Below are 461,373 nucleotides of genomic sequence, written 5' to 3'. Positions count from 1 at the left end.
TGGGGCTCGAGCGTTTCGACAATATAACGGTTTAGCGCCTGGTTGGTATAAACCACGTAATCGCCGGCATAAAATTTCACTTTCATGCCGGTGGGTGTCAGCTTCACATTGCTGTGCAGGTAGTGCCCTTCGTAAGGGCGCTCCGGTGTTTTATAATCGGCTATATAATACATCTGTAGGTCGAGTGTGGTGTCGTGCGCCAGTTTACGCATGGCGATATTGTTGAGCTTGAACAGGTCGATCACTTTTCCCCATGCCTGCGGTATCACATAGGCCACCGGCTTATCAGCAAATACCGAGGCTTTATAGTTATCGTAATATTTTATGGTTTTGGTAAAAGGTTTGCTGCGGTCGTAATACAAACGCGGCAAACCGCTTACTTCGCTCGGTTTATGGCCGGCCTCGTAACCTTTAAAAGTAAGTGTATCCCAATGCTGTTCGTCCAGTTCCCAGTTTAGCGCGAAGGTGGTTTGATTTTTCACCTGCTCATCGGCTTTGTGTTTCAACTCACCTATCAGCTTGTGGTCGCGTTCGCAAATATCGATAAGGTGCTGCATAAAATCGTAGGTGGAATACACACGCTTGTCAAAAGGCTTCAGCATGTGCGTTTCGGTAATGTAGCTGATGATATTGTGCTGTGCCGTATAACCTGTGCCAAAACGGGGTGTTTCGAGGAACGCCACGATGCCCGAGTCGGGCGTGCCTTTTATCTCTTCCACATAAGGCGTCATCTCGTAACCGCTTTTGGCCATGCGCCTGTATAGCTCGGGCGATAGTGTTTTGGAGGTGTATTCGGCGAGTATGGGATTTTGCTTGTCCTTTTGCGTTTCTATCAGCGTCATCACATACTGGTAATCAGCTCCGTCGCTGGTATGATTATCCAGGAAAACCTCGGGCTGCCAGGTGTTCAGTATCTTTTCAAACGCGAGGGCGTTTTTGCTATCGGCCTTGATGAAATCGCGGTTCAGGTCGAGATTTTTATAATTTCCGCGGAAGCCATACGCCCGCGGCCCGTTCTGGTTAATGCGTGAAATGCCGCGGTTCAGGCAGCCGCCGATATTATAAACCTCGATAAAACACAGTACAAGGTCCTTAGGTAGTTTGTTATTTTTAAGCAGGTCGCGTGTCAGCATCATCGTAGCGTCGATGCCTTCCGGTTCGCCGGGGTGGATGCCATTGTTGATGAGTATCACCCTTTTGTTTTGCTTTTTGATAAGCGCCGGATCGAACACTTTATCTCGCGACAGCACAACAAGCGTCAGCGGTTTGCCCACATCCGTAATGCCGTAATTGATCAGCTTCATTTGCGGATGAAGCTTAGTCAACTGCTGGTAATAAGTGGTTATCTCGGCGTAGGTAGCGGTATAGTTTTTATCGGCGCTTTTTTCGAAAGGGGTTAGCTGGGCCTTTGCCTGGAAAAATGCAAAACCGGCCAGCAAAACCGGCAGAAGTCGTTTCATTGAGAATGAGTTTTGACAAATATAACTTTGAAGGCGAATTAAAGAAGTTTGTAAGGTAAATTATACAGACGAATGCCTTAATGCTGCTTTGCTATTTGACTCAGCTGGTCATTGCTTCGCTCGACCGCCCTGTTTACTGCTTGCAGTAGAGAGGGCTATTTTGCTTTCTTTTTATTGTAAGATCACGTTTTATAATGCAGATAAAGACGGAATCAATGGGGAGGAGCAATAAACCAAACCTCGTTACGCGAAGCGTAAGAGCGTCGATAAGTGCAACAACGTAGAGGTGATTCTACGACGGTACTATTTAGTTTCCGCGATTGCCTTGTTTACAACAGCTGAACTTTATTTGATTCATTTAGAATTTATCGTTGGTAAATCTTTTTTCTGTTAAACCGAACCAGTCTTCTTCTGGTGCTATTGTATCTCCTCCTGCACTTTCTTCGGCAGGCTTTTCAATACGAGTTCATAGGAATGATCGATCATATCGCAAAGCTGTTTGCGGGTCAGGCTGCCGTCGGAGCGAACGGTGTTCCAGTGCTTTTTGTTCATGTGGTAACCGGGCCGTACTTCGGGGTAGCGTTCGCGCAGTTCCATGGCCAGCTCTGGGTCGCATTTAACGTTAAAATGCGTGGGGTCGGAAATGCTGGTAAGCAGGAATAGCTTTTCGCCTACTTTAAACACCAGCGTATCTTCGCCGAAGGGCAATCCCTCGGTTACGCCGGGCCTGGCCAGGCAATAATCGCGAAGGTCTTCTATGTTCAAGGGAACCGCCTGATCAGTTTATTGTACGAAGTGATATTGCCGAAGTTGAATTTAACCCCGATAACGATCTGCCTGTATTGGTTGGTCGCGTTGTTTTTGAATTTGTTCGAAGGGTCGTCGTAACCATCAAGGCCCTCGCCAAAGACAAGGTTGTGTACATAGCCGAGATCGATTGCCATATAAGGTTCAGAATATTCATTATAAATTTTGAATTCGTAACCAAACCTCAAAGGCACCGTAAGATTAATGCTGGCATCTTTACCGGGAAATACGTAATCGAGTGAACCATTCTCGGGGATAACATTGGTGCGCTGTACAGTGTTGCTATTAAATACGATACCGCCGCCGCTGCCGAAATAAAAGTTTTTTACAATATTGAGAAAATCATTTTGCGAATAGTCGATCACTTCGCCCAACTGAAAATCGGCGTGAAGTACGAACGCTTCAAAATGATTGGTAAACATACGCCCGTAACGGTCGAGGTTTTGGGTAAGGCCACCGCCGGACAAAGTACCAAACTGCAATTCCGCTGTCACAGGGATATAAGGGCTGTAATTGTAAATGAAGTTTATGTTGGCAACAATGTGCTCATCCTGCCGGGCAATGTTGGTGTAGCCACGCGCGTAGCTAACATCGAGCCCTATTCCAAACTCTTTATAGTTGTAGCCCATTTGTGCTTTTGCCAGCACTACAGAAAACAAAAAAACGAAAAGTAAAATGAGTTTTTTCAATGCTTAATTTTATTCAATATTGTACCATTGTTTCTGAAACGGCCCAATTACAGTTTGTCAAAAATATAATTTATCCCGATATAAACGCTATATAATGGAACTAAATTCCCTGTTAAATTTCACAGTCACCGGGCGCTTTTTGCGCTACGTAACTATCGATACACAATCCGACCCAAATTCTGATACCATTCCGTCAACCGAAAAGCAAAAGGATCTGGGCCGAGCACTTGTAAACGAATTAATTGAGATAGGGTTACATGACGCGCATTTGGATGACTACGGTTACGTGTATGCTACCATACCCTCCAACAGCGAAAAGGACAATATCCCGGTGATCTGCTTTTGCTCGCACATGGATACCGCGCCCGATTGCAGCGGTACGGGCGTAAAGCCTATAGTGCATAAAAACTACCAGAGGCAGGATATTATTTTACCCGATGATCATTCGCAAGTAATCAGGCTACACGATCATCCTGAACTTAAAACCCAAATAGGAAATGATGTGATCACCGCAAGCGGACTAACCCTGCTTGGGGCCGATAATAAGGCAGGCGTCGCCGAAATTATGGATGCCTGCTACCAGTTGATGAACCATCCCGAAATCAAACATGGAACGATCAGGATATTATTTACGCCGGATGAAGAAATAGGTCGCGGGGTGGATAAAGTTGATATAAAAAAATTAGGCGCCTACGCAGGTTACACTATGGACGGCGAAAGCGCCGGCAATATGGAGAACGAAACATTTTCGGCCGACGGTGCAAAATTGGTTATCAATGGCATAAGTTCGCACCCGGGCTTTGCCAAAGGGAAAATGCAAAGCGCCATAAAAATTGCCGGACAGATCGTCGCCGCGCTGCCGCACGATCTGTCGCCTGAACAAACTGAAGGCAAACAGGGCTTCGTACACCCGGTAAGCATTAGCGGGCATATCGAGACGGCTGAAATAGATTTTATTATCCGCGATTTTGAGGACGAGAAACTGGCGCAACATGCTGAAGTTATTCGCGAGGCAGCTGATACTGTATTAGCAAGGTTCCCCGGATGCAGTTACGATCTGCAGGTGAAGCCACAGTACCGCAACATGAAAAAAGTGCTCGACCGGCACCCGGAAATAGTTGAATATGGCATGGAAGCGATGAAACGGGCAGGTTTAGAGGCTCGCCTTTGCAGCATACGCGGCGGTACGGATGGTTCGCGGTTATCTTTTATGGGTTTGCCCTGCCCTAATATTTTTGCGGGCGAGCACGCTTTTCACAGCAAACACGAATGGGTATCGGTACAGGATATGCAAAAGGCGGTGGAAACCATTTTGCATTTGTGTATGATTTGGGAAGAGAGAGGGCGTAGAGACGCATAATCATGCGTCTCTACAGAATTATTTCTCCGCCAGCAAATTATCCGTCAGCTTCTCAAACTCTGCCACAAACTCCGTATAATATTTGCCGGTGCCTGGGCCGCTGAAGCCGGTGTGTATCTTACTTACGTTGCCTTTTTTGTCGATGATGATGGTTGTGGGAAAACCACGGTAATTTTCAAGGGCAGGCAAGCTTTTTACCGGGTCGCCTTTGGCGGGGGTGTACCCGGTTATGAGTAAAGTATAAGGTATATTGAACCTGTTTTTCAGTTGCGTTAAAGTAGTTTTCGATTTGTTGAAATCGGTGGTACGCTCGTAAGCCAGGCCAATGATCTCAACCCCCTTCGGATGATATTTCTTATAATAGCTGTTCACAAGGAAGTTCGTCTCATCCATACAATTAGGGCACCAGGAACCCATCATCTGGATAATGACCACTTTATTTTTGTATTTAGGGTCGGTTAAGGATACCTTTTTTCCGTTAAGGTCGGGGAAACTAAATGCGATCTTTTTATAGCCGGGCTTTAGCTTGGTTAAGGAGTACGCATCGGGCAATGCAGCTTTGGGGTTGCGGTAGGCGGTCCATTTTTCTACATCGTCATAGCCGTCATAATATACCCCGTTCACGATGGTTTTGTTGTCCTTTATATCAGCGGTAAATAAAAAGGCATGGCCGCCATCGAAGGTTGACAAATGCAGTTTGTTGCCGTCGACGATCCCTTCCAGGTAACGGTAATCGCCGGTAGTGGTCAGGAAAGTACCCGTAAGTTTTGAACCGGTTTGATAAAATTCGCCCACTGTAGTATCCTGTTTCCCCTTGTCGGTTACAAATACGGCAGTCCATAATCCGCCAATATTTAATTTCGGAACAGCGGGGTTGTTAACGAAACGCCAGTTAATGCCGGCCACTGCGTCAAAATCCATTAGCATATCATGGTCGGCGTAATGCTTTATCCAGCGCCCTTTCAGACCGTTCTTATCCTGCTTCAGTTTAAACTCCGAATTGAAAAGAGGCATGTGGATGAGAACGGAATCACCTTTTTGGCGAATGTCGGTCACCTTAAAACGTTCGGAACCGTTATGAATAAATAGTTGCTGTTTACCCGCAACATCTTTTACATCAAAGTTGAATGGCAGCAGGTTGCCCGATTTGGTTTTAAGCTGGCCGCGCCAGATACCGGGTTTTAAATGACTTTGGGAAAAACTTAAATGAACAAGGCAGATGAGGGGTATTACCGACAGCAAATGTTTTATACGCATCAGGATAGTCTATTAAATTGATATACTTTTATCAAAGTAACCGAAAACTATCCGATTTATTTCAACACCTCTCTCGAAATGACAATCCGTTGAATTTCGGAGGTGCCCTCGTATATCTGGGTTATCTTGGCGTCGCGCATTAAACGCTCCACGTGGTATTCCTTCACAAAACCGTAGCCGCCATGTATCTGCACGGCTTCAATAGTTGTTCGCATAGCCACTTCGGATGCATACAACTTGGCCATTGAGCTGGCTTGTGCATAAGGTTGCCCATGGTCTTTAAGCCAGGCCGCTTTTAAACAAAGCAAGCGCGCCGCTTCTATTTGCGTAGCCATGTCGGCCAGTTTGAATTGAATTGCCTGCAGGTCGGAAATGGTTTTTCCGAAAGCTTTGCGCTGTTTGGAATATTCAAGAGCCAGTTCGTATGCGCCCGACGCTATACCCAGCGCCTGCGCGGCAATACCTATGCGGCCACCTTCGAGGGTTTTCATGGCGAATTTGAAGCCAAAGCCATCCTCGCCTATCCTGTTTTCCTTGGGAACCTTTACGTCGGTAAACATCAGCGAATGCGTATCGGAACCCCGTATGCCCAATTTGTTTTCCTTGGGGCCGACGGTAAAGCCCTCCATTCCTTTTTCGACGATCAGCGCATTGATACCATGATGTTTTTTTGACGGATCGGTTTGCGCTATTACCAGGTAGGTGGATGCGGTACCGCCGTTGGTGATCCAGTTTTTGGTGCCGTTAAGCAAGTAATGGTCACCCATATCTACTGCGGTAGTGTGCTGAGATGTGGCATCTGAGCCGGCCTCTGGTTCAGACAGGCAAAACGCACCTATCTTTTCGCCGCTGGCAAGGGCAACCAGGTATTTTCTTTTTTGCTCCTCTGTACCATATTTTTCCAAACCGTAACAAACCAGGGAATTGTTCACCGAAACAACCACCGAGGCTGAGGCATCGATCTTTGAAAGCTCTTCCATTACCAGTACGTAGGAAATAGCGTCCATGCCGCTGCCTCCATACTCGGGTGGCACCATCATGCCCAGGAAACCAAGCTCGCCCATTTTTTTTACCTGTTCGGCAGGGAATTTTTGGTGCTCGTCGCGTTCTATCACACCCGGTTTCAGTTCGGTTTGGGCAAAGTCGCGCGCCGCCTGGCGTATCATTAGCTGTTCTTCGGAAAATTCGAAATGCATATCGTGTTTGGAATTGGTACCGGCAAATTTAATGCTATGCATGCATAGTAAAAAATCAATACATAAAAAAAGAGAACCTTTATGCAAAGTTCTCTTTCCCCTAATTAATTTAAACTATTGATTAAACCCAAAACAAAGAACAAAATTTACTCAGCTTGGGCGTCTGAGAATTCAAGTAAAGTTTTTCATAGGTAAATGAAAGCTTATATTTTTTCACAGATTGGTATGCAGAGCCGTTGATAATATTACAAATGTAAAGCCATGTTGAGTTATAGGCAATGACGAATACGTCAGAATCTGTAAATTAATGCTTTAAAATTTTTACGAACGTAGAAATTAGTTTTCTCGATATATTTATTAGATTGCATGTCAATAAACCTGATAAACCGAATTATAAGTATGTTACTGACTGATTTTGAGTATCTTAACAAATCGGAAGACGCCTTTAAAAAGAAGATCGCGCTGCAGATAAAGAACCTGAGAAGGCAGAACCAGGTTACCCAGGAAAAGTTTTACAGCGAAACCAATATTAATATAGCAAGACTCGAATCGGGCAAGGTTGACATCAGGCTGGACACGTTAAGAAAGGTTTGTTACTATTTTGATGTATCCCTATCAGGTTTTTTTCATGGTATCTATTAGCTGATTCCTTTTTTAAGCACATATATTATTGCTGTAATTCCTTTATTTACTACAATTATTGTCTATTAAACTGAACAATATCTGTTATTTTATGACAAAAAATATCAAAAACCATCCAGTTTTGGCAGCGTTTGCCGGAATTCTGCTTTTTTGCTCGTGCAATAGCCATCAACCCGACTATGCGGCCAACGACCCGATTATTAAAAACATCGACTCGACGGTAAAGCCGGGGGCCGATTTTTTCCTGTATGCCAATGGTGCCTGGATAAAAAAGAACCCTATCCCGGCCGCTTATGCGTCGTGGGGCATTGGCAATGTAGTGAACGAGGATATTCGCAATCGCCTGAAAAAGATAAACGAGGACGCGTTGAACGCAAATGCCGAAAAAGGCAGCAGCACACAAAAAATAGGCGACCTGTACCGCAGCGGCATGGATACGGTGGACATTGAAAAGCAGGGACTGTCGCCGCTGAGGGCTGAACTGGACAAGATAGACCAGGTAAAAGATGTAAAAAGCCTGGTGAATGAATTTGCGCACCTGGCAACCATAGGTGTAAGCACTCCTATCGGCGCATATGTGGGCCAGGATCCAAAAAATAGCTCAAAGATGATGTTGCAGCTTTACCAGGCCGGCATCGGCCTGCCAAACCGCGATTATTATTTTAATAAAGACGAACACAGTGTAACCATACGTACCGATTACCGGCAAAAGCACCTGCCAGCGGTTTACAAACTGTCGGGTCTGGATGATAAAGCTGCGATAAATGCAGCGAACAGGGTTTACGGCCTTGAACAATTTTTTGCGGATAGTTCAAGAAAATTGGAGGACCTGCGCGATCCGTATAAAAACTACAATAAAATGCCACTGGCCGGCCTCGGTAAACTGGCACCTGCCATCGACTGGAAAAACCTTTTCGAGCAGGAGGGCCTCAAAAATGTGGATACAGTTATTGTCGGTCAGCCTGAATATTACCGGGCAGTGAACAGGGCGTTGGCGACATACTCCATTGACGATTGGAAAACCTACCTGCGTAAGAACCTGGTATCGGATTACAGCGCCTATTTAAGCAAAGCGTTCGAGGATGAGGATTTTCGTTTTGGGCGAACAGTACTGTATGGCGTGAAATCAAAACTGCCGAGGTGGAAAAGGGTGATCGATGTAGAAAATAGCCTAATGGGTGAAGTATTAGGGCAGTTGTTTGTGAAAGAATATTTCCCTGAAAAAACGAAGGATCGCTATGTGAAACTGGTTGAGGCTATGCGTACCAGTTTTAAAGAGCACATAGAAAAACTGGACTGGATGAGCGACGCCACCAAGCAAAAGGCGTACGACAAACTGGCCAAAGTAATGCCTAAAGTTGGCTACCCGGATAAATGGAAAGATTTTTCGAGCATGGATATCAGTCGTCAGCCCTACGTGCTGAATGTGATGAATGCAAACAATTTCTGGTTCAGGTATTACGCAGATAAATTGGGCAAGCCGGTTGATCGTACCGAATGGGGTATTACGCCGCAAACCTATAATGCATACTACAATCCGTCGAACAACGAAATAGTGCTGCCGGCGGCGCAGTTCATGATACCCGGCGTGAAAGACGAGGACGTCGATGATGCAGTGGTTTATGGCTATGCAGCGGCATCGACCATAGGGCATGAAATGACCCATGGGTTTGACGACGAGGGCCGCCAGTTTGACGCCGAAGGCAACCTGAAGGAATGGTGGGCGCCGCAGGATTCGGTGAAATTCAGTCAGCGTGCGCAAATGCTTATTAACCAGTTTAACGGGTACACCATGTACGGATTACACATTAACGGCAAGGCTACGCAGGGCGAAAATATAGCCGACCTGGGTGGTATCGTGATCGGGCTGGATGCATTTAAGAAAACGGCACAATACAAAGAAGGCAAACTGATAAACGGGCTTACCCCATTGCAGCGGTTCTTTTTGGGTTATTCGCTGGGCTGGCTGGTGTCGGTACGTAAAGAGGCCGAATCGAGCCAGATACTAACCAATGAGCATTCGCCGGCATCGCTAAGGGTGAACGGCCCTTTCAGCGATGTGCCTGAATTTTATGATGCGTTCGGTATTAAAAAGGGTGATAAAATGTGGATAGACCCGGACAAAAGGGTGAAGATATGGTAAACGGCCCGTAGAGACGCGTAATTATGCGTCTCTACGGTTATATTTGCGGCGATGCAAATTATCCACGCGCTGCAGTACTGGTGGCAGCACCAAACATGGCTCGAAATTATTGGTGTAATTACCGGCTTGCTTTGTGTTTACCTGGCCGCCCGCAACAATATCTGGAACTGGCCGATAGCTATTGTAAGCGTAGGCATTTACATTTTTATTTTTTTCGACAGCAGGCTTTATGCGGATATGGGACTGCAATTTTATTTTATGGCGATGAACATTTATGGCTGGTACTATTGGAGCCATAAACCCGCTGCCGAAAAGAAAACGCCTGTGATGCGGATCAGCCCCAAAGAGATCATATTATCTGTCATCGCAATTATCGTATTCACCGTTTTTTTAGGTTCAGTTTTAAAATACACTCCGGCATCCTATCCTTACATTGATAGTTTTTGTACGGCATGCAGTTTGGTAGCGCAGGTGTTTTTAGCACGTAAGGTGCTGGAGAATTGGCTGATATGGATATTTGTGGATATTATTTACGTGGGTGTTTATATTTTTAAACATCTCGACCTTACGGCTGCCATGTATGCTATTTATGTAGGTATCGCATTGATGGGTTATATCGACTGGAAGAGGGACTATAAAAAGCAAATCAGCCTGGAGTAATGCAAAAAACCGATATCAAAAAAATAGCTGTTGTCGGGCCGGAATCTACCGGCAAATCGACCATGTCGGCTTATTTGGCGGAGCATTACCATACGGTTTGGGTGCCTGAATTTGCCCGTGACTACTGTGCAGCATTGACCGACCCGCCCACCTGGCAGGACGAGATCAATATGTTTTACGGACAGATAGCCTTAGAGGAAGAATACCTGCCCAAAGCCAATAGCTTACTGATCTGCGATACCACCTTCATCACGGTTAAGATATGGAGCGACTATACCTTTGGCCGCTCGCCACAGGAAGTGCTGGACGAATTACCCAAACACCCCTATGATCTTTACCTGCTGCTCAGCATCGACCTGCCCTGGGAGGAGGATCCGCTGCGCGATTTTCCCCACATGCGCGAGCATTTTATGTCGGTATGGCATAAGGAACTGCTGGAGCTTAACGCCAGTTATGTAGTTATCTCGGGCACCGGTCCTGAAAGATATGATAATGCGGTGAAAGTCGTGGATGGATTTTTGAAGCGTTGATTTATAGAAGTGGTTGGTATCATCTGTCCAAATCAATTTTTTCATATAAATGTTCCTTTGCTGGTTGAAAAACTGTTTCTATCGGCACTACCAGTCTATCGAGGCGATTACTATCAATAAATTGCTTTTGAATTTTTACGAAATCTGTGATATCTTCAATTTTCTTTATCTGCTTCTGTCCAAAATTCTCCAGCGCTGCTCCTTTTAAGCCAAGTTGTATTGCCCGCCTTTCAATTTTACGGCCGTATGGATCGTGATCAGGATCCCATTGCAGTCTGACATTTTTCAAAGTAAGATCGTTTTTCCATTGTTCAGCAGTCTTATAATTCCTATTTTCGAAGGTTGAGGGAACGGCTTGCCCAAGTATGGTTTCAAAATCTCGTTTTTCGAGCCAAAGCGCAAGTACTCGTTCCTGGTTTTCTTTTTCAGCCCAACCGCATCGAAACATCATCCAGAGAAAATTGGGTTTGATCCATGACATCCGATTATAGCTAAAATCAGGTCCGCCGAAGAATTGATTTTTTAGGGCAAATTCTGCAATATTTTTATTGTACGCCTGGTAAACCACTATTAAGTCATCGGTTTGATGGCACAAGATGTATTTTCCTGTTTTAGGTTGGCGCAATAGATGTTCTTTGTATAATTCGGTTGTAATAGTCATTAGATATACCAGGGCAAATGTTGAAGGTTAAAATAATCTTCCAAACGTGGGTCAAAATCGTCATCAGTAATACAATAGATTAGACAGTCATACGCTTTTATAAAGCCATTTAATCTAAGAAAGTCCAACGTTTTCTGTTTACCTGCAAATGCGACCAATTGTACATCGAGTCCGCAATATGTATCAAAATCAACATATTTTGCTTCCCAAATTTTGGCGCTGTCTTCAACCTCTTTATGTAACCCTAAAACATAACAGGCAAACATTAAATCTTCAAAAGGCATCATATCCAAAATTGCCTGTTTCCTCATAGCGATAAATTTGTCTAATAATGCATAGGCAAATTCTCTGTCCTTGCCTTGATAGGCGAAAAAATTTACCATTTCAATCCGTAAGTTTTTGTCGTTCTGAATAGATGCGATGATTTCCTCGGAAATGATTTGAGTGGTGTGATAAAGTTGTAGTATAGCAGGCGTATTCACTTAATTTGTTATAAGATTTGATCAAATATAGGGAATACTTCGTACTTTTCTTATGCTCTTATTGATGTGGAAATCTGATTTGTAAGGTGTTGCAGGGTATCCCCGTTGGGAGACGCTGCGGAAATCAAAAAGAAGCGGTGAAGGCGATAGACGGGTTTTTGAACTGTTGAGATAAGATCTTAATTCTGAAATACAGCCCTTAGACTGACGAACTACAATGTTAGTCTCCAAATGCCTGTGTCGCGATCCGCCCCTTGGATTGTCGTTTTCACACAGTGTAAAATCCTGAAATACCCTGCATCTTCGTATTGTCAAATAAATCAAACACATAACGTCATGAAAAATTTAATCAAAACACCTGGTCTCTTTAAATCAATCCTGCTGATCGCGATCATATCCATCACAGCATCACGGTCTAACGGGCAACAGCTTAAACCGGCCGAAAGCGGCTACGCTCCCGTTAATGGCATTAAAGTTTATTACGAAGTGTATGGTGAGGGCAAGCCCCTTGTTTTGCTGCACGGCGCTTTTATGACCATTGAGATGAATTGGGGGCAAATGATACCGGAACTATCAAAAACGAGGAAAGTAATTGCCATTGAAATGCAGGGACATGGACACACCCCGTTCGCGGACAGGAAGTTGGACCTGGCTACTATGGCAAGCGATGTGGACGGTGTATTGAATTATTTAAAAGTTGACAATGCTGATGTGGTGGGATACAGCATGGGGGGCTCCATTGCTTACCAGTTGACGATACAAAACCCAAAACGGGTTAAAAAATTAGTGATCATTTCTTCTACTTATAAAAGCGCTGGCTGGCTGCCTGTGGTAACCAATGGCTTTAAAGCTATGAAACCTGAATTTTTAACGAATACGCCTTTGAAAACGGCTTATGACGCTGTAGCGCCCGACAAAACAAATTGGACAAAGTTCCTGGAGCAAATGATCGCTTTTATCAAAACACCATTCGACATGGGTGATGCCAATATTGCGAAGATTACTTCGCCCGTATTGCTGATATCAGGTGATAATGATGGCCTGGATAAGGTAGAGTTAATGAAAACGTATCAATTACTGGGAGGTGGCGTGGCTGCTGATATGGCACCGATGCCAAAATCGCATTTGGCTGTTGTTCCGTCGCAGAGCCATGTCAGCCTGATGATGCAGACAAAAACAATATTAGGTTACCTGGAAGATTTTTTAAAGTAAGTAAACATAATTGCTGCTGCCAAAGCATTGATAAACTAATAATAACAACATGAGAAAGATCAGAATTTTTGAACATATTTCGCTGGATGGCGTGATAGAACACGACGGCGACTACACCTATGGCGCCTGGACAACACCTTATAGAAGCCCTGCCGGGGCGGCAGCCCTCCTTGAAGCGTATGGGCCAGACTTTGACCTGTTGCTTGCCCGCCATACCTACGATATATTCAGCGCTTTTTGGCCCGTTGCCGGAGATTTCCCTATGGCAAATGCCATAAATGCGGCAACAAAATACATTGCAACCCACAGGCCCGAAAGCCTGGAATGGGGACCAGTGCAGCACCTGGACGGGGACGTTATAAAGGCGATTCGCGATCTTAAATCAACGGACGGTCCTGACCTGATCGTGGTAGGAAGTTCAACACTGACTTCCGTGTTGCTTGACCAGGGCCTGGCTGACGAGGTTGTGCTCATCACGTACCCGGTTCTGCTGGGTAGGGGCAAACGCTTATTATCGGACAATATTGGCGCCCGGGAGCTTGCTTTTGTTGAATCGAAGACCACGCCCACGGGTTTGCTCATCAACACTTACCGGCACGTTGGGCCGCTGAATTCCTGACATCTCAGAGACATGAGTGGCTGAGCGGCCTTGATTTTTTCTGGTTCCGTACCCGTTTGGATGCTTTCAACGGTGAAATTTTCTCTGTTATCCGCCATGATAGCAACTGACATATAGTGATCGGGACTAAATATCAAAGTTCCTATGGGCGTTTTACCATATGGATAAAAGGTTTTATTCGCTGTTTTGTTAATTAATTCGAAACTTATAAGTTTCCATGTCCCTATTATATTCGCATTTTCAGTTTTCATTCTAAAAAAAATAGTTTAGATATTGTCATGCGCTCATTGAGCTTCATCTATAACAGCTTTGTCTGAAGGCGGAAGGGAAGCCAAAACTCCCTCAATGGCATCTTTTAAATCCGATATAAAAATCCTTTTGTCCTTTTCACCGGCTATATTTTCACCAAGCTTCTTCGCGTCCTCTAAGTACCGCGCCGCCTCTTCCTTCAGGTTGTTTAAATTCAACGCCATAGCTATTACCAGGTAAGCATAGGCCAAGTCGAAATCTTCGTTTTCCTCCGCACGATCCTCGGTAATTTTTATACACCTTTTGGCGTAATATAAGGCTTGTTCTTTTCTTCCGGCATGAATATAGGCCATCGAAATCATATATTCGCCCCGCTGTAGGTTCGCTTTCTTACATCCAGGGCTATTACTCCAATGCAGTAGCGATGCGTGGGCTAAGTTTATTATTTCCTCCTGTTCGTCCTCTGTACTTTCTTTTTTTTCGAAAAGTTTCCAGATTTTATTATTGAAAGCAACCGCGAAATATTGATTCGCTTCTTCCAAAGTGTATTTTATTTGTTCAGCCATCAATTGGTTATTTGTCCCGGAAAATTACCTGGTAAATCTAATAAGAGTAATATTATTGATCATTGAATCTTTATCATAAAATAATAAATCTTCCCTTTCCTACGTCAGCCTGTCCGATAATTCGCTTCAACGAGCTTTTCAGTCACCGGCACCAATTGCCAGGCTGACCATGCATATAAGTAAAGCTGTCTGTTTAAATGCTATGTGAATTTCCGTTTTTAGTATGAACTATTCTGCAATCTATAAAGTTGAGCCGGCCACCTTATTATGTAAAGCGTGCCTGATCACATAGTTGACTGTTACGAGAATGGACAAGCACAACGGAATAATGACCATCGGCAAGGGGTCTCCAATAAAATAGCGGGAAAGTGCGGCACCCGTCAAATCGAACATCATACCTGCATAAACCCATTCTTTTACCCTGTCAAAACGGGGAATGACGATGGCTGTTGCTGCTAATATTTTCCAGGTGCCAATTATCTTTAAAAAGTAGGTTGGGTACCCCAGCCGGGCCATGTCCTGTGCTATGTGAGTAAAAGGCAAAATGTTTCCCAGTCCGGTTACAAAATACATAATGGCTATTACCGTTGTTGTTATCCAAAAGGCGATCTTCCGGATCTTCGGAATGTTGGTGTTTGCATCCATTTTTATTTTTCAATTTTGTCAGATAAGTCCGTTATTCTTTTTTATCATTTTGCCGCTCATATTCCTTACTAACGAACCTGGTGTAAGCGCAGCCATGATCCTGAATTTGAGACCAGGCAAAACAGTGACCTTATTTTTTGATAAAGCTGAAAGAGCTTCGGTTACACATTGTTGTATTGAAATTGGTTGAACAGGCGTATTTTTTTTGGTAAACCCGAGTTTGTAAAACACCGGCGTTTCGGTTGGGGTTGTTACCAATACTGTAACGTGCAGTCCAAACTCCATAAGTTCGTTATGTAAACTTTTTCCCAAACTTTGAATGTAACCTTTTGTTCCGGCATCATTTGCCATATAGGGAACACCCTCTATGGCGCCCATTGCCCCTGTCAAAAGAATGCCCCCCTTTCTCGGCTTGCCATTTTTTTACCAAAATAGTGTATGAGGCTTAAGTGCGAAATTGCGTTAAGCTGCAAAATATAACTGTGCTCGGATAATTCAACGGAGAAAAATTTGCCCACATTTCCTGTACCTGCATTTGAAATTAAGATACCTACTTCAAGGTCGTCAGTAGCTTCACTAATTTTTTTGATCGCACTTTCCTCTGACAAATCGGCTTCAATTGTTCGATACTGTATCTTAAATTCCTTTGCCAGCTCGCTGCCTAATTCTTCTAAAAGAGACACCCGCCGTGCAACAAGTACTAAATTCAGCCCGTCTGCCGCAAGTTGTTGAGCAAATCCTTTACCGATACCCGACGATGCGCCGGTTACAATTGCCCAAGGGCCAAATTTATTTTTGTCGATTATGGTTTTCATTTTGGTTTTTAATAATTACTGTTTTTCAATCTTTCAAATGTTTTCTTGGATACCAGAGACCGAAGTAGAGCCAGGTAAGCACAAAGACGTTAACTAAATCTGCCATAACTCCTGAACTTCCCGGCCGAAATGTCCAGATGGGTATTCTGTGCGATATGTGGATGGCGCAAATAAAGCCGTAATAGACAAATATTGGGATCAGCGTTGAGGCAAGAAGCGCACGCCAGGCCCACCGATCTCCCTGGCGGTAAACCTTGTATGAAAGTGTTGCAATGAGAATGCCCAGGCCCATCATCATGGCAGACATACTGATTTTTGTAAGTACGATCCATAGCCCAAGATCGGGGCTAACTGAAATGATTTGACCCCAGGAAAGGCCGGTAAGCTTTTCATCTGCTATACCAAAGGTGGTCATTGGCTGATTGGGCAGAGAAAGATAGGAAGTTAAAGGCATAAGAACAGCAAGAAGGCACCAATGTGCCCCGAACACAACCATGAGTTTCCAACCAATATTTAGCCGGCTTTTTGTATTTGTCAGTTGTCGCATGTTATTCCTTGTTTCAATTTGTGTATGATATGATTTGTCGATAATCAGAGCTTGAGTAATATTTTTTCCGATTGCTTTCTGATCATGTTTTGGGCAAGCGAGGGAGTGAAACGATGTAAGTGATAAAGCATGTTCGCCATACCGGGACGTATTTCGTAAGTGTCATTTTTTATTCCCTTTATGGTTAACTCTGCCAATTTTTCAGGGGACATTTTCGGGCCGCTGTTTTCAATACCGATAATTTTTTCCATGTCTGTTGCCATTTGCGTTTCGATGGCAGCAGGTAATACTTCAAATATTTTAATAGCCGTGTTCTGTAATTGCTGGCGAATTGATATGGAATAAGAATGTATGGCTGCTTTGGTAGCGTTGTAAATTGGCGCTGCCGACATCGGTACGAACGCCAGCCCCGATGAAACATTCAGGACAGCGCTATTTTTTTGCCCTAATAAATGTGGGATCAGCGATTGTGTAAGCTGAACAGTTCCAAAAAAATTAGTCAGGATCTCTTTTTTCTGTTCCCGGATATTTGTGGTTTCGCGCCGGATGTTCCACATTTTCATTATACCGGCGTTGTTGACCAGGAAATTAAGGTTGGGATGTGTTTCCAGAATTTCCTGCACCAATGTTTCTACCGAATGTTCATCAGAAACATCGCACTGAATTATCTCAATAGATGGATATTTTTGCTTGGCGGCTTTTAATTTTTCTAAATTTCTTCCGCAAATGATCACCCGGTTATTTAATTGGATGAATTTTTTAGCTAAGGTAAACCCAATGCCCGAACCACCACCGGTAATTAAAATTGTATTATTGCTTAAATCCACGTTGCTTTTTTACAAAGCAAAGATGCACGCGATCCTCATCCCGGATTTGTCTTTAAAAGTCAGAATGTTGTCTGATTTATCCTACTTAAAAGCATCTGGCGCAATTGATAACCGGTATGCGCTCGGCGAACATTGGTAACGCTCCTTGAAGGATCTTGAAAAATGCGCAAGGGTGGGGAAGCAGGTTTGAAAGGCAATTTCGCTGACCGTTAATGAACTTATAGAAAGTAGCTCATGTGCCCGTTCAAGTCGTTTTGTTTTAATATAATTGGCCGGGGTATCGCCAAACATCGTTTTAAATGTCCGGTTGAAGGTTGATAAACTAAGGTTGGATAAATCCGCCAGGTCGCTTATAGTTAAATCAGAGAATAAATGGGCACCGATAATTTCCTTTATGCTTAAGATCCGGGGAGTAAACAATTCGGCAAATAGGCTGACGATGGACGCAGCGTTTTTGCTTTGTACCAAAAGTAATATCAGCTCCTTTATTTTAAGTTCCAGCAAATCGTTACTGACCAATGATGGATGATCCAAATAGAAATATAAGCTCTCTACAAATTTTTGAACCATCATATCGGTCGCTACTTTTTGAATGAAGGTGTTTTTTAAAGATGTCTTTAAAAAAGCAGGGATTTCGTCGTTGTAGATACTTCGGAGAATGTCGGGATAAAGGTGAAAAACCAGGATCTCAAACCGGTCGGCATCACTGTACTTCAGCAGGTCAGCAAAATAACTTCCGCATTTCAGCAAAACGGATTCGCGTTGCGTGATGGTGGTTTGTTCGCTCGCCGAGTTGATAGTTGTTTTGCCTTCTGCAAAATAGATGAAGCATGCCTCGTCCTGGAAGTTTGCCGCAAATCGGAAAGGTGCCTGGATTACAACTTTTTCTATCAGGCATTTACCGTTGAAATCAAATTTTTGATGAGCCAGTACCATGCGAAAGGGTTATTGTATTATGAAACTTGTCTTACATCTTTTTTAATCGCTTAATGTCATATGTGGTTAAACAGCTATTTTTTCTTTTAATCCAAGTTTGATAGTTTTCAGCAGACCCGCCAAATCCTGTCGCGCCGCCGCGATAAACTCCGCATCAGCGGCGGTAGCAGGGTCATACCTGGCACTCCAAAGGATCATTTCCACCAGCATGGGTAAAAGGTCGACCCCTTTCACGCTCAGGTGGTAAAGATACCGGGACCCGTGGGCCGGGTCGATACTTTTACTGATAATGCCATGTTGTTCCAGTATATGTAAACGGTCAGCCAGGATATTGGTGGCGATCTTTTCCTCCGATTGCAGGAACTCGACGTAATGCTGTTTGCCTTTAAACATCAGGTCGCGGATGATGAGCAGCGTCCATTTGTCTCCGAAAATATCCAGCGCCGTGCTGATGGGGCAATCCGATCGTCTTTTTTGTTTTGCCATAGGCAAAAATAATATATTTTTTTAAGTACTTGCAATTTAAAAGTCGTCAACTTATTTTTACACTTGCAAATCGCAAGTAGTAATATCTTAGAAATAGTTAACATGACAATCTTAACCAACGAAGTCACTATCCATGCGCCCATTGAAAAAATATGGAAGGCATTGACCAACGTAGAAGCATTGGAACTGTACGATCCTACCGTCAGGAAATCTACTGCCATCGGCAGTGAAAAAAGCGGGCCGGGTGCCAAACGAAGAGTAGAGATGATGGATGGTAAGAACTGGTTTGAAGAAAAAGTGACGATCTTCAAACCGAATGAAGCCTTATCCTACGAGCTGACCGCCTGCTCTTTCCCGGTAGAGCGGCTTAATCACCGTTACAGTTTTGAAATTAGCGATGGCCGTGTTAAGGTAAAACAGGTAATGCAGTACCAGGTTAAGTTTGGGTTATTTGGAAAGTTGCTGGATACCCTGATGATCCGCAAACAATCGGACAAAGGGATAAAAAAATTCATGGCCGGGCTGAAATCCTATGTCGAAAAAGGCTAAATCCCGGTTTGTTGTATAAGTTTACCATTTAACAATCCTTTTAGAGCGTTTACGGTTGATCGAAAAATAAAGGACTAAGGCATATGCCAAAATAACCACCGGGCGTATCTTGCTCCTCCCCGGCTATCAGGCTGGCCCGGTGTGCAGGCCGGCTACGCCCTTAGTGCGTCCGTTTACTCGCTTCTTGCAGCCGGCACTACAGGCGTTATCGCTTTTTTACCAAATGACGGCCGCAAAGCTACAGCGGATATTTCCTGGCTCTCAAAATACTGTCTTTCTACAAATTCTTTATATAGATTTAACGTTTCATGCAACGTTCGAAAATACCCTGCGTCATATAACCTGAAAGCTGTAAATTTTGGAATCCGTATACGTTGATAAACACTATCACCTGGTGGTTGAGTGCAAGCAGGGCAGTAAAAAAGCCTGTTTTGAACTTTACCGTTTGTATTCGAAAGCGATGCTAAACGTAGCTTTCAGGATTGTAGGTAGTATCGACGAGGCGGAAGATGTTTTACAGGAGGCTTTCCTTGATGCGTTTAACCGTGTAAGGGACTTCCGGCAGGAAACTACCTTCGGGCTGTGGCTGAAGCAGATCGTGGTGCACCGTGCCATTAACCTGCTGCGCAAACGCAAACTGGAGATGGTGGAGCTGGGCGAGGACCAGCTGGATAATATAGCGGATGAGGAGAGCGGGGATGACGAAGAGATACAATACAAGGTGGCGCAGGTGAAGGAAGCCATGAAGGAATTGCCGGAAGGTTACCGGTTGGTGCTGTCACTTTACCTGCTGGAGGGATATGATCACGAAGAGATAGGACAGATATTAAATATATCCGAAAACACCTCGAGAACGCAGTTTTTGAGGGCGAAGCGGAAACTGAACGAAATATTAATTAAGAAAGGAATATCATGAGCAAGCGATTGGAGGATTTTATGAAGGCTAACAGGGAGGAGTTTGATGACCTCGAGCCGTCGGCAGATCTGTGGAGCAGGATAGAAAAACATTTGCCCGCCGAGGGTACGGCGCCGCAGAAAAGGGAAGCAAAAACGTTTTCGCTGGCATTCGTGCTGAAAGTAGCGGCATCTATCATTATCGTGATGGGCGTCGGATTTTTTGTGTACGTACGCAACGAGAAAAAGCAGCCGCTTGATTATGCATCCATCAACCCCACTTATGCCAAACAGCAGATGCACTATACATCGCTGGTTGAATCGAAGCGCTCGGAACTGAGATCGCTAACGCAGGACGATCCGGAGATGTATAAGGAATTTTCAGCGGAGCTAGCCAAAATGGATGCAACCTATAAAAAGCTTAAGGCTGAATTAGCCAACAGTCCAAACCGCGAACTGGTTTTACAAGCCATGATCCGGAACCTGGAGGCACAGACCGAGGTGCTTAACCAGCAGCTTAATGTGATACAGCACTATAACCAGATGAAGAAAGAACAAGAAAATGAAAATAAAAGCATATAAACCTGCCCTTATACTGATTGCCCTGCTTGCGTGTGCTGCGCCGGTACTTGCACAGGATACCGCCGCAACAGCCGGGAAAGGCGACCGGGAATTCAACGACGAAAAGACTGATAAACTGATCGACCTGAACCTGGACGTCAATTTAAAGCACCTGGACCTGGCGATGGAGAAACTGGATAAGACGTTAAATAAAAGCCTGGGTAAACTCAATATGGATATCCACTCGCTTGTTGCCACAGGGATAACAAGCGCCGTGAGCAGCATCAATGTGGATGTGAATGCGGCGATGGATGTCGGGATGGATCAAAGCGGCAATGTTAGCGAACGGGTAAAAAATTATACCAAAACCTATGCTTTGGATGCCAACGATAAGCTAAGGATCGATAATAAATTCGGTAAGGTTGTGGTGAATACCTGGAACAGGAACGAAGTGAAAGTGGATGTGGAGATGAGGGCTTATGCCGATAACGATAATACTGCGCAGAAAATGATAGATGCCATCAGTATTTCCGATGACAAAAGCGGCGATGTGGTTTCGTTCAGCACGAATTACGGCAGCAGAAGTGGTGGTTCGATATGGGACCTGTTCAATAACCGGAATGATCATCATAAAGCCGAAGTGAATTATACAATATACATGCCGTCAAAAAATGCCTTGGCGATAAATAACCGGTACGGCGCTACCGAATTGCCTGATTTTGACGGCCGGGTTGAAATAGACTGCGCATACGGCAGTTTTTCGGCAAAGTCGTTACCGCATGCGGATAACCAAATTAAAATGAGGTATGGCAGCGCCGAGATCGACGGACTTTCGTCTGCGGATGTAAGTGTCGGCTATGGCAGCCTGGATATTGGTTCGGTGGATAAGTTAAATTGTGAATTAAGATACACCGGCGACGTGAGAATTGGCAAGCTGAGGAGCTCGGGAAATATCAATGCACATTATGCAGGTAAGATATCTATCGATAACCTCGATAAAAACTTCAGCAGCTTTTCGTACAGTTCAAGCTACTCAGGGTTAAAGATCGGCATCGATAATTCGACCAATGCCAACTTTGATATTACCGTGCGTTACGGTGACTTTAACTACGGCGATGCCCCGGTTCAGATCACGGAGAAAACACCGTCTGACGATAGTAAAGGCTGGAAACCTACTAAAAATTTCAAGGGCCATATCGGCAAAGGCAGTAGCGACAAGATGATCAATATCAGCTCGAGCTACGGCGGAGTGAGGTTTGATTGATAATAATATTTCACAGAGACGCAAAATCTTGCGTCTCTACAGAACCCTGCACAGTAACCCCTTCAGATATTCTCCTTCGGGGAAAGATGCCCTTACCGGGTGGTCCTCAGGCTGGCAGAATTGGTAAATGAATTGTACCTCTTTACCCGCGTCGAGCGCGGCCCAGGCCAGTACCTGTTTAAACGTGTCGATATCCATCGCACCGGAACACGAAAAGGTTGCCAGTAACCCACCGCTTTCAAGCAGCAACATGCCCAGCCGGTTCAGATCCTTATAAGCGCGCATGGCCTTATCAAGCGCAGACCGCGATGGCGCATACTTCGGCGGATCGAGTACAACAATATCAAATTGTTGTCCATCCTCGCGCAGTGCCCGCAGTTGCTTGTTGACATCGGACTGGATGGTGGTGTGTTTGGATATATCAAGTTTGTTCAACCCGATATTGGTCTTCAAAGTTTCGATAGCAAGGGCAGAGCTATCCACGCTGGTCACCGATAAAGCGCCGCTTTTCAGCGCATTCAGTGTAAAACCACCGGTATAGCAAAAGCAGTCGAGCACACGTTTCCCTTTAGCATGTGCGGCTACAATCCGGCGGTTATCGCGCTGGTCGCAATAGAAGCCTGATTTTTGCCCTTCGGCGATATTGATGCCGTAACGGATACCATTTTCAACCACTTCAACTATCCCAGGAGGATGTTGACCGGCAAGTACCTGGTTAATCGTTCCCAAACCTTCATGCACCCGCGATGCTGCATCGCTTTTGTCGAAAATTCCCACCGGGTTTAGCAGCTTTTGCAGTTCATCGATGATCACGGGCATTTCCCTTTCCATGCCCGACGTAAGTACCTGCACCGCCAGGTAATCGGCGTATTTATCTACGATCAACCCCGGCAGGTAATCCGCCTCGCTGAAGATCAAACGGCAAGTGTTGTTATTATCGTTCAAAATTTCGCTGCGGCTCGCCACCGCCATTGCTACTCTCTTCCGGTACCAATTCTCATCAATTTCTACGCTTTCGTTCCATTCCAATAGGCGCAAGGCCACCCGCGACTGGCTGTTATAAAAACCGTAAGCCATAAAGTCGCCTTTGTCGTTCAGTAAGCGAACGATATCGCCGTTTGCCGGTTTGCCTTTTACCCGCTCTATCGCCCCGGAAAATAGCCAGGGATGGCGCTGTACCACTGCCTTTTCCTTGCCCTTTTTTAATATCACATCAAACATGGGGGCAAAGGTACGTTTTGAAGTCCGCAAGTCGGAAAGTCCGCATAAGTCCGAAAGAAAAAACAGTCTTACGGACTTCCCGGCTTACGCGGACTTTCCGACTAACTTCTTGTTTCTTTGCACATAAGTGCCTAAGTTTGCGCCTCAATAAAAATTTTATGGCTAAAGCATCTGATATAAAAAATGGGAATATCCTCCGCTTTAACGGTGAGTTGGTGCAGGTTGAGGAGTTTATACACCGTACCCCCGGTAACCTGCGTGCCTTTTACCAGGCACGCATGCGTAATGTGAAGACCGGTAAACTGGTTGAATACCGTTTCCGTACCGACGAGGAAGTAGACATAGCGCGCGTTGAAACCAACGATTACCAATACCTTTACGAGGATGGCAACGACCTGGTAATAATGGATAACACTACTTACGAACAACACAATGTGCCTAAATTTTTATTTGGCAATGCTGTAAAGTTTTTGAAGGAAGGCATTAACGTTATTGTAGCTTTTGAAAGTGATGAGCCTATAATGGCAAAGGCGCCATCATCCGTCGAACTGGAAATTACTTATACCGAACCGGCTGTTGCAGGCAATACATCTACCAATGCTTTGAAAAATGCGACCGTTGAAACCGGCGCCGAGATCAAAGTGCCGTTGTTCATCAACATAGGCGACAAAGTGAAGGTTGATACTGCCGCCGGCGCGTACGTGGAGCGTGTAAAAGGTTAATAAATTATTCGCGGAAAATAATAACAAAGGCCCCTTTTTGGGGCCTTTGTTATTTATGGCTTTGTTCCATCAATTGATCGGTTTAAATATCCTGTTCCAGCGTATCTTGCCACTGAAAAGACCTTTGGTCGAATCGGTACTGAAAAAGGTCATCATGGCCTTGCCAACGATGTGATCCTCGGGTACATAACCCCAAAAGCGGCAGTCCAATGAGTTATGGCGGTTGTCGCCCATCATCCAGTAATAATTCATTTTAAAGGTATAAGTATCCGCTTTTTTACCGTTGATGTAAAAATCCTTGCCGTTAACCGCTACCTTGTTATTCTCATAAACCTCGATCGCCCTTCGGTACAGCGTCATGGTCGAATCGTTAAGCGGAATTGTCCAGCCTCTTTTTGGCATGATCAAGGGGCCAAAATTATCTTCGTTCCATTTGAATTTAGCGTCGTGGGGGAACACTTCCGGGTCGGGGTCTTTAGCGCTGCGGATATAGGTAATGATGCTCTTGATATTGGAATAGCTTTTTAACTCGGCCAGGTGTTCCTTTGGGATTATCATCTCGAAGGTATTCGAATCCTTTATACTGATGGTTTCCATACTGAAATCCGTCATGATCTGCGGGTTTATCGGGATGCCGTTCGTAGTAACCAGGTAAGATGTTTGCTGGTTAGGGGCATTGGGCGCCGCTTTGCCGTTGATAAACACTTGGGTGTTCACAATGGTCAGCGTATCGCCCGGCGTGGCCTGGCAGCGTTTGATCAGAGATGTACGTTCATCCACCGGTATGCTATGCTCCAGGTCGGCCTCATCTGGCTTGTTAAATACCACAATGTCCCCTTTCTTCACTTCGCTGGTTCCCGGCAGACGCCAGTAGGGCAGCTGCAGAAAGCTCAGATAGGTTTTGATGCCGAATACTTTGGGCTCGGTAAAGGGTATGGCAAGCGGGGTATTCGCAATGCGCGGCCCGTAGCTGATCTTGCTTACAAAAAGGTAATCGCCAACCAGTTGTGTTCCTTCCATCGATCCGGACGGTATGGCGTAAGCGGAAAAGAGTAAACCGCGTATAATCGTAGCCGCAATAACAGCGAATACAATGGCATCTACCCATTCGCGGGTTTTTGATTTCTTTTTACGTTCTGCTTTTGGCTTTCTTTTAAAAATGTTCCAGTTCATAAGCAATAGTTTGGCTTTGGTTAGATGATGAGACCGGCGGATTGTTACAGCTAACAGATTTTATAAATCCAATTCCAGCATTACCGGGCAATGATCCGAGTGCCGGGCCTCGGGTAATATGGCAGCGCGTTTAATGTGCGCTTCAAGCGCGTGTGTTACCATAATATAATCGATACGCCAGCCCAGGTTCTTTGCGCGTGAATTGGCGCGGAAACTCCACCAGGTATAATTGTGAGGCTCTTTATTTACATGCCGGAAGCTGTCGATAAAACCGGAATTGATAAAATTCTCCATCCAGTCCCTTTCGGCAGGTAAAAAGCCCGAAGAGTTGGCGTTCGATTTGGGATTGTGGATATCAATGGGGCGGTGGCAGATGTTATAGTCGCCACACACCACCAGGTTGGGGTAGGCCCATTTCAATTGATTGATGTATTCGCCAAATTCATCCAGGAACTTGTATTTGAAGTCCTGCCTTTCATCGCCGCTTGAACCGGATGGAAAGTAAACACTCATCACCGATACATCCTCAAAATCGACCCGGATATTGCGCCCTTCAAGGTCGTAATGCGGGATGCCGCAGCCATATTCCACGTGTTTGGGCGTTTGTTTGGTGAAGATGGCCGTGCCGCTGTAGCCTTTCTTTTCGGCAGGATACCAGTAATGCTGGTAACCGAGTTGTTCGACCAAAAAAAGATCGGTCAGCACTTCAGGCGTGGCTTTTATCTCCTGCAGGCAAACCACGTCGGCATCAACAGCCTGCAGCCAGGCCAGCCAGTTTTTGCTGATAGCCGAGCGTATACCGTTGACGTTATAGGTAACTATTTTCATACCCCTAACCCCTAAAGGGGTTTTTTATATAAAATGTATAATTAAGAATAAAATTCTACAACCTGTCTAAACTACCCCTTCAGGGGGCGGGGGGATAAAGTAATTTATCCAACTGCTTACATTCCCTCTTTTTCAGCAATTCAACCGTCATCGGTATATCCTCCACCGGCCGGTCGCGTTCATCTTTTTTAACGGCGGCTATACGGTCGACCATATCGATACCCGAAACCACTTCGCCGTAAACCGTATAATTCTGATCCAGCTGCGGTGTTCCGCCCACACTTTGGTACCATTTCCGCTGCCATTCAGGGAACTTGTGGCCGTTCATGCGGGGCGCTTTTTCCAATGTGTCCAGTTTACCGGTGGTGTAGCGCTTGCCTTCCACAATATAAAACTGGCAGGCGCTCGATGCTTTTTTAGGGTTGTCATCCCTCGCTGCAGCTAATACACCGCGTTTATGAAAAATACTGTCGCGAAATTCAGCCGGAACGGTATAGCCCAGGTCGCCATTGCCTAACTCGGCGCCGGGCGTTGCTTTTTTCGGGTCTTTCGAATCCGGGTCGCCGCCCTGTATCATAAAGTTTTGTATCACCCGGTGAAACAGCGTGCCGTTATAAAAACCTTTTTTCACCAGTTTGATAAAATTATCACGATGCTGCGGGGTCTCGTTATACAGGCGGATGATGCACTCGCCATAACTGGTTTTGATGCGTACGTACTGGTTCTTTGGTTTACCGGCAAAGGCCGTTGCCGTCGTGAAGATCAGTAGCAGGGTGAGAAGTCTTTTCATTTTTGTTTAAAAGGTTGGAGTGATTGTAAAGGTTGTAAAAGTTATGATCTTGGTCAAGCATTGAACGACACCTCTATAATCCTTACTACGTTTTCAATTAAGTGAATCAAAATAATCAACTATCAGCGATTTCATGATCAGCTCTTGTTCAAGGATGGTGTAGTTGGGTATCTTGTCTACCAGTTTCCAGTGCGGCCAGCCATCCTGGTCCAGTCCTTCCAGTTCGTAAAAACCCATATTGCTGAATAATTTGCACGTGGCAATATGCATCAGCTCTTCTTTTTGACGCTTGCTGAATTTACGCGGCCCCTGCCCAAGTTCCTGCACGCCTATCAGGAAGAGCATCACCTTTACATCGGGCAGGTCGGTATCAAAATCTGCTGCGATCCTTTGCTGCAATGCGGCCCATTTATTATTTATCTCGGCAGGTTTCATCCGCCAAATATAAGCCGGATAGCGCGGTTTACGAATTGCAGAAACAATCTTTACAACGACATTGTTACTAAGCAATGACAGTTTCAGCACGGATTTCAGTATTTTTGCGCAAAGTGTTTCAAAACAAATGCTTTATCTGAACAGACGGTGAAAAAAGGTACGCGCCATATTATTAGCAGCTGGGTCATTATGATCTGCTTCGTGGCAGGCCAGTGGGCGGTTTACGCGCACTATCACCGCAGCTACAGAACAACAGCGGCTATAACCCATCATACAACGGTAAGCGAAAATTGCCAGTTATGCGACGCCATGCACCATAATAGCATGACGATAGATACCCAGCCGTATTTCGCGCACTTAACAGCTACCAAACATTACTTCACACCGGTACATTACGATTTTGTAAGTATCGCCCTTATCCTTGCCGCCGGCCGCGCCCCTCCTGTTTCATAATAATTCCGTTCCAATTAACGGCTGCCTGTCTGGCAGCATTACTGATCACAAGAAATTATTATTATGAAACTGAAGCTTTTTTATTGCTTTCTAACACTCCTTATAAGTCTGTCGGCATTTGCCAAAACGGTACCGAGAGATACCACGGGCGAAAACGACGGTAATGGCACCTTGTCGGGGACCGTAACGGATAAAACTACCGGCGCCACCATTCCGGGTGCAACTGTATCTATCCCCGACCTGAGGACCGGCTCTGTTACCGACGCAAACGGAAAATATACAATAACTCAACTACCAAAGGGTGTTTACCTGGTGCAGGTAAGCTATATTGGGTATGGCACTTTCAACCAAAGGGTCGATCTTTCAAAAACATCGGTGCTGAATGTACAGTTGCAAACCTCGTCCATCGAAACGGCTGAAGTGGTGATAACGGGCGTAAGCAAAGCCACAGAAATACGCCGCGACCCGGTGCCGATGGCGGCAGTAAGCAAAAGCTACATCGACCAGCATTCGGCAACAACCAACGTTATCGATGAGATAGCCAACATACCGGGCGTGAGCGCTGTAACTACCGGCCCCAATGTTTCCAAGCCTTTTATACATGGCCTGGGCTACAACCGCGTGGTAACCCTGGAGGACGGTATCCGGCAGGAAGGGCAGCAATGGGGCGATGAACACGGGATCGAGGTGGATCAGAATTCTATCGACCGGATCGAAGTGATCAAAGGGCCGGCCAGTTTAAGTTACGGATCGGATGCAATTGGTGGCGTAGTTAACCTGCTGACAGCCCCACCGGTTGCACAGGGCAAAATATTAGGATCGTTTACGGGCAACTACGGAACAAATAACGGCTTGCTCAACGGCTCGTTCAGGCTACAGGGCAACCAAAATGGTTTTGTGTGGGGAACTGTCCTGTCGGCCAAAGAGGCTAAAGATTACCAGAACGAACACGATGGCCGGGTGTACGGCACGGGCTACCGCGAAAAAGATGCGCGCATTATGGTTGGTCTGAATAAGAACTGGGGATATTCATATCTGAATGCTTCATTATTTGACGATCAGCAGGAGATACCTGACGGCAGCCGCGATTCGGCAACGCGAAAATTTACGAGACAGATAACCGATGAAGATGATTTCAGGCCGATAGTGCCAGGGTCGGTTTTAAATTCATATGCAATTACACCGCTTCACCAGCATGTGCAGTTGTACCGTATTTATAGTAACAGTAACATCACTTTGGGTAGCGGCAACCTGATCGTAAATTTGGGATACGAATACAGCCACAGGCGCGAATATACCCACCCAACTAATCCCGATATTGCCGGACTGAATCTGCACCTGAGCGATTATACCTACGACGTAAAATATAATTTCAATCTCGGCAACGATTTTGAAACCACTTTCGGGATAAACGGCCAGTACCAGAACAACACCATCGGCGATGCTACAGATTTCCCGATACCCGCTTATCACCAGTTTGATATAGGGCCGTTTTTCATCATGAAAAAAACCTTCGGTAAACTTGACCTGGAAGGCGGTGCTCGTTTCGATAGTCGCTCGATAACCAGTAAATCGGCCTATATTGATACATCTGTTGCATTCTATCCCAGCCTGTACACCGGCCCCGATCCGGCGACGGCTCCAAATGTTACCCAGCAATTTGCAGGTTTCAGCAAAACATTTTCAGGTGCGACAGGCAGCTTTGGGGCGACTTATAATTTTTCCAATGCCTTCCTTATCAAGGCAAATATAGCGCGCGGTTTTAGGGCGCCGAGTATTGCTGAACTTTCGGCCAATGGTCCCGACCCAGGCTCGCAGATATACCACGTCGGCGATGCCAGTTTTAAGCCTGAGTTTAACTTGCAGACAGATATTGGGGCGTTCCTTAACCTGCCCAACGTTTCGGCAAGCGTCGAATTTTTTAATAATCACATCGACAACTATATTTACCAGCAGCAGGAGCTGAACCCGGATGGTTCGCCGGTGAGAAACCCAAATTTTCCCTTGTACACGGTATTTACCTATACGCAAAGTAAGGCGCGTATAAACGGTGGCGAAGTGAATGTCGACCTGCACCCCGTGCCGTGGCTGCATTTTGAAAATTCATTAAGCCTTACCTATGGCACTAATTTGGGCAACGGTGGCCCGGTTGCCGACAGTTTGAAATACCTGCCCTTTATTCCGCCTCTGCATACGCATTCGGAATTGCGCGGAACGTTTATTAAAGGCTTCTCGAATTTGAGAAATGTTTACGCATTTTTCGGGCTCGACCACTTTAATGCACAGGATAAATTTTTTGCGGCATACGGCACCGAAACTTACACAGCAGGGTATAACCTTATCAGCGCCGGTGTAGGTGGCAATATCGTGAATGCCAAAGGCGACCCTATCATGAAGATATTTATCGAAGGTACCAACCTGGGTAACGTTAATTACCAGTCGAATATGAGCAGGCTAAAATATTTTGATAACGCAAATGTTCCGTCGGGTGTGCAGCCCGGTATCTTTAATATGGGGCGCAATATCAGCTTTAAGGTTGTAGTGCCGTTCGACTTGTCGCCGAAGGAGAAGGCGGGCAGTTAAAAACTTGCCGCTATGTCATTTCGACGAGGGACGAGGAGAAATCTTAGACGGCATGCTCATATACTGGGCGTGTAAGATTTCTCGCATGCGCTCGAAATGACATAATTTATAGTTAATAAAATAGCGATGGGTTTGAAACCCACCGCTATTTTTATGTAAGCTTACTTACGATAGGCGAAATCAGTAATTTCTCCTGTGTACCGCTAACCATATCCTTAAAAGTCAGCAGGCCGCTTTGCATTTCGTCGCTGCCGATCATGATGGTATATGGTATTTGTTTGGCATTGGCGTAGTCAAGTTGTTTTTTGATCTTGGTGCCGGCAGGGTATAATTCGGAGCTGATATTGCTGTCGCGAAGCAGCTTTAGAATGGGCAGGGCGTATTTTTCACCTTCGGCATCAAAACAGCAAATCAACACTTTTGTGCTTTGGTTGGTAGCTTCGGGGAAGAGATTTAGTTCTTCCATGACATCATAAATACGATCGGCGCCAAAGGATATGCCTACGCCCGTAAGGCCCTTAAGCCCGAACATTCCGGTAAGGTCGTCGTACCGGCCGCCGCCGCCGATGCTGCCCATTTGCACCTCGTTGGTTTTTACCTCGAAGATGGCCCCTGTGTAATAATTTAACCCCCGGGCAAGGGTAATATCCAGCTCCAATTTTGCAGTTTGCAGCGGGCTGTTTGCAATATAGTTGAAAACTGTCTCTACCTCGTCGCAGCCCTTTAGTCCGGCCGCGGAATCTTTCAATGCTTCGCGGAGACTTGCAAGCTTTTGATTGTTCGAGCCTTCGAGCAATATAACGGGTTTTATTTTTTCAATATCAGCTTCTGAAAAACCGCGCTCTAAAAGCTCTTTGATCACCCCATCCGACCCAATCTTATCGATTTTATCTATAGCTACGGTAAGATCAATGATATTATCGCTTTTATCTATAAGTTCTGCTATTCCCGATAGGATTTTTCTATTATTTATTTTTATCGTGAAATCTTTAAGCCCTAATTTGCTTAAAGCTTCGTCATAGATCATTACAAATTCAGCTTCATTCAATAATGATTCTGAGCCTACCACATCGGCATCGCACTGGTAAAACTCGCGATAGCGGCCCTTTTGCGGCCTGTCGGCGCGCCATACCGGCTGCACCTGGAAACGCTTGAAAGGGAAAGTAATTTCATTCTGGTGCATCACCACGTAGCGTGCGAAGGGAACGGTGAGGTCGTAACGGAGGGCTTTTTCAGCGATCAGGGGTAGTAGCTTTTTGCTATCAGCTGTCATGTTCGATTCGCTAATACCACCATCGCCTAAAAAATCACCATTATTAAGAATTTTGAATATCAGTTTGTCCCCTTCATCACCGTATTTACCCGTGAGGGTAGACAGCTTTTCCATCGACGGCGTTTCTATCTGCTGGTAGCCATATTTACGAAACACACTTTTGATGGTGTCGAAAATATAGTTGCGTTTGGCCATTTCGGCCGGGGAGAAGTCGCGGGTGCCTTTAGGTACGGATGGTTTGATGGATGCCATAGCGTGCAAAGGTAACACGATTTTTCACGATTGTTAAATTTTTAAGGTGTTCAAGAGGGCTTCGCCGTTTTAAGATTTTTGTGATGAACAGGATAAAATCACTATCGGTGTAAAACCATACATTTGAGCCATGCCGCTATTTATACAAACCCCACGCTTTGTTATCCGTGATTTTAAACCCGAAGAGCAGGACCTTTTCGTTGATATTTTTGATGACGAGCGGGTTATCACCCACTTGCCCAAACGGACGCGTAAGGAGCTTATCAGCTTGTTTCAGTCGGCATTGACGGAATACGCATCGGGTAGCCCGCTTGGCCGCTGGGGTATATTTAATAACGGCGACGGCGATTTCATTGGCTTTTGCCTGCTGCGCCTTTATGATAACCAGCCCGGGAAAGTAGAGCTTGGTTACGTGCTGCATCAAAGGTATTGGGGAAAGGGCATAGCCAGCGATATGGCGCAGATCATGGTGGCGCAGGCCTTTATGCACACCGACGCGAATGAGTTAGTGGCGGTAACTACGCTGGACAACATCGGTTCGCAAAGGGTATTGATAAAAGCCGGGATGACACGTATGGATAATTTTGTGAGAGACGGGGAGAAACTGGCGTTTTTCAGGATGGAGAGGTAATAATTAAACAAGGCCGCGTAATATTTCCAGTCTGTTTGCAGGAGCATCAGGCGAGAAAAAATTCGGGATAGTATCTGCATTTCTTTTAGGTCTATTGAGAAACTCCACATGCCATTCAGTGATCCTCGGTTCCTTTACATGCACATAATGGCCCTGTTCTGGTTCGTTGATGTGTTCCTCCTGGAGGATAAGTGCAAGAGGTGATTCGGTTCCCGGGTTCGATTCCGAGTATTCTAAGGCATCTTCACAAGTTTCAAAGACATAATAATAATCGTTACCATCATCAATATCGGGAGCGCCGCGTTCGGGGTGGCACCAAACACGGTATTCTAACACTTCATCCCAAACATATCCGCCGCCAGACTCAACAGTTGCGGGATACGTGCCAACTAATTCAATATCTTTAACTTTCGGATATTTTGACATTTAAAACTTTAATAATTCTTTTATTATCTCCCTGCACCCTTGCTCCACCGTTTGAAACACCGGCTCAAACTGGCTGTCGTCATAATAGGGATCCGGCACTTCGCGGTTACCTAAAAGCAGCTTTACTTTCGCTGCGGCTTCTTCGTCAGGTGCCATGGTCAGCACATCCGAAAGGTTGTATTTGTCCATCACAAAAATCTGATCAAAATCGCTGAAATCTTTCCGCCTGAATTGCCTGCAAACCTGGTTGCTTATGTCGATGCCGTGGTTTCGCGCTGCGCGGACCGAACGCCTGTCGGGCCCCTCACCTACGTGCCAGCTGCCTGTCCCGGCCGAATCCACCTGCCAGGTCAGCCCCTGCTCGTCGGCAAGGTGCTGCATAATACCCTCCGCCAGCGGCGAACGGCAAATGTTACCAAGACAGACCATGAGGAGTTTCATTATGAAGTTAATTAAGTGAGTTGTTGAATAGTTGATTAATTTGAGCGGCTGTTAAATTAACTTAATCCAACCATTCAACTTAATCCGACCAATTACCCAAAAATATCATTCAGCACCCCTGCCAGCCGTACGCCGGCTTTCAGCAATTGCTGGTTGAGGGTATCGATATGGTTGAAATTGTATTTGTAGCCGTTAAGCGCGTCGCCATTTTTCGTTTCAGAATATAGCTTTTCGGCCAGTTGGTTCGATTCAAATAACCACTCGCTAATGGGCGCTTTTTGCCATTCAGAACGTTCGGCGGCTGTAGTGTGGTTGATGGCTGTAGAATATTCGATGTAGCTTAATTGCTGAAAATCGATCAGCTGCGAATCCCAGACAGAGTGCAGGTTGGTGTTGTTGCTGAACCAGGTCACTTTAATGTCGTTGCCGCCCTTGTCCTCGGTGTGGCCGGTATGGAGGGGTTGGTGAACATCCTCGACAATGTGGATGAGCATGCGCAGGTAGAGCAATTTTTTGTCCTTATCCAGGTCTTTCTTTTTTAGTTCCCCTATCAAAAATTGCAGTTTGGTATAAGCATCAACAGCTGTATCCTGGTTTAGGTATGCCTGTAATTCGGGATAAGTATAGGCTTTGTCCAGGTCGATGAAATGCCAGTTGTACAGGTAGTTATAGGCCGGGTCGGATTTGATAAAATCGGCCCAGTTGCTTGCCATGGCAATGCTTTCGTCGCCCAAAATTGCCTCAATAGCTTTGCGGGCCTTTGGTGAAAGGTAACTATCGGCAATTTGCCCGGCTATGCGGTGACCCTGGGTGCCCCATGCCATAGATTGTAAAGGCAGGTAAATGATCGCCAGGATCAAAGCCAGTTTTTTCAGAAATCTTGTTTTCATATCACAATGGTTTTGGGGTGCAGGTAGTGCGTTTTATTAAGTGCGCCCTGATAGGTATTAAACTTGACGCTGCAGAAAATTCAACGAGCGAATCACCCTCTTTTTTTACTTTGAATAATTCCTCGTAAATGCCCGAGCGGAAACAACCGCCTTCGGGTTTCAGGCTGTGATCGGCGTTGCAAAACTGGCCGCGAACGTGGAGTGTATCCCTGATCTGAAAATAGCCACCCTTGATATATTCCACCCAATGGCCCGACCGTTCGCAGGTGTCCGGACCGTTGTTGGTTTTGCTGAAGCTATTGATCTGCATAAAAAACGAGTCGCAGCTGAATTTGATATGATAAAGCGAGTATTCAACCAGTTTCTTTTGCGCCGGAACTGAGTCCTGCTGCCATTCGCCCTGGAGGTAGCTTTCACCCTTGCCCTGCAAATCTGCATTTGGCGTGCAGCTAAAGCTTAAAGTGGCTATTAAGGCGAAAGGTAAAAGGAGAAGGGCGAAAGGTTTTTGCATATCAGTATGTTTTGTCATATTGAGCGCAGCGAAATAGCTATCGATAGATTCTTCGCTACGCTCAGAATGACAGTTTTAATATTTATTTCAGGCTACCGATCATATCTTCCGGCTTAACCCACTGGTCGAATTGCTCGTTAGTGAGTAAACCTAAACCGATGGCCGCTTCCCTAAGGGATTGGTTCTGTTTCAAAGCTGTTTTGGCGATCTTGGCAGCGTTTTCATAACCGATATGCGGGTTCAGCGCTGTAACCAGCATCAGCGAATTTTCAAGGTGTTTTTTGATGCCGGCGTAATTCGGTTCGATGCCTTTGGCGCAATGGTCGTTAAAGGATACACAAGCGTCGCCTATTAAACGTGCCGATTGCAGGAAGTTGGCTGCCATTACCGGTTTAAAAACGTTCAGTTCATAATGGCCGTTCGATCCGCCGATGGATATAGTCACATCATTACCCATTACCTGCGCAGCAACCATAGTAACTGCCTCGTTTTGGGTTGGATTTACTTTGCCAGGCATAATGGACGAACCCGGTTCATTGTCCGGTATATGTATCTCGCCGATACCCGAGCGCGGGCCCGAGGCCAGCATGCGGATGTCATTCGCGATCTTCATCAGCGACACGGCAATTTGTTTCAAAGCGCCGTGACTTTCCACTATAGCATCATGAGCAGCTAACGCTTCGAACTTGTTATCGGCTGTGCGGAAAGGCAGGCCGGTAAATTTGGCAATGTATTCAGCCACCTTCACATCATAACCTTTTGGGGTGTTGATGCCGGTACCAACGGCGGTGCCACCCAAGGCAAGCTCAGACAAGTGATCCAAAGTATTCCGTATGGCTTTCAACCCATGATCCAATTGTGATACGTAACCCGAAAACTCCTGGCCTAAAGTAAGCGGTGTAGCATCCATCAGGTGGGTGCGGCCTATCTTTACCACACTTTTAAATGCCTCTGATTTTGCCTTCAGCGTATCGCGAAGTTTTTCGATACCGGGTATGGTTACCTCCATCACCATTTTATAGGCAGCGATGTGCATGGCGGTAGGGTAGGTGTCGTTAGACGACTGCGACTTGTTTACATCATCATTCGGGTGGATGAAAGTTTTGCCTTCGCCCAGTTTGTTGCCCTGTAACACGTGCGATCGGTTAGCTACAACCTCGTTCACATTCATGTTGGATTGCGTACCCGAGCCCGTTTGCCAGATAACCAATGGGAACTCACCGGCCAGTTTGCCTTCCAGTATCTCGTCGCAAACCTGTGCTATCAGGTCGCGTTTTTCGGCGGGCAGCACGCCCAGTTCTGTATTGGTATATGCGGCCGCTTTTTTCAAATATGCAAACGCATTGATGATCTCCTTCGGCATGGATGCCTCGGGGCCTATTTTAAAGTTATTGCGTGAACGTTCGGTTTGTGCGCCCCAGTATTTATCGGCAGGTACCTGTACCTCGCCCATCGTATCGTGTTCGGTTCTGAAACTCATGGTATTTGTAATGAATTATGTGGGGGCAAATTTAGGGTTTTTACCCATGCGCGGGGGAAGGAAATGGTAATATTATTGTGGGCGAATGTCACCCGATTATTTGACTCACCCGGCCGACGCTTCGCTGGGCCACCCTCTCTGCCGCGAGCGGTAAAGAGGGGCGTTTGTGAACTGGCGCGCGGCTATTTGACTCACCCGACCTACGCTTCGCTGGGCCACCCTCTCTATCGCAAGCGATAAAGAGGGTCTTTCTAAATTTTTTCTTTAAACACGAAAATTCCTTGCTATTCTGATCTTAAGTAGGAAATTACTAAGAGGGAGAATAATACAACCCTCTTTGCGCCGAAGGCGGAGAGAGGGTCAGCGAGTGTAACGATGTCGGGGTGAGTATACGGGATAATCGGCGTCGGCGCTTGTGCCCCCTGAAAAAGACTTGAGGCTGGCTCCGAAGACGCAGCCGGGGGGAAGATAGTCGCCCCATGTCAATTTTTAGGCAATGGACGCAACACTTTACGTACCCTGTTCAGCGTATAGCTGAAATCAGCATCGCCGGTAAGGAATTGAAGATTTTCGTCAAGAATAAAAAGAACGTTCTCGTCACCTTTTAAAAGATAAAGGGGCTTGCCAGGTTTACGCCAGTCCAGCGCAATATAGGGGGCAGCGAGGCTGTTTTTTGCCCCATTCACCCGGCTCCAATTCCCGGTTAAGGGCTTGCGGCCAAACATTTCGGTTCTCAAGGTGAAAGTGGTTGGCTTTAAGGTGACGGAATCGCAGAAAAGTATCAGCTGCCATTTCAGGTGATCGAGATCGGCAGGCATTTTTGCACCCATTTGCCGGCTTATAGCTTCACAAGGCGACCTGCCCTCGAATATCCCATATACTCCTTTGCCCTTTGGCATATCGCCGAAGGTAACACTTTCAGATACTATATTGTCGGACGTGGTGGTTTGCCCTTTGGCATTGCCGGCCAGCAGCGGACCAAGACATGCGGCTAATATATAAATGAGATTTTTCATTGTTTTACTTTGCTAAGGGTGTAACTCCAGGCGCCTGTACCGTTCATCAGGTGCTCATCGCTATCCAGCAAATGGATCATATTTTCATTCAGACGCACGAACGAAATGGATTCCAAGGGCTTATCCGGGTCGAGACGATAAACCACAGCTGATGGATCGGCGTGCATGCCTTTTACAATGGTCCACTTGCCCTCGCGGTGCAGGTGTTTGCCACCGTTAATAAATTCGCGGGTGCCTTGTTTGGGTATTCCGTAGTCGCAATCGAGAACGTAGGTTCGCGGCGATGATTTGCCGTCACCTGATAGCTTGAGGTTCCATTTGATAAGGTCACAACCCGTTTGCCCCGGCGGAATGCCGGGCACCGGCCTTGTGCCAATGCTGCATGGTGTGCTGGCTACAAAAACTATGGGCGGGGCTTCGGTTGTCTGCGCCCGGGTGTACCCTGATATAAAAACCAGGCTGAACAAGCTGATAAAAAAAATTTGCGGTCGCTTTTTCATGCAATCATTCTTTAAAATTCCTGTTATCCACAAGGTACGGAACTAAAAGGGCGGCCGCCAAATTTTGTAGAGCAACGGCGGAAGAAGTAGACGAAATAGACTACGCTGAGCTGCCTGTGAGGATACTTTATTTGATTATATGGGCTGTCGCCTGGTTATTTGACTCATCCGGCCGACGCTTCGCTGGGCCACCCTCTCTATCGCAAGCGATAAAGAGGGTGGTTTTTTCTTTAATTAGAAAATTCGTTTCTATTCTGGACTTAAGGACGGAATTAATAGGAGAAAGAACGGTCCAACCCTCTTTGCTGCTTGCAGCAGAGAGGGTCGACGAGTGTAACGATGTCGGGGTGAGTCTGCGGGGGACAACTGCGTGGTATAAAAACAATATTTATCACTACTTTTGAACGATACTTAAACCCAATGAAACTTTTAATCATTTTATTTGCGTTAGCTGTTGCGCAAATTGCATCCGCACAGGTAAAACCTGTTCCTCTTGACAAAAAAGCATTGCCGAAAACCATTCATTATGACGGGCATATCGTCAATGCAGTAAAGTACACCGATAATGAAGGGGATCACGTCGTCATTGCTACAGAAACGGGAGAAGTAGAAGTAAAAGAAGACGGTGAAAGCTTTGCTAAAGCCGATGTATATGCATACAATTATGTGATGAACGGCGGTAAGCCTACCCTTGCCTGGCAAATGCATGATTTTACCATTATTTGCCCGTTGACACGAAGGCTAAATATGTGCCTGGTACTTTTGCGGTTACTGACCTCAACAAAGACGGTAAGGCCGAAATCTGGTTAATGTACAGAATTGCTTGTCGCGGCGATGTCAGTCCGGCAAGCATGAAAATAATTATGCATGAAGGCAATAAAAAATATGCAGTTCGGGGTACAAGCAAGATAAAAATATCGGATAAAGATTATTCAGGCGGTGAATACACTATGGATGAAGCGTTAAAAACCGGCCCGCCAGTTTTTAAACAATACGCTCTTCTGCTATGGGAAAAGAATCTACTGGAAACAGGGGATTATTAAGGGCGCCTGAAAACAAATACCTCAAAACTTTCTTTCCGTAGCAGCGATCCATTTGTCAAAATCACTCCGTTCTTTATCGTGTTCCATCATCCATTTGGTGTTTTCTTCCTTATTTGCGCTCAAGCTAACCATGCGTGTAAATGCGGCTATATTATCGCTTTGCGCCAGGTTTAAAAAATAAGCGGCAAAGAACTTATCAAAAAAGTCTTTTTCCTTATCATCATTAGCCATGTTACCCGCTATGCTAAAGATGTGTTTCAATTCAAACTCCAGCATGTCCATACCTGCCAGTTTCTTTTGGCGGGCCACGGAGACCGTAGTGGATATAACCATGTTTTTGACCGCGATGTCCTGTTTGTCCTTAGGCGACAGAATGATGGTTTGCCGGCCATTGGCGCCGCTTAACGCGCCTCCTTTTAAAATGCTCTGGATATTGGTGTAGGCCTCGGCGCTGCGCGGCGTATTTGGCTCCAGCAGGATAAAACTGCAAAGGCCCAGTAAGGCATTCAACCTTTTATTTTGATGGAACGTAACCAGCGCATACATCCGTTGGCTGCTCGCGTGCTTCGGGTCGAGTTTAATAGACTCGATAGCTTCGATCTCTGCCTCGGCATATTGCTTATTGCGCGAATAGGCGAGTCCGAGGTTAAAGTGCAATTGCTGAAAGGCGGGGTTGAGTTTGATGCCTTCCTTATAGGTGTCGATGGCCTTTTGGGTTTGATGATCCTCGTCGTAAATGCTGCCCAAAAGTGCATAGCTTGCTGCTGTAAGCGTAGCGCTGCCATTGCCTTTGATGGCTTTTTCTGCATAAGGGATGGCCTCATTTCCCCTGCCTGCTGCCTGCAGGCTAAAACCCATTTGATAGTTGGCTTGCGCGTTATTTGAATCGGTTTTCAGGGCTTCTTTGTATTTTTCTATGGCCACTGCATAGTTTCCCTGTTTATTAAGCTGGGTGCCCTGTTTAATCAGATCGGCCGCATTGCCTGTGTCCTGGGCCGAGGCCTGCACTGCCGTGGCCAGCACACAACAGATCAGAATCAGGTTAAAAAAAGACTTCATTCTCAAATTTAAAACAATTGCCGCTAAAACTCGCGTTTGGTTGCTGCTACCCACTGCTGCAGGTCTTTTAACTCTTTATCATGTTCCTTAAACCAGGCCAGGTTCTCGTCCCTGTACGCCGAGAGGGTGATATAACGGGCAAAAGCCGGCATGTTTCCCGATTTGGCCAGCTGTTCGAAATACCCTGCATAGTAATTTTTTACCAGCGGCGGTGCATCGTCGCCTATAATAGACGCTGATATTTGCAGTAAAGAGGTTAATTCAAACTGAACCGAATCGACTGCCGATAAATTAGTTTTCTTATCAAGTGCCGTGCTTATAGCTATAGGCATCAACAAATTCCCAGCACCCTCGTCAGGGTTGACACTTATGGTAATGCTGCTGTCGCCAGCTCGCTTAACGCCATAGTTGAGAATAGTTTTAACAAAGTTTAATGCCTCCGGCGAGCGTTTACTTTGCGGTTCGAGCAGCAGGAAATCACACCAGGCGAGTAAGGAAATGCCGCGTTTCTTTTGCTTGTAGGTTGCCATGGCCAAAATTCGCTGGCTGCTCGCGTGTGTTGCATCAAGCTTGATGGCCTTAATAGCGGCTTGCTCCGATTCAGGAAATTTACCAAGCCGGTAATAGGTTATGGCGATGTTATAATGCAGCCGCTGATAAGTAGAATCGGCCCCGATACCTTTCTTAAAAAGATCAATGGCTTTGTCCGATTGGTTCAAATCATCATAAATGCTGCCCAGCATATCATACCCGCCTGCGGCTTTCGGTTCAAGGGCCAGCACTTTTTCGAGATAGGGAATAGCCTCCTTTTCCTTCCCGGTGGTAAACAGGGTGTAGCCCATTTCGTAATAGGCATTGGCATACTGCGGGTCAGCTTTGATCGCCTGGTTATATTTCTCAATGGCCCGGTCGTACTTACCCGAATCGTTCAACGCAACGCCTTGTTTTACAAGTGCTTTGGCGTCATCATTGTTTTGGGCGAAGGCTGCGACAGAAAGAAAAAGCAATATGGGCAGCAATAAAGTTTTTTGACAGGTTTTCATACATTAAAATAACGTTTAAGAAGTCTTCAATATCTTATTTAAGATGCAGGTAGCGGAGAAAATCCATAAACTATATTGATCATCTTTTTCAGAGCAAAATAAAAACAGGAAAACCAGGAGCAATTTGTGATAGGGCCGCATATTATAAATTTATTAAGGTTATTAACTAAAAGAAGAAAAATGTTTAAAACTTTAGTTTCCCGTAGGGCTATAATTTCCAATTTTCGCGGACGTTAAATAAGATAGATTAATATACATGAGATCAGTGCTTAAAGGATTAATACCTGTTTCCGCGCCCCTGCTAATGTTGATAGCCTGCGGGAACAATAATGCCAGCCCCAAAAAGGAAGCGACTTACACCCCCGGCCCGTTTAACCCCACGGAGCTTTTAAAATACGACCCTAAACACGAGGATAAACGAATAGATGAGTTTTTTCACAAACTGCACCAAAAAAGCGGCTTCAATGGCGACATCCTGGTGGCCCGGCACGGCAAAATAGTTTATGAGAATGCACTTGGCTGGGCAAACCACCTGACGCGCGACAGCCTGAAGATCAATTCGCAGTTCCAGTTGGCGTCGGTTACCAAAACCATGACCTCGACCGCTATTATGCAGCTTTGGGAACGCGGCAAGATCAAACTCGACCAGGATGTGCGGGAATTTTTTCCTAACTTCCCATACCAGGGGGTTACCATCCGTTTGTTGCTTACGCACCGGTCGGGCATGATGAACTATGTGTATTTTATCGATGATATTTACCGCAAAAACCACCTGAACCAGCGGAAGGGCCTTACCAACACCGAGGCCATGAACATGATTGCCGAATACAAGCCCGCGCCGTTCAACAAGCCCAATAAGCGCTTTCTTTATAACAACTCTAACTTTATGGTGCTGGGCTCCATTATTGAAAAAGTGACCGGGATGAGCTATGCGGAGTATATGAAAGAGAATGTGTTTAAACCGGCCGGCATGACGCATACTGCTGTTTATTCGAAAGCGGTGTATGACAAGATACCCGTCGACGTGGTGGGACACGATCGTAACAGCTGGAAATATTCAGTTGCCCCAAATTTTCTTGACGGCCCGGTAGGCGATAAAGGTATTTACAGCACCGTTGGCGACCTGTTCCTGTTCGATCAGGCTTTACGGGCCGGCCGTTTGATAAAACCTGCTACCCAGGATTCGGCCTATACCGACCGCAACCCGATGATACGCGGGCACTTTAACTACGGCTACGGCTGGCGTCTGTTTGAAGCACCCGGCCAAAAAGTGGTTTACCACACAGGCTGGTGGCACGGTTTCAGGCATATCTATGTGCGCGACCTTAAAAATGATGTTACAATTGTGTTGTTGGGAAACCTTGTAAATGGAAGTTTGTTACATCTGGACGACCTGTTCAAGATGGAAAATATGCCGGTAATTCGTAAAGGAGCCTATAACGGTGCCGGGGATACGGCGGAAGATTGATTTCTAAGTTGATTAGGTTAAGTAGTTGATTAAGTTGACTGGTTTGGAAAAACTTGCCAACTTTGCAAAACATATTCAACTTAATAAACTTAATCCAACTCAATCAACTAATACCATGTTCGACAAACTATACGAAGCAAAACAAAAAGCGGACGAAGTAAAAAAAAGGCTCGACGGGCTTACCGTTATGGGCAGTGCCGAGGGCGGTAAAATAAAAGTGACCTCGAACGGCAATAAGGTGATCCAATCCATTATGATAGATGAGGATTTTCTGAAAGATGCCGATAAGGAAGAGTTAGAGGAACTACTTGCCCTGGCTGTAAATAAAGCCCTTGAACAGGCCGAAAATGTGAGCCAAAGCGAGATGGCGGCCCTGTCGCAGCAAATGTTTGGCGGGCTTGGCGGGATGTTTGGGAAATAATTGTTGGAGTGCTGGAACGTTGAAAAGTTGTAATGTTTTTTGATATTTGCATCAACCTTCAACACCTACAATCTTATGAGCACAAAAAACTTTCTAAGGATCGGCGTCTTTTATGACGGCACCTACTTTATTATGGCCCAAAACTATTTCTGGGGGAAAAAATATGGCTGGCTATCAGTTCAGGAATTTCATAAACTTTTAGAAAGTTTTGTTCGGACAAAGGAGCAAGGGCACGTTTCTTACAAAGTAGTTTATTCTGCATTTTTTCAAGGCGTTCATAAGGAAAGCGCAGCCCAAGAAAACAATCTGAGATTAGACCGAAAAAGGCACCTAGATTTACTGCATGCCGGAATTGAGCCTAAGAATGTCCCTATGTCAGAAACTCAGGGAGAAAAGGGAATTGACGTCTATATGGCTGTAGAGACATTGCAAATTGGTTTGGATGATAAAATAGATATGGCGATTCTTGTGACCGGTGACGGAGATTTTGTTCCACTTGCGAGGGCGCTAATGAAAAATGGAGTTAGAGTTTTAATCGCCTATTTTGAATATGAAGACGAAAATCATAAAAGCTTTGCGAACGAGCGATTAGTCAGTGCAGCAAATCATTCTGTTAACATTAATAGCTTGGAAAATGACAGAGAATTCAAGGCAGAGTTTAAAACAATTTTCAGGCAGCCTACTGACAATAAAAAAGCTAAAGCATAAAACAACCTTAAGACTTTTTAACTTTAAAACATTACAACAAAAACACCTGCTATGAAACTCACCTATTACGGACACTCGGCATTAGAAATAGAGACAGCCGGCAAAAAGCTGCTGTTCGATCCTTTTATTTCTCATAACGAACTGGCGAAACACATTGATATTAATAGCTTAAAGCCCGATTACATTTTGCTTACCCACGGGCACGGAGACCATATGGCCGACTTCTTCGCTGTACAGAAAAACAGCGGCGCCAAAGTAATTTGCATTTACGAAATAATGGTATGGCTGGATGGAAAAGGCGTACCCGGTGCGCATGCCATGAATATAGGCGGCGGCTATAATTTTGATTTCGGGCGGGTAAAAATGGTAAGTGCCATTCATTCCAGCTCCATGCCCGACGGATCTTATGGCGGCAACCCGGCTGGCTATCTCCTTTATCTCGAAGGCAAAAAGATATACATAGCCGGGGATACTGCGCTAACCTATGATATGAAATTGCTGGCCGACGAAAACCTTGATTGGGCGGTATTGCCCATAGGCGATAACTTTACCATGAATGCAGACGATGCCGTTAAAGCCGCAGGCTTCGTTAACTGCAAAAATGTGATAGGTGTGCATTACGATACTTTCCCGGTTATCAAAATTGATAAAGCTGAAGTAGCCGGTAAGTTTAAAAATGCTGGCTTGAATTTACAACTCCCGGGTATAGGCGAAAGTATAGAACTATAACGGCAGATATATCACAACAAAGCCCCCTCAACTTTCGTTGGGAGGGCTTCGTTTTTTATGAAGGAATTACATCTGCGTGCTGTCCTTCATCTTCTTTTTGATTTTCACTTTGGTGCCTTTTTTCTTCACCTTCATTTTTACGGTGTCTTTTTTAGTAGTGTCCTGCGCCATTTTTACCGGGGTAAGGGCGTAAGCTGAACTACTAAAACAGATCGCAGCTAATGCGATCATGGCCATTGCTTTTTTCATAGGATAACAATTTTTGGTTTGAATATTAATAACAATCCGGGTGCAGATTGTTTTAAAAATATTCAACTTAAATCACTGTCCCATGCGGTATTATGGCTCTTTTCTTTATCACTACGATACCATCCTGTACAGTATACGTGCCGTAGTCGCCGTCCTCCAGCTTTTTATTACCGCAGTTGATCTTGACGTCGTCGCCGATATAAGTGTTTTTATCGATGATGGCATTTTTGATACAGCAGCGGTCGCCTATTCCCATGATGGGCGAATTGCTCAGGTTTGATTCCCTGATCTGTTCCAACGTTTGGTAATTGTCACTGCCCATTACGTAGCAATTTTCAATAACGGTATCTATACCAATGCGAGTACGAATGCCAATAATTGACCGGGAAATATGACTGGCATTAATAATGCAGCCATCAGCAATGATCGTTTTCTCCAAATGCGAGCCCGACACTTTTGATGGCGGCAGCATGCGCGCGCGGGTGAATATCGGCTGCGAATCGAACAGGTTAAATTTGGGGATATCGTCCGTCAATCCGAGGTTGGCCTCAAAGAATGAAGGTATGGTACCAATGTCGGTCCAGTAACCCTCGTACTGGTAGCTTGCCACACGGTGATGCGCTATCGAATCGGGGATGATCTCCTTGCCGAAGTCGGTGCGGTCGTTCCCCATCAGCAATTCGTACAGCAATTTGCGGTTGAAAACGTAGATACCCATCGATGCCAGGTACACCCTGCCCTCGGCCTTCATTTCATCACTTACTTCCGATGCCCAGCTTTCGAAATCCTTTTTTGGCTTTTCGATAAACGAGGTGATCATATTGTTCGAATCGGTTTTCAGTATACCAAACCCGGGTACGTCATTGGCATGCACCGGGATGGTAGCGATAGAAATTTCTGCATTGGTCTCGATATGGTTATTGATCATGTCCTGGAAATCCATCTGGTACAGCTGGTCGCCCGACAGGATGAGCACGTACTCAAACTCGTGTACCGCCAAATGGTGCAGGCTTTGCCTTACGGCATCGGCAGTGCCCTGGTACCAGGCTACGCTGGATGGTGTTTGTTCGGCTGCGAGTATATCGACAAAAGCCGAGCTAAAGCTGCTGAAATGGTACGTGTTTTTGATGTGCTTGTTAAGCGACGCCGAGTTGAACTGCGTGAGCACGTAAATGCGGGTAATATCCGAATGCAGGCAATTCGAGATCGGGATGTCAACCAAACGGTACTTGCCGCCTATTGGTACGGCAGGCTTGGAGCGTGTTGCGGTAAGGGGCGATAAGCGGCTTCCCTGGCCGCCGCCGAGCACAATGGAAATTACTTTTGATGTCATATAGCAGGTTTTAAACTCTCATAAAGATTAATATATTCTTTGGCCGACCGATCCCACGAGAAATCGAGCGCCATCATTCGTTTGCGTATCAGTTGCAGGTGCGGTGTGGTTTCGTACAGCCCGATGGCCCTGCCTGCGGCATGTATAATATCTTCGGCATTGGCCTGGATAAAGCGGATGCCGTAACCGCCCTCATCGCCAAAATCTATCACAGAATCCCTTAGCCCGCCGGTGGTCCGCACCATGGGCACGGTGCCATATCTTAGTGCGTACAACTGGTTCAGCCCGCAGGGTTCAACGCGCGACGGCATCAGCAGGAAATCCGAACCGGCGTATACCAGGTGAGCCAGCGGCTCGTCGTACCCGATAAATACACTGCACTGGTCGGGGAACTCAGTTTGCAGGGCCAACAACTGCTCTTGCACTTTCACTTCGCCGGCACCCAGCAGGCAAAAATTTACGCCGCCGGGGTGCGCCAGTATGCTCCGCCTGATGGCATTGGGCAGCAGGTCGGCACCTTTTTCGCCCACCAGCCTGCCAATGAACGAGATCAGTGGCCTGTCTGTAGATAATTTGAACCGGGCGCATAGTGCCTCTTTGTCTTTTTGCTTGCCCGATGCCAGTGTCCTTATCGAAAATTTTTCAGGGATCATCGGGTCGGTTTTCGGGTTCCACACTTCGGTATCAATACCGTTGAGGATACCCGTGCCTTTATTTCGTTCGAGGTAGAAAAGATACTCCATGCCGTTCGACTGGTAGGTCAGTTCTTCCAGGTAAGTCGGCGAAACGGTGGTATATTTCCAGCAGCATTTTACCGCCGCGGCCAGCGGGTTTATTGCGCCGTTCCACTCCAGCAAACCGGTTTTTGACAGGTCGATATCGCCCAGCAGCGAAAGCTTGCTCCAGTTGAACGCGCCGTGGTATTGCCCGTTATGTATGGTCAGTATCGTAGGTATACCCGCTAAACGGTGGTATGGCCGCGCATGATACATCAGGAAGGGCACCAGGCCCGAATGATGATCATGGCAGTGTATAATATCCGGTGTTTGCTGCGACCAGGTGATCCAATCCAGAAAAGCTATCTGGTAGGCAATAAACTGCTCCGTTTCGTCGGGGTAGCTGTAAACGTTCTCACGGTCGAGCAGGCCGGGTATCTTCACCAGGTACAGGGGGAAACCGAGTTTATCCGTTTTTTCTTTTAATATCTCGAAGTAAAAACGCCGGGCGCCCAAAAACGACGAAGCCTCAAAAACAACATCCCATTCGTTTTCCTGCACAAACTTGCGCTCATAAAAAGGCATCACGACGGAGGCATCAAGCCCCATCTGGTTTTGGTATTTGGGTAGTGCGCCCACAACATCGGCCAGGCCGCCAACTTTGGCAACAGGGTAACATTCGGCGCTTAGGTGGAAGATTTTCATTAATAGACTATAACCGGTTCAATTTAAGGAACAATTGCTTAAATAAACAACCAATGGGGTTATATTCTGTTTAAAAAACGAATTTTTATTATTTGTTTACCCTCGGGGGCAGTTCGCTTTTAATTTATAAGCATCCCGGATGGTTTTTTGCAAAATCCATATTTTTCGCGGGTTATAGGTGTGGATTTTTGTGAAAATGGTAATGTGCGTGGGTTGGGAAGCCCAGGTCCAATATTGTTAAGCTAAGGATTTAAATATCGAACACCGAATAACGAATGCTGAATAATGGAGTGAAAACTTCGGCGTTCGATGTTCATTATCCGATATTAATGCTTTTTATCTTTTTGCTTAACTCAACTACATTGGCCGGTATCCCTTACGCGTGTTTGTCCGTCCGTATTTTACGTCCACCTTCTTTCGCTGCCGCACGCGTGCAGCGCCCGTTTAATGACAGGTTTGTCCGCTTTGTATCATCACCCCAATACAAAAAAACGGACGGACAAACACCCCAACCATGTCATGCGGGCTACTTAGTATGTGGGATGCTGAAACAAGTTCAGCATGACGACTTGATGGATACCGGCCTTTGCGCCTAAGGCTCTGCGGACGTATGAATGGAAAGCGTGACCCGGGGAACAAGGGAAACACCCTTTTTTGAAAGTCGTAAGTCTTGGTCTATCCATCTCCCCGAACCGACTTCTGACTCCCGACTTCCTCCTTAATGCGCCTCCAGCCAGTTGGCCCCGGTACCTATCTCGACCAGGATGGGTACGTTGGTTTTGATGGCGTTCTTCATGCCTTCGCTGATGATGGGTTTTATTTTTTCCACCTCGTGATTTGGCACGTCGAACACCAACTCGTCATGCACCTGCATGGTCATGCGGGCATCCATTTTCTGGGCCTTCAGTTCGCGGTGAATGTTGATCATGGCTATCTTGATCATATCCGCCGCCGAACCCTGTATGGGGGCATTGATGGCGTTTCGTTCGGCAAAGCCGCGAACGGTGGCATTGGCCGAATTGATGTCGCGCAGGTAACGGCGGCGGCCCATTAGGGTGCACACATAGCCGTTCTCGCGGGCAAAGTTCATGGTGTCGGCCATGTATTGCTTAATGCCCGAATATTGGGCAAAGTAGTTTTCGATGATCTCGGCAGCCTCCTTGCGCGGTATGCCCAGGCTTTGCGACAAACCAAAGGCCGACTGCCCGTAGATGATACCGAAGTTGACCGCTTTGGCGTTGCGCCGCTCGTCGCTGGTTACCTCGTGCAGTTGCTTGCCGTATACTTTGGCAGCGGTAGCGGTGTGGATGTCGAGGTTTTGGGCAAAGGCATCGAGCATGTTGGCATCCTTGCTGATCTCGGCAATAATGCGCAGTTCGATCTGCGAATAATCCGCCGATACAATGGTGTGGTTCTCGTCGCGCGGGATGAACGCCTTGCGCACCTCGCGACCGCGTTCGGTACGGATAGGGATGTTTTGCAGGTTGGGGTTGGTGGAGCTTAAGCGCCCTGTTGCAGCCACGGCCTGATTGTAGGAAGTATGCACGCGCCCGGTTTTGGGGCTCACCATTTGCGGCAGCGCATCCACATAGGTCGATTTTAATTTCTGCAACTGGCGGTAATCCAAAATATCGCGCACAATATCGCTTTTCGAGGCCAGGGCAAGCAGCACATCCTCGCCGGTTTGGTATTGGCCCGTCTTGGTCTTTTTGGCTTTCGGGTCGAGCATCAGTTTCTCAAACAGCACCTCGCCCAGCTGCTTTGGCGAGGCAATGTTAAACCGTACGCCGGCCTTATCGTACACCGTACGTTCCAGTTTAGCTATGTCGCCCACCAGCTCTTTGGAAAATTCGGCCAGTGTATTATGGTCAATACGCACGCCCTCGTACTCCATATCGGCAAGCACATAGATAAGCGGGCATTCGATATCGTTGATCAGCTTTTCCGCCTCGGCCTGCTTTACTTTCGGTTTGAAAACATCGTGCAATTGCAGGGTAATGTCGGCATCTTCGGCGGCGTATTCTTTTATCTTTTCAAACGCTACATCGCGCATGCTGCCCTGGGCCTTGCCCTTCGGGCCTATCAGTTCGGTAATGGAAACCGGGCTGTAACCCAGGTAGTTTTCCGACATCACATCCATATTGTGGCGCGTATCCGGGTCGAGCACGTAATGCGCCAGCATGGTATCGAACAAAGGGCCTTTTACTGCAAGGCCATACCATTTAAGCATCAATACATCGAATTTGATATTCTGGCCTATCTTGCCGATGTCCCCGTCCTCTAAAACGGGCTTAAATTCATCAACTATCGCCTGCGCCTCTTTTTGATTTGCCGGAACAGGAACATACCAGCCGTGATGATGTTTGATGGCGAACGACAAACCCACCAGTTCGCAATGGTTAGCATCGGTACCCGTAGTTTCGGTATCAAAGCAAATGACCTTTTGCTGTTTAAGTTCGGCTATCAGTTCGGCGCGTTTTTCTTTAGTATCGGCTAAAATATATTCATGGTCGACATTGGTGATGTTCTTTCCTGCCTCGGGTTGCCCTTCCGGCTCGGCTATATCCTGCACATCCACTGTCATGGTGGTGCGACCGGCAGCTACCGGTTCGCCAAACAGATCGGTTTGGATAGAAACGGCCCGGGTTTCGGTAATGCTGAAATCGTCGCCAAACACACGGCGGCCCAGTGTGCGGAATTCCAGCTCGGCGAAAAGAGGCTCCAGCAGGTCCTTGCTTGGTGCGCACATTTCCAGCCCGGCTTCATCCAGCTCTACCGGGGCATTCAGGTTGATGGTAGCCAGGCGTTTGGATAACAGGCCCTGCTCGGCAAATTGCTCTACATTTTCGCGCTGCTTACCTTTCAGTTCGTGGCTGTTGGCGATGATGTTCTCCATCGAACCGTATTGCTTGATAAGCGCCTTGGCTGTCTTTTCACCAATGCCGGGAATGCCGGGGATATTATCCACCGCATCGCCCCAAAGGCCTAAAATATCTATAACCTGCAACGGATCGCTAACCTCCCATTTTTCCAGCACTTCCTTCACCCCCATTATTTCCACCTCGTTGCCTTGTCGGCCGGGTTTGTACAGTTTGATATTATCGGAAACCAGTTGCGCGAAATCCTTATCGGGTGTCATGCAATATACCTGGTAACCTTTGGCCTCGGCTTTTTTGGCAAGGGTGCCGATGATGTCATCGGCCTCGTAGCCGTCGGACGTAATAAGCGGTATGTTAAATCCTAAAACTATCTTATAGATATACGGAATGGCGGCAGCCAGGTCCTCGGGCATGCTCTCCCGCTGCGCCTTGTAAGCTTCAAACTCGGTGTGGCGTTCGGTTGGCGCTTCAGTATCAAAAACTACGGCCATGTGGGTGGGCCTTTCTTTTTTCAGCACATCCAGCAAGGTATTGGTAAAGCCCAGCATCGCCGAGGTATTGAGGCCGCCCGAAGTAAAACGCGGGGTTTTGCTCAACGCAAAATGCGCCCGGTAAATAAGCGCCATGCCGTCCAAAAGAAATAGCTTCTTCATAGTTATTTTTGATTACACCGATTTTTTAGAATGATTACACCGATTTTAGGAAGCGATAGCACCGATACCAGCGATTTTCAAAAATACATACTAATCTATGCAATCAAAATCCAATCGGTGAAATCAAAAAATAATCAGTGCAATCCGATAATAATCAGTGCAATCCGATAATAATCAGTGTAATCATCTATTTAAAAGAACAGTCGGGCAAATGGTCGTTCACCATACCCGTGGCCTGCATGTGGGCGTAGCAGATGGTTGTTCCGAAGAACTTAAAGCCCCGCTTTTTCATATCCTTGCTGATGGCGTCGGAAATTGGCGTGCTCGCAATGGCGTGCGTTGGCTGGTTCATAATGGGTTTACCATCGGGCATAAAGCTGTACAGGTATTTATCGAACGAGCCAAATTCCTTTTGCACTTCAATAAACAATTTGGCATTATTGATAGCCGCCAAAATTTTAAGCCGGTTACGGATAATGCCCGTATCCTGCATCAGGCGCTCCACATCGTCTTCGGTAAAGGCAGCTACCTTGCGCACGTCAAACCCGGCGAAGGCTTTTCGGTAGCCCTCGCGGCGGCGCAGGATTGTGATCCAGCTTAACCCGGCCTGGGCCGATTCAAGGATGAGAAATTCGAATAATATTTTATCATCGTGAACCTCTTTACCCCACTCTTCATCATGATATTTAATGTAGAGTTCGTCTGTTCCGGGCCAGGTGCAGCGTTTAATTTCAGTTGGCATATTTTATAAATTATTGTCTTGATTTTGTCCAGGTAAGTAACGACCATTTGTTCACGCCCCGGTCCTGTAAGACGTTAAATATTTTACGAACGACGCTATATTGCTCGCTTCGGTCACCATACAGGTAAAAGTGTAATTTGTCCCCGGTTGTATTTTTCGATACTTTATTTGATTCCGTTATCCAATCGCCTAATTCATTGTTGGGCGAATCAAACCGGATACCCATAAGTTTGTTATCGAAGGAACCGCTGTCATATTCGTTTATAAATTGTTTTAATGTTCCCAAAGGCACTTCTATCAAATCCATTTTTTTAAACTTATTTATTTCAGTATCCGAAAAAGCAACGTGATATTTTTCACCCATAGCAACAAGCGTTTGTGTCTTTATAGTGTCCGGTAATTGAAGCATAACTCTTCCTTTTACAAAATAGATTATCGCCAACTCTCCATCCAGATCACTAATAGAAGTTAGTGTTGAATACGGAAGTTGAATATTGCGAATTTGAACAAACGGGGTAGGCCGTCTCAATTTTCCTGTCACCATCAAAAATATAACAACGATAAATCCAACATCAATAGCAATCCGCATCGTTAATGCTAAATGATCGAGATGTTTTGATGGTCTGCGCATGGTTCAGGTTTGATTTATAAATTTAAACAATTCCAACCCAACTGCAAACTGCTACTGTCAACTGCCAATCCCGTTCAACTCATCCCAATACTCCACCGCTCTCCGGTAATGCGGTATCACGATAGACCCACCCACCAGGTTCGCTATCATAAACACTTCGTTCATTTCATCGTGATTCACACCCACCTCGTGGCATTTGCCCAGGTGGTATTTGATACAGTCGTCGCAGCGGAGCACCATGGACGCTACCAAGCCCAGCATTTCCTTGGTTTTTACGTCGAGGGCGCCATCGGCATAAGTTGTGGTATCCAGCGCGAAGAACCGCTTGATATTGGTATTGGCCGATTCCATTATCCTGTCGTTCATTTTGGTACGGTAGGCGTTGAAATCGTCTTCTAATTTTCCCATCAGATTAAATTATTGAGTTAGTACAGTATTGCAAAAAATATATACTTTAGCAAACCTAAATTTTATACATGAAATATTTATTTTGTTTAGCAGTTTTATCTATACTGTTTTCCCTTAATGCTGAAGCTCAGCACAATTATAGACCCGCTTATATTGTCGACCTTAACAGTGATACCTTGAAAGGGTTTATTGATTACAAAGAATGGGAAAATAATCCGAAGGAGATTTCATTTAAAAGTAATTTAAATCAGCCAGCGCCAACACCATTTACCGTTACCAACTCGACTGCCTTCGGTATAAATGGCGCCGAATACTACCAAAGATTTATTGTGTCTAAAAGCAAGGGACAAATCAATCCAAATAAGTTATCCATTGGCATCGATACCAGTAAAACAACAGACACTGCGTTTTTAAAGGTTGTTGTGGCCGGGAAAAATGTTTCGCTTTTCAGTTTGACAGACGACATCAAGACCCGGTATTATATCACCAGTACTGAAGACCGGGAGGCCAATGAACTGGACTATTATATGTTTTATATTGCGGAGAATAATGTAAAGGTCCAAACCTTATATACTTTCAGGAACCAGTTAAAACTGATTGCCGGCCATTACAATAAGGACAGCGCCAAACTTACGGAAGATATCAAATACGCCAATTACAGGGAGCGCGATCTCAGAGAAATAGTCGACCTTATAAACGGTGAAAGTTCGCAAAATTTTACGCCTCCGGGTGTTCTCGGTACCCGGGTTTTTGCCGGTGTTGCTGCCAGGTTCAATAAGTTAAATGCAGGAGGCGGACAATCTTTCTTCCCCGATGGCACCAATGAAAGCGTCACCTCGCCGGTAGTATCTGCCGGTGCAGACTTTTTTTTGAATAAATACACAAAAAAATTCGTTTTCAGGGCAGAGATCGAATACTCGGGTTCTCACTATACCATTCCTCCAACAGCAGTAAACGGGGGCGGCACAACGGCTTCTTTCGATTTTAAACAATATACCGTATCGGTAGTTCCGCAGGTGATTTATAACGTTTATTCTACCGATCAGTTTAAAGCATTCCTTGATGCAGGTATTGCCCTCAATTTCTCTTCTTACAACAAATATGCATACCAGGTTAATTTCGGTAATGTATCCACAACCAGCACACCCAATTACCCTGCGCTTTTGCATTACTGGAATACATTCAGGCTGGGGACCGGGGTTGTTATCGGCGAAAAGATACAAATAAACGCCTCTTATGGCTTGTTGGCGCCTATCTCGTCAAGCCACAGTTACGATGTTAAAATTTCGTATTACCAGGTTGGCGTGAATTATTTATTCTGATATTTACAGGTAAATTCAGTTTTTATGGAAACTTTAGCGCCTAATATTTTTACGCGGAACATACAGGAAACCGTGGCCCTTTACACGCTGCTGGGATTTAAAGTAGCCATGTCGGTACCCGAGCAGGGCGACGAGCTGGTTTGGGTGATGATGGTGAACGGAGGGGTTACCATCATGTTCCAGACTTTCGATAGTTTGGAGGAAGATCTGCCGGAGATCAGCCGGGGCAACGGCGGATCGCTGCTGTTGTATATCAACCTGAAGAATATCCGGGAGTTTTTTGAATCTATAAAAGGCAGAGTGAAAGTATTGAAGGGCCTGGAAAAAACCTTTTATGGCGCTACCGAATTTTCTATATTGGACAACAATAATTATGTCCTCACTTTTGCCGAACACGAATGATCACTTTTAAACGCGCCGACCATATCCATATCTGCGTTCCGCCCGAAAGGCTGGAGGAAGCGCGTAAATTTTATACCGATGTTGTTGGACTGAAATTAACGCACCGCCCGGAGGTTTTCAAACATCCCGGCTATTGGTTCGAAATTGGCAACATCGGCTTTCATATTGGTATTGAGCCGGGCCTGCTGAGTACGTCGCGCCATAGTGCTTTTGAAGTTACGAACCTGGCTGCGGCCCGTGAACAGCTCGAATCGAATGGCGTTAAAACTTATGAGGAAGAGCGTTTGGATGACAGGGAACGATTTTTCTTTCTCGATCCGTTTGGGAACCGGATGGAGCTATTGGAATATTCAGTCAAATAAATGACATATAGCAAGTTTCGGGTTTAGCACGACATCAAAATAGTGCTATCTTCGAAACATGAACGCAACCGCAACCATCACAAAAAACAGGATAACTTCCATCGACTTGCTGCGCGGCACCATTATGATCATCATGGCGCTTGACCATGTGCGCGATTATTTATTTTTTGGCTCATTTTATTTCGACCCGCTCGATCTCACCAAAACAAGCGGCGTCCTTTTCTTCACCCGCTGGATAACGCATTTTTGCGCCCCGATATTTTTATTGCTCGCCGGTACCTCGGCCTACCTGATGGGCCGCAAGAAGACCAAAAGCGAACTATCGGTTTTCCTGGTGAAACGCGGCCTCTGGCTGGTTTTCCTGGAGATGATCGTCGTGAACTTTGGCTGGAACTTTAATATAGCGTTCCCTATGTTCTTTTTCATCACGATATGGGCACTGGGCGTTAGCATGATAGCATTGGCGGCGCTGATCCACCTGCCGAAAAGGCTTTTGCTCGTACTCAGCATCGTGGTTATCGCGGGTCATAATCTTTTGGATAATGTACATGTACCGGGAAATACACTGGCGGGTTTCGGCTGGTCGTTGGTGCACGATCAGCAATTTTTTACCTGGCATAACGAAATGCTTTTGGTTGGCTATCCTATTGTCCCGCTCTTTGCGTTAATGTCCCTGGGTTATTGCCTCGGCGAACTGTTCACATCGGAATTTGATTCCGCGAAGCGAAAAAAGGTATTATCAACCGTCGGATTTTCGGCCCTTGTGTTGTTCGTGCTGCTGCGGTACAGCAATATATACGGCGACCCGGTAAAGTGGAGCACGCAAAAGGACGGCTTTTTTACTTTCCTCTCGTTCCTGAATGTGAATAAATACCCACCGTCTTTATTGTACGTATTGCTAACCATCGGCTCGGCCTGCGTGTTCCTGGCGTTTACAGAAAAACTAAGGAACGGGTTGGTAAATATTGTGTCGGTTTACGGCCGTGTACCGATGTTCTATTACCTCATCCACATTTACATCATCCACCTTATTGCCGTTATATCATCTGCTGTAACGCCCGGGCAGGACTGGCACCGTTGGTTAATGGATAAACCGATATGGTTTACCACCAACCTGAAAGGTTACGGATTTTCATTACCGGTTACGTACCTGGTATGGATAGGCGTAGTAGTTGGCTTGTACCCGCTATGCAAACGGTATGATGCCTATAAACAAAAGCATAAAGAAAAGTGGTGGCTTAGTTATTTGTAAGACATGATTGCGGGACCATATTGATTTACCGATTTAAGTTTATCGGGGTTGAAAGCTTTTGAATTTAGTCTTTCTGTTTTCAGCTATCCGCTCGGCGCCGACTGATTTGTCTTTTTCTTTCTACCTTTACACCACCAATTGCTTACCATGAGTAACGAATTTAATCGCCCGATACGTGTACTGGTTGCCAAAGTGGGTCTTGACGGGCACGACCGCGGCGCGCGCATTATAGCTACCAGCCTGCGCGATGCCGGGATGGAGGTGATCTATACCGGCCTGCGGCAGACGCCCGAAATGGTGGTGAATACCGCTTTGCAGGAGGATGTAGATGCAATAGGTGTATCAATATTATCAGGGGCCCACATGACAGTGTTCCCAAAGATAATTAACCTGATGAAGGAAAAGGAAATGGATGATGTGCTGGTCACCGGTGGCGGTATTATACCCGAGAGCGATATGGCAGAGCTGAAAGCGTTAGGCGTTGGCGAACTTTTCCCGCCGGGAACTACAACGGCCGACATTGTAAAATATATTACAGATTGGGTGCATAAGCACCGCAATTTTTGAGAACCACAGCCCAGCGAAGCGTGGGTCGGTGAGTCAAATAATGAAGCAAAAAAACTAAAATATTCTACCTTATGTCCATGTTCGAAAACCTGCTGACCCATACGGATAACCGCATCCACCACATCATCATCAACCGCGCGGGTAAGATGAACGCGCTTAACCGCAATACCCTCGCCGAACTGCATACCGCCGTTTATGACGCGTTGAACAGTAACCAGGTTGGTGGTATCATTATTACCGGTGCGGGCGAAAAAGCTTTTGTCGCAGGCGCTGATATTGCGGAATTTGCTTCTTTTGATTCAACAAAGGGCGAACAGTTGGCGCGTCACGGTCACCGTACAGTTTTCAATATGATAGAAAACAGCAGTAAGCCCATTATCGCTGCTATCAATGGTTTTGCCCTGGGCGGCGGACTGGAACTGGCTCTGGCCTGCCACATTCGTGTTGCGTCCAACAACGCCAAAATGGGCCTGCCCGAGGTAAGCCTGGGTTTGATACCGGGATACGGCGGTACACAGCGTTTGACCCGTTTGGTCGGTCGCGGTCGCGCGCTGGAAATGATATTGACCGGTGATATGATCTCTGCCGAAGATGCCCATGCCTACGGCCTGGTCAATCATGTAACAGCGCCCGAAGAACTATTGCCGGCAGCCGAGGCTATCATGAACCGGATACTATCCCGTGCTCCGCTTGCCCTCACGGCAGCTATCGAAGCGGTGAATGCTTCAACCCAAAATAACATCGACGGATTTGAGACCGAGATCGAAAAATTTGCCCGGTCGTTCGATACTGAAGACTTTAAGGAGGGTGTTGCCGCATTTCTCGAAAAACGAAAACCCAATTTTCAGGGTAAATAAGCCACTTTTTTTACAATAAACTGACCAATTTCCATATTTGGTCAAAAATATCTCATTGTTAATCAAGCGATTGAATAATCGTGACAATTGGATGAAACTGTGTGTTACTTTTCGTGCTTTACTTTGCCCTGTGTTTCAACAAACACATCTAATAAAACACATAACAAAATGAAAAGTACATTTAAAATTTCAGCCCTCGTGCTCGCTTTTGCCGGATTGGCTTATGGCGCAAAAGCACAAACCAGTACCCCTGCTTCTTCAGCAAAAACTACAACTTCAAACGGAATCATATGGAGCGTTGGCGTGGATGCGGGTCTTCCGACAGGAAACCTTTCAAATGCTTATAACTGGAACCTTGGCGGTTCGTTACAGGCCGATATCCCGGTGGTTCAAAACCAGTTGTTTGTTACTGTTAACGCAGGCTACAACAACATTTTTGGTAAAAACAACATCGATGGAACAGGTCTCGACGCTACCAATATCCAGTTGTTACCGGTTAAGGCAGGTTTGAAGTATTTCCCCATCAGCCACCTGTATGTACAGGGTGAAGCCGGCGCTGCATTTGCTTTAAACAAATCGGATCTGGGTTTTGACAACAGCGCCGCATTCATTTATGCACCGCAGGTTGGCTACCAGTTTCCTATCGGCGGTAAAAGCTTTATCGATGCCGGAGTACGTTTTGAAGGCAGTACTAAATTCAACAGTACGATCGACGACAGCAAGGTAAACTTTGTTGCATTGCGCCTGGCTTATGCTTTTGGCACCAAGTAATTTTTCTACCATCAATTAAAGTGACGAGGGGCCTTAGCGGGCCCTTTTGTCGTTTTTTTATTCAAGAAATATAAAAATTAGCGCTATAATTAAAATTTACCCAAAAAATTAGCAAATTTGTGTGTAACTTGACGTAGCTGTAATACGTTTACCTGTCAAAATTAGCTAATACCTGTTATGAAGAAAATTCTCATCATTGATGATGAAGTTAATGTCGCGTTATTACTGTCAAAGTTTTTGACGCGTAACGGTTTTGACGTCGCTACAGCTGCCACTGGTTCGAGTGGTCTCGAATTACTAAAAAATGGTTCTTTCGACCTTGTCCTTTGCGACTTCCGCCTGGAAGACACCGACGGACGCGAGATGCTGAAGAGTATCAAAACCCAATACCCCAAAACAGGTGTTATCATCATCACCGGTTATTCTGATATTAAAATGGCCGTTGAGCTTATCAAGATGGGCGCTTACGATTATATCACCAAGCCGCTTTATCCCGATGAGATATTAAATACGATCAATAAGGCTTTCGAAACTCACCACGCGCTGGTAGACGACCCTGAACCTGCTATTAATGTTACCAAGCCTACAAATGGCAAAAAGCCACAATTACCCAATAGCGAATTTGTTGTGGGTACAAGCAAGGCTGCTAAAGAGCTTGCCCGCCAGATAGAGCTGGTTGCCCCAACCAATTACAGCGTAATTATTTTGGGCGAAAGCGGTACCGGTAAAGAATCAGCTGCTAAAAATATACACCTGCACAGCCAGCGCGCCAATATGCCTTTTATTGCGATGGACTGCGGATCGTTAACGAAGGAACTGGCCGCAAGTGAGTTTTTCGGGCACGAAAAAGGCTCGTTCACCGGTGCGTTATATACCAAGATAGGCCACTTTGAGATGGCCAACGGCGGTACCCTGTTTCTGGACGAAGTAGGTAACCTGTCGTATGATATTCAGGCGGCCCTGCTGCGTACCGTGCAGGAAAGGAAAGTAAAACGCATAGGAAGTACCAAGGAGATAGACCTGGATGTGCGCATTATCATAGCCACTAACGAAAACCTGCAGGACGGCATTTCCAAGGGTCGCTTCCGCGAGGACCTGTACCATCGCTTTAACGAGTTTACCATATACATGCCTGCATTGCGGGAACTGGGCAGCGATATTATGTTGCTGGCCAATCACTTTTTGCAAATAGCCAATGCCGAACTGGGCCGTAATGTCACCTCGTTCTCGCCCGAAGTGGAGGAATGTTTTATGAACTACAGGTGGAACGGCAACATCCGCGAACTTAAGAATGTTGTTCGCCGCGCCACCCTGATCACCGAGGGCGATGTGATCCCATTAAAGGCTCTCCCGCTGGAGATATCCAATTTCAGAGCCTCAGCTGCGCCGGTGTTCGAATCAGTAGCCGCATTGTCGGAGATTGAGCAGGCATCGGTAAAAGAAAGCAGGCACGACCTGAAAAACGCCGCACAGGAAGCCGAATATGATACCATATTGAAAGTGCTGCGCGAAGTAAACTTCAACAAAACAAAAGCTGCCGAAATTTTAAATATCGACCGGAAAACTCTTTACAATAAAATGAAAGCTATTAACTTAGGCAAGTAATTATGGAAGAGCCAGCAAAAGGCAGCGAAACCGGCGCAGATAAAACACGGCGGTTAAGACACGATATCCGCAACCAGCTTTCGAACATCAACCTGTCGGTTGAGCAGTTGAAATATGAAGTGCCGGATGACGCTACTTCCGATGTTGCTTTTTATATCAATACCATCGCCATGAGCTGTGCGAAGATCAATTTGCTGCTCGACGAGCTCGACTAGTCATTAAAAGGTAAAGCATTTTAATTGAGGCGCTAAAAAACATTTTAGTGCTTTTTTGTTTATAGGTTTGTACTTATTGCAATAGATCCCTCAATGTCCATTTTCAACCACAAACAGCGTAACAATATCATACTCGCCAGCATCATCATACTGGCCTGTTTCCTGTTGTATGCTTTGAGCGGGTTGTTTAGTTCCATATTGGGCGCCATTATACTGTTTACGCTGTTCAGGCCAATGTATATCGGCCTCGCCGAAAAACGGGGATGGAACAAAACGCTTGTGGCGCTGCTTATCATATTTATTTCACTTATAGTGATCGTTATCCCCTTCCTGGCGCTCAGTATTATGGTAATTCAGAAAATATCGGGCCTAACCAGGGATTCGCTCCCGATACAGGATTGGATATACAAGATCGATATTTTTTCAAGCCAGCATCTTAACCAGCCAAAACTTGCCGAGAATACGCTGCAAAAGGCCAGCGAGTACATAGCCCAGCTTTTCCCGTCCATCCTTAGCAGCGCTGTCAACATTATCATAACGCTGCTGGTGATGTATTTTCTCCTTTATTTTATGTTCACACAAATACGTGAGTTTGAAAAAGGGGTGCTTAAGTTCGCCCCTTTTCGCGAACAGCACGCCTTAAAATTTGCGGAGACACTGCATAATGCCACGTACAGCAATGTGCTTGGGCAGGGCATCATCGCCTTTGTGCAGGGCACCTTACTGGCTATGGGCTTTTATGCCTTTGGTATTCCCGACCCGATATTTTGGGGTGTGATAGGCATGTTCATCTCTTTTTTACCGGTGGTAGGCGCGCCTACGCTAACCATCCCGGCCAGTATAGTACTTTTTGCGAACGACCATACTATGAAAGGTATATTCCTGCTGGCATACGGGCTGCTTTTTATCGGTAATGTTGATAATGTATTGCGAATGATCATCAACAAGCGGGTTGGCAACACGCACCCACTTATAACAGTGATAGGCGTGTTTATTGGGATTCCGCTCTTTGGTATTTTGGGGTTGGTTTTCGGGCCACTGCTGTTGTCCTATTTCCTGCTTTTGGTTGAAATATATGAGACCAACCGTATGGCAGCCGAGAGATTGGACCGCATAAGGACCAACATGGACAATTAAGCTAAATGGAATATTTTTTGCCCACGCAAATGAAAATGCCGATATTGATACGATCAATTATAAATAACCGGAAACCTGACTAAAAGTCTGTTTATAAATAATTGGCAGGATTTTTAACCGTTATAAATTAAAATGTTCAACTTAAAAATATAATAATATGAGTGACAACTCGAAAGTAGTAGTTGCATTGCTTGCAGGGCTAGCGGCAGGAGCAGCGTTAGGGATATTATTCGCGCCTGAAAAAGGTGCTGAGACGAGGGATAAACTTACCGATTCGTTAAAGAAACTGGGCGACTCGATAAGAGAGACCGCAGCAAATGAGATCGACAACCTGGTAGGGTTTAAGGACAAAGTTGTCGATAACATTAAGAGCAAGATCAAATCGGCCGAAGAGGAATACCAGGACGACCTGGAACACGCATAATTAATTGGTCCCGGGTTACCCCGGGATCATCTCTAAGATATATGGAAGAAGAACAAAAAGAATCCAATACACCGCCTATTATCGACCAGCTGAAGGAATACGCTGAGACACAAATAAAGCTGGCGAAATATGAGGCCATTGAGAAGGGGTCGAAGATGCTCGGCGGCTTTGTGGTGGATTTTATTGTGAGCGTTTGTTTTGTTCTTACCTTCCTTTTTGTGAGCCTTGCTATAGCATTCGCACTCTCCAGCCTGTTTAATTCATACTGGGCCGGTTTCGGGTGCATGGCCGCCATCTATCTGATCATCGCTTTGATCATGATGAACAGGAAAGACAGACTAAAGCCAAAGCTTACTAATATGTTCATTAAAAATTTCTTTAAGTAATGGCTGACGTGATGATAAATAATGTGGATGATCTGCGGGCCGAAATAGCGCGTCTTAAAATCATAAAACAGGAGCAGGGCGAAGCACTGGCCGAACGTTTTAATTCGCCGATAACGGCGCTTGCTACTGTATATTCTGCTTTCCCCAATAAGCGCGGTGGCAAAAACGATCTGTTTCAGCAGGATTTTGTATCGATTTTATCCAGGGTAGTATTGCCGCTTATGTTGAACAAAACCATTTTCCGTAATTCAGGATTTATAGTCAAAACGTTGGTAAGCCTGGTGTCTCAAAAAGCCTCCCGCTTTATAAATGAAGATAGTATTGCCGGTTTATGGGATAAAGTAAAAACACTGTTCGAAAAAAAAGACAGGCAGCCCGACTACGGCATTCCGCCTGAAAGCGAAGCATCCTGAACTAAAAGCTAAAAGACCAAAGCAGAAAGCTTTTTGTGCCTTCCTGTAAATGCTTTGTACTTTCTGCTTTCCGCTTTATGCTTATTTTTGCTGCGTGGGAAAAGACAAACTCAGACGTTTCGCCGAAGTAGCGACTTTCAGCAATGTAGTACAACTGGATGCAGGAATGCCCTACAGGGGCAAGTGGGCAGCTGACTTTTTTAAAAACGGCAACCCCGTTGTGCTCGAACTTGCCTGTGGCAAGGGCGAATACACAGTTAATCTCGCTCAGCTTTTCCCGCAAAGGAATTTTATTGGCATCGACTATAAAGGCAACCGCATTTGGCGCGGCGCGAAAGATGCGCTGGAACAAGGGGTAGCCAACGTTGGTTTCCTCCGCATACAGATAGAAACACTGCTGGATTACTTTGCCGAAGGGGAGGTGGATGAGATATGGATAACCTTTCCCGACCCGCAGCCGCAGTTAAGCCGGGAGAAAAAGAGACTGACATCGCCGCGATTTTTGGAAAAATATAAGCAGGTGCTGAAGCCGGGCGGTTTTATGAACCTGAAAACGGATAATGACGGCTTGCACGCCTACACAGCCGAAAAAATTGCTGAACATAACCTGATACTTCATATCAGGACGGAAGACCTTTACCATTCCGAATTTGCCGATGAAGTGCTTTCTATCAAAACCTATTACGAGAAGAAATATTTAAAGGATAACAAGAACATTAACTACCTTAAGTTTTCATTCCAGTAACCATGCCCGACTATAATTTTTACGATTCGGTTTACCAGGTAGTTCGGTTAATTCCGCCGGGCAGGGTTACCTCTTACGGGGCTGTCGCCAGCTATTTAGGTACAAAGGGCTCCTCGCGCATGGTGGGTTATGCAATGCAGGCCTGTGGCAACGCCAACCCGCCGGTGCCTGCTCACAGGGTAGTTAACAGGCAGGGTTTGTTAACGGCGAAATTCCATTTTGGTGGCGACCGCATGGCTGAAATGCTTCGCAGCGAGGGTGTAGAAGTAGAGAGTGACCAGGTGAAGGATTTCAAAAAAGTTTTTTGGGACCCTGCAATAGAACTTGAGATGTAACCTTATCGCTTTCTCAAAGCATAAGACCCTATAAAAACCCATCCAAATTTGCTATTTTTGCCCCTTTCCCCGCCTGCGGCAGGCAGGCATTACTATCATGAGCGAAGAGCGGTCGTTAAATTTTATAGAAGAGATTGTTGAAGAAGATATCAGCACCGGCAAGTACGGCGGCCGGGTTTTGACCCGTTTCCCACCCGAGCCGAATGGTTACCTGCATATCGGTCATGCTAAATCCATTTGCCTCAACTTCGGTCTTGCGCTGGAATACGGCGGCAAAACCAACCTGCGCTTTGATGATACCAACCCGGTAAAGGAGGATGTGGAGTATGTGGACAGCATTAAGGAAGACGTAAAATGGCTGGGTTTTGAATGGGCCAATGAGCTGTATGCTTCTGACTACTTCGATCAGTTATATGAATTCGCGGTTTCGCTTATCAAAAAGGGGCTGGCTTATGTTGACGATAGTACTGCCGAGGAGATAGCCGCCCAAAAAGGTACGCCAACCGAACCGGGAAAGGGGAACGAATACCGCAACCGCAGCTTGGAGGAAAACCTGCGCCTGTTTGCCGAAATGAAGGACGGCAAATACCCCGACGGCGCTAAAGTGCTTCGGGCTAAAATAGACCTGGCATCGCCGAACATGCATATGCGCGACCCGCTGATGTACCGCATCAAACATGCACATCATCACCGCACGGGCGACAAATGGTGCATATACCCCATGTACGACTTTGCCCATGGCGAGTCGGATGCCATAGAGGAGATCACACATTCTATCTGTACGCTCGAGTTTATCCCGCACCGGCCGCTGTACGATTGGTTCATTGAAAAACTGGATATTTTCCCGTCCAAACAATACGAATTTGCCCGCCTCAACCTCAACTATACCGTAATGAGCAAGCGCAAGCTGCTGCAACTGGTGGAGGAAAAGCACGTTGACGGCTGGGACGACCCCCGTATGCCTACCATCAGCGGGTTGCGCCGCCGTGGTTATACGCCTGCTTCGATACGCGATTTTTGCGAGCGCATAGGCGTGGCCAAGCGCGAGAATATGATTGAAATGGCCCTTTTGGAGTCCTGCATCCGCGAGGATCTGAACAAGACCGCCTGGCGCCGTATGGCTGTGCTTGATCCTATAAAATTGATCATTACCGATTACCCCGAAGGCAAAACCGAAACTTTTGTGGGTGAGAACAACCCCGAAGCAGAAGATGGCGAAGGCACCCGCGAGCTGCCGTTCAGCCGCGAACTATGGATAGAACGCGAGGACTTTATGGAAGAGCCGCCGAAGAAGTTCTTCCGCCTGGCAGTGGGCAATATGGTAAGGCTGAAAAGCGCCTACATCGTTAAATGCGAAGGTTTCACCAAGGACGCTGACGGCAACGTAACTGAGGTGCATTGCACCCACGTGCCCAACTCGCTTTCGGGTAACGATACCAGCGGCATCAATGTGAAGGGCACCATCCATTGGGTGAGCGTACCGCACGCAAAAACCGCCGAAGTGCGCTTGTACGACCGCCTTTTCCGCGTGGAAGACCCCTCTAACGAGGATGGCGACTTTAAGGAATACATTAACCCCAATAGTTTACAAATACTGCCCAACGCTTACATTGAACCCGACCTGGCAACGGCTATACCCGGAAAAGGGTACCAGTTTATCCGAAAAGGGTACTTTACGCTGGATAAATTCTCGACGCCGGAGAAGTTGATATTCAACCGCACGGTGACCTTGAAGGACGGATGGGTGAAAAAGTGAATGGTCAATAGTGAATGGTCAATGGTTAGGTTGAGGTAGAATTGATAAGTCCGCTTAAATATTTAAAGCACTTAACCAAAGTCAATCCTAAAGACTGTAAGTTCCCAGCTGTACAATAATTGAGATCAAATGCTATATCCAGTGCGGCGTCAACCTCAATAATTGATCCCCTAGCTATTTCATAATACCGTTTGCGTTCCGCATCCGATTTTCTGGAGCTTCCCTCTGCAATGTTTAAGTGCACAGATAATGCAGCGCGTTTAATTTGTTGTGTTAAGGCGTACCTTTCATCTGCGGGGAATTGATTAGTAGCGAAATAACATTCCTTAACAAATTGCCTCGCAACGGTATATACCTCTAATTTTTGATGGTTTAGGTGTAAAAACATAACTGTAAATTTTACACAATATAAGTAGTCATTAGCTAAGGGTAAACTATCGATTAAAGGCAATCAAAAATTCACTATTCACCATTGACTATTGACCATTCACCACTCAATACTTCCCCGCCACATTATACAGCACATTCAAATCCAGCTGACTTAAAACCGGGCTGCTGTCCTTTTGCACAAAATGGCGTTTAAAGGCCACTATGGCGGCTTTCAGGTTCGAGGTGTCGTAGCCTATCAGGCGCAGGGCTGTGGCATAGTCGAAGTTATCCGGGGCAAGCTCCAGCACATCGTCGCTCCAGTAGCCAAAGCCGTGCTGAGCCATCACCTGCCATGGAAAGTACGGACCCGGGTCGGGTTTGCGAAGGGGGGCTATATCCTGGTGACCTATAAAGTTTGCCCGTGGAATATTATACGTCTTTTTCAGGTACCCCAGCAGCGCCACCAGGCTCTTTACCTGCGCAGCGGTAAAAGGCTCGCTGCCGTTGTTATCTATCTCGATGCCAACCGAGCAGCTGTTCATATCCGTAACGCTGCCCCACTTGCTTACACCCGCCTGCCAGGCCCGCAGGTAATCGTTCAGCATGTGGTACACCTTGCCGTCCTTGGCCACCACGTAATGGGCGCTCACCTGCGTTTTTACAATGGTAAAGGTCTTCAGCGTTTGCTGGATACTGTCCTGGGCCGTAAAATGGATGATCACATAATTGGGCTTGCGCATGTTAAAGTTCACCGTCCCTACAAAGTCCGACGGTACTATGGCCCCGGTACTGTCCGTCAGTGCTACGGGTTTAGCCACCTCTATCACCTTGGCTATCGAATCCGACTGGTGCCTGTACACCTTGTTGGTAAGCGCGTAGGGGCCTTTGGGCGAGCAGCCTGCCAGGAGGATAAAGGCTAAAGGTAAAAGGCGAAAGGCGGTAAACTTCTTCATAGCAAAGGCTAAGGTAAGCAAATGAGAGGCAAGAGCCAAGATGCAACAGCCGGGAATGCCGCCAGCAAAAGGAGGGTTAACATGGTTTACACTTTTCCATGCTTTTTAACCATAATGTATTGATTATCAATAAATTGATAAAAACAGGTGTTAACCATAATTTTTTCTTTTCAAACAGGAAATATTTTGCCGGGCTTGTCGGGAAATTGAAACTTAGCTGCCATTACACCAAGTACCCGGCGTAACGCCGCCGGTAGCGTGCCCTGCCAAAGTAAATAACACATTATCAACCGGATACACCTACACTAACCCCGGCCTTAGTGTAACTCCTGGTACCCTGCCGAACACTTACATACCCACTTCATTGGTATACAGCAAATTAACGAAAGCCCGCAAAAGGCAATGTCAGATCACGACCGGTCAAAAAATAGCAACATAAAGCAACTAAAACCCGGTTATAACCCGTTGCCTGCTTTTTCTACGGGTTAAACGGGCTTCGTGTAGCAAAGTTTGTGCAGGGTGGAAAGTGGGGGCGGTTGGGCGTGGCACACCAATGTTGTTAGGTTAAGCAGCCTCATTGCATTTAAAGTTGCTTAGTATTGTTCACCACTTCCATAAATTCAGCAAGGGTAATAGGTGAGTTGGCCACCTCGTCAGTGTACTCAACAGACTCAAACTCATGCCAGGTGGGATCAATTCTGAAATCGAAAAAGGGTAGAAATAACTCCGGCAGCTTCCAATCTTCCGCGTAAAACCATTCGCTCCAAATCAATTTGGATTTTATAAAGCCTTCTAATTCGGATAAGTTAACATTATCCGGATTGGTAAAGATGACAAAATCGTATTTCTTATAGTTCCCGCTGTTACGATAAAGGTAGTGGAATAGGATGTTTGGCATTCGCGCAATCTAACAAATCGGATAAATATTGTCAATCGGATGCTAACAGCTTTTCGCCCTCTATAAATTGCTCGTCCCAATTTTGCATGTATTCATGCCAAACTTCAGCATCTAATTTACTGGCATTTTCCAAACCTCTGATGCCCCTTTCTCTCAGCTTCGGGTCGAGACTTGCAAAGTTTCCCAAACGCCTCGCAACGGACCCGGGTGTACGGTCGAGTAATTCAGCCAGATCGATAACATCCGCGTTGCGCGAATGCATCTGCCCGAATGGAATTTTACAATACAGGTTTATTGCTAAAATAGATTCTTCTTTGGTCCAAAGCCGTTGGCCTTCTTTCATTGCTGGTCAGGTTCTACCTCTAAAAATACATATTTACATTTAACATTCAGGCATTTGCTTACCAGCATCTTCAGGTTGGTATGATAAAAGTCGGCAAGTAGCTCTGCGCGTATGCCGCAAATTGGGCAAGTGGTGGGCTGGTCGGTTATATAATACATATCTAACATGACCCAATGTACGCAGTTGTCCGATTCCAATCATTCGGCTATAAGTGAACTGTAGACAAAACGAGCGCGGGGTAGACAGAAAAGCGAGCCGGGGTAAAAGCGTGAATGACGGTTTAGCTTTTGCTATGCGCGGAGCGCTACAAAAGCGTAAAGAACCGGCAGAGCGGGCAGAAGCTTTTTTCTGTCTTGATCTTTTGGTTACTTTTGGATCAAGCCAAAAGTAACAGGCTCCGCGCCAATTGAGCGGGGTGATCAAATCATTTTCCGATACATACTATCAACGGCTGAATGCTAAAAAGACCATAAAAGTTTCGCGTGGAGGATGGCACGCCTATCCAAAAAAAGCCCCGCCGCAAACGGGCAGGGCCTATAAACATTAGGGTAAAAAAAATAGCTCTTATTTGAACCGGTAACCTACGCCAACGCCCAGTAACCAGGGGTTTATTTTTACCGCAGCGGGTATATTAGCCAGAACGGGCGCCAGTTGGGGGTTTTCGGCTGGTGTAAGGTTGGCAGCGTTAACGGTTACGTCGGTTGATAGGAAAACCTTTTTAACGTCGACGTTGATAAATACTTTCTTGCTCACATCAAAGTCGAACCCGCCCTGTACGGCAAACGCGAATTTGTCTTTATAACTTACCTTGCTTACGGTTGGGCCATTGTTTACGCCGTAAAATATGGTGTAGTTTACACCTGCACCCAGGTAGGGTTTAAACGCGGTACCGGTGGGCAGGTGGTATTGCAGCGTTAAGGTTGGCGGCAGCAGCCAAACCTTGCCCAGGTTTACACTGGCCGACGACGGACCGCCTATAGCCGAAAGGTTGGAACCAACGGTACTTACCGAATGCCGGGTAGTACCCAGTATCAGTTCGGCCGAAAGGTTTTTGGCGAAAAAGTAAGTGAAATCAAGCTCGGGGATAAAGGAGTTATCGATACTGACGTTACCGCCGATAACGCCGATGGTGGCGCTTTCCTGCGGTACAACTGCAACACCGCGAAGGCGAATGTCGAGTTCGCCTTTATCCTGTGCGGTGCAGGTTAAACTGAAAAAAAATGATAGGGTTAGTGCGGATAAGAATAGCTTTTTCATGCGTTGTTAATTTTAAATTATGGCGCAAAATTATCCGCGGTAAAGGCAACTAAAATGACACCGGGCACAGCCGGGCATGATAGTTATCATTAAATAGAAGCTGGGATCAGGGCAAAAAAATGAGTTGTTTTTTTAAGTCGTAAGTCCCGGGTTCTAAGTCTTAAGTCGTTTACCCGATCAGACTTCTGACTCCAGACTTGGGACTTACTTTAACTCCTGTGCGGTAAACACATCGGCCTGCTCCAGATCGCCGGTGCGGAAGCCTTTGTAAAGCTGGTTGGCACGCTCGCTGATGTCGGCATAATGGTAGGTATCAATAACGTTCACGTCGTCCTTTTGGTCAAGGTTGTCGCTAACTTCGGTAGCCTGTATAATGGCCAGTTCGGCATCGCCGCCGTCCATGTTCTTCTTCCAGGCATAGTGCATCAACACCCCGGCGTAATAATCGGCCAGCAGTTCCTGCTTGTAAAGCAGTTTTTGGTATTCGTCGCTGCTCAGGTGGTCGCGCTGGTCCTCAACTTTGCCGGTAATGCCAAGCAATTGTTCAATATGGTGCCCTGTTTGGTGGGCAATGGTATAATATTGGGCCAGGTCGGTAAAAAGCGGGTGACTTTTTTTCACGGCTTTAAAAAATGATAGGTCAATGAACATCTGGCGGCTGTCGGGGCAATAGAACAAGCCGGCGGATGGCAGGGCGGCGCCGCATTCTACCGATGTAACGGTATCCTCAAAAAACTGCAGCGATGGAGCGGTATATTTTTTACCCATCTTTTTGAACAGGCGGTCCATCACCTCGTTATTGCCGGCAATAAGTTGCTCGCTCGATTTTTTGAACGGATCGGCAGTCAGTTCGGCGTTTAGCGCAGTAATACGATCGGCTTCTGTATCGGTGTTCCCGGTGTTGTGCGCGGCGCTGAACAAACTGGTGGGGTAGGCGGCCGCTATCAGATAAATGGCCAGCAGCAGCAAACCTGCAAAGCTGCCCGCCAGGGCAAACGCCCGGCGTTTTTCAATTTTGTGATCCTGGTTTTTATTGGGTTTCTCTTGCCCGCCACTTCTTTTTCCAAACCTTTGCATAGCTATCTGTCGTTCTGTCGCCCGTAAAACAAAGGGATTAGGTAAATTGTTTCAAAGGCGCTGGTAAATCCAGTTGCAAAGATACGGTAATAGCCGCAGCGCACAAGTAAAAATAAGATTACATACCTATACGTCAGCTTTTTGTGCAGCGAGGGTTAATTTTTTGTACTAATTTGAAAATTCGGCCAGCGCTTTTTCTATGCGGGCAATAGTTTCCTGCTTGCCCAGCAAAGCAGCAATATCGAACACATGCGGCCCGAATTTGCCCCCAACCAGCATAATGCGGAACGGCAGCATCAGTTCGCCTGCTTTAATGCCGTGCTCCTCGGCCAGCGCCTTGAACGATTGTTCCAGCTCGGCGCCTGCCAATCTTTCGGTATTGCCCAGCATGGTCATAAAGCCTTCAAAAAAAGTGGTTTTGGCATCGGTCCATTTAGGTTTAACGGCAGCAAGGTCATATTCCCCGGGCCGCTCAAAAAAATACGCCGACTGCTGGTAAAAATCGGGCAGCAGGGTACAGCGTTCCTTCACCAGGTCGATAACCTTTAGCAGCAAGGCATCGTCGGCCACAACAACACCCTTTTCCTCTAATATTCTTTTGACTTCTGACTTCAGACTTCCGGCTTCCGACCTCTTTATCCATTCCGCATTGAACCATTTGGCCTTTTCAAAATCGAATTTCGCTCCGCCCTTGTTTACCCGGTCGATAGAGAATTTGTGTACCAATTCGTCCAGCGAGAATATTTCGTCGTTGGTGCCGTCGTTCCAGCCCAGCATTACCAGCAGGTTCAGGAATGCTTCGGGCAAAAAGCCAAGCTCGCGGAAACCGGGTGTCATCTCCCCGCTTTTTTCGTCGAACCAGTTCATAGCATACACCGGGAAACCCAGCCGGGCGCCGTCGCGCTTGCTCAGCTTGCCGTGGCCGTCGGGCTTCAGTATCAGCGGCAGGTGCGCCCATTGCGGCATCGCCTCTTTCCAGCCCAGGTATTCCCACAGCAGCAAATGAACCGGCGCCGATGGCAGCCATTCCTCGCCGCGGAAGGCGTGGGTAATATCCATCAGGTAATCGTCTACCACCACGGCAAGGTGGTAGGTAGGCATGCCGTCGGCTTTCAGCAGTACCTTGTCGTCGCTTTCGCTGGTATTAAAGCTTACGTGCCCGCGTATCATATCCTCAAAGTGTACCGTCTCATTCTCGGGCATTTTTATGCGGATCACATGCGGCTCGCCGTCCTTCAGCAGCTGGTCAACCTGGGTTTGCGACAGCGTTAACGAGTTGCGCAGCGTATCGCGGTATGCATGCCCGTACTGAAAATTAGGTATCTCTTTGCGGTTGCGGTCCAGTTCTTCGGGGGTATCAAAAGCATAGTAGGCATGGCCCTGCATTACCAGGCGCTCGGCATATTCGCGATAAATGGCCTTGCGTTCGCTCTGGCGATAAGGTGCGTAATGGCCGCCGGCAATAGGGCTTTCGTCGGGGATCAGTCCGCACCAGTTAAGGCACTCCATAATGTAATCCTCGGCGCCGGCTACATAACGGCTCTGGTCGGTATCTTCGATACGCAGCACGAAATCGCCGCCATGTTTTTTGGCGAACAAGTAGTTGAACAATACCGTGCGTACACCGCCCAGGTGCAGTCCGCCCGTGGGACTGGGCGCAAACCTTACTCTTACTTTTTTAGCTGACATGAGGATGCAAAGGTACGTTTTAGCCGGGAAGTGTGAAAAGTTTTACCCCGTCTTGGTTTTTACCCCTCCCGGCCTCCCCTGATTCCAGGGGAGGAGTTTTTAACCCCGAACCCACAACCGGCTCTCTCCCTAAATTTAGGGAGAGATGTCGACGAAGGAGACAGAGTGGGTAAAATAACGCTGTCTTACCCCTCCCGGCCTCCCCTGATCCCAGGGGAGGAGTTTTTAACCCCGAACCCACAACCGGCTCTCTCCCTAAATTTAGGGAGAGATGTCGACGAAGGAGACAGAGTGGGTAAAACAACCACAGCCTGTCTTCGCACTTATCACAACTTTTCGCTTAATTTGGATAGAATTTAGATATTTAGACTTTCGGACTTTGGCGGACTTCCCGACTTCCGGACCAACTCATGAACCCCTACGCGCAGCAACGACTCTGGAAATACTTTTTACTGGCTTTTGCCCTCGTAATTGCTTTCGGCTCGTTGCTTTACACGGGCTACCTGGTAAAAAATATCAAAAAATCGGAACGTACCCGGGCTGAAATGTGGGCGCTCAGCATGAAGCAGATCACGGCATCAGACGATAACGATTTCCTGAACTATGTGTTCACCGTTCGCGACAGCCTTAGCGTGCCGGCCATGATCGTAGACAGGCAGGGCGATATTATTACCACCAAGGGCCTTGATTCCACCAAAACTTACATTAAACTGCCCGCGGTGCCTGGCGTTAAAAACGCCAAAAAATATGATCCGGCTTATTTCCAGGGCGAACTGGACGCCATGAAGTCAGAACATGCGCCGATAAGCCTCAAGGTTTTTGATAACGACTGGTACGTTTATTACCACGATTCGTTCGTACTTACCCAGCTCAAAATTTTCCCTTATGTGCAGCTTTCGGTCATTGCCATTTTCCTGCTGGTAGCTTATACGGCGTTCAACACCTCGCGCAAATCGGAGCAAAACCAGGTTTGGGTGGGGCTTGCCAAGGAGACGGCCCACCAGTTGGGTACGCCTATCTCGTCGCTGATGGCATGGACCGAGCTGATGAAGGAAAAATTCAATGCCGAGGACGATCCCCTTATAGCCGAAATGGAAAACGATATTCAGCGGCTTGAGATCGTCGCCGACCGTTTTTCGAAGATCGGTTCGCAACCGGTGCTGGAAGGGCATGGCGTATACGATGTGGTGAAGGATTTTGTCGATTATTTTAAGGTGAGGGTGAGTAATAAGATCAGCTTTGAGATACAGGGCAACCGGACTTTAAAGGCAGGGATGAACATACCCTTGTTCGATTGGGTGCTGGAAAACCTGTTAAAGAACGCGGTGAACGCCATTGATAATACGGGCAGTATCAAAGTGGAAATTTCCAGCGGCAAAGCCCGCAGCCAGGTTTATATCGATATAACGGATAGCGGCAAAGGTATACCACGGTCGAAGTTTGAGACGGTTTTCCAGCCGGGCTACACCACGCGCAAACGCGGCTGGGGGCTTGGCTTGTCGCTCACACGCCGTATGGTGGAAAATTACCACAAAGGACAGATATTTGTAAAGGATTCTGAACTGGGCAAGGGAACCACTTTCAGGATCGTATTAAAAAGCATAAAAGATGATACATAAACCGCAGCCCGGCGAATATGCGCCGTTCGCCAATACCTATGTGAGCCTGGTACACACCACCGATGTACTGGAGCTGATGGAGAGTTTAAAAGATTCCACCTACAAGCTTTTCAGCAGCATGAGCGAGCAACAGGCCATGCACGCCTACGCCGAAGGCAAATGGACGCTGAAACAGGTGCTGGGCCACATGATAGATACCGAACGCACATTTGCCTACAGGGCCTTCGTATTCTCGCGCGACAGCACCGAACTGCCGGGTTTCGACCAGGATATTTATATGAGCAACACCGATTTCAATAGCCGCTCCATCCGCGAACTGGCTGAAGAATTCAGGCTCGTGCGGGCGTCCAACCTTCACCTGTACAACGCCTTTACCGAAGAACAGCTATTGCGGGTAGGCATCGCCAGTAACCACCCGGTAACCGTAAGGGCGTTGGTTTATATGACCGTAGGCCACGAACTGCACCATTTGAATCTGATACGGGAGCGTTATCTTTAAAAATGAACAACCCTTTTTGCGCCAAAGGCGGAGAGAGGGTCGACAAGCGCAGCGATGTCGGGGTGAGTAAACAAAAAGGTTCTGACCAGAAGCCAGAACCTTTATCCTTTCACCTCTTATCAATTACTCTTATTGCTGTTCAGTCAGTTTATCGCTTTCTTTCTTTTCAATGCGGTATGAAGCAAATAATCCCAGGCCACCGCATATTGCTATCAGCGAAAAGTAAACAGCGGGGTTACCATCGTAATAATCAGTTTTGAAGGCCAGCCTGTCGAGCAGGAAAGCAAGAAACAATCCCGAACCAGCGCCGATAAGCAATAATCCCCATTTTAAAGTATGGTAAGGCGCTGATTGTGGCTTATACTTGCGCGGGTCCATGCCGCGTTCTATCATTGCCATTCTTTCGCGTTTGTACAGGTAAACTATTCCGAATATCATTGCGAAGAAGCCGAGCGAAATAATAATTCCGCACATTATCCCAAGGTTCGCAGTATCCATATTTTCCATGATTTTTAATTTTTTTAAGTTAATATTTTTTTCTTTTTCAAACCACCCATTCCGGTGTATTTGTAAGCTATGACGACATGATTTTTGAGCAGGTTACACCTTTTTTTAAAAAAGTTTGCCGAGGCGATCTTAAGTTTGCGGTTGGCGTTATTTCCCGTCCTTATAGAATCTTGTGTCAACTAAAAACTGCAAACTAAATAAAGTATATTTACATAAAGCTGTAACCCGTGCACGCGAATAGTAGTCAGAGATGTTGTAAATGCAAAGCAAGCTTTCGGATATAGAGTTAATAGAACAAACCCTGGCGGGTAACCAGGCAGCTTACGCCGACCTGGTAAAGCGCCACCAGCGTTTTGTTTTTACGCTTGCCATGCGTTTCAGTAAAAGCCGCGAGGACGCCGAGGAGATTGCGCAGGATTGTTTTATAAAGGCATACCGTTCATTGGCATCTTTTCAAAAGCAATCAAAGTTTAGCACCTGGCTGTACAGCATTGTTTACACTACGGCCATGACCTTTCTGCGAAAGAAAAGAGTGGATACCGATTCGATAGACGATGAGAATACTTATATTCAACTTGAAAATCAATCGTCGGGCTTGAATAACGATGTGGCCGAAACAAGATCGCGGTCACATTATTTGAACCAGGCTATCGGGCAGCTGCTGCCGGACGATGCCACGATCATTACCCTGTTTTATATGGGCGAACAATCGCTGGACGAGATAGGGCAGGCACTGGGGATGGAGGCTAACACTGTAAAAGTTAAATTATTCAGGGCCCGCCAGCGGCTTAAAGAAAAGCTGGAGAAGAATTTAAAAGGAGAAGTTAAGGAGTTGATATGAACACGATAGAAGAAAGACTTTGGAACTATATCGATGGCAGCTGTTCGGAGGATGAACGCAAGGCTATTGACATACTTATCGAAAAGGACGCCGCCTGGCGCGCAAAGTTCGAAGAGCTGATGAATTTTGATCAGCAACTGGTAAAAATGGAAATGGATGAGCCATCCATGGGTTTTACCTTTAAGGTGATGGAAGGCATTCGTGCGGAACATGCCCTGCAGCCCCTTAAGGCCGGTATCAATAAGAATATCATCAAATTTATAGGTGGCTTTTTTATCGTTACCATAGTACTAATGGTAATCTATCTGTTTGTCACCGTACCCGTTGGTCATGTCAATTTGTCAAAGGAACTGACAGATAAAGTGAAGTTGCCGCAAGGGATCGATCTGTCGGTTCTGAAAAATTACATAAACGGCTCTGTTGTGCTTAAAGTGTTCTTCGTGTTTGATACCATACTTGCCCTCTTTCTCACCGACGCCTACCTGCGCCGTAAAAGGCTTTCAAAGCAGGTTTAACTGGAAAAAAAGTGTATGGGAAATGGAACACAGTGTCACCAAAAAGAAACACTAAATAGTGGACACTCAGGAAGGTTAAGCTCAATGAATAACAGCTAAACAAAAAAATAAAGCAATGGATAATTATGGTATAGTAATTGCGTTATAGTATCTGAACTGGTATCCTACCAGTTTAATTGTGATAAGGTTTAGGTTGAAAGCCCCCAAACAGCAAGTGTGAGGGGGCTTTTATTTTGCCCACGATTTTCCTTGATTCTTAAACATTAATTAAACAAAGACTCTCGTTACAGGTGGCGGTAGCGTAGACTCACCTTTGGTTTAAAGGATGTCCAATTACTTAGATATTGCTATTATTAAAATTGGGGGTTTCTAAGGGGGGTGTTAGCAAACCAGAGTTATTGTGGAAAGTTATTATAAAAGGCAGGGTGAACTTTTCGACTCACTAGCTAAGCGCTTATCGGGGTAATAGTCCCTGCCTTTTATGATTGCCTAAGGCCCAACTAGAATACTTTCTTTGCGACAACAAAGGTGATTGGCAAAAGGCAATTTATTAACGTATTTAAAGGATAAACGTATGAAAAGCTGGAATGTTATTTTAGGTGTTGACGTGTCTAAGTTAACGCTCGACATCTGTTGTGCAGAACGGAACCTGCACATCAAGATTGATAATTGCTCCAAAGGGTTCACCATACTTAAAAAATGGTGCAGGACCAATGAGATAGACCTGAACCAAACGCTAATGGTGATGGAATATACCGGTGGTTACGAATACCGTTTCATGCAGTTCTGCGAGTCGTTATCTATTTCTTATAGCCGGATACCTGGTTTGGAGATCAAACAATCAATGGGTATGACCAGGGGTAAAAGCGACCAGGCTGATGCCTTCCGTATCGGGCAATATGGCGAAGAAAAAAGTAAACGTCTGAAGCCTTCAAAACCACTGGATAACAATATATTAAAACTGAAGCAGTTGCTATCATTCCGTAAAAGACTGGTTCGTGAAAAGGCGGGGTTGGAAAGCACGGTTAAAGAAAGAGGGCATATGTATTCCATGAAGAAAGCAGATACAGTTACTCATATTGCTCAGTCCAAAATAAAAGCGGATAAAAAATACATAATCGAGGTAGAACAGGAGATCATGAAAGTAATCAAAGGCGACGAATCGATGTTATTAACCTACCGGATCATAACCAGTATTAAAGGCATAGGGCCGGTCAATGCATGGATGACCATAGCCTACACCGAGAACTTTACCAGCTTTACAGATGCGCGGAAATACGCAGTATATGTGGGAGTGATTCCGTTTGAGCACACTTCAGGCACGAGTATCAAAGGACGAAAGCAGGTAAGTCATCTGGCCCACAAAGGGTTAAAAAATGAGTTAAACCAGGCAGCCAAAACAGCAATAGCTCACGATCCGGAACTCAAGGCTTATGCAGAAAGAAAGCTTGAAAATAAATGTTACCCATTAGTATTAAACAACGTTAAATTCAAGCTGATCCTTAGAATGTTTTCATTAGTGAAAAGAGGTGAATTGTATGCGCAAAACTATAAGAGAGCAGCATAAAAAGAACTTTTTTCTGATAAATTTGCATATATGGTAAACCTAGAATACCCCGACATCGTTACACTCGTCGACCCTCTCTCCGCCTTCGGCGCAAAGAGGGTTGGTTTATTCTTTCTCTTATTAATTCCGTCCTTAAGTCCAGAATAGAAACGAATTTTCTAATTAAAGAAAAAACAAAATAACCCTCTTTACCGCTCGCGGACTCACCCTCTGCACCCTTTTTCCGCAAGAGAGAGAAGGTCTTTAAAAAATAAACGAAAAGCAAACAACCCTCTTTACCGCTCGCGGTAGAGAGGGTTGTTTGCTTTTCGTTTAATAGATAATACGTCTCTATACAGCATATAAAGGCGGAATTTTTTGATTAGAAATCTACCCAACCCTCTTTGCGCCGAAGGCGGAGAGAGGGTCGACGAGCGCAGCGATGTCGGGGTATTCTAGGTTTACCATATATGCAAATTTATCAGAAAAAAGTTCTTTTTATGCTGCTCTCTTATAGTTTTGCGCATACAATTCACCTCTTTTCACTAATGAAAACATTCTAAGGATCAGCTTGAATTTAACGTTGTTTAATACTAATGGGTAACATTTATTTTCAAGCTTTCTTTCTGCATAAGCCTTGAGTTCCGGATCGTGAGCTATTGCTGTTTTGGCTGCCTGGTTTAACTCATTTTTTAACCCTTTGTGGGCCAGATGACTTACCTGCTTTCGTCCTTTGATACTCGTGCCTGAAGTGTGCTCAAACGGAATCACTCCCACATATACTGCGTATTTCCGCGCATCTGTAAAGCTGGTAAAGTTCTCGGTGTAGGCTATGGTCATCCATGCATTGACCGGCCCTATGCCTTTAATACTGGTTATGATCCGGTAGGTTAATAACATCGATTCGTCGCCTTTGATTACTTTCATGATCTCCTGTTCTACCTCGATTATGTATTTTTTATCCGCTTTTATTTTGGACTGAGCAATATGAGTAACTGTATCTGCTTTCTTCATGGAATACATATGCCCTCTTTCTTTAACCGTGCTTTCCAACCCCGCCTTTTCACGAACCAGTCTTTTACGGAATGATAGCAACTGCTTCAGTTTTAATATATTGTTATCCAGTGGTTTTGAAGGCTTCAGACGTTTACTTTTTTCTTCGCCATATTGCCCGATACGGAAGGCATCAGCCTGGTCGCTTTTACCCCTGGTCATACCCATTGATTGTTTGATCTCCAAACCAGGTATCCGGCTATAAGAAATAGATAACGACTCGCAGAACTGCATGAAACGGTATTCGTAACCACCGGTATATTCCATCACCATTAGCGTTTGGTTCAGGTCTATCTCATTGGTCCTGCACCATTTTTTAAGTATGGTGAACCCTTTGGAGCAATTATCAATCTTGATGTGCAGGTTCCGTTCTGCACAACAGATGTCGAGCGTTAACTTAGACACGTCAACACCTAAAATAACATTCCAGCTTTTCATACGTTTATCCTTTAAATACGTTAATAAATTGCCTTTTGCCAATCACCTTTGTTGTCGCAAAGAAAGTATTCTAGTTGGGCCTTAGGCAATCATAAAAGGCAGGGACTATTACCCCGATAAGCGCTTAGCTAGTGAGTCGAAAAGTTCACCCTGCCTTTTATAATAACTTTCCACAATAACTCTGGTTTGCTAACACCCCCCTTAGAAACCCCCAATTTTAATAATAGCAATATCTAAGTAATTGGACATCCTTTAAACCAAAGGTGAGTCTACGCTACCCTATCGCTATCACCTTATCCTTCAGCACCCCGAATATCTTATCGGTCTTTTGATGCCTGATGGCTACCCGGCCGGTGAACCTGCCAAAGGACGGCAACACGGCCTGCCTGTCGCCGAAGGCGAAACAGGGCAGCGTAACGCTTTGCCGCCCTTTACCCGAAAGATGTACGCCTGGATGGATGTGCCCGCAAAAAGCATAGGCTTGGGCAGTTTCCAGCTTAGCTTCGGTAAGGGGGTGATGCAGCATCAGGAAGGGGCCGATATGCATATCGTCATGCAGGAAAACATCCAGGTCGATATAATGCTGATCATTTATTATATCGTGATTGCCGCGCACCAGGTGTATCTCCAGCTTTTTATGCTGCTGCCGCCACATCCTGAACCATTCCCAGTCGGCATTCATATCGCTGTGGAACAGGTCGCCCAGGAAGATGAGTTTTGCTGGTTTATGCTCATAGACCAGGTCGGATAACTCCGACAGGTCGGTTTGCTCCAGGTCGCGCGGCACGGCTATCCCCGCCTTGCGGAAATGGCCCACCTTTCCCAAATGTACATCGGCGGCTATCAGGGCTTTTTCCTGTTTCCAGTATATGGCTTTTTGCGGTAATAGTAAAAGGTCCTGCCCCAGCAGGTTAAAATCGAGTCCGGCACAGATCGTCATGGGGGCAAAAATAATGTTTTTTGATTGCACCGATTTCAAATGGTGAATAGTCAATGGTGAGTGATGAATATTGAATGGGCATATCGGATCAAAAATTCAATACTGACCATTCACCGGACTTCCCGACTTATGCGGACTTCCGGACTAACCTAAAACCTCTTTATCCTCTCCGTTATATGCGCTATTGACCCCTTATGTCATTTCGAATGAGCGCAGCGAAGAGAAAACTTATACGCCGGGAATGGCGCGCATGCATACTGTTTAAGATTTCTCACTTTCGTTCGAAATGACATCCCTTTTTAAAACCTTTTTATCGTCTCTGTAATATGCGCCAGATGGTGCTTGCCATGCCACGAGTACAGGGCCAGGTTACGCTTAAGCGGTATGGTAGCGCCGGTTTCGGGGTGAACGAAGGTGCGGTTCCATTGCTCATCGGTAAAGCTTTCAAACAAGGTCACCAGCCGCTGGTGTATACCTTCCAGCATTTTAAGAGAGGGTTCTATCGGCAGGCGGTAATCGGGCAATAGCGCCCAGTCGCCTTCTTCGTAGGCTTTGATGGTGGGGTTCTCTTCGGTAAGCGCCCATTTAAAGCGGATAATGGAATTCATGTGGCTGTCGGCTACGTGATGAACTACCTGGCGTATGGTCCAGCCGCCGGTGCGGTATTGCGTGTCAAGTTGCTCCTCGGTCAGCCTCAGTGTCACATTCCGCAGTTTGCCGGGCAATACCCTGATGTCGTTTATCCAGCCGTTCATGGCGTGTTCGGTATAGCTTACCGGCGGGGCGAATTTACCGATGGGGTACTTTGATTGTTCGTCTGTCATGGTTTCGTTTAGTGGTTGGCACAGCAAATTAATAATTTGTTGCCGATTTGGTGAAGTTGCGTTTAAACATGACAGAAGTAAGACGATATGCCGTCGCTTTTTCTCACATAAATTTAGTCCCGCCGCGTACTCATCAATTGCAAGCGTGCGCGAAAGGCCATGAGCCGTAGGCTCTACCTGTTTGTAGAAAAATAATGAATAATGCATATGCCTCGTAGAGGCTACCGATCTGCTACATAGGTAACAAGTTTCTTTCCCGCGTCACAAATGGCGCTCAAGGGTAGCCCCTACGGGGCAAAGAATCTTGTTTCCCATTTGCTGCAAAGCGGTAGACCCTATGGGTCAATGAAAATATGCCTGACGAAAAAATGGAGGTGTACAATGGCTAAATCTAATAGACAGGATGGCTCGCAGTCCCGCCATACAATAAAAACCCGATTAATTTTCGGTTAGGCAAGCTTTAACCTATTTTAGCGTTTTAGTGCTGTTGATTTAAACTATGCTCAAAAAAATACTTATCCCCTTATTACTGTTTATTTGCTCATTTGCCAATGCCGAAACCATCAAAACCGATGTGCTGGTTATCGGCGGCGGTGCGTGCGGCGTGGCGGCGGCCATACAAAGCGCGCGCAGCAAGGTAAAAACCCTTTTGGTGGAGCCGGGGCCCTGGCTGGGGGGCACCATGACGATGGGCGGGGTATGTGTATTGGAGGGTAACCGCGACTTACCGTCGGGTATATGGGGCGAATTCAGGCGCAGGGTTATCGATTATTACCGGCCCCGGCTGGGATATGATACTTCGCAAAACGCCACGCTTCGGTTCGAGCCCAAAACCGCCGCCGAGATCCTGAAAAAGATGACGGATACGGTAAAAAACCTCACCGTAAAATTAAAGACACCCTGGACAACCATAAAAAAGGACGGCACCGGCTGGGAAGTGGAGATCAGGGTAAACGGCGAAACAGTTACAGTAAAGGCCAAAGTTGTAGTGGATGGCACGGAGACAGGCGAAGTAGCGCTGAAAGCCGGCGCTCAGTTCGTGACCGAAACGACCAACGTAACCGAAAAAGCATCCGACGAAATAGGTGATATTACCTGGATAGCCATTATCAAGGATTTTGGCAAAGGCGCCGACAAAACCATACCTAAACCGGATGGATACGACCCGGCTTTCTACAATTACTTTAAGGGCAAGGATATCAAACAGATGCTGAAGGCCATCGAGATACCCAACGACAAATACATGCTTAACTGGCCGCAGGGCCATATCAACCCCAGCGATCTGAAACCCGAAAACCAGGATCAGCTTTATCAAAAGGCCAAATTGCGTACGCTCGGCCTGTTATATTACCTGCAAACGCAGCGAGGTTTTAAAAACCTTGGGCTGGACAACCAGTTTGCAACGGGCGATCATTTGGCTTTTATACCCTATATCAAAGAGAGCCGCCGGGTAAGGGGTATGGTGCGGATGGTGCAGGATGATATTTTAAAACCTTACAGCCGCGAATCAAAACTGTACCGCACCTCGATAGGTGTGGGTGAAAGCTTTTATGATAATTCGTTCGCGCTTACTTATGCGGCAAGCCCGCGCGACCTGACGATAGAATATCATTCGCCTTATGCCATACCGCTGGGGGCGATAGTTGTAAAGGATCTTGAAAACCTGCTGGTGACCGAAAAAGCGATAGCAGTGACCGACCTGGTGAATGTAAGTACCATGTACCCGTCGGTACAGATGACTTTGGGGCAGGGTGTTGGCGCTACGGCTGCTTACTGCGCTTTTTTTAAAACCACCACCAGGCACCTGAATGTGCGCGTGATACAGGGCGAAATACTCGATTTTAAAGGTTACCTGGTACCGTTTACCGATATCTCCCAACATGACCCGCATTTCAGGGCCATCCAGCAGATATGCGCAACGGGTATGCTGAAGGGGGTACAAAAAGTGGACGGCAACTCCATTGAACTGGAATTTGACCCCGACGGCACGGTCAATACCGACGAGGTAAAGCCTGTATTGGACGAATTTTATACGCGCGCCTTTCTGTGGTTCGCTAAAGAAAAACCGGGCGACAAACTGACGCTGGGCAACCTTTTATATTTCATCAGCGATTATACCCTTACCGACCCGGAGACACTGGAGAATGCGATCGGCAAATCGTGGAAAACCCAGTTTAAACTACCCGGCGAACTGGATACCAAACGCCCCGCAACCAGGCTGGAATTTGCCGTGCTGGCCAACAGGTATTTGAACCCTTTCGGCAAAACGGTCGATATAACAGGCAAAGCTGTAAACTGACCTGCTTATCCTTTTTTCAGCATAGCGTACACATGTTCATCCATTACCTCGCCGTTTTTGATGACAGCATTCCTGGAAATGCCTTCTTTCACATACTCGGCTTTTTCAAGCACGCGCATGGAGGCGGGGTTTTTGCTTAATACACCGGCCTGTATGCGGATGATATCAAGCTTCTCAAAAGCGTAAGCGGTAACCAGTTTTACGGCTTCGGTGATGATACCTTTACCCCATAGCTCCTCGCTGAGCCAATAGCCAAGCAGGGCTGTCTTGCGGTAAACATCCTCGCGCGGCTCAAGACCGATGCCGCCAATTACTTTATCACCGATAGTAATGGCAAAATTTAACAGCGGCTCGGGCTGATCAAAGAGCCTGTCAACCCACCAGCTGGCAGCCTCCATGGTGTAAGGCGAAGGGAACCTGTCCAATAAATACATGGATATTTTAGGATTATCGGCATGTTTTTGCAGGGATATCTGATCGCCTTTTTTCCAGCCGCGTATAACAAACCCGTTACCTTTTAGTTCAGTACCCATTTAATTGCTAAAAGTAGTAATATTGCCTGTAGAGATGCAATGCATTGCGTCCCTGCTTTCTCAATAATTATGAAAAAAATCTTTACGCTACTACTGCTGGCGGCAACGGCCAATTGCTATGCCCAAAAATTAGATAAACTTACGGTCGAAAAGATCATGCGCGATCCGAAATGGATAGGCACGTCGCCCTCAAATATCTATTGGGGCGACGATAATAAAACACTTTATTTCGATTGGAGCCCTGATACCGGCCGCGAAACTTTGTACAGGATATCTGTTGACAATACCACCCCGGTTAGGGTGAGCGTTGCCGACCGCAAGGCGCTGTCATCAGAAAATGGCGACTGGAACAAAAAACACACGGTTAAGGTATATGAAAAGTATGGCGATATTTTTTTGTACGACGCTGCAAAAAACAAAAGCGTGCAGCTTACCTATACCACCGACCGGGAAAGCAATCCGCGTTTCAGCGGGGATAACAGCAGCATCCTGTTCATCAGGGGCGATAACTTATTCCGCCTGAACCCGGTTAGCGGCGAACTGGACCAGCTAACCAATTTTACCCATTCGGCAGCAGGTTCGCAGGCATCTGCGGGCAGGCATGGCAAACAGGCAAACAGCACGGCCTCCGCAAGCAGCCAGCAGGAAAAATGGCTGAAAGCGCAGCAGCTGGAATTGTTCGACATCATCAAAAAAGAAGATAAGGAAACCAAAGCCGATGAGGCCGAACGCAAGCAACTGGAGCCAAAAAAACTCAAAGAGATCAACGTCGACGATAAGCGTATCAACCGCCTGGGCATAAGCCCCGACGGCCGCTACATCACCTACCGGCTCATCACCCGGCCAAAGGATGAAAAACGCACCATTGTGCACGATTTTGTAACTTCTACGGGTTTTACCGAAGATATTGTGAACCGCGAAAAGGTAGGTGGGCCACAGTCGGTATCTGAATCGTTCATATTTGATACGCAAAAAGATACGGTTTACAGCCCGGTCATCAGCGATATCCCCGGGATAAAGGATATCCCGGCTTATATTAAGGATTACCCGAAAGAACTGGAAGAATACACCAAACGCAATGCCGACAGGGATGTGGTTATTGAAGGGCCCTTTTGGAACGAAGACGGCAAAAATGCCGTGGTAGTAATAGCTGCGGACGATAACAAGGACCGCTGGATAATGAAACTTGACCCGGCAACAGGGCACCTTAAACTGTTGGACCGCCAGCACGACGACGCCTGGATAGGCGGTCCGGGTATAGGCGGTACTTATTATGAAGGTAATGTTGGGTGGCTGGATAATACGCATTTTTACTTCCAGAGCGAGGCAAGCGGCTACTCCCATATTTATGTAACCGACGTAAACACCGGCGAGAAGAAACAACTGACGAGCGGCAAATGGGAAGTGCAAACCCTCGACCTTTCGAGGGACAAAAAGACCTTTTACTTTACTGCCAATATGGAACACCCCGGTGTAACCGATTATTACCGCATGCCGGTTACAGGCGGTACACCGGTCAAACTTACGTCGATGAAGGGGGGTAATGAAGTTACGCTGTCACCGGACGAGAAATGGCTGGCGATACGTTATTCCTACACCAATAAACCGTTCGACCTGTACCTGCAGCCCAACAAACCGGGCGCAAAAGCAGTCGAGTTGACCAACTCGGTGAGCGACGAGTTCAAATCGTACCCATGGCGCACGCCGGAGATCATTACCTTCAAAAACCGTTATGGCAGCGATGTGTACGCGCGGGTGTATGAACCTAAGACGCCTGATCCGGCTAAGCCGGCAGTGTTATTTGTGCACGGGGCAGGCTACCTGCAAAACGCTACCTACTCTTGGACGCACTATTTCAGGGAGTACATGTTCAACAACCTGCTGGCCGATAACGGCTACTATGTGATGGATATTGACTATACTGCCAGCGCCGGTTACGGGCGCGACTGGCGTACGGGTATTTACCGACACATGGGCGGCAACGACCTGAGCGACCAGGTGGACGGTGTAAAATATTTGATCGAAAAATATGGGGTGAACCCAAAACATGTGGGCATGTACGGAGGCTCGTACGGCGGGTTTATGACGCTGATGGCCATGTTCACCGAGCCGGATGTTTTTACATCGGGCGCAGCCATACGCTCCGTTACCGATTGGGCACATTATAACAACGGCTACACGGCAAATATCCTTAACCTGCCTTATACCGATGAAAAAGCTTACCGCCAAAGCTCGCCTATTTATTTTGCCAATGGGCTGAAGGGCAATTTGCTGATGCTGCACGGCATGGTTGACCAGAATGTGAATTTCCAGGACATTGTACGCCTTACCCAAAAGCTGATCGAGCTGCATAAAGACAACTGGTGGCTGGCTCCCTACCCGGTAGAAGATCATGATTTTCATCAGCCCAGCAGTTGGACAGACGAATATAAACGGATATTTAAGTTGTTCGAGGAGACGCTGAAGAAATGACGGCCGGTGTTCAAATGTTTTCTATACCAGCATCTTTTGCCTAAATTTGATATTATAAAAGCGCGTAAGAAATGAAAAAGAAAAAGGATTTGCCTGCCGGACCCGACCTGGAATTTTTGAAGGAAGGGTTGAAAAGGAGCTACAAGGAACGCTTCGAAATGGCTACGCGTTTGTACAAGGTTCAAATGACCATGAATAAAGCTTCAATTTTGCATAAGCCTTTTATCAGTAAATAAGTACTTGTGGATATCTTTGATGAAGAAATACTCAATTTCTGGAAGGCTCTCTATAATCATCACGTGCGGTATATTATGGTAGGCGGGTATGCCCTTAACCTTCACGGGTACCAGCGTTTTACCGGCGACCTGGATATATGGATAGACGACACATTGGAAAACCGGCGTTTGTTGCGTGAAACTTTTATAAGCTGCGACATGGGGGACTATGCAATGATAGAGACCATGGAGTTTGTGCCTGGCTGGACCGAATTTCATCTAAACAATGGCCTTCAACTCGATATTCTTACCGGCATGAAGGGGCTTGAGGGATATACGTTTGATGAGTGCTTACAAATGGCGTCAGTGGCGAATATTGAAAATATAGATATCCCGTTTTTGCACATCAATCAACTCATCGAGAATAAAAAAAAGGTTAATCGTCCTAAGGACAAGATAGATGTATTGGCTTTGGAGCAAATACGAAAATTGAGAAATGATTCTTAAACTTTAGCATACGTCCGTAAACGTCCTTCAAAAGCATTGTCGGCTAAGTGGTATTACGCCTTCCTTCAGGAAAACGTTATAATCACCCATAGTGATGTTACTGAAATAAGTCCCCAAAGCAAAACGCCTTGCAGCAAAGGCACTAACCCGACTGCCTTCAGGGTTTTGAATGACAAGCTGGTGCCTATCAAAAACAAGGTAAGTGTAAGCCCGGTTTTGGACACCGAAGTAATATAAGGTATTGCCGGTTTTATAAAAGGAACATAGGTATTTACGAGCATGGCAAAGACAAATAAACCGATAAAATAAGGTATGCTTATCTTGCTGCTCCCCGTTTTGAACAGCGCCGAAGTAAGAAAGGCTACCGGTATTATCCAGAGGGCGCGCGCCAGTTTCACTGTGGTTGCTACCTGTAAAGCCTGCTGCCCGTAGTGCGAGGCGGCCCCTACAACCGAACTGGTATCGTGTATGGCAATGGCGCACCACAAGCCAAATTGGTTTTGAGACAAGTGAAGCTTATGCCCTATCGGCGGGAAAAGGAACAGGGCGATGGAATTGAGGATGAAAATAGTTCCCATAGCCACGCTTATCTGTTTTTCTTTTGCCTGTATAACAGGCGATAAGGCCGCTATTGCGCTGCCGCCGCAGATGGCCGTTCCTGCCGAAATAAGGAAGGATGTTTTTTTATCTATCTTCATCAGGCGCCCGGCTACCAGGCCCACCGATAACACGCTGATGATGGATACGGATGTAAATAAAAACCCGCTTCGGCCCGCGCTTATAGCGCTGTGGATATTCATACCAAATCCTAAGCCCACGACGGCTATTTTGAGCAGCCACCCCGTTGCTTTGTGACTTGCCTGCGCAAACGGGTGTTCGATAATCTGTGCTAATATAATTCCAAGTAATAATGCCAATGGGGGATTGACAAACGGGAAAAAGCATAAAAATGCAACCGAAAGAAAAATTATTTTGCGGGCAGCGGGATTCATTGCAAATTTAAATCCGGCCGTTTTGGTGTAATGAGCATCCATTTTGTTAATTATTGAGTGCCACAAAATTGAGGATAGGCTTTCGGCAGGGCAAATTGTTTGTGCTGATGCCCCATTACTTTAAGTTATTGAAATGCCTTTTTGTCATAACCATTTATTCCTTGCTATCTTAGCGTTATAAAATGAGACCCCGTTTTTTGCTTTTGGTATTGATCTGCATGGGCTGTGGTAGTAAGCCCCGCGACAGGGATGTTGTGATAGCACTGACAGGCGACCATCATTCGCTCAAAATTTCAGGCTTTGACAGGGCCATTATCAATGAAATAGGCCGGGATACCAGCGACCAGGTGTGGCAAAGCTTATTGCCGGTTTACCGTATGCCACAGGATACCGATATGAAGGACTTTCAAAACGCGCAGCCCGGCCATTATAACATACAGGATAGTTTGGTAATGTTTACGCCTGATACCCCCTTCGCAAAAGGGAAAACCTATTTTTTGAGGCATTATAATTATAGTGGTTCGAAGGATGCCTGGCAATATGTTCAGAAAAAGAAAGGCACAGGCGGGGCAACCCATAAAGATTTGCTTTTTAGGTATTAAAGCCCTTGATTTTTAAATAATATTTCCTATATTTGCACCGTAATTTAAAGAATGCGAGGGGGCCGGAGCCCCCTCTTTTATTTTACCAATGTCAAACCCTGTCGAAAGAGAAAGCCGGCAATGGATATCGAAAAGAGAGTATCAGAACTTGTTGAAGAGAAAATAGCCGACCGGCCCGACCTGTTTGTGGTGAGCGTGAAAATGCTGCCCAATGGCAAACTGGTGATACTGGTAGATGGCGATAAAGGGATAGGCATTGCCGATTGTGTAGCGATAAGCAGGCATGTAGGCTTTCATTTGGAAGAGGAAAATGTGATAGAGACGGCCTATAACCTCGAGGTATCGTCGCCGGGTATCGATCTGCCGCTTACCATGCCGCGCCAGTTTGTGAAGAACGTGGGCAGGACGCTGGCACTGAAAATGGCCGATGGAAGCAAACGGGAAGGTACACTTACCGGGCTAACGGAAGATGCCATTGTAATTGAGGAGACAAAAAAAGAAAAAGGGGAAAAAGCTGAACAGATTGAAAGCGTTATCCCGATGGGACAAATAACAGAAACAAAAGTTGTAATATCATTTAAGTAAGAAACCATCATGAGCGGCCGCTTAATAAACAAGCTCATGATAGCTGCATTACAGTTAAAAAAACAAATAATTTCAATGCAAAATGAGCAATATTAATTTGATCGATTCCTTCCAGGAATTTAAAGATTTCAAAAACATTGACCGCCCGACGATGATGAGCGTGCTTGAGGATGTATTCAGAAGCATGATCAGGAAAAAGTATGGCACCGACGAAAATTGCGACGTGATCGTAAACACCGACAACGGTGACCTTGAAATTTGGCGCACCCGTACCGTTATGGAAGACGGTTTTTCGGAGGATGACGACCTGGAAATAGAACTGGCCGAAGCACATAAGGTTGATGAGGACCTGGAAGTGGGCGATGAGTTTGTGGAACAGATAACACTGGAAAGTTTTGGTCGCCGCGCGATATTAGCGGCACGCCAGACACTGGTATCGAAGATACTTGAGCTTGAAAAAGATGAGATATTCAAGAAATATAAGGACCGTGTTGGTGAGATAGTTACCGGCGAGGTTTACCAGGTTTGGAAAAAAGAAACCCTGGTGCTTGATGATGAGGGTAACGAATTGTTGCTTCCAAAATCGGAACAGATACCTGCGGATTATTTCAAAAAAGGCGACAGCGTGAAAGCGGTGGTTAGCAAGGTTGATATGCTGAACAGCAACCCTAAGATCATCATATCGCGTACCGCGCCTGATTTCCTGCAGCGTTTGTTCGAACTGGAAGTACCTGAAATATTCGACGGATTGATCACCATTAAAAAGATAGTACGCGAACCGGGCGAAAGGGCGAAAGTTGCTGTAGAATCGTATGATGACCGTATCGATCCGGTGGGCGCCTGCGTAGGTATGAAGGGATCGCGCATACACGGTATCGTTCGCGAACTAAAAAATGAAAATATAGACGTAATTAACTATACGAATAATTTGCAGTTGTATATTCAGCGTGCTTTATCGCCTGCCAAGATCACATCCATCAAACTGGATGACGAGAAAAAAACGGCAGCGGTGTACCTAAAACCCGACCAGGTATCCCTGGCTATCGGTCGCGGCGGACACAATATCAAACTGGCTGGTAAACTAACCGGCTATGAGATAGACGTTTACCGCGAGGCGGACGAACAGGATGAGGATGTGGATATCGAAGAATTCTCAGACGAGATCGACGGCTGGATAATCGATGAATTTAAACGCATCGGTTTGGATACGGCAAAATCGGTATTGGCATTATCGGTTGGAGAACTGGTAAAACGTACCGACCTGGAAGAAGAAACCATTAAAGAAGTGATGGCAATTCTGCAGGCAGAGTTCGAATAAACAGGATAAGCAAAATTAAAATCGTATTTTTGCAAAAAACAAAAGAGAAAAGAAGTATTTAATGTCAGACGACAAATCCATAAAATTAATAAAGGCAGTAAAGGAACTGAACATTGGTATGGGTACCATTGTCGATTTTTTGGCTACCAAGGGCTTTAAAGTAGATAAGCACCCTATGGCCAAATTGGACGGTGATATGTACAATGCCCTGCTCAAGGAATTTTCGGCCGACAAAATCATCAAGGAAGAAGCCAAGCAGATCGCTATCGGGAAGATCCGTAAGGACGAGCCTGGCTTTGTCCCTGAAAAACCTAATGAGGCGCCGCGCCGGTCGAGGGATTTCGAGAACGAAGAGATCCTGATAAAAGGCGTAACCAATTTTGTACCGCCGGTTGAAAAACCAAAGACCGAACAGCCGAAGGCTGAAGAACGGGCCGAGGTTACTTTGCCGGGCGTTAAAGTTATTGGTAAGATCGACCTGGATGCACCTGCCCCTCAGCCTGAAAAGAAAGAGGAACCGGCAGTAGTTGCAAAAAAAGAACCGGAACCGGAGGTTAAAATTGAACCTAAGCCGGAAGCTCCGAAACCTGAGCCTGTAAAAGAGACGAAGGAAGAAATAAAACCGCCGGCTGCGGTAACACCGCCACCGGCACCGAAACCTGTTGTTGAACAACCGGAAGAGGATGACGTAATACGGGCAAAAGCGGCCAAGCTTACCGGGCCGAACGTGGTAGGTAAGATACAACTGCCTGTCGACCCTTCTCGCAGAAACCAGCCGGTTGCCTCGTCGTCGAACACGGCGGGTAATGCAGCCGACCATAAGCGCAAAAGAAAACGCAAGGACCATCCGCAGGGTGGCGGACCCGGCAATGGCCAGAATCCGCAGCAAGGCGGGGGCGGTCAAAACCGTCCGGGCGGCTTTGCCGGCAACCGTGGCGCGGGCCCGGGTGGAAACGGGCGCGGTGATTTCAGGAACAGGAACGCTGCTCCGGGAACGCCAAAGGAAGAACCATCAGAAAAAGAGATACAGGACCAGATCAAGGCAACGCTTGCACGCTTAAGCGGCGCAGGTAAATCGGGCAAATTTGCACAGCGGGCCAAGTTCCGCAGGCAAAAACGTGACGATGTTGCTGCTTCGGCAGAAGAGCTGGCACTGGAACAGGAACTGCAATCCAAAGTATTAAAGGTTACCGAGTTTGTTACGGCAAACGAACTGGCCTCGATGATGGACGTTCCGGTTACGCAGATCATATCCACCTGTATGAGCCTGGGTATGTTCGTATCCATCAACCAAAGGCTGGATGCTGAGACCCTGGCCATTGTGGCCGACGAATTTGGCTACCAGGTTGAGTTTGTTAAACCGCAGGATGAAGAGGCCAACCTGGATACCCCGGATGATCCGAAGGACCTGAAGCCGCGTGCACCGATAGTAACTATCATGGGTCACGTCGATCATGGTAAAACATCGCTGCTCGATTTTATACGCAAAACAAATGTAATAGCCGGTGAGGCCGGGGGCATAACCCAGCATATAGGCGCATACGAAGTGACCCTGCCCGAAAATAAAGGCAAGATCACCTTCCTGGATACACCGGGCCACGAAGCGTTTACCGCTATGCGTGCCAGGGGCGCCCAGGTAACAGATATTGTGATCATCGTTATTGCTGCTGACGACAGCGTGATGCCTCAAACACGCGAGGCTATTAACCACGCCCAGGCAGCAGGTGCACCAATGATATTTGCCTTTAACAAGATAGATAAACCGGGAGCCAATACCGACAAGATTCGCGAACAGCTTTCGCAAATGAATATCCTGGTGGAGGAATGGGGAGGCAAATACCAGTCGCAGGAGATATCAGCGAAGACAGGACTTAACGTAGATAAACTGCTCGAAAAAGTATTGCTTGAGGCCGAATTGCTTGAACTGACCGCTAACCCGAACAAACGGGCCATTGGTACGGTCATAGAAGCAGCGCTGGATAAGGGCCGCGGCATAGTAACCACTGTATTGGTGCAGGCCGGTACGCTTAGAGTGGGCGACCCGATATTGGCAGGCTGCTACAGCGGGCGTGTAAAAGCATTGACCAACGAACGCGGCCAGCGTGTTGACCAGGCAGGGCCATCGACACCGATACAGGTGCTGGGCATGCAGGGTGCGCCAACTGCGGGCGATAAATTCAACTCGCTTGAAAGCGAGGTTGAGGCACGCGAGATAGCCAACAAGCGTATGCAATTGCAGCGCGAACAAGGCCTGCGTACACAGAAACATATCACGCTGGATGAGATCGGCCGCCGTTTGGCAGTGGGTAACTTTAAGGAACTGAACATCATTGTAAAAGGTGACGTTGACGGTTCGATAGAGGCCCTGTCAGACTCGTTGCTGAAATTATCGACCGAGCAGATACAGGTTAACATTATATCCAAAGCCGTTGGCCAGATATCCGAATCGGACGTACTGCTTGCTTCGGCTTCGGATGCTATCATCATCGGTTTCCAGGTGCGCCCGTCAGGCGGTGCGCGTAAACTGGCCGAGCAGGAACAGATCGACATCAGGCTTTACTCCATCATCTACGATGCTATCAACGAGATAAAGGCCGCTATGGAGGGCATGCTTGCACCGACATTCGAAGAGAAGATAGTTGCCAATGTCGAAATACGCGAAACCTTCAAGATCAGCAAGGTTGGTACCATTGCAGGTTGTATGGTGCTCGACGGCAAGATAACCCGGAACAGCAAGATACGCGTAATTCGCGAAGGCGTGGTTGTTTTCACCGGCGAACTAGCCTCGTTAAAACGCTTCAAAGATGACGTGAAGGAAGTTAACGCAGGTTATGAGTGCGGTTTGAATATATTGAACTACAACAACATTGAAGTAGGCGACATAGTTGAAGCCTACGAAAATGTGGAAGTTAAGCGTAAGCTCTAAAGTAAAATTTCACTTATAATATGAAAAGCCCCGGAATATTCCGGGGCTTTTTTGTTGCCCTGCATGTAATTTTTTTTCGATAAAATTTGGATTAACTAATTTTTTAGTATATTTCATTTCTGAAACAGGACGTATTGGTATGTTTTTCGCGAAACGTCTTGATTTCTAAAGGGAAGTGCCGTACTTTCCGGTTCCATTAGCCTAAAGTAACTATTGTCGCATGAAAAAAACCTTTTCCAAACAAACGTTTTTACTCTTCGCCTGTGTTTTCCTGACCGGTAAATTATTTGGCCAGGGCCCCCTGAGTGATAGTGTAAATCTTAAAAGCGCAAAAGATCAGCTCGTCTCCAACTTTTACCTCGCAATTGGTCAGCAGTCGCGCTTATATAATGGTATGGAGTACTTTCCTTACGACAGGAGCATAAAGGGTAATGCACTCTTTCCGCTGGATGCCGAGACCTGGGCCACCGGCGAGGTAACATACGACGGCTTGCTATACAAAGGCGTGCCAATGATGTACGACATTTACAAGGACAAACTGGTGGTATTGTTATATAACCATTTTACCGCGTACACCTTGCTGGAAGACCGTGTTCACGATTTCAGCTTCTCGGGGCATCGCTTTGTCCGTGTAAATGCCGATTCACTGGTTAACGACAAATCGGGCATAACAACGGGGTTTTACGACCAGTTGTACAATGGCGATAAAGTGGAAGTGCTGGCTAAAAGGGTAAAGACGATCCAAAACTCTACCAATATCAGTGCAACACTCGAAACCTACTTCCTCGAAAACCACTCGTACTACATGCGAAAAGGGAACACCTATTACAAAGTAAGCGGCCAGGGCTCATTCCTGGACGTGATGAAAGACAAGAAAGCCCTGATACAAAAATATATGAAGGACAACAACCTGAAGTTCCGCCGCGACCCCGAAGGTGTCATGGCAACAGTTGCTTCCTACTATGATAAGTTATAACCGCTACCCAAAAGACATCACCAAACTCAAATTATTGAACGAATAATCATTCTGATGAAAAAAGTTTACTTCTTAAGCTTGTGCTTTGCACTTATTTTCAAACTGGCCACGGCACAGGATGCAAATAAAAAAACGATCAGTGTCAACTTTCAGCAGGCGAATATAGAGCAGGTGGTAAAGGACCTGGAGTCGAAGACCGGCTATCATTTCTATTACAACCCGCCGCAGTTTGACAGCCTGAAGGTTACAGTTGAAGCAACCGGCAAAACGCTTGAGGCCGTGCTGAACATGGCTTTTGAAAAAACAGATTTTCATTATACCATCAGGGACCAGTTTGTATTTCTGACCAAAGGCCGCCAGGTGAGTGCGACGCTGGCACCGGGTTTCTTCAATACGGAGCAGGCTACTGCCCCGGCAACAGCTGCCGTAACCGATTACACCGAAGAAAAGCAGACGAAAGTACCGGAAGCAACTACGGAAAACAAGTTATACACCATCGGCATACGCACCAACACCATTAAACCTGGCAATTCGACACTGGCAGGTTACGTGCGCAATATAAAAACCGGCGAGGCCATCATCGGGGCCAGCATTTACAACCCGGATACAAGGGTAGGTACCGCTACTGACCAGTTTGGGTATTATTCGCTTACCATGCCGCGCGGAAGGATAACCCTGATCGTCAAAGGGCTGGGTATGAAAGACACCCGGCGCAGGATCATCCTTTATTCGGACGGCAAACTGAACATAGAAATGCAGGAACAGGTTACCTCGCTGAAAGAGGTGCAGATATCGGCAGAAAAGGTAGCTAATGTGAAAAGCACCCAAATGGGTGTCAACAAGCTCGACATCCGCAGCATCAAGCAAATTCCGACGGCCTTTGGCGAGGCTGACGTGTTGCGGGTGGTACTCACTTTGCCGGGCGTACAATCGGTCGGCGAAGCGACCACAGGTTTCAACGTACGCGGCGGCGCCGCCGATCAGAACCTGATCCTTTTCAATGATGCCACCATTTATAATCCGTCGCACTTTTTCGGCTTTTTCTCGGCCTTTGACCCCGACATCGTAAAAAACATCGAGCTGTATAAAAGTACCATCCCCGAGAAATACGGAGGCCGCCTGTCGTCAGTTCTGGATGTTACCGACAGGGAAGGCAATAAAAAGAAGTTTGCCGGTTCGGCAGGTATCGGTCTGCTTACAAGCCGGCTCGCCGTGGAGGGCCCGATAATCAAGGATAAAACTTCCTTTATTTTCGGTGGCCGTACTACCTATTCCGACTGGCTGCTTCATTTACTGCCCGAGGCCTACAAACATAGCTCCGCCTCCTTCTACGACCTTAACCTGGGGATAAGCCACCAGATAAACGATAAAAACACCATTTACCTGATGGGTTACTGGAGCCAGGACAAGTTCAGGCTGAACAGCGATACGGCCTATGCGTACAGCAACAAAAACGCCAACATCAAATGGAAGCACAACTTCAGCAACAAACTCTACAGTGTGATAATGGCCGGCGTCGATCATTACGATTACAGCATCACAAGCAGCGCAAACCCGGTGGACGCCTACAAGCTTAAGTTCGGCGTTAATCAAAGCAATTTCAAAACCGACTTCACTTATTACCCTAACCCCAAGCATACGGTTGATTTTGGTTTGAGTGGTATATATTATAAGCTGAACCCCGGTGATGAGGAAGCTAACGGCGAAAAATCGCTGGTTATTTCGCAGGTGGTTCCGCAGGAGCAGGCGTTGGAAAGCGCTCTTTACCTCGGCGATAAATATGATATAACACAGGATCTTTCCATCAGCGCGGGTATCAGGTATTCGCTATATGCGTCGCTTGGCCCGGCAACCGTGGACAGGTATGCCCCTAACCTGCCAAAAGAAAGCGTGAACGTGCTCGACAGTGTCACTTATGGTAAAAACAAGGTGATGAAAACTTATAAAGGGCCCGAAATAAGAGTATCGGCACGTTACAATTTAACGGACGATATCTCGGTAAAGGCAGCTTACAATACGTTAAGGCAATACATTCACCTGTTGTCAAACACCACAGCTATCTCACCTACCGACACCTATAAACTGAGCGATCCTAATGTTAAGCCGCAGTTTGGGCAGCAGGTATCACTTGGTTTATACCGCAATGCGAAATCGAACACGATTGAGACCTCGGTTGAGGTTTACTATAAAAAGATAGACGATTACCTGGACTATAAAAGCGGCGCCACGCTTTTGCTTAACCAGCACATCGAACGGGACGTGGTGAATACTAAGGGCAAGGCTTACGGGATCGAGTTCCTGGTTCGCAAAACGGCGGGTAAATCAAACGGTTGGGTTAGCTATACCTACTCGCGCACTTTCCTGAAACAGGATGACCCGACAGCCGGCGAACTGATCAACAACGGCAACTGGTACCCCGCAAATTACGATAAGCCGCATAATTTCAACTTTAATGGCAACTACCGGTTTAGCCACAGGTTCAGCGTATCGGTGGATCTTACCTACAGCACCGGGCGCCCTATTACGCTGCCTATTGCAAAGTATGAATATGGCGGAGCGGAAAGGGTATATTATTCAGACAGGAACGCTTACCGGATACCGGATTACTTCAGGACCGACCTTTCCATGAACATCGAAGGCAACCACAAGGTACACCAGCTAACACATAATTCCTGGTCTATCGGGGTTTACAACCTTACCGGTCGTGCAAACGCCTATTCCACCTTCTTCCAGGAACAGGGAGGTGCAATAAACGGTTACCAGTTGTCCATATTCGCCAGGCCTATACCATTTATCAACTATAACATCCGTTTCTGAAAATGGAACCCCGGGGCTACATATACGTGATGACTGTTTCGGCAATGATGTTGGCTGCCTGCAAAAAGCCTTACAGCCCTCCTGCCGTTACGGCGCCAAATAATTACCTGGTGGTTGAGGGTATAATAGCGGCCGGGCAAGATTCAACAGTGATAACACTAACCCGGTCAGTAAATATAGGCCAAAAGAATACTCACCATCCGGAATGGGGCGCGACAGTAACTGTACAAAGCGACCAGGGTGTAAGCTATTCGCTTACCCAAACAGACAGCGGCAGATACGCATCGGCGCCTTTGAACCTGGATAACAACCGCAAGTATAAATTGCTGATCAGGACAGCTGACGGCCGCACGTATGAGTCCGATTTTGAACCAGTTATGGTGACACCGCCGATAGATACGCTCAGATATGATGTAACCGCCGACGGGCTTAGTTTTTTTACCAACGCGCACGACCCGGCAAACAAAACACACTTTTACCGGTGGGATTATACAGAGACCTATTTATTTCTTACCCCGCTGGTTTCGCTTTATAAATATATCCCGTACCCCTTTTATTTTGCAAATCGTGTCATCAGCCGAAAACCGTCTGAATTGATACATACCTGTTATGTAAGCCTCAATTCAACTACGGTTATTTTGAATTCGTCGGCAAAGCTTCGCGAGGATGTGATAAACGATAATCCTATAACGCAAATATCATCAAGCTCGGAAAAGATCTATTACCGGTATAGTATAATCGTACGGCAATATGCGCTTACTCAAAAAGCCTACGAGTTTTGGACGTTGCTGAAAAAAAATACGGAGCAGTTGGGCACCATCTTCGATGCACAGCCTTCGGGAATAGTCGGTAACCTGCATTGCGCATCCGACCCTAAAGAACCCGTTATCGGGTACATAAGCGCAGGCACCATTTCGAAAAAAAGGATATTTATTGACCGTACCGAATTGCCGGCCTGGCCTTTCGACCCTCCGCAATGCAAACCAACCGGTTTGGGCTGGAAAAAGAAGGAAAATGTACCGGCTGAACTGGCAGACAGCGTTTTTATACCGCTGGGCCCGATAATGACCGGATATGACCCGATAGCGAAGGACAGCACCTACAGTGTGCCCGTTGGCTATTACGATTGCGTGAATTGCCGGTATCACCTGAACGGAAAAACACAAAAGCCTGATTTTTGGAAATAATGAAGAAAATAATTTATACACTAACTATTTTACTGGTGTGGTGGGGTTGCAAAAAGCCTTACCAGCCGGTTGCTATAACCACGGATAGTAATTACCTGGTTGTGGAAGGCATTATCAACACCGGCAATGATTCGACTATAATCAGGCTGAGCCGTACGGTGAAGGTTTCTTCTTCGCAACGATCGACGCCTGAACTGAATGCCATGGTGATAATAGAAAGCGATGCGGGCGCCACTTACGGCTTACCCGATGCAGGCAACGGGTATTATAAAGCAGGGCCCTTAGGTTTAAGTTCATCCAACAAATACCGCCTGAGGATAACGACGGCGACGGGAAAAACTTACGAGTCGGACCTGATAGAAGCCAGGAATTCGCCGCCTATTGACAGTGTTTATTACCGCATCCTGAATAACGGCGTGGAGATATACGCCGATACGCACGACCCGACCAACAGTACCAAATATTACCGCTGGGAGTATGAAAGCACTTACCAGTATCACAGTGCCTTCAACTCGTTCCTCAAGTTGGTGACCACCCCGCAAGACACCGTATTGGGCCGTACTATACCAGAGCATATATACGTATGCTACCGCGGCAATAAGTCGAGTACGATCCTGATCAATTCATCCGCTAAACTATCGCAGGATGTGATCACACAAAACCCTATTGCCTTTATCGCATCGAATGCCGAAGAGTTAGAGAGCCGCTATAGTATCCTGGTAAAACAATACGCCTTAACTCCCGGTGCATTTAGCTATTTCCAGCAATTGAAGAAAAACAGTGAGCAACTGGGTAGTATTTTCGATGCGCAGCCATCCGAATTGCCCGGGAATATTCACTGCCTGACAAACCCGTCGGAACCAGTGCTTGGGTACATTACGGCAGGCGCTCCGACCCAGTTGCGCATGTATATCAGGAACAGGGATCTGCCGGCATGGCTTACGGACAGCCCTTATAGCGGCTGCAAACTGGATACGGATCTGTTTGCCCGGCCGCAGGGTAGCACCGTTGTTAACGAAGTGCAGGAATATATCTATACAGGAGTACATATACCGATTTTTGTTATACAGCCGCAGGGTGCCCCCAAGCCAGACGGTTATACAGCTTCGGTACCCGGATGTGTAGATTGTACCCTGAGAGGCACAAATATAAAGCCGGCGTTTTGGGTAGACGAATGAGAAAGGTCATCTTCATATCACTCACAATAATAACCTGGTTCGGTTGTAAAAAACCTTACCTGGGCCCGGCTGCGTCATCTGGTACCGCTGCGACAGGGTTTTTGGTTGTTGAAGGTACCATCAACACCGGCGCCGATTCGACCATTATCCGGGTAAGCCGTACTGTTCCATTAGGTTCGGCCAGGCGATCGGAACCGGTAACCGATGCAACCGTGATGGTAGAAAGCGACGCGGGTGGCACCTATGGTCTGCCTTCATATGGTAACGGGTATTATAAAACGGGGCCGCTGAACTTAAGTGCATTGAATAAATACCGGTTAAGGATCACTACCGTGAATGGGACAGCTTATCAGTCTGACTTTGTTGTAGTTAAAAACTCACCGCCAATTGATAGCGTATATTACCGCATCCTGAATAACGGTGTGGAGATATATGCTGACACGCACGACCCGTCTAACAATACCAAATATTATCGCTGGGAGTATGAAAGCACCTACCAGTTTCATAGCGCTTTTTATTCGTTCCTCCGTTTAGTAACCAGCCCGCAGGATACTTTGCTTCCCCGCATACTGCCTGACCAGATATATGTTTGCTACCGTGGCAGCAAGGCTACTACTATTTTACTCAACTCATCGGCGAAACTGACACAGGACGTGATAGCGCAAAATCCCATCGCCTTCATTCCGTCGAGTTCCGAAGAACTGCAAGACCGGTATAGCATTTTGGTAAAGCAATATGCGTTGACGCCGGAAGCATTTAATTACTATCAACAGCTGAAAAAAAACACGGAGCAATTAGGCAGCATTTTCGATGCGCAGCCATCGGAGCTGCCCGGGAACATTCACTGCCTCACAAACCCTGCGGAGCCTGTGCTTGGATATATTACAGCCGGCGCTTCGGCACAGCAGCGTATCTACATTAACAATAGGGATTTACCGGCATGGATAACAAACAGCCCCTATACCGGCTGTAAACTGGATACAGACTTGTTTGTCAGGCCCCAGGGGAGTCAAGTCATTAATGAAGTTAAGGACAATATTTATACAGGTGCTCATATGGGAATTTTCACCATAGAGCCACCTGGATCAAACCATATATTAGGGTATGGCGCTGCGGTACCTGAATGCGTTGACTGCACTTTAAGGGGAACTAATGTAAGGCCGAGTTTTTGGATAGACGAATGAGAAAGGTCATCTTCATATCACTCACAATAATAACCTGGTTCGGTTGTAAAAAACCCTACCTGGGCCCGGCTGCGTCATCTGATACCGCTGCTACAGGGTTTTTGGTTGTTGAAGGCACCATCAATACCGGCGCCGATTCGACCATTATCCGGGTAAGCCGTACTGTTCCATTAGGTTCGGCCAGGCGGTCGGAACCGGTAACCGATGCAACCATGATGGTAGAAAGTGACGCGGGCGGCAGCTATGGTCTGCCTTCATATGGTAACGGGTATTATAAAACCGTAGCTTTAAATTTAAGTGCGTCAAATAAATACCGCCTGCGGGTACTGACCCCGGATAGCAAGGAGTATGCTTCGGACTTTGTAACGGTAAAAAACTCGCCGCCTATTGACAGTATAACTTACCGTTTGGATAACACAGGCGTAAAGCTTTATGTAAATACGCACGACCCGGAAAACAAAACCACCTATTACAAATGGAGCTATATAGAAACCTACATCATTCACGCTGACTACGTTTCGACGGTTAAATTGGTCCATGTACCTTTCGATACCGTTGTCCTTCGCTCGCTGGATGAATATGTATATCAATGCTGGAAAAACGACAGCTCGGTTAACGTGATACTGGGTTCATCGGCCAAATTAAAAGAGGACGTGATATCGCAAAGCCAGCTCACTTATGTAAATACCGGCGACGAAAAAATGAGGACCCGTTACAGCATATTGGTAAAGCAGGACGCACTTACCGCCGAAGGCTTTAATTACTGGCAAAACCTGAAAAAAAATACCGAGCAGTTGGGTAGTGTATTTGACGCGCAGCCATCCGAATTACAAGGTAATATACATTGCATAACAAACCCTTCGGAACCTGTTATAGGCTATATCAGTGCCGGATCGACATCGCAGTTAAGGATATATATTGACAACAGCGAGTTGCCTACCTGGCCCGTTCCGGCAAGTGAATGCACCGAAAAGGGCTACTTATTTCATGACCACGACAGCGCCGGGCGGCCCACTACCCCTGTACGCGATTTTATCTATACCGGGCAAATATTTGTTACCGGGGTAATACAACCGCCGGGAAGCGTGATATTAGGGTATACAGGCGTGGAAGATCGTGCCTGTGCCGATTGTACGTTAAGGGGCAGCAATAAAAGACCGTCGTTTTGGATAGACCGATAAATGAAAAGTATAATAGTGGTAACGAGTGTATTTATTTTAGCGATTGCTATGGCATGGGGCTGTAAAAAGCCCTATTTAGGCCCGGCTATTGTTTCTAAAGATAGTTACCTGGTTATCGAAGGGCTGATCAATACCGGGCCTGACTCGACCTTTATTAAATTGACAAGGACAGTTAAACTATCGGATATTGCCAAACCGTCGGGCGAGCTGAACGCTACAGTGACTATTGAAGGCGATAACAATAGCTCATATCAGCTAACAGAGGCCGGAGGCGGCTTGTATCAATCGCCACCGCTTTACCTGGGTACCAATGCCAAATACCGCTTACGGGTAAAGACCGCCAGCAACGAAGAGTACCTTTCTGATTTTGTTGAAGCAAAGGAGACGCCGGATATTGACAGCGTAAGTTACGAGGTGCAGAATGATGGTGTACAGTTTTATGTTAACTCGCACGATGCCGCCAATAAAACGAGATATTACCGTTGGGATTTTGATGAAACATGGGGATATCATGCATTCGCCCGGTCCTATTTTAAGATCGGTGGTGATGGTTACCCGGAATTACGCGTGGCCCCGGAGGATAAAATTTACGGATGCTACCGTTCGAATCCGGGGGTACAGATATTAACCGCCACTACAACAAAATTATCCCAGGATGTGGTCCTTCACCAACCGCTTGACTTTATCAGCCAGGGATCGGGTAAAATATCGCATGGCTACAGCTTATTGCTGCGTCAGTATGCGCTTACCGAAGCAGGATATAGTTACTGGGAAAACCTGAAAAAGAACACGGAAGAGATAGGGAGCATATTTGATGCACAGCCATCCGAATTGCCCAGTAATATTCATTGCCTAAGCGAACCGGGCAAGCCGGTTATCGGCTTTGTCAGTGCATCGAGTGTAAAATCAAAAAGGGTATTTGTCAATAATTTTATCGCTGGCTTGTTTGTTCCGGATTATATAGCACCACCCACTGCAGATGAGTGTAAGGGCGGCGCCATCCTGATTGAACCGCAGGTCAGCTTTCAATACCGGCTGAAACAGCTAACAGGCACGGGCGATACAGTTTTGCTGAATGGTATATATAATCGTATGGGCGTTTTGCTGGGATATGGTTACGCAGCCAGGAACTGTGCAGACTGTCGGACAAAAGCCCCTTACGGCACTAACCTGGCGCCCGCGTTTTGGCCGATACCACAACGATTTTAGCTAACGGGAATTAAAAAAAAATGAATGATCATTGTTACAATAAATAAAGCTATGAAACGAATCACAGGTCTATTTAAAAACTTTATCGGCTGTACGGCCCTTGCGTTCCTGCTATCGCTCAATTGCTCGGCCCAGGTAGGCGATATCCAGAAAAGTTTTGACAGCTACAGGCAAACCGCCTTACACGAAAAGGTATTTGCTCATACGGACAAGGCTTCGTACCTGACGGGCGAGATCATCTGGTTTAAACTGTACGTGGTCGACGGCACCTACCACAAGCCGTTGGATATAAGCAAAGTGGCTTATGTGGATGTGCTGGATAATAACCAGGTGCCTGTGATGCAAACGAAAGTTGCATTGCACAATGGCAAAGGCAGCGGATCGGTTTATATACCTGTGACATTGAGCAACGGTAATTACAAGCTAAGGGCCTACACCAACTGGATGAAGAACTTTAGCGCAGATTATTATTTTGAAAAACCGCTGATGATCGTAAACCCGCAGATAGCACCGGGCCCGATTACGGCTGTTAACCCTGCGGCTTTTGACGTGCAGTTTTTCCCCGAGGGCGGTAACCTGGTAAGCGGGCTCAGCAGCAAAGTAGCGTTTAAAGCAGTTGGAAAAGATGGCCGGGGAGTTGACGTATCGGGAGCCGTTATCGATTCAAAAAACGACACCGTGGCTCGTTTCAGATCGCTGAAATTTGGCATGGGCAGCTTTACGCTTAAACCTGATGCAGGTAATACCTACAAAGCTGTCGTAAAAGCGGGCGGCGTTGCGCCGGTGACAAAAGACCTGCCGGCGGCAAGCAGCCAGGGCTATGTGATGCAACTTGCAGATAACAATACCGGCCAGCTGACCATAACCGTCAACACCAACGTAAGCAACCCCGAACCGGATGTGTACCTGTTTACCCATACCCGGCAATCGCTGGAAAGCATAAAGCGTGTTGTGTTAAACAACGGGCTGGCTACTTTTACTGTAGATAAAAATTCGCTTGGCGATGGCGTGTCTCATTTAACCGTTTTCACCGGCGACCGGAAGCCGGTTTGCGAACGGCTTTATTTTAAACGCCCTGCCCAAACGCTGGCGATAGATGCAGCGCCCGACAGCAGGCAATATGGCAACCGCAAAAAAGTAAATGTTTCCGTTTCGGCGGCGCAAAATGCCGATCTGTCTATGTCGGTTTACCGGCTGGATAATTTCCAGGCAGAGGATGCTACTGATATCGTAAGTTATTTATACCTCGGGTCGGACCTTAAAGGGAGTGTTGAATCACCGGGATACTATGTTACCGCCAATACCCCCGAAGCAAACGAAGCAGCCGATAACCTGATGCTGACCCAGGGCTGGCGGAGGTTTCAGTGGAACGACGTATTGAGCAACAAACCCGCTTCGTTCTCTTTCCTGCCCGAATACAATGGCCATTTGGTTACCGGTAAGCTGGTGAATACAGAAACCAACAAACCAACAGCCGACGTGGTTGCATACTTTGGTGTTCCGGGGAAAAGGGTGCAGTTGTTCACTGCCAAAAGCGATACCGCGGGCCGGTTGATGTTCAACACCAAAGATTTTTATGGCCCGGGCGAAATTGTAGTGCAAACCAACACCCAGCGCGACAGTACCTTTCGTATTGACATAGCCAGCCCGTTCTCCGAGCAATATTCAAAAACAGCAATGCCGCCTTTTTATGTTAGCAAGGATATGCAGCAGGCTTTGGAAAACAGCAGCCTCGGCATGCAGGTGCTCAATATCTATTCGGGCGATAACATCCGGAAATACTACAACCCGCCGGTTGACAGTAACGGCTTTTTCGGCAAACCCTATAAATCGTACAAACTGGACGATTATACCCGGTTTACAACCATGGAAGAGGTTTTGAGGGAATACATCAGGGAGCTTTATGTGGTTAGGCAGGATAAAAAATACCATATCAAGATCATCAGCGAAAAAGGTTTTCTTGAAGGCGACCCGCTGGTAATGCTGGACGGTATCCCGATATTTGATATGGATAAGGTTATAGCCCTCGATCCGTTAAAGATCAGGAAACTGGATGTAATGCGCGAGCGCTATTTCTGGGGACCCGCCGATGCCGAAGGCATAATGAGTTATACCACGTATAAAGGCGACCTTGGCGGAGTAGAGATAGACCCGCATGCCGTGGTGCTCGATTACGAAGGATTGCAGTTGCAAAGGGTATTCTATTCGCCAACTTATGATACCGAAACCGAGGCAGCCAGTCGCGTGCCCGATTTCAGGAATGTATTGTACTGGTCGCCTTCGATAAAGGCCGGGCCCGATGGCAAGAACCAGGTCTCCTTCTACACCTCCGACCAGGAAGGGAAGTATATCGGCATCATACAGGGTATAACCGCAACCGGTACACCCGGCGTTAAGTATATCAATTTTGAAGTGAAGAAATAAGGCTGCGTTTTTCTCTGCAATGTAATTTTTTTGTGAACGGGTGCATCATTGTATCCGTTCACTGTTTTTATACGTTAATGGACATAAACGGCCGGTTGTTTTCGGACAAAGAAAATTATAAAATTTGTATAAATAGTAGCCGTCGCAATTAAACCTTTTGAACGGCAATTGGTCTAATTGAAAAGAGAAAAATTTAATACCCTGAAAATTCTTTTATAACATCATGAAAAGCTTATATAAATATGCCGCCGGCGCAGTTTTAGCCGGGGCACTTTCTATCTTATTTGTCCCTGCGGCTGAAGCACAACGCGGCCGTGGTGGTGGTGGCGGCGGTGTACGCGCCGGAGGCGGTGGCGTAAGCATCGGCGGAGGCGGAGGTTTCCGCGGCGGCTCGAGTGTGGGTATACGAAGCGGTATAGGTTATCGCCCGGGAGCGAGTGCCGGAGCCAATGTAGCGGCCCGCGGCGGGGTTTACCATAGCGGCGGTTATTATGGCGGCCGGTATTTTTATGGTTACCCTACTATCGGTTTCCGTTTTGGTTACCTGCCTTACGGTTATTACCCGTTCTATTTCGGGTCCGACCTGTACTATTATTATGGCGGGGCCTTCTATCGTCCGGATGACGACGGGGGCTATGAAGTTGCAACCCCTCCGCTTGGCGCAGCAGTGCCCGAATTACCAAAAGGCGCCCAATCGATTGTGATTGACGGGCAGCAGTTTTTTGAGTTTAACGGCGTTTACTACCAGCAAAGCACCAACGACCAGGGCAAGGTTGTGTATGTAGTAGCCGGTAAGGATGGTGTGCTGAACACCAACGGCGAAAGTGCAGATGAAGCACCAGCAATGCCGCAGGTTGGTGATATAGTGAACCAATTGCCCGACGGGTCGCGCAAGGTGAAACTTAATGGCAAAAAGTATTTTGTAGGGCCGGATGGCATTTATTACGAAGAATTTAAAGACTCGCATAATTACAAGTCGTACCGTGTGGTCAGTGTTCCTTCGGATAACGACCAGGATGAGCAGCAGTGAAATAAAAATACAGAAAGGGGCTGAGGAGGCCCTTTTTTATTTATCAAACTAAACCTTTTGCGATCGGTTTGGTCATATATAAAAGCGATTTAACGAGGAGTATGAAAAGGTTAAATAAATATATGTCGGCATTCGCCTTTACGGGCATACTGGCAATGGCACTAACAGGTAACGTATATGCGCAGCGCGGCCACAGCGGTGGCGGTGGCGGTGGATCTCACGGCGGAGGTGGCGGCGGATTTCACGGCGGTGGCGGCGGTTTCCACGGCGGCGGAGGCGGCGGTAGTGCATACCGTGGTGGCGGTGGCAGCGTGAGCTTTCATGGCGGTGGCAGCAGTGCGTACCGTGGCAATACCGCAGGCTTTAGCCGCGGGGCAACATTTAACCGCGGTGCTGTAGGTTATCGCGGGTCGGCAGGTGCTGTAAGAAGTGGTTTTGCCACTCGTGGCGCCATAGGTTACCGGGGCAATGCGGGCTATCGCGGCGTAACTGCTTATCGTGGCGGTGTTGGCGTGCGTGCCGGTGTTAATGCCCGGTACGGCTATAGGGGCGGTCGCTATGTTTACAACGGGCGCACTTATTACCGCGGCGGCTATTACCGCGGGTATGGTTATAATTATTACCATGGTTATGGCTCCCGTTTCAGGTTCGGTTTTGGCTGGGGATATCCTCACCTGGGTTTATATTTCGGATACCTGCCTTATGACTACTACCCATTCTATTGGAACTCTTTACCATACTACTATTACGGCGGCGTTTTCTACAGGCCCTATAACGACGGTTACGAAGTTACCACGCCTCCGCTGGGCGCAGCAGTGCCTGACCTGCCATCCAATGCACAGTCTATCGTGATAGATGGTGTACAGTATTATGAATCGAATGGGGTTTACTACCAGGAAAATGTTGACGGCAACGGCAAAACGGTGTATGTGGTTGTAGGAAAAGATGGGGTTTTGAACACCGGCGATGCCGGGGCCGACGACAGTTATCAGCCCATGAATGATAACGACGACCCGATGGTTGACAATGATGCGGCTACAACCGATAATTCTGCCAGCGCAGCTGCAGCGGAAGCTGTAAAGGTTACCGTAAAAGTTGGCGACGTGGTAAATGAATTGCCGGCCGATTGCCGCAAGGTGACATTGAACAACAAGAAATATTATGTTTCGCCTGATAATGTTTTTTATGAAGAATTTAAAGATGCTGACGGGAAAGGCTACCGCGTAGCAAGCGTTCCCGGCCAGGGAACTGACCAGGGTCAGTATTGATTGTGAGTTGTTTTTAAATACCCAATGGCCCCGTTTACCGGGGCTTTTTTTTGCCCATACCCTAACTTTTATTCATGCCGCACGCGCTTAAAACAATTCGCTGCATTTTTGGGTTGGTAGGTGGTGGTGCCTGTAAGGCCTGTTGCCGAAATTCGATGGCAAAATTGTAAATTAGATATGTGATAACGGCCCTGCCGATAATAAACCCTGTATGAAATACGTGAAGAGATGTTTGCTTTGTATTATCATTTTTGGAGCAGGCGCGGCGCTAATGCTGGCTATGGGTTGCCATGCCCGTAACAAAGCGCAGCGCGGTGCGGCAATCGGCGCCGGTACAGGTGGCACGGTAGGCGCGTTTATTGGAAAATCGGCGGGCAACACTGCTATGGGCGCCATAATAGGCGGGGCTGTCGGCGGTACAGCAGGGGCCTTTATTGGGAAAAATATGGACAAGCAGGCCGACGAACTGAAGGAAACTATACCGGGAGCTTCGGTGCTGCGCGTTGGCGAAGGGATAATCGTCAAGTTTGATTCAGGCATCTTGTTCGATGCCGGCAAAACCGAACTTAAACCCGCCGCTAAAACAAATCTTCAAAACCTGGCCGGCTCGCTGCAAAAAAATAACGCCACTAATGTGCTGATCATCGGGCATACGGATAATACCGAGGGCAGTACTTTGGGTAACGTCACCCTTTCCCTGCAACGGGCTAAGTCGGTTAAAAATTACCTTGCCGCCAATGGCATCGATACCGCCCGCTTAAGCCCGATGGGGCGGGGCGAAACGGAACCGATAGCTGATAATAAAACCGTTGCGGGGCGTGCGCAGAACCGCAGGGTCGAGATCGTTATCATCGCGAATGAGCACATGCGGAAACAGGCGGAGGAAGGAAACTAAGGGCCGCACCTTACATTTTCATTTTCCCGGTTTTGCCCAACTGGTCAATAGCTGACCGGAACGATTTTGCCAGCGTTAATGCCGGGCCGCCTCCCAAATAATGCAAAAAGATCATGTGTGGGTCATCACCAAGCATATGATTGTGAACCGCGACGACCTCAAGGTTGTTAGCCCTTAGAGCTTTGATGACATTGTTTACTTCGTGGTCAAGCATGGCGATGTCACCCGCCACAAAGGCATTATCCATTGAACCGGTAAATGAAGCCCACGTATTTAAGCCTATTGATGGTGTCATTTCAGCGCCCATAGCTACCACGGTGAGGTCCTTGCGGCCTATGGTATATTTTATTGTAGGACCATTTATGGCCGCTTCATACTGAATGATACTGTTCAATTGTGCCACGTCAAAAATATCCTTGCCTGATCTGGCAGATGACGGGGCAACTGATGGCTGGTTCTTGGGTGATATTTTCGTTTCCGCAATAGCCTTACCATATTTCTGAGCCAATTCTTCAACCGTTCCCATGCCGTGCACATGCATATAAAATACACGTGGTTCTTCGAAAAAAAAATGATTATGGATGGCCCCTACTTCCAGACCATTTGCCTGTACAGCGGTTATTAATTGGTTTACTTCATCCTGGAGTAATACATTATCGCTCATTAATACGGCCGATTTTCCGTCCATCGTCTTTTTTAACGACACCCAACCCCCAAAACCAAATGATATTGGTACAGGTTGGCCCTTTACCGTTACTTTCAGGTCGTTGCGCGGGAAGGGAATCGTGTAGGTTGCTTCGGCATCCTTATAGGTGCCTTTTTTCCCAATGGCCGACTCTATAGCCGCAATTTCGGCCGCTGTTAGCGCCGGCGTTACCCCAAAAACTCGCGAAATCTCATCTGCCTTGGTTAATCCCACCAGGCTGGTACCAGCAAGGAGAGCACCTGTTTTTAACATTGTTCTACGTGAAAAAAATATCGGACTTTTCATCGTGGTGCGAATTCTACTTTGACATTTACGAATATGCGAATAATAACTCCAATTGGACCGATTTAATGATGGCGGCGTAACCAGGTAATACCGGTAATATAATTTCCAGTGATATACTAATTACGAATTAAATTCTGGAAAAATTCTGGTGAATAAATTGCAGTTCGGAGCCTTTTAAAGAGCGATTTGCGCTTCCAAAAAGTTACAGGTCCTTCTCCATATATATGGTTCCGTGTAACGGATTAAAACGGTAGGAAGGTATCTCATAAAACCCGAACGAGCGGTAAAGCTGCTGCGCTTTGGTCATATTTTCCAGCGTATCCAGGCGGATCTTTTTGTACCCGAGTTTCTTCGCCAGTTCAATTGACCGTTCCAATAAATTCAACCCTACCTGGTAACCCCGGTATTCAGTTTTCACATACATGCGTTTAAGTTCGGCCGTTTGTTCGTCCAGCCTGCGGACGCCCGAGCAACCAACAAATGTTTCACCATCCCGGGCAAGCAGTAACGCACCGGCAGGTTCGTTGTATTGTTCGCTGATGGTATCCAGCTCTTTTGAAAAGTTCTGGAAGGACAGGTCGACATTTAAGGACGCGGCATATTCTTCAAAAAGTTTTTTACCGGTCTCGAAATCCTGGGAAGTTGCAGCTATTTGGTAGGTGATCATTTGGCGGTTTATGATGATCTTTTTGTGTGCCCTAAAATATAAACAGGATAAAAAGATAGCAAATCTGTTTCGTTTATGCGGGGTCATTTTTTGAGAAAGGAAGCGAATGTACGGCTGTTTGACTCACCCGACCTACGCTTCGCTGGGTCACCCTCTCTACCGTGAGCGGTAAAGAGGGTTGTTTGCGAACTGGCGCGCGACTATTTGACTCACCCGACCTACGCTACGCTGGGTGAGTCAAACCGCAGTGCAATTGGCAGTACTTATTTTAGAACGTTTCTAAATAAATGTTTACTGTGGCATTTCCCCGTCCTAATTATTATTTAATAAATACTTTTGCCGAATAAATCTAATTCATAATGAGCGAATTTAAGGAAACCTTTAACTCCTCGCTGGGAAAGAAACTCATCATGGCCCTTACCGGCCTGTTTTTGTGTACTTTCCTTATCGTGCATGTTGGCGGTAACGCGCTGCTGTTCAAAAATGACGACGGCTATGCCTTTAATATGTATGCTAACTTCCTGACGCATTTTCCGCCGATAGAAGTTATCGCCTATATATTATATGCCTGTATTTTGGTGCATGCCCTGTATGCCCTTATACTAACTGTAAAAAACCGCAGGGCGCGCCCGGTGGGCTATGCTGTAAAAGCATCGGACAATGCTTCCTGGTCGTCAAAGAACATGGGCCTTTTGGGCTCCATCCTGTTCCTGTTCATCGTCATCCACATGGGCGATTTCTGGTACCATTATAAGTTCACGGATGCGGTTCAGTTTAAGGAGTACCGCACCGATCTGTCGTCGGGCGTTACGCAATCGGTTGAATTTGTGCCTAAGTCGGCCGACTTTGAACATTCCATATCGACCGAGAACAACATCGAGATCGTAAGGGTGAAGGACCTGCACCTGCGTGTAGCTGCGAGTTTCGCAAACCCGGTATATGATATATTTTACGTGATAGCGATGGTGGCTGTATCGTTCCACTTGCTGCATGGTTTCCAGAGCGCCTTCCGTACATTGGGATGGACGCACCGCAAGTACACGCCGATAGTCGAATTTATCGGCACCTGGTTTTTCGCGGTTATTGTTCCGGTCGCCTTCGCGCTGATGCCGATCGTGTATTATTTTAAGAAATAGTTAGATTAAGTTGAATAAGTTGGACTAAGTTGATTCAGTTGTTAGTGAGAAAACCACTCACTTAATCAACCCAATCAACCACTCACTAAATATAAAAAACATGACTTTAGATGCTAAAATTCCTGCCGGCCCTTTAGCCGAAAAATGGAGCAAGCATAAGTTCAACCTGAAACTGGTGAACCCGGCCAACAAACGTAAATACGACGTGATCGTTGTCGGTACCGGTTTGGCAGGCGCTTCGGCGGCGGCTTCGCTGGCCGAGCTGGGCTATAATGTAAAAGCATTTTGTTTCCAGGATAGTCCGCGCCGTGCGCACTCTATTGCGGCGCAGGGTGGTATCAATGCGGCAAAAAACTATCGCAACGATGGCGACAGCGTTTACCGCCTGTTTTACGATACCATTAAAGGAGGCGACTACCGCGCCCGCGAAGGCAATGTTTACCGCCTGGCCCAGGTGTCGGTTAATATCATCGACCAGTGCGTTGCACAGGGTGTGCCTTTCGCCCGCGAATATGGCGGCTTGCTGGACAACCGTTCGTTCGGTGGCGCGCAGGTATCGCGAACTTTTTACGCCCGCGGTCAAACGGGACAGCAATTGTTGCTGGGAGCATATTCGGCCCTAAACCGCCAGATAAATGCCGGCAAAGTAAAAATGTATACCCGCACCGAAATGCTGGATGTGGTTTTGGTTGATGGCAAAGCTCAGGGTATAGTTACAAGGAATTTAGAGAACGGAAAAATAGAGACCCATTCGGGCCATGCGGTATTGTTATGTACCGGTGGCTACGGCAACGTGTTCTACCTGTCTACCAATGCCATGGGCTGTAACGTTACCGCAGCATGGCGGGCGCATAAACGTGGCGCCTATTTCGGTAACCCATGCTATACGCAAATTCACCCAACCTGTATCCCGGTAACGGGCGACCACCAGTCGAAGCTGACTTTGATGTCCGAATCGCTGCGTAACGACGGTCGTGTTTGGGCGCCGAAAACAGTGGAGCTTGCGCAGAAATTGCGAAAAGGCGAACTGAAAGCGGTCGATCTGAAAGAAGAAGACAGGGATTACTTCCTCGAAAGAAAATACCCGGCATTCGGTAACCTCGTACCGCGCGACGTGGCTTCGCGTAACGGTAAGGAAATGGTAGACGAAGGCAGGGGCGTAGGTTCTACCGGTATCGCCGTGTTCCTTGATTTTGCTGACGCCATAAAACGCCTGGGTGAAGATGCGGTGCGTGCCAAATACGGTAACCTGTTCGATATGTATTACCAGATCACAGATGAGAACCCGTACAAGGTGCCTATGCGCATTTACCCGGCGGTGCATTATACCATGGGTGGCCTGTGGGTTGACTATAACCTGATGACATCCGTACCCGGCTTGTACGCCCTGGGCGAGGCCAACTTTTCCGACCACGGCGCTAACCGACTCGGGGCATCTGCACTGATGCAGGGTTTGGCTGACGGTTATTTCGTTATACCATATACTTTAGGTGATTATTTGGCTACAATAGGACCTAAGCCAATAGATGCGAATAATCCAGCCTTCGCCAATGCCAAAAAGGACGTGGAAGAGCGCATCAAAAAGCTGCTCAGCCTGAAAGGCACCAAAACGGTTGACGAATATCACCGCGAACTGGGTCATATTATGTGGGAATACTGCGGTATGGCGCGTAACGAAGAGGGCCTGAAAAAAGCCAAGGGTTTGATACAAAACCTGCGCGCCGATTTCTGGAAGAACGCCATTGTGCTTGGTGAGAATGAAGAATTCAACTCGTCATTGGAAAAAGCGGGTCGTGTGGCCGACTTCCTTGAACTGGGCGAACTGATGGTAGACGACGCGCTGATGCGCAAAGAATCATGCGGCGGTCACTTCAGGATAGAATCGCAGACGGATGAAGGCGAAGCATTGCGCGATGACGATCATTTTGCATTCGTAGCCGCATGGGAATACAAAGGTGATAACCAGCCGGAGGAGTTACATAAGGAAGAACTGGTTTTCGAGAATGTTCATTTAACGCAGAGAAGCTATAAGTAAGATTTGAGATGTGAGATATGAGACGTGAGTTTTTGTTTGTTTTCAATTTGTTTTAAGTATTAAAAAAGAATTTTTGATGTATCGTCTTATATGAAATATTAAAGTTTTGTCTCAAATCTTAAATCTCATATCTCACATCTAAATAACATGAACAACTTAAAGGAGTTAAAAATTTGGAGCAAAGCAATCGACCTAACAGTCGATGTTTATAAGGCCACGTCATCTTTTCCGTCTGATGAGCGTTTTGGTTTGATAAGTCAGTCAAGAAGATCAGCCGTTTCTATCCCTTCAAATATTGCGGAAGGCGCTGGTAGAAATTCGAAAAAGGAGTTTGCAAATTTTTTAGGAATTGCAAATGGCTCGTCTTATGAGTTACAAACTCAGTTGGTGATCTCAAATCGATTGAATCTATTGGGTGATGAAGTGTTAAATGATTTATTAGGTCAAATTGATGAATTGCAGAAAATGAATTATGCATTTCAGCAGACGCTGAATAAATAGATATGAGATTTGAGTTTACAATCACATATCTGTCATGATTATTAATTTTTATGGATTTGACATTAAAAGATTCGACGACAGGCATTTGTCTCAAATCTCAAATCTCAAATCTCAAATCTAACGAAGAATGAGTAACGGAAACATGAACCTGACGCTGAAAGTATGGCGCCAGAAAAATGCGCAGACAGCGGGAAAATTTGTGACCTATAAGGCGGATGGTATTTCGCCGGATATGTCGTTCCTGGAGATGCTGGACGTGGTGAATGAAAGCCTGATCCACAAAGGCGAGGACCCGATACATTTCGACCACGATTGCCGCGAAGGTATCTGCGGCATGTGTTCGCTGTATATCAACGGCCATCCGCACGGACCGAAACGCGCCATCACTACCTGCCAGCTGCACATGCGCAGCTTTCATGACGGGCAAACCATCACGATTGAACCATGGCGCGCTGCACCTTTCCCGATCATTAAGGACCTTGCGGTCGACCGTTCTGCGTTCGACAGGATACAGCAGGCCGGTGGTTATGTATCGGTAAATACAGGCGGTGTTCCGGATGCTAACGAAATTCCAATCCCCAAGGTGATCGCCGACGAGGCTTTCAACTCAGCTACCTGCATTGGCTGCGGCGCCTGCGTGGCGGCTTGTAAAAATGCATCGGCTATGTTGTTCGTATCAGCTAAGATATCCCAGTTAGGCATGCTGCCGCAGGGACAGCCCGAACGTTACCGTCGTGTACAATCCATGGTGGCGCAAATGGACGAAGAAGGTTTTGGTAACTGTACCAATACCGGAGCCTGCGAAGCCGAATGCCCTAAAGAGATCAGCTTAACCAATATATCCCGCATGAATAACGATTACTTCAGCGCCAAGCTTTTCAGGCAGGAAGAGCTGCACGAGCAGGGGCACGGGGAAGGATAAACTTTAATGTCATTAATCCAAAGCTGACCCCGTAGGGGTCAAAGGTTGGTAGAAAATAAATTCCCCAAAAAAGCCGTGCCATCGGTACGGAACTTCGCGAGGTTGCGTACCGATGGCACGCTAACCTATTTAATAAATTGATTTTCTACCGACCTTTAGCACCTGATGGCGCTAATTGAGCATGCACCTTTTCTTGCCTCATGCTATTGGGGTAATTCACTCTCTATCTTAAGAATTTGAAGCCTCGCCGGAAACGTCTTACAAGTCCAGTTAAAAACACCTGGTTTCGCTATAAATCAAAATGCAATAGGGCGGTCACAACCTAAGCCTCATTTTGTTTTAGCATTTTCGTTAAAAATCTAACTATTTTTCAGCAATATATTTGATATTTAAACTATTTATATAATAAATTCATACATTTAAGCTATTATTTATGAAAATTTATTAAAAATCATTTGTTTTTTTGATCAAATACTTCATAAATTACATTTTTTTAGAAATAACTGATCAATTTATAATGTTTCAGAGAAGGAATTATGCAGGAATCAGGTTATTTTAATGATTACGACCCCATAAAAGGCACATGGGACGAGATGTACGAGCCGGAAGGTATCCGTTCGCATTACAGTAAAGTTATCGATTACCTGTCGAGGGAATCATCTGATGACCTGACCCGCAAGGAAGAACTGGCAAAAAGGCTGTTCATGAGCCAGGGTATTACCTTTACGGTTTACAGCAGCGGCGAGGGTATCGAAAAGATATTTCCCTTTGATATTATTCCGCGCATTATTACCGCTGATGAATGGGCATTCGTGGAAAAAGGCATCAAGCAGCGGCTTAAGGCGCTTAACCTTTTCCTGAAAGATATTTATAATAACCAGTTCATTGTAAAGGATGGTATAGTTCCCATCGACATTATCTACTCCTGCCCGCATTTTCTTCGCGAAATGTACCGTCTTGAGGTGCCGTACGATATTTATGTACACATTGCAGGCATCGACCTGATCCGTGATTTCGACGGTACATTTTATGTACTGGAAGATAACCTGCGCACGCCGTCGGGTGTGAGCTATATGCTGGAGAACCGGGAGATAACCAAGCGCCTGTTCCCCGACCTGCTGCCGCAATGCGGCGTACGCAGCGTGATGGAATACCCATCCATACTGTACAAGAACCTGCTGTCACTTTCGCCGCGGCAAACCAATAACCCGACCATCGTTTTGCTTAGTCCGGGTATTTACAATTCGGCCTATTTTGAGCATACCACCTTGGCCCGTTTAATGGGTGTTGAGCTGGTAGAGGGCCGCGACCTGGTGGTTAAGGACCAGAAGGTTTATATGAAAACCACCGTCGGGCTGCAGCAGGTTGACGTAATATACCGCCGCGTGGATGACGAATACCTCGATCCGCTGGTGTTTAACCCGTCGAGCATTTTAGGTGTGGCGGGTATCATGGGCGCATACCGTAAAGGGAACGTCGCGATAGTAAATGCCATTGGTAACGGCGTGGCCGACGATAAGGCGATATACATTTACGTGCCCGAGATGATCAAATATTACCTGAACGAGGAGCCTATATTGAAGAACGTGCCAACCTACCAATTGGGTAATGATGATGAACGTAAGCATGTTTTTGCGAACATCAATAAAATGGTGATCAAAAAAACCAACGAGAGTGGTGGCTACGGCATGCTGATGGGGCACGCAGCATCGGACGAGGAAATAGCAGCTTATAAAAAAGAGATACTGAAGGCGCCGCGCAATTTTATCGCGCAGCCAACCATAAGCCTGTCGGCAGCGCCGTGTTATATACAGGGTGCATTGCACCCGCGCAGGATAGATCTGAGGCCCTATGCCTTATGCGGCCCCGACGGGATCGAGATCGTACCGGGTGGATTGACGCGCGTGGCGCTGAAGGAAGGTTCGCTGGTGGTGAACAGCTCGCAGGGCGGAGGGAGTAAGGATACGTGGGTGCTTGCCTAAAGTGAAAGCTGAAAGGATAAATCTGCCTGCCGGCAGGCAGGGTCGAAAGGTTTTGTAGTTCGAAATAGATTAATAACTGGTATAAATTCGAAATTGAACCTTCGAAATTCGAAATAAAAGATATGTTAAGCAGGGTTGCAGCAAGTTTATATTGGTTAAGCCGTTACGTGGAGCGCAGCGACGGTATTTTGCGTATGCTCAAGATCAACTATGCATCATCGCAGGATACGGTGCAGGAGTTTACCTGGGAACCCGTGGTCCGCATATTTTCGGGACACGACGAGGAAACGGAGAAACTCGGCAACGACAGCCGGGCCGTTATCCGGTATATGGTAACCGGCAAGAATAATCCCAATTCGATCCTGAATATCATCACCTTTGCGCGCGAGAACGCCCGCGGCGTGCAGGAACACATCACCAAGGACCTTTGGCAATGCCTGAACGAGTATTATCATACTGTTAAGGACCCAAAACTGGACACTGCGCTGCGGAAGGACGACCCGATAACCGTTCTGGATATCCTGATCAAGCAGGTAATGCTTTATTACGGTACCGTCGAAATTACGATGGAACGCGGCGAGGGCCGTAGTTTTATGAACCTTGGGAAATACCTGGAGCGCGGCATACAATCCGTGGATATACTGGATACCAAATTCGGTTCGATAGACCACAACCCCGACCTGTTGCGCGATACCACTTACTGGAAACACTTATTGTTGTCGCTTGGCGGGTACGAGATCTACCTGAAAACTTACCGTACGGGTTTTGAGGCCGAGAACGTTTTGGAACAGGTTGTGCTGAATAACGATTTCCCGCGGTCGGTTATTTATGCCGTTAATCACATACAGCGTTATTTTGAACGGCTGAAGAGTGATAGTAACATGGACAGTTTCCGCCAGTTATCATTCTTTATCGGCAGGTTGCAGAGCCATATACGGTATAGTTCGGTAAAAACGATAGAAGATGAAGGTTTGCATACCTTCCTGACGCAGATACGAAGCCAGCTTTTTAGCATTGGCGATGCATTGAATAATCACTATTTTGCCAATTCCTGATAAACCTGTTGATATAATACCCGTATGCCTGATTTTAGAATTGAACATATTACCCGATATACCTATCCTGCCCCGGTGCGCGATAGCGCCAACCAGATCATCCTGTATCCTATAAAAGATATTTTCCAGGAGGTTACCAGGCAGGAACTTACCATAACCGGCGACCCCGTTATCGACACTTTTATCGACTATTACGGCAACGAGGTTGGCACCTTTACACACAGCGAGCCGCATACTTCGTTAACCATCAGTTCGAGGCTGTGGGTCACCACGCACCACAGGCAGTTACCGGGCAACGATATTTTCCCGGGGCAGCAATGGGAGGCATTGAAACACCTTGCACACATGGTGCCCTATATCGATTTTCTGAAACCGGAATATTTTGAAGGCGTGGATGAATTGCTGGCCATCGTCCAGGCTGAAAAATCAAAGGACGACACCCCGTACCAGGTTGCGCTGCGCTTTTGCCGGTATGTGTACGATAATTTTAAATACATAAAGGGTGTAACTACGGTTGAAACAACGATGGACGAGATATGGAAATTAAAGGCAGGAGTATGCCAGGACTTTGCCCATATTCTTACCCTCATGCTGCGCCTGGTGAATATTCCGGCGCGTTATGTAAGCGGGTACATTTGCACCCACCGGAATACCAACATGCGCGGCGAGGGAGCCACCCATGCCTGGGCCGAAGCCTATATACCCGACTACGGCTGGCTGGGCATCGACCCGACAAATAACTGCGTGGCCAACGAAACACACGTGCGGCTGGCAGTAGGCCGTAATTTTTTGGATTGCTCGCCTGTGCGGGGCGTTTATAAAGGATCGTCGGACCATGTGCTGGAAGTAGCCGTGTCAGTAGGGTACGAGGACGAGGTACACAGTTCTCATTCGGTACAGGAAGAAACTAAAACGCCGGAATTTAAACCCGTGGACGATCGCCCTAAAAACAGTTACCAGGTTTATATGGAGATGCTGCAGCAACAACAGCAGCAACAATAATGATCAGGATTTTTTTACCGTCTCGGCCAGGGTATCAATGCTCGGCGCCTTTTCAAAAGCCCTTACCAGCTTGCCGTTTTTGCCATAAATGGCAATATAAGGCGTGGTTGCCACATGATAATATTGCTGCACAAGGTACGTACGTGCCTCTGTACCTACAGTTATATTCGGGTATTTTTTCAGGTCGAAGTCGCGGTTAAAATTCCGGATCATCGCCAGCCTGTTGTAATCGGTAAAAGTTACCATCACGATCTGTGTGTTGGCAAATTCCTTCATTTTCGGCTTCATTTCGTACATCAGGTGCTGGCAGTGGCTGCAATCGGGCGAAAAATAGATGATCATCACCGGCTTATGCGCTTTCAGGTCCTTAACGGTGAACCAGGTGCTGTCGGCCTTCATTATTTTGAAAGGCGGTATGTTTTCAATGTTTTGAGCGGCCTTATTCTGAGCATTGGAACAACCTGCTGCTATGATCAGGCTAAAAAGGACAAGTAGTTTTTTCATTATGCGATAAAAGTAACAATTCTTATTGATGTGCAGATGTGCGAATATGCAGATGTGCAAATGATTTAGTGTTTTTATACACTTGATATCTGCATATCAGAAATCTGCTCCTAAGCTTCCAGCAATTCCATTTGCCAGGCAATATGTTCTTCGGTTATGGGATATAACGCATTATTCCTGATAGTCTGATAAACAGCTTCAAATAAATGTGAATAGTCGCCTTTTTCCGAAGAAATAATTTCTGTTGTTTTTTGGGTATCGGCGCCCACTGTCACCAGCAAGCCTTCTTCGCCGGCAGGCTCGACCCCATATTTGGGATCATCCGGCCGCATCATTTTGTCCAGTTGCGCCTCCTGCACATCCACCCGGTTTTTGAGGTAGCTGCCCAATGTGCCGTGTACCACGAAGGATGGTGTTGGCTGAGCAATGAGCAGGCCCGATGTAAGATAAACATTCAGCTGATGCGGGTATTCCAGGTGGAAATGGAAATAATCCGGCACTTGCGAATTTTCGCGGTAAATGCCGCTTGTCTTTTTAAACGAAAGCGGTCGCCCGAACAGGCTGATCGCCTGATCGATCAAATGCGGACCGAGGTCGTAAACCAGGCCGCTGCCGGGAGTGTTCTTTGTTTCCTTAAATACCTTCGGGCTCAATGCCGCTTTATACCGGTCGAACCGGAAATGCACCTCTATCAGTTCGCCCAGCCGGCCGCTTTCTATCACTTTTCTGACCGATGTAAAATCGCTGTCCCAGCGCCGGTTTTGATAAACCATGACGTGCTTCCCAACTTCCCTGCCCAGATCAAAAAGTGTTTTCACTTCTTTGGAGCTGGTGGCTATTGGTTTTTCGATCAACACATGCTTATTTGCTTCCAGCGCTTTCTGAGCCAGCTCGAAGTGGGTATAGGGAGGCGTATTGACGATGACGAATTCGATCTCCTTATCTGCGAGTAATTCATCAACGCTGTTGTAGCTTGTAATGCCCGGGTAATCAGCCGCGGCTTTTTTCTCATGCCGCTCAACCACCGCTTTCAAGTCAAAGCCGGGATGCAGGGCAACAAAGGGTGCATGAAATATCCTTCCCGACATGCCGTAAGCCATTAAACCTGTTTTGATCGTATCTGCCATAGTCAAAATTACTTATAGAAATATTTACATTCCGCAGCCAAAATCATCAGTCCCAATAGGCGAACCGTCGGGCATGTTTACAACCGGCGCGGGCTTAAATTTATCCGGGTTCTTTTCAAACTCATTAAGCTGTGCCAGGCCGAACAAAAGGCTGGCTTTCTGCTCGCCCCCGGAGGTTAGGACTGCTTTGCTCATCCATTTTTTCAATTCGGTGATCTGAAGCAGCGCCATCCCACGAACGCTTTCAGGCGCCGATGTTGTGGCGGCCAGCGTAAGCAGTTGCTTCAATGCCAGGTCGTTCACAAGCCTTTGCAGCTCGCCTTTGTAACCTGTTAATTGCGGAGCCTTCCAGGTTTGAGCCACCAGTTTATTTAATACAGCTTCGAGGCCCGGTTGTTTTTCGTCTCTCGCATGATACTCTACCAAACGCGCCGCGCGTTCGGGCTGCAGCATAAATTCAAGCGTATTGCCCGCGGCAGATTCGGCCGCCGACATCGGGTCGAAAGTTAACCCGGTGCGCGATTTAAATGTTTCCCTTGTCCGCGGGTAACCTATCGGCCGGGGAGGTATTTTTTCGATCAGTTTTTCGGGCAGGGCCAGCGCTTCGGGCGTAATGGTACCCATCAATGCGTTAAAAGCTTTCCATTGTTCGGCAGGCGGAACAAATCTGGTAACGGTTTGCCCGTCGTTTTTTATAGCAAAGGTATAATACAAACCACCGAGCATTTTCGAGGCCGCTTCAACCTGGTAACGCTGCACCAGGTACATGGGCACCAGCACTTCCTCGATAGTGGCCATCGGGGCATCCTGCCGTATGGCCTTTTCAGAGAAATTGTCAAGCACATGTTTCCGTATCACCATCAGGCGGTTCAGCTCATCGGCGGCATTGGTTCCTGCATCCCACAAATGGGCCTGCGGGTGCGCGCTTCCGGCAGGTCGGGCGTCATCGTCCGAAATATATAGATAACCCTCTTTTAAAGTTTCCACCATGATGTTTTTTAGCGCTTCGTCCTCGTTTGTTCCCGCCGGAAAATCCTGGTAACCAAACAGTATTGCGCGCTTATCCCATCCGCCAATACCCGTCGCGTAAGCATTTGACAGGTCGATGGTGCCGTCCGTATTCAAACTGAAAACAGGCGGCGGATAGTCCATTACCGATGCCCGGTTATTTACGCTTGCCGTAAAATTATGCTGCAATCCCAAGGTGTGCCCAACCTCGTGCGCCGCAAGCTGGCGAAGGCGGGCCAGGGCCATTTTCATCATTTTATCGCTCACGGGTTTGCCATCCTCGTAAGGTTGCACCAATCCTTCCGCGATCAGAAAGTCCTGTCTCACCCGCAGCGACCCCAAACTTACCTGCCCCTTGATAATCTCGCCGGTGCGGGGATCAAGTATGGATTCGCCGTACGACCAGCCGCGGGTGGAGCGGTGAACCCACTGGATAAGGTTATACCGGATGTCCATCGGGTCGGCATCTTCGGGCAGCAGTTTTACCTGGAACGCATTTTTATACCCGGCCGCTTCAAAGGCCTGGTTCCACCACGAAGCGCCTTCCATCAACGCCGAACGAACAGGCTCCGGGGCGCCACGGTCGAGGTAATAAACTATTGGTTTTACAGGCTCACTCATGGCAGCATTAGGATCCTTTTTTTCGAGCCTGTGCCGCGCTATAAATCTTTTTACTATCGGTTCATCTATAGGCGTTGCATAGTCCATATATTCATTGTCGTAATAACCCGAGCGCGGGTCGAACTTACGGGGCTTATAGTTATTGTCGGGAAGCTTAATAAAGGAATGGTGCATCCGTACCGTTACATAATTTGCATCGGGTGTTACCGACCTGATCTCGGAGCCTATGCCTGTTCCGGCTAAGGTAATAATGGCCTCGAACTCGGTATTTTCAGGAAAGCTTTTGGTATTGGGCAGATAGATGGCCGAACGGGAGTCGTCGGCATGATAATTTCCCTGGTTGCTGTTGCCCAGTTTGCGCGCTATCTGGTGACTGTCGCGAAGCAGAAAATTGGTAATATCTATCAAAACCCTGCCGCTATCCTCAGCTTCCACTTTAAAACCCCATATCACCGACTGCGCGAACGCCTCCTCAACCGATTTCCGCTCATCCGGGTTGCTGCTTACCGCGCGGTAGCTGTAGTTGGGCTGTATAAGCAACACTTTATCGCCGCTGCGGATGAATTTTACAATGCGCGAATCGCCTATCTGCCCGCGATCCAGCCCCAGGTCGTTCGAGCCGACCCCGGCGGGTAAGGAGTTAACGTATAAAAACTCGTCATTCAGGCGGTCGACCTCCAGTAAAACCTGACCAGTTTTCTCGTTCCAGTAAAAATTAAAGTAGCCGCTGTATTTGCTCAGCCCTTTGGTTTTGGATTCGATATCGTTCGGTTTTTGTGCTTTGACGATTTGAAAGGAACAAACAAGCAACAGGAACAGGCTGATTTTTTTCATAATGTTTTAGTTTAAGCGGATCAGTAAGCTTACGAAAAGCTGCACCTATAAGTGCTCCCTAAATTGCGATATTTTGCCGAATAAAACAGGTTGTTTTTTGACACTTAGCGGCAAGGGCATAAAAAAAGACCGGAGCTGACCCCGGTCTCTTTAATGAACAATGTCTTTAATGCTTTTATTTATTTCATGCTGGCTTTTATGGCCTTGATAGAATCCAAATGCATTTTCAATGTAGGCAGTGTGTTTGTGGCGAACGCTTTCAGATCGGCATCCTTGCAATTCTCCGATGCATCGGTAAACAGTTTGACTGCTTTCTCGTGACCGTCAACCATGGCGTCGACATATGCTTTATCAAAATCCTTTCCGGATTTTTTTGACAGATCGTCTATCGCTTTCTGCGAATCGGCGTTTGGCGCTGCAGGCAGCGTAATGTTTTTTGTCTTAGCTAAAGCAGCTAATGCCTCCCCGGCTTTGGTATGATCGGTAACCATCATATCGGCAAATCCCTTAACGCGACTATTTGCTGCTTTTTGCTCCGCTACTTTCCCTAAAGTAACTTCAGTCATCCCGTCGTTGGCGGCTGTTGTAACAAATTTGGCATCGTTCTCATCAACTGCTATGCCGCCGGTAGCCGCAGCATTCGTCGATGTATCTTTGGTCATGTTGGCGCTGTCGGCGCTGTCTGTGGAGTCTTTGGCTTTGTTTTGACATGCCTGGAAGGCAAATGCCGTAAAAACTACCATCATTATTAAGCTTAATCTTTTCATAGTGAATGTTTTTAATTGATATTACATTTACTTAACAATACCTTTTAGTTAAGGTTTTTTCTTTTTTGGTAAGACTTTTTTTAGGTTTTTCTTCAGTAAAGTTTTACTATTTTTGAGACTCAAAAAAAACGGAGCAATATGAATTTTCCTGCTGAACTTAAATACACTAAGGACCACGAGTGGATAAAAATAGAAGGCGACACTGCCACTGTTGGCATTACTGAATTTGCCCAGGGCGAACTGGGTGATATTGTATATGTTGACGTTTCTTCGGTAGGAAAAGAGGTGGCCCGCGAAGAGGTTTTTGGCACCGTTGAAGCTGTAAAAACGGTTTCGGACCTGTTTATGCCGCTTACCGGAACGGTAACAACGCTTAACCCTGCATTGGACAGCCAGCCCGAACTGGTTAACACCGACCCATACGGCGAAGGCTGGATGGTGAAAATAACTATTAAGGATGCTTCGGAAGTTGACGGCCTGCTTTCGGCAGATGCTTATAAAACCCTCATCGGGGTTTAAATAACCGGTAAAGAAATTGTCAGGCCCGCAAAACGGGCCTTATTTTTTTGCATACTTTTGAATAGCAGGAAACAAAGCCGTACATATTTGCCGTATACAAGACAATAGAAAGGAGACAGGCATGAAAAAAATAAAGTATCTATTATTGGCCCTTGCAGTTACCGGTCTTTCATCGTGCGGCATATTTAAAAAGGACTGCCATTGCCCGCATTTCAGCCGAAATATCTCCCCTGTAAAAACTGCGAAACAGGTTAAATACGTATAATTCTAACAACATTGTAAAAAGTGACGAAGATCACTTGTTCTTATTTGGATTTAATTTAAATAAGGTATACATTTGTTCAGTTATAAAGAATAAGGACATGAGACTTTCACAACTTGAGGTAGGGGAAACAGGTATAGTTAAGGAATTTACCGATTTGGAAATGTCGGTAAAATTGATGGAGATGGGTTGTTTACCCGGTGAAGAAGTGAGGGTTTCGCGGATTGCCCCCCTTGGCGACCCGATAGCCATACATGTTTCGGGCTACCAGTTAAGTTTACGCAAAAGAGAAGCCTCGACCATCATCCTGCAGTAGTTTTGTTAACAAGTGAACATTGATCTGAAAGTCGCGCTTGTAGGCAATCCAAATACCGGTAAATCAACGCTTTTTAATGTCTTAACCGGGCTCAATCAAAAAATAGGCAATTTCCCGGGGTTACCGTCGATAAAAAGACAGGTATTTGCGATCTGCCCGACGGGCGTCACGCGCAAATTATCGACCTGCCCGGTACCTACAGTTTATATCCCAAAAGCAGGGACGAATCCATTGTTTTTTCTGTATTAGCCGACCGGTCGAACGCACTGCGACCTGATCTTGTTGTGGTGATATTGGATGCCTCGAACCTGAAGCGAAATCTCTTACTCTACACCCAGGTAGCTGACCTGAAGATCCCCGTCATCGTTGCCCTCAACATGATGGACCTGGCGAAGAAATCAGATATCAGTATCGACGTTGATGCCTTTGCCCAAAAACTCGGCGTGCCGGTGGTGCCAATATCGGCAAGAAAGATAGAAGGTATCGATAAATTAAAGCAAGCCATCGCTTTTGCCAATAAAATTGCCCTGCAGGAAGACACCATTGATGTGGAGGCACTTGCCCCGCAATTGATAGCACAGATAGGGAAAGAGATAGAAGTTGAGAACCCTTATTTCGCCCTGCAACTGGCACACCAGCACGAGACGCTTACTTTTCTGACACCATCGCAAAGCGACCGTATTGAAGAGTTGGAGCACGAATTCAGCTTTCATTCGCAAAAGGCACAGGCATCGGAAACAATTGCACGATACAATTTTATCAACGACCTGCTGTACGACACGGTTACCAAAAAAGAAACCGCGCACGACCAAACCATCAGTAATAAGATCGATAAGATACTAACCCACAAAACGTTCGGGTTTATTATATTTTTTGCTATCCTACTATTCATTTTCCAGTCGATATTCGCCTGGTCGGCTTACCCTATGCAGCTGATAGCCGATTTTTTTGTTTGGCTGCAGAGCAGTTTACATAGCCTGCTTCCGTCAGGCCCGGCAACCAGCCTTATTGTTGATGGGGTATTAGGCGGCCTTAGCGGCGTAATGGTTTTTATCCCGCAGATCGCTATCCTGTTCGGTTTTATTTCGATACTGGAAGATACCGGCTACATGTCGCGCGTGACATTTATGATGGACCGCATTATGCGTAAGGTTGGTTTGAACGGTAAGTCGGTAGTGCCGCTAATTGGCGGTTTTGCCTGCGCGGTGCCATCCATTATGAGTACCCGGAACATCGAGAACTGGAAGGACCGGATGATTACCATTATGGTGACGCCGCTGGTTACCTGTTCGGCGCGTTTGCCTGTTTATACCCTGCTTATCGCTTTGGTGGTGCCTGACCGCAATGTGTGGTGGATATTTAATATGAAGGGATTGGCGCTTACCGGCATGTACCTGTTCAGCCTGGTATCGGCGGTCACGGTAGCGTTTGTGATGAAATTTATTTTGAAGGCCCGCGAACGCGGCTATTTTATTATGGAACTGCCGGTTTACCGTATGCCCCGCTGGAAAAATGTGGGTCATTCCATGTACGACAGGGCCAAAGCTTTTGTACTGCAGGCCGGGAAGGTGATCATTGCCGTTTCGGTGATATTGTGGGTACTGGCCTCATACGGTCCCGGCGACCGCTTCCAGCGCATCGAAGAGAAATATAAACAGCCGCAGTATACCCAGCATTTAAATGCAGTCGACCTGAACCATGCTATCGCTTCGGAAAAACTCGAAAACTCGTATGCAGGCGCTTTGGGTCATGCAATTGAACCGGTAATAAGACCGCTTGGGTTCGACTGGAAAATAGGTATCGCGCTAATTACCTCATTTGCCGCACGCGAAGTTTTCGTGGGGACGATGGCAACCATATACAGTGTGGATGGCGATGCTGAAAAGATGGAATCCGTTCAGCAGAAAATGCATACCGCTAAAAACCCTGATGGTACGCCGGTGTTTACCGCGGCTGTAGCTTTCTCGTTAATGATGTTTTATGCCTTCGCCATGCAGTGCGCCAGCACGGTGGCAGTAGTTTACCGCGAAACAAAAAACTGGCGCTGGCCGGCGGCGCAGTTTGCCTACATGACGGGACTTGCCTATGTGGCGAGTTTTATAACCTATCATTTATTAAGGTAAAAGGATAAAGGCTAAAGGGCAAAGGTTTTTACTTTAATTTGTTTAAAAGTATCAGAGATGTTTGTTTTGCCCATGGCCCCTTTGCTTCCCAGCTTGCAACCTGAATAGTTCCCCAAGCCTGACTAAAGCATTTTCTGTTTTGGTGTCCCAAAGCCGGCAAAAGCTTATGCGCAGGTAATTTTTGTAATCTCCCTTTGCCGAAAAAATTTCACCCGGCGCGTAGCTTATGCCTTGTGAAAAAGCCTCGTCCTGCAAGTTTACAGTATTGATTTCAGGTGAAAGTTCGGCCCATATCACCAGTCCGCCAAAGGGCGAGCTGATCTTGGTATCACCAGGGAAATGCTTTTCTATAAGATGGATGGTCCGTAACATGTTCTTTTGGAGCTCGACCCGGTACTTTTTCAAATGCCTGTCATACAACCCTGAGGCCAATAGCTGATGCAGCGCCCGTTGGGTGAAATTACACACCGGCCCGTTGTGCATCGATTTAAGCCGTGCCACTTCGTAAGCAAACCTGCCCGGTGCGCACCAGCCGATACGGAAACCCGGAACCAGCGACTTTGAGAACGAGTTGCAATACATCACCCATCCATCCTTATCGTAGGTTTTTATGGTATCCGGGCGATTCCCGCGAAAAAAGATGTCGCCGTACAGGTCGTCTTCTATCACCGGCAATTTTCTAAGGTTGGCCAGCTCTGCCAATCGGCGTTTTTGACCGCTATTCAGACACGCCCCATCCGGGTTGTTAAAATTTGCAACCAGCACACAGGCTTTTATATCAAACTTATCGCAGGCTGCTTCTACAACGGCTACGTCGATACCTGTATCGGAATGGCAGGGGACGGTTACTACTTTCAGGTTCAGGTATTCGAGGGTTTGCATAATGCCGTAATAACAGGGGTCCTGCACCAGGATAGTGTCGCCTTCTTTGGTTATTGCTTTAAGGCAAAGTATCACAGCCTCCATAGCACCATTGGTTATAACCAGGTCATCGGCGTGTAACGAGCCATTCCAGGCAAACGATCGTTTGGCTATCTCTTCGCGCAGCTTCAAATTTCCTTTACGCTCTTCGATGGCCAGGTAGCTGCCACTGATATCCCTCGAAACGGTTTGCAAAGCACGCTTAATGCCGTTGAATGGCAACAGGCGATGATCGGGAAGTGCGTTGGCGAAGGAGACAAAATCCCTCCCGGTACCGTCTGCCCTGAGCTTCTGCAAAAGGCCGTCGATACGGACCGTTCTTTCGGATAACGACGCCGGTATGGTTTGCGGCGACGCAAGTTTGCGCCCGGACCCGTAGCTAACAAAATACCCTGATTTTTCGCGCGATACGATCAAGCCCTTATTCACCAGGTGATTAAATGCCTGCAATACAGTGCCTATGCTGATCCCGTTTTCTCTGTGCAGGCTGCGCAGCGAAGGCAATTTGTCGCCCGCTTTATAGACATCGTCCCCGATCATTGAGGTAATCTTATTTGCCATAGCAAGATATATCGGCTCTTTCATTGCATTAAAATCTGTTACAGTAAAATATTCAAATTTTGTATCTGTTATATATTTTCAAAACTAAGCAATTTTGTTGCGGATATAAAAGAGATAACAGATAATGAAAAAGATACTTTTTGCCTGCTTATCCATATTAACAGTTTCAATACAAATAACAACAGCACAAAAGATGAGCACCACCCAAACGGAAGAATCTGAAAAAATTGTCAGTGCATTTTTCGAGGTAGTCAGGTCGGGCAGGGAACCCGATAGGGCAGCGGAGTTTATGGCCGATACCGTCCTGGCTCATCAAATGAACTCGGAGAATCCGGAAGTTGTAAAACGCAGCCCGCAAAACTATGCGGATCACGTTAAGGAGTTCCTGGCCTTGTATGGCCGGTACGACCTGGAGGTGACCGAATTGATAGCCAACGGTAACAAGGTGTACGCCCGATGGAAGCAAACTGGAAAACACCTGCAGGATATTGACGGGCATAAGGCGACAAACCTACCCTTGACGGAAATTGGAAGCGCCGTATACCGCATAGCAAATGGGAAGATAGCTGAGTATTGGATACAACTGGACCGTCGGGGATTTGAGTTGCAGCTCCAGCAAAACGAGAAGCAGGCAATAACAGATCACTCGGACAAGCTGCCATTTTCGGACGCCGTTGGCACAGGCGGTACGGTATACATATCCGGACAAATTGGTACAAACGGCGCCGCCCACTTAGCCGGCCCTGATTTTAGTGCGGAGGCCGGCCAGGTGATGAAAAACCTGGGTGATGTACTAAAAGAGCATAATCTAAGCTATAAGGACCTTGTAAACGTTACCATCTATCTAACCTCGATGGACAATTATAACGCGACAAACGAGGTGTACAAGAAATATTTTAACGGACGCTTCCCGGCAAGGGTATGCATCGCAGTAAAAGAATTGCCTATGAACGCCCGCATCGAAATTGCCGGCATCGCCCAAAACAGATCTTATTAAAACTATAGAAGCAGGTATTATGAAAACGCTACCCTATTATCACGTCGACGTTTTTTCCGACAGGCCTTTTTCGGGCAACGGGCTTACCGTATTTACGGAATCCGAAGGACTGAGCAAAGAGGCAATGCTGAGACTGACTCAGGAAATGCGGCAGTTTGAAAGTATCTTTTTACAGCGGATAGAAGGCACCAAAGTGAGGGCCTATATTTTTACGGTGGGAGAAGAATTGGATTTCGCCGGGCACCCTGTGCTTGGCGCTGCCGCAACCTTGCACGATCTTTATTATCCCGAAAAACAAAAAGCCGAATGGGAATTCGTTTTAAATAAAAAGACGGTGCAGGTGACCACTGAAAAAGGAGAAGGATCCTTTAAAGCAACGATGAACCAGGGGCGGGCCGAATTTGGCAAAGAACTGGGCGAAACCGAAACGGATTGGCTGATGGATGCCATCAGTTTAAATAAGGATGATCTGTATGAAGGTTGCCGGCCGGTTATCGTTTCAACAGGGCTGCCTTATCTTATTGTTCCCTTGCGGCGGAACGGTTTGCAGGCAAAGATAAGGGTCAATGACCTGGAAGAAAAGATCAGGCAGCTTGGGGCGATGTTTGTCGGTATACTGGACATTCCAACACTGACCATTCGGACATGGGACAACCTCGGTTCGGTGGAAGATATTGCTACGGGCAGTCTTGCCGGCCCCTCGGGCGCTTACCTGGTTAAAAAAGGATTCCAAAGTTCGGGTACGCAAATACAGTTGAACCAGGGAGTGCATCTCGGCCGACCGAGCCAGCTTTTTGTAAAAACAGGAATGAGTAGCGGAGAATTATCCGATGTATATGTAAGCGGCCATGTATACAAGATATCGCAAAGTATTTTGCTTGCCGCAAAGTATCTTTTTTAAGCTTAAAGCGGAAGGACCAAAGCTGAAAGCTTGTCCCGGATTAAAAAAAGCTTTAGACTTTAAGCTTTCAGCTTTCCGCTCCAAAAATGTATTTTTGGAAAGAGGTAAAATTGGATAAAGTAAAAGTATTAGAGATGTATCTTCCGCCGGCGGCTGCCCCGCTGATAGGCCGCTGGATAGATTACTTTAAGTGTGAGTTTAAGGTTTCCCGAAACCGAAACAGCAAGTTTGGCGATTACCGCCCGCCGCATGGCGGCAAGGGTCACCGCATATCGGTCAATTTTGATCTGAACCCCTACGCCTTCCTGGTAACTACGGTACACGAGTTTGCTCACCTGCATACCTGGAACCAGCATAAGCATAAAGCCAAACCGCACGGCGCCGAGTGGAAAGCCAATTTCAAAAAGATGATGCAGCCTTTTTTTGAACAGGAGATATTCCCGTTTGACGTGAAGCGAGCCATTGTAAGCTATTTGAATAACCCGGCGGCCTCGAGCTGCTCGGACCTGAATTTGTATAAAACACTCCGGTCCTACGACGCCCCAAAACCGGCGCACCTGACGGTGGATAAGGTGCCCATGAAAGCTTTGTTCAAACTAAAAAATGGCCGTGTTTTTCGTAAAGATGAGCAGTTGCGCAAACGGTTTAAATGCACGGAGATAGCTACGCGGAGGATCTATTTGTTTAGCCCGGTGGCTGAGGTGGAGTTGGTGGAGGGATGAGGCGAAAGGTGGAAAGGGTAAAACCCGCCTGCCGGCAGGCAGGGGCGAAAGGTTTTATTTTACTTTCTTAAAAGTTCATTGTAAAAGGGATGATTGAGAAGTTTCTCGTTTAACCATCTTAATATTCCTTTTTCAAAAATAGCAACGCGTGAACGTTCTGTGTCTGAATTGTCGAACAAGTATGCCTTATCAAACAAGGTAATGTGTTTTAATAAATTGATCCGGCTTTTATCATGTCTTCTTATAATATCTTCTCTTTCTACATGATGGCCTAAATTGGTCGTGCGTTCTTCAACCCTTGTTAGATTATCGAGCATAGACTCCAGGGCAACATAATATAGGATCGTTTTATAGCCGGCAGACTTTGCGGCTATTATTTCATTGACCTCTGAATTGCCGGAAAAAGTCGTTTCAAAAGCGAAGTCTACTTTTTTTTCGACTGCTTGCTTTCTTCGTTCTAAAGCGATCCTGGCTGCCTTTACATGGAACCCATAGTCTCCGAATTCTTTATAGGCGATTTCATCAGGATTGATTACATCGGATTTAATCGTCCCTTTTTGAATTAGGTACGATGTAAGCGTAGTCTTTCCTGAACCATTCGGACCACCAATGACAACTAAAGAGGGCATTATTTATCCAAAGGTTTAATGATCTCTTCAAGCAGGCGGTAGTCGCTTGTAAGTTCTTTCCGGACTAAAAATTTGGCGCCATTTGGATACTCTTTAACAAACAAGTCGCCTTTTAATGACTCTGGATATTTTTCGTTCCGGTAAAAGATAGGCACCCCCGCTTTCAGCATCTGCTCGGCGCCCCAGCCAGCTCCTTCATCTATGATCCGTTGAGTGGGATCTTCTTTATAAATATCTTCCAGCGTTACCATAATACTAAATTACCACTAATATTTTAAAGATAGCGAATATTCAGTTGCATCGTAGATGCAAAACGCCAGTAGAGAATTTAACAAAAAGACGTAACGTGCCATAAGTACGCGACATTAGTTCCGTACCTACGGCACGGAAAATACGTCAAATCAATTTTTTCTACCGACGTTTGACCCCGATGGGGTCGACGCCTTGCGTGATCAATAACTCAGCAACTTCTCCATCATTTTCGCTAATCTTCCTTTCGCCAAAAACTGGTCCTCCAATGCTTTGTTCATCGGGATGGCAGTATCCATGCTGGCGCAGCGCATAACAGGGGCATCCAGGTAAGTGAAGCAATGTTCGGCTAAATGGGCCGCTATTTCTCCGCCGAAACCGTTGGTTAGGGTGTCTTCGTGTAATATCAAAGCCTTGCCGGTCTTTTTTACGCTTACTTCCACAGCTTCCTTATCCCAGGGCTGCAGGCTGCGCAGGTCGACGATCTCGATGGACAGATCGCTATGCTGTTTTACATATTCCAATGCCCAATGTACACCCAGCCCATAGGTGATGATGCTGGCCCGGGTGCCTTCCTGTACCACACGGGCCTTGCCTATTTCGATGGTGTATTCGTCATCGGCAATATCTTCGCTTATGCTGCGGTATAGGTATTTATGTTCGAAATAGATGACCGGGTTCGGATCGTCAATGGCTGCTAATAGCAGACCTTTAGCATCCGAAGGGAAAGCCGGGTAAACTACTTTCAGGCCCGGTGTTTTGGTGAACCAGGCCTCGTTGCTTTGCGAATGGAACGGCCCGGCGCCCGTGCCCGCGCCCGTAGGCATGCGTACCACTACGTCCACGTTCTCGCCCCAGCGGTAATGCGTTTTTGCCAGGTTGTTGATCACCTGGTTAAAGGCGCAGGTGACAAAATCGGCAAACTGCATTTCGACAACGGATTTATAGCCATTGATAGACAAACCCATTGCCGCACCCACTATGCCCGACTCGCATATCGGCGTGTTGCGTACGCGTTCGCGGCCGAATTCTTCAACAAACCCCTGGGTTATTTTGAATGCACCGCCGTATTCGGCAATATCCTGGCCCATCAGAACCAGGTTCGGATGCTTTCGCATACCCTGGCGCAGGCCGTCGCTTATGGCGTCGATATAACGTTTGGTTGTTTTATTGTCAGATGGTTGTATTGTTGGATTGCTGTATGGTTTATACATATCAGCCAACTCGGTTTCCATATCGGGGATGATGTCGGGCTCATTGAATACCCTTTCGATCTGGATATCGATCATCGAAGTAAAACCGCTTTTGATCACCTTTATTTTTTCGGCGTCAAGCACACCTTCATCCAGTAAAAACTGCTCAAAATTAGCAATGGGGTCCTTTTCCTTCCATTCATCAAATAACTGCTGCGGTACATATTTGACACCCGATGCTTCCTCGTGCCCGCGCATCCTGAACGTCATACATTCCAATAACACAGGCCTCGGGTTTTGGCGGATGTCTTCCGCCAGTTCGCTAATGGTGTGATAAACTTCCAGGATGTTATTGCCATCTACGGTACGGCCTTCAATGCCATAACCAATTGCGCGGTCGCTTAGTTTTTCACATTTATATTGCTCGTTCACGGGCGTCGAGAGCCCGTAGCCGTTATTTTCGATCAAAAATATTACCGGTAAATTCCATACCGATGCCACATTCAGCGCTTCGTGAAAATCGCCTTCGCTCGTGCCGCCCTCGCCGGTAAAAACCAGGGTGGCCCTTTTTCTTTTGCTTAACACATCGGCCAGGGCGATACCGTCGGCCAGGGCCATTTGCGGACCCAGGTGCGATATCATCCCGATGATCTTATATTCCTGCGTACCGAAATGAAAGGAACGGTCGCGTCCTTTGGTAAAGCCCGACGCTTTTCCCTGCCATTGCGCCATTAACCGCGAAAGTGGGATATCGCGGGTTGTAAAGACGCCCAGGTTGCGGTGCATCGGCAGGATATATTCGTAAGGCTGCATGGCCAAAGTGCTGCCTACCGCTATGGCCTCCTGCCCGATACCGGAGAACCATTTGCCTATGCGCCCCTGCCTCAAAAGGATCAGCATTTTCTCCTCGATCAGCCTTGGCCACAGCAAAGCCTTGTAAAACGACACTAATTTGTCATTATCAACGTTTTTACGTTCGAAAATCATGAAGCGAAACTACTGAAGTTTTTAAAACTTTGTATGTTTGGGCAAATCAATAATCATCGCTATGAAATATATCTATTGCTGTCTCTTTTCCCTGCTTTTTCTTACGGTTCAAGAGGCCTGCGCCCAGGATTACATGCTGGTGCCGCAGCACTTTTATTTGCATAAGGGCGATGAGCTGAAAGTGCATTTGTTTAGTGCGAACCAGTTTGTGATTCAGGACAGGCTTAATTTCGACCCGGCGAAGATCGATAAGTTCAATATCAGCGCGGGTTCAAAAAAGTCGGATAAAGATATTGCCACCAAAAGCAGCGATACCATTGCAACCGTTACAGCCGAAAAGGACGGCCTGAACATGATAACCATGACCCGCAAACCGGTAATTGACGACGTGGAACGCGAAGATTTTACGCGCGAGCTCGACGACGAGGGGCTTACCCAATATTCGGAAAAAGTAAAAAACGGCAGTAAGGATATTTTCAGGGAACGGTTTACCTGGTACCTGAAAACATTGGTGAAGGTGGATAAGGAAAGCGCCAACGACTTTAACAAGAGCCAGGACCAGGATTACGAGATCATTTTAAAAGACAACCCATACAAAGGCAATTACGGCGATGATATAATCGGCCTCGTGAACTTTAAGGGCAAACCTGTCGTGAACGCTGTGGTGGTCTTTTACATCAAATCGCATGGCGGTAATGTGTTCGTTCAGAAATTATCTACGGATAAAGCGGGGCAGATCTATTTTAAACTGAGCAGGGAAGGGGTGTACATGCTGCGGTCGCTGCATATGGAGCCATCCAAAGATAAAAGCGCCGATTACGACACCTGGCTGACCACCTATACGTTCGCTTTTGTGAGCAGCAACGAGATGCCGAATACTTACAAGGAATTTGGTTTCGGGAACATACATTAAACCACGTAGAGACGCATGATTATGCGTCTTTACTGGTAGATATTACCCTGGGAGACGCATGATTATGCGTCTCTACATTTCGGATTGGTTCTTCTCCGCCCACATTTTGCTGAACGACTTATCGGCTACTTTGGGCATTTCGCGCAGTTTGCCCCAGGTTTTCCTGAACAGGGTTTTGAGGAAGAAGTTCTTGGTCTTTCCGCTGAAGAAGTCCATCCATTTACGGTTCAACATCCCGGTTTTCCAAAGCGCCCAGCCCCATTCTTCTTTTTTGGTAACTACGTGCTGCTTAACAGAATCGCGGCGGTTCAGCAGCAGCATTTTGTGTATGTCGATCTTTACCGGGCAAACCTCGCTGCATTTGCCACAAAGGCTGGATGCATAGCTCAGGTGTTTAAATTCCTCCATGCCGCGCGTGTGCGGCGTAATGATGGAGCCTATCGGCCCGCTGTAGGTGGTTTCGTAAGTATGCCCGCCGATATTCTTATAAACCGGGCAGGCATTCAAACAGGCGCCGCAGCGGATGCAGTAAAGCCCCTGGCGCTGGTCCTTTTGTGCAAGCAGGTTGGTACGGCCATTATCCAGCAGCACAACGTACATTTCTTCGGGGCCATCGGTTTCATCGCCCTGGCGCGGTCCGCTTAAAATGGTATTATAAACCGTCAGGTTTTGCCCGGTTCCGTGGGTTGAGAGCATCGGCCAGAAAAGGTCGAGATCTGCAATGGAAGGTATAATCTTTTCGATGCCGACAACGGCAATATGTATCTTCGGAAAGCTGGTGCTTAGCCTGGCGTTACCTTCGTTCTCGCTTATCGCAATGCTGCCGGTATCGGCCAGCAAAAAATTGGCGCCTGTAATACCCACATCGGCCTGCACATATTTGTCGCGCAGCAGCTCTCGTGCCTTTGCGGTTAGTTGTTCGGGTGTAAAATCCAGCGGTGTACCGAATTTTTCATTGAATAATTTGGCGATGTCCTCTTTGGACAGGTGCATGGCCGGGGTAACGATATGGTATGGCCGCTGGCCCAAAAGTTGAACAATATATTCCCCCAGGTCGGTCTCAAGCGATTCGATACCGTTATGTTCGAGGAACTCATTCAGCTCGATCTCCTCGGTCACCATCGACTTGGATTTGACAACAGTTTTGGCGCCCGCCTTTTGGATGATGTTCAGTATCTCGCGGTTGGCCTCTTCGGCGTCGTTCGCCCATATTACTTTACCGCCCCGTTTTTGAAAATTGGCCTCAAACTCGGGCAGGAACTTATCCAGGTTCTCCATCACCCGCCATTTGATCACATGGCCCTTCTTTTTGGAATTGTCGAGGTTGATGAGCCGCGACAGGCCCCTGTCCACAGCTGTATCATATTTGGCAATATTGTAGTTTATGATATGGCGATGGCTCATATCAAAAGCCTTATCCTCAGAGGCAACCAAAAACTCTTCTGCGATGTGTCCCATGGTTGCGAAAATAAGGATTTTATGTTTAAGGACAGTTGATTGGGTTGAATAAGTTAGATTAAGTTGACAGGTTCAAACAGGGTATAAAAAAGGCTTACGAAATTTTTAAAAACTTCGTAAGCCTGGTTATGCATGTGTTTTAAAACAAAAGGGCAGCCCAACAGCCGCCCTTTAAATATCTTAATCCGAAATGGCCTTATTCCGAAGATGGGGTGCCATCTACTATCGGTCTCTTGTCCCTGTTGGCCAGTTCCCAGCCGGTATAAAATACCAGTTGTGCACGTTTGGCTAATAGGGGGAAGTTGATCTTGCTCACTTCGTCGCCGGGCTGGTGGTAATCGGCATGTACGCCGTTGAAGTAGAAAATGATAGGCACCCCATGCTTGGCAAAGTTGTAATGATCTGAACGGTAGTAGAACCTGTTCGGATCTTTCGGATCGTCGTATTTATAGTCCTGGTCCAAGTGGGTGTATTTCGCGTTCGCATCCTCGTTTATCTGGTGCAGTTCCTTGCTTAGCATTGCCGAACCAATAGTATAAACATAGTTGGCCGAATCGGGCTTGCCGATGTATTCTTCGCCCACGCGACCGATCATATCGATATTAAGATCGGTAATGGTGTTAGCCAACGGGAACACCGGATGATCGGTATAATATTCGGAGCCCAACAGGCCTTTTTCTTCGCCAACGTTACCCAGGAACAGGACGCTCCTGCGCGGGCCGTGACCGTCTTTTTTAGCCTGTGAAAATGCTTTGGCTATTTCCAGTATCCCGGTAGTGCCCGAGCCGTCGTCGTCGGCGCCGTTGTTCACTTTATCTTTACCGTTCGGGTTTAAGCCGATATGGTCGTAATGTGCCGAGAAAACAAGCACCTCATCTTTCAGGTCGGTACCCGGCATGTAGCCCAATACGTCAACTGCTTTAACGTCTTTATTTACCGTATGAAAATCGACCTTTACATCGGCTTTGATAACCTGTGCGCCCGAGCCTTTCAGATCGGCATAAGATTTTCCGCTCGCTTTTACCAGTTGGTCGGCCAGGGCCGTGGTAATATGCATAACAGGTATTTGCTGTGTTACGTTCTTGCTTTCGGGTGTTTTTATGCTTAAGCGCCCGCCCCTTACCGACGATCCAAAACGTTTCATGAGGTTGGCAATTTCGCCGTTGGCGGCCAGTATCAAAGCAGGGTTCTTGCTTTTCAGGTTATTTAATATAGCGGTGCGGGCGGCTGTCGCGCGGTAGCTGGTGTTGGTTTCCTTGCCGGCTTCGGGCTTATCCTCGTTTATCAATAAAATTATCTTGTTGGCAATATCGATGTTGCCCAATTCGGCTTCGGTACCGTAACCCACAAAAACAATTTCGCTGGCAGTTATAGAATTGTCAGTTGCATTGGACCGGGTGAAGAAATCGACCCCGTTGGCAGCCGCTTCACCATTGGCAGTAAAAGTAATTTCCATCGAATTTTCCACTAATGGGATATCAAGGAAATATGAACCATTTACGGGCGGCTGCAATCCAAGCCTTTTAAATTCGGCTTCGATGTAATGCGCCGCTTTGTCGGCGCCGGGTTTGCCGGTTTCGCGTCCTTCGAAGGCATCCGAAGCGATAATGCTCAAATGCTTTTTGGCATCCTCAGCTGTTATCAACTTCGCGTATTTGGTCGGGTCTGCGATTTTTTGCGCGCTGGCGTATGTCCCGATAGCAAGCGCGCCGATGATTAAGTAAGTTTTTTTCATGTATGTATTTTGTTAATTATTGAGATTAGTTAACTGGTGATTAGTTACTTGTGATTGGTCAACCTGTGATTGGTTGACTGGTGATTTGTTAATTAGTGATTTGTTTTTAAACCTTCCCCCTTCACCTCAGCAAGCTATTTTGTTTACCCTGGTGGCGTGACGTCCGCCTTCAAATTCAGTATTCAGAAATGTTTGAACTATCTTTTCGGCTTCTTCTATCGAAATAAAGCGGGCAGGGATGCACACGATGTTGGCATTGTTATGCTTGCGTGCCAGTGCTGCCAGCTCTTCATTCCAGCAAATGGCGGCACGTATGCCCTGGTGTTTGTTCGCTGTTATAGCCACGCCGTTGGCGCTGCCGCAAACCAAGATGCCGAAGTCAAATTCGCCATTTTCAACGGCTGAAGCTACCGGATGAGCAAAGTCGGGGTAATCGGCCGAATCAGCCGAGTAAGTGCCGAAATCTTTTAAATTATCCTGGCCGAGCCATTTGGCTATCGCTTGCTTGTATTCAAAGCCTGCATGGTCGGCGCCAATGGCTATCCTGAGATCATTCATTGCTCAAAGCTATTATAAAAATCAAGCAACGAAGGTAAAGATTTTGTTGGAAACCAACAGCTAATTAGCTGGCTTCTGCATCGGCATTTCTTTTCTTGCGCCGGCGCTCAACCATCGATGCAACGCTGATACTCAACTCGTAAAGTAACAGCAGCGGGATAGCAACTACGGTCATGGTAAGCATATCCGGGGTTGGGGTAACAATAGCTGCTATGATCATGATGATAACGATGGCATAGCGCCTTGTATCGCGCATAAACTTGGGTGTAAGTATGCCTATGTTGGCAAGTATATACACCAAAATGGGCAGTTCGAAAACCAGGCCGGTGGCCAGTGTCAGCGTGGAAACGGACGATAGGTATGAGTCGACAGAAAACAGATTTTGTATCTGGCCGCTTACGGTAAAGCTCGACAGGAAATTAAGCGATACAGGTGTGATAATGAAATAACCGAACAACACACCGCATATAAAAAGAAGTGAGGCGTAAAAAACAAAGCCGCTTGCCGCTTTGCGTTCTTTTTCGTGCAGGGCGGGCTTTATAAACCTCCATAGTTCGTATAACAGGTACGGGATACCCATAACCAGGCCGATCATCAGCGACGAGTCGATCATCAGGGTAAACTGCCCCGCCATTTCGGTATTGATGAGGTGGATGTTGATACTGCTGATACACATATCGCGGTGCAGCCATTCGCCGATCTGGCACATTGCCCTGAAGGTCCAGAAATCCTTCCGGCTGGGGGCCATAATGATATGGTCGTATATCCAGGTGTAAAAGGCAAATGCGAATATGGTAAACACACAAATAGCCAGCGCCGAGCGGATAAGGTGCCACCTTAGTTCTTCCAGGTGGTCAAAAAATGACATCTCTGCCTCGAGGTTTTTACTTTTCTCTTTGACAGTATTGATTATTTTATCGCTTATCTTGCTCATTGCCTTGTATAAATAGCACCCCGGAAATTACGGTATGCTATTTACGATTTAATTTATTATTGCAGTGTAACTTTTTTAGTTAGTGTATTCAAAGGTCTCCATGAATTTGGTGGTAAAATTACCCGCCCTGAAGTTAGGGTCCTGCAATAATTTTAGATGGAAGGGGATAGTGGTCTTTATCCCTTCGATAACGAATTCGCTTAGTGCACGTTCCATGGTACTTAAAGCCTCCTCGCGGGTTTGCGCCACGCAGATCACTTTGGCTATCATCGAATCATAATTCGGCGGTATTACGTAACCCGAGTACACATGGGTATCGATACGCACACCATGGCCACCCGGTGAGTGGAAATTGGTGATCTTACCCGGCGCCGGGCGGAAGTTGTTGAAAGGATCTTCGGCATTGATACGGCATTCGATGGCGTGCATGGTTGGCTCGTAATTCTTCCCGGAGATAGGTATGCCCGCGGCAACTTTTATCTGCTCTTTTATCAGGTCGAAGTTGATCACCTCTTCGGTAACCGGGTGCTCCACCTGTATACGGGTGTTCATTTCCATAAAATAGAAGTTGCGGTCCTTATCTACCAAAAATTCTATGGTACCTGCCCCTTCATATTTTACCGCTTTGGCGCCTTTGATGGCAGCATCGCCCATACGCTTGCGCAGTTTTTCCGTCATGAACGGCGATGGCGATTCCTCCACCAGTTTCTGGTGACGGCGCTGGATAGAGCAGTCACGTTCGGAAAGGTGACAAACCTTGCCGTACTGGTCGCCCACAACCTGTATTTCGATGTGGCGCGGATCGACCACATATTTTTCAAGATATAAACCATCGTTGCCAAAAGCTGCTGCCGACTCGGCCCTTGCCGAATCCCAGGCAGGTTCAAACTCCTCGTCTTTCCAAACCTGGCGCATACCACGGCCACCGCCACCAGCGGTCGCTTTCAAAATTACGGGATAGCCTATTTTATTGGCTAAGGCAATGCCTTCCTTTACATCGTTCAACAAGCCTTCGGAACCCGGGATAGTTGGTACCCCGGCTTTTTTCATGGTAGCCTTGGCCGAAGCCTTATCGCCCATGGCGTTTATCTGGTCGGAGGTAGCGCCGATAAATTTGATGCCGTAATCAGCGCAAATGGCCGAGAACTTTGCATTTTCTGACAGAAAACCATAGCCCGGATGGATGGCGTCGGCATTGGTCAGTTCAGCCGCGGAGATGATATTGGGGATACTTAAATAGGAGTCTTTACTTGGGGGCGGACCTATGCATACGGCTTCATCAGCAAAACGTACATGCAGGCTGTCCCTGTCGACAGTTGAATAAACAGCTACAGTTTTGATGCCCATTTCCTTACACGTACGGATAATACGAAGGGCAATTTCGCCACGGTTAGCTATCAATATTTTCTTAAACATTTTCTTTCCTTTTGGGATTACACCGGATTCCATATTGATCGGTTAAAATAAATTGGATAATTGATCTACACCAGTCAAACCTTTACACAAGGCAACTTTGCGTGTAAATGTTATACCGGTTCAACCAGGAACAACGGCTGGTCGTATTCAACCGGCGATGCATTATCTACCAAAACCTTAACTATACGACCCGATACTTCCGATTCGATCTCGTTGAACAGTTTCATGGCCTCGATAATGCAAAGCACCTTGCCTTCTTTTATCTCGTCGCCAACGTTAACGAAAAGCGGTTTATCGGGTGATGCCGAGCGGTAGAAGGTGCCTATCATCGGCGATTTAATGGTAATATATTTTGATGTATCAGCCGCAGGAGCTGCTGCCGGGGCCTCAGCTGCCGGTGCCGCTGCTGCAGGAGCCGCTGCAATTGCTGCGGGTGCATGGGCCGGTTCAACCGGCAACGTTGCCGTAACATAAGTTGGCGCCTGGTTGGTTTTGATCGTGATCTTGAAGTCTTTCTGTTCGATCGCAACTTCATTTACCCCCGATTTTGAAACGAAGCGTATCAGGTCCTGAATCTGTTTAATATCCATAAGTTTGGAATTGGTTTTGGATAAAGAATTATTCTAAGTTATATCTTAATGCGCAGATGTGCAAATATGCAGTTTTCAAATGTGTGAATGTGCAGACGTGCAAATATGCAGATGTTTTAATTAGTCAGGGTTAATAGTTTTAATGGATTTTTATAATAGCAAATAAACAAAACATATTTATAAAAGTTCAGGCATTTGCACATTAATACGCCCATTTCAAATAGATCGATCCCCAGGTAAAGCCCCCGCCAAATGCGGCCAGTATCAGGTTATCGCCTTTTTTGAATTTATCTTCCCACTCCCACAGGCACAGCGGTATGGTACCGTTGGTCGTGTTGCCGTATCGCTCGATATTAATGATCACCTTATCGGCGCTAACGCCGGTACGGTTTGCCGTGGCATCGATAATGCGTTTGTTGGCCTGGTGCGGTACCAGCCATGCAATATCTTCCGACTCCAAACCATTGCGCTCCATAACCTCGGCTGCCACATCGGCCATATTGGTTACGGCAAATTTGAATACCGCCTGCCCTTCCTGGTAAGCGTAGTGCTCCATCGCATCAATGGTCTCGTGCGTGGCCGGTTTTAAAGATCCGCCTGCCTTTTGGTGCAGGAACGCACGACCCGCGCCATCGCTTTTCAGCACCGAATCTATCACACCATAACCTTCGGTATCTGGTTCCAGCAGTACCGCGCCGCAGCCGTCACCGAAAATGATGCAGGTTGCACGATCCTTATAATTAATAATGGCCGACATTTTATCGCCGCCCACAACCAAAACCTTGGTATGCTTGCCGCTCTCGATAAACTGCGCCCCGGTAGCCAACCCGAAGATAAACCCCGAGCAGGCCGCCTGCAGATCGTAACCCCAGGCATTTTTGGCGCCAATTTTATCCGCCAATATATTGGCCGTTGCCGGGAAAGGCATATCGGGCGTGGTGGTACAAAAAATTATCAGTTCTATTTCTTCGGCGGAAATGCCTCTTTTCTTCAGCAAACCTTCAACGGCCGGTACGGCCAGGTCTGATGTGGCAAGGCCCTCGCCTTTAAGTATCCTGCGTTCTTTTATCCCGGTACGACTGGTTATCCATTCGTCGTTCGTATCAACCATGGTTTCCAGTTCGTGGTTGGTCAGCACATAATCGGGAACGTATCCATTTACAGCAGTAATAGCAGCATGAATTTTATTCATCTATTATAGGGGTAGAATTACTGAAATGCGTTTTTAATTTTTTCGACAAGGCCGCTTTGCGCCATGTCCCTTGATAAAAGCACCATGTTTTTGATGGCCTCGGGGCTTGATATGCCATGCCCCACCACTACCGGCGCGTTAATGCCGAGGATAGGGCTGCCACCATATTGTTCATAGTTAAAGCGGGCGAAGAATTCGTCCTTTATTTGTTTTTTGAGTGATATCACATAAAACGACTCCGCCATTTTTAAGGCAACGTTGCCGGTAAAGCCATCGGTAACGTAAACATCGGCATGGTCGCTAAACAGATCGCGGCCCTCGATATTGCCTACAAAGTTGAAGTTTTTGTTTTCCTTCATCAGCGGGTAAACGGCCTGGCAAAGGGCGTTGCCCTTCTCCTCCTCTTCGCCAATGTTCAGTAACGAAACGCGTGGGCTAACCATGCCATAAACCGACTCGGCAAACAAGCTGCCCAGCACGCCAAATTGCGGCAGGTATTCGGGTTTGCAATCGGCATTGGCGCCAACATCCACTAAAATGCCAAAGCCACCCGTCAGTTTGGGTACGTTGGTCGACATGGCGGGGCGTATAACACCCTCGATGGTTTTCACGCTCAGCACCGAACCCACCAGCATGGCGCCGGTATTGCCCGCAGACGAAAAAGCGTCGATACCGCCGTCTTTCAACAGCTGGAAACCAACGCTTATGCTTGAACCTGGTTTTTTGATTACCGCCTTGGCCGGATGTTCGCCCATGCCGATAACCTCGGTAGTGTGAACGAACTCGAAATTTTCGGCGCTGAAATTATTTTCCTGAAGAATGGACAGGGCCACGTCCTTATCGCCGATAAGAACAAGTTGCTGGCCTTCGGGCAGTATTTTAGCGGCTTCAATTGCCCCTAAAACAGTAGCCTTTGGAGCGAAATCGCCGCCCATTATATCCAAGCCAATCTTCATTTCAGAAAATTAAACTTAGGCAGTTGCGGCGTTTTCGATAAGGATCTTACCGTTGTAATACACGTTACCATCAACAGTATAAGCTCTGTGTGGCAAATGTACGGCACCGGTTGTTTTGCAAGTGGTTAAAGTTGGAGCCTCAGCTTTGTAATGCGTTCTGCGTTTCGCTGTTCTCGATTTTGAAAATTTCCGTTTTGGATGTGGCATAACTTCCTGTAATTATATCATTTAATTTTTTTCAAAACGTCCCACCGTGGGTCCGTTTTTGTGTTTTGATCGTTGCTGGACGCCAGGGCGTTCAACCGGTCAAGCATCTCCTTATCACAATAAGGTGTTTTGCCCTCGTCGCTGCAAATCGCAATAAACGGCGCGGCAACATTTACGTATTCATATATCAGCCCGGCAATGTCGATCTCGTGATCGTTCTTTGTCAGGGTAATAATTTCTTCGTCCTCATCAATCTCCCCGCCGCTAAATTTGGCTATCTGCTGTTCCTTAATATCCACAGGCTGCGGGTACTCGGCAAGGCATTTATCGCAGGTAAGGGTAATGGTACCTTTAATGTCGAAACTGAGGATAAGCATGGTTTCCTGCTTTTCCAGTTCAACCTTGCAAACCAGGTCGGCCTTCTTCACCAGCGAGTATTCAAACTCGTCGAAAAAAGCATTGCCCACCTCATAATCAAAATCATGTTTCCCCAGCTTTAGCCCGGTGAACGGAATTGAATATGTTTTTAGCGATTTCAATGAGCGATAATTAGCCCGCAAATGTAGGGAATTTTTAGGAATGTGGAAAAAAAAGTTGAAATATGGGGAGTCGGGAAGTCCGGAAGTCGGCATAAGTCCGAAAGTTGGGGATTACGGGGCGGGAACTATAACTCCCTCCCACCGGGAGGGGTGCGGCTGGCAGCGAAGTGGCGGGGCGGGGTTTCGCCGCTATGGTGGTTGTCTGAACCTGGATTTTAAAAAACAATGTCATTTCGAACGAGCGCAGCGAGGAGAAAACTTAAACGCCTTGTCGCGGCTGCATTTTGTCTGAACCAGGATCAAACGGATTTAGACGATTAACTGATGCCGCCCCGCAGATTGCAAATCTTTAAATTTATGGAGCCCGGATTTCAAATCCGGACTAACAGGGGGGAGGAGACAGATAAAAACAGTAACAAAATGAAATGTCTAAATCATGTAAATAATACTTGAATTAAATATTTAAAAATAAAGATTAAATAATTTTAGTTTACTAATTAAAATCCTTCAAACATGAGTACCGAATCAATCCAAAATAAATTGCAAAATTCAAGAGAGGCGTATCTTTCCAAAATGAATTATGGCAATTCCGAAAACGCCACATTTAAAATTGCTTATAATGAATCTTATGAGAGCGTACATTGAGGACTAAATCGGGTACCGGCCCTGTTATTGAGTAGCAGTGACAGAGTTTCGCGCAGGGCTTGCGCTCACCCACCCCCGCCACCGCACGGGCTAACATTCATCACCACAATTGTGATGCTAAGCCTGCCTGCCGGCAGGGAACGAGGGGAACGCCCTTAGCCACTAAAAATTTATCATCCGGCAGCTTGAGGCAGCATTAGCCAACCTGGGGCAGAAACAGTCAAAAAAATGAAATTTCGCCCTGGCAGCTTCCGGGGGCATCCGGCCGCCGCCCGCGCCGTAATTTATAAAATGGCCGCCCGCGCTGCAATTTTATGGTTAACACCTTTTGGTGTAAAATTTACTTAATTAACTGATAATCAATATTTTAAACAGATGCGTGCACGAGAAAGTGTAAACCATGTTAACCCTCCCTTAAGCTGAAAGCGGAAAGACCAAAGCAGAAAGCTTGTTTATCCTTCTGCTTTGGTCTTTAGTATGTAAAAGCTTTACGCTTTCTGCCTTTAGCTTTCCGCTCAATCCCGGTCGCGGCTCAGCTTGGTTATCACTAATGGGTTTTCGGTGAGTACAGCGGTTTCGCGGCGGTGTTTGACAATGTGGATGGCGGTAAACAGCGCCTCGCGGAACGAGTCGGCGGAGGCAAGGTTCTGGCCGGCAATGTCGTAAGCGGTGCCATGGTCGGGCGAGGTACGCACAAAGCTTAATCCCGCCGTAAAGTTCACCCCCGATTCGAAGGCTATCTGTTTGAACGGTACCAGGCCCTGGTCGTGGTACATGGCCAGTACGGCATCAAACTTATGGTACGATGCATTGGCGAAAAAGCCGTCGGCCGGGTAGGGGCCAAAGGCCAGTATATCGTTGGCCTTAGCCTCCTGTATGGCGGGGATGATGGTGGTTTGCTCCTCGTCGCCGATCAGGCCGTTGTCGCCGGCATGGGGGTTAAGGCCCAGCACGGCTATTTTGGGGCGCTGTATCCAAAAATCGTTACGCAGGCTGGCGTCCATCAGCTTCAGCTTGGCCAGTATCTTTTCGGTGGTAACGCTTTGCGCAACGGAATGGAGGGGGATATGCCCGGTAACCACGCCCACGCGCAGGGTGTCGCTCACCAAAAACATCAGCGATTCGGTGGCGCCGGCGCGTTCCTGCAAATATTCGGTATGGCCGGGGAACTTAAACTCCTCGCCCTGGATGTTGTCCTTATTGATAGGGGCGGTCACCAGCGCGTCGATGTCGCCGCGCAGCAGGTCGTCGGTGGCGCGCTGTAATGATATAAGGGCGTATTTACCCCCGGTTTCGTTTATCTGCCCCAGGTCTATCTTTACGTCCTCCTCCCAGCAATTGATCATGTTTGCCTTGCGGTGCTGCGCCTGCGAAGCGTGGTTGATGACATGGAAATTGAAGTCGTTGATATTGATAGCCCGGCGGTGAAAGGAGGCTATTTTGGTTTGGCCGTAAACTATGGGTGTGCAGTAATCCAGTACTTTAGAGTCGGCCAGGGTTTTGATGATCACCTCGAGCCCTATGCCGTTAACATCGCCTATACTTATGCCTATTTTTAGTTTCTCGCTCATTATTGTTATGATTTCACCGATGATTTTTTGATTGCACCGATTAGCTTGTTATACGTTCTACGTTGGACGTTTTACGTTTTGATCTGCTTATTACGTACAACGTATAACGTCACACGTACAACTTCACAAAGATGCAAATAAAGAATTTAGGTATGCAAATTCCTGATTAAAGCGCAAATATGCATAATTTGCGCCTGTAATTGAGGTAAAAATGACAGTAGTAAGGGCAAAGAAGCACCTGGGCCAGCACTTTTTGACGGATAAAAATATAGCCGCTAAGATAGTTGGCAGCCTTCAGCTTACCGGTGGCTACAGCCAGGTACTGGAGGTGGGTCCCGGAATGGGCATCCTTTCCGACTTTCTGTTACAGCGCCTCGATTTGGAAACTTACCTGATAGATATTGATACGGAGTCGTACGAGTTCCTGCAAAAAAAGTACCCCCAGTTAGGCGAGCGCCTGATCAATGACGACTTTCTGGAAATGGATTTTGGTAAGGTTTTCCCGGGGAAGTTTGGCATTATTGGTAATTTCCCTTACAACATATCGTCGCAGATATTATTCAAGGTGCTGGATAGCCGGCAGCAGGTGGTTGAGGTTGTGGGGATGTTCCAGAAGGAAGTTGCCGAACGCTGCGCCGCCAAACCCGGCAGTAAGGAATATGGCATATTGAGCGTGTTTTTGCAGGCATATTATAAGATAGAATATTTGTTTACGGTGAAAGCAGGGGTGTTTAATCCGCCGCCAAAGGTGCTGTCGGCAGTGATACGGCTAACGCGGAACGAAGTAGCCGAGCTGGACTGCGACGAGAAGCTTTTCTGGCAGGTGGTGAAGGCCGGGTTTAACCAGCGCAGGAAAACGTTGCGGAACGCGGTATCATCCCTGGTGAATAAAGAGAAAATGACCGATGAGCCGCTGCTCGATCTGCGTGCCGAGCGGCTGAGTGTGGCAGATTTTGTTAGTTTGACGAATAAGATTGCTGAAAGCAGGTAATAATGAATAAGAATATATTGATCGTCGATGACATCCACCCGATCTTCATAGAACAGGCCGAAGCTATGGGCTACCACTGCGATTACCGGCCAACCATAAAACCGGAAGAAGCGTACGCCATTCTTGCTGATTATGAGGGTATAGTGATACGTTCCAAGTTTTTGGTGGACAGGAAAGTGCTCGACCTGAGTACCAAACTAGAATTTATCTGTCGTGCCGGGGCCGGTATGGATAATATTGATGAGGATTATGCCCGCGAAAAAGGAATTATCCTGATCAACGCTCCCGAAGGTAATATGGATGCCGTGGGCGAACATGCGATAGGCATGCTGCTGAGCCTGATGAATAACTTTAACCGCGCCGATGCCGAGATACGCAACGGCCAGTGGAAACGCGAAGCAAACCGCGGATATGAGCTGAAAGATAAGACAGTAGGTATCATCGGCTATGGCTTTATGGGGAGCAGCTTCGCTAAAAAATTGTCAGGCTTTGGGGTGAACGTGATAGCTTATGATAAATACAAAACCGGCTTTAGCGATCAGTACGCCCGCGAAGTAAGCATGGAGGAAATTGTGAAGCATTCGGATGTTTTGAGCCTGCACGTGCCGCTTACGCCGGAGACAGACGGACTGGTTGACGACGAATACCTGTTTCATTTCAAAAAGCCGATCTTTTTATTGAATACATCGCGTGGTAAAGTGGTAAAGACGCAGGCGGTATTGAACGCGATCAAACAGGGAAAGGTATTAGGAGCGGGCCTTGATGTGCTTGAAACCGAGAAGTTCCCTGCTTTAGGCGAACAGGCCTGGTATGAAGAATTAAGGCAGTCGGGCAAGGTGCTGTTAACCCCGCATGTGGCAGGCTGGACCTTTGATTCGTACCGCAGGATAAGCGAGGTGATGGCAGAAAAGCTGGGTAAAATAAAACCCTGAGACGGACGGTTTTACGAATAAAATCGCTCAAAAAATTTTGATTTTCAAACTTAATTCGTTTATCTTCGTTTTACTGAAAAGCAAGACTATGCAGGCATCAGCCCACATAGTCTTGTTTGTTTTTTAGACGAACACGTCCTTCCTGAAAACAGGGGGACTGTTTTTTTTCGTATCTGTTTATAAACTAAAGAATTAAAAATAGGGTTATGGCTGAGGTAGCATACTATACCAAAGATGGTTTAGAAAAATTAAAGGAAGAATTACAACAATTAAAAACTTCGGGCAGGGCAAACATTGCGAAGGCAATTGCCGAGGCGCGTGACAAAGGCGACCTTTCGGAAAATGCCGAATATGATGCAGCCAAAGAAGCGCAGGGCCACCATGAGACCAAAATAGCCAAGATGGAAGAACTGCTTGCCAACGCGCGTTTATTGGACGAAAGTAAGCTGGATACCTCAAAGGTGCTGGCATTATCCATCGTTAAAATAAAAAATACAAAAAACGGCGCTACCATGAGCTACCAGCTGGTATCCGAAAGCGAAGCCGACCTGAAATCGGGCAAGATATCAGTAACCTCGCCCATAGCCAAAGGGCTGTTAGGTAAAAAAGTGGGCGAGACAACCGAAATACAGGTACCCGCCGGTAAAATGGAATTTGAAATATTGGAAATAAGCCGTTAGTTAAGTGGTTGATTGAGTTGATTAAGTGAGTAGTTGATAGCCTTCTTTAAAACTTAGTCAACCTAATCAACTCAATTCAACACAATCAACTCACTATGACCATCTTCTCAAAAATAGTAGCCGGCGAAATACCCGCCTATAAAGTAGCCGAAACGATAGATTACCTGGCTTTCCTGGATATTAGTCCGCTGGCTGAAGGTCATGTGCTGGTGATACCCAAAAAAGAGGTTGATTACCTGTTCGACCTGGATGACGAACTTTATACCGGCCTGCAGATATTTGCCAAAATAGTAGCTACAGGTTTACGAAAAGCTATCCCTTGTAAAAGGATAGGTGTTGCTGTTATCGGCCTCGAAGTGCCGCATGCGCATATCCACCTGATACCCATGAATAGCGTGAGCGATCTCAATTTCTCTCGCCCTAAATTGAGCTTTACCCCTGAACAATTACAGGCAACGGCCGATAAGATCAGGGACGCTTTGAGGAGTGAATAATGTGCTGATTTCAGATGTGCGAATGTGCAGATGTTTTTTCGTCTCATTATCATGAACACAAGAGAAGGGATGGACAACAATATCAAACTCCCGCGATGTCATTTCGAACCGCTGCAAGCGGGAGAAATCTTATACATCACGCCTGGCGTCGGGTGTATAGCGTATAAGATCTCTTGCTATTGTTCGAAATGACATTGTTGTTAAGGATATGCAATTAGATCTTGTCCGTTTTGTCTCATCACCCCTGATAAAAAAAACGGGCGGACAGGAGATACAGGTAGCTTATTTTTTGATCTTTAATCCACTTACCCGGTTCGTATTATCCTTCACAAAAGTTTCCCATCCCGAATAGGATTTTTTACCGCCGGTTTTACCGGTACTTGTGCTTATTTTTTGGAACGAATGGCATACTGCAACGGCAAGGCCGTCGGTGGCGTCTAAAAATTCCGGGGTCTCCTTAAATTTTAACAGGTTTTGAAGCATGGCTGCCACCTGCTCCTTGGTAGCATTACCATTGCCTGTTATGGCCTGTTTTATTTTGCGGGGCGAATATTCGGTGATGGTTATGTTACGAGACAGTGCTGCGGCCATCGCCACGCCCTGCGCGCGACCCAGTTTGAGCATCACCTGTATGTTTTTGCCATAGAACGGCGCCTCGATAGCCAGGCAATCAGGGTGATAGTTGTCTATCAGGGCCACGGTCTTTTCAAAAATACGCTGCAACTTCAGCATGTGGTCGTCCAGGCTTTCCATCTTCACCACACCCAGGCTGATGAGTTCCATTTTCGATCCGGTCTCTTTCACTAACCCGTAGCCCATTACCGCTGTGCCCGGGTCAATGCCTAATATGATGCGTTCTTTTTGTACGGATTGCTGCATGGTTGGACGGTTAGACTAGCGAAAGTTTAGAAAACTTCATAAGTCTTTAACAAAACACAAAACTAACCTTTAAACCCCGAATTTTGCAGCGCTTCCATATATTCTTTCCGGCTGATCATACGGGCGCCCATCGATTCAAGATGCCCGGTATATACCTGGCAATCGATCAGCTTATATCTTCCACTTTGGCACAAACTTATGAGGGCTGTTTTTGAGGCGTTATTTACCCGGCTGAACATGCTTTCACCGCAAAATACCGACCCAATTTGCACGCCATATAAACCGCCGGCTAATTCATTGTTTTTCCACACCTCAACCGAGTGCGCGTGGCCCGCGCGGTGAAGTTCGATATAGGCTGCTTTCATATCGCCGGTTATCCAGGTGCCGTCCTGCTCCTGCCTTTCGGCAGTTGAACAGGCTTCAATTACCTGCTCAAAACTTTTATCCCAGGTAACTTCGAACTTGCCCGACCGAAGCACGTGCCGCATGCTTTTTGATATTTTTAGTTCACCGGGGAACAATACGAATCTTTCGTGCGGCGAGTACCAGAGGATAGGCGTATCATCACTATACCAGGGGAATATTCCGTTTTGATAAGCCAGCAACAGGCGGCCGACCGAAAGATCGCCGTCTACAGCTAAAAGGCCACCCTCTTCAGCAAGCGAAGGGTCGGGGAATATCAAATGTTCATCCAGCCTGAATATCATCAGGCAAATTTATGCCTTCTTATGTATCACCAGTTTTTTATTCTGCACCTTCGCAACAGCATCCAGGTATTCCTGCATCTCGGTGTATTTAGCCGCGGGAATTACGTGGTTGCTCAGCACAAATTTAGCCGTGCTTATCACCTGGTTTTTGTCTTTGTTGTAAACATAATTTACATCATAGTTACCGTACGTAAATTTCAGGCTTGCATTTGCCGGCATAGTTTCCACTTCATACCCTGCGGGCACGTCGATGGTAGTAGTACAGGATTTTATACGCGGCCATTCCCAATAAAAATCGGCTTTCCTTGGTTTATCGGGTATGGGCACCGTATTTGCCCACAGTTTAAAAGCGGAAGGACGGTAAAATTGCTTGTCCGCAGTCATCACATCGCAAAATTGGTCGTATTCAAATTTCAGTTCTACCCGCTTTATCCCGTTAATGTCTTTCCCCTGGTCAAAATCAAATGACGACGGTTGTTTAATTCCCAACTCTTCGAGCCAAAATTGCTTTTGTTCGTCGGCCTTAGCCGCCTCAACTGCCAGAAATAGCTCACGGTACTCACCGGTACTGGATATGTTGATCTGTGTTTTGGCCCCGCCGTTTGGCGATAGCGTAATATGCACATCGCTGTTAAACTGATTTTCAATTGCTTTACTTTTTGGAGTATTTATCAATTTCCCGCCGTCTTCGGTTATTATTAAGGCATTCCGGTTTTCGGTAAAAGATCCTAATTCCCCAAATGCGGTTTTATTACTGGTGCATTCCAGCCAGGTGGTGTCATTTTTAAAAGGGATACATAAAATAACATGATTAAAATTATCATACGGGAAAGAATAATTAGCAGGCTCTTCATTTTCGCCTGCTCGTATAATTGTATAATATGAATTAATATTTACGGCCTTAAGCAGTGCATACATATAGTTTGATAATGCCTTGCAGTCGCCATATTTTTTTTCATCCACAAAGGTAGCTGCAAAAGGTTTCAGACCCCCAATGCCAAGCTGAATACTTACGTACCGCATATTCTGCTGCATATATTTGTACAGAAATTTTGCTTTTTCCTTATCCGTTTTAATGGTATCCGTCATTTTTTTTATTTCAGCAATTCGTTCCGCACTCAAGGAACATACATCTGAATTTAATGCCAGTTGCCATTTGCCATAGGTTTGCCAACTGCTTAAATCGCCCGGATTGCCAAAAAAATCAAATTTGCTTTGACCGAATTTGATTACCGGTGAAACCCGCCACGGCATTGCCCTCTCCTCCAGCTTAAAAGCTTTCAGGTTTAAAACCCGCCAGGCGTAGGTATCAATATTGCCGGATGATGTTTTTTCCGGCATTAATGTAATATTTCTATTAAAATACCTGAATCCGGCATCACTGTTAATTGATATAGTATAAAATTCGTTTTGAATAGATTGCTGGTCTCCCTGTATCCACCACTGTCCCAGGTCAATAAGACTTGTTTTAATTTCTTCATACTCTACCTCAATCGTTTCCGGATAATCGGCCACAGAATGTTTTAAACCAAGAAAACGCTCATCATTTACAAGGGTTGCTTCCATTGAAACGGCGCCATCATACATATCACTTTTGTGATATTTTTTTATCATTTTTCCATTCTTGTCGTAAATATGAACATCTATAAAACTGTAATTGTCATATTTTTTATTGTAAGCATATTGCAAAAACGCCTCATGGTCACCTTTCTCGTTAAGGATGGTGATCAGGCTGTGGTGTTTCCGGGTCTCCTTGCCGGGTCCGGTTATTTTAAGTTCATCGAATGAATACCTTACTACCGAATTTGCGTCCTCTTTCAACGAATCCGGAATACCGGTAGCGGTATAAAGCTCTTTGGGGATATCTTTATCCTGGCTGCGGGCAGCAGGACCGAAGAAAAACAGGCCTGCAAAAAGCAACAGGCCCTTTATATAATTATTTAACTCCATTTTTATGCTTTTTTTAAGATGATCTGCTCATTCAGCATTTCGTACATCTTCTTGAAAAATTCATGTATCTCTTCGTAATTCTCTTTGAACATGATCGACTTTTTAAAACTAATAGTGTACCTCACCGTTATTACACCTTCCTGCTCCACTACCAGCCGCTTGAACCCGATACTTTGATCTGACATATCCATACGCGCGCTTTTAGGCAGGGCATCGGTTTTATACCCCGCGGGCAACTTGTAATTTCCGGAAATTATATAGTTGTTATTATAACCGAAGTCGATATCTGTCGTTCTTTTTTCACTGAGGAACGGATTCGCGCCCATCGATATAAATAAATTGGGCTTGAAATAAATGTAGTTCTCATCAGAACCGGTCAGGTCGAGGTTAAAATTGATGTTTTGTGTCAGGGGCAGCGAATCGACATCCATATTATCAAATTTTACCGACGATATTTTAAGGTCGTTATTGCCTTCCTTTAAGTTTTCAATAAACTTCTTTTCGCCATCGGTCTTATAGCTTTCAACATTATCTATCCTGTTGTAGCTAAAGCTGCTTATTTGCGCCATTCCGTCCATTTTACCATCAGGTTTTATATCGGCATTTATCAGCACGACATCACGCACCGGGGCGGTGTTTTGGATAAATGTGATGTCGTATTTTCTATTTTCCTTGTCGATGGTCAGGCCGAACGAATTGAGCAGGTTGTGGGGTATCACATTGTACATATTGTACTTGTTGGTGGCATCCAGCACATAATAAGTAGCGCTGTCGATAGGCACATACGTAGCCGTTGTGTTAAATTGATACCTCGTGGGGTATGCAGGATTTACTTTGCCATTTTTCCTGGTGCTCATTAATATGGGGTAGGCCTTTATACCGGCCCGCATAAGCAAGTGGTATACCATCAGGTTTATCTCGGTGGAGTTGCCAATCTTTTTATCCCAGGCTTTTGCCGTACCATCGTCTGTATATCTCAGGTACAGATCATTCCACTTCATCGTATTTTTTACCTGGTTAAAAATGTAAGCTATCTTTTCGTCATCGGTTTTCAGGCTTTTTACGTGATTGAGGATATCCTCCTCGCCGGTCAGCTTTTTCCTGAATTGCGCGCCAAAGTCATCAAAATCAGCCTCGTTTTCACCGATCTTTTGCCAGCTTTCAGAAAAATTCTGACCGAACGATCCGGCTCCCGGGGTTATGCTCAGCAACTGGGTGAGAATACATTGAAAATTATCTTTTACCGAGCTCATGTAGGGCTCTGCATTGATCGAAGGAATGTTGGCAAGTGCTATTTTGGATATCTGGCCATTGCCGTCCCTGCTGTTTACCGCGTAAGGCTGGGTTACTTTGACGAGGTTTTTGTAGTGAAGTGCGTCTGGTACTTTGGCTTCGATCTCGCTATACCGGGTAGGCAATTCGCTCTGAAAATACCAATCGGGGAAATCACCTGCCGACTGGCTCAGGATGCTGTATTTGTATTCGATAACCGAGCCCGGCTTAACATCGGGAAAGGTCAGTACCATTTCCGACCGGTCACGGTCAATCCGTTTATCAAAAATCTGTTTCTTATCTACTTTAACTATCTCAACATTCCCGTTGTTCTGGTTAATAGTTTGCGCCTGCAGCTTTTCGATCCATTCAAAATGGCCTCCACCCCAATAGGGAATGTGTACGTCGGCAGCGGTTTTCCCGTTATCGTTAAAGATCTTAATCCTGACATGCCTCTCCAAAACGATTTCGGCGTCCGTAAAAAACACCGTGCCTTTGTCAAACAGCACTTCTGCATTTGCATCTGCTTCAAAATCACATTTTGTCATTTCGAGATCTGATTTGTCGATTTTTCCAAAAGGCTGGATCGTGGGAGTAGTTTGTGCATTTGCTGTAAATACAAACGCACATAAAATTGCAGTGGTAAAAATTTTGTTCATTATAAAATTGCGTTAAGGTTGGTAATTTGAAAATAAGGATTATTAGTGGGTTTTGAAAATAAAATTCCTTCCTATTTTTTTTTCAGCACGATCTGCTCGTTAAGCATTTCATACATCTTCTTGAAAAATTCGTGCAGGTCAGGATATTCCGTTTTTAAAAATTTTGTGCGCTTAATATTGACCTCGTAATGAAGCGATATATAACCATCCTGGTTTTCGAGCGATCTTCTGAATTTTATGCTTTTATCGGCCATCACAATATTTACGCTTTTAGGCAGCGATTCCACCGCGTAGCCTGGCGGTAATTTATACCGCCCGCTGATAACATGGCTGCTTCCAAAACCAAAATCGATTGGCGAAGTGCGCGACTCGCTTAAAAACGGATTGTCGTGTAATGGCGTAAAGATATTAGGGGTAAAGAACAGGTAATTATCCGAATTATTGAGATCGTAGGAAAAATCGAAATTTTGTTCAAACGGCAAGGTATCAGCCTGCATATTCGATAACTTCAGGTTTGTTATTTTAACATTATTGTCGCGCCCTGTCAGGTACTCATTAAACTTCTGGTCGCCGAGGGTTTTATATAATTCCAGGTCCTGTGTTCTCCTGTAGCCGTAACTTGCTATCTGGCCGGTTCCTTTCATTTTTGCGTCAGGGTTTATGTCTGCTACTATGATGATCACATCTTTCGAGGGGGTTTTATTCTCCATATAAACCATCTCATATTTATCAGCATCCCTGTTAAGACATAGCCCGTAGGAGTTAAGGAATTCATACGGCACCTGGTTATATACATTGTATTTGTTCGTTGCGTCCAGCACATAATACCTGTTGCTATCAACCGGCACATAGGCAACCAGGTTGTTGATTTGAAATATATCGACAAAATCGGGCTGTATCAGGCCGTTCTCGCGTGTGCTTACCAGCATAGGATACGCCTTTACCCCGCTTTTTTTCAATAGGTGATAAAGCACCGCATTCACTTCGGCCGAGTTTCCTACCCTTTTTTTCCATGCATTCCGAATACCGTCCCTCGACGCCCAGTTTTGAAAGCCGTTCCAGCTCATGATGCTTTTTACGCTATTGAACAAATAGGCGATTTTCTCATCGTCATTCTTCAATGCCAATGCCCTTTTTATAAGGGTATCCTCGCCGCCCAGGTGCTGATCCAGCTCTTTGTAGTAATCTTTTGCAGTCGCCAGTTTCTTTCCGGCTTTCTCCCAGGTATCGCTCAGGTCAATGGTTGTCCCGTCAAAGGTTTGTACCGATGTTAGCAATAATGCAACACTTTGCATGCCGTCGCCCTCGGCCCGCGCGTAGGCTTCATCTTTTACCGATGGAAGGTCCTCTGCTGTCCAGATATGGCCCCCTGTTACAAGCGTATCCTGGGCAAACGGCTGATTCCTGCGCGTAAAGGCTTTAAATTGCAGGCGCGAGCTGAAAAGCACATTGAATTCGCTATACCTGGTCGGAATATCTGTTTGAAAATGCCATGCCGGAAAGTTGGAGGCGATGTTGCGCATCAGCGTATACTTGTATTCGATCACCGATCCGGGCTTTATGTTGGGGAACGAGATAATAATGGCGTCCTTGTTTTTGTCGGTATGCTGGGCATAAATAAGCTTCGGGTCGAGTTTGTCTTTGACTATTTTGCCATTTTCAAGGTTTATAGTTTCGGCCTGGATGTCTAATATATTATCGACGCCGTACATGTTGTCGTACTCTATCTTAACGTTACCATATTCCTTACCCTTTTCGTTAAATATTTTCACCCGCTTATGCCGTTCCATGGTAAGAGCACCCAGCGCGCTAAAGTAAACACGGGCCTTGTCGAAAAGTACTTCGGCGTTCGCATCTTTTTCGAAACTGCACGAGGAAAGGCGGAGATCGGCGCTATCGATTATCCCAAATAGCCGTATCTGTGCGTTCGCGCCGATGGCGACAGACATAAAAATTAACAGGGTAAAATACTTCCTCACGTCACAAGGTTTGGTAGCGACTAATTTAATAATAAAAAATAAATTAAAAAATTTAGCTTAATCTTAAATTCTTTATGATGGAAGAGGTAAGGTGCAAATAAAAAACCCCGTTATCAAAAGATAACGGGGCCTCGTTTCACTGGTAGTACGATTAAAAGAATTTAAACCCGACACTCAGCGCCCACAGGTTTTGCCGCTGGCCGAAATCGGGGTTGATCTTGGTTAAACCGCCCTCGTAACGCAGATCGGCAGTTATCGGGCCTATGTCCACACCACCGCCAGCCTGGAAACCGAGCGTACTGTTTTTGTAATGGCCAAAGTCGGCCACGGCTGCATTGGTATTGTCCGAAAAGCTCTCGCTTTTATCGAGGGCGTAGGTATACACAGGGCCAGCCATTAGCCTGAAATTGAGATTTTTTGCACCAAATTCGTGACCTATCAATACCGGTACACTTACATTGGTAAAATTTACCTTGGCGGTAAAATTACCATCGTCCGAGCTGAACTTGCCACCGGTGCTGCTCAAATAAACTTCGGGCTGGAAATAAAGCGCACTACCGAATCGGGCGAATACGCCTGCCTGGTAACCCGTACGGGTCGATTCGTTCAAATTGTCGGTATTTATTTTAGAGAAATTGACACCGCCTTTAACACCGACGGAAATTTGCGCCTTTGCGCTGATGCAAACGGCTATCAGCAATGCGGCGCTTAAGAGAAACTTTTTCATAATTTTAATTTAGTTTATACGCAGGTTAGATGTAATCCTGTAACAAGGGTTTAAACAAACGCTGAGCCAAATTATTGCATGGGGCTACAGCAGAATTTTTATATTTTTGCTCAAACTTTTTTTCGACCATGGCAGAGATCAGCATCAGCAATAAGGATTGGGAGCGCGTAAAGATCAAATTACAAAGGAAATACAACAATTTGACCGACGAGCAACTTCAATATACCGAGGGCCAGGAAGACAGCCTGATAAGCAAAATAATGAGCCTTGTTAACCGCGACCGCGGCTACGTGGTGTTTACGCTGAAGAAGGCGTTAGTGAATATAGATAACAACCGTTTGTAGGTTATACTATACAAATGCGGCCTATTCCCTAAATATTAATGATAACCACCATCATTTTCGACCTCGGCGCCGTACTTATCGACTGGAACCCGCGCTATATGTACCGCACTATTTTTGAGGACGAGGCCGAAATGGAAAAGTTCCTGGCTGAAATTACCACATCCGACTGGAACGAGGAGCAGGACGCTGGTCGGACGCTACACGAGGGAACAGAAATACTGATTCAGCAATTCCCGGAGCACGAACACCATATCCGCGCTTTTTATGGCCGCTGGGATGAAATGCTTGGCGAGGCTTTTCATGAAACGGTGGAAATATTCAGACAACTTAAGGAAAGCGGAAAATATAAGATATACGCGCTCACCAACTGGTCGGCCGAAACATTCCCGGTGGCGTTTGAGCGATTTGAATTTTTAAAATGGTTTGATGGCATTGTAGTTTCAGGCGAAGAAAAGATACGCAAGCCCACGCCGGAATTCTACCATATCCTGCTCGACCGTTATAACGTGAAACCCCGGGAAGCTCTTTTCATTGATGATAATTACCGCAATATTTTAGCAGCAGAAAAGATCGGGATCAATTGTATCCACTTTACTTCGGCGGAACAGTTGGAAGTAGAATTAAAAAGGCTGAGCGTATTTTGATTCGTTACTACGAAGTACGTTCAATTACATTGTGACCTAAACCTAATATTTGGTAATGTTATGCTGATGTAAAACATGGCCGAGCAAACAAATTCCTTAATAATACATTACCTTATAAACCTCTGCCAATGGGAATAAAAATTAAGGACCAGCCCTTTTATATTCAAAGTACTGCCGTGCTCTTTGGGCTAATCCTGTTGGTTTATGTAATGGCCCAACTTGCTGATATACTGATTCCGCTGGCGTTTGCTGCTTTTTTATCTATCCTGTTGAATCCGCTTTGCAATTGGTTCGAAAAACATAAGATACCGAAAGGATGGTCTATTTTGTTATCAATGCTTATCGCCGTTGCCGTTGTAACTGGGGTATTTTATTTTTTATCCACGCAAATTATTCAATTTGGAGACGCATTGCCTGCTTTGGAAAAAAAATTTGCATCAATTACGCTTAATCTGAAAGAGTGGGTATTCGCTAATTTTAATATCACTATCGCAAAACAGGACCAAATGATCAAAGAAGCCTTGCGTAATAGTCAGGGCATGGTAGGGAAAACGCTTAACGGATTATTGGGCACCCTAAGTATTATTTTTTTGCTGCCGGTATATATATTCTTTATGCTTTTATATAAAACATTGATCCTGAATTTTATATATGAAGTATTTGCCGAAGAGAACTCAAAAAAAGTAAGCGAAGTATTAAAAGAGACCAAGGGCGCTATTCAAAGTTATATAATGGGATTACTTATTGAAACCACGATAGTAGCTATACTCAATTCGAGTGCATTGATCTTATTGGGTGTAAAATACGGCGTACTGATAGGTTGTATAGGTGCGTTATTAAATCTGATACCTTACCTGGGCGGGATAATTGCTATTGCACTGCCTGTATTAATGGCTACGGTTACCAAAGATGGTTTCTCCACACAGGTCGGTGTAATAGTTGCTTATATTGTCATTCAGTTTATCGATAATAACATATTGGTTCCGCGTATTGTCTCATCAAAGGTGCAGATCAACGCTCTGATGTCAATAATTGTGGTGTTACTTGGAAACCAGTTGTGGGGTATACCAGGCATGTTTTTATCGATACCTTTTGTGGCTGTTTTGAAGATTATATTTGATCGTATAGACGAGCTTAAACCCTGGGGGAAATTACTTGGCGACAATATACCGACCGTGCGCATAACCGAAAGATTAAAAAACACGAGGAGAAGAAAAGCTATTTTGCCCGAATAAAATAAACGTTTTAAAATATCGCTTCTGCAATTTTTCTTGTCGGGCCGGGGTTACTCATCGTATAGAAATGGAGCACCGGGGCGCCAAATTCAACCAACTCTTTACATTGATCGATCATCCACTCGATGCCCGCTTCCCTTACTTCTTTTTCCGATTTGCAGTTGTGAATAAGGTCGCTCAGATCCTCCGGTATATCGATGTGAAATATTTTTGGCAGGCTGATCAGTTGCTTTGACGAGGTGATCGGCTTCAGGCCCGGTATGATAGGCACATTGATACCGCTCTCGCGGCAGAGTGTCACGAATTCCTTGTATTTGTTGTTATCAAAAAACATTTGGGTAACAATAAAATTGGCGCCCATGTCTATTTTTTGTTTTAAATAGCGAAAGTCGGTTTTAAGATTCGGGGCCTCGAAATGCTTTTCAGGATAACCTGCCACACCAATGCAGAAATCGGCATTGACCACTTCATGATCCTCATAAAGATATTTACCGCTGTTCATGTTCACAACTTGCTGCAGCAGGTCGGTAGCGTATGAATGACCGCCCGGAGTCGGGATAAAACCCGAATCGGCCATACGGGCGTCGCCTCGCAAAACCAGTACATTATCTATACCCAAAAACTGCAGGTCTATCAGCGCGTTCTCGGTCTCCTCCCTCGTGAAGCCACCGCAAATAAGATGCGGCACAGCGTCAACCTTGTACTTGTTCATAATGGCCGCGCAGATGGCTACCGTGCCCGGGCGTTTACGGTAAGATACTTTCTCTAACAAACCATTCTCATGCTGCTTATATATATAATCCTCGCGATGATAGGTAACATCAATAAACGGCGGGTTAAACTCCATCAGCGGGTCTATAGCATTATAGATGCTTTGGATACTGTTGCCTTTTATCGGCGGCAGCAGCTCGAACGAGAAAAGTGTTTTGCCTTTGGCAGCGTTAATATGCTCGGTTATTTTCATTTTTTAGTAGCAGTGGTAGTAGCAGTAGCAGTTTGATTTTTAGGTGTGAATTTTTCAGGATTTAAGGCCATTGAATTTAGCATACGACCTATTTCATTATATTTTGCTTGTAGTGTGGCATGCTCGTTTTGGTTGATATACTCACAATCCAATGCGAAATCGAGCCAGATAGATGTTTCGGTAGCTTCCCCATCTGCATCTGTCATTTTTGAAGCAAAATGTTTGGGATAAATTCTTTTACGGTAGCCTTCACCAATATTGATACACACAGATCTTGAAGACCTTCTGATTTGGTCGACCAACGAATATGTTTCCTCTTTGGGAAACTTAAATGTAAGTATTCGCACGTCGCGGGCTCCTTGAAAAGCCAACTGATAAACTTTAAGTTCCCTAAAACTTCCTGTCATTTTTCAAAGGTACTAACTGCTACTTTACACTGCTACTGCTACTAATAATTTATATTCGGCCCCAGCCAGCGTTCCACTGTTTCCACGGACATATTCTTCCGCTTGGCGTAGTCTTCAATTTGATCCTTGCTTATTTTTCCTAAGCCAAAATACCGTGCCTGCGGATGCGCAAAATAGAACCCGCTTACGGATGCCGCCGGTGTCATGGCCAGGCTTTCGGTCAGGTGCATGTGTGCGTTATCTTCAGCCTTCAGCAAATCGAACAGTGTTGTCTTTTCAGTATGATCCGGGCAGGCTGGATAACCTGGTGCCGGACGTATGCCCTGGTATTGTTCTTTTATCAAGTCCTCGTTGCTCAAAACCTCGTCTTTTGCATAACCCCAATATTCGCGACGCACCAGCTCGTGCATTTTTTCGGCAAAGGCCTCGGCCAAACGGTCGGCTAATGCTTTAGCCATGATGCTGTTATAATCGTCATGATCCTTTTCAAACTGCGCCACCAGTTCGTCGCAGCCTATGCCTGCTGTTACGGCAAAGCCTCCAAAGTAATCAGGTATTCCGCTTTCTTTTGATGCGATAAAATCGGCCAAAGCATAATAGGGTTCGCCCTTTACCTTTTCGGCCTGTTGGCGCAAGGTATGAATGCGTGTAAGCAGTTGCTTGCGGCTTTCGTCGGTATATAATTCAATATCGTCGCCAACGCTTGCGGCAGGCCAGAAACCGATAACGCCGTTTGCCTGCAGCAGTTTTTCGCTGACGATCTTTTTCAATAATGCCTGGGCGTCATCGAATAGCTTTTTGGCCTCTGTGCCGACAAACTTATCATCAAATATTTTAGGATAACTGCCACGCAGTTCCCAGGTATGGAAAAACGGCGTCCAATCGATATAAGGCACCAGTTCCTCCAACGGATAGGCCTCTATTACTTTTGTGCCCGTGAACGTTGGCCTTGCCGGCATCGCCCCATTCAGGTTGATCTCCATTTTTGATTTCCGGGCATCATCAATGCTCACAAAGCGCTTATCCGAACGTTTGTTCAAATGTGCCTCGCGGGCCTTTTCATACTCATCTTTTATGCTTTGGATGTAACTGTCACGGGTGTCGCGGTTCATCAAATTACTGCAAACCGTAACACTTCGCGAAGCGTCAAGCACGTGTACCACGCCATGCTGGTAGTTGGGTGCAACCTTTACGGCCGCATGTATCCGCGAGGTTGTCGCCCCGCCAATAATCAGCGGAATATTAAAGCCTTCGCGGTCCATTTCTTTGGCAAAGTGAACCATTTCATCTAACGATGGCGTGATCAGTCCGCTTAATCCTATAATATCCACCTGGTGTTTCCTTGCCTCTTCAATGATCCGCTGTGCAGGAACCATTACCCCAAGGTCTATCACCTCGAAATTATTACAGGCCAGTACCACACCCACTATATTTTTGCCGATATCGTGCACATCGCCTTTAACGGTGGCCATTAATACCTTGCCTGCATTGGCACGGCTGCCGCTACTGTCCTCGCCGGCATCTATCACACGCTGCTTTTCCAGTTCAATAAAAGGCAGTAAATAAGCAACCGCCTTTTTCATTACCCGGGCCGATTTTACCACCTGCGGTAAAAACATCTTACCCGAACCAAACAGGTCGCCTACCACGTTCATGCCATCCATCAGCGGACCTTCAATTACTTCCAATGGCTTGGCAAATTTTAAACGTGCCTCTTCCACGTCGTCATCCAAATATTCAATAATGCCTTTTACTAAAGCATGTGACAAGCGTTCTTCAACCGTTCCCTTGCGCCATTCTTCATCGCGAACGATCTCTTTGCCTTTTGATTTGATGGTATCTGCAAACTCTACCAATCGCTCGGTAGCATCAGGGCGGCGGTTAAGCAGCACATCTTCTACCTTTTCAAGCAGGTCTTTCGGTATCTCTTCGTAAACTTCCAGCATACCTGCGTTCACAATGCCCATATCCAGGCCAGCTTTGATAGCATGGTAAAGAAACGCCGAGTGCATAGCCTCGCGCACAGTATTGTTACCGCGGAACGAGAACGAAATATTACTTACTCCCCCGCTTACTTTGGCCAGCGGCAGGTTTTGTTTTATCCAGCGGGTAGCCTCAATAAAGTCAACTGCATAGTTGTTGTGCTCCTCTAAGCCGGTAGCAACCGTCAATATGTTCGGGTCGAAAATAATGTCCTGCGGTGGAAAATTAAGCTCGTTCACCAGTATATCATAGCTGCGCTTGCAGATCTCGATACGGCGGGCCAATGAATCGGCCTGGCCTTGTTCGTCAAAAGCCATCACCACCACGGCCGCGCCGTAGCTTAATATTTTACGGGCCTGGTCCTTAAATTTTTCTTCCCCCTCTTTCAGCGATATCGAGTTTACTATGCCTTTGCCCTGCAAACATTTCAACCCGGCTTCGATAACGGTCCATTTGGATGAATCGACCATGATGGGCAATTTGGCGATATCAGGTTCGGACGCGATCAGGTTCAAAAACTTCACCATCGCCGCTTCCGAATCGATCATCCCCTCGTCCATGTTCACATCGATGACCTGGGCGCCGCCCTCTACCTGCTGGCGGGCAACGGTTAGCGCGCCTTCATAATCTTCGGCCAGTATAAGCTTCGAGAATTTAGGCGAACCGGTAATATTGGTACGCTCGCCTATGTTGGCGAAATTGGTTTCGGGTGTCAGGATAACAGATTCCAAACCGCTGAGCCTTAAATAAGGCTCGGTTTGGGGTACCTCGCGGGGCGCGCCCTTTGCAGCTTTTTCGGCAATGTGACGGATGTGATCGGGAGTGGTGCCGCAGCATCCGCCAACGATATTAACCATGCCCGATCCGATAAAATCCTCGATAAAGTGCGCGGTCTCATGCGGCATTTCATCGTAACCGCCAAACTCATTGGGTAAACCGGCATTGGGATAGGCGGAGATAAAAACGTCAGCTTTTGCCGACAACTCTTCCAGGTGCGGGCGCATTTCTTTGGCGCCTAAAGCGCAGTTGAGCCCGACAGATAATAAATTGCCATGGCGAACCGAATTCCAGAATGCCTCAACCGTTTGCCCCGAGAGCGTACGGCCGGAAGCATCCGTAATGGTACCCGATATCATGATGCCGCCTGTATTCCTGAAAGCCGGGTGATCTTTGCCGGCTGCCATACATTCGTTTTCGTAACGTTTTATAGCGAATAGGGCTGCTTTTGCATTGAGTGTATCAAAAATAGTTTCGATCAGTAAGATGTCCGAACCGCCGTCGACCAAGCCACGTACCTGCTCATAATAAGCTTCGGCCAGGTCGTCAAATGTAACGGCGCGATACCCGGGGTCGTTCACATCGGGCGACATGGAAGCCGTCCTGTTAGTGGGGCCTACTGCCCCCGCAACAAAGCGGGGCTTGCCCGGGTGTTCGGTGTTATATTCATCAACAGCTTCGCGGGCAAGCTTTGCACCTTCATAACTTAGCTCGTAAGCCAGGTCCTCCATGTGATAATCGGCAAGCGATATCCGTTGCGTGCTGAAGGTATTGGTTTCGATAATATCCGCACCGGCGTCCAAATATTCTTTATGGATCGCTTTGATCACATCCGGGCGTGTGATGTTGAGCAGGTCATTATTGCCTTTAAGGTCAGAAGGGTGGTTTTTAAAACGCTCGCCACGAAAATCCTCCTCGGTCAATTGGTACCGCTGTATCATGGTACCCATTGCGCCGTCAATAACCAGTATGCGTTTTTGTAGCTCTTTTCTAATATCCATTTTGTGATTCCACCGATATAGTTTTTTGTGATTCCGCCGATTACGCTCTGATTCCACTGATAATCGGTGCAATCAAACAAAAATCGGTGTAATCCTATAACCAAGCTTATAACGAAAGGCCGGGTATAATGTTGACCTTCGCTTATCTGTCTTACCCATTTTTGAGGCGGGCAAGTAGAACGTAGCACCTTGTAAGCACAGGTTGCTAAGACATCGCAGGGTCTAATCCCTCCGTCTTTCTCTATAAGCAGTGCAAATTTGCACAATAAGCTTGTAAAAACAAAATGGTGCAGCGGGCAGCGGCAACAGCCCGTTTTTAAATGAGAATAAGGTGACAGAATTTTACCATCTGGACGACTTATTGCCAAAAATTACTTTTAAACACCATTTCCTATTTCCGCCAAAGAATACCAACTTCGCAATCCTTATTTGAATTTTATGACCAGTCATTATAAAAAAATAGCCACTGAGCTCTCCATCACCGAAAAGCAGGTAAGCACCACGGCTGCGTTGCTGGACGAAGGTGCAACCGTCCCTTTTATTTCCCGCTACCGAAAGGAAATGACCGGCAGTTTGGATGAAGTTCGGGTGGCTGCCATCCGCGACCGGGTGCTGCAGTTGCGTGAACTGGATAAACGCCGCGATGCAATCCTGAAATCGCTGACCGAAATGGGTAAACTAACGCCCGAGCTCGAAAAGCTGGTGAATGAGGCGGAAACAATGGTGGCTTTAGAAGATATTTATCTTCCCTATCGACCCAAGCGAAAAACACGCGCAATTGCCGCCCGGGAAAAAGGTTTGCAGCCTTTGGCCGATCTGATATTAGCGCAAACCAGGATAGACCCGGAAGAAGAGGCGGCTAAATTTATTGATGAGGAAAAAGGCGTTGCATCGGCGGAGGAAGCTTTAGCTGGTGCGCGGGATATTATTGCCGAATACATAAGCGAACATGCCGAAACCCGCGCCAAAATGCGGCAGCTATTTTTAACGAAAGGCACTTTTCAATCAAAAGTGATAACAGGCAAGGAAGAAGCCGGGATAAAATATAAAGACTATTTCGACTGGTCGGAGCCGGTGAAAACGGCCCCTTCGCACCGGGTGCTGGCTATGCGCCGGGGCGAAAAGGAAGAGATACTCTGGCTGGATATCCAGCCGCCAGAGGATGATGCCATCAGCCTGCTGGAGCAGCAATTTGTCACGGCTTATAATGCGGCCTCGCAGCAGGTAAAGCTGGCGATAACCGACGGTTATAAACGCCTGCTTAAACCATCGATGGAAACGGAGATACGCTTGTTCACCAAGAAAAGCGCAGATGAAGAGGCGATACGGGTGTTCGCAGAGAATGCGCGGCAGTTGCTGATGTCGGCGCCACTGGGGCAGAAAAGGATCATGGCCATTGACCCGGGTTTCCGTACCGGCTGCAAAGTGGTATGCCTTGATGAGCAGGGTAAACTGCTGGAGTACACAGCCATATTCCCGCACACCGGCGCCGGCAATGCAAAGGAGGCTGAGAAAACAACCCGGCATATTTTCGAAAAATATAACATAGAAGCCATCGCCATTGGCAATGGCACGGCCGGAAGGGAAACCGAACTTTTTGTGCGCCATTTGAATTTGCCAGGCGCGACTATCGTAATGGTGAACGAAAGCGGGGCGTCCATTTATTCAGCATCAGAAGCGGCAAGGGAGGAGTTCCCCGACAAGGATGTGACCGTACGCGGCGCAGTCTCTATCGGCCGCCGGTTAATGGACCCCCTGGCTGAACTGGTAAAGATCGACCCGAAATCCATTGGCGTGGGACAATACCAGCACGATGTGGACCAGAACAAACTGCAAACCTCACTGGATGATACTGTTATCAGCTGCGTAAATGCGGTGGGAGTGGAGCTGAACACGGCATCGAAACAGATACTGGCCTACGTTTCGGGCCTGGGGCCGCAATTAGCGCAAAATATTGTCGACCACCGGAACGCCAATGGCGCCTTTAAACGCCGCGATCAACTAAAGAAAGTCGCACGTTTAGGCGATAAAGCTTTTGAGCAGGCGGCAGGTTTCCTCCGCATCAACGGGGCCGAAAACCCGTTGGATGCAAGTGCGGTTCACCCTGAGCGATATGCTTTGGTGGAGCAAATGGCGAAAGATATCAAATGTTCGGTAAAGGACCTGATGAGCGATAGCCAGCTTCGTAAAAGCATCCCGCTGCAAAAATATGTAAGCGAAACTGTGGGTTTACCTACACTGAATGATATTATGGCCGAACTGGCCAAACCCGGTCGCGACCCGCGCGAACAGTTTGAGGCATTCAGTTTTACGGAAGGGGTTAACGAGATAGGTGACCTGAAGATTGGCATGAAACTGCCGGGGATCGTAACCAATATCACCAATTTTGGCGCTTTTGTGGATATTGGCGTTCACCAGGATGGGCTGGTGCACTTGAGCCAGATCACTAACCGTTTTATTAAGGACCCGAACGAGGTTCTCAAAGTTCATCAAAACGTTGAAGTGACTGTAACCGAAGTGGATGTTAATCGAAAACGGATATCCTTATCCATGAAAGCTAATGAACCACGTCAGCAACCACAACAAAGGCCGCAGTATAAACCTGTTCATAATCAGCCTAAAAGACAGCAGGAACAACCGGAGACGGATATGGCTTTAAAGCTGGCTGCCCTGAAGGGGAAATTCAAGTAGAATTAAATAAACATCATGTCATTTCGAACGAAGAGAGAAATCTTAAACAATTTGCAATGGTTTTCAGTCGCTTGTATAAGATTTCTCCTCGTGCCTCGTCGAAATGACAGTTGGTAAGGGTTACAAGGAAAATTATTCCAAAGTTATCTGCCTGCGAATGCTTTCCTCCAGTGATATAAAGGTTTCGGTACGCTGGATGCCCTTCACGCTCTGGATATGCTCGTTCAGCACTTCGCGCAGGTGGTTAGTGTCATGACATACTATTTTTGCGAAAATGCTGTAGCTGCCGGTTGTGTAATGAAGTTCGACAATTTCCTTGACTGCTTTAAGCTGTTTCACAGCCTCGTGGTACTGCGATCCTTTTTCTAAATAAATGCCCAAAAACGCGGTAATATCGTATCCCAGCTTCTGTGGATCCACCTCCAGGCTCGCACCTTTGATGACACCCATTTCTTCTAATTTTTTCATGCGAACGTGTATCGTTCCGCCAGAAACTATCAATTCCTTGGCAATTTCGGTGTACGGAGTGGTCGCATTTTTCATTAAAATCGACAAAATCTGGATGTCGAGATTATCAATTTCTAAATTTTGAGCTTTTCTGTGGGACATAAATTTGAATTTCGGTATTCAAATACAAGTTTAATTAAAATAAAATTAAAAATGCAAATATATTATTGAAATATTTGCAAGAAATTGATAGTCCTGTTAGATTTGTAATAAGCAAATGGATAATGCTTGCTGTTCTTTTATTTATAAAAACAATGTTGGGTGGTGAAATTTATGGCAGACACACCTCCTTGTCCCGGTGGCGGAGAGCATGGGAAATCAGTTTCGGCTGACCAACCACTCCTTGAAGGTTCGACCCCTTCCCCAACAGCTAAGTTTGAGCCCTAAGTCTTAAGCCCGAAGTCGAAAGTCAAAAATTGACTTCAGACTCAAGACTCAGAACTTTAGACTTAATATACTGTAGGATGGTGAAATTTATGGCAGACACACCTCCTTGTCGCGGTGGCGAAGAGTTTGCGAAACTCTCAGCAATGAGAATAAGCACTTCGTGAAGGTTCGACTCCTTCTCCTACAGCCCTTCTCATAATTTAGGTTTATAATTGGTTAGTAAAGACCCCTGCCCATCAGGGGCTTTGCTGTTTTTAGACCATTTTGCAATTACCGGTTTGCAGTAGCGGTCATGTCGGGTCAACTAAAAACTGCCAACCCATATATTATAACTACCTTTAGAAAAATCCGCAGCCTATGATACTCTTTTCAAGACGTAACCTATTCTACAGCGACTATAAATGGAGTACCTATGTGCCCAACGACCCGCGCACGAACGGCAAGCCCGACAATACCCTTTTTGATAAGGCGGAAGGGAATGAAGTTGTATATCTCATCAACAGGCTAATGGCGCTTTGGGATTACCGCTTTTCAAACACGGGCAATAAAATGGAAAAATTGATCCACGACAAAATGCCCGCCGATGTAAATACCCAGGAAGAGGTGCAGCAATGGCTAAAGGCGAACTTGAAATTCTAAGCCCCCTGTCTATAAGGTGAATTCAAAATTGAATTTTTGAAGCTCAGCATGATGTATGATCAAAACTTCATTATTCGAAATTCGGTGTTCGATATTCATTAAAAGCCAGCCCTACTGTTTTTCAAACCTCGCTGCCCAGCCACCGCCCGAGGCTAACTGAACTTTCAGCTTATCTTTTGAAGTTACTGTAATTTCCTTCTTCACATAATCCGTCGCATCGCGGTCGGCATTGATGCCATCTTCAAATATGGTCGCCTTATAAGTGCCATCGCCTAAAAAGGAAAGATCGATGCTGGTTTCCCGTGCTGTCCAGTTGCTCATCGAGCCGGCATACCAGGTTGTACCCTTACGCCGCGCGATGCTGACGAATTCGCCAACCTTGCCATCCAGCGCCACGGTCTCATCGAACACCGTAGGGACCTTTGCAATAAAATCGGTGCTTTCCTGCTCCTTCATGTAGGCCGTAGGATTGTCAGACAGCATTTGCAGGGGCGCTTCAAATATGGTATACATGGCAAGCTGGTGGCAGCGCGTACCCTGCGCCATCGGGTTGCTGTTTATGGGGCGGATAGATTCTTTGGTAGCATTGCGCATTGCACCGGGGGTATAGTCCATTGGCCCGGCCATCATGCGTATAAAGGGTATGCTTACGTCGTAGCCCGGGTGGTCCTTAACACCCCATTTCTCGTTCTCCATGCCTTTAACACCTTCGCAATTGATCACGTTGGGCCAGGTGGTCATCAGCCCCGATGGCTTGTACATGCCATGGTAATCGACCAGCAAATGATTTTTTGCAGCTTTTTCAGCAAGATCATAAAGTGAACTCACCATTTTCTGGTCATCGCGGTCAATGAAATCTATCTTGAACCCTTTTACGCCCATTTGCGCAAATTTGGCAAACAAGCCGTCAGCGTCGCGGGTAATGGCATACCAGGTCGACCATAAAATAACGCCCACGCCCTTTTGTTTGCCATAATCCACTATCTGTTGTATATCCAGCTTGGTTTTGGTCAGGTCGTGGTCGTCCGACCAGCCTTCATCGATAATGATATATTCCAGTTTATTTGCTGCCGCAAAATCAATGTAATATTTGTAAGTAGGCACATTAATACCGGCCTTAAAATTAACGTGCGATATGTTCCAGTCGTTCCACCAGTCCCAGGCAACCTTGCCCGGTTTTATCCACGACAGGTCGGCAATTTTCGAAGGTTCGGCCAGCCTGCGCATCATGTCGTTATTCGCTAATTGTTTATCCTCCGTACTGATGACCACCACCCGCCACGGGAAGGTGTGGATACCCTTTGTTTTGGCGATATAATCGGCGCGCTCGTCCACTACGTAATTAATATTGCTCAACTCTTCCTTTGTCGGGTAAGGTGCAAATACCCCATGCAGGTTATGGCCGGTAGTGCCCGGCGTCAGGTACATGCCCGGGTAATCCTGCAGGTCGCCCTCCAGTAACGCCGCTTTTTTACCATTACCCAGGTCAACCAGTACCGGCATAAATGCAAGCGTATCTTTTTTTATCGCCGAAATGTTCAGCCTATCATACAGGGCCTCGAATGAAGTGTTGAATTTATCGTGGTGACGATAATCGTTCACAAAAGGAAGGTAGGCTTTGTCATCATCTTTAAAATTAAAATTAGCCTCCTCGTTCGCTATGGTTATCTCGTAAGCTTTTGAAGTAAAGAAACGATAGGCAGCGCCGTCGTCATAGGCCCTGAAGATCATCCCATAATCATTTCTGAAGGTTAACGTCAGCTGGTTATAGTTGTCAGTAATTTTATCTTTTTTATACAGGGGGGTATTAATAACCTGGTTACCGGACGATGGCTTTGCATCCTTCACTTTCACATCATCGCCGAAAACCATACCGTCGCCCAGGGTAAGCGATACCTCCGAAGGCAATATTACTTCGGTATCCTCGTGCTTTACCGACCATTCGATGGTTTTTCCGACCGAGACCATCAGGTCAATTTTCCCGTCAGGCGATTTTACATGATAAACCTTTGTGTTTTGTGCAAGGGCAATTGTGCAGGCAAAAAATAAACAAAGCGATAGCAGGGCGCGCAGTTTCATCAGTAAAGGGTTTACAGTTAGCGATTCGTGATTTCGAAACTAAATAAAAACCGTATAACTGACAATTTTATTTTTTGGAGTAAATTAATTCGTTTGCTTGTACACCCGTACGTAGTCTACATACATACTTGCCGGTAAAATGCTTTCATCAACCGCGGCTCCGGGGAAATCGCCGCCTACCGCAAGGTTCAACAGGATGAAGAAAGGCAAATGGAAAGCGCCGGTGTTGTTGATGTTGCCCAAAATATTGCCGGTTTGATAAAGCGTATTGTCAACATACCAGCGGATCTGTTTGGCGTCCCATTCAATGGCATACACATGGTAATCGGCCGGTGTTGTCATGGTGGTACTGCCGTACGATACGTGGCCGCTGCCGCCGTTCCAGTGCATGGTTCCGTATATCACGTTGGTGGCATTAATATGCTCCATAATGTCCAGTTCGCCACAGGTTGGCCACGAAACCGTGTTGATGTTGGCACCAAGCATCCAGAATGCCGGCCACATACCCTGTCCCATTGGCATTTTTATACGCGCTTCGATGCGTCCGTAGGTCATGGAAAACTTGTCCTGGGTTTTCATGCGCGCAGAGGTGTAGGGCTGGCCCGAAACCAGTTCCTTATTGGCGGTAATAACCAGGTTGCCATTACTTATCGAAGCATTTTTAGCCTGGTAAAATTCTTTTTCGTTATTCACGCCGAGATTACCGAGGTCAAAACCCCATTTGGTATCATCGATATTCGCCTCGTCGAACTCATCCGACCACACCAATGCATACACAGGTTTTACCGTCGTATCCGTTTTTATAATGACGTTATTCGACGGGTCCGATTTTGATTTGCTGCACGAATACAGCCCGATAATGCCAGGGATGATGGCCAATGCCGGAAGGATAGTTTTTTTGAGTATGGATGTTCTCATAAAGTTGAAATGTTCTGTTATTTACGAATATTCAAGTCAATTGGTCTTAAAGCCGAGCGCGCCAACGTAGCCTTTGTTAACGCGGCAGTGTTCAAAGCGGCTGTTCTCTATAAAATCATACAACGCTTTTTTTACCTGTTCGCGGTCTACCGGGCCAACTTTGCGTATATCTTCAAAGCTGCTTCGTTGTTTTGCAGCGTATTCAATGATCTTATCATAATTGGCTGGCTTGTCAAAGGTGACGAAGCCGCTCAGGTTCTCCATTTTTTTGTATGGCCAATAGTGCCAGCCAATGTTGTTTTGCTCCAGCACATCTTTAAACTGCTTTACCCATTCGTCCTTGTTTTCGCCTGTTTCGCCGCAGTAAATGGGCACATTGTATTTATCCCTGAAGTCGATATAATCCTGTATGACGGCTTTGGTAGGGTCGGTCCAGTATTTATGGAACTGGTAAATGAGTTTTGCATCGAACGGTGGCCCAAAAGGTTTAAAATTGCTGTCCCATTGCGCGCCGCCCAGTATCACGATATGATTCTTATCCACGGTGCGGATAGCAGCTGTTATCAATTTATAAACGGGTTCGAGCGAAGGATTAAAATCGCCGGCGTCAAAATAAGTGGCAATAGGTTCATTCAGCAGGTCGTATCCAATTATGATAGGCTCATTTTTATAATGACCGGCAATGCGGGCCCAAATTTCGGCACACTGCTTTTGGCTGGCTTCACTTTTGAACAGGAATGGATAGCCGTATCCGTCGTCAATATTATCGCCGGTCTGTCCGCCGGGCGCCGCATGCATATCCAATATCACGTAAATACCCTCTTTTTTACACCAGCTAATGACAGGATCGATCAGTTCAAAACCCCTGTTGGGGTCGTTGGCCCCAAGATAATCTTCACTGGTAAAAAGGCGGTAATTAAAAGGTATTCGGATGGAATTTACGCCGATGCTTTTCAGGTAATGAATATCACCTTCGGTAATATAGTTGTGCAGGTATTTCTCCCAGAATTTTTTGGCTTCGCCAGGCCCTATCAGCTCGGTTATCGCTTCGTTGATAAGCCTGGGCGAATTTGTTTTGTCGAATTTGAACATATACCCTTCGGGTATGAGCCAGTTACCCAGGTTAGTGCCCCGCATGATGAATGGCTTGCCATCGGGCCCGATGACGTCTTTACCCTTAACGGTGATGAAGCCCGGTTGCGCCTTTATGCAAAAAGGCAGCAGCAGTGCAAAAAACACAACTGCAAGTATGTTCTTCTTCATAATAAATACTATTAGGTTATAATTGCCTTGGGCAAAATGATATTTGCAAAAGCTAAGATAGTATTATTATCCACTTAGTGTATAAAATACAGTATTAAAAATAAATTATTAGTTGTGATTGCTGGCGCGATGGTATAATTTTAAGCGGAATTAATGCCCCTACACCAATAATCATGAAAAAGAAAGTTTCAGCCAAACGAATAAAAGGCATAGCCCTAACCCTTATATTAAGCTTCTTACTGTCCATCCCGTCACTTGCACAAACCATCAAAGTAGCGGTAGCAGCAAACCTTCAAGGCGTTATAAAAGTATTGCAAAAGGATTTTAAGGCAAAAACAGGCATTGAAATTCAGCCGATCGTGGGTTCATCGGGCAACCTGTCGGCACAGATCAAAAACGGTGCGCCTTTCGATGTATTTTTATCGGCCGATATGACCTTCCCCGAAACACTATATAACGAAGGTTTTGCCGCAAAAGAACCAGCGGTATATGCCTACGGCAGCCTTATCATTTGCAGCACCCAGGATATAGGCTTTGAAAATTGGGAGCGCGAACTGTTGAGCCCCCGTGTAAAGAAGATCGCGATAGCAAACCCCAAAATAGCGCCTTACGGCAAAGCGGCGGAAGAAGCCTTGAAAAAGAAAGGAATTTTAGATGATGTGCAGTCAAAAATAGTTTCGGGCGAAAGCATTGCGCAGGTAAATACCTATATTACTACCGGAGTGGTTGATGCTGGTTTTACCACACGTGCGCTGATCAAGGATTTGGAAGGCAAGAAAAAACTATACTGGCAGGCCATTAACCCCGGGTTCTATGAGCCGATAAAACAGGGAATGATCCTTATTAAAGCGTCCAAAGAAGCTGCTAATGCAGAAAAGTTTTATCAATACATGATGAGCCCCGAAGCGAAAAAGATATTGAAGGAGTACGGGTATAAATAAACACCTGAATTTATTTTTGACTTAAATGGATCTAACCCCGATATGGCTTACGCTCAAACTGGCTGCTATCACCACTTTGGTGTTGCTGATCATCGGGTTGCCCTTAGCTTACTGGTTATCTAAAAGACGTTCGATATTCAAGATCATCATCGAGGCTATCATTACCATGCCGCTGGTGCTGCCGCCATCTGTGCTGGGTTTTTACCTGCTGCTGGCCTTTAGCCCGCAGCACGGCATTGGCAAGTGGCTGCATAACACGTTCGATCTGCAGTTGGTATTTTCCTTCCAGGGTTTGGTGCTGGCCTCTGCCATTTACAGCCTGCCGTTTATGATCGGTCCCATCAAATCAGCTTTGCAACAACTGCCCGGATCACTTTCCGAAGCGTCATATACACTTGGAGACACCGACTGGCAAACTTTTGTCAATATCCTGTTGCCCAATATCCGTGCTTCGGTATGGACGGCTGCCATCCTTACCTTTGCCCATACCCTGGGCGAATTTGGCGTAGTGCTGATGATAGGCGGTAATATACCGGGGGTTACCAGGGTGGCATCTATAGCCGTTTATGATTCGGTGGAGAACATGGATTATCATTCGGCAAATATTTACTCGCTCATCCTTTTTAGCATTACGTTTGTGATGGTAATAGCCGTTTTTGTTTTCAATAAATATAAAGCCAAAAGCCCGCTGGAATGATCACAGTCGACATAGAGAAAAAGCTGAAGGCTTACAAAGGACAGCAGGTGTTGAAAATTGCCCGGCAGTTTCCGGTGGGCAGTATCACCAAAATTTACGGGCCGTCGGGCGCGGGCAAAACCACGTTTCTAAAGGTGATCGCCGGGCTCATCGGGCCTGAAAAGGGGAAGATCACGTTCGGCGATGCCGTTTGGGTGGATACAGATGCCCGGATAAACCTGTCACCCAAAAAACGGAAAGTAGGTTTTGTGTTCCAGAATTATGCCCTGTTCCCCAACATGACCGTGCTGGAACATTTGCGGTATGCAAGCCCGAACGATAGCTGGATAGCACGATTGCTGCGGATAGGTAAGCTGGAAACCTTTGCCGATCATAAGCCTGAGTACCTTTCGGGCGGACAGCAGCAAAGGCTGGCTATTTTGCGGGCCCTCGCAACCAAGCCCAAACTGTTACTGATGGACGAACCATTCTCGGCACTCGACCCGGAAATGCGGAGGATCCTGATCAAAGAATTACGGGCGATTTGGAATGAACAGGGAACAACGGTAATGATAGTTAGCCATAACCCGCAGGAACTCGGCGGCTTCACCAACCAGGAATTGTATATTGAAGGGATTTAACCGGAACAAGGCAAGCATTTATTTTATTAGAAGCATAAAAAAAGTGTGGCATAAAAATATCCACACTTTCATTCTAAACCAAAATAAACCCTATTTTCTTATGAACCCTGGATGGCGGTCAATAACTCGCTTACAGACGTTCTTTTGGTATAATTTTTATCGAAGTGAACAAAGATCAATTTCCCGTTTTTGCCAATTACATAGGTTGCCGGTACCGGAAGAATATGGTCGGTATTACCGTTGTTCTTTTCCAGGTCGGCACCATAGCCTTTCAATTTTGAATAGAGATCGGCATCAACGGTATAGTTCACATCGTAATCCTTCATTATTTTATATCCCTTATCCTGTATAATAGAAAAAGAGGCACTTGTTTTTTCGACGGTTTTGTTAATGTTTTCGCTTGTCTCGGGTGTTACGCCAATAACGTAAGCGCCTTTACCGGTAAGATATTCCAGCGAATCCTGCAGCTTTTGAATGTATTTATTGCAGTACGGGCACCATTGGCCGCGGTAAAAGAACAGCACAACCGCTTTGTGCGACTTAAGAATAGCCTTCAGGTCGACAGTTTTGCCGTTGTTGTCTTTAGCGCTAAACGTTGGCGCGTCCGCACCTTTTTGAAGGCCGTTTTGAGCCGAAACCTGTAAAGCAAATAAGCTCGTAAGTATAATCAGTATATATTTCCTCATAAAAATTAGTCGTGGATAGTTAAAAAAAGGAGAGGATTAAGCACTCCTCTCCCCATAAAAAACAAAAAACAACTCACATTTTTGTTGTGTCTTTGCCCATCTTATCCTTCTTCATCTTGCTCATTTTCTTTTTTTCCATTTTGTCCATCTTATGGTCCATTTTGCCCATCTTATCCATTTTTTTCATTTTGCCGGTATCAGCAGCGGCAGTGTGAGTTGGGCCTGCCTGTACGCTAACGGCAAAAAATGATGCGATAATAGCGGCAACTGCCACTTTTGAAATAGTCGATTTCATACTGTTGTTTTTTTAGTTTTTAAGTAATGATTTACCCCTTTGTCGGGCATCACTTTTAAACCTTACAAAAGAATTTTAATTTTTTTTGCCTTGAAATGATAGCCGGTTTCACATCGCGACGGGATGATGTTCCGGTGGCAGTCTATTGATTGCCGAATACGAATGTCAACAACCCGTCCATACCGGTTGATGTTTGATCGGCTTTTACACCCAGTTCTTCTGCGGGTAAATTAAAGCGGTTTACCCAATAGGTGGTATAGCCGAAGCTTTTTGCCCCGTAGGCATCCCATCCGCCAAATGCGGCGAAGATGATCTCTTCCTTTTTAAGGCCTGTTGTTTTCATTCCCAACTCATAAGCTTTCGGCTCGGGCTTATAGGTGTCATTTTCTTCGGTGCTTATCAGATCATCAAACAGGTCGGCGATACCCGCCGCGGTTGCATTTGCCTTAAGCATGTTACGGGTAAAATTCGAAATGGTAATGATCCGGATACCCGACGCTTTCAGCCGGCGTAGAGCGGTTACGGCATCGGGCCACGGCTTTAGCATTAGATAAGCATTCATTAACCGTTTACGCGTTTCATCGGGCAGCGGAAGGTTCAGCGCTTTTGCTGTGTAGATCAATGCATCCTCCGTCACCCTGAAAAAATCGGTATGCTGGTGGGTTATCGACTGCAAAAAGCAATAATCGAACTGTTTGCTGCGCCACATCCGCGCAAATTCAGCGCCCTTGCCGGGGAAAGCTTTATCGGTTTCCGGAATAATGGAGTTTTGATCAAAAATTACGAAATAGTCAAAAGCGATGGCCCTAAACCGGAGCCCCGGCTTTTCTTGCCCGGAACTTTGACCGGATAATGAAATTAATAAAATGACAGCAGTAATAGTTACAGGTACAAATGGCCTTTTCATGTATATGGTCGCTAAATTCAGTGCCGTTAACAGGTAGCAACGGGTTGCATTGGATCAAACTGACAGGCGGCGCTGTTCAGGAGTTATATTCAATTTTTATTTAATTCTTCTTCGATACGGTCCTGCAGTTCTTTTTTGAAATTTTCATCCAGCCTGGTAGGCTCAGTTGTACGAGTTTTGAAAAGCTCGCGTATCATTTCATTTATCCTGTTGGTTTGTTTTTGATACAGTTTGCACACATCGCAGCCTATCAGATGTATTTTCAGGAAGATCCTTTCGCGGAAGCTAAGGCGTCCAACCAGTTTCTTTTCTATCAGGAAAGTGGCATGCTTACAGTTATGTGTTATCTTTTTTAATCCTTCCATCGTCATATCCAGTTTTTTTGAAGGCAGGCCCTCAGGTTAAGTTTGGCGCGGTGAATAATGACCCAAAAGTTTGAGGAGGTCAATTTAAGCTCAGAACAAATGGTATCCGTGCTTTCCTCGTCAATATGCTTCATGGTGAACACCGATAGCCAAAGCGCCGGCAGCTTTTGCATACAAAGCATCAAAATGCGGTTAAATTCCTTCGCGGTCAGCGGGTCGCTGTCTTCTATACCAAACGGTTGCGGCGCCCGCTCGGCGGTCCAGTGCCCGGTATTTTCGTCAAAAAAATCGGCCTGTTCCTCCTCTGCCTGCTTTACATCGATATTGACCAGTCCTGATGATTTTTTCCGATAGACATCGATCACCTTATTTCGTAAAATCGCGGTTAACCAGGTACGTTCGGAACTTCGCCCCTCAAAATTTTTAACCTTTTCGAGCGCTGCGAGGAAAGTTTCCTGCACAAGGTCGCGCGCCAGTTCATCGTCGTTTATTCGTGCCCGCGCGTATGCATACAGATAGTCGGCATGAGCCTCCACCCATTTATGCGGGTCGGGTTGATTATTTTCAATTATCATTAACTTTAATGTGAGTTGCCCGATTAGTCGTAAATTTATCTAAAACCTTACAGCTTATTTTAAAAAAAGCCGGAAGGTAAGAGCCGGCTCAAAAAATTTATTGACAATTATTGTAAGGATAAGGGTCGCATGCCGTCTAAACCAGCATAACACCAACAAATTTACAACAATGAAAAAGATGAGTTCATTTAAAATATTTATTATCGCAGCCAGCCTCGGGTTTGCTGCCATGATAACCGAGGCATTTATTGTTATCAAAGACAAAGACACCCTGAAAGTAAAGACAGAAGCCGATAAAGGCTTTGCAGTAGTTGAACTGTTTACCTCGGAAGGCTGCTCGAGCTGCCCTCCGGCTGATGCCCTGGTGGCGCGTGTTCAAAAAGAAACTGCGGGTAAACCTGTTTATATCCTGGCCTATCACGTGGATTACTGGAACCGCCTGGGCTGGAAGGATGTATTTAGCGATGCGGCTTATTCGGCAAGGCAGCAGCAGTATGCACGCTGGCTTAATTTGTCATCGGTGTATACACCACAGGCTGTTGTAAATGGCAGAAAAGAATTTGTCGGCTCTGAAAACGGCACCTTGCATGAAGCAATAGGGAGTGATTTGCAAAGATCATCAAAAACAGAACTGAGCTTAAATGGCTTGCGCGAAAACGACGGTAAAGCCGAACTGCAATACCAGGCTTCGGGCACGCCTGCGAATGCGGCCCTGGTGGTGGCGCTGATCGAAAAAAATGCGACAACCAGGGTTGAACGGGGTGAGAACGGCGGGCGTACGCTATCGCATGTGCAGATAGTACGTAAACTGCAAAATGTGAACCTTGCAGGGCATAACAGCGGCAACGTTAGTATAGCTTTGCCCGCCGGTTTTAATGCAGACGGGTACGAGGTGATCGCGTTTGTTCAGAATACCTCGAACGGAGAAATTACTGCTGCAGCGAGATCCGGGTTTTCTTCGGCAATGAGCACTAAAGCAAAATAAAGAATAGTTACCTTTAGCCATAAACCAGACCAATGAAAGTAATCAAGGAAAAGCACCCCTTAATTATGCGGTGGACACACTGGATCAACTTCCCGGTGCTTACCATTATGATATGGAGCGGGATGCTGATCTACTGGGCCAACGATGTATACAGCGTCACCATTTTCGGACATACTTTTGTCCGTTTTTTTCCCGAATGGTTTTATAGCGCTTTGCATATACCCCAGAGGCTGGCCGAGGGCATGGCCTTCCACTTCCTGTTCATGTGGTTCTTTGTGCTGAATGGTTTCTTTTATGTGTTATACAGCATCATATCGGGCGAATGGCGCTATTTGTTGCCCAACAAACATTCGTTCAGGGAAGCTTGGCTGGTGCTTTTGCACGATTTACATATACGGAAGACGGCCCCGCCGCAGGGCAAATACAACGCGGCGCAGCGGATAGCTTATACAGCCATTATCATAATGGGTTTTGGTTCGGTTATCACCGGGCTTGCCATTTATAAACCGGTCCAGTTTTATTACCTGGCGTGGATATGCGGCGGGTATCACCTGGCCAGGATATGGCATTTTGTGCTGACGATAGGTTACGTTTTCTTCTTCCTTATCCATATCATCCAGGTTATCCTGGCGGGGTGGAACAATTTTAGGGCGGTAATATCAGGTTTCGAGGTTGTAGAGGAGCAACCCAAACCGGCAATTGAAACAAGCAGCGACGATGAAAAAGCCTGAGAAAGAACTTTCTGTTGAACAGAAAATAAAACGACGGACCTTCATATCCTTTGGCTTGTTTGGCGTATACGCCGCGGGGGCCTATGGGGCATGGAGGTGGTTGTATAAATCGCCGGAAGAAACCGCGGGGATAACTGCCGGTGCACGCAAACCTTTGCGCCGGGCACTAAACAAAACCGAAATATTTTTCAGGAGGCTTACCTTTAACGAAAATCACCTGGTGAAAACTTATCCGAAGGAGATGGCAGCCAGGATCATCAGGCATAACAGCGACATCGGATCGGAAGGTAAGCTGCCGCCCGAAAACTGGAAACTGCAGGTAAAGAAGATCAACGGCGAAACACTCCAGGTGTCACTGGATGAGATCATGGCGCTGCCGAAGACCGAGATAACCTACGATTTTAAATGCGTGGAAGGGTGGGACCAGATACAACATTGGGCCGGGGTAAAATTCAGCGATTTTATAGCGCATTACAAACTGGATGCTGAGGCAAAATTGCAGTATGTGGGGCTGGAAACACCTGATAAACAATATTATGTGGGTATAGATATGCCCAGTGCCATGCACCCGCAAACCTTGCTGGCCTATCAAATGAACGATGTGCTGTTAAGCGGGAATCACGGGCAGCCTTTAAGGCTGATCATCCCGGTTAAGTATGGCATCAAAAACCTGAAACGCATCGGCACTATGACCTTTAGTAACAGCCGACCACGCGATTACTGGGCCGAACAGGGATATGATTATTTTTCGGGTTTGTAGGCTAAAGACTAACAGACCAAAGCAGAAAACTTTTTGAATTATCTTTCTGCTTTAAGCTTTCCGCTTTTGGCTTTTATTCGCATCTTGCGGTAAATGCCTGCCGAAAAACTGACCTTAGGAAAAGAACTCGCCTACGCCTGCGGGATGATAGGCTGGAGCATTATGACAAATATTATTATCGTGATGCTGCCTTATTTTTACCTGCCGCCATCCAATGCCGGATTGGTGCAATTGGTACCTCAACTGCTGCTTTTCGGTGTTATCAATATCTTGTCCATCATAGCTGCATCAGGCAGACTTGCTGATGCTTTATACGATCCGTTCATCGCCTCGATGAGTGATAAAAGCCGACATCGTCGTGGGCGGCGTATACCATTTATGCAATGGGCCATTTTGCCCGCCGTAGTATTTTGCTGCCTCACTTTTTACCCCTTGGTAAAAGGGGTGAGCGATAATAACTCGATTTGGCTGGCGATTACAATGGTGCTTTTTTTTATGGGGGCGACAACTTATATAATTCCGTACAACGCCTTATTACCCGAACTAACTCATAGCGCAGCCGAAAAAGTTAAGCTTTCGTCTTTTCAACAAGCCGGTTTTGTTTTGGGTATTATCATCGCAGCACTGGTAAATAACTATGCCGACCTGGTGCAGCGTTTCTTCCATGTGGCTGATCGTGATTTGGCGGTGCAGTATACTATCTGGGGGCTGTGCATAGTGGCGGGGCTGATCATGCTGGTACCGGTTTTGGCTATCGACGAAAAGAAATATACAACGGGCAAACCGGCGCACTTGCCAATTATGCAGGCGATCCGGAAAACATTCGGCAACTCAAACTTTAAGTATTATCTCATTTCTGATTTTACATTTTATATCTCTCTTAGCATAGTCTCCAGCGGTTTGTTATATTTTGTAACCGTGCTGCTTAATATCGACGAATCGGAAGGAGGAAAACTGATGGGAGCTATGGTTGTGTCTTCGTTGCTATTCTACCCGGTCGTTAATTATTTTTCAAGGAAGATCGGTAAGAAACCACTGGTACTTATAGCTTTCGGCATGTTGAGCCTGATTTTTGTGATGATCTATTTTCTTGGGAAATTTCCCGTCTCGCCCTATGTGCAAGCCTATGCTTTAGCGCTGCTTACCGCTTTCCCGTTGGCTGCATTGGGTATTTTGCCAAACGCGATCTTAGCTGAAATAGCACAGCAGGATGCCGAAGAGACCGGTGAGAACCGTGAGGGAATGTTTTTCGCAGTAAAATATTTTTTCGTAAAAATGGGGCAGACGCTGGGGATCGCCTTGTTTGCTTTCCTTACCGTTTATGGTAAAGACCCAGGTCACGATCATGGCCTGAGGCTGAACGGTATTTGCGGTTGCGTGCTTTGCCTGGCTGCGCTGATCTTTTTCAGCAGGTTCAAAGAGTCGCGCAGCAACTAAAGTTCTTTTCTCAAAGCTAAAGTTAATAAGGTTTTATCGCGTAACGTTATTCGGTCTCGAATATACCAATTGCATTACATTAATGTTACGTGTCGCAAAAGCCGCTTCGCAATAACAAAAATAATAGTTCCATTTGCGGATGAAGGCATCATCAAAACCCAGCGTTTTAATAGTTGGCAGGTTAGTGTTGAACTGGTCGAACCACAATTTAAGGGTTTGGGCGTAATGCAGGCCAAGGTCCTTCAGATCCACCATCGTCAGATCGCCGGTGCGGTTGATAGCGCCGTTGATAGCGGCAACCGAAGGCAAAAGCGAACCCGGGAAAATGTGTTTCTGTATCCAGTCCACACCCTTACGCAGGCTATCGTACCTCGAATCGGGCGAAGTGATTACCTGTAGCGCCAGTATGCCGTTCTTTTTGAGCAGATCGTGGCATTTTTTAAAATAGATATCCAAATATTTATGACCGACGGCCTCCAGCATTTCTACGGATACGATTTTATCGAATTGCCCTTCCATCACCCGGTAATCTTTCATCTGGATGCTTACTTTATCGCTTAACCCTGCTTCTTCCACACGTTCCCGGGCGAGTTTTAGTTGTTCCGCTGATATGGTAAGCGAAGTAACTTTACAGCCATAGTTCCTGGCCATATAAATGGCGTTGCCGCCCCACCCGCTGCCAATTTCTAATACATGGTCGGTAGGCTTCAGATGCAACTGCCTGCAAAGGCGGTCGTATTTGGCCAGTTGGGCTTCCTGTAAACTCATTCCATCCCTGGAAAAGTAAGCGCTGGAATAGGTCATGGTCGGGTCTAGGAAGCTTGCGAAAAAATCGTTATTGAGATCATAATGCTCCGAAATATTCTTTTGTGATCCGCTGATGGAATTGGCCCTTTTTAAATGAGAGAGCTTATTGAACCATTTCAAAATGTTGAGCATCACTGCTTGTGTTTTGTTACCCGAAACCACCGGGTTATTCTCCACGTTCAGTAAAAACCATTTGATTACGTTAGTGATGTTATCAGTATCCCAAAGGCCGTCCACATACGCCTCGCCAAAGCCGATGTCGCCGTAAAGGATCACTTGCCGGAAGAATTCGTGGCTATTGATAGTCACATTGGCCGATACATTTCCTTCGCCGCTGCCTAACTCTATCCGCCCGCCATCGGGCAAGGTAAGGTGCATGCGGCCCTTATCCATCCGCGACATGATCTTGAGGATAATATCCTGGTATAAACTGTACCTTTTTGTGAGGGTAAGGGTATTGGGCATTTTAAATACTGTTGTTTGGTTTATATGTATTTACGTAGGTTTTTGATATGCCGGTTTTTACTAAGATAACAAAAATTCAATTATATGGCCGGTAAACCTCCCTTTGCAGGTCCTTATTCGCGTCTTTTTTATGATAGGGAATTTTTTTGAGCCAAAGTTTTAACGCCTGCCAGTGTATCAGCGTTATTACTTTCAAAGTGATAAGCGGGAAGCTTAAAAAGTAAGCCAGCAGGTTTGAATCAGTCAATGGTTTGCGCTCGCCGCTAAGCGTACTGATAAAAAATCTTATGCCCTCTTTATCAAAATCATCTATCCTTATCTGTAACTTTTCACCTGGTATTTGCAGGTCGAAATCAAAATTGGTATCCATTTCGATGAACGGCGACACATAAAAATATTTGGTGGTATTCAGTTTGTAATGGTCGCCTGTTTTGGTATCCGCCCCCAAAAAGAAAGGCTTCATCTCCAAAAAAGTATTACAGATCTCCACAACCGAACAAACGGGCTGCCCGCTTTCGTCGTAGCAGAAATAGAATGATACCGGGTTGAACTGGTATCCTAAAGTGCACAGGTTGGTTAATATCATGATACGGCCATTGCCGATATCAACACCATTGGTGCCAAGGTAATCCGTAATATGCCGGCGAACGTCTTTCGAAAGGTCGGGATCTTCTTTAGGCAGTTGCAAATGGTCCTTATCGCGAAAGTTGAACAGGTTGAACCGGTTCCGGCTCATGAACTTCATTTTTTTATGAAGGCTGTCTATCTCGTCCAGGTCGAGATAAAACATGAAGATATTGTAATGAAAACTGTGCGGCTTGGGTGCCAAACGGTTATGCATTACGCGCGCTTTGTAAAGGCAGGAATTCATGAGCTATGATAAAGATACGACTTAAACCGCCGGGCTGATGATTTGTTCGCCATAAACGGCCTTGCCCAGCAATTGCGAACATAGATTGACCGCACCGGCAAATGCATCCTCGTGAAAACCATATTTGAAATAGCTTCCGCAAAAATAAACTGGCCCGCCTTCATTCAAAATATGCAGGCGCTCCTGTGCACTTATAGCCCGAACATCAAATAGCGGGTGTTCGTAATCGATCTCCATCAGGATATTCTTTTTGTCCAGGTCTTCGTGCGGATTGATCGAAACAAAATAATTTTTCTTATCCGATACACCCTGCAAGCGGTTCATCCAGTAAATGGTACTGGGCTGCAACGCCTGGTTCTCCATTTTTATACGATAGTTCCAGCTGCTCCAGGCCAGTTTGGTTTTAGGCATTATGCGTTCGTCAGTATGTAAAACGGCTTTATTGTACTGGTATTTGAATGGGGGAAGCAGCCGCTGTTCTTCCCAGGTAGGTTTGTCCAGCATCGCAAGTGCCTGGTCGGCATGGGTAGCGATGATGACACGATCGAATATTTCTTCTGAACCATCTGATGCTTTTACCGTTACTCTCCCACCCGACCTGGTAATTTTTTCGACTTTACAATTAACGCGTATGCGGTCCTTGAAGGGTTTGATCAACAATTCCCGGTAGCTTTGGCTGCCATTTTCCAGGGTGTACCATTGGTGCTGGGTGTCCAACCCTAAAAAACCGTGATTCAGAAAAAACCGGATCAGCGTTACCGCAGGGAAATCCAGCATTTGTTCCATGGGGGTCGACCATACCGCCGAACTCATCGGTACCAGGTATTTCCATAGCATGTCGTCGCCGTACTTAAATTCTTTGATGTATTGGCCGATAGAATATGCCGCATACTTTGGATCGTCCAGTATTTTCACGCTTTCCTTATTGAATCGCCCGATTTGCCCGAGCATCTTAATAAAGCTGCGATTGAAAATATTCTTCCTTTGGGCGAACAGGTGGTTTATGCTCGATCCGCTGTATTCCAAACCTGTGGGCATATGTTGCACGCTAAAGGACATATCCGTTTTTTTTACCGGGGCGTTCAGATCGGCAAAAAGCCTGCATAAATTGGGATAGGTTTTATAATTAAAAACCATAAACCCGGTATCGATATAAACCGGTTTGCCCCCTTCATCTATCGTTACCGTATTGGTATGCCCGCCAACATAGTTGTTTTGTTCGAAAATAGTCAGTTCATCCTGCTGGCGCAGGAAATACCCACAGCCCATGCCGGCAATGCCTGTGCCTATAATAGCCGTCTTCATTTGGTAACAGTACTTAAAAAATTCCCGACCGCGTAGGTGGATAACTGCCCCCCCGGGCCATATAAATTAAAATCGAATCCGTGTGTGGCCCAGGGAAGTTTGAGCCAGTAATGCTTTACATGATCTTCCTGCAGTTTTGCGCTCAGCTTAACGGCATGGAGATAAGTCACCAGCACATCGTTTACCCCGTGGATCATCAGGGTTGGCGGCGAGTCCTCCCCGGTAAAAAACAGGGGCGAGCAATCGTGATATTTTTGCGGCACTTTATCATACGGACCGCCGACATAGTCGCCCATTACTTTCCTGCTATCCATGATCAGCGGGTTGGAGGGGATAGAATATCCCCACACCATGTCAACCGGGCCATAAAACTCGATAACGCCTTTGATGCTTTTGTCGTGTAGCGTATAAGCAGCAAGCAAAGCGATCTGCGCTCCGGCCGAACGGCCAAGCAAAACAAATTGACTGGTATCGATATGGAATTCATCCGCGTGAGTGCGGAAAAAGCTCATCGCGTTTTTAATATCCTCAACCGGCGCGGGAGTTTGGTATTTTGGGGCCAGGCGGTAATTGATAGCGGCAACATTGTAACCTTTTTGAGCAAGAAGACTATTCAGATCTGCCAATTGTTTACTGTCGCCGCTGCTCCACGAGCCGCCGTGAACGACGATGACACATGGCCTTTGCCCGGGAACCTGCGCGGGAAAAAAATCGAATTTCATTGCGGTGCCATCACCGTAAGTAACGTAGGTCAGGGTTTTTGATCCAATGGTATCCTTAAACTTCAGGCGAAAGAGTTTACCAAAACTAAACGGCACGGCATCCTTTTTCAGTCCCGCCGGCCCGAAAGCGGCACGCATGTCCTGTTGCAGGTGCCTCGATATTAAGTAGGACCTGAATATAGGTGAAAGGAACAGGATCAATGCTATAATGCCAACTACCGTACCGGCCAATTGGTATTTGCCTGCCCAAAAGCCCGTGGCGAGCATGATCACCGTCCCACCGGCGAAGATCAGCGGGAATTCCGACACGGCGATGGCCATCAGCCACAGGTAATAGGCCTGTGCCCGCAGAACAGCTAATAGAGAAAGCAGCAATAATATGATGAGGATGATCAGCCTGGTCATGCGTTTGTTTTATGAAAAAGATAATGGCTTACTATCCATTCGTTCCCTTCGTTATAGTTCCATAACTCGGCGCAGGCCATGTAAAATATGCGCCAGTAGGCCCACCATTTCAGCGCCTGGCCCTTACCATATGTTTCTTCAAATAATGGCATGATCTGGGCTTTATGAGCATCCATATTTTTGAGCCAGCCTTCAGATGTTTTGGCATAGTGAGTGCCGCTAACGTGCCAATGCCGCTCCACAACTAAATGATCGTTGAAATACAACAACAGATCGTCGCTTGGCATGATCCCGCCCGTAAAGAAATATTTGCTCATCCAGTCGGTCTCATCCTTCACCTCGAACAAGTAAGCATATTCCTTATGGGTAAAAATATGAATGAATACTTTGCCATCAGGCTTCAGGAACGAAGCCACCTTTTGCATCAGCAACTGATAATTACGCATATGCTCGAACATCTCGACCGAAACAATGCGGTCGAAATGTTCATCAATGCTGAAGGTGTTCATATCTGCAGTGATGACAGTCAGATTAGTGATGCCGCGTTCTTTTGCTTTTTCGTCGATAAACGCCTTTTGCGTGCGCGAATTGGAAACCACCTTAAAGGTGCTTTTGGGGAATTTTGCCGCCATATATAACGACAGCGAACCCCAGCCGCAGCCTAATTCCAGCACCTGCTGCCCATTTTGTAATTCGGCTCTTTCACAGGTCAGGGCCAGCATATCATCTTCCGACGTATCAATATCGGTAACGCCGTCTTTCCAGTTACCGCTGGAGTATTTTAAATTTTTGCCTAGGCAATATTGATAGAATTGCGTGGGAACTTCGTAATGCTGCTGGTTGGCTTCAGTAGTATTGACTGCTATAGGAGAAGATTTTAATTGACTTATCAACTCCATCAAGTGTACCTGTTGCGCCTCCACACCGCCTTTGTTTTCGTCGTTAAGCCGTTGCTTTAGCAGCTTGCGTATACCGCGCCGCAATAAAAAATCAGGGACTTTATTTTGTTCGATCAGTTTATCGTACCACATGCTTAGGTTGGACGTTATTTTGTTACAGGTTCGGCATAGTACGTTACAGGTGTCAACAGTTCGAAGTATTTTACGTTTTTCTAAGCCGGACGGATTTTGAAATATAGAAATTTATTGATTTACAACGGAATAAAAATATTTCGGTCAGGCCTTTTTCTTAAACCATGGCACAAAGGCGCTTGTTGTCCGCTGATATTCCCTGAATGCGTCGCCTTTCGACCGGATGGATTGCTCCTCGGTAATGGGAATGCCGGTGACCCGCAATAAAAGATAAAGAATAATAGCCGGACTGATGATCGCTAAATATCCATAAGGCGACGCCAGCGCGAATACCAGGTACGACATCCACATCATCCATTGAAAAAAGTAATTGGGGTGACGCGAATAATTCCAAAGTCCCCGGCTGCAAACCTTGCCTTTGTTTGCAGGCTCTTTTTTAAACGCACGCAACTGCGTATCGGCAACCGATTCACCTATTACGCTGATCAGCCATATCGCAACACCGGCATACTCCAGTGGCGACAAATGCGTACTGGTATTCATACAGATTACGAAGAAGGGTATCGCCAGTATCACGTTGGAAAGCGCCTGCGCCTGGAAGAACCAAAAAAAAGTACGGTCGGGGTTTGGCCCCCATTCTTGTCGCAGTTGCTGGTAACGGCCTTCCTCTTCATCCAAATGGCTTACTGTGCGGGTAAGGATATGCGTGCCGAGCCGGCCGCCGGCTATAATTACCATGACGCAGATCAGCTGCTTACGGATCTCAAAACCAGGCGCAAGCAGTAACAAAATGACGGCAATAACCGGGAAGTTATACGACCAGAAAATATCCACCACGCCTGCGTTGTTGATCTTGTGCGCCCAAAGCCACACTAATACCATGATGATACAACAGGCAATAAGGCTGTAAAGGGTCAGCCACCATACAGAATTATCCATTTTTGCTAAAAAACTCTTTTAATCCTTCGCCGGGCTTCAGCCTGAATAATTGGATCAGGACATAGGCGCAACTGGCGATGCTGCCTAAACATACGAGGAATATCAGCCAGAGGATTTTAAAAAAAATACTTTTTTCTTTATAGCAAACCCAAATGAAGATAACGGCTACATTGGCGTAAAAATCCCACAAGGTAGCACGCATCCAGGGTATTGAACCAAGGAAATCCCATTCCTTAAAAAGATTACTTTCCAGGCAGGTGCTGATAACGGTATAACACATCCACGCTAACAAGACACCGAATATGATCTTTAGCGCGGTTATCATACTTTATACTTTTCTTAGCTTAATGATGCGCATCAGGTGCAGCAGTTTCATTACCGGGTAGGTGGGGTCGAACTCGAACCAGCGTTTTGCAAAATTGGCATCGTTGGGGCGCTTGTGATGATTATTCTGGAACAGTTCGCCCATCATCAGGAAATCGAACGGCAGGGTGTTTTTACTGTGATCGTCGTTATCAAAATTGGAGTAGCCGTATTTGTGCCCGCACCAGTTTACAATGGCGCCGTGGATAGGGCCCATCAGGAAATGAATGGGCAATAACAGGAACATCCACCAATGCGTGGCAAACATCACATAAAAGGCCGTGTAAAACACGCCGAAACCGACGCGTGTAATCCAGTGATCGCCTACGCGGTCTACAAATTTCCAGGTTGGGTAACGGTCGATAAATTGTGGTTCGGGTTCAAGTTTGTATCGCTGGTAGCTCAGGTAGATTTCTTTTGTCTTCCACATCAGTCCGAAAACGTCTTTAATAAAATGCGGCGAATGCGGGTCCTTTTCCGTATCACTGTAAGCATGATGCATACGGTGCATAATAGCGTAGGCGCGCGGGTTAAGGAAGGATGAGCCCTGGAACATGAAAGTGCAGAAATAAAACACTTTTTCCCATGCGGCATTCATTTTAAACATTTTATGCGATGCATAACGGTGCAGGAAAAACGTTTGAAAAAAGAGGGAAAGGAACCAGTGGGCAAGAAAGAAAAATAATATGATCATGAAAACTACAACGGTATATGCAACTACATACGAAATACAAAATTCCGCGGTTCAAAGTTCTTAAAATTTTTGATTTATTTGGTTCAGAATAGGTTAAATAATAGTTATAGCGGGCTATAAAACAAAAAAGGCCCGGTATGGGCCTTAAAAATGTGATTATGTAGCCTTACTTCGCCTTCACAAACTTCAGCGCATACGAATCAAGACAATAGCGCTGCCCGGTTGGCGCGGGGCCGTCATCAAAAACGTGGCCGAGGTGCAGCCCGGTGCTCCGCTCAACAACCTCGTCGCGCACCATGCCGTCCGAATAATCCTTTACGATCATAATGGCCTTCGGGTCGATAGGTTTAAAAAAACTTGGCCAGCCAGTGCCCGACTCAAATTTAGCATCCGAGCTGAACAGGGGCTTTCCTGTTGCCGCGCTTACATAAATGCCTTTTTCGTGGTTGTTCCAGTAAGGATTATGAAACGGAGGTTCGGTACCTTTTTCAACCATGATATAGTAGGCATCGGGCGATAAAATTGTTTTCCAGTAAGCATTTGGTTTGGCATCAGGGAACTTTTTTACGTCTTCAGAACTACCTGCTACCACCTTGCCGCCGGCCGGCGCCTGGCTGCAGGCATTTAATACGGTTATTAACAAAACCGCCAATAATGTGCAAAACTTTTTCTGTCTGATTTTCATTATGTTATATAAGTTTATCTAAATTTATAGTAGGAAAAATCACCAATCCCTTACAATAAATTTTCAAATAATTTACGACTGCTAAAAGAGTTTGATTTAGCAGGATAATGTTAGCTGATCGCCTGGCTTGTAACCTTAAAACAGGACACTTTAAGGAAACAGCCATATAGTGCTGAATAGCAGCGGGTAATTTATTGCCCGTTAAAGTGCAGTGTATTATTCCTTTGTGGAATATACTACACAATAAAGTTAAGCCTTTTTAAACCATTTGGGGTAAAAAGGGTCAAATTTTTATTGTATAATAGTTTTGTGTTTAGGGGCATGATTGTTGTACTAAATTATTGCTAATAATAACTAATAAACACCCCGTCATGAGTAATTTAACATTAGTCGGAGTAATCATAACCGTTCTTCCTATAGTACTGATCATTGCAACGGTGATCGTAAGAGGTAAGAAATTATTTGATTAATTTCTCCTGCCAACATAGTATCAGTATTGCAGTATTGCAATACCTTTTAAACTTGCCCTCCGTAAAGGGATCTTTTCTGAGACCATCCCTGGTACACCAGTTTACATTATTATGTCCCGGAATATTGAATTAACTCCCTGCACAAAAAAAGGTTTGCTTCCATACTGCTTAAAATCTTCTTTTGGAGCTAACTCCTTTTCTTTCAGGTAATTTTTTTTCTTTTTTCTCAATCTTTACCTCTTCATCAAAGCGGGTTAATTTGGCTATACGTTCTTCCATGGTTTCGGTTGTTAGCCTTTCGCGGCCCAGGCTGTCAACCATTATAGGGAATGCAAACGGTGTGGGACGGTTTATTTCTTTAAGTACGATGCTTTGTTTAATGATGCGCTGCAATGCCTCGCGCAGCCTGAATTCTTCAAGCTGGAACGCCAGGGCTTCGTTATAGGCTTGCTTCACCAGCAGATTTTTCGGGTCGTACTCGGTAAATACGTCAAACAGCAGCGAAGATGAAGCCTGCAGGTGCCTGTTTTTAACCAACTGACCCGGATAACCGGTAAACACAAGTCCGCCGATGCTGGCAATATCGCGGAAGCGCCGCCTTGCCATTTCATTAGCGTTCAGGCTGTGCTGTATGTCGTCAAGCAAATTATCGATGGAAAAGAAGGCGGCATCCTCCAAAGCCTGCTCGATAGGGATCTCTTCATCTGCCAATAACTCGAAGCCGTAATCGTTCATGGCAATAGAAAAGGAGAAATTCCTGATCCGGGAAATGCGAAAGGCAAGCAGCGAGGCCATTCCCTCGTGTACAAGTCGCCCCTCAAAGGGATAAAACAACAGGTGATGCCCGTCGCGGGCCTTGAAGGATTCTATCAGGAACTCGTGGCTTTGCGGCAAATGCGATAATTCGGCCTGCAAGTTGAAAAGCGGCTTCAGCGCTATTACTTCCTCGTCGTTTTCAATACCATGCGCCACCTCATCCAGTTTATCCCTAAAAACAGCAGAGAGTTGCGACGACAACGGCATGCGGCCCCCCATCCAGCTTGGGATGAGCCCTTTTTTCGCCTTCGATTTACGCACGTAAGCGCTCATCTCCTTAATGCGGATAAACTCAAGGTTTTGCCCCGCAAACCAAAAGGTATCGCCTTCTTTTAATTTCGAAATGAACGATTCTTCGATGGTGCCCAAACTGCCCCCACTTAGCCAGCGCACACGTATGCTCACATCGCTGGTGATGGTGCCTATGCTTAAGCGGTGACGCATAGCGACACGGCGGCTGTTAACCTTGTAAACGCCGTTCTCGACCTCAACTTTCAGGAATTCGTCATATTGGGCCAGCACCCTGCCGCCTTTGGTGATGAAATCTAATAGCTCGTTAAACTCGCTTCGGCTTATATCCGCAAAGGCGTAGGTCGATTTAACTTCGGTAAACAATTCGTCCGCCTTAAATCCGTCCGACACCGCCAGCGTAACCATGTATTGGATCAATACGTCCATGGATAGCAGCATCGGGTCGCGGCTCTCATAAATGCCTTTTTTAATACCTTCTTTTAAAGCGGCACCTTCCAGCAGTTCGAGAGAATGTGTTGGCACAAACCATGCTTTTGATACCGCGCCCGGGTGGTGCCCGCTGCGGCCGGCCCGCTGCATAAAACGCGCAACACCCTTGGGGCTTCCCACCTGCACCACCGAGTCCACCGGCCTGAAGTCTACACCAAGGTCAAGGCTCGACGTGCAGACAACCACTTTCAGAGCCTCGGCATGCAGCGCCTGTTCCACCCAGTTCCGCAATTCGTTATCCAGTGAGCCGTGGTGCATGGCCATAATACCGGCATATTCAGGGTAGTTGTCTAAGATAGCGTGGTACCATATCTCTGCCTGTGAACGGGTATTGGTGAATATCAGCGTCGTATTGCTTTTGGCGACTATATCCATTACCTGCGGTAGCAACCGCACCCCAATGTGGCCCGACCATGAGAAGCTTTCAATATTTTCGGGGATGACGGATTTGATCACCAGCTTCTTATCCACGAAAGCGCGTACCATGCGCGTATTTTCTTTCGGAAAATTATTTCCGAGCAACACATCAACCGCCTGTTCCAGGTTTCCTATGGTGGCACTGATACCCCATATTCTGAGTCCTGAGTCTTTTGACTTCTGATCTGTGACTTCTGATTTCAGACTCAAAACTTTCAACTTACTCAAACCCAACTCCACCTGTACACCCCGCTTCGTTCCCAGCAACTCGTGCCATTCGTCTATCACAACCACCTGCAGGTGCTGGAATATTTTATAGTATTCCTTTTGCGCCAGCATCAGGTGCAGGCTTTCGGGTGTGGTAAGCAATACCTCGGGCAGTTTGGTTTTCAGGGCCTGCTTTTCAGCCGCCGAAGTATCGCCGGTACGGGTCATAATGCGCCAGGGGAGACCGATCTCTTCACAAACTTCCTGCATGGCTTTGCGGATATCGTTGGTGAGCGCGCGCAACGGTGTTATCCATAACATCAACAGCCCGTTGTTTTGCCGGGTTTTGTAGGTATCGGGGTATTGATTGATATATGCCGCCAGGAAAGGCAGGAACAAGGCGAAGGTTTTACCACTGCCGGTAGGCGCATTTAATAAGCCGGAGTTGCCGCCTAAATAGGCTTCCTCCATTTCCTGCTGGAACGGGAACTGATGCCAGTTTTTCCGTTTATACCATTTCTGTATTACCTGCTGACCTTTGGTGTTCATGTTTGGTGTCTAACAAAACTACCCGATTTTGGTTATATCCATCCTAAAGCAAATAAAAAAGTCCTGCTGTGGTGGGCAGGACTTTTTTATTTGCTTTAACACCTAATAATTATTTGGCTTTTTCCGGCAATAAGATGAGTTTAATGAAATTGCTTTCGTTTAAATACTTGTTGGCCGCATCTTTAACCGTCGAAACGGTTGCCTGGTCCAGGTTGGCTATGGATTTCAAAGCATCATCCGGATTCGACTGGTTTTGAGATGATGCAGTTAAATGCCCTTCCCAAAAAGAGTTTTCTTTCAACTGCACTTCGATAGAGCGTGTAGTTTCGGCCTTAAATTTTTGAATGTCCACCGCTTCTGGTCCGTCGTTTTTAATTTTATTTATTTCATCCAATGTTGCAGCTATCAGTTTGTCGACATTGGCTGGCGCACAGCCGAAATACACACTTATGGAATAGCGACCAGAAGGCAGTTTGGAATAATTGGCCCTGACGCCGGGCGCATAAACGCCTCCTTCTTTTTCCCGCAGGCGCTCTATTAGTTTTATATTCAATACTTCTTCCAGGGCATCTACCTGTATATTATTGGCTTCCGAATAGTCATACGGGCCGCTGAACACCAGTTGAACGCTGCTTTTGTCGCCTATACCCTTATGCACCTCTTTGGTTAGCTGGCCGGCAGGTATGTGAATGCCCAGGTCCTTATAAGTCTTGTTCCCGCCCGATGACGGCAAGCCGCCGAGATATTTCTCAAGCAAGGGTTTGATCTTTTCGGCGTCAAAGCTTCCTACCAACACAAATGTAAAGCCGTTGGCATCGGAAAAACGTTGTTTGTAAAAACTGTAGGCCTTGTCGAGACTCGCACTGTTCAGCCTGTCGACAGTGGTCACCATCCGCCTGAAATTGTGGTTGCTCAGCGTTGACGAAACCGTATCCTGGAAAACACTTGTCGGGTCGAGGCTGCGGTTTGCCAGCAACGATTTGGTTTGGGTGATGTTCGACTGCCAGATATCCGGATCTTTGCGCGGCTGGGTAAAATACAGGTAAACTAACTGTAGCGCGGTTTCAAAATCTTTTGGCGATGAACTGCCGTTAATACCTTCAGACAATTCGCGGATGTATGGCGAAATGCTCACGTTTTTGCCGCTCAGCATTTTCTCGAGTTGTATCTCGTTAAAATCAGCAAGACCACTGCTGCCAATAATGCCTGCAGCAAGATTGGCCGAGGTAAAGTCCTCGTCGCTTGCCAGCGAGGTGCCGCCAAAATGGTAACCGTTTATCAGTATCTGGTCGTTTTTAAAGGTTGTTGGCTTCAATATCACTTTAACGCCGTTGCTCAATGTAAGCGTCGTGGTCATGATTGCTGTGTCCTTATCTATCGATACCGTTTTGCCGGCAGTAGGTTCCTTTTCAAGCAGCGGCTTGTTGCTCACATTATCCACATAAGGTTTAACATCCTTGCCCGCCGTACTTATCCATTCCAGCAACGTTTTCTCGTTGGGCAGTTTGTCTTTTTCCTTGTCCGGCGCCTCAACTATTACGGCGCGGTTCTTGTCACTGATATATTTGCCCGCCAGCGCGTTTATTTCGCTCAACTTGATGCGGCCTATGTTATCCTTGTAAAAATTGTATTCGTATTCGATACCCGGTATGGCCTCGCCCTGTAAAAAATTCTGCTGGTACTCCTGTACAAAACGCACAGATTTTGTTTTGTCGCGCTCTTTATAGGCGTTTTCCATCTGGGTTAACGCATCCTGTTTTGCACGCTCGAATTCGGTTTCAGTAAAGCCGAACTTGCGGGCGCGTTCCGTTTCGGCAACTACCGCTTTTATGGCAGTCTCCAATTCGCCCGGTTTAGCTACCGCTATAGAGGTAAAGGCATCCTGGTGCCCGATAAAACCGCCGTAACTTGCCCTGCCAAAAAGGAAAGGGGGATTGGCTTTTTGCGTAAGCTCGCTAAGGCGCGCATTTAGCATCTGGTTAAAAATATCGTTGCGCATACCTTGCAGGTAATCGGCAGTAGTACGCATTTTCGTTTCCGGATGCCTTACAATAATTTCGGCCAGGGTGTACGGAAATTCTTTGTCGGTTGCTATTTTCACCTGTGTGCCCGGGGTAGTGGGTACGCTGTACTGCGTACGCGGTTTTTCGCCGGCGGGATTTTTCAGATCGGAGAAATTGTCTTTGATCAATTGTTCTACATGTTTTGGGTCGAAATCGCCCACTGCAATAACCGCCTGCAGGTCGGGCCGGTACCAGTCGTGATAAAAACTCTTAATCGTTTCCGGCTTAAAGGTTTTCAATATATCCTCTTTACCAATGGGCAGGCGCGCGGCATATCTCGAATTATTCAGCAATACCGGCAATATCTGGTGCTGCAGGCGTTCCTGGGCATTCTTGCCGCGAAGGCGCTCTTCTTCAAGCACCACACCCCGCTCAGCATCAATTTCTTTTGGATCGAAAGTAACATGCCCGGCCCAATCGGCTAAAATATCAAAGCCTTTTTCAAAAACTTTAGTGCTATCGGTAGGCAGCGGTAACTGATACACCGTTTCATCGAAAGAGGTATAGGCATTAAGGTCGGCGCCAAATTTAACGCCGGCTTTTTGCAGGTAGCTTACTAACTCATTCTTTGGGAAATCGCGCGTTCCGTTAAAGGCCATGTGCTCGGTAAAGTGGGCAAGGCCCTGCTGAGGGTCGGTCTCCAGTACCGAACCGGCTTTATTGACCAGGTACAGCTCGGCACGATTCTTAGGTTCCGTATTTTTGCGGATGTAATAGGTTAAGCCATTAGGCAGCTTGCCAATGATCACATTCGGATCGACAGGCAGCAGGTCGCCTTTGAGCTGTATTGCCGCCGCAACCGGTTTTGATCTTGGCGATGGAACCGGTTTTTTCTTTACCTGTGCAAATGAACAGGTGGCGGTTACGAACAACGCTATGGCTGCTAATGAAAGTTTTCTATTGAGATTCATAGATCGGTATTTAGGATTTGCTAAGATGCAAACGAATTAAGTAGTTTCAAAGTATTTCAGACTTTTATGAATATCTTGAAGCGGTACAAAACCCACATCACCACCCAAACGGCCAGAACAATAAATAGAGCGCTGGCCAGCGATGCGTTAATAGGCGACAGGAAATTAAGGAAAAAAGCGTGATAAAAAGGATTGCCCTTTGCATCGCCGTGGATCATACTTAAATAATGCGGCACAAAATCGGCCATCACATACGCGGTAATGGCGTTGGCGCCGAACACTACAAAAAACCAGGTAAAGCGTTTGTAGCCCTGCACATCGATCAGCCAATAACTTAAACTAAGCCCGATGGTGGCCAGCCCGCCGGCGTACAACACGAACGAACTGGTCCAAAGCGCCTTATTGATGGGGAAAAACAGGTCCCATATCAGCGCGGCAGCGACCGAAATGGCCCCGTAGGTAAACATCCAGCTTACTTTGGTGCTGTCGTCGCGGTCCTTGCGTTTGAGCCAGGTACTCAGGCGAATGCCAAACAGGCCGGTCGCCATTGCAGGGATGGTACCCAGCAAACCTTCAGGGTCCCAGGTATGTGATTGGCTCCAGAGATGGTCGGGCGTAAAGATCAGCCTGTCCAGCCATGCGCCCATATTGGTTTCCGGCTCCAGGTTGGCATAACCTACACCCGGCACCGGGATAAAGTTCATGATGATATAATAGCCAACCAGCGCAATAACAAATAACCAGTCACGTGTTTTTTGCGAGGTTTTAACATACAATACCGTGCATATAAAATAAACCAGGGCTATCCGCGGCAGTACACCCGGCAGCCGCAAATGCGACAGGACCGGGTGGAACAGCAACTGTATAGTGTATTGAATCAGCAAGATCAAACCCATGCGGCGCAGCGCCCTTAATATCAGTTTGGAGTGGCTGACGGTTTGTAGTTTGCTCTCCATCGCATAAACAATGGATACCCCAACCATAAACAGGAAGAAAGGGAATATGAGATCGGTAGGCGTGCAGCCGTTCCATTTGGAATGTTCCAGCGGGGCGTAAATATGGCCCCAGTCGCCTGGGTCATTCACCAGTACCATAGCAGCGATGGTTATGCCGCGAAAAACATCCAGGGACAATAAGCGTTTTTTCAGTACGGAAGGATCGGTGGTAATTTCGGTCATTGGCTGTATATTGCGTTTAATTTCCTAATCTAACATTTATAGTTAAAATTTGGGATTTCTATCGCAAATCAATGAACCAGAATCTGCAAAGCTTATTTAGGATTGCCCATAAGCCTGAAAAGATCGGTATCGGTCTCATGTCCGGTACTTCGCTGGACGGGCTGGATATTGCTTTGTGCCGGTTCAAAGGAAATGGGTTGAACACTGCTTTTGAGTTACTTCAGTTTATTACCCTGCCTTATGAAGAGCATTTTAAACAGGAAGTGCACGAGGTGTTTTCCCGGCGTTTGGCCGACCTGGAAAAGGTGACTTTGCTGAATGCTTTTATCGGTAATTTTCATGGAGAACTCATCTTACAAGCGCTTGCAAAATGGGACGTTAAACCGGCTGATGTCGATTTTATCGCCAGCCACGGGCAAACGATATATCATGCCCCCAAAAGCCTGCACAAACAGGCCGAATATCCCAACGCTACGTTACAGATAGGCGACGGCGACCACCTGGCGGTTAAAACTGGTATTTTAACCATCAGCGATTTCAGACAGAAACATATTGCAGGCGGTGGCGAAGGCGCACCTTTAGCTTTATATGGCGATGTCCTTTTGGGAAGCAAACCCGGCGAAGACCGCATATTGCTGAACATTGGCGGTATAGCCAACCTGACTTACCTGCCTGCCGATGGCGATTTGAACAAAGTGATCTGCACGGATATTGGTCCCGGTAATACGCTGATAGATGCTGCCTGCCGGGAATATTTTGACCGGCCTTATGATAAGGATTCGCTGATCGCTTTATCCGGCAACGTGAACCAGGATTTACTAAAAGCCTTGCTCAGTCACCCGTTCTTCAAAGAGAAAGCCCCAAAAACTACCGGGCCCGAGCTATTCAGCTTGGCTTATGTCGAAGATGCCAAACAGTTAGCAGGTTTGAAGGACATTAGCGCTGAAGATTTAGTAAGCACATTGAGTGAGTTTACCGCAAAAAGTATCGCCGATTTTATAAAAGCCAACTTGCCCGCGAACAGCAAAATATTTACCAGCGGTGGTGGTGCCAAAAATCAGTTCGTGATCAATTGCCTTAAACATTTGCTGCATGCGGAGAGTATTTTTAACACCGAAGCTTTGGATATAGACCCTGATGCAAAAGAGGCTATCCTGTTTGCCCTGCTGGGCAACGAAGCTTTGTCCGGCGAGCCGATGAAGATCGGAACCAACCCGGCGGTGCTGATGGGGAAGTTTAGTTTTCCTTTGTAAATTAGAGTATGAAAAAACCTTACCTATTATTAATGCTCGTGTTGTTCGGGCTGAAGACCCTCGCACAAGAGAGCCCGCAGCAGTTTTTGAACAAGCTATTTGTGGTTTTAAAAACCAAAGATACAGATGCCTTTGCACGGGATTTTGCTACCCGGGATCAATTCAAATATTTGATTTTGCTTATATGCATACACAAAAGGTGACTCAGGATTCACTCGACAACGCTGATGAAAAAATTGTTGCCACTTTCAGACCAATGCTGGGAAAGTTTTTTTCAAAGATATTGAAACAAGCCGACAGCCTACACGCTGATTTGCCAAACAGTCAATATATCGATTGTACTTTTAACGAAGTCAAAGACACCGGAACATTATGTACATCTTTAACTGGTACCATTTATTTCAAATCGGGTGATAAGTTTTATTAAATGAAACTCAATGAAGCTGTTCTGATCAAAAACAAATGGCGGATCACCGACCCTGGTGAGTTAACCTTGTTGAATGATGAAAAATTTCTCTCAGCAGAGCCAAATAGAATTTCTGCATTCGGTAAGGCTTCAGTTTCAGAAAGAACGGCTAAAGTGAAAGTTGTATTACAACCACCGCCTCCAATAAATAAAGTGCCGCCACCGCCAAAAAGGAAAAAGAAGGGTAATTGATATTGGTCTTATAAAATATTAGGCAGCCTGAACTTGCTTCAGAACCCCGCCAAGTCGACCGTCCGTTTAACATATCAGATGCTGAAACAAGTTCGGCACGACAATAGGTACAAACAAAAATGGCGTGAACTATTAATTTGAGGTGCCAGGTTTACGGACATTCTCCACATCAATAAGATCGATGGCCCGGTAGTAGCTCATTGCACCGCACTGTACGGCATCATTAATAAATGAATAGAAAGCCCGGGCGCCATGCTTATCCTGCATCCTAAAATAGATACGAACGGTTTGCTGTGAGCTATCTTTAAATTCAACGAAATTATCGAAACCCTGTGAAAATCGGGAATTGAAACCACGGGTTCCATACATCATTCTTCCATAATAGTCATTAAACGCGAAGTCAAGTTTACCGATCATTTTTAAGTCGTAAACTTTTTCATTAACTACAATGCTGTCACTCTTAAATACGATGGTTCCTTGTATAGTGCCATCTAAAGGCTCATATGACAGGTATGATTGTCCAAGGAAAAATAAGCTTACAAATACATCTATGCCTATTATAATTCCTCTCAAATAGCTATCAGCCGGGAAAAAGCCGTCAAAAAGCCAAAGAAAGACAAGTGTTATAAACCATAATCCAAAAACTATCCGATTTGGCGATAGCCTGAACCCTGTTTCCTGGGGTATAAATATGTCAACCGATAACCTATCCATTATTAACTAATCTATACAAAAAATAGCGACAGGCCTAAACCCATCGCTATCCAAATTCTTTTAAATCCTAAAATCGTGTTTTAAAGATTCGCCTTTATCCCATACTTCGCCGCAAACTTGCGGTAAAGCTGTTTGTGCAGGTTATCCAGGTTAATATCGCGGCCCTGTATAAATGCTTTTTGAACATCTATAGTGATCATATCCAGTGCATCGCCTTTGGAGATGAACAGGTTGGCGTCCTTGCCAACTTCCAGCGTACCGGTAGTTTTATCGATACCCAAAATTTTGGCGTTGTTCAGGGTGATCATCGATACAGCTTGTTCTTTGGTCAATCCGTAGCCGCAAGCCTGGCCAGCCTCGAAAGGCAGGTTGCGCTGACGCCAGAAACCGGTGCCGGTAAGGCCGTACAGTACACCCGCATCCTGCAAAATTTTTGGTAGTTTGTAGGGAAGGTAAACATCGTCGTCATCGCGTTCGGGCAGGGCCTGTGTTTCGCGGATGATAACCGGTACGTTGTTGTTCTTTAGCGCATCAGTAACCAAATAGGATTCCTTTCCGCCGACGATCACCACCGATATACCCAGTTTTTTACCAAAGTTGATAGCCTGTACGATCTCTTTGGCGCCATCCGCGTTCACAAATAGTTTTTTGGTGCCGTTAAACAAACCTTTCATCGCTTCAAAGCGCAGGTTGATAACGGCAGGCTTAGCTTCGGCATAAGCTTTTGCTTCTGTAAACAGGTTGTCGATTGCATCAAGGGCCTTCAGCATACGCTCTTCGGGCGACTCCTGCGGAGTACCCGGCGTTGGCTGCGCCCTGCGGCGGCCCTGCGGACGGATAACCGGCCAGTTCATGTGAATGCCGATATCGGTTTTATAGGCCGCATCTTCCCAGTTCCAGGCATCCAGTTGCACTATCGACGACTGGCCGGATATCAGGCCGCCGGCAGGTGTAGGTTGTGCCAGCAGTATTCCATTGGAACGAACGGTTGGTATAACTTTCGAATCGGTGTTATAGGCAATGATCGAACGTACGTTGGCGTTGATGTCGCCTGTTTCATCGTCGTCCACCGTGCCGCGGGCGCCTTCTTCTATTTCCACAAGGCCAAGGGTCGTAGCCGGGCAAATAAATCCGGGATAAACCTGTTTGCCGGCTGCGTCTATCACATCAGCACCGTTGGTGTTGGAAGGTGATCCTTCGCCGATGGCAGTAATTTTTCCTTTGTCAAAGGTAATGTAGCCGCCGTTGATTACCTGGCCGTTGCCGATGTGTATGGTTGCCCCGGTGATAGTGACAGGTTTGGTTTGCGCGGGCGCGGGCGATATGTCCGCTTGCCCGTATGCGAGGATAGTGCCGAGCAATAATCCCCAAATGCTAAATGTTATTTTTTTCATCGTTTATATCAATTAGGGTTATTGTTGATCCTTGCTTTTATCGACGGTGCTTTTGGATTGCATACCGTTGTAATCATCTGCCACTACATAAGCATCATCCTCGATAGTATCGCAGGTGTAATGCGGGCGGCGGCCGCCACCCGTTGGGCGCTGTGTTGCTTCGCCTTTGTTTTTTGCAGCTATCATTTTTTGGATGATGCGTGCCTCGTCGGCTTTCAACGCTTTTTGTTTGGCGGCGTCTTTATCAATATCCCAGTAAGGTATGCCGTCTACATAAGTTTTTTCTGCCACGGCATAGATCGATAACGGATCAGCCGACCACACAACAAGGTCAGCATCTTTACCCGGTTTCAGGCTGCCGATGCGGTTATCCACGTGCAGCATTTTGGCAGGGTTAAGTGTCACGAATTTCAATGCTTCCTCCTCGCTTACTTTGCCGTAGGTTACGGCCTTGCCGGCTTCCTGGTTAAGGCGGCGGGCCATTTCCTCGTCATCTGAGTTAAATGCCGTTGTAACACCCACATCGTGCATGATGGCCCCATTGTAAGGAATGGCTTCCTGCACTTCCATTTTATAGGCCCACCAATCGGAGAAAGTAGACCCCGCTATACCCCTTGCCTTCATTTTGTCGGCCACCTTATAACCTTCCAGTATATGGGTAAAGGTGTTCACCTTAAAGCCCATCGAGTCGGCCACGTGCATCAGCATGTTGATCTCTGACTGTACATAGGAGTGGCAGGTGATGTGGCGGGTATCGTTCAATATTTCGGCCAGGGCATCCAACTCCAGGTCGCGGCGCACATGATTGCCTTTTACGGCACGTGCCGCCTCATATTCTTTGGCGCGTGTGAACGCATCTACATAAACCTGCTCAACTCCCATACGCGTTTGCGGGAAGCGCATATTCGCGGTGCCCTGTGGAATGCCCCAGTTACTTTGCTTCACATTCTCGCCAAGTGCAAATTTGATAAAGCCGGGTGCACCCTCCAGTTTCATTTGCTCGGGTAATACACCCCAGCGGTGTTTGATAAGCATGGTCTGCCCGCCGATAGGGTTGGCCGAACCGTGCAGGATCTGCGAAGTAGTTACCCCGCCCGCCAGCTGCCGGTAAAGCTGTATATCTTCCGAATCGAGCACATCGCCTATACGAACTTCCGATGTTACGGCCTGCGTGCCCTCGTTTACACCGCCGGTAACGGCAATGTGCGAGTGTTCGTCCACTATACCCGGCGAAATATGTTTGCCGGTAGCGTCGACGATCTTTGCGCCTGCAGGTGCTTTGAGATCCTTGCCTATCGCTTTGATCTTGCCGTTCTCGATCAGCACGTCGGCGTTTTTAAGGATGCCTTCTTTTTCGTTGGTCCAAACAGTGGCGTTCTTGAACAGGGTAGTCTCCTGCTTTGGTAATTCGGTATTGCCAAAAGGAGCAAACGGATAAACCACCGGGCCAACCTCCAGGTCGGGTTTGGTTTCTGGTTTCGGGGTTGAAGGTGTAAATGGCGCCGTTAAAGTTGCGGTCCACCGGGTAAAAGTACCATCAGGCAGTATCGCATCGCCGGCTAAGGCTACAGGCGAAGCCGAAGTGATATACCCGCTTAAACGAATGCTCCCCGCGGGCTTATTTTTAAGATCGAAATAGATGGTTACGATGTCGCCACTGCGCTTGATGGTGCCCTTGGCGCGGGTACTGTCGGCACCGGTACGCTCAACGTTCAGGTCATATGCACCGGGGGTGCCACCTATTTTAAGTTTGATATTGGCGAGTTCATCACCTGCAAGCGAATAAATGCCACACAGGTCGGTCACGTCCATACGGCTAACCACGTACTGGCGACCCTCCACCCAGTTCTCGTAGATAATATTGTCCTTTTTGAAAAGATCGTCGGAAGTGATAATAAAATTGGCCAGTTTCCCTTTGGACAAGGAACCCACCTTGTCGCTCACACCAAGCATTTCCGCAGGTATCTGCGTTAACGATAACAGTGCCTGTTTTTCGCTCAGCCCATAATCCATCGCCTTGCGCAAATTGGTCCAAAAATCCTTCGCATTCTGCAAACCGTAGGAAGTAATGGCAAATTTGATACCCGCCTTTTCCATGGCAGCGGGATTGGTGGGTGCAAGCTCCCAGTTCTTCAATTGTTCGTAACTGATGTTCTTGGCATCGAGTGGGTCCTCTATATCATAAGGCTCAGGGAATGTTAGCGGGATAATAAAGCTGCTCCCGGTGGCTTTCATGGCATCCATCCGGCGGTACTCTTCACCGTCGGTCTTGAAGATGTATTGTTTGCCGAACTCTTTGGCTATTTTATCGGCACGTAATACATTTAATACGTCGCCCGCTTCGAATATTTGCGGCAGGTTCTGCTCGGCATTAAATTCAGCCAGCGAAATATTGTATTCTTCTTTTTGATTTTTGTACCAGTCCGCGTCGTAATAGGTCTGGCGCAGCAGGGCAATGCTGCCCATCAGCGATGACGGGTAGTTGGTTGCCGCGGTGCCTTTACTGAAAGAGTAATGTGCGGCAGCTTCATCGTTGAGCATTACTTCATTGTCGCGCTCGTCGCCAAGCGAAACTACTACCGATGTGCCACGGGCTATGCCATCGTGTATCAAAGACTGAACGGCCCCAAAACCGTTCTTCTTTAGCTCTTCGGCTTTTTTATCGTCGCCGTGGAAAATTGCTTTGGCATTCATTTCGGGGCGTATGGCTTCGTTCCAGCCATAGGCACCGGGCTTGGTTGATGTTGGTACGATCTGGAACCTGCCCGACCCAAACGCCTGTCGCGGAGCTTCAGGCATACCGTAAGTAGTATAGGCATCGATCAGGCCGGGGTAAATATATTTACCCTTTAGGTCGACAACAACATAACCTTTGGGGATAGCAACGTTCTGACCCACGGATTCGATAACCCTGTCTTTCACCAGCAGCACCCCATTGCTTATGGTCTGCCCGGCATTTACCACGATATTGGCGTTGGTAAAGGCGTATTGCCCGGGGCGCACGTCCCATGCGCCGTTAACGGGAAAGGTTTGCTGAGCATGGCACAAGTGGAATGCAGCCATGGCAAAGCACAGAAGTAAAAGTTTCTTCATTCTTTATAAGTTCAGTTAATGCTCTAAAGTTATTTAAACATTAATACACTAAGTAATTTTCCAAGCAATCATTCTATATTTGTTACACGTTTGTTACATGCAAGCGGGCAAAAATTTCAACCTTCTGCTTACTTTTCAAAACAATTTAACAAAATGACTCCATACAGCTTTTTCAGGGAACTCCACTCGGGCTTCCGGTACATCGTTTTAATACTGCTGCTTTTAGCTATTATCAGGGCCTGGGCCGACTGGCTGGGAAAAAAACCATACAGCGAAGGTAACCGCAAGCTGAACCTGTTTACCATGATATCGGTGCATACGCAACTTTTGATAGGGCTGGTGCTTTACTTTTTGAGCCCTTTCGTAAGGTTTGGCAGCGACACGATGAAAGACCATGATACCCGTTACTGGACCGTGGAACACCTGACAGCTATGATCATCGCCATCGTTTTGATCACTATCGGGCACAGTAAGTCCAAAAAGGCAACATCACCTGAAGCAAAACATAAAGCTATCGCCATATTCTATACCGTCGCGTTGGTGATTGTTGTTGCAACCATTATGCTGAGCGGCAGGGGCTTGCTGGCGATGACGCATTGATATAAATAAATGGTGACCGTAAATCGGTCATATTATCCGGCTAAAGGAAGATTAAAACGACCTATCCGGTATATTTAATAATATATTTTTTGAGAAAAAATTTGGTAATTCAAATTTCTTTATAAATTTGTCACCGCGATGATTAAAAACAACAAAAATAACAGCTGGTGGCACCATGAAAATGGCAGCCGGATGTGTTTTTGATGATAGATACTAATCAATTGTAAACCTAAGATAACCCGGCGCACCAATCGCCGGGTTTTTTGTTTTATAACGCGACCGAAACAAGAAAATGAAAACATATACGATAACAACTACTTCTAAAAAGCTATTAGCCGATACCACAACACCGGTAAGCATTTATTTACGTTTGCGCGATGTGTTCCCCAACTCGCTGCTGCTGGAAAGTTCGGATTACCACAGTCGCGAGAACAGTCTGAGCTATGTTTGTTGCGAACCAATTGCGGGCCTGGTGCTAAACGACGGTCAGTTGCGGAAAAGCTACCCGGGAGGAAAAATTGAAGATAAGGCCGCCGGTACATTCGACCTGGTTGAAGAGGCTACCCGCTTTCTGTCTGAATTTGAAGTGAGCGAAAATCCGACAAAGATCATATCTAATGGTTTATTCGGGTATTTCACCCACGAGGCCGTGGAGCATTTCGAAACCATCAAACTGAAACAGGTTGAGAACGACCCGAGGAAGATACCCGTAATGCAGTACCATATATACCGGTACATTATAGCCATCGACCATTTTAAAAATGAACTCCATATCTTCCACAACCAGGCCGAAGGATTGCCGGCGAACGGAGGCATCGAAAAGCTGGAATACCTGATCAAGAACAAAAACTTTCCTGAATATCATTTCCAAACCAAAGGAGAGGAGCGGTCAAGTTTGACAGGTGAGGAGTTTATGGCGATGGTGGATAAAATGAAGCAGCATATTTTCAGGGGCGATGTTTTCCAGATAGTTCCTTCCAGGCCATTTTCAAGAACATTTTTAGGGGACGAATTTAACGTTTACCGCGCTCTGCGGTCAATCAACCCGTCGCCTTATCTTTTCTATTTCGATTACGGCGATTTCAGGATATTCGGTTCGTCGCCCGAGGCGCAGATCACTATCAAAAGCAAGGTCGCCAGCATATTCCCGATAGCCGGAACTTTTAAGCGCAGCGGCGATGATATTAAAGACGCGGAAATAGCACGTCAGCTTGAGAATGACCCTAAGGAGTCGGCAGAGCACGTAATGCTGGTGGACCTGGCGCGCAACGACCTGAGCCGGCATTGTGAGCAGGTGGAAGTGAAGGCCTTTAAGGAAGTTCAGTATTACTCGCACCTTATTCATTTGGTGTCGCATGTGAGCGGTACGTTACGGGATGATGTTTCGTCCTTTAAGATCGTAGCAGACACTTTCCCGGCAGGTACGCTTAGCGGCGCGCCCAAGTACCGGGCCATGGAGATCATCGACGAGAATGAAAAAGCAAAGCGCAGCTTTTACAGCGGCGCCATAGGCTACCTGGGTTTCAACGGCGACTTTATTCATGCTATTATGATCCGCTCGTTTTTGAGCAAAAATAATACGCTGCACTACCAGGCCGGCGCGGGCATTGTAGCCGACTCGAACCCGGAAAGTGAATTGAAAGAAGTGGACAATAAGATAGCAGCGTTGCGTAAAGCCATCGAGTTGGCGGAGAGTTTGTGAGCAGTTAAAACAGATTAAAATGAACAAGATCCTTATAATAGACAACTACGATTCCTTCACTTACAACCTCGTGCATTTGGTAAACGAATTGGGTTTGCAGTGCGATGTTTGGAGGAACGATAAATTCGCCATTGGCGATGTGGATGCATATAGCCATATCATCCTGTCACCAGGACCGGGCATACCTTCCGAAGCTGGTTTGCTTCTGGAGGTAATAGCGACGTATGCGCCCACGAAAAGTATTTTTGGCGTGTGTTTGGGCCAGCAGGCCATTGCCGAAGTTTTTGGCGGGAAGTTGTATAACCTCAGTCGCCCGATGCATGGCATAGCAACCCCCATTAAAGTTACCGATCCCCAGGAAAAGCTGTTTGCCGGTTTGCCCCAAAGTTTCAAAGTGGGGCGCTACCACTCGTGGGTGGTGGACAGGGACGGATTGCCGGACGTGCTAACCGTGACCGCCATTGACGAACAGGATAATAGTATTATGGCGCTAAGGCATAAACAATACGATGTACGTGGCGTTCAGTTTCACCCGGAGTCAGTTTTAACCGAGCATGGCAGGGCCATGTTATATAACTGGCTTTCACCATCGTTCGACATCGAAGAGGTTAAAATCACGGAAAATCATTTTATCAAAATTTAATATCATTGCAAAACAGTCCCCTTTCAGGGGCAGGGAGTTTATGAACATACTCGATAAGATAGTCGCGCATAAAAAGACGGAGATACAAGCCGCTAAAAAGAATGTTTCGTACACCAGCCTGGAGGAATCGGAGTACTTTCACCGCGAGGTGCTTTCCTTTAGGGATTTTTTACTCGACCCGGAACGAACCGGGATCATTGCCGAGTTCAAGCGGAAATCGCCTTCGAAAGGGATCATAAACGATAAAGTTTCTGTTGAGGACGTTACAACCGGCTACGCCGCGGCAGGGGCATCGGCATTGTCGGTGTTAACCGATCGCCAGTATTTTATGGGGAGGAAAGTCGACCTGCGCCGCGCACGCCTGGCAAATAAAATACCCATCTTGCGAAAGGACTTTATGATAGATGATTACCAGGTGATAGAAGCGAAAGCATTAGGCGCAGATATCATTTTGCTGATCGCGGCGATATTAACACCCGAACAAATTCAGCAGTTGGCCTCGCTGGCAAAGAGTATTAACTTGAATGTACTGCTTGAAGTGCATAATTTAGAAGAGCTGCAACGAAGCATTAACCCTAATTTGGATGCAATTGGCGTAAATAACCGCAACCTGGCTGATTTTACGGTATCGGTAGAAACTTCTTACCAACTGGCGGAGTATATCCCATCGGAATTTTTAAAAATATCAGAAAGCGCTATCAGTAATATTGAAACCATTAAGCAACTGAAAAATGCCGGGTTTAACGGTTTCCTGATCGGCGAGAACTTTATGAAACAAGCTGACCCGGGTGCGGCGATGAGGGAGTTTGTGAGGGCGTTGTAATACGGGCTTCCTGTTACTTTGACATATTTCTCAAACTGGCATCCTGATTGATAGAAATTGAATTGAATGAAGCAAAAATTTTATGATACTGCTGTGAAGCAGGAACGAGTGGTGCTTGTCGGCATTATTACGCCGAACGAGACAGAAGAACAGACAAAGGAATACCTGGAGGAATTACAGTTCCTGGTGGAGACAGCCGGCGGACTGACCGTCAAAAGTTTTACCCAAAAAATGCTGCGCCCGGAAAGGGCAACTTTTGTGGGGACCGGCAAGCTGGAGGAGATCAAGGCCTTTGTTGATTCGGAGGAAATTGACATCGTGGTTTTTGACGATGAGCTTTCACCATCGCAATTAAGAAATATAGAGAACGAACTACAGGTAAAAATACTCGACCGCAGTAATTTGATCCTGGATATTTTTGCCAACCGTGCGCAAACGGCGCAGGCCAAAGCACAGGTTGAGCTGGCGCAGCTGCAATATCTGCTGCCGCGACTTACCCGTTTATGGACGCACTTAGAGCGGCAAAAGGGTGGTATCGGTATGCGCGGACCGGGTGAGTCGCAAATTGAGACCGACCGTCGTTTGATCCTGAATAAAATATCGCTACTTAAGGACAAGCTCAAATTAATAGACCGGCAGAACGAAACCCAGCGCAAAAACCGCAACCAGCTGGTTAGGGTGGCCCTGGTAGGTTATACCAACGTGGGTAAGTCCACTATCATGAACATGATCTCCAAATCGGAGGTATTTGCTGAAAATAAACTGTTCGCCACGCTGGATACAACGGTGCGGAAAGTAGTTATCGAGAACCTCCCTTTCCTGCTTTCGGATACGGTCGGGTTCATCCGCAAATTGCCCCACCATTTGGTCGAATGTTTTAAGTCGACGCTGGATGAGGTTCGCGAAGCGGATATTTTGGTACACGTGGTAGATGTGTCACACCCTTATTTTGAGGACCAGATACGTACGGTAAATGAAACATTGAAGGACCTGGGTGCAAGGGATAAGCAGACCATCATGGTTTTTAATAAGATAGACGCTTACGAACCTATCCAAAAACCCGGTGAAGAAGCCCACAAATTGACCCTTGAAGATTTCAAACAAAGCTGGATGGCCAAGGACAATAACCCGGCGATTTTTATTTCGGCACTGAAAAAGGAAAATGTGGATGAGTTCAGGAAGCTGCTTTATGATAAAGTTGTTGCCATACATACGGTGAGGTATCCGTATGACAAGTTATTATATTAGCCCTCAACCCCTGAAGGGGAGCAAATCCAACTGGACTATTCTCCCCCTTTAGGGGGCGTGGGGCTTAAAAATATATGTTCCTTTATCTCCGGTATAATCCCCTTTTCACGCGCTGTATCGAAAAGCAAATCAATGGCTTTCCGGCCCTCTTCGCCCAACTCGCGCGAATACTTGTTCACATATAATTCGATATGCTTGTACATTACCTCTTCGCTCATTTCCTGTGCGTGCGAACGGATAAATTCCAGTCCCGATTTTGGGTTGGCAAAGGCAAACTCAACCGATTTTTTCAGCACTTTGTTTATTTTATGCTGTACCTCCAAAGGTAAATTCCTGTTAGTAACTATACCACCGAGCGGAATGGCGCAGCCGGTCAGCTTTTCCCAGTAGTCGCCCAGGTCGATGATCTTTTTCAGGCCCTTATTTTGGTAGGTGAAACGGTTCTCGTGGATGATGAGGCCAACGTCGATCTTTTCATCCAGCAAGGCATCCTCAATTTCCGAGAATACCATTTCCTGTTTGTTGGTAGCTTCGGGTAAGGCAAGCCCCAACAGGAAATTGGCGGTAGTATACTTCCCTGGGATTCCAATTTTATGGTCGGCATTATTTAAATCCGAAATTGAAAAATCTTTTTTTGAGATCAGCAACGGACCAACGCCAAAACCCAGCGCGCTGCCTGCATCCAGCAAAACATATTTATCGACTACATAAGCAAAGGCATGGTAGCTCAGTTTGGTGATATCCAGCTCGCCGCGGAAAGCTTTTTGGTTCAGCGTTTCCACATCGTCATAAAACACCTCAAACTCCAGCCCTTCGGTGTCTATCTTGTGATGGATCAGCGCATCGAAAATAAACGTGTCGTTAGGACAGGGAGAGAAGCCAAGTGTTAATTTCATTTATCTAATAATCTTCGGTGGTAATTTACCTGGCCTAAATGATAGCTGAGATGTGTTGCAAGGTGGGACAAGAAATAAGCGGTCGTATCACCTTTTGAAAATACTACTACGGGGAATTCGGCCGCCAGTTGCTCGTCGGTAATTTTATTCATAACCTCTTCCGTCACGACGATCGTATCTTCTATCTGTTGAATCAGCCTGGCTCTCGGTATATCCTTCAGCGAAAATTCGAGGTCGCGTTGGCGCACATAACCTGTATTACCAAGCACAGCGCCAATGAAATGGTTAAGATTGCCAACCAGGTGCAGGCAAAGGTTGCCCGCTGAGTTGGCAATACCATCTTCTACGACCCAGATATTCCCTTCCGACTGGTAAGCTTCTATTTCAGTTTTCAGCTTTTCCAGGTCGCGTTTTATCAGTTTTTTTAAAATTTCCTGCAGCATGATATTTATTTCAATGGGGAGAAATCTCGTTTGAAAAGTTCAGCAGCAAATGTATTCAGATTTTTAATGGCCAGCCCTATCTGCCAGGCATCGCGGTTGCGCTTTTCCACATAATTTGACACTGCCCTGATCTGTATACACGGAACGCCGGCCTGTTTGCAGGCATAAAAAAATGCTGCGCCTTCCATGCTTTCCAGCTGGGGCTCAATGCGGCAGGCAAGTTCTTTAATGCTGGCCTCATTGCCGTGAACGGTATTTACAGTAATGGCGCTTACCTGCCGTATATGGGTGATGCCATGGTCATAAAGCCGGGCAGAGGGTTTAAAATGAGCCTCGCCGAAGCCTAATTTCTCAATGGATAAAAAAGTTTCGTCATCTTCCGCGCCTAATTCTGAAAAGCTGTCTTCCACTACTTCCACCACTTCGCCTACAGCGATACTTCGGTCGAAGCTGCCTGCAATACCAAGGTTAATGGCCAGGTCGTACCGGTTGGTTGCCAGGTGCCTGCCTAATGCAAAAGCTGTAGCCACCATCCCGACGCCGGTTATAAGAAGTTCAATATTCTGATTCTTGACTCTTGACTCTTGATTCTGAAATTCCACTTCAAATTCAGTAGCTGCAACAACCAATATCCGCATAATGGCTTTATTTTGACAACGAAGATAATCAAAGCGCAGTTTTTTGTTTTGTATATTTGCGCCAATTATTATTATGATGATCTATATAACACGGAAAGAGCATTTTAACGCTGCGCACCGTATGTACCGCGAAGAGTGGAGCGAAGAAAAAAACGCTGAGGTTTTTGGTAAATGTGCAAACCCTAACTGGCACGGGCACAATTACAATCTATTGGTGACGGTGAAGGGTGAGATAAGTCATGCTACAGGGTACCTGATAGACCTGAAGGAACTGAAAGTGATCATTAACGATTACGTGATAGAGAAACTCGATCATAAAAATCTGAACAAAGATGTCGACTTCATGACAGGGAAGATGGCTTCGACCGAGTTACTTTGCATCGAAATATTTAACCAATTGAAAGGGCCGATAGAGAAACACGAAGGCGTGTTTCTGCATTCTGTTAAATTATTTGAAACGGAAAACAACTCGGCCGAGTATTTTGGTGATTAAAACCTGGAAATGAACAAAACAGATGCTTACCCCGACCGCGACGAAGGTATAGACGGGTACAAAAAGATAGACCGGTACAATACCGGATTGATAGACAATCTTAGCGGTCTTTATCACAACGTCCTCGAACAAATTGGAGAAGACCCTAACCGTGAAGGATTACTGAAAACACCCGAGCGAATGGCAAAGGCGATGCTTTTCCTGACGCAGGGCTACGACCTCAACGCCGAGGAGATACTCAAATCGGCTATGTTCAAAGAGGAATACAGCCAGATGGTGGTGGTGAAGGATATCGAGGTTTATTCGATGTGTGAACATCACATGCTGCCGTTTTTTGGTAAAGCGCACATTGCCTATATCCCGAACGGGCACGTAGTAGGTTTGAGCAAAATACCGCGCGTGGTGGACGTTTTTGCACGCCGGCTGCAGGTGCAGGAACGCCTGACCAATGAGATACGCGATTGTATTCAGGAAACTTTGAATCCACTTGGCGTGGGGGTTGTTATTGAATGCCGTCACCTTTGCATGAGCATGCGCGGGGTGCAAAAGCAAAATTCAGTTACTACAACGTCGGCCTTTACAGGCGAATTTTTAAAGGAAAAAACCCGCACAGAGTTTTTAAATTTGATAACGGCGAAACTTGGGTGATCAGTTATTAGTTATTAGTGATCAGGAACACGTCGTACTAATCACAAGTCACTAATTAACCAATCACCAATCAACTAATCACTAATATGAACGCATACTTATTTCCGGGCCAGGGAGCCCAATTTGTTGGCATGGGTAAAGACTTATATGATAAGTCGGACAAGGCCCGTGAATTGTTTGAGAAAGCAAACGAAATATTGGGTTTCCGTATAACGGACATCATGTTCGACGGTACCGACGAGGACCTGAAACAGACCAAAGTAACCCAGCCCGCCATATTTTTACATTCGGTTATCCTGGCAAAGGTTTTGGGCGATGATTTTAAACCCGATATGGCAGCGGGGCATTCGCTTGGCGAATTTTCGGCGCTGGTATCTGCGGGCGCTTTATCGTTCGAAGACGGTTTAAGATTAGTTGCTGCCCGTGCCAACGCTATGCAAAAGGCCTGCGAGATACAGCCTTCGACCATGGCAGCTATTTTGGGGCTGGATGATTTTACCGTGGAAGATATTTGCGAGCGGGCCACCGAGGTGGTAGTACCCGCTAATTACAATTGCCCGGGCCAATTGGTTATTTCGGGCAGTATCGCCGGTATCGACTATGCCTGCGAAAAACTGCTTGCGGCAGGGGCCAAGCGCGCACTTAAACTGAACGTCGGCGGAGCCTTTCACTCGCCTTTGATGCAGTCAGCGAAAATGGAACTGGAGTATGCCATACTGAACACGGAGATCAAAGAACCGGTATGCCCGGTATACCAGAACATCGACGCCAAACCCTATACCGATCCGGCTAAGATAAAACACAACCTGATAGAACAGCTTACCGGCCCCGTACGCTGGACGCAAACCGTGATGCACATGCTGGAGGATGGGGCGACATCCTTTATAGAAGTTGGTCCGGGCAACGTGCTGCAAGGCCTGGTAAAAAAGGTAGACCGCGCGGCCGCAACAAGCAGTGCCGCTTTAAGCGAATAAAAATCGCGAAGCCATCCAAACTGAAAACGGATGGCTTTGTTTTTTTATCGTATTTTTATCCCTACCTTTTGAAACATTGACACCCGCTGCGAAAATACGATTGATGCTGGCCCTCCTGTTTGCCAGTTTACTGCTGACAGCAATTGTTATACAGAAAACTTACACGCCTAAAAATAACCTGTATCAAACCGCGCAAACACTTGAAAGTAACCTGCAAAAAAAGGAACGTGTTGTTGCCGATGTCATTAACGATAAAAAAGCTTTCGATAATTTAAAAACGCTGGAAGATGACGACCGCGCGGCGCTGAAGGCAATAAAGAAATTTACGACCGATGAAAATATCTGGCTGCTTACCTACAAAAAGGGGCGGCTTGTGTTTTGGAGCGGGATAAAGGTAATACCCCTGCATCCCATTAAGGAGGGCTATTCTTTTGTTAAGGAATCGAACGGGCATTACAACGCTATCAAGAAGACGGACGGAGATTTTTCGGCTGTTTTCCTGATCCCGGTAAAACTTGAGTACAAAATTCAAAATCAATACCTTCAGAACATATTCGCAAAAAACCTGCTTAAGGACAATAATATCGAGATAGCGAAATATGATGACAAAAATATTTACGAAATACACAGCATTACCGATAAATACCTTTTTTCGGTAAAGGTAAACCCTTACGAGGTTAACCATAAGTTCCTTTATTTCGAAATAGCGTCATGGGCCCTTTGCTTTCTGGTCCTGTGTCTGCTTATCCACAATATCTGTAATTATATAGCTGTAAGAGGCTACCTGTTGCTGTCGTTCGCGGTACTGCTTATATTCATCGTCACGTTAAGGTATCTTAATATTTATTGCAACTGGCCCGACCTTAGTTACAAACTCTCCATTTTTCAACCCACACTTTATTATGGCGGGCCCTTATACCCTTCGTTCGGCGATTTTTGTCTTAATGTGCTTGCCATAAGCTGGTTCTTTTGTTTCGTGTACCGTTACCGCAACAAACTTGTAAAACCTTCTTACAGTAAAATTGCAGGTTATATTATTGTTGTGATTTGTGTATTGGCTATCACCGGGGTGTCCTTCCTGTTGCTCAGGCGCTTTCATGGCCTGGTACTTTATTCAAAGATCAATTTCGACGTTAATAATGTGCTTGGCCTCACGCATCATAGCGTAATGGGTATACTGATGCTGTGCTTCGCCTATCTTGTTTTTTATGTTCTTGTCGAAATATGCCTCACTTTTAGCGTGCGGGTTGCCGTGCCGGTATCGCAGCAGGCCGCTATCTTTTTAGCCGCTATACTTGCTGCCACATTTATCCCGGTGTTAAACCGCGGCGAATTTACTTTGTTCTACCTTTTTGGTGCAGCCTGGGTGTTTATACGGGGGTATGCCTACCTGTATAAACAGGCGAGATTAAATTCAGGTGCGCTGGTGAGCATTATCCTTGTTTGTGCTTCTGTATCCGCTATTAAACTAAACCACTTTCTTTCGCTTAAAGAAAAAGAAAAACGTAAGGAGCTTCTGCACCAGCTTATAACTACTGCCGATCTGCCGACCGAACATTACCTGAAAATTGTCGAGCGAAAGATAGAAACGGATCCGGATGTGAAACGGTATTTTATTGATACCGTGCACAATAATGATGTTATAAAGGCTTATCTCCAAAAAACTTATTTCTACGAATACCTGTCGAAATTTAAATTGAATGTTTACGGGTACGACACCGGCGACAAGCAATTCCTGTCGCAGAAGGGATATGAGCAGCAGTCCTACGATCTGAATGTTTTTAAAGACATGGTAAGAATAGGCGGGGCGCCGAAAATATCCGACTATTTTTACCGGAACAGCAAGGCCTACGGTTCGAGGGAATACCTGGCCAGGATACCGGTATACGACCAAAAGGAACTCGTCGGCACGCTGGTGATATCGCTCGACTCGAAGGATACGCAGAATGAAAATGCACCGCTCGACTTGCTCGTGGATAACAATGTAAAGCCTGCGGACGATTTTGAAGATTACTCCTATGCCTATTACAGCGATAACAGGCTGATGAGCCAGAAAGGCAAATACGATTATAGCCTTATAAACCGTGAGTTTAAGGGTAAAGTAAAGGATACGGTATTTAAGAGCACAACCGTTTCTGACCTCGCATCCTACAAATTATGGAACACCTATAACCACCTGATCTATCAGCCGGATGGGCGAAGCATGCTGGTAATAAGCAAAAAGGAAAATGTTGCCATCAACACCATTACTTCGGTCACCTTCTTCTTTATTGTTTTCCTTGCATTTGCCGCGGTTGTTATTGTAATGCGGTGGCTGTGGGCGCGTATACGGATATTATATTCCGAGGAGAACTACTTCCATTGGGTATTAAAGATCAATTTTGAGCATATTTTATACAAAACAAGGATACAGCTTTCCATTGTATTCGCAGTAGTCGCAACACTGATATTGGTGGGGTTATTACCTATGTTTCCATCACAAAGCAATACAGCGAACAACAGGACGCCACCATCAGCCACAGGCTGTTGCAAATAGGTAGAGCTTTTGAAAACGCCCGCCTTACAGGCGGTGTTTATTACATGGGGCAGGACTACCTGGCCAAGTTTGATGAATTTGCAAATGTTTATTCCGCCGATATTACACTCTTCAATACCAAAGGCGAAATGTTGGCATCGACGCAGCCTAAGCTTTATGACAACGGCCTTATAGCTAAAAGGATCAATGGAAAAGCCTATATAAACCTGCATCAGCTTAATAAATCCATATTCATTAACCCGGAGATCATTGGAAACTTTAGCTATAAGGCTGGTTATGTAGCGTTAACCAACGGGCAGAACAGAACGATCGGGTATTTGCAGTTGCCGTCGTTCTCGAACGAGGAGGACTACAAATCGCGCTTGAGTTCGCTGCTGGATGCCATGATCAATATTTATGCCCTGATATTTATCGCTATAGGGCTGCTGGCGGTATTTATTGCCCGGCAGATAACCACGCCGCTCAATATTATTCAATACAGCCTGAGCAAAACCATATATGGCCAAAAAAACGAGCCGATAAAATGGAAGCGTAAAGATGAGATAGGTACGCTGATAGCAGAATATAACAACATGATAGCTGCCCTTGAGCAAAGCGCGCAAAAGCTTGCGCAATCGGAGAGGGAAAGTGCCTGGCGCGAAATGGCCAAGCAGGTGGCTCATGAGATCAAAAACCCGCTGACACCGCTTAAGCTGGGGCTGCAGTTGCTGGAGAAATCGTGGAAGGACAAGGACCCAAAATTCGACCAGAAATTCGAACGGTTCAGCAAGTCGTTCGTCGAGCAGATCGAGAGCCTTTCGTCCATAGCCTCGGAGTTTTCGGCCTTCGCCAAAATGCCTGATACAAGGTTGGAGAAAATGGACGTTTTCGATATACTTACACAGGCTGTAGTGGTTTATAAGCAAACAGAAAATATTAAAATAAACTACCAGGCGCCCGAAGATCCATTTAAAGTAAGCGCCGACCGCGACCAATTGCTGCGGTGCTTTAATAACCTTTTGAAAAATGCCATAGAGGCTATACCACAGGGCCGCGACGGTGTTATCGAGATCGCGCATATGATAACGAACGGGGCCATCCTGCTGAGCATTAAGGATAATGGCAACGGCATTCCTGCCAACCTGCGTGAGAAGATATTCGAGCCTAATTTTACAACGAAAAGCTCCGGCACAGGCCTGGGGTTGGCGTTCGTCAAAAACTCAATTGAGAACGCAGGCGGCAAGGTTTGGTTCGAGACCGTTATTGGTGAAGGGACAACGTTCTATATCAGCCTGCCGGAAGTAGCTTAATATCCTTAAGCTTTATTCACAATAGCAACTTGCGGACATCTCTCCCCCTCAAAGACAAGGATTTCGACCGGGGAAAAAATATCGCTTTTAAAACCTTCCCAAAAACAAAGGCGAAAATCAGGCGGCCTTATTGCCTGCCCTGTATCGCTTTGAAATAAAAATCCCGCCTGTTTTTATACAGGCGGGACCGGGTATTAAATTTTTTAATTATTTATTTCAACGAGAAGGTTCCCTGGCCCATGGTCGAATTATCCGAATAAAGCATTACGGTATAAGCGCCTTTCTGGAACGCAGCGGGGTTGGTCCAATCGATAGTGAACATGCTGCCATCGTTCTTAAAATCGATAGACGTTTTGTAGGTATATTGCAGGTCTTGGCCATCTGCGTTAAAATTACCCGAATCGGTAGTGGTGATCAGGTTGCCGGTGGGATCGAGCACCCGAACGTATACATCGTGCAGGGCTTTGTCCGCAAGTGTGTTGCTGGCCACTGTAAAGTTTATCTTGATCTTTTTAGCCGGGCTTGCGCGGCTAACTTCAACTTCTTTACCGCTGTTTTTTACTTTGTAAGCTACTATATTTACACTACCTACTTTCAGCGCTTTGGCGATAGTTACTTTGTTGTCAAGGTCCTTGTTTTGTTCTTCCAGCGTAGTGGCCTTTTGGGTAGTAGTGGCCAGGTTGGTCTTAAGCGTATCCCTTTCACTGGCAAGGCTGGTATTTTGCTTCTTTAATTCTTCTATCTGGGCGGTGTAATTGGCAACAAAATAACGAAGTTGCTTTACATCTTCCTGGGCTTTGGCAAGTTCTTCTTTAGTAAGTTTACCCTTGTCGAGCTGAACGCGTAAAACCTTGATCTTGGCTTCGAGCGAATCGTTTTTGGCGCGCAGTTCGGCCGACATTTTTGCTTTGCCGGTATTCACCTGTTCAATTTGGGCCTCAAGGCTGTCGAGCTCAACCTTTAACCTGTTCTTTTCATCTTCCTGGTACACTATCTTAGTGTCCGACTTGTTTTTTTGCAAATACAAGTACACGTCGGTCCCCAATAAGGCTAAAACAACAACGATCAGGAAATAGATGACATTCGAGTTCTTTTTAGGGGCTGGTCCGGATTGATTTTCCATAGCTGTTTTTCTAAGTTTTTTAATTAGGATGGTTGTGTAAAGTTTGTTAGGGTCAGCAGTACACAAATCTGCCTAAATTTTAATAAAATTTGTTTTGTGTTAATCTTAACGATAGTTAACAGTCAATTCAGGTTATTGTTTCAAGAAATGTTAGTTAATGATATAAAATGAAAATTTTAGGAAATTGTTTCTCTCATAGGTTATTATTTTCCGGTAGACGGCTTTAAAAATAATTAGAATATAGGTAAAACACAAAAATGTCTGTGTAATTGCGCTGTATAATAAAAAAATCAACCATGAGTTTATATCTTTGCAACTTTTAATAATTTCCCCCCGATGCGTGTGTGCCGATATCTCCTGTTAACTTTTTTTGCTTTTTTGGTAGTTACCAAAACACAGGCCCAGCCCTACGCTTCAAAGAAACCGGCAGAAGGTGATAACGCTGAAAGACCCGTCGTTAAGCCTGCTGCAAGCGCAGAACCCAAGCGCGAATTCCGGGGAGTGTGGATAGCCACGGTAGTTAATATTGATTGGCCCAGCGACCCGCATTTGCCGGTGGAAAAACAAAAGCAGCAATTACTGGATATTTTGGATGCCGATCAGCGGATGGGTATTAATGCTGTGATGTTCCAGGTGAGGCCGGCTGCCGATGCATTTTACGCAAAAAGCAGCGAACCATGGTCGCGATGGCTGACGGGCAAGCAGGGCCAGGCGCCCGATCCGGCTTTCGATCCGCTTCAGTTTGCTATTACCGAGGCGCATAAACGCGGCATGGAATTGCACGCATGGTTCAATCCCTACAGGGCTACTTTCGACGGGAACTTTAAAAGCCTGTGCACCTGCCATATTACCAACCAGGAACCCAGCTGGTTTTTTACTTACGGCGGCATCAAACTGTTTAACCCGGGCATACCACAGGTGCGCGATTATATTGTAAAAGTGATACTGAATGTGGTGGACAATTACGATATCGACGGGGTACACATGGATGATTATTTCTATCCATATAAAATCGACGGGCAAACGATCAAAGACGCTGAAACATTTAAAGCTTATGGCGGCGAGTTTACGGACATAAAAGATTGGCGCCGCAACAATGTCGACCTGCTGATACAGGCATTAGGCGATAGTATCCATGCGCATAAATGGTACATGAAGTTTGGCATTGCCCCGTTTGGTATCTGGAAAAATGCCCGGCAGGACCCGGACGGTTCTGAAACCACTGGCGGCGATTCGTATTATGAATTGTATGCCGATACGCGCAAATGGCTGCAGGAAGGCTGGATAGACTATGTTGTGCCGCAGCTGTACTGGAATTTCGGCTACCGGCTGGCTCCGTTTGAGAACCTGGTGGATTGGTGGAGCGATAATACCTATGGCAGGCACCTTTACATAGGGCAGGCGCCATACAGGGCCTTTGAGCCTAAATCGAGAGCGTTCCATAATCCGCTCGAACTGCCCAACCAGGTGCGTTACCTGCGCGACAATAACCGGGTGGAGGGCAGCGTGTTTTTCAGCAATAATTCGCTTATTAAAAACCCCCTTGGATTTACCGACTCATTACATACCGATTTTTATAAATACCCCGCCCTGCCGCCGCCGATGCTCTGGCTGGATTCGGTGCCTCCAAACCCGCCTAAGAACCTGGTGGCGCAACCCAATGCCCTTGGTGTAAACCTGCAATGGCAAACCCCCGAAATGGCGGCCGACAGCGAAGATGTATATGGCTATGTCATTTACCGGTTTAGCGATACGGATACGGTAAATCTTACTAACCCCAAAAATATTCTGCATATCCAGTACAGCGCCAATACGCAATATGAGGACCAGACAGCGGAAAAGAACAAAACGTACCTTTACGTAATAACGGCTATCGACCGCATGAAAAATGAAAGCTACCCTACGCCGACCGTAGCCGTTGTTCCTTATACCACTACGGGTAAATAGCCTTATAGCCTGATCAGTTGCCTGTCTATCAGGGGTTGCAGGTACAGGTCGATCTCCGTATCGCCGAGGCCGTATATCTTTTCGTCTTTCCAGAAGCGCTGATAAATGGTGTGCCGGGTTTGAGCGCCCTTGCTGTAGATATCCAGTAGTTTTTGTTCGATATAGTTTAAACCGGCTTCATTGGTACGCAAGCGTTTTAGGTGGGCCTGCATGGCCGGCTTTAAGAGGTGCATATTACCCCAAAATTCGGTTTCGTTGAGCCACTTTTCAAGAGCATCGGTATCGGTCGCCACATAAAGCTTCCAGGCTTCACCGGCTATTACAAAATCGATCTCGCCAAGCTGTACAATAATATTTTCGTAGAGGTATTCCAGTTCGTCTGCCTGTAATTCGCCCATGCCTTTAAAATCAGGTTTGCCGGGAAATTCGCCCGGGCAGATCAGGAATACAGCCGGTGGCGACAGGTTAGTGTTTTGCGCAAGTAGAGCCATCATTCCAAGCAGGTTAGCCTGGCAATGCAAATCGAACTCGAACCAAAGATTGATGGTTTCGTAAGGTTCTTTCAGCATTTCAAGAGGCTCGACGACAGTTTTTTGATATTCCTCCGGCAATTCTTTAAAGGTGCGGGCTATCCATTTTTTACGGGTTTCCCAAAAATCGGCCGATGAAACATTATTTGACAATGGCCCCTGCGAAAATATTTCGCGCCAAACCAGGATATCGCCCGGTATACCGGTTTCGCGGAAGACATGGGCGGTTGAACTGCCGTTGAGGACATGAAGAGTGGTTTGCATGGGGTAGTTAATATTGGCCATCAAATATCGAAATAAAAAACTTTCATCCTAATCCATTACTTTTGAATCCGATATGCCGAACCGGGATAAACTGTATTTTGCTTCCGATTTTCATTTGGGTGCGCCCAGTTACGAGTCGAGCCGCGAGCGTGAGATGATGATGGTAAGCTGGCTGGATATGATAAGGGTCGACGCTTCGGAGGTTTTTCTGATGGGCGATGTGTTTGATTTCTGGTTCGAATACCGGACAGTGGTGCCGAAAGGCTACCTGCGTTTTTTCGGGAAGCTGGCCGAAATGGCCGACGAGGGTATCAAGATTTACTTTTTCAAAGGCAACCATGATATGTGGATGTTCAATTATTTTGAAAAGGAACTGGATGCGACCATCATCACCAATGAACTGACGATTGAACGGAACGGTAAGAAATTTTTCCTGCACCACGGCGACGGGCTCGGGCCGGGCGATTATAAATATAAGTTCCTGAAAAAAATTTTCCGCAGCAAGCTGTGCCAATGGCTTTTTGCCCGCGTGCATCCCAACCTTGGTGTGGGGGTGGCCAATTACTGGTCGAGCCATAGCCGCATAGCCAATACCAAAAAGGAAAAAGGTATACCGAACCCCAGGCGGCTTGAATTTCTGCCGGTATTCTGCAACCAACTGATCCAAAAGGAATACTATGATTACCTTATCTTCGGGCACCGGCACCGTACAGCCGACATGCTGCTAAGTAACAATAAAAGCCGCTATATTAACCTGGGGGAATGGGTGCTAACGCGCTCGTATGCCGTGTTCGACGGGAGCGACGTAAAGCTCCAATATTTCAAAAACCCTAATGTGACAGCATTGTAATAAGTTGGGAGGCACACCCTTTGCTTCAAAATCTGCTTTAAATTTCGTATTTTTGTGCGCTTTTTTAGCGATACTAATAAAGCCCCCGCTTTTGGCGGGGATGTAGGTGAGGTTATATGTTAGAGAAATTAGAAGCGATAAATCAGCGCTGGAAAGATGTTGAAACGGAATTGAGCAGCCCCGATGCCATGGCTGATATGAAGCGTTTTGCCCAGCTGAATAAGGAATATAAGGACCTGGCGAAGGTGGTGGAAGAGTACAATATCTACCGCAACATTATGAGCAATATTGATGCGAACAAGGAGATACTGGCGACAGAGAAAGATGAAGAATTCCGCGAAATGGCCAAGATGGAGCTTGACGAATTGCTTGAAAAGCGCGACGAGAAGGAAGAAGAAATACGCCTGATGCTGATCCCGAAAGATCCTGAAGACTCTAAACATGCCATTGTGGAGATACGCGGCGGAACTGGCGGCGACGAGGCTGCGTTGTTTGCCGGCGACCTGTACCGTATGTACATGCGGTACTGCGAAAAACGCGGATGGAAAACCGAACTGGTAGATTATACCGAAGGAACCGCAGGCGGTTACAAGGAAATTGTATTTAACGTGCTGGCAGATGACGCATACGGAACGTTGAAATACGAATCGGGAGTTCACCGCGTACAGCGTGTGCCCGATACCGAAACGCAAGGCAGGGTACATACATCGGCTGCAAGCGTGGTAGTATTGCCCGAGGTTGATGAATTTGATATTGAACTGAACCCCGCCGATATACGCAAAGATCTTTTCTGCGCATCGGGCCCGGGCGGACAGTCAGTAAATACCACTTATTCAGCCGTCCGCTTAACACATATACCAACCGGTATAATTGCGCAGTGCCAGGATCAGAAATCGCAATTAAAAAACTACGATAAGGCATTGCAGGTGCTCCGCTCCAGAATTTATGAGATGGAACTGCAGAAACACCTGGAAGAAATATCAAAAAAGCGTAAAACCATGGTTTCAACAGGCGACCGTTCGGCCAAAGTACGCACCTACAACTTCCCGCAGGGAAGGTTAACAGAACACCGTATAGGCCTGACCATTTATAACCTGCCTGAAGTGATGAACGGCGGCATACAGGATATACTGGAATCGCTGCAGTTTGCCGAAAATGCTGAAAAACTAAAGGAGGGTACCGTCGCTTAACAAGGCGCTATTTTTATAAATCCCGCAATTTTTACACTATTCTGTTAATAAAATGCTTCGCCTCGAGGCATTTTCATTTTAATTTCATGAAGCAGGTCTATTTTCGTAGAAAATGATCTATTGGCATGTTCCCCGGCTGGCAGGTTATTTAATTAACCCCTATGTTTAAAAATATCCTGTAAGCAAGTTCCCCTATGTTAGCGGTAAAAACATATCATCATGACCTTCGTATTTTCAGGCGTGCTTTGCGGCTGATGGGTAATGTATTCGAGATCAGCGTTGTGGCAAACGACGCGGCGTGGGCTGATAATTGTATCGACAACGCTGTGGACGAGATAAACCGCATTGAAAAAATGCTGAGTACGCTTAGCGACGACAGCCAGGTTACCGAGATAAACCGCAATGCGGGCATAAGACCCGTAAAGGTGACCGGGGAATTGTTCAGGCTGATAGAACGTGCACTGGATATTTCGGTGCTTACACAGGGGACATTTGATATTACTTATAATGCCGACAAGGCGGCCGACCTGCAAAAGATCGAGCTTAATTCGGTTAAGTTCACCAATTACAAAAAGGTGGTGCTTAACGCCGAAAAAACAACCGTTTTTTTACAGCAAAAAGGCATGCGCATAGGCTTTAGCGCAATAAGCAAGGGATACGCCGCCGATCGCGCGAAATATATTTTGCAGATGATGGGCGTATCGGCCGGCGTGGTGAATGCTGGCGGTGACCTGCTTACCTGGGGCCTGCAGCCCAACGATGAGCAGTGGACCATCGCTACTGCCGATCCGAAACAGGTCGATCAACCATATTCAGATATCAGGATTAGCAATATGGCGGTAGCAACATCGGGAAACTTTGAGAAGAACGCCGTTTTAAGCCACCAGGATATGCCTGCCGTCATCGATGCTAAGAAGGGGTTTCCTGTTAGCGTGCTGAAAAGTGTAAGCATTGTTAGTCCTACTGCCGAACTTTCGGACGCTATGGCCACGCCGATAATGGCGCTTGGTGTTAATGCAGGATTATACCTCATCAACAAACTGCAGCAACTGGCCTGTGTCATTATTGACGATCATAACAGGGTATATACTTCAAAGGAGATCAGCTATTTAAGCTGATCAGGCCACATAACCTAAAAGAGATTACCGGCCTGGCCAGCCGTAATGCCGGCTGTTCCATCCTACCCTTGTAACAAAAACGGGCGTTTATTCTGCATTAAAAAATAGCGGAATGAATAAAAATTTGCCATTTTTGAAACAAAGGCTGGAATATTGATTAGAATTTTAAATTTTTCTCCTTCGAAATGACTAAGTGGTTTGTGTATATCGTGTTCTCGCTTATACTCATGCCATGTATAGCTGCCGTTAAAAAACATCCGCACAGCAACAGATCATTTTATTTCAAGTCTGATAAATATTCAGCCGACTCGATTGAAGCCGTTGCTGATACAACACCAAAATCAAAGCAAAAACAACAGGAATCCGATAAAAAAATAAAGGAGGTTACCAAGGCTAAGCATGTGCCGAAGCCGGAGAAGATTGATGAGGGCGATTCCAAGGACAAAACAAAACCAAAACGGCAGCGACGGCCTCCGGGCATGGAGCGGCCACCTGAAATACCGAGAAGAAATGGCAATTAATAACATCGTTTTACTTTTAACCATGCGATAAAGCAATGAAATACGCCTGTCCCCTGCTTCTGTTTTCCATTTTCATCAGCATGCACGTAAATGCCGGTACTTACCGTAACTATGCCGATACCGTTCCAAAAAAATCTGCAGATACCGACACTGTTGTCCGAAAGCAGTCGCTGTCGGTAGGGGTAAGCTTTGGCAGCGATGCCCAATTTTTTGGCCGGACGGGGACACAAAAATATCCATTTATGAATTCGGACATTATCTACAATGCCAAGTCGGGATTCTTTGTGTACGGATCGTTTTATAAAGTATTTACTTCCACGCCGGTGATCGATGAAACCGATGCAGGCGGAGGATATTTTTACCGTTTTTCGCCAAAATTTACCGGGAACATTAGCTATACCAGGTTTATTTTCAACAAGGATGCGCTCATAATCAAATCGGCATCATCCAACGATATCAACTTTAATAACTCGTACGACTGGAAAATAATGAAAACGGGCGTGGTGCTCGACTATCTTTTTGGCCAGTCGAGCGACTTTTTTATGACCATCAATAACTCGAAGTATTTCGAAAGCAATTTTGGGATCTTCGACGACAAGGACTACCTGTCGTTCAACCCTGGCTTTACCATAATACTGGGCACACAGAACTTTGTGCAGAAATATTCGCAAAACCATCCCGGTAAATTTGATCTTGACGACCCATACCTGCCGCCGCCCTTACACAGCTATTCGGGCTACAACAGCGAATTCAAAATGCTGAACTACAGCCTGAAACTGCCGATAGCCTATAACAGGCCGCACTACACTTTTGAATTTGCCTATAAATATTCGATACCTGTAAACGTTGAGGGGATATTAAAGAACCATCGTGAATCGTTCTTTAACCTGACATTTTATTACCTTTTTTACTAACAGCTTATGAACGTTTTGATAGTTGAGGACGAAAGGGCGCTGACAACCGAGATGGAACTGTTCCTACAGGGCAACAACTACATTTGCGATACCTGTTACAATGGTAAAACTGCATCGGAAAGGATAGCCACAAATCTGTATGATTTTATTCTTATCGACCTTGGCCTGCCCGATTATGAGGGCCTTGACCTGTTGAAGGAAGCAAAGAAATATAACCCCGAAGCAGCCTGTATCATACTAACCGCACGCGCCGAGGTGGACGACCGCATCAAGGGGCTGGACCTGGGCGCGGATGATTACCTGCCTAAACCGTTTTCGCTGCTTGAACTGCAAAGCAGGATGCAGGCCATAACACGGCGTAAGTTCGGACTAAAAAATTCAGTTGTCATGCTTGGCGAATTTGCCATCGACCTGACCAACCGGAATATCTCGCACGGCACATCGCAGATAAGTAGTATTACCAAAAAGGAGTTTGACCTGGTAGCTTACATGCTACTGCATAAGAACCGCACACTTACCCGCTCTCAATTGAGTGAGCATATTTGGGGCAGCATTGTGAATGACGACTACGATTCAAATTACATTGACGCGCATATCAAAAATATCAGGAAGAAACTGAACGCTTATGGTCCGCCCGACTGGCTGGAAACCGTACGCGGATTGGGTTACAGGATAAACGTAAACGGTTAGCAAATTGAAGCTCGGCACCAAACTGACACTTTTCAATACCATCTCGAAACTGGTAATAGTGGTATTGTTTGTGTTGCTTTTGCCTGCCCTGATACATAATATAAACCGTAATTATACCGACAACTGGTTACGCCGTCAGCAGGACAAGGTGCTGAAACAGGTGAAGCTATCGGGTATAGGTACCTACATTAAGGACGGCGAGGGCTATGGCAGCTATAATGCCCTGCTGAAGGAAGAATATGTGAGTATGGATGTGGATTCGGCCGACGAGGACATTGATACCATTGTGAACGAACGGCGTCTTGTAGAAGGCGATACCATCCAGTACCGTATCCTGAGCCATAATTTTAAAGTCGGCAAGCAAAATTACCTGCTGGAGATTGGAAAAAGTATAGATACGATAAACGAGACCACCGTACCGCTGCAGAGCATAGCCTTTGAGATATTGTTGGGTATGGTGCTTTTGACCATCCTGGCCGACCAGTTTTACTCGACCTACATCCTGCGGCCGCTGAATAAGATCATCCGGACGAAGCTGATAGGGCATAAATTCCCCCTGCGAACGCCTTACCGCAAAGTAAGAACCACCACATCTGATTTTGAGCACCTTGATATCAGCATTCATAAGATGATACAAACCATCGAGAGCACTTTTCAGAAGGAGCGGGAATTTATTTCGAATGCTTCGCACGAACTGATGACGCCGATATCTATCCTGCAATCGAAGATCGAGAATATGTTTGGCAGCGAGGATATTACCGACGAGGTAAAGGAGCGGCTGCTTGAACTGCAACGGATATTGAACCGGCTGAAAAGTATCACCAAAACCCTGCTACTAATATCGCAGATAGAGAACGAACAGTTTTTGAAGGAGGATAAGGTAAATGTGGCGGAGTTGCTGAACGAGGTACACGACGAAATATCCATCCGCCTGCAACAGCGTAACATCCATTGCGAGATCGATGTTCCGGCCGATTGGGAGTTGCATAAGGTCAATAAATTCCTGCTGTTCAACCTTGTATTTAACCTTGTTAATAATGCTATAAAATATAATAAAGAGGGCGGGTCGATAACGATAATTGGTAGGGTCGAAAATAAGCTACGGATGATCGAGATAGCCGATACCGGCATAGGCATCAGTAGCGAGCAATTGCCGCATATTTTTAACCGGTTTAAAAAGTTCACGCGGTCGTTACAACAGGATAGCTTTGGACTGGGGCTGCCCATTGTAAAGTCTATCGCCGATTTTCATCATATAACCATCGAAGTAAGTTCGGAGGAGGGCGTTGGCAGCAAATTTAAACTGGTATTCCCGGCTGAAATGAATTGAACGCCTTCATTTAAGACAAAATTGCTTGGTTAGGAACGTTGTTAATGTATTTTAAATAAATCCTATAATATCTATAGGAATTATATAATTTATTATTATGTTTGCATCATACAATTCGCCGGTCGGGGCGCACGATGGTTCGGGGCCATGATTGCTATCCTCTCTTCTCATAATTTAGGTTTTATAATTGGTTGCAAAGAGTTCCTGCCCATCAGGAGCTCTTTCTTTTATATATTTAACCCATGACGTTTGCTGAAAAAGTTATCCGGTTTAATGAGAACCTCCACTATACCGGGCCTACCCTGCCCGAAGGTATCCGGATAATGAATCCGTTCCGGGAGTTTGAACAAACTAAGATCATCAGCGAAGCATTTTACAGGAAGTATTACAGTGATGCTAACCCGAGACACCTGATCATGGGCATTAATCCCGGCAGGTTCGGGGCGGGGCTTACCGGGGTGCCGTTTACTGACCCGAAACGGCTGGTGTCGGAATGCCATATTCCGTATCAGGGCAAAGTAACCCATGAGCCGTCATCGGTATTTGTGTATGAGATGATCAATGCCTACGGCGGACCGGAGCAGTTTTACGGGAAATTCTATATCAATTCCCTTTGCCCGCTTGGCTTTACATCAGCAGACGAAAAAGGCAGGGAGAAGAATTACAATTATTATGACAACCCTGCACTGGCCGCCGCCGTCAGCGATTTTATTACAGAAAATGTTCGTACGCAAATAGGACTGGGGGTAAAAACCGATGTCGTTTTCTGCTTTGGTACCGGAAAGAATGAGAGTTACCTACGCAAGCTGAACGACAAATACCATTTCTTTGATAAAGTCATCGCGCTGGAACATCCGCGGTTCATTATGCAATATAAAGCCCGGACTAAGCAGATTTATATTAATAAGTATTTAGAGGCGTTTGCATCGGTGGGCTAACAAAAAAGCGGCCCCGGTGGTCCGGGGTCGCTTAAGGTTTAGGTTTGTTAAAAGAAAAGTGAAGGTTTGGTTTAGTACGTTGTTGTATAACTGGCGCTGTTAGCGAGTGATTTAGCAGTTTCGGCAAGGCGAATAAATTCAGACCGGTAGCCGCCTTCATCGTGTCCTTTGGCGCCCTGGGCAATGCTGATGGCCTGGTCGAAAGTGGCGTGTTGCTTAAACTGCGAGTTGCGCAGCAGCATTCCGAATTCGGCCACTGCCGATGCAAACCTGAAATCGGCAGTAGTGCTGTTAAAAGATGCCGGCCTGTCCTTCACTACAGCCACACTCATCTTGCTGTAGTCCGATCCGGGTTCTTTGTACCGGAATTTCACCGTCATCAGTTCGTCTGAATACGGTATTGAAGGATTGTTTTTGGGTTGCTGGTATTTCAGCGGGTCAACACTGGCGCTGTAATCATCGGCTACACCTGTCGGAACTATCTCGTACAAGGCAGTCACCGTGTGGCCCGAGCCCATATCGCCGGCATCTTTTGTATCGTTGTTAAAATCTTCCTTTTTCAGCAGGCGGTCCTCGTAACCCACCAGGCGGTAGGCCTGTACTTTGCCGGGATTAAATTCGACCTGTAATTTCACATCCTTGGCCACCATAAACATGGTACCGCCATATTCATCAATAAGGGTTTTGCGCGCCTCGGTAAGGTTATCGATGTAGGCATAGTTACCGTTGCCCTTGTCGGCGAGGGTTTCCATCTTGCTATCTTTGTAATTGCCCTTGCCAAAGCCCATAATGGTTAGCGGTACATTGCTTGAGCGTTCGCGGGTTATCAAAGTTTCCATATCGCCGTCGCTGTAATCGCCAACATTAAAGTCACCATCAGTGGCCATTATAATTCGGTTATTGCCGTTTTTACGAAAGTTTTCGCGGGCTATTTTGTACGCCAGCTTAAGCCCTGCGCCACCGGCTGTCGATCCGCCTGCGCTTAAATTATCTATGGCATTATAGATATCTGATTTTTTATCGCCCGTGGTCGACGGCAGCACTAACCCGGCGTTACCGGCATAAACCACGATGGCAACCCTGTCCTGCGCCCTCAGCTGATCGGTCAGCATTTTCATTGCTGCTTTTACCAGCGGCAACTTGTTAGGCTCATCCATCGATCCGGATACGTCGATCAGGAACACGAGGTTCGATGGCGGCAGATGGCTCATATCGATAGTGCGGGCCTTTAAGCCGATGCGCACCAAACGGTGATTGTTATTCCATGGTGCCGACGAAGTTTCGGTAGTAATAGCTACCGGATCGCCGTTGGATGGGCCTTGCAGGTCGTATTTAAAATAGTTGATCATTTCCTCAACGCGAACAGCGTCAACCGGCGGCAACTGGCCGTTGTTGATAAAGCGCCTTACGTTGCTGTAGGAAGCAGCGTCGACGTCGACAGAAAAGGTAGACAAGGGAACATCTTTGGCGTTTGTAAAACCGTTCTCGTTGATAGCCTTATAACTTTCGTCGCCCGTGTTGCCGGTATAATAGCCTGGGTTGTTTGCTTTTGCTTTCGCGATGGAATTGTTGACGGAATATTTGTAAACACTCATGTCGGCTGCTTTCGGGGGATTTTGCGAATTCACGCTTACTCCACTAACCTTTCCCTGCAACATTGTTGGCGCCGAAACTACCGCAACATCGGCGTTAGCCTCAGGCTGTATGGTGGCGACGCTTCCTGTTACGGATTGTTTACGTTGTACTCCATAACCGACAACTACCACTTCATTCAACGAAGTATTGGATGGTTTTAAATAAACATCCAAACTATCGCTTTTGCCAACAGCTACTGTTTGCGATTGGTAACCCACAAAGCTGAAAACAAGACTTGCGTGCTCGTCAGTAACATCAATATTGTACACGCCGGCGCTATTGGTTTGCGTAGCAATTTTGGCGCCTTTTATGGTAACACTGGCACCGGGGATAGGTAGTTTATCATCGCTGCCCAATACTTTTCCGTGTATGTGGCGAACGGCGTTGCATTTGAATGCTGCAAAAGCCGCTATGATCAAAGGGATGAGGATTAGCTTTTTCATTTGTTGTGTTTTTCCTTAATGATGCAGCATCGAACCAATTTCCATAAGCCGATGAAAAATTTTATTTTGCCCGTTGCAATGAAGTTTTTCAAAAGGACGGTTAAGTCAGGAAGTACGGATGATGAAGCGTTGTTGGAGAGCTACCGCCAAAGCGGCGACCTGTCGGTTTTAGGCGCACTTTTTGAAAGATATATGCCTTTGTTATACGGGGTCTGCCTGAAATACCTGAAAGATGAGGAAGCTGCAAAAGACGCAGTAATGGGTATATTTGAAGAACTGATTATAAAAGTTAAGCAACACGATATTAAACAATTCAGGAGCTGGGTGTACGTATTGGGCCGCAATTATTGCCTGATGCAATTACGCTCGGGAAAAAAGATGGAGGAAGTTTCGCTCGATGAGGTTATGGAATTTACCCCATTTTTGCATCCTGAGGAAAACAATAATAAAGAAGAGATATTAAACGCTTTGGAACGTTGCATGAAAAAGCTGACCGAAGGACAAAGACATAGCGTACAACTCTTTTATTTGGAAGAAAAAAGTTATAAGGAGGTGGTGGAAGCGACCGGTTATAGCATGAATGATGTAAAAAGCTACATACAAAATGGCAAGCGTAACCTGAAGATCTGCCTGGAGAAGAACCGTGAGTAAGCACAAGGACGACATATCGCAAATAAGAAAGTACCTGGACGGGCAGCTGGACGCGCGCGCCATGCACCAACTGGAACGAGGCGCGCTTGACGACCCTTTCCTGGCGGATGCATTGGAAGGGTATGAAGCGGCGGGCAGGGATCAAAAAAACAACATGGCCGAACTGGAGCAGCGTTTACAGGACCGCACTGATAAAAAAGTCAGACCGATGTGGATTCCGCTTTGGGCGGCTGCATCGGTGCTGATCATTATTGGGGTTGGGATATGGTTAGCTACCAAAGATGAACCGGCAAAAAAGAATGTAATAGCTGAAGCGATCAAACCGAAAAAAGAAGAAAAGCAAGCTGTAAGGGCTGCGCCAGCGCCTGCCACATCGCCGTACATAGCGGATACACTTAAACCGGCGGAAAATGAATCAATTGCTAAAAATCAACCGCCTGTATTTGCTGCGCCGGCGATAGCGACCGATAAGGATGTTAGTGTAAAAACGGGAAAAAGTAAACAGGTTATTGCAGCCGCTGTAAAAACAGACACAAGTCTGTTTGTCAAAAAAAAACCTGCGGCTGCGGAATCTGAGGGATACGCAAATATGCCGGCACCCGCTGCGGCGGACATAAAGCTTAATGAACCGAAGGCATCGCTGAACGAAGTAGTTGTGCAGAGTCAAAAAGCGGATGCTAAGTATAAAAATGATGTGGCAAGCGTGAGTGCGGCTAAGCCGAATTCAAAAGCAAGCCCGGAGACACTGTTGACAAGCAAGGTTGAAGGACTGGACATCAAGCCGTCGAATAAAAGCACGCTGACAGGTATCATAACCTCTGCCGGTGGCAATGGACCTTTGGTTGGCGCCATTGTGAAGATCGCCGGGTCTAATTTTGGCGCGGTTACGGATGCGAACGGCAGGTTTGTACTGCACGATGTGCCGGAAAAAAGGAGCCTTATTGTGGGCTACCTTGGCTATGATACCAAAAAAGTCAACCTGACCGGCACAGGCGATTCCATTAACGTGGCACTTACGCCCGCGGGCAGCGCGCTCAAGGAAGAAGTTACCAGCAATGATAAACGGAACAGGAACAATACTAAGTCTGCAGATGACGCGCACCCAAGCGCGGGTTGGAAGGCACTTAATGATTATCTTGATAAAAACGCGGTAGCATCGGATGGGCAGGCCGGAAAGGTGGATCTTTCGCTAACCGTGGACGGGCAGGGCAACCTGAATAATTTCAAAATATTGAAAAGCCTCAGCGCCGCTGCCGATAAAAAGGCCGTCGACCTGCTGATAACCGGGCCCGGCTGGTCCGGTAGTGCAGATGGACAAACCCACGAAGTAAAACTGACCGTGGTATTCAAATAGGCCTATTTGGTTGCCTTTTGTGCAAACGTAAATACCTTTTGCATCAGCGGGGTCGACCGTGCAGTAAGGTTTTGGCGGATATTTAATTCTTCCTTTGCTATCTCCAAAAACAAACCATCAATTGTTTTTTGCGTGGCATAGTCCGAAATATCAGGATTCATATGTTTAACAAACGGCAGTTTGTTATATTCAGAAGCTGCGGTCCCATAATATTTTGTTGCGCCAACCTTATCCAGGTTCACTTTTATCACCGGCTTAAATTTGGCCGCCAATTCAGCGGTTGTCGTCCGTTTAAAATATTGTGTAGCGGCATCCTTCTGACCCATCAAAATATCGCTTACATCCTTCAGTGTCATTTTCTTAATAGCGGCAATAAATATCGGCTTTGCTTCCTTTGCGGCACTTTCGGCAGCGCGGTTTAGCGAGAGGATCACATTGTCGCATAGCTTGTTCATACCAAGCCTGCGCAGGGTGCTTTCAGCCTTTTGTGCTTCCGGCGGGAAAAGTATTTTTACAGCGGCATTCCCAAAAAAGCCATTTACCGCCGATAACTGGTCCGAGCTTTTAGCAGTGCCCTGCTCAAGCGCTTGCTTTAATGCGCCGCCTATTTCCAAAACTGATGGGCCGCTTTGTAAGGAGACTTTTGCAGGCGCAGGCTTAAAACCATCAAAACTTGAAAGGGAAATGCTGATAGCCAATAGCCCGCACAGCAGGAATGCTTTTTTCATAAACAGGTAAAATTAGATGAAGCTAATTTAGGCTATCGCCCGTAACAAAGCAAACACACCCGCAGCAATTAACGCCGAAACCGGGATGGTTATTATCCAAGCCCAAACCAGGTTTATGGTGACGCCCCAGCGCACCGCCGACAGGCGCTTGGTAAGCCCAACACCGATAATAGAACCGGTTATGGTATGCGTAGTAGAAACAGGAATACCAAAATACTGTGTAAAAAACAGGGTAATGGCGCCGGCCGATTCTGCGCTTACGCCCTCAAGCGGTGTAATTTTGGTAATACGGGAGCCCATGGTTTTCACGATCTTCCAACCGCCGGAAAGCGTACCCAAAGCTATGGCCGAATAACAGGCAAGCGGTATCCATTCGGGCATCGCGCTGCCGGTACCAATCACTTTTGCCGCTATCAGCGCTACATAGATAATACCCATCACCTTTTGCGCGTCGTTGCCGCCATGCGCATAGCTAAGTGCTGCAGATGATAATAGCTGCAGCCTTTTGAACCACTTTTCGGCCGAGGCGGGCCGAGCGCTTTTGCTAAGGTGAAGCACAATTATGGTAACAATATAGCCGATAATAAGCCCGATCAATGGCGCCAGCACGATATAGGCGATAGTAGTGAGTACCAGTTTCAGGTTGATGGCGCTAATGCCATTTGCACCCATATAAAGTGCATTGGTAATACCGGCGCCCGCAAAACCGCCAATCAAAGTATGCGACGAACTTGACGGTATGCCAAACCACCAGGTTATCAGGTTCCAGCTTATCGCAGCTATAAGGCCGGCAAGTAACACATGGAGGGTTACAAAGTGCTCATTTACAATTTTAGATACCGTTTTGGCAACATTATGTTCTTTCACAAAAAAGAAAACGAGGAAGTTAAATGCTGCGGCCCAAAGCACCGCCTGGAAAGGCGTAAGCACTTTGGTTGAAACGATGGTGGCAATGGAGTTTGCAGCATCGTGAAAACCGTTGGTATAATCAAATAGTAGCGCCAGGCAAATTACGAGTACGAGGGAGCTTGTTATCATTTACTCAAATCAGGCGTTTTTAACTAAAATTGATTCCATAACATTGGCTGCATCTTCGCAGCGGTCAGTAGCCGTTTCAAGCACAGATAGTATCTCTTTGTATTTGATCAGCCGGATAGCATCGGTCTCGTAAAGAAAAAGGTCGGCAACCGCGCGGTCAAATACGTAATCGGCCTGGTTTTCCACGCTGTTTATCCTGATGCAGGAATCGGCAATATTGCGCACGTTGCGCAGATCTTTTAATTCCTTTATCGCTTTTTCCAGGTCGATACTGGCCTGTTGTATCAACTCGCAAAGTTTTTTGATATGATCGTTCAGGTCGTCGATGCGGTAAAGCAACATCCGGTTGGCAGCACCCTGTATATTGTCGGCTACATCATCAATTGCGGTTGCCAGCGAGTGGATGTCCTCCCGGTCGAACGGGGTGATAAAGTTCTTGCCGAGCTCAAGATATATCTGGTGGGTTATCTCGTCGCCCCTGTTCTCAAGCTTGTCTATCTGTTTGTACAACTCCTCGCGCGTAACAGGACTGGCTGAATTGACCGCTTCGACAAGGCAATTCGACATGGCAACCACATTGTTGGCAGCCTGCTCAAATAAGGGGAAAAATATTTTCTTATCCTTAGGCACAAAATACTGGAAGATGCTGTTCAGTGACATTTTTTATAGATATGTAGGGTCAGATGGTATGGCGCTATGTTAAATTTTTGCAAAGGTAATGTTTGCAATGTTAAGTTAATGTTAACTATTTAAAACAGGAATAGTCGGGAACGGAATACCCTGTTTAGCTTTTTGAAGGGTGAAGCCGAACGTCGACCCCAGCCCCTCGGTACTGCGGACATTGATGGTTTCCTGGTGGGCCTCAACTATATGCTTTACAATGGCAAGCCCCAGGCCCGATCCCCCGATCTGTCTTGAACGGCTCGTATCCGTCCGGAAAAAACGCTCGAAAAGGCGGGGCAGATATTTTTCCTCGATACCTATGCCATCGTCCGTAACTTCCACCAATACCTGGTCGTGCAGTTCAAACAGGCTCACAGAGGTGCTTCCTTCTTCCTTGCCATACTTGAATGAGTTGTCGATGAGGTTCACCAGCACTTGTCTTATTTTTTCCCTGTCGGCATTTACCAGGATAGGCTCGTCGTACTTTTGTTTGAATACCAGCTTTATATGATGTTCCGCTGCTTTCATTTCAAGCGATTCGAACACTTCTCTGATCAGGTCGTTTATTTTGAATTTGGTGTAATTGATGGGGATCTCGCCTGTTTCGAGCTTTGATATTTCGTCCAGGTCTTTAATGAGGTAACTGAGCCGGTCGACATTTTTTGAGGCCTTATCGAGGAATTGCCTGGCCATATCGGTGTCCTCAAAATCGTCATCTACAATGGCATCTATATAGCCCTGTATGGCGAACAGGGGTGTCTTAAATTCATGGGAGATATTCGACAGGAAATCCCTCCTGAATTTCTCTTGTTTACGCAGGTCATCGATTTCAGACTTTTTCTGCCGGGCCCATTCCTGCACTTCCTGCTCCACGTCGTTTATCGGGTCGGCGCTTACATGCTCGCCAAGCGCATCACGCAGGTCGCGCCCGAGTTTCAAATTGTGTATCAGCTTATAAATGATCTTGATCTTGGAATAGATATATTTTTCGAGCAGGATATAAAAGGTAACAAAGCTGATGGTTAAGGTAAGCCCAAAGGTGACGCTGACATCGTACCAGCTATGCTTAAAATAGTAGTTAACCGCCGAAACCGTAATAGCCACAGCGGCGGCATTAATGAATACCAGGACGCGTAATTTCATACAGTAAAGTTACGATTTGTATGCAATTACAAGTTTGCCAAATGCTTAGCCTCCCGTTAAGTTAACGTTATCAAATTATTACCCTGTGGCGTGCGGGAGTTTACTTAGTAGTAGTTATGCTGATGTCAACCTTCACATCGTTTGACATGACCAGGCTTTTGCCACCCACGCCATAGGTAGTGCGCTGTATCTGGAAATTTCCTTTAAATTCAGCACCGGATACTGATTCGGTATAAGTAAACGGAACGGCGATGGTATTGGTCTTGTCCTTTATGGTGAGGCTGAAGGTACCTGTATAGTTGCTGCCGCTGTTATGTTTGAACGAAACAGATTTCATGCTAATGTCAGGATATTTTGCAACGTCGAAATAATTGTCGCTTTTCAAATGATCGTTGCGCGTTCCGTTATCGGTGTCGATGGTATTCACATCAACCGATGCGGTAATAGAACTGGCCGCCAGGTCGGCAGGATCGAACTTTACTTCTCCTTTAAAACCGGCCAGGGTGCCGTCGACAGTAAATCCCAGGTTTTTAATATGGAATACAACTGATGATTTGGTTACTGTTTGCTCCTTAACCTGGGCGAATGTGCAGGTGGCAAAAAATAAAAATAGTAGCAGGGGATATATTCTTTTCATGTTGTGAACAGATGCAAGTATGCAAAAATAAGACGAATCTATCTATGAATTATTACATTAGTGGTTGAAATAATATGATAATATTTATCGAATAGCCTAAGCCCTATATCATAAACTAATGGAACAGGAGAGATTTGAGTTTAGCCCGGTACGACCGACCTTATTCGTAGTTAATGTACCCTTATTGTATTATTGGCTAACCCATGGCATTGCAATAGCCCTTCTGATCCATAGACCTATATTCTGGATCATGACAATTTTCTGCATTTTAATTATACGAACCCCGGTACGTACAACATTTCTGATGCTGCTATTGAGGCCTGCGCTAATATTATCAAATGAGTCGATTACTATTACCGGAAGTGATTACACTATAAAATGGAGAGATGTTAATGATGTATAATATCTGTCAAGTACGGGCGGAGACGCGTTAATACCCTTAAAATCGTATTACGTAACTATCAAAGTAAGGGAGACGGATAGGAAAGGTTATTTAATGTAGTTGAGAAACCCCTTTACACGTTGGTACCGATGGGCCACCCGAAATTGGACAACAAGCTTGTTTGAAATCGATTTGTCTCTTGTGAGAGGCAATAATGAGGAGCTATTTCATACCATTTTGAGGTATTACCAAAACAACCGCGGTTTCTAAAAACCCACATGTACCCTTAGTCCAAGTACACTCACCGGCCCGCGGTCGGCATTATAAGCAGGGTGCAGGATGAACTGGTAATCGGGACTTATCCATAACTTTTTCTGGAAGGCATTCACTTTGTAATAAGCTTCTGCGATCAGTTCGGATGAATAATTGAGTTGGCCGTCGCCGATCAAAAAGCCATAACCGCCGGCGGCCAGGTAGTTCTTATGGTCGGGTGAGAGGCCATTGGCAATAAACGCCAGTCCAAGCTCGTCGTCGCTGCGCTTCCACGAGTTTCCTTTCAGTACGGCTCCAAAACTGAGCGAATGGTCTATTTCGGTAAAGAACCAGGTTTGGGTATGGCCGTCGTTGTAGCTTGCTTTGGCAAATACGCCGAAGCCGTTAGCCAGGTATTGGTCCGCACTGATGCCGAAGCCGTATTTGTGGCGACCATATTGCTGGGTCATATCCACATCGGGCGCATTGGGGTTTTGAAGCACTGCCTGGTTGTAATTCCCGAACTTGCCATTATTACGGAACGCCAATAGCCGCACAGCTCCTTTTTGCCCCGACAGGCTGTACCGTTTTTCAAACTCGATGGTTTGGCTGTTGGCTTTGCCGATCTTCGAGTCCCATACCGATTCATTTGCCTGGGTGGTAACCATGGTAAAAGCAAAACGCAGCGTCCAGTTGGGCTGGCCCAATTCGGCAGTGGCGCCTAAAACATAACCCCGGGTGTTGGCGGGATAGTCCCAGGCAGCATTGTCCATCAATGCCCAGTTCATAAACTGGGTGCGTGGGTCATGACTAAATTGGTTGCCGTCAAAAAAATCAGCCATGCCGAATTTACCCGCCGAGACGGAAAAGTAACGGTTACTCCGTATCCCCGCTAATTGATTAATGTCATCATCCAGCGTGTCTTTTTCGCTGCCCCATTCAAATGTTTGCTTCAGGTATAGCCTTGCGATGTATATCTTAGGTTCGGTAGCGCCAACGCGAAATGTCTCGCCATTTGGGAAGCCCGCAACACCCAGCGTTTTACTTAAACCTGCCCCGCCCGATATTTCCGGGTTAAAATAGGCTTCAGCTCCCTTCCATAACCTTGCCCCGCCATAGAGGGTGGAGGTTAAAGAACTTTGCGTCTCTTCATTTACCGAGAGGCTGTTCAAACCACTATAAGGTGCGCGGAACGCCGGTTTGTATTGTGTAATTACGGTCTGCTGGAAATGGAAATTAAAAAATTGCCGCGTGGCGGTATCCTGCGCTGATGCGATGGTTACAAGTAGGATGCCGGTAAGCAGGAATATAGTTTTCTTCATAAATCGCGCTAAGATATAGCCGCAGCATTAAGCCTGTGTTAAAGCCGCTAAGCCATTGTTAGGCAAATCTAATAAAAAATTTAGACTAATCTAAAAATATTTAACTAAATTTTACTTCGCTATAGAATTGGGTGAGATATTGCTCCATAAACTGATGGCGCTGCTGTGCAATGGCCTTACCAGTTGCGGTGTTCATTTTATCCCGCAAGAGCAACAATTTTTCGTAAAAATGGTTGATGCTGGGCGCCGAAGATTTTTTGTATTCGTCCTTGCTCATGTTCAGGTTGGGCTCGATATTGGGGTTGTATATTTCGCGGCCTTTAAAACCACCGTAGCTGAAAGCCCTTGCTATCCCAATAGCGCCAATGGCATCAAGGCGGTCGGCATCCTGCACCACGGCCAATTCTTTCGAGTAAAATGTGGCTTTATCAAACCCGGCCTTAAATGAGATATGCCGGATGATCTGCTGCACGTGGATGACGGTATTTTCATCCACACCGATGTTTTTTAAAAACTTACCGGCGGTTTCCGGCCCAACCTCTTCATCACCATTGTGAAATTTGGCATCGGCAATATCGTGTAACAAGGCAGCCAGTTCAACTACCATTATATCACATTCTTCGGTTTGGGCTATGCGACGGGCATTGGTCCACACGCGGTGAATGTGCCACCAGTCGTGCCCTCCTTCAGCTTTTTCGAGGGTTTTTTGTACGAAGGAAACAGTTTTATTAATAATAGCCTGGTTATCCATATTTTTGCTTTTGGTCCGCAAAAATAACGGAAACAGCTTAAACGGCCCTTAAAATATCCGCTTCGGCATTAGTTAAAATCTCCACCGGGTCTGTTTCCAATATTTCTGCTATCTGCAGCAGTCTTTCGACAGTTATTTTGGTGTAGCCTAACTCTATTTTGCTATACGCATTTTGGGAAATGCGCAGTTTAGCTGCCAGGTATTCCTGTGTGTAATTCCGGTGCTCCCTTATCTTGCGGATGTTGGCAGCAACCTGCCTGATTTTTAAATTCAGTTTATCCTTCATAACATTCATACGTTTAACAGGTCTGGTTAAACATATACGGAATGAAGTTGTGCTGCGGATTTCTAATTAAGAAAATTATTTTCCGGCATCGTAACTGATGGTAACTGCGGGAAGCAACGTAGCCTGGTTTAGCGGGATCTGGTCGCGAGCGACTATCGGCTTACGCTTTACCTCGAAATTGTGCATAGCGCCTGTTGTTTCGGTGTTATCATCGTTCGTCGCTTTAAACCGTACCAGGAAAGGAATTATAAAATCGTGCAGTTTCTCCTTTTCCGGGATGATCCATTTGTGGGTTGTTTTTTTCATCGCATCGATAAGCGGGGAGGCGAGCACGGCATCGTCGGCATAATAGATCACCAGGTTCTTCATATCGCCATGTTCGTCAGCCGAAAACTTGAATAATACCGTGCCGCTGGCTTTGCTCAATATGATCCGCTGCGAGAGCTTTATGCTGTCCTGGAAAAACTGCATCATCACCTTGTTACCCCCCTGGAACGGGAAGGGGATATCTTCCTGTGCGAAGCAATGAGCGGAAATAAGTAAGGTAATTACCAGGGGGAATAACTTTTTCATTGTTGTTGCGTCTCTTTTGGTTCGCGTTTGCTGCCTTCATAAAGCTCGTATTCAAGCAGGCGGCAATCAAGCTTTCCATTATAAAATTCTATCCGGCGTTTAGCCTGCAAGCCTATCCTTTTTGCCAGGTCAGGGTTCCCTGTAAATATGTAGCCGCGGTAGCCTTTGCACTGCTGCTTCATAAAATCGCCGATACGCTTGTAAGTAGCCTCCAGTTTGTTATGTACACCCAGTCTTTCGCCATATTCGGGATTAAACATAACAATTCCTTTTTCTTCCGGCACCATAGTGTCGGCAAAATCACAAACGTTAAATTCGATCAAATGTTCTACACCCGCTGTTCGGGCATTTTTCTGTGCAATGTCAACAGCATCGGCTGAAATATCGGTAGCGATTATTTTGAAATCGATTTGTTTTGTCGCTTTGTCCTTTAACTTGCGGCGCTCAGTAAAAAATACTTCTTCTTCGTATCCTATGATGTGCATAAAGCCGTAATTCATCCTGAAGAAGCCCGGGCTTTTATCAGTTGCCAGCAGAGCGGCTTCTATCGCCAGCGTGCCCGAGCCGCACATGGGATTGATAAAAGTGCTTTTGCGGTCCCAGTTGGTGGCCATTATGGTAGCTGCGGCCAGCGCTTCAAGCATGGGTGCTTTGCCAGGTATTTTGCGGTAACTATGCTTGGCCAATGTCTCGCCCGATGTGTCTAAAAATATCTCGGCGCGGTCGTCCTGCCAATACAGGTGGATGACGGTTTTATTTTGATCGGAACCGGAGTTGGGCCGAATGCCTTTCTTATCCTTGATACGGTCGACTATCGCATCTTTCACTTTTACGTTAGCAAAAAGCGGTGTCGTGATATGCTCGTTATTAACATTGGATGTAACAGAAAAATAGCCTGTAAAATCGATCAGCTTTTCCCATTCTATCTCCAATAGGCCCTCATAAAGCGCCTTCGGATGGGCAGCGGTAAAGCTTTTGAGCAGGTAAATAACCTGGCTGGCGCAGCGCAAATTCAGGTTCAGGGCAATGCAATCATTGACCGTGCCTTTCAGTTCAATACCGGTCTGGAATACCCTTGTGGGTGTAAAACCAAGCTCTTCAACCTCCTTTTGCAGGTAGGGTGAAAGGCGTTTATTGCAGGTAATAACGATCCTGCTGTCGGTGTGGAAAACTTCCATAAATTGTTGGCGAATTTATGAATTTAATACCCCGATTTTATAGCATAACCATTAACTTTACATTTTAAATTATTAGAAGATATGGAAATTAAGGGCAAAGTACATGAAGTTGCGCCAACCGTTCAGGTAACGGACTCATTAAAAAAGAGAGAACTGATAGTAGAATATATCGAGAATCCACAGTATCCTGAATACTTAAAATTTGAAGCGATACAGGACCGCTGCAACTTGCTGGACAACCTTCGTGTTGGCGATGACATCGAAGTGTTTTTTAATTTGCGCGGCCGCCCATGGACCGACAAGTCGGGCAAGAAAAGCTATTTCAACTCGCTGCAGCTATGGAAAGTGAACGTGTTAGCAGGCGCCAATAACAATACTGTGCCCGAATATGCACCACCGGTTGACCTGAGTTCGACACCAGAAGAAGACGATCTGCCGTTTTAAGAAGTTGGCAGTTTTAAGTTTACGGTTAGCAGCATAAAAAAGGAGATTTTCAGATAGAAAATCTCCTTTTTCTTTAGATATATATCTAAATGCCAACTGCCGACTAAAAACTAGTCTTCCTTGATTATCCTCTTCAAAGCCACTTTACTGCCTTGTTTTACTTCGAGGAGATACAATCCGTTCAAAGGCAATGGAAAGCTTTTGCTGAAGCTGCCGTTTGCGGCTTTATCGTTCCAGATCACCTTGCCGTCGTTGTCGGTTAACTTCACATCGGCGCCTGTGTGCGCAGTAAGACTGAAGGTAAGCAGGGTCTTGCCTGACGAGAATTCAGGCACCAGGGTCAGGTCCTTCAGCTCAAGGTCGGCCTTTTCCACCCCGGTTATTTTCTTTGTTCTTTCGGGCGATGCGTCAGATATGTTAAAGCCGATATGCGTGCTTATACCATCGCTGCCGGTATTGCTATAATTGAAACTTTGGCTATTGCGGCGATGCATGCGTTCCATCATCATGGGCATACGTCTTCTCATCATCTCATCACCGCGCATAAAATCATCGCCATCCCATTCCCGCATTTTACCGAAATTGTCGTTCATCCTGAAGTTGTAAGTGAATAGCGAGTCCTTGCCGTCAGGTCCTCTGAAACGGAACTTGAAAAATTTGTTTCGCGTTGAGTCGTCAAAAGGCATTACCCGTGCCATATCGCCATCGTTAAACCTGCGCCTTTCTATGATGATATCCCTTTTGCTGGTATCGTCCGGATTTCTTCTCCGGATAAACACGCGGTTACGGGCGTGATCGCCCATAAACGTGTCGCTCAGGTGGTCAATATCTTTCATAGCCTGCTTCCGCTCCGCCGGCGAAAGTTCACTTATCTTTTTCCCGTTTACAATGGTATCGCCATTGGCTATCTTTATTTCTATATCCCTGTTTTTCTGGGCGAAAACCAGGGGAGGCAAGCCAAGGATCGCGATGATACTCAGCGCAAAAACAGCCTCAAAGCCGGGTTTTAAAAAACGTTGTTTCATTGGATTGTTTAAATTTGGTAAGTCAAAATTAACAAGCTATTCAATACCAAGATGTTAAATCTTGGCATGTATGTGTTAAAAAGTGTTAAATGGAGGTGGGTTTGGGCCGATTTAAAATATTTTTGTTCAACGGATGAAGAAAAAGAGTATAAGTTTGATTGTCGGGCTGATGGGGTTAGCGCTGTTGGGGGTGATGTCTATGCAATTATATTTCCTCAGGCAATCGTACCAGATGCAGTCAGATCTTTTCGATCGCTCGGTAAATGATGCCCTTAATAACGTTGTTTCTAAACTGGCCCGGCAGGACGCTAATAACTTTTTGAACCGGAAGGCTGAATTAATAGTAAAGCAACGGAGCCAGTATGCATTGCCTGCGCGTATGGCGGCAAACACAGAAACCGCGCGTACCTACATTCCACAGCGAACAAAAAAAACCATGTCGGCCCGTGAACGCCGGCTGAATGCCTTACGCGACAGCCTGCGGCAGGTGATCCAGAGCAATAAGCTGGATGAAGAATTTTTTAATATGGCGCAGTCGGGCCAGTTAATGCTGCACGTTAAATACGAAGAGTTTACCGATGAATTCGGGGTGGTTCACCAGCGTATGACCGATCCTAAGATCATCAGGCAGGCGTCGAGCAAGATGGTTTTCAAAAAGCAGGGCAAGCTGCATAAATACGATACCGTTTTTGTGGATTACATCGACCCGCAATTTGGCAAGCAAACCATCCCGGTGGTGCAGATCAACCCGTTCTGGCAGCGCGAACAGGAGCGAAAGAAAAGCGAACGCCAGTTTAATGAAGTTAAAAAAATGCTCGAGGACGACTCGCTGGAGAATTTGAAACAGGGCCCAAAAGTAAATGTAATAGAAAACCTTGCTGCCGAATACCAGAAATCGGACGAGCCGCTGGTAAAGCGCCTGAACCCCTTCTGGATCGATTCATTATTGCGTTTCGAGTTGCATAATAAAGGGATATTTCTGCCATTTAACTACATGGTGAGCACTTTCAACAGCGACTCGCTGCTGTTCTCGAGCACTTCCTACACCAACGATGGGGTACAGAAGTTTACAGAGGCCGGCAGCTACCAGGTGCCAATCTTTGCCAAGGAGGTGATCAACGATCCGGGAAAAATAAAAATATCGTTCCCCGAAAAGAACTCGCTGATTCTTACCAAAATGACCGCATCCATGGCTACCTCGGGCGGTTTGCTGGTGGTGCTTATCTTCTGCTTCGGTTATACCATTTTCCTTATACTGAAACAGAAAAAAGTGTCGGAAATGAAGATGGATTTCATTAATAACATGACCCACGAATTCAAGACACCTGTTTCTACCATCATGATCGCCAGCGAAGCATTAAAGGACAAGGAGATAGTGGAAGATAAAGGACGGGTTGAGCGCCTGGCCAATATTATTTTTGAGGAAAACCAGCGGCTGGGCAGTCATATTGAAAGAGTATTGAATATTGCCCGTATAGAAAAGAATGATTTCAGGCTTGACATCCGGCCCCTGGACGTGAACGAAATGGTGACGACAGTGTTAGACAGTATGTCGCTGAAGCTGCAAAAGCATCATGTTATCGCCAATCTTAATCTCGACGCCAGGAATGCCACCATTGAAGCAGACGAACTTCATTTTTCGAATGTGTTGTATAACCTGATAGATAATGCGATAAAATACAGCCCCGAAACGCCCGAGATAACGATAAGCACTTTCAACAAGGATAACAATATTGTTATACGCGTAGCCGATAAGGGTATTGGCATGAACCGCGACCAGCAGGCGAAGATATTTGAACAATTTTACCGCATCCCGACAGGGAACCTGCACGACGTGAAAGGCTTCGGGCTTGGGTTGAGTTATGTAAATACGATAGTGAAGCGGTTAAACGGCACCATCAGCGTGAGATCGGAGCGGGAAAAAGGCTCAGAATTCGAACTAAAATTCCACACAACATAAAGAAAAGGCATGAAGAAAATATTACTGGTTGAGGATGATCCAAACCTCGGATTGCTTTTACAGGACTACCTGCAACTGAAAGGTAAATTTGAGGTGGTGTTGTGCAAGGATGGTGACGAAGGGTTGAGGGCATTTACGAAGAACAGCTTCGACCTGCTTATATTGGATGTGATGATGCCTAAGAAGGACGGCTTTACTTTGGGCAAGGAGATAAGGCGGATAAACGAGAAAGTGCCGATCATATTTGCTACCGCCAAGGGAATGATCGAAGACAAAACCCAGGCCTTTAACCTCGGCGGCGACGATTACATAACAAAGCCGTTCCGTATCGAAGAATTACTGCTCCGTATCAATGCCCTACTGAAACGTGTGAACAACTCAGAAAAGAGCGAGGAAGAGAAGCAAACCCATTTTAAGATCGGCCATTACGATTTCGACTATACCACGCAAATGATCTCCATTGGCGAAACACAGCAAAAGCTGTCGACCAAAGAAGCGGAACTACTGCGCCTGCTTTGCCTGCGCAAAAACGAGGTGCTTACCCGCGAGGAGGCCTTGCTGAACATCTGGCACGATGATAACTATTTCAACGGCCGCAGTATGGACGTTTTCCTCAGTAAGATACGGAAGTATCTGAAAGACGATTCAAGCGTCGAGATCATCAACGTACATGGCCGTGGGTATAAATTGCTCATCAATTAATCCACATCCATATCCTCGCCAAAATGGACGATATTACCGTTATTGTCGAGTATGCTGAACTGCTTCATCTGCCAGGGCTTTTCCTCTAATTTTCCGTTGGGATGTACAATGCCAAGTGGTTCGTATTTGGCATAAAGCCTGTCGATATCGGTTACATTGATGTAGCAGCCGGTATTCTTTGGGATATCCTCATCCTTGCACGGCCAAAGATGCAACTGCACTTTTTCTTTGCTGAATATCAAATAGCCCTCCCAGCTTGAATGGAAGGTAAACCCAAGCTTTTCGGTGTAAAATTTAACGGTCTCTTCCTCGTTGAGCGAAGCTAAAATGGGCACTGCTGATTTGAGCATAGGTAGTACAATTTGTTTTTCCAAATATACCTGAAAAGGTTTTCTCCCTGTAACAAATTTGTTAATCTGCGATTGAAAAAAATGTAAGCCAAAATAAATAGGTTTGTTATTCTTAACTCAATTAACTGATCGAAACCATGAAACGAAAATTACTATTTTCCGGCTTATTTATAGCCGTGATAGCAGGCCCGGCATTTGCCCAAAGCGAGGCTGATCCTGCTATGCTCCAAAAGATCCGAACCGAAGGGATGGATCATTCCAAAGTGATGGAGACCGCGTTTTACCTCACCGATGTTGCCGGGCCCCGGTTGGCCGGTTCACCCGGGTTAAAACGTGCACAGGACTGGGCGGTAAACCAGCTCAAAACCTGGGGTATGCAAAATGCCAACCGCGAAGCCTGGGGTAAATTCGGCAAAGGCTGGGAGGTTCAAAAAAACTATGCAGCCATCACCGTTCCTTATTATCATGCCATCATCGCGATCCCTAAAGCGTGGACGCCTGGTACCAACGGCGCAGTCAAAGGCGATGTGGTGCTGGTAAAAGCTGATACCATTACCGACCTTGACCAGTACAAAGGCAAGCTAAAGGGGAAGATCGTGATCTTCGATACCAAAACAAAACTACCGGAAGGTACAAAAGCCGATCTTAACAGGCTAAGCGACGAAGAGCTTGACAGGATGGAAAAAGCCACTGCCCAGCCCGCCGGGTCGCGCCGGCCGGCCGGTCCCAATCCGCGGTTCGCTGCCTTTGCACGCCTGCGCGCGCTCAGAGCAGCTATAAGTGAGTTTTTGGTAAACGAAGACGTGGCGCTGGTTCTTAGTATGGCAAGAGGTACTGATGGCACCGTGTTCACCACTAACGGCGCCTCGTATGCCGATACCGCCAAAGCTGTTTCGCCCGAACTGGAAACCAGCGGCGAAGATTATCTGCGCATTCTGCGACTGGTAAAGGCAGGGGGGAAGGTGGAAATGGAAGCTGATATAAAAACAAAGTTCTACACCGACGATCTTCAGGGTTACGACGTGGTGGGCGAGATACCGGGCACCGATAAAAAATTGAAAGATCAATTGGTGATGTTAGGCGGTCATCTCGACTCATGGCACGCGGCAACAGGCGCAACGGATAATGCCGCAGGAAGCGCGGTAATGCTGGAAGCCATGCGCATATTAAAAGCGGTAGGCTTTAAACCGAAACGCACTATACGGATAGTACTGTGGAGTTCGGAAGAGCAGGGGCTGTTTGGTTCGCGATTTTATGTGCTGAATCATTTCGGCGATCCTAAAACCATGCAGTTAAAACCGGAACAGGCAAAAGTATCGGCCTATTATAACCTTGATAACGGAACAGGAAAGATACGTGGTATTTACCTGCAGGGCGATTCGGCAGCAAGGCCCATATTTAAACAATGGTTTGAACCTTTTAAGGATCTTGGAGCAAGCACAGTTACCATCAACAATACCGGCGGTACCGATCACCTGTCGTTTGATGCTGTTGGTATCCCGGGGTTCCAGTTTATCCAGGACCCGATGGATTATGGTTCACGCACGCACCACAGTAACCAGGATACTTACGACCGGCTAAGCGAGGATGACCTGAAACAAGCGGCCACCATTGTTGCCACTTTTGTTTACAACACTGCGCAGCGTGCTGAAATGATACCAAGGCAAGAATTGCCTAAAGCGCAAGGGACAAATTAAAAGTTACTGATATAGTAAAAGAGCCTCCTTTTTTGGAGGTTTTTTTGCTTCAAAAGAAACTAAGGGATTAGTTGCTTTTTATTAATTTTGTTTTTAACTTTAGATTACCGGGACAGCAGTGTGCAGCGGTATTCACAAAAACCAACCAATTTTTCAAATTTATGGAAATCAAAGAATTAACCCGGGCGGAGGAGCAGATAATGCAGGTGTTATGGCAGTTAAAAAAGGGCTTTGTCAAGGAGATTATCGACGAATTACCCGAGCCTAAACCCGCCTACAATACCGTTTCGACCTTTGTCCGGATACTGGAGGCAAAAGGGTTTGTCGACCATAACGCGTTTGGGAAAAGCCACGAATATTTCCCCATAATCAGCAAGGACGCATACCAAAGCTTCGCGACCGACAAATTGCTTAACGGTTATTTCGATAATTCGGTTAAACGCATGTTCTCATTTTTTGTGAAGAAAGAAAAGATCGACCTGACAGAAGCCGATGAGATAATGAAATTGATAGAACAGCTAAAAGATAAATAGTAATACTACCTATGAGCTGGTGGCAATACCTATTACTCGTTAACCTTTACCTGGTGTTATTCTACGGGTTTTATGTGCTGTTGCTTCGCCGCGAGACATTTTTCAACCTCAATCGCGCATACCTGGTCACCTCGGCTCTATTATCATTTTTTATACCGCTTATTCACTATGATTGGATAAGCAAGTTGTTCATAACACAAAAAGTACAGCACACCATATCTGTTTATGCAAAGCCGATAGCGGTGTACAGCTTTAAACCTATCGAGCAGCACGACCTGACGATAGGACATATTTTGCTTTATATTTACGCTGCAGGTGCTATAATTTTAACGCTGCGCCTGGTAAGCCAGCTGGCCTCCTTAAAACGACTCATCAACCACCCCGAATCAAACAGCGCTTTTTCTTTTTTTAAAAGGATAAGCCTGGGAAACAACCTTGAAAATAACGAGGTTATCGCGGAGCATGAAAAAGCGCATGCCAGCCAATGGCATTCGGCGGATATCATGCTTGTGGAAACTATCGCTATCATCAACTGGTTCAACCCGATTGTCTATTTTTACCGGCTCGGTATTAAGCATATCCATGAGTATATTGCCGACAGGCAGGCCTTGCGGAACGGTACAAGCAAATCGGAATACGCCCTGTTGCTATTGAGCCAAACGCTGAAAACACCCGCTCACCAATTAGTAAACCCTTTTTATAATCATAGCCTGCTAAGAAAACGCATAGAAATGCTGCAGAAAAGCAGGTCGAAATATATGGCTTTGTTAAAGTATGGCCTGTCTGCACCGCTGTTTATGCTGATGCTGATACTTTCGTCCGCGGCTGTTATAAAGAATCATACGGTACGTTTATTTAATACCAGGGCGGAAGAGGTAATGATGTCGCCCGCAGCGCCTTCTGTCGAATTGAAAACGCCGGACCTTGTGGAAAATACGACCGTGAAGACTGCTGCTGCACCCGAGGCAAACAGCAAACACATATCGTACCTGAAGGCAAGTGGGATAGAAGATATTAAAAGCGATCCGGTTTTTGTCACTTTTGAAAATCAGCCTCATTTTAAAGGCGGGATGACCGAGTTTTATAAATTTTTAGCGAACAACTTAAGGTACCCCAACTGGATGATGAGAAATAACATCCAGGGCAAGGTGTTTATCACCATGACGGTGGAGAAGGATGGGTCGCTAAGCGATATTAAGTCGGTGCGCGATATTGGGTTCGGCTCTGCCGAAGAGGCGATACGTGTATTAAAACTTTCGCCGAAATGGGTACCTGGTTACCAGAACGGGCAGCCGGTACGTGTAAGATATACCCTGCCCATCAGCTTCAATTTGGTAAAGGAGAAAAATTCCTTTGATACGGTTTCAAAGGTCACTTATAATTTAAGCAGCAATGATGATGCCGCCCCGCAATCAGCCGGCACCAGCGAGGTGACCCCCGACACTGCGCGGAAGTACAACCTGGTAATTGCGGATAATTTTGATTTTCAATCGCCGAGCGTATTATTTGTGCTTGATGGGAAAGCAATACCGGGCATGACCAACCTGAACCCAAATGATATCCACAGTGTTAAAGTGATCAGGCACCCGGCAAAAGATAATGTTTACTATATTCTTTACGGAGCGAAGGCGCTTAACGGTGTTGTTGTAATAGAATCTAAGCAAGCCTGGGAAAAACAGCAGGCTGCCGATAATTAATCTCCGGGATAGTTTTTTTGCAGCTTTTTCTTCAATTTTATAATAAACCCACTTTCGCATGAACTGGAAAATCGTTTTTCAATTGTCGGCATTTGGTTTAATAATGGCGTTCGGAACCATCTCGCTCATTCCCGAAAATATTGAATTTGTGTTCTGGCTGGTGATATTTGCGTTTTGCGCCTATGTTATTGCCAAAACGTGCAGCAGCAAATACTTTCTTAATGGTTTATGCGTAAGCCTTGTCAATAGTATCTGGATCACAGGGCTTCATATCCTTTTTTACAGCTCTTATATCGCACATCACCCGGCGATCGTTAAAATGTCGGAGCAACATCCCCTGCTTCCCGGCCATCCGCGTTTGGCTATGCTCATCATGGGGCCGTTGTTTGGTGCGGCTTCGGGTGTTATCCTCGGGCTGTTTGCTTTTATCGCTTCGCGCCTTGTTCCAAAGAAACCGGCAGCTTTGTAAAATTGAATTATCAACATTCAGAATAAAAATCTTAATTTAGCGCCATAAATACTTTTTGAAATGAAAGCCTTTGTATCTACTTCAGTATACGGATTTTGTAATTACGCTTTGGCCCTGCTAATGATCGGTTCGCCATGGCTGTTTGGTTTTTCTCATGCCCACGGCGCATCTCTTTTGTTGCCTTTATACCTGGGGTGGCTACAATTGATCATGGCAATTTTTGGCCGCCATGCCTTAGGATTTATCAAAGTATTCCCGGTGTCGATGCATTGCTTTATCGATGTTATCGTCGGGTCATTCCTGCTGGGGTCGCCTTTTATATACGGTTATTATCACACAGGTGTTTGGATACCTCAGTTCCTGTTCGGCGTTGCATTATTCTTGCTGGGCTTGTTTACAAAACAATCGCCCTTTACCGATGAACCCCGCCACGTATTCAAAGATGGCCTTATGGAACATATCGGCGATATCGACGAACCTATGGGTCACTGATCAATAAGAAAATAAAACAAAGAAGCCCCGGTAAACTTTTACCGGGGCTTCTTTGTTTTTGGCGGTGCCGCTGAAATCAGAATAGCATTTCCTGTGGCGGGGTTACGCCTTTTAGACGGAGGTAAACAGTAGTTTGCCCGCGGTGGTGTGTTTGGTGTTCAAACGCCTTGTTAAAAGCCTGTCCTTTTTGAATATCCTGCCCGGCAACTTTAGCGATTTCCTGCAATTGTGCCTCGGTCATTCCCTTCAAGGTACTGATCACATAGTCGTAACTATCCATCACAGCTTTTGTGGTGGCTTCCTTAGTTTGTGCGACGGTCTTTTCTGCCGACTCCTTTCCCAACGGTCCGGGTTTGCCGGTAGCCGAACCAACCAGGAAATAACTGCCATCGGCCAGGTGCAGCATCTGCTGGGCGAATGTGCGCATTTCTGGAGTTGGCTTTAAACTGTAACCGTCTTCGGGCATGGCGTCAAGGTAGGCTTTGGTGTAGGCTTTGGCGCGTTGCCAATCGGCAAGCATTTGCCCGGTGCTTTGCGCCCGCACCGTTGTACCGACAAAAACTGCCGTTACAATAATAAACAGCATGACTAATCTTTTCATATTTATTTTGTTTTTGGTTTAACTGGTAATTATTCACCGAAGTTATTAAATATATATTTTAATATATGGTGAACATAAAAAAAGCAGGCGCTGTCCCGGCGCCTGCTCTCTCTGAGTATCGTTTAGTTTTTGTTGTTCTAAAATAGCATTTCCTGAGGGGGCGTAACACCTTTAAGCCGCAGGTAAGCCACGGTTTGCCCCCGGGTATGGGTTTGATGTTCAAAGGCCTTGCCAAGCATAACCACCCGCGGTATTTCCTTATTACCCTGCTTTATGGTTTCCTGCAACTGGGCCGGGGTCATGGCTTGTATGGTTGCGATGACAAAATCGTATGAATCCATAACTGCCTGGGTTACGGTTGCTTTAGTTGGCGACGGCGTTGTTTTTTCGAGGTTTTTTCCTATCGGGTTTGTTTTGCCGGTGGCGAAACAAACAAGGCCGTAATTGCCATCGGCCAGGTGAAGCATTTGCCCCGCAAAGCTGCGCATCTCGGGTGTTGGCTTAAAAGCATAACCGTCCTCGGTCATAGCGTCGAGATAGGCTTTGGTATAAGTTTTGGCGCGCTGCCAATCGGCAAGTAGCTGCTCGGTAGTTTGCGCCCGCGCTGTTGAAGCAACGAAGGTGGCCACAAGCGCGAATAGTATCGATAGTTTTTTCATGGTCAATAGTTTTAAGATCAAACTAAGTTATTAAATATATATTTGAATGTGCTTCGGGTGAGCCGAAAAGTGATTTAGGCTTATTTTAAAACAAAGGCCCGCTCAAAGATTGCTGATCTCCACAACATTTTCATTACTATTTAGCATTTCGACCGCCTTTGGAAGCGCTGTGTATAGTATTTCACACAACGCAGCATTTGAAGTATTACCACATGTTATCCATATTAGTTTCGGCGGAATTCCGTGTAGGCCGATCAGCCTGACAAAATCCTGGTCTTTACTCATAAGAGTTACATTCGCTTTGCGCGCTTCCTGAAATACCTCATCATCTTTGGCATCTCTTAAGCCCAAAGAACGTAAGGATTGAGCGCTGAGGTTTGGGAAATTGCTATTTATCCACAGAGCGATAAACGGGGATATTTGGGCATTGATCCAAATGGTCATGCAGCAATTATGGCGTGGTCAAGTTTACTGCTGGCATATTTTAATGCTGCTTCGATGTCCAGGGCTTCAAGATCCGGTAATTCTTCAAGTACTTGCTCCTGGGTTAAGCCTGCCGCAAGCAAGTCAAGAATATCAGCCACACGTATCCTCATTCCTCTTATACACGGTCTGCCACCACATTGCCCGGGATCAGTGGTAATTCGTTCTTTCCAATTGCTCATATACAAATATATGAAGTTTAAAAATATGAAACATTATGAGACAATGGCATTAGAGTTAGCAATAAAAAAAGCCCCAACCCAAAAGGTCGGAGCTTCGCACACATTAACCATTATAAAACTGAACAGAAATGTCAATTTAACTAAAGGCCAGTATCATTGCCTAACTGCATCCCATCGAGTTGCCGCAATTTAAGCATTTATAGCAAGTACCCGAGCGTACGGTGGTATGCCCGCATACGTTGCACGATGGTGCATCGCTTTGTACACCCATGCTCAGGTCGACACTCAGCTGTTTCTTGCTGCCGCTACCACTATCGGCTGCTACTGTTTTAGCCGGCTGATAAACGTTGGTTTCGTCGGTATTCACATCTTCATCTGCCATCTGCGGGTTACCGGTCACTGCTTTTTGCTCGGTGATCACATGTACCAGGTCGCTGCGGTCAAGGTATTCATAACCCAGCATTCTGAAGATATAGTCGATGATGGAGGTTGCACTCTTAATGTTTGCGTGCCCTATCACCATACCGGCCGGTTCAAAGCGGGTGAAAGTAAATTTCTCTACGTATTCTTCCAGCGGTACCCCGTATTGCAAGCCAACCGAAACAGCTATCGCGAAGCAGTTCATCAGCGAGCGGAAGGTTGCGCCTTCCTTATGCATGTCCACAAAGATCTCGCCTAATGTTCCATCCTCGTATTCGCCTGTGCGAACAAACACGGTTTGCCCGTCGATGCTTGCTTTTTGCGTGTAGCCGCGGCGTTTATATGGCAGGTTCTTCTTTTGTACCACGCGTGAAAGCTGGCGCATGAAGTGCGTATCTTTCGATTTCTCCATGATAGCTATAGCAGCTTCCAGCACCTGGTCCGGCGTAAGGTCGCTCAGTTTAACATTTGCTGCCTCGCCCAATACTTCTTCAACCGAATCCAGTTTATCTTCAGCTTCCTCCTTCTTGTCAGACTTGGTTGACAACGGCTGGGAAAGTTTACAACCGTCGCGGTAAAGCGCGTTGGCTTTCAAACCTAATCTCCATGACAGGTCGTAGCAATCTTTTATCTCTTCAACCTTTGCCTCGTTTGGCAGGTTGATGGTTTTGGAAATAGCACCTGACAGGAATGGCTGTGCCGCACCCATCATTTTGATGTGGCCGTGAGCATGGATATAACGTTCGCCCTTAGCGCCGCACTTGTTGGCGCAATCAAATATCGGGTAGTGCTCCTGTTTTAAATAAGGTGCGCCCTCGATGGTCATGGTACCGCAGATATATTCATTAGCCTCGGCTATCTGCTTTTTGGTAAAGCCTAAACCCCGAAGCAGGTTAAAATCAGGCGCATTGTATTGTTCTGCCGTAAAGCCAAGCCGTTTCAGTACATCTTCGCCCAGTGTCCAGATGTTGAACGCAAACCCGATCTCGAATGCAGCTACAACGGCTTTTTCCAGCTTTTCCAGGTCGGCATCTGTCAAGCCTTTTGACTTCAGGCTATCGGGGTTGATATGCGGAGCGCCTTTTAAGCTTGCGGAACCTTTTGCGTAGTTAACAATGGCGGTAACTTCGTGCTCTTTGTAACCCAAATTGGTCAAAGCTTCAGGAACTGCCTGGTTAATGATCTTGAAGTAGCCACCGCCTGATAATTTTTTGAATTTAACCAAAGCAAAATCAGGCTCGATACCGGTAGTATCGCAATCCATTACCAAACCGATAGTGCCGGTAGGAGCAATAACCGTAGTTTGGGCGTTGCGGTAGCCATATTGCTCGCCCATTTCAACTGCCCTGTCCCATGCGTTGCATGCTGCAGAAAGCAGGTAGTCGGGGCAATATTTCTGGTCGATACCCGGAGGCAGTATTTCCAGGCCCTCGTAATTCTCGGTCGAGTTATATGCCGCGTAGCGGTGGTTGCGCATTACACGCAGCATGTGTTTCCTGTTTTCTTCAAAACGGCGGAACGGACCTAATTCGCGGGCCATCTCAGCCGAGGTAGCGTAAGCGGTACCGGTCATGATAGCGGTTATAGCGCCGCCGATAGCGCGGGCCTTATCGCTGTCGTAAGGAATACCGTTAACCATCAGGGCCGAGCCTAAGTTGGCATAGCCTAAACCAAGGGTACGGTAGTCGTACGATAGTTCTGCAACTTCTTTTGACGGGAACTGAGCCATCAACACCGATATTTCCAGTACGATGGTCCACACACGGCAGGCGTGCTCAAAACCTTTAACGTCAAAAGTGCGTGTGTCTTTATCGAAGAAATGGGCAAGGTTTATAGATGCCAGGTTACATGCTGTGTTATCCAGGAACATGTATTCCGAACAAGGGTTGGAAGCGTTGATGCGTCCGCCTTCAGGGCAAGTGTGCCATTCGTTAATAGTACTGTCATACTGTACGCCCGGATCGGCACATGCCCATGCAGCGAAAGCGATATCGTCCCATAGTTTTTGAGAAGATATGGTTTTAACGGTCTTGCCGTTCATGCGGCCTTTCAGCTCCCAGTCTTTACCGGCATTTAGTGCGTGAAAGAATTCATTAGGGATACGGACTGAGTTGTTCGAGTTTTGGCCCGATACCGTACGGTAAGCTTCGCCTTCGTAATCTGACGAATAACCTGCGGCTATTAAAGCGGCTACTTTTTTCTCTTCTTCAACTTTCCAGTTTACAAAGCCTTCAATTTCGGGGTGATCCAGGTCAAGGCAAACCATTTTGGCGGCCCGACGGGTTGTACCGCCCGATTTGATGGCGCCGGCAGCACGGTCACCTATTTTCAGGAACGACATCAGGCCCGATGAATAACCGCCGCCTGATAATTTTTCGTTCTCGCCGCGTATTTTGGAAAAGTTGGTACCTACACCCGAGCCATATTTAAATATACGTGCCTCGCGTACCCATAGATCCATGATACCGCCATCGTTCACCAGGTCGTCCTCAACCGACAGGATGAAGCATGCATGCGGCTGCGGGCGCTCGTAAGCCGATGTCGATTTGCTTAGCACCTCGGTAACAGGGTCGACATAATAATGCCCCTGGGGCTTACCGGTGATGCCGTACGAGGTATGCAGACCGGTGTTGAACCATTGCGGCGAGTTTGGCGCTGCCAACTGGCCCACGATGGTATAAACGATCTCGTCATAGAATATTTCAGCATCCTTAGTCGATGCAAAATAACCATAACGCATGCCCCAGTCCTTCCAGCAATTGGCCATACGGTGGGCAACCTGTTTAATGCTTTTTTCGGAACCTGTAGTGCCATCGGGCTGCGGAACACCTGCTTTACGGAAATATTTTTGGGCCAGAATATCCGTAGCAACCTGCGACCAGGAAGCAGGTACCTCAACATCATTCATTTCAAACACGGCATCGCCCGAGGGGTTCCGTATTACTGACGAACGTTTCTCATATTTAAAGAGGTCGTAAACGTTCTTTCCGTCTTTGCTAAAGTACCTTTGTACTTTCAGCCCTTTTCCGCCGGGGGCGGCTGCTTTTTTTGAGGAGTTCTTGCCCATATCTATGTATCTACTAAGTTATTATAGTGTTAAAAAATCCTTAGGGGTTTTTAATCAAATTTATTGTTCGTAATAACCCGATTCAATTCAGTTTTTTCCACACCGTGTGGAGTCGAAGCGCATTATTATTACTTGTTTGCTATAAATTGTTGTTTTACAGTATATTGTATCTGTGGAAAACTAAAATTTGAAAAAAAATCAATTGATTTTCACTTAAATTTGCTATGTTTTTCGGGTATTTGGGAAATACCTCTTAAAACAACATTTAAAAGGCAAAAAGGTTAAATCTTTTGCATCAATTGTAATAAAATAATTAAACCTTTGCATCGTTATCGGCTCATAGGGGTAACCAAAATTTAAAGAAATGAAGATGGTAAGGATCTACTGGGATTATTATTTTACAAGAAAGAGCAAGCTGGTAAAGAAAGCTTGTAAAGCAAGAATTTATTAAGTCTTAAGTCGGGAGTCTTGAGCTCTATGTCGAACCGCGCCTGTTCAAGTACACACTTGAACAGGTGGTTTTTAATATCTTTTGTGAAATAGAAAACCCCGGCCAAAACCGGAATCATATCTTAAAAGTAAAAGGTTAACCTTTCTACTTTACAACATTCAAACCTTACAACAATTACTCTACCACGCTCACCTTCAGCATATTGGTTTTTCCCTGTTTAGTAATAGGCACCGAAGCGGTGTTGATCACCACGTCGCCTACTTCTATCAGGTTCTCGGCTTTCAATATTTCGTTCACATCGCTTATGCTCTGATCGGTGCTCTCCAGTTTGTCGTAATAGAAAGCGCGCACGCCCCAAACCAGGCTTAGTGCATTTAGCAGGTTTTTATTCGATGTAAATATATAAGTAGCGGCTTTTGGCCTGTGGCTCGATATTTCGAAAGCTGTATAGCCCGATACTGTCATGGAGATAATGCCCACCGCATTGGTATGTTCGGCCAGGTAAACAGCCGACCCGCAAAGGGCGTCGCTCAGGTAATTTGCCGGCGACGAATCGATGTGCTCAATAGTCGTATTAAAGGGATAGCCCAATTCTTCAACGTTCTTCACGATCTTGGCCATGGTCTCGATAACGATCACCGGGAATTCGCCAACTGATGTTTCGCCGCTAAGCATCACTGCGTCGGCGCCATCCAATACAGAGTTTGCCACGTCGTTCACTTCGGCGCGGGTTGGGCGCGGGGTGGTTATCATGGATTCGAGCATTTGTGTTGCCACAATAACCGGTTTTGACGATGCGCGGCATTTACGTACGATCATCTTTTGCAGTAAAGGCACTTCTTCCAAAGGCATTTCAACGCCCAGGTCGCCGCGGGCAACCATTACGCCGTCTGTAGCAGCAATAATGGCGTCGATGTTTTCTATCGCTTCGGGCTTCTCTATTTTGGCAATAACGCGCGCCGATTTATTGTTCCGGGCTATGATGCGCTTCAGATCGACTATGTCTTCGGCATTACGCACAAACGACAGGCCTATCCATTCCACATCATTCTGTAAAGCAAACTCAAGGTTTACCAGGTCCTCCTCTGTCAAACTTGGGATGGATACCTTGGTATTCGGCAGGTTAACGCCCTTGCGCGAGGTTAGTATCCCGCCGTGTACCACTTCGCACACCACGGTGTCCTTCCTGTTGGTAGATATTACGCGCATCTGTATCTTGCCATCGTCCAGTAATATGATCTCGTCGGCTCTTACGTCCTGCGGAAAGGTTTCATAAGTAATATATATGCGGTTATCATCGCCAATGCACTCGTGCGTGGTAATATTAATATGTGTGCCGTTTACAAGGTGTATGCCGCCATCCTTTACCAAACCGATACGGATCTTGGGCCCTTGCAGGTCGGCCAGTATGCCCACGTTTACTTTGTACTGCTCGTTTATTTCGCGAATAGTATCTATAGTTTTCTGATGGTCCTCTGGTCGGCCGTGCGAAAAATTGAGCCGGCACACATTTACGCCTGCATTGATCATGGACAATAAAACGTCCTTATTGGTCGATGCCGGTCCCATTGTGGCTACAATTTTGGTACGGTTGTAAGATAATTTCATAATATATTAGGGTTAAAACAGGCTCTACTTAAAAATTTAGTGTTATGGATACACTTCTAAAATTCGGCGCTAAAATAAAAGATTTTCCCGTGATTTAATCTTTTTTGGGTCAATCTTTACGGCGGCCACTATTTCCTGTATCCGGTTAAGGCCGGTAATTATTTTGTCCAGCTCGTCATCGGCTATATAATTTCTTATCATAATAAAGTAATCGGCCTTACGCATTTCGGGCACCAGGTAGCCTTCCGAACCTTTGTTGGCGATAAAATAAAAGTCGGTTTCGCTGGCTTCCCAATGATACTGATATAGCGAAAAAAACACCGGCCCTGCACCTTGTATAATATCCAGTTCCAGGTCGGAGCTCCTGGTAAAGTCAAAATTTAAGCGTTTATTGATGTAATGGCAGATACGGTAGTCTCTCAGTGACGTTGTGATAGCTATCAGCACGAAATCAAGGTCGATCTCAAACTTTAACGTTTTCCTGTTCAAAATCACTAATTTTACGCCGTCAAAAGTACGAATCGAAACCCTTGCAATAAAATATTGTTAGTTGTATTGCAAAAGTTTTTAGATTTGATATTTGATAGAATTTATCTTTCTTTGCACAGAATTTTTATTAATCATTAAACCATCAAAAGTATGTCTGATATCGCTTCAAGAGTAAAAGCTATTATCGTAGAAAAATTAGGTGTTGACGAAAGTGAAGTAACACCTGAGGCTAGCTTCACCAACGATCTTGGTGCAGACTCGTTGGACACCGTAGAACTAATCATGGAGTTTGAAAAAGAATTTAACGTGGCTATTCCTGACGATCAGGCTGAAACTATAGGTACTGTAGGTCAGGCTATCGCTTACCTTGAAAAGAACGTTAAATAAGCTCCCTAAATTTGCTAAATGGAGTTTAAAAGAGTTGTTGTAACCGGGCTTGGGGCACTTACTCCTATTGGAAACAGCATTCCCGAATACTGGGATGGTTTGGTCAATGGAGTGAGTGGCGCCGCCTTGATTAAGAGTTTTGATACTACCCTTTTCAAAACCAAATTTGCCTGCGAGGTAAAGAATTTTGATGCTGATGGTTTTTTGGGCCGGAAAGACGCCCGGAAACTTGACCCTTTTGTTCAATACGCTTTATTTTCGACCGAGGAAGCCGTAAAAGACGCCGGGCTTGAATTTGACAAGCTTGACACCAACCGTATCGGTGTTATATGGGGTTCGGGCATTGGCGGCCTCAAAACCTTTTTGGATGAAGTGGTTGCCTTTGCCAAGGGTGACGGCACACCGCGTTTCAATCCATTCTTTATCCCTAAAATGATAGCGGATATTGCGCCGGGCCATATATCTATTAAATATGGTTTGCGCGGCCCTAACTTTACTACGGTTTCGGCCTGTGCGTCATCTAATAATTCGCTTATCGACTCGTTCAACTATATACGTTTGGGCAAGGCCAATATGTTTATTACCGGCGGGTCCGAGGCTATCATCAACGAGGCCGGCATAGGTGGTTTTAACGCCATGCATGCCCTATCGACACGTAACGATGACCCGGCGACGGCATCGCGGCCGTTCGATCTTGACCGTGACGGCTTTGTTGCCGGTGAGGGCGCCGGAACTATTATACTGGAAGAGCTGGAGCACGCGAAAGCGCGCGGCGCTAAAATATACGCAGAAATGATTGGCGGCGGCATGAGTGCCGATGCTTATCATATGACTGCCCCTCACCCCGAAGGCCTGGGTGCAGCGCTGGTAATGAAAGCAGCATTGGAAGATGCAGGCCTTACACCGGCAGATATTGATTATGTGAACGTTCACGGAACGTCGACCCCTATTGGCGACCCGCAGGAAGTTAAAGCCATACAGGATACATTTGGCGAAGATGTTTATCGTATAAACATCAGCTCGACCAAATCGATGACCGGACACTTACTGGGTGCGGCAGGCGCAGTTGAAGCCATTGCTGCAATTTTGGCCATCAAAAATGATATTATCCCACCGACGATCAACCACTTTACGGATGACCCGGCTTTTGATCCGAAAATTAACTTCACGTTCAACAAAGCACAGAAAAGAATAGTTAAGGTTGCCCAAAGCAATGGTTTTGGTTTTGGCGGTCATAACGCTTCAGTGATATTCAGGAAGTACGAAGATTAATTGAGTTGAATGCCAATCAGACGGTTCTATAAGCTCTACTTATCGCCCAATAGAAAATACGTAAAATCTCTAAAGAATTTGCTCGGCTTCGTGCCGGGCAATTTATCTTTATACCGGCTGGCATTCAGGCACAAATCTGTGGCGCAGAATATCAAAAAAGGTGTTAAGAACAGCAACGAACGCCTTGAGTTTTTGGGCGATGCTGTCTTAGGCAGCGTTGTTGCCGAGGTGCTTTTCAAGCAATACCCTTACGAGGATGAGGGTTTCCTTACCGAATTACGCTCCAAGATCGTGAACCGGGTGAACCTTAACCAGCTTGCACGTAAGCTAGGGTTTGAACAATTGATACAGTACGATACCAAAATGGTGAACTCTACCCGGCAAAGTTCATTGCTGGGCGATGCTTTCGAGGCGCTCGTAGGGGCAATTTATCTTGATAAGGGATACGACTTTACCCGTAATTTCCTGGTCAATCACATCATTAAGTCGCATATCGATATCCATAAGCTTGAACAGACCGAAACCAATTTCAAAAGCAAACTGATAGAGTGGTGCCAGCGCCACGGCAAGGATATTACCTTTGAGCTGATAGGCAACCAGGAAGGCGAAAGCAACAAGCTGTTTACCGTACAGGCCATCATCGAAGGCGAGATCATGGGATCGGGCAAGGAGTTCAACAAAAAGAATGCGGAAAAACTGGCCGCGGAAAAAGCCTGCGAAGCGTTGTCTATTTAGTTCAGGCTCTCCTCAATTCAACTTCTGCAGTTGCTGCGACGGCTGATCCTTGTGTTTTTTATAAAAGGCGAAGTTTTTCTTGATGTAGGTGATCAGTTGGTAGTCGTTCCACTGCATAATATCCTGGTAGGATGGCGTGTAAACCTGCATGAATTTTGTCACTTCATCATCTGGCAGTTTGGTTACGCTTTGAACCAGGCTTTTGGTGTAGCGCCGGTCTATTTCATTATTCTCCAGCTCGGTTTTGGCATAGGCAGCAAAATGACGGGCCTCCCTGGGTTTCTTCCCGAACAAATTATAAAACCCGGTAAGCGGTGAATTCAGAAATGCCAGCACCGGTAACGATTTACCATCGTAAAAAATACCCTGGCTGCGGTATTGCTTCATTACATCGTTCAGTTCCTCCTTTTTGGTTTCGCCTTTAATGGTTACCTGGTTCAGTTCCACCACCGGCTGCAGGTATAGCGAAAGATCATCCTTGCTTTGTACCGTAATTTTTATTGGCGTAAATCCTTTTTTTGTTATCAATAAGGTATCGTAAATAGCTGTGTTGATACTGAACATACCCAGGTCGTCACTCATCATGATGTTTTTGTTATTCAGGTCGTTTATCAGCACCTGCGATACTCTTTCGGTGGAGCTTTTCCGGAAAATAACGCCTCTAATAGTAATGGTTTGCTGTGCCAGCGAAATGTTCCACAGCCCGAATAAACCGGTTAAAACAAAAATTATTTTTAAGCGCAAAAGCATATTAATTTGTAAAACTAACGAATATCAGGCGTTTGAATTGTGAAAAGATGTTAAAGTTGGTGGTTAGTGATCAGTTAATTTGTGATTAGTTAACTCGTTGACCGGTGGTTAGGAAATAGTGGCGTCAAACAACTAATCGCTAATCACCGGTCACAAATCACTAAAAACACTATCTTTGCGCATGTTAAAATCCATGACAGGGTACGGTATTGCCGTTTTTGATTCGGGTAACACCAAATACACCGTTGAGATCAAATCCCTGAACAGTAAATTCCTTGAATTGGGGTTACGTATCCCCAAATCTTTTTCGGAAAAAGAGTTCCAGTTGCGTAACGAATGCAATAAGCAGATAGAACGCGGTAAAGTAAACCTTTCGATCAATGTAGAACAATCCGACGCCACCGTTAAGGCCGCAGGTATCGACAAGGCGCTGCTTAAACATTATTACGAACAGCTGAAATCGGTTAGTACAGATCTGAATGAACCCGTGAACAACCTGCTGCAACTGGCTTTGGGTTTGCCCGAGGTTGTGAAATATGAAGAGGAAACCATATCGGAAGATGAATGGAAAGTAGTTGAAAAGACCTTTCAGCAGGCATTGGCTGCTTTCCAGCAGTTCAGGGCCGATGAGGGCAATGTGCTGGAACAGGATGTAAAGATGCGTATCGGCATCATCCTGAAAAACCTGGAGCTGGTGGAAGTTGAGGAGCCGAAACGTGTACCGGTGATAAGGGAAAGACTGAACCAGTTTTTAAGCGAGGCCGTGGGACGCGAAGCCATTGATCAGAACCGCTTTGAGCAGGAACTGATCTACTATATAGATAAGCTTGATATCACTGAGGAAAAGATACGCCTGAAAAGCCACTGCGATTATTTTATCGAAACGCTGAAAAGCGCCGATGCCAACGGTAAAAAGCTTGGCTTTATATCGCAGGAGATCGGTCGCGAGATAAACACCCTGGGCTCCAAAGCAAATGATGCCAATATCCAGAAACTGGTTGTAGGCATGAAAGAAGAGCTGGAAAAGATTAAGGAACAATTACTGAATGTTTTATAGGCGCTTGGCATTAGTCATTAGGGATTAGAAAAAAATGCTCCAATGACCGATGACCCAATGACCAATGACCCAATGACCAAAGAAGGAAAACTCATCATATTTTCGGCGCCGTCGGGAGCAGGAAAGACTACCATCGTGCAGCACCTGCTTACAAAAATACCCGAATTGGAATTCTCCATTTCGGCCACTACGCGCAAGCCCAGGGGTGATGAAAAAAATGGGGAGGACTATTATTTTATCAGTAAGGTTGAGTTTCTTCATAAAATAGCAAAAAAACATTTTGTCGAGTTTGAAGAAGTATACAGCGGTACATTTTATGGCACGCTGCGCACCGAGATAGAGCGGATATGGGCCGACGGCAAAACGGTGATCTTTGATATTGACGTAGAAGGTGGTCTTCACCTGAAGCGCAAATATGATGGGTTAGCGCTGGCCATCTTTGTGCAGCCGCCATCGCTGGAGGTTTTGAAGCAGCGTTTGGCATCGCGCGGTACAGATAGCCACGAAAAATTAAAGGAGCGGTTTGAAAAAGCAGAAAAAGAATTGAATTATGCGCCGCAATTTGATATTATCCTAAAAAATCACGATCTTCAAACGGCATGTGTTGAGGCAGAAGAATTAGTGCGGAATTTTCTCAAAAATTGATCAGGTCCATAGTTGGTGGTTCATGTCCTTATGAATCATGAAAGGGGTTCTATAGGGCTTACAAATATTTACTTGAACTATTAACCACAGAGTGAAAATGAAGATAGGTTTACTCTTCGGGTCATTCAACCCCATCCACATCGGCCACCTCATCATCGCCAATTACATGGCCAACCACACCGACCTTGATAAGGTATGGCTGGTGGTGTCGCCCCAAAACCCGTTAAAAAAATACGGTGACCTTATCAATACCTATGACCGGCTCGAGATGGCCAAACTGGCTACCGACAATTCGAAAAACATCAAAGTAAGCGATGTGGAACTGCGCCTGCCGCAGCCATCATACACTATTGATACGCTTGCCCACTTAAAGGAAAAGCACCCGGAGCATGAGTTTGCTATCATCATGGGCTCCGACAACCTGGGTACGCTGCATAAATGGAAAAACTATAAGCTGATATTGCGCGATTACAAGATATATGTATACCCTCGCCCCGGTTACGAAAATGCGGAGTTTGCATCACATCCCTCGGTTACCATTACCATGACACCGCTGATGGAGCTCTCGGCCTCATTCATTCGTAAATCGCTGGCTGAAAAGAAAAATGTGCAATACTTTGTGCCCGATCAGGTGCTTGAGTTTATTGAAAGTAAAAATCTTTATGCAAACGGATAATTTGCTGTAACTGTTATAACTTTCCTCCGTCAAATAACGTAAAACCATATTCTCAAAAATTGACGGACTTATGCAGCTTTCGAAAGAAAAATTAGAACACTTTGTAAATAACATGCCGGAAAAGATCGACGTGGTTGAGCTTATTGATAAGGTATTGCTAATGGCGAAGATAGAGCAGGCAAACCAGGAAGGCGCCAGCCAGTTCGTTCCGCACGGCGAACTGGAAAATGAGATAGACCTTTGGGGCTAAAGAGCGTAAAGCTAAAAGCCGAAAGACTAAAGCTTTTTTTAACGCTTAAAATCAAATATTCTTCTCCATACATCATAGCTTTCAGCTTTGGTCTTTTCGCTTTTAGCTAACAAAAGGTATTTTTGCCGCGTGAGCGAAAGAACCATCCTGAAACTTCAGTTGCCTACCGACCCGCTATGGGTAAAGAACGTAGTAGAGAGTAACATCGAAGAAATACTGACAGACCACGCCTTCTGCGAGCAAAAGGCAGCCAGCAACGCCATCACGCTTATCGTACAAAATCCAAATCTTTCCGACCTGGTGCAGGAAATGGCCGCTTTGGTGCAGGAGGAGATGGATCACTTTAAACGTGTTCATGATATTATACTGGAACGCGGGTATATCCTGGGGCGTGAGCGTAAGGATGATTATGTGAACGAATTGCGGAAATTTTTATCCTCAGGCGGCAGCCGCAATGCGCAGTTGATAGACCGGCTGTTACTTTCGGCCATGATAGAGGCACGGAGCTGTGAGCGCTTCAAGGTGATGTCGGAGCATATCGGTGATGCGCGGCTATCGGAATTTTACCACGAACTGATGATAAGCGAAGCCACACACTACACGACTTTCATTCGCCTGGCAAAAAAATATGCCAACGGCATCGACGTGGATAAGCGATGGAAGGAATTCCTTGATTACGAGGCTCAGGTGATCCAAAATTACGGCAAAAGCGAGACCATTCATGGTTAATTCATCCACACAAATGCCTTATTAGCCGATACATATCCCAAAAATGAAAGGGATTGCGTTGCTTTGTATATGTTGAGGTTCAGGGCGTATCTTGTTGTTGTACATATTGCCGGATGGTTGCTATTTATGGCGCTTCCGTTATTGTTCATCAATGCTGGCGAACAAAACAGCATTCAATCGGTATTTTCATCGCCCTATTACTGGCTGTTTTGCATTACCTATGCTTTCCTCTTTTATTTTAACGCGTACGTGCTGGTACCCCTCTTATTCCTGAAGAAAAGGTATGTTACCTATGGTATCATAACACTGGTATTGCTTAGTGGCACATACTTTTTGCAGCCTTATGATCGCTTATTGCGCAGCAACGAAAACCGTCCTGGCATGGCACCCATGCATATCCGGTCGCCGATGCGCGATATTTTGAGGGGCAGGGCCATGCCGCCTCCCCGCCGGGAGGGGCCCGGGCCGCACGGCGAGCCGCCACCAGGTTATCCGGGTTCGGGAGGGCCGCCGCCCGACGGGCCAATGCAACAGTCCCCGCATTACGGGCCGTACCGCCATATCGACAGCATCAGCTTGTTCCTGTTTGCCATGATCATAGCGCTGAGCACCGCGATCAGGATCATCAGGCAGTGGCAATTGTCGGAACAGCGCGCCGTACAGGCCGAATCGGACAAAACCAGCGCCGAGTTGTCGTTTTTGAAGGCGCAGATCAATCCACATTTCCTGTTCAATACACTGAACAATATTTACACCCTGGCGGTGATGCAGGATGAGAACGCACCCGAAAGCATCCTGAAACTATCCAATATTATGCGGTATGTTACCGATGATGCCATGGAAAACTTTGTGCCGTTGCAGTATGAGGTGGATTGTATCAACGATTATATCGAACTTCAGCGTTTGCGGCTGGGCGATAAAACAACCATTGACATGAAGGTGTCGGGGCTGATTGAGGACAAGGTTATAGCGCCGCTTATACTGATGACCTTTATCGAAAACGTATTTAAATATGGTATCAGCAAACACGAACCGTCGACGGTCAGCATCAATATCCTTGGCCACGAAAATGGCATTTCATTTTATTGCCAGAACCGTATATTCCCCGATAAGGTACAAACGGAGCGCGAAGGTATCGGCTTAAAAAACGTAAAGCAACGGCTGGCCTATTTGTATCCTGGCAAGCATGTGCTGAACATCAATACCGAGAACCAGTTATATACCGTAAACCTGATATTGCAGGCGTAATGATAAAACTCAAATGTATAGCTATTGACGACGAGCCGCTGGCATTAAGACTGATAGCAAGGTATGTGCACCAGTTCCCCGAATTGCAGCTGGTGCAGACCTTTGAAGATGCGGTGTCGGGTGGCGAATACCTGAAAAACTCGCCTGTCGACCTGCTTTTTCTCGATATCAATATGCCCGATATATCCGGTATCCAGCTTGCCCGTTCGCTTGAAACCAGGCCGATGATCATTTTTACAACGGCCTATAAGAAATTTGCTTTTGAAGGTTTTGAACTCGAAGCGCTTGACTATTTGCTGAAACCCATAGATGCGAAACGTTTTGCAAAGGCGGTGGAGAAGGCTATTGAATATTTTAGGTATAAGAATGCGGCGCCCGAAAAGCAGGAAACCAGCCTGTATGTATATTCGGAATATCGCATGATAAAGATCAACCTGGATGATATTGAATATATCGAAAGCATGGAGGACTACATCAAGATACATCAGCAAAATGCTAAAACCATCCTGACCCTGATGCCGCTAAAAAAGGTGCTGGAAAAACTGCCCGCAGATAAATTTCAGCGTGTGCACCGCAGCTTTATTGTGGCCGTTGATAAGATAAGATCTATCCACAACCGCAAGATCCAATTAGCCGGTGCCGAATTGCCGGTTAGCGAAACTTATATGGATTTTGTGCGTAAATGGATGAAATTCAAATGAAAACGGGCATTTTATCGGCACAAAACTGCCATTAGCCGACACAAGCAGCCTACCTGTACCTTACTGAAATAGTTTTACATCAGTTAATAATTCCATTAACTAATAATTGATGTAAAATGGAACGGAAAAACTTTTTAAAAACATTTGCACTTGCCGCTGCCGCAGGGCCGATGATATTGGATAGCTGTAAAAAAGACAGTGTAACCAAAACCAGTACTTCAACCACCACCGGGACAAGCACCAGCACAACTACCACATCAACCACAGGCAGTTGTATTGTGACCGCCACGGAAACGGAAGGGCCATACCCTTATCCAAGTGGCGAGATCAAAAACCCGCTTGAAAGAAGCGACGTTACTGAAAGCACTCAAACCGGCGTTCCGTTGTCATTAACCTTTATAGTGGTAGACGCAGGAAATAATTGCAACATTGTAAGCAATGCGCGTGTGGATATATGGCACTGTAATAAAGATGGCTACTATTCAGGTTATGCTAACCAGCCAGGGATATTGGGTACTAAAAGTTATGTGGGATCCACCTGGCTGCGCGGCTACCAGCTAACGGATAGCGCAGGCCTTGCCAAATTTACTACCATATACCCTGGGTGGTACACAGGCAGGGCCACGCATATACACATAGAGGTTTATGTGGATGGTGTGATGAAAAAAACCACCCAGATATGCTTCTCCGAGGCAATAAATAATACGGTGTATGCAAGCAGCCTCTATTCGGCACACGGTGTTAACACTACCACCAATGAGGCGGATAGCATATTTGGGGATTCACTGACCGACCTGGCCAACGAGACGGTGAGCCTTACGGGCAGCGTGAGCGAAGGTTACACAGGGTCATATACTATAGGTATAACACTGTAAAACCAGGAACAATGTGCAAAGCGAAGATCAGGTTAGTTTACCGGCAGATAATGGATGAATCATCCCAAACTGCTTTTGAGAAAGCCATATTACAGGCATCATACCAGGAGTTCCTGCTAAAATCGCAGGCTTATAACCCAGGGGGAAAGTTCAAAACCTTCAGTAAAATGAAAACGAACGACGGCCGGGCTAATTCGTTGCACTATAAGCTCGACTTTTCGGTGGGTCATTTCATCGCCCAGCTCGACCATAAGATGCCCCTGGTTAAGGATAATCTCGGCAATAAACTATTATTTGAAACTGCACGATTTGAGCTGATCGAATCACATATTGAAGACATATCCCTGCATAAAGTTGCCATCAATTTCGAAACCGCTGAACTGAGCCTGGTCGAATTATTTGGCGAATATATGCTGCTTACTTACGATGACCCGGCCAATGTGGGACAATTGCAGACTTTTGTTTTACGGATGCAACCCGATCTGTCGATCGTCAGTTACCATGAGGTTACAAATACCGAAATGGCTTAAAAGGAATTTAATACCCCCAATTCATAATAAGTTGTTTTTTAACCCGGCGTCTGCATTTCGGTGCAGGCGCTTATTTTTTAGCGGGAATGACACTGGCAACGTTGACCAGGTAATTATCCAGCATGGCGATGCTTACCAGGTCGTTCATATATCCAATGTGCATATCGGGACGTACGATGATGGCCTTTTCCTGGTGGGGACTTACTTCAAACGCTTCAAATACGTCCAGGTTTTTGCCCGATGGCGGCAGGTAGAAGAAATTTAGCACGCCTGTATACCGGTTGGTGATCCATTTGGCGATGTTGAACAACAGCATCTCATCAAACTTGCCAAGGATTATCAGCGTAAAGCCCGGCTTACTGCACCAGGCATGCAGATCAGTTTCCTCCTGTTTCTTCTCGTCATAAATTTCAAGATAGGGCAGGCGGTCGCCGGCTTTTATCCTGGTCGACCTGCTTAAATGCACATTGATCTTGCTGTCGCGATAGGAGATACCCGTTTGCGAAACCCGCCTAAACAATTGCGCTTTGATCTTGTCATTTTTACCGAAATAGTTTAACACTGCCGGCAGTACCCATTTTTTTACCAGGCCCATAAGCCAGCCGTCGGACATGATGATGTTAAACACCCGGTCGGTCGAGCTTAACAGGTCGCGGGCCACGGGCATACGTTCGGCCTCATAACTGTTAAGTATCGTTTCGTGTATATTCCCGGTAACTACGCCGGCAAGTTTCCAGGCCAGGTTATAGGCATCCTGCAAACCGGTATTCATACCCTGCCCACCAACGGGCGAGTGGATATGCGCCGCGTCGCCCACCAAAAAGCAGCGATGGTCCCTGAAATGTTCGGCCATGCGGTGGTGCAGCTTATAGGTGGTGAACCAGTTGTTTTTCACGACCCGGACCGGCTGGCCGATTACTTTATCCAGCAGCGGCAAAACATCATCTATTTTGATGTCTTCTTTATTTTCAAATTCTGCCGGTAAACTGCCGATGATACGGTAACAATCTTTTTCGGGCATGGGGAAAAACCCGCTGAAACCCGTCTTCGACAGGTAGAGCTGTACATAATCCCCATCCAGGAATGGCGCATCGAGTTCAGCATCCACCAGGTAAAAATGGTGGGGATAAGTATCGCCCTTAAACGGGATATTCAGTTGTTTTCGAACCGTGCTGTGTGCCCCGTCGGCGCCGATAACCCAGTCGCATTTTACATGGTATTCGCCTTCGGCATTTTTAAGTGCCGCATAGGCATAACCAGGATTTTGTTTTAGGGTGATGAGCGACGTTTCCCAATAAACCGGGCAGGCATGGTGCGTCAAATAATCAAGTAATAGCCGCTCATTTTTATATTGCTGGTATAGCAGCACATAAGGAAAAAGCGTTTGACCTTTGCCGGCATTGGCTAAGGAGATGGACGCCGCTTGTTTGCTATTTTCGGTAAAGGTAAGCCCTTGTGCCTGTTTGCCGTTTTGAACTACTTTATCCGACACACCCATTTGCCGGTATATTTCCAGCGACCGTGCCTGCACGCCAAGCGCATTTGAATGGCTGGTGGGTCCTTGTTTGTTATCAATTATCAGCGGCTGCACGCCGTAGCGCAACAACTGCGCAGCCATCATCAAACCCGATGGCCCGGCGCCAACTATCAATACTTTGGTATGCTCTTCGGTAATTCGCATCTATTATCAGGAACGGAATAAAAGGAAAATGGTTGGACGTTTATGCAGATCGGGCACTTTCTGCCGCCAGGCGGCGATGGTTTTGGTTTGAACAAATTCATCGGCAGCAGTAAGGTCGCAGGCGATGCAAAGGCGGGTGTTAGCGGCACACGACCGTAAAATTTCCTCCAGCATGGGGTTGTTACGGAAAGGCGTTTCGATAAAAAGCTGCGTTTGGTTGAACCGGGTAGCCATCGATTCCAGTTCTTTTATTTTTTTTGCACGCTCGTTTTTGTCGATGGGCAGGTAGCCGTGAAAAGTAAAGCTTTGCCCGTTGAAGCCTGACGCCATTACCGCCAGCAATATTGAGCTGGGCCCGACCAGCGGTACCACTTTTATTCCCCTTTTATGTGCTTCGGCCACAATATCCGAACCCGGATCGGCCACGCCCGGGCAGCCAGCTTCGCTCATTAAACCAACGTCGTTACCTGCCGTCAAACCCTTAAAGAAACTGTTGATGTCGTTATCGCGGCTGTGCTTGCCATAGTCGTGGATGATGAGTTCGTTTTGCGGAATTTTTAGGCCGGCTTCCTTTAAAAAGCGGCGGGCGGTCTTTTCGTTCTCAACAATATACTCCCTTATGCTGTTGATGGTATCAGTAAGATAGGGCGTAAACGACTTTGCAGCAGCATTTTCGGCAAGTGGCACAGGTACCAGGTAGAGTGTTCCGTAAACCATGTTGCAATTTGCCTTTTTTATTTTTAATTTAAGCTACCGTAAAATGACTTTGTATTATGAAATCATTAGGTACCAATTGGTTTATAGAAGGTTCGATAGATTTCGAACATAAAAAATACATCCTGCTGGATTATTTACAGGAAATAAACCGCCATTTCGACAAAAGCCGGCTCTATCCAAACCTTACCGACCTGGTTTTCCATTATAACAACCTGCTCGATTTCAAGCGTAATAAATCCATTATGCAGCAGGCCTTTCCGCAGCGATTGACGCAGGCTGATATCGACGCGCTGAAGCTTACTTACCAAAAAATAGTGCAGGACGACAGCACCATGCGCGAAATAGAAAGTATCATTTCCTTTGCCCTGTACAAGATGGACCCGGCCATACAAACCGGTAAGGAAATTTATGATTTTGTGGAAAGCAGGCTGAGTATAGACCCGGTGGGCCTGGTGCCGCTGATGCCCTATAACGGTTACTTCTCGTTACGCAACGGCACTGCACGCACCAACTGGATATATGAATACCAGATAACCATTTTCGAAAATAAGGACGATAAGTTCCGGGGAATAAATATCCAGTTTGTGGATACCTACGAACAAAGCATCACCAACACGCCCGAATCCATTAAGCTGGATCTCATCAGCAAGCGCAGGCACCTGCCCAACCCGGCACTGTATTATATGGCCAGTGATATCAGTTTCCCGCTGGAGCAAACCCTGCTGCCGGTAGCTAAAAGAAGCCTGGTGAAATATATTTCGAACGCGGCGTGATCAGGTTGTACGTTTGACGTGGTAAGTTATAGGTTGACTTTGTGATGATAAAGCTCAATAGCCAACTGGTCCCGCAAGGTCATATTTGATCCTGCTTTTGCGTGTGAAAGTTATTTTATTAAAAGTGCTGTCGAGTATAGCATTACCCGTTACAAGCTTCATGTTTTTTACTTTCCTGAACTTGATATCCGATGTTATCCAATAACTGTGCCCGCCATTATTACCTAAAAAATACTCGCTTACGCGCAACGGAACTTTTAACGTGTCGTTTACCAAAAGATAACATCCGCCGATATTCAGTTCGGTCCGGGTACCTGTTTTTAAGGCATTCAGCGAGTCGCGCTTTCGTTTATAGGCATTGCTGTCTATAGCCATGGACATAAAATAACCCTCGTTACAATCTATGGTAAGCTCCATTACAAACCTGCTGGTGGTTTTATTGGCAATACCCCCTACCGGGATAACCGGAAAGATCAAAGGCCCCATCAAAAGGGGATGTCCAAAACCGTTGCTGATAGTTGCCGAGGCAATGCTGTCGCCTGCTTTGCCGGTTACTTTTATCTTGCTGTAAATGTATTTGAAATCAGAATGCCCCGGGCGTTTTTTAATGACCTGGTGCGGAACATCAGGCACGTAATAATACTGCTTACTTACGACGGAACAGCCGGTGCATATTGTTATGAATAAGAAATAAGCCAGGTATCTCTTCAAGTTAGAAACGGATCAGGTTGCTGAATTACAGACCATAACGCAAATAATCGTCCTGGTATTGTTTCAAAGAAAACCCCTGGGCCAGAATTTTATTTCCCCGCCTTATTATACTCCTCGTTCAGCCCAACCAACACATCTTTGGTCACATCCAGGCTGTCGTCGCCGTACAGCATCGAAGGGTTCGATTTGGAATAGGTAAGTACGATCTTATAACCTTTGGTTTTGGTGTAGCCTTTCAGGTACTCGGCAATGCGGTCGTACAGGTTGGCATTTTCCGACGCCTCGATATCCTGCAACTGTTTGGCCGTATTTTGATTGAGGGCCTGCAGGTCGTTTTGCTTTTTAGCCAGCGCCTTTTCGGTTGCGGCTTTTTGAGCGGGGGTTAGCGAGTTCACTTTTTTCTGGTAAGCGGCAACCTCTTTCTGAAAAGCCTGTCCCTTGGTAGTTATCTCGTTTTGCGCCTGGGCCGACAGGTTCTCCAATTTTGTCTTTATCGCTTTATAGTAGGCATAATTGGCCAGCAGGCTATCCGAATTGATAAACACCACGGTAGGGGCCTGTGCAGGTGCAGCAGTGGCGGGTGCAGTTTGCGCGTTAGCCCCAAATGATGCCAGTATGATGAAGAAAATGATTGTTAATGATCTCATGATTCGCTTCTTTAAAATTCCTAAAAGCTGCGAAGTTAGGAAATTACGCGAAAATGAAAGAACCAGGAACCAAGAGTCAGGAAACAAGACAATCCTGGCTCCGGGTTCTTGGCTCTTGATTCTCATAAACTACTTCGCCGGTGTTATCACAATATTGCGGTAATCTATCGGGCCATGGTCGCCTTGTATAAAAATGGGGCCAGGTTCGCCTTCCTTGCTGTCGATAGCGCCGCCGGTAATGCCCGGGATTATCTGGCGGCAGATAACTTCCTGCCCGTTGGCCACTACCGTAACCAGGCGACCTACCAGCGTAATATCGTACGACTGCCATTCGCCCGGGTTTTTGGCCATCATTTTGTTTGGCGCCAAAAAGCCATATATCGAACTGAACTGGTTATTTATCGGTTCAGGCTCGCCGCTTTTAGTGTCTATTACCTGGGTCTCATACCGGCCGCGCAGGTAAACGCCGCTGTTGCTGCCCTGCTGGTAACGGAACTCGATATGCAGTTTAAAATCGGTAAAGGTTTTATCGGTCATCAGGTTGGCGCCCGATTTTTTGCTCCGCAAAATACCATTCTCCACTACCCACTGGTTGGGCCTGCCGTCGGTATGCCAGCCTTTGGTATTTTTGCCGTTGAACAGGCGGATGGGCTTGCCCCAAACCGGGGTTTTGCTGCGTGCCAGCAATGGCGCGCGTACACCGGTCCAGTTGTAGGTTTGGCCGTCGGTGTAAACCATGGTGCCTTTAATGGCGTCGCCGTTCACCTCAAACTCAAAATCCATATTGCGGCTGCCCTCTTCCCATTGCGGCGGAATAGAAAAGCTGAATTTGCCATCCTTCTCCATCACCTGCGAAATAGGCCTGGCGCTGCCGAAGGCATAACAAAAACGCCCGATAAGCGTGTGTGTGCCCGATTTTTGCACCTCGAGCCACGACGGCAAACTCTGGCCGCCTTTATCGACGGTTAGGTCCCACCGGCCTATTACATCCGGGTCCTTGCTTTGCTGCGCGTGGGCAGCAGGAATAAAAAATAAGCTGAAAATAAACAGCAGCGACATGATGCCATGCCATTTGCCGAAAACGGTTTGTTGGTTCATTGTTGGTTTTTTTGTAGTGAGGTTTAAAGGTAGCAGTTTTTGGGGATTTGTTAACCGGTGACCGGTTAATTAGTGATTGGTTAATCAGGCATTTCTAAGATTTGTCATGCTGAACCTGCCTGCCGGCAGGCAGGTTCAGCATCTATTGATAGCCACGAGACGGAGGAATATTTTGAAATTCTTCCTTGATTAATAATCCGCAATAGATTCTTCGCGATGCTCAGAATGACAAAAGCGAGCCACTGTTTCACATGTTGCAACTTGTTGCAGGTGTAAAGGAGTGAAACGCTTTTCATTCATGATTGCTTAAAACCGCCGTGAGCAATTCTTTTGCTTTGCTTTTGGACCTCATAATGTCAATCGGAACAACAATAGCGTAGAACATTGAAAAGAACCATATTCCCGGATACACCTTGTCTATTATCAGGAAAAATAAAAAGAACGTATAGCCAAAAAGGAATGGTAAATACCGCCAATAATAATTTAATGTTACCAACTTTTCGTTTTCCGGGCCATCACTGATCACAAATTCACCTCCATCCAGCATGTAAGGCTCAAAATTCCATCGCGGACGCCAGGGATTATCGTAGAACGATATTTAATGGATCTTTTATAAAGGCTAATAAAAAGTGTTCAGATTCTAGTTTGGCATTACCGACTTCATTCGCTAGTTCTTTAGCAACTTGTACAAGATTTTTTACCCTCAAGGCGAATTTAGCTTCCATGCATTCAAGTTTATTTATAAAGATATTAATAAAACTACAGTTACCACCCCGTTTTTTCACCCTATTTTCCGCGCTTCCTGCTCAATTTCAATAACTTATAATTAATAATAAAGATTATTCTTGTATTTTACATTTTTATCTTTATATTTGACTCGTCCGTTCGGCTGATCTCTCCCTTTGTTTCACTGTTTCATACCCTTGCGCCCTGCAACAGGTGAAACGCTTGAAACAGTTAACCGGTGATCGGTTAATTAGTGATCAGGAATGCCAGTCACCAATTAACCAGTTAACTAATCACCAGTTAACCAATCACTCCATGCACGGGTATCATCATTAGTAAACACTTAAATCTTTTCAACATGGAAGAAAACCCATCCACGCACCCACGGCCGGGCGAAGCCGCGGTGTCAATCCCCACCATTTCGCCAAAAATTGATCTCTCCGGTCTTTCCGTTCCCACAACCATACCCAAAGGGTTTTCAGAGGCTATCCGCGACGAAATGCTGCGCGATAACGAGGAATACTGGGCGCAGGAAAACGTTGCCCGCGGCCTGTTCCTGATCCGCCCGGTTAAAAAATGGATAGACGAGGCCAAAAACGAACCTGTACCCAAAATGCTGTTCTCGGAGTTTTGGCACGAGGGCGAGCTGTGCATCCTGTTTTCGGACACCAACCTGGGCAAATCGGTACTGGCCATACAAATAGGCAACAGCATTACCAGCGGCGTGCCGATACCGGGTTTCCGGATGGAGGCCAATGCGCAAAAGGTGCTTTATTTCGATTTCGAGATGAGCAAAAAGCAGCTGGAGGTGCGCTATGCGGCCGACTATAAGGAGCATTTCCAGTTTCACCCCGATTTTTTCCGCGCGGTTATCGACCCCGACTTTGACCTGCCCGAAGATACCGCCGGTTACGAGGAGTACCTGGCCGAGTCGCTGGAGAGCGCCGTGGTATCGTGCAACGCCAAAGTGCTCATTATCGATAACCTTACCTACCTGCGCAACGAGACCGAAAAGGCGCACAGCGCCCTGCCGCTGATGAAGCAGCTGAAACGCCTGAAAACCAAATACCGCCTTAGCATACTTGCCCTGGCGCATACGCCCAAGCGCGATAAAAGCAAGCCCATTACCCGCAACGACCTGCATGGCAGCAAGATGCTGATAAACTTTTGCGACAGCGCCTTTGCCATTGGCGAAAACCCCAAGGATAAGGATGTGCGCTACCTGAAACAGATAAAACAGCGCAACACGGGCGAAATGTACGGCGCCGAAAATGTATGCGTGTGCATAGTGAACAAGCCGCACAATTTTTTACAGTACGAGTTTACGGGTTTCGGCCGCGAGTGGGACCACCTGAGGGAGCCATCACCGGATAGTGCCGACCATCTGCTGAACAGCGTTCAGGAATTGCACGATACCGGCATGACACAGCGGGAAATAGCTGCCGAACTGGCCATATCGCCAAGCAAGGTGAACCGGCTGCTAAAGAATGGGAGGTAAAAGGTGATGGCGTAAAAAACCTTTCTTCTTTGCCCTTTCCGCCTTTAGCCTTGTTTCCATGTTTCAATTGTTGCAGGTGCAGAGGAGTGAAACGGGTGAAACAGTCAACCCGTGATCAGTTAATTAGTGATCAGGCATACCAGTCACAAGTTAACCGATCACAAATTAACCAGTCACCTTACTTCAGCTTCGCCAAAGCATCTTTCACCCTTGGTATCAATTGCTCAATATCCTGCAAAGTGCTTGCACCTACCGATGCGCGGAACCAGTTAACATCCTCACCGGTACCGAAAGCGGAGAATGGCACCAGGGCCACGCCTGCGTGTTTGATGAGGTAAAAATTGATGTCGGTAGCCGTTTTAAGCAGGTCGCCGTCGGGTGTGGTTTTGCCGGCGTAGTCCACTTTTATGGTGAGGTAAATGGCGCCCATCGGTTCAATGGAATCTACCTTAAAGCCTTCGGCTTTCAATTGCTGAAAGCCCTGGTGCAGCGTGTTCAGGCTGTTTTGTATCCTGGCTTTGAAAGTGCCAAGGTAGCCGTTCACATTGTCATCTTCTTTCAGGAACTTTGCCATAGCCACCTGTTCGGCCTTTGGCGACCAGGCACCCATGTGGCCCACAATGGCTTTCATGTTATTGATCACATTTGCCGGCCCAAAGCCCCAGCCAACGCGCACGCCCGTGGAGGCAAAACACTTGGAAGCACCGTCTACAAATATCACATGGTCCTTCAGTTCGGGACGCAGCGATACGGGGTTAAAATGCTCGTGGTGCCCGAAGGTAAGTTGTGAGTATATCTGGTCGTATAATATATAAAGCGGCTTTTCGCCGGCTTTGCGGGTTTTGTTTTCGGCAATTACCAGGTCGCATATTTCCTCCAGGTCCTTTTTGGTGAACATGGTTCCCGTTGGGTTCAACGGCGAACAAAGTGCCAGTAAAGCAGCGCCTTTGATATGCGGGCGCAGTTCATCGGCCGTAGGCATAAAATTATGTTCGGGCTGTGTTTCTATCATTACCGATTCGGCGCCGGTCAGATCGCAATAGTGATTATTGTTCCACGACGGGGTAGGGAACACCACCTTATCGCCCGGGTCGACAACCGCCAGGTAGATGGAATAAATAAGCGGTCTTGAGCCGCCCGATATCAGTATCTGGTTAGCTGCATAATCCAAATTGTAGCGGCTTTTCAAAAAACCCGAAACGCTTTCGCGCAGGTTCAGCATCCCGTCGGCCGGAGGGTAGTTGGTCTGGTCGGCGCCGTAGGCCTCAACAATACCTTGTTTAAGCGGCGCAGGTATAGGGTAAATGTTCGAATCAAAGTCGCCTATGGTAAGGTTGGCAATGTTTTGCCCCTGTCTTTTCAACTCATTTATTTCGCCTGCGATCTTGATAATTTCAGAGCCCCTCAGGTTCTGGGCCAATACGGAAACACTCATGGTATTTGGATATGCAAATTAGTGGATGTGCAAATTAATAGATGTGCAAATGTGCAGATTTTAATCCTTAAATCCGATTGTAATATCAACACGGGCCTAATCACTAATCTCTAATCACCGTTCACTAAAGCAAACTGTTCCGCCAATAACCGGTACGACTCCAGCCTGTCATCAAAATCCTCGGTAATGGTTACGGCGATGATCTCGTCCACATCATAATCATCGGCCAGCCTGGTCAGCTTCTCTTTCATTTGAACCGGCGTACCGGTTATAACGCGCTTGCGGTTATGCATAATGCGTTCCTGCTCGTTAAGGGTATAGGTTACGCTCTTTACATCCTCATAAGCTATCGGCACAATGCCTTTTCCCTGCTCGAACTGGTTGAAGCGAAAGTCCATCACTGCCTGGTGCCGCCTTATCTTTTCCTCATCTTCCGAACAAAAAACAAAAATGGCAACGCTGGCGGCCGGTTCTGCCTGGTCCTCCGAAGGTTTAAAGCGTTCGCGGTAGGCCGATACTGCCTGCGGTCCGCCGATGGGGTTGATAAAATGCGCGAACGACAGGCCCATGCCAAAATGCGCGGCAAGCAAGCCGCTCTCGCCGCTTGAACTTAGCAGCCACATATCGGGGATGGTTTGCACCTGTGGGATGGCCCTTATTTTGGATTGCGGGGTGCCCGGTTCGCCACGGTCGTGAAAATAGTTGAGCAGATCATACAGTTGATTAACAAACTCCTGCCCGCCAAATTGATTCGAAGGGTTTAACACCGACGCCGTCAGCCGGTCGGTACCGGGAGCGCGACCCATACCCAGATCAACCCGGCCGGGGAACAGTGCTTCCAACATCCGGAAATTCTCGGCTACTTTTAATGTGCTGTGGTTAGGCATCATCACCCCGCCCGAGCCTATGCGGATGTTTTGCGTTTGACCGCCCAGGTAAGCCAGTAAAACCTCGGGTGTTGAGCCCGCCAGGCTGCCTGTGTTATGATGTTCCGATATCCAGAAGCGGGTGTAGCCCAACTGGTCGGTATATTTTGCTAATTCGATGGTTTCCTTTACAGCTTGTTCTGCAGTAACGCCCTTACGCACCGGCGATTGGTCGAGCACGCTGAGGCGGATTTGTTTTGTGTTCATAGATCAACCTAAAAACACAAAAATACAGAAGGGGTTGTGGATGATTTGTAAAATTAACCCCTTCAGTATGGAAGCCGGCATTTTTAAATGGCGGATACCGTAGTGTTAAAAGGAATCCATAGTTAAAATAACCTCACCCGGCGATTGCACATCTCCACTATCTTCAGCAGTTATGAAAATCTTCGTCGGCTTTACCGGGCTGACGGTACTGATAGATGCTGTAAGCGCGCTGGAGAACATACCGCTCGAGCTTTTTAACTGGCCGATATTTTTTGCCATGTTATTTTCGGTCTCTATCCAAACAACATAGGTCTCTTTCGGCGGGCTGAGCCTTTTCGGATCTGCCAGGCGTATAACGTCAATTTCGATGTTATAATTGTTGTTGTTATCCTTTTTGATCTTTACAGTGCCTTCGGCAGCGGGAACAACAGAGGAATTGGCGAACTTTAATTTTTGGGCGCAGGAACTAACGGCAAACACGATCAAAAATATTGCTGCATACATAAGCAAGGGCTTTGCTTTTAATAGATTTAAATTCATTTTGATTTTTTTAAAAACGTAAGTAGTACTAACAAGAGAGGTAAAAAGATCGGCTCGTAGATTGGAGCGATACGGAATACATTAGTACTACAGCTCAGCAGCACATTTGTTTTAAATTGGCAACGATATAAAAGGTGTCAAAACAATAGCGACATATTGCCTTTACGGTTTTTGAGTTTTGGGAAAAATGGGGCAGGTATTTATTTTATCGTATAATCAAACAGGGTCTCTGTCTCGTGAAGAATATTGAGCGTATTGGCATCATTCTCTATCAGCCCGATGCCTTTGGCCAGGTAAAAATCATAGGTGACCGTGGTTTGATAGCCATAACCGTCGTTTGAATCGTATTGCAACAGCACTCGGGTGTGGGTTACGTCGGTATAAGTCCGGCCTTGAATTATCCGGTCGATATTCTTCTCCTTGATACTATTAACCGTGCGGGCCAGCTTGTTGCCTATTTTGCCGTTATCTGTAGGTTGGGTGATCCATTGAAAGCCGACGGAAGCCGTATCGTTCAATAGCTGCAATTCTATTGCGGGGCTTACACCATCTATCGTTCGTGTGGCGTAAATATGGTTACCCACATAAAAGTAGCCCGGGCTGCTATTCTGCCTGAAAACGCTTGATGCATTGTAATAGGTTTTGCCGTTTATTTTGGTGCTGCCGCCCGTCATGGTGATAACAAGCGTATCGGCAGTGCCGCCGTCAGAACTATATTGGTAACTCCACGACGAGCCATTTGTAAGCGGCAGGTAACTGTCCGGCGATGGTTTGGCGCCATTATCTTTTTTGCAGCTGTAAAATCCGAAAGCGACAAATATAACTATGTAAAACAGGCGCCGTTTCATTCAATCCGTTAAAGATGAATGATAAAGATACGAATTAGGAGCAGCGAAACAATTAATAACCTGCGTCTTATTTAATTGTTAAAGTGGTACAGAAAAACTACCTCGCCGGTATAGGCCGGTTTCTTTTCGCCTTCAATTTCCATTTCCACACCTATTGTGGCTTTGGTTATGCCCCGCAGGTTAATGATAGCGGCAAGTTTTGCCTTTAACCTTACGCGGCTGTCAACCACCACGGCCTGCCCGAACTTGAAGTTCTCGATACCATAATTGATCTGCATTTTAAGGTTCTGCACATCAGCTATCTGGTGCCAGAAGTAGGGCAGCAGCGACATGGTCAGATAACCGTGGGCTATCGTGTTTTTAAACGGCCCTTCGGTTTTTGCCCGTTCCACATCGGTGTGTATCCATTGATGATCGATAGTAGCATCGGCAAACTGGTTTATCTGCTGCTGGGTGATGGTGTGCCAGCCGGATACGCCAAGCTCCTGCCCCAGGTGCGATTCAAATTCGGCATAGTTGTGTATGATGATCATCTGTCAATAGATTAAGCGAGGCGTAAAAATAGTAAACCTGGAGATATTGGCAACTTTTTAATAGTACTGCGAATATGATTGACAGCGGTTTCACGATTGAAATCGGTGCAATCAGAATTACAATCAATGTAATCCTAAAAACCGCTTGACAATTAAACAAATTCCCGTATCTTTGCAGTCCCGAAATTACGGGGTATAATAAACGTTTTATTAATTTAATTTTAAGCAAGTGAATACGTTAAGTTACAAAACTGTCTCAGCCAATAAAAAGACCGTTAACAAAGAATGGGTTGTTGTTGACGCTCAGGGCGAGATTTTGGGGCGCTTGTGTTCTAAGATCGCAGCAATGATCAGAGGAAAACACAAGCCTGGGTTCACCCCGAACGTAGACTGCGGAGATAACGTTATTGTTATCAATGCAGACAAGGTAAAACTGACCGGGAACAAATTTGCCGACAAGCAGTATGTTTCGTACACTGGTTACCCAGGTGGTCAGCGTTTCATTTCTCCTAAGGAGTTAATGGCAAAGCATCCCGAGCGTGTAGTTGAAAAAGCTGTACGCGGTATGTTACCTAAAAATCGTTTGGGCCGCGCCTTATTTGGCAACCTGCATGTTTATGCCGGAGCCGAGCACCCGCATCAAGCTCAAAACCCGAAAGCCATTTAATCATTTATTTAAAGGAGAAAGAAAATGCCAACAACTAACACTTCAGGCAGAAGAAAAACAGCAGTTGCCCGCATCTATTTAAGCGATGGCAACGGCGCTATTACCGTTAACGGTAAAGATTACAAAGAATATTTCCCTACCCTTCCTTTACAATACATCGTTACCCAGTCGGTTGAAGTTTCCGGCTCGGCAGGTAAATACGATGTAAAAGTAAATGTAGCCGGTGGTGGTGTAAAAGGACAGGCTGAGGCCGTTCGTTTAGCTATTGCTAAAGCTATTGTTGAACTTGATGCTGAAAAGAAACCGGCATTGCGCGCTAAAGGTATCATGACCCGCGACGACCGTATGGTTGAGCGTAAAAAACCAGGACGCAAGAAAGCACGCAAGAGATTCCAATTCAGTAAACGTTAATCAAAGGAGGACAAAACAATGGCAAGAACAACATATCAGGATCTGCTGGATGCAGGTGTACACTTTGGTCACCTTACCCGCAAATGGGACCCGAAAATGTCGCAATACATTTTCATGGAACGTAATGGTATCCACATTATCGACCTGAACAAAACTTTAAACAAAGTTGAAGAAGCTGCTGCAGCTATCAAACAAATAGTAAAATCGGGCCGCAAGGTATTATTCGTAGCTACAAAGAAACAAGCGAAGGATATTGTAGCCGATTACGCAAAAACAGTGAACATGCCTTTCGTAACCGAACGCTGGTTGGGTGGTATGTTAACTAACTTCGCTACCGTACGCAAGTCGATCAAAAAGATGTCAAACATCGATAAATTGACCAAAGACGGTACTTACAGCATTCTTTCTAAAAAAGAAAGACTGATGATACAGCGCGAGCGTATTAAACTGGAAACTTTGCTGGGCGGTATTGCGGACCTTAACCGTTTGCCTGCTGCATTATTCCTGATCGACGTGAAGAAAGAGCACATAGCGGTTTCGGAAGCTTTAAAGCTGAACATCCCGACCTTTGCAATGGTTGATACCAACTCTGACCCGTCGAACATCGATTTCCCTATTCCTGCTAACGACGATGCAACCAAATCGATCTCGCTGATCACCGGTATCATCATCAAAGCGATAGAGGAAGGTTTGGACGAGCGCAAACGCGAGAAAGAAGACGAAGCAGAAAAAGAAGCGGCAGCTGCAAAAGCTAAAGCCGACACTGCAAAACCTGAAGCTGCGCCTGCTGGTGCACCTGCTGAAGGTGGCAAACGCAAGAGAGTTACAGAAGTAGCTGCTGAAGCAGAAACTGAAGCTCCGGCCGCTGCTGATAAAACAGAAGAATAATTTTTAGGTTGTAAGTTGTGAGTTGCAGGAAAGCTTCTTGCGACTTACAACCTGCAACTTTTAACATTAAAAAGGAATATATAATGTCTACATTACAAATAACTGCATCTGATGTAAATAAACTGCGCCAGCAAACAGGTGCAGGTATGATGGATTGCAAAAAGGCTTTAACCGAAACTAACGGCGACTTTGAAGCAGCTATTGATTACTTAAGAAAAAAAGGAGCTAAAGTGGCTGCAAGCCGCCAGGACCGTGAATCGAACGAAGGTGTTGTTATAGCGCGCACTTCTGAGGATGGTAAACGCGGTGTTATCATCGAGCTTAACTGCGAAACTGATTTCGTGGCCAAGAACGCAGAATTTATTGCTTTTGCTAACGAAATAGCTAACGCGGCGGTTGAGAATAAACCTGCTGATCTTGAGGCGTTGGGCCAGCTGTCTATCGATGTTGAAAGCAGCAGGGTTACTATCGCTGATGCCATTACCGACAAAACCGGTAAAATAGGCGAGAAAATTGGTGTATCGAAATACGAAGTTGTTGAAGGCGAGAAAGTGGTTGCTTACATCCACGGTAATTTCCGCTTGGGTGTATTGGTTGCTTTAAGCGCCAACCCTGCCGGTGCCGAAGAAGCAGGTAAGGATGTAGCTATGCAAATAGCCGCGATGAACCCTATCGCTGTTGATAAGGACGGTGTAGATGCTTCTACCATTGAACGCGAGTTGGAAATAGCAAAAGACCAGATCCGCGCTGAAGGCAAACCGGAAGAAATGATCGAAAAGATAGCTGCCGGTAAGCTGAACAAATTCTATAAGGATTCAACCCTGTTGAACCAGGAGTTTGTGAAGGACTCGTCGAAAAGCGTTGCCCAGTTCCTGGGGAGCATCGACAAAGGGCTGACCGTTACCGCATTTAAGCGGGTAGCTTTAGGAGCTTAAATATTTAAATCCCCCTCACAAAATGAGGGGGATTTTTTTTGCAATAATACTTCCTGTAGAGGCGCAATACGTTGCATCTTTGGAACAGTAAATTTGTAACCATGATAAACGCACTCCACAATCTCCGGTTAATATCTGAAGGGCAGATAACCCAGGGTAAAGCTGTTTTATTTGATGGAAATACTATCGTTGACATCGTTGATGAACCGGCCATACCGGCTGATGCAATTAAAACAGACCTTACAGGAAATTTTCTTGCGCCCGGATTCCTCGACCTTCAATTATACGGCAGTGGCGGCCGGTTACTTAGTATCGATACCGACGAGGCAACGCTGTTGCAGATGGAGAACGATCTGCTGGACCAGGGAACAATAGGGTTTTTCCCGACCATCTCGACCAATACAAACGAGGTTATCGAACAGACAATACAGGTTTGCAGGTCATATCGTGATAAACGCAGGGGCAACTTTTTAGGGCTGCACCTGGAGGGTCCTTTCCTGAACCCGGTTCGTCGTGGTGCGCATAATAAGGATTTCATCCAAAAAGCATCTTTGGAACTGGTGCGAAAATGGATCGAAATGGGCGATGGAGTTATCACCATGATGACCATTGCGCCGGAATTGCAGGACCAGGAGGTTATAGACTATATGCATAGTGCCGGCATCATTTTGTCATCGGGACATAGTAATGCTACTTATGCAGAGGGTAAGGCGTTCCTGAACAAACCGATACCGGCGGTAACGCATATCTATAATGCAATGCCCCAGATGCACCACCGGGACCCGGGTTATATTCCCGCCATATTTGAAGAAAGACCCTACACCAGCATTGTTCCGGATGGTATTCACGTCGATTTCGTAATGGCCCGGTTGGCCAAACGAGAGTTGGGTGACAAGCTTTTCTTCATAACAGACTCGGTTACCGAAAGCCATCACGGGCCATATCAGCACCGCTTCACCGGCGACAGGTATGTATTGGCCAGCGACGGTACCTTATCGGGTTCATGCCTTACTATGTTGAAATGCGTAGAGAACGGCGTAAAGCATTTTGAAATAAGTTTGCCCGAATCCGTCAATATGGCCTCGCTTTACCCTGCTCAACTGGCTAAACTGAACAAAGGGAAGATAGCTGCCGGGTTTGATGCCGATTTTACGGTATTTAACGACGGCTTTGAATTGAGAGGAACATTTATGGCAGGCAAGCGCATAAACTAATCGACATAAAATTTTAACACTGAATTTAAATTAATATTTTTGACAAACTACCCTGCATGAAATATAAACGCATTCTCCTCAAACTGAGTGGCGAGTCGCTGATGGGCGACCGGCAATACGGCATCGATAATAAACAGGTTCTACAGTACGCAAATGACATCAAAAGCGTTTACGACGCAGGGATTGAAATAGCGGTTGTGGTCGGGGGAGGCAACATTTTCAGGGGATTAAGCGCCGAAAAATCAGGCATGGACCGTGCCCAGGCCGACTATATGGGTATGCTGGCCACTGTCATCAACTGTATGGCATTGCAAAACGCGCTGGAAACTGTTGGGGTTGAAACAAGGCTGCAGTCGGCTATTAAAATGGAGCAGATATGCGAGCCCTATATCCGGCGCCGCGCCATGCATCATTTGGAATTGGGCAAGATCGTGATCTTTGGTGCAGGAACCGGTAACCCCTATTTTACCACGGATACCGCGGCTTCATTAAGGGCCATCGAAATAAAAGCTGACGTTGTGCTGAAAGGCACGCGGGTGGATGGCATCTATACCGCCGACCCGGAGAAAGACCCAACCGCAACCCGTTATGATGAGATCAGCTTTGCTGAAGTTATAGGCAAGGGACTTAACGTAATGGATACCACGGCTTTTACACTTTGCCAGGAAAATAAATTGCCGATAATCGTGTTTGATATGAACAAGGAAGGCAACTTCCTGAAAATTGCGCAGGGTGAGGCGATAGGAACGCTGGTAAAGTAAAATTAAAACCTGTTGTAAAGAACCAGGGCAACCCTAAAATGAAATCTAAAGTTTCTTCGGTTTTGTATCTTGATTCTTGCCTCTTGATTCTGTTATAAATTTCTATTTTTGACTGCAAATTTTACAACGATGAGCGAACTCATTAAGAAACAAGTTATAGACGCCCGTGCTTTGATGGAAAAAGCGATTGACCATTGCGACGGCGAACTACAGAAAATACGTGCCGGAAAGGCAAGCCCAAGCATGCTGGACGATATTATGGTTGAATACTACGGTACGCCAACCCCACTTAACCAGGTAGGCAGCGTGAATACGCCAGATGCCCGTACCATAGTGATACAACCGTGGGAAAAGTCGTTGCTGAGCGGAATTGAAAAGGCAATAATGGAAGCCAACCTGGGTGTTAACCCGCAGAACGATGGCACCATTATCCGCATCAACGTTCCGCCGCTTACCGAAGAACGCCGCCGCGATTTGGTAAAGAAGGCAAAAGCCGAGGCTGAAACCGGCAAGATCGCCATCCGCAATATCCGTAAGGAGGCAAACGAAAAGATCAGGAAGCTAAAATCGGAAGGCGTTTCGGAAGATGAAATGAAAACTGGTGAAGGCGAAGTACAGAAACTGACCGATTCCTTTATCGCCAAAGTTGATGTATTGTCCGATGCAAAGGAAAAAGATATCATGACAGTATAACGACCAAACTATTGTCAAAATGAAGGGAATGCGCTTTTTAAGCCATTCCCTTTTTTTATTTTTACGTTAATCATGAAAGTACTCTTATCATATCTTAAAGAGTATCGTTGGGTTGTCGCATTGGCCCTGGTACTTGCAGCATTTAATATAGGATTCTCATTGCTCGACCCGTTTATCACGGGGAAAATTGTAGATAAATACATTGTACCAACCAATCTTAGCAGGGCAAAGGTTGTGGAGATCGTCGAGAAGATTAAAGGAACCGATCTTAAATCGCTCGATCATAACCAGACCAGCTCGCTGATCGATAAGGTAGTGAAGTCCATGTATAACGTAAGTTATCATGATTTCCTGGTTGGCGTATTGACGCTGATCGGGTTAGCAGTCGGGGCAGCAATGGTGTCGCGCATAGCAAAAAATTTCCAGGATTATTACACCAATATCATTACGCAGAAAGTAGGGGCTAAAATGTATGCCGATGGACTGAAGCACTCATTGGAATTACCTTTCCAGGTATTTGAAGATCAGCGAAGTGGCGAAACCCTGGGCGTATTGCAAAAAGTGAGATTAGACTGCGAGAAATTTATTACTTCCTTTATCAGTGTATTGTTTGTGAGCCTGATAGGTATGATCATGGTCATGGTCATGTCCATCAAAGTAAATTACCAGGTAACCCTGGTTTATTTAGGGGCAATACCGGTTATCATGTTTGTAAGTATGGCGTTAAGCAAGCGGATAAAGGGAATTCAAAAAAAGATCGTTTCTCAAACCACTTCACTTGCTGGGTCCACCACCGAATCGCTAAGAAATATCGAACTGGTAAAAAGCCTCGGCCTCTCCAAACAAGAGATTGAACGACTGAATAAAACAACTTATAAGATATTAGAGCTCGAATTGAAGAAGGTTAAGTATGTACGCAGCATGAGCTTTGTACAGGGTACTACGGTAAACTTTGTCCGAAGCGTAATGGTGGTGATCTTACTGATGCTGATCTTTAAAGGCACATTGACCGCAGGTAACTACTTTATGTTCCTTTTTTATTCCTTCTTCCTGTTCAATCCACTTCAGGAACTTGGAAATGTAATACAGTCATGGCGCGAGGCGGAAGTGTCGCTCGAAAATTTCAAGCGGATATTAAGCACACCTGTCGAAGCTAAGCCGGAAAACCCTATTCACCTGGACGAGATCACCAAATTATCCTTTAGCAACGTAAGCTTCAAACACCTGACTGCGAGCCGGAATGCGCTGAACAATATCAATTTTGAAGCAAGCACAGGCGAAACTATAGCATTTGTCGGTCCTTCGGGTTCAGGAAAAACCACATTGGTGAAATTGTTAGTGGGGCTATATCAGCCATTGGAAGGCAGCATTCTGTATAATAATATTGCGGGCAAGGAGATCGACCTCGATCAGCTTCGCGAACGGGTAGGCTTTGTAACCCAGGATACACAGTTATTCTCCGGTTCCATTCGTGAGAACCTGTTATTTGTGCGTCCTGATGCAACGGATGAAGAGTGTATGACCGCTTTACAGCGCGCCGCCTGCCAAACATTACTGGCCCGTGCGCCGCAGGGATTGGATACAGTTATCGGAGAAGGCGGCGTAAAAGTTTCAGGTGGCGAAAAGCAGCGCCTGTCAATAGCCCGTGCCCTGTTGCGCAGGCCCGACCTGCTTGTTTTTGACGAGGCCACTTCGTCGCTTGATTCGATAACCGAAGAAGAGATCACAGAAACCATTCGTGATGTGTCTGTTTTGAAGGATCATATAACAATATTGATCGCCCACCGTTTATCTACCATTATGCATGCTGATACCATTTATGTGCTTGAAAAAGGTAAAATAGTGGAGTCGGGCAAGCATCTTGAACTTATTTTACAAAAGGGCCTGTATTATGCCATGTGGCGGCAGCAGATAGGCGAAAAGGTAACAGAAGATGAGGATACATATTAATTAAAAGGACTACCCCATGTACCTGATAACATCCGCATTCGGCGGCACACTCGGATTGATATGCTTAATCCTTTGGCTTGCATTAAGTCTTTATTCCCTTATCAACATACTGCGCACCCATGCCATTAACGGTGGCTCCAAAGTATTATGGATGCTAATCATTATAGTGGTCCCGATAGTTGGGTCGCTGACCTATCTGTTCTGGAGAAGTGTGAAAACGTTATAGTTACTCCTGTTCCTTAACTTCAACCGTATGAATATCGCTGATCCCGAGTGGCAGCAGGCTTTTGGTTTTTAACCAGGTAACGGTAACGATCAGCAGTGTCATCGTACCGCCGAACAGCACAGCCGGAACTGTGCCCAATAACTTTGCCGCAATACCCGATTCAAAGTCGCCGATCTCGTTTGATGAACCAATGAACATGGAATTTACGGCAGAAACGCGTCCACGCATGTGATCGGGCGTTAGCAGTTGAACTAATGTGCCCCTGATAATAACACTGACACTATCAAAGGCCCCCTGGCCGAATAGAAATATCAGCGTCAGTATAAAGCTCCTGGATAAGCCGAACCCGATGATACACAGGCCAAACCCTGTGACAGCTATAAGCAGGTTGCGCCAGGGCTTGCCCAGGGGCGAAAAGCGGGCCATTACCGCCATTGTCAATGCTGCGCCTAATGATGATGCCATCCGCATAAGGCCGAGCCCTTCAGACCCGACATGTAGTATGTCCAAAGCAAATACGGGAAGAAGCGCCACAGCTCCACCGAAAAAGACAGAAAACAGGTCAAGGCTCATGGCGCCTATCATCATTTTGCTGTTAAAAACAAAATGAATGCCTTCTTTAAGACTTTTATAAACACTTTCTTTTGGAATAAATACTGGAGGATATTTTCGGAGCCGGTAAACAAGCACGAAGGTTATCAGCAGGAATGCCAATATCACTATGAAGTTTCCGGTGATTCCACCGGCAAAAGCATAGATAAACCCGCCCGTGAAAGGTCCCAGAATAGAGGCTATCTGCCATCCTTGAGAACTCCAGGTTGCCCCATTTGGATATACCTCGCGGGGAATACTATGAGCATAAACCGTAAAGGTAGCCGGGCCGTAAAATGCCCTTGCTACACCATTGCAGAATATCATCGCATAAAGTATAGGCACTGTCCAGCCGGTGTGTATATATCCGCTCAAACCTTTAAGTGTTACCAGGAACATTACAAGCGATGAAAAGAGTACACCGGAAAACACCAGCAAAAGCATTTTGCGTTTTTCGTACTTGTCGGCGATATAGCCTCCGTAAAGCGCCAGTCCGACTGCCGGTATGGCCTCACTTAAACCAATGATCGCTATGGCTATTTTACTATGCGTTAGTTCATAAATATAAAAACCCAGTACTGTTGTCTGCATCTGGTAAGCAAAAGTGAAAAAGAACCGCATGCCCAGATAGGAGCGAAAGTCCTTGTATCGCAAAGCTTCAAATGAATCCTTTTTGGGGGGCTGACTGTTTCCTTCGTCGGTCACTGCCGGGTGTAAGTGTTGATGGCGCGCAATTTACAATTATGCACCAATATAAAATCAGCGGAGACGCAATATTTTGCGTCTCCGCAATGTCAAATCAATTGAAGCCATGCTGGTCTATCAGGTAGATCAACGATGCCATAGATGCGGCGCCTAATTCAAGCTCACGTTTGTTTACATTTTCAAACACATCGTTTGGTGTATGGTGAATATCAAAGTATCGTTGAGAGTCGGGCGATAACCCGATTAACACTACTCCGGCAACCTTTTCTTTCAACGGCTCAATATCGCTTCCGCCGCCCCCAGCTGTTAGCCTTTCGGAACCATAAGGGAAAAAAAGTTTTTTCCACTGCTCCAGGTTTTTAAGCTGATCGGACGACAGGCCCGTAAACCCAAACCCCCGTGGCGTAAAGCCGCCGGCATCACTTTCAATCGCGGCTATGTGTTCTTCCTTATTTTGTGCTGCAAGCTCAGCGTATTTGATACCTCCCCTGTCGCCATTTTCTTCATTCATAAAAAATACAACGCGTAAAGTATTTTTTGGGCGATAACCAAGTGCCTTCAGTATACGCAATGCTTCCAGTGATCCCATTACTCCCGTGCCGTCGTCGTGCGCCCCTTCAGCCAGGTCCCAAGAGTCGAGGTGGCCACCTACAGTAATGAACTTAGCCGGGTTCACGGTGCCTGTAATTTCGCCCACAACATTATAGGACAATGTGTCGGGGCGAGTTTGGCAGCTTTGTTTGAAATAAAATTTTAACGACGGATTTTTCTTTAACAAGCTGCTCAGCTGATCAGCCGCTTTGGTAGATATAGCTGCAGCGGGTGCATTTTTGCCGTCAGCTGCCACGCGGGTTGCGCCTGTATGCGGATAGTCGTCTGTCGTGCTGCTTAACGACCGCACTATTACCCCTGCAACGCCAAATTTTGCTGCAGCAGCGGGCCCCAAATTGCGTTGGTCGCCGGCTGTACCATAGGCCCTGAATGTCTCGATAAATCGCTGGTCGAACGGACGATTGAAGAAAACGATCTTTCCTTTAAGTTTACTTTCACCAAGACTATCCAATTGTTTCAGGCTATGCAGCTCAATAACTTCGGCAGTAATACCATTTTTTGGCGTTGCAACCGACATGCCAAGTGCAGCAATATGCACCGGGATGCGGTTTTTACCATCGATTATTATACCTTGTTCCTTTGGCCCGCGAACCCAATGCGGTACCATTACCTCCTGCAGAAAAACATGATCGAAGCCATAACTTTCCATCAGCTTTTTACTCCATTCCACAGCTTTTTGTGCATTTGCCGAGCCGCTTATGCGCTGGCCGATGTTTTTACATAAATAGTGCAGGTTACTATAAGCTTTGCCATTAACCAGGCCTTCGTCATATATCTTGCGCAGCATCAATGAATCCTGCGCCTGTACTAAGGTGGTTGAACAAATAAGAAATGCGAAAAGGGTAAATTTCAGTTTCATGTTTTGAGAAGAATAATAGCGTTTAAGCAAATGTAATATTTTGATGAAGATTATTGCTTTAGCGGATTTGAAACAACGCTGTGGCAAAACGAAGTTTTACCTTAAGATATCTTATCCCAGCTTAACCCTGCATTTTTGAGAAAGGCCAGGTGCAATACCTGGTGCTCGGGGAGTGTAAGCTGGGGGTCGCGGGCAAATATATCCTCCACACATTTTCGTGCTTGTATCAATAGTTGCTGATCTGCCACCAGGTCGGCCACCTTCAGATCGGTAATACCGCTTTGCTGGGTGCCTTCGATGTTACCGGGGCCACGCAGCTGAAGGTCGATCTCCGAAATTTCAAAACCGTTATTCGTCCGCACCATGGTTTCAAGCCTGATCTTGCCGTCATAGCTTAATTTGTGCGAGCTCATCAGGATGCAATAGGATTGTTCCGCGCCGCGGCCAACCCTGCCCCGTAATTGGTGCAGTTGCGACAGGCCAAACCGCTCGGCATTTTCGATGATCATCACCGAGGCATTGGGGATATTAACGCCAACTTCTATTACTGTGGTAGCCACCATTATCTGTGTTTCATGCTTTACAAAGCGTTGCATTTCATAATCCTTGTCCTTTGCAGGCATCTTTCCGTGGACAATACTGATCTGGTAATCCGGCATCGGAAACTCGCGCCGTATGATCTCGATGCCATCTTCAAGGTTTTTCAGATCCAGTTTCTCACTTTCCTGTATCAGCGGGTAAACGACATATATCTGCCTTCCCTTGGCTATTTCCTGTTTCATAAAACCGAACATCCTAAGGCGTTGGTTCTCATAATAGTGAACTGTCTGTATCGGTTTTCTTCCGGCAGGCAACTCATCAATGACAGATATGTCCAGGTCGCCGTAAAGGGTCATAGCTAACGTGCGTGGGATAGGCGTTGCCGTCATCACCAGTATATGTGGCGGAATATTGTTTTTTCGCCACAGCCTGGCGCGTTGTTCCACACCAAAACGGTGTTGTTCATCTATCACTACAAAACCGAGGTTCTGAAATTGCACTTTATCTTCGATCAGCGCATGTGTGCCGATCAGTATTTTTAGCCGGCCATCTTCAAGTTTTTCGTGAAGGATATTCCTGTCCTTCTTCTTTGTAGAGCCTGTCAGGAGTGCAACCTCTATAAAACCTTCCCCAACGAGACTTTTAATAGTTTGATAATGCTGGTTGGCCAATATTTCGGTAGGTGCCATAATGCAGGCCTGGAAGCCATTATCTATTGCAATAAGCATACTCATTAGCGCCACCACGGTTTTGCCGCTACCCACATCACCTTGGAGCAAGCGGTTCATTTGTACGCCGCGCTGGGTATCTTGTCTTATTTCTTTTAATACCTTTTTTTGGGAATTGGTGAGCTGAAAAGGCAACCGTTCGTTATAAAATGTATTGAAATAATGACCCACACTTTCAAACACATGCCCTTTGAATTTTTGAATGCGCAGTAGTTTGTTTTTAAGCAGCTTGAGTTGAATAATAAAAAGTTCCTCAAACTTAAGCCGGTGTTGTGCCTCGTTCAGCATCGCGGCATCATCAGGAAAATGCATGTTGCGATAAGCTTCGGCACGGCCCATCAGTTTGAACTGATTGAGCAGGTACAACGGCAGGTTTTCCTTTATTTCGTTACCATATTGATCCAGCAGTATTGCTGTTAGTTTTTGTATGCCTTTGCTGTCGAGCGAAAACTGTTTTAGCTTTTCTGTCGAACTATAGGCCGGTTGCAGGGTTAAATTGCCTTTTTGTTTCAAAACAGCAGGCGAGTAAAGTTCCATTTCGGGATGGGCCATTTGAGGCTTGCCATTGAACATACCCGGCTTACCGAACAACACATATACCTTACCAATGGCCAGGTATTTCTCTATCCATTTTATGCCCTGGAACCAAACCAATTCCATTATACCCGTTTCGTCTTTCGCCTGGGCAACCAAACGTTTGGTGCGTTTATCGCCAGCGATCTCAAAATGTGTTACCCGGGCTAAAACCTGTACATAAGGCAACTCCGGTTGTATGTCGCGGATTTTGTAAAAGCGCGTGCGGTCTATATGTTTATAGGGAAAATACCTTAACAGATCCTCGAAAGTAGTTATTCCCAACTCCTTTTTCAATACATCGGCCCGGGATAGGCCTACGCCCTTCAGAAATTCTATCGGAGTTTGAAATACCTGTGGGTTCAACGGACGGTGTCAGGATTTTACAGCGATTACGGATATTTCGACATTCACGTTTTTTGGGAGCGCAGCTACCTGCACAGTTTCGCGCGCCGGAAACTTATCGGTGAAATATGTCCCATAAACCTCATTTACATGGGCGAAGCTTTGCATATCCGTAAGGAAAATGGTGGTCTTTACTACATCAGCAAAACTAACGTCTGCCTTAGAAAGTATGGCCGCTATATTTTCCATAACCTGTTTAGTTTCAGCCTTAATATCTGAGGAGATGATCTCGCCGGTTACAGGGTTCATGGGTATCTGCCCCGATACAAATAGTAAGCCTCCCGTGGCTATGGCCTGGCTGTAAGGACCGATAGGCGCAGGCGCGTTTGCCGTGTTGATTACTGATTTCATTTTAGTAGTTGTTTGAGATCATGGCTTTTTAAAAACGAACCATTGCAGCAGTTTGTAGATGATGCCCGCGACAAACATGATTATTGCGGTAGCATTGATGATATGCATCACCTTCAGATTAAAGCTGGTTGGCCTGTTAGGATCTTTCTTCCTGAAAAAGTACATGGACAAATTTAATAAAAAAAGAAGGCTTGCCGTTGCGGGCAAGCCTTCTGAATATGTGAATGTTTCAAATATTATTTTTGTTTGAACTCAACGCGGCGGTTTAATACACGTCCTTCTTCAGTTGAGTTATCTGCTATCGGATGAGTTTCGCCGAATGCTTTCACTTTAACACGTTTTGCATCAACACCAGAGTTAACCAAGTAAGTTTTTACTGAGTTAGCACGGTCTTTAGACAAACGCATGTTGTGAGCAGCGGTACCTTCAGATGAAGCGAAGCCATCTAATTCGATCTTCTTGTCAGCATTTGCACGCAGATCAGCAGAAGTCAGATCCAACGCAGGGTAAGACGAAGTTCTCAATACAGAGCTGTCGAATTCGAACTGGATGTTTGAATAAGCTTTTGCATCACCCATAACTGGTTTCCTTACGAACAGTGAAGTATCGATCTTAGGGAAATTGATAGGGCAACCAGAGCCGTCAACTACAGTACCTGCAGGAGTGTTCGGACACTTGTCGAACTGGTCAGCAACACCGTCACCGTCAGAATCTTTCTTCAGGTCGTTAATCGCATTTTCAACATTGCCTACACGGCCTTTCAAAGCTTCAACTTCCTGGCGAAGAGCGGCGTCGTACAATTCGTCATACATCATAGCTACAGGGTTCACCCAATCCAAATTCGGTTTTGATTTCGGACCAAAGGTGTATTCCAGGCCTGCATAGCCATAAGAATAATGATCTTTGCTGGCAGCGCCACCGTTTTTGTAACCGTCAAAGTTATCGCCGTCAATAAAGTTTTCAGTGTAACCCAGGTTCAGAGCAAGAGCGTCAGATAACCTGAATTTAACACCTGCGCCAATTGGAACAACAAATTCCTTTACATTGCTACCAGTAGCTGCTTTAAAGTCAAATGGAGCACCTGTCCTGGTAACACCAGTTGGGTTGTACCATGCTAAACCTGCACCGGCGGTAACGAAGAAGTTAACAGCATTTTTGCGGCGGATGTAATCAATGGTTGCAACGTTAACAACACCACTGATGGTTCCCTGCCAAAACTTTGTTGAATAAGTAGCAGGTAAATTTGTGCTGGCGTCACTTCCCTGTACTTTGCCACCGCGGAAATCGAATTGCAAAGCAAATGAGTGAGCTAACTGATTACGAACTGAAAGGCCATAACCAAGAGAGATCTTTTTATCAGAGTAATCATTAGATCCGCCCGTAGCAAGTGTCTGGGACGTAAGCCCGACGTTTAAACCAACACTCCAGGTGTTGTATTGAGCCCTGCCGCCAAATACTTTGGCAGTAGTTGCGGTATCTGCCATGGCCATGGTCGCTGCTTTAGTGGTGTCCGTTTGAGCATTGACCATTCCAACAGCCAGAAGCGAGACTAGTGAAAGGGCAACTGTTTTTTTTAATGTAGAATAGTTCATAGTTTTAAGATTAAACAATTAATTGTGATTTTTTTTCCAAAATTAGTAATTAAGTTTGAATTCATTACCAAACATTGTTCCAAATTTTACATAAGTTAATACAAATAAATAAAAAAATTGTTTTGGAAAAATAAATAAACTTAATATTCATGAAATACCTACCTATTAGTAATGTATTATTTATCCTTAATAGAAAAAATTTCGTTAAACGCACAAAGCCAAACTCAATAGCCATTTTTCACGCTAATGACGAGTTTCCAAAAAATGGCGATCAGAACTTCCCTTTTAAGCAAAATGCCGATTTTTTTTATTTAAGCGGCATTGACCAGGAGCAAAGTATTTTAGTTTTATACCCCGATTGTCCTAATCCGTTATATAAAGAAGTCCTGTTTTTAAGACAGACTGACGAGCATATTGCAGTATGGGAGGGACATAAATACACGAAGGATGAGGCACGCAAGGCATCCGGTATTGAAAACGTCTATTGGCTGAACGAATTCGATACTATACTGCACAGTATTATTAACTATGCCGAAAATATCTACATCAATACAAATGAGAACGACCGGTATGGACATACAGTTCCATATAGGGATATCAGGATGTTTGAGCAATTGCGGCAAAGATATCCATTGCATCGTTATGAGAGGTCGGCAGTTATTTTACGGGATCTGCGGGTGGTTAAATCTGATATTGAGATCGGGTTGACGAAGATGGCCTGCGAGATCACGAGGGACGCTTTTATCAGGGTGCTTAAATTTGTGAAACCCGGTGTGGCGGAATATGAAATAGAAGCCGAATTGACCCATGAGTTCCTGAAGCAGCGGGCCACAGGTAACGCCTATAACCCGATCATCGCATCGGGTGCTAACGCTAACGTGTTGCATTATATCGATAATAACCAGGTTTGTAACGACGGGGATATTTTGCTCCTGGATTTTGGAGCTGAATATGCAAACTACAATGCAGATATGACCCGGTCGATCCCGGTTAACGGCAGGTTTACCAAACGGCAGCGCGATGTGTACGATGCGGTGCTTCGTGTAATGAAAGGCGCTGTTCAATTGATAAAATCAGGTACACTTATGTCCGAATACCACGAAGAAGTTGGGAAAATGATGACCAGCGAATTAATCGGCCTGAAATTGCTGAACAAGCATGATGTAGAAAAGCAGGACCCTAAAATGCCGTTGTATAAAAAATACTTTATGCACGGTACTTCGCATCACCTGGGGTTGGATGTGCATGATTTTGCCAGCAGGTATAAGCGTTTCGAAACAGGCAATATACTTACCTGCGAACCTGGTATCTATATCCCGCAAGAGGGGCTTGGCATAAGGCTTGAAAACGATATATTGATAACGACAGAAGGTAATATCGACCTGATGGCGGATATTCCTTTGGAAGCCGGGCATATCGAAGAGATCATGAATTCCTGATCCCTAAATATACTTTTCAATAAATTTATAGAGATTAAATGAGGGGTTTCCAAGAGCGCCGGCTATGCTCTTTTGTAATTCTGATTTACTGATATTTGCCATTCGCTTTTGTCTTATCAGGTTCAAGGCTTTTTCGCTTAATAGCAATTCTTTGCGGCTATTACGGCGCCGGGCAGAAGATGTGATAAAGTCAACTACTTCCCCTACTCCACTGTTTTGCGAGGCAATAGTTTTGAAAACAGGTATAGCCGCGTCTTTTTGCTGAACCATTTTTTTTAGATTATTGGCGAAAATATCGGCGCCTTCACGGTCGGCTTTATTGACAATGAAAGCATCGGCAATTTCCATTAAGCCCGATTTAATGCTTTGTATTTCGTCGCCTCCTTCGGGTACCAAAACAACCAGTGTAATATCGGCAAGGCCTGCTATTTCTATTTCAGATTGGCCCACACCAACTGTTTCGATCAGTACCTGATCGAAACCTGATGCTTTTAAAACATCCGTCATCTCGATAGTTTTGGCTGACAAACCGCCGAGTGAGCCGCGCGTAGCCAGCGAACGAATGAAAACATCGGGATGATTAAAATAAGGCGACATCCGTATACGGTCGCCCAACAAAGAACCAAAGTTAAAAGGCGATGTAGGGTCAACAGCAAGTACGGCGACCTTGTTACCCCGGGCTGTGAATTCGCCTAAAATACTGCTCACTAAAGTGCTTTTACCCGCCCCGGGCGGACCTGTAATGCCAATAACCGGGACATCCTTTGACAGGTCAAGCCCTTTTAGCAAATCGTCGGCTCCATCCAGGTCATTCTCAACAATCGTCAAGGCCCGTGCCACGGAGCGAAAATCGGAAGTGCCGGCGGGAGACTGTTTGCGGGTGATTGTCATTTGTGAAAAGTAAAGTAACGAAAATTGCAAGGCTTTCGAAAATTGAGCTTTAACTAAATGGAATACGGAAAGCTATATTTGCCGGTAATTTAAAAACAAAATAACCCTAAATGAAGGTAGCAGGTTTTACATTTATCAGGAACGCGGTAAAAAATGATTACCCTGTTGTTGAGGCCATTACCTCTATCCTTCCGTTGTGCGATGAATTTATTGTCGCTTTAGGCAATTCGGATGATGGTACGGAAAAACTGATCGAAGGCATCGGCTCCCCTAAAATAAAGGTCATTCATACTGTGTGGGATGAGACCCTGCGCGAAGGTGGCGCTGTTTTTGCCGCAGAGACAGATAAGGCATTCAACGCCATTTCTCCCGATTCCGATTGGGCCTTTTATATCCAGGGTGATGAATGTGTACATGAGAAATATCTTCCCGTTATAAAACAGGAAATGGAGGATAATCTTACAGATGAGCGCATTGAAGGGTTACTATTTAAATACCTGCATTTTTACGGCTCATACGACTATTATGGACATTCGCGCAGGTGGTATCGTCGCGAGATCCGGGTTTTAAGAAACAAAAACGGTGTGCATTCCTATCGCGATGCCCAGGGTTTTCGTATCGATAGGCGCAAATTGAACGTGAAGTTGATCGATGCTTTTATTTATCATTATGGGTGGGTGAAACCGCCTGCAGGTTTAAAAAGCAAGTTGAGGAATTTTAACCAGTTTTATCACGATGACAATTGGCTGGCCGAAAATTTGCCGGAGACTTTTGAATTTGACTATAAAAATGCCGACCGGTTGGTGCCGTTTACCGGAACCCACCCGGCTGTGATGCAGAAGCGTATAAATGCAACAAACTGGAAGCTGGATATTGATACGCGCACACTTGAAAAGAAAATGCCTTTCAGGCGCAAACTGCTTCAAAAAATCGAGGACACGACCGGCTGGCGGGTAAGTGAATATAAAAACTACAACATCATAAAATAGCACTCGTTGAATAAGAAAAGCGTTTCGGTTATTATACCTAACTATAACGGCAGGCATTTGCTTGAAGAATATTTGCCGATAACCGTTGCGGTTGCTGAGCAGGCCGGAATGGCTTACGAGATCATTGTGGTTGATGACTATTCAAAGGACGATTCTATCGAATTTATTACAAAAAACTACCCGAAAATTAAACTCATTGCCAATCCGGAGAACCGGGGGTTTTCTTTTACCTGTAACCGGGGTATTGAAGTTGCACAATACGACGTGGTATTACTGCTAAATTCTGATGTAAAGCTAACAACGGGGTATTTTGAAGCGCAATGGAAGTATTTTGACAAGCCTGATACTTTTGGCGTCATGGGCCGGATCATTGATATGGACGGTGATGGTATTCAGGATGCGGCGCGGATACCTAAGTTTAACGGACTCAAACTGAAAACAGATTATTTTTATTATAACCAAAATAATACCGATTGGTATTATACGTTTTACTTGTCAGGTGCCAATGCGCTGGTCGATACAGTGAAGCTTAAAGAACTGGGCGGCTTCAATGAATTATTTTCGCCATTTTATTGCGAGGACATCGAATTAGGCTTACGTGCCTGGCGGATGGGATGGAAATGTTATTATGAGCACCAGTCGGTATGCCGCCACCAGTTGTCGGCCAGTACAAAAAATTACAGTACCGCCAGGTGGGTAAAGGGCGTTTATTACCGGAACCGTTTTTACTTCCACGCCATACATTTGAACGGGCTGGCATCGTTTGCCTGGTATTGCCAGGTAACACTTATCGACCTTTTGCCGAAATTATTAGCGGGGCAATGGTGGATATGGAACAGTTACAGGGCGCTTTTCAAAAGCGGCGCGGCAATAAAGGAAAGTAAAAAAGATATTAGCAGGCTTATGGAAAAACATAACAGTGTTATCAGCCTTTTCGACATGGTACGCATGATCAGGGCATCGGTGGCCGAAAAGGAAATAACCAGGTTCAAGCCATAAGGCTCATATTTGCCTAATTACTATTAGCTTTGCAACTTATTTTTATTGGATGAAGACTTATTTCAGGCTCTTATCTTTTGCTAAACCAATTGAAAAGTTTGCTATTCCCTACGTCATATTTACTCTGCTGTATGTAGTTTTTATCACCACTGTGCTGATATTGCTAGGCCCGCTTCTTAATACATTGTTCAATTTCAATCTAGGTCCGGCCTCGTTGCCAGCGGCTCGTCCCAGCTCTTTGGATCCAACAGGATGGTTCAAATATTACCTTAGCTATTTTGTTCAGCATTATGGGCAATGGGGTGCGCTAAAGTTTGTATGTGTTACCATTGTCATCGGTATTTTTCTAGCAAATGTTTTCAGGTATCTGTCTGCCCGCATTATGGAGAATCTTCGTATTCACACCCTGTTAAACCTGCGAAAAACAGTTTTTAATAATGTGATAGATATGCACCTTGGCTTTTTTAATAACGAGCGCAAGGGCGACATTGTATCTAAAGTAGCTTCTGACGTTCAGGTGGTGCAGTTTTCTGTGACATCAACGTTGCAGGTTATTTTTAAGGAACCGCTCACCATGATTTCTTACATCATTGGTTTATTCTCCATCTCAACTAAGCTTACGCTTTATTCATTACTTGTTATCCCGGTTTCGGCATTTATCATCGCCCGTATTGTAAAAAAACTGCGTGGACAAGCCACCAGTGCCCAGCAATCGTATGGTACCATGATCAGCTACCTCGATGAGGCGTTGTCAGGGATAAAAATTATTAAGGCATTTAACGCTACCAATTTTATCAAGGAACGTTTTAATACAGAAAACAGGCGGTATAGTAAGATATTGCGGTCGATGGCCAAACGTCAGCAGGCGGCATCTCCAATATCTGAAATACTATCGGTCACCATGATCTCGTTCATCCTGTTATATGGAGGGTACATTATCATTGTAAGTCATAGTAAGGAACTGGACCCGGGCAGCTTTTTAAGTTATATCGGGATATTTTCGCAGTTGACACGTCCGGCAAAGGCTATATCCGATTCATTCAGCAATATTAACCAGGGTATTGCGGCAGGTGAGCGCGTACTGGCTTTAATTGACGAAAAACCGTTGATAAAAGACGCTCCGGATGCAATTGAGGTCAAAAGCTTTAACGAAGGCATCCATTTCAAAAATGTATCTTTTGCTTATGAAGAGAAGCAGATCCTCTCAAAAATCAATTTAACTGTTCCCAAGGGTCAAACTGTAGCTTTGGTAGGACCGTCCGGCGGTGGTAAATCGACCCTGATGGATCTTATTCCCCGTTTTATAGAGCCGCAATCGGGAGAGATATACCTTGACGATCATAATATACAGAACGTAACGATGCAGTCGCTGCGCTCGCTTATGGGCATTGTGAACCAGGAAACGATATTATTTAATGATACTATATTTAATAATATCGCTTTCGGCAAAATAGGCGTCACACAGGAGCAGGTTGAAGCGGCCGCACGCATAGCCAATGCACATAGTTTTATACTGGAGTCGGAAAATGGTTATCAAACCAATATTGGCGACCGGGGGGCCAAGCTTTCAGGCGGACAAAGGCAGCGTATCTGCATAGCCCGCGCCGTACTAAGTAACCCGCCCATCATGCTGCTGGACGAAGCGACGTCGGCGCTGGACACCGAATCCGAAAAGCTGGTGCAGGATGCTTTGAATAACCTGATGAAAAATCGCACGTCGCTTATCATAGCCCATCGTTTAAGCACCATCCAAAACGCAGACACAATAGTTGTACTTGACAACGGAGAGATTGTGGAGCAGGGTAAACACCTGGAATTAATGAACGCAAACGGCCTTTACAGGCGTTTGATCGATATGCAAACTTTTCAATAACGAATGCTTGTATGCAGCAGATACGATCGAGAAAAATAGAGCGGAAGGAAATATTTGAATACGAGTTTTCGGTATGTACACTGGTTACCGATCTGTCCGAATACGAGGAAATGAAAGCGTCTTTCGTTGTATCGGGTTTTACCGAAAATATATGTGAATTTTTGTACGTCGATAACAGCAAACAGAACACTTTTGAGGCCTTTGGCGGGCTGAACCGTTTTTTGCGTGAAGCGCGCGGCAAATATATAATTCTTTGCCACCAGGATATATTGATAAACCATCATAACATTGGCGACTTAAGAGAGCGAATCGGGGAAATAGAGCAAGCCGACCCTAACTGGGCTTTACTTGGTAACGCCGGCGGCGTAAATCTAAAGTATACCGCTATGAATGTTATCCAGGGAACCGGAAACCTGCTGGAAGACAAACATCTGCCTATAAAAACGGTGACGCTGGATGAAAATTTTATTATTGTAAAAAGCGCGGCTAACCTTGCCCTGTCGGCTGATCTGCAAGGCTTTCACATGTATGGAACCGACATATGCCTAATAGCCGATGTTTTGGGCTATAGCAGCTATGCGATAGACTTCAAGTTGATGCACAAGAGTGACGGCAATGCTGATGATACATTTTATCAGCTGAAAAAAGACCTTATTAAGAAGTATCGCAGGGCTTTCAGATCAAGGTTCCTGGGAACTACTATCACGCGATTTTATATTTCAGGAGTGCGTTTGTTTAATTTTTTTGGTAATATAGCCCTTGTATTGTTTTTAGTGAGGCAATATACTAAGATATTTAAACCTAAAAAGGGCTACCGGCTTAAGCTGAAAACCTGATTGATTTCTATTTATTGGTGTTTAGCATTATAAAATATTGAGCGGAACATTGCAAAAGATCGAATGTTTTCCGGGCAGTAAGATCTATATTTCCTGCCCTGCCGGCGTTGCTACCGGCGGACCCGAGGCGTTGCACCAATTAGGGCATCATCTTATCCTTTTGGGGTTTAATGCTTTCATGTATTATTACCACTCTCCTGAAAGTACCGGGCTCGTGCACGAAAATTATAAAAAATACGATGTGCCGTATGTAAATGAGCCTGAAAATAGCCGGGAGCACGTCCTGATCATACCCGAGACTCACCTTTCATCTGTTTTCTGCAAAAAGTTCAGTAAAGTACGTAAGGTAGTATGGTGGTTAAGTGTAGCCAATTATTATATCATTTTAAATCAGCAGATAGCGCGCCATGAGCGCAAAAAAAGGAAATCATTAGGGTTGAGTGTCCTGTTTGGGACATTTAAGATAGCCACATTCGACAGCTTGAAGAAAAAGAACGTTTTGCATATCGGGCATTCTTATTATTCTATGGTCCATCTCCGCGAAAATGGGATTGAGCCGGTTGGCCAGATAAGTGATTACATGAACGATGCCTTTTTTGAGCGAACTGATGAAAAAGCCGAAAAACAGGACATCATTATCTATAATCCAAAAAAGAATGATGTGTTCCTTGATGATATCATCGCCCAAACAAGGCACCTAAACTGGAAACCTTTAAGTGGGATGAGTCCGGCAGAAGTTGCCGGTTGGATGAACCGGGCAAAATTATATATCGACTTTGGCTACCACCCCGGTAAGGAAAGAATGCCGCGCGAGGCGTGTATCATGCGTTGCTGCATGATCATTGGCAAATCAGGCTCGGCGGCTTATGCCGAGGATATGCCGATCCCTGAAAAGTATCGTTTTGAAAAAAACACCAATGAAATACTGGGAATTTTAAACCGTATCAACGAATGCCTGGTAAATTATGATAAGTTAATAAAAGATTTTGAACCTTACAGGAAAGTGCTTTACCATGAGAAGGAGAAGTTCGACCATGATATAAGCGCGGTATTTAGCCAAATACCCTGAAATAAAAAAGACGCCCTGATTGATTTGGACGTCTTTTTTTAGCAGATTTTTACTGGAATCTTATACCTAAACCGAACTGCCAAACCTGGTTGCGATAATCGGGTATGGGGGAATTTTCGTCATAGGTATTCGAACTAAGATCAAGCACATAGCGCCCCTGTATGTACACATTTGGATTCAGATCGACACTAAGCCCTATTACACCGGCAACATAGCTCTTATTGTAATTGCTGTTGTAGTAAGTTTCTGACGATACATTAAATCCATCATTAAAAGTACTGGTACTTGATACCGGGAAATTCAGTTGGGGCCCGACAACGAAGTTAAGTCCGCGCACCAGTCTGAAATTGGCCAGCAATGGCACATCGATGTAGTTATTGCGCTGGGTAAAGGTTCCGTCGGAAGTGTAGCCCTTATATCCTTTCTGCGAGAAAAGCACCTCGGGCTGGAACGACAAGGGGTAAACCAGCGGTATAGTGGCCGAGATGCCTGCATGGAAACCTAAAATATTATCGGTACTATAACCCGCATCGTAGGAATCGATGGTATTGGCAATACTTAAACCACCTTCAATACCAACTTTCGGGGTATAAAAATCACCAAACCTGCGGGCAGGCGGCGGGCGGCGATGCACCCGGCGCGGGGTGTAATAGTTTTGAGCGAATACGGTGCCGGTTGTTAGCAGGCATATCGCCAGGAATAAGATTCGTTTCATCACAATAAATCGTTTTATAAGTTAATGTTTGTTTTTAGAGTGATGGAGAACGGTCAAGGTTTAGTTTGGGTGTCAATTTTTTTCGTTTCAGTTGAAAATGTTACAATTAGCCGGGGTGGATAAGTTCGATCAATTCAACTACATTTGAAGTTTATGAAAGTACTTCTCCGGTATCTTATCTACGCTTTATTCGCTCTGATAGCCATCCCCGCTATGGGCCAGCAAAAACAGGGTTATATAGCATCGCTTGGCCGGCAAAACCGCTGGGTCGATTCGGTTTACCGTAAACTCAGCAAAAAGGAGCGGATAGCGCAGTTGTTCTTTGTGCGGGCGCATACCGACAGAGGGCAGGCTTATGAAGACTCCGTCGGGTATGTGATCAAGAACGAGCAGGTGGGTGGCCTGGTGTTTTTCCAGGGCGGGCCCGTTCGGCAGGCACAACTCATCAACCGTTACCAAAAGTTGGCCAAAGTGCCGTTACTTATTGCACAGGATGGCGAATGGGGACTGGGTATGCGGCTCGATTCTACTATTTCCTACCCATACCAGATGACGCTTGGGGCCATACGTGATAATACCCTTATTTATAAGATGGGGCAATTTATTGCCTACGACTTTAAGCGGATGGGGATGCAGATGAACCTGGCGCCGGATATGGATGTGAACAATAATCCCGATAACCCAGTTATCAATTTCAGATCCTTTGGCGATAATAAGTATAACGTTGCTGCCAAAGGGATCGCTTATATGAAGGGTATGCAGGACGGCGGCATATTAACTACTGCCAAACATTTTCCCGGTCATGGCGATACGAACGTCGATTCGCATCTCGATCTGCCCCTGCTGCCTTTTGACAGGAAAAGACTGGACACCCTGGAGGAATACCCCTTCCGCCAGGCTATAAAAGCGGGTATTAGCGGTATAATGATAGCTCATATGGATATCCCCTCGCTTGATTCAACCAAGAATCTGCCTTCTACCTTATCTAAACCTATAGTAACTGGTGATCTGCGGGATTTACTCGGCTTTAAAGGGCTTATTGTTTCTGACGCGATGGAAATGAAGGGCGTACTGAAATATTTCCCCGACGGGCAGGCCGATGTCCGCGCGTTTTTGGCCGGTAATGACATTCTCGAATTGTCAGAAAATTCGGAACGGGCGATAGGTTTGATCAAAAAAGCGATCAGGAAGGACGGGGTTACTAAAAAAGAGTTTGAGGCACGGGTAAAAAAGATACTTGCGGCAAAATACTGGGCGGGGCTGAACCATTACAAAGACGTATCCACAGATCACCTCGTGGAGGGTCTTAACCGCGAGAGCGCAAAGGCCTTGGTGCAGCAGCTATGCGACAACGCAGTGACCCTGCTGAAAGGGGACGGATCCACACTCCAATTGAATCCTCTTCAAAAAACAGCTGTTATCAGTGTCGGAGTAACCCAGCCGACGATATTCCAGCAGGAACTATCACAGCGGTGGTACCTGAACAGCGATATGTATATTGTAGGTAAAGCTACATCAGCCGATCAATTACTCGACCTGCTGGTAAAACTAAGGCAGTATGATCAAATTTTCGTAAGTATTAACGACACCCGCCCGCGCCCTGCAAGCAAGCTGGATTATAGTAACGGGGTAAAATTGTTCATTTCCGAGCTGGCGTCGTTCCAGCATTCGGTCATCTGCGTTTTTGCCAATCCATACACTGTAGCTGGATTACCGGGCATCGAAAAAAGCGGGGCATTAATAGCGGGCTACCAGATGAGCGATGAAATGCAGCGTTCGGCAGTGAAGGTGATCACAAGATTGATCGATCCGAAAGGTAAATCGCCGGTGCGGATAAACCAGTATTTTCCTTCGGGAAGTGGGGTGACGTTAAAGTAAAGCCGCAAAAACTTGCGCCTCCGCTTGGCTCTTTTACCTATCTTTACTTATATAATATGCAATCTACTCCCAATAAATATAACGAAAAATTCCTGGAGGCTTTAGCCCGGCTGAACCCCGAGCAATTGGCCGCTGTGAACCAAATAGAAGGTCCGGTGCTGGTAGTGGCTGGTCCCGGAACGGGCAAAACGCAGATACTGGCGGCCCGTATCGGGAAAATACTTTTGGAGACCGACGCCAGTGCGCACGAGATATTATGTCTTACCTATACTGATGCAGGCGCCGTGGCCATGCGCAAGCGTCTGTTCGAATTTATCGGCCCGGAAGCATACCGGGTGAACATTTATACTTTCCATGCTTTTTGTAACGAGATCATACAGGAAAACCTGGAATATTTCGGCAAGCTGAACCTGGAGCCATTATCTGATCTTGATTCGGTGTCGCTTTTCCAGGAGTTGGTGGATGATTTTCCGAATGACCATTTGCTCAAACGCTTTACCGGCGATATCTATTACGACGTGCCACGTTTAAAACAACTGTTTTCGACCATGAAACGGGAGAACTGGAACGAGGAGATGATAGGCAAGGCTGTTGAAGATTATCTCGCCGATCTGCCAAACCGTGATGAATTTATTTACAAAAGAGCAAATGCTGTAAAAGGCATCAAGGCAGGTGATCTGAAACAGAAAGAATTAGATGCTGCACGCGATGTAATGACCAAACTGCTTGCTGCGGTAAGTGAATACCAGCGGTACGATGCCAAAATGAAAACCCGGGGATTGTATGATTATGATGACATGATCATTTGGGTGCTCAAAGCTTTCCGCGAAAATGAAGAAATGCTGCGCAAGTACCAGGAACGGTACCAGTATATTTTGGTGGATGAGTTCCAGGACACCAGTGGTTCGCAAAATGAACTTTTAAAGTTTCTCCTGAATTACTGGGAGACGCCCAACGTATTTGTGGTTGGCGACGACGACCAGTCGATCTTCAAGTTCCAGGGTGCCAACATGAAGAATATCATTGATTTTGTCAACGATTATGTAGGGGCATTAGAAATGGTTGTATTGAAGCATAATTACCGCTCCAACCAGCACATCCTGGATATATCAAAAGCGCTTATCGGCAATAACCGTGAACGGCTGACGGGGCAGCTTAACCTGGATAAAGATATACAGGCTGCGCACATGAGATTTGGGGAACTGTCGGTCGCCCCGGCGATAAGGGAATACGAAAATCCGGCCCAGGAAATGGTGCACATTGCGACACAGATAAAACAGTTGGTGGATGGTGGTACTTCGCCTACAGAGATTGCGGTCATTTATCGTAATCACAGCCAGGTGGAGGAACTGCTGCATTATTTGGATGCTAAAAAGATCGCTGTAAATACGCGCCGGAAGATCGACATTCTGTCGTTGCCTTTTGGCGAGAAGATCGTCAATATCTTACGTTACCTGGCCATGGAAATGGATTCGCCGTATAGTGGTGACGAATTGCTGTTTGAGATGATGCACTATGATTTCTTCGGGATACCGCCGATTGAGATCGCCAAAGCGAGCATCGCGGTAGCAACAGAAAATTACAAAACGTCAAATAACGGGGAGCCAAAGACCTCATTGAGACGTTACATAAGCGAATTGCGCGCACCTGCTCAAACTAACCTGTTCGACAAGCCGCAGAACCAGGAGATGCGGTACCTGATGACCTATATCGACGACTTGCTTAAGGCGTCGGTCAGTGTAACACTGCAGCAAATGTTCCAGGAGCTGATCTCGAAAATGGGCATTCTCCGTTATATTATGCAGCAGCCCGATAAAGGCTGGTATATGCAGGTGCTCACTAATTTCTTTGACTTTCTGAAAGATGAAAGCCGGAAGAGCCCCGATATAACAGTGAAGGATTTGGTAAATATCATCGGCCTGATGAAAGAAAATAATATCAGGCTGCCGCTGACGCAGGTGATTTATTCGGACAACGGTGTGAATTTCCTAACGGCACACGGTTCCAAAGGCCTGGAATTTGAACATGTATTTTTAATAGGCTGTGATAAGAAGACCTGGGACAGCAAAGGACGGAACACTGGCTTTAGTCTGCCTGATACATTGACACTGGCGCCGGACGATGACATTGCCCAAAAGGAAGAATCGAGACGCCTGTTCTACGTGGCGCTTACGCGTGCGAAACAACATCTTAATATTTCGTACGCATCCAAAGACAAAAATGGCAAAGACCAGGAAGCATCGCAGTTCGTTGGTGAGATCTTAGCCGAAACGCATTTAAAGGTTGACCATCCAAAACCTGCTGAAAGCGACATGCTGGATTTTTACATGACGCAGTTCAGTGAGGAGGATAAGCCGACAGTGGAGTTGATCGACAAAAATTATATTGACCAACTGCTACAAAATTATACGCTTTCGGTTACCCACCTTAGTAATTACCTGGATTGCCCGCTGCGGTTTTACTTCCAATGCCTCATCAGGGTGCCTTCGGGAAAAAGTCCTTCGGCCACATTCGGATCGGCAGTGCACGATGCTTTAAAAAGAGCATTTCGCAAGCTGAAGGATTATGACAACGAGTTTCCCACTACCGAAGAGTTTATAAAAGATTTCAGGGCCTACATGTATCGCAACCGGGATTCATTCACAAAAGACGAGTTCAAGTTGCGGCTGGATTATGGTGACAAGATATTGCCCGCATTTTATGAAACGAACATTGTGCAATGGAACAAAGTTGCATTGGTTGAGCTTTCGATCAAAAACATCGAAATAGACGGTGTGCCGGTAAAGGGTAGCCTTGATAAAGTTGAATTTACAGGTAAGCAGGTCACGGTGGTTGATTATAAAACAGGGAAGTACAGGAACGCCAGGGAAAAACTGAAAGGCCCCACAGAGGAAAAACCTAACGGCGGCGATTACTGGCGGCAGGCGGTGTTCTATAAATTGCTTATAGAAAATGATCGTACCAAGGATTGGCAGGTGACTGGAACACAATTTGACTTTATTGAGCCTGTAAGCGAAAACGAATACATTAACGAGAAAATACTGATCGGCACGGAAGATATGGAAATCGTTCGTGGGCAAATCAGAACGGTCTACCAAAAGATACTGGCGCATGATTTTAACACAGGTTGCGGTAAGGAGGAATGCGACTGGTGCCATTTTGTTCGCAGTAATTTTAAGCAGGTAGGCGACGTGATGCAGGAGATAGAAGAACAGTAGAGACACAATACTTCGTGTCTCATTTGAATATTCAATTAATTTATCTCAGATGAAATATTACAAGCTGATACTATTTTTAATAATGACGGCCCCTGCGATGGCGCAAACCACCATCCGGCAGGACGCAGCCATCAAACAGATGACAGACGAGGTGTCAGCCAAAAACATCGAGGCGATCATCCGCAAACTGGTGAGTTTTAAATCGCGCCATACGTTGGGCGATACTGTCAGTAAAACCACCGGTGTCGGAGCTGCGCGCAATTGGATAAAATCTGAATACGAAAGATACGCAGCTGACTCGTATGGGCGTATGACGGTACAGTTTGATACTTTTACCCAACCGAAAAGTGAAAGGGTTAATCAGCCCGCGCATTTGAAAAATGTACTGGCTATATTGAAGGGTACTGATCCCAAAGATACCAGGGTATATGTAGTATCGGGGCATTATGATTCCCGCATGTCGGATGTGATGGACCCCACCGGCGACGAACCCGGCGCAAACGACGACGCGTCGGGCACGGCTGTTTCCATGGAACTGGCGCGGGTAATGGCCAAAAGACAATTTCCGGCAACCATCATTTTTATGGCAGTGGTAGGCGAGGAGCAGGGTTTATATGGTTCGACACATGTTGCAAAACGCGCCAAAGCTGAAAACTGGAATATAGACGCTATGCTGAATAATGATATCGTTGGCAATACTCACGGCATGGATAATGACCTGAAAGACAATACCAGCGTACGGGTATTCAGCGAAGGTGTACCTACCGCAGCATCGGCTAATCAAAAACAAATAGCAGGCCTCATATCACTTGGCGGCGAAAATGACAGCCCTTCACGTGAGTTAGCCCGTTACATTAAGGAAACCACAGAAAGATATGTTGACAATCTGAACGTCAAACTGATCTACCGCCGCGACCGCTACCTGCGGGGCGGCGACCATATACCTTTTTTGCAACAGGGCTACACGGCCATTCGTGTTACCGAAATGAACGAGGACTTTACCCGCCAGCATCAGAACATCCGCACCGAAAACGGCGTGGATTATGGCGACTTACCCGATTTTGTTGATTTTAACTATGCACAGAAAGTGGCCTGCATGAACCTTTCTGTTCTGGCCAGCCTGGCGCTTGCTCCCGCCGAACCGCAAAACGTTGGCGTAGTAACCAGCGGACTTAGCAATAAAACAGAATTGAAGTGGGAGGCGCCGAAAGAAGGCAAAAAGCCGGCAGGATATTATGTGCTGATGCGAGAAACGATCAGTCCCTATTGGGAGAAAAAATTCTATGTGACGGATACCCAGGCAATCTTAAATTATTCAAAGGACAATTATTTGTTTGCTGTGCAGTCTGTAGATGCCGAAGGCCATGAGAGTTTGCCGGTGGTACCAAAGCCGGTGAGGTGAGAAAATGGATCGGCATACCAGGTTCAGCATCCGACTGATCTTTAATCACCAGGCACTAATCACTATTTTACACTCTTTTTCAGCACGATAAAATAGCCAAGGATAAACACTGTTACAGCTACAATAAGGCTTACACAAATGTCTTTGGTAAACAGGTCGACGGTGATGTGCGGAATTCCCTGTCCATTATTGGTGTTATTATCTGGTTTTAGGCTCCTTATAGTCAGCATGGCATTGGAATATGGGAACAGGTAGGTGTATTTCCACTGAACATTGGCCATAATGATGCCGGCTACCGTAGCTACAAAACCAATACCCATCGGTTTAAGGAAATCGCGGAAAAGCAGGCTTAATAAGAATTGTATAGACAGTATACCCAGGCCAGACAAAAGCAGTTTGAAATAAACCTGTAGCAGTGTACTTTCGATATGGTACTCGCTGAATTTTAATTGGGGTTGAATTACGCCTAATAAATTACCGAAGCCCAGCGTAAAAAGTACGAATAGCGCAAGACATAATATGATAAGGAAAAGTGCGTAAAGATATTTGGCCGAATAAACCGACCACTTAGATAGAGGCAAGCTAAACAGGGTTTTCCATGTTTCAGCCTTATGTTCGATATTGTTTACCGAATAGGCTTCGAAAACGATCAGCATGGGTAATAATATTGACCCCATTACTACCAGTACCGGGGCCGAAAATTCGAACCAAAGCATAGCACCGGGAAGCTTTGATAATTTATCGCTATGGCTGAAAAAGCCAATAGATATCATCAGGCAAATAACGAAGGGTAAAATAACGGCACTCCAAAATGCCATTGTTTTACGCGTTTTGTAAAACTCAGACCGGAACGATAGTATAAATCCTTTCATTTGTTCAGGCTTTTTGGGTGATATCCAGGAATAGCTTTTCCAGGTCCTTTTGTACTTTTTGGATAGCGAATACCTGGAAATTGTTACGGTTCAAAAGTGAATTGATCTCGCCCATCTGTATTTTCGAAACAAAAGGCATGGTTAGATGGTCGTCCGAAATATCATTTACGGTAAGCCCCTGTTTCTTCAAAAAATTAGCCGCATCAACGATATTGGCAACTTCAATTTGTATTTGTGGCTGACTTATAGCCTCCAGGTCCTTAATGCTTCCCTGGAAAAGTAGTTCCCCCTTGTCAATAATACCTACATGTGTGGCCATCCGTTCTACCTCGGCCAGTAAATGGCTCGAAACAAAAACCGTCTTTTTGTATTGGGTGACCAGCCGTATTAAAAGTTCGCGCACCTCGATGATACCGTTCGGGTCGAGGCCGTTTGTGGGCTCATCCAATATCAGCAGCTTAGGGTCTGACAGCAGCGCCAGGGCAATACCGAGCCGTTGTTTCATCCCTAAAGAGTATTTGCCGGCTTTTTTGTTAGCGGCATCTTTTAAATGCACAAGCGCCAGCATTTCATTAACCCTGCTTTCGGGTACCTGCAACAGCAAAGCGCGGTTCATCAGGTTTTCTTTCCCCGTGAGATGACCATAAATAGCAGGTTGTTCGATAAGCGCGCCTATCTGAGACAAAATATCGATACGGTTGCTTTGCAGATCCTTATCAAAAATACGAATGCTGCCCAAGTCTGTTTTTAACAGGTTGAGCAGCAATTTTATAGTAGTGGTTTTACCGGCTCCGTTAGGTCCAAGGAAACCGTAAATACTGCCTTCCGGCACCTGGAGGGATAGTGATTTGACAACCTGCTGGTTGCCAAAGTTAAAACTTAGTCCCTGGGTATCAATTACCATACTTTTTCTTTGGCAATTGAGCAAACTGTTTTCACAAGCGTTACACCTTTATAAAAAAGTGAAGTAGCCTGGGCGGATGTTTGTCCGATATTTGTTGAAACCTTTTTTTGCTGAAACTGGTAGCCTACCCCCATCACTAAAGCAAATACCACGGGTAACAGCAGCAGGATAAATGGATTCGAGTTTGTAATCAGCTTTTTCATTGTGAGTGTCATTTTTGATAGAACAAAGGAATAGCTATTTTCTCACCCGCTAAAAAGTATTAGACCAACTGACCGGAATTGTAGATGAACGGGCATTTTTTGAAATATTGGCGTTGATCGGAAATAAAAGCCAGTTCATCGGAAAAAGGAGGAGGTAGATATAAATATTACAGTATAAACGCCATAAAATATTACATTAGATGCAGTGAAAAAAAATTGGAGCATATTCTGGCACATCTTTTTTTGGGTAAGTATTATCAGCTACTTCGTATACCTTACGCTGGACAACTCTAAAATAAGCACCAAGGAGCTTGTGGTCATTTTCGGCGTATTCAGCGCTATCAATATTGGCCTCTTTTATCTGAATTATCTTTATCTTATCCCTAAATTTCTCGATAAAAAAAAATATAGGAACTATGCATTCGCGCTAACCATTTGCATTATTGTTTTTGCTTTATTAAAATACGGGTTGGCTACCCAATTTAAAGAGATCGTTCTGCTTCATGGCGGTAAGCTAACGCCGTTTTGGACCTATATTATAAGTTCGGCTTTAACTAACGTATTCTTCCTGTTCCTGAGCACCGCCCTCAAATTTGGGGTCGATTGGTTTTTGAACGAAAGGGTACGTAATGACCTTGAAAATCAGCGTTTGGCTGCTGAACTATCTTTCCTGAAATCGCAGGTTAATCCGCATTTCTTATTTAATTCGCTCAATAGTATCTACTCACTGGCTTACCAGAAATCTGACGCGGCCCCCGAGGCTATCCTGAAGCTGTCGGAGATCATGCGGTATATGTTATATGAAAGCAATGATGGCAAAGTTGACCTGGCGAAAGAATTGCAATACCTTCAGAATTATATCGACCTTCAAAAGATACGTTTCGGTGATAAGGCGTTTATCGATTTTAAGATCACCGGCGAGGTTGGCAACCAAAAGATAGTACCTTTGCTGCTGATTGCGTTTATTGAGAATGCTTTCAAGCATGGGGTAGCCAATGACCCGTCGATTCCGATACGTTTAATGATAAACCTGGATGGTGTCAACCTTCATTTTTATATCGAAAATAAAAAGCATATGAATAACCGGGATATCGAAAGTGGCGTTGGCTTGAGTAATGTACAACGGCGGCTGCAACTTCTTTACCCCGGCAGATATAAATTGGATATACAGGACAGGCAGGATACTTATACCTGCGAACTAAGTTTAGTTTTGTAAAATGATCAGATGCCTTGTAGTTGACGACGAGCCTTTAGCGCTGCACATACTGGAGGATTACATCTCCAAGATGCCCTTTTTGGAATTGGTGAAGGCAACCACCAACCCGATAGAGGCATTACAAGTGGTGCAAGCCGGTGGGGTGGACCTGGTTTTCCTGGATGTGCAAATGCCAGAGCTTACCGGGATACAATTTCTGCGTATAGCCAATGGTAAGTCTAAAGTGATATTGACGACGGCTTACCCGCAATATGCGCTGGAGGGCTATGAGTTAGATGTGATCGATTATTTGCTGAAACCTATTGCTTTTGACCGGTTCTTTAAATCCGTACAGAAAGCACAGGCGATCATAGAGCCCGCCGTCAAGCCGGAAGTTAAGGTTGAACAAACACAGCAGCGCGACCTGCTGAGCGATTTTATCTTTGTTAAGACCGAGCATAAAATACAGAAAGTGTATTTGAACGATATTCTTTTCATCGAGGGCCTGAAGGACTATATCTCCATATTTACGCCATCAGAGCGTATCATCACCCTGCAGAATATGAAAAAGATGGAAGATGCATTACCAGAAAAGTATTTTATCCGCGTACATAAATCTTACATCGTATCTATCAATAAAATCGATAGCATCGAACGCAGCCGGATATTTATTGGTGATAAAGTAATTCCTGTAGGGGATACTTACCGTGATGAGTTTTTCAAGATAGTTGACGGGAAGAATATTTAGCTTGCCGTTTTAAGCTGGCGGTTTGTTAACATACTCACCATGTAATTCGCTCGCGCCGCAAACTATTGCCCAAGTGCTTGCTTGATCGCCGTTTCGCACGCTGACACCGACTCGTCCACGGGCTTGCCCGCAGGTTCAACCGGTGTTAACACTTCCCACGACATTGCAATAAAGGTATTCAGCGGGAACTGGCCATAGCGGACCATTTTCCAGGAGTTATCAATAGCTATCGGTACCAGCAAGGCCTCAGGGCATTTTTTCAGGAGAGTTGCAACACCTGCCGCCTGGAAGGTTTTTACCATACCGTCTTTGGAACGGGTGCCTTCGGGAAATATCACAGCGCCCCATTTGTTTTCCTTCATGCGGGTGCCCAGTTTGCCAATTTCCATAATGGATTGGCGAGGGTCTTTACGGTCGATATTAGCCGCGCCGCCATGGCGTAAATTATAGGATACCGACGGGATGCCTTTGGTCAGCTCTATTTTGGAGATAAACTTGGCGTGATATTTTCGTAAAAACCAGATCAATACCGGGATGTCGTACAAGCTTTGGTGGTTGGCTATGAAAATAATGGGTCGCCCAACAGGCAGGTTTTGATGGTTGGTAAATTTTACCGTGTTGCCCAGTAAATAATAGCTGGCTGTAAGCAGCGAATTCATTACATCAATCACCCATTTATGTGCCCGGTAGCCAAAAGCGTTAAAACATATCCATTGTACGGGATGAAATATAACCAATATCAACCCGAATGCCAGGTAATGGACGGGTGATAAAATGTAGCCGAATAGTTTTCTCATTCGGCAGCAAAGTTAGAGGTTTCACCCAATAGTTGAAGAGGTTCTGAAAGTTTGTGTTAGCTGAATGCACACTTGTGTTACCCCATCGTTCACAGGTAAGCTTCGATCAGTGCAAAGTTCTTTTTCTCTTCTTCATTGCTGGCCTCGGTTTGCATATGTATTGCCCAATCCAAAGGCGTTCCGCTATAAATTTTGTCGGTCGCGCCAAGCCCTGCACCCGCCTCCGTCAGCACTTGCACCGTATCAAGCGAACCGGAACATACTGCCTGGTGTAGCGGGGTGGCATGGCTGTGAAATCCGCTTGCGCTTTCGGGATATCCATTCGGATCAGCTCCCATGGTTAATAAAAGCCTTACCATATTCGTTTTCCCATAAAATGCGGCGGCTGCAAGGGCCGTTAACTTCTCCGCCGGGCTGGCCTTATTACATAAATGGTTAATGTCGTCCACGTACTCCAGGCATACAGCCATTGCAAATGTCAGCTTACCACCACGGTCGATAAGATGTTTTGCAGCCTCCACATTGCCATGCGCAAATGCACCCATTCCACCTCCCGGTTTAGCGCCGGCATCTATCAATATATCCATCAGGCCTATCTGTACGCCGCATTCGCGCGGTATGCGTCCTGTCGCCACCAACCCAAGTGCGTAGTCAATTTGTTCATGAAAAGTATCTTCCGCCTCCCGCTTTATCGCTTCTACAAGCAACCGGGTTATATCTGTGATATTTGGCGGAAGACCGGAATTCCGGATGGGGTTGTCAGCCACAAACCATATCAGGTATGGGTCTTTAAAATAACCATCTTCCCCGATAATAAGCCTGTTCCTTATTAAACGGGGATATTCTGTAATAAGCTTTTCCAATGTGCCGGTGTCGCCGGCGTCGAGCGCCTGCAATGCCTGTGCAAATAAGGGGTCGTTTATGTCAGAATAATTCATATACATAATGCTTCATGTCACTTTGCCGTAACCTACTCCGAACGAAGGCTCTTCACCGGGTTTGCCAGGGCAGCTTTAATGGTTTGAAAACCCGACGTCAGTAAGGCCGTTAGTAACATGCCCCCGCCGCTCAAGGCAAATATCCACCAACTTATTGGGGTCCGGTCGGCAAAGCTTTGCATCCACCTGTTCATGGCGTACCAGGCCACAGGACTGATGGTCACGAAGGACAGCGCAAGAAGCCACACCAACTCGGCTGAGAGTAATGTCGCTATCTGTGTTACAGTGGCGCCCAGCACTTTGCGGACCCCTATTTCTTTTGTCCGCTGCGTGGTGGTATATATGGCAAGTCCCAGCAAGCCAAGGCAACTTATCAAAATAGAAAGGCCTGTGGCCCAACTCAACAATGCGGAGGTATGCTGTTCATCGGTATATAGCCGGGCGATGTTTTCGTCAAAAAAGCTGTATTCAAAATCATCTTCAGGGTAAATCTGTTTCCAGGCTTTTTCCATAGCTGCAATGGCAGTTTTCCAATCATCGCCGGTTGTGGTTTGCGGTTTGAGTGCGATGTGAAATGTGCCATTAAAATAAAAGTTGGTGCTGGTCATAATGGCTACCGGTGCAATGGCAGCATGTATCGATTCTGCATTAAAATCGGCCACTACGCCGGCTATCAGCATATCGCCGGCGTTGCCATTATATTTACTGATCACTTTGCCGACAGCATCCTGCGGGCTCTTGAAACCGAGTTGTTTAGCCAATGTGTTATTAATCAGAACTGCTTTCGAGGTATCGCCGGGCCTCAAATTACGTCCTGCTAATAATTTAATATGATAAACTTTGATATAGTTCTCGTCGCCGAACCGTACACCAAAATTTTCCAGTTTGATCTCTTTTTTCCCGTCGTTATAAGTAGCCTCGGTCGAGAACAGGTCACCTGCAGCCGGCGCATCGCGACCCATGCTGATGAGTTCGATCTGCGGAATGGCTCTGAACTTATTCAGCAGCACCTGGTTCAACCGCTCCTGCCTGTTTTTCCAGGGCGAATTGACGATCAGGATAGCATCTTTTTTAAAACCGAGATCTTTGTGGGTCGCATAGTAAACCTGTTTGCTCACCAGGATGGTCGCCATAATGAAAAACTGCGCAATAGCGAATTGAGTCACCGTTAACGACTTACGCAGCATCGCGCTCCTGGTTTTGTTGCTGTTATTTTGTGCCTGGTTTTTAAGTACCGATACGGGTTTGTGGCCTGATAGCATAAGGGCCGGGTAAAAGCCGGATAGCAGGCTTACAACCACCGTCAGCAAAGCCAGGAATAAAAGTATGCCCGGTTGGCTGAACAGGTTGGCATTTACACCCGCCGGGACAAAGCCGGCAAATAATTTCAGTATCACCGGAGCCATCGCTGCTGATATGATGACGGCTGCCAGGGTAACCAGGAATGTTTCACTCAAAAACTGGAGGATCAATTGCCGGCGGGTGCTGCCCATAGTTTTGCGGATGCCGATCTCTTTGGCCCTTTGTGCCGATTGTGCGGTTGTCAAATTGATAAAGTTGATGCAGCCAAGCAATATCAGGAACAAAGCAATACCGGATAATTCCAGCAATGTCGTTTTATCCGCTACCCGACCATTAAAAGTTCCGTAAAGGTTATTGAAATGGATGTCGGCAAGTGGTTGCAAAGCAAATGTTTCTGTCACGCCCGGCCTGCTTTTATAATTCTTTTTCATGATATCGTTCAACTGCCTTTCGACACCTGCTGCAGTGGTTTGCGGCGCCAATTTCACGAAAAGCTGATACTCGGGACTTGTACCGCCCCAGTTATTCAAACGCAATTGCTCTTTGATGGACGGATTCGAAAAAGCTGTAGGGAACGAAACGAAATCATGAAAAATAAGATCGGTGTTTTGTTTGATAGTTTGAACGATGCCGCTAACCGTAGTTTTTAAGGTATCGTAAACCACGGTTCGGCCAAGCATTTGGTCGTAACTGGCGCCGGGGAAATACTTTTCTGCCTGTTCAGAAGTCAATACCACCTTGTAAGGTGCTGCCAATGCGGACGATGCCGAACCGGCGAGCCATTTGTATTCGAACAATTTAAAATAATCGCCATCGGCTACGATAACATTATCCTGTAACTTAAAACGGGCCGACTCCTTACTTCCGTTGGGAATAACTACGTTCGGTTGAAATAACCTGAAAATGGGCGCTATCTGCTGCAGCCCGGTTACCCCGTTTTTAGTTGCCCAGGGTAATGGCCCGCAAACACCGGCATTGTTGCCAGGTGAACCCTGGAAAGAAAAATTGGTTACTACCCGGTAAATACGGTCGCCATCCTTATGAAACTTATCAAAAGTAAGGTCATAGTGCACGATGAGGCAAATGACCAGCGCCGCGCTGATACCAATAGACAAGCCAATAACATTGATCAGCGTAAAAAGTTTATGCCGCCAGAAATTGCGGAATGCGATCTTGAAATAGTTCTTTATCATTAGCTTATTATTCAATTGTTCATTAGTAGTCTTATTTAAGCCGTTTTGCGAAACGTCAATCACTCACTCCTCAAACTCTTTACCGGGTTAGCCAAAGCGGCCTTAATGCTTTGATAGCTTACCGTGACCAAGGTGATGGTGATTGAACCCGCCGCAGTGGCCGCAAATAACCACCAGGGCAACCCGGTATGATAGGTATAATGTTGTAACCAGTTGTGCATGAAATAATATCCTACAGGCGTAGCTATTGCCAGCGATATGATCACAAGCAGGATGAAATCTTTGGACAGGAGGCTCCACAGGGTAAACGCAGATGCACCCAGCACTTTGCGGACGCCAATTTCCTTGGTGCGCTGTTCAGCCATAAATGATGCCATGCCGAACAAACCGAGACAACTGATGAAAATAGCCAGGCCGGCGAATGAGCTGGCTAATTTGCCGATACGCTCCTCATTATTGAATTTGTCCGCATACTCTTCATCTACGAATTTGTAGTCAAATGGCTCGCCTGGTGCATATTTCTTATAGGTAGCTTCAATGGCGGTCAGCGCATCGGCTGTACTTATTTTAGGGTTGATGCGAAGGTTGATGATACCAGCTTCTGTGGTAGGATAAAAGATCGTTGGTTTGATCGGCTCGTAGGGCGATTCGACTACCATATCTTTTGTTACGCCTAAAATGGTATAGTTTTTATCGTTCCACCCGATGACCTGCCCAACAGGATTTTTAAGCCCCATATATTTCACAGCAGACTCGTTTAGCACCAGCCCATCCTGATCGGCAACCGATCCTTTTGAAAAATCCCGGCCGGCTTTAAATTGCCAGCCTATTGTTTTCCCATATTGTGCTGTTACAGCGAAAGTTGCAAACTGATCAGAAAGATTTGGGTCTTTCCCGCTCCATTTAAAGCCTCCGCTTGTTCTGCTGCCCCGTGTTATCTGGTTGCCCGATTCCGCCACTTCAGCAATGGCGCCTGCCTGTAACAGGTCGTTCCGAAAAGCGCCGATATGACGATGGAGGGTTTCTGAATAGGGCCTGACCATCACCAACCCTGCCCGATTATACCCAACAGGCCGGTTTTTGACAAACTGAACCTGGCGAAAAACGACGATAGTGCCTATGATCATGATGACGGAAAATGTGAATTGAGCTACCACAAGTGCTTTCCGCGGAATACCTGCCATACTGCCCAACCGGAAAACGCCTTTCATCACCTTTACCGGCTTGAAAGAAGATAGATAAAAAGCAGGATAACTGCCTGCAAACAGGCCGCTTAAAGCGGCGAACCCAATACCGCACAACCAAAATACAGGGTCAGCCCAAAGAATAGATATTTGTTTGCCCGCAAGATTGTTAAAGAAAGGAAGTACAAGCTGTGTTAAAAAAAGGGATACGGCAAAAGCTAAGAGAGCTGTCAATAATGACTCGCTTAAAAATTGCAAGATCAGCTGACCCTGCAACGAGCCCATTGCTTTCCGGATACCCACTTCGCGGGCACGTTTTTCAGACCGGGCAGTACTCAGGTTCATGAAATTTATGCAAGCCAGCACCATCACAAAGATGCCGACAATACCGAAAAGCCATACATACTTTATGTCGCCGCCTGCACTCACCCCGTTATTGAATTCGGAATACAAGTGCCAGCGACTCATGGGATAAAGGAAGATTTCTGGTTTAAATTGCTTTCCGTCGCCGTCTTCATTGTCAAATTTGATGTTTTTTATTTTCGACGATACCGAGGCCATATCACGCGCTGTAGCGACCTGTGCAAAAATCTGGAAGGAATTCTGATTCCAGTCGCTTTCAGCCTGGGTGACATCTGGTGTACGGGCATATATCGCCCATGGGGCTATAAATGATATATTACTAAGCGAGGTATTGGCGGGTAAATCCTGGTATACACCCGCTATCTTTAGGCTGGACGTATCCAGTTTGATCACTTTATCGGCGACATTTGTATTACCGAAGATTGCTTTTGCGACAGATTGGGACAATAAAATTGACGCGGGGTCCTTTAGCCCGTTCCTGTTGCCGCTAAGCATCTTTAATGTCAGCATTTCAGGCGCGTCCGGTTCCATAAAATTACCTGAAATAGATAGGTTTTTATCTTTGAACGAGATCAGATGAGGATTGGTCCAGGATGATAATATCACGTATTTAAAATCGCTGGCATAAAGGTGGCGGAGTTGATATGCCACCGGAATGGGCATTGCTTTTAAGCTGCTTATTTCACCATTCGTTGTTTGATTTTGCATCACGCGAGCTATGCTTTCATAGTTTTTATGATACCTATCGAACGAGAGTTCGCTCCAAATCCAAAGGCCGATCAACATAGATACCGTCATACCAACTGACAGGCTGATGATGTTAATGAATGAATGCACCTTGTTCTTTACAAGGTTACGCCAGGCCACTTTTAAATAATTCTTTATCATGGTTTAGTTCATTAGTAAGGGACTCACTCGCTCCTCAGACTCCTCACCGGGTTAGCCAGCGCTGCCTTGATGGCCTGGAAGCTTACCGTTACGAGGGCGATCAAAATAGATAGGGCCCCTGCAATCGCAAACATCCACCAGCTGATGGTAATTTTATAGGCAAAGGCCTGCAGCCACTTGCTCATAGCCCACCAGGCTACCGGTGTGGCAATAAAAAACGAAATACCAACCAGCTTAACAAATTCTTTCGAGAGCAAACCAACAACGCCGGCAACACTGGCCCCCAGTACCTTGCGGATACCGATCTCCTTTTGGCGCTGCTCGGCGCTGAAGGCAGCCAGGCCAAACAACCCAAGGCACGAGATCAGTATGGCCATTATTGTAAATGAATTGATGATCTGCGAGAGACTTATCTCGGCTTCATATTGCTTTTGCACCTCCTCGTCCAGGAACGAGTACTCAAAAGGTACGCCAGGAAGGTCTTTTTGCCAAACGGATTCGATACGCCCGAGGGTTGTCTTGTAATCCTTGCTATCCGTTGCCACGGTTATGAACGAGAAAGCGTTCGGATCGCCATTATAAAATAGCATAAACGGACGCACTTCGCCATGTAATGAATTGTAGTTGAAATCCTTCATTACGCCAATAACATCGACGTATGAAACCGGCCCGTTGAGATACTGGCTGTATAACCTGGTGCCGGGAGCCTTAGCAGGGTCGAGCCCCAGTCTTTTACAAAGGGTTTCGTTAATGAGTGTTTTTAAAGTGTCTTTCACCCTGAAGTCGCGTCCGCTGATGATCTTGATCCCATTGGTTTTGACGAATTTTTCGTCGGTATCCATGTTCTGTGCGTCAATGGCGTTGGCCCCGTTGCCACCTGCAAGGTAAACACCATGATCGCGGCCAACAAACTGGCTGAGGTAATTATTTGAGCGGCTTACTGCTTTTACGTCAGATAATTGCTGAAGATCATTTGCAAAGGCGCTCATTTTTTGCTGGGTGTCGCCCGTGTAAAAACTGAATATCAGCCTTTGGCTTTTATCGAACCCCAGGTCTTTATTTTTGATATAATTGAGCTGGCTATAAATGACTATAATACCTGTTATCAGCACAATGGAAAGCACAAACTGGAAAACAACAAGCGAACGCCGTATGCCCGAGGCCGATATCTGGCTCGTGAAATTACCTTTCATCACTTTGATAGCCTCGAAAGCAGAAAGATAGAAAGCAGGGTAACTGCCTGCCACTACCCCGGTTACAAAAACAACTGCTATAAGAATTAACCAGATGCTGTAATGATTGAGAAAAGAGATACGGATGTCTGTATGGGTGACCTGGTTAAGATAAGGCAACGCGAGGTATAGTAATGGAATGGCTAATATTACGCCTATCAGGGAAAGTAAAAATGATTCGCCGAGGAATTGCCGGATCAGATCGGCGCGCCCGGCTCCTACAACTTTACGTACACCAACTTCTTTGGCGCGTTTGGAAGCCCGTGCGGTGGACAAGTTCATGAAATTGATGCAGGCGATGAACTGGATCATAACGGCTATCAATGCCAAAATGTAAAGAAGGGAGGGACTTACCGTTTTGCTCAATTCAACCTCGTAACCGCTGGTGGTGTGAACCGAAGTAATGGGTTGCAGGTGTAACACTTTGGTCATGCCGAGAGCTTTCAATTGCTGAGCGCCGTGTTTGTTGAGGAAATCCGGCAGTTTCTTCTCGAGTGCGGTAGCACTCGCTCCGGGCCGCAATTTAATATACGAACATGCCAGGTTATAACCGGCCCATGCCGTGTTATCCAACACAAACTGCCCGAATCCACCGCTGCGCATGGTTACAAATATGTTGGCCGTGATACTGGTTTTTCCAAGGCTTTCGTCTACTACCGCCGTAACGTTAAAATCGTGTTTGCCAAAGCCATTATCAATCGTTATCACTTTTCCGACCGGATCGGTATTGCCGAACAGCTTATCTGCGACGGACTTTAAAAGAACAATAGAATATGGCTGAGCCAGCACGCTGGAAGTGTTTTTTCCGTAAACAAAGTGGTAGCTGAATACATCGAAAAATGTGGAATCGACATAAACGAGGTCCTTCTCGTAAAAGGATTTTTCCTTGTATTTAAGCAAATTTTTGCTGTTGCCCAGCAAGCCCGTCGGGATCAGCCGGGTAAACTGCACCACCTCGGGGAAGTCGCGCTTGATAGCAGGTGCAATAGGGGGCGAGGCTGTCGAATTATTGTGTTTATCGCCGGTTATCTGCAGGGACGATGTAATGCGGTAAATATCGTTTGCGGCCTTGTGATGTTTATCGTAGCTGTACTGGTCCTGTACGTACAATAATATATACAGGCAACACAAAGTGCCGGTAGCCAGCCCAATAATATTAATAAAACTGAAAGTTTTGTTTTTAAGCAAAAAACGAAGGGCGGTTTTGAGATAACTTCTGATCATGGTTTGCAGTTCAATGGTTCACTTATGCATTGGCGGTTGCGCGCGCCTGTAATTCAAGCGCTTAGTACGGTGTTCTCCAAATAAGTGCCAAACAAGTATCTTGCTGTTATTCAGTTGTTTAAGCCTATTTTTAGGAAATTTTCTGTCCGGTTTTGATACAGCCTGTGTGCGGTTATGAAGTAGGGTGTAAAAGCTGAAATTGTTTATAGCCAGAGCTATAGTTCGTTTTCCACTATCATCAGTTTCAATCGTAAAACTGCAGCCACGGTAATAGCATCTGTAATACGGCCATCGGTTACCATCCGGTAAGCCTCATCAAACGGTATTTTTTTTATGATAAGTTGTTCCGTGTCCTCGGGCTCTGCATCAAATTGTCGTAGCACGCGCGCAAGGTAAATAATGCATAGCTCGTCGCTAACTGAATTTGAAAGATGCATGCGTTGCAACTCGGTCCAGTTATCCGCTTTTAACCCCGTCTCCTCCAGTAGTTCGCGTTTGGCGGAATCGAGAGGATCGGTTCCAAGCGGGCCGCCGCCCTCGGGTATCTCCCAGCTATATTGGCTCAAAGGGAAGCGATACTGGCCCACCAGGTAGGTATTCATATCGTCATCCAGGGGTAAAACGCCAATGGCCGTATTTTTGAAACGTACCTTACCATAAATACCCAGATTGCCCGAAGGGTTGATGACCTGGTATTCGGTAAGGCCGATCCATTGATTATCATAAACTTGTTTTTCAGATATTATTGTCCAGGGATTTTCTTCGGGGTAATGCATATAGCAAATGTAGCAAGGCGCGTCAAAATAAATTAATGATGTTGTAACTTTACTGGTGAGATATAATCTAAATATAGTTATGCGCTACTTTCTCTGCATCATATTTCCACCGCTTGCTGTGCTCACCACAGGCCGCATAGGCGCGTTTATACTCAGCTGCATCCTTACTATTTGCTTGTGGATACCGGGCGTGATACACGCCATACTGGTAACCAACGATTATTACGAGGAAAGGCGTCACCGTCAAATGTTGCGTGTGGTGCGAAGAAGCGGCAGATATTAGCCGCCTGCTTATCTCGGCCGTAAGCGTTTGGGTCGGTTAGGCAAGGAGCGATTTATTCCCCCTCTGATCTATTGCAATTCAGCTTATTTTTTTAAATTTATAATATGAAAAGAGCCCTTTCCCTGGTTATGGCATGCATGCTTGCGATAACTGTTGCCAGTGCCCAAACCGGCTGGGTGGATCACAAGGCAGATGAGCGTATATCCATTAAGTTTCCAGCGGATCCAGCCGAGGTGATTGCCGGTACATTTGTGGCAAAGGACAAGGATGAAGTAGCTTACGTTTTTACAGTGGTCGATTTTGTTGCAGTTGCCAATATTGATTCCGTGGCCTTAGCGCCCATTAAAAACACCGCTGCATTTACCGACCAGTTAAAGGTGGGTATGGCCCAAAGCCTCCCTGATGTTACTTTTGATGATTTCAAGATCGGTACGTGGAAAGGGTTTACCAGCTACACCAGTACGGGCGTCGATTCAAAGAAGCAAATATATGATATGTTCATGATCCTGGTAGGTAATAAGCTATACAGTCTTTCTACCATAAGGGCCGACGGTACTTCGACTGTAGGCCGGGATAGCTTTTTTCAGTCGTTGACATTGCAATAGACGCGCAAGCAAGACTTCAGATTTTTTAATTTTTTTCTAAAACGAGTCCGCGTATAATTAATCTATTCCTTTTAAGAATAATTTATGACGGATACGTCATTTTTTGCTATATAAAGTGGAGGACGTATAACTTAAGTGAGGCATTTACGTAAAAGTACTCGCTGTAAAACCCTATCACGGTAGTAAGTAAACATCCCGGCAACGCGAGAGGCCGGGATTTACTATTCTATACCGTATTGTAACAAAAATGGTGATAGATAAATCCATCGCCATATTGTCTTTTTCTTATAAAATAATTATAAGCCGAAAGCCTCTTTTACTTTATCTACATAATCCAGCTTTTCCCAGGTGAATAATTCCACCTCACGCTTAAGTATCTGCCCGTCGTGGCCGGTAAAGTATTTAGTAACGGTTTCATTGGGCCTTCCGAAATGGCCGTAAGCCGCTGTTTCGCTGTATATCGGGTTGCGCAATTTAAAGCGTGTCTCAATGGCGTATGGCGTCATGTTGAATATCGACTCAACTTTTTTAGCTATCTCACCATCATGCAGTCCTACAGTTGCTGTGCCATACGTGTTTACGTAAATCCCCATTGGTTTTGCAACGCCTATGGCATAAGATACTTGTACAAGTGCTTCGCTGCAAACGCCCGCTGCAACCAGGTTTTTAGCTATATGACGCGTTGCATAAGCCGCAGAACGATCGACTTTGGATGGATCTTTGCCTGAAAATGCGCCGCCGCCATGTGCTCCTTTACCGCCATAGGTATCCACAATGATCTTACGACCGGTTAAGCCGGTGTCGCCATGCGGCCCGCCGATAACGAATTTTCCGGTAGGGTTGATATGATACTTAATATTTTCGTTAAAAAAGTGGGCGTATTTTTCGTATTTGGCTTTAACCCTTGGAATAAGTATGCCAATAATGTCGTCGCTGATCTTTTTGAGCATAGCCTGCTCTTCGTCAAAATCATCATGCTGGGTTGATATTACAATAGCGTCGATGCGTATAGGCTGATTATCATCACTGTATTCCAGCGTCACTTGCGATTTAGCATCAGGGCGGAGGTATTGGATCTCATTATTTTCGCGGCGGATCGCTGCCAGTTCGATGAGTAAAGCATGCGCGATATCCAATGCCAGCGGCATGTAATTGTCTGTTTCACTGGTAGCGTAGCCGAACATCATTCCCTGGTCGCCTGCGCCCTGTTCTTCTTTAGCAGAACGGTCAACTCCCTGGTTAATATCAGGCGATTGCTCGTGAATGGCGGATAGTACCCCGCACGAACTGCCGTCAAACATGTAATCGCCTTTGGTGTAGCCGATCTTGTTGATCACTTCGCGTGCTATTTTTTGTACGTCGAGATATGCTTTTGATTTCACTTCGCCTGCCAGTATGACCTGGCCGGTTGTTACCAGCGTTTCGCAAGCAACTTTTGAATCCGCATCAAATGCTAAAAAATTATCAATAAGTGCGTCTGATATTTGGTCTGCAACTTTATCCGGATGTCCTTCTGAAACGGATTCTGATGTAAATAAGTAGGGCATAAATGTTTTTCGTTAATGTTTTAAATAAATAAATGAAAGCAATTTATACGGATCGCGGGTAAAAAAAGAGGCACGGTTTTAGCACTTTTTTACGTGGTTGCAATCCAGTCACGCCTCTTTATGCAATAATTGGGCCGTAACATCAAATCAGTCCACTTTCAGTAAGCAAAAATAAAACAATTTTTCACAAAGCCGAAAATAGGGCTACTTTTGACCGCTAAAATTACAATGGCTTGAAAAGTAAAGCTTTATTTATAATAAACCCAATTTCAGGAGGGAAAAAGAAGGATCGGGTGCCGGAATTGATCGGGAAGAACCTCGATACGAGTCTTTTCGAGCCCACTGTTGTTTTTACGAACAGGGCCTTCCATGGTAGTAAGCTTGCTAAGAAAGGCGTAGGGGAATACGAATATATCATCGCTGTTGGCGGTGATGGTACCATCAACGAGATCGCCTCATCTATCGCCGGAACGGAAGCCGTATTGGGTATCATCCCATTTGGTTCGGGTAATGGTCTATCCAGATTTTTAGGTATCCCGATGAATACAGAGAAAGCTATTCAAAATCTGAACGCCAGGCATGTGGAAGCTATCGACGCTGGCAAGTTGAACAGGCAGTGGTTTTTTAATATGGCTGGTATGGGTTTCGATGCACACATTGCCGAAGTGTTTTCGCACGATAAAACCCGTGGCTTTGGAGCATATATCAGGTCGTCGTTCCGCGAGATCACGAGTTACAAAGGCGAGCAATATCAGCTTGAGATCGACGGGATGAGATACGAACGTGAAGCCTTTATGCTTAGTTTCGCCAATTCGTCGCAATACGGCAATAATGCCCATGTTTCGCCATGCGCCTCGGTACAGGACGGGTTGCTGGACGTTTGTATCATCAAACCGTTCCCTTTATATAAATTCCCGGCATTGGGCATCAGGATGTTTAATAAAACGGCAGATAAATCGAAATATGTGGAGATCATCCAGGGAAAAAACATCGTAATAAAACGTAATTGCGATGGACCTGTGCACCTTGACGGAGAGCCGCAAATAATGGGTGCCAACCTTGAAATAACTATCGAACCGGGAGCATTAAAGATCATCACCGGCGAAAATTTCAGATCGGCCTGAATGGGATGATTCACAGCAATAACCAATGAAGATTAACCAATGACCAGTAAAAAGAAATTCAACGATTTTTCGGGCATCGTTTTCTCAACCGACCCGGAGTATCAATATAATGGTGATACGGGCTATGCAGCTTCGACGCCGCCGCCGCAACAGCAGAACCTAAAAATATATCTCGATCGCAAAGGCGGTGGAAAAGTAGTTACCCGCATTACCGATTTTGTAGGGAAGGACGCCGACCTCGAGACCATTGGAAAAATGCTCAAAACAAAATGCGGGGTGGGCGGATCGGTTAAAAATGGGGAAATTTTGATACAGGGCGACTTTCGCGACAGGGTGCTAACCCTGCTCCAGGCTGATGGATACAAGGTAAAAAAAGCCGGAGGTTAGTGTAAAAATATTTTTCCATACACTAACTTAAAATATTGTAATACAATTAATTAACTATAGTGTATTTTTTACATATTGTAAAAAAATTATTAAAATTTTCTTGTTTCGCTTGCTTTAAAGTCGGATTTTTGCACCAACCAATTTAACCGATTTAATGAAACCGATGTGGCTTAAACAAAAATGACAGCAATGCTCATGGCGGGTTCGTTACCTTAAAAAGCAAATTATTCAAATGAGAAGTGTTACTAACAGAACACCTGATCTGGCATACTTGCGCCTGGATCGGGCGAAGAATGTTTTTTTTCAATTATCGCCGGCCCGGTTGGTCGAAGAGGCATTAAAAAGAAATGAAGGAGTGCTTGCCGAAAACGGCGCACTGGCCGTTGATACAGGTGAGTTTACGGGCCGGTCGCCGAAGGACAGGTTCATCGTAGATGATACTATAACACACGGAGCTGTATGGTGGGGGGATATCAATATACCCTTTAGCGACGAAAAATTTGACGCTTTATATAATAAGGTGTCGGACTATCTTGCTGAACGTGACATATTTGTACGCGACTCATCGGTATGCGCCAATGAGAAATACCATATGGATATCCGGGTTGTTACCGAAACTGCATACCAGAATCTTTTCGCGCATCACTTATTCAGGCGGCCCGATGTGATCGATCCTTCAGGTAGTCCTGAATGGACAGTTATCGCAGCACCGGGTTTCAAAGCCGATCCTGCAACAGACGGTACCCGGCAGCATAATTTTTCCATTATCAATTTCAGCCGGAAGATAATATTGATAGGTGGCACCGGCTATACAGGCGAAATAAAGAAAGGCATATTTTCGGTGCTCAACTTCATTCTTCCCCACGACAAGAAGGTGCTTTCCATGCATTGTTCGGCCAATGTGGGGGCCAGGGGCGATACCGCAATATTTTTTGGATTGTCAGGTACGGGAAAAACCACCCTTTCAGCCGATCCGGAACGCAGCCTTATTGGCGATGATGAGCACGGGTGGAGCGACTATACCGTATTTAATATAGAAGGCGGCTGTTATGCCAAATGTGTCGGGCTTACCCGCGAAAAGGAGCCGCAGATATATAACGCTATTAAGTTTGGTGCGCTGCTGGAGAACATAAATTTTATACCCGGCACGCGCGCAGTCAATTTCGCTGATATCGATAAGACGGAGAACACCCGTGTTGCTTACCCTTTATATGCCGTTGAAAACGCCGTGACGCCGTCGCTTGGGTCGTCGCCAAAAAATATCTTTCTGCTTACGGCCGATGCATTTGGTATTCTGCCGCCCATAGCTAAACTGACAAATGCCCAGGCGATGTATTATTTCATATCGGGTTATACGGCCAAAGTTGCAGGTACTGAAACGGGGATATCCGAACCAAAGGCCACATTTTCGCCATGTTTTGGCGAGGCTTTTTTACCATTGAATCCCGTTACCTATGCCAGCCTGCTTGGCAGGAAACTGGAGCAACATAAAGTTAACGTTTGGCTCATTAACACCGGCTGGACTGGTGGCTCGTATGGTACAGGCAAACGGATGAAACTTAAATATACCCGGGCAATGATAACCGCAGCAATAAACGGGGAACTTGAGAGCGTGCATTATAACGAGCACCCGCAGTTTAACCTGCAGATGCCGGCCAGTTGTCCCGGTGTGCCCGAGCACATACTAAATCCGCGTAATACCTGGGCCGATAGCGACGCATACGATGACAAAGCATGTTACCTGGCCAATGAGTTTGCCAGGAACTTTGAAAAGTATGCCAGCCACTGTGACACACAGGTAATTAGCGCCGGGCCGGCCGTTTGTGTATCAGTGTAGTTACAGTTTTAATTGGTTTTTTTATTGGTTATTGCTTGCGATTTAAGAAAAATTTATTTTTCATTGTAAAAAATTGTCTGTAGGAAAGGCAATTTTTTTGTTTTATAACGTTGGTACATTTACGCTTTATAAGCGAAAACCAACTTTTGCATTAAATAATTATAAAGAATAACATAAAAAGTTTTTTTATATCATTAAAATTCTAATTTTGTTATCCGCTTTTCGCACAGCACATTAATTAACATTATTATAAACAAAAACTAAACAAAAAACTAAAAGTAATGGCAACCGCACCAACAAAACCAACTACTCCAGTAAAGAAAGAAAGCTCCGGAGCATCAAGTATGTTCGCTTTATTAGCGATCCCTATCTGTCTCCTTGTCGGTATTGCAATTTTCGTCTTTATCCTGGGCGATCCGAGCCACTACGCAGGAGGTGACGTAGAGCATGCGCAAAAAATGGACGTTTTCGGTACAGTACACAGAGGGGGCTACCTGGTTCCTGTCATCATGTCATTCGTTTTGATGGTAATCGTTTTCTCTATCGAGCGGGCTATCGTTATCAGCAAGGCAGCCGGCACAGGCAGTGTAGATACCTTCGTACGTAAGATCACTTCTTTGCTTAATGCAGGTAACATCGACGGCGCAAACGCTGAATGCGACAAACAAAAAGGTTCAGTTGCCAACGTGATCAAAGCCGGTCTGAAAAAATACCGTGAAATGGAAGTTGATGATCACCTGACCGTTGATCAGAAAACTTTGGCTATCCAAAAAGAAATTGAAGAAGCAACAGCTTTGGAAATGCCTATGCTTGAGCAAAACCTTACGATTATCGCGACACTGGTATCTATCGGTACATTGTTCGGTCTGTTAGGTACTGTATTGGGTATGATCAAGGCCTTCGCTACACTGGCAGCATCGGGCGCTCCGAATACTTCCGAACTGTCAACCAGTATCTCTGAAGCGTTGATCAATACCGCTTTGGGTATTTCGACATCAGCTTCATCAATCATTTTGTACAACTTCTTTACATCAAAAATTGATAAGCTGACCTACGCTATCGACGAGACCGGTTTCAGCATTGTACAAACATTTGGCGCTTCACACGCAGCAAAAAGATAAAAATACTTTAGTGCTCATTTTTCCGTTATTAGGATAACCTAAACGGAGATGTTCAGAATCAATTAAACACTAATTTATTTTTTAAATTTTTCAAATCATGGCGAGGATAAAAGTTCCCAGGAAAAGCACGGCAATGGATATGACGGCTATGTGCGACGTAGCCTTCCTTTTGCTTACCTTTTTCATATTAACAGCAAAATTGAGGACGGAAGATCCGCTGCACGTGGATGTACCTGCTTCAACTGTTACACAGGTTGTGCCTGATGACAACCTTTCTACACTCACCGTCGGCCAGGGTAAAGTGTTCTTCGGTATCGAAGGTACAGATATTCGCAAAGCGTTATTGGAGGAAATGGGTAAGCAGTATAAAATCTCTTTTACCCCCGAAGAAGAGCAGCGCTTCTCGGTGATCCCTACTTTCGGCGTGCCAATGAACCAATTAAAGCAATTTATTGGTTTAGACGAGGAACAGCGTAAAACCTTTCCCTCTCCCGGTATCCCGGTGGATAGTACGGCAAACAACGAATTATCTACATGGATATACCAGGCACGTATAGTAACCCGTAACTTGAAGAACCAGGAGTTGCGCTTTGCTATCAAGGGTAATGCAAAGGACGAGTACCCTGCTTATAAAAAAGTAGTCGACGTTTTACAACGGCAGAATATTAACAAATTTAGTTTAATCACATCGCTAAAAGGTAAATAGACATGGCAGAATTAGATACCTCCGGGGGCGGTAAACATAAAGGCGGAAAGATTAGAAGCAAGAAAGCTTCTACACGTATTGACCTTACGGCAATGGTTGACTTGGCTTTCCTGCTGATCACATTCTTTATCATGACCACCACATTGGCTAAGCCAAAGGCGATGGACATGTTTATGCCCGATAAAAGCAAGAAAGATGTGCAGTTACCTGTTCCGGAAACCAGGACAATGACCGTTCTGTTAGGAACAAATAATAAAATGGAATGGTATATCGGCGCCCCGGGAAAATCGGCCCCTACGGTTGATAATTTCGGAAAAGACGGTATCCGTAAAACATTGATCGAGCAAAACAAAAAGATCGAGGAAACGCACCAGGGACCGGATAACTATATGATAGTATTGGTAAAGCCCAGTGATAAATCCACTTACAAGGATTTTGTGAACATGCTTGATGAGATCAATATTGCAGGTATAAAAAGCTACGGCGTAGTAGATATTACTCCGGTGGAGATCGACTTGTTGAAAAAAGACGGTCTGTACTAAAAAATTATAATTAACGTTTAAAATTAAAGCTTTAAAACATGTTAGGACAAAAATTAGATATTTTAAAGCAGGAATGGATAGATGTTGTCTTTACTGACAGAAACAAAAATTACGGCGCTTACGATTTAAGGAAGCAAAATGGTAGTAACACCAGCAAAGCTCTTTTAATAGGCGTGCTGTCGTTTGTTTTTGTTATTTCATTGCCAACAATTATCAACCTCATTGCGGGTTTCATACCCAAAAAGGAGGAGAAAGTGAAGATCGTTCCTGTGGTGCTTCAGCCACCACCCCCGGTAAATAAACAAAAACCACCTCCACCACCACCCGAGCCGCCAAAGCCCAAGGTTGACCAGGTAAAGTTTCCACCTCCGGTGGTAAAACCTGACAACGAGGTTAAGGAACAACCGCCGACGGTAAAAGAGCTTGAGGTTGCTGACCCGGGCCAGAAAAATATAAAAGGCGACCCTAATGCGGACATTAAGATCGATGAGCCGGTAGGTAACTCCGATGTGAAACAGGTCACCGAGGAGGACCCGAATAAGATATTTACCGCTGTGGAACAGGAGCCGACACCAGTCAATGGTATGGCAGCGTTCTACAAATATCTTGGTAATAACATTCGTTACCCAGCCGTTGCCAAGGAAAACAACGTACAGGGAAAGGTGTTTATGCAGTTTGTTGTTGAGAAAGACGGCTCGCTTACCGATGTAAAAGTAATACGTGGTATCGGCAGTGGTTGCGACCAGGAAGCTGTACGTGTGTTGCAAAACGCCCCAAAATGGAGACCTGGGATTCAAAATGGTCGCCCTGTTCGTGTGCAGTACAACGTACCGATCAGCTTTACATTACAGCAAGAAGATCAATAAGATCAATGCCTTATAAATTTACATTTAAACAGAAATCGCCCCAAAAGCGGTTTCTGTTTATTTTAGGCTTACTTACATTTATAGCCTGTTTTACCCTGGGTCTGATGATACTGGTTTGGGGGAAATTGATCAACATGCTGAATATGCCGGCTGGGGAAAGGATAACATTAGCATCCTTACTTTTAATTTACAGCCTGATACGTTTTTTACGTTTTTTTAAAGTGGAACCGGATGAGGAGTAATTTGATCCTGATATTATTTGGAGCTGTTTTTTTATTGGCACTTAACGCTTGTAGAAGAGCTACACCTGCCAAAAATTATAATGACACTTATACGTCGGGGTCATTGAAGTTCGTTTCTGATGATTCGTTTGAGCCGATTGTCGACCAGGAACTGTATGTTTTCAAAAACGATAATCCGGAAGCCAACCCTACCCCGATATACAAGGCGGAGAATGACGCGGTAAAATTATTGCTTGCAGATAGCGTAAGGTTTGCGCTGTTGTCCAGAGATTTGACAACAGAGGAAAAAAATGTTTTAACACAGCATAATTTGCCTACAGTAACTACAAAGTTTGCAAGTGATGCTATTGCCATCATTGTTAACCAGGCTTCGGCTGATACCGCAACATCGGTCGATGAGATAAAGAGGATGTTGCGCGGTGAAGCAAAGACCGATCGTGATATCGTTTTTGATAATCCAAATTCAAGCCTGGTGCGCTACCTGAAAGATTTCTCCAGTCAATCCGAGTTTAAACGAAAAAATATATATGCCTTAAAATCAAATAAAGAGGTAATAGAATACGTTAGTAAGAACCCGGGGGCTATAGGGATAACCGGCTTTAGCTGGCTGGACGACCCGGATGCAGATTATGCCGATGCCGCAAAAAAAGTAAGAACACTTGCCGTAAAGGATGAGAATAGTAAAACGCCAAATCAATATTACAAGCCATCGCAAACAACTTTATTTTTAAAACAATACCCGTTACAGCGTAGTTTATATGTTGTTAATTGCACAGGCAGAAAAGGCCTGGGCATGGGCCTTGAGCTTTTTATAGCCGGCGATAAGGGCCAGCGGATTATATTGAGATCGGGTCTTTTGCCCGCAATATTGCCAGAGCGGGAAATAAGCATACACAATAACAAACTTTAAATATTATATAGCGATTACATTCTGAACTAAACTTTAAACGATTTTGAATATCAATATATATTATTGTTTAGTTCAATTTTAGAAAAACAAACTACGATGAAGATTATCAAAAAAATAGCAGTAGCCGGGTTAGGCTTGTTATTCACAGGCTCATCAGTTTTTGCCCAAAGCCTTGCTGATGCAAAGAAAGCGATCGGCGCTGAACAGTATCAGAAGGCAAAATCGATGCTGAAGAACCTGACGGTTACAGAGCCGACCAAGGACGAGAACTATTTTTACCTGGGTTGGGTATATCTGAAACAGGACTATCCCGATTCAGCAAAAGCATTTTTTCAGAAAGGATTGAACATCAATCCTAAATCGGCGCTTAATTACGCAGGTTTGGGCACAGTGGCCCGCCTGGATAAGGATCAGTCGACGGCGTCGTCCGACTTTTCCCAGGCCATCGCACTTGCCGGTAAAGACAGTAAACCTTATGTATATATAGCTAAAGGTTATTTACTACCCGACCAAAACGGGAAAGTAACGCCCGCTGAAGCAACTGCTGCGCTCGACGTATTAAACAAAGGGGCCGTTGCGAGTGCTGAAAAATCAAAAAAAGATAAACATGCCGAACCGGCACCAACGGATCCTGAATTATTTATGACAAGGGGCGAAGCTAACCGCTTGCTGCTAAAGAGTAATGACGCGTATACTGATTTCTCGACCGCACAAACGCTTGACCCGCAATCGCCGGCTACTTACGTAGCATTAGGGGTGCTGTGGAAATATGCAGATAACTTTGACGGCGCAGAAGAGCAGTTTAAGCAAGCGCTGAGTAAGGATCCTAATTATGGTCCGGCTTACCGCGAATGGGCGGAAACAGATTATCGTTGGGCTCACACCGTGCCCGCCAAAGCTTCGGAAAAGATCAAAGAGGCTGTTGAACATTACAAAAAATATTTGAGCTTAACAGACAACTCGGTTGAATCGCAAATGCGTTATGCCGACTTCCTGATCAATGCGGGGGACTACCAGACTTTACAGCAGGTAGCAACTGACCTTACTAAAGCAGCGGGTACAAATTTGAGAGTGTACCGTTATTTAATGTACGCAGCTGCGGAAAACAAAGATTATCCTGCCGGGCTTCAGGCTGGAAATACCTGGATGACTAAAGCTGATCCGAAACGTTTAATCCCACGCGACTATTTGTACTATGGTCGGATACAAATCGCTAGTGGCCAGGATTCTGTAGGTATCGCTACGTTGCGTAAAGCGCTTACCCTGGATTCTTCAGCTACAGATGTTTATGGTGAAATTGCGAATACCTTATGGTCAAAGAGAAAATATGGCCAAGCTGGCGACGCTTATGCGGTATTTATTGAAAAAGGAGGTCGCCAGGTTACCCTGAATGATTATTTGAAAGAAGGTATCAGCTATTATTTTTCGGTAAATCCAAATAAACCCGACACCACTGTTCTAAATAAAGCGGATTCAGCATTAAGCTATATTCAACATAAAGCCACTACTCCGCCGCCGATAGTTATACTATATCGTGCCCGTGTAAACGATTTGAAGGACGGTGACCGTAACAATATAAAAGGTTTAGCGAAACCGTATTATGAGCAATTTATAACAGCAATGAGCGCTAAAGCTACGCCAAGCGACGACGAAAAGAGAGGGTTGATCGATGCTTATGATTACCTGGGCAGCTATTATGAATTTAAAGAAAAGGATCAAGCCAAAGCCGCGGAAAACTATACCAAGGCAAAGGAGCTTGACCCAACCAATAAGCAGGCTGCGGAGTACTTTAAACGCAAAGGCGGAGCGAAAAGTAAATAACGTTTGCCTGATTAAAATCTTAAAAGCCCCGCAAGGGGCTTTTTTATTACTTATGCGTTAGTATATTTGCACCATGGAAGTACAAAGTTTACCTGTAAATTTTTTGCCCATCATATTCCAGATGATAGTGGCTGTGGGATTTGTGGTTACCACCATGTTTTTTACTCACAAGCTGGGCCCCAAACGTAAAACAACTGATAAACTGGCCACTTTCGAGTCGGGAATCGAGGTGATCGGTAATGCCCGTACTCCCATGTCTATCAAATATTTCCTGGTGGCTATCCTGTTCGTGTTGTTTGATGTGGAGGTAATATTTATGTATCCCTGGGCGGTTAATTTTAAAGAACTTGGACGTCAGGGCATGATTGAAATGTTCATATTTATGGGCACGCTTTTACTGGGCTTTATTTACGTGATAAAAAAGGGCGCCCTGGATTGGGATTAAGTTTAGATTGATTCTAAATACATTGGCCTGACGTCTTGGTGTATTTTTTACAAGGTTTATTGTTGTAAATTTGTGAGGTTATTTGCATAGCAAATGACATTATTTTATTTTTTAAAAGATGAGTGATATTCAAATCGTTGACGCGCCGCCAGGCGTAGAAGGTGCAGGATTTTTCGCCACATCAATTGATAAGGTAATGGGTTTGGCCCGGTCTTATTCATTATGGCCGCTTCCCTTTGCTACTTCCTGCTGTGGTATCGAATTCATGGCTACCATGTCGCCCCACTACGATTTGGCAAGATTTGGTGCAGAACGTTTAAGTTTTTCTCCCCGCCAGGCCGACCTGCTGATGGTGATGGGCACGATATCAAAAAAGATGGGTCCTGTTTTAAGGCAGGTATATTTGCAAATGGCCGAGCCCCGCTGGGTGCTGGCTATGGGCGCATGTGCCTCGAGCGGTGGCATATTTGATACTTATTCGGTGTTGCAGGGGATTGATGAGATCATCCCTGTCGATGTATATATCCCGGGATGCCCGCCGCGACCCGAAGCCGTTATCGATGGCTTTATGCAAATACAAAAACTGGTGCAGACAGAATCATTGCGCAGGAGGGATACACCTGAATACCAGAAACTATTAGCTTCATACGGCATACAATAATGGGTAAAATAACCAACGAAGAACTGCTCACCAGTATTAAAGCCAAATTTGAGGCTGATGTTACGGAAGTTTCCGAACCGTTTGGGCTGCTAACCTTTGAGATCAGCAGGGAAAAGATAATTGAGCTTTTAACTTTTTTAAAAACGGACCCGAAGCTACAGTTTATCTATTTGACCGATATTACCGCTATTCACTATCCCGAAAGGGAAAAACCTATCGGAGTGATCTATCACCTGCATAGCCTGGTAAACAATGTACGCGTTTGTATTAAGGTATTTGTTGCCGATGGCGATGTGCATATGCCTACCGCTACCGTTCTATGGAACGGCGCTAACTGGATGGAACGCGAGACATACGACTTTTTTGGTGTTGTGTTTGATGGCCACCCCGATTTGCGCAGAATATTGAATGTAGACGACATGACCGTGTTCCCGATGAGAAAAGAATACCCGCTCGAGGACCCGAACCGTGTTGATAAACGAGATTACTTTTTTGGAAGATAACAGAAGATGAAGACGCATCTGCTTTTGGATGATAATGATCCGCAAACCGAGCTTTCCACGCTCAACTTAGGGCCTACGCACCCTGCCACACACGGTGTGTTCCAAAACGTGCTGCAACTGGATGGCGAGCGTATCGTGAGCGGTGTATCAACCATCGGCTATATACACCGCGCATTTGAAAAAATTGCCGAACACCGGCCATTTTACCAGATAACACCGCTTACCGACAGGATGAACTATTGTTCGTCGCCTATAAACAATATGGGCTGGCACATGACAGTTGAAAAACTGCTGGGTATACAGACACCTAAGCGTGTGGATTATATGCGTATCATCATTATGGAACTGGCGCGAATAGCCGACCACCTCATATGCAATAGCGTTTTGGGTGTTGACACGGGCGCAACTGCGGGCTTTTTCTACGTGATGGAATACCGCGAAGCCATTTATGAAATATATGAAGAGATATGCGGCTCGCGCTTAACAACCAATATCGGCCGCATAGGCGGTTTCGAGCGTAATTTCAACCATATCGCTTTTGCTAAACTGCGTAAGTTTTTGAAGGACTTTCCACCGGTATTGAAAGAGTTTGAGGCATTGCTTACCCGCAACCGGATATTTATAGACCGTACCCGTGACGTAGCAGCCGTTACTCCTGAAGACGCCTTAAGCTATAGCTGGAGCGGCCCGATATTACGTGCCACCGGTGTGGATTACGATGTACGAGCAATGGAACCTTATTGTTCTTATGGCGACCTGGAATTTGAAGTTCCCGTAGGCAGCAATGGCGACGTTTACAACCGTTTCCTGGTTCGTAACGCCGAGATGTGGCAGAGCCTTCGCATGATAGAACAGTCGCTGGCTAAAATAGAGAAGGAGCCGTCGGATATTTTCCATGCTGATGTTCCTGAATTCTATCTGCCTCCAAAAGAAGAGGTATATAACAACATGGAGGCGCTTATCTACCACTTTAAAATAGTAATGGGCGAGATAGATACACCCCGTACCGAAGTTTACCACGCTGTTGAAGGCGGAAACGGGGAACTTGGGTTCTATTTGGTAAATGATGGCGGACGCTCGCCGTACCGCTTGCACTTCCGCAGGCCAAGCTTCATCAATTATTCGATGTATGCGCCTATGAGCCGCGGTATGCTGCTTTCAGATGCGATAATTAACATGAGTAGTTTAAATATTATAGCCGGGGAATTAGATGCTTAAAGTAGAAGATACAGGCGCTCCGGTTGAGTTTTCACCGGCTTTGGTAAAACAATTTGACGAAATTGTAAGCCGTTATCCAAAGGGAAAACAAAAATCGGGCTTGTTGCCAATATTGCACCTGGTACAGGCTGAGTTTGGCTGGGTTAGCGCCCCTGCAATGGATAAAGTGGCCGAATACCTTGATATACAGCCTATCGAAGTTTACGAGGTAGCTACTTTTTACACCATGTACTTTATGCGCCCCCAAGGCAAATATGTACTGGAGGTTTGTCGTACCGGCCCCTGCTGTTTAGTGGGCGCCGAAAAGATAATGGACCATATTGAAGAAAAGCTTGGCGTAAAAGAAGGCGAGGTAACACCGGACGGCTTATTCAGTTGGCGCGGTGTTGAGTGCCTGGCTGCCTGCGGTTTCGGACCCGTATTGCAGATAGGCCCTGAATATACATTTTACGAGAACCTGACCAATGAATCGGTAGATAAGTTGATCAGCGATCTGAAAACAAAGGCGAACAATTAAAAAACGTCACCTGGAAAATATATTACGACATAGGTACATTAACATGAGCAGAACAAGTCTCATCATTGCGGATACCTTATTTGTTATCGTGCTGGCGGTTTCTTACCAGCGCGGCGACTTGCAGGAGTATCCCGTGATACTGGTTCCGCTACTTATCGCAGCGTTTGCCACCTGCGTTATCAGGCATGTTAATTACTATCATATAACCAAAAAGATCTTTTAATAGCAATGGGACGCAAATTATTATTAGAACATATCAACGTACCCGGCATCAATACTTTTGATGTTTACCGCAAAAAAGGTGGTTATGCCTCGGTTGAGAAGGCGCTTAAGACCCTTACCCCGGATGCTATAGTGGAGGAGGTGAAGAAGTCGGGTCTGCGTGGCCGCGGCGGTGCCGGTTTCCCTACCGGTATGAAATGGAGTTTCCTGGCTAAACCTGAAGGTGTTGCCCGTTACCTGGTTTGCAATGCGGACGAATCGGAGCCGGGTACATTTAAGGACCGTTTTTTAATGACCTATATTCCCCATTTACTAATAGAGGGAATGATAGTGTCCAGTTTTGCACTGGGTGCCAATACATCTTACATCTACGTTCGCGGTGAAATGATGCCGCAGATACGTATCCTTGAAAGAGCTATCGCGGAAGCAAAAAATGCCGGTTTTTTGGGCAAGAATATCTTAGGAACAGGGTATGACCTTGAACTTTATGTTCAGCCCGGTGGCGGCGCTTATATATGTGGCGAGGAGACTGCTTTGCTTGAATCGCTTGAAGGTAAACGTGGTAACCCGCGCATCAAACCACCATTCCCGGCTATTGCCGGATTATATGGCTGCCCGACGGTAGTGAATAATGTGGAATCGATAGCAGCCGTAGTGCCGATCATCAACGAAGGCGGCGACGAGTATGCTAAAATAGGAATCGGTCGTAGTACGGGTACCAAATTGATCTCAGCCGGAGGCAATGTGAAGAAGCCGGGTGTATATGAGATAGACCTTGGCTTATCATGTGAAGAATTTCTTTACTCTGATGAATATTGCGGCGGCATAGCCAACGGCAAACGCCTGAAAGCTGTTGTAGCCGGTGGTTCATCTGTTCCGATTGTACCCGCTAACCTGTTTTTAAAAACGATTAACAACGAGCCCCGCCTGATGAGCTATGAATCATTAGCTGATGGCGGATTTGTGAGCGGCACCATGATGGGTTCGGGTGGTTTTATCGCTTTTGACGAAGATCAGTGTATAGTTAGAAATACCTGGAACTTTACCCGTTTCTATCATCATGAAAGCTGCGGGCAATGTTCGCCATGCCGCGAAGGAACAGGATGGATGGAAAAAGTATTACATCGCCTGGAATATGGTCACGGGAAAATGAGCGATATGGACCTGCTGGTTGACGTATCGAAAAAGATAGAAGGAAATACGATCTGCCCTTTGGGCGACGCGGCAGCCTGGCCGGTAGCCAGCGCCATACGCCACTTCAGGGACGAATTTGAATGGCATGTTACCCATGCTTCTGAAGCAACAACACGGAATTACGGGCTGGCACATTACGCTGATCCGTTGCCAAAGAAAGAAGAGACAGCAGCTTAACCAACTTTGTCCATCAGGTAGTAACCGATGGGCTTTGTGAAGGACATATTTATTATCAAAACAAAAATCCAAAAGTCTCCCCAACAGGGGGAGATTCAGAGGGGGCTAATAATGAAAGTAACAATAGACGGCATTCCCGTTGAGGTAGAACCCGGAACATCCATCCTTAATGCTGCAAGGCAGATAGGTGGCGATGTTGTTCCACCTGCCATGTGCTATTATTCCAAGTTACAAGGCAGCGGCGGTAAATGCCGAACCTGTTTGGTTAAGGTAAGCAAGGGTTCGGAAAAGGACCCGCGCCCGATGCCGAAACTGGTAGCATCGTGCCGTACTACCGTAATGGATGGTATGGAAGTACAAAACCTCACTTCGCCTGAGGTAATTGAGGCGCGCAAGGGCGTAGTGGAGATGTTGCTGATAAACCATCCGCTGGATTGCCCGATATGCGACCAGGCAGGAGAGTGCGATCTGCAAAACCTCGGCTTTGAGCATGGCGCAGCCAAAACCCGTTACGAGTTTGACCGCCGTACATTCCATAAGATAGATATAGGCGACAAGATACAATTACACATGACGCGCTGCATACTTTGCTACCGCTGTGTATTTACTGCCGACCAGATAACTGACCACCGCATACACGGGATACTGAACCGTGGCGATCATTCTGAAATATCTACTTATATCCAGGCAGCAGTTGATAATGACTTTTCGGGAAACGTGATAGACGTTTGCCCGGTAGGTGCTTTAACTGATAAGACCTTCCGCTTTAAAAATCGGGTTTGGTTTACCAAGCCGGTTGAGGCACACCGCGATTGCGATCATGAAAAATGTAATGGCAAAGTGACCCTTTGGTATAAAGGCGAAGATGTATTGCGGGTGACTGCCCGTAAGGACGTTTACGGCGAGGTGGAAGAGTTTATTTGTAATACCTGCCGTTTCGACAAAAAGAAAACCAGCGATTGGGTTATCGAAGGTCCGCGGAAGGTGGCTAACTGGTCGGTACAAAGCGCCAACCATTACGAAATGCTGCACCCGCTGCCGGTTGTAAAAACCAACCCGCTTTTGCAGGAAGCAAATAAGGAACAATTTGAAAGGGAGACTCGCTTATAATGGGAACGACTGATATATTGATAAAATTCGCCCTGATCGTGATCATATTCCTGGTCAGCCTGCTGATCGCCATGTACTCGACCTATGCGGAACGCAAAATAGCTGCTTTTTTGCAGGACAGGGTGGGCCCCAATCGTGCCGGGCCATTCGGCATATTACAGCCGCTGGCCGACGGTGCTAAAATGTTCATGAAAGAGGAGATCATACCAACCACCTCGAACGGGTTCCTGTTCATTGTTGGTCCGTCGCTGGCTATCATGACGGCTTGTATTGGGTCGGCTGTTATTCCATGGGGCGAGACACTTGTTATAGGCGGCCACAGGATACCACTGCAGGTAACCGATATCAACGTAGGTGTGCTTTATATCTTCGGGGTGGTGTCGCTGGGTGTTTATGGCATTATGATAGGCGGGTGGGCATCCAATAACAAATATTCATTATTGGGCGCTATCCGTGCTGCATCGCAGAATATCAGCTACGAAATTGCGATGGGCCTATCCATCATCGCTTTACTGATGACCACGGGTACATTGAGCCTTAAGGAAATAGCGGCACAGCAGCATGGCTGGCACTGGAACATTGTATACCAGCCCCTCGGTTTCCTGATATTCATCGTATGCGCCTTTGCCGAAACCAACCGTGCGCCGTTCGATCTGCCGGAGTGCGAGACTGAGCTGATAGGCGGTTACCATACCGAATATTCATCCATGAAACTGGGTTTTTACCTGTTTGCCGAATACATCAACATGTTCATTTCGTCGGCGGTAATGGCTACGCTTTATTTCGGCGGGTACAATTTCCCATATATGCACCATCTTGGCCTGGCCGAAAACTGGGTAACGATACTTGGCGTAGTGGCGCTTTTCATTAAGATATTTTTCTTCATCTTCTTTTTCATGTGGGTTCGCTGGACATTGCCGCGTTTCCGTTATGACCAGTTGATGGACCTTGGGTGGAAGACGCTGATACCCCTTGCAATAGCAAATATTGTAATAACGGGTATAGTGATGACTTTTATAAAGTAAAGGAGCAAAGAGAATGGAATCATTAACCGGTAAGCGGAAAATAATAGAGTCAAAGCCCCTTAACTTTTGGGAGCGAATATATCTGCCCGCGATACTGCGGGGCTTGTCGATCACGATAAAACACTTTTTCAGGAAGGACGTAACTGTTCGTTATCCTGAACAGAAACGGGAGTTTTCCGAAAATTTCCGGGGCATGCACTCGCTGAAACGTGATGAGCACGGCCGCGAACGTTGCACAGCTTGCGGCTTGTGTGCATTATCATGCCCCGCTGAAGCGATCACTATGATCTCGGCAGAACGTAAACCAGGCGAGGAGAACCTGTATCGCGAAGAAAAATACGCGGCCGTTTACGAGATTAATATGCTACGCTGTATATTCTGTGGGTTATGCGAAGAAGCCTGCCCGAAAGAAGCGATATACCTTGACGGAGATATTGTTCCGGCAGATTACCTGCGAAAGGATTTTATATATGGTAAGGATAAATTAGTGGAGGCACCCTTAAATCAATAAAAGAAGTTTATAACTTTGCCTCACTTTTGGGACAGGGTTATATTGTAAATAATAGAAATGAGTATATTTTACTTTATCGCATTTTTGTCCATACTGTTCGCAGTACTGGTTATATCTGCAAAAAACCCGGTGCACAGTATTCTTTACCTGATATTAACCTTCTTCACCTTCACCATTCAATACGTATTGCTTAACGCTCAGTTTTTGGCTATCGTAAACTTTATTGTTTACATGGGAGCCATCCTGGTACTGTTCCTGTATACGCTGATGCTCATCAATCTCAATAAGGATGCGGAGCCGGTTAAATCGAACATGGTGAAGATAGCCGCGGTATTAGGGGGCGGATGCCTGATGCTTGTCATCATTGCTGCATTAAGGCAGGTAGGCATAGCCGAGCCTGTTGTACTTAAAAACCCCGACCTGGGTCTTGTAAAAAACCTTGGGAAAGTATTGTTTAATGAATTTTTATTGCCATTTGAGATATCGTCGCTGCTGCTGCTTTCGGCAATGGTAGGCGCGGTGCTGCTGGCTACACGAGATAAAAAAACCACTGCGTAATGGAAAGTTTTTTTAATGCCGTAAAAACGGTACCACTCAATCATTACATCATTTTAAGCGCTATCATTTTTTCGATAGGGGTTATAGGTGTACTGATCCGCAGAAATGCGATCATCATTTTTATGTCGGTTGAGTTGATGCTTAATGCTGTAAACTTGTTACTTACTGCTTTTTCGGTTTATCATGGTGACCCAAACGGGCAGGTTTTCGTGTTTTTCATTATGGCGCTGGCAGCGGCCGAAGTGGCTGTGGGCCTTGCGATCATTGTGATGATCTACCGCAATACCAATTCGGTGGATATCAATGTTCTGAACAGGTTGAAGTGGTAGCCCCCCGGCCCCCTGAAAGGGGGAGGAACCTGGTGGAAATGAATTTAAAAATAACAAAATGCTTTCTTCCCTTTAGGGGACAAGAGGCTGAGAATTATAAAAAATGGATAATTACGTCTGGCTTATTCCAATACTACCCTTAGCTGGTTTCCTGGTCAACGGGCTTGGCCGCAATGTTTTGCCTAAAAACGTTATTGGCTTCATCGGCAGTGCTGTAATCTTAGCTTCATTTGCTTTAAGTGTCAGCGCATTTATGCAGGTAAGCAATGGTGGAAGTATCGAAGTGAATTTATTTAACTGGTTCGACCTGGGCGCGTTTAAAGTTTCGTTTTCGTTTTTGGTGGACAGGCTGAGTGTGCTGATGATGCTCATCATAACCGGCGTGGGTTTTTTGATACACTTGTATTCGGTAGGTTATATGCACCACGATAAAGGTTTTGGTAAGTTTTTCGCTTATCTCAACCTGTTCGTATTCTTCATGCTTTTGCTTGTAATGGGCTCCAATTACCTGGTAATGTTTATAGGTTGGGAGGGCGTAGGCCTTTGTTCGTACCTGCTTATCGGTTTCTGGTACTCTAACCCTGCTTATGCAGATGCCGCTAAGAAAGCATTCATCATGAACCGTATCGGCGACCTTGGTTTTATTATCGGTATATTCGTATTGATCAATTATTTCGGGAGCGCTGCTTACGCCGATATTTTTCCAAAAGCGGCAACCACCCAGGGTGTGCCGTTCACTTTGATCACTATTTTGTTATTTATCGGTGCTGTGGGTAAATCGGCACAGTTGCCATTATTTACATGGCTGCCCGATGCGATGGCAGGCCCTACACCTGTGTCGGCCCTGATACACGCTGCTACAATGGTTACGGCTGGTGTTTATATGGTGGCCCGTTCGAACATCTTATTTACACTTGCGCCGCTGACAATGGAGATCATCGCCATAGTGGGCCTTGCCACGGCAACATTCGCAGCGCTGATAGCGGTATCGCAAACAGATATTAAAAAGGTGCTGGCTTACTCAACGGTATCACAATTAGGCTATATGTTTTTAGGTTTGGGAGTAGGCGCATACACAGGCGCTTTCTTCCACGTGCTTACCCATGCGTTCTTTAAAGCGCTGTTATTCTTAGGCGCGGGCTCTGTTATCCACGCCATGAGTGACGAACAGGACATGCGTAAAATGGGCGGCCTGAAGGGTAAATTGAAGATCACCTTCATAACCATGCTTATCGGTACGATAGCCATTTCGGGCATACCGCCGTTTGCCGGCTTTTTCTCGAAGGATGAAATATTGGGGCAGGTTTACCTGCATAACAAAGGCATGTATGTGATAGGTGTTATTACAGCAATGTTCACGTCGTTCTATATGTTCAGGATGCTGTATCTTACTTTTTATGGTAAGTTCCGCGGGACAGCAGAGCAGGAGCACCATCTGCATGAATCACCTCCAACCATGACCATTCCCTTGATCGTTCTTGCTGTGCTTTCTATTGTGGGTGGTTTTATTGGTGTACCGGAAACGCTTGGTGGCCACCATTGGCTCGAAGGCTGGCTTGCGCCGGTATTTGAAGAATCGGCAAAATTATTGCCTAAGGCAAGCTCCGTGGAGTCGACTGAGATCACACTGATGATCGCTTCGGTAGCGGGTGCGGTGCTGGCGCTGATCTATGCCTATATGCGTTATGTGAAAAACAATCATGTGCCGGCGGCAGACAGCGAAGAACGTCCCGGATTGGTTAGCCTGTCGTATAATAAATTTTATGTAGATGAGATATATGATTTCCTGATAAGGAAGCCATTGGATGGGTTATCGGTTTTCTTCTATAAGGTTGTCGACCTGCTTGCCATCGATGGTATTGTTAACGGTCTGGGTAAATTATCCGTAAGATCGAGCAAAGGTTTGCGGTTGTTGCAGGCAGGCAATGTTGGGTTCTATATTTTCATGATGGTTATCGGCATTATTGCCATCCTGGTATACAGTTTAGTCAAGATATAACAATAAGCGTTACAGATAAAAAATGACAGTTAGTATTTTACTTTTTTTACCGGTTGTTGCAGCACTTGTTGTTTTATTCATCAAAGGAGAAGCCGCGAAATACGCGGCGCTAACCTTCGCGGTAGCCGAACTGGTTGTTGCGGGTATATTCCTGGCTAAATTTGTACCGGATGCATCTACGCAATTTTCTATAAGCGCACCCTGGATACCCAAAGCCGGGATATACTTTACAGCAGGTATCGATGGTATCAGCATGATCATGGTGATATTGACCACGTTGCTGGTGCCTCTTATTATTCTCTCTACTTTTAAAAATCAATACAAAAGCGCGCATGTGTTTTATGCGCTGATACTATTTATGCAGGCCGGCCTGCTGACAGTATTTACGGCGCTCGATGGCTTTTTATTCTATGTTGGATGGGAGGCCGCTTTGATACCGATCTATTTTATTTGCGCGATGTGGGGTGGCGAGAACCGTATAAAAGTTAACATCAAGTTCTTTATCTACACGTTTGCAGGTTCGTTGTTTATGCTGTTGGGCATCATCTACTTACATATGCAAGACCCGGCCTCCACTTATGACTTAGCGCATTTTTATGACCTTAAGCTGGATGCTCACCACCAGGGCTGGATATTCTGGGCTTTCTTCCTGGCTTTTGCCATAAAGATGCCAATATTCCCTTTCCATACCTGGCAGCCCGATACTTATACGGAAGCGCCGTCAGCCGGTACCATGATGCTTTCGGGTATCATGCTAAAGATGGGTATCTATGGCGTTATCCGCTGGCTTATCCCTATAGCGCCACTTGGTGTACAGCATTGGGGATTTATGGCAATTGTGTTATCGGTGATCGGCATTGTATACGCTTCTGTTATCGCATTCAAGCAAAAAGACGGCAAACGCCTGGTGGCTTATTCATCCATTGCGCACGTTGGTTTGATAGCTGCTGCGTTGTTCACATTCAGCAAAGGGGAAAGCTCATTTTTGTGGACCACACAAGCTCTGCAGGGCGCATTGATACAAATGCTTAATCATGGTATCAACGTTGTTGGTTTATTCATTGTATGGGATATCATCAGCCGTAAAATGAATACGTGCGAGCTCGATCAGTTGGGTGGTATAGCCAAAGTGGCGCCTAAGTTTGCCATTGCTTTTCTTATCGTAACACTCGGCACGGTGGCCTTACCACTTACCAATGGTTTTATTGGTGAGTTCCTGTTGCTGAACAGTGTGTTCCAGTATAACATTTGGATGGCAGCTATTGCAGGCCTGACAATGATATTTGGCGCTGTGTATATGTTGCGCATGTATAAGGCAGTAATGCAGGGGCAGACCAATGCACTGACGGCAACTTTCACCGATATAAGCGGTTCGGAAATAGTAGTGCTGGGGGTAATTTGCGTTTTGATAATAGCGATAGGTGTTTACCCGCAGCCTGTTTTGCACGTGTCCGAAGCAGCCGTGAACAATTTAATTAATACAGTACACAATCATTTAGGATCTGTTAAACCCTAAATTTAGAAATTAAAGAAGGATGAATACCTTAATATTACTATCTGTTCTGCCAATATTGGTGTTGTACCTGGGCTTATTTAAGGCCAAAAACGCTTTATTGCCGGTTACTATAGTAGGATTACTCGGAGCGTTGGCACTTGCGGTAGCTGCATGGACAAAAACTAACAGTGCACTGCCGATATACCATGGTATGATGCGTTTCGATAACTTTTCGGTGGCGTTTTCCTCAATCACCGTAATTTCTACGGCATTTATACTCCTGCTTTCCAAAGAATATTTTGAAAGAATAAGCAGCCATGTTGCCGAATATTATGCCATTATCCTGTTCTCGCTGGCCGGTATTATTGTAATGGTATCCTATTACAACCTGACAATGCTTTTTGTGGGCATCGAGATCATGTCGGTAAGTTTGTATATCCTTGCGGGTATCAAAAAAAGCGATTTTGCGTCCAATGAAGCGGCCCTGAAATACTTCCTGATGGGAGCATTTTCTACTGGCTTCCTCCTGTTTGGTATAGCATTGATCTATGGCGCTTCAGGTTCATTTAACCTGGATGTTATACATAAATGGGTTCTGGCCCAGCAAAAGATCGACCCGATGTTCTATGTAGGTATTATGCTGATCATTGTGGGATTGTGCTTTAAAGTCGGCGCAGCACCGTTCCATTTTTGGACACCGGACGTTTATGAAGGATCGCCAACGCTGATTACGGCCTTTATGTCCACTGTTGCTAAAACGGCTGCCTTTGCCGCTTTCCTCCGGCTGTTCTCTATTTGCTTTGCACCGCTGTCCGACTTCTGGATGCCGGTGTTGCTGGTGATCACCATTATTACATTATTCATAGGTAACATTACGGCCCTGTACCAGCAAAGCTTCAAAAGGATGCTGGCGTTCTCTAGTATTTCGCATGCGGGGTATTTACTGTTTGCCATTGTGGCACTTGGGTCAACTTCTGCTAACGCCGTTTTTGTATACTCTACCGCATATTCGATAGCTTCAATTATAGCTTTCGGTGCCTTGATCCTGGTTCAGCAGCAAGCTGGTACGGATAATTTCGAAGCGTTCAACGGTTTGGGTAAACGGAATCCTTTCCTTGCCTTAGTGCTGACCATTTCCATGCTTTCGTTGGCGGGTATACCACTTACCGCTGGGTTTATCGGTAAGTTCTTTGTGTTTTCCGGGGCATTGTCTCAATACCAAACCACCATGGTTATTCTCGCTGTGGTAAATGCTATCATCAGTATCTTCTATTATTTCAGGGTTATCATTTCTATGTATTTCCGCAGCAGCGAGCGGGAGGAACTTACCGTACCCGGTTATTTTACCTTCGTACTTGGTCTGTCCGCCATACTTACGATAGCTATCGGTGTGTACCCGGGCTTTATAGCAAACCTCATTTAATCCGTAAGCATACTGCTAATTAATTCATTTTATATTAGTAGTTTTACGGTGATCGTGAATGGAACAATTCTGGGAACATCTTCAAAATCTGACAGACGCGCGCTCCATTATCAGTAAGGGCGGATTTTTCCTTTTGCTTATTGTAGTATTTGCCGAAACCGGCTTGTTCTTCGGGTTCTTTTTGCCCGGCGATTACCTGCTGGTATTGGCCGGCCTACTTTGTGCAACCGGGGTACTTGATATGCATATTTCAGTACTGGTGCTGTCGCTTATAGCGGCCGGTGTTTTGGGTAATTATACTGGTTATTGGTTTGGTTACCGTACCGGGCCGGTTTTATTTAAACGCAACGAATCATTATTCTTCAAAAAACGTTATGTAACCATGGCCGAGGAGTTTTATGCCAAATATGGTGGCATGGCTTTGGTTTTAGGGAGATTTTTCCCGATAATTAGAACTTTTGCCCCTATCTTTGCAGGTGTTGTTAAGCTGGATGTCAAAAAATTCACGCTGTACAACTTTATTGGCAGCATAATGTGGGTTTGCACATTAACTTTGACGGGTTTTTTCCTCGGGAGAAGATATCCCGAAGAAATTAAGTATTATCTCAAATATGTTGTATTAGGATTAATATTAATTACCACAGCGCCGCTTATTTTTGCTTATATAAGGCGAAAATTTGTTAACACGGAAGCAGGTAATGAAGACACATAACTATCTATAAAGAATTAATAATGAGTACACAACATCCCTGGCACCAGGTATCACCGGGCGACAGTATACCTGATATCGTTCATGCAGTAATAGAAATACCCAAGGGTTCCAAAGCTAAATACGAAATAGATAAGGATTCGGGACTATTAAAACTCGACCGCGTTTTGTTTTCGTCGGTAATGTACCCGGCAAATTATGGTTTTATACCCCAAACTTATTGCGACGATCATGATCCGCTTGATATATTGGTGCTGTGTTCTGTGGATGTGTTCCCGATGTCCATTATCGAAGCCAAAGTTATCGGTGTAATGCACATGGTGGACAACGGTGAGCAGGATGATAAGATCATTGCGGTAGCAAAAAATGACATGTCGGTAAACTATATCAATGATCTGAACGAATTACCGCCGCATGCAATGAAAGAGATCGTTCGTTTTTTCCAGGACTATAAAAAGCTGGAAGGTAAGAATGTGACCATAGAGCATTTGCTCGGAAAGCGCTATGCGCAAAAAGTGATACTGGAAAGTCTGGAGCTGTATAAATCTACTTTCCCTTCGTACCAATAACTTGATCAATGAACCCCGCAGATTTAGAAATTAACGGTTACTATATATTTCTTACCCTATTCCTGGTTCTGCTGAACGGTTTTTTTGTTGCCGCCGAATTTGCTATGGTGCGCGTAAGGGGTTCGCAGCTCGAGATCAAGGCAAAATCCGGTAGCCGGACGGCTAAGGTGGCCAAAGGCATTATGGGGAATTTGGATGGCTACCTGGCCGCCACGCAATTGGGGATCACCATCGCATCACTTGGTTTGGGCTGGTTTGGGCAGGACGTGGTAACCAAGTTAATGTGGAAGCTGTTCTCTGTGTTTGGGTTGAACATCCATTCCGTACTGATTATCGACATAAGCCATGTGGTGGCGTTTATATCTATCACCGTTCTTCATATTGTATTTGGAGAACTGGCGCCGAAATCGCTCGCTATACAAAAGTCGGTACGAACGGTTATGACCGTATCGGTTCCTTTGAGGTTCTTCTTTGTGGTTTTCAGACCGTTCATCTGGCTCTTAAACGGCTTCGCCAATTTCATCCTGGGACTATTTGGAGTAAACACTGCACCCGGGAGCGAGGCACACCATAGTTCGGAGGAATTGCAATACCTGCTTGAACAGGGTATGGAAACCGGGGTTATCGACTCGACCGAGCATGAGCTTATTCAGAATGTATTCGACTTTAACGAACGCGTGGTAAAAAATATCATGGTGCCCCGTACTAAAATATCGGGCGTTGAGGTGGATACCAACCAGGACGAATTGATAGAACTGCTTATAGCCGAGGGCTACTCAAGGATACCGGTTTACGAAGATACCATAGATAAGATAGTAGGCATAGTACATGCCAAGGATGTGTTGCCACTGCTTGCTTATAAAAAGGAATTCCAGCTTAAGGATATTATCAGAAAGCCATATTTTATCCCTGAAACCAAAAAGATAAACGACCTGATGGCCGAGATGAAGCTGAAACGGATCCAGATAGCTATTGTACTGGACGAATTTGGCGGGACAGCCGGCATGGTGACCCTGGAAGATATAGTAGAAGAATTGGTTGGCGATATACAGGATGAGTACGATGAGGAAAAACCTATTGTTGAAAAAGTGAATGAAACGGAATTCATAGTAAATGCGCTTGCACCTATCTATGATGTGAACAGCCATTTACCGCATGACCTGCCTGAAGATGGCGACTACGACACAGTTTCCGGATGGCTGGGTGATATTTTTGGAAAGATACCTGATGTTGGTGAGCAGACAGAAGCCAACGGGTATAATATCACCATTCTAAAAAAATCGGATCAGAATATAGAATCGGTAAAGCTCGAATTGCTGCTTAACGAAGAAGACACCGTCGATCTTCATTAAACCCGTTCCCGGATGCAACTTTTTTATACACCTGGAATTGATGCTGCATCTTCAACACATTACCTTGATGAAGAGGAAAGCAAGCATTGCGTAAAGGTGTTGCGCCTGCAAACCGGTGACAAGGTGCAGCTAATAGACGGGAAAGGAAACTTTTACACCGCGACGATCAAAGATGCCCATCCCAAGCGCACGCAGCTGCAAATTCTGACGGTAGCACCTGACCCGAATAGAAGAAATCATTACCTGCACATTGCCGTTGCCCCAACAAAAAATATCGAACGAATCGAATGGTTTTTAGAAAAAGCTACAGAGATAGGTATCGATGAAATTTCACTGATCATTTGTCAGCGATCAGAAAGAAAAGAAGTCCGCACCGACCGGCTTGATAAGATCATTACTTCGGCTATAAAACAGTCGCTTAAAGCATGGCACCCGAAACTCAACGAACCGGTAGCCCTAAATAAATTTCTTTCATCTCCGTTTGACGGACAAAGACTGATCGCACATTGTGAGCCGGGAGATAAATCGGATCTTAAAGATCTGATCAAACCTCTTGGCAAATATCTTGTACTGATCGGACCAGAAGGGGATTTTAGTCCGCAGGAAATAAGGGATGCTATAAAAAATGATTTCAAAGCCATAACTTTAGGAAATAGTCGTTTAAGAACTGAGACGGCTGCATTAGAAGCCTGCTTCGAGATAAACTTTTTAAACCGCATATGAAAGCATTATGGGCCGTAGCTATACTGACACTTTTAGGCCTTAGCAGGTTTAATGCGCCTGCATATAAAATGGCCAGACTTAAATATAATGGGGGAGGCGACTGGTACGGCGACCGCACTGCATTGCCCAACCTTATCAAATTTTGCAACGAGAACCTTAAAACGAATTTCCAGCCTGAAGATGAGGTGGTGGAAGTTGGCAGCGCCCAGCTTTTCAATTACCCTTTCATTTTTATGACGGGGCACGGCAACGTTATCTTTTCGGACCAGGAAGCTCAAAACCTGCGTAAATATTTAATTGGCGGCGGGTTCCTTCATATCTGCGATAATTATGGCCTCGACCAGTTTATCCGGCCGCAAATGAAAAAGGTTTTTCCTGAGTTGGATTTTGTTGAATTGCCGCTTAACTATCCAATTTATCATCAGAAATATGATTTCCCCAACGGGTTGCCAAAAGTCCATGAGCATGATGGTAAACGCGCGCAGGGTTTTGGATTGATATATAAGGGGCGCCTGGTTTGTTTTTATGACTACGAATGCGATCTGGGCAATGGATGGGAAGATTATGGGACCTACCCGGGCGATACCCAGGAAATACGAATTAAAGCGCTAAAAATGGGCGCCAACATGGTGCAGTATGCCTTGACACAGTAGTTAATTGGTGACCAGTGAATAGTATGTGCAGATCACTTATATTGCAGCCTGAATACTTAATATCAAAAAAACCTATTTAAAGATAACGCGGAGATTTGCGTGATCTCTGATCTCTAACAAACACTTATGCTCAAAATAAAAGTCAACGACAAGTACGATTACGCGGTTGAACAAAAGAACGAAAAGTTACTGGTAAATAATAAAGATGAGGCAACGGATGTAAGGCAGCTTGACGAGTCTATATTTCATATCATTCGTGATTTTCGATCATATAACGTAGAGGTAGTAAACTTTGATAAAGAATCAAAAACCGCAGAGATCAAAGTTAACGGAAACGTTTACACGGTAACAGCAAAGGATCAATATGATCTGCTGCTGGATAAGCTGGGGATGAGTGCACTTAACAGCGCAAAGGTGAGCGAAGTAAAGGCGCCTATGCCGGGCATGGTGCTGAGGGTATTTGTCAACGAAGGGAGCCAGGTACAAAAAGGAGATAACCTGTTTGTGCTGGAGGCAATGAAGATGGAAAACATTATTAAATCACCGGCTGATGTGACCGTTAAAACATTAAAGATCAAGGCGGGTGATAAGGTAGAAAAGGGACAGGTTTTGATCGTTTTTTAGGTAATCACCTGGAGTTAGCGTAAAAAAGAAAGGCGCCCTGTTTGCAGGGCGCCTTTTATATTAAAAAGCAGAACTTATTTAGCTTTATATGTTTTAGGTTTCTTTATACTGTAGTGGGGTTTGCCCGATGGGTTTATTTCAGGTGCGCCCACCATGGTCATGGCGCAACGGAAACCAACCTCGGCGCTTGATTCATCTTCGTCCATAAAGCGGCGGGTAGCAGGATTCAGCCAGTAAGCCATATCATTCCACGAACCGCCCTTATATACTTTCGATTTGTCGTTAACTAATGTAGTTGTACCATAAAGTGTCATGTTAACCGAGTCGGCAGCGCCCCTGAAGTCAGGATTGTAAGGCTTGCCTGCCAATGGATTACCGGCAACAGGATTAGGGTTTGCCGGGTTTGTATTTGCTGCACCCGTGGCGTTACCGCCATTGGCCGCTGCCTGCTGGCGTGCCAGCAACTCTTCATAAGTAGCTTTCTTATTTGATTTGGATGGATCCAGGATAGGTTTGCCATATTTATCTTTTGCAAACAGGCCCTTGTTAGGGTCAGCCATACGCTTGTCCTTGTACTCGTTCCCGCGGAACGGATTGAAGTCCTCAAATTCTTCGAATGAAGTTTGACGGTAAGTGTCCTGAACCCATTCGTTTACGTTACCCGCCATGTTGTACAAACCAAAATCATTTGGCTGATACGATCTAACAGGCGCGGTGATGTCCGCTTTATCATTCAGGTAACCACCAACACCGGTATTATCACCCTCGCCGCGTTTAAAGTTTGCCATTATCAGGCCGCGGGTTTTTTGTTTGGCTGAACGTACACCAAGGCCATTCCATGGATAAACTTTATTATTATCGATGTTTTCGAACTCTGTATTGCCAATAAGGGATAAAGCTGCGTATTCCCATTCAGCTTCTGACGGAAGGCGGTATCTTTGTTTCAAAATACCATCCTCTATGCGAGCCGGTCTCAGAATTTTACCACCTGCTTTGCCATTGGCACCTGTTGCAGCTTTGGCCGTTGGGCTAATGTCGACGATCATTTTTTTGCCATCAATGCCTGCGCCCTTATACTGTCCGTTCAGGTAAATATCAGTATTGAATGGGTCCTTATTTGCCGGTTTGCCCGCAGCAGCAGTAGCCTTTCCTTTGCCGCCGCCTGCAGCATCTTTCCAGCTTAACATTATACCTTTTTCGCGTAATATATTTTCATTCATCCGGTCGGTACGCCAGGTGCAATATTCCTGAACCTGGTCCCAGCTTACACCAACAACAGGATAATCCTGGAATGCCGGGTGACGTAAATAGTTTTCTACATACGGATCGTTGTAAGATAAAGGCCTGCGCCAAACCAAAGTATCGGGTATGGCATCATAGTAAAGTTTGTGATCATCTGGGAAGGTAATACCTATCCAGTGCATATAGTCGAGCCAATCCTGATTTGATACCTCGGTTTCATCCATATAGAATGAAGGTACGGTTACCCGGCGGCGAACATTATTGTAGTCATAGGTCACATCCTGGTCAGCGCTACCGCCCATCACAAAGGTGCCGCCCTCAATAGGGATAAGGCCCGGCCCGGGGGCAGGATGTGACTGCCTGAAACGCTCATAGCCTCCGTTGTTCTTATCATTGTAAGCTATGCCCGTTTTTTGTGAAACCTCACGCTTACTGCAACTGGTTAGGATAAATCCAACCCCGGTAAGCAGTAAAACAGTTCTCGTAAAAAGCATTCTCATATTTTTACTCGTAATTTGATGTGTAAAGCTAAAAAAAATGAATTAATAATTAAACCCAGTTTGTGTATTAAATTCAGAAAAAGGATAAACCTTTATTTGGCTTTAAACGTAAAACCCGCCATTGAGTTACACAAATATTACTTTTATTAACTCACGTCTATAAATATTTGACTTTCTTTATATTAAGCCACATGAAAATGTGTTATCTATGAAAAGCAAATATTTTGAATTTTAACGCTAAATTGCAACAATGAAGTTTTTCAACTCAAGAGCCTGGAGCCTTGTTTTATCTATCGGATTATCGCTGCCAGTTGCAGCTTATGCTCAGTCTGTTGGCCAGGGAGGCACTAATACAAATGGTAGTAATTCGTCGCAGATACCTACTGCAGTTCCGTTCCTTTTAATAACACCTGATTCGCGTTCGGGCGCGATGGGCGAGGCTGGCGTAGCGCTGTCGCCAGATGTAAATGCAAATTTCTGGAACCCGTCTAAACTGGCGTTTTTAGATGGCGGGGATGACCTTTCAGCATCATACAGCCCATGGTTGCGCAACCTTGTGCCCGATGTAAGTCTTTCTTATATCGCTTACGCTCACAAATTGGACGACAGGAATACTTTTGGCGCCTCGATGCGCTACTTTAACCTGGGATCGATCGAGTTGACGGACGCCAGCCAGCAATCGTTGGGTACTTATACGCCAAATGAATTTTCAATAGATGGCTCGTTCGCCCGTAAATTTGGCAACGAATTCTCATTGGGCCTTACTCTGCGTTATATCCATTCAAGTCTTGCTAATGGTTCGTTCTTATCGGGACAGCAAGTTAAGGCGGGTAATGCGATAGCCGCCGACGTTTCTTTATTTTACACCAAACAAATACAGGAGTTTGGCAACAATGCCACGTTCTCTTTCGGCACCAATATCTCCAACATTGGTTCGAAGATCAGCTATACTGATAATGGCACCAAATATTTCCTCCCTACTAACTGGAAATTCGGCATTGCCAATACTATAAACCTGGACGAGTATAACCAATTCACTTTCGCACTCGATTTTAACAAGCTACTGGTACCTACACCGCCTATTCGCGATGCTGACGGTAATATCATCAAGGGCAAAGACGATAATGTTTCTGTTCCAGCAGGTATTTTCGGGTCATTTACTGATGCCCCGGGAGGTTTTAGCGAAGAGCTGCAGGAGTTCACCATTTCGCCGGGCGTTGAGTATTGGTACAACAAGCAATTTGCGTTGCGGGCAGGTTATTTTTATGAAAACCCCAACAAAGGCGGCCTTCATTATTTTACAATCGGCACAGGGTTTAAATATGATATTTTTGCCTTCGATTTCGCCTACATTGCCGCCAGCCAGCAAAATAGTCCGTTAGCCAATACACTGCGATTCACTTTAATGGCTAACTTTGGGTCCACAAAAAAATAATGAGTAAAATAAGGGTAGGTTTTGGTTTTGACGTACATCAGTTAAAAACAGGGCATCCTTTTGTTTTGGGCGGTGTAAATCTTGAACATCATTCCGGCGCCTTCGGCCATTCTGATGCGGATGTATTACTGCATGCTATTTGTGATGCATTGTTAGGCGCGGCCAACCTGCGTGATATAGGCTTTCATTTTTCGAATAAGGATGACCGGTGGAAGGGCATAAGTAGTCTTGTTCTTTTAGAACATGTGATAGCGTTATTATCCGAAAAAGGTTGGTCCCTGGGCAATATCGACGCTATGGTTTGTTTGGAAGAACCGAAGATCAATCCACATATTGCTGCAATGCAGGCAAATATTGCCAAATCTGCGGGCATCGACAGCGACGATATCTCCATCAAAGCTACGACTAACGAAAAACTGGGGTTTATCGGCAGGCAGGAAGGTGTAGTCGCTTATGCTGTTTGCCTGATCGAGAAGGCCTGAACCTAACTCAGCGCCTTTTCTTTCACCTTTACATTGCCTGTACGTTTCAACACACCCCAACTGCTTAATTCGCCTTTTAGCGCTTTCCGTATCGATTTGAACAGGATGTAATACATTAGCTGGCGCCAGATAAAACGCTGCGGGATGATGTAGATCAGTTTGCTGTACTTCTCCTTTTCCATCTTAAATGCAATTATGGACACTATGAAATCGATGAGTACGAAAGCAATATAATAGGTCAATATTTTCCAGGGTTTGTCGCCAAATAAACCTATGATCATCATCAGGTCGGCCAAAGGTGAAAATAATGGCAATATGATCTGGAAGATCAGGATATTGGGCATGCCCACCATCCCGAAAAAGCTGTATTTTTTGTTGAAGAGCGCATCGCGGTTTTTCCAAAAACTTTGCATAACGCCAAAGCTCCAGCGGAATCGCTGTTTAAGTAAAGCATTCAGGGTTTCTGGAGCCTCCGTATAAGCAATAGCTTCTGCACAATTCTTTATGATATAACCCTGTTTCAATATGCGCATGGTAAGGTCGCAGTCTTCGGCTAAGGTATCGGAGGTGAAAGCGCCTGCTTTAAAAACCGCAGCCTTGCGGAAAGCGCCGATGGCGCCTGGCACCACGGTAATACTGTTGATCACATCGAATGCGCGCCTGTCCATATTTTGGGCGGTGATGTATTCGATGGACTGCCAGATGGTAATGATATTTGTTTCGTTGCCTACTTTAACGGTACCTGCTACAGCACCTATCTCGTCATCGGTAAAATAGGTCATCAGGTGACGAATAGCGTCGTTCTTTAGTTGCGTATCAGCGTCAATACAAACCGCAAAATCGTACCTGGAATGTGCTATGCCAAAATTCAATGCCGACGCCTTGCCTCCGTTGGGCTTGGTAAGTACCCTCACATTGGGGTGGTTGCCATATGAGGCATTTACCAATTCGTAAGTTTTATCTTTCGACCCATCGTCAATAAATATGATCTCGAATTCGGGATAGTCGACCTGCAAAAGACTTTGAATAGTTTTAATGGCAGTTACTTCCTCGTTATAAGCCGGTACGATGATACTAACCGGATACAGGTGTTCATCCGTCCGCTCGTTTTTGTCTTTTTTATCTTCATAATACTGCCGGACGGCTAATATCGCTATGAGTACGATACGCCCGATAGCAAGGAAAATAGCCGAAAGGAACAGATACAGCATAAACCAGTTGCCATAAAAGAAGCCCTGAATAAAAATATCATAAAGCGTACCCATTATGCCCGTATTTGCGTCATCCCGTATCGGCGGCATCAATTCGGCCTTATCGGTATGCAATACATCGGCAATGGTGGTAAACTGGTACCCGTGGCTTTTAAAATAATGGATAATGCGCGGCAGCGCCTTTATCGTTTCTTCACGTGTATCGCCGCCCGCATCGTGCAGCAAGATCATCGACCCGGCGTCTTTTTGCTTAATTGCCCGCGCCACGATGCTGTCGGCCGTTACACCCGGCTGCCAGTCCCAGGGGTCGATAGATTCGCCGATAGTGATGTAGCTTTGTTTTCGGCTTTCGGCTACAGGCAAAACTTCGGCAAGCGTTTGCGGTTCTGCGTCGGCATTGAAAGGTGGCCTGAACAAAATGGTACTACGCCCGGTAACTGATTCGATGAGCTTCCGGGTAGCATTAAGTTCCAGGTTTACGCGCTGTAAACTTATGGTGGATATATCAGGATGCAGGTAGGTATGATTGCCTATCTCGTAACCTTCTTCGTACTCGCGTCTCAGAATGGGCACGTATTTCTCGGCCATGGAACCGACGACGAAGAAGGCCGCCGGCACCTTCTCTTTTTTCAGAATGTCCAGTATCCGCGGGGTATAGTCCGGGTCGGGACCATCGTCAAATGTCAGTACCACTTTGCCGGGTGCATATCCGTACCGTTTGATTACATATTTTGTAGGCAGTTTGATATAATGCTGATCGGTAACAAAATAGTTAACGGTATCCAGGGTTACGTTTATGTGACCCGTATCGGGGGTGGTAACCAGGTCAAGCACTTCACCGTCACCGGCGTAATCTATCCTGTTGTTCAACCCTACGGTTTGCAGCTTCTTGATATCAATGCCTGTTTTCCTTAGTGAGTCGAGGGAAAGGTCTTTCTGGAAAAATGCCCATAAGCGTGGGTCTTCAAAGCCGAGCCTCCATAAAGCAATTCCACCGGTGGCCCAATCGTCAGCCATGCGGATAACGTTGAAATTTGTTGCTGCGTCTGTGAAATAGACGGTGTGTTCCAGGCTGTCCTGGTCAAAATAGGTATAATGCAGGTTTGCCGAAGTAGGATCGTAAGTTATATGACTCTCATTCTGCTGGGCATAGCTGATGGACTGCTGATAGCTGGTTGACTTGCCGGTACTGTTTTCCGTCCAGTCGCAGCCACCGCCCTGCACGGTCAGGATAACCTTTTCGCTGGGTATTTTATCACAAACCTTATCCAGTATTTCCTCTACCCAACGCTGATTTGAAAGATCGCCGGCGTTACTGTCCTCACTATGTTCATCTATCGCCATGATGAACAGGTAATCATTAAACTGCACTAACCGTTTCAGGTCGTATTGCTCATCTTCGGGCCAGGCATTGGTGGTTACCAGGTAGCCCATCGGGTGCAGGGTGTGGTAAAATTCTTTTTCGAGTGCGATAAAGTTTTTATCGTTCCGGTCTTTTATATCTTCAAATTCAAGGTTGACGCCCTGGAAACGATATTTAGCCAATTGGGTGGCAACACTTTTGATGAATTTGGTCCGTAGGTCCTTGCTTTTAATTATCCGGTCGAGATCCTTGTTATCAAAAGCGCCATGCAGGTTGTCATAATTGATATAGTTGGTGAGCGATATCAATATCGGTTTTTTGTACTTCCTGTTAAGGTTGGTTAGCCCGGTGTCTATTTTAGCGGTAACGGTATCAGCATTGGCAGTTAGTGTGAAGCCTTCGCTAACCACCATGTCCAATTTTGCGATGTGATCGACCAGTGAGGAATATGCCTGTGGCTCCCACGCCCGGTAAAATGCAGCGTTTATACGATTTTTATTATTCGGGTGCCTAAGCTGGTGCCTGCGCAGGTTTCTGCGCAGGATGCCGATCTTTTCGGTATCGATCTTGAAGGCCCTGTACTTGGTGGATCTTTTTAATTGTTCAAGCTCTTCCTTTGATAATTTTTTTGGTGCGGGGTTAAGATTAGGTAAAGACGGGTATTGCTTTGATGTAACGGTTATGGCTGATGCCACAACGGCTGCGGCCAGTACGATGATAATTCCACGGCTAATCCATTTAAAACGGGTCCACCTACCCGGTGTATCAGCTTGAAAAACCTGTTTATCGGCCATTTATTAGATATGAGATAATAGATTTGAGATATGAGTTTAGGATATTCTGATTTGGCTTTTTAGTATGACGTCTCAAATCTCATATCTGCTTTAAGTTTATTTTTTAGCCCCGGTCGGTTCAATATTCGAAAAATCCACTCCGCATTTACAGTTTTCGCCACAGCTTTTTTTGGACGACACGCTTTTATATATCGTGCGGCCCAGGTAAAACACCGCTGCGGCAAAAAGTAACGCTACTACGATCAACTGAAAAATCATGTCACAAATTTACTACATTTTCCTTTCTTATATACGAATATACAAGCGTATTAGTATAAGGTTTTACTTTCGCATGAAGGCCACAGTGCCCCCAACCCAATCAAAATCTTTGTTATAACGCACGCCGATCATTTTTCCCCTGCTTAAGCGTGCAAGATTTATAGCAAGTGTTGGCTTGGTATCGCCATCGGGCCAAAGATAAAGTAAACGGATCTCAATTTTCACACCGCCGTCAGGCGCCTGCAGTACAGGTTCGTAATTGACTTTTTCCTGCAATATCCAGTTTTCGGGATCTTTGATGTTTTCGATATCTCCTTTTTTTACATCAATAATAACGCCCTGCCCGGCGAAAGAGAATAAAGGTTTCAGTACATATTTATCCAGATCAGCCGGTATTTGTTTTACTTCGTGCAAAAACTGCGTCCTGGGTACATAATCCCCATTCAGGAATGGCATGGTAAACTTACTTATGCGATAAAACCAGGCAGGATGCGTTATCCATTCAACTTCAAGCGGTTTTCGGATATCAACTACTTTGTTGAAGATATCCGGATCACCGTCTAGCTCATCAAATATCAGGCGATTATAAATGCGCTTGATAGGTTTATAAGCGCCCCGGCTTTCATAATAAAGCTTGCCGTTTTGTTCGATAAGCTCTTCGAGCGAAATAACAGGGGTGCCGATCAGTTTTTGGGTGATATAAAAATCGACAGAGGTCTTTTGCTCATGGGCATTAACATCCATCAACACAACTTCTTCGGGGTGATGCGACCCGATAATCGTCTTTTTAAGCAGATCGATATAGACCGCCCGTCCCAGGTGGTTGAAGTAGATCGTCTGGTTATCGGGTATTTCAAATGCCTTTTGATAAGTATCGGCAAGATGAATCTGGAAACCATAAAGCGAAGGAAACCCCTGGAGTTCTATCAGCTTGGGTACGATATTACCGTGTTCATCTTTGCATACGCCAAAATCCAAAGCAATAAAATGGGGATGGTCATTTTCGTTTGCAACGTTCCATTTTTCGGGGATGGCCCTCTCGGTTAACTCCTTAAAATTGGGTTGAAGAATGACATTGATAATATCTTCTCCTGCGACTAATAACTTGTCGCGGAAATCATCACTGAGGAAAACCGGTGTTTCCGCTACGCGGAAAGCAATAGGTTCTTTCAGTCCTTTATTCAAAGCATCAAGAAAAACCTGGTATTTTTTAGGAGTGAAATTATCGTTAAATGCTTTCCTGGCTGATGACTCCATATTGTTAAGAGATTCTAAATCTGTTCTAATAATTTCGAGTCCTCTCTTTTGGAGAGGATTTAGGCGAGGCTTTCTTGCAAACTCATCACTGCCTGATCCAAAAAATTAGGGATTATGGTGTTTTGTGTATGCATTATCTTATCCGGGTCGTCAAGGCGTTCCAGCATTTCGGTGTATTTATCCAGCCCGTGCTCGGTTACTACTTCAGTCTTTTTCTCCTCCTTGCCCAACCAGTTTTTCATACCGGCAGCATCGGCTTCAGGGTGGAATTGGGTAGAAATAAAATACTCGTTAAGCCTGATGGCCATCATAGCCCGCGGCAGATCGACATGCGGGCGCTCTTTTTCGATGGCCAGTAATTGCATACCCAGCTCAACAAAGCGTTTTTCATCGGGATTGATTACCTGCCAGCTACGCGAATCGACCGAATAAAATGGGTCGGATAATCCTTCGAATACCGGTTCCCTCGTCCCTGCTTTGGTCATGTGTACAGGCAGTACGCCAAATGAGGGTGACCGGCGCAGGTTTATATCACCCAGCCGGTATTTGCGGCACATCAGCTGAAAGGAATGACAAACAAAAAAAGCGTGTTTCTTTTGTGTAGTGTTCGACAGGTTATGGTCCTCCAGCTTATCTACCAGGTTAAAATACTTCTTTTCCCATTCACTGCCTTCGCTGTCTATCGGGCTACCAGGGCCGCCGCTTACGATATAAATGTCGTAATCGTCGTACTCCGGCACTTCGCATTTTTTGCGTACGTCGAATATACCATAGCTTAAATTAAGCTGGTGCTTTTCCCTGTATCGTTTTAGTATATCCTGGAAGCCGCGCATGCCTTCGTTGGCAATGCCATCGTAAAGGTCCAGTATCGCGACTTTAACTTCGGGTTTATCTGTCATTCTTTTGAGATGTGAGATTTGAGATGTGAGATGTGAGATGCGAGAAATTTGCGCGGTACAAAGTCTCAAAACCCAATCTATCTCAAAATCATTATTTTTCTTTGGATTTGAGCGGCAAGGTGTAGGATGATTTTCGCCTGTTTAGGTCTCAAATCTCATATCTCACGTCTCAAATCTATTTTTAAATACCTTTTAAAGTTTGCGAGGTGATATAATCCACCACGTCGGCAAAGTTACTATTTTGCTCGTAAACTGCCAGTTGCCTGTCGGCGCCGGTACCGTGTTCCAGTATTTTATGTACATATTGCAGATCATCGCGGCAGCCGAGCTCATCCACTACATCATCTACAAAATCCAGCAGCTCCAGTATCAAACCACGGGTATTCACTTCCATTTCCTTCCCAAAATCGATCATTTTTCCATCAATCCCATACCTTGCCGCCCGCCATTTATTTTCATTGATCAGCGCCCGGTTATAGGTCATGAACGACATATTTTGCAAACGCAGCTTATACAGCTTGGCGCACAAAGCCTGGAACAAAGCCGTAAAAGCCATGGTCTCGTCTATCAGCATGGGGCAGTCGCATATCCTGAACTCAATAGTCTCGAAGAATGGGTGTACACGTATGTCCCACCATATTTTTTTGGCGTTGTCGATGCAATTGGTTTTCACCAGCAACTTGATATAACGGTCGTATTCTTCGATACTGCTGAAATAGTCGGGTATGCCGGTACGCGGGAACTTGTCAAATACCTTGGTGCGGAACGATTTAAATCCTGTGTTTCGTCCTTCCCAGAAAGGGGAGTTGGTGGATAGCGCATAAACGTGCGGCAGAAAATAGCGCACCTGGTTGGCAATGTGTATAGCCAGGTCGCGCGACTGGATGCCTACATGCACATGCAGTCCGAAGATAAGGTTGGAGCGTGCAGCCTCCTGCATCTCATCTACTATCTCGAAATACCTTGGATGGTCGGTTATTAACTGGTGCTGCCAGTGCGAGAAAGGGTGCGTTCCCGCCGCGCCTATACGCAGGCCCAGATCGCCGGCCAGTTGTGCCACGGTACCGCGCAATTTGCCAACTTCCTTGCGCGCCTCGCCGGTGTTGCGGCAAATGTGTGTGCCCACCTCCACCACGGCCTGGTGCATTTCGGCCTTCACCTGGTCCTCGTGTATCTTTTGGGCGCCTTCAACAATTTTTTGCTCATGCGATTTCAGCTCCCGGGTCACCGGGTCTATCACCATGAATTCTTCTTCAACGCCTAAGGTAAATTCGTTCATAATTGGGTTATGGTTTGGTTGCATGGCGATGGGTTAATGGCCCATCGTCTTATAGGTTCATTTTTTTGCTGCCGGTTTCTTAGCCGGGGCTTTTTGGGGTGCTGATTTCTTCACCGTTTCTTCGGCCGAAATGGCATGGTCTATCTTCCCTGTCTCCACATCTTTTTTGCCAGCCTTCTTTTCAATTTTTTTCTCCGATGATAGCAAATCTTCTTTAGCCGCACCCGTTCGCACAAATTCGCCCCAGGTAAGGTTGTCCTGTCCGTACTTTTGTTTTTTGGCACGCTCGATGGCATAGTCGGCGGCTGTTTCCACCACCCAGTCAAAATTCTCCTGCCCCACGCTGGTTACCTCGGCATCTGGGGCCGGGTTACAAAAATCGATAGCATAAGGAACACCATTGCGGATGGCAAATTCAACCGTATTAAAATCATAGCCTAAATATTTGTTCAGCTTGATGACATAGTTTTTAACCGTTTCCAGCAATTTCTTTTCAGCAGGCGCTTTACCATGCTCGTAACGCAGGTGGTGCGGGTTGCGCGGTTCGTACTGCATAATGCGCACGTGCTTGCCGCCTATGCAATAGCAGCGGAAGTAATCATCAAAAATTATCTCTTCCTGTAGCATCATTACGTATTGTTTGGTCTGGTCGTATTTGGGCCAAAGGTCATCCAGGCTGTCTATCTTATAAACCTCTTTCCAGCCCCCGCCGTCAAACGGTTTCATATAAGCCGGGAACCCGACATAATTGAATATCCCGTCCCAATCCAGCGGGTAGGCCAGGTTGCGGAACGATTGCGACGTGGTATCGTCGGGCAGGTCCTTTGATGGCAGTATAACCGTTTTAGGCACGGGCACACCTATCTTAACGGCCAGGGCATTGTTGAAGAACTTTTCATCGGCGCTCCACCAAAAAGGGTTATTGATAACCGCTGTACCGCAAATAGCAGCATTCTTCAGCATGGCGCGATAGAAGGGCACATCCTGCGATATACGGTCGATAATAACCGAATAGCCCTGCGATTCGGCCTGCATCACCTTATCGATGTGTACAAACTCAGCCGATATGTCTTTTTCCCCTTTTTGATTGATGCGGTCGACAAATGCGTGGGGGAATGAATTTTCCTGTCCGAATAAGATGCCTATTTTTTTCATAGTATGTTCTGGTTAAATGTTAGTTTCCAAATGGTGTCCGTCCGTTATTTTGTGACACTCTTATGTGACAGCCCCAACCTCACGTCTATTTGATAAAGCCTGATCCTAAAAAAACAGCCTGTCTCAAATCTCATATCTCACGTCTCATAGCTATTTAATCGTACTTAAATAATGCGGGAACATCGCCCGCCACATGGGCCAGTCGTGTTCGCCAATGCCGCGTATGTCCAGCCAATGGTTAATGTTTTTCTGCCCTAAAATGTTTGACAAGTGATCGTTATCCCAGCGGCAGATATCATGTTCGGCTGCGCCCAGGATGATGTTCATGTGCCACAGCTCGGGCCGGTTGCTGCCGGGCAGGTAGTCCATCGGGTTGTTGTAAAAAACATCGTCGGTGTAAACGCCGTCCATAAACTGTTTCACATCAAATGCCCCGCTCATACTGAACATATGCCCAACCCGGTCGGGATGTTTTAGTGCGAAGTTGGCCGCGTGGTAACCTCCAAAGCTGCAACCGGCGGTGGCTACTTTGCTTACGCCGGTTTCGTGCATGGCCCAGGGCGCCAGTTCCTCGTATAGCATCTTGTCGTAAAAATTATAGTTGCGGGCACGCTCGGCAGGGTGTACGCCTTTATTGTACCACGTGAGCCAGTCGAAGCTTTCTGGGCAAAATATCTTTACCAGGCCCTCGTTCACAAACCATTCCACCGCCTGTATAAGTCCTTCGTCCTTATTCTGAAAATATCGCCCCTGCGAGGTCGGGAATAAAATAACGGGATAGCCGCGGTCGCCAAACACCAGCATCTCCACATCCAAACCTAAATTATGCGAATACCATTTGTGATACTGTTCTGTCAAAGCCTGCGGATTTTATGTATGTAAGTTAAATGCTTTGATTTAAAAAGACAACAATCTGTCAATTTATTCAACAAATTCAGTTTAAGTAAACGTATAAGTTTATTTTTGCCCCCTTGTAAGATTTTTGTGCGATGTATTTGAACTGGAATGTGAGCGAAATGACCGTTACCCAAAACGAATTAACTATTGAATCGGAGTTCCTGAAAAGGGATGTTACCATAACTTTACTGCTGCCCGACGGCCGTGAAGCAGCGGAGCCGATGAGCCTGCTTTTGCTGAATGACGGGCAGGAGACCACCGCCCTGCAACTAAGCGAAACGCTGGAGAATTTGTACGAGAGCGGCGCACTGAAACCGGTGGCCGTGGCCGCCATACATTGTGGTAACGACCGGCTGCAGGAATACGGCATTGCCGGTAAACCCGACTATAAGCAGCGCGGCGCCAAAGCCCGGGTTTATACCAAATTTATTACTGAAGAACTTTTGCCTGCTATAAAAAAAGAAACGGGCATCGATGATTTTGAGGCTACCGCTTTCGCGGGATTTTCGTTAGGTGGGCTTTCGGCTATGGATATTGCCTGGAACAACGCTGCGCTGTTTGATAAGGTGGGGGTGTTTTCCGGCTCGTTCTGGTGGCGAAGTAAGGAACTGGGTAAGGGCTACACCGATGCCGACCGTATTATGCACCAAAGCATTCGCGATAGCAAAGGAAAACGCGCTTTGAAATTCTGGCTGCAAACCGGCACCAAAGATGAAGCCGCCGACCGCAATAAAAACGGTATTATCGATTCCATCGACGATACCATTGATGTGATCAAAGAACTGGAAGCCAAAGGCTATACCCGCCCGGCTGATATCCAATACCTCGAAATTGTTGGGGGCACTCATAGCGTAGCAACCTGGGCCCTCGCAATGCCGAAATTTTTGGTATGGGCGTTTGGCAGGTAAAGGCTGGTCATTAGGCATCGGGCGTGCCCCTCGTACCCTGCCCGCCGGCAGGCAGGCTCGGGTCAGGCTTTCCGTTTATACGCCTGCAAGGCCTTAGCCACCTGGCAGGTATGCACTTCAATCCTTCACGCAAAGGGGCGATTAATTATTGTTTCTCCGTCCGTCCGTCCGTTACCGGTGTGACAGTAGTGTACCAATAATGGACAACTTGCGGCACTACGGGAGCAAATTCCTTATCAGTGGTACGTACGTCCGGTAGGGTGATAACCCTAAACGGTACGGACGGAACACTGATGCTGCGTGGTTATGGCAATGTGGTGAATGTAGCAGTATAAATGTCTGATGACAGTTAACCTTAGCAGCTTTTGCAATTTTTTACAGCAGCTTAAACTTTCTTCGCGAAGCGATAGAAAATACCTCCCCTATAACCATCTATACTATCTGATGATCCTGACTTTCTTTCGAAGGAAAGCCATGCATATTATATTTTGTGTGGTGTCCGTCCGGTACGGAGTGGTACAAGGTAACGGACGGACGGACGAAGCGGCTGTAAAGCGCCAGGCATTACAAATATAAAGATAAAATTTTATAAATAAAGAATAATTTGTTTTGACTACTGCAATTTATTGAAAGCCAACCATATCTTTTTCCGGGTAGGCTTGTTCCGTTCTTAACAGGGTGAAACAGTTGTTCCGGAGTGTTTTATAAAAGTGTAACACAATAACGGACGGACACCAGCATACCGTCACCCCGTCATTGCCAGCCTGTCCGGCAGGCATTGTTACACCCGGACGGACGGACAAATGACTGGCACAGTTCAGAGATTGCTTCTTCGCTACGCTCATCGCCTGCCTGCAGGCCAGGAACGGAACAAAACGCATCACCTTTGTAACGTCGTTTTCATTTGCTGCGTCAAAACATTAACATTACGACTTTAAAAACGGGAAATATGAAAATATTTAAACATGCACCACTTTTAGCTTTGCTCATCACTATGGCCGTGTCGTCGTCGGCATTGGCCCAAAGCCAGGATGCCTATACTTATAAAATAAGCGACCAAAAACTTTACAACGCCATTGTGCACATGGACAGTGTTTATTTTAACGCCTACAATACCTGTGATATGGCCACACAGGCAGCGATCTATTCGGATAGCATTGAGTTTTACCACGATAAAGGCGGCCTGATGACCTCGAAAAAAGACCTTCTAAAGGCCCTTAAAGACAATATCTGCGGTAAAGTAACGCGGGTGCTGGTTCCGGGCAGTATCGAGGTGTACCCCATAGGCACCTGGGGCGCGGTAGAGATCGGTCTGCACCGGTTCATCAATCACGTGGAAAGCGAGACGCCATCCAAGCCCGACAAATTTATCGTTATCTGGCGGTTCAGGGATAATAAATGGCAGATAACGCGAGTTGTTAGCTTACATTAGGAATTAGGGATTGGTCATTGGGGATTGGTAGATCGGTCCGCCCCATAAATAGGACGGCAATGAATTTACAGGTTTCATTGCCGTTGGCTTCAGCCAACGGAATAGGAATTGCAGCAAAGTGGATTTAGCCAAAATCGGCTTCTTCCGGTAGTGTTCCACTTACCTGTTCCACAAAATAAAGAACGGAACAAACGGACAAAAAGGTATCAGCCATTTGTCATTAGGCATTGCAACCCGACGACCTAACCCCCAAATGCCCAATGACGGAAACCACCTCAATGTTACCGCAAAATCATTTCTCGGCTAATACTTTACGCTTTCTTCCATATCCCATTAATTAAGCGTACCTTTGCGCCAAATTTAGAGGCGGCATTTTCATGCAAAAAATAAGAAATATAGCGATCATCGCTCACGTCGACCACGGGAAAACTACCCTGGTTGATAAGATATTACACAGCTGTGCCATTTTCCGTGAAGGACAAGACACTGGTGACCTGATATTGGATAACAACGACCTGGAGCGCGAACGTGGTATAACCATCGTATCGAAAAACGTTTCGGTTATGTATAAAGATGTTAAGATCAACATCATAGATACCCCTGGTCACGCCGACTTTGGCGGCGAGGTAGAGCGCGTATTGAAAATGGCCGATGGTGTATTGCTGCTTTGCGATGCCTTTGAAGGCGCCATGCCGCAAACACGTTTTGTTACCCAAAAGGCATTGTCGCTTGGTTTGAAACCCATTGTGGTTGTAAACAAGGTTGACAAGGAAAACTGCCGTCCTGAAGAAGTTTACGAACAGATATTTGAATTATTCTTCAACCTTGAAGCTACTGAAGATCAACTGGATTTTGAAGTGATCTACGGTTCGTCGAAACAAGGCTGGATGAGCACCGACTGGAAGAAACCGACGGACAACATATTCCCGCTGATGGATGCTATTTTAGCAAACATACCACCGGCGCCAGTCGCCGAAGGTACTTTGCAGATGCAGATAACCTCGCTGGATTATTCTTCGTTCGTGGGCCGTATCGCTATCGGTCGTGTTGCACGCGGCACCATTAAGGAAAATATGCCGGTATCGCTGGTGAAGCGCGATGGCAAAATCCAGAAATCAAGAATAAAAGAGCTTTACACTTTCGAAGGTTTGGGCAAGGTTAAAGTATCCGAAGTAAAATCGGGTGATATATGTGCCGTGGTTGGTATTGAAGGTTTTGACATTGGCGATACCATTGCCGATTTTGAGAACCCGGAACAACTGGCAGTTATCAAAATTGACGAGCCGACGATGAACATGCTGTTCACCATCAACACCTCGCCATTTTTTGGTAAGGAAGGCAAGTTTGTAACCTCGCGCCATTTACGCGACAGGCTGTACAAAGAGATGGAGAAAAACCTGGCGCTGAAGGTTGTTGAGACCGAGTCGCCGGATTCGTACCTGGTGTATGGTCGTGGTATTCTCCATTTATCTGTTTTGATAGAGACCATGCGCCGCGAGGGGTACGAGTTACAGGTGGGCCAGCCGCAGGTTATCATCAAGGAAATTGACGGCGTGAAATGCGAACCGGTGGAAACATTGATCGTTGACGTACCGGGCGACGTTGCAGGTAAGGTGATCGAGCTGGTAACCCAACGCAAAGGTGATTTGTTGGTAATGGAGCCAAAAGGCGACTTACAGCACCTGGAGTTTGATATTCCTGCACGCGGTATCATCGGCTTGCGTAACAACGTATTAACCGCTACCGGCGGCGAGGCTATTATGGCGCACCGTTTTAAGGCTTATGAGCCATGGAAAGGTACTATCCCTGGTCGTTTGAATGGTGTTTTGGTATCTATGGATACCGGTAAAACTACCGCCTTTGCTATTGACAAATTGCAGGACAGGGGCCGTTTCTTTATCGACCCGGGTGTGGATATTTATGAAGGACAGGTTTTGGGCGAGCATATCCGTGATAATGACCTGGTGATCAACCTGACCAAAGGCAAGCAACTGACCAACATGCGTGCATCTGGCAGCGATACCAACGTGCGTATCGCTCCGGCTATCAAGTTCTCGTTGGAAGAGTCGATGGAATATATCCAGGCTGACGAATACATCGAGGTTACCCCGGTTAGTATCCGTATGCGCAAGATATTCCTGAATGAGAATGACCGTAAGGTGAACGCGAAGAAGTTTGTGAACCAGTAAGTGGTTACAGTGATTAGTTAACCGGTGAACGGTTAATTGGTCATCAGAATACAGGAGCCAGGAAGATTTTCCTGGCTTTTTTGTTGATGGGTGTTCTATTGAACTGTTACAAAATAAAGAACGGAACAACACAGGAGTCCATGAACCATCGACCAACACACTTTTTTATATCTTTACCCAAACTATGCGCATACCTAATATCCCCGGATTCGACCAGGAAGCATTCGACAAGTATTTCAAAAATACGGGGATGCTGTTTGTCGGCAGGGTTGGGAGTTTGCTCATCAAAATGATAGTCGGCATCAGTGTCGCCAACTACCTGGGCAGGGGGCAAAACGGTATCCTTTTTGGTGGTACCGTTTACATCTATTTCTTTTCGGCTATAGCCACTCTTGGCCTCGACCAATTCATAGTAAAAGAGTTACATGCTTTTCCCGAAAACCGGGACAGAATATTAGGTACGTCCTTTTGGATGAAGGTACTTGCCGGTATTCTATGTGTTCCGCTGATGTGGCTGGCATACCAGGTATACCCTGCAAAAGGCACCCCCTATAGCTATGTTTTTATCTTTTCCATGATCGGCATAGTCCAGGCCTTTACGGTTATTGATTCCTATTTCCAGTCGCAGGTACAATCAAAATACATCATGCAGGTGCAGGTTGGAGGTAACTTGTTGTCAGCAGCGATCAAACTCGTTTTGATCTTTAGCAAAATGCCATTGATCTGGTTTGTATACGCCTATGCCTTTGATTTTTTGCTGATATCGATAGGCTATTACTTCACTTATCAGCGTAAGGGACGCGACGTGTTTAAGTGGTCGTATAACTCGCAGCTCGCAAAAAAACTGCTTAATTATTCGTGGCCGCTTATCATATCCGGCATCATGATATCCTTGTTTATGAAGATCGACCAGATCATGATCCAGAACATGAAGGGGGTAAAGGAAGCCGGGGCCTATGCAACCGTAGCTTCTTTAAGCGAAGCCTGGAATTTTGTACCTGTCGTTATCGTGACATCTTTATTTCCGGCCATTCTTAATGCAAAGCGCGATGATGCCGGCCGTTACCGAAAGCGTATCCAGCATTTGTACGACCTGATGGTTTACCTGAGTGTGCCGGTTGCTGTGGTGATAACATTTGCATCGCCGCTAATCTATAAATTATACAAGCCCGAATTTGCCTATGCCGCCCCCGTATTGTCTGTACATATATGGTCGGGGATATTTGTGTTCCTTGGTGCCGCAAGCGGGCAATACCTTATCGCGGAAAATTATAATAAGTTAACATTCATCCGAACAGGCTTTGGTGCAGTAGTAAATATCGGGCTTAACCTGATACTGATACCTAAAATGGGCATGATGGGAGCAGCCATAGCTACATTGGCGGCTTATGGCGGATCGACGATGTTCCTGGTATTTATTCCCAAAGTAAATGACCAGGCAATTATGATGCTTCGGTCCTTATTTTTAATATCACTATTCAAAAAGCTTCTGAAGAAATAATAGCTAATCATCCAATAAACCCAAATGAGAAACCGGTTATCACGCTCACTTTTATTTGCGGTCTCTATATTGGCCATTAGTGCATGCAGAAACAGTAGTAAGTCGCCATGTTTTGATGTAAAACGAGTGGAGAAGCGATGGACGAATGCCTATATCCTGGTGCAGCATTTCGATCGCGACAACAAGGTCACCAACTCCTATTATCTTCACCCGGTTGGTAGTTTTACTTTAAAGAATGATGGAACCTATAGCGTTATCAGTGACGATGTGCCGCTGGAGGGCATGTGGCACCTTAATTACCAGGATTGTACGATAACGTTAGATAAGGGGAATACAGATAGCAGGACGTTCGCTGTAGAAAAGCTTTCAGATGATTCGCTGATTATTTCAAGAACAGATACTGCCAATCGTGTTATTTATGGACAGCATTATGTTAAGGAGAGCAGGGACGGACAATAATAGCACAGCAGCCGGGTTTTTATTTTGAAACTTTTTTAAGTAAACAGAAAAAAAATATTATACCTTTACATCATTAACCTAGACTTTTAGTGATGAAAAGAACCCTACTCTACACAATTTTAGCGATCTTCTGCACAAGCTCATTTTATAGCTGTAAGAAAGTAGAACCTTTAACGGACGTTCAAAAATGCCCTCATGCTACTGACGGCCTTATTATAAAAAAATGGGCCAGTGTAGTTACCCAGGTAGATAAATACAATGCCGGCGGCACGATAGAATCAACCACCTACGCTCACCCGGTCGGCTTTCTCCAAATAAAAAGTGGCGGAGCATATTCGGCCATAAGCGATGGATTATCCGTTACCGGAAAATGGTCGATAGACGATAAATGCAACCTCGCGCTGGATGCGGGCGGCGAATTAGGTGTCACCTTCGATATCGTTAAACTTGATGCCGATTCACTGGTGATCAGCCAAAAATCCGGCTCGTCGGTAATTACCCAAAAATTCAAGTCTTATTCCTGTGTTTACCAGCCTTATATTGCCAAGAAATGGGCTAATGCTTATACGCAGATCGACACCTATGATTCGGATGGAGTTACACTTTCGGGGACATCTACTATACATCCCGTAGGTTTCTTCCAGTTGAGCAGCGATGGTACTTACCGGGTTTTAAGTGATAATGTGCCGCTAAACGGTTCATGGATAGCAAACGAAGATTATTGCCAGATAACATTGGATAGCGCTACCTCATTGCAGCGTACGTTTGATATTTTAAAAGCTAACAATGACTCATTGGTCATCAGGCGCAAAGCAGGCAATATCATTTATACGCAGCACTATTCAGCCGTAACCTGTCCGTCGCTGACCGAACTTGAGCAAACCTGGGATAACGTGAATATACGGACAGACTACGTGTCCGGTGGTGTTATTTCCGGAACAGAATATATTTTTCCGGTGGGGATATTTCGCCTGAATGCTGATGGTACCTATAACGTCGATAGCAATGGAACACCGTTAAATGGCGCATGGCAACTACTTGATGAGGCACACGGTTGTCCGCTGGTACTGGATAATGGGGCTCCGCTGCAACGATCATTTGACGTATTAAAAATAACCACGGACTCATTAACGATATGGAGGCTTGACGCTGTTGCAGGCGCTGCGTACACGCAAACCTATAAAAAAGAATAGCTTTAAGAAATCAGCTTGAAGAACAGGGTCCGGAATGTTTTAGCGACTAACTGGTACCCCTGTTCTTTTAAGTAGTTGTATACCTCCGATTCTGCCAGATTTTCAAAATCTATCCGGTCCTCGGCCATAACGTAAGACGGTTTGAATTTTGCCCAATTGTTTGATTTAAGAACTACAAGGTCGAGGCCTTCAACATCGATCGTGAGGAAATCGATCTTTTGCCCGGCAGGTAAATACTTATCCAGCACATCCGCCAGGGGATAAGTTTCCACATCGACTTCTTCGATAATATGATAAGGATTGGAAGCGCTATCTATTTCTTTTGAGTGTTCTTTCGAAAATCCGTTTAATGCCGGTTCGTTAAAACAATAGAAGGTTAGTTTATCTTTTTTGTCACTAATTCCGATATTCAGGTTGATGTCCTTTCGCCTGAAAATATTAAATAGCCTGATGGCTCCGGGAGTAGGTTCTATATTAATGCCGCGCCATCCGTTCTGATAAAAAAAAAGGGTGTTCGAGTAGCGGTAGGGATGATGGGCGCCCACATCTACAAAAAAACCTTTGTAGTTTTTCATTCCTTCAAAAAATGACCTTATCACCATATCTTCACCTTCCTGGGAGTAAGATTTCAACGAGGTGAACTGGTCTATAGGAAAATGTTTTAGAATGAATTTTTTCAGATTGAACATTCGGCTAAAGTAGCAATAATTACAAAAAATCTGTAAACGCCACATTTAGCTTTTTGGAAGAAACGTTATAATAATTTCCGGATAATAGTTAATTTAGGGATTAATAATATATTTGGGCAACCTGTTGCAATGATAAAACGCATTACTAAACCTTTTCTGATCATCGTGCTTTTTATTGTCCTGCCTTTTGCGGGATTTTGCCAGTTGCCTGTTCCGCAGTGGGTTAATGATATCGGAGGAGCCGGGGACAGTAAACCCACCGGGTTAATAACAGATAATCAAAACAATATTTATGTTACCGGCTACTTTAGCAACACGGTAGATTTCGATCCATCTGCGGGTGTGAAAAATCTAACCTCTGTTGGCGGGTATGACATTTATGTAGCCAAATATAAACCCGATGGCTCACTGGTTTGGGCCGTTTCGATGGGGGGTAACGGCCTCGACCAGGTTAATAATATGACTGTCGATCCTAATGGGAACCCGACAATTACGGGGCAATTTCAGTCCAATGTTCTTACTGCGGGCGCTTTCAATTTAATAGGGCAGGGGGCCGAGGATATGTTCGTTATCCATTTGGATACCAACGGTAATATTATTTGGGCGAACTCTTTCGGCGCCAGCGGAACTGACAGGGGCGAACAGGTATCGGCAGATGCACAGGGTAATGTGACAACCACCTCAATTTTCCAATACACAGTTACTGTTGGCGGTACAAATTATACTGCAGCCGGCGGCCAGTTTAATGGGTTGATGGTGAAATATGACATCAACGGTAACGTGCTATGGGCCGTTAACCTGGGAACATCGGGGGACACCGAAGTATACGGTAATGGAACGGATAGCAATGGCAACATAGTTGTTTCGGGGTACTATGATGGTACGGTTGATTTCGACCCTTTGGGGGCGCATACCACGTTAAACGCAGGTGGGGCTGGCAAGGGTTTTGTCGCTAAGTATTCGCCTGCCGGTAAACTGATTTGGGTAAATTCCATCGACGGGACATTTGTGAACAATGGGTCGATCATCAGTATCGATTCGAATAATGATGTTTACCTGGCTGCATCGATTAATTTTCAGATCAAGTTTGGCGCCACGACACTAACTCCAATTGGCGTACAGGACGTTTTTATAGCTAAATATTCGTCGGCCGGCACGTTCCAGTTTGTAAAAGATATGGGGGGAAATGGGTTCAACGGCAGCGCTTTTGCTTACCAGCTCCGGAACGACCCCAATAATAATGACATTTATATAACAGGCTATTTTAGCGGCACAATTGATTTCGACCCGTCCGCCGCTGTTGCCAATGTAAGCGATCACGGGCAGCGCGATTTTTTTGTAGGGAGGTATGATTCCAATGGTAACTATCAATGGGCCTTTGGAGCTGGTAGCGCTAATTGTAACCTTTCGTTAGGCATCGAACTGGGTGTGGATAAGAATAGCAACGTTATCGCCGGCGGCTCTTTCTGTTCGACAGTGAATTTCGATCCCTCAAACTGTACATCCAAGCCGGTAACAGCGATCAACTTTCAGTCCGATACTTACATTGCCAAATACACGCCGACATCGTCGCCGGTTATTACCAACAACGTGCTCACGGCACCATCGCCTGCTATTTTTTGTGGTAACACTGATCCTGCGCCGCTTACAGCCAGCACGCCAACCGGCGGTAGCGGCATTTATACTTATCAGTGGCAAAACTCTGCGGATGGTACCACATTTGCAGATATTAGCGGTGCGACCTCGCTTACTTATGACCCACCCGCCCTAAATGCGACCATCTATTACCGCCGTATTGTGTCCAGCCCCTGCGCCGTGCCAAATACAAGCAACATGATCAGTATACAAATACAGCCGGCGCTTGCAAATAATGCAATAACGGCACCAGCTATTGTGTCCTTTTGTGCAAGTGGCGATCCAGCGATAATTACAGGCGTAGCCGCAACCGGGGGCAACGGCACATATTCGTATCAATGGCAAAGCTCCGCAGACGGTACTATTTTTACAGATATCGCTGGCGCTACATCCCTAAGCTACGATCCTGCGGCGATTTCAGCGACTACCTACTATCGCCGGACGGTGACTTCAGGAGCGTGTATTGTACCCGCTGCAAGTAATATTGTGCAATTTACGGTGCAGCCGCCCCTGGCCAATAATACCCTTGACGCACAGCCTGTAAATACCTTTTGCGGACAATACGCCGGCCCTTCAGGTGGCGCGGGAACTTACGACCTAACGGGCAGTACACCTTCGGGAGGTGATGGTACCTATACGTATCAGTGGCAGAGTTCAACTGACAATGTCGCTTTTACGAGTATAACGGGAGCTACATCAAACGACCTCATCCTGCCCAAAACAACGATCACTACCTGGTATCGCCGTTTGGTGACATCGGGCAACTGCGCCGTTCCTTTGCCAAGCAATGCGTTGAAAATAACGATAGAGCCCGTTTTGACGAACAATAATATAACCGCTCCGGCAGTGATCGCTTTCTGTGGTACCGGTAACCCGGCGGTGATCACCGGTAGTTTAACAACCGGGGGAAATGGCACTCCTGTTTATCAATGGCAAAGTTCGGCAGACAACGTAACATTTACAGATATTCCGGCTGCAACCGGTAAAGATTATGACCCGCCAGTACTAAACACGACGACCTATTATCGCCGGACAGTTACTTCCGGGTCGTGCACAACACCTTTAATAAGCGGCGTGATTACCATCCAGGTAACAGCAAGCCCCGCTACGCCTGTGCCAACTGCTGCAACTGTAAATATTTGTGCAGGTAATACTGCGACGTTGTCTGTATCCACGCCGCAAGTGGGAATTACTTATGACTGGTACGATTCGCCTTCCAAAACAACACATTTATTTACAGGCTCAACCTATACAACGGTGGCGTTAAATGCCAGCCAAACTTTTTATGTTGAGGCAACTAACAGTGTGCTATGTACCAGTCCGGCTTTGGCAAGTGTACAGGTGAATGTAACAAGCCCGCCTGCATCGCCATCGGTTGTAAGTAATTCTGTTGTGGTATGCAGTGGCTCATCAGCTACGCTGAGTGTTTCGAATCCACAGGGTGGACTTACTTACAATTGGTATGCGGCGCAAACTGGCGGAAGTGCTGTATTTACCGGAACCGATTTTATTACCCCGTCGGTGTCGTCAAATACGATCTATTACGCCGAAGCCGCTAATAATGGCGGTTGTGTTTCGGCAAGCCGTACACCGGTAACTATCACAGTTAACCCCTTGCCCCAGGTATCAGCGCAGGGTACCTCCGTTTGCCCCGGCACAACAGCTACGCTAACGGCAAGCAGTACGGACAATAATGCCGCGATCAACTGGTACTCAAATGCCACAGGCGGGAGCCCAATTTTTACGGGTTCCTCCTTCACTACGCCCGCATTAAACTCGGCAACTACTTATTATGCGGAAGCTGCTGATAATTTGACGGGTTGCGTCTCAGCAACGCGTACGATTGTGCAGGTGCAGATATTACAGCCGTTAAATACGCCGGATGTAACGGTAAGCGCCACTACAGCGTCAAGCGTTACTTTCCAATGGTCCGCCGTAAACGGCGCCACCGGCTACAAGGTAAGCACGGACAACGGGCAAACATTTACCGATCCAAGTTCGGGAAGCAATGGACTCACACATACAGTTTCCGGCCTGCAGGCGCAGCAGACCGTTACTATTGTGATAACTGCAATTGGCAATTCACCCTGCCAGCAAAGCGCAAATTCGGTAGCGGTAACCGGGACGGCAGCCAGCCCGCTTGGCGACCAGATATTCGTACCCAATGCGTTTACGCCTAATGCAGATGGGAAAAATGATGTTTTATATGTACGCGGCCCCAATATCAGGAGTGTGAAATTCTATGTATATGATCAATGGGGCGAATTGATTTATTCGTCCCTGAACCCTGATAGCGGGTGGGATGGCACTTACAAAGGGTCGAAAGAACCGGTGGGGGTGTATGTGTATTATGTTGAGGCCACTATGAATGATGGCCAACAGGTGAAAAAGAAGGGATCAGTTACTTTATTACGGTGAGAAAGTTAATAGTAAGCATATCGATACTATTGGTTGCGGCCAATATGGTGAAAGCGCAGGTCGACCCGCATTTCTCGCAATATTACGCCTATCCCCTGTGGCTCAACCCGGCTTTGACAGGTGTTATTGATGGTGATATGCGGCTAAATCTGAATGCTAAGGAACAATGGTCCGGCATCGGCAGCGGCTACAAGACCGGTGGAGTGTCGATGGACTTTTTGCCAACCGAGAAACTTGGCCTGGGATTAAATATCATGAATCAGGCTGCCGGTAATGCCGGTTATAATTACTTCGCCGCCTATGGCTCTTTGGGCTACGGCATATCGGTCTCGGAAGATGGGATGAAGAAACTGCACTTCGGTTTGCAGGCCGGAATTATCAACCGGGGTTTTGACCCCAATAAACTCCAGTTGGACGATCAGTATAACCCTATCACAGGCTATGATCCGAATGCTCCGAGCTTTGAAAATTTTGCAACAACCAATGCGACCGTATTTGATGCAAGCGTAGGAGCTTTCTATTACGATAGCGACCCCGATCATAACGCAAACTTGTTTGGTGGTGTAAGCGTTGCACATCTTACACAGCCTAAAGACCCGTTCGCTGTAGAAGGATTGAGCAGCAAGTTGCCGCTGCGTTACGTAGTACATGGCGGCGTTCGGCTTAAGGCCGGAGACCAGCTTGACATTACCCCGCACTTTATTTACATGAGCCAAAAGAATAACCAGGTTAAAGCGCTCGGGATATATTCGGAGCTCAAGGCAGATGATGACAGGGGGCTTATCCTCGGCGGTATGTACCGGTTGAACGACGCTTTTGTGGCAGATGTAGGCTACCATGTGAACAGCCTCATTATTGGCGTTAGTTATGATTTTAACACCTCCGGGCTACGGGCGGCTTCAAGTGGTCAAGGTGGTTTTGAATTATCGGTAAGCTATGTTTTTCATAAACGTATTAAAGGACCGGCACCTGTATGCCCGAGGTTTTAAACAGGATGAAAATGAAGAATTTTTGCCTCCTTCTTTTTTCGTTTTTCTTACTTGATACGGCTTTTGCTCAGTATAAGGACATAAGGGCCAGGGCTGAAAAGGAATTTGATAATAAGAATTATTCGCAGGCTGCTTACTATTTCGATCAACTGGCTACCGGAAAGCTAACCGGGCAAAAAAGGATACCCTTTTACTCACACGGAAATACATCAAAGGATAACATCAGCAGTGAACATCTATATATCTGTTATCAACTCGCCGAATCATACCGTTTGTACCAGGATTATGGTAAAGCTGAAAAATGGTATGATACCGTGGTCAGTAATAGAGATGCGGCCGCCTATCCCTTAGCAAAATTGTGGTATGGCGTGTGCTTGCGCGCTAATCAGCGGTTTGACGAGGCAATAATGCAGCTTCAGCAGTTTACCTCCGGCTATAAAGGTGAGCGAACTTATAACGAACTGGCTGCAAAGGAAATAACGACTTGTTATTTTGCTAAACAGCAATATATAGCATCGCTACCGGTTGAGATTAAAAAAATGCCTGCTCCATGGAATGTGGACGGCGGAAATTATGCTTTAACCAGGAACGGAGCCGATTTTTGGTTTACTTCGACACGGGACAACAATCAAAACTTAAATCATATCTATTTCGCCAATAATTCGGCTAACCCGCTCATGCTGAGTTTTGCCGGGAATGAACAGGTAAAGGATATGCATTACAGTACACCATCGTATGATGCGCTGCATAAAAGAATGTACCTGGCCGGTTGGTATAAGGATGGGGGCAAGATCGTGGCATCAATATATTGTACGACCCAGGGGGACAACGGCTGGTCGGCACTTCAAAAACTGAATAATATAGTAAATGCAGACGGCTCGAATGCAATTCAGCCATTTGTAACCGCCGATGGGAAACATTTGTTCTTTGCTTCGGACAGAGTCGGGGGCGAAGGCGGTTTTGATATATGGTCAAGTAACCTTGATGCTGATGGTAATCCGACGGACGCAGTTAATGCCGGTAAAACGGTCAACACTTCGGACGATGATGAAGCACCTTTCTATGATCAGAAAAGTAAACGCCTTGTATATAGTTCTAAGGGGTTCACTGGTTTGGGGGGATTTGACTTTTTCGAAAGCTATAATAGGGAGGGTCAATGGTCCGCGCCGCACAACCTGGGATACCCTGCCAATTCATCAAAAGATGATTTATATTATTTTGCCGACCCGGATAACGACCATCAATTCTATTTCAGTTCGGACCGGGAATCGGAATGTTGCCTTAACTTATTCACACTGCGCTACAGATCGATGACTATAGCAGGAAATCTGTCTGATTGCGACTCATCCAAATCAATATCCGGTGTTAAAGTAAGTTTGCTTGATTCTATTTCCGGCAGACCGGTAGGCGTAACAACCACCGGCGCTTCGGGTAATTATTCCTTCACCACAGCCGCCATACCTGCTTATAAACTCGTATTTGAAAAGACAGGATACTTTACGAAAAGCGTATTCCTTGCTTTGAGCGCAAGAAAAGACACGCTTCTCACGGTAAATTCCTGCCTTAAAGGATATGTTGTTGAAAAGCCAATAGCGATCAAAAACATATTGTATGATTTTGATAAAGCAACGCTACGGCCTGAATCGGTAAAAGCGCTTGACGACATCGTCGGGATCATGAATGATAACCCGGCTATTAAGATTGAATTAAGCTCGCATACTGATTCAATTGGATCTGGTGTCTATAACCTTGAGCTGTCGCAAAATCGGGCCCAGTCCTGTGTAGATTATATTATTTCTAAAGGAATCTCTAAGGAACGGATAACCGCAAAGGGCTATGGCAAAACCAGGCCGCTCGTGCCAAATTCATTCCCCGATGGACGGGACAACCCTGGTAACAGGCAACTCAATCGCCGAACGGAATTTACCGTCCTCAGGAAAAAATAATAAACGCCTAATTTCGATTTATCAACAAAGCCAAAATCTTGTGCTATAATTTTATCTTCGCACAATATGCAGCAACAGATCGTAACAGATAGCGTCAAAACAGCTTATGATGTTTTTTACCAGGAGCATGATGAAGCCTGGCGCATGCTTGGCGCCAAATACAAGGCGCAGCATATTGTCGATGTATGCAAAGGTCATACTTTCAACAAAGTTCTTGAAGTGGGTGCCGGTGACGGCAGTATTTTGAAGCTTTTGGCCGAACAGGATTTTGCGCGCGAATATGATGCGGTGGAGATATCCGAAAGCGGCGTGGAGCATATCAAAGCCAGGAATATACCAGGGCTGAGATCGGTACAGGTATTCGACGGCTATCATTTGCCCTTTGGGGACGAGAGTTTCGACCTGATCATCCTGTCGCATGTGCTAGAACATGTGGAGCATGAACGGCTGCTGTTGCGCGAGTTAAAACGGGTAGCCAAATATTGTGTTATCGAAGTTCCGCGGGATTATAAGGCGGATGTCGATAAAAAAATAAAACATTTTCTGGCTTACGGACATATTAATGTTTACACGCCAACTTCGCTGCGCTATTTGCTGAAGACAGAAGGTTTTGATATTGTATCGGACCTGACATCGATGATAGAGCCCGAAGTGACCAGGTTTAATACCTACGTGAATCAAAAGAAACCAAAGAGTTTGATCACCGATCTGAAGATCAGTATCGAGTACAATATAAAAAAAGGATTGATCGCGTTTTCCGGCAAGAAAAAAAACGAGGAGATGGCCAATGCGTACACGGTGCTTTGTAAAAAGGCTGATCAGCAACCCGAAATATTTTGATCTTTTTCTATTTCTATGCAAAACCTGGCCCCGATAGCCCTTTTTGTTTACAACCGACCCGAGCATACGCGGCGGACGATAAGCTACCTCCAAAAGAACCTTTTTGCAGACGAGTCGCGGCTGTTCATTTTTTCGGATGGCCCGAAAACCGAAGCTGACAGGGTGAAAGTTGAACAGGTACGCCAATTGCTTAAAGAAGTGTCAGGGTTTAAATCGGTTAAGGTAGAAGAACGGAAAGAGAATCTTGGCCTGGCCAATTCTGTCATTGCAGGTGTCACTAAACTAGTGAACGAATATGATAAAGTGATCGTTTTTGAGGATGACCTGCTGTCGTCGCCTTATACTTTACAGTATTTCAATGAATCGCTGAGCCGCTATGCAAAGGAAGAAAAGGTGATGCATGTTGGCGCTTACATGTACAATCTGCCATCAAAACAATTGCCCGAGACCTTCTTTTACCGGGCTGCCACCAGCTGGGGCTGGGCCACTTGGGCAAGGGCCTGGAAGGATTTTGAGCCGGACGTAGATAAGCTGATCAGCCAGTTCGACAGGCAAAAGACACACCAGTTTTCTATTGAAGGCAACATGAATTTCTGGAAGCAGATGGAACAGTTTAAGGCAGGTAAAAATAATTCGTGGGCCATACGCTGGTATGCTTCCATTTTCCTGAAAAATGGCCTTACGCTAAATCCTTCGCATTCACTTGTACACAACATCGGGCACGATGGCAGCGGCGTACACTCCAATAACGAAAGAACTTACCAGGTGCAGATAGCCCGGCAACCCGTCACCCAATTCCCGGCGGAGATAAAAGAGAATGCGCAGGCCTACCAGGCCATAAAGCAATTCCTGTCGAAACGTAAAGGCAATTTCATCCAAAGAGGGATACGTTTTATGAAGCAGCTGCAAGCCAAATACCTGGTTAAAAAATAGCTATTTTATTGCTTTAACTACGATATAAGGCGAAAGTCCCTTGCTTTCGACGGGCACTATCTTGGTAGCCATCTTACCAGTAAGCCACAATAGCTTTAGAAACGCCTTAGCCAAACCTGATTGCTCCGCCATATTTTCCAGCCAGATGGAGAACTTGCCATAATAATAAGCCTCAACGTTTTTCAACCCCAGCTCTTTGCAATAGCCTGCAAGTAACTGCGGGTTCATGCTGCTGATATTATGCTTTTCGTAGTTACCCATATCATATTTACGCTGCACCCAGCCGTTTACCCCCGTGAAATTAGGAAGCGTGATCAATAATGTCCCGCCGGGTTTGAGAAAGGTGAGGTGCCGTGCAATGATATCTTTGGTGTCGTTAAAATGCTCTATCAAACCGCATGAAAGCACCAGGTCATAAGTCTCATTGGCTTCGTATTTGAACAGATCGCCTTCAATAACAGCGATATCTTTCTCAGTAAGATCGTTCGCGGTTAATACTTCTTTCAAAACCTTTTGATGTACATAGAAATCAAAAAGCGTTGTTTTTAGCCCGAGATATTTTTTGAGGAATATGGCATAATAACCGGGAAAACCACCCAATTCAATCGCAGTTTCAACTTTGTTTTCAGTTACTACCTGTTTCAGCAGCTTATGAAAAGTGTAGTTGGCAGGTACCGGGAAGGCCAGGCCCTTTTTTGATTCCCAGTAATTGGCCCAGAATGCCTTATCCGTAAGTTCGTTACCCATTTATGGATGCAAAGAAAAGAAAATATTAGGTAGAGACGCAAAATTTTGCGCCTCTACCAATAAGGGAGATTATTTCAATTGTTTGGAAATTTCTTCTATTGCCCTGTCCAGTTGCGGATCTTTGTTTTCAAGCCTGTCTGTAAAGCTGGTTCTTACATCGATGTCGGGTGTAACGCCGGTCTTTTCAATGTCCTTACCATCGAGCGTAAAACAGCCCCAGGCAGGTATGCGATAGAACGAGCCATCAACCAAACCTTTACCACTCGTAAAGATGATCCAGCGGTAAGTTTCGGTGCCAATGATCTTGCCAAGTTTTAATTGCTTAAAACCGGCCGCCGTCATCTCGCCGTCGCTAAGGGTCTGCTCGTTTACCAGCAGTATGATAGGCTTGGCAGCCGGCGAAAAGTTTGGCTGCTGCGTTTTTTGCCCGCCGCGGTATTGCCATTGCAGATATGGACGCTGCGATAAAAATTGCAGCACGGCGTCGTGTACATTACCGCCGGTATTGTAGCGGAGGTCGAGGATCAGGGCATCTTTCTTGTAAGCGTAATCTACCATGTCTTCCAGGAAGGTTTCGAGCGCACCACCACCCATGTTTTTCATATACACATAAGCGATGCGGTCCTTACTTTTTTCTTCGACAATTTTCTTATTGTTTTCAATCCAGTTATCGTACAGGTCGCCCGAGAAGTCCCCGCTTGGTTCAGGGTGGACTTTTAAGGCGATATCCTTGCCGTCGCGTGTAAAGGTCAGTTCCAGTTCCTTATCCAGTGATGGTTTAGAGAAATAGTAATTCCTATCCTGTTTTTCATCTACAGCAACACCGTCGACGGCTTTCAGGCGATCGCCGGGCTTAATGTTGACATCCACTTTATCAGCATTTGTATTTTTCAGCACAGAATCCACTTTGTAAGGATCGTCATTATTAAATACGATGCCGGTTTCCATACTGTGGTAACGCAGGGTCCTGGCTTCCTCACCGCCGTTCGAGTAAAAGCCCTGGTGCGACGAATTAAGTTCTCCCAGCATATCATTCAGCAGCAGCCGCAGGTCCGCGCGATTGTTGAGGTAAGGCAGGTAAGCGGCGTACTGGTCGTGCATTTTTTTCCAATCAGTGCCGTGAAAATCGCCGTCATAATAATTTTCCTCCAGCCCGGCCCAGGCTTCGTCAAACATTTGCTTAAACTCGCCGGCCAAATTCCTGTCAAATTTATAGCTCATTTCTATCCGCTCTGTCTTGTTGTTATCCAGGTTAAGCGTGTAAATGTTGCCCGAACCTAATACGTAATATTTATCACCTGCTACTGCAATATCGTAGCCCGGAATATCACTGCCAACCTTTTCCGTCTTGTTTTCCTCAAATGGCTGTATGGTGGTATGGTATAGCGCCCATTTTCCTTCGGCGTGGTTAGACATATAAAGCACATGCGTTTTATCGCCTTTCTGTATCACATAAGGCGACCGCTGGCTACCAAAGTTTGGACTTATGCGTTCCAGCCGCTTCATCAGGTCTTCCGTATTGATAACGATCTCGGCTGGCGGTTTTGGTGTCGGCGCTTCGGCTTTCTTGCTATCCTTCTTTTTGTCCTTTGTTTTATTATCGGTCGAATCCTTTTTGGTTTCTTTAAACAGCTCGTTGAATTTATTCAGCCTGAATTCGTCATCAAACTTTTGAAGTGGCATGCGGTAAATATGGGCATCCCTGGAACCATAAGGGTATTCGGGTTGTGTGCGCGATGTAGTAAAGTAAATGTATTTTCCGTCCGGCGACCAGAAAGGCTCGGCTTCCGTAACACCGCTATTCGTCAGGTTCATCGTCTTGCCCGTCTTAATATTGCAGATGAAGATATCCTGTTCGAAATTGCGGTGCGCATTAAATACCACGTACTCACCATTTGGTGAAATATATGGCGACGCGTCCTGGAAGCCCCAAACTTCGTCTTTTGCAATGGTTTTGCCGGTAAGATCTTTCAGGTCTATCAGCCGTACCTCCTCGCGTCCGCTAAGGTATACACCTTGTGTGCGGGCTTTGTTGGTTGTCAGCTGCCGGTTATTTTGTTTGTCGGAAGTTATCTGCTTTTCCTTTCCGGTTCCATCGGCCGCTACAGTATACCAGTTGAAATAACCGCCCAGGGTTTGATTGAATATCAATGACTTGTTATCGGCCAGCCATTTAACCTCGGATACCCGTTCGCTGTTGCCGCGTTCGATCTTACGAATAAACTTACCTTCAACGTCGCTTACAAAAAGTTCGCCCCGCGAAACAAAAGCCAGTTTTTTACCATCGGGCGAAACATCCATCGCCTCTATTTTGCCTTTTACGTCATATTCCTGCTCTTTGGGCAACACATCGTTTCGGAATATACTGAAATTCAGTTTTTGCGTTTGCTTTGATGCAACATTGTAAACATATAGCTGGTAATCCTTTTCAAACACCACCCTTTCACCATTGGCGCTTACAAACGGTCGCTTGATGGAGGTTGGGAATTGCGTCAAAGCCGTTTTCTTACCGTCGACGAAAGTGTAAAGATTGTATTCTTCATTAGCCTCGTCGGATACAAAGTAGATATTGCCTTTCTGGTCCAATGTCGCCCAAAAATCCTTGCCCTCCCATGTGGTATATTGCTTATAAGTTTTGGTTTTTGGATTGTAGGATTGTATATCGGGGTTGTATGCTCCTTTATAACGCTTGCGGTTAGCAAACAGGTAGCTTTCCCATGTACTGCTGAAAAACAATTCGCCGCTGGTTGGATGTTCAAAAACGCCGTGTATAGTATTAAAATAGTTGCCAAACAAGCGGGTTGGCGTACCACCGGTAATGCCAACTTTATACTCGCTGAAGCTGTTGTAACGGTTGGAAGTGAAATAAATTGATTTTGAATCCCAGCTCCACGAATCTACCTGGTCATTGGCATCGTGAAAAGTCAATTGCTTGATCTCGCCACCGGCCAGCGGCATCAGGTACACATCGTTATTGCCGAATTGATTGGATGAAAACGCCAGCCATTTGCCATCGGGCGAAACCCTTGGTGATGTCTCCTCCCCCTGCATGGCGGTAAGCCTTGAGGCTACCGGGTTGCCGATCTCTGCTTTCCACAGGTCGCCCTCATAGCTGAATATGACAGTTTTGCCGTCGGGCGTAAGCGTTGGGTACGAGGTAAAGTAAGTTTCCTGGCTTTGAGCCGTAACGAGGTTGCCGAAGAGAATAATTGTGAAAAAGGACAGGTATAGTTTTTTCATATCACTTGAAAATTATTTGAACTGAATAAATGTATTTTTGGACATCTTGAAAGTAGTGCATTTAAATACCTACGATGGTAACGGCGGAGCGGGCAGGGCCTGTGTCAGGCTTAACCGCGCATTAACAGATCAAGGTATCGAATCTAAAATAATTGTGCATTACAAATTCGGAAAAAATTCGGATATAGGTGATTTTAACACAAATTTGTTGCGAAAAGGCTATACGGCCGCTACGATCATTCTTGAAAGAATATTAGCAAAACGATATCTTAAAGCATTAAAAACGCCGTTCTCGTTTGCCTGGTTCGGCCGGTCGGTTATCCATCATCCCGATGTGAAGGCAGCAGACATTATCCACCTGCATTGGGTAAATCATGGGTTCCTGGACCCGAAGCATATCGCAGAAATAGCGAAACTTGGTAAGCCGGTAGTTTGGACCTTCCACGACAGTAACGCCTTTACCGGGGGGTGCCATGTGCGCTATACCTGCGATCATTTCAAAAATGAGTGCGGTAACTGCCCCCTGCTGAAAGATGCGGGTCCCAACGACCAGTCGCATAAAATATGGAAGCAAAAACGGGCGGCCTATGATGTGCTGAATTTTAGGATAGTAGCGCCGAGCAAATGGATGCAAATGTCGGTAGGCGAAAGCAGCCTGATGAGGGGTAAGCCGGTTGCGCAGATACCGAACACCCTGGAGACGGATATATTCATGCCTGTGGATAAATCATCGGCCAGGGAAAAGGCGGGGTTTGCTATAGACAAATTTATATTACTAAGCGGGTTTATGCCCTCGCGGAAGGATATGCATAAAGGAACAAGTTATTTACTCGATAGCCTTGAGCTACTCAAAAAAAGGCTGGGGGCGACCGCCGATAGGATAGAACTGGTAGTTTTTGGAAATAGAAATACTGAAGATGTTCCCGAATTTCCATTCAAAACAAGTTTTTTTGGGACTATCAGTAATGATGAAAAACTGGCGCTTTGCTATGCTGCGGCCGATGCTTTTTTGATACCCTCGCTGGAGGATAACCTTCCCTATACCGTATTGGAAAGTTTGAGTTGCGGGACGCCTGTCATTGCATTTAGAACAGGCGGTATACCCGATATGGTGAAGCATGAGCAAAACGGTTATCTTGCTGAATACCGTTCGTCCGAAAGTTTTGCAGATGGGATGGAATGGGTGATCAATAATCCCGACAGGGAACAGTTAAATAAGAATGCGCGGCAAACGGTGATGGATGTGTTTTCAGAAGAGGTGATCGCAAAGCGGCATATTGATTTGTATCATGGTCTATTAAAGCTTCCCCTTCAGGGGACGGGAGGGGCAAATGTTCAACCCTAAATTAAGCGTCATCACCATTGTTTTTAACAACGCCGCGGACATCGAGCGGACGATGCTTTCAGTATTGGGGCAAACTTACCATAACATTGAATATATCGTTGTCGACGGAGCTTCGAGCGATGGTACGCTCGGCATTATCAAAAAATATGCGGATAAACTTGCTAAACTCATCAGCGAAAAGGACGACGGAATTTACGATGCGATGAATAAAGGCTTAGCAGCGGCAACAGGCGACTATGTGCTTTTCATGAATTCGGGGGACGAATTCTATTCAGAAAATACGGTAGCCAATGTTTTCGCGACAACTGATGATGCTGACGTTTACTATGGGGAAACAGAAATGATAGATGCCAAAGGTAACAGCCTCGGGCAGCGGCGGCATAAGGCGCCCCAAAGCTTTACCTGGCGCAGTTTTAAATATGGCATGAGTGTGAGTCACCAGGCCATTTATGTGAGGCGATTGCTGGCAGGGCCATTTGACCGTAGTTATCATTTGAGCGCGGATATTGACTGGATATTAAATGCTACCAGGAAAGCGAAGAAGATCGTCAATACACATCAGTACGTTGCCAAATACCTGGTCGGCGGTATGTCGAAGAAAAGGCACCGGCAAAGCTTAAAGGAGCGTTTTGATATTATGAGGAAGCACTACGGGTTGGCGCCGACGCTGTTTAACCATATAGTGATCGCCCTTAACCTGGGATGGTATTGGCTGCGGTACCGGCGGACGAATGATTAAACAAAAAAAGGCGGTGGGTCTCAAGTCCACCGCCCTTTTTTAGGAGTTGTTTTAGTTAAGCTTCTTTTACTTCCGTTCCCGGCTTTTTCCTGACCGACATAAACACAACCCCGCCTAAGGCAAGTACCAATAATATGGAACCAGCCAGCGATATCTTTTCGCCGGTATAATAGGATGCCGGGTGGAATATGAATTCCACTTTATGATTGCCAACGGGTATCACAGCTGCGCGCAATAAGTAATCGGCACGGAAATAAGGCTGTTCCTTGCCGTCCACATACATTGTCCAGCCCTTATCGTAATAGATCTCGGAAAATACGGCTATCGAGTTAACCGATGTACCGCTCTGATAAACCATATGGTCTGGCGAATAGCTGGTAAGTTTTATGCTGCCGTTGGGGTCCATGCCAATTGATTTGCCATCGATCTGTCCCTTAAAGCGCTGATCGACGATCACTTTATCCTTTGGCGAGAAAGCGCTGATCGCTTTCATTTCTTCATCCGCATCTTTCACATATTCCACATCTTTAACAAACCAGGCGTGACCACACGCTGTGTTATTGGTTTTTACCGTTTGATTGCCGGTTTGCGGGTCCTGGGTAATGATATACTTGGTATTCATCATATCCAGTATATCCTGGTTGATGCTTTTAGAGAACTGGTTATCGATAACTTCCTGGATACGTTTTAATCTTGCCGCCGAATAGCCCCATAACGATTTATGGAAGAACGGGGTTGTCATATCCTGTTTTGGCGACTGTCCCAGATCAACAACCCTATAATCCGGGTCGGTGTCGCGATTGATTAACTGGTCTATCTCACGCGGCCTTTGCTGCAGGTTTTCCTGGCGTTCCGTGAAATATTCATCTTTAAGATAACGCTTGTCAATCTGCCATAAGTCGACAAGGATCAGGGCGAAAAATATAATGCATAGCACCACCGGCTTTATCATCCCTTTGATAAAGGCGAATAAGGCCCCAAAGGTCAGCACGACGAAAACGAATGAGCGGATAGCATCCATGCGTTCAAGGTAAATGCGGTCCCTCACCAGGGCGTTTACAATACTGTTTGCCGAGCCGCTGTCATTTTTCAACACCTGGGTAAGATTTTTTACCAGCGTAGCCTGGCTAGCCGGGCGGAAACTCAGCAGTAGGTCGGGCAATACGGCCATCAAAAGCGTGAGTCCACCCAGAATGTAAAAAGTAATCTTTAATTTTTTTAGAGCGTCGGCTTTATCTGTTGTGCCGTCTGTTATTTCCTTTATGGCCAGTATTGCCAAAATAGGGACGCACAAACCTGTAACAGATAGAATGGATTCTATTGCCCGAAATTTATTGTATAGCGGGAAATATTTAAAGAAAATATCAGATACATAGGGGAATGACGCGCCGAATGACAGTAAAATAGTCAGGATGACGGATGCCAACAACCACCATTTGATCCGGTTCCGTACGATAAACAAGCCAAAAATGAACAGGAAACAGATAACTGCGCCCATGTAGTGCGGGCCGCTGGTCAGGGGTTTATCGCCCCAATAAGTTGAGAACTGGATGCCGATGGCGGCCAATTGCTGCAGCGCGTTACCAACCTGTTCCTGTGGGATTCCGGCAGAAACAAATGCTTTATTGAAGTCGGAATTTTGAAAATCGAGCGCGTTTAAACCCGAGTCGCCACCATATGCATTAGGTATCAGGAAGGTGAAAGTTTCACCGGGTGTCTGGCTGTATTCGTATGCATAATTCTTATCCAGGCCATTGCTGGGCTCCGCCGTGGTTTGTTTAAGATTAGACTGGCCGCGGATAGTTTCCTTGCCATATTCATAAGTACTCCACAGCGATGAGGCATTGACCATCAGGGCCAGCAAAGCGCCGGCGCCAAGATAACCCAGTGATTTGAGGAAAGCATTTGTTGTTTTATTTTTGATGGCGTGGTACAGTTCGATGCCCAGGAGTATGAAAATTACCAGTAACAGGTAATAGGTCATTTGTACGTGGTTGGCCCGTATCTCAAGCGCCAGGAACAGCGCCGTCAGCGAGCCACCGAGCCAGTACCTGCCCCGCAGCGTAAGGATAATGCTGGCTATTATCGGCGCAAAAAACGAGATGGCGAACGACTGGTTGGAATGTCCCGCCGCTAATAATATGATATTGTAGGATGAAAACGTAAAAGCAACGGCGCCCGCAGCTGCCAGCCAGGGGTTGAGTTTTAATACACAGAACAGGAAATACGAGCCGAACAGCAAAATAAATATGTTGTAAAGCGGATCTGGGAAAGCGTTGGTTACCGCTTTGACTACCCAGGTAGTTACGTTATCAGGATAGGGTGCCCATATCTGGAAAGTTGGCATTCCGCCGAATATCTGGTTCGTCCAAAGTATAGTGGTGTCCTTTTCCCTATAATGGTTGATCTCTGTTTGGGTGGACTGCGCACCGATAACATCGGTTTGACCCAAAGTCTTTCCCTGGAAAGCGGGGGTAAAGTAAAAGAAACAGATCGCTATTAAAATTCCGATGATGGCCAGGTGAGTGGCATTTCGCTTGAACCAGTTGCTCATTTAAGTTTTTTGAATGGAGAAAAAATAAAATTCCCCCCAAAAATAGAAATTTGACTTAGAATAGGAATTAAATTTTGATACCGGGGAAGTAACACTGTAATAATGACTTAGAATGCCAAAAATAACAGGCCCATGCCCGCCAGGCCGATAATGTAAGCGATGACCGATACTTTATCCAGTTCTTCACGGTTTTTATAAAGGGCGAAAACGTTGTATACTGCCACGCCGCCCATAACCACCCAAAAAAACCAGTATAATTTATGCTGCGAGTTGACAAAAATAGCAAGGCCAAACGCAGCGACAACATAGTTGGTTACGAGTATATTGAATACGGCAGGATTGCCGAAGTGACGGCGTCTGAATACCGGTTTTTGATCCACGTTTTATTTTATTTCCTCATAATCCACAAAATCCCCTTCCGAATCCGGGATGGAGCTTTTGTTTTCAGGTATATAATCAACTTTCACCTTTCCTTCAGGTTGTTTCTGGCTGCGGTATTGTTGTTGCTGCTGACCCTGTTGTTGTGCCTTATTGACCATGTTCTGGAACAGCATCGGCAATAGAAGACGCACCAGGGCACGAAAGATATATATTATAAGAATGGCTAGAAATAGAAAACGAAGTAATATCATCTGCACTAAAATTGATTATACAAATATAAGTTAATAACGCTAAAAATGTTTGTGTATGATAGGATGCAAAAATATGACATCGCACTGATCCACAAAATTATGACGTTTTGACCCGGCTTTTGTTACTTGCCGTTACGTGCAAACTGGCAATTGCGGCGCTGTATGCGTAATTTATGATCTTACGATGATATTTTGACCTGATATGGATCTGCACATCCGCACATTTGAAATCTGCACATTAGAATTTCTCATCCATTAACTTTTCCAGTGCGAACATTTCGTCGCGGAGCTTGGCTGCCAGCAGGAAATCCATATCTTTTGCAGCAGTAACCATCTCCTTGCGGGTGTTTTCGATAGCCTTTTTCAGGTCAGGTTTGGACATGTACTGTACAATAGGGTCGGCAGCCAGGGAAACCGAGTCCGCTTCGACGTAAGCTTTTTGCACGCCACCTACAAAGTCCATCACCGAGGTTTGTTCGATAATGGCTTCGCGCGATTTTCCGACGGTTTTTGGAGTGATACCATGTTCGGTATTGTATAAAACCTGTTTTTCGCGGCGGCGGTTGGTTTCATCCATCGTTATCTGCATGGAATCAGTTATCTTATCGGCATACATAATAACCCGGCCACGGTCGTTACGGGCAGCCCGGCCGATGGTTTGTATCAGGGAACGTTCTGAGCGCAGGAAGCCTTCCTTATCCGCATCCAGGATAGCTACCAGGGAAACTTCGGGCAGGTCGAGCCCCTCGCGCAGTAAGTTAATGCCGATCAGTACGTCAAATTCACCCAAACGCAATCCTCGGAGTATTTCAACTCTTTCCAATGTTTTTACTTCGCTATGGATATAGCGGCATTTAATGCCCAGCCTGTCCATATATTTCGCCAGTTCCTCGGCCATACGTTTGGTAAGGGTAGTTACCAGCACGCGGTCGCCTTGTTTTACAGTTTGGTCAACTTCTTCCAGCAGGTCATCCACCTGGTTTATCACCGGGCGTACATCAATCACCGGGTCTAGCAAGCCTGTGGGTCGTATTACCTGTTCCACTACCACACCGCCCGATTTTTCAAGTTCGAAATCACCAGGGGTGGCGCTCACATAAATGGTTTGCGGGGCCAGTTTTTCAAATTCCTGGAAATTGAGGGGGCGGTTGTCCAGCGCAGCAGGCAGGCGAAAGCCGTATTCAACCAATGATATCTTACGCGAACGGTCACCGCCATACATGGCCCTGATCTGTGGGACTGTTACATGGCTTTCATCTATCACCATCAAATAATCGTCCGGGAAATAGTCGAGCAGGCAGAAGGGCCGTGCGCCGGGTTTGCGGCCGTCAAAGAATCTTGAATAATTTTCAATGCCCGAGCAATAGCCCAGCTCACGTATCATCTCCAGGTCGTAGTTAACCCTTTCCTCCAGCCGCTTAGCTTCCAGGAAACGCTGATCGTCAATAAATTGCTTCTTGCGCACTTCCAGCTCCTCCTGTATGGCCCAGATGGATTGGGTGAAGCGCTCGCGCGGCGCAACGTACAGGTTGGCCGGGAAAAGCACCATGTGGGTCATTTTCTCGATCGTCTTTCCTGTGCCCGGATCGAAACTGCTTAATTCTTCAATGTCATCCCCAAAAAACGAAATACGATAAGCATAATCCAGGTAAGCCGGGTAAATGTCCACTACATCGCCTTTGACACGGAACGTGCCGCGCTTAAAATCGGCTGTGGTACGTGAATAAAGTATTTCAACCAGGCGGTGAAGGAATGCGTTGCGGCTGATCCGTGTGCCTACGGCAAATTTGAATACCGAATCCTTAAAATCGTCGGGGTTGCCCATGCCGTAGATACAGGAAATGGACGAAACAACGATCACATCCCGCCGCCCCGACATCAAAGCCGAGGTTGTACGCAACCGCAGCTTTTCTATCTCATCATTTATCTGCAGATCCTTTTCGATATAGGTATTGGTGGTGGGTATAAAAGCTTCGGGCTGATAGTAATCGTAGTACGATACAAAGTAGTTTACCGCGTTCTCCGGGAAGAATTGTTTGAATTCGCCGTAAAGCTGGGCGGCCAGTGTTTTGTTATGACTCAGTATCAGCGTAGGGCGCTGCGTTTGCGCGATGACGTTGGCAATGGTAAAAGTTTTTCCGGACCCTGTAACGCCAAGCAGGGTTTGGTACGTATCGTTATTATTGACACCCTGTACCAGTTGCTTTATCGCTTCGGGCTGGTCGCCGGTGGGTTGGTATTCTGAAGTTAACTTGAAATCCATAGGAATACAAAAATACAATATTAAATAATGGCATGTGTTTGAGAATGTTTGTCCCGGGTAATAAAATCGGAACCTGCTTCGCCATACAAATTGACGAAATGTTTTGACAGCCCTATGTCAGCAGGATCAAAAAAGGATGGCAGATCAAAATATTACTGATATAAAAAACTTAATAATAACCGAATTCGTTAGTTAAATACAAAGTCCGTTAACCGTTTTACCCTAATCCCAGATCCTATGATTGTTTTAGAAAAAATGCGTGCAAAATCTGTAGATTTAAACATGTTTTTTGTACTCAGTAAAACCAACACGATAGGCAATCAATTCCTGGCCGAAATGCGCGATGCCGAAACCCAACAGGACAGGCTCCGTTTTCGCAGGAACCAGGAAAGAATAGGCGAGATACTGGCTTACGAGATCAGCAAGAAATTAAAATATGTTACCCGCGAGGTACAAACGCCGCTTGGTACGGCAACGGTGGACGTGCCGGTAACCCAGCCGGTGTTAGGCACTATCCTGCGGGCGGGACTTCCATTTCACCAGGGTTTTCTGAACATTTTTGATAAATCGCCCTCGGCATTTATTACCGCGTACCGAAAGGTGCGGAAGAACGGCGACTTCATCATCAACATCGACCACATAGCCACGCCCAATCTTGACGGCAAAATACTTATCCTGTGCGACACGATGCTGGCCACCGGGCAGAGTATTGTGGAGGTATGCAAGGAACTGATGGCAATGTACACCATCAAGGAACTGCATATTGCTGCTGTTATTGCCAGTGCGGTAGGTATTGAACATGTAAGGGCTAATTTGCCCAAAGCACATTTGTGGATAGGTGCGATAGACGAGGAAATGACGTCGAAAGCCTATATCGTGCCGGGCCTGGGAGATGCGGGTGACCTGGCGTATGGAGAGAAGATGGGTTGATGATAATTTCGAATTTCGGATGTTCAATTTCGAATTTACTGTAGTTTTGAGCCGATGATAACTCAAAAACCCGAAATTGAAAATCCGAGATCCGATATCAAAAAATACAAACACATTTTCTTCGACCTCGATCACACCATCTGGGATTTCGATAAAAATGCCGAAGAAACCCTGCACGAACTTTATGGCATTTATAAATTAAAAGAACTGGGGCTGCACTCAGCCGACGTATTTATAGAAACATATACACGTAATAATCACCGTTTGTGGGCAGAGTACCATTTGGGTAACATCACCAAAGAGGCCCTGCGTAATGCCCGATTTAAACAAACCTTCCTTGATCTGGGTATGCACCCGGACATTATACCGGCTGGTTTTGAGGATGATTACGTGAGGCTGTGCCCTACCAAAACCAACTTGTTTCCACACGCACACGAGACTTTGCAATACCTGCAATCAAAATATACCATGCACCTGATATCCAACGGATTTCGTGAGTCGCAGGATATTAAGATCAATGGCACGAATTTGGGTGGCTATTTTCAGAACGTGATCATTTCCGAAATAGCCGGTGCTAATAAGCCGGACAAGGCTATCTTTCAGTACGCCATTGATCTTGCCAAAGCTTCCGTAGCTGAAAGCCTGATGATAGGCGACAGTTTGGAGGCCGATGTGTATGGAGCTTTAGCATTTGGTATGGACGCCATTTATTTCAATCCTACTGGATTGGATAAACCGGATGATGTGCCGGCGCAGATCAATCACCTGAAGGAGCTAATGTCGATATTGTAAGTTAAGGTATGGTTATTCGATATTATGCTGATCGGGTGAGATCATAAAGTTATACTTATCTTTCGGGTCGATCAATACACGCAACTTATCTCCAATCTTAGGGTACCTACCGGGAAAGGATTGAGTTATATTAATTTGTCTGGCAGGCTCTGCATTTTCAATGTCTAAATAAATATCTAATTGCGTATTGCCTCCATATCCTTTTGAGTAGCTTAAACCTTCATCTATTCCAGTCCCGGAATAAGTTTTGACGTTGGTCTCAATCACCTTAGTTACCTTTGCGATTGCCGGAGTGCCATATTTTATTAGACGTCGTTTTCGCCAGGTAAACAATCTCCTGATAAAATAGAATGCTATTAGTCCTGAACAAATAAAAAGAAGTTCCTTATAATCCATAATTTTTAACGGTAATAAGTAAAGGCTAATGATATATCCGGCCAATTTAGCTTAAAATACAGATCAATAATTTAAAAGAGCTAACTTTATTGCTGTAACTACAAACATTGACGCTATGTAATATGAAACAACGGACATATCGCATATTGCTTGCTCCGCAAGAAGAAGGCGGCTTTAGTGTAACTGTACCCGCTTTACCTGGGTGCTTTACCCACGGAGAAACCGTTGAAGAGGCTATTGAGATGGCTAAAGAAGCTATCAGCCTTTATATAGAAAGTCTTGAAGGAGATGGTGAGCCTATACCTGATGACAGTAACAATCTTGAATATTCACTTGTCGTTGAATTATAGCTTAAAATTCTTTATAGATTCGGTGTAAATACTACACCTATCCCGAACCGGAAATTTGCCTGGAAAGTACTATTGGTCGTGACAGTTTGCAATACATATAGCTGTTCATCAGGCGAGGAACTTGTTTGGAACGGGCCGCGCAGGTCGCCCTGGTGCTGGATGTTTTTCTTGTCCGGGAAAGTCGGCACAAAATCGAGCTGAATAACGCGCAGATTGAAGTTTTTATTTAGTTTAAGGTCCAGCCCGGCGCCGGCATCTATATTTAGCGTGGTTTGGCGCACCTTTAATTTATCGGTCTGGTATATGGAAGCGTGACTTGTCCCGGCAAGATCGTAAGACGAGCCTTCAAATCCCGCGCCCACCATCAGGTGTGCAAAGGGATTCAGCTTATGCAGCGATTGAAAGTCCCGATATTCAATTCCGGCCATAACCGAAACATATGATTGTTTGCCGTGATCGCTAAAGTTCGGGATAACCAGCACGAAGGTTGGTTTCGTGGCGTTGTCCCGCCCGTATGATCCTCCCGGAACACCGTTGATAGTTGAGCCTGTGTACCAGCCAAAAGCAGTTTTGGCCGCAAGATGACGGGAAAGACGATAAGCACCGGAAAGATCAAAGCCGTTGAGCTGTGCGCTCTTTTTCTTACCCATTGTATCGTTAAAGGTCTGGTCGTAAATATTCGAATTTACTTTGTAATTATTGCCGCTGAAATTGCTGAATGACCCATGCGAATAGCCAAGTGATAATTGTAATTTATTATTATCCTGTGCATAACTACCTGTAGCGCTGCAAATAACAAGAAGAATAGCGTAAATAAAATTTTTCATGATAAAATAGTTTAAAAGATAGATAGGGTAGGCTCAATAAAAATCCGGCACCGGATTTTTATGCTGCGTTTTAAAGAAATAATGACCGCTAACAGTGGGATGTCGTCGGATTGTTTGAATTTTTGAAAACGACAATTTGTACATTTACTCAATCAAATCAGGAAATGACCATCGAACAGGAACGCAAGGCTATTGAAAGGACACTTGATATTTACCGCAGCCGGCTGGACGGTATTCCTGACGATGAGTTTGATGTGACCCCACCGGGTGGCGGCTGGTCGTACGCCGAAGTTTACTCGCATGTTTTACAGGCTAACCTCAGTTCAACCATTGCTGCTGAAAAATGTACGCTGAGCACCTGCAGACCTACCTCAAAGGGCCGCTCTGTTATCGGGTTTTTTGTGCTAACGTTTAATCGTTTTCCGCCCTTTCGGGTAAAAGAGCCAAAAGCGGTGGCCGCCGGTATGCCGGCAAAAAAGATAAGTAAGGAAGACGCCCGGAACCTGTTGGTAAAATGCCGCAAACGCGTGGACAGCGTAGCGGAACTCATCCGCGATTCATCGCCGCATTGTAAAATAAAACATGCGCGCCTGGGTATGCTCAACGCAGCCCAATGGTTCAAATTCGTGCTGATACACTCCAAGCATCATTTAAAACAGCTCGAACGTGTTGAAAAAAAGTTTCAAACCGGATGAAACCTTTTATATTTCATGTAGTCTTAACATTCAGATAATCTGAGTTCCTGACATTTGTTAAATATCTCGATATGAATTTTGAGTTTGCGTATCTGGTTGTTGTGGGCCTGCTTCTTTTATTGGGCATATTCTACGCCAGCCCTTATGAATTAAAGGTTAATGAGGACGAAGACGACGAATAGTCGTTATATACTACGCTCTTCCAACCCCGTGACCGGTAATATCTGCCGGAAGGAAAATTATCCCCCTAATATTTTATGGCAAAACGTGAAGTAGACATTGTCGTGATATCCGACGTGCATTTAGGTACCTATGGGTGCCATTCGAAGGAGTTACTCAAATATTTAAAAAGCATTAAGCCGAAAATGCTGATCCTGAACGGTGATATTATCGATATATGGCAGTTCAGCAAATCATATTGGCCCGAAACGCATATGAAAGTGGTGCGCCGCATCCTGAAATTTGTGACGGAAGGCGTGCCGGTTTATTATCTTACCGGTAATCATGACGAAATGCTGCGTAAATTTGCTGATTTCGACCTCGGCTCGTTCCAGCTGAAAAATAAAGTTGTACTCAATATTGACGGGAAAAAAGCCTGGATATTTCATGGCGACATATTCGATGTGACAATGCAGCACTCTAAATGGCTGGCGAAATTGGGCGCTGTTGGTTACGATACCCTCATCCTCATCAATAGCTTTGTCAACTGGTTCTTGGCCAAAATTGGGCGCGAAAAAATGAGCTTCTCTAAAAAGGTGAAAGGCAAATTTAAGGATGCGGTGAAATTCATCAACCAGTTTGAACAGACCGCGGCCGACCTGGCGGTAGAGAAAAAATACAGCTATGTAATATGCGGCCACATTCACCAGGCCGAAATGCGTGTTATGCAATCGACGGATGGGTCGGGATCGGTTTTGTACCTTAATTCAGGCGACTGGGTGGAAAGTTTGACAGCGCTGGAGTATCATAACCGAGAATGGACCATATTCAAATACGATCCCGCAAATTTCAGGACAGATACTGATGAGGAAGATCTGACCGATGCGGAAGATCTTGACGCCAAAATGGATGTAAGGAACCTGCTGGAACGGTTTAAATTGGAAGTGCATTAAATTTTGTTGGAGTCTGCCTGCCGGCAGGAGTTGTAAGGTTGAAAAGTTGGAAGGTTATTGTCATTCCGCCTGATTACATTTGTAACGTTTTAAGATGAGGTGGTTCTAATGTTAAACAAACAAAGCTAACCTTACAACATTTTAACCCCAGAATGAAAATACTCTACGCTATACAGGGAACTGGTAACGGGCACATCAGCCGGGCGCGCGAAATTGTTCCGCTGTTACAGCAATATGGCGAGCTTGACCTGCTTATAAGCGGCACCGAAGCCGAGGTGTCGTTATCACAGCCGGTCAAATACCGCCTGCATGGTTTCAGTTTTGTTTTTGGCACCAAGGGCGGCGTGGACAAATGGGCAACCTATAAACTGATGGACCTGCTCCGGTTGTGGCGCGATATTAATCATCTCCCGCTTAAACAATACGATCTTATCATTAATGATTTTGAACCGGTAAGTGCCTGGGCCTGCCGCCGGCAAAAGCTGGAAGCAGTATCGCTTAGCCATCAATGCTCATTTATTTCGAAGAAGACACCACGGCCAGGCAGCTGGAATTATGCGGAGTGGTTGTTCAAGTACTATTCACCTACTAAACACCACATCGGGTTCCACTTTGAGCGGTATGATGATTTTATTCATACGCCCGTTATCCGTAGCGGGATACGAAATACCAACCCGACCAATAAAGGCCACTACACCGTTTACCTGCCGGCTTATGACGATAAAACCCTGCTGAAATACCTGGGCCGGACACATGATGTGGAATGGCAGATATTTTCGAAACGCCAGAAAACACCTTATCGGGAAGGGAATGTGCATATATTCCCGGTGAGCAATGAAGGCTTTAATGAAAGCATGGCAAGCTGCGAGGGACTGCTGACGGGTGGTGGATTCGAAGGGCCGGCAGAGGCGCTTTATTTGAAAAAGAAGGTTTTGATGATACCTATGACGGGCCAATACGAGCAACGATGCAATGCCGAAGCCGCCTCGAGGCTGGGGGTGCCGGTTGTTTATGCCATTGATGAACAATTTGTTGGCAAAGTGAATAAATGGATAGCCGATGATAAAAAGGTGACAGTCAATTTCCCGGACGAAACAGCACAGATAGTTGATAATATGGTAAAGCGTTATGCGAAGCCCGGTTCTATTTCTGCTTAAGCAGTTTTTCTGTTAATATTGCGCTGAAATACGCCGCCATGATCAAACTTTTCAGATCCTACAACCCGCTGAATATGCTCTGGCTGGCTTTGGTACTGATACTATTGCGTATTACTTTTTTATCGGCAATACCCATAAAGGAAGAGTTCCCTTTTGCCGAACTGTTTTCCCGTTTGCATCTACCCTCATCGTACCAATACGTGTTCCCTCCGGGGCTCGATCTTTTTCTGGCCGGGTGCCTTGTATATGGACAGGCCCTGCTCATTAATTATCTTGTTAACTACCACAATTTATTAGGCCGATCGACCTTTTTGCCGGCACTGACGTACGTTACGGCGTCGAGCCTTTTTCCCCCGTTTTTGATGCTCGGTGCGCCATTGGTATGTAATTTCCTGGTGATATGGATGCTTTTTAAGCTTTTTAGCTTTTATAAAGGCGAGGACATTAAATCAACCTCTTACGACCTGGGGATGATCGTGGCGGTGGGGACGCTTTTCTACCTGCCATTTATCTACCTGTTTTTGACCATTTGGCTTGCGCTGGTGGTTTTCCGCCCGTTCAACTGGCGCGAGTGGGTGGCCTGCATCATAGGGTTTGCCACTATCTTTTTCTTCCTGGCTGTTTCCTATTACCTGAGCGACCGCATGCAGCAGTTTTATGACATCTGGCTGCCTTTGGCAGCAAAGTTCAAGGTGGTAATCAGCTTTAACTATTATAATTACCTGGTGTTGATACCGGTCATTATCATACTGGTTTTGGGGTTTTTCAAACTGCAGCAAAACTTTTTCAAAAGTTATGTACAAACACGTAAATCGTTACAGCTCTTGATGATGATGTTTCTGATAGCCGGCTTCTCCTTCTATATCCGCCCCGATTTCCACCTCGATCACTTTTTGCTATGCGCTATCCCGGCGGCTATATTCTTTGCTTATTATTTCCTGTATGCAAACTATCGCTGGTTTTACGAATCGTTGTATATTATACTGCTGGCCAGCATCATCTACTTCCAGTTTAACACTTTTTAACTTTTAAATTCGTCCTAATTTCGGGGGTTATATTAGCTTTGTACCATGAAATTCGGAGTAGTTATATTTCCCGGTTCTAATTGCGATGAGGATATCATCTACGTATTAGAAAAAATTATGGGCCAGCAGGTAGTGCGCCTGTGGCATAAAGATCATGACCTGCAGGGCTGCGATTTTATCGTACTTCCCGGTGGTTTTTCGTTCGGCGATTATTTGCGTTCAGGCGCTATAGCCCGTTTTTCGCCCATCATGAACGAGGTGATGCAATTTGCTGCAAAAGGCGGCTATGTTTGGGGGATATGCAATGGTTTCCAGATACTTGCCGAGGCTGGTATGGTGCCCGGTGCGCTGCTCCATAACACCAACCGGAAATTCAACTCGAGTAATATTTACCTGAGGGCGCAGACCAACGACTCGCTGATGACCTCGCAGATTGACCTCCAAAGGCCGCTTAAAATACCTATCGCGCATGGCGAGGGCAATTATTTTGCGGATGCCGACGTACTTAAAGCGCTAAACGATAACGACCAGGTACTGTTCAGGTATTGTGACGAGTTTGGGAACATCACGCCGGAATCGAACCCTAACGGATCAATAGAAAATATTGCCGGGGTATGCAACGCAGGCAGGAATGTGTTTGGTATGATGCCGCATCCCGAGCGTGCCGCGGATACGTTACTGGCTAACCAGGACGGCTTGCCGATCTTCGAATCCATATTATCAATGGTGAGGGCCTGATGGCGAACCTGGTTATTGACATTGGCAATACCCTTACCAAAGTTGCAGTTTTTGAACAGGATGACCTGTTACATGCTGAACAATCGCCGGTAACCGATGCAAAAACCCTGCTCCAACTGATCGAAAAATACCATATCAGCCATGCTATTATATCGTCTGTCAGAAATCGAACAGAAGAATGGCGTGCGGCTATTGAAGAAAAACTTGACCTGAAATATTTTACAAGGGATATGACCGCAGGCATCCACAATCAATACAAAAGCCCCGAAACACTTGGTGTGGACAGGCTGGCGGCGGTAATGGGCGCCCACAAATTATACCCTGGGAAATGCAGCCTGGTTATAGACGCCGGCACCTGCATTACCTACGATCATGTGGATGCAGACGGTAATTATTTGGGGGGCAGCATATCGCCGGGATTAAATATGCGTTATAAAGCATTGAATTATTACACAGGGGCACTGCCGTTGGTTGGGGCTGATGAAAAGTTTGATAAAACTTACGGGGATGATACCCGGACAGCGATACTTTCGGGGGTGCAGAACGGTGTTAAATACGAGGTGTTTGGCTTCATAGAAAGCTACCGGGCTAAGGAGCCCGAACTGAATATATTGCTAAGCGGGGGCGACAGTATTTTTTTTGATACTCTGTTGAAAAATAGCATCTTTGCCCCCTATGTTAAAAATGAGCCTTACTTGGTTCTGAAAGGATTAAACGCAGCTATACGATACAATAATGATTAAATATACCAGGCTCTTTATAACATTTTTACTTGCTGTTTGCGTGCTGGAAGCAAGGTCACAATCTACCGCTACTACAAGTTCGCCTTATTCGCGTTACGGATTAGGTGATTATATTCAGCCTGCCTTACCCCAAAACATAGGCATGGGGGGTATAAGCACAGCAACCAGTTCGCTTACCAGTTACAGTACTATTAACGTTTTAAACCCGGCTGCGTACTCCAAGATACATCTTACCGTAATAGACGCCGGTCTGTATACCAATTCACTGACATTAAGGAACGATACCTCGGCCAAACAACGGAACGGCAATACCCGGTTAAGCCATATTGCGTTTGCTTTGCCTCTTACCCAGGGTTCGGCCGTAAGTTTTGGTCTGCTTCCGTACAGCGAGCTTGGCTATAAATATAAAATATCCAGGCCCAACCTCGGCACAGGCTTACCAGTGGACACAAATACCGTGAACTATATTTATTCGGGCGATGGCGGTCTTTCGAAAGCCTATATAGGTTATGGTTTTTCGGTAGGCAAGCACCTTTCGCTCGGCGCTAATGCCTCTTACATATTTGGCAGTCTTAAGGAGGACCAATCGACCGAAATACCCAATGCGGTTGGCTTTTTGAACTCCCGTACGGAGCAAAACAACAAAGTAGGCGGGTTCAATTTTGATTACGGCGCGCAATATTCGATCGATTTTTCGACCTCAAAGCACCTGGTACTGGGTTATTCGGCATCTATCGGCAACAAGATAAATGTGCAAAACAGTTATATAGTAAGCCAATACTATATCTCGAACGGCAGCGAAGGTGTGGCAACAGACAGCCTTGTTAACACCAACAACCCAAAAGCTAAGATACAATTGCCGGCCATTAATCATTTCGGCATCGTATTCCAGAAAGACCTGAGCTTTTTGGTGGGGGTTGATTACTCTATCGGCAAATGGTCCGACCTGTCAATCGCCGGAACCAATGCCGGGTTACAGGATAGTAAAATGCTGAACATTGGCGGACAGTGGACGCCTAATGTCAACGCATTGAATAATTACCTGGCGCTTATCGATTACCGCCTGGGTTTTATTTATGAAGACACCTACCTCAATCTTAATAATACCAGCATCAAAAGACAGGCGGTTACTTTTGGCCTGGGCATACCGCTGCCGCACGACCGTGCTTCCTCGGCATTTTACAAAGTGAATTTTTCGGCAGAGGTCGGTAAACGAGGAACGGTTGATAACGGACTGATCAAGGAAAATTATGTAAACTTTCACATAGCGCTTACATTGAACGACCAATGGTTCAGGCGGTTCAAGTTTGACTAACACCCCGGTATGAAAAAGGGAGGGCTATTACCAGGTTTATTTCTGACGGTAATTATTGCCGTATTAGCGGGGCTGACCGGCTGCGAGAATGACCTGAAGGACCTGAAGAAAATATCGGCCACCGAAGCCACAAAACCTGTACAGCGTTATACGAACGTAGATGTTATCTGGAGCGATTCGGCAAAGGTAAAGGCGCATATGACATCGCCGCTGATGCTCGATTATACCAAAGTGGCGAAACCCTATACCGAGATGCCCAAGGGCGTAAAGGTTACTTTTTACGATGCCGATCTTCACCAAACCTGCACTATTACATCGGAATATGCCATACGCCGCGTTGCTGAAAAGATCATCGAGCTTCGCAAAAATGTGGTAGGCACAAATGTAAAGGGCGAAACATTTCAGTCGGACGAGCTGATATGGGATGAAAATACCCGGCAGATACATTCCAATAAATCGGTGCATGTGCAGATGACCGATGGTAGCATTTTGGACGGATTGAATTTTGAAAGCGACGAAGGTCTTACGCATTGGAAGTTTGGCCCTTCGACAGGGAAAATACATGTTGACAGTAAGGAGATAGGCCAATAAAACCATTGCAGTTTCGATACAAATTTTTCTGTTTAAAATTTTACTAAAAATTGTATCTTGCGCCCCTCTTTTGAATAAATTAAAATATTGTAATAGAATACTATGGGAGTAATGAATTATTTGCGCGAGCGCATGGGGAAGATAGTTGCGATTGTGATAGGCGCCTCGCTTTTAGCATTTATTTTGGGTGAAGTGCTGCGCTCTGGAAGTTCGTTCTTCAAGGGCGATAGTGATGCGCTGGGCGAAGTAGCCGGCGAAAAGATATCTTATAAAAATTTCCAGGCGCAGGTTGAGCAGGCCAAGCAGCAATCGGGACAAACAAATCTTTCAGGACAGTTTACAAGCTACCTGGAGGAAATGACCTGGAACCAGGATGTAAGCAGGGTAATACTGAATAAGGAAATTGATAAGCTGGGGCTGGTAGTAACTGTCGATGAGACCAATTCGATGGTTAACGGCAACAACCCCGACCCACAGATCCTGCAATATTTCGGCGATCCAAAAACCGGGAAAGTGGACCAGGTTAAGTTTAACAACTTTAAGGCAAGCATTAACGCCGCAAAAGCCGACGATCCGATGAAGATACAGTGGGTTCAGTTCTTGGAACAGTTGGGTACCAACAAACTGGCACAAAAGTATATCTCTGCCACCAGTAATGGCATGTATGTAAATTCGCTGGATGCTAAGGACGACTACGAGAACAAGAACAAGCTTGCCAATTTTAAATACGTGACACTGGATTACGCATCTATCCCAGATAATAAGGTGACCCTGACAGATGATGACTACCAAAGCTACTATAACGATCACCAGTATCAATTCAAAAATAAACAGGAGACGCGCAGCTTTGACTATGTGAGCTTTAGCGCAGCGCCGTCAAAAGATGATTCAGCTGCGGTTAAGGGCCAGATTGAAAAATTGGTGCCTGAACTGAAAAGCACGACAAACGACTCGTTGTTCATACAGATAAATGCAGAAACAAAAGCACCGCTTGCTTATAAACGCAAAGGGCAATTGGGCGATCCTCAATTGGATTCCGTTATGTTTAACCAACCCAACGGGTTTGTTTACGGGCCGTATTTTTCAAACGGAAGTTATAAGATCGCCAAGCTGATCGATTCAAAAGTAGGACCTGATTCGGTAAAGGCGCGTCACATCCTTCTGCCTATAGGAGCAGATGGTGAAGCCGCGGCTCGTGCTAAAGCAGATTCGCTGAAGAAGCTGATCCAAGCCGGCAAGTCATTCGACGAATTGGCTAAAACATATTCTATCGATAAACAATCGGGCGAAAAAGGCGGCGACCTTGGAACGTTCGGTCGCGGGGCTATGGTAGCCGAGTTTGATAATGCTGCTTTTGATGGAAAAAAAGGCGAGTTGCAGATAGTTAAGACACAATTTGGCATCCACCTGTTACAAATAGAAGAGCAAAAAGGCTCGTCAAAAGCAGTTGAGGTTGCGGTAATTGATAAACCCGTAACCGCAAGTACCAAAACACAAAGCACGGCATTTAGCAATGCGCAGAAGTTCCTGGGTGCTTTAACCAAGGATAACTTTGATGCTGAAGTGAAGAAGGAAGGTTTAATCAAGAAAACGGCTACGGACGTACAAGCCCTTGCGTCGTCGTTCCAGGGTGTGGACGATGCACGCCAGTTGGTACGCTGGGCGTTTAAAGCTGATAAGGGCGATCTGGCCGACCAGGTATATGTCGCCGGCGACCAATACATTGTTCCGGTATTGACAGAGATCAAACCTAAAGGCACTTTGCCGCTTGATGCTGTAAAGAAACAGATAGAAGGCGCTGTACGCAACCACGTAAAGGCAAAACAATTACTTGATAAATTCCAGGCGGCCGAGAACGGCGCGTCGACCATAGACCAGGTAGCTCAGAAGGTCAGTGCCAGTGCGGTACCTGTTCAGAATATCGTTTTTGCAAATCCTGTTATACCAGGCTTGTCGCTCGAATATAAAGTTGTGGGTACAGTATTCGGTTCGAAACCAAATAAGCTATCTAAACCGATCGAAGGCGAGCATGGGGTATTTGTATTTTCGCTCGATAACTTTATCAACCCTGCACCACTTGCAAATGCCGTAAGGGAGCGTGAGCAGATAGGCCAGGCATTGGCCCAGCGCTCGCAATCGGCGCTGTTTGATGCGCTGAAAGATAAGGCGAATGTAAAAGATTACCGTTCTAAATTCTTATAAGAATATTTAACTTAATTTTGTGACCGGGAATGGTATTGCCATTCCCGGTTTTTTGATTTTAAGAAAATGGATATCCAGGAAAATTTCGTGAACAAGGTGGCTCAGAGTGGCTTGGTTACGCTTGACCCCGCCGCTTTTTATCCGCAGGGCGAACGTGTGGTGTATGATATTAAGGATAACCTTTATATGGAGCTGATATTGCGCGAGAAGGATTTCAGGGAGTTTGTTAAAGGACACGACTGGGCTCAATATGCCGGTAAAAACGTTGCTATAACCTGCACTGCAGATGCTATAGTACCCGCCTGGGCCTACATGCTTATTGCCAACAAACTGGCTCCTTATGCCAAAGATGTAGTGTTTGGCGACGTTTCGGTACTTGAAACTGTGTTGTTTGAAAAAGCCATGGCCGCTATGGATGTGGAGCAATATCGCGACCAGCGCATCGTTATTAAGGGGTGCGGCGACACCGAGGTACCCGTATCGGCTTATGTTGAATTAACAAAAAAACTGACGCCGGTAGCCAAAAGTATCATGTTCGGTGAGCCCTGCTCGACAGTCCCTATATATAAACGAAAAGACTAATGATAGCCTTTAATCCCGGTAGCCGATGAAGATATACCTGATCGCATTTCTTCTGGTTGCTACCAGCCTTAATAAAACCCAGGCCCAGGAACTTAATAAAATAGATGAACCTGCTTTTAAGCCCGGCGAGAAGCTGAGCTATAAGATGAAGTATGGTATTTTCACTGCAGCGGAGGCCAATATCCGCGTAGAGGAAACCCCGCTCAAATTTGAAGATAAGCCGTCCTATCATATCATAGCTGAAGGAAAGACCGCAGGCACCTTTGATGTTTTTTATAAAGTACGCAACCGGTACGAGACTTATATAGACGAGCAGACAATTGTGCCCTATTTTTATGCCGAGAACAGGCACGAGGCGAGCTATAAGCACACAGATATTGTCGTATTCAATCATCGTAACCATACCATAAAGGCTAAAAAGGGCGTCTTCCCGCTTGAGGGTAAGGTGTTCGATTTTTTGTCGTCCTATTACTATGCCCGCTGTATCGATGTAACTAAGCTGCAGATAGGCGAAAAGATGGATATACAGTATTTTTTGGAAGATGGCGTGCATACCCTAACCATCACCTATATGGGTAAGGAAAAAGTAAAATGCAGCATGGGTACGTTCAATTGCCTTAAGTTTAACCCCACCATTATACCCGGGCGTATTTTCAGGAAAGACAGCAAACTGTATCTTTGGATAACGGACGACGGTAACCGGATACCGGTAAAAGCACATGTTGAACTCATAGTGGGCAGCCTGACGATGGACCTGACATCGGCAACCGGTTTGAAGTACCCGTTGAATCCGGTGAGTAAAGATGCCGATTAGTTGATCCGGTTGAATGAGTTGGATTGGGTTGATTGAGTTCAGGACGGACCTTTAATTTTATAGTTCAGACTAATATGATAGAAATAGGCAGTGTATTGGTGCATGAAGATGTGGTGAAAGAAAATTTTGTGTGCAACCTGAAGAAATGCAAGGGCGCCTGCTGCCTTGAGGGCGATTCGGGTGCACCCCTCAATCATGATGAACTGGCCATACTTGATGAAATATACCCAAAAGTAAAGCCTTTTATGACTGCTAAGGGTATCCGCACGATAGAGGAAAACGGCACTTATGTTACCGATTTTGAAGGAGACTATACTACCCCCTGCGTGGATACTAATAAGGAGTGCGCCTATGTGACCTGGGAAAACGGGATAACCAAGTGCGCTATCGAGAAAGCTTATGAATATGGTGTTATCAACTGGAAAAAGCCGATCTCGTGTCACCTTTACCCCATCCGCATTACGAAATACCCCGAGTTTGATGTATTGAACTACGACCGCTGGAACATTTGCAGCCCGGCCTGCGCATTTGGCAATGAATTAAAAGTTCATGTGCACGAATTCCTGAAAGAGCCGTTGATACGCAAATACGGTCCGGACTGGTACCGGGAATTGGAAGAGGCGGTGAATGATATAAAACCTTAGCCTATGGTTTCCATTTGCTGGACCGTTCACGAAGTCTTCTCAGGAGTCAGGAGAAGCTCTTTCTAACCAAAATTTTAATAACAAGTAAAATACACGTATCTTTATAATTCAATTTACACGTGTTATGACGACTAAATTAACATTGACTATAGAGGACCACGTAATTGATTCGGCAAAAGCTTACGCGCGGAAAAAGGGAGAGAGTTTATCCAATATAGTAGAAAATTATTTGAAATCGATAACTGCACAAGCAGACAAGGAAATTATTATATCCGAGAAGGTGAGCAGGATGATGGGTGTGATCAAATTGCCCGGGGACTACGACTATAAAACAGAACTTGGAAAAGCTATAACTAAAGAGCACCAATAAATAAATATGAAGAACATATTTATTGACACAAATGTCGTAATCGATTTTTTGGCGGACCGGCGCCCGTTCTCAATTGATGCCGCGAGATTGTTTGACCTGGCTATCAACCAAAAGGTTAAAGTTCACATTTCTGCTGTTTCCTACAACAATATTTACTATATCCTTCGGCAATCTTTGACCCGTGATGTAACGATAAAGTTGTTAGAGGAACTATCAGGGATGACCGAAATAGTCGATGTAACCAATGATATTATCAGGAAATCCTTAAAGACCGACTTTAAAGATTACGAGGACGCTATTCAATATTACAGTGCATTAAGCCTGCCTGAAATTGATTTTATCGTTACCCGCAACTCACGAGACTTTAAGAAAAGTATTATTTCTGTACTTACACCTGCTGAGGCAATAGCTTCGTTGAATAACTTTTGATCCTTGCGTCCTGATAGCTGACCTCCCCGATTTACCTCGTCAACTCTGTTATCCCCGCCATATGATGATCGTCATGGTCGGCGACAAACAAGAAAAGATCCATCGTACGCATAGGCGTTTTTAACCGGGGATGCAACGCTGATTTGAAGATGGTTTGTTCATCCAGATTTTCAAGCATCGATACCGTTTGTGCTCTAATTTGCCTGAAATCGTTCAATAGCTCATCCAGAGATTTCGCGTTGTGATTAGCCTCATCCGTCTTCCGGTTTGCCAGGTCGGTGGGGCGCAATTCTTCTTCGCCATTTATAATGTCTTCCAGCCGTCCCTGCCAAAGCGGCTCGAGGTCGGTCAGGTGACCGATATTTTCTTTTATGGACCAGGCACCTTCGGGCTTAAGGTTTAAAATTGCAACCGGAACTGTCCTCATCTTCTCTTCGAGCCGCGCAGGGGTTCCTTTAAGACGTTCGATAATTGAAGGGAAAATGTTTTGTTCAGTACTGAAATCGAACTTCCTGTCAAACCATTTGGTGTGTTTCATGATAGCGTTGCCTGATTATAACCCGAAACTACTGTTCAATTGGCATAAATCCGCCGGCCTGCAGAGAGTTTTACTTTGAGGTTATAAATATGTCGCGATTGATTACATAGCAACATTTACAATTAAATTGGATAATATTGTATTGTAAATGCGTTTACTTATCCCATGAAAAAGGCGTTGATCACCGGAATTACCGGGCAGGACGGGGCATATTTGGCTGAGTTTCTGCTTAAAAAAGGGTACGAAGTGCACGGTGTCAAAAGGCGCTCATCGCTATTCAACACCGATCGCATCGACCACTTATACCGCGACCCGCACGAAACAGGCGTAAAATTTAAGCTTTATTATGGGGATATGACCGACTCTACCAACCTGATCAGGCTGGTGCAGGAGGTGCAGCCCGATGAGATATACAATCTTGCAGCGCAGAGCCATGTTAAAGTGAGTTTCGAAACTCCTGAATATACCGCAAATGCTGATGGCGTGGGCGTATTGCGCCTGCTCGAAGCAGTCCGCTTGCTTGGGATGACAGAAAAGACCCGCATCTACCAGGCTTCAACGTCCGAACTTTATGGGTTGGTGCAGGCCGTTCCGCAAAACGAAACCACGCCGTTTTACCCGCGATCGCCTTACGCGGTAGCAAAACTGTATGGCTATTGGATAATTGTGAATTACCGCGAAGCTTATAACATGTACGCCTGCAATGGTATCCTGTTCAACCATGAAAGCCCGATACGGGGAGAAACGTTCGTAACCCGTAAGATAACGCGGGCGGCATCGAAGATCGCCCTCGGGCTGCAAAACTGCCTGTACGTGGGTAACTTATTAGCCAAACGCGATTGGGGCCACGCCAAGGATTACATTGAAGCCATGTGGCTGATGCTGCAACAGGATAAAGCCGAGGATTTTGTGATAGCTACCGGCATAACAACAACCGTGCGCGATTTCATAAGATTGTCATTTGCCGAATTAGGGATAGAAATAGAGTTTAGCGGTAAAGATGAGCGCGAAAAGGGCGTTATCATCGATATAGACCAGGATAAAGTAACCGAACTGGGCTTAAATGCCGACGCATTAAGATTTGGCCAGACGGTAGTAAAAGTAGATCCGAAATATTTCAGGCCCACGGAAGTTGAACTGTTGATAGGCGATGCGACAAAAGCCCGCGAAAAACTGGGATGGGTGCCAAAATATGACCTGGAGGCGCTTGTAAAGGATATGATCTGTGCTGATCTTCAGGAGGTCAAAAAAGATGATTATTTAAGAAGAGGGGGTTTTAAGACCCTAAACTATTTTGAATAAGTAAGGTTTTAATAAAACTAAGAGATACCTATATGAAAAAATTATTTACCCCTATTTTGTTGCTGGTGCTGTTTTCGACAGTGGCCAGTGCGCAGTCTGAATATCAGCCTTACTCATACCAGTTCTATCAAAAGCTCAATCCGGATATTTATAACACGCAATCGCGTGCGCATACATCGCTGAAGCCATTTTTTATAGATGACAGCCTGGTCAAACAGCATTATGATGCGTTGATGGGTTTGGGGGTTGATAGCGGTAAACATAGCTGGGCACACCGCAAGTTATTTAATGAGCACCTTTTTGATGTACGCGAAAAGGATTATACCTTTTTTGCAGACTACCTGCCCGACCTTATGATCGGTAAAGATTTTTCGGGAAGCAAAAACACCTGGCTCAACACACGCGGTTACCAGGCAGGCGGTACCATAGGCGGCAAATTTTACTTCTATACCAGTGGTTTTGAGAACCAGGCTGTTTACCCCGAATATCTTAACACGTATATAAACCAGGTGGGGCAGGTTCCGGGCCAGGGCTATGACCGCAGCTCGGGGAAAAATACGAAAGACTGGTCGTATGTAACGGCCCTGATCTCCTATACGCCGGTAAAATACCTGAATATTACGCTCGGACAGGATAAGACCTTTATTGGCGACGGCTATCGTTCCATGTTGTTGTCAGATGTAGCGGCGCCTTATCCGTTCTTCAAACTGACTGGGAAACTTGGCAACGTGCAATATATGGCCATGTGGGCGTATATGGACGATCCGCTGGCACCCAAATTCAACTCGTTTGGCGATGACCGCAGGAAATGGGGCGTGTTTCATTATTTAGACTGGAATGTAAGCAACCGCTTTTCGGTAGGTTTCTTTGATGCGGTGATATGGGCCGCTGCCGACGACCAGGGACATTCGCGGGGTTTCGATTTTCAGTATGTCAACCCGATCATATTCCTGAGACCCGTTGAAGCGCAAAGCGGCTCGGGCGATAATGCCCTTATAGCGATGACAAGCAAGTATAAGATCAGTAATGGTATTACAGTGTATGGTCAATTTTTACTGGATGAGTTTATTTCAAAAGAGTTCTTTTCGAGCGATGGCAGCTCGCGCAATAAGTATAGCTGGCAGCTTGGTGTAAGGGGTGGCGATATGTTCGGTATAAAATCGCTGAGCTATTTATTTGAGACGAACAACACCAAGCCGTATACTTATTCGGAACGTTCAGAGATTATCAATTATTCGGAGCAGGGCGAGCCTCTTGCTCACCCCTGGGGTGCAAATTTTCGCGAATTTGTGGGCCTGTTGAACTATAGTTATAAGCGGTTTGATTTTTCGGGCGAGGTGGATTATGGACACTACGGACTTGACCTAACGGACGGCAGCGGCAATACAATCAATTACGGTAAGGACATTTTCCAGGTGTATATCGACCCGGCGCGGGAATTCGGTAATTACACCGGGCAGGGTTTAACCACCAATATGATCTATCTTGAAGGTAAGGTGGCTTATCTTCTCAATCCAAAATACAACCTTAGGATTGAGCTTGGCGGTATTATACGCGATGAAAAGAATGCGCAATTTCACGACAAGACTGCCTTGTTTACTATAGGACTGAGAAGTTCGTTCAGGAATTTATATACCGATCTGGCAAGTTATAAGACACATTGATATACCTGATGTGCAAATGAGTGGATGTGCAGATATGCAATTCAAATTGTAGATTATTGGATATCCCAGATTATTACCAGGTCATCTGCATATTTGCACATTCATTATGAAGCGATGGTGTGGGCGTTCCTGCGGATGCCCATATTTTTTACCTGCTTAATAATGGCGGCGGCATCGTAACCGCATTCGGCCCAAAGCTCTGGTTGTTCGCCGTGTTCAACAAAATGATCAGGAATGCCTAAGCGTACCACTTCGGCCTGGTAGTTATTGTCGGCCATAAACTCCAGCACGGCGCTTCCCATGCCGCCATCTATGCAGCCGTCCTCGACAGTTATTACCTTTCCGAATTTCTTAAAAATATCGTGAAGCAAAACCTCATCTAAGGGTTTTACAAAGCGAAGGTCGTAATGGGCTGGATAGAAGCCATCGTTATTGAGTTCGACAGTAGCTTTAACAACCTCGTTGCCAATTGTGCCGATAGAAAGGATTGCCACTTCTTCACCGTCGCAAATTTTACGGCCCTTACCAACCTGTATGGCCTTCATAGGGCGCTGCCAGTCGACCATAACACCCGTGCCGCGTGGATAACGGATAACAAACGGACCCATGTTCTCCTGTTGTGCGGTGTACATCAGGTTGCGCAATTCTTCTTCGTTCATCGGCGCTGAAACCGTCATATTAGGGATGCAACGCATATATGCCAGGTCGTAAGCGCCATGGTGTGTTGGCCCGTCAGCGCCGGCGATACCTGCCCTGTCGAGGCAGAAAATAACGTTCAGCTTTTGTATAGCAACATCATGTATCACCTGGTCATACGCCCGTTGCATAAAGCTGGAGTAGATATTACAAAACGGAACAAGCCCCTGGGTTGCCAGGCCTGCCGAGAAAGTAACGGCGTGCTGTTCGGCTATGCCCACATCAAACGCACGCTCGGGCATGGCTTTCATCATCATATTGAGTGAGCAGCCCGACGGCATTGCCGGCGTGATACCCATGATCTTTGGGTTTTGTTCGGCCAGCTCGATAATGGTATGGCCAAACACATCCTGGTATTTTGGAGGCTGCGGCTTTTCGGCCTTGGCTTTTTTGATCTCGCCGGTAATTTTATCGAACAAACCTGGTGCGTGCCATTTGGTCTGGTCCTTTTCGGCCAATGCATAGCCCTTACCTTTAACGGTAACGCAATGCAACAGCTTTGGTCCGGGTATGTCGCGCAAGTCGCGCAACACTCTTACAAGGTGTTTTACATCATGTCCATCGATAGGCCCAAAATAACGGAACTGTAGCGATTCAAATAAGTTACTCTTTTTTAGCAGCGTACCCTTGATGCTTTTCTCGATCTTCTTGGCCATTTTAAAGGCATCGGGACCGATAGAAGATATTTTGGTAAGCACGTGCGCTATATCGTCCCTGAAACGGTTGTAAGGTTTCGAGGTAGTAATATCAGTAAGATATGCTTTTAACGCACCCACGTTTGGGTCTATCGACATATTATTGTCGTTCAATATAACCAGCAGGTTCGAATTTTCGATGCCGGCATGGTTCAGCGCCTCAAAAGCCATACCGCCTGTCATTGCGCCATCGCCTATTACAGCTACGTGCTGACGGTCGGTTTCCCCCTTATAACGCGAAGCCACAGCCATACCAAGGGCGGCAGAAATAGAAGTCGAAGAATGACCCACACCGAAAGTATCGTATTCGCTTTCCGATCGTTTTGGGAACCCGCTTATACCGCCATACATGCGGTTGGTATGAAAAATATCGCGGCGGCCTGTCAGTATCTTGTGCCCGTAAGCCTGGTGGCCAACGTCCCAAACCAACTGATCGTAAGGCGTATTAAGGATATAATGCAGCGCAACGGAAAGTTCAACCGTACCCAAACTTGCCCCGAAATGACCGCCATTTACCGATACTACGTCAATGATATATTGCCGTAATTCCTGGCAAACCTTTTCGAGCTGTTCTTCGGTAAGTTGCTTTAAATCAGATGGGTAGTTTATTTTTTGTAGTAAATCTCCAGCTGTTACCTGCATTGATATCCTTGTAAAAATTCAACTTACAAAAGTAAGCTATTTTAATGTTATTATTTGCGAAAAAAGGCCACAATAATGTATTTAACACAAGGCGGCCCCATTAGTTTAAGTACAGATAATAATAGTGATTTTGCGTAAGTGCTCGCCAGGAAAGTTTTCCACTTTATTTTCCGAATCTTAATAACTTTTATGGCGATACCCGGTTATTAGCGTATACTTTTGGGATTGATATGACTGAAGAGAGTTTCGAGATAAAGTTACCGCAGTTTGAAGGACCCTTCGACCTGTTGCTGTTTTTCATTGAAAGGGATGAGCTGGATATCCAGGATATCCCGATAGCGCGCATTACGGACGACTTTCTGAATTATATCCACCAGATGAACAGCCTGAATATGGAGCTGGCCAGTGAGTTCATCTTTGTGGCGGCTACCCTGATGCGTATCAAGGCGAAAATGTTGCTGCCGCGCTATGAAGCCGAAGAAGGCACGGAGCACGACCCGAAAGCAGAACTGATAAGGAAGCTGATAGAATACAAGAAATTTAAGGAAATATGCGAATTGCTGCGGCCGTTAGAAGACGACCGCTTTAAGCGCGAAAAGCGCGGCAATATTGCCTACGACCTGCAGCAGGTAGATAAAGTGACCGTGCCGGGCGAAGAACTTTCGGAAATCAGCCTGTATAAGCTGATGAATGTGTACGACAAGGTAACCAAACGCTTTTTGAACAGGAGCGAAGAAGTGACCCACACCGTTGTGCAGTATCCCTACACCATAGAAGAGCAGAAAAAAGCTATCAACGACCTGTTGCTGATCAATCAGCGCCTCGACTTCAAATCCATCGCCAACCGTTCGGAAAACAAGGTGCATTTCGTATACAACTTCCTTGCAGTGCTCGAAATGCTTCAGCAGGAAATAATCAGGATACAAATAGGACTGGGATTCAATAACTTTTGGATATCGGCGAGATAGTGAAAAGCATAAAGCCAAAAGTCTAAAGCATTTTTTCTCGTGTTGAAAGCTTTCTGCTTTTTGCCTTCTGCTTTCAGCTTAAAATCCTAAATTAGCGCCGATTTTAGCCCCCACATGAAAAGAGACAAACTGATATTTAAACTGCTGGATGAAGAACAACAGCGCCAGGAAGAAGGCATTGAACTGATAGCTTCGGAAAATTTTGTTAGTCGCCAGGTAATGGAGGCGGCAGGCTCTGTTGCAACCAATAAATATGCTGAAGGCCTGCCCGGAAAACGCTACTATGGCGGGTGCCAGGTGGTAGATGAGATAGAAACCATCGCTATCGAAAGGGCAAAGCAATTGTTCAATGCCGAATGGGTTAATGTTCAGCCGCATTCAGGCGCCCAGGCAAACGCAGCCGTAATGCTGGCCTGCCTGCAGCCCGGCGACAAAATATTAGGGTTTGACCTTTCACATGGCGGGCACTTGACCCATGGTTCGCCGGTTAACTTTTCAGGTAAATTGTACGAACCGCATTTTTACGGGGTAAACAAGGAAACCGGGCTGGTGGATTATGATCAGCTTAAAAAAGTGGCCCTTGCTGAAAAACCAAAGATGATCATCTGCGGCGCGTCGGCTTACTCGCGCGACTGGGACTATGAATTTATCCGTAAAGTAGCTGATAAAGTAGGCGCTTTGGTTTTGGCCGATATTTCGCATCCGGCCGGGTTGATAGCAAGGGGATTACTTAACGATCCGCTTCCGCATTGCCATATTGTTAGCACCACAACACACAAAACGCTCCGCGGCCCGCGTGGTGGTATCATTATGATGGGTAAGGATTTTCCGAATCCATTTGGACAAAAAACGCCGAAGGGCGAAGTTAAAATGATGTCGGCGGTGCTGGACATGGCTGTTTTCCCCGGCACGCAGGGCGGACCGCTTGAACATATTATAGCTGCCAAGGCGGTGGCTTTTGCCGAGGCATTAAGCGAGGACTATATGAAGTATATAGTACAGGTAAAGAAAAACGCCGCTGCTATGGCTAAATCATTCGTCGACCGCGGGTACGAGCTTATCTCGGGCGGTACGGATAACCACCTGATGCTGATAGATCTGCGCAATAAAAATATCACCGGCAAGGCCGCCGAAAATGCTTTGGTAGCCGCTGATATCACTGTAAATAAGAACATGGTTCCGTTTGATGATAAGTCGCCGTTCGTAACATCGGGTATCCGTGTGGGTACCGCTGCTATCACGACGCGCGGCCTGAAAGAAAAGCAGATGGACCTTATTGTCGAACTCATAGATGCTGTAATAATTGATCCCGAGAATGAACCTTCTTTGCGTAAAATACGTAAAAGGGTGCATCGGTTAATGGAGTCGTTTCCATTATACCGGCAAAAAGGCTCGGATTAATTAAGTGAATAAACAGCAATTAGCATTTTCAGAAGATAAACGCTTAACGGCTCTAAGATCATACCCGGTCCTGGAGACATCGCCGCACAAAGAGCTTGACGCAATTACCCGTCTTGCGTCTTTTGTGTGCAAGGCTCCTATTGCGCTAATCACTTTTATTGATGCCGACAAACAATGGGTTAAATCAAGCGTTGGCATCGATCTTAAACAGGTTCCCCGTATCGATTCGTTTTGTACCCATGCCATTGCCGGTACAAGTATACTTGAGGTGGAGGACCTTTGCGAACACGAAACTTTTGCCAAAAATGCTTTTGTTATCAATGAACCACATATCCGTTTTTATGCCGGTGCGCCGCTTATCGATCCTAACGGCTTCAGGCTGGGCGCACTATGCGTAATGGATACAGTAGCCCGGAAACTTGCTAGCGAGCAACTAAATTCGTTGCGCACCCTGGCTGATAACGTGGTATCGCATCTTGTAAGACTCAGGCAGAAAGCTGAGCTCAAAAGCAGTATATCCCGTAACAACGACTTCTTAAGTTTATTCAATACCTCATCCGTTATTCATTGTTTGATGGATAAGGAATTCCGGATAGAAATGGTGAATAAGGCTGCTGCAGATATTTGGGGGTATAAACCCTCGCAGCTTATCGGCGATGTTTTCTGGACATTTTTTTCCGAAGGGATCACCGTTTCTGCAAGGCAGCTCATCAAAAACGGCCTCACCAGGCAGCAAAAGATATTCGAGATAAAAACGCCGGTTTTAACAAACGCAGGCGGTGTAAAATGGCTTATCTGGCAATTGATATTTAAGGATAATAAATGGTATGCTACCGGTCGCGACGTTACTTTGCAGAAAAAGGTCGAGACCGAACTGGATATCCTTTCCTTCGCCGCGAAAAAATCGCCCAGCGGTATCGTGATGCGGGATAATGAGGGGCGGATCATTTGGTTCAACGAAGCGCTGGAGAAACTCCTTGGCTATTCGCTGGATGATGTAAAGGGACAGACAGTGGGCACACTTGTTATAGGCGAAGAAACCGACAGGAACGTGTACAATAGCGCCGTTGAGGCCTTTAAAGAGAATCGCCCTTACGAGATTGAGCTTAAAGTGTATAAAAAAGATGGTAATCCGCTATGGGTTTCCATATCCAACAGCCCCTTATTTAATGAAGATGGCAGCGTTGAGCGTCACATCAGCATGATGGTTGATATCAGCGAACGAAAGGAAGCTGAGAAAGAATTGAAATTATTATCGCTTGTAGCCAGCAGCACTACCAGCGGGGTTGTAATTAACGACAACAAAGGGAAGGTTGAATGGGTGAACAAAGCCTTTGAAACCATAACGGGCTATGGTATATGCGATGCGAAAGGACGGCCACTTGGCGATGTGCTGAAAGGTGAACTGACCGATGTTTCTATTATTCAGAAATCGCGCGAGCTTTCAAGAAATAAACAATCATTCGAGGTCGACCTGCTGGTTTACCGTAAAGATGGTTTACCGCTTTGGATATCGGTTATCAATTCTGTTATACTGGATAATAGCGGTGCGGTTGATAAATATATCGAAGTAATTATTGACATCACTGCTAAAAAGAAAGCCGAGATCGAATTGATAGCGGCGAAAGAAGAAGCCCTGCAGTTGAGCCGTGCCAAGGATATGTTTATATCAGTAATGAGTCACGAGATACGTACGCCGCTAAATGCGGTGATCGGGATGTCGCACCTGCTGCTGGATGATAATACCGAGGAGATACAAAAGGAAAACCTGGGCATACTCAAGTTCTCGGCCGAGAACCTGATGACGCTTATCAATAACGTACTTGATTTTACCAAGATAGAGACCGGTAACATCGAACTGGAAAAGGCAGGGGTTGAATTACATGAACTTGTGCAAAGTATTGCCAGTTCGATGCAGTTTAACGCTAACGAAAAGAAGATCTACCTTAAATATTCGGTCGATGAAGCGATCCCTAAAACGGTAATTGGCGACAGGACACGCCTTTGCCAGATATTGTTGAACCTTGTAGGCAATTCGGTTAAGTTTACCGAAGCGGGCGGCGTGACGATCGATTTGCAGGTTATCGGGCAGACAGACAGCTATGTAAAAATACGTTTTGCCGTTTCTGACACCGGGATAGGCATTGCAAATGACAAAATAAACACCATCTTTGAGTCGTTTAAACAGGCCGAATCGGATACCTCGCGCAAATATGGCGGTACAGGTTTGGGGTTAGCTATCACAAAGAAACTTATAGAGTTACATGACGCCACTATTCATGTGGATAGCGTATTAGGAAAAGGATCGACTTTCTGGTTTACAATAAAATTTGACAAAGAGCACGTGAGTGCCGTAAATGACAATAATAAAGTGGAAACAGGTTTACAATTAAATGTACTGGTTGTTGACGACAACCAGATCAACAGGTTACTGATTAATAAGGTGCTGACCAAGTGGGGGGCAACCATTGAGTTTGCCGAGAACGGGCAGGAAGCGGTGGAAAAGGTAGAAAGCAACCCCAACCTTGATGTAGTATTAATGGACATACATATGCCGGTAATGGGCGGCCTTGAGGCGACCCAGATCATCCGCGCAAAGACCGAGGCGTATTACCAGCAATTACCTATAATAGCCTTGACAGCATCGATGCTGAACAGTGAGATCAATGAGATAAATGGTTCGGGAATGAACGACTATATCCTGAAACCGTTCGATCCGAAAGGACTGTATGATAAGTTAGTTAAGTATCAGAAAGTTAGTTAATCTGTGATTAGTTAATTAGTGATTGGTTATTGGATTTCTTACCCTGAAAATCCTATTAATCATTCAATCGTGTCCTATTCGGCATAGGCTATTGTAGCGATACTCAGCTTCAACCCTTCAACTTTAAGTAATTCTGTACCGCAGGCTTCTAAGGTGGAGCCCGTGGTCACCACATCATCAACAAGCAATACATGCTTGTTTTTTAGTTTTTCGGGATCGTTAACCCAAAACACTTCCTGCATATTCTCGAAACGGGAGAACCGCGACCGGTGCGTTTGCGTTTCTGTTGCCCTTACCCTTACCAGGTTGTTTTCTAACACGGGCACATGGAGTTTTTCGGAGATACCGTCGGCGAAGCAGGCACTTTGATTATAGCCACGTTTGCGCAGCCGGCTCTTATGAAGGGGTACAGGTATGATAAGATCGACCGTTTTGAAAACCGGGCTTACAGCCAGTTGCTCCCCGGCGATATTACCAAGCAGATTGCCGATCTTTTGCACACCTTTATACTTGAACTGGTGCATCAGGTGTTGCATTTTACCGCCTTTTACAAAATAGCAAAGCGCATAGGCAGCTTCTGCATCAAGCTTGCCCCAAAATTGCTGTGCCACAATGTTATCAGGCTTCAGATGAAAGTCGGTAAGAGGCAGGTTGAAACGGCAATCGGTGCAGATCAACTCTTCACCAGCGACCAAATTTTCACCACAGGCCTGGCAAAGCTCGGGGAATAATAAGGCTATGAAATCGGCAAGGTAGCCGGCTTGTAGTTTCATGCCTCAATTTAAGAGTTTTCTTTAAGAAATAACAGTAGTTGACTTATCCTTTATCGCCAGTTGTCCGCAAGCCGCATCGATATCCTTACCCCGGCTGCGGCGGATATTGGTGATGACACCCTGGTTGCGCAAATAATCGGCAAAGGCCTCTATTTTGTCTTCGCCTGCATTCAGGTAATTGGCGAATGAGATCGGGTTGTATTCGATGATGTTGACTTTGCAGGGCACATGCTTGCAGAATTTTGCCAGCTCCATGGCATCCTGTATTTCGTCATTAAAATCATTAAAAACGATGTATTCATAGGTAACCGGATTTTTTGTCCGGGCAAAGTAGTATTTCAATGCTTCTGCCAAAGCTTTCAATGAATTTTGCTCGTTTATGGGCATTATGGTATTCCGCTTTTCGTCGTTAGCGGCATGCAGCGACAGGGCCAGGTTGAACTTCACCTGGTCGTCGCCCAGTTTTTTGATCATTTTGGCAATACCGGCAGTGGACACCGTGATCCTTTTAGGCGACATGTTCAGCCCGTCTTCGGCTGTAATTCGCTCAACCGATTTAAGCACATTACTGTAATTGAGCAGCGGCTCGCCCATTCCCATATATACAATGTTGGTTAGCGGCAGGCCATAGTTCTCCTTAGCCTGTTTATCTATCAGCACAACCTGGTCGTAGATCTCATCAGGATTAAGGTTGCGTTTACGTTCCATATAGCCCGTTGCACAAAACTTACAGGTAAGGCTGCATCCTACCTGCGACGATACGCACGCCGTCATTCGTTCGGGAGCCGGGATCAAAACACCTTCGATAAGGTGGTTGTCATGTAAAACAAAGGAATTTTTTATAGTTTTATCGGCGCTAAACTGTGAGTTGTTAATTTTTACATTATTGATTAAAAAATTTTCATCCAGTTTTTTGCGGAGTTCTTTTGAAATATTGCTCATTTCGTCAAACGAAATGCATGACTTTTGCCAAAGCCACTCATAAACTTGCTTTGCCCTGTAACTTTTTTCGCCCATTTCGGTAAAATGGTCTGCCAGCTCGTCTGCACTTAAGCTACGTATATCTATCTTGCTTTTTGTTGCCACGCTGCAAAGTTACTTAATTTAAAATCAATGCCTTTTTGCGGCCCTTTTTTATTGCCGTAAAAAGAACAATAGATGCCGAATATTGTCTTATTTAATCAGGTAGGGCACTTTTTGCGCTACGATCGGATGGGCATATTAAACTAAGTTGAATGAAAATTTTTAGAGCCGATTACGTTTTTCCAGTTTGTGCCGATCCAATAAAAAACGGGGTAATTACCGTCGATGACGAGGGCAGGATCATTTCCGTTTCAAACAGCCATGATGCAAAGGATAAATCCGTTGAATATTTAAAGGGTATTATCTGCCCCGGATTTGTCAATACGCACTGTCATCTTGAGCTTTCTCACCTGAAAGACAAAATCGCCCCGCGCGAGGGTTTGATCAATTTTATCAAGAACATCCAGTCGGTGCGAAACGCTGATGTCAGTGTGATAGCCGATGCTGCTGAAAAAGCAGATAAAGAAATGTATGACAACGGGATAGTAGCCGTAGGCGATATCTGTAACAGTAATATTACAATACCGGTAAAAGCGAAAAGCAAGATATATTACCATTCCTTTTCGGAGGTGTTTAGCTTCCAACCCGCGCGGGCGCAGGAGGTTTTTGACAAGGCACTTGCGCTTTCGAACGAGTTTAAGCCTGGCTCCAGTTCAATAACTCCGCATTCGCCGTATTCGGTTTCAAAGGAACTGTACAGGTTAATAAAACAGTATTGCGAAACAGGCACGAACCTGCTGAGTATACACAACCAGGAAAGCGACGAGGAGAACAAGTTCTTCCGTTACCGTTTAGGTGGTTTCCTTGACCTGTACGATCATTTCGGCATCGATATCAGTCATTTTAAATCACAGGCGCGCAATTCGCTGCAGTCTATCATCCCGCTGCTAACAAATAAGCAGGAAGTGTTGCTGGTTCACAACACCTGCACCAACCTGAAGGATATTTATTTCATTAAACGGTTCGATACCAAAGTTCATTTCTGTTTCTGCCCGGGGGCCAATCTTTACATTGAGGACAAGCTGCCCAAGGTGGAGCTTTTTATAGACCAGGGATTTAATATTACCCTCGGTACGGACAGCCTGGCATCGAATACCAAACTCTGCATTTTGAACGAGATGCGCCTTTTACAGGAAAAATTTCCCGTACTTACGACCGAAAGACTGGTCCAATGGGCTACCCTGAACGGCGCCAAATACCTGGGCATAGTCGACGAAAAAGGTACGATAGAAGAAGGCAAAATGCCGGGGCTTAACCTGATCACCGGTCTTGATAACCTCAGGATCACTTCGGCTACTAAAGTAAGGCGTTTGATTTAATTCTTGGCGATCTAAAATATAAGCGAGGATTTAAACAGAATTTTAGATCTTGCGTTAATATTTTGCAGAGATCGGGCACTATAATTTCCGCGATATTTTAACGGTTACAGCTAACTATGATAAAACATTTCGATATCACCGTCGCCGGTCATGTACAGGGCGTTTTTTACCGTGCGTCGACCAAGGCGGTTGCCGACCAGCTTGGCGTAAAGGGTTTTGTTAGGAACGAGCCGGATGGCAGTGTGTTTATTGAGGCTGAGGGAGATGCGGTATCATTGAGCATGTTTTTGGATTGGTGCAAAGAAGGGCCGGAACATGCCGAAGTAATTTCTGTTCGATCGGATGAAGGCGAATTAAAAAACTATCGTAATTTTGAAGTGTTGCGAAAAAGCCGGTAACGCAAGCCCGGTTATATTTAACTATCCTATTTGATCATTGTCGACCGCTAAAAAATTTGCAGGGCAAACAGCAGTTTACGGTATAACAACCATTGCAGGCCGCGTATTAAGCTTTTTTCTTACACCTGTTTACACCAAGGCATATGCCACAGGCACCTATGGCATCCTGACGACGATGTTCAGCTATGTTTCTATTCTGAATGCGGTGATGGCGTTTGGCATGGAAACCACCTTTTTCAGGTACCTGAATAAATATGAAAATAATAAGCAGCGCGTTTATAATAACGCTTTTGCCTCGGTATTCGCTATCACTATCATCTTCCTGTTGCTTACGTTACCCTTTATCGGGCATATTGCCGACTATATTAATGTAAGCAGTGCAACCAAGGCGGGGCATAAGTTATCCGGCACGGCTGCAGGCACCAGTCATTCTGATTTTGTCCATTACGTAAACTATTTCCTGGCTATACTGGCGATAGATGCCTGGTGCGTTATCCCCTTTGCCAAAATACGGGCCGAAGGAAGGCCTGGCAGGTACGGGCTTATCAAGATCATCAACATTGCTATTTTTATTACGCTCAATCTTATTTTTATATGGGGTTTGCCTTTTTGGCTGCGCCATAATTTAGCCGGGTCGGCCTGGATAAGCGGGTGGTACATAAAAGGATGGGTAGGCTATGTTTTCCTCTCGAACCTGGTAGCAAGTGTTATTACGCTGGTGCTTTTGTTGCCTGAATTGTTAAAGATAAAATTCCGGATCGACCGGAAAATGCTCGTTGAGATGTTTACATACAGCTGGCCGGTTTTGATAGCTAATTTATCGTTCCTGGTAAACGAAAATGCAGACAAACTGATGCTGGGCTGGTTGCTTCACCCGAATATAGCCTTACGCGAAGTAGGCATTTATGGCGCATGCGCCAAAATATCCATCTTCCTCAGCATTTTTGTGCAGGCGTTCAGGCTTGGCGCCGAACCATTCTTTTTTAGTCATGCGAAGAACAAGAATGCTGTTCAGACTTATGCACGCATCATGAATTATTTTGTGATAACGGTATGCGTGATATTTATAGCGCTGATAACCAATATCAACATTCTTAAATATTTTATACCCAACCGAAGCTACTGGGTTGGGCTGGATGTGGTGCCGCCACTTGTTTTTGGTTACGTTAGCCTGGGTATTTACATGAATCTGTCGGTATGGTATAAGTTGTCCGATCAAACCAAATATGGGCTGTATATTTCAGGTATCGGCGCGATAGCCACCATAGTTTTAAATGTGCTGTTCATACCCAAATACAGCTATATGGCATCGGCGTGGACATCGCTCATCGCTTATACTATTATGATGGTGCTGTCGTACCTGTGGGGCCAAAAAAACTACCCGATACCCTACAATTTAAAAAAGAACCTGTCTTATATAATTTCCTCAATTATAATCGTTTTTGTATCGTTCTATATCTTCAAGCGTAATATCTTTGCAGGCGACGCTTTATTGATACTATACGCTTTGGCAGCATTCTATTTCGAGCGGAACGACTTAAAAAGCATACTAAGCAAACGATGATCATCAGGATAATTAACAGGTCTAAAAACAATTTACCGGCTTATGAAACTGCCCATGCCGCAGGCATGGACCTGCGTGCCGACCTGGAAAGCGCCGTAATTTTACAGCCTATGGAGCGTAAACTGATCCCGACAGGTTTGCATATCGAGCTGCCTGAAGGGTTTGAGGCGCAGATACGGCCGCGCAGCGGACTGGCGTTTAAACACGGCATAGGTATCGTAAACTCTCCAGGAACGGTTGACGCTGATTACAGGGGAGAGATCAAGGTATTGCTTATCAATTTTTCTGCTGAGCCTTTTGAGGTCAATACCGGCGACAGGATAGCACAAATGATAGTTGCCCGGCACGAGAAGGTAAGCTGGGAGGAAGTAGAAATATTAAACGAAACATCGCGCGGTGCGGGTGGTTATGGACATACCGGGGTAGGATAATGAAAAAACTGCGGATCATATTTTCGATACTTTTAATGCTGCCTTTTGTAGTATTAGCCCAAAAGGATAGTACTAACAAAGCAAACCGGGTGGTGATGGTTGTGGGTAAGCCGCTTACCCCTGGCGACAGCGTAATGGTGAAACAACTTTTCTTTTCCGCGTTGCGCGACAAGACGATAGAGAACACCACTCTGGCCGCTGAAATGTTCAACCAGGTTTTGCAGGTGGACCCGGCAAACGACGCCGCCATGTACGAACTGGCCTCCCTGAAAAAAGATCAGAACGACTATGAATCGGCGCAGGACCTGCTTGAAAAAGCAGTAACGGTAAAACCCGAAAATGAGTGGTATTGGGTGGCACTTGCCGATTGTTATGAAAAGAACAATGATGCGACGAAGCTGGAGAACGTATTTAATGAACTCTTAAAAATAAACCCGGATAAGCCAGATTATTACTTTGACCAGGCCAATGTTTATTATATCGAGAAGAAATACGACCAGGCATTGGCCGTTTATGAAAAGCTCGAAAAGATGATTGGCCCGTCTGATGAAATAATTGCTAAAAAGGAAAACATTTACCTGAAACAGGGCAAGGTTGATAAAGCTGCAGCCGATATTCAGGGATTGATAGATGCCAATCCATCCGAGATACGGTACTATTTATTGCTCGGCGAGATATACAATTCTAACGGGTTCCAGGACAAAGCGCTTAAAGTATTGAAAGATGCTGAACAGGCCGATCCCGGCAGTGGTCGCGTTCACCTGGCGCTGGCAGACATTTACCGTGACAAAAAAGATAACGAAGCAAGCTATAACCAACTGATGCTGGCCTTTAAATTGCCCGATCTGGAGATAGAGCAGGAAGTGAAGATAGTGCTGGGATACGTTCCTAAATTCCCCGATCCGAATGCAAAAGCGAGCGCACTGGAACTAAGCAGGTTGCTTACCGTGGCCCATCCTGATGATGCCCGCAGCTATGCGTTGTATGGCGATATGCTGATCCAGAATGAAAAATATCCGGAAGCAAAAACCAATTACAAAAAATCTCTCGCCCTTAACGACCAGGTTTACGAGGTGCAGGAGCAATTAGTAAGGCTAGATTTGGGCAGCAACCAGTTAGACGAAGCTATTAAAGACGGTGAGAATGCTTTATCGCTATTTCCCAACCAGGCATGGCTCAACTATTTGGTTGGCGTTGCATACGAACAGAAAAAGGACTTCAAAAAAGCTCTGAGCTATGTAAAAAATGCTACTTCGCTCGAGAGCCAGGATAATGATCTTTTAGCGCAAAGCTATTCGGTTTTGGGCGACTGTTACCATTCGATGGGCGACGAGCAAAAGTCGGACGATTCGTATAACAAAGCATTAAGTTATAATCCTGACAACGCGTATACGTTGAATAATTATGCATACTATCTCTCGGTACGCGGCGCTTCGCTGGATAAGGCCGAAGCGATGTCGAAGCGCTCGAACGAGCTTCAACCCAATACGGCTTCATTTGAGGATACTTATGCATGGATACTATTTAAGCAAAAGAAATTTACCGAGGCAAAGATCTGGATCGAAAAGGCGATTTCACATGATAAAGATCACAGCGCTGTACAAACCGAGCATTATGGAGACATTATGTACCAGCTCGGCGATAAGGACAGCGCGTTGGAGAATTGGAAAAAAGCAAAACAATACGGAGGCGGTTCACCTGTTTTAGAACGGAAGATCAATGAGAAAAAATACATTGAATAAGCTGTTCATTGTTTGCGGCTTGCTGGCGATAGTAAGTTGTAAGGCAAAAAAACAGATGCTTGTAAGTAAGGTCAGTAAAGATACGATCGCGGCCAGTTCGCCTGTATTAATGACGAGGCTGAACAGCATAAGATCTGCACAGTTAAATTTTGCGACGTTTTCGGGCAAGGCTAAAACCCAGCTTAACATTAACGGAAGCGGCAATAATGTGACGATGAACGTTCGCATAGAAAAGGGAAAAAGGATATGGGTGTCTGTCACCGCCATCGTTGGGATCGAAGTTGCTCGCGCTCTGATAACGCCCGATAGTATATTGGTGATCAACAAACTGCAGGACCTGTACCTGCGTAAGCCTTTTAATTATATCTACAGGTATACCAGCGAGAAGCTTGACTATAGTTCGGTCGAGGCACTTATGGTGGGGAATGCCATACCGCAATTGCTGGATGAGAAAGCCGAGCTGAAAACCGATACCGCTGATACCGAAATTAAAGGAACGCTGGATAACCTGGTTTACAACCTGGTAGTAGGCGCTGATCTGAAAGCGAAAGAAACCAATTTATCAAACCCCGGCGAAGCGCAGGAACTGCATGTTAACAACAGCGGACCCGTGGCAGTTGGGGATAGGAGCTTGTCGTCGCAGATCGACATTAACTCGGTAGTTGGTAACAAAAAAATAAAGATTAGCCTGCATTACATTAAGGTGGATTTGGATAAACCGCTTGAATATCCGTTCAATATTCCCGATGACTATTCCCCGGCGAGGTAAAATTTATATTTTTGGCGAATGAGGTTTTTGAAACAGTTTCTTATTATATCCGGGTTATTGATCACCGCATTGCATGTACACGCGCAGAGCAGCGATGAATTAAAGCGCCTGAGGAATAAATATAATGAAGAACTGGAGCAGCTAAACCGAGAATACGAGGAAACGGCTAATAACAAAAAAAGCTCGTTACGGCAGCTGAGCCTGTTAAAAGAGCAGATCAACATCCGCGAGGAAAAAATAAACTCCATTAATTCAGAAGTAAGATTGCTTGACAACCAGATATCGGAAAGCAACACTTCTATTCACAACCTGCAAAGCCAGCTCGACCTGCTGAAAAAGCAGTATGCTGCTATGATATTGTTTGCCTATCATAACCGAAGCTCATACAATAAATTGATGTTTGTTTTTGCGGCGAAAGACTTTAACCAGGGGTATAAACGGCTGAAATACCTGCAGGAATTTGCCGGCTATCGTGAGCGCCAGGCACAATACATAGAAAGCACCGAAAAGGACCTTCACGTAAAGATAAACCAGCTGGATAACACCAAAAAGGAAAAGAACAATATCCTTGCCGACCAGATAAAAGAAAAAGTAACACTGGGCAAGCAAAAGAAGGATGAGGCCAGGGTTGTATCTGATCTTTCAAAACAACAGGGACAATTAAAACAACAACAACGTGACCTGCAACGAAAAATAACTAAGACAAACCAGGAAATACGCGATGCTATCCGACGGGAAATAGCCGAGGCCAGGCGTAAGGCGGAAGAGGCGGCGAAGGCCGCCGCGGCAGCGGCAAGTCCGGGGGGTAATAAAAATGTTACAACCAACAAGGATAAGGCGAACCGGCCAACGGACAGCGAGGTTTTGAATACCACCAAAGAGGCAGCAAAGCTCTCGAGCGACTTTTTGGATAATCGCGGTAAGCTGCCCTGGCCGGTTACCAACGGCATGATCATTCGTGGAATGGGGGTTTATACCATAGAGGGAATACGGACAGAAAGCGATGGCCTGGAGATAAAAACTAATGCCGGAGCGCCTGTAAGGACCGTTTTTGATGGGAAAGTACAGGCAGTGGAAAATGTTTATGGCACTTATACCGTTATTGTAATTCATGGTGAATATTTTACGGCATATTCTAACCTGAAATCGGTGACAGTTAGCAAAGGTCAAAAACTAAGTACCAAACAAATGGTTGGTACGGTAGCGACAGACCCGGCTACGGGAGAATCAGTAGTGCAATTTGCGATCTATAAGGGTATTAATCCGGTGAATCCGAAGATTTGGCTCTTCCCTGAATAGAATTATTTTCAATCTTTGTACTATTTTATTACGTATATTTGTAAATTCATTTAGAGGATATGTTTAGTTCGGTATTATTGTTTTTGAACATTGGCGGCGGGGAGATGGTCCTTATTGTTTTCGTTGCACTGATGCTTTTTGGGGGTGAAAAACTTCCCGAAATAGCACGGGGACTGGGAAAGGGAATACGCGATTTCAAAGACGCTTCGGATGGTGTGAAACGCGAGATAGCTAACCAGATCAATAATTTTGAGGACAAAAAGACCGATCTGCCGGTGGCTGCTACTGTCGAAGAACCATCGCACTTGTTACCTGAAAGCGAGGTGCAGAAGCAACTGCCTGAAAACGCGGAAACTACGGAAGAACAACCAGAAGTAAGCGGCGTGGCAAATACGATGCCTTATGTTGAGAATCATACCACTCCAGTTCATGAGGAAACACATGCTACCGAGACTAAAATAGAACCAGTTAAAACAGCACACGAATAATTCATTAAATAAAACTTAAAGACATGGGCTCATTAGGCGCACCGGAAATTATTTTAATCCTAGTTATTATACTAGTATTGTTTGGCGGAAAGAAAATTCCTGAATTGATGAAAGGCTTGGGAAAAGGGATGAAGGAGTTTAAAGACGCCCAAAACGGCGAAAGCACTACAACCACGACGACCACTACTGAAGAAAAGCCAAAAAACTGATCCGGAAGGTTCAGCCGAAGGCTATTCTGTAAGACTATCATAAACTTATCTGCTGAAATCTCCATTTCAACGGATAAGTTTTTTATTTTAGCCCCATGACTACATTCTATTCCTCTTTTGATGAAATAAAGAGGGAATTGCAAAGCGGCCGTATCACGGTTGAAGGATTAGTAAAAAGCTATCTATCCCGTATCAGGGACAATGCACACCTGAATGCTTTTAACGAAGTATTTGAACAGGAGGCCTTGTCACGTTCCAAAACCATCGACGCGCGTATCAAAGCAGGGAACGCAGGCAGGCTTGCGGGCATGGTTATAGGTATTAAGGATAATATTTGCTATAAGGATCATAAAGTAACCGCCTCATCAAAAATACTCAATGGGTTTACATCCATATATTCTTCCACTATAGTTGAACGGCTGTTGGCGGAAGATGTCATTATCATAGGCCGCTGTAACTGCGACGAGTTTGCGATGGGGGCCTCAAACGAAAACTCTTATTACGGTCCGGTAAAAAACTACGCAGATACAAGTCGCGTGCCGGGCGGTTCGTCGGGTGGGTCGGCAGTGGCTGTACAGGCCGGCATGTGCCATGCGTCGATAGGTACGGATACCGGCGGTTCGGTGAGGCAGCCGGCATCTTTTTGCGGATTAGTGGGATTGAAGCCAACTTATGGCAGCATTTCGCGGCACGGAATTATCGCCTATGCCTCATCTTTCGACCAGGTAGGGCCCATCACGCGCTCTGTAGAGGACGCAGCCTTGTTACTAGAGATCATGGCGGGCGCCGACGAGTATGATTCTACGCTCGCCCGAAAGCCCGTAACTGCCTATAGGGATGAACTGAAGCCCGCGGGTTCAAAAAAGAGGATCGCCTACTTGCAAGAATCGCTGTCAAGCCCCGGTGTCGACGATGAGGTGAAGGGCTCTCTGATAGGATACATCGAAAAGCTTCGTGCTGATGGGCACACGGTAAAACCCGTAGCCTTTGAATATCTCGACTATATCGTACCAACCTATTATATACTTGCCATGGCCGAGGCCTCATCCAACCTCGCCCGGTACGATGGCGTGCATTACGGCTACCGAAGTCCGGCAGCTACCGACCTGCTGACTACATATAAACGCTCCCGTTCTGAAGGTTTTGGTAAGGAAGTGAAGCGCAGGATCATGCTGGGTACGTTTGTGCTGAGCGCCGGCTATTATGATGCGTATTATGCTAAGGCACAGAAGGTAAGGCGGCTGATCAGGGAAAAAACGGATAGTTTGCTGGAAGAGTTCGACTTCATTTTAACACCTACCGCACCCGAGCCGGCATTTGCGCTGGGGAAAACAGAAAAAGATCCTGTTGTAATGTATCTTTATGACATTTTTACCGTACAAGCATCATTAGCCGGGGTTCCGGCTATTTCCTTACCGGCTGGTGCTACTAATAAAGGTTTACCCCTGGGCTTACAATTATTAGCCAAGCGTTTTGCCGAGCAGGAATTATTAAATTTCTCTAAATATTTCTTAGAGCTATAAAAATTTAATAGATTAGTAAATCCTAAGGTAGAAATGAAGAGATTATTAGTGCTTATAGCCGCCCTCTGTCTTATCCAATTTTCTAAAGCTGCCACGACCCCTAAGTTACAAGGATCATCAAAGGTTGCTGAGTGTTGCATCGTATTGCCTGCTCACGCCGGGCGCGATTCTGCAGCTACCCGTATAGAAAAACCGGTTTACTCAGGTATCTATCGCAATAATATTTTCAAAAAGCGTCTTGATTCCATCCAGCAAGACGTTCAACTGGATTACAACGAATATGTACAGGCCGAGATAGATAATTACCTGTCTACTGAGCGTGCCGAAATTTCCCGCGAGCTGGGCCTATCCAAATACTATTTCCCCATTTACGAAAAAGCATTTCGCGAAACAGGAATTCCGGACGAGATCAAATACCTTTCTGTGGTAGAGTCGCGACTGAATCCGAACGCGATTTCGCGTGTTGGCGCTACCGGTCCATGGCAATTTATGAACAATACCGCCAGGATTTATGGGCTTACCATGGACGACTATGTCGACGAACGCAAAGACCCCGTACAATCAAGCTACGCGGCAGCGGCTTACCTGAAAGACGCTTACCAGCAATTCGGCGACTGGCTACTTGCTATCGCATCTTACAATTGCGGCAAAAGCAATGTGATCAGGGCTATTGAAGAAGCAGGTTCAAACGATTTTTGGGCCATACGCCAATATCTTCCTGCCGAAACAAGGGATTATGTGCCGTTATACATTGCTATTACCTATGTGATGAAATATCACAAAAGCTATAACATTGTTCCGCAGGAATGTTATTTCTCTACCGAAACAGATACCGTACAGGCTGATAAATTTATTTCACTTACCAGCGTGTCGCGCGTGTTATCTATTGATATTGCCCAGCTGACGCTGCTCAACCCATCCTACAAAAGACTTATTGTGAACGGTTCGGTTGAATCGCCGAAGAGTTTGGTTATCCCCAAAAATTTCAAAGCGAAATATGCAGCACTCTACGGTGCAATTAATTGTGAACTGGCTGATGCCGATCTTTCAACCTATGGGTCATACGACAGGATAAGGCGCATAGAAAGCAGGCCGCCTATACACCACCGCTCAAGAAAATTTGATACGATGGCATCCGCGAAGCCCAAGAAAAATATAAACAATTTTGTCAGCTACCGTTTGGAGGCCGCGGTTGCAGCCAAACTCAATAAAGGGTAATATAATTAATCAGGATATTGGCCCGGTTTTGAAAATGATCAGAGCCGGGCTTTTTTCGTTTTAGGTATGCCAGCCCCCGAAAAGAATTGTAATTTTGGATAATCGAATTCCTAAAAATAACCATGCATAAAACCAACCGGAAGCAGGACGCGCTTGATTATCATTCAAACGGGCGCCCGGGCAAAATACAGGTAGTACCTACCAAACCCACCAACTCCCAGCGCGACCTTACTTTGGCCTATTCACCTGGTGTGGCAGAACCCTGCCTGCGGATAGCGGATAACGTGGACGATGTTTATAAATACACCGCAAAAAGTAACCTGGTGGCAGTTATCACTAACGGCACGGCGGTGCTGGGGCTGGGCAATATAGGGCCGGAAGCTGCAAAGCCTGTGATGGAGGGAAAGGGATTGCTATTTAAAATTTATGCGGATATTGACGTGTTCGACCTGGAGGTAAATGCCAAATCGGTAGATGAGTTTGTGTCCATTGTGAAGGCGCTTGAGCCTACCTTCGGCGGCATCAACCTCGAAGATATTTCGGCGCCAAGCTGTTTCGAGATAGAGCGCAGGCTGAAAGCTGAAATGAAAATACCGGTAATGCACGACGATCAGCATGGTACAGCGATCATTTCAGGCGCTGCCTTGATGAACGCCTGCGAGCTACAGGGCAAAAAGCTGGATAAGATAAAAATGGTTATAAACGGGGCCGGCGCTGCGGCCGTTTCCTGTTCTAAAATATACCTTTCTCTTGGGGTTAAAAGGGAAAACCTGGTCATGTTCGACATCAACGGCTTGATAACACCTGACCGGACAGACCTGGATGAAATTCGATTATTTTTTGCTACAGAGAGGAAGGATATCAGCACTTTGGCCGATGCCATGAAAGGTGCGGATGTTTTTATCGGGCTATCTGCAGGGAACGTTGTGACGCCTGATATGCTGAAAGGCATGGCCAAAAACCCTATCGTGTTTGCTATGGCGAATCCGGTACCTGAGATAGCTTATGATATCGGTATTAAGGCACGTAAGGACATCCTGATGGCTACCGGCCGCGCTGATTTCCCGAACCAGGTGAACAACGTTTTGGGTTTCCCGTATATATTCCGCGGGGCGCTTGACGTTCGTGCAACGGCCATCAATGAAGAAATGAAATTGGCCGCCGTTTACGCAATTGCGGAACTGGCTAAGAAACCGGTGCCCGAAGAAGTGAACCTGGCCTATAATACGCGCAACCTGAAGTTCGGCAAAGATTATATTATTCCTAAGCCTATGGACCGCAGGCTTATAACCGAGGTCTCTTCAGCAGTGGCAAAAGCAGCGATAGCTTCGGGTGTGGCCAGGAAGGCAATAAGCGACTGGGATGCTTATGAAGAGCGGCTGAGGCTAAGCATTGGCGCCGACGACAAGATACTGCGGAATCTAGCCAATAAAGCCAAGCAAAACCCGAAGCGGGTAGTATTTGCTGAAGCTGACAATTATAAAATATTGAAAGCGGCGCAGATAGTACGGGAAGAATGCATAGCTACACCGATATTGCTGGGTAACTGCGCGAGGATAAGGAATATCATCAAGCATAGCGACCTGGAACTGGATGATGTGGAGATCATCGACCCGCGCGATGAACCGGGCCGTTTCCGGGAATATGCCGATTATTTGTACCAGAAAAGGCAAAGAAGAGGCATAACCGATACAGAAGCAAGCAAAATGCTTACACAACGGAACTATTTTGGCGCCTGCATGGTGCAATTTGGTGACGCCGACGCATTGATCTCCGGATTGACTAAGGATTATGTGGCTACGGTAAAGCCGGCCCTGCAGGTAATCGGTACACGGGAAGGTGTTAACAGGGTGGCCGGCATGTACATGATGCTGACAAAAAAGGGCCCGGTGTTCATAGGCGATGCCACGGTCAATGTCGACCCAACTATAGAAGAATTGGTTGACATAACGGTGCTGATAGATCATTCGGTAAAGCAATTTAATGTGAAGCCGAGGATTGCTGTGCTGTCATACTCCAATTTTGGCTCAAACGAGGGCGAGATACCTTTCAAAACCCGGGAAACCGTGCGCCTGCTTCATGAACGGTATCCCGATATCGTGGTCGATGGCGATATGCAGGCCAACTTTGCACTTAATCCTACCTTATTGGCTGATAACTTTCCGTTCTCAACCCTCAATGGCGCACCTGCCAACACCTTAATTTTCCCGACGCTTGAATCGGCCAACATAGCTTACAAATTATTGCAGGAAATTGGCGATGCCGAAGCCGTAGGCCCGATATTGCTCGGGTTGAAAAAATCTGTTCACGTGTTGCAATTGGGCAGTTCGGTAAGGGAAATTGTCGATATGGTTACTATAGCCGTTGTCGACGCCCAGGAAAAGGAGGGTAACGAAACCCAAAAAGTTGTTTCACGTACACGTAATTAATACTAAAAAGCACTTATGTACGCTTATATTGACGGTAAACTGGCCTACAAAAGCCCTTCGTACGTGGTTATTGATGCAGGCGGTGTTGGCTACCAGGTAAACATATCACTAAACACCTATTCAAAACTTGGTGATACCGAGCGTTGCAAATTATTTACCTGGCTGCATGTGAAGGAAGATGCGCACACGCTTTACGGCTTTGCCGATGAGGGCGAACGCAGGTTGTTTCTGCACCTAATATCAGTGTCGGGGATAGGCCCGAATACCGGCAGGATGATCTTGTCGTCGATAACACCGGAAGAGATACAGGCAGCTATCGTAAAAGGGGATGTTTCACAAATACAGCGGATCAAAGGCATCGGCCCAAAATCGGCACAACGTCTTATCTTGGAACTACAGGACAAACTGAAAAAGGATGGCCCCGACACACTGATAACCGTTCCGGTGAACAGAACGGTGAAGGATGAGGCCATGTCGGCGCTGGTGATGCTGGGCTTTGCCCGTAACGCTGTTGAAAAGGTGCTTGATAATGAATTAAATAAAAATGGCGGTAATTTAACCGTTGAACAACTAATTAAATTCGCACTAAAAAGTTTATAATTACGTAGATTTTTACCCCTTGACGCTTGATCCGGACTTTTACCTTTAAAGCTGCTTTATCCATGTTGCTGATCTACGCTTTTTGCGGGATCAGGACAGCCTTCGCACAGCAGCCCGCATCAAAGCCGGATTCCTTAACCATCAGGGCGCCATTTACAAATACCGAGTCGCGCAATAACCAGTTGAAGCAGGGTTACCTTCAGCCTGACCCCCCGGGCCTGGTTAAAACTATAGAATACGACCCGGTAAAGAACCAGTATGTGCTTTATCAAAGAGTGGGTAGTTTCGATTACCGCCCGCCGAAATACCTTACTTTCAGCGAATACCTCTTACTGAAGCAACGCGAAGGTACCCGCGTATATTTTAAGCAACAGGCCGACAGCTACGCATATCAGTCGCAGCAGGAGGGATTTATTCCCCAGATCAAGATACGCAGTCATACTTTCGAGCAGATGTTTGGGAGTTCGGATATCACCATCCGGCCGCAGGGCTCGGCGGAGATGATAATGGCCGGGCAGATCAACAGTAACCAGAACCCGCTGTTCAATACCAAGCAGCGCAGCCAGTTCAATTTCAATTTCAACCAGCGCATCCAGATGAACGTTACCGGTTCAATAGGGGATAAGCTTAAAATATCAACCAATTACAATACAGACGCGCAGTATCAATTTGAAAACCAGATAAAGCTGGATTACACCGGTAATAAAGATGAGATCATTCAGAAAATAGAAGTTGGTACCGTAAGTTTTCCCTTAAATACGACCCTTATAACCGGTACGCAGGCCCTTTTCGGTGTAAAGACCAAACTCAAATTCGGCAACCTGAATGTGACGAGCATTTTTTCGCAGCAGCGTTCACAATCAAAATCCATCACCATAACCAACGGCGCGCAGCAGGGTAATTTCAGCTTTACGCCAGCCGATTATGAGGCCAACCGCCACTATTTTTTGTCGCAGTATTTCAGGGATAATTACGATAAGGCGCTGGCTAATATCCCCATCATAAGCTCGAACATCAACATCACCCGTATCGAGGTTTGGGTTACCAACCGCACCAATAACACCACCGGCTCACGCGATATATTGGGTTTGATGGACCTGGGCGAAAATAAGCCTTACAACAAGTCGATCGTGCAGGGCGGCGCAGGTTACAGCGGATTGCCCGCAGGCTTTTCGGGGCCGGGTTTCGCGCAACAATCCAACAACCTGTTGCAGAATTTACCTGCCGCAGCACGGCAAACCAACTCGAATGCTATTAATGCCTATTTCCAGGCGACAGGTGGCAACGATAACTATGCCAGGCTGACGTACGCACGCAAGCTGACTGATAAGGAATTTACCCTGCATCCGCAATTAGGTTATATATCGTTGAACTACCCGCTGAACAATGACGAGGTACTGGCCGTCGCATACCAGTATACCGTGAATGGCGTTGTGTACCAGGTGGGTGAGTTTTCGACGGATAGGCCGGTTAATACCGCAACCCCCGAAGTATTGTATGTGAAATTGCTGAAGAATGCATTGTTAAAAACCAGCCTGCCTACCTGGAAACTGATGATGAAAAACATATACTCCCTAGGTGCTTACCAGGTTAGTTCAAGTAATTTCAGGATGACGATATCGCGGCTCGACGAAAGCTCGGGCATTGCCAAACCCATTATGGGCGAAGGGTTGCATACCAAAAGCAAGCTTTGGCTACAGCTGACGGGATTGGATAACCTCGATTCGCATAATGACAAACAGCCCGATGGCTTTTTCGACTTTATTGAAGGCGTCACGATCGATTCGCAAAACGGGCGCATTATATTCCCGGTATTGGAACCTTTTGGATCGGACCTGTCAAAACAATTCGACCCCGGCGAACAGGACCTGATACGACGATATGTTTACCAGCCGATATACGACTCGACCAAGACCATCGCCCAACAGTTTTTCCCTCAGCTAAACAGGTATCTTATCAAGGGTACTTATACTTCGCAGTCCGGGTCGGAATATCAATTGAATGCAACCAATATTCCGCAAGGCTCTGTTGTGGTTACCGCGGGGTCTTCTAAGCTTGTCGAGGGAACTGACTATAACGTTGATTACAGTGCCGGCAAGATCAGGATCATTAACCAGGCATTGCTATCCTCGGGGCAGCCCATTACAGTTAACCTGGAGAATAACGAACTTTTCGGTGTGCAGCAGAAATCATTATTTGGCTCCCGTTTTGATTTTAAAGTGAACGACAACCTTGCGCTTGGGGCAACCCTGATGCACTTGAAGGAAACGCCCATAACGCAAAACGAAGTAGTTGGCCAGGAATCTATTTCCAATACCATTTATGGTTTCGACGTGAATTATAATTCACCGTCACGTTTCCTCACAAGGTTGGTTGATAAGATACCTTTCGTTACCACCAAAGTGCCGTCGTCGGTTAGTTTCAACGGCGAATTTGCACAACTTTTGCCGGGCAGTCCGTCAGCGCTGAACTTTGCCGGATCAAAGAACGGTACTTCTTACCTTGACGACTTTGAAAGCAGTCAATCTGTTATCGATATCAAAAGCGCCTCAACCTGGCAAATTTCGGGCACGCCGCAACAGTTCCCCGAATCAAAGTCGTTCAACGACCTTAGTTACGGCTATAACAGGGCGCGCATTGCTTTCTATAACATCGATCCGATATTTTACAGCGGCGGCACTATCCCGGTCTCACGGACGGAATTGTCGAAACCTTATGTAAGGGAAGTGCTCGAAACGGAGGTGTTTCCTTACAAGCAGTCTGTAACCGGTCAGCCGTTGACCCTGCCCACATTCGACCTTGCCTTCTATCCCAATATCCGAGGCCCTTACAACTTTAGGACAACCGGCTTGAACAGCGATGGAACTTTGACCAACCCGCAACAAAAATGGGGTGGCATATTCCGCGGTATTTCGACCAATGATTTTGAAGCGCTGAACGTTCAGTACATCGAGTTTTGGGTAATGGACCCGTTTATCGGCAAACCAAATTCGCAGGGTGGCGACCTGTACTTCAACCTCGGTAATATATCGGAAGATATTTTGCAGGATGGCCGCAAAGGGCTTGAAAATGGAATCCCGGTAAACGGCGACCAGAGCCAGGTGGATACCACCGCCTGGGGAAGGGTAGTAAAAACACAGCCCGTGGTAAATGCCTTCGACAGCAACCCGGCATCAAGAACTATACAGGATATCGGCCTGGACGGGTTGAACGATGCTGATGAAAGGTCGAAATTCTCAACTATCGTTAACCAGGTAAAGGCACAGGTGAGTGCGCAGGCGGGAAACACTTTTAACAACGACCCTTCATCCGACGATTATCAATATTACCAGGGACCGCAGCTCGACCAGGCAGGCGCGGGTATTTTACAACGCTACAGCCAGTATAACGGTACAGAAGGTAACTCTAAAACTTCCGAGCAATCCCAGGCATTGCTGGGCACACCAACTTCAGCCTCAACGTCGCTGCCTGATGCCGAAGACGTGGACAGGGATAATAATATGAACCAGGACGACGAGTATTTCCAATATCACGTGTCGGTTCGTCCGCAGGACATGGTAGTAGGACAAAACTTTATTAATGATAAGGTAACGTCGCAGGTTAAACTGCCCAACGGCACTACCCAGGCTGTAACATGGTACCAATTCCGTATACCGATAAATAGCCCGCAAAGCGTTGTGGGTAATATCCAGGATTTCAAATCCATCCGGTTCATCCGTATGTTCATGACCGGGTTTGCCGATACAGCTATCATGCGCTTTGCAACTTTGCAGTTAGTAAGAGGCGATTGGCGTGCATTCAATTCGGAGAACAACCCGACGAATGTGATCGCTGACCCTTCGATCATCAATCCCCCGCTTGATAATTCTTCGCTGGATGTGGAGACGGTTAATATCGAGGAAAACGGTAACCGTACCCCTATCCCATACGTGGTTCCGCCGGGCATTATACGGCAACGCAATTACAACAACCTGCAAACCAACACGCAGTTGAATGAGCAATCGCTGTCGCTTAATTTCTCGAACCTGCGCGATGGTTATTCCCGTGCGGCATTTAAAGATTTTAATAACGACCTGCGCAAATACAAAAAGCTGCAAATGTTTATCCATGCCGAGGGCACGCAGCTGAAGGACAACGATGTGAGCGCTTTTATTCGTCTCGGTGTTGATTATACTGACAACTATTACGAGTACGAAATACCGATGAAGCTGACGAACGCGGGTACTAATGACCCGAACGCGATCTGGCCCACCGAAAACGAACTGGATATAGAACTGGCGCTGCTGACAAACGCCAAGCTGGCACGTAATAACGCCAAACTGAACGGGCAACCCTGGCCGCTTACGGTGCCTTTTACCCTTAGCGACGGCAAAAACAAGATAACCATTAAAGGCCAGCCCGACCTGAGCAGGGTGGCTACCGTGATGGTAGGCGTTCGCAACCCGTTAAAAACAAATGCAAGCACCGTGGTCGACGATGGCCTGGACAAATCGGGTATTATTTGGTTTGATGAATTGCGAATGACCGACTTTGACAATAAAGGCGGCTGGGCGGCAACCGGAAGGTTCGATGCTAAACTGGCCGATTTTGCGTCGCTCACCGTAACCGGCAGCCGGACGACTGTTGGATTTGGCGCGCTCGACTCGCGGCTGGCCGACCGGACACTGAATGATACCAAGGTTTATGATGTATCGGGCAGTGTGGAGCTCGGTAAATTCTTCCCCGACAAAAGCGGTGTGCATATACCGCTTTATGTCAACGTGTCGCACCAGGTAAGTACGCCTGAGTATGACCCTGCGCAGCCCGATATAACCCTAAAACAATCGTTGCAGGCGGCAACCAGTACCAAACAGCGGGATTCGATACAAAACACGGCTGAGGATTATACGCTGCGTAAAAGTATCAACCTTACCAATGTCCACAAAACAAAGACAAATCCATCGGCGCCAAACCATGTTTGGGATATCGAGAACTTTAATGCAACCTATTCCTACATCGAATATAATCACCATGATTTTACGACGCTGAGTGACTTTGAAAAAACGTATCATGCATCGCTGGCCTATAATTTTGCTACCCAGCCGAAATATTACAGCCCGTTTGAAAAGGTTATCAAAAGTAATTTGCTATCGCTGATCCGGGATATTAATATCGACCTGATCCCGTCGCGCCTGAATTACAGCATCAATTTCGACCGCTTCTATTCTGAAAATACACTGAGAAATAACGACCCTAACAACATTATTGCCATCCCCACTACTTTCAATAAAACATTTAACATCACGTCGGTCTATGGTTTAGGGTGGAATCTTACCAAGTCCCTCACCTTGGATATAGATGCAACCAACCTGGCAACAGTCGACGAACCGGCAGGGCGCCTCGATGGTTTAAAAAGGGATACGTTGTGGGAAAATATCCTGCACCTGGGGCGTACTACCAATTACAACCATACCCTTACGCTTAATTATACCTTGCCGCTTAATAAACTGCCATATATGGATTGGACGGCCGTAGTGGCCCGGTATAGCACACACTTTACCTGGCAAACCCAGCCACTTTTTGCGATAAACGACCCTGCCTATAATGTCGGCAACAGTATCCTGAATTCGCGTACCATTCAGCTGAACCCGACATTCAATATGGCAACGCTTTATAATAAATTTGCTTTCTACAAACGCCTGACCGCCAAGCCGGCAAAGGATGGGGAGGAAACATCAGGAATTGGCAAGGTGTTTTTGGGCCTTTTGACCAGTATCAAAAACCTGAGCGCGGCATACACGCGTACCGAGGGTACTTTTATACCCGGGTACCTGCCTAATTCGGGATTTGCGGGAGAGGATTTTAACTACAACGCGCCGGGCATCGGCTTCCTGCTGGGCAGCCAGGCCGACATCAGGCAGAAAGCGGTTTCCAAAGGCTGGCTGACGACAGACACACTACAGAACCAGCTTTATTTGCGCACGCTTAACGAAGACCTGCACCTGAAAGGATCGCTGGAACTTTTCAAGGACTTCAGGATAGAACTTATCGCGTTTAAAACGCAGAACCATTCATACCAGAGTAATTTCAAATACCTGCCTTCGTCGGGCACTTTTGAAAATTTGACGCCAAGCACAACAGGCGACTATACCATCTCCTACATGTCGATAGCCACGGCATTTTCAAAAATAAGCGGCATCGACAACTCATCGCCCACATTTACGAAGTTTGAGCAAAACCGGGCCGTTATTTCGCAACGCCTGGGCGCATTGAACCCGAACTCGGCAAAAGGGGCGGTTGGAAACTATACCGATGGTTACAGCCAGAATTCCCAAAATGTGGTGGTGCCGGCTTTCCTTGCCGCTTATACCGGGAAAAATGCTTCGAGTATCGGTCTGGGTAGCTTCCCGTCTTTTCCCATACCCAACTGGGATATACGTTACAGCGGGTTAAGCCGTATCCCCTTTCTGAGTGAACTATTTGAATCAGTCGACATACGCAACGGCTACCGTTCGACCTTTACGGTGGGCAATTATACCACATTGCAGCAATACCAGGTGGCCAATGGCGCAGTAAGCTCAAGGGATGCGAACAACGACTTTTTGCCGCTCTATCAATTTTCATCGGTTACGATATTTGAACAGTTTGTGCCTTTGCTGGGTATCGATATGCGATTCAAGAACAACCTGACCGCGAACGTAGAATACCGGCAAACACGAACGCTGAACCTCAGCCTGTCCAACAGCCAGCTGGCACAGCAGAACGAGGATATACTGGTGTTGGGTTTTGGCTATAAGACCCGCAACTTCAGGTTCCCCTTTGGTATGTTTAACGGCACCAAGCTGAATAACGACCTTACTTTTAAAATGGATCTTTCGCTGCGCGATAATAAGACGCTGGTTTACCAGGCCGATATTCCGGGTGCACAAATATCTTCTGGCGCAAGGAATATCACCTATCGGCCCGAGATAGATTATGTTATAAACCAGCGCTTTAACCTGAGCCTGTTTTACGACACCAATATCACCAAGCCGTTTACGTCGCAAACGTTTAATACATCGTTCACCAACTTCGGTGTCAACCTTAAATTATTGCTGCAATAAAAAGGCCACCCGCAGGCAGCCTTTTTACTATTAATCTCAAATTGGGTTGAACTATTCTCTTGATACACGTCCCGAACCGGTAGTGCGAACATCGCTTATAGATGCGCTGCCCGAATAAAGCACGCTTCCCGAACCTGTAATATGGCCCGATACGCTTTTTTCTGCTTCTACATGGATATTGCCCGATCCGGTAATGGTAGCTGAAACGGTATTAGCTTTAAGGCCCCTGCCCTCAACTTCGCCCGAGCCGGTAACTACGATCTCGGCATCGCCGGCGCTGCCGGTAATTTTAATGGAACCGGAACCACTGATAACTGTACGCAGGTTGTCGGCCTTTACGGCTGTGCTGATATTACCCGAACCGCTTAAGATGGTTTTAACATTGCTGCCCGAAACCACGCCATCCACCTTAATACTGCCCGAACCGGCATTGGCAAGCGAATTCAATGATTTAGCTTCGACGTATATTTCCGCTTTGTGAATATTACGATGGCGATTTTCGCGGTTGAACCTGATTTTCAATGTGTTTCCTTCAACTACGGTCTCGATGTCGTTGATCACGTCATCATCGGCGTCAACCTTTACGCTTTCGTTGCCGTCTATCTTAACATGTACATTAAAGGGCCCGCCGGATGCTATGGCGTTAAAACCCGATACAGAACGCGACTGGCCCTGTGCTGAGGCAGATATGACGAGCACCGAAAAGAGCGCCACTGATAAAATGGAATATGCTATTTTTTTCATAATGAATAACTTTTAGCTAAATGACGAACCTAAATTACGAACGTTGCATGGTTGGTAAAGAAAGTTCTATTGCGGGTTATTGGCTTTTTCTTGTTTTTCGGCTTCCTTTTTTTGTTTTCGCTCGGCGCGCCGTTGCTTTCGCGCGGCTTTTTTTAGTTCCCGTTCCTGTTTTTTTATACTTTGCTGGGCAATTTTATCCTTAACGGTCTTCTGCATCTTCTCATCGAGGCCTACACAGGGTTTAATGCCTGTAAGCAATGTGTGCCATATTGTTTTAAAAAAAGGGTAGTCCTTAGGGCGGTTGTAGGTGACATAAAAAGAGCGCGGCACTCCGCCCGGTTTATCGGGGTTGTCGTGCTTGAGTACCATGATATTGGCAAATAAAGTCGGGATCACGGCATGTTTTAACCGGTCGTTATTTGTATCCGGCTTTAATACAGTGACCTTCAGGCTATCATAAAGCACGCTGACCCTGCCTTTTGCTACCTGGTTGTCGGCATTGATATCGAACTCGAAACGGTTGAGCTTCCCGGTGTTTATCTTTACCAGCCCCAATGCCATGATCCCTTTATTTAATGCACGAAGATCCATCGGGCCAACATCGCCCTTATAGCTGAACGGCACATTCGCATCTGTAAGATTGAATTTAAAGATCACGTTTACCTTACCGCGGTTCATAAAATAACTGGTTAATGCAGCCGTGCAAATATTGTTTTTCTGAAGCGCCTGCGGGTTGTTGGTAACGTTCAGAAACCTCCCGGAAGAATGGTCGAACGTTATCGTCCCGGCTTTGCCCGATTTATGATTAAGTTCGGTATAGGTGATGTCGACCCCTCTTGCATCTATGGTGTCGATGTTGAGGTCGGCCTTCAATTCTTTTAAACCAAAATTCGGATACGTCTTTACCTTATCGGTTGTAGGCTTTTTCTTGTTCGGGTTGGTAAATATGTTAAGCGATCCTTTGTTCAGCAACAGGTGCGACGCATTGATGATACGGTATTTGTGATAGGTGATATAATCAAACCTATCTACCTCGAGCGAATCGAGATGTATATCGAACCTGTCTTTACGGCTTTTCTCAAAAAATGCGCTGGTTTCTAAGGGTTGCAGGTCGAGGCCCTCTAGGGTAAGTTTCGAGGTTTGAGTGGATAAATGGAGCGCCTTTATGCTGTAGGTGTAAAGCCCGTTCGAAGTATTGGCCGTATAATTATTCAGATCGGCGTCGATATCCCTGCAAAATAAAACCCGCGACCTGTCGGTCTGCGTTGCCGAGTCGATAAGCAGGTCGGTAGCGCCAAGGTTCATTTCCTTTAGTTCGGATATGGCTAGCTTATTGCCCGAATAATCCTCATATTTAAACTTTACATCGCCCAGCACGATCTGCCCGATATGGACCGATCTGAGTGTTTTGGATAATTTTTGCCAGGTAGTTCTATTGTCCCGGGCGGCGGTATCCTTAGTGTGGTTAAGTTCGTAACTAACCTTTATCTCAGGTGCCTTCAATATTACTTCGCCGATATCAAGCACATGGTCAAAATATAGTTTGAACGGGTGCATGTGCGATATGGTGACTCTTTTTACATAAAGTTCCACCAGGTTGTTGGGCGCGAAGTGATTTGCTTTCCTGCGGTTGTAAACCGTGGTGTCGGGTTTAAGCGTGAGGTTGTAAATATCTATCTCGCCCCTCAGGATATGCAATTTCGCATCGGTAAAGTCGACGTGGTAGAGGCTGTCGCTGCTTTTGAGCACGATGCTTTTTACCTTTTTTGCCAAAATAGGCGACCAGTACTGGTTGACAAACACGGCGAGGATAAGCACGAGCGCTATCAGCGAGCCGAGGACGATCAGCGTTATTTTTTGCCATCTTTTTAATTTTGACTTCATCAGCTGAAATGTCCGGTAGTGTCGCATTCAGGTTAATACAACACTTTTCCGCAATTTGTTATTTTTTGGACTATAAATCATCATAATAGAGTCGGGATTTTGTAAAACGTGACAAACTGTCACTCTAAATCTAAAAATTGTGTATTTTTGCAGTCCAATTTTCAATTAATAATGAATTTTACTATACCGGATAAGACACACGACGAGAGCAGGCAGGGCGAGGCTTTAATATTAGAGCCCGCAGACGGGAAGGCAAGCGGACGCAAGCTTTACATCGAAAGTTATGGCTGCGCCATGAATTTTTCGGATAGCGAGATCGTAGCGTCTATCCTGTCAGATAACGGCTTCGAAACAACGGGCGATTACAACAATGCCGATGTGATCTTTATCAATACCTGTTCGATACGCGAAAATGCTGAACAGCGGGTGCGTAACCGGTTGAGAGAATTCACTATTGCCAAGGTTAAAAACCCGGGTTTGGTGGTAGGCGTGCTGGGCTGCATGGCCGAGCGCCTGAAATCCAAATTCCTTGAAGAAGAAAAACTGGTAGATGTGGTTGTTGGACCCGATGCTTACCGCGATCTGCCAAACCTGATCGGTAAAGTTGACGATGGTCAAAAGGCAGTAAACGTATTGCTTTCGCGCGAGGAAACTTACGCTGATATCAACCCGGTACGATTGAACAGCAATGGCATCAATGCTTTCGTTTCCATTATGCGTGGTTGTGATAACATGTGCTCGTTCTGCGTCGTGCCTTTTACGCGCGGACGGGAGCGGAGCCGCGAACCGCAATCGATAGTAAAGGAATGTACAGAGTTGTTTAACCAGGGCTACCGCGAGGTAACTTTGCTTGGGCAAAATGTGGATTCGTATAAATGGAAGTCAGAAGTCGAAAATCAGAAGTCGGAAGATGGTAATGTTGTAAATTTCGCCAACCTGCTGGAAATGGTCGCGTTGATAAACCCCGAATTACGCGTGCGTTTCTCCACCTCGCATCCTAAGGATATTACGGATGAGGTGCTTTACATGATAGCTAAGTACGATAATATCTGCAATTATATTCACCTGCCGGTACAGTCGGGTAACAGCCGTGTACTTGAACTGATGAACCGCACTTATGACCGCGAGTGGTATGTCAATCGTATAGATGCTATCAGGAGGATCATACCGGAATGTGCGATTTCAACCGACGTGATAACCGGTTTCTGCACCGAGACAGATGAAGAGCACCGGGATACCTTAAGTATGATGGACTATGTGCAATATGATTTTGCCTACATGTTCATGTATTCGGAAAGGCCGGGCACTTTGGCAGCCAAGCGTTATGCGGACGATATCCCTGATGCCGTAAAAAGCGCCCGTTTAAAAGAGGTGGTTGCTAAACAACAGCAACATTCCTTTGCACGTTTGCAGGCACAATTGGGTAAGGTACAAAGAGTATTAATTGAAGGTTTTTCAAAAAAATCGGACAAAGACTATTGCGGGCGAAGTGACCAGAATTCAATGGTTGTATTCCCCGTAAACGAGAATTACAAACCAGGCCAGTATGTAAATGTCCTGGTCGAAAAGACTACTACTGCAACTTTGATTGGTAGGGTAGTGTAGTAGAACCAAGAAGCAAGAGTCAAGAGCCAAGAAAAGCTATATTAGAACTATATGCACAACTTTAAAAAGTTAAGTATTTGGCAAAAGGGGATGGACCTCACTGATTTGACGTTATACTATATTGAAGGGTTGCCGGCAATGGAAAGATTTAACCTGATTGACCAAATAAACAGATGTTCCTGCTCCATACCATCAAATATTGCAGAGGGGTCGGGGAAACGAACAACTAACCATTTTGTCGAATTTTTAACGACTGCGTTAACCTCATCATTTGAGTTGGAGACTCAATTGCTGATATGTGAACGCCGGAAATATGGCGATTCCGAAAAGTTGAAAGATTGTTTGGCCCTTACATCAGAAGTACAAAAAATGATTTTTTCTTTTCGTGATAATTTAAAATGACAAAGTTATCAGTCTTGAATCTTGATTCTTGACTCTTGGTTCTAATAAAAATGGAAGTACAAGAAATAAAACAACGCTTTGGTATCATCGGCAATTCGCCGCTGCTTAACCGGGCCATAACTATAGCAAACCAGGTTGCACCTACCGATATTTCTGTTTTAATAACAGGCGAAAGCGGTAGCGGTAAAGAGGTTTTTTCGCACATTATTCACCAGATGAGTCCGCGCAAGCATGGGCCCTTTATTGCTGTGAATTGCGGTGCCATCCCCGAAGGCACGATAGATTCCGAACTGTTCGGCCACGAAAAAGGCGCCTACACCGGCGCTGTTGGCGAACGCAAAGGATATTTTGAAACGGTAAACGGCGGAACGATATTCCTGGACGAAATTGCTGAAATGCCATTGGGCACGCAGGCGCGCCTGCTGCGTGTGCTGGAATCGGGACAGTTTATCAAAGTTGGTTCGTCGAAAGTTGAAAAGACAAATGTGAGGGTTATTGCTGCAACCAATGTGGACGTGTACGATGCCGTACGGAATGGTAAGTTCAGGGAGGATCTTTATTATCGCTTAAATACGGTTCCGTTAAGGATACCGCCACTGCGTGACAGGAAGGAGGATATTTATCTTTTGTTCCGCAAGTTTACCTCCGACTTTACAGATAAATACCGTACGCCGCCTATCCAGCTGGATGATGAGGCCCAGCAACTGCTCATCAATTACTCATGGCCGGGTAACGTTCGCCAGCTTAAAAATATGGCAGAACAATTAGCCGTGCTGGAACGGGACAGGCTGATAACCGCGCAGATCATACTCAACTATATCCCGCAGGAGGCCAGCAGGAGCAATTTGCCGATGCGGTTGGAAAATCAGCCTAAAGAGGACATATCGGAACGCGACATATTATATAAAGTACTGTTTGATATGAAGCGCGACATGGTAGAGCTGAAAAAGCTGGTGGCCGATATTATTGAGCATGGCGGTGTTTCGACCTCGTATGCTAATAATTCGCAAACGCTTAATCAATTGTATCGTGATATTGAATTGCCGGGAAACAATAACGACGGACAATTTACCATACAACAGCCCGTTATAAGCAATGCCAATGTGCCGTTCCATGAGGCCGAGGAAGTGGAAGAATCGCTTTCATTGGTTGAAAAGGAATCGGACCTCATCAGGAAGGCATTGAAAAAGCATAAGGGCAAGCGTAAACTGGCTGCAAATGAACTGGGAATATCCGAAAGAACGTTGTACCGCAAAATAAAAGAGCTAAATCTGTAACCATGAAAAAGGCGCTGGCAGCACTACTCCCGATAGCTATAATGGCTTTATTCAATTCATCATGCTCATTCAGCTTAAGCGGCGCATCAACCGTAGGATTAAAAACTATCAGCGTGGAATATTTTGAAAATACAGCACCGTTGGTAGTAAATTACCTTAGTCAGCAGTTTACCGAATCGTTAAAGGACAGGATACGTTCGACTACCAGCTTATCCATTGTGCAGGGCGAGGCTACGGCAAATATGAAGGGTTCAATAACAGGTTACACCATTGAACCGGTGTCGGTACAATCAACCAACAGTAACACGCCGCCTATAGCGGGCGCAGAACGCCTGACCATTACTGTAAATGTAACCTATACGAATACTGTTGATAAAAAGCTGAGTTTTACCCAGTCATTCTCTGAGCACCAGGATTTTACAGGTGAAATTTCATCGCAGGAACAGAAGCTGATAACCGAAATTAATAAACAGCTTACCGACGATATTTTTAACAGAGCCTTTGCTAATTGGTAAGCAATTTGTAGTTTCACCCTCGTGGACCAATACCTAAATAACAGGCATACCGATATTTTGTGGAAATTGCTGGCAAACCCGGCTGATAATGGCTATGCGTATAGTGCCGATCTACAGCAGCTTGCCACGGATTTTCCGCAAAGCGGGCTTTTGCAGGCTTTGTATGCGCGGTCAAACAGGGAAGGTATGGGCCACGCGGCCGCATCATTCAATCCTAAGGCGCTGTATGTATTGCTGAATGCCTATGAGAACCTGGCCGAAGTACAGGAGGGACAGATTATTCAGGAGGTAAATGGGCAGGGATACGGCAAAACTGAGAGCGTTGAAACGGAAGTAGAAGTTGCCGAAATCGGTCATCAAACAAACGGGATATCTGAATCCGAACGGCAAATTGAAAAAAACCGCGATGAGTCGGCGGTTGTAGTAGGTGGTGACGAGCAGGGGGAGATTGAAACCATAAATGACCAGTTTGAAAGCGAAACTATTACCGATGAAACAATCCATATACCGCAAGACGAATACATTCACCAGCCGGTAACTGAAATACCTGAAGAGGACCACCGCGCCACTACCCCGGTTGATGCTTTTGAAGAGGAGATCGTAGATTTCCATGAATCACTACCGGAAGAAGACATGAACCGGACCTTACAGTCTGCCGAACCTGTTTTTGAATTGCCTGAAGAAGACAGCAGGGCCGAAACACCTGCGCCGGTGTTTGAGGAGGAGTTAGCCGAATTGCATCAAACAGCAGAAGAACCGGCAACCGAAACAGAAGAAATTATCGAAGCGGAACAAGCGCCGGACGCTGACGGAGACCTGGCAAATGAATTGCCTGTAGTTGAGCAGGAGATAATAGCGCAATCGCACCCATCGGAGGATATCGACGACGATGTTTACGACGAGATTGTGGGTATAGAAAGCATCAGCTTTGCTGCGCAGGCGCCGAAACCGGTAGAAGAGGCGACACAACCCGAACCTGTCGCGGCAGCACATGAAACTGAACCAGCGGAACCGGTTTTGGATGATACTCCTCCCGTAGTTGAACAAATTGAAGAAGAGCCCGAAACAGAGGAACTAATTCCGGAAAGCCTGGCCGGAAGCGATTATTTCGTTTTCGAACGGTCGGAGCAGATTACCCGGGAGCCTGAAATGGTCGAAGAAATTACCGGCGAAGAAATAAATCACGAGGCGCCCGTCAATAAATTCAAGGCGACGGAGACAAATTATGTTTCGAAGTATCATGATGAAAAAATGCCATACACCTTTATGTGGTGGCTCGATAAAACACGCAAGGAACATGCAGGTGTTTACCAGCCGTTTAAACTGGATACTACCCAGGCCATAAGACATACCGGCGACGAAACCCTTCAGCAGCAGTATTACGAAAATATTTTTCATGTAAGCACGGTTGAGGAACTGGACCAGAGCGCTGCCGGGCTGGCGGTTGAATTTGATCCGCAAAGAAAAGAGGACAGGATCATCAAGAAGTTTATCGCCGAGGCTCCTCATATCAGTACGCCTACAGGTGATAAACTGGACAACGAGAATAAGGCCAAAAAAAGCGCAGAGGACCAGGACGAATTAGTGACCGAAACACTGGCGCGCATTTATATCGACCAGATGCTTTATCACAAAGCCATAAATACTTACAAAAAATTGATATTGAAATTCCCGGAAAAAAGCCGTTACTTTGCCGACCAGATCGAACTGTTAGAAAGAAAAATCAATTAATATAAAAAGAAATGTATTTAGTTTTAGTGATCTTGATTGTTATAGTATGTGTGCTGTTGGGAGCCATAGTATTGATCCAAAACCCTAAGGGCGGTGGTTTAACATCAAATTTCTCAAGCTCGTCGCAATTGATGGGCGTTCAGAAAACTGGTGATTTCCTTGAAAAAGGAACCTGGATACTGGCCATTGCACTGATGGTGCTTTCGCTGGCTGTGAACGTTACGGTAAAGGGCGGAGGCGCGACCTCTATCAGCGCCGAAAAGCAAAAAGAACTGGAGCAGGTAAATAAGCAAACAGGTCCGGCTACAACTACGCCGATAGCTGCACCCGCGCCCCAAAAAAGTAAATAATACCAGTTATAAAAATATTAAAAAAGGCTTTGGCATAATATCCAAAGCCTTTTTTTGGCTGAAAGCCTTTACTGACACGATGGCACTTGAATATTAAATCATCGTTAAGAATAAAACCATCCTTGACCTAAAAGTGACAATTGAACAGTTGATATGACAATATTGGTCGTACTTGGCTGCTTGGCATAATTGATGAGGATAAATGCACACGTAACCATAAATTTTATAAAATTAAATTAGTATAACAATGGCATTGAACATTAAACCTATCGGAGACAGGGTAGTAGTGGAAGCTGCTCCGGCCGAAGAGAAGACCGCATCCGGAATCATTATCCCGGATACTGCAAAAGAAAAACCTCAGCGCGGCACCATAGTTGCTGTAGGCGATGGAAAAAAAGATGAGCCTTTAACCGTTAAAGCCGGTGACCAGGTGTTATATGGCAAATATGCCGGTACCGAAATTACCTACGAAGGTAAAGAGTACTTAATTATGCGTGAATCTGATATTTACGCGGTTCTGTAAATCAATTATTGAATTATTGAAGGATTGAATTATCGAATAATGCCTTCAGTCAATAAATCAGTAAATCATTAACCCGCCTGCCGGCTGGTAGGTTCAACAATTAAAAAGAAAATCATGGCAAAACAAGTTAGATATAATGTAGAGGCACGCGACGCCTTGAAGCGCGGTGTGGATATTTTAGCCAATGCGGTTAAAGTAACTTTAGGACCAAAAGGTCGTAATGTGATCATTGATAAAAAGTTCGGTTCGCCGGCTATAACCAAGGACGGTGTTACTGTAGCAAAAGAAATTGAACTGAAAGATCCCCTGGAAAACATGGGCGCCCAGATGGTGAAGGAAGTGGCTTCGAAAACCGCTGATATCGCCGGTGACGGTACAACTACAGCTACTCTTTTGGCACAAGCCATTGTAACCGCGGGTATTAAAAACGTTGCTGCCGGTGCAAACCCTATGGACCTGAAACGCGGTATCGACAAAGCTGTTGCAGCTGTTGTTAAAAACCTGCAGAGCCAATCTCAAACTGTAGGCGAGGATAACAACAAGATCAAACAGGTTGCTTCTATTTCGGCTAATAACGACGAGATCATCGGTTCGCTGATAGCTGAAGCTATGGGCAAAGTTGGCAAGGATGGTGTGATCACTGTTGAAGAAGCTAAGGGTACTGAAACCGAAGTACGCACTGTAGAAGGTATGCAGTTCGACCGTGGTTACCTTTCTCCATACTTTGTAACTAACGCTGACAAAATGGAAGTAGAACTGGACAGCCCGTACATCCTGATCTACGACAAGAAAATTTCTTCAATGAAGGAATTACTTCCTATCCTTGAAAAACAAGTACAAACCGGCAAACCTTTGCTGATAATAGCTGAAGATCTTGACGGCGAAGCGCTGGCTACTTTGGTAGTTAACAAGATCCGTGGCTCGCTGAAAGTTGCTGCTGTTAAAGCCCCTGGCTTTGGCGATCGCCGTAAAGCAATGCTGGAAGATATTGCTATTCTTACCGGTGGTACACTGATCTCTGAAGAAAGAGGTTTCAAACTGGAGAACGCTGATCTCTCTTACTTAGGTACCGCTGAAAAAGTAGTTGTAGATAAAGACAATACGACTATCATCAACGGTGCAGGTGAAACTGCCGAGATCAAAGCCCGTGTTGGCCAGATCAAATCACAGATAGAAACCACAACTTCTGACTACGACAAAGAAAAACTGCAGGAGCGTTTGGCTAAATTGTCGGGTGGTGTTGCTGTTCTGTACGTTGGTGCTGCTACCGAAGTTGAGATGAAGGAAAAGAAAGACCGTGTTGATGATGCTTTACACGCAACCCGTGCCGCGGTTGAAGAAGGCATTGTTGCAGGTGGCGGTGTAGCTTTCATCCGCGCAGTTGAAGCTTTGGCTAACCTGAAAGGTGAGAACGAAGACGAAAATACCGGTATCCAGATCATACGCCGTGCTATTGAAGAACCATTGCGCCAGATATGCGAGAACGCAGGTATCGAAGGTTCGATCGTAGTACAGAAAGTAAAAGAAGGCAAAGCTGACTTCGGTTACAACGCACGTACCGATAAATACGAGAACCTGATCAAAGCAGGTGTTATCGACCCAACTAAAGTTGGCCGTGTAGCTTTGGAAAATGCAGCTTCTATTGCAGCGATGTTGCTGACTACCGAATGTATCTTAGCCGATGATCCGGAAGATGAAAAAGGTGGTGGCATGCCTCCAATGGGCGGTGGCGGCATGGGCGGTATGATGTAATACCTGTCCTGCCAAAACGACAAGTCAAACTGTCAAATACATATAAAACCCCTGTCTGTTTTTGCAGACAGGGGTTTCTTTTTTTCTGAACCATCCTTTTGTCATCCGCCGGTAAGCGGACGGTCATCTGTTAATCATTTGATTAACAAACAGCGATATCTAAGGATAATGGGCCTAAATTTGTTAAAGATTGTTAAACACAACTGCTTAGGCACAACAATTGAACATTACAGGTCATGAAAGCGATCAACGAGAGAGCGAGATACATAAAAACACAGATCCTTGAGTGGGTACTCATCAAGGGCCCGGAATTATTTATAACCATCTACGGTAAATAATTAATCCTTATTTTGGCCTTTATTTATGAGGCCGGAAGAATTCTACCACCAATTTCACATTTGGCTTGTTGCGAACGGCCAAAATTACATCTTCGGATTATTTATATTCATTGTAGGCTTTTGGGCCATCAGGCTTATTAAGCGGAGAATGCGCGAACGCATGGCCCGTAACAGCGTGAACTCGGCACTACGGCCCTTTTTTCAAAGTCTTACAGTTACCGCCCTTTACGTAATTCTCATCCTGTCGGTATTCAAAATAATCGGGTTCGAGCTCACTTTATTTAGTACCATCATCGGTGCGTTCAGTGTGGCTGCCGGCCTGGCTTTATCGGGCACCTTCCAAAACTTTGCGGGTGGGGTGCTTATCCTTCTGCTAAAACCATTCAATATTTCCGATTACGTGGTAGCCCAGGGGCAGGAGGGTACGGTAATGTCTATCCAGTTGTTTTATACCGTGCTTAAAACCATTGATAACCGTACTATTATTATCCCCAACGGGAAACTTTTTAACGAAGTGATCATCAACGTTAACCGCGAAAAAACACGCCGGCTTGATTTTGAATTAAAATTGGGCTACGTTGTCGAGGTGGATAAAGTGAAGGAGATAATCTACAATGCCATTAAAGCAACACCGAAGATAATAGCGACGCCAAAGCCATTAGTTGGCGTAATTGCCCTTGAAATTGATGGATTACGGTTTACGGTTAGGGTATGGGTGAAACCGGACGACTATTTAACCACCAAAATATTCCTGCAGGAAAAGATCGTAAAAGATCTCCGCGATGCTGATATTCAATTGCCGCAGCACCATGTGCTGCCGGGCACGTGATTATATCTTTTGTTTCGCCTTCAATTCGAGATAGCGGTTAATAGTATTGATAGTTAAGTTTTGCGGAGTGCTGAGAATAGATTGTATACCATGTTTTGCCAATTCTTTTACGATCAGTTTTTTGTCGTAAGCGAACTTTTCGGCTATGGTTTTGATATAGATATCTTCGACATTGGTCGCAGGTTCCTCGCTTAGTTTTTGCAATTCGGTATTTTCAAAAAACACCACAAGCAACAAGTGAAAACGCGAAATGCGTTTGAGGAACGGCAGTTGGCGTTCCAGGCCGGACATGCTTTCGAAATTTGTAAAGAACACAACTAAGCTCCGCTGTTTCAGTACCCTGCGGATGGTGGAATACAGCAGTTCCATGTTGGTTTCCAGGTAGCGGGTCTTCTCTTTATAAAGCACCTCTAATATGCGGTTGATCTGGGTGGCCTTTTTATCGGCCGGTACCACGGAACCTAATTTTTCGGCGATTGTTATCAGGCCGGCTTTATCTTCTTTCAATAATGCCACATTCGACAGTACCAGGCTTGCATTAATGGCATAGTCAAGCAGGCTCAATCCCTCGAAAGGCATTTTCATCGTGCGCGACTTGTCGATCACACAATACACATGCTGCGATTTTTCGTCAGTATAAATATTGGTCATCAGGGTGCCATGCCTGCCTGTCGCTTTCCAGTTTATGGTACGGAAATCATCTCCTGCTACATAGTTTTTTACCTGTTCAAATTCGAGGCTGTGCCCAAGACGGCGAATTTTTTTTATGCCTATTTCATTTAGCCGGTTAGATATGGCCATCAGTTCATACTTGCGCATTTGCAGAAAGGACGGGTAAACAGGTAAGGTTTCATCCTGGCTGAAGGTGTATCTTCTGCGGATAAGGCCAAGTGGTGTTTTGACAAAAACTCTTACGGCGCCAAACTCGTATTCGCCGCGCTTGGTGGGGCGCAGCAGGTAATTGATCAGCTTATGCTGCTGTTGTTTCAGCGTGGTTTTAAACCAGATGTCGCGCTTTTGGAACTGGAACGGGATCTCATCGATAATGCCAATTGATACATTGAAGGGGTACAGGTTTTCGATATAGATGCCCAGTTCATTTTCATCGCCGTTGCTCAATCGTTCAGGCGCATGCCGGCGGGCGAACACACCTTTTGAGGAGCGGTAAAGCATCATCACATCGATGAGAAAGAGTGCCAGCACCGTCCAGAAAAACAAGCCGGGCAGCACACCCAGCCAGGGGAAGAAAAAAGAGAACAGGAAGAACACAACGCTTGCCGCCAAAGCAGCAAACAGCCGGTTGGTTAAAAATAGATCTTTATAAAATAACCTGTAAAGCTTTTTCACGCGTTTATCGTGGTACCTCGATTTTCTGAATGATCTGTTTGATTACCTCGTCAGGACTTATGCCTTCCATTTCCTTGTCGGGTGTCAGCATTATACGGTGCCTTAATACCGATGGCGTTACCCAAACAATATCATCGGGTGTTACAAAATCGCGCCCGCGTATGGCTGCTATGGCTTTTGCGGCGCTTACTATTGCAAGCGATGCCCGTGGCGAAGCGCCCAGGAACAATGATTTACTGTTCCGGCTCTCGTTGGTTATCCTGGCCACAAATTCCAGTATCCGTGGTTCAACATGCAGGCCCCGTACTATTTGCCGCAGCGTAATAATGTCCCCCTTAGATAATATTGGAGTGATATGCGACAGCTGCTCCGTGGTAACCTGCTGATGTTGTTGGGTAAGAATAGTTATTTCCTCCTCGAGCGTAGGGTACTTCACCTCTATCTTGAACAGGAACCTGTCCAGTTGTGCCTCGGGCAACCTGTAAGTGCCTTCCTGTTCAACAGGGTTTTGTGTGGCCAGCACCAAAAATGGCTCATCCATTTTATAGTTGTGACCGTCCACAGTTACCTGCCGCTCTTCCATCACTTCGAACAAGGCTGACTGCGTTTTTGCCGGCGACCGGTTGATCTCATCTATCAGCACGATGTTCCCGAAGATCGGCCCGGGTTTAAACTCGAAGTCGATGCTTTTAGGATTGAATACAGAAGTGCCAACTACATCTGATGGCATCAGGTCGGGGGTGAACTGTATGCGCGAGTATTTTGCATCGATAGCTTTTGCGATGAGCTTAGCTGTCAGGGTTTTGGCCACGCCAGGTACACCTTCTATCAGCACGTGCCCATCGGCCAGTATGCCCGCTATGAGCAGATCGATGGTATCACGCTGACCGACAATGATCTGGCCGAGGGTGCTTTTTATTTGCTCCACCGCCGCATTCAGTTTGCTCAGATCGGTACGTTGTTTAAATAATTCTTCTTCTTCCATGTTTACCTGGATTTAATATAAAATTGTTCGATAAGTTGGTTAAGCTTGATCAGGTCGTCGTCCGTTACCCGCTGCCCGTTTATATAATGCAGGTGCATCACTAATTCTCCCGCCAGCGTGTCGCCGATGCCTGTTTTTTGCGCTAATCGTTCGATAAATTCCTTGTCGAGCACGTTGGTTTTTAAATGATAAACGGTACGTAAATGCTCGAGGAAATATACAACCTTCTTCTGAGCTATATTGGCGTTATTTCGCTGCTCGTAATATACCTGCCCCACCACATTCACAAAATCGACCGTTGAATTGCGTAAAGGCTCAATAATC

At 45.9% G+C, this 461,373-nt stretch carries 434 protein-coding genes, 2 pseudogenes and 1 riboswitch (2 of these 437 running past the window's edge); of the genes and pseudogenes, 248 read left to right on the top strand and 188 right to left on the bottom strand.

Annotated features, from left to right (window positions below):
• The 3 genes from FRZ54_RS02430 to FRZ54_RS02420 form a co-directional block, all read right to left on the bottom strand.
• On the bottom strand, positions 1-1,460 hold the 5' portion of the coding sequence (locus FRZ54_RS02430; RefSeq protein ID WP_147030062.1) for a M14 family zinc carboxypeptidase. Its footprint begins 283 nt before the window's first position; only the first 1,460 of its 1,743 coding nucleotides appear in the window; the start codon lies at positions 1,458-1,460; its stop codon lies off the left edge, out of view.
• Positions 1,461-1,877: 417 nt separating this feature from the next.
• Positions 1,878-2,225 carry an MmcQ/YjbR family DNA-binding protein gene (locus tag FRZ54_RS02425; RefSeq protein WP_147030061.1) on the bottom strand — a complete coding sequence of 116 codons (348 nt, stop codon included), beginning with the start codon at positions 2,223-2,225 and terminating at the stop codon, positions 1,878-1,880.
• Positions 2,222-2,956, bottom strand: coding sequence for a hypothetical protein (locus FRZ54_RS02420; RefSeq protein ID WP_147030060.1), 735 nt, complete (start codon positions 2,954-2,956; stop codon positions 2,222-2,224). Before FRZ54_RS02420 ends, FRZ54_RS02425 begins: the two co-directional genes overlap by 4 nt.
• Before the next feature lie 94 nt (positions 2,957-3,050).
• On the opposite strand from FRZ54_RS02420, the gene pepT reads away from it, so the two are divergent.
• On the top strand, positions 3,051-4,316 hold the full coding sequence (pepT, locus tag FRZ54_RS02415) for a peptidase T (protein WP_147030059.1): 1,266 nt from the start codon (positions 3,051-3,053) through the stop codon (positions 4,314-4,316).
• A gap of 18 nt (positions 4,317-4,334) precedes the next feature.
• Here the strand turns inward: pepT and FRZ54_RS02410 are convergent, their stop codons facing one another.
• Both FRZ54_RS02410 and FRZ54_RS02405 read right to left on the bottom strand, forming a co-directional pair.
• Positions 4,335-5,573, bottom strand: coding sequence for a peroxiredoxin family protein (locus FRZ54_RS02410; protein WP_187359729.1), 1,239 nt, complete (start codon positions 5,571-5,573; stop codon positions 4,335-4,337).
• 56 nt (positions 5,574-5,629) lie between these two features.
• Positions 5,630-6,769: an acyl-CoA dehydrogenase gene (locus FRZ54_RS02405; protein ID WP_147034398.1), complete on the bottom strand. Its 1,140-nt coding sequence runs from the start codon at positions 6,767-6,769 to the stop codon at positions 5,630-5,632.
• Positions 6,770-7,168: 399 nt separating this feature from the next.
• Here FRZ54_RS02405 and FRZ54_RS02400 point away from each other — a divergent pair, with 399 nt between their 5' ends.
• The 4 genes from FRZ54_RS02400 (at position 7,169) to FRZ54_RS02385 (ending at position 10,744) form a co-directional block, all read left to right on the top strand.
• Positions 7,169-7,411: a helix-turn-helix domain-containing protein gene (locus FRZ54_RS02400; RefSeq protein ID WP_147030058.1), complete on the top strand. Its 243-nt coding sequence runs from the start codon at positions 7,169-7,171 to the stop codon at positions 7,409-7,411.
• Positions 7,412-7,502: 91 nt separating this feature from the next.
• Positions 7,503-9,554: a M13 family metallopeptidase gene (locus FRZ54_RS02395; RefSeq protein ID WP_147030057.1), complete on the top strand. Its 2,052-nt coding sequence runs from the start codon at positions 7,503-7,505 to the stop codon at positions 9,552-9,554.
• Between the two features lie 51 nt (positions 9,555-9,605).
• Positions 9,606-10,214, top strand: a complete 609-nt coding sequence (gene pnuC, locus FRZ54_RS02390) for a nicotinamide riboside transporter PnuC (protein WP_147030056.1) — start codon at positions 9,606-9,608, stop codon at positions 10,212-10,214.
• The gene (locus tag FRZ54_RS02385) at positions 10,214-10,744 is read left to right on the top strand and encodes an AAA family ATPase (protein ID WP_147030055.1); all 531 of its coding nucleotides are present in this window, start codon (positions 10,214-10,216) and stop codon (positions 10,742-10,744) included. Before pnuC ends, FRZ54_RS02385 begins: the two co-directional genes overlap by 1 nt.
• Positions 10,745-10,763: 19 nt before the next feature.
• Here FRZ54_RS02385 and FRZ54_RS02380 read toward each other — a convergent pair whose 3' ends face one another.
• Both FRZ54_RS02380 and FRZ54_RS02375 read right to left on the bottom strand, forming a co-directional pair.
• A complete protein-coding gene (locus tag FRZ54_RS02380) occupies positions 10,764-11,405 on the bottom strand; it encodes a DUF4291 domain-containing protein (protein WP_187359728.1) in 642 nt (213 codons plus the stop codon).
• Positions 11,405-11,887, bottom strand: a complete 483-nt coding sequence (locus FRZ54_RS02375; RefSeq protein ID WP_147030054.1) for a hypothetical protein — start codon at positions 11,885-11,887, stop codon at positions 11,405-11,407. The genes FRZ54_RS02380 and FRZ54_RS02375 overlap by 1 nt, the downstream gene beginning before the upstream one ends.
• A 336-nt stretch (positions 11,888-12,223) precedes the next feature.
• Here FRZ54_RS02375 and FRZ54_RS02370 point away from each other — a divergent pair, with 336 nt between their 5' ends.
• Positions 12,224-13,099 (top strand): alpha/beta fold hydrolase, encoded by an 876-nt coding sequence (locus FRZ54_RS02370; RefSeq protein ID WP_147030053.1) that lies wholly within the window; start codon positions 12,224-12,226, stop codon positions 13,097-13,099.
• Between the two features lie 49 nt (positions 13,100-13,148).
• Positions 13,149-13,718, top strand: coding sequence for a dihydrofolate reductase family protein (locus FRZ54_RS02365; RefSeq protein WP_147030052.1), 570 nt, complete (start codon positions 13,149-13,151; stop codon positions 13,716-13,718).
• Here FRZ54_RS02365 and FRZ54_RS24920 read toward each other — a convergent pair.
• The 9 genes from FRZ54_RS24920 to FRZ54_RS02320 all read right to left on the bottom strand — a co-directional run bounded on the left by FRZ54_RS24920 (position 13,688) and on the right by FRZ54_RS02320 (position 18,789).
• A complete protein-coding gene (locus tag FRZ54_RS24920) occupies positions 13,688-13,969 on the bottom strand; it encodes a lipocalin-like domain-containing protein (RefSeq protein WP_147030051.1) in 282 nt (93 codons plus the stop codon). The genes FRZ54_RS02365 and FRZ54_RS24920 overlap by 31 nt on opposite strands.
• A 33-nt stretch (positions 13,970-14,002) precedes the next feature.
• Entirely contained in the window at positions 14,003-14,533 is a 531-nt protein-coding gene (locus tag FRZ54_RS02355) for a hypothetical protein (RefSeq protein WP_147030050.1), read from the bottom strand.
• Between the two features lie 240 nt (positions 14,534-14,773).
• Complete coding sequence (locus tag FRZ54_RS02350) at positions 14,774-15,178, bottom strand: DoxX family protein (protein ID WP_147030049.1); 405 nt, start codon at positions 15,176-15,178, stop codon at positions 14,774-14,776.
• A gap of 18 nt (positions 15,179-15,196) precedes the next feature.
• The gene (locus tag FRZ54_RS02345; protein WP_147030048.1) at positions 15,197-15,556 is read right to left on the bottom strand and encodes an SDR family oxidoreductase; all 360 of its coding nucleotides are present in this window, start codon (positions 15,554-15,556) and stop codon (positions 15,197-15,199) included.
• Positions 15,557-15,564: 8 nt separating this feature from the next.
• Entirely contained in the window at positions 15,565-15,993 is a 429-nt protein-coding gene (locus FRZ54_RS02340) for an SDR family NAD(P)-dependent oxidoreductase (RefSeq protein WP_147030047.1), read from the bottom strand.
• Between the two features lie 25 nt (positions 15,994-16,018).
• Positions 16,019-16,540 carry a hypothetical protein gene (locus tag FRZ54_RS02335; protein WP_147030046.1) on the bottom strand — a complete coding sequence of 174 codons (522 nt, stop codon included), beginning with the start codon at positions 16,538-16,540 and terminating at the stop codon, positions 16,019-16,021.
• Positions 16,541-16,584: 44 nt separating this feature from the next.
• Complete coding sequence (locus tag FRZ54_RS02330; protein WP_147030045.1) at positions 16,585-17,367, bottom strand: SDR family oxidoreductase; 783 nt, start codon at positions 17,365-17,367, stop codon at positions 16,585-16,587.
• Positions 17,368-17,448: 81 nt separating this feature from the next.
• Positions 17,449-18,303, bottom strand: coding sequence for an AraC family transcriptional regulator (locus tag FRZ54_RS02325; RefSeq protein ID WP_147030044.1), 855 nt, complete (start codon positions 18,301-18,303; stop codon positions 17,449-17,451).
• A gap of 66 nt (positions 18,304-18,369) precedes the next feature.
• Positions 18,370-18,789 carry a winged helix-turn-helix transcriptional regulator gene (locus FRZ54_RS02320; RefSeq protein ID WP_147030043.1) on the bottom strand — a complete coding sequence of 140 codons (420 nt, stop codon included), beginning with the start codon at positions 18,787-18,789 and terminating at the stop codon, positions 18,370-18,372.
• Positions 18,790-18,891: 102 nt separating this feature from the next.
• Here FRZ54_RS02320 and FRZ54_RS02315 point away from each other — a divergent pair, with 102 nt between their 5' ends.
• The 4 genes from FRZ54_RS02315 (at position 18,892) to FRZ54_RS02300 (ending at position 22,057) form a co-directional block, all read left to right on the top strand.
• A complete protein-coding gene (locus tag FRZ54_RS02315) occupies positions 18,892-19,338 on the top strand; it encodes an SRPBCC family protein (protein ID WP_147030042.1) in 447 nt (148 codons plus the stop codon).
• A 358-nt stretch (positions 19,339-19,696) separates the two neighbouring features.
• The gene (locus FRZ54_RS02310) at positions 19,697-20,254 is read left to right on the top strand and encodes an RNA polymerase sigma factor (protein WP_187359727.1); all 558 of its coding nucleotides are present in this window, start codon (positions 19,697-19,699) and stop codon (positions 20,252-20,254) included.
• The gene (locus tag FRZ54_RS02305) at positions 20,251-20,814 is read left to right on the top strand and encodes a hypothetical protein (protein WP_147030040.1); all 564 of its coding nucleotides are present in this window, start codon (positions 20,251-20,253) and stop codon (positions 20,812-20,814) included. Before FRZ54_RS02310 ends, FRZ54_RS02305 begins: the two co-directional genes overlap by 4 nt.
• Complete coding sequence (locus tag FRZ54_RS02300) at positions 20,795-22,057, top strand: hypothetical protein (RefSeq protein ID WP_147030039.1); 1,263 nt, start codon at positions 20,795-20,797, stop codon at positions 22,055-22,057. Before FRZ54_RS02305 ends, FRZ54_RS02300 begins: the two co-directional genes overlap by 20 nt.
• 36 nt (positions 22,058-22,093) lie before the next feature.
• Here FRZ54_RS02300 and FRZ54_RS02295 read toward each other — a convergent pair whose 3' ends face one another.
• The gene (locus FRZ54_RS02295) at positions 22,094-23,278 is read right to left on the bottom strand and encodes a class I SAM-dependent rRNA methyltransferase (RefSeq protein WP_147030038.1); all 1,185 of its coding nucleotides are present in this window, start codon (positions 23,276-23,278) and stop codon (positions 22,094-22,096) included.
• A gap of 158 nt (positions 23,279-23,436) precedes the next feature.
• Here FRZ54_RS02295 and efp point away from each other — a divergent pair, with 158 nt between their 5' ends.
• Positions 23,437-24,000, top strand: a complete 564-nt coding sequence (gene efp, locus FRZ54_RS02290) for an elongation factor P (RefSeq protein ID WP_147030037.1) — start codon at positions 23,437-23,439, stop codon at positions 23,998-24,000.
• Between the two features lie 69 nt (positions 24,001-24,069).
• Here the strand turns inward: efp and lepB are convergent, their stop codons facing one another.
• From lepB to FRZ54_RS02270, 4 genes are all read right to left on the bottom strand, one after another.
• Complete coding sequence (gene lepB / locus FRZ54_RS02285) at positions 24,070-25,173, bottom strand: signal peptidase I (RefSeq protein WP_147030036.1); 1,104 nt, start codon at positions 25,171-25,173, stop codon at positions 24,070-24,072.
• Positions 25,174-25,233: 60 nt separating this feature from the next.
• The gene (locus FRZ54_RS02280) at positions 25,234-26,001 is read right to left on the bottom strand and encodes an exodeoxyribonuclease III (RefSeq protein WP_147030035.1); all 768 of its coding nucleotides are present in this window, start codon (positions 25,999-26,001) and stop codon (positions 25,234-25,236) included.
• Positions 26,002-26,080: 79 nt separating this feature from the next.
• A complete protein-coding gene (locus tag FRZ54_RS02275) occupies positions 26,081-26,791 on the bottom strand; it encodes a peptidylprolyl isomerase (protein ID WP_147030034.1) in 711 nt (236 codons plus the stop codon).
• Between the two features lie 93 nt (positions 26,792-26,884).
• Positions 26,885-27,226, bottom strand: a complete 342-nt coding sequence (locus FRZ54_RS02270) for a hypothetical protein (RefSeq protein WP_147030033.1) — start codon at positions 27,224-27,226, stop codon at positions 26,885-26,887.
• A 147-nt stretch (positions 27,227-27,373) separates the two neighbouring features.
• Here FRZ54_RS02270 and FRZ54_RS02265 point away from each other — a divergent pair, with 147 nt between their 5' ends.
• A complete protein-coding gene (locus tag FRZ54_RS02265) occupies positions 27,374-27,679 on the top strand; it encodes a hypothetical protein (RefSeq protein WP_147030032.1) in 306 nt (101 codons plus the stop codon).
• Positions 27,680-27,742: 63 nt separating this feature from the next.
• Positions 27,743-30,262, top strand: coding sequence for a TonB-dependent receptor (locus tag FRZ54_RS02260; RefSeq protein WP_147030031.1), 2,520 nt, complete (start codon positions 27,743-27,745; stop codon positions 30,260-30,262).
• A 151-nt stretch (positions 30,263-30,413) separates the two neighbouring features.
• Here the strand turns inward: FRZ54_RS02260 and hisS are convergent, their stop codons facing one another.
• Complete coding sequence (hisS, locus tag FRZ54_RS02255; RefSeq protein WP_147030030.1) at positions 30,414-31,787, bottom strand: histidine--tRNA ligase; 1,374 nt, start codon at positions 31,785-31,787, stop codon at positions 30,414-30,416.
• A 130-nt stretch (positions 31,788-31,917) separates the two neighbouring features.
• Between hisS and FRZ54_RS02250 the strand changes: the two genes are divergently transcribed.
• Positions 31,918-32,418, top strand: coding sequence for a GNAT family N-acetyltransferase (locus tag FRZ54_RS02250; protein ID WP_147030029.1), 501 nt, complete (start codon positions 31,918-31,920; stop codon positions 32,416-32,418).
• A gap of 3 nt (positions 32,419-32,421) precedes the next feature.
• On the opposite strand, the gene FRZ54_RS02245 is transcribed toward FRZ54_RS02250, so the two are convergent.
• From FRZ54_RS02245 to FRZ54_RS02215, 7 genes are all read right to left on the bottom strand, one after another.
• The gene (locus FRZ54_RS02245) at positions 32,422-32,844 is read right to left on the bottom strand and encodes a GCN5 family acetyltransferase (RefSeq protein WP_147030028.1); all 423 of its coding nucleotides are present in this window, start codon (positions 32,842-32,844) and stop codon (positions 32,422-32,424) included.
• Positions 32,845-33,285, bottom strand: a complete 441-nt coding sequence (locus tag FRZ54_RS02240) for a low molecular weight protein-tyrosine-phosphatase (protein ID WP_147030027.1) — start codon at positions 33,283-33,285, stop codon at positions 32,845-32,847. It abuts the gene before it with no gap.
• Between the two features lie 92 nt (positions 33,286-33,377).
• The gene (locus FRZ54_RS02235; protein WP_147030026.1) at positions 33,378-34,175 is read right to left on the bottom strand and encodes a S1/P1 nuclease; all 798 of its coding nucleotides are present in this window, start codon (positions 34,173-34,175) and stop codon (positions 33,378-33,380) included.
• Position 34,176: 1 nt separating this feature from the next.
• A complete protein-coding gene (locus FRZ54_RS02230; protein ID WP_147030025.1) occupies positions 34,177-34,686 on the bottom strand; it encodes a hypothetical protein in 510 nt (169 codons plus the stop codon).
• 82 nt (positions 34,687-34,768) lie between these two features.
• The gene (gene fumC, locus FRZ54_RS02225) at positions 34,769-36,166 is read right to left on the bottom strand and encodes a class II fumarate hydratase (protein ID WP_147030024.1); all 1,398 of its coding nucleotides are present in this window, start codon (positions 36,164-36,166) and stop codon (positions 34,769-34,771) included.
• 482 nt (positions 36,167-36,648) lie between these two features.
• Positions 36,649-37,182 (bottom strand): hypothetical protein, encoded by a 534-nt coding sequence (locus FRZ54_RS02220; RefSeq protein ID WP_147030023.1) that lies wholly within the window; start codon positions 37,180-37,182, stop codon positions 36,649-36,651.
• Positions 37,179-37,682 carry a hypothetical protein gene (locus tag FRZ54_RS02215; RefSeq protein WP_147030022.1) on the bottom strand — a complete coding sequence of 168 codons (504 nt, stop codon included), beginning with the start codon at positions 37,680-37,682 and terminating at the stop codon, positions 37,179-37,181. Before FRZ54_RS02215 ends, FRZ54_RS02220 begins: the two co-directional genes overlap by 4 nt.
• Before the next feature lie 420 nt (positions 37,683-38,102).
• Here FRZ54_RS02215 and FRZ54_RS24915 point away from each other — a divergent pair.
• Positions 38,103-38,725: pseudogene (locus tag FRZ54_RS24915) on the top strand (M949_RS01915 family surface polysaccharide biosynthesis protein).
• 21 nt (positions 38,726-38,746) lie between these two features.
• Here FRZ54_RS24915 and FRZ54_RS02200 read toward each other — a convergent pair.
• A complete protein-coding gene (locus FRZ54_RS02200; RefSeq protein WP_147030019.1) occupies positions 38,747-39,784 on the bottom strand; it encodes a tetratricopeptide repeat protein in 1,038 nt (345 codons plus the stop codon).
• A gap of 23 nt (positions 39,785-39,807) precedes the next feature.
• On the bottom strand, positions 39,808-40,827 hold the full coding sequence (locus FRZ54_RS02195) for a tetratricopeptide repeat protein (protein WP_147030018.1): 1,020 nt from the start codon (positions 40,825-40,827) through the stop codon (positions 39,808-39,810).
• Between the two features lie 256 nt (positions 40,828-41,083).
• Between FRZ54_RS02195 and FRZ54_RS02190 the strand changes: the two genes are divergently transcribed.
• The 4 genes from FRZ54_RS02190 (at position 41,084) to FRZ54_RS02175 (ending at position 44,153) form a co-directional block, all read left to right on the top strand.
• The gene (locus FRZ54_RS02190; protein WP_228462605.1) at positions 41,084-42,295 is read left to right on the top strand and encodes a serine hydrolase domain-containing protein; all 1,212 of its coding nucleotides are present in this window, start codon (positions 41,084-41,086) and stop codon (positions 42,293-42,295) included.
• 115 nt (positions 42,296-42,410) lie between these two features.
• Positions 42,411-42,716: a YbaB/EbfC family nucleoid-associated protein gene (locus FRZ54_RS02185; protein ID WP_147030017.1), complete on the top strand. Its 306-nt coding sequence runs from the start codon at positions 42,411-42,413 to the stop codon at positions 42,714-42,716.
• A 75-nt stretch (positions 42,717-42,791) separates the two neighbouring features.
• Positions 42,792-43,424, top strand: coding sequence for an NYN domain-containing protein (locus tag FRZ54_RS02180; RefSeq protein ID WP_147030016.1), 633 nt, complete (start codon positions 42,792-42,794; stop codon positions 43,422-43,424).
• 51 nt (positions 43,425-43,475) lie between these two features.
• On the top strand, positions 43,476-44,153 hold the full coding sequence (locus FRZ54_RS02175; RefSeq protein WP_147030015.1) for a metal-dependent hydrolase: 678 nt from the start codon (positions 43,476-43,478) through the stop codon (positions 44,151-44,153).
• Positions 44,154-44,219: 66 nt separating this feature from the next.
• Here the strand turns inward: FRZ54_RS02175 and FRZ54_RS02170 are convergent, their stop codons facing one another.
• From FRZ54_RS02170 to FRZ54_RS02140, 7 genes are all read right to left on the bottom strand, one after another.
• Positions 44,220-44,402 (bottom strand): hypothetical protein, encoded by a 183-nt coding sequence (locus FRZ54_RS02170; protein WP_147030014.1) that lies wholly within the window; start codon positions 44,400-44,402, stop codon positions 44,220-44,222.
• A gap of 67 nt (positions 44,403-44,469) precedes the next feature.
• Positions 44,470-45,735, bottom strand: coding sequence for a glucose-1-phosphate adenylyltransferase (locus tag FRZ54_RS02165; protein WP_147030013.1), 1,266 nt, complete (start codon positions 45,733-45,735; stop codon positions 44,470-44,472).
• On the bottom strand, positions 45,732-47,156 hold the full coding sequence (locus FRZ54_RS02160) for a glycogen synthase (protein WP_147030012.1): 1,425 nt from the start codon (positions 47,154-47,156) through the stop codon (positions 45,732-45,734). Before FRZ54_RS02160 ends, FRZ54_RS02165 begins: the two co-directional genes overlap by 4 nt.
• 718 nt (positions 47,157-47,874) lie before the next feature.
• Positions 47,875-50,688 carry a DNA polymerase I gene (gene polA, locus FRZ54_RS02155; protein WP_147030011.1) on the bottom strand — a complete coding sequence of 938 codons (2,814 nt, stop codon included), beginning with the start codon at positions 50,686-50,688 and terminating at the stop codon, positions 47,875-47,877.
• Between the two features lie 187 nt (positions 50,689-50,875).
• The gene (locus FRZ54_RS02150) at positions 50,876-51,430 is read right to left on the bottom strand and encodes a DNA-3-methyladenine glycosylase I (protein ID WP_147030010.1); all 555 of its coding nucleotides are present in this window, start codon (positions 51,428-51,430) and stop codon (positions 50,876-50,878) included.
• Between the two features lie 10 nt (positions 51,431-51,440).
• Positions 51,441-52,061, bottom strand: coding sequence for a biopolymer transporter ExbD (locus FRZ54_RS02145; protein ID WP_147030009.1), 621 nt, complete (start codon positions 52,059-52,061; stop codon positions 51,441-51,443).
• Between the two features lie 57 nt (positions 52,062-52,118).
• Positions 52,119-52,469 carry a carboxymuconolactone decarboxylase family protein gene (locus FRZ54_RS02140; protein WP_147030008.1) on the bottom strand — a complete coding sequence of 117 codons (351 nt, stop codon included), beginning with the start codon at positions 52,467-52,469 and terminating at the stop codon, positions 52,119-52,121.
• Between the two features lie 68 nt (positions 52,470-52,537).
• Between FRZ54_RS02140 and FRZ54_RS02135 the strand changes: the two genes are divergently transcribed.
• The 16 genes from FRZ54_RS02135 (at position 52,538) to FRZ54_RS02060 (ending at position 65,018) form a co-directional block, all read left to right on the top strand.
• Positions 52,538-53,791 carry a hypothetical protein gene (locus FRZ54_RS02135; RefSeq protein ID WP_147030007.1) on the top strand — a complete coding sequence of 418 codons (1,254 nt, stop codon included), beginning with the start codon at positions 52,538-52,540 and terminating at the stop codon, positions 53,789-53,791.
• Between the two features lie 24 nt (positions 53,792-53,815).
• Positions 53,816-54,193 carry a VOC family protein gene (locus tag FRZ54_RS02130; protein ID WP_147030006.1) on the top strand — a complete coding sequence of 126 codons (378 nt, stop codon included), beginning with the start codon at positions 53,816-53,818 and terminating at the stop codon, positions 54,191-54,193.
• Positions 54,190-54,555 carry a VOC family protein gene (locus tag FRZ54_RS02125; protein WP_147030005.1) on the top strand — a complete coding sequence of 122 codons (366 nt, stop codon included), beginning with the start codon at positions 54,190-54,192 and terminating at the stop codon, positions 54,553-54,555. The genes FRZ54_RS02130 and FRZ54_RS02125 overlap by 4 nt, the downstream gene beginning before the upstream one ends.
• Positions 54,556-54,613: 58 nt before the next feature.
• Positions 54,614-55,807, top strand: a complete 1,194-nt coding sequence (locus FRZ54_RS02120; protein ID WP_147030004.1) for a DUF1624 domain-containing protein — start codon at positions 54,614-54,616, stop codon at positions 55,805-55,807.
• A 147-nt stretch (positions 55,808-55,954) separates the two neighbouring features.
• Complete coding sequence (locus tag FRZ54_RS02115) at positions 55,955-56,374, top strand: cobalamin B12-binding domain-containing protein (protein WP_147030003.1); 420 nt, start codon at positions 55,955-55,957, stop codon at positions 56,372-56,374.
• A 71-nt stretch (positions 56,375-56,445) separates the two neighbouring features.
• Complete coding sequence (locus FRZ54_RS02110) at positions 56,446-57,231, top strand: enoyl-CoA hydratase/isomerase family protein (RefSeq protein ID WP_228462604.1); 786 nt, start codon at positions 56,446-56,448, stop codon at positions 57,229-57,231.
• 168 nt (positions 57,232-57,399) lie between these two features.
• Positions 57,400-58,002: a hypothetical protein gene (locus FRZ54_RS02105; protein WP_147030002.1), complete on the top strand. Its 603-nt coding sequence runs from the start codon at positions 57,400-57,402 to the stop codon at positions 58,000-58,002.
• 177 nt (positions 58,003-58,179) lie between these two features.
• Entirely contained in the window at positions 58,180-59,607 is a 1,428-nt protein-coding gene (locus FRZ54_RS02100; protein WP_147030001.1) for a sigma-54-dependent transcriptional regulator, read from the top strand.
• A 2-nt stretch (positions 59,608-59,609) separates the two neighbouring features.
• Entirely contained in the window at positions 59,610-59,822 is a 213-nt protein-coding gene (locus FRZ54_RS02095; RefSeq protein WP_147030000.1) for a hypothetical protein, read from the top strand.
• Between the two features lie 93 nt (positions 59,823-59,915).
• Complete coding sequence (locus FRZ54_RS02090) at positions 59,916-60,959, top strand: AI-2E family transporter (RefSeq protein WP_147029999.1); 1,044 nt, start codon at positions 59,916-59,918, stop codon at positions 60,957-60,959.
• 157 nt (positions 60,960-61,116) lie between these two features.
• Complete coding sequence (locus FRZ54_RS02085; protein WP_147029998.1) at positions 61,117-61,383, top strand: YtxH domain-containing protein; 267 nt, start codon at positions 61,117-61,119, stop codon at positions 61,381-61,383.
• A gap of 41 nt (positions 61,384-61,424) precedes the next feature.
• On the top strand, positions 61,425-61,769 hold the full coding sequence (locus FRZ54_RS02080; protein ID WP_147029997.1) for a phage holin family protein: 345 nt from the start codon (positions 61,425-61,427) through the stop codon (positions 61,767-61,769).
• The gene (locus FRZ54_RS02075; protein WP_147029996.1) at positions 61,769-62,182 is read left to right on the top strand and encodes a hypothetical protein; all 414 of its coding nucleotides are present in this window, start codon (positions 61,769-61,771) and stop codon (positions 62,180-62,182) included. Before FRZ54_RS02080 ends, FRZ54_RS02075 begins: the two co-directional genes overlap by 1 nt.
• A 94-nt stretch (positions 62,183-62,276) precedes the next feature.
• On the top strand, positions 62,277-62,927 hold the full coding sequence (gene trmB, locus FRZ54_RS02070; protein WP_147029995.1) for a tRNA (guanosine(46)-N7)-methyltransferase TrmB: 651 nt from the start codon (positions 62,277-62,279) through the stop codon (positions 62,925-62,927).
• Between the two features lie 2 nt (positions 62,928-62,929).
• Positions 62,930-63,262: an MGMT family protein gene (locus FRZ54_RS02065; protein WP_147029994.1), complete on the top strand. Its 333-nt coding sequence runs from the start codon at positions 62,930-62,932 to the stop codon at positions 63,260-63,262.
• Positions 63,263-63,359: 97 nt separating this feature from the next.
• Positions 63,360-65,018: a glutamine--tRNA ligase/YqeY domain fusion protein gene (locus FRZ54_RS02060; protein ID WP_187359726.1), complete on the top strand. Its 1,659-nt coding sequence runs from the start codon at positions 63,360-63,362 to the stop codon at positions 65,016-65,018.
• 25 nt (positions 65,019-65,043) lie between these two features.
• Here FRZ54_RS02060 and FRZ54_RS02055 read toward each other — a convergent pair whose 3' ends face one another.
• The 8 genes from FRZ54_RS02055 to gltX form a co-directional block, all read right to left on the bottom strand.
• The gene (locus tag FRZ54_RS02055) at positions 65,044-65,406 is read right to left on the bottom strand and encodes a four helix bundle protein (protein ID WP_147029992.1); all 363 of its coding nucleotides are present in this window, start codon (positions 65,404-65,406) and stop codon (positions 65,044-65,046) included.
• Positions 65,407-65,512: 106 nt separating this feature from the next.
• A complete protein-coding gene (locus tag FRZ54_RS02050; protein WP_147029991.1) occupies positions 65,513-66,340 on the bottom strand; it encodes an N-acetylmuramoyl-L-alanine amidase in 828 nt (275 codons plus the stop codon).
• 583 nt (positions 66,341-66,923) lie between these two features.
• Entirely contained in the window at positions 66,924-67,238 is a 315-nt protein-coding gene (locus tag FRZ54_RS02045) for a hypothetical protein (RefSeq protein ID WP_147029990.1), read from the bottom strand.
• Positions 67,239-67,269: 31 nt separating this feature from the next.
• Positions 67,270-67,581: a hypothetical protein gene (locus tag FRZ54_RS02040; protein ID WP_147029989.1), complete on the bottom strand. Its 312-nt coding sequence runs from the start codon at positions 67,579-67,581 to the stop codon at positions 67,270-67,272.
• Positions 67,578-67,748, bottom strand: coding sequence for a hypothetical protein (locus tag FRZ54_RS24315; protein ID WP_187359725.1), 171 nt, complete (start codon positions 67,746-67,748; stop codon positions 67,578-67,580). The genes FRZ54_RS02040 and FRZ54_RS24315 overlap by 4 nt, the downstream gene beginning before the upstream one ends.
• 397 nt (positions 67,749-68,145) lie before the next feature.
• Positions 68,146-68,838, bottom strand: coding sequence for an OmpW/AlkL family protein (locus FRZ54_RS02035; RefSeq protein ID WP_147029988.1), 693 nt, complete (start codon positions 68,836-68,838; stop codon positions 68,146-68,148).
• Between the two features lie 204 nt (positions 68,839-69,042).
• Positions 69,043-69,915, bottom strand: coding sequence for a neutral zinc metallopeptidase (locus FRZ54_RS02030; protein ID WP_147029987.1), 873 nt, complete (start codon positions 69,913-69,915; stop codon positions 69,043-69,045).
• Between the two features lie 168 nt (positions 69,916-70,083).
• Positions 70,084-71,604 carry a glutamate--tRNA ligase gene (gltX, locus tag FRZ54_RS02025; RefSeq protein ID WP_147029986.1) on the bottom strand — a complete coding sequence of 507 codons (1,521 nt, stop codon included), beginning with the start codon at positions 71,602-71,604 and terminating at the stop codon, positions 70,084-70,086.
• Positions 71,605-72,014: 410 nt separating this feature from the next.
• Between gltX and FRZ54_RS02020 the strand changes: the two genes are divergently transcribed.
• Positions 72,015-73,223 (top strand): sensor histidine kinase, encoded by a 1,209-nt coding sequence (locus FRZ54_RS02020; protein WP_147029985.1) that lies wholly within the window; start codon positions 72,015-72,017, stop codon positions 73,221-73,223.
• A complete protein-coding gene (locus FRZ54_RS02015; RefSeq protein ID WP_147029984.1) occupies positions 73,213-73,722 on the top strand; it encodes a DinB family protein in 510 nt (169 codons plus the stop codon). The genes FRZ54_RS02020 and FRZ54_RS02015 overlap by 11 nt, the downstream gene beginning before the upstream one ends.
• 129 nt (positions 73,723-73,851) lie before the next feature.
• Here the strand turns inward: FRZ54_RS02015 and FRZ54_RS02010 are convergent, their stop codons facing one another.
• A complete protein-coding gene (locus FRZ54_RS02010) occupies positions 73,852-74,229 on the bottom strand; it encodes a DUF6249 domain-containing protein (RefSeq protein ID WP_147029983.1) in 378 nt (125 codons plus the stop codon).
• Between the two features lie 259 nt (positions 74,230-74,488).
• Between FRZ54_RS02010 and FRZ54_RS02005 the strand changes: the two genes are divergently transcribed.
• The 3 genes from FRZ54_RS02005 to FRZ54_RS01995 all read left to right on the top strand — a co-directional run bounded on the left by FRZ54_RS02005 (position 74,489) and on the right by FRZ54_RS01995 (position 77,152).
• Complete coding sequence (locus tag FRZ54_RS02005; RefSeq protein ID WP_147029982.1) at positions 74,489-75,070, top strand: RNA polymerase sigma factor; 582 nt, start codon at positions 74,489-74,491, stop codon at positions 75,068-75,070.
• Positions 75,067-75,585, top strand: a complete 519-nt coding sequence (locus FRZ54_RS02000; protein ID WP_147029981.1) for an anti-sigma factor — start codon at positions 75,067-75,069, stop codon at positions 75,583-75,585. Before FRZ54_RS02005 ends, FRZ54_RS02000 begins: the two co-directional genes overlap by 4 nt.
• Positions 75,586-76,159: 574 nt before the next feature.
• Positions 76,160-77,152, top strand: coding sequence for an IS110 family transposase (locus FRZ54_RS01995; RefSeq protein WP_147029980.1), 993 nt, complete (start codon positions 76,160-76,162; stop codon positions 77,150-77,152).
• 477 nt (positions 77,153-77,629) lie between these two features.
• Here the strand turns inward: FRZ54_RS01995 and FRZ54_RS01990 are convergent, their stop codons facing one another.
• From FRZ54_RS01990 to FRZ54_RS01980, 3 genes are all read right to left on the bottom strand, one after another.
• The gene (locus FRZ54_RS01990; protein ID WP_147029980.1) at positions 77,630-78,622 is read right to left on the bottom strand and encodes an IS110 family transposase; all 993 of its coding nucleotides are present in this window, start codon (positions 78,620-78,622) and stop codon (positions 77,630-77,632) included.
• A gap of 274 nt (positions 78,623-78,896) precedes the next feature.
• Positions 78,897-79,562 carry a ligase-associated DNA damage response endonuclease PdeM gene (pdeM, locus tag FRZ54_RS01985; protein WP_147029979.1) on the bottom strand — a complete coding sequence of 222 codons (666 nt, stop codon included), beginning with the start codon at positions 79,560-79,562 and terminating at the stop codon, positions 78,897-78,899.
• Positions 79,563-79,861: 299 nt separating this feature from the next.
• Positions 79,862-80,386: a YfiT family bacillithiol transferase gene (locus FRZ54_RS01980; RefSeq protein ID WP_147029978.1), complete on the bottom strand. Its 525-nt coding sequence runs from the start codon at positions 80,384-80,386 to the stop codon at positions 79,862-79,864.
• Between the two features lie 499 nt (positions 80,387-80,885).
• On the opposite strand from FRZ54_RS01980, the gene FRZ54_RS01975 reads away from it, so the two are divergent.
• Complete coding sequence (locus FRZ54_RS01975) at positions 80,886-82,685, top strand: FAD-dependent oxidoreductase (protein WP_147029977.1); 1,800 nt, start codon at positions 80,886-80,888, stop codon at positions 82,683-82,685.
• 5 nt (positions 82,686-82,690) lie between these two features.
• On the opposite strand, the gene FRZ54_RS01970 is transcribed toward FRZ54_RS01975, so the two are convergent.
• Entirely contained in the window at positions 82,691-83,218 is a 528-nt protein-coding gene (locus FRZ54_RS01970) for a GNAT family N-acetyltransferase (RefSeq protein ID WP_147029976.1), read from the bottom strand.
• A gap of 69 nt (positions 83,219-83,287) precedes the next feature.
• Here FRZ54_RS01970 and FRZ54_RS01965 point away from each other — a divergent pair, with 69 nt between their 5' ends.
• The 3 genes from FRZ54_RS01965 (at position 83,288) to FRZ54_RS01960 (ending at position 86,412) form a co-directional block, all read left to right on the top strand.
• Positions 83,288-85,690: a prolyl oligopeptidase family serine peptidase gene (locus tag FRZ54_RS01965; protein WP_147029975.1), complete on the top strand. Its 2,403-nt coding sequence runs from the start codon at positions 83,288-83,290 to the stop codon at positions 85,688-85,690.
• Positions 85,691-85,761: 71 nt separating this feature from the next.
• Entirely contained in the window at positions 85,762-85,926 is a 165-nt protein-coding gene (locus FRZ54_RS24310; protein ID WP_187359724.1) for a hypothetical protein, read from the top strand.
• A gap of 6 nt (positions 85,927-85,932) precedes the next feature.
• Positions 85,933-86,412, top strand: coding sequence for a nucleotidyltransferase (locus FRZ54_RS01960; RefSeq protein ID WP_147029974.1), 480 nt, complete (start codon positions 85,933-85,935; stop codon positions 86,410-86,412).
• 65 nt (positions 86,413-86,477) lie between these two features.
• On the opposite strand, the gene FRZ54_RS01955 is transcribed toward FRZ54_RS01960, so the two are convergent.
• A complete protein-coding gene (locus tag FRZ54_RS01955) occupies positions 86,478-87,446 on the bottom strand; it encodes a YeiH family protein (protein ID WP_228462603.1) in 969 nt (322 codons plus the stop codon).
• Between the two features lie 140 nt (positions 87,447-87,586).
• On the opposite strand from FRZ54_RS01955, the gene FRZ54_RS01950 reads away from it, so the two are divergent.
• The 15 genes from FRZ54_RS01950 to FRZ54_RS01880 all read left to right on the top strand — a co-directional run bounded on the left by FRZ54_RS01950 (position 87,587) and on the right by FRZ54_RS01880 (position 108,184).
• Positions 87,587-88,006: a hypothetical protein gene (locus FRZ54_RS01950; RefSeq protein ID WP_147029973.1), complete on the top strand. Its 420-nt coding sequence runs from the start codon at positions 87,587-87,589 to the stop codon at positions 88,004-88,006.
• A 120-nt stretch (positions 88,007-88,126) separates the two neighbouring features.
• A complete protein-coding gene (gene rimP, locus FRZ54_RS01945) occupies positions 88,127-88,591 on the top strand; it encodes a ribosome assembly cofactor RimP (protein WP_147029972.1) in 465 nt (154 codons plus the stop codon).
• Positions 88,592-88,673: 82 nt separating this feature from the next.
• On the top strand, positions 88,674-89,909 hold the full coding sequence (nusA, locus tag FRZ54_RS01940; protein WP_147029971.1) for a transcription termination factor NusA: 1,236 nt from the start codon (positions 88,674-88,676) through the stop codon (positions 89,907-89,909).
• A 61-nt stretch (positions 89,910-89,970) separates the two neighbouring features.
• Positions 89,971-92,835, top strand: a complete 2,865-nt coding sequence (gene infB / locus FRZ54_RS01935; RefSeq protein ID WP_147029970.1) for a translation initiation factor IF-2 — start codon at positions 89,971-89,973, stop codon at positions 92,833-92,835.
• A 220-nt stretch (positions 92,836-93,055) separates the two neighbouring features.
• Positions 93,056-93,811, top strand: a complete 756-nt coding sequence (locus FRZ54_RS01930; protein ID WP_147029969.1) for a hypothetical protein — start codon at positions 93,056-93,058, stop codon at positions 93,809-93,811.
• 54 nt (positions 93,812-93,865) lie between these two features.
• Entirely contained in the window at positions 93,866-96,628 is a 2,763-nt protein-coding gene (locus FRZ54_RS01925; RefSeq protein WP_147029968.1) for a TonB-dependent receptor, read from the top strand.
• A gap of 29 nt (positions 96,629-96,657) precedes the next feature.
• Positions 96,658-97,815, top strand: coding sequence for a DUF4249 domain-containing protein (locus FRZ54_RS01920; RefSeq protein WP_187359723.1), 1,158 nt, complete (start codon positions 96,658-96,660; stop codon positions 97,813-97,815).
• Complete coding sequence (locus FRZ54_RS01915; protein ID WP_147029966.1) at positions 97,815-98,993, top strand: DUF4249 domain-containing protein; 1,179 nt, start codon at positions 97,815-97,817, stop codon at positions 98,991-98,993. Before FRZ54_RS01920 ends, FRZ54_RS01915 begins: the two co-directional genes overlap by 1 nt.
• A complete protein-coding gene (locus FRZ54_RS01910; RefSeq protein ID WP_187359722.1) occupies positions 98,990-100,177 on the top strand; it encodes a DUF4249 domain-containing protein in 1,188 nt (395 codons plus the stop codon). Before FRZ54_RS01915 ends, FRZ54_RS01910 begins: the two co-directional genes overlap by 4 nt.
• Complete coding sequence (locus FRZ54_RS01905) at positions 100,174-101,358, top strand: DUF4249 domain-containing protein (RefSeq protein ID WP_147029964.1); 1,185 nt, start codon at positions 100,174-100,176, stop codon at positions 101,356-101,358. Before FRZ54_RS01910 ends, FRZ54_RS01905 begins: the two co-directional genes overlap by 4 nt.
• Positions 101,359-102,567 carry a DUF4249 domain-containing protein gene (locus tag FRZ54_RS01900; protein ID WP_147029963.1) on the top strand — a complete coding sequence of 403 codons (1,209 nt, stop codon included), beginning with the start codon at positions 101,359-101,361 and terminating at the stop codon, positions 102,565-102,567. It abuts the gene before it with no gap.
• Between the two features lie 51 nt (positions 102,568-102,618).
• On the top strand, positions 102,619-104,991 hold the full coding sequence (locus tag FRZ54_RS01895; protein ID WP_147029962.1) for a hypothetical protein: 2,373 nt from the start codon (positions 102,619-102,621) through the stop codon (positions 104,989-104,991).
• Between the two features lie 223 nt (positions 104,992-105,214).
• A complete protein-coding gene (locus FRZ54_RS01890) occupies positions 105,215-106,021 on the top strand; it encodes a DUF6515 family protein (protein WP_147029961.1) in 807 nt (268 codons plus the stop codon).
• 101 nt (positions 106,022-106,122) lie between these two features.
• Positions 106,123-107,289 carry a DUF6515 family protein gene (locus FRZ54_RS01885; protein ID WP_147029960.1) on the top strand — a complete coding sequence of 389 codons (1,167 nt, stop codon included), beginning with the start codon at positions 106,123-106,125 and terminating at the stop codon, positions 107,287-107,289.
• Between the two features lie 211 nt (positions 107,290-107,500).
• Positions 107,501-108,184 (top strand): OmpA family protein, encoded by a 684-nt coding sequence (locus FRZ54_RS01880; RefSeq protein ID WP_147029959.1) that lies wholly within the window; start codon positions 107,501-107,503, stop codon positions 108,182-108,184.
• Between the two features lie 10 nt (positions 108,185-108,194).
• Here FRZ54_RS01880 and FRZ54_RS01875 read toward each other — a convergent pair whose 3' ends face one another.
• Both FRZ54_RS01875 and FRZ54_RS01870 read right to left on the bottom strand, forming a co-directional pair.
• A complete protein-coding gene (locus FRZ54_RS01875; RefSeq protein ID WP_147029958.1) occupies positions 108,195-109,142 on the bottom strand; it encodes a DUF1259 domain-containing protein in 948 nt (315 codons plus the stop codon).
• Positions 109,143-109,377: 235 nt separating this feature from the next.
• Positions 109,378-109,842 (bottom strand): GNAT family N-acetyltransferase, encoded by a 465-nt coding sequence (locus FRZ54_RS01870; RefSeq protein ID WP_147029957.1) that lies wholly within the window; start codon positions 109,840-109,842, stop codon positions 109,378-109,380.
• A 359-nt stretch (positions 109,843-110,201) separates the two neighbouring features.
• On the opposite strand from FRZ54_RS01870, the gene FRZ54_RS01865 reads away from it, so the two are divergent.
• From FRZ54_RS01865 to FRZ54_RS01835, 7 genes are all read left to right on the top strand, one after another.
• The gene (locus FRZ54_RS01865) at positions 110,202-110,978 is read left to right on the top strand and encodes a succinate dehydrogenase cytochrome b subunit (protein WP_147029956.1); all 777 of its coding nucleotides are present in this window, start codon (positions 110,202-110,204) and stop codon (positions 110,976-110,978) included.
• 100 nt (positions 110,979-111,078) lie between these two features.
• On the top strand, positions 111,079-113,013 hold the full coding sequence (locus FRZ54_RS01860) for a fumarate reductase/succinate dehydrogenase flavoprotein subunit (protein WP_147029955.1): 1,935 nt from the start codon (positions 111,079-111,081) through the stop codon (positions 113,011-113,013).
• Positions 113,014-113,160: 147 nt separating this feature from the next.
• Positions 113,161-113,514, top strand: coding sequence for a four helix bundle protein (locus tag FRZ54_RS01855; RefSeq protein ID WP_147029954.1), 354 nt, complete (start codon positions 113,161-113,163; stop codon positions 113,512-113,514).
• Positions 113,515-113,641: 127 nt separating this feature from the next.
• Entirely contained in the window at positions 113,642-114,436 is a 795-nt protein-coding gene (locus tag FRZ54_RS01850; protein ID WP_147029953.1) for a succinate dehydrogenase/fumarate reductase iron-sulfur subunit, read from the top strand.
• Between the two features lie 536 nt (positions 114,437-114,972).
• Positions 114,973-116,418 (top strand): circularly permuted type 2 ATP-grasp protein, encoded by a 1,446-nt coding sequence (locus tag FRZ54_RS01845; protein ID WP_147029952.1) that lies wholly within the window; start codon positions 114,973-114,975, stop codon positions 116,416-116,418.
• 122 nt (positions 116,419-116,540) lie between these two features.
• Positions 116,541-117,473, top strand: coding sequence for an alpha-E domain-containing protein (locus FRZ54_RS01840; protein WP_147029951.1), 933 nt, complete (start codon positions 116,541-116,543; stop codon positions 117,471-117,473).
• A 24-nt stretch (positions 117,474-117,497) separates the two neighbouring features.
• Positions 117,498-118,475: a transglutaminase family protein gene (locus FRZ54_RS01835; RefSeq protein ID WP_147029950.1), complete on the top strand. Its 978-nt coding sequence runs from the start codon at positions 117,498-117,500 to the stop codon at positions 118,473-118,475.
• A 3-nt stretch (positions 118,476-118,478) separates the two neighbouring features.
• Here the strand turns inward: FRZ54_RS01835 and FRZ54_RS01830 are convergent, their stop codons facing one another.
• From FRZ54_RS01830 to FRZ54_RS01815, 4 genes are all read right to left on the bottom strand, one after another.
• On the bottom strand, positions 118,479-118,979 hold the full coding sequence (locus FRZ54_RS01830) for a TlpA family protein disulfide reductase (protein WP_147029949.1): 501 nt from the start codon (positions 118,977-118,979) through the stop codon (positions 118,479-118,481).
• A gap of 110 nt (positions 118,980-119,089) precedes the next feature.
• Positions 119,090-120,106 carry a Gfo/Idh/MocA family oxidoreductase gene (locus FRZ54_RS01825; RefSeq protein WP_147029948.1) on the bottom strand — a complete coding sequence of 339 codons (1,017 nt, stop codon included), beginning with the start codon at positions 120,104-120,106 and terminating at the stop codon, positions 119,090-119,092.
• A 24-nt stretch (positions 120,107-120,130) separates the two neighbouring features.
• Positions 120,131-122,569, bottom strand: coding sequence for a zinc-dependent metalloprotease (locus FRZ54_RS01820; protein ID WP_147029947.1), 2,439 nt, complete (start codon positions 122,567-122,569; stop codon positions 120,131-120,133).
• 179 nt (positions 122,570-122,748) lie between these two features.
• Complete coding sequence (locus FRZ54_RS01815; protein WP_147029946.1) at positions 122,749-123,336, bottom strand: DUF4142 domain-containing protein; 588 nt, start codon at positions 123,334-123,336, stop codon at positions 122,749-122,751.
• A 138-nt stretch (positions 123,337-123,474) separates the two neighbouring features.
• On the opposite strand from FRZ54_RS01815, the gene gcvH reads away from it, so the two are divergent.
• From gcvH to feoB, 3 genes and pseudogenes are all read left to right on the top strand, one after another.
• Entirely contained in the window at positions 123,475-123,855 is a 381-nt protein-coding gene (gcvH, locus tag FRZ54_RS01810) for a glycine cleavage system protein GcvH (RefSeq protein ID WP_147029945.1), read from the top strand.
• Positions 123,856-124,217: 362 nt separating this feature from the next.
• Positions 124,218-124,433: a FeoA family protein gene (locus FRZ54_RS01805; RefSeq protein WP_147029944.1), complete on the top strand. Its 216-nt coding sequence runs from the start codon at positions 124,218-124,220 to the stop codon at positions 124,431-124,433.
• Between the two features lie 12 nt (positions 124,434-124,445).
• Positions 124,446-126,556 (top strand): annotated as a pseudogene (feoB, locus tag FRZ54_RS01800) (ferrous iron transport protein B).
• A 51-nt stretch (positions 126,557-126,607) separates the two neighbouring features.
• On the opposite strand, the gene FRZ54_RS01795 reads toward feoB, so the two are convergent.
• Complete coding sequence (locus tag FRZ54_RS01795) at positions 126,608-128,062, bottom strand: aminotransferase-like domain-containing protein (protein ID WP_147029943.1); 1,455 nt, start codon at positions 128,060-128,062, stop codon at positions 126,608-126,610.
• A gap of 100 nt (positions 128,063-128,162) precedes the next feature.
• Between FRZ54_RS01795 and FRZ54_RS01790 the strand changes: the two genes are divergently transcribed.
• From FRZ54_RS01790 to FRZ54_RS01780, 3 genes are all read left to right on the top strand, one after another.
• Positions 128,163-129,035, top strand: coding sequence for a Rid family hydrolase (locus tag FRZ54_RS01790; protein ID WP_147029942.1), 873 nt, complete (start codon positions 128,163-128,165; stop codon positions 129,033-129,035).
• Positions 129,036-129,054: 19 nt separating this feature from the next.
• Positions 129,055-129,936 carry a PhzF family phenazine biosynthesis protein gene (locus FRZ54_RS01785; RefSeq protein ID WP_147029941.1) on the top strand — a complete coding sequence of 294 codons (882 nt, stop codon included), beginning with the start codon at positions 129,055-129,057 and terminating at the stop codon, positions 129,934-129,936.
• Positions 129,937-130,022: 86 nt separating this feature from the next.
• On the top strand, positions 130,023-130,658 hold the full coding sequence (locus FRZ54_RS01780; protein WP_147029940.1) for a SprT-like domain-containing protein: 636 nt from the start codon (positions 130,023-130,025) through the stop codon (positions 130,656-130,658).
• 59 nt (positions 130,659-130,717) lie between these two features.
• Here FRZ54_RS01780 and FRZ54_RS01775 read toward each other — a convergent pair whose 3' ends face one another.
• From FRZ54_RS01775 to FRZ54_RS01765, 3 genes are all read right to left on the bottom strand, one after another.
• The gene (locus tag FRZ54_RS01775; RefSeq protein WP_147029939.1) at positions 130,718-131,287 is read right to left on the bottom strand and encodes a zeta toxin family protein; all 570 of its coding nucleotides are present in this window, start codon (positions 131,285-131,287) and stop codon (positions 130,718-130,720) included.
• Positions 131,287-131,538, bottom strand: coding sequence for a hypothetical protein (locus FRZ54_RS01770; RefSeq protein ID WP_147029938.1), 252 nt, complete (start codon positions 131,536-131,538; stop codon positions 131,287-131,289). The genes FRZ54_RS01775 and FRZ54_RS01770 overlap by 1 nt, the downstream gene beginning before the upstream one ends.
• Before the next feature lie 201 nt (positions 131,539-131,739).
• Entirely contained in the window at positions 131,740-133,716 is a 1,977-nt protein-coding gene (locus FRZ54_RS01765) for an alpha-ketoacid dehydrogenase subunit alpha/beta (protein WP_147029937.1), read from the bottom strand.
• A 61-nt stretch (positions 133,717-133,777) separates the two neighbouring features.
• Between FRZ54_RS01765 and FRZ54_RS01760 the strand changes: the two genes are divergently transcribed.
• Positions 133,778-134,629, top strand: coding sequence for a DUF4198 domain-containing protein (locus tag FRZ54_RS01760; RefSeq protein ID WP_147029936.1), 852 nt, complete (start codon positions 133,778-133,780; stop codon positions 134,627-134,629).
• A gap of 72 nt (positions 134,630-134,701) precedes the next feature.
• On the opposite strand, the gene FRZ54_RS01755 is transcribed toward FRZ54_RS01760, so the two are convergent.
• The 11 genes from FRZ54_RS01755 to pdxA all read right to left on the bottom strand — a co-directional run bounded on the left by FRZ54_RS01755 (position 134,702) and on the right by pdxA (position 146,430).
• Complete coding sequence (locus FRZ54_RS01755; RefSeq protein WP_147029935.1) at positions 134,702-136,087, bottom strand: LutB/LldF family L-lactate oxidation iron-sulfur protein; 1,386 nt, start codon at positions 136,085-136,087, stop codon at positions 134,702-134,704.
• Between the two features lie 196 nt (positions 136,088-136,283).
• Positions 136,284-137,822, bottom strand: a complete 1,539-nt coding sequence (locus tag FRZ54_RS01750; protein ID WP_147029934.1) for a M28 family peptidase — start codon at positions 137,820-137,822, stop codon at positions 136,284-136,286.
• Positions 137,823-137,948: 126 nt separating this feature from the next.
• Positions 137,949-138,380, bottom strand: coding sequence for a ribose 5-phosphate isomerase B (gene rpiB / locus FRZ54_RS01745; protein WP_147029933.1), 432 nt, complete (start codon positions 138,378-138,380; stop codon positions 137,949-137,951).
• Between the two features lie 64 nt (positions 138,381-138,444).
• Positions 138,445-139,314 (bottom strand): twin-arginine translocase subunit TatC, encoded by an 870-nt coding sequence (gene tatC, locus FRZ54_RS01740; protein ID WP_147029932.1) that lies wholly within the window; start codon positions 139,312-139,314, stop codon positions 138,445-138,447.
• 75 nt (positions 139,315-139,389) lie between these two features.
• Positions 139,390-140,730, bottom strand: coding sequence for an acetyl-CoA carboxylase biotin carboxylase subunit (gene accC / locus FRZ54_RS01735; protein ID WP_147034393.1), 1,341 nt, complete (start codon positions 140,728-140,730; stop codon positions 139,390-139,392).
• Positions 140,731-140,840: 110 nt separating this feature from the next.
• Positions 140,841-141,320, bottom strand: a complete 480-nt coding sequence (gene accB, locus FRZ54_RS01730) for an acetyl-CoA carboxylase biotin carboxyl carrier protein (protein ID WP_147029931.1) — start codon at positions 141,318-141,320, stop codon at positions 140,841-140,843.
• 202 nt (positions 141,321-141,522) lie between these two features.
• A complete protein-coding gene (locus FRZ54_RS01725) occupies positions 141,523-142,512 on the bottom strand; it encodes a beta-ketoacyl-ACP synthase III (protein WP_147029930.1) in 990 nt (329 codons plus the stop codon).
• Positions 142,513-142,529: 17 nt separating this feature from the next.
• On the bottom strand, positions 142,530-143,468 hold the full coding sequence (gene plsX / locus FRZ54_RS01720; protein ID WP_147029929.1) for a phosphate acyltransferase PlsX: 939 nt from the start codon (positions 143,466-143,468) through the stop codon (positions 142,530-142,532).
• Between the two features lie 15 nt (positions 143,469-143,483).
• Positions 143,484-143,675 carry a 50S ribosomal protein L32 gene (gene rpmF, locus FRZ54_RS01715; protein ID WP_147029928.1) on the bottom strand — a complete coding sequence of 64 codons (192 nt, stop codon included), beginning with the start codon at positions 143,673-143,675 and terminating at the stop codon, positions 143,484-143,486.
• Positions 143,676-143,692: 17 nt separating this feature from the next.
• A complete protein-coding gene (locus FRZ54_RS01710) occupies positions 143,693-144,214 on the bottom strand; it encodes a YceD family protein (RefSeq protein WP_147029927.1) in 522 nt (173 codons plus the stop codon).
• A 1,160-nt stretch (positions 144,215-145,374) separates the two neighbouring features.
• Complete coding sequence (gene pdxA / locus FRZ54_RS01705; protein WP_147029926.1) at positions 145,375-146,430, bottom strand: 4-hydroxythreonine-4-phosphate dehydrogenase PdxA; 1,056 nt, start codon at positions 146,428-146,430, stop codon at positions 145,375-145,377.
• Between the two features lie 211 nt (positions 146,431-146,641).
• Between pdxA and rsmA the strand changes: the two genes are divergently transcribed.
• From rsmA to FRZ54_RS01685, 4 genes are all read left to right on the top strand, one after another.
• Entirely contained in the window at positions 146,642-147,421 is a 780-nt protein-coding gene (rsmA, locus tag FRZ54_RS01700; protein WP_147029925.1) for a 16S rRNA (adenine(1518)-N(6)/adenine(1519)-N(6))-dimethyltransferase RsmA, read from the top strand.
• A 2-nt stretch (positions 147,422-147,423) separates the two neighbouring features.
• Positions 147,424-148,353, top strand: a complete 930-nt coding sequence (locus FRZ54_RS01695; protein ID WP_147029924.1) for a 2-hydroxyacid dehydrogenase — start codon at positions 147,424-147,426, stop codon at positions 148,351-148,353.
• 206 nt (positions 148,354-148,559) lie between these two features.
• Positions 148,560-149,033, top strand: a complete 474-nt coding sequence (greA, locus tag FRZ54_RS01690) for a transcription elongation factor GreA (protein ID WP_147029923.1) — start codon at positions 148,560-148,562, stop codon at positions 149,031-149,033.
• A gap of 95 nt (positions 149,034-149,128) precedes the next feature.
• The gene (locus tag FRZ54_RS01685; RefSeq protein ID WP_147029922.1) at positions 149,129-149,527 is read left to right on the top strand and encodes an HIT family protein; all 399 of its coding nucleotides are present in this window, start codon (positions 149,129-149,131) and stop codon (positions 149,525-149,527) included.
• Positions 149,528-149,809: 282 nt separating this feature from the next.
• On the opposite strand, the gene ruvC is transcribed toward FRZ54_RS01685, so the two are convergent.
• The 6 genes from ruvC to FRZ54_RS01655 all read right to left on the bottom strand — a co-directional run bounded on the left by ruvC (position 149,810) and on the right by FRZ54_RS01655 (position 157,700).
• Positions 149,810-150,406, bottom strand: a complete 597-nt coding sequence (gene ruvC, locus FRZ54_RS01680; protein WP_147029921.1) for a crossover junction endodeoxyribonuclease RuvC — start codon at positions 150,404-150,406, stop codon at positions 149,810-149,812.
• Between the two features lie 62 nt (positions 150,407-150,468).
• On the bottom strand, positions 150,469-151,113 hold the full coding sequence (gene aat, locus FRZ54_RS01675; RefSeq protein WP_147029920.1) for a leucyl/phenylalanyl-tRNA--protein transferase: 645 nt from the start codon (positions 151,111-151,113) through the stop codon (positions 150,469-150,471).
• 9 nt (positions 151,114-151,122) lie between these two features.
• Complete coding sequence (locus tag FRZ54_RS01670) at positions 151,123-153,063, bottom strand: DUF3857 domain-containing protein (protein WP_147029919.1); 1,941 nt, start codon at positions 153,061-153,063, stop codon at positions 151,123-151,125.
• A 2-nt stretch (positions 153,064-153,065) separates the two neighbouring features.
• On the bottom strand, positions 153,066-154,994 hold the full coding sequence (locus FRZ54_RS01665; RefSeq protein ID WP_147029918.1) for a DUF3857 domain-containing protein: 1,929 nt from the start codon (positions 154,992-154,994) through the stop codon (positions 153,066-153,068).
• 71 nt (positions 154,995-155,065) lie between these two features.
• Complete coding sequence (locus FRZ54_RS01660; protein ID WP_147029917.1) at positions 155,066-156,973, bottom strand: DUF3857 domain-containing protein; 1,908 nt, start codon at positions 156,971-156,973, stop codon at positions 155,066-155,068.
• 151 nt (positions 156,974-157,124) lie between these two features.
• Complete coding sequence (locus FRZ54_RS01655; RefSeq protein ID WP_147029916.1) at positions 157,125-157,700, bottom strand: porin family protein; 576 nt, start codon at positions 157,698-157,700, stop codon at positions 157,125-157,127.
• 128 nt (positions 157,701-157,828) lie between these two features.
• Between FRZ54_RS01655 and FRZ54_RS01650 the strand changes: the two genes are divergently transcribed.
• The 3 genes from FRZ54_RS01650 (at position 157,829) to FRZ54_RS01640 (ending at position 159,923) form a co-directional block, all read left to right on the top strand.
• Positions 157,829-158,044: a hypothetical protein gene (locus tag FRZ54_RS01650; protein WP_147029915.1), complete on the top strand. Its 216-nt coding sequence runs from the start codon at positions 157,829-157,831 to the stop codon at positions 158,042-158,044.
• A gap of 38 nt (positions 158,045-158,082) precedes the next feature.
• Entirely contained in the window at positions 158,083-158,688 is a 606-nt protein-coding gene (locus FRZ54_RS01645) for an HAD family hydrolase (RefSeq protein ID WP_147029914.1), read from the top strand.
• Between the two features lie 128 nt (positions 158,689-158,816).
• Complete coding sequence (locus tag FRZ54_RS01640) at positions 158,817-159,923, top strand: AI-2E family transporter (RefSeq protein ID WP_228462602.1); 1,107 nt, start codon at positions 158,817-158,819, stop codon at positions 159,921-159,923.
• A gap of 10 nt (positions 159,924-159,933) precedes the next feature.
• Here the strand turns inward: FRZ54_RS01640 and metF are convergent, their stop codons facing one another.
• Genes metF through metH form a run of 3 tightly spaced genes read right to left on the bottom strand, consistent with a single transcriptional unit; the run spans position 159,934 to position 165,055 of the window.
• Positions 159,934-160,887 carry a methylenetetrahydrofolate reductase [NAD(P)H] gene (gene metF / locus FRZ54_RS01635; RefSeq protein ID WP_147029913.1) on the bottom strand — a complete coding sequence of 318 codons (954 nt, stop codon included), beginning with the start codon at positions 160,885-160,887 and terminating at the stop codon, positions 159,934-159,936.
• On the bottom strand, positions 160,884-161,294 hold the full coding sequence (locus FRZ54_RS01630; RefSeq protein ID WP_147029912.1) for a four helix bundle protein: 411 nt from the start codon (positions 161,292-161,294) through the stop codon (positions 160,884-160,886). Before FRZ54_RS01630 ends, metF begins: the two co-directional genes overlap by 4 nt.
• Positions 161,295-161,335: 41 nt before the next feature.
• A complete protein-coding gene (gene metH, locus FRZ54_RS01625; protein ID WP_147029911.1) occupies positions 161,336-165,055 on the bottom strand; it encodes a methionine synthase in 3,720 nt (1,239 codons plus the stop codon).
• 139 nt (positions 165,056-165,194) lie between these two features.
• Positions 165,195-165,305: riboswitch (SAM riboswitch) on the bottom strand.
• A gap of 188 nt (positions 165,306-165,493) precedes the next feature.
• On the opposite strand from metH, the gene FRZ54_RS01620 reads away from it, so the two are divergent.
• The gene (locus tag FRZ54_RS01620; protein WP_147029910.1) at positions 165,494-167,746 is read left to right on the top strand and encodes a Tex family protein; all 2,253 of its coding nucleotides are present in this window, start codon (positions 165,494-165,496) and stop codon (positions 167,744-167,746) included.
• Positions 167,747-167,878: 132 nt separating this feature from the next.
• Here the strand turns inward: FRZ54_RS01620 and FRZ54_RS01615 are convergent, their stop codons facing one another.
• The gene (locus tag FRZ54_RS01615; protein ID WP_147029909.1) at positions 167,879-168,355 is read right to left on the bottom strand and encodes an Lrp/AsnC ligand binding domain-containing protein; all 477 of its coding nucleotides are present in this window, start codon (positions 168,353-168,355) and stop codon (positions 167,879-167,881) included.
• Between the two features lie 642 nt (positions 168,356-168,997).
• On the opposite strand from FRZ54_RS01615, the gene FRZ54_RS01610 reads away from it, so the two are divergent.
• Positions 168,998-169,279 (top strand): hypothetical protein, encoded by a 282-nt coding sequence (locus tag FRZ54_RS01610; protein WP_147029908.1) that lies wholly within the window; start codon positions 168,998-169,000, stop codon positions 169,277-169,279.
• A gap of 111 nt (positions 169,280-169,390) precedes the next feature.
• On the opposite strand, the gene FRZ54_RS01605 is transcribed toward FRZ54_RS01610, so the two are convergent.
• The 3 genes from FRZ54_RS01605 to FRZ54_RS01595 all read right to left on the bottom strand — a co-directional run bounded on the left by FRZ54_RS01605 (position 169,391) and on the right by FRZ54_RS01595 (position 173,539).
• A complete protein-coding gene (locus tag FRZ54_RS01605; RefSeq protein WP_147029907.1) occupies positions 169,391-171,358 on the bottom strand; it encodes a glycoside hydrolase family 97 protein in 1,968 nt (655 codons plus the stop codon).
• 84 nt (positions 171,359-171,442) lie between these two features.
• Positions 171,443-172,276, bottom strand: a complete 834-nt coding sequence (locus FRZ54_RS01600) for a glycoside hydrolase family 16 protein (RefSeq protein WP_147029906.1) — start codon at positions 172,274-172,276, stop codon at positions 171,443-171,445.
• A gap of 36 nt (positions 172,277-172,312) precedes the next feature.
• Entirely contained in the window at positions 172,313-173,539 is a 1,227-nt protein-coding gene (locus FRZ54_RS01595; protein ID WP_147029905.1) for a glycoside hydrolase family 5 protein, read from the bottom strand.
• Between the two features lie 173 nt (positions 173,540-173,712).
• Here FRZ54_RS01595 and modA point away from each other — a divergent pair, with 173 nt between their 5' ends.
• From modA to FRZ54_RS01580, 3 genes are read left to right on the top strand one after another with little or no spacing between them, the layout of a single operon-like run.
• Positions 173,713-174,480, top strand: a complete 768-nt coding sequence (modA, locus tag FRZ54_RS01590) for a molybdate ABC transporter substrate-binding protein (RefSeq protein ID WP_147029904.1) — start codon at positions 173,713-173,715, stop codon at positions 174,478-174,480.
• Between the two features lie 25 nt (positions 174,481-174,505).
• Positions 174,506-175,177 carry a molybdate ABC transporter permease subunit gene (gene modB, locus FRZ54_RS01585; protein WP_147029903.1) on the top strand — a complete coding sequence of 224 codons (672 nt, stop codon included), beginning with the start codon at positions 174,506-174,508 and terminating at the stop codon, positions 175,175-175,177.
• Positions 175,174-175,797 carry an ATP-binding cassette domain-containing protein gene (locus FRZ54_RS01580; protein WP_147029902.1) on the top strand — a complete coding sequence of 208 codons (624 nt, stop codon included), beginning with the start codon at positions 175,174-175,176 and terminating at the stop codon, positions 175,795-175,797. Before modB ends, FRZ54_RS01580 begins: the two co-directional genes overlap by 4 nt.
• A 98-nt stretch (positions 175,798-175,895) precedes the next feature.
• Here the strand turns inward: FRZ54_RS01580 and FRZ54_RS01575 are convergent, their stop codons facing one another.
• The 5 genes from FRZ54_RS01575 to FRZ54_RS01555 form a co-directional block, all read right to left on the bottom strand.
• Positions 175,896-176,483 carry a peroxiredoxin-like family protein gene (locus FRZ54_RS01575; RefSeq protein ID WP_147029901.1) on the bottom strand — a complete coding sequence of 196 codons (588 nt, stop codon included), beginning with the start codon at positions 176,481-176,483 and terminating at the stop codon, positions 175,896-175,898.
• Positions 176,484-176,556: 73 nt separating this feature from the next.
• Positions 176,557-176,778 (bottom strand): hypothetical protein, encoded by a 222-nt coding sequence (locus FRZ54_RS01570; protein WP_147029900.1) that lies wholly within the window; start codon positions 176,776-176,778, stop codon positions 176,557-176,559.
• A 142-nt stretch (positions 176,779-176,920) separates the two neighbouring features.
• Positions 176,921-177,685, bottom strand: coding sequence for a haloacid dehalogenase type II (locus tag FRZ54_RS01565; protein WP_147029899.1), 765 nt, complete (start codon positions 177,683-177,685; stop codon positions 176,921-176,923).
• An 89-nt stretch (positions 177,686-177,774) separates the two neighbouring features.
• Positions 177,775-178,050, bottom strand: coding sequence for a hypothetical protein (locus FRZ54_RS01560; RefSeq protein WP_147034391.1), 276 nt, complete (start codon positions 178,048-178,050; stop codon positions 177,775-177,777).
• A gap of 2 nt (positions 178,051-178,052) precedes the next feature.
• A complete protein-coding gene (locus tag FRZ54_RS01555) occupies positions 178,053-178,625 on the bottom strand; it encodes a sigma-70 family RNA polymerase sigma factor (protein WP_147029898.1) in 573 nt (190 codons plus the stop codon).
• Positions 178,626-178,794: 169 nt separating this feature from the next.
• On the opposite strand from FRZ54_RS01555, the gene FRZ54_RS01550 reads away from it, so the two are divergent.
• From FRZ54_RS01550 to FRZ54_RS01535, 4 genes are all read left to right on the top strand, one after another.
• Complete coding sequence (locus tag FRZ54_RS01550) at positions 178,795-179,610, top strand: DUF1223 domain-containing protein (RefSeq protein WP_228462601.1); 816 nt, start codon at positions 178,795-178,797, stop codon at positions 179,608-179,610.
• A gap of 32 nt (positions 179,611-179,642) precedes the next feature.
• The gene (locus FRZ54_RS01545; protein WP_147029897.1) at positions 179,643-180,341 is read left to right on the top strand and encodes a cytochrome b/b6 domain-containing protein; all 699 of its coding nucleotides are present in this window, start codon (positions 179,643-179,645) and stop codon (positions 180,339-180,341) included.
• Positions 180,328-181,101 (top strand): molybdopterin-dependent oxidoreductase, encoded by a 774-nt coding sequence (locus tag FRZ54_RS01540; RefSeq protein ID WP_147029896.1) that lies wholly within the window; start codon positions 180,328-180,330, stop codon positions 181,099-181,101. The genes FRZ54_RS01545 and FRZ54_RS01540 overlap by 14 nt, the downstream gene beginning before the upstream one ends.
• Positions 181,102-181,194: 93 nt before the next feature.
• Entirely contained in the window at positions 181,195-182,538 is a 1,344-nt protein-coding gene (locus FRZ54_RS01535) for an MFS transporter (RefSeq protein ID WP_147029895.1), read from the top strand.
• A 33-nt stretch (positions 182,539-182,571) separates the two neighbouring features.
• On the opposite strand, the gene FRZ54_RS01530 is transcribed toward FRZ54_RS01535, so the two are convergent.
• The 12 genes from FRZ54_RS01530 to FRZ54_RS01475 form a co-directional block, all read right to left on the bottom strand.
• The gene (locus tag FRZ54_RS01530; protein ID WP_147029894.1) at positions 182,572-183,810 is read right to left on the bottom strand and encodes an SAM-dependent methyltransferase; all 1,239 of its coding nucleotides are present in this window, start codon (positions 183,808-183,810) and stop codon (positions 182,572-182,574) included.
• 76 nt (positions 183,811-183,886) lie between these two features.
• Positions 183,887-184,681: a DUF1365 domain-containing protein gene (locus FRZ54_RS01525; RefSeq protein ID WP_147029893.1), complete on the bottom strand. Its 795-nt coding sequence runs from the start codon at positions 184,679-184,681 to the stop codon at positions 183,887-183,889.
• Between the two features lie 21 nt (positions 184,682-184,702).
• Complete coding sequence (locus FRZ54_RS01520; RefSeq protein WP_147029892.1) at positions 184,703-185,986, bottom strand: NAD(P)/FAD-dependent oxidoreductase; 1,284 nt, start codon at positions 185,984-185,986, stop codon at positions 184,703-184,705.
• The gene (locus FRZ54_RS01515; RefSeq protein ID WP_147029891.1) at positions 185,983-187,113 is read right to left on the bottom strand and encodes an alpha/beta hydrolase; all 1,131 of its coding nucleotides are present in this window, start codon (positions 187,111-187,113) and stop codon (positions 185,983-185,985) included. The genes FRZ54_RS01520 and FRZ54_RS01515 overlap by 4 nt, the downstream gene beginning before the upstream one ends.
• On the bottom strand, positions 187,110-188,144 hold the full coding sequence (locus tag FRZ54_RS01510; protein ID WP_147029890.1) for an SAM-dependent methyltransferase: 1,035 nt from the start codon (positions 188,142-188,144) through the stop codon (positions 187,110-187,112). The genes FRZ54_RS01515 and FRZ54_RS01510 overlap by 4 nt, the downstream gene beginning before the upstream one ends.
• 144 nt (positions 188,145-188,288) lie before the next feature.
• A complete protein-coding gene (locus FRZ54_RS01505) occupies positions 188,289-189,083 on the bottom strand; it encodes a DUF1295 domain-containing protein (RefSeq protein ID WP_147029889.1) in 795 nt (264 codons plus the stop codon).
• Positions 189,076-189,408 carry a DUF1475 family protein gene (locus tag FRZ54_RS01500; protein WP_147029888.1) on the bottom strand — a complete coding sequence of 111 codons (333 nt, stop codon included), beginning with the start codon at positions 189,406-189,408 and terminating at the stop codon, positions 189,076-189,078. Before FRZ54_RS01500 ends, FRZ54_RS01505 begins: the two co-directional genes overlap by 8 nt.
• A 3-nt stretch (positions 189,409-189,411) precedes the next feature.
• A complete protein-coding gene (locus FRZ54_RS01495) occupies positions 189,412-190,140 on the bottom strand; it encodes an acyl-CoA desaturase (protein ID WP_147029887.1) in 729 nt (242 codons plus the stop codon).
• Between the two features lie 166 nt (positions 190,141-190,306).
• Entirely contained in the window at positions 190,307-190,825 is a 519-nt protein-coding gene (gene msrB, locus FRZ54_RS01490) for a peptide-methionine (R)-S-oxide reductase MsrB (protein WP_147029886.1), read from the bottom strand.
• Between the two features lie 638 nt (positions 190,826-191,463).
• Positions 191,464-194,025 carry a ligase-associated DNA damage response DEXH box helicase gene (locus FRZ54_RS01485; RefSeq protein ID WP_147029885.1) on the bottom strand — a complete coding sequence of 854 codons (2,562 nt, stop codon included), beginning with the start codon at positions 194,023-194,025 and terminating at the stop codon, positions 191,464-191,466.
• Positions 194,026-194,134: 109 nt separating this feature from the next.
• Positions 194,135-196,999 (bottom strand): M16 family metallopeptidase, encoded by a 2,865-nt coding sequence (locus FRZ54_RS01480; protein ID WP_147029884.1) that lies wholly within the window; start codon positions 196,997-196,999, stop codon positions 194,135-194,137.
• A 56-nt stretch (positions 197,000-197,055) separates the two neighbouring features.
• Positions 197,056-198,177, bottom strand: a complete 1,122-nt coding sequence (locus tag FRZ54_RS01475; protein ID WP_147029883.1) for an acyltransferase family protein — start codon at positions 198,175-198,177, stop codon at positions 197,056-197,058.
• A gap of 71 nt (positions 198,178-198,248) precedes the next feature.
• Here FRZ54_RS01475 and FRZ54_RS01470 point away from each other — a divergent pair, with 71 nt between their 5' ends.
• Together FRZ54_RS01470 and FRZ54_RS01465 are read left to right on the top strand one after the other, a co-directional pair.
• Positions 198,249-199,430: an anhydro-N-acetylmuramic acid kinase gene (locus FRZ54_RS01470; RefSeq protein ID WP_147029882.1), complete on the top strand. Its 1,182-nt coding sequence runs from the start codon at positions 198,249-198,251 to the stop codon at positions 199,428-199,430.
• Between the two features lie 427 nt (positions 199,431-199,857).
• Positions 199,858-200,088, top strand: a complete 231-nt coding sequence (locus FRZ54_RS01465; protein WP_147029881.1) for a hypothetical protein — start codon at positions 199,858-199,860, stop codon at positions 200,086-200,088.
• Positions 200,089-200,220: 132 nt separating this feature from the next.
• On the opposite strand, the gene FRZ54_RS01460 is transcribed toward FRZ54_RS01465, so the two are convergent.
• From FRZ54_RS01460 to FRZ54_RS01450, 3 genes are all read right to left on the bottom strand, one after another.
• Positions 200,221-200,802 carry a hypothetical protein gene (locus FRZ54_RS01460; protein WP_147029880.1) on the bottom strand — a complete coding sequence of 194 codons (582 nt, stop codon included), beginning with the start codon at positions 200,800-200,802 and terminating at the stop codon, positions 200,221-200,223.
• 80 nt (positions 200,803-200,882) lie between these two features.
• Positions 200,883-202,196, bottom strand: a complete 1,314-nt coding sequence (locus FRZ54_RS01455; protein WP_147029879.1) for an amidohydrolase family protein — start codon at positions 202,194-202,196, stop codon at positions 200,883-200,885.
• Positions 202,197-202,214: 18 nt separating this feature from the next.
• Positions 202,215-205,289, bottom strand: a complete 3,075-nt coding sequence (locus tag FRZ54_RS01450; RefSeq protein WP_147029878.1) for an amidohydrolase family protein — start codon at positions 205,287-205,289, stop codon at positions 202,215-202,217.
• A gap of 153 nt (positions 205,290-205,442) precedes the next feature.
• Between FRZ54_RS01450 and FRZ54_RS01445 the strand changes: the two genes are divergently transcribed.
• The 5 genes from FRZ54_RS01445 (at position 205,443) to hflX (ending at position 210,305) form a co-directional block, all read left to right on the top strand.
• Positions 205,443-205,889 (top strand): cytochrome B, encoded by a 447-nt coding sequence (locus FRZ54_RS01445; RefSeq protein ID WP_147029877.1) that lies wholly within the window; start codon positions 205,443-205,445, stop codon positions 205,887-205,889.
• A gap of 292 nt (positions 205,890-206,181) precedes the next feature.
• Complete coding sequence (locus FRZ54_RS01440) at positions 206,182-207,591, top strand: anthranilate synthase component I family protein (protein WP_147029876.1); 1,410 nt, start codon at positions 206,182-206,184, stop codon at positions 207,589-207,591.
• 19 nt (positions 207,592-207,610) lie between these two features.
• A complete protein-coding gene (locus FRZ54_RS01435) occupies positions 207,611-208,234 on the top strand; it encodes an anthranilate synthase component II (RefSeq protein ID WP_147029875.1) in 624 nt (207 codons plus the stop codon).
• Positions 208,235-208,274: 40 nt separating this feature from the next.
• A complete protein-coding gene (gene trpC, locus FRZ54_RS01430; RefSeq protein ID WP_147029874.1) occupies positions 208,275-209,057 on the top strand; it encodes an indole-3-glycerol phosphate synthase TrpC in 783 nt (260 codons plus the stop codon).
• Between the two features lie 66 nt (positions 209,058-209,123).
• On the top strand, positions 209,124-210,305 hold the full coding sequence (gene hflX, locus FRZ54_RS01425; RefSeq protein ID WP_147029873.1) for a GTPase HflX: 1,182 nt from the start codon (positions 209,124-209,126) through the stop codon (positions 210,303-210,305).
• A gap of 35 nt (positions 210,306-210,340) precedes the next feature.
• Here hflX and FRZ54_RS01420 read toward each other — a convergent pair whose 3' ends face one another.
• Genes FRZ54_RS01420 through mqnB form a run of 3 tightly spaced genes read right to left on the bottom strand, consistent with a single transcriptional unit; the run spans position 210,341 to position 212,282 of the window.
• On the bottom strand, positions 210,341-211,201 hold the full coding sequence (locus FRZ54_RS01420; protein ID WP_147029872.1) for a menaquinone biosynthesis family protein: 861 nt from the start codon (positions 211,199-211,201) through the stop codon (positions 210,341-210,343).
• A complete protein-coding gene (locus FRZ54_RS01415) occupies positions 211,198-211,644 on the bottom strand; it encodes a DinB family protein (RefSeq protein ID WP_147029871.1) in 447 nt (148 codons plus the stop codon). The genes FRZ54_RS01420 and FRZ54_RS01415 overlap by 4 nt, the downstream gene beginning before the upstream one ends.
• A gap of 5 nt (positions 211,645-211,649) precedes the next feature.
• Positions 211,650-212,282 carry a futalosine hydrolase gene (gene mqnB / locus FRZ54_RS01410; protein WP_147029870.1) on the bottom strand — a complete coding sequence of 211 codons (633 nt, stop codon included), beginning with the start codon at positions 212,280-212,282 and terminating at the stop codon, positions 211,650-211,652.
• Between the two features lie 76 nt (positions 212,283-212,358).
• Here mqnB and FRZ54_RS01405 point away from each other — a divergent pair, with 76 nt between their 5' ends.
• The 5 genes from FRZ54_RS01405 to FRZ54_RS01385 all read left to right on the top strand — a co-directional run bounded on the left by FRZ54_RS01405 (position 212,359) and on the right by FRZ54_RS01385 (position 218,222).
• Positions 212,359-212,775, top strand: a complete 417-nt coding sequence (locus FRZ54_RS01405) for a 6-pyruvoyl trahydropterin synthase family protein (RefSeq protein ID WP_147034389.1) — start codon at positions 212,359-212,361, stop codon at positions 212,773-212,775.
• 9 nt (positions 212,776-212,784) lie between these two features.
• Positions 212,785-213,423, top strand: coding sequence for a GTP cyclohydrolase I FolE (gene folE / locus FRZ54_RS01400; protein ID WP_147029869.1), 639 nt, complete (start codon positions 212,785-212,787; stop codon positions 213,421-213,423).
• Positions 213,424-213,509: 86 nt separating this feature from the next.
• Positions 213,510-214,397, top strand: coding sequence for an ACP S-malonyltransferase (gene fabD, locus FRZ54_RS01395; RefSeq protein ID WP_147029868.1), 888 nt, complete (start codon positions 213,510-213,512; stop codon positions 214,395-214,397).
• Between the two features lie 76 nt (positions 214,398-214,473).
• A complete protein-coding gene (locus FRZ54_RS01390) occupies positions 214,474-216,933 on the top strand; it encodes a hypothetical protein (RefSeq protein WP_147029867.1) in 2,460 nt (819 codons plus the stop codon).
• Positions 216,924-218,222 (top strand): sensor histidine kinase, encoded by a 1,299-nt coding sequence (locus FRZ54_RS01385; RefSeq protein WP_147029866.1) that lies wholly within the window; start codon positions 216,924-216,926, stop codon positions 218,220-218,222. The genes FRZ54_RS01390 and FRZ54_RS01385 overlap by 10 nt, the downstream gene beginning before the upstream one ends.
• A 211-nt stretch (positions 218,223-218,433) precedes the next feature.
• On the opposite strand, the gene FRZ54_RS01380 is transcribed toward FRZ54_RS01385, so the two are convergent.
• The gene (locus tag FRZ54_RS01380) at positions 218,434-219,345 is read right to left on the bottom strand and encodes a hypothetical protein (RefSeq protein WP_147029865.1); all 912 of its coding nucleotides are present in this window, start codon (positions 219,343-219,345) and stop codon (positions 218,434-218,436) included.
• Between the two features lie 378 nt (positions 219,346-219,723).
• Between FRZ54_RS01380 and FRZ54_RS01375 the strand changes: the two genes are divergently transcribed.
• Complete coding sequence (locus FRZ54_RS01375; protein ID WP_228462600.1) at positions 219,724-221,292, top strand: glycoside hydrolase family 10 protein; 1,569 nt, start codon at positions 219,724-219,726, stop codon at positions 221,290-221,292.
• Positions 221,293-221,294: 2 nt separating this feature from the next.
• Here the strand turns inward: FRZ54_RS01375 and FRZ54_RS01370 are convergent, their stop codons facing one another.
• On the bottom strand, positions 221,295-222,086 hold the full coding sequence (locus FRZ54_RS01370) for a DUF1835 domain-containing protein (RefSeq protein ID WP_187359721.1): 792 nt from the start codon (positions 222,084-222,086) through the stop codon (positions 221,295-221,297).
• Between the two features lie 73 nt (positions 222,087-222,159).
• Here FRZ54_RS01370 and FRZ54_RS01365 point away from each other — a divergent pair, with 73 nt between their 5' ends.
• From FRZ54_RS01365 to FRZ54_RS01330, 8 genes are all read left to right on the top strand, one after another.
• Positions 222,160-222,936: a UDP-2,3-diacylglucosamine diphosphatase gene (locus tag FRZ54_RS01365; RefSeq protein ID WP_147029862.1), complete on the top strand. Its 777-nt coding sequence runs from the start codon at positions 222,160-222,162 to the stop codon at positions 222,934-222,936.
• A 116-nt stretch (positions 222,937-223,052) separates the two neighbouring features.
• The gene (gene prfA, locus FRZ54_RS01360) at positions 223,053-224,126 is read left to right on the top strand and encodes a peptide chain release factor 1 (protein ID WP_147029861.1); all 1,074 of its coding nucleotides are present in this window, start codon (positions 223,053-223,055) and stop codon (positions 224,124-224,126) included.
• A 194-nt stretch (positions 224,127-224,320) separates the two neighbouring features.
• A complete protein-coding gene (locus FRZ54_RS01355; RefSeq protein ID WP_147029860.1) occupies positions 224,321-225,244 on the top strand; it encodes an FAD:protein FMN transferase in 924 nt (307 codons plus the stop codon).
• Between the two features lie 185 nt (positions 225,245-225,429).
• Positions 225,430-225,765 carry a hypothetical protein gene (locus FRZ54_RS01350; RefSeq protein ID WP_147029859.1) on the top strand — a complete coding sequence of 112 codons (336 nt, stop codon included), beginning with the start codon at positions 225,430-225,432 and terminating at the stop codon, positions 225,763-225,765.
• 35 nt (positions 225,766-225,800) lie between these two features.
• Positions 225,801-226,679, top strand: a complete 879-nt coding sequence (locus FRZ54_RS01345; RefSeq protein WP_147029858.1) for a hypothetical protein — start codon at positions 225,801-225,803, stop codon at positions 226,677-226,679.
• A 6-nt stretch (positions 226,680-226,685) separates the two neighbouring features.
• Positions 226,686-227,369: a response regulator transcription factor gene (locus FRZ54_RS01340; RefSeq protein ID WP_147029857.1), complete on the top strand. Its 684-nt coding sequence runs from the start codon at positions 226,686-226,688 to the stop codon at positions 227,367-227,369.
• Positions 227,370-227,373: 4 nt separating this feature from the next.
• Positions 227,374-228,699, top strand: a complete 1,326-nt coding sequence (locus tag FRZ54_RS01335; protein ID WP_147029856.1) for a sensor histidine kinase — start codon at positions 227,374-227,376, stop codon at positions 228,697-228,699.
• A 242-nt stretch (positions 228,700-228,941) separates the two neighbouring features.
• Entirely contained in the window at positions 228,942-229,637 is a 696-nt protein-coding gene (locus FRZ54_RS01330; protein WP_147029855.1) for an SMUG2 DNA glycosylase family protein, read from the top strand.
• Between the two features lie 71 nt (positions 229,638-229,708).
• Here the strand turns inward: FRZ54_RS01330 and FRZ54_RS01325 are convergent, their stop codons facing one another.
• A complete protein-coding gene (locus tag FRZ54_RS01325; RefSeq protein WP_147029854.1) occupies positions 229,709-231,715 on the bottom strand; it encodes a vWA domain-containing protein in 2,007 nt (668 codons plus the stop codon).
• A 51-nt stretch (positions 231,716-231,766) separates the two neighbouring features.
• On the opposite strand from FRZ54_RS01325, the gene FRZ54_RS01320 reads away from it, so the two are divergent.
• Both FRZ54_RS01320 and FRZ54_RS01315 read left to right on the top strand, forming a co-directional pair.
• On the top strand, positions 231,767-232,366 hold the full coding sequence (locus FRZ54_RS01320; protein ID WP_228462599.1) for an RNA polymerase sigma factor: 600 nt from the start codon (positions 231,767-231,769) through the stop codon (positions 232,364-232,366).
• Entirely contained in the window at positions 232,359-233,720 is a 1,362-nt protein-coding gene (locus FRZ54_RS01315) for a carboxypeptidase-like regulatory domain-containing protein (RefSeq protein WP_147029853.1), read from the top strand. The genes FRZ54_RS01320 and FRZ54_RS01315 overlap by 8 nt, the downstream gene beginning before the upstream one ends.
• 2 nt (positions 233,721-233,722) lie before the next feature.
• On the opposite strand, the gene FRZ54_RS01310 is transcribed toward FRZ54_RS01315, so the two are convergent.
• From FRZ54_RS01310 to FRZ54_RS01265, 10 genes are all read right to left on the bottom strand, one after another.
• On the bottom strand, positions 233,723-234,448 hold the full coding sequence (locus tag FRZ54_RS01310; protein ID WP_147029852.1) for a DUF4197 domain-containing protein: 726 nt from the start codon (positions 234,446-234,448) through the stop codon (positions 233,723-233,725).
• Positions 234,449-234,475: 27 nt separating this feature from the next.
• Complete coding sequence (locus FRZ54_RS01305) at positions 234,476-235,486, bottom strand: inorganic phosphate transporter (RefSeq protein ID WP_147029851.1); 1,011 nt, start codon at positions 235,484-235,486, stop codon at positions 234,476-234,478.
• A gap of 9 nt (positions 235,487-235,495) precedes the next feature.
• Positions 235,496-236,146 carry a DUF47 domain-containing protein gene (locus FRZ54_RS01300; RefSeq protein WP_147029850.1) on the bottom strand — a complete coding sequence of 217 codons (651 nt, stop codon included), beginning with the start codon at positions 236,144-236,146 and terminating at the stop codon, positions 235,496-235,498.
• Positions 236,147-236,227: 81 nt separating this feature from the next.
• A complete protein-coding gene (locus tag FRZ54_RS01295) occupies positions 236,228-237,292 on the bottom strand; it encodes a sensor histidine kinase (RefSeq protein WP_147029849.1) in 1,065 nt (354 codons plus the stop codon).
• A 100-nt stretch (positions 237,293-237,392) separates the two neighbouring features.
• Positions 237,393-237,929 carry a YceI family protein gene (locus tag FRZ54_RS01290; protein WP_147029848.1) on the bottom strand — a complete coding sequence of 179 codons (537 nt, stop codon included), beginning with the start codon at positions 237,927-237,929 and terminating at the stop codon, positions 237,393-237,395.
• Positions 237,930-238,577: 648 nt separating this feature from the next.
• Positions 238,578-239,885: a carbohydrate porin gene (locus tag FRZ54_RS01285; RefSeq protein ID WP_147029847.1), complete on the bottom strand. Its 1,308-nt coding sequence runs from the start codon at positions 239,883-239,885 to the stop codon at positions 238,578-238,580.
• A gap of 100 nt (positions 239,886-239,985) precedes the next feature.
• Positions 239,986-240,636, bottom strand: a complete 651-nt coding sequence (locus FRZ54_RS01280; RefSeq protein ID WP_147029846.1) for an HD domain-containing protein — start codon at positions 240,634-240,636, stop codon at positions 239,986-239,988.
• A 37-nt stretch (positions 240,637-240,673) separates the two neighbouring features.
• Positions 240,674-240,922: a helix-turn-helix domain-containing protein gene (locus FRZ54_RS01275; protein ID WP_147029845.1), complete on the bottom strand. Its 249-nt coding sequence runs from the start codon at positions 240,920-240,922 to the stop codon at positions 240,674-240,676.
• A gap of 75 nt (positions 240,923-240,997) precedes the next feature.
• Entirely contained in the window at positions 240,998-241,495 is a 498-nt protein-coding gene (locus tag FRZ54_RS01270; protein ID WP_147029844.1) for a hypothetical protein, read from the bottom strand.
• On the bottom strand, positions 241,492-242,673 hold the full coding sequence (locus FRZ54_RS01265) for a THUMP domain-containing class I SAM-dependent RNA methyltransferase (protein WP_147029843.1): 1,182 nt from the start codon (positions 242,671-242,673) through the stop codon (positions 241,492-241,494). The genes FRZ54_RS01270 and FRZ54_RS01265 overlap by 4 nt, the downstream gene beginning before the upstream one ends.
• Before the next feature lie 81 nt (positions 242,674-242,754).
• Here FRZ54_RS01265 and FRZ54_RS01260 point away from each other — a divergent pair, with 81 nt between their 5' ends.
• Positions 242,755-243,117 (top strand): DUF3127 domain-containing protein, encoded by a 363-nt coding sequence (locus tag FRZ54_RS01260; RefSeq protein WP_147029842.1) that lies wholly within the window; start codon positions 242,755-242,757, stop codon positions 243,115-243,117.
• 110 nt (positions 243,118-243,227) lie between these two features.
• Here the strand turns inward: FRZ54_RS01260 and FRZ54_RS01255 are convergent, their stop codons facing one another.
• Complete coding sequence (locus FRZ54_RS01255) at positions 243,228-244,142, bottom strand: T9SS type A sorting domain-containing protein (protein ID WP_147029841.1); 915 nt, start codon at positions 244,140-244,142, stop codon at positions 243,228-243,230.
• A 133-nt stretch (positions 244,143-244,275) separates the two neighbouring features.
• On the opposite strand from FRZ54_RS01255, the gene FRZ54_RS01250 reads away from it, so the two are divergent.
• Together FRZ54_RS01250 and FRZ54_RS01245 are read left to right on the top strand one after the other, a co-directional pair.
• A complete protein-coding gene (locus FRZ54_RS01250; RefSeq protein WP_147029840.1) occupies positions 244,276-246,102 on the top strand; it encodes a sensor histidine kinase in 1,827 nt (608 codons plus the stop codon).
• Between the two features lie 9 nt (positions 246,103-246,111).
• Complete coding sequence (locus FRZ54_RS01245; RefSeq protein ID WP_147029839.1) at positions 246,112-246,804, top strand: response regulator transcription factor; 693 nt, start codon at positions 246,112-246,114, stop codon at positions 246,802-246,804.
• Here FRZ54_RS01245 and FRZ54_RS01240 read toward each other — a convergent pair.
• Positions 246,801-247,154: a bleomycin resistance protein gene (locus FRZ54_RS01240; protein WP_147029838.1), complete on the bottom strand. Its 354-nt coding sequence runs from the start codon at positions 247,152-247,154 to the stop codon at positions 246,801-246,803. The genes FRZ54_RS01245 and FRZ54_RS01240 overlap by 4 nt on opposite strands.
• A 137-nt stretch (positions 247,155-247,291) precedes the next feature.
• On the opposite strand from FRZ54_RS01240, the gene FRZ54_RS01235 reads away from it, so the two are divergent.
• The 5 genes from FRZ54_RS01235 (at position 247,292) to FRZ54_RS01215 (ending at position 252,042) form a co-directional block, all read left to right on the top strand.
• Entirely contained in the window at positions 247,292-248,851 is a 1,560-nt protein-coding gene (locus FRZ54_RS01235) for a M28 family metallopeptidase (protein ID WP_147029837.1), read from the top strand.
• A gap of 161 nt (positions 248,852-249,012) precedes the next feature.
• Positions 249,013-249,384, top strand: a complete 372-nt coding sequence (locus FRZ54_RS01230; protein ID WP_147029836.1) for a BlaI/MecI/CopY family transcriptional regulator — start codon at positions 249,013-249,015, stop codon at positions 249,382-249,384.
• Positions 249,385-249,395: 11 nt separating this feature from the next.
• A complete protein-coding gene (locus FRZ54_RS01225; RefSeq protein WP_147029835.1) occupies positions 249,396-251,081 on the top strand; it encodes a M56 family metallopeptidase in 1,686 nt (561 codons plus the stop codon).
• A 58-nt stretch (positions 251,082-251,139) separates the two neighbouring features.
• A complete protein-coding gene (locus FRZ54_RS01220) occupies positions 251,140-251,550 on the top strand; it encodes a hypothetical protein (protein ID WP_147029834.1) in 411 nt (136 codons plus the stop codon).
• Positions 251,551-251,610: 60 nt separating this feature from the next.
• Positions 251,611-252,042, top strand: a complete 432-nt coding sequence (locus FRZ54_RS01215; RefSeq protein ID WP_147029833.1) for an SPW repeat domain-containing protein — start codon at positions 251,611-251,613, stop codon at positions 252,040-252,042.
• 76 nt (positions 252,043-252,118) lie between these two features.
• Here FRZ54_RS01215 and FRZ54_RS01210 read toward each other — a convergent pair whose 3' ends face one another.
• The 7 genes from FRZ54_RS01210 to FRZ54_RS01180 all read right to left on the bottom strand — a co-directional run bounded on the left by FRZ54_RS01210 (position 252,119) and on the right by FRZ54_RS01180 (position 260,008).
• A complete protein-coding gene (locus FRZ54_RS01210; protein ID WP_147029832.1) occupies positions 252,119-252,643 on the bottom strand; it encodes a DinB family protein in 525 nt (174 codons plus the stop codon).
• A 137-nt stretch (positions 252,644-252,780) separates the two neighbouring features.
• Positions 252,781-253,302: a DinB family protein gene (locus FRZ54_RS01205; RefSeq protein ID WP_147029831.1), complete on the bottom strand. Its 522-nt coding sequence runs from the start codon at positions 253,300-253,302 to the stop codon at positions 252,781-252,783.
• Between the two features lie 102 nt (positions 253,303-253,404).
• On the bottom strand, positions 253,405-253,746 hold the full coding sequence (locus FRZ54_RS01200; RefSeq protein WP_147029830.1) for a DUF5615 family PIN-like protein: 342 nt from the start codon (positions 253,744-253,746) through the stop codon (positions 253,405-253,407).
• On the bottom strand, positions 253,743-253,967 hold the full coding sequence (locus FRZ54_RS01195) for a DUF433 domain-containing protein (RefSeq protein WP_147029829.1): 225 nt from the start codon (positions 253,965-253,967) through the stop codon (positions 253,743-253,745). Before FRZ54_RS01195 ends, FRZ54_RS01200 begins: the two co-directional genes overlap by 4 nt.
• Positions 253,968-254,127: 160 nt before the next feature.
• Complete coding sequence (locus FRZ54_RS01190) at positions 254,128-257,454, bottom strand: vitamin B12-dependent ribonucleotide reductase (protein WP_147029828.1); 3,327 nt, start codon at positions 257,452-257,454, stop codon at positions 254,128-254,130.
• A gap of 625 nt (positions 257,455-258,079) precedes the next feature.
• Complete coding sequence (pyk, locus tag FRZ54_RS01185) at positions 258,080-259,513, bottom strand: pyruvate kinase (RefSeq protein WP_147029827.1); 1,434 nt, start codon at positions 259,511-259,513, stop codon at positions 258,080-258,082.
• A gap of 69 nt (positions 259,514-259,582) precedes the next feature.
• Positions 259,583-260,008 carry an IPExxxVDY family protein gene (locus FRZ54_RS01180; RefSeq protein WP_228462598.1) on the bottom strand — a complete coding sequence of 142 codons (426 nt, stop codon included), beginning with the start codon at positions 260,006-260,008 and terminating at the stop codon, positions 259,583-259,585.
• Positions 260,009-260,152: 144 nt separating this feature from the next.
• Between FRZ54_RS01180 and FRZ54_RS01175 the strand changes: the two genes are divergently transcribed.
• From FRZ54_RS01175 to rnc, 3 genes are read left to right on the top strand one after another with little or no spacing between them, the layout of a single operon-like run.
• Complete coding sequence (locus FRZ54_RS01175; protein WP_008508386.1) at positions 260,153-260,389, top strand: acyl carrier protein; 237 nt, start codon at positions 260,153-260,155, stop codon at positions 260,387-260,389.
• Between the two features lie 18 nt (positions 260,390-260,407).
• Positions 260,408-261,661 carry a beta-ketoacyl-ACP synthase II gene (gene fabF / locus FRZ54_RS01170; RefSeq protein WP_147029825.1) on the top strand — a complete coding sequence of 418 codons (1,254 nt, stop codon included), beginning with the start codon at positions 260,408-260,410 and terminating at the stop codon, positions 261,659-261,661.
• A gap of 9 nt (positions 261,662-261,670) precedes the next feature.
• Positions 261,671-262,396 (top strand): ribonuclease III, encoded by a 726-nt coding sequence (rnc, locus tag FRZ54_RS01165; protein WP_147029824.1) that lies wholly within the window; start codon positions 261,671-261,673, stop codon positions 262,394-262,396.
• Positions 262,397-262,408: 12 nt separating this feature from the next.
• Here the strand turns inward: rnc and FRZ54_RS01160 are convergent, their stop codons facing one another.
• Complete coding sequence (locus FRZ54_RS01160) at positions 262,409-263,146, bottom strand: hypothetical protein (RefSeq protein WP_147029823.1); 738 nt, start codon at positions 263,144-263,146, stop codon at positions 262,409-262,411.
• A 181-nt stretch (positions 263,147-263,327) separates the two neighbouring features.
• On the opposite strand from FRZ54_RS01160, the gene FRZ54_RS01155 reads away from it, so the two are divergent.
• The 9 genes from FRZ54_RS01155 to FRZ54_RS01115 all read left to right on the top strand — a co-directional run bounded on the left by FRZ54_RS01155 (position 263,328) and on the right by FRZ54_RS01115 (position 269,857).
• A complete protein-coding gene (locus FRZ54_RS01155; protein ID WP_228462597.1) occupies positions 263,328-264,203 on the top strand; it encodes a YicC/YloC family endoribonuclease in 876 nt (291 codons plus the stop codon).
• A 42-nt stretch (positions 264,204-264,245) separates the two neighbouring features.
• Positions 264,246-264,848: a guanylate kinase gene (gene gmk / locus FRZ54_RS01150; RefSeq protein WP_228462596.1), complete on the top strand. Its 603-nt coding sequence runs from the start codon at positions 264,246-264,248 to the stop codon at positions 264,846-264,848.
• A gap of 97 nt (positions 264,849-264,945) precedes the next feature.
• Positions 264,946-265,524: a nicotinate (nicotinamide) nucleotide adenylyltransferase gene (gene nadD / locus FRZ54_RS01145; RefSeq protein ID WP_147029822.1), complete on the top strand. Its 579-nt coding sequence runs from the start codon at positions 264,946-264,948 to the stop codon at positions 265,522-265,524.
• A gap of 70 nt (positions 265,525-265,594) precedes the next feature.
• On the top strand, positions 265,595-265,774 hold the full coding sequence (locus FRZ54_RS01140; RefSeq protein WP_147029821.1) for a hypothetical protein: 180 nt from the start codon (positions 265,595-265,597) through the stop codon (positions 265,772-265,774).
• A 129-nt stretch (positions 265,775-265,903) separates the two neighbouring features.
• A complete protein-coding gene (gene miaE / locus FRZ54_RS01135) occupies positions 265,904-266,503 on the top strand; it encodes a tRNA-(ms[2]io[6]A)-hydroxylase (protein ID WP_228462595.1) in 600 nt (199 codons plus the stop codon).
• 69 nt (positions 266,504-266,572) lie between these two features.
• On the top strand, positions 266,573-267,751 hold the full coding sequence (locus FRZ54_RS01130; RefSeq protein ID WP_147029820.1) for a sensor histidine kinase: 1,179 nt from the start codon (positions 266,573-266,575) through the stop codon (positions 267,749-267,751).
• Complete coding sequence (locus FRZ54_RS01125) at positions 267,751-268,452, top strand: LytR/AlgR family response regulator transcription factor (protein ID WP_228462594.1); 702 nt, start codon at positions 267,751-267,753, stop codon at positions 268,450-268,452. The genes FRZ54_RS01130 and FRZ54_RS01125 overlap by 1 nt, the downstream gene beginning before the upstream one ends.
• A gap of 116 nt (positions 268,453-268,568) precedes the next feature.
• On the top strand, positions 268,569-269,327 hold the full coding sequence (locus tag FRZ54_RS01120; RefSeq protein ID WP_147029819.1) for an intradiol ring-cleavage dioxygenase: 759 nt from the start codon (positions 268,569-268,571) through the stop codon (positions 269,325-269,327).
• A gap of 11 nt (positions 269,328-269,338) precedes the next feature.
• Positions 269,339-269,857 carry a hypothetical protein gene (locus tag FRZ54_RS01115; RefSeq protein ID WP_147029818.1) on the top strand — a complete coding sequence of 173 codons (519 nt, stop codon included), beginning with the start codon at positions 269,339-269,341 and terminating at the stop codon, positions 269,855-269,857.
• A gap of 70 nt (positions 269,858-269,927) precedes the next feature.
• Here the strand turns inward: FRZ54_RS01115 and FRZ54_RS01110 are convergent, their stop codons facing one another.
• Together FRZ54_RS01110 and FRZ54_RS01105 are read right to left on the bottom strand one after the other, a co-directional pair.
• Positions 269,928-271,538: an FAD-dependent monooxygenase gene (locus tag FRZ54_RS01110; RefSeq protein ID WP_147029817.1), complete on the bottom strand. Its 1,611-nt coding sequence runs from the start codon at positions 271,536-271,538 to the stop codon at positions 269,928-269,930.
• Between the two features lie 6 nt (positions 271,539-271,544).
• The gene (locus FRZ54_RS01105) at positions 271,545-272,255 is read right to left on the bottom strand and encodes an SAM-dependent methyltransferase (RefSeq protein ID WP_147029816.1); all 711 of its coding nucleotides are present in this window, start codon (positions 272,253-272,255) and stop codon (positions 271,545-271,547) included.
• A 56-nt stretch (positions 272,256-272,311) separates the two neighbouring features.
• Between FRZ54_RS01105 and FRZ54_RS01100 the strand changes: the two genes are divergently transcribed.
• The gene (locus FRZ54_RS01100) at positions 272,312-273,028 is read left to right on the top strand and encodes a hypothetical protein (protein WP_147029815.1); all 717 of its coding nucleotides are present in this window, start codon (positions 272,312-272,314) and stop codon (positions 273,026-273,028) included.
• Positions 273,029-273,082: 54 nt separating this feature from the next.
• Here FRZ54_RS01100 and FRZ54_RS01095 read toward each other — a convergent pair whose 3' ends face one another.
• The 4 genes from FRZ54_RS01095 to FRZ54_RS24305 all read right to left on the bottom strand — a co-directional run bounded on the left by FRZ54_RS01095 (position 273,083) and on the right by FRZ54_RS24305 (position 276,209).
• The gene (locus FRZ54_RS01095) at positions 273,083-273,739 is read right to left on the bottom strand and encodes a hypothetical protein (RefSeq protein WP_147029814.1); all 657 of its coding nucleotides are present in this window, start codon (positions 273,737-273,739) and stop codon (positions 273,083-273,085) included.
• Between the two features lie 89 nt (positions 273,740-273,828).
• Positions 273,829-274,386 (bottom strand): OmpH family outer membrane protein, encoded by a 558-nt coding sequence (locus tag FRZ54_RS01090; RefSeq protein ID WP_187359720.1) that lies wholly within the window; start codon positions 274,384-274,386, stop codon positions 273,829-273,831.
• Positions 274,387-274,515: 129 nt separating this feature from the next.
• Positions 274,516-275,484, bottom strand: a complete 969-nt coding sequence (locus tag FRZ54_RS01085; protein WP_147029812.1) for a 3-keto-disaccharide hydrolase — start codon at positions 275,482-275,484, stop codon at positions 274,516-274,518.
• A 581-nt stretch (positions 275,485-276,065) separates the two neighbouring features.
• Complete coding sequence (locus tag FRZ54_RS24305) at positions 276,066-276,209, bottom strand: Clp protease N-terminal domain-containing protein (RefSeq protein ID WP_187359719.1); 144 nt, start codon at positions 276,207-276,209, stop codon at positions 276,066-276,068.
• Between the two features lie 359 nt (positions 276,210-276,568).
• On the opposite strand from FRZ54_RS24305, the gene FRZ54_RS01080 reads away from it, so the two are divergent.
• Positions 276,569-277,708, top strand: coding sequence for an AAA family ATPase (locus FRZ54_RS01080; protein ID WP_147029811.1), 1,140 nt, complete (start codon positions 276,569-276,571; stop codon positions 277,706-277,708).
• A 178-nt stretch (positions 277,709-277,886) separates the two neighbouring features.
• Here FRZ54_RS01080 and FRZ54_RS01075 read toward each other — a convergent pair whose 3' ends face one another.
• The 5 genes from FRZ54_RS01075 to FRZ54_RS01055 form a co-directional block, all read right to left on the bottom strand.
• Positions 277,887-279,143 (bottom strand): pyridoxal phosphate-dependent aminotransferase, encoded by a 1,257-nt coding sequence (locus FRZ54_RS01075; protein WP_147029810.1) that lies wholly within the window; start codon positions 279,141-279,143, stop codon positions 277,887-277,889.
• 110 nt (positions 279,144-279,253) lie between these two features.
• Complete coding sequence (locus tag FRZ54_RS01070; protein WP_147029809.1) at positions 279,254-280,276, bottom strand: LLM class flavin-dependent oxidoreductase; 1,023 nt, start codon at positions 280,274-280,276, stop codon at positions 279,254-279,256.
• 105 nt (positions 280,277-280,381) lie between these two features.
• A complete protein-coding gene (locus FRZ54_RS01065; RefSeq protein WP_147029808.1) occupies positions 280,382-280,816 on the bottom strand; it encodes a hypothetical protein in 435 nt (144 codons plus the stop codon).
• Positions 280,817-281,016: 200 nt separating this feature from the next.
• Complete coding sequence (locus tag FRZ54_RS01060; protein ID WP_147029807.1) at positions 281,017-281,664, bottom strand: hypothetical protein; 648 nt, start codon at positions 281,662-281,664, stop codon at positions 281,017-281,019.
• A gap of 71 nt (positions 281,665-281,735) precedes the next feature.
• Positions 281,736-282,197, bottom strand: a complete 462-nt coding sequence (locus FRZ54_RS01055; RefSeq protein ID WP_147029806.1) for a MaoC family dehydratase — start codon at positions 282,195-282,197, stop codon at positions 281,736-281,738.
• A gap of 229 nt (positions 282,198-282,426) precedes the next feature.
• Between FRZ54_RS01055 and rplM the strand changes: the two genes are divergently transcribed.
• The 9 genes from rplM (at position 282,427) to FRZ54_RS01010 (ending at position 289,942) form a co-directional block, all read left to right on the top strand.
• Positions 282,427-282,864 (top strand): 50S ribosomal protein L13, encoded by a 438-nt coding sequence (rplM, locus tag FRZ54_RS01050; protein ID WP_147029805.1) that lies wholly within the window; start codon positions 282,427-282,429, stop codon positions 282,862-282,864.
• A 24-nt stretch (positions 282,865-282,888) separates the two neighbouring features.
• The gene (rpsI, locus tag FRZ54_RS01045) at positions 282,889-283,275 is read left to right on the top strand and encodes a 30S ribosomal protein S9 (RefSeq protein ID WP_147029804.1); all 387 of its coding nucleotides are present in this window, start codon (positions 282,889-282,891) and stop codon (positions 283,273-283,275) included.
• Between the two features lie 18 nt (positions 283,276-283,293).
• Positions 283,294-284,163, top strand: a complete 870-nt coding sequence (gene rpsB, locus FRZ54_RS01040) for a 30S ribosomal protein S2 (RefSeq protein ID WP_147029803.1) — start codon at positions 283,294-283,296, stop codon at positions 284,161-284,163.
• Between the two features lie 83 nt (positions 284,164-284,246).
• Positions 284,247-285,098, top strand: a complete 852-nt coding sequence (gene tsf, locus FRZ54_RS01035) for a translation elongation factor Ts (protein WP_147029802.1) — start codon at positions 284,247-284,249, stop codon at positions 285,096-285,098.
• Positions 285,099-285,199: 101 nt separating this feature from the next.
• Positions 285,200-286,312 carry an N-acetylglucosamine-6-phosphate deacetylase gene (nagA, locus tag FRZ54_RS01030; RefSeq protein WP_147029801.1) on the top strand — a complete coding sequence of 371 codons (1,113 nt, stop codon included), beginning with the start codon at positions 285,200-285,202 and terminating at the stop codon, positions 286,310-286,312.
• A 56-nt stretch (positions 286,313-286,368) separates the two neighbouring features.
• A complete protein-coding gene (gene pyrH / locus FRZ54_RS01025) occupies positions 286,369-287,073 on the top strand; it encodes a UMP kinase (protein ID WP_147029800.1) in 705 nt (234 codons plus the stop codon).
• A gap of 129 nt (positions 287,074-287,202) precedes the next feature.
• A complete protein-coding gene (gene frr, locus FRZ54_RS01020; protein WP_147029799.1) occupies positions 287,203-287,766 on the top strand; it encodes a ribosome recycling factor in 564 nt (187 codons plus the stop codon).
• Positions 287,767-287,838: 72 nt separating this feature from the next.
• The gene (locus tag FRZ54_RS01015; RefSeq protein WP_147029798.1) at positions 287,839-289,716 is read left to right on the top strand and encodes an ABC transporter ATP-binding protein; all 1,878 of its coding nucleotides are present in this window, start codon (positions 287,839-287,841) and stop codon (positions 289,714-289,716) included.
• A gap of 16 nt (positions 289,717-289,732) precedes the next feature.
• Positions 289,733-289,942: a PLDc N-terminal domain-containing protein gene (locus FRZ54_RS01010; RefSeq protein WP_147029797.1), complete on the top strand. Its 210-nt coding sequence runs from the start codon at positions 289,733-289,735 to the stop codon at positions 289,940-289,942.
• On the opposite strand, the gene FRZ54_RS01005 is transcribed toward FRZ54_RS01010, so the two are convergent.
• The 6 genes from FRZ54_RS01005 to FRZ54_RS00985 form a co-directional block, all read right to left on the bottom strand.
• Positions 289,943-291,238, bottom strand: coding sequence for an MFS transporter (locus FRZ54_RS01005; RefSeq protein ID WP_228462593.1), 1,296 nt, complete (start codon positions 291,236-291,238; stop codon positions 289,943-289,945).
• A 94-nt stretch (positions 291,239-291,332) separates the two neighbouring features.
• A complete protein-coding gene (locus FRZ54_RS01000; RefSeq protein WP_147029796.1) occupies positions 291,333-292,709 on the bottom strand; it encodes a M20/M25/M40 family metallo-hydrolase in 1,377 nt (458 codons plus the stop codon).
• A gap of 101 nt (positions 292,710-292,810) precedes the next feature.
• On the bottom strand, positions 292,811-294,916 hold the full coding sequence (recG, locus tag FRZ54_RS00995) for an ATP-dependent DNA helicase RecG (RefSeq protein WP_147029795.1): 2,106 nt from the start codon (positions 294,914-294,916) through the stop codon (positions 292,811-292,813).
• Positions 294,917-294,925: 9 nt separating this feature from the next.
• Positions 294,926-295,306 carry a RidA family protein gene (locus tag FRZ54_RS00990; RefSeq protein ID WP_147029794.1) on the bottom strand — a complete coding sequence of 127 codons (381 nt, stop codon included), beginning with the start codon at positions 295,304-295,306 and terminating at the stop codon, positions 294,926-294,928.
• Between the two features lie 18 nt (positions 295,307-295,324).
• Positions 295,325-295,471 (bottom strand): DUF6728 family protein, encoded by a 147-nt coding sequence (locus tag FRZ54_RS24300; protein WP_187359718.1) that lies wholly within the window; start codon positions 295,469-295,471, stop codon positions 295,325-295,327.
• Positions 295,472-295,542: 71 nt separating this feature from the next.
• Positions 295,543-296,898, bottom strand: a complete 1,356-nt coding sequence (locus tag FRZ54_RS00985) for an OmpA family protein (RefSeq protein WP_147029793.1) — start codon at positions 296,896-296,898, stop codon at positions 295,543-295,545.
• A 149-nt stretch (positions 296,899-297,047) separates the two neighbouring features.
• Here FRZ54_RS00985 and FRZ54_RS00980 point away from each other — a divergent pair, with 149 nt between their 5' ends.
• Entirely contained in the window at positions 297,048-298,337 is a 1,290-nt protein-coding gene (locus tag FRZ54_RS00980) for an aminopeptidase P N-terminal domain-containing protein (protein ID WP_147029792.1), read from the top strand.
• A 3-nt stretch (positions 298,338-298,340) separates the two neighbouring features.
• Here FRZ54_RS00980 and meaB read toward each other — a convergent pair whose 3' ends face one another.
• The gene (meaB, locus tag FRZ54_RS00975; RefSeq protein WP_147029791.1) at positions 298,341-299,228 is read right to left on the bottom strand and encodes a methylmalonyl Co-A mutase-associated GTPase MeaB; all 888 of its coding nucleotides are present in this window, start codon (positions 299,226-299,228) and stop codon (positions 298,341-298,343) included.
• Positions 299,229-299,338: 110 nt separating this feature from the next.
• Here meaB and FRZ54_RS00970 point away from each other — a divergent pair, with 110 nt between their 5' ends.
• From FRZ54_RS00970 to FRZ54_RS00950, 5 genes are read left to right on the top strand one after another with little or no spacing between them, the layout of a single operon-like run.
• A complete protein-coding gene (locus tag FRZ54_RS00970) occupies positions 299,339-300,217 on the top strand; it encodes a glycosyltransferase family protein (RefSeq protein WP_147029790.1) in 879 nt (292 codons plus the stop codon).
• A 6-nt stretch (positions 300,218-300,223) separates the two neighbouring features.
• Positions 300,224-301,216 (top strand): glycosyltransferase family 2 protein, encoded by a 993-nt coding sequence (locus FRZ54_RS00965; RefSeq protein WP_147029789.1) that lies wholly within the window; start codon positions 300,224-300,226, stop codon positions 301,214-301,216.
• A gap of 49 nt (positions 301,217-301,265) precedes the next feature.
• On the top strand, positions 301,266-303,089 hold the full coding sequence (locus FRZ54_RS00960; RefSeq protein ID WP_147029788.1) for an ABC transporter ATP-binding protein: 1,824 nt from the start codon (positions 301,266-301,268) through the stop codon (positions 303,087-303,089).
• A gap of 11 nt (positions 303,090-303,100) precedes the next feature.
• On the top strand, positions 303,101-303,925 hold the full coding sequence (locus FRZ54_RS00955; RefSeq protein ID WP_147029787.1) for an acyl esterase: 825 nt from the start codon (positions 303,101-303,103) through the stop codon (positions 303,923-303,925).
• A 37-nt stretch (positions 303,926-303,962) separates the two neighbouring features.
• On the top strand, positions 303,963-304,994 hold the full coding sequence (locus FRZ54_RS00950; protein ID WP_147029786.1) for a hypothetical protein: 1,032 nt from the start codon (positions 303,963-303,965) through the stop codon (positions 304,992-304,994).
• 49 nt (positions 304,995-305,043) lie between these two features.
• On the opposite strand, the gene FRZ54_RS00945 is transcribed toward FRZ54_RS00950, so the two are convergent.
• Positions 305,044-305,709 (bottom strand): porin family protein, encoded by a 666-nt coding sequence (locus FRZ54_RS00945; protein ID WP_147029785.1) that lies wholly within the window; start codon positions 305,707-305,709, stop codon positions 305,044-305,046.
• A 153-nt stretch (positions 305,710-305,862) separates the two neighbouring features.
• Here FRZ54_RS00945 and FRZ54_RS00940 point away from each other — a divergent pair, with 153 nt between their 5' ends.
• From FRZ54_RS00940 to FRZ54_RS00930, 3 genes are read left to right on the top strand one after another with little or no spacing between them, the layout of a single operon-like run.
• A complete protein-coding gene (locus tag FRZ54_RS00940; RefSeq protein WP_147029784.1) occupies positions 305,863-307,587 on the top strand; it encodes a glycoside hydrolase family 3 protein in 1,725 nt (574 codons plus the stop codon).
• Between the two features lie 56 nt (positions 307,588-307,643).
• The gene (locus FRZ54_RS00935; RefSeq protein WP_147029783.1) at positions 307,644-310,805 is read left to right on the top strand and encodes an ATP-dependent helicase; all 3,162 of its coding nucleotides are present in this window, start codon (positions 307,644-307,646) and stop codon (positions 310,803-310,805) included.
• A gap of 49 nt (positions 310,806-310,854) precedes the next feature.
• Positions 310,855-312,207 (top strand): M28 family metallopeptidase, encoded by a 1,353-nt coding sequence (locus tag FRZ54_RS00930; RefSeq protein ID WP_228462592.1) that lies wholly within the window; start codon positions 310,855-310,857, stop codon positions 312,205-312,207.
• 62 nt (positions 312,208-312,269) lie between these two features.
• Here FRZ54_RS00930 and FRZ54_RS00925 read toward each other — a convergent pair whose 3' ends face one another.
• Genes FRZ54_RS00925 through FRZ54_RS00915 form a run of 3 tightly spaced genes read right to left on the bottom strand, consistent with a single transcriptional unit; the run spans position 312,270 to position 314,186 of the window.
• Positions 312,270-313,079 carry an ABC transporter permease gene (locus FRZ54_RS00925; RefSeq protein WP_147029782.1) on the bottom strand — a complete coding sequence of 270 codons (810 nt, stop codon included), beginning with the start codon at positions 313,077-313,079 and terminating at the stop codon, positions 312,270-312,272.
• A 4-nt stretch (positions 313,080-313,083) separates the two neighbouring features.
• Positions 313,084-313,983: an ABC transporter ATP-binding protein gene (locus FRZ54_RS00920; protein ID WP_147029781.1), complete on the bottom strand. Its 900-nt coding sequence runs from the start codon at positions 313,981-313,983 to the stop codon at positions 313,084-313,086.
• Positions 313,977-314,186, bottom strand: coding sequence for a hypothetical protein (locus tag FRZ54_RS00915; RefSeq protein WP_147029780.1), 210 nt, complete (start codon positions 314,184-314,186; stop codon positions 313,977-313,979). The genes FRZ54_RS00920 and FRZ54_RS00915 overlap by 7 nt, the downstream gene beginning before the upstream one ends.
• A gap of 205 nt (positions 314,187-314,391) precedes the next feature.
• Here FRZ54_RS00915 and FRZ54_RS00910 point away from each other — a divergent pair, with 205 nt between their 5' ends.
• Entirely contained in the window at positions 314,392-315,402 is a 1,011-nt protein-coding gene (locus FRZ54_RS00910; protein ID WP_147029779.1) for a sensor histidine kinase, read from the top strand.
• Between the two features lies 1 nt (position 315,403).
• Positions 315,404-316,129, top strand: a complete 726-nt coding sequence (locus tag FRZ54_RS00905; RefSeq protein WP_147029778.1) for a LytR/AlgR family response regulator transcription factor — start codon at positions 315,404-315,406, stop codon at positions 316,127-316,129.
• Positions 316,130-316,191: 62 nt separating this feature from the next.
• On the opposite strand, the gene FRZ54_RS00900 is transcribed toward FRZ54_RS00905, so the two are convergent.
• The 6 genes from FRZ54_RS00900 to FRZ54_RS00875 form a co-directional block, all read right to left on the bottom strand.
• Positions 316,192-316,926: a lysophospholipid acyltransferase family protein gene (locus FRZ54_RS00900; protein ID WP_147029777.1), complete on the bottom strand. Its 735-nt coding sequence runs from the start codon at positions 316,924-316,926 to the stop codon at positions 316,192-316,194.
• An 89-nt stretch (positions 316,927-317,015) separates the two neighbouring features.
• Positions 317,016-317,864: an ankyrin repeat domain-containing protein gene (locus FRZ54_RS00895; protein ID WP_187359717.1), complete on the bottom strand. Its 849-nt coding sequence runs from the start codon at positions 317,862-317,864 to the stop codon at positions 317,016-317,018.
• Positions 317,865-317,896: 32 nt separating this feature from the next.
• On the bottom strand, positions 317,897-320,359 hold the full coding sequence (locus FRZ54_RS00890; RefSeq protein WP_147029775.1) for an ABC transporter permease: 2,463 nt from the start codon (positions 320,357-320,359) through the stop codon (positions 317,897-317,899).
• 59 nt (positions 320,360-320,418) lie between these two features.
• Positions 320,419-322,794, bottom strand: a complete 2,376-nt coding sequence (locus FRZ54_RS00885) for an ABC transporter permease (RefSeq protein WP_147029774.1) — start codon at positions 322,792-322,794, stop codon at positions 320,419-320,421.
• 23 nt (positions 322,795-322,817) lie between these two features.
• The gene (locus FRZ54_RS00880) at positions 322,818-325,250 is read right to left on the bottom strand and encodes an ABC transporter permease (protein ID WP_147029773.1); all 2,433 of its coding nucleotides are present in this window, start codon (positions 325,248-325,250) and stop codon (positions 322,818-322,820) included.
• A gap of 215 nt (positions 325,251-325,465) precedes the next feature.
• Positions 325,466-326,026: an NUDIX domain-containing protein gene (locus FRZ54_RS00875; protein ID WP_147029772.1), complete on the bottom strand. Its 561-nt coding sequence runs from the start codon at positions 326,024-326,026 to the stop codon at positions 325,466-325,468.
• A 79-nt stretch (positions 326,027-326,105) separates the two neighbouring features.
• Between FRZ54_RS00875 and FRZ54_RS00870 the strand changes: the two genes are divergently transcribed.
• Positions 326,106-326,309 (top strand): YqaE/Pmp3 family membrane protein, encoded by a 204-nt coding sequence (locus tag FRZ54_RS00870; protein WP_147029771.1) that lies wholly within the window; start codon positions 326,106-326,108, stop codon positions 326,307-326,309.
• A 104-nt stretch (positions 326,310-326,413) separates the two neighbouring features.
• Positions 326,414-326,914, top strand: a complete 501-nt coding sequence (locus FRZ54_RS00865) for a hypothetical protein (protein ID WP_147029770.1) — start codon at positions 326,414-326,416, stop codon at positions 326,912-326,914.
• Positions 326,915-327,210: 296 nt separating this feature from the next.
• On the opposite strand, the gene metK is transcribed toward FRZ54_RS00865, so the two are convergent.
• Entirely contained in the window at positions 327,211-328,461 is a 1,251-nt protein-coding gene (gene metK / locus FRZ54_RS00860; RefSeq protein WP_147029769.1) for a methionine adenosyltransferase, read from the bottom strand.
• A gap of 233 nt (positions 328,462-328,694) precedes the next feature.
• On the opposite strand from metK, the gene FRZ54_RS00855 reads away from it, so the two are divergent.
• From FRZ54_RS00855 to FRZ54_RS00705, 30 genes are all read left to right on the top strand, one after another.
• Entirely contained in the window at positions 328,695-329,585 is an 891-nt protein-coding gene (locus FRZ54_RS00855; protein WP_147029768.1) for a diacylglycerol/lipid kinase family protein, read from the top strand.
• Positions 329,586-329,624: 39 nt separating this feature from the next.
• Positions 329,625-329,972, top strand: a complete 348-nt coding sequence (locus tag FRZ54_RS00850) for a translation initiation factor (protein ID WP_147029767.1) — start codon at positions 329,625-329,627, stop codon at positions 329,970-329,972.
• Between the two features lie 232 nt (positions 329,973-330,204).
• The gene (pckA, locus tag FRZ54_RS00845; RefSeq protein ID WP_147029766.1) at positions 330,205-331,809 is read left to right on the top strand and encodes a phosphoenolpyruvate carboxykinase (ATP); all 1,605 of its coding nucleotides are present in this window, start codon (positions 330,205-330,207) and stop codon (positions 331,807-331,809) included.
• 281 nt (positions 331,810-332,090) lie between these two features.
• On the top strand, positions 332,091-332,930 hold the full coding sequence (locus tag FRZ54_RS00840; protein ID WP_147029765.1) for a MotA/TolQ/ExbB proton channel family protein: 840 nt from the start codon (positions 332,091-332,093) through the stop codon (positions 332,928-332,930).
• Between the two features lie 97 nt (positions 332,931-333,027).
• Positions 333,028-333,636 carry an ExbD/TolR family protein gene (locus FRZ54_RS00835; RefSeq protein ID WP_147029764.1) on the top strand — a complete coding sequence of 203 codons (609 nt, stop codon included), beginning with the start codon at positions 333,028-333,030 and terminating at the stop codon, positions 333,634-333,636.
• A 2-nt stretch (positions 333,637-333,638) separates the two neighbouring features.
• Positions 333,639-334,178 (top strand): ExbD/TolR family protein, encoded by a 540-nt coding sequence (locus FRZ54_RS00830; protein WP_147029763.1) that lies wholly within the window; start codon positions 333,639-333,641, stop codon positions 334,176-334,178.
• Between the two features lie 38 nt (positions 334,179-334,216).
• Positions 334,217-335,044, top strand: coding sequence for an energy transducer TonB (locus FRZ54_RS00825; protein WP_147029762.1), 828 nt, complete (start codon positions 334,217-334,219; stop codon positions 335,042-335,044).
• 231 nt (positions 335,045-335,275) lie between these two features.
• Positions 335,276-336,196 carry a PstS family phosphate ABC transporter substrate-binding protein gene (locus FRZ54_RS00815; protein ID WP_147029760.1) on the top strand — a complete coding sequence of 307 codons (921 nt, stop codon included), beginning with the start codon at positions 335,276-335,278 and terminating at the stop codon, positions 336,194-336,196.
• 96 nt (positions 336,197-336,292) lie between these two features.
• The gene (locus tag FRZ54_RS00810) at positions 336,293-338,017 is read left to right on the top strand and encodes a tetratricopeptide repeat protein (protein WP_147029759.1); all 1,725 of its coding nucleotides are present in this window, start codon (positions 336,293-336,295) and stop codon (positions 338,015-338,017) included.
• Between the two features lie 73 nt (positions 338,018-338,090).
• A complete protein-coding gene (locus FRZ54_RS00805) occupies positions 338,091-338,462 on the top strand; it encodes an NADH-quinone oxidoreductase subunit A (RefSeq protein ID WP_147029758.1) in 372 nt (123 codons plus the stop codon).
• A gap of 118 nt (positions 338,463-338,580) precedes the next feature.
• The gene (locus FRZ54_RS00800; RefSeq protein ID WP_147029757.1) at positions 338,581-339,123 is read left to right on the top strand and encodes an NADH-quinone oxidoreductase subunit B; all 543 of its coding nucleotides are present in this window, start codon (positions 338,581-338,583) and stop codon (positions 339,121-339,123) included.
• Entirely contained in the window at positions 339,123-339,626 is a 504-nt protein-coding gene (locus FRZ54_RS00795) for an NADH-quinone oxidoreductase subunit C (RefSeq protein ID WP_147029756.1), read from the top strand. Before FRZ54_RS00800 ends, FRZ54_RS00795 begins: the two co-directional genes overlap by 1 nt.
• Positions 339,627-339,632: 6 nt before the next feature.
• Positions 339,633-340,844 carry an NADH-quinone oxidoreductase subunit D gene (locus FRZ54_RS00790; protein ID WP_147029755.1) on the top strand — a complete coding sequence of 404 codons (1,212 nt, stop codon included), beginning with the start codon at positions 339,633-339,635 and terminating at the stop codon, positions 340,842-340,844.
• On the top strand, positions 340,837-341,361 hold the full coding sequence (locus tag FRZ54_RS00785; protein ID WP_147029754.1) for an NADH-quinone oxidoreductase subunit NuoE family protein: 525 nt from the start codon (positions 340,837-340,839) through the stop codon (positions 341,359-341,361). The genes FRZ54_RS00790 and FRZ54_RS00785 overlap by 8 nt, the downstream gene beginning before the upstream one ends.
• A gap of 43 nt (positions 341,362-341,404) precedes the next feature.
• Positions 341,405-341,584: a hypothetical protein gene (locus FRZ54_RS00780; protein WP_147029753.1), complete on the top strand. Its 180-nt coding sequence runs from the start codon at positions 341,405-341,407 to the stop codon at positions 341,582-341,584.
• 5 nt (positions 341,585-341,589) lie between these two features.
• Positions 341,590-342,954, top strand: a complete 1,365-nt coding sequence (gene nuoF, locus FRZ54_RS00775; protein ID WP_147029752.1) for an NADH-quinone oxidoreductase subunit NuoF — start codon at positions 341,590-341,592, stop codon at positions 342,952-342,954.
• Positions 342,955-343,065: 111 nt separating this feature from the next.
• A complete protein-coding gene (locus tag FRZ54_RS00770) occupies positions 343,066-344,064 on the top strand; it encodes a 2Fe-2S iron-sulfur cluster-binding protein (protein WP_147029751.1) in 999 nt (332 codons plus the stop codon).
• Positions 344,064-345,089 (top strand): NADH-quinone oxidoreductase subunit NuoH, encoded by a 1,026-nt coding sequence (gene nuoH, locus FRZ54_RS00765; RefSeq protein WP_147029750.1) that lies wholly within the window; start codon positions 344,064-344,066, stop codon positions 345,087-345,089. Before FRZ54_RS00770 ends, nuoH begins: the two co-directional genes overlap by 1 nt.
• A gap of 13 nt (positions 345,090-345,102) precedes the next feature.
• A complete protein-coding gene (locus tag FRZ54_RS00760) occupies positions 345,103-345,600 on the top strand; it encodes a NuoI/complex I 23 kDa subunit family protein (protein ID WP_147029749.1) in 498 nt (165 codons plus the stop codon).
• Between the two features lie 57 nt (positions 345,601-345,657).
• Entirely contained in the window at positions 345,658-346,158 is a 501-nt protein-coding gene (locus tag FRZ54_RS00755; protein WP_147029748.1) for an NADH-quinone oxidoreductase subunit J family protein, read from the top strand.
• Positions 346,158-346,487: an NADH-quinone oxidoreductase subunit NuoK gene (gene nuoK, locus FRZ54_RS00750; RefSeq protein ID WP_147029747.1), complete on the top strand. Its 330-nt coding sequence runs from the start codon at positions 346,158-346,160 to the stop codon at positions 346,485-346,487. The genes FRZ54_RS00755 and nuoK overlap by 1 nt, the downstream gene beginning before the upstream one ends.
• Positions 346,488-346,590: 103 nt before the next feature.
• Positions 346,591-348,486, top strand: coding sequence for an NADH-quinone oxidoreductase subunit L (gene nuoL / locus FRZ54_RS00745; RefSeq protein WP_147029746.1), 1,896 nt, complete (start codon positions 346,591-346,593; stop codon positions 348,484-348,486).
• A 22-nt stretch (positions 348,487-348,508) separates the two neighbouring features.
• Positions 348,509-350,002: a complex I subunit 4 family protein gene (locus tag FRZ54_RS00740; RefSeq protein WP_147029745.1), complete on the top strand. Its 1,494-nt coding sequence runs from the start codon at positions 348,509-348,511 to the stop codon at positions 350,000-350,002.
• Positions 350,003-350,021: 19 nt separating this feature from the next.
• Positions 350,022-351,404, top strand: coding sequence for an NADH-quinone oxidoreductase subunit N (locus FRZ54_RS00735; RefSeq protein WP_147029744.1), 1,383 nt, complete (start codon positions 350,022-350,024; stop codon positions 351,402-351,404).
• Positions 351,405-351,462: 58 nt separating this feature from the next.
• Positions 351,463-352,116 carry a DedA family protein gene (locus FRZ54_RS00730; protein WP_147029743.1) on the top strand — a complete coding sequence of 218 codons (654 nt, stop codon included), beginning with the start codon at positions 351,463-351,465 and terminating at the stop codon, positions 352,114-352,116.
• 20 nt (positions 352,117-352,136) lie between these two features.
• Positions 352,137-352,682, top strand: a complete 546-nt coding sequence (locus FRZ54_RS00725; protein WP_147029742.1) for an inorganic diphosphatase — start codon at positions 352,137-352,139, stop codon at positions 352,680-352,682.
• 8 nt (positions 352,683-352,690) lie between these two features.
• Positions 352,691-354,034: a hemolysin family protein gene (locus FRZ54_RS00720; protein WP_147029741.1), complete on the top strand. Its 1,344-nt coding sequence runs from the start codon at positions 352,691-352,693 to the stop codon at positions 354,032-354,034.
• Positions 354,035-354,046: 12 nt separating this feature from the next.
• Positions 354,047-354,757, top strand: coding sequence for a 16S rRNA (uracil(1498)-N(3))-methyltransferase (locus tag FRZ54_RS00715; protein ID WP_147029740.1), 711 nt, complete (start codon positions 354,047-354,049; stop codon positions 354,755-354,757).
• Positions 354,754-355,410, top strand: coding sequence for a DUF4159 domain-containing protein (locus FRZ54_RS00710; protein ID WP_147029739.1), 657 nt, complete (start codon positions 354,754-354,756; stop codon positions 355,408-355,410). Before FRZ54_RS00715 ends, FRZ54_RS00710 begins: the two co-directional genes overlap by 4 nt.
• A gap of 126 nt (positions 355,411-355,536) precedes the next feature.
• Positions 355,537-356,034: a biotin/lipoyl-containing protein gene (locus tag FRZ54_RS00705; RefSeq protein WP_147029738.1), complete on the top strand. Its 498-nt coding sequence runs from the start codon at positions 355,537-355,539 to the stop codon at positions 356,032-356,034.
• A gap of 74 nt (positions 356,035-356,108) precedes the next feature.
• Here FRZ54_RS00705 and FRZ54_RS00700 read toward each other — a convergent pair whose 3' ends face one another.
• Positions 356,109-357,776, bottom strand: coding sequence for an SUMF1/EgtB/PvdO family nonheme iron enzyme (locus FRZ54_RS00700; RefSeq protein WP_147029737.1), 1,668 nt, complete (start codon positions 357,774-357,776; stop codon positions 356,109-356,111).
• Between the two features lie 250 nt (positions 357,777-358,026).
• Between FRZ54_RS00700 and porV the strand changes: the two genes are divergently transcribed.
• Both porV and ispF read left to right on the top strand, forming a co-directional pair.
• Positions 358,027-359,211 carry a type IX secretion system outer membrane channel protein PorV gene (porV, locus tag FRZ54_RS00695; RefSeq protein WP_147029736.1) on the top strand — a complete coding sequence of 395 codons (1,185 nt, stop codon included), beginning with the start codon at positions 358,027-358,029 and terminating at the stop codon, positions 359,209-359,211.
• Positions 359,211-359,693, top strand: a complete 483-nt coding sequence (gene ispF, locus FRZ54_RS00690) for a 2-C-methyl-D-erythritol 2,4-cyclodiphosphate synthase (RefSeq protein WP_147029735.1) — start codon at positions 359,211-359,213, stop codon at positions 359,691-359,693. The genes porV and ispF overlap by 1 nt, the downstream gene beginning before the upstream one ends.
• A gap of 2 nt (positions 359,694-359,695) precedes the next feature.
• On the opposite strand, the gene FRZ54_RS00685 is transcribed toward ispF, so the two are convergent.
• The 7 genes from FRZ54_RS00685 to FRZ54_RS00655 form a co-directional block, all read right to left on the bottom strand.
• Positions 359,696-363,061, bottom strand: a complete 3,366-nt coding sequence (locus FRZ54_RS00685) for a glycosyltransferase (protein ID WP_147029734.1) — start codon at positions 363,059-363,061, stop codon at positions 359,696-359,698.
• 96 nt (positions 363,062-363,157) lie between these two features.
• Complete coding sequence (locus FRZ54_RS00680) at positions 363,158-363,319, bottom strand: FeoB-associated Cys-rich membrane protein (protein WP_147029733.1); 162 nt, start codon at positions 363,317-363,319, stop codon at positions 363,158-363,160.
• Positions 363,320-363,382: 63 nt separating this feature from the next.
• The gene (locus FRZ54_RS00675) at positions 363,383-364,576 is read right to left on the bottom strand and encodes a hypothetical protein (RefSeq protein ID WP_147029732.1); all 1,194 of its coding nucleotides are present in this window, start codon (positions 364,574-364,576) and stop codon (positions 363,383-363,385) included.
• A gap of 59 nt (positions 364,577-364,635) precedes the next feature.
• The gene (locus tag FRZ54_RS00670) at positions 364,636-365,475 is read right to left on the bottom strand and encodes a type 1 glutamine amidotransferase (RefSeq protein ID WP_147029731.1); all 840 of its coding nucleotides are present in this window, start codon (positions 365,473-365,475) and stop codon (positions 364,636-364,638) included.
• A gap of 181 nt (positions 365,476-365,656) precedes the next feature.
• Positions 365,657-366,754 (bottom strand): carboxylate-amine ligase, encoded by a 1,098-nt coding sequence (locus tag FRZ54_RS00665; RefSeq protein ID WP_147029730.1) that lies wholly within the window; start codon positions 366,752-366,754, stop codon positions 365,657-365,659.
• A 57-nt stretch (positions 366,755-366,811) separates the two neighbouring features.
• Entirely contained in the window at positions 366,812-367,909 is a 1,098-nt protein-coding gene (locus tag FRZ54_RS00660) for an ATP-grasp domain-containing protein (protein WP_147029729.1), read from the bottom strand.
• Positions 367,910-368,059: 150 nt separating this feature from the next.
• Entirely contained in the window at positions 368,060-368,767 is a 708-nt protein-coding gene (locus FRZ54_RS00655; protein ID WP_147029728.1) for an esterase family protein, read from the bottom strand.
• Between the two features lie 131 nt (positions 368,768-368,898).
• Here FRZ54_RS00655 and FRZ54_RS00650 point away from each other — a divergent pair, with 131 nt between their 5' ends.
• Complete coding sequence (locus tag FRZ54_RS00650; protein ID WP_147029727.1) at positions 368,899-369,714, top strand: alpha/beta hydrolase; 816 nt, start codon at positions 368,899-368,901, stop codon at positions 369,712-369,714.
• A 342-nt stretch (positions 369,715-370,056) separates the two neighbouring features.
• Positions 370,057-370,290, top strand: a complete 234-nt coding sequence (locus FRZ54_RS00645; protein WP_147029726.1) for a hypothetical protein — start codon at positions 370,057-370,059, stop codon at positions 370,288-370,290.
• Between the two features lie 47 nt (positions 370,291-370,337).
• Here FRZ54_RS00645 and FRZ54_RS00640 read toward each other — a convergent pair whose 3' ends face one another.
• The gene (locus FRZ54_RS00640) at positions 370,338-370,595 is read right to left on the bottom strand and encodes a hypothetical protein (RefSeq protein WP_147029725.1); all 258 of its coding nucleotides are present in this window, start codon (positions 370,593-370,595) and stop codon (positions 370,338-370,340) included.
• A 68-nt stretch (positions 370,596-370,663) separates the two neighbouring features.
• Here FRZ54_RS00640 and FRZ54_RS00635 point away from each other — a divergent pair, with 68 nt between their 5' ends.
• The 5 genes from FRZ54_RS00635 (at position 370,664) to FRZ54_RS00615 (ending at position 376,488) form a co-directional block, all read left to right on the top strand.
• Entirely contained in the window at positions 370,664-371,146 is a 483-nt protein-coding gene (locus FRZ54_RS00635; RefSeq protein ID WP_228462591.1) for a nuclear transport factor 2 family protein, read from the top strand.
• Between the two features lie 377 nt (positions 371,147-371,523).
• Positions 371,524-373,335, top strand: a complete 1,812-nt coding sequence (gene typA / locus FRZ54_RS00630) for a translational GTPase TypA (RefSeq protein ID WP_147029724.1) — start codon at positions 371,524-371,526, stop codon at positions 373,333-373,335.
• 184 nt (positions 373,336-373,519) lie between these two features.
• The gene (locus FRZ54_RS00625) at positions 373,520-374,836 is read left to right on the top strand and encodes a flippase (protein ID WP_147029723.1); all 1,317 of its coding nucleotides are present in this window, start codon (positions 373,520-373,522) and stop codon (positions 374,834-374,836) included.
• Positions 374,837-374,860: 24 nt separating this feature from the next.
• Positions 374,861-375,295 carry a hypothetical protein gene (locus tag FRZ54_RS00620; protein ID WP_147029722.1) on the top strand — a complete coding sequence of 145 codons (435 nt, stop codon included), beginning with the start codon at positions 374,861-374,863 and terminating at the stop codon, positions 375,293-375,295.
• A 92-nt stretch (positions 375,296-375,387) separates the two neighbouring features.
• Entirely contained in the window at positions 375,388-376,488 is a 1,101-nt protein-coding gene (locus tag FRZ54_RS00615) for a hypothetical protein (protein ID WP_147029721.1), read from the top strand.
• 2 nt (positions 376,489-376,490) lie between these two features.
• Here the strand turns inward: FRZ54_RS00615 and FRZ54_RS00610 are convergent, their stop codons facing one another.
• Positions 376,491-377,177, bottom strand: coding sequence for an FkbM family methyltransferase (locus tag FRZ54_RS00610; protein ID WP_147029720.1), 687 nt, complete (start codon positions 377,175-377,177; stop codon positions 376,491-376,493).
• A 129-nt stretch (positions 377,178-377,306) separates the two neighbouring features.
• On the opposite strand from FRZ54_RS00610, the gene FRZ54_RS00605 reads away from it, so the two are divergent.
• From FRZ54_RS00605 to FRZ54_RS00585, 5 genes are all read left to right on the top strand, one after another.
• A complete protein-coding gene (locus FRZ54_RS00605) occupies positions 377,307-381,230 on the top strand; it encodes an Ig-like domain-containing protein (RefSeq protein ID WP_147029719.1) in 3,924 nt (1,307 codons plus the stop codon).
• Positions 381,227-382,219 (top strand): PorP/SprF family type IX secretion system membrane protein, encoded by a 993-nt coding sequence (locus FRZ54_RS00600; RefSeq protein WP_147029718.1) that lies wholly within the window; start codon positions 381,227-381,229, stop codon positions 382,217-382,219. Before FRZ54_RS00605 ends, FRZ54_RS00600 begins: the two co-directional genes overlap by 4 nt.
• Positions 382,220-382,230: 11 nt before the next feature.
• Positions 382,231-384,165 (top strand): OmpA family protein, encoded by a 1,935-nt coding sequence (locus tag FRZ54_RS00595; protein ID WP_187359716.1) that lies wholly within the window; start codon positions 382,231-382,233, stop codon positions 384,163-384,165.
• A 66-nt stretch (positions 384,166-384,231) separates the two neighbouring features.
• Complete coding sequence (locus FRZ54_RS00590; protein ID WP_147029716.1) at positions 384,232-385,005, top strand: class I SAM-dependent methyltransferase; 774 nt, start codon at positions 384,232-384,234, stop codon at positions 385,003-385,005.
• A 15-nt stretch (positions 385,006-385,020) separates the two neighbouring features.
• Positions 385,021-385,938: a glycosyltransferase family protein gene (locus FRZ54_RS00585; protein ID WP_147029715.1), complete on the top strand. Its 918-nt coding sequence runs from the start codon at positions 385,021-385,023 to the stop codon at positions 385,936-385,938.
• Here the strand turns inward: FRZ54_RS00585 and FRZ54_RS00580 are convergent, their stop codons facing one another.
• Positions 385,939-386,685: a class I SAM-dependent methyltransferase gene (locus tag FRZ54_RS00580; RefSeq protein ID WP_147029714.1), complete on the bottom strand. Its 747-nt coding sequence runs from the start codon at positions 386,683-386,685 to the stop codon at positions 385,939-385,941.
• 69 nt (positions 386,686-386,754) lie between these two features.
• Positions 386,755-389,925 (bottom strand): S41 family peptidase, encoded by a 3,171-nt coding sequence (locus FRZ54_RS00575; RefSeq protein ID WP_147029713.1) that lies wholly within the window; start codon positions 389,923-389,925, stop codon positions 386,755-386,757.
• Positions 389,926-389,962: 37 nt separating this feature from the next.
• Between FRZ54_RS00575 and FRZ54_RS00570 the strand changes: the two genes are divergently transcribed.
• Positions 389,963-391,270, top strand: a complete 1,308-nt coding sequence (locus FRZ54_RS00570; RefSeq protein WP_228462590.1) for a glycosyltransferase family 4 protein — start codon at positions 389,963-389,965, stop codon at positions 391,268-391,270.
• Positions 391,257-392,009 carry a glycosyltransferase family 2 protein gene (locus FRZ54_RS00565; protein ID WP_147029712.1) on the top strand — a complete coding sequence of 251 codons (753 nt, stop codon included), beginning with the start codon at positions 391,257-391,259 and terminating at the stop codon, positions 392,007-392,009. The genes FRZ54_RS00570 and FRZ54_RS00565 overlap by 14 nt, the downstream gene beginning before the upstream one ends.
• Before the next feature lie 55 nt (positions 392,010-392,064).
• On the opposite strand, the gene FRZ54_RS00560 is transcribed toward FRZ54_RS00565, so the two are convergent.
• The 4 genes from FRZ54_RS00560 to uvrB all read right to left on the bottom strand — a co-directional run bounded on the left by FRZ54_RS00560 (position 392,065) and on the right by uvrB (position 397,458).
• Positions 392,065-394,563 carry a YfhO family protein gene (locus FRZ54_RS00560; protein ID WP_147029711.1) on the bottom strand — a complete coding sequence of 833 codons (2,499 nt, stop codon included), beginning with the start codon at positions 394,561-394,563 and terminating at the stop codon, positions 392,065-392,067.
• Between the two features lie 107 nt (positions 394,564-394,670).
• A complete protein-coding gene (locus FRZ54_RS00555) occupies positions 394,671-394,943 on the bottom strand; it encodes a hypothetical protein (protein ID WP_147029710.1) in 273 nt (90 codons plus the stop codon).
• 3 nt (positions 394,944-394,946) lie between these two features.
• On the bottom strand, positions 394,947-395,195 hold the full coding sequence (locus tag FRZ54_RS00550; protein WP_147029709.1) for a DUF4834 family protein: 249 nt from the start codon (positions 395,193-395,195) through the stop codon (positions 394,947-394,949).
• Positions 395,196-395,433: 238 nt separating this feature from the next.
• On the bottom strand, positions 395,434-397,458 hold the full coding sequence (gene uvrB, locus FRZ54_RS00545; RefSeq protein ID WP_147029708.1) for an excinuclease ABC subunit UvrB: 2,025 nt from the start codon (positions 397,456-397,458) through the stop codon (positions 395,434-395,436).
• Between the two features lie 282 nt (positions 397,459-397,740).
• Here uvrB and upp point away from each other — a divergent pair, with 282 nt between their 5' ends.
• On the top strand, positions 397,741-398,388 hold the full coding sequence (gene upp / locus FRZ54_RS00540; RefSeq protein ID WP_147029707.1) for a uracil phosphoribosyltransferase: 648 nt from the start codon (positions 397,741-397,743) through the stop codon (positions 398,386-398,388).
• Between the two features lie 54 nt (positions 398,389-398,442).
• Positions 398,443-399,180, top strand: a complete 738-nt coding sequence (locus tag FRZ54_RS00535) for a YjjG family noncanonical pyrimidine nucleotidase (protein ID WP_147029706.1) — start codon at positions 398,443-398,445, stop codon at positions 399,178-399,180.
• A gap of 12 nt (positions 399,181-399,192) precedes the next feature.
• On the opposite strand, the gene FRZ54_RS00530 is transcribed toward FRZ54_RS00535, so the two are convergent.
• A complete protein-coding gene (locus FRZ54_RS00530) occupies positions 399,193-399,576 on the bottom strand; it encodes a hypothetical protein (RefSeq protein WP_147029705.1) in 384 nt (127 codons plus the stop codon).
• A 122-nt stretch (positions 399,577-399,698) separates the two neighbouring features.
• On the opposite strand from FRZ54_RS00530, the gene FRZ54_RS00525 reads away from it, so the two are divergent.
• Positions 399,699-399,926 (top strand): type II toxin-antitoxin system HicB family antitoxin, encoded by a 228-nt coding sequence (locus FRZ54_RS00525; protein WP_147029704.1) that lies wholly within the window; start codon positions 399,699-399,701, stop codon positions 399,924-399,926.
• Positions 399,927-399,937: 11 nt separating this feature from the next.
• Here the strand turns inward: FRZ54_RS00525 and FRZ54_RS00520 are convergent, their stop codons facing one another.
• On the bottom strand, positions 399,938-400,753 hold the full coding sequence (locus FRZ54_RS00520) for a hypothetical protein (protein ID WP_147029703.1): 816 nt from the start codon (positions 400,751-400,753) through the stop codon (positions 399,938-399,940).
• A 164-nt stretch (positions 400,754-400,917) separates the two neighbouring features.
• On the opposite strand from FRZ54_RS00520, the gene FRZ54_RS00515 reads away from it, so the two are divergent.
• The 14 genes from FRZ54_RS00515 (at position 400,918) to FRZ54_RS00450 (ending at position 413,170) form a co-directional block, all read left to right on the top strand.
• Positions 400,918-401,448, top strand: a complete 531-nt coding sequence (locus FRZ54_RS00515; protein ID WP_147029702.1) for a DinB family protein — start codon at positions 400,918-400,920, stop codon at positions 401,446-401,448.
• A 257-nt stretch (positions 401,449-401,705) separates the two neighbouring features.
• Complete coding sequence (locus FRZ54_RS00510) at positions 401,706-402,560, top strand: UDP-2,3-diacylglucosamine diphosphatase (protein WP_147029701.1); 855 nt, start codon at positions 401,706-401,708, stop codon at positions 402,558-402,560.
• A gap of 152 nt (positions 402,561-402,712) precedes the next feature.
• A complete protein-coding gene (locus FRZ54_RS00505; protein ID WP_147029700.1) occupies positions 402,713-403,717 on the top strand; it encodes a glycosyltransferase family protein in 1,005 nt (334 codons plus the stop codon).
• Positions 403,718-403,755: 38 nt separating this feature from the next.
• Positions 403,756-404,742: a DUF6427 family protein gene (locus tag FRZ54_RS00500; protein ID WP_147029699.1), complete on the top strand. Its 987-nt coding sequence runs from the start codon at positions 403,756-403,758 to the stop codon at positions 404,740-404,742.
• Positions 404,743-404,787: 45 nt separating this feature from the next.
• A complete protein-coding gene (purQ, locus tag FRZ54_RS00495) occupies positions 404,788-405,480 on the top strand; it encodes a phosphoribosylformylglycinamidine synthase subunit PurQ (RefSeq protein WP_147029698.1) in 693 nt (230 codons plus the stop codon).
• The gene (locus FRZ54_RS00490) at positions 405,480-406,223 is read left to right on the top strand and encodes a type III pantothenate kinase (RefSeq protein WP_147029697.1); all 744 of its coding nucleotides are present in this window, start codon (positions 405,480-405,482) and stop codon (positions 406,221-406,223) included. The genes purQ and FRZ54_RS00490 overlap by 1 nt, the downstream gene beginning before the upstream one ends.
• Positions 406,216-407,538 (top strand): porin family protein, encoded by a 1,323-nt coding sequence (locus tag FRZ54_RS00485; RefSeq protein WP_147029696.1) that lies wholly within the window; start codon positions 406,216-406,218, stop codon positions 407,536-407,538. The genes FRZ54_RS00490 and FRZ54_RS00485 overlap by 8 nt, the downstream gene beginning before the upstream one ends.
• 9 nt (positions 407,539-407,547) lie before the next feature.
• On the top strand, positions 407,548-408,129 hold the full coding sequence (gene lptC / locus FRZ54_RS00480) for an LPS export ABC transporter periplasmic protein LptC (protein WP_147029695.1): 582 nt from the start codon (positions 407,548-407,550) through the stop codon (positions 408,127-408,129).
• Between the two features lie 102 nt (positions 408,130-408,231).
• Positions 408,232-410,331, top strand: a complete 2,100-nt coding sequence (locus tag FRZ54_RS00475; RefSeq protein WP_147029694.1) for a peptidylprolyl isomerase — start codon at positions 408,232-408,234, stop codon at positions 410,329-410,331.
• Between the two features lie 66 nt (positions 410,332-410,397).
• Entirely contained in the window at positions 410,398-410,913 is a 516-nt protein-coding gene (locus FRZ54_RS00470) for a DUF2480 family protein (RefSeq protein ID WP_147029693.1), read from the top strand.
• Positions 410,914-410,938: 25 nt separating this feature from the next.
• Entirely contained in the window at positions 410,939-411,727 is a 789-nt protein-coding gene (locus FRZ54_RS00465) for a DUF3108 domain-containing protein (protein WP_147029692.1), read from the top strand.
• Between the two features lie 74 nt (positions 411,728-411,801).
• Entirely contained in the window at positions 411,802-412,371 is a 570-nt protein-coding gene (locus FRZ54_RS00460; RefSeq protein ID WP_147029691.1) for a DUF3109 family protein, read from the top strand.
• A 124-nt stretch (positions 412,372-412,495) separates the two neighbouring features.
• Positions 412,496-412,741: a DUF6364 family protein gene (locus FRZ54_RS00455; RefSeq protein WP_147029690.1), complete on the top strand. Its 246-nt coding sequence runs from the start codon at positions 412,496-412,498 to the stop codon at positions 412,739-412,741.
• Positions 412,742-412,747: 6 nt separating this feature from the next.
• Complete coding sequence (locus FRZ54_RS00450) at positions 412,748-413,170, top strand: type II toxin-antitoxin system VapC family toxin (protein ID WP_228462589.1); 423 nt, start codon at positions 412,748-412,750, stop codon at positions 413,168-413,170.
• Positions 413,171-413,201: 31 nt separating this feature from the next.
• Here the strand turns inward: FRZ54_RS00450 and FRZ54_RS00445 are convergent, their stop codons facing one another.
• Positions 413,202-413,708: a DinB family protein gene (locus FRZ54_RS00445; protein ID WP_147029688.1), complete on the bottom strand. Its 507-nt coding sequence runs from the start codon at positions 413,706-413,708 to the stop codon at positions 413,202-413,204.
• Between the two features lie 165 nt (positions 413,709-413,873).
• On the opposite strand from FRZ54_RS00445, the gene gmd reads away from it, so the two are divergent.
• Together gmd and FRZ54_RS00435 are read left to right on the top strand one after the other, a co-directional pair.
• Positions 413,874-415,010: a GDP-mannose 4,6-dehydratase gene (gene gmd / locus FRZ54_RS00440; protein WP_147029687.1), complete on the top strand. Its 1,137-nt coding sequence runs from the start codon at positions 413,874-413,876 to the stop codon at positions 415,008-415,010.
• A 32-nt stretch (positions 415,011-415,042) separates the two neighbouring features.
• Positions 415,043-416,674, top strand: a complete 1,632-nt coding sequence (locus tag FRZ54_RS00435) for a gliding motility protein RemB (RefSeq protein ID WP_147029686.1) — start codon at positions 415,043-415,045, stop codon at positions 416,672-416,674.
• 104 nt (positions 416,675-416,778) lie between these two features.
• On the opposite strand, the gene dxs is transcribed toward FRZ54_RS00435, so the two are convergent.
• Entirely contained in the window at positions 416,779-418,707 is a 1,929-nt protein-coding gene (dxs, locus tag FRZ54_RS00430; protein ID WP_147029685.1) for a 1-deoxy-D-xylulose-5-phosphate synthase, read from the bottom strand.
• Between the two features lie 230 nt (positions 418,708-418,937).
• Here dxs and FRZ54_RS00425 point away from each other — a divergent pair, with 230 nt between their 5' ends.
• The 3 genes from FRZ54_RS00425 (at position 418,938) to FRZ54_RS00415 (ending at position 423,840) form a co-directional block, all read left to right on the top strand.
• Entirely contained in the window at positions 418,938-419,675 is a 738-nt protein-coding gene (locus FRZ54_RS00425; protein ID WP_147029684.1) for a segregation and condensation protein A, read from the top strand.
• A gap of 114 nt (positions 419,676-419,789) precedes the next feature.
• Positions 419,790-421,076 (top strand): serine hydroxymethyltransferase, encoded by a 1,287-nt coding sequence (gene glyA / locus FRZ54_RS00420; RefSeq protein ID WP_147029683.1) that lies wholly within the window; start codon positions 419,790-419,792, stop codon positions 421,074-421,076.
• A gap of 4 nt (positions 421,077-421,080) precedes the next feature.
• A complete protein-coding gene (locus FRZ54_RS00415) occupies positions 421,081-423,840 on the top strand; it encodes a PAS domain S-box protein (protein WP_147029682.1) in 2,760 nt (919 codons plus the stop codon).
• 74 nt (positions 423,841-423,914) lie between these two features.
• Here the strand turns inward: FRZ54_RS00415 and FRZ54_RS00410 are convergent, their stop codons facing one another.
• Both FRZ54_RS00410 and rlmN read right to left on the bottom strand, forming a co-directional pair.
• Positions 423,915-424,613, bottom strand: coding sequence for a ComF family protein (locus FRZ54_RS00410; protein ID WP_147029681.1), 699 nt, complete (start codon positions 424,611-424,613; stop codon positions 423,915-423,917).
• A gap of 21 nt (positions 424,614-424,634) precedes the next feature.
• Positions 424,635-425,699 carry a 23S rRNA (adenine(2503)-C(2))-methyltransferase RlmN gene (gene rlmN / locus FRZ54_RS00405; protein WP_147029680.1) on the bottom strand — a complete coding sequence of 355 codons (1,065 nt, stop codon included), beginning with the start codon at positions 425,697-425,699 and terminating at the stop codon, positions 424,635-424,637.
• Between the two features lie 149 nt (positions 425,700-425,848).
• Here rlmN and FRZ54_RS00400 point away from each other — a divergent pair, with 149 nt between their 5' ends.
• From FRZ54_RS00400 to sov, 14 genes are all read left to right on the top strand, one after another.
• Positions 425,849-427,015: an amidohydrolase family protein gene (locus FRZ54_RS00400; protein ID WP_147029679.1), complete on the top strand. Its 1,167-nt coding sequence runs from the start codon at positions 425,849-425,851 to the stop codon at positions 427,013-427,015.
• 119 nt (positions 427,016-427,134) lie between these two features.
• On the top strand, positions 427,135-427,413 hold the full coding sequence (locus tag FRZ54_RS00395) for an acylphosphatase (protein ID WP_147034379.1): 279 nt from the start codon (positions 427,135-427,137) through the stop codon (positions 427,411-427,413).
• Positions 427,414-427,450: 37 nt separating this feature from the next.
• Positions 427,451-428,977 carry a lipopolysaccharide biosynthesis protein gene (locus FRZ54_RS00390; RefSeq protein WP_147029678.1) on the top strand — a complete coding sequence of 509 codons (1,527 nt, stop codon included), beginning with the start codon at positions 427,451-427,453 and terminating at the stop codon, positions 428,975-428,977.
• Positions 428,974-429,408 (top strand): dUTP diphosphatase, encoded by a 435-nt coding sequence (dut, locus tag FRZ54_RS00385; protein WP_147029677.1) that lies wholly within the window; start codon positions 428,974-428,976, stop codon positions 429,406-429,408. Before FRZ54_RS00390 ends, dut begins: the two co-directional genes overlap by 4 nt.
• The gene (locus tag FRZ54_RS00380; protein WP_147029676.1) at positions 429,408-431,150 is read left to right on the top strand and encodes a tetratricopeptide repeat protein; all 1,743 of its coding nucleotides are present in this window, start codon (positions 429,408-429,410) and stop codon (positions 431,148-431,150) included. The genes dut and FRZ54_RS00380 overlap by 1 nt, the downstream gene beginning before the upstream one ends.
• The gene (locus FRZ54_RS00375; protein WP_147029675.1) at positions 431,128-431,919 is read left to right on the top strand and encodes a DUF4292 domain-containing protein; all 792 of its coding nucleotides are present in this window, start codon (positions 431,128-431,130) and stop codon (positions 431,917-431,919) included. Before FRZ54_RS00380 ends, FRZ54_RS00375 begins: the two co-directional genes overlap by 23 nt.
• Before the next feature lie 18 nt (positions 431,920-431,937).
• The gene (locus tag FRZ54_RS00370) at positions 431,938-433,218 is read left to right on the top strand and encodes a murein hydrolase activator EnvC family protein (RefSeq protein ID WP_147029674.1); all 1,281 of its coding nucleotides are present in this window, start codon (positions 431,938-431,940) and stop codon (positions 433,216-433,218) included.
• A 59-nt stretch (positions 433,219-433,277) separates the two neighbouring features.
• Complete coding sequence (locus FRZ54_RS00365) at positions 433,278-433,706, top strand: Sec-independent protein translocase subunit TatA/TatB (protein WP_147029673.1); 429 nt, start codon at positions 433,278-433,280, stop codon at positions 433,704-433,706.
• A 23-nt stretch (positions 433,707-433,729) separates the two neighbouring features.
• Complete coding sequence (locus tag FRZ54_RS00360; RefSeq protein ID WP_147029672.1) at positions 433,730-433,915, top strand: Sec-independent protein translocase subunit TatA/TatB; 186 nt, start codon at positions 433,730-433,732, stop codon at positions 433,913-433,915.
• A gap of 95 nt (positions 433,916-434,010) precedes the next feature.
• Entirely contained in the window at positions 434,011-435,438 is a 1,428-nt protein-coding gene (gene gatA / locus FRZ54_RS00355; protein ID WP_147029671.1) for an Asp-tRNA(Asn)/Glu-tRNA(Gln) amidotransferase subunit GatA, read from the top strand.
• Positions 435,439-435,471: 33 nt separating this feature from the next.
• A complete protein-coding gene (locus FRZ54_RS00350; protein ID WP_147029670.1) occupies positions 435,472-436,656 on the top strand; it encodes a lytic transglycosylase domain-containing protein in 1,185 nt (394 codons plus the stop codon).
• 122 nt (positions 436,657-436,778) lie between these two features.
• Entirely contained in the window at positions 436,779-439,085 is a 2,307-nt protein-coding gene (locus FRZ54_RS00345; RefSeq protein ID WP_147029669.1) for an NADP-dependent malic enzyme, read from the top strand.
• A 15-nt stretch (positions 439,086-439,100) separates the two neighbouring features.
• Entirely contained in the window at positions 439,101-439,685 is a 585-nt protein-coding gene (ruvA, locus tag FRZ54_RS00340; protein ID WP_147029668.1) for a Holliday junction branch migration protein RuvA, read from the top strand.
• Positions 439,686-439,747: 62 nt separating this feature from the next.
• On the top strand, positions 439,748-446,767 hold the full coding sequence (gene sov, locus FRZ54_RS00335; protein ID WP_187359822.1) for a T9SS outer membrane translocon Sov/SprA: 7,020 nt from the start codon (positions 439,748-439,750) through the stop codon (positions 446,765-446,767).
• A gap of 51 nt (positions 446,768-446,818) precedes the next feature.
• On the opposite strand, the gene FRZ54_RS00330 is transcribed toward sov, so the two are convergent.
• Both FRZ54_RS00330 and FRZ54_RS00325 read right to left on the bottom strand, forming a co-directional pair.
• Positions 446,819-447,511, bottom strand: a complete 693-nt coding sequence (locus FRZ54_RS00330) for a head GIN domain-containing protein (RefSeq protein WP_147029666.1) — start codon at positions 447,509-447,511, stop codon at positions 446,819-446,821.
• A gap of 66 nt (positions 447,512-447,577) precedes the next feature.
• Complete coding sequence (locus FRZ54_RS00325; protein ID WP_147029665.1) at positions 447,578-449,395, bottom strand: nucleolar protein 12; 1,818 nt, start codon at positions 449,393-449,395, stop codon at positions 447,578-447,580.
• A 171-nt stretch (positions 449,396-449,566) separates the two neighbouring features.
• On the opposite strand from FRZ54_RS00325, the gene miaB reads away from it, so the two are divergent.
• The 9 genes from miaB to FRZ54_RS00280 all read left to right on the top strand — a co-directional run bounded on the left by miaB (position 449,567) and on the right by FRZ54_RS00280 (position 458,717).
• Positions 449,567-451,000: a tRNA (N6-isopentenyl adenosine(37)-C2)-methylthiotransferase MiaB gene (gene miaB, locus FRZ54_RS00320; protein WP_377026781.1), complete on the top strand. Its 1,434-nt coding sequence runs from the start codon at positions 449,567-449,569 to the stop codon at positions 450,998-451,000.
• A 51-nt stretch (positions 451,001-451,051) separates the two neighbouring features.
• Positions 451,052-451,402 carry a four helix bundle protein gene (locus FRZ54_RS00315; protein ID WP_147029664.1) on the top strand — a complete coding sequence of 117 codons (351 nt, stop codon included), beginning with the start codon at positions 451,052-451,054 and terminating at the stop codon, positions 451,400-451,402.
• Positions 451,403-451,452: 50 nt separating this feature from the next.
• The gene (locus FRZ54_RS00310) at positions 451,453-452,679 is read left to right on the top strand and encodes a sigma-54 interaction domain-containing protein (protein WP_147029663.1); all 1,227 of its coding nucleotides are present in this window, start codon (positions 451,453-451,455) and stop codon (positions 452,677-452,679) included.
• Between the two features lie 2 nt (positions 452,680-452,681).
• Positions 452,682-453,194: an LptE family protein gene (locus FRZ54_RS00305; protein WP_147029662.1), complete on the top strand. Its 513-nt coding sequence runs from the start codon at positions 452,682-452,684 to the stop codon at positions 453,192-453,194.
• A 21-nt stretch (positions 453,195-453,215) separates the two neighbouring features.
• Complete coding sequence (locus tag FRZ54_RS00300; protein ID WP_147029661.1) at positions 453,216-454,925, top strand: hypothetical protein; 1,710 nt, start codon at positions 453,216-453,218, stop codon at positions 454,923-454,925.
• Positions 454,926-454,936: 11 nt separating this feature from the next.
• Positions 454,937-455,275, top strand: coding sequence for a preprotein translocase subunit SecG (secG, locus tag FRZ54_RS00295; RefSeq protein ID WP_147029660.1), 339 nt, complete (start codon positions 454,937-454,939; stop codon positions 455,273-455,275).
• Between the two features lie 247 nt (positions 455,276-455,522).
• Positions 455,523-455,798, top strand: coding sequence for a co-chaperone GroES (locus FRZ54_RS00290; protein ID WP_147029659.1), 276 nt, complete (start codon positions 455,523-455,525; stop codon positions 455,796-455,798).
• Between the two features lie 114 nt (positions 455,799-455,912).
• On the top strand, positions 455,913-457,550 hold the full coding sequence (gene groL, locus FRZ54_RS00285; RefSeq protein ID WP_147029658.1) for a chaperonin GroEL: 1,638 nt from the start codon (positions 455,913-455,915) through the stop codon (positions 457,548-457,550).
• Positions 457,551-457,913: 363 nt separating this feature from the next.
• The gene (locus FRZ54_RS00280) at positions 457,914-458,717 is read left to right on the top strand and encodes a mechanosensitive ion channel family protein (protein WP_147029657.1); all 804 of its coding nucleotides are present in this window, start codon (positions 457,914-457,916) and stop codon (positions 458,715-458,717) included.
• On the opposite strand, the gene FRZ54_RS00275 is transcribed toward FRZ54_RS00280, so the two are convergent.
• The 3 genes in view from FRZ54_RS00275 to FRZ54_RS00265 are tightly spaced (at most 4 nt apart) and all read right to left on the bottom strand, a layout consistent with a single transcriptional unit that may run on beyond the window.
• Positions 458,718-460,064, bottom strand: a complete 1,347-nt coding sequence (locus tag FRZ54_RS00275; RefSeq protein ID WP_147029656.1) for a DUF58 domain-containing protein — start codon at positions 460,062-460,064, stop codon at positions 458,718-458,720.
• A 4-nt stretch (positions 460,065-460,068) separates the two neighbouring features.
• A complete protein-coding gene (locus FRZ54_RS00270) occupies positions 460,069-461,049 on the bottom strand; it encodes an AAA family ATPase (protein WP_147029655.1) in 981 nt (326 codons plus the stop codon).
• A 2-nt stretch (positions 461,050-461,051) separates the two neighbouring features.
• On the bottom strand, positions 461,052-461,373 hold the 3' portion of the coding sequence (locus tag FRZ54_RS00265; RefSeq protein WP_147029654.1) for a DUF4350 domain-containing protein. The gene runs 869 nt beyond the window's last position; the window shows 322 of its 1,191 coding nt (coding positions 870-1,191); its start codon lies off the right edge, out of view — the gene reads right to left on this strand; the stop codon is at positions 461,052-461,054.

Source organism: Mucilaginibacter ginsenosidivorans (assembly GCF_007971025.1).
GTDB lineage: Bacteria > Bacteroidota > Bacteroidia > Sphingobacteriales > Sphingobacteriaceae > Mucilaginibacter > Mucilaginibacter ginsenosidivorans.
This window is presented reverse-complemented; position numbering and strand designations above follow the sequence as displayed.

Coding starts and splice junctions, on each gene's coding strand:
- pepT (WP_147030059.1), top strand. CDS start 3,051: ATGGAACTAAATTCCCTGTTAAATTTCACAGTCACCGGGCGCTTTTTG.
- FRZ54_RS02410 (WP_187359729.1), bottom strand. CDS start 5,573: ATGCGTATAAAACATTTGCTGTCGGTAATACCCCTCATCTGCCTTGTT.
- FRZ54_RS02405 (WP_147034398.1), bottom strand. CDS start 6,769: ATGCATTTCGAATTTTCCGAAGAACAGCTAATGATACGCCAGGCGGCG.
- FRZ54_RS02400 (WP_147030058.1), top strand. CDS start 7,169: ATGTTACTGACTGATTTTGAGTATCTTAACAAATCGGAAGACGCCTTT.
- FRZ54_RS02395 (WP_147030057.1), top strand. CDS start 7,503: ATGACAAAAAATATCAAAAACCATCCAGTTTTGGCAGCGTTTGCCGGA.
- pnuC (WP_147030056.1), top strand. CDS start 9,606: ATGCAAATTATCCACGCGCTGCAGTACTGGTGGCAGCACCAAACATGG.
- FRZ54_RS02385 (WP_147030055.1), top strand. CDS start 10,214: ATGCAAAAAACCGATATCAAAAAAATAGCTGTTGTCGGGCCGGAATCT.
- FRZ54_RS02380 (WP_187359728.1), bottom strand. CDS start 11,405: ATGACTATTACAACCGAATTATACAAAGAACATCTATTGCGCCAACCT.
- FRZ54_RS02370 (WP_147030053.1), top strand. CDS start 12,224: ATGAAAAATTTAATCAAAACACCTGGTCTCTTTAAATCAATCCTGCTG.
- FRZ54_RS02365 (WP_147030052.1), top strand. CDS start 13,149: ATGAGAAAGATCAGAATTTTTGAACATATTTCGCTGGATGGCGTGATA.
- FRZ54_RS24920 (WP_147030051.1), bottom strand. CDS start 13,969: ATGAAAACTGAAAATGCGAATATAATAGGGACATGGAAACTTATAAGT.
- FRZ54_RS02355 (WP_147030050.1), bottom strand. CDS start 14,533: ATGGCTGAACAAATAAAATACACTTTGGAAGAAGCGAATCAATATTTC.
- FRZ54_RS02350 (WP_147030049.1), bottom strand. CDS start 15,178: ATGGATGCAAACACCAACATTCCGAAGATCCGGAAGATCGCCTTTTGG.
- FRZ54_RS02345 (WP_147030048.1), bottom strand. CDS start 15,556: ATGGGCGCCATAGAGGGTGTTCCCTATATGGCAAATGATGCCGGAACA.
- FRZ54_RS02340 (WP_147030047.1), bottom strand. CDS start 15,993: ATGAAAACCATAATCGACAAAAATAAATTTGGCCCTTGGGCAATTGTA.
- FRZ54_RS02335 (WP_147030046.1), bottom strand. CDS start 16,540: ATGCGACAACTGACAAATACAAAAAGCCGGCTAAATATTGGTTGGAAA.
- FRZ54_RS02325 (WP_147030044.1), bottom strand. CDS start 18,303: ATGGTACTGGCTCATCAAAAATTTGATTTCAACGGTAAATGCCTGATA.
- FRZ54_RS02320 (WP_147030043.1), bottom strand. CDS start 18,789: ATGGCAAAACAAAAAAGACGATCGGATTGCCCCATCAGCACGGCGCTG.
- FRZ54_RS02315 (WP_147030042.1), top strand. CDS start 18,892: ATGACAATCTTAACCAACGAAGTCACTATCCATGCGCCCATTGAAAAA.
- FRZ54_RS02305 (WP_147030040.1), top strand. CDS start 20,251: ATGAGCAAGCGATTGGAGGATTTTATGAAGGCTAACAGGGAGGAGTTT.
- FRZ54_RS02300 (WP_147030039.1), top strand. CDS start 20,795: ATGAAAATAAAAGCATATAAACCTGCCCTTATACTGATTGCCCTGCTT.
- FRZ54_RS02295 (WP_147030038.1), bottom strand. CDS start 23,278: ATGTTTGATGTGATATTAAAAAAGGGCAAGGAAAAGGCAGTGGTACAG.
- efp (WP_147030037.1), top strand. CDS start 23,437: ATGGCTAAAGCATCTGATATAAAAAATGGGAATATCCTCCGCTTTAAC.
- lepB (WP_147030036.1), bottom strand. CDS start 25,173: ATGAACTGGAACATTTTTAAAAGAAAGCCAAAAGCAGAACGTAAAAAG.
- FRZ54_RS02280 (WP_147030035.1), bottom strand. CDS start 26,001: ATGAAAATAGTTACCTATAACGTCAACGGTATACGCTCGGCTATCAGC.
- FRZ54_RS02275 (WP_147030034.1), bottom strand. CDS start 26,791: ATGAAAAGACTTCTCACCCTGCTACTGATCTTCACGACGGCAACGGCC.
- FRZ54_RS02270 (WP_147030033.1), bottom strand. CDS start 27,226: ATGAAACCTGCCGAGATAAATAATAAATGGGCCGCATTGCAGCAAAGG.
- FRZ54_RS02260 (WP_147030031.1), top strand. CDS start 27,743: ATGAAACTGAAGCTTTTTTATTGCTTTCTAACACTCCTTATAAGTCTG.
- hisS (WP_147030030.1), bottom strand. CDS start 31,787: ATGGCATCCATCAAACCATCCGTACCTAAAGGCACCCGCGACTTCTCC.
- FRZ54_RS02250 (WP_147030029.1), top strand. CDS start 31,918: ATGCCGCTATTTATACAAACCCCACGCTTTGTTATCCGTGATTTTAAA.
- FRZ54_RS02245 (WP_147030028.1), bottom strand. CDS start 32,844: ATGTCAAAATATCCGAAAGTTAAAGATATTGAATTAGTTGGCACGTAT.
- FRZ54_RS02240 (WP_147030027.1), bottom strand. CDS start 33,285: ATGAAACTCCTCATGGTCTGTCTTGGTAACATTTGCCGTTCGCCGCTG.
- FRZ54_RS02235 (WP_147030026.1), bottom strand. CDS start 34,175: ATGAAAACAAGATTTCTGAAAAAACTGGCTTTGATCCTGGCGATCATT.
- FRZ54_RS02230 (WP_147030025.1), bottom strand. CDS start 34,686: ATGCAAAAACCTTTCGCCCTTCTCCTTTTACCTTTCGCCTTAATAGCC.
- fumC (WP_147030024.1), bottom strand. CDS start 36,166: ATGAGTTTCAGAACCGAACACGATACGATGGGCGAGGTACAGGTACCT.
- FRZ54_RS02220 (WP_147030023.1), bottom strand. CDS start 37,182: ATGAAAAATCTCATTTATATATTAGCCGCATGTCTTGGTCCGCTGCTG.
- FRZ54_RS02215 (WP_147030022.1), bottom strand. CDS start 37,682: ATGAAAAAGCGACCGCAAATTTTTTTTATCAGCTTGTTCAGCCTGGTT.
- FRZ54_RS02200 (WP_147030019.1), bottom strand. CDS start 39,784: ATGAAGTCTTTTTTTAACCTGATTCTGATCTGTTGTGTGCTGGCCACG.
- FRZ54_RS02195 (WP_147030018.1), bottom strand. CDS start 40,827: ATGAAAACCTGTCAAAAAACTTTATTGCTGCCCATATTGCTTTTTCTT.
- FRZ54_RS02190 (WP_228462605.1), top strand. CDS start 41,084: ATGAGATCAGTGCTTAAAGGATTAATACCTGTTTCCGCGCCCCTGCTA.
- FRZ54_RS02185 (WP_147030017.1), top strand. CDS start 42,411: ATGTTCGACAAACTATACGAAGCAAAACAAAAAGCGGACGAAGTAAAA.
- FRZ54_RS02180 (WP_147030016.1), top strand. CDS start 42,792: ATGAGCACAAAAAACTTTCTAAGGATCGGCGTCTTTTATGACGGCACC.
- FRZ54_RS02175 (WP_147030015.1), top strand. CDS start 43,476: ATGAAACTCACCTATTACGGACACTCGGCATTAGAAATAGAGACAGCC.
- FRZ54_RS02170 (WP_147030014.1), bottom strand. CDS start 44,402: ATGAAAAAAGCAATGGCCATGATCGCATTAGCTGCGATCTGTTTTAGT.
- FRZ54_RS02165 (WP_147030013.1), bottom strand. CDS start 45,735: ATGACATCAAAAGTAATTTCCATTGTGCTCGGCGGCGGCCAGGGAAGC.
- FRZ54_RS02160 (WP_147030012.1), bottom strand. CDS start 47,156: ATGAAAATCTTCCACCTAAGCGCCGAATGTTACCCTGTTGCCAAAGTT.
- polA (WP_147030011.1), bottom strand. CDS start 50,688: ATGAAGAAGCTATTTCTTTTGGACGGCATGGCGCTTATTTACCGGGCG.
- FRZ54_RS02150 (WP_147030010.1), bottom strand. CDS start 51,430: ATGCCAACTGAAATTAAACGCTGCACCTGGCCCGGAACAGACGAACTC.
- FRZ54_RS02145 (WP_147030009.1), bottom strand. CDS start 52,061: ATGCGCAGACCATCAAAACATCTCGATCATTTAGCATTAACGATGCGG.
- FRZ54_RS02140 (WP_147030008.1), bottom strand. CDS start 52,469: ATGGGAAAATTAGAAGACGATTTCAACGCCTACCGTACCAAAATGAAC.
- FRZ54_RS02135 (WP_147030007.1), top strand. CDS start 52,538: ATGAAATATTTATTTTGTTTAGCAGTTTTATCTATACTGTTTTCCCTT.
- FRZ54_RS02130 (WP_147030006.1), top strand. CDS start 53,816: ATGGAAACTTTAGCGCCTAATATTTTTACGCGGAACATACAGGAAACC.
- FRZ54_RS02125 (WP_147030005.1), top strand. CDS start 54,190: ATGATCACTTTTAAACGCGCCGACCATATCCATATCTGCGTTCCGCCC.
- FRZ54_RS02120 (WP_147030004.1), top strand. CDS start 54,614: ATGAACGCAACCGCAACCATCACAAAAAACAGGATAACTTCCATCGAC.
- FRZ54_RS02115 (WP_147030003.1), top strand. CDS start 55,955: ATGAGTAACGAATTTAATCGCCCGATACGTGTACTGGTTGCCAAAGTG.
- FRZ54_RS02110 (WP_228462604.1), top strand. CDS start 56,446: ATGTCCATGTTCGAAAACCTGCTGACCCATACGGATAACCGCATCCAC.
- FRZ54_RS02105 (WP_147030002.1), top strand. CDS start 57,400: ATGAAAAGTACATTTAAAATTTCAGCCCTCGTGCTCGCTTTTGCCGGA.
- FRZ54_RS02100 (WP_147030001.1), top strand. CDS start 58,180: ATGAAGAAAATTCTCATCATTGATGATGAAGTTAATGTCGCGTTATTA.
- FRZ54_RS02095 (WP_147030000.1), top strand. CDS start 59,610: ATGGAAGAGCCAGCAAAAGGCAGCGAAACCGGCGCAGATAAAACACGG.
- FRZ54_RS02090 (WP_147029999.1), top strand. CDS start 59,916: ATGTCCATTTTCAACCACAAACAGCGTAACAATATCATACTCGCCAGC.
- FRZ54_RS02085 (WP_147029998.1), top strand. CDS start 61,117: ATGAGTGACAACTCGAAAGTAGTAGTTGCATTGCTTGCAGGGCTAGCG.
- FRZ54_RS02080 (WP_147029997.1), top strand. CDS start 61,425: ATGGAAGAAGAACAAAAAGAATCCAATACACCGCCTATTATCGACCAG.
- FRZ54_RS02075 (WP_147029996.1), top strand. CDS start 61,769: ATGGCTGACGTGATGATAAATAATGTGGATGATCTGCGGGCCGAAATA.
- FRZ54_RS02065 (WP_147029994.1), top strand. CDS start 62,930: ATGCCCGACTATAATTTTTACGATTCGGTTTACCAGGTAGTTCGGTTA.
- FRZ54_RS02060 (WP_187359726.1), top strand. CDS start 63,360: ATGAGCGAAGAGCGGTCGTTAAATTTTATAGAAGAGATTGTTGAAGAA.
- FRZ54_RS02055 (WP_147029992.1), bottom strand. CDS start 65,406: ATGTTTTTACACCTAAACCATCAAAAATTAGAGGTATATACCGTTGCG.
- FRZ54_RS02050 (WP_147029991.1), bottom strand. CDS start 66,340: ATGAAGAAGTTTACCGCCTTTCGCCTTTTACCTTTAGCCTTTATCCTC.
- FRZ54_RS02045 (WP_147029990.1), bottom strand. CDS start 67,238: ATGCCAAACATCCTATTCCACTACCTTTATCGTAACAGCGGGAACTAT.
- FRZ54_RS02040 (WP_147029989.1), bottom strand. CDS start 67,581: ATGAAAGAAGGCCAACGGCTTTGGACCAAAGAAGAATCTATTTTAGCA.
- FRZ54_RS24315 (WP_187359725.1), bottom strand. CDS start 67,748: ATGTTAGATATGTATTATATAACCGACCAGCCCACCACTTGCCCAATT.
- FRZ54_RS02035 (WP_147029988.1), bottom strand. CDS start 68,838: ATGAAAAAGCTATTCTTATCCGCACTAACCCTATCATTTTTTTTCAGT.
- FRZ54_RS02030 (WP_147029987.1), bottom strand. CDS start 69,915: ATGCAAAGGTTTGGAAAAAGAAGTGGCGGGCAAGAGAAACCCAATAAA.
- gltX (WP_147029986.1), bottom strand. CDS start 71,604: ATGTCAGCTAAAAAAGTAAGAGTAAGGTTTGCGCCCAGTCCCACGGGC.
- FRZ54_RS02020 (WP_147029985.1), top strand. CDS start 72,015: ATGAACCCCTACGCGCAGCAACGACTCTGGAAATACTTTTTACTGGCT.
- FRZ54_RS02015 (WP_147029984.1), top strand. CDS start 73,213: ATGATACATAAACCGCAGCCCGGCGAATATGCGCCGTTCGCCAATACC.
- FRZ54_RS02010 (WP_147029983.1), bottom strand. CDS start 74,229: ATGGAAAATATGGATACTGCGAACCTTGGGATAATGTGCGGAATTATT.
- FRZ54_RS02005 (WP_147029982.1), top strand. CDS start 74,489: ATGCAAAGCAAGCTTTCGGATATAGAGTTAATAGAACAAACCCTGGCG.
- FRZ54_RS02000 (WP_147029981.1), top strand. CDS start 75,067: ATGAACACGATAGAAGAAAGACTTTGGAACTATATCGATGGCAGCTGT.
- FRZ54_RS01995 (WP_147029980.1), top strand. CDS start 76,160: ATGAAAAGCTGGAATGTTATTTTAGGTGTTGACGTGTCTAAGTTAACG.
- FRZ54_RS01990 (WP_147029980.1), bottom strand. CDS start 78,622: ATGAAAAGCTGGAATGTTATTTTAGGTGTTGACGTGTCTAAGTTAACG.
- pdeM (WP_147029979.1), bottom strand. CDS start 79,562: ATGACGATCTGTGCCGGACTCGATTTTAACCTGCTGGGGCAGGACCTT.
- FRZ54_RS01980 (WP_147029978.1), bottom strand. CDS start 80,386: ATGACAGACGAACAATCAAAGTACCCCATCGGTAAATTCGCCCCGCCG.
- FRZ54_RS01975 (WP_147029977.1), top strand. CDS start 80,886: ATGCTCAAAAAAATACTTATCCCCTTATTACTGTTTATTTGCTCATTT.
- FRZ54_RS01970 (WP_147029976.1), bottom strand. CDS start 83,218: ATGGGTACTGAACTAAAAGGTAACGGGTTTGTTATACGCGGCTGGAAA.
- FRZ54_RS01965 (WP_147029975.1), top strand. CDS start 83,288: ATGAAAAAAATCTTTACGCTACTACTGCTGGCGGCAACGGCCAATTGC.
- FRZ54_RS24310 (WP_187359724.1), top strand. CDS start 85,762: ATGAAAAAGAAAAAGGATTTGCCTGCCGGACCCGACCTGGAATTTTTG.
- FRZ54_RS01955 (WP_228462603.1), bottom strand. CDS start 87,446: ATGGATGCTCATTACACCAAAACGGCCGGATTTAAATTTGCAATGAAT.
- FRZ54_RS01950 (WP_147029973.1), top strand. CDS start 87,587: ATGAGACCCCGTTTTTTGCTTTTGGTATTGATCTGCATGGGCTGTGGT.
- rimP (WP_147029972.1), top strand. CDS start 88,127: ATGGATATCGAAAAGAGAGTATCAGAACTTGTTGAAGAGAAAATAGCC.
- nusA (WP_147029971.1), top strand. CDS start 88,674: ATGAGCAATATTAATTTGATCGATTCCTTCCAGGAATTTAAAGATTTC.
- infB (WP_147029970.1), top strand. CDS start 89,971: ATGTCAGACGACAAATCCATAAAATTAATAAAGGCAGTAAAGGAACTG.
- FRZ54_RS01930 (WP_147029969.1), top strand. CDS start 93,056: ATGAAAAAAACCTTTTCCAAACAAACGTTTTTACTCTTCGCCTGTGTT.
- FRZ54_RS01925 (WP_147029968.1), top strand. CDS start 93,866: ATGAAAAAAGTTTACTTCTTAAGCTTGTGCTTTGCACTTATTTTCAAA.
- FRZ54_RS01920 (WP_187359723.1), top strand. CDS start 96,658: ATGACTGTTTCGGCAATGATGTTGGCTGCCTGCAAAAAGCCTTACAGC.
- FRZ54_RS01915 (WP_147029966.1), top strand. CDS start 97,815: ATGAAGAAAATAATTTATACACTAACTATTTTACTGGTGTGGTGGGGT.
- FRZ54_RS01910 (WP_187359722.1), top strand. CDS start 98,990: ATGAGAAAGGTCATCTTCATATCACTCACAATAATAACCTGGTTCGGT.
- FRZ54_RS01905 (WP_147029964.1), top strand. CDS start 100,174: ATGAGAAAGGTCATCTTCATATCACTCACAATAATAACCTGGTTCGGT.
- FRZ54_RS01900 (WP_147029963.1), top strand. CDS start 101,359: ATGAAAAGTATAATAGTGGTAACGAGTGTATTTATTTTAGCGATTGCT.
- FRZ54_RS01895 (WP_147029962.1), top strand. CDS start 102,619: ATGAAACGAATCACAGGTCTATTTAAAAACTTTATCGGCTGTACGGCC.
- FRZ54_RS01890 (WP_147029961.1), top strand. CDS start 105,215: ATGAAAAGCTTATATAAATATGCCGCCGGCGCAGTTTTAGCCGGGGCA.
- FRZ54_RS01885 (WP_147029960.1), top strand. CDS start 106,123: ATGAAAAGGTTAAATAAATATATGTCGGCATTCGCCTTTACGGGCATA.
- FRZ54_RS01880 (WP_147029959.1), top strand. CDS start 107,501: ATGAAATACGTGAAGAGATGTTTGCTTTGTATTATCATTTTTGGAGCA.
- FRZ54_RS01875 (WP_147029958.1), bottom strand. CDS start 109,142: ATGTTAAAAACAGGTGCTCTCCTTGCTGGTACCAGCCTGGTGGGATTA.
- FRZ54_RS01870 (WP_147029957.1), bottom strand. CDS start 109,842: ATGATCACCTACCAAATAGCTGCAACTTCCCAGGATTTCGAGACCGGT.
- FRZ54_RS01865 (WP_147029956.1), top strand. CDS start 110,202: ATGAGCGAATTTAAGGAAACCTTTAACTCCTCGCTGGGAAAGAAACTC.
- FRZ54_RS01860 (WP_147029955.1), top strand. CDS start 111,079: ATGACTTTAGATGCTAAAATTCCTGCCGGCCCTTTAGCCGAAAAATGG.
- FRZ54_RS01855 (WP_147029954.1), top strand. CDS start 113,161: ATGAACAACTTAAAGGAGTTAAAAATTTGGAGCAAAGCAATCGACCTA.
- FRZ54_RS01850 (WP_147029953.1), top strand. CDS start 113,642: ATGAGTAACGGAAACATGAACCTGACGCTGAAAGTATGGCGCCAGAAA.
- FRZ54_RS01845 (WP_147029952.1), top strand. CDS start 114,973: ATGCAGGAATCAGGTTATTTTAATGATTACGACCCCATAAAAGGCACA.
- FRZ54_RS01840 (WP_147029951.1), top strand. CDS start 116,541: ATGTTAAGCAGGGTTGCAGCAAGTTTATATTGGTTAAGCCGTTACGTG.
- FRZ54_RS01835 (WP_147029950.1), top strand. CDS start 117,498: ATGCCTGATTTTAGAATTGAACATATTACCCGATATACCTATCCTGCC.
- FRZ54_RS01830 (WP_147029949.1), bottom strand. CDS start 118,979: ATGAAAAAACTACTTGTCCTTTTTAGCCTGATCATAGCAGCAGGTTGT.
- FRZ54_RS01825 (WP_147029948.1), bottom strand. CDS start 120,106: ATGGCAGATACGATCAAAACAGGTTTAATGGCTTACGGCATGTCGGGA.
- FRZ54_RS01820 (WP_147029947.1), bottom strand. CDS start 122,569: ATGAAAAAAATCAGCCTGTTCCTGTTGCTTGTTTGTTCCTTTCAAATC.
- FRZ54_RS01815 (WP_147029946.1), bottom strand. CDS start 123,336: ATGAAAAGATTAAGCTTAATAATGATGGTAGTTTTTACGGCATTTGCC.
- gcvH (WP_147029945.1), top strand. CDS start 123,475: ATGAATTTTCCTGCTGAACTTAAATACACTAAGGACCACGAGTGGATA.
- FRZ54_RS01805 (WP_147029944.1), top strand. CDS start 124,218: ATGAGACTTTCACAACTTGAGGTAGGGGAAACAGGTATAGTTAAGGAA.
- FRZ54_RS01795 (WP_147029943.1), bottom strand. CDS start 128,062: ATGAAAGAGCCGATATATCTTGCTATGGCAAATAAGATTACCTCAATG.
- FRZ54_RS01790 (WP_147029942.1), top strand. CDS start 128,163: ATGAAAAAGATACTTTTTGCCTGCTTATCCATATTAACAGTTTCAATA.
- FRZ54_RS01785 (WP_147029941.1), top strand. CDS start 129,055: ATGAAAACGCTACCCTATTATCACGTCGACGTTTTTTCCGACAGGCCT.
- FRZ54_RS01780 (WP_147029940.1), top strand. CDS start 130,023: ATGTATTTTTGGAAAGAGGTAAAATTGGATAAAGTAAAAGTATTAGAG.
- FRZ54_RS01775 (WP_147029939.1), bottom strand. CDS start 131,287: ATGCCCTCTTTAGTTGTCATTGGTGGTCCGAATGGTTCAGGAAAGACT.
- FRZ54_RS01770 (WP_147029938.1), bottom strand. CDS start 131,538: ATGGTAACGCTGGAAGATATTTATAAAGAAGATCCCACTCAACGGATC.
- FRZ54_RS01765 (WP_147029937.1), bottom strand. CDS start 133,716: ATGATTTTCGAACGTAAAAACGTTGATAATGACAAATTAGTGTCGTTT.
- FRZ54_RS01760 (WP_147029936.1), top strand. CDS start 133,778: ATGAAATATATCTATTGCTGTCTCTTTTCCCTGCTTTTTCTTACGGTT.
- FRZ54_RS01755 (WP_147029935.1), bottom strand. CDS start 136,087: ATGGGACACATCGCAGAAGAGTTTTTGGTTGCCTCTGAGGATAAGGCT.
- FRZ54_RS01750 (WP_147029934.1), bottom strand. CDS start 137,822: ATGAAAAAAACTTACTTAATCATCGGCGCGCTTGCTATCGGGACATAC.
- rpiB (WP_147029933.1), bottom strand. CDS start 138,380: ATGAATGATCTCAGGATAGCCATTGGCGCCGACCATGCAGGCTTTGAA.
- tatC (WP_147029932.1), bottom strand. CDS start 139,314: ATGAGCAAGATAAGCGATAAAATAATCAATACTGTCAAAGAGAAAAGT.
- accC (WP_147034393.1), bottom strand. CDS start 140,730: ATGTTTAAGAAAATATTGATAGCTAACCGTGGCGAAATTGCCCTTCGT.
- accB (WP_147029931.1), bottom strand. CDS start 141,320: ATGGATATTAAACAGATTCAGGACCTGATACGCTTCGTTTCAAAATCG.
- FRZ54_RS01725 (WP_147029930.1), bottom strand. CDS start 142,512: ATGAATAAAATTCATGCTGCTATTACTGCTGTAAATGGATACGTTCCC.
- plsX (WP_147029929.1), bottom strand. CDS start 143,468: ATGAAGATTGGCTTGGATATAATGGGCGGCGATTTCGCTCCAAAGGCT.
- rpmF (WP_147029928.1), bottom strand. CDS start 143,675: ATGCCACATCCAAAACGGAAATTTTCAAAATCGAGAACAGCGAAACGC.
- pdxA (WP_147029926.1), bottom strand. CDS start 146,430: ATGAGCGAGAAACTAAAAATAGGCATAAGTATAGGCGATGTTAACGGC.
- rsmA (WP_147029925.1), top strand. CDS start 146,642: ATGACAGTAGTAAGGGCAAAGAAGCACCTGGGCCAGCACTTTTTGACG.
- FRZ54_RS01695 (WP_147029924.1), top strand. CDS start 147,424: ATGAATAAGAATATATTGATCGTCGATGACATCCACCCGATCTTCATA.
- greA (WP_147029923.1), top strand. CDS start 148,560: ATGGCTGAGGTAGCATACTATACCAAAGATGGTTTAGAAAAATTAAAG.
- FRZ54_RS01685 (WP_147029922.1), top strand. CDS start 149,129: ATGACCATCTTCTCAAAAATAGTAGCCGGCGAAATACCCGCCTATAAA.
- ruvC (WP_147029921.1), bottom strand. CDS start 150,406: ATGCAGCAATCCGTACAAAAAGAACGCATCATATTAGGCATTGACCCG.
- aat (WP_147029920.1), bottom strand. CDS start 151,113: ATGATATTCAGGCTGGATGAACATTTGATATTCCCCGACCCTTCGCTT.
- FRZ54_RS01670 (WP_147029919.1), bottom strand. CDS start 153,063: ATGGAGTTAAATAATTATATAAAGGGCCTGTTGCTTTTTGCAGGCCTG.
- FRZ54_RS01665 (WP_147029918.1), bottom strand. CDS start 154,994: ATGAACAAAATTTTTACCACTGCAATTTTATGTGCGTTTGTATTTACA.
- FRZ54_RS01655 (WP_147029916.1), bottom strand. CDS start 157,700: ATGAAAAAGTTTCTCTTAAGCGCCGCATTGCTGATAGCCGTTTGCATC.
- FRZ54_RS01650 (WP_147029915.1), top strand. CDS start 157,829: ATGGCAGAGATCAGCATCAGCAATAAGGATTGGGAGCGCGTAAAGATC.
- FRZ54_RS01645 (WP_147029914.1), top strand. CDS start 158,083: ATGATAACCACCATCATTTTCGACCTCGGCGCCGTACTTATCGACTGG.
- FRZ54_RS01640 (WP_228462602.1), top strand. CDS start 158,817: ATGGGAATAAAAATTAAGGACCAGCCCTTTTATATTCAAAGTACTGCC.
- metF (WP_147029913.1), bottom strand. CDS start 160,887: ATGAAAATAACCGAGCATATTAACGCTGCCAAAGGCAAAACACTTTTC.
- FRZ54_RS01630 (WP_147029912.1), bottom strand. CDS start 161,294: ATGACAGGAAGTTTTAGGGAACTTAAAGTTTATCAGTTGGCTTTTCAA.
- metH (WP_147029911.1), bottom strand. CDS start 165,055: ATGGATATTAGAAAAGAGCTACAAAAACGCATACTGGTTATTGACGGC.
- FRZ54_RS01620 (WP_147029910.1), top strand. CDS start 165,494: ATGACCAGTCATTATAAAAAAATAGCCACTGAGCTCTCCATCACCGAA.
- FRZ54_RS01615 (WP_147029909.1), bottom strand. CDS start 168,355: ATGTCCCACAGAAAAGCTCAAAATTTAGAAATTGATAATCTCGACATC.
- FRZ54_RS01610 (WP_147029908.1), top strand. CDS start 168,998: ATGATACTCTTTTCAAGACGTAACCTATTCTACAGCGACTATAAATGG.
- FRZ54_RS01605 (WP_147029907.1), bottom strand. CDS start 171,358: ATGAAACTGCGCGCCCTGCTATCGCTTTGTTTATTTTTTGCCTGCACA.
- FRZ54_RS01600 (WP_147029906.1), bottom strand. CDS start 172,276: ATGAGAACATCCATACTCAAAAAAACTATCCTTCCGGCATTGGCCATC.
- FRZ54_RS01595 (WP_147029905.1), bottom strand. CDS start 173,539: ATGAAGAAGAACATACTTGCAGTTGTGTTTTTTGCACTGCTGCTGCCT.
- modA (WP_147029904.1), top strand. CDS start 173,713: ATGAAAAAGAAAGTTTCAGCCAAACGAATAAAAGGCATAGCCCTAACC.
- modB (WP_147029903.1), top strand. CDS start 174,506: ATGGATCTAACCCCGATATGGCTTACGCTCAAACTGGCTGCTATCACC.
- FRZ54_RS01580 (WP_147029902.1), top strand. CDS start 175,174: ATGATCACAGTCGACATAGAGAAAAAGCTGAAGGCTTACAAAGGACAG.
- FRZ54_RS01575 (WP_147029901.1), bottom strand. CDS start 176,483: ATGAGGAAATATATACTGATTATACTTACGAGCTTATTTGCTTTACAG.
- FRZ54_RS01570 (WP_147029900.1), bottom strand. CDS start 176,778: ATGAAATCGACTATTTCAAAAGTGGCAGTTGCCGCTATTATCGCATCA.
- FRZ54_RS01565 (WP_147029899.1), bottom strand. CDS start 177,685: ATGAAAAGGCCATTTGTACCTGTAACTATTACTGCTGTCATTTTATTA.
- FRZ54_RS01560 (WP_147034391.1), bottom strand. CDS start 178,050: ATGGAAGGATTAAAAAAGATAACACATAACTGTAAGCATGCCACTTTC.
- FRZ54_RS01555 (WP_147029898.1), bottom strand. CDS start 178,625: ATGATAATTGAAAATAATCAACCCGACCCGCATAAATGGGTGGAGGCT.
- FRZ54_RS01550 (WP_228462601.1), top strand. CDS start 178,795: ATGAAAAAGATGAGTTCATTTAAAATATTTATTATCGCAGCCAGCCTC.
- FRZ54_RS01545 (WP_147029897.1), top strand. CDS start 179,643: ATGAAAGTAATCAAGGAAAAGCACCCCTTAATTATGCGGTGGACACAC.
- FRZ54_RS01540 (WP_147029896.1), top strand. CDS start 180,328: ATGAAAAAGCCTGAGAAAGAACTTTCTGTTGAACAGAAAATAAAACGA.
- FRZ54_RS01535 (WP_147029895.1), top strand. CDS start 181,195: ATGCCTGCCGAAAAACTGACCTTAGGAAAAGAACTCGCCTACGCCTGC.
- FRZ54_RS01530 (WP_147029894.1), bottom strand. CDS start 183,810: ATGCCCAATACCCTTACCCTCACAAAAAGGTACAGTTTATACCAGGAT.
- FRZ54_RS01525 (WP_147029893.1), bottom strand. CDS start 184,681: ATGAATTCCTGCCTTTACAAAGCGCGCGTAATGCATAACCGTTTGGCA.
- FRZ54_RS01520 (WP_147029892.1), bottom strand. CDS start 185,986: ATGAAGACGGCTATTATAGGCACAGGCATTGCCGGCATGGGCTGTGGG.
- FRZ54_RS01515 (WP_147029891.1), bottom strand. CDS start 187,113: ATGACCAGGCTGATCATCCTCATCATATTATTGCTGCTTTCTCTATTA.
- FRZ54_RS01510 (WP_147029890.1), bottom strand. CDS start 188,144: ATGTGGTACGATAAACTGATCGAACAAAATAAAGTCCCTGATTTTTTA.
- FRZ54_RS01505 (WP_147029889.1), bottom strand. CDS start 189,083: ATGGATAATTCTGTATGGTGGCTGACCCTTTACAGCCTTATTGCCTGT.
- FRZ54_RS01500 (WP_147029888.1), bottom strand. CDS start 189,408: ATGATAACCGCGCTAAAGATCATATTCGGTGTCTTGTTAGCGTGGATG.
- FRZ54_RS01495 (WP_147029887.1), bottom strand. CDS start 190,140: ATGATCATATTATTTTTCTTTCTTGCCCACTGGTTCCTTTCCCTCTTT.
- msrB (WP_147029886.1), bottom strand. CDS start 190,825: ATGAAAATCAGACAGAAAAAGTTTTGCACATTATTGGCGGTTTTGTTA.
- FRZ54_RS01485 (WP_147029885.1), bottom strand. CDS start 194,025: ATGAACACCAAAGGTCAGCAGGTAATACAGAAATGGTATAAACGGAAA.
- FRZ54_RS01480 (WP_147029884.1), bottom strand. CDS start 196,999: ATGAATCTCAATAGAAAACTTTCATTAGCAGCCATAGCGTTGTTCGTA.
- FRZ54_RS01475 (WP_147029883.1), bottom strand. CDS start 198,177: ATGACCGAAATTACCACCGATCCTTCCGTACTGAAAAAACGCTTATTG.
- FRZ54_RS01470 (WP_147029882.1), top strand. CDS start 198,249: ATGAACCAGAATCTGCAAAGCTTATTTAGGATTGCCCATAAGCCTGAA.
- FRZ54_RS01465 (WP_147029881.1), top strand. CDS start 199,858: ATGAAACTCAATGAAGCTGTTCTGATCAAAAACAAATGGCGGATCACC.
- FRZ54_RS01460 (WP_147029880.1), bottom strand. CDS start 200,802: ATGGATAGGTTATCGGTTGACATATTTATACCCCAGGAAACAGGGTTC.
- FRZ54_RS01455 (WP_147029879.1), bottom strand. CDS start 202,196: ATGAAAAAAATAACATTTAGCATTTGGGGATTATTGCTCGGCACTATC.
- FRZ54_RS01450 (WP_147029878.1), bottom strand. CDS start 205,289: ATGAAGAAACTTTTACTTCTGTGCTTTGCCATGGCTGCATTCCACTTG.
- FRZ54_RS01445 (WP_147029877.1), top strand. CDS start 205,443: ATGACTCCATACAGCTTTTTCAGGGAACTCCACTCGGGCTTCCGGTAC.
- FRZ54_RS01440 (WP_147029876.1), top strand. CDS start 206,182: ATGAAAACATATACGATAACAACTACTTCTAAAAAGCTATTAGCCGAT.
- FRZ54_RS01435 (WP_147029875.1), top strand. CDS start 207,611: ATGAACAAGATCCTTATAATAGACAACTACGATTCCTTCACTTACAAC.
- trpC (WP_147029874.1), top strand. CDS start 208,275: ATGAACATACTCGATAAGATAGTCGCGCATAAAAAGACGGAGATACAA.
- hflX (WP_147029873.1), top strand. CDS start 209,124: ATGAAGCAAAAATTTTATGATACTGCTGTGAAGCAGGAACGAGTGGTG.
- FRZ54_RS01420 (WP_147029872.1), bottom strand. CDS start 211,201: ATGAAATTAACACTTGGCTTCTCTCCCTGTCCTAACGACACGTTTATT.
- FRZ54_RS01415 (WP_147029871.1), bottom strand. CDS start 211,644: ATGCTGCAGGAAATTTTAAAAAAACTGATAAAACGCGACCTGGAAAAG.
- mqnB (WP_147029870.1), bottom strand. CDS start 212,282: ATGCGGATATTGGTTGTTGCAGCTACTGAATTTGAAGTGGAATTTCAG.
- FRZ54_RS01405 (WP_147034389.1), top strand. CDS start 212,359: ATGATCTATATAACACGGAAAGAGCATTTTAACGCTGCGCACCGTATG.
- folE (WP_147029869.1), top strand. CDS start 212,785: ATGAACAAAACAGATGCTTACCCCGACCGCGACGAAGGTATAGACGGG.
- fabD (WP_147029868.1), top strand. CDS start 213,510: ATGAACGCATACTTATTTCCGGGCCAGGGAGCCCAATTTGTTGGCATG.
- FRZ54_RS01380 (WP_147029865.1), bottom strand. CDS start 219,345: ATGGAAAATCAATCCGGACCAGCCCCTAAAAAGAACTCGAATGTCATC.
- FRZ54_RS01370 (WP_187359721.1), bottom strand. CDS start 222,086: ATGCAAACCACTCTTCATGTCCTCAACGGCAGTTCAACCGCCCATGTC.
- FRZ54_RS01365 (WP_147029862.1), top strand. CDS start 222,160: ATGCCGAACCGGGATAAACTGTATTTTGCTTCCGATTTTCATTTGGGT.
- prfA (WP_147029861.1), top strand. CDS start 223,053: ATGTTAGAGAAATTAGAAGCGATAAATCAGCGCTGGAAAGATGTTGAA.
- FRZ54_RS01355 (WP_147029860.1), top strand. CDS start 224,321: ATGTTAGCGGTAAAAACATATCATCATGACCTTCGTATTTTCAGGCGT.
- FRZ54_RS01350 (WP_147029859.1), top strand. CDS start 225,430: ATGACTAAGTGGTTTGTGTATATCGTGTTCTCGCTTATACTCATGCCA.
- FRZ54_RS01345 (WP_147029858.1), top strand. CDS start 225,801: ATGAAATACGCCTGTCCCCTGCTTCTGTTTTCCATTTTCATCAGCATG.
- FRZ54_RS01340 (WP_147029857.1), top strand. CDS start 226,686: ATGAACGTTTTGATAGTTGAGGACGAAAGGGCGCTGACAACCGAGATG.
- FRZ54_RS01330 (WP_147029855.1), top strand. CDS start 228,942: ATGACGTTTGCTGAAAAAGTTATCCGGTTTAATGAGAACCTCCACTAT.
- FRZ54_RS01325 (WP_147029854.1), bottom strand. CDS start 231,715: ATGAAAAAGCTAATCCTCATCCCTTTGATCATAGCGGCTTTTGCAGCA.
- FRZ54_RS01320 (WP_228462599.1), top strand. CDS start 231,767: ATGAAAAATTTTATTTTGCCCGTTGCAATGAAGTTTTTCAAAAGGACG.
- FRZ54_RS01310 (WP_147029852.1), bottom strand. CDS start 234,448: ATGAAAAAAGCATTCCTGCTGTGCGGGCTATTGGCTATCAGCATTTCC.
- FRZ54_RS01305 (WP_147029851.1), bottom strand. CDS start 235,486: ATGATAACAAGCTCCCTCGTACTCGTAATTTGCCTGGCGCTACTATTT.
- FRZ54_RS01300 (WP_147029850.1), bottom strand. CDS start 236,146: ATGTCACTGAACAGCATCTTCCAGTATTTTGTGCCTAAGGATAAGAAA.
- FRZ54_RS01295 (WP_147029849.1), bottom strand. CDS start 237,292: ATGAAATTACGCGTCCTGGTATTCATTAATGCCGCCGCTGTGGCTATT.
- FRZ54_RS01290 (WP_147029848.1), bottom strand. CDS start 237,929: ATGAAAAGAATATATCCCCTGCTACTATTTTTATTTTTTGCCACCTGC.
- FRZ54_RS01285 (WP_147029847.1), bottom strand. CDS start 239,885: ATGAAGAAAACTATATTCCTGCTTACCGGCATCCTACTTGTAACCATC.
- FRZ54_RS01280 (WP_147029846.1), bottom strand. CDS start 240,636: ATGGATAACCAGGCTATTATTAATAAAACTGTTTCCTTCGTACAAAAA.
- FRZ54_RS01275 (WP_147029845.1), bottom strand. CDS start 240,922: ATGAAGGATAAACTGAATTTAAAAATCAGGCAGGTTGCTGCCAACATC.
- FRZ54_RS01270 (WP_147029844.1), bottom strand. CDS start 241,495: ATGAAAAAGTTATTCCCCCTGGTAATTACCTTACTTATTTCCGCTCAT.
- FRZ54_RS01265 (WP_147029843.1), bottom strand. CDS start 242,673: ATGGAAGTTTTCCACACCGACAGCAGGATCGTTATTACCTGCAATAAA.
- FRZ54_RS01260 (WP_147029842.1), top strand. CDS start 242,755: ATGGAAATTAAGGGCAAAGTACATGAAGTTGCGCCAACCGTTCAGGTA.
- FRZ54_RS01255 (WP_147029841.1), bottom strand. CDS start 244,142: ATGAAACAACGTTTTTTAAAACCCGGCTTTGAGGCTGTTTTTGCGCTG.
- FRZ54_RS01250 (WP_147029840.1), top strand. CDS start 244,276: ATGAAGAAAAAGAGTATAAGTTTGATTGTCGGGCTGATGGGGTTAGCG.
- FRZ54_RS01245 (WP_147029839.1), top strand. CDS start 246,112: ATGAAGAAAATATTACTGGTTGAGGATGATCCAAACCTCGGATTGCTT.
- FRZ54_RS01240 (WP_147029838.1), bottom strand. CDS start 247,154: ATGCTCAAATCAGCAGTGCCCATTTTAGCTTCGCTCAACGAGGAAGAG.
- FRZ54_RS01235 (WP_147029837.1), top strand. CDS start 247,292: ATGAAACGAAAATTACTATTTTCCGGCTTATTTATAGCCGTGATAGCA.
- FRZ54_RS01230 (WP_147029836.1), top strand. CDS start 249,013: ATGGAAATCAAAGAATTAACCCGGGCGGAGGAGCAGATAATGCAGGTG.
- FRZ54_RS01225 (WP_147029835.1), top strand. CDS start 249,396: ATGAGCTGGTGGCAATACCTATTACTCGTTAACCTTTACCTGGTGTTA.
- FRZ54_RS01220 (WP_147029834.1), top strand. CDS start 251,140: ATGAACTGGAAAATCGTTTTTCAATTGTCGGCATTTGGTTTAATAATG.
- FRZ54_RS01215 (WP_147029833.1), top strand. CDS start 251,611: ATGAAAGCCTTTGTATCTACTTCAGTATACGGATTTTGTAATTACGCT.
- FRZ54_RS01210 (WP_147029832.1), bottom strand. CDS start 252,643: ATGAAAAGATTAGTCATGCTGTTTATTATTGTAACGGCAGTTTTTGTC.
- FRZ54_RS01205 (WP_147029831.1), bottom strand. CDS start 253,302: ATGAAAAAACTATCGATACTATTCGCGCTTGTGGCCACCTTCGTTGCT.
- FRZ54_RS01200 (WP_147029830.1), bottom strand. CDS start 253,746: ATGACCATTTGGATCAATGCCCAAATATCCCCGTTTATCGCTCTGTGG.
- FRZ54_RS01195 (WP_147029829.1), bottom strand. CDS start 253,967: ATGAGCAATTGGAAAGAACGAATTACCACTGATCCCGGGCAATGTGGT.
- FRZ54_RS01190 (WP_147029828.1), bottom strand. CDS start 257,454: ATGGGCAAGAACTCCTCAAAAAAAGCAGCCGCCCCCGGCGGAAAAGGG.
- pyk (WP_147029827.1), bottom strand. CDS start 259,513: ATGAAATTATCTTACAACCGTACCAAAATTGTAGCCACAATGGGACCG.
- FRZ54_RS01175 (WP_008508386.1), top strand. CDS start 260,153: ATGTCTGATATCGCTTCAAGAGTAAAAGCTATTATCGTAGAAAAATTA.
- fabF (WP_147029825.1), top strand. CDS start 260,408: ATGGAGTTTAAAAGAGTTGTTGTAACCGGGCTTGGGGCACTTACTCCT.
- rnc (WP_147029824.1), top strand. CDS start 261,671: ATGCCAATCAGACGGTTCTATAAGCTCTACTTATCGCCCAATAGAAAA.
- FRZ54_RS01160 (WP_147029823.1), bottom strand. CDS start 263,146: ATGCTTTTGCGCTTAAAAATAATTTTTGTTTTAACCGGTTTATTCGGG.
- FRZ54_RS01155 (WP_228462597.1), top strand. CDS start 263,328: ATGTTAAAATCCATGACAGGGTACGGTATTGCCGTTTTTGATTCGGGT.
- gmk (WP_228462596.1), top strand. CDS start 264,246: ATGACCGATGACCCAATGACCAATGACCCAATGACCAAAGAAGGAAAA.
- nadD (WP_147029822.1), top strand. CDS start 264,946: ATGAAGATAGGTTTACTCTTCGGGTCATTCAACCCCATCCACATCGGC.
- FRZ54_RS01140 (WP_147029821.1), top strand. CDS start 265,595: ATGCAGCTTTCGAAAGAAAAATTAGAACACTTTGTAAATAACATGCCG.
- FRZ54_RS01130 (WP_147029820.1), top strand. CDS start 266,573: ATGTTGAGGTTCAGGGCGTATCTTGTTGTTGTACATATTGCCGGATGG.
- FRZ54_RS01125 (WP_228462594.1), top strand. CDS start 267,751: ATGATAAAACTCAAATGTATAGCTATTGACGACGAGCCGCTGGCATTA.
- FRZ54_RS01120 (WP_147029819.1), top strand. CDS start 268,569: ATGGAACGGAAAAACTTTTTAAAAACATTTGCACTTGCCGCTGCCGCA.
- FRZ54_RS01115 (WP_147029818.1), top strand. CDS start 269,339: ATGTGCAAAGCGAAGATCAGGTTAGTTTACCGGCAGATAATGGATGAA.
- FRZ54_RS01110 (WP_147029817.1), bottom strand. CDS start 271,538: ATGCGAATTACCGAAGAGCATACCAAAGTATTGATAGTTGGCGCCGGG.
- FRZ54_RS01105 (WP_147029816.1), bottom strand. CDS start 272,255: ATGGTTTACGGAACACTCTACCTGGTACCTGTGCCACTTGCCGAAAAT.
- FRZ54_RS01100 (WP_147029815.1), top strand. CDS start 272,312: ATGAAATCATTAGGTACCAATTGGTTTATAGAAGGTTCGATAGATTTC.
- FRZ54_RS01090 (WP_187359720.1), bottom strand. CDS start 274,386: ATGAGATCATTAACAATCATTTTCTTCATCATACTGGCATCATTTGGG.
- FRZ54_RS01085 (WP_147029812.1), bottom strand. CDS start 275,484: ATGAACCAACAAACCGTTTTCGGCAAATGGCATGGCATCATGTCGCTG.
- FRZ54_RS24305 (WP_187359719.1), bottom strand. CDS start 276,209: ATGGAAGCTAAATTCGCCTTGAGGGTAAAAAATCTTGTACAAGTTGCT.
- FRZ54_RS01080 (WP_147029811.1), top strand. CDS start 276,569: ATGGAAGAAAACCCATCCACGCACCCACGGCCGGGCGAAGCCGCGGTG.
- FRZ54_RS01075 (WP_147029810.1), bottom strand. CDS start 279,143: ATGAGTGTTTCCGTATTGGCCCAGAACCTGAGGGGCTCTGAAATTATC.
- FRZ54_RS01070 (WP_147029809.1), bottom strand. CDS start 280,276: ATGAACACAAAACAAATCCGCCTCAGCGTGCTCGACCAATCGCCGGTG.
- FRZ54_RS01065 (WP_147029808.1), bottom strand. CDS start 280,816: ATGAATTTAAATCTATTAAAAGCAAAGCCCTTGCTTATGTATGCAGCA.
- FRZ54_RS01060 (WP_147029807.1), bottom strand. CDS start 281,664: ATGAAACGGCGCCTGTTTTACATAGTTATATTTGTCGCTTTCGGATTT.
- FRZ54_RS01055 (WP_147029806.1), bottom strand. CDS start 282,197: ATGATCATCATACACAACTATGCCGAATTTGAATCGCACCTGGGGCAG.
- rpsI (WP_147029804.1), top strand. CDS start 282,889: ATGCCAACAACTAACACTTCAGGCAGAAGAAAAACAGCAGTTGCCCGC.
- rpsB (WP_147029803.1), top strand. CDS start 283,294: ATGGCAAGAACAACATATCAGGATCTGCTGGATGCAGGTGTACACTTT.
- tsf (WP_147029802.1), top strand. CDS start 284,247: ATGTCTACATTACAAATAACTGCATCTGATGTAAATAAACTGCGCCAG.
- nagA (WP_147029801.1), top strand. CDS start 285,200: ATGATAAACGCACTCCACAATCTCCGGTTAATATCTGAAGGGCAGATA.
- pyrH (WP_147029800.1), top strand. CDS start 286,369: ATGAAATATAAACGCATTCTCCTCAAACTGAGTGGCGAGTCGCTGATG.
- frr (WP_147029799.1), top strand. CDS start 287,203: ATGAGCGAACTCATTAAGAAACAAGTTATAGACGCCCGTGCTTTGATG.
- FRZ54_RS01015 (WP_147029798.1), top strand. CDS start 287,839: ATGAAAGTACTCTTATCATATCTTAAAGAGTATCGTTGGGTTGTCGCA.
- FRZ54_RS01010 (WP_147029797.1), top strand. CDS start 289,733: ATGTACCTGATAACATCCGCATTCGGCGGCACACTCGGATTGATATGC.
- FRZ54_RS01000 (WP_147029796.1), bottom strand. CDS start 292,709: ATGAAACTGAAATTTACCCTTTTCGCATTTCTTATTTGTTCAACCACC.
- FRZ54_RS00990 (WP_147029794.1), bottom strand. CDS start 295,306: ATGAAATCAGTAATCAACACGGCAAACGCGCCTGCGCCTATCGGTCCT.
- FRZ54_RS24300 (WP_187359718.1), bottom strand. CDS start 295,471: ATGTACTTTTTCAGGAAGAAAGATCCTAACAGGCCAACCAGCTTTAAT.
- FRZ54_RS00985 (WP_147029793.1), bottom strand. CDS start 296,898: ATGAACTATTCTACATTAAAAAAAACAGTTGCCCTTTCACTAGTCTCG.
- FRZ54_RS00980 (WP_147029792.1), top strand. CDS start 297,048: ATGAAATACCTACCTATTAGTAATGTATTATTTATCCTTAATAGAAAA.
- meaB (WP_147029791.1), bottom strand. CDS start 299,228: ATGACAATCACCCGCAAACAGTCTCCCGCCGGCACTTCCGATTTTCGC.
- FRZ54_RS00970 (WP_147029790.1), top strand. CDS start 299,339: ATGAAGGTAGCAGGTTTTACATTTATCAGGAACGCGGTAAAAAATGAT.
- FRZ54_RS00960 (WP_147029788.1), top strand. CDS start 301,266: ATGAAGACTTATTTCAGGCTCTTATCTTTTGCTAAACCAATTGAAAAG.
- FRZ54_RS00955 (WP_147029787.1), top strand. CDS start 303,101: ATGCAGCAGATACGATCGAGAAAAATAGAGCGGAAGGAAATATTTGAA.
- FRZ54_RS00945 (WP_147029785.1), bottom strand. CDS start 305,709: ATGAAACGAATCTTATTCCTGGCGATATGCCTGCTAACAACCGGCACC.
- FRZ54_RS00940 (WP_147029784.1), top strand. CDS start 305,863: ATGAAAGTACTTCTCCGGTATCTTATCTACGCTTTATTCGCTCTGATA.
- FRZ54_RS00935 (WP_147029783.1), top strand. CDS start 307,644: ATGCAATCTACTCCCAATAAATATAACGAAAAATTCCTGGAGGCTTTA.
- FRZ54_RS00930 (WP_228462592.1), top strand. CDS start 310,855: ATGAAATATTACAAGCTGATACTATTTTTAATAATGACGGCCCCTGCG.
- FRZ54_RS00925 (WP_147029782.1), bottom strand. CDS start 313,079: ATGAAAGGATTTATACTATCGTTCCGGTCTGAGTTTTACAAAACGCGT.
- FRZ54_RS00920 (WP_147029781.1), bottom strand. CDS start 313,983: ATGGTAATTGATACCCAGGGACTAAGTTTTAACTTTGGCAACCAGCAG.
- FRZ54_RS00915 (WP_147029780.1), bottom strand. CDS start 314,186: ATGAAAAAGCTGATTACAAACTCGAATCCATTTATCCTGCTGCTGTTA.
- FRZ54_RS00905 (WP_147029778.1), top strand. CDS start 315,404: ATGATCAGATGCCTTGTAGTTGACGACGAGCCTTTAGCGCTGCACATA.
- FRZ54_RS00900 (WP_147029777.1), bottom strand. CDS start 316,926: ATGAGAAAACTATTCGGCTACATTTTATCACCCGTCCATTACCTGGCA.
- FRZ54_RS00895 (WP_187359717.1), bottom strand. CDS start 317,864: ATGAATTATTCTGACATAAACGACCCCTTATTTGCACAGGCATTGCAG.
- FRZ54_RS00890 (WP_147029775.1), bottom strand. CDS start 320,359: ATGATAAAGAACTATTTCAAGATCGCATTCCGCAATTTCTGGCGGCAT.
- FRZ54_RS00885 (WP_147029774.1), bottom strand. CDS start 322,794: ATGATAAAGAATTATTTAAAAGTGGCCTGGCGTAACCTTGTAAAGAAC.
- FRZ54_RS00880 (WP_147029773.1), bottom strand. CDS start 325,250: ATGATCAGAAGTTATCTCAAAACCGCCCTTCGTTTTTTGCTTAAAAAC.
- FRZ54_RS00875 (WP_147029772.1), bottom strand. CDS start 326,026: ATGCATTACCCCGAAGAAAATCCCTGGACAATAATATCTGAAAAACAA.
- FRZ54_RS00870 (WP_147029771.1), top strand. CDS start 326,106: ATGCGCTACTTTCTCTGCATCATATTTCCACCGCTTGCTGTGCTCACC.
- FRZ54_RS00865 (WP_147029770.1), top strand. CDS start 326,414: ATGAAAAGAGCCCTTTCCCTGGTTATGGCATGCATGCTTGCGATAACT.
- metK (WP_147029769.1), bottom strand. CDS start 328,461: ATGCCCTACTTATTTACATCAGAATCCGTTTCAGAAGGACATCCGGAT.
- FRZ54_RS00850 (WP_147029767.1), top strand. CDS start 329,625: ATGACCAGTAAAAAGAAATTCAACGATTTTTCGGGCATCGTTTTCTCA.
- pckA (WP_147029766.1), top strand. CDS start 330,205: ATGAGAAGTGTTACTAACAGAACACCTGATCTGGCATACTTGCGCCTG.
- FRZ54_RS00840 (WP_147029765.1), top strand. CDS start 332,091: ATGGCAACCGCACCAACAAAACCAACTACTCCAGTAAAGAAAGAAAGC.
- FRZ54_RS00835 (WP_147029764.1), top strand. CDS start 333,028: ATGGCGAGGATAAAAGTTCCCAGGAAAAGCACGGCAATGGATATGACG.
- FRZ54_RS00830 (WP_147029763.1), top strand. CDS start 333,639: ATGGCAGAATTAGATACCTCCGGGGGCGGTAAACATAAAGGCGGAAAG.
- FRZ54_RS00825 (WP_147029762.1), top strand. CDS start 334,217: ATGTTAGGACAAAAATTAGATATTTTAAAGCAGGAATGGATAGATGTT.
- FRZ54_RS00815 (WP_147029760.1), top strand. CDS start 335,276: ATGAGGAGTAATTTGATCCTGATATTATTTGGAGCTGTTTTTTTATTG.
- FRZ54_RS00810 (WP_147029759.1), top strand. CDS start 336,293: ATGAAGATTATCAAAAAAATAGCAGTAGCCGGGTTAGGCTTGTTATTC.
- FRZ54_RS00805 (WP_147029758.1), top strand. CDS start 338,091: ATGGAAGTACAAAGTTTACCTGTAAATTTTTTGCCCATCATATTCCAG.
- FRZ54_RS00800 (WP_147029757.1), top strand. CDS start 338,581: ATGAGTGATATTCAAATCGTTGACGCGCCGCCAGGCGTAGAAGGTGCA.
- FRZ54_RS00795 (WP_147029756.1), top strand. CDS start 339,123: ATGGGTAAAATAACCAACGAAGAACTGCTCACCAGTATTAAAGCCAAA.
- FRZ54_RS00790 (WP_147029755.1), top strand. CDS start 339,633: ATGAAGACGCATCTGCTTTTGGATGATAATGATCCGCAAACCGAGCTT.
- FRZ54_RS00785 (WP_147029754.1), top strand. CDS start 340,837: ATGCTTAAAGTAGAAGATACAGGCGCTCCGGTTGAGTTTTCACCGGCT.
- FRZ54_RS00780 (WP_147029753.1), top strand. CDS start 341,405: ATGAGCAGAACAAGTCTCATCATTGCGGATACCTTATTTGTTATCGTG.
- nuoF (WP_147029752.1), top strand. CDS start 341,590: ATGGGACGCAAATTATTATTAGAACATATCAACGTACCCGGCATCAAT.
- FRZ54_RS00770 (WP_147029751.1), top strand. CDS start 343,066: ATGAAAGTAACAATAGACGGCATTCCCGTTGAGGTAGAACCCGGAACA.
- nuoH (WP_147029750.1), top strand. CDS start 344,064: ATGGGAACGACTGATATATTGATAAAATTCGCCCTGATCGTGATCATA.
- FRZ54_RS00760 (WP_147029749.1), top strand. CDS start 345,103: ATGGAATCATTAACCGGTAAGCGGAAAATAATAGAGTCAAAGCCCCTT.
- FRZ54_RS00755 (WP_147029748.1), top strand. CDS start 345,658: ATGAGTATATTTTACTTTATCGCATTTTTGTCCATACTGTTCGCAGTA.
- nuoK (WP_147029747.1), top strand. CDS start 346,158: ATGGAAAGTTTTTTTAATGCCGTAAAAACGGTACCACTCAATCATTAC.
- nuoL (WP_147029746.1), top strand. CDS start 346,591: ATGGATAATTACGTCTGGCTTATTCCAATACTACCCTTAGCTGGTTTC.
- FRZ54_RS00740 (WP_147029745.1), top strand. CDS start 348,509: ATGACAGTTAGTATTTTACTTTTTTTACCGGTTGTTGCAGCACTTGTT.
- FRZ54_RS00735 (WP_147029744.1), top strand. CDS start 350,022: ATGAATACCTTAATATTACTATCTGTTCTGCCAATATTGGTGTTGTAC.
- FRZ54_RS00730 (WP_147029743.1), top strand. CDS start 351,463: ATGGAACAATTCTGGGAACATCTTCAAAATCTGACAGACGCGCGCTCC.
- FRZ54_RS00725 (WP_147029742.1), top strand. CDS start 352,137: ATGAGTACACAACATCCCTGGCACCAGGTATCACCGGGCGACAGTATA.
- FRZ54_RS00720 (WP_147029741.1), top strand. CDS start 352,691: ATGAACCCCGCAGATTTAGAAATTAACGGTTACTATATATTTCTTACC.
- FRZ54_RS00715 (WP_147029740.1), top strand. CDS start 354,047: ATGCAACTTTTTTATACACCTGGAATTGATGCTGCATCTTCAACACAT.
- FRZ54_RS00710 (WP_147029739.1), top strand. CDS start 354,754: ATGAAAGCATTATGGGCCGTAGCTATACTGACACTTTTAGGCCTTAGC.
- FRZ54_RS00705 (WP_147029738.1), top strand. CDS start 355,537: ATGCTCAAAATAAAAGTCAACGACAAGTACGATTACGCGGTTGAACAA.
- FRZ54_RS00700 (WP_147029737.1), bottom strand. CDS start 357,776: ATGAGAATGCTTTTTACGAGAACTGTTTTACTGCTTACCGGGGTTGGA.
- porV (WP_147029736.1), top strand. CDS start 358,027: ATGAAGTTTTTCAACTCAAGAGCCTGGAGCCTTGTTTTATCTATCGGA.
- ispF (WP_147029735.1), top strand. CDS start 359,211: ATGAGTAAAATAAGGGTAGGTTTTGGTTTTGACGTACATCAGTTAAAA.
- FRZ54_RS00685 (WP_147029734.1), bottom strand. CDS start 363,061: ATGGCCGATAAACAGGTTTTTCAAGCTGATACACCGGGTAGGTGGACC.
- FRZ54_RS00680 (WP_147029733.1), bottom strand. CDS start 363,319: ATGATTTTTCAGTTGATCGTAGTAGCGTTACTTTTTGCCGCAGCGGTG.
- FRZ54_RS00675 (WP_147029732.1), bottom strand. CDS start 364,576: ATGGAGTCATCAGCCAGGAAAGCATTTAACGATAATTTCACTCCTAAA.
- FRZ54_RS00670 (WP_147029731.1), bottom strand. CDS start 365,475: ATGACAGATAAACCCGAAGTTAAAGTCGCGATACTGGACCTTTACGAT.
- FRZ54_RS00665 (WP_147029730.1), bottom strand. CDS start 366,754: ATGAACGAATTTACCTTAGGCGTTGAAGAAGAATTCATGGTGATAGAC.
- FRZ54_RS00660 (WP_147029729.1), bottom strand. CDS start 367,909: ATGAAAAAAATAGGCATCTTATTCGGACAGGAAAATTCATTCCCCCAC.
- FRZ54_RS00650 (WP_147029727.1), top strand. CDS start 368,899: ATGTATTTGAACTGGAATGTGAGCGAAATGACCGTTACCCAAAACGAA.
- FRZ54_RS00645 (WP_147029726.1), top strand. CDS start 370,057: ATGACAGTTAACCTTAGCAGCTTTTGCAATTTTTTACAGCAGCTTAAA.
- FRZ54_RS00640 (WP_147029725.1), bottom strand. CDS start 370,595: ATGCGTTTTGTTCCGTTCCTGGCCTGCAGGCAGGCGATGAGCGTAGCG.
- FRZ54_RS00635 (WP_228462591.1), top strand. CDS start 370,664: ATGAAAATATTTAAACATGCACCACTTTTAGCTTTGCTCATCACTATG.
- typA (WP_147029724.1), top strand. CDS start 371,524: ATGCAAAAAATAAGAAATATAGCGATCATCGCTCACGTCGACCACGGG.
- FRZ54_RS00625 (WP_147029723.1), top strand. CDS start 373,520: ATGCGCATACCTAATATCCCCGGATTCGACCAGGAAGCATTCGACAAG.
- FRZ54_RS00620 (WP_147029722.1), top strand. CDS start 374,861: ATGAGAAACCGGTTATCACGCTCACTTTTATTTGCGGTCTCTATATTG.
- FRZ54_RS00615 (WP_147029721.1), top strand. CDS start 375,388: ATGAAAAGAACCCTACTCTACACAATTTTAGCGATCTTCTGCACAAGC.
- FRZ54_RS00610 (WP_147029720.1), bottom strand. CDS start 377,177: ATGTTCAATCTGAAAAAATTCATTCTAAAACATTTTCCTATAGACCAG.
- FRZ54_RS00605 (WP_147029719.1), top strand. CDS start 377,307: ATGATAAAACGCATTACTAAACCTTTTCTGATCATCGTGCTTTTTATT.
- FRZ54_RS00595 (WP_187359716.1), top strand. CDS start 382,231: ATGAAGAATTTTTGCCTCCTTCTTTTTTCGTTTTTCTTACTTGATACG.
- FRZ54_RS00590 (WP_147029716.1), top strand. CDS start 384,232: ATGCAGCAACAGATCGTAACAGATAGCGTCAAAACAGCTTATGATGTT.
- FRZ54_RS00585 (WP_147029715.1), top strand. CDS start 385,021: ATGCAAAACCTGGCCCCGATAGCCCTTTTTGTTTACAACCGACCCGAG.
- FRZ54_RS00580 (WP_147029714.1), bottom strand. CDS start 386,685: ATGGGTAACGAACTTACGGATAAGGCATTCTGGGCCAATTACTGGGAA.
- FRZ54_RS00575 (WP_147029713.1), bottom strand. CDS start 389,925: ATGAAAAAACTATACCTGTCCTTTTTCACAATTATTCTCTTCGGCAAC.
- FRZ54_RS00565 (WP_147029712.1), top strand. CDS start 391,257: ATGTTCAACCCTAAATTAAGCGTCATCACCATTGTTTTTAACAACGCC.
- FRZ54_RS00560 (WP_147029711.1), bottom strand. CDS start 394,563: ATGAGCAACTGGTTCAAGCGAAATGCCACTCACCTGGCCATCATCGGA.
- FRZ54_RS00550 (WP_147029709.1), bottom strand. CDS start 395,195: ATGATATTACTTCGTTTTCTATTTCTAGCCATTCTTATAATATATATC.
- uvrB (WP_147029708.1), bottom strand. CDS start 397,458: ATGGATTTCAAGTTAACTTCAGAATACCAACCCACCGGCGACCAGCCC.
- upp (WP_147029707.1), top strand. CDS start 397,741: ATGTTTTTTGTACTCAGTAAAACCAACACGATAGGCAATCAATTCCTG.
- FRZ54_RS00535 (WP_147029706.1), top strand. CDS start 398,443: ATGATAACTCAAAAACCCGAAATTGAAAATCCGAGATCCGATATCAAA.
- FRZ54_RS00530 (WP_147029705.1), bottom strand. CDS start 399,576: ATGGATTATAAGGAACTTCTTTTTATTTGTTCAGGACTAATAGCATTC.
- FRZ54_RS00525 (WP_147029704.1), top strand. CDS start 399,699: ATGAAACAACGGACATATCGCATATTGCTTGCTCCGCAAGAAGAAGGC.
- FRZ54_RS00520 (WP_147029703.1), bottom strand. CDS start 400,753: ATGAAAAATTTTATTTACGCTATTCTTCTTGTTATTTGCAGCGCTACA.
- FRZ54_RS00515 (WP_147029702.1), top strand. CDS start 400,918: ATGACCATCGAACAGGAACGCAAGGCTATTGAAAGGACACTTGATATT.
- FRZ54_RS00510 (WP_147029701.1), top strand. CDS start 401,706: ATGGCAAAACGTGAAGTAGACATTGTCGTGATATCCGACGTGCATTTA.
- FRZ54_RS00505 (WP_147029700.1), top strand. CDS start 402,713: ATGAAAATACTCTACGCTATACAGGGAACTGGTAACGGGCACATCAGC.
- FRZ54_RS00500 (WP_147029699.1), top strand. CDS start 403,756: ATGATCAAACTTTTCAGATCCTACAACCCGCTGAATATGCTCTGGCTG.
- purQ (WP_147029698.1), top strand. CDS start 404,788: ATGAAATTCGGAGTAGTTATATTTCCCGGTTCTAATTGCGATGAGGAT.
- FRZ54_RS00490 (WP_147029697.1), top strand. CDS start 405,480: ATGGCGAACCTGGTTATTGACATTGGCAATACCCTTACCAAAGTTGCA.
- FRZ54_RS00485 (WP_147029696.1), top strand. CDS start 406,216: ATGATTAAATATACCAGGCTCTTTATAACATTTTTACTTGCTGTTTGC.
- lptC (WP_147029695.1), top strand. CDS start 407,548: ATGAAAAAGGGAGGGCTATTACCAGGTTTATTTCTGACGGTAATTATT.
- FRZ54_RS00475 (WP_147029694.1), top strand. CDS start 408,232: ATGGGAGTAATGAATTATTTGCGCGAGCGCATGGGGAAGATAGTTGCG.
- FRZ54_RS00470 (WP_147029693.1), top strand. CDS start 410,398: ATGGATATCCAGGAAAATTTCGTGAACAAGGTGGCTCAGAGTGGCTTG.
- FRZ54_RS00465 (WP_147029692.1), top strand. CDS start 410,939: ATGAAGATATACCTGATCGCATTTCTTCTGGTTGCTACCAGCCTTAAT.
- FRZ54_RS00460 (WP_147029691.1), top strand. CDS start 411,802: ATGATAGAAATAGGCAGTGTATTGGTGCATGAAGATGTGGTGAAAGAA.
- FRZ54_RS00455 (WP_147029690.1), top strand. CDS start 412,496: ATGACGACTAAATTAACATTGACTATAGAGGACCACGTAATTGATTCG.
- FRZ54_RS00450 (WP_228462589.1), top strand. CDS start 412,748: ATGAAGAACATATTTATTGACACAAATGTCGTAATCGATTTTTTGGCG.
- FRZ54_RS00445 (WP_147029688.1), bottom strand. CDS start 413,708: ATGAAACACACCAAATGGTTTGACAGGAAGTTCGATTTCAGTACTGAA.
- gmd (WP_147029687.1), top strand. CDS start 413,874: ATGAAAAAGGCGTTGATCACCGGAATTACCGGGCAGGACGGGGCATAT.
- FRZ54_RS00435 (WP_147029686.1), top strand. CDS start 415,043: ATGAAAAAATTATTTACCCCTATTTTGTTGCTGGTGCTGTTTTCGACA.
- dxs (WP_147029685.1), bottom strand. CDS start 418,707: ATGCAGGTAACAGCTGGAGATTTACTACAAAAAATAAACTACCCATCT.
- FRZ54_RS00425 (WP_147029684.1), top strand. CDS start 418,938: ATGACTGAAGAGAGTTTCGAGATAAAGTTACCGCAGTTTGAAGGACCC.
- glyA (WP_147029683.1), top strand. CDS start 419,790: ATGAAAAGAGACAAACTGATATTTAAACTGCTGGATGAAGAACAACAG.
- FRZ54_RS00410 (WP_147029681.1), bottom strand. CDS start 424,613: ATGAAACTACAAGCCGGCTACCTTGCCGATTTCATAGCCTTATTATTC.
- FRZ54_RS00400 (WP_147029679.1), top strand. CDS start 425,849: ATGAAAATTTTTAGAGCCGATTACGTTTTTCCAGTTTGTGCCGATCCA.
- dut (WP_147029677.1), top strand. CDS start 428,974: ATGATCATCAGGATAATTAACAGGTCTAAAAACAATTTACCGGCTTAT.
- FRZ54_RS00380 (WP_147029676.1), top strand. CDS start 429,408: ATGAAAAAACTGCGGATCATATTTTCGATACTTTTAATGCTGCCTTTT.
- FRZ54_RS00375 (WP_147029675.1), top strand. CDS start 431,128: ATGAGAAAAAATACATTGAATAAGCTGTTCATTGTTTGCGGCTTGCTG.
- FRZ54_RS00370 (WP_147029674.1), top strand. CDS start 431,938: ATGAGGTTTTTGAAACAGTTTCTTATTATATCCGGGTTATTGATCACC.
- FRZ54_RS00365 (WP_147029673.1), top strand. CDS start 433,278: ATGTTTAGTTCGGTATTATTGTTTTTGAACATTGGCGGCGGGGAGATG.
- FRZ54_RS00360 (WP_147029672.1), top strand. CDS start 433,730: ATGGGCTCATTAGGCGCACCGGAAATTATTTTAATCCTAGTTATTATA.
- gatA (WP_147029671.1), top strand. CDS start 434,011: ATGACTACATTCTATTCCTCTTTTGATGAAATAAAGAGGGAATTGCAA.
- FRZ54_RS00350 (WP_147029670.1), top strand. CDS start 435,472: ATGAAGAGATTATTAGTGCTTATAGCCGCCCTCTGTCTTATCCAATTT.
- FRZ54_RS00345 (WP_147029669.1), top strand. CDS start 436,779: ATGCATAAAACCAACCGGAAGCAGGACGCGCTTGATTATCATTCAAAC.
- ruvA (WP_147029668.1), top strand. CDS start 439,101: ATGTACGCTTATATTGACGGTAAACTGGCCTACAAAAGCCCTTCGTAC.
- sov (WP_187359822.1), top strand. CDS start 439,748: ATGTTGCTGATCTACGCTTTTTGCGGGATCAGGACAGCCTTCGCACAG.
- FRZ54_RS00330 (WP_147029666.1), bottom strand. CDS start 447,511: ATGAAAAAAATAGCATATTCCATTTTATCAGTGGCGCTCTTTTCGGTG.
- FRZ54_RS00325 (WP_147029665.1), bottom strand. CDS start 449,395: ATGAAGTCAAAATTAAAAAGATGGCAAAAAATAACGCTGATCGTCCTC.
- miaB (WP_377026781.1), top strand. CDS start 449,567: ATGAATTTTACTATACCGGATAAGACACACGACGAGAGCAGGCAGGGC.
- FRZ54_RS00315 (WP_147029664.1), top strand. CDS start 451,052: ATGCACAACTTTAAAAAGTTAAGTATTTGGCAAAAGGGGATGGACCTC.
- FRZ54_RS00310 (WP_147029663.1), top strand. CDS start 451,453: ATGGAAGTACAAGAAATAAAACAACGCTTTGGTATCATCGGCAATTCG.
- FRZ54_RS00305 (WP_147029662.1), top strand. CDS start 452,682: ATGAAAAAGGCGCTGGCAGCACTACTCCCGATAGCTATAATGGCTTTA.
- secG (WP_147029660.1), top strand. CDS start 454,937: ATGTATTTAGTTTTAGTGATCTTGATTGTTATAGTATGTGTGCTGTTG.
- FRZ54_RS00290 (WP_147029659.1), top strand. CDS start 455,523: ATGGCATTGAACATTAAACCTATCGGAGACAGGGTAGTAGTGGAAGCT.
- groL (WP_147029658.1), top strand. CDS start 455,913: ATGGCAAAACAAGTTAGATATAATGTAGAGGCACGCGACGCCTTGAAG.
- FRZ54_RS00280 (WP_147029657.1), top strand. CDS start 457,914: ATGAGGCCGGAAGAATTCTACCACCAATTTCACATTTGGCTTGTTGCG.
- FRZ54_RS00270 (WP_147029655.1), bottom strand. CDS start 461,049: ATGGAAGAAGAAGAATTATTTAAACAACGTACCGATCTGAGCAAACTG.